Annotated in this window: 413 protein-coding genes, 7 tRNA genes, 2 pseudogenes and 1 riboswitch (2 of these 423 only partly in view); of the genes and pseudogenes, 177 read left to right on the plus strand and 245 right to left on the minus strand. The window is 67.2% G+C overall.

The window, feature by feature from the left end; all coding sequences use genetic code 11:
* The 8 genes from ASC92_RS18210 to ASC92_RS18245 form a co-directional block, all read right to left on the minus strand.
* Positions 1–145: the start of a transporter substrate-binding domain-containing protein gene (locus tag ASC92_RS18210; protein WP_056518428.1), read on the minus strand. It extends 707 nt beyond the left edge of the window; only the first 145 of its 852 coding nucleotides appear in the window; its start codon is at positions 143–145; the stop codon falls past the left edge of the window.
* A 34-nt stretch (positions 146–179) separates the two neighbouring features.
* Positions 180–1,025 (minus strand): substrate-binding periplasmic protein, encoded by an 846-nt coding sequence (locus ASC92_RS18215; RefSeq protein WP_056518429.1) that lies wholly within the window; start codon positions 1,023–1,025, stop codon positions 180–182.
* Between the two features lie 58 nt (positions 1,026–1,083).
* Positions 1,084–1,815: a FadR/GntR family transcriptional regulator gene (locus ASC92_RS18220; RefSeq protein WP_082519632.1), complete on the minus strand. Its 732-nt coding sequence runs from the start codon at positions 1,813–1,815 to the stop codon at positions 1,084–1,086.
* A gap of 87 nt (positions 1,816–1,902) precedes the next feature.
* Positions 1,903–2,259 (minus strand): response regulator, encoded by a 357-nt coding sequence (locus ASC92_RS18225; protein WP_056518430.1) that lies wholly within the window; start codon positions 2,257–2,259, stop codon positions 1,903–1,905.
* 16 nt (positions 2,260–2,275) lie between these two features.
* On the minus strand, positions 2,276–3,490 hold the full coding sequence (locus tag ASC92_RS18230) for a hybrid sensor histidine kinase/response regulator (RefSeq protein WP_056518431.1): 1,215 nt from the start codon (positions 3,488–3,490) through the stop codon (positions 2,276–2,278).
* Positions 3,480–4,085 carry a chemotaxis protein CheB gene (locus ASC92_RS18235; RefSeq protein ID WP_056518432.1) on the minus strand — a complete coding sequence of 202 codons (606 nt, stop codon included), beginning with the start codon at positions 4,083–4,085 and terminating at the stop codon, positions 3,480–3,482. The genes ASC92_RS18230 and ASC92_RS18235 overlap by 11 nt, the downstream gene beginning before the upstream one ends.
* Positions 4,082–4,951 carry a CheR family methyltransferase gene (locus ASC92_RS18240; protein WP_268810475.1) on the minus strand — a complete coding sequence of 290 codons (870 nt, stop codon included), beginning with the start codon at positions 4,949–4,951 and terminating at the stop codon, positions 4,082–4,084. The genes ASC92_RS18235 and ASC92_RS18240 overlap by 4 nt, the downstream gene beginning before the upstream one ends.
* Positions 4,948–8,427, minus strand: coding sequence for a response regulator (locus tag ASC92_RS18245; RefSeq protein WP_056518433.1), 3,480 nt, complete (start codon positions 8,425–8,427; stop codon positions 4,948–4,950). Before ASC92_RS18245 ends, ASC92_RS18240 begins: the two co-directional genes overlap by 4 nt.
* Before the next feature lie 157 nt (positions 8,428–8,584).
* On the opposite strand from ASC92_RS18245, the gene ASC92_RS18250 reads away from it, so the two are divergent.
* The 6 genes from ASC92_RS18250 to bioD all read left to right on the plus strand — a co-directional run bounded on the left by ASC92_RS18250 (position 8,585) and on the right by bioD (position 15,513).
* Positions 8,585–10,870 (plus strand): ATP-dependent DNA helicase, encoded by a 2,286-nt coding sequence (locus tag ASC92_RS18250; protein WP_157609078.1) that lies wholly within the window; start codon positions 8,585–8,587, stop codon positions 10,868–10,870.
* Positions 10,848–11,468 (plus strand): alpha-ketoglutarate-dependent dioxygenase AlkB, encoded by a 621-nt coding sequence (locus ASC92_RS18255; RefSeq protein ID WP_235505877.1) that lies wholly within the window; start codon positions 10,848–10,850, stop codon positions 11,466–11,468. Before ASC92_RS18250 ends, ASC92_RS18255 begins: the two co-directional genes overlap by 23 nt.
* Positions 11,469–11,570: 102 nt before the next feature.
* Positions 11,571–11,882, plus strand: a complete 312-nt coding sequence (locus ASC92_RS18260; RefSeq protein ID WP_056518436.1) for a hypothetical protein — start codon at positions 11,571–11,573, stop codon at positions 11,880–11,882.
* A 259-nt stretch (positions 11,883–12,141) separates the two neighbouring features.
* Positions 12,142–13,572, plus strand: coding sequence for an adenosylmethionine--8-amino-7-oxononanoate transaminase (gene bioA, locus ASC92_RS18265; RefSeq protein ID WP_235505879.1), 1,431 nt, complete (start codon positions 12,142–12,144; stop codon positions 13,570–13,572).
* A complete protein-coding gene (gene bioF / locus ASC92_RS18270) occupies positions 13,556–14,788 on the plus strand; it encodes an 8-amino-7-oxononanoate synthase (RefSeq protein ID WP_056518438.1) in 1,233 nt (410 codons plus the stop codon). The genes bioA and bioF overlap by 17 nt, the downstream gene beginning before the upstream one ends.
* On the plus strand, positions 14,785–15,513 hold the full coding sequence (gene bioD / locus ASC92_RS18275) for a dethiobiotin synthase (protein WP_056518439.1): 729 nt from the start codon (positions 14,785–14,787) through the stop codon (positions 15,511–15,513). The genes bioF and bioD overlap by 4 nt, the downstream gene beginning before the upstream one ends.
* Here the strand turns inward: bioD and ASC92_RS18280 are convergent.
* Positions 15,496–16,548: an aldo/keto reductase gene (locus ASC92_RS18280; protein WP_056518440.1), complete on the minus strand. Its 1,053-nt coding sequence runs from the start codon at positions 16,546–16,548 to the stop codon at positions 15,496–15,498. The two genes, bioD and ASC92_RS18280, sit on opposite strands and share 18 nt — an antisense overlap.
* A 240-nt stretch (positions 16,549–16,788) precedes the next feature.
* On the opposite strand from ASC92_RS18280, the gene ASC92_RS18285 reads away from it, so the two are divergent.
* From ASC92_RS18285 to ASC92_RS18300, 4 genes are all read left to right on the plus strand, one after another.
* Positions 16,789–17,781, plus strand: coding sequence for an AraC family transcriptional regulator (locus ASC92_RS18285; RefSeq protein ID WP_056519116.1), 993 nt, complete (start codon positions 16,789–16,791; stop codon positions 17,779–17,781).
* Positions 17,782–17,815: 34 nt separating this feature from the next.
* Positions 17,816–18,757: a cation diffusion facilitator family transporter gene (locus ASC92_RS18290; RefSeq protein WP_056518441.1), complete on the plus strand. Its 942-nt coding sequence runs from the start codon at positions 17,816–17,818 to the stop codon at positions 18,755–18,757.
* A 91-nt stretch (positions 18,758–18,848) separates the two neighbouring features.
* Complete coding sequence (locus tag ASC92_RS18295) at positions 18,849–20,066, plus strand: SAM-dependent methyltransferase (RefSeq protein WP_056518442.1); 1,218 nt, start codon at positions 18,849–18,851, stop codon at positions 20,064–20,066.
* Positions 20,067–20,129: 63 nt separating this feature from the next.
* A complete protein-coding gene (locus tag ASC92_RS18300; protein WP_056518443.1) occupies positions 20,130–21,617 on the plus strand; it encodes an MFS transporter in 1,488 nt (495 codons plus the stop codon).
* Positions 21,618–21,623: 6 nt separating this feature from the next.
* On the opposite strand, the gene ASC92_RS18305 is transcribed toward ASC92_RS18300, so the two are convergent.
* Entirely contained in the window at positions 21,624–22,052 is a 429-nt protein-coding gene (locus ASC92_RS18305) for a GNAT family N-acetyltransferase (protein WP_056518444.1), read from the minus strand.
* 150 nt (positions 22,053–22,202) lie between these two features.
* Between ASC92_RS18305 and ASC92_RS28665 the strand changes: the two genes are divergently transcribed.
* The 8 genes from ASC92_RS28665 (at position 22,203) to ASC92_RS18345 (ending at position 29,732) form a co-directional block, all read left to right on the plus strand.
* Complete coding sequence (locus ASC92_RS28665) at positions 22,203–22,400, plus strand: hypothetical protein (RefSeq protein ID WP_157609079.1); 198 nt, start codon at positions 22,203–22,205, stop codon at positions 22,398–22,400.
* Positions 22,401–22,438: 38 nt separating this feature from the next.
* Positions 22,439–22,939, plus strand: a complete 501-nt coding sequence (locus ASC92_RS18310; RefSeq protein ID WP_056519118.1) for an AAA family ATPase — start codon at positions 22,439–22,441, stop codon at positions 22,937–22,939.
* A 101-nt stretch (positions 22,940–23,040) separates the two neighbouring features.
* The gene (locus ASC92_RS18315; RefSeq protein WP_056518445.1) at positions 23,041–24,048 is read left to right on the plus strand and encodes an LLM class flavin-dependent oxidoreductase; all 1,008 of its coding nucleotides are present in this window, start codon (positions 23,041–23,043) and stop codon (positions 24,046–24,048) included.
* A gap of 34 nt (positions 24,049–24,082) precedes the next feature.
* The gene (locus tag ASC92_RS18320; protein ID WP_056518446.1) at positions 24,083–25,423 is read left to right on the plus strand and encodes an LLM class flavin-dependent oxidoreductase; all 1,341 of its coding nucleotides are present in this window, start codon (positions 24,083–24,085) and stop codon (positions 25,421–25,423) included.
* 35 nt (positions 25,424–25,458) lie between these two features.
* Positions 25,459–25,998 (plus strand): GNAT family N-acetyltransferase, encoded by a 540-nt coding sequence (locus tag ASC92_RS18325; protein WP_056519120.1) that lies wholly within the window; start codon positions 25,459–25,461, stop codon positions 25,996–25,998.
* Positions 25,995–27,827 (plus strand): amino acid ABC transporter permease/ATP-binding protein, encoded by a 1,833-nt coding sequence (locus tag ASC92_RS29610; protein WP_082519633.1) that lies wholly within the window; start codon positions 25,995–25,997, stop codon positions 27,825–27,827. Before ASC92_RS18325 ends, ASC92_RS29610 begins: the two co-directional genes overlap by 4 nt.
* Before the next feature lie 32 nt (positions 27,828–27,859).
* A complete protein-coding gene (locus tag ASC92_RS18340; RefSeq protein WP_056518447.1) occupies positions 27,860–28,777 on the plus strand; it encodes an ABC transporter substrate-binding protein in 918 nt (305 codons plus the stop codon).
* 10 nt (positions 28,778–28,787) lie between these two features.
* Positions 28,788–29,732 carry an ABC transporter substrate-binding protein gene (locus tag ASC92_RS18345; RefSeq protein ID WP_414820417.1) on the plus strand — a complete coding sequence of 315 codons (945 nt, stop codon included), beginning with the start codon at positions 28,788–28,790 and terminating at the stop codon, positions 29,730–29,732.
* A gap of 50 nt (positions 29,733–29,782) precedes the next feature.
* Here the strand turns inward: ASC92_RS18345 and ASC92_RS28140 are convergent, their stop codons facing one another.
* Complete coding sequence (locus ASC92_RS28140; RefSeq protein ID WP_162245730.1) at positions 29,783–30,778, minus strand: AraC family transcriptional regulator; 996 nt, start codon at positions 30,776–30,778, stop codon at positions 29,783–29,785.
* 69 nt (positions 30,779–30,847) lie between these two features.
* Between ASC92_RS28140 and ASC92_RS18355 the strand changes: the two genes are divergently transcribed.
* Positions 30,848–31,207 carry a DsrE family protein gene (locus ASC92_RS18355; RefSeq protein WP_056518450.1) on the plus strand — a complete coding sequence of 120 codons (360 nt, stop codon included), beginning with the start codon at positions 30,848–30,850 and terminating at the stop codon, positions 31,205–31,207.
* Positions 31,208–31,230: 23 nt separating this feature from the next.
* Here the strand turns inward: ASC92_RS18355 and ASC92_RS18360 are convergent, their stop codons facing one another.
* A complete protein-coding gene (locus tag ASC92_RS18360; RefSeq protein WP_056518451.1) occupies positions 31,231–33,930 on the minus strand; it encodes a bifunctional acetate--CoA ligase family protein/GNAT family N-acetyltransferase in 2,700 nt (899 codons plus the stop codon).
* Positions 33,931–34,015: 85 nt separating this feature from the next.
* Between ASC92_RS18360 and ASC92_RS18365 the strand changes: the two genes are divergently transcribed.
* Complete coding sequence (locus tag ASC92_RS18365; RefSeq protein WP_056518452.1) at positions 34,016–34,510, plus strand: low molecular weight phosphatase family protein; 495 nt, start codon at positions 34,016–34,018, stop codon at positions 34,508–34,510.
* Positions 34,511–34,549: 39 nt separating this feature from the next.
* Here the strand turns inward: ASC92_RS18365 and ASC92_RS18370 are convergent, their stop codons facing one another.
* Both ASC92_RS18370 and ASC92_RS18375 read right to left on the minus strand, forming a co-directional pair.
* Entirely contained in the window at positions 34,550–34,756 is a 207-nt protein-coding gene (locus ASC92_RS18370; protein WP_056518453.1) for a dodecin, read from the minus strand.
* A 120-nt stretch (positions 34,757–34,876) separates the two neighbouring features.
* Entirely contained in the window at positions 34,877–35,821 is a 945-nt protein-coding gene (locus tag ASC92_RS18375) for a LysR family transcriptional regulator (RefSeq protein WP_056518454.1), read from the minus strand.
* 72 nt (positions 35,822–35,893) lie between these two features.
* Between ASC92_RS18375 and ASC92_RS18380 the strand changes: the two genes are divergently transcribed.
* Positions 35,894–37,027, plus strand: a complete 1,134-nt coding sequence (locus ASC92_RS18380; protein WP_056518455.1) for a DSD1 family PLP-dependent enzyme — start codon at positions 35,894–35,896, stop codon at positions 37,025–37,027.
* Positions 37,028–37,111: 84 nt separating this feature from the next.
* Here the strand turns inward: ASC92_RS18380 and ASC92_RS18385 are convergent, their stop codons facing one another.
* On the minus strand, positions 37,112–37,486 hold the full coding sequence (locus ASC92_RS18385; RefSeq protein WP_056518456.1) for a winged helix-turn-helix transcriptional regulator: 375 nt from the start codon (positions 37,484–37,486) through the stop codon (positions 37,112–37,114).
* Positions 37,487–37,539: 53 nt separating this feature from the next.
* Between ASC92_RS18385 and ASC92_RS18390 the strand changes: the two genes are divergently transcribed.
* Genes ASC92_RS18390 through ASC92_RS18400 form a run of 3 tightly spaced genes read left to right on the plus strand, consistent with a single transcriptional unit; the run spans position 37,540 to position 39,069 of the window.
* Positions 37,540–37,986, plus strand: a complete 447-nt coding sequence (locus ASC92_RS18390) for a DoxX family protein (protein WP_235505881.1) — start codon at positions 37,540–37,542, stop codon at positions 37,984–37,986.
* Positions 37,987–38,002: 16 nt separating this feature from the next.
* Positions 38,003–38,746, plus strand: a complete 744-nt coding sequence (locus ASC92_RS18395; protein ID WP_056518458.1) for an SDR family NAD(P)-dependent oxidoreductase — start codon at positions 38,003–38,005, stop codon at positions 38,744–38,746.
* A 14-nt stretch (positions 38,747–38,760) separates the two neighbouring features.
* Entirely contained in the window at positions 38,761–39,069 is a 309-nt protein-coding gene (locus ASC92_RS18400; RefSeq protein ID WP_056518459.1) for an NAD(P)H-binding protein, read from the plus strand.
* Here the strand turns inward: ASC92_RS18400 and ASC92_RS28145 are convergent.
* Positions 39,031–39,297 carry a winged helix-turn-helix transcriptional regulator gene (locus ASC92_RS28145; RefSeq protein WP_235505914.1) on the minus strand — a complete coding sequence of 89 codons (267 nt, stop codon included), beginning with the start codon at positions 39,295–39,297 and terminating at the stop codon, positions 39,031–39,033. The genes ASC92_RS18400 and ASC92_RS28145 overlap by 39 nt on opposite strands.
* 115 nt (positions 39,298–39,412) lie before the next feature.
* Between ASC92_RS28145 and ASC92_RS18405 the strand changes: the two genes are divergently transcribed.
* Both ASC92_RS18405 and ASC92_RS18410 read left to right on the plus strand, forming a co-directional pair.
* Entirely contained in the window at positions 39,413–39,955 is a 543-nt protein-coding gene (locus ASC92_RS18405; protein ID WP_056518460.1) for a carboxymuconolactone decarboxylase family protein, read from the plus strand.
* Between the two features lie 60 nt (positions 39,956–40,015).
* On the plus strand, positions 40,016–40,342 hold the full coding sequence (locus ASC92_RS18410; RefSeq protein ID WP_056518461.1) for an EthD family reductase: 327 nt from the start codon (positions 40,016–40,018) through the stop codon (positions 40,340–40,342).
* Between the two features lie 212 nt (positions 40,343–40,554).
* Here ASC92_RS18410 and ASC92_RS18415 read toward each other — a convergent pair whose 3' ends face one another.
* The 6 genes from ASC92_RS18415 to ASC92_RS18435 all read right to left on the minus strand — a co-directional run bounded on the left by ASC92_RS18415 (position 40,555) and on the right by ASC92_RS18435 (position 43,795).
* On the minus strand, positions 40,555–40,911 hold the full coding sequence (locus ASC92_RS18415; RefSeq protein ID WP_056518462.1) for a hypothetical protein: 357 nt from the start codon (positions 40,909–40,911) through the stop codon (positions 40,555–40,557).
* Between the two features lie 205 nt (positions 40,912–41,116).
* Entirely contained in the window at positions 41,117–41,338 is a 222-nt protein-coding gene (locus ASC92_RS29655) for a GNAT family N-acetyltransferase (protein ID WP_082519635.1), read from the minus strand.
* Entirely contained in the window at positions 41,263–41,526 is a 264-nt protein-coding gene (locus ASC92_RS18420) for a hypothetical protein (RefSeq protein ID WP_056518463.1), read from the minus strand. The genes ASC92_RS29655 and ASC92_RS18420 overlap by 76 nt, the downstream gene beginning before the upstream one ends.
* Positions 41,527–41,630: 104 nt before the next feature.
* Positions 41,631–41,978, minus strand: a complete 348-nt coding sequence (locus ASC92_RS18425) for a GFA family protein (protein WP_056518464.1) — start codon at positions 41,976–41,978, stop codon at positions 41,631–41,633.
* A gap of 77 nt (positions 41,979–42,055) precedes the next feature.
* The gene (locus ASC92_RS18430) at positions 42,056–42,346 is read right to left on the minus strand and encodes a DUF1330 domain-containing protein (protein ID WP_056518465.1); all 291 of its coding nucleotides are present in this window, start codon (positions 42,344–42,346) and stop codon (positions 42,056–42,058) included.
* Between the two features lie 114 nt (positions 42,347–42,460).
* Entirely contained in the window at positions 42,461–43,795 is a 1,335-nt protein-coding gene (locus tag ASC92_RS18435; RefSeq protein WP_056518466.1) for a PLP-dependent aminotransferase family protein, read from the minus strand.
* 95 nt (positions 43,796–43,890) lie between these two features.
* Here ASC92_RS18435 and ASC92_RS18440 point away from each other — a divergent pair, with 95 nt between their 5' ends.
* Entirely contained in the window at positions 43,891–44,493 is a 603-nt protein-coding gene (locus tag ASC92_RS18440) for a DJ-1/PfpI family protein (RefSeq protein WP_056518467.1), read from the plus strand.
* Between the two features lie 26 nt (positions 44,494–44,519).
* Here ASC92_RS18440 and ASC92_RS18445 read toward each other — a convergent pair whose 3' ends face one another.
* The 18 genes from ASC92_RS18445 to ASC92_RS18530 all read right to left on the minus strand — a co-directional run bounded on the left by ASC92_RS18445 (position 44,520) and on the right by ASC92_RS18530 (position 75,043).
* Positions 44,520–46,001: a mannose-1-phosphate guanylyltransferase/mannose-6-phosphate isomerase gene (locus ASC92_RS18445; RefSeq protein ID WP_056518468.1), complete on the minus strand. Its 1,482-nt coding sequence runs from the start codon at positions 45,999–46,001 to the stop codon at positions 44,520–44,522.
* Between the two features lie 47 nt (positions 46,002–46,048).
* Positions 46,049–46,825: a LuxR C-terminal-related transcriptional regulator gene (locus tag ASC92_RS18450; protein ID WP_056518469.1), complete on the minus strand. Its 777-nt coding sequence runs from the start codon at positions 46,823–46,825 to the stop codon at positions 46,049–46,051.
* Entirely contained in the window at positions 46,818–47,927 is a 1,110-nt protein-coding gene (gene galE / locus ASC92_RS18455; RefSeq protein ID WP_056518470.1) for a UDP-glucose 4-epimerase GalE, read from the minus strand. The genes ASC92_RS18450 and galE overlap by 8 nt, the downstream gene beginning before the upstream one ends.
* A gap of 28 nt (positions 47,928–47,955) precedes the next feature.
* On the minus strand, positions 47,956–49,203 hold the full coding sequence (locus ASC92_RS18460) for a glycosyltransferase WbuB (protein WP_056518471.1): 1,248 nt from the start codon (positions 49,201–49,203) through the stop codon (positions 47,956–47,958).
* Positions 49,200–50,459, minus strand: coding sequence for a polysaccharide biosynthesis protein (locus ASC92_RS18465; protein ID WP_056518472.1), 1,260 nt, complete (start codon positions 50,457–50,459; stop codon positions 49,200–49,202). The genes ASC92_RS18460 and ASC92_RS18465 overlap by 4 nt, the downstream gene beginning before the upstream one ends.
* 13 nt (positions 50,460–50,472) lie before the next feature.
* Positions 50,473–51,411, minus strand: coding sequence for a hypothetical protein (locus ASC92_RS18470; RefSeq protein ID WP_056518473.1), 939 nt, complete (start codon positions 51,409–51,411; stop codon positions 50,473–50,475).
* A gap of 45 nt (positions 51,412–51,456) precedes the next feature.
* Positions 51,457–52,386 carry a hypothetical protein gene (locus ASC92_RS18475; protein WP_235505884.1) on the minus strand — a complete coding sequence of 310 codons (930 nt, stop codon included), beginning with the start codon at positions 52,384–52,386 and terminating at the stop codon, positions 51,457–51,459.
* Between the two features lie 20 nt (positions 52,387–52,406).
* Entirely contained in the window at positions 52,407–53,483 is a 1,077-nt protein-coding gene (locus ASC92_RS18480; protein WP_056518474.1) for a glycosyltransferase, read from the minus strand.
* Positions 53,484–53,496: 13 nt separating this feature from the next.
* Positions 53,497–54,822, minus strand: coding sequence for a hypothetical protein (locus ASC92_RS18485; protein WP_056518475.1), 1,326 nt, complete (start codon positions 54,820–54,822; stop codon positions 53,497–53,499).
* Between the two features lie 39 nt (positions 54,823–54,861).
* Positions 54,862–55,857: a GDP-L-fucose synthase family protein gene (locus ASC92_RS18490; RefSeq protein WP_056518476.1), complete on the minus strand. Its 996-nt coding sequence runs from the start codon at positions 55,855–55,857 to the stop codon at positions 54,862–54,864.
* Positions 55,858–55,919: 62 nt separating this feature from the next.
* Positions 55,920–56,624, minus strand: a complete 705-nt coding sequence (locus ASC92_RS18495; protein ID WP_056518477.1) for a sugar transferase — start codon at positions 56,622–56,624, stop codon at positions 55,920–55,922.
* Positions 56,621–58,945, minus strand: coding sequence for a polysaccharide biosynthesis tyrosine autokinase (locus ASC92_RS18500; protein WP_056518478.1), 2,325 nt, complete (start codon positions 58,943–58,945; stop codon positions 56,621–56,623). The genes ASC92_RS18495 and ASC92_RS18500 overlap by 4 nt, the downstream gene beginning before the upstream one ends.
* A gap of 35 nt (positions 58,946–58,980) precedes the next feature.
* Positions 58,981–60,204 (minus strand): polysaccharide biosynthesis/export family protein, encoded by a 1,224-nt coding sequence (locus ASC92_RS18505; protein ID WP_082519636.1) that lies wholly within the window; start codon positions 60,202–60,204, stop codon positions 58,981–58,983.
* A 72-nt stretch (positions 60,205–60,276) separates the two neighbouring features.
* Positions 60,277–61,206, minus strand: a complete 930-nt coding sequence (locus tag ASC92_RS18510; RefSeq protein ID WP_200936002.1) for an alpha/beta hydrolase — start codon at positions 61,204–61,206, stop codon at positions 60,277–60,279.
* On the minus strand, positions 61,199–62,020 hold the full coding sequence (locus ASC92_RS18515) for a serine aminopeptidase domain-containing protein (protein ID WP_056518479.1): 822 nt from the start codon (positions 62,018–62,020) through the stop codon (positions 61,199–61,201). Before ASC92_RS18515 ends, ASC92_RS18510 begins: the two co-directional genes overlap by 8 nt.
* Positions 62,017–62,730, minus strand: a complete 714-nt coding sequence (locus ASC92_RS18520) for a 4'-phosphopantetheinyl transferase family protein (protein WP_056518480.1) — start codon at positions 62,728–62,730, stop codon at positions 62,017–62,019. Before ASC92_RS18520 ends, ASC92_RS18515 begins: the two co-directional genes overlap by 4 nt.
* 2 nt (positions 62,731–62,732) lie before the next feature.
* Complete coding sequence (locus ASC92_RS18525; RefSeq protein ID WP_056518481.1) at positions 62,733–67,727, minus strand: non-ribosomal peptide synthetase; 4,995 nt, start codon at positions 67,725–67,727, stop codon at positions 62,733–62,735.
* Positions 67,724–75,043, minus strand: coding sequence for a type I polyketide synthase (locus ASC92_RS18530; RefSeq protein ID WP_056518482.1), 7,320 nt, complete (start codon positions 75,041–75,043; stop codon positions 67,724–67,726). The genes ASC92_RS18525 and ASC92_RS18530 overlap by 4 nt, the downstream gene beginning before the upstream one ends.
* 639 nt (positions 75,044–75,682) lie before the next feature.
* Here ASC92_RS18530 and ASC92_RS18535 point away from each other — a divergent pair.
* From ASC92_RS18535 to ASC92_RS18620, 19 genes are all read left to right on the plus strand, one after another.
* The gene (locus ASC92_RS18535; RefSeq protein ID WP_235505886.1) at positions 75,683–76,480 is read left to right on the plus strand and encodes a class I SAM-dependent methyltransferase; all 798 of its coding nucleotides are present in this window, start codon (positions 75,683–75,685) and stop codon (positions 76,478–76,480) included.
* Positions 76,481–76,585: 105 nt separating this feature from the next.
* Complete coding sequence (locus tag ASC92_RS18540) at positions 76,586–77,305, plus strand: peptidoglycan DD-metalloendopeptidase family protein (RefSeq protein WP_235505887.1); 720 nt, start codon at positions 76,586–76,588, stop codon at positions 77,303–77,305.
* Positions 77,306–77,409: 104 nt separating this feature from the next.
* A complete protein-coding gene (locus ASC92_RS18545; protein ID WP_056518485.1) occupies positions 77,410–77,592 on the plus strand; it encodes a hypothetical protein in 183 nt (60 codons plus the stop codon).
* 120 nt (positions 77,593–77,712) lie between these two features.
* Complete coding sequence (locus ASC92_RS18550; RefSeq protein WP_056518486.1) at positions 77,713–78,840, plus strand: metallophosphoesterase family protein; 1,128 nt, start codon at positions 77,713–77,715, stop codon at positions 78,838–78,840.
* Positions 78,837–81,473 (plus strand): AAA family ATPase, encoded by a 2,637-nt coding sequence (locus tag ASC92_RS18555; RefSeq protein WP_056518487.1) that lies wholly within the window; start codon positions 78,837–78,839, stop codon positions 81,471–81,473. The genes ASC92_RS18550 and ASC92_RS18555 overlap by 4 nt, the downstream gene beginning before the upstream one ends.
* 213 nt (positions 81,474–81,686) lie before the next feature.
* Positions 81,687–81,833, plus strand: a complete 147-nt coding sequence (locus ASC92_RS29105) for a hypothetical protein (protein WP_200936003.1) — start codon at positions 81,687–81,689, stop codon at positions 81,831–81,833.
* A gap of 16 nt (positions 81,834–81,849) precedes the next feature.
* Positions 81,850–82,434: a prepilin peptidase gene (locus ASC92_RS18560; RefSeq protein ID WP_056518488.1), complete on the plus strand. Its 585-nt coding sequence runs from the start codon at positions 81,850–81,852 to the stop codon at positions 82,432–82,434.
* A gap of 44 nt (positions 82,435–82,478) precedes the next feature.
* Complete coding sequence (gene cpaB / locus ASC92_RS18565) at positions 82,479–83,324, plus strand: Flp pilus assembly protein CpaB (RefSeq protein WP_056518489.1); 846 nt, start codon at positions 82,479–82,481, stop codon at positions 83,322–83,324.
* Between the two features lie 73 nt (positions 83,325–83,397).
* The gene (locus ASC92_RS18570) at positions 83,398–84,873 is read left to right on the plus strand and encodes a type II and III secretion system protein family protein (RefSeq protein WP_414820418.1); all 1,476 of its coding nucleotides are present in this window, start codon (positions 83,398–83,400) and stop codon (positions 84,871–84,873) included.
* Positions 84,874–84,884: 11 nt separating this feature from the next.
* Positions 84,885–85,166, plus strand: a complete 282-nt coding sequence (locus tag ASC92_RS18575) for a hypothetical protein (RefSeq protein WP_056518491.1) — start codon at positions 84,885–84,887, stop codon at positions 85,164–85,166.
* 139 nt (positions 85,167–85,305) lie between these two features.
* On the plus strand, positions 85,306–85,515 hold the full coding sequence (locus ASC92_RS18580; RefSeq protein ID WP_056518492.1) for a Flp family type IVb pilin: 210 nt from the start codon (positions 85,306–85,308) through the stop codon (positions 85,513–85,515).
* Positions 85,516–85,622: 107 nt separating this feature from the next.
* A complete protein-coding gene (locus ASC92_RS18585) occupies positions 85,623–85,802 on the plus strand; it encodes a Flp family type IVb pilin (protein WP_056518493.1) in 180 nt (59 codons plus the stop codon).
* A 122-nt stretch (positions 85,803–85,924) separates the two neighbouring features.
* The gene (locus ASC92_RS18590; RefSeq protein ID WP_056518494.1) at positions 85,925–87,148 is read left to right on the plus strand and encodes a pilus assembly protein TadG-related protein; all 1,224 of its coding nucleotides are present in this window, start codon (positions 85,925–85,927) and stop codon (positions 87,146–87,148) included.
* A gap of 10 nt (positions 87,149–87,158) precedes the next feature.
* On the plus strand, positions 87,159–87,617 hold the full coding sequence (locus tag ASC92_RS18595; RefSeq protein ID WP_056519129.1) for a TadE/TadG family type IV pilus assembly protein: 459 nt from the start codon (positions 87,159–87,161) through the stop codon (positions 87,615–87,617).
* Entirely contained in the window at positions 87,614–88,042 is a 429-nt protein-coding gene (locus tag ASC92_RS18600) for a TadE/TadG family type IV pilus assembly protein (RefSeq protein ID WP_056518495.1), read from the plus strand. The genes ASC92_RS18595 and ASC92_RS18600 overlap by 4 nt, the downstream gene beginning before the upstream one ends.
* Positions 88,043–88,061: 19 nt before the next feature.
* Complete coding sequence (locus tag ASC92_RS18605) at positions 88,062–89,213, plus strand: AAA family ATPase (RefSeq protein ID WP_056518496.1); 1,152 nt, start codon at positions 88,062–88,064, stop codon at positions 89,211–89,213.
* A 36-nt stretch (positions 89,214–89,249) separates the two neighbouring features.
* Positions 89,250–90,614 carry a CpaF family protein gene (locus ASC92_RS18610; RefSeq protein ID WP_056518497.1) on the plus strand — a complete coding sequence of 455 codons (1,365 nt, stop codon included), beginning with the start codon at positions 89,250–89,252 and terminating at the stop codon, positions 90,612–90,614.
* A 10-nt stretch (positions 90,615–90,624) separates the two neighbouring features.
* On the plus strand, positions 90,625–91,617 hold the full coding sequence (locus ASC92_RS18615) for a type II secretion system F family protein (protein ID WP_056518498.1): 993 nt from the start codon (positions 90,625–90,627) through the stop codon (positions 91,615–91,617).
* Positions 91,618–91,629: 12 nt separating this feature from the next.
* On the plus strand, positions 91,630–92,541 hold the full coding sequence (locus ASC92_RS18620) for a type II secretion system F family protein (protein ID WP_056518499.1): 912 nt from the start codon (positions 91,630–91,632) through the stop codon (positions 92,539–92,541).
* 31 nt (positions 92,542–92,572) lie between these two features.
* Here ASC92_RS18620 and ASC92_RS18625 read toward each other — a convergent pair whose 3' ends face one another.
* The 8 genes from ASC92_RS18625 to araD all read right to left on the minus strand — a co-directional run bounded on the left by ASC92_RS18625 (position 92,573) and on the right by araD (position 101,839).
* Positions 92,573–93,265: a response regulator gene (locus ASC92_RS18625; protein ID WP_056518500.1), complete on the minus strand. Its 693-nt coding sequence runs from the start codon at positions 93,263–93,265 to the stop codon at positions 92,573–92,575.
* Between the two features lie 25 nt (positions 93,266–93,290).
* Entirely contained in the window at positions 93,291–94,973 is a 1,683-nt protein-coding gene (locus ASC92_RS18630; RefSeq protein WP_056518501.1) for a sensor histidine kinase, read from the minus strand.
* Between the two features lie 237 nt (positions 94,974–95,210).
* Positions 95,211–95,687 carry a hypothetical protein gene (locus tag ASC92_RS18635; protein WP_056518502.1) on the minus strand — a complete coding sequence of 159 codons (477 nt, stop codon included), beginning with the start codon at positions 95,685–95,687 and terminating at the stop codon, positions 95,211–95,213.
* A 284-nt stretch (positions 95,688–95,971) separates the two neighbouring features.
* The gene (locus ASC92_RS18640) at positions 95,972–97,330 is read right to left on the minus strand and encodes a DUF5666 domain-containing protein (RefSeq protein ID WP_056518503.1); all 1,359 of its coding nucleotides are present in this window, start codon (positions 97,328–97,330) and stop codon (positions 95,972–95,974) included.
* Entirely contained in the window at positions 97,327–98,160 is an 834-nt protein-coding gene (locus tag ASC92_RS18645; protein WP_056518504.1) for a DUF6502 family protein, read from the minus strand. Before ASC92_RS18645 ends, ASC92_RS18640 begins: the two co-directional genes overlap by 4 nt.
* 173 nt (positions 98,161–98,333) lie before the next feature.
* The gene (locus ASC92_RS18650) at positions 98,334–99,314 is read right to left on the minus strand and encodes a Bug family tripartite tricarboxylate transporter substrate binding protein (RefSeq protein ID WP_056518505.1); all 981 of its coding nucleotides are present in this window, start codon (positions 99,312–99,314) and stop codon (positions 98,334–98,336) included.
* Between the two features lie 39 nt (positions 99,315–99,353).
* Complete coding sequence (locus ASC92_RS18655; RefSeq protein ID WP_056518506.1) at positions 99,354–100,064, minus strand: ribonuclease activity regulator RraA; 711 nt, start codon at positions 100,062–100,064, stop codon at positions 99,354–99,356.
* Positions 100,065–100,111: 47 nt separating this feature from the next.
* Positions 100,112–101,839 carry an L-arabinonate dehydratase gene (gene araD / locus ASC92_RS18660; RefSeq protein ID WP_056518507.1) on the minus strand — a complete coding sequence of 576 codons (1,728 nt, stop codon included), beginning with the start codon at positions 101,837–101,839 and terminating at the stop codon, positions 100,112–100,114.
* 93 nt (positions 101,840–101,932) lie between these two features.
* Here araD and ASC92_RS18665 point away from each other — a divergent pair, with 93 nt between their 5' ends.
* Genes ASC92_RS18665 through ASC92_RS18675 form a run of 3 tightly spaced genes read left to right on the plus strand, consistent with a single transcriptional unit; the run spans position 101,933 to position 104,417 of the window.
* Complete coding sequence (locus ASC92_RS18665; protein WP_056518508.1) at positions 101,933–102,625, plus strand: GntR family transcriptional regulator; 693 nt, start codon at positions 101,933–101,935, stop codon at positions 102,623–102,625.
* 28 nt (positions 102,626–102,653) lie between these two features.
* Positions 102,654–104,159 (plus strand): S8 family peptidase, encoded by a 1,506-nt coding sequence (locus ASC92_RS18670; protein WP_056518509.1) that lies wholly within the window; start codon positions 102,654–102,656, stop codon positions 104,157–104,159.
* 12 nt (positions 104,160–104,171) lie between these two features.
* Complete coding sequence (locus ASC92_RS18675) at positions 104,172–104,417, plus strand: hypothetical protein (RefSeq protein ID WP_056518510.1); 246 nt, start codon at positions 104,172–104,174, stop codon at positions 104,415–104,417.
* 168 nt (positions 104,418–104,585) lie between these two features.
* Here the strand turns inward: ASC92_RS18675 and ASC92_RS18680 are convergent, their stop codons facing one another.
* From ASC92_RS18680 to mltG, 7 genes are all read right to left on the minus strand, one after another.
* Positions 104,586–104,777 carry a DUF4124 domain-containing protein gene (locus ASC92_RS18680; RefSeq protein WP_235505888.1) on the minus strand — a complete coding sequence of 64 codons (192 nt, stop codon included), beginning with the start codon at positions 104,775–104,777 and terminating at the stop codon, positions 104,586–104,588.
* A gap of 14 nt (positions 104,778–104,791) precedes the next feature.
* Entirely contained in the window at positions 104,792–105,472 is a 681-nt protein-coding gene (locus tag ASC92_RS18685) for an ankyrin repeat domain-containing protein (RefSeq protein WP_056518512.1), read from the minus strand.
* On the minus strand, positions 105,469–106,275 hold the full coding sequence (locus tag ASC92_RS18690) for a TatD family hydrolase (protein ID WP_056518513.1): 807 nt from the start codon (positions 106,273–106,275) through the stop codon (positions 105,469–105,471). Before ASC92_RS18690 ends, ASC92_RS18685 begins: the two co-directional genes overlap by 4 nt.
* A gap of 84 nt (positions 106,276–106,359) precedes the next feature.
* Entirely contained in the window at positions 106,360–106,740 is a 381-nt protein-coding gene (locus ASC92_RS18695) for a PilZ domain-containing protein (protein ID WP_056518514.1), read from the minus strand.
* Positions 106,737–107,750 (minus strand): DNA polymerase, encoded by a 1,014-nt coding sequence (locus ASC92_RS18700; RefSeq protein WP_056518515.1) that lies wholly within the window; start codon positions 107,748–107,750, stop codon positions 106,737–106,739. The genes ASC92_RS18695 and ASC92_RS18700 overlap by 4 nt, the downstream gene beginning before the upstream one ends.
* Entirely contained in the window at positions 107,750–108,403 is a 654-nt protein-coding gene (tmk, locus tag ASC92_RS18705; RefSeq protein ID WP_056518516.1) for a dTMP kinase, read from the minus strand. The genes ASC92_RS18700 and tmk overlap by 1 nt, the downstream gene beginning before the upstream one ends.
* Positions 108,400–109,425, minus strand: coding sequence for an endolytic transglycosylase MltG (gene mltG, locus ASC92_RS18710; RefSeq protein ID WP_056518517.1), 1,026 nt, complete (start codon positions 109,423–109,425; stop codon positions 108,400–108,402). The genes tmk and mltG overlap by 4 nt, the downstream gene beginning before the upstream one ends.
* A gap of 114 nt (positions 109,426–109,539) precedes the next feature.
* Between mltG and ASC92_RS18715 the strand changes: the two genes are divergently transcribed.
* Both ASC92_RS18715 and ASC92_RS18720 read left to right on the plus strand, forming a co-directional pair.
* Positions 109,540–110,466, plus strand: a complete 927-nt coding sequence (locus tag ASC92_RS18715) for a YgfZ/GcvT domain-containing protein (protein ID WP_056518518.1) — start codon at positions 109,540–109,542, stop codon at positions 110,464–110,466.
* Between the two features lie 147 nt (positions 110,467–110,613).
* Entirely contained in the window at positions 110,614–111,522 is a 909-nt protein-coding gene (locus ASC92_RS18720; protein WP_056518519.1) for a hypothetical protein, read from the plus strand.
* Here the strand turns inward: ASC92_RS18720 and ASC92_RS18725 are convergent.
* Entirely contained in the window at positions 111,516–112,403 is an 888-nt protein-coding gene (locus tag ASC92_RS18725; protein ID WP_056518520.1) for a YbgC/FadM family acyl-CoA thioesterase, read from the minus strand. The two genes, ASC92_RS18720 and ASC92_RS18725, sit on opposite strands and share 7 nt — an antisense overlap.
* Positions 112,400–113,314, minus strand: coding sequence for an alpha/beta hydrolase (locus ASC92_RS18730; protein ID WP_235505915.1), 915 nt, complete (start codon positions 113,312–113,314; stop codon positions 112,400–112,402). The genes ASC92_RS18725 and ASC92_RS18730 overlap by 4 nt, the downstream gene beginning before the upstream one ends.
* A 134-nt stretch (positions 113,315–113,448) precedes the next feature.
* Here ASC92_RS18730 and ASC92_RS18735 point away from each other — a divergent pair, with 134 nt between their 5' ends.
* The 7 genes from ASC92_RS18735 to ASC92_RS18765 all read left to right on the plus strand — a co-directional run bounded on the left by ASC92_RS18735 (position 113,449) and on the right by ASC92_RS18765 (position 122,692).
* Positions 113,449–114,585, plus strand: coding sequence for an iron-containing alcohol dehydrogenase (locus ASC92_RS18735; RefSeq protein WP_056518522.1), 1,137 nt, complete (start codon positions 113,449–113,451; stop codon positions 114,583–114,585).
* 379 nt (positions 114,586–114,964) lie between these two features.
* Positions 114,965–117,307, plus strand: coding sequence for a type VI secretion system Vgr family protein (locus ASC92_RS18740; RefSeq protein WP_056518523.1), 2,343 nt, complete (start codon positions 114,965–114,967; stop codon positions 117,305–117,307).
* Between the two features lie 8 nt (positions 117,308–117,315).
* A complete protein-coding gene (locus ASC92_RS18745; RefSeq protein ID WP_056519131.1) occupies positions 117,316–117,753 on the plus strand; it encodes a hypothetical protein in 438 nt (145 codons plus the stop codon).
* 24 nt (positions 117,754–117,777) lie between these two features.
* The gene (locus ASC92_RS18750; RefSeq protein ID WP_056518524.1) at positions 117,778–120,423 is read left to right on the plus strand and encodes a DUF2169 domain-containing protein; all 2,646 of its coding nucleotides are present in this window, start codon (positions 117,778–117,780) and stop codon (positions 120,421–120,423) included.
* Complete coding sequence (locus ASC92_RS18755; RefSeq protein ID WP_056518525.1) at positions 120,420–121,538, plus strand: pentapeptide repeat-containing protein; 1,119 nt, start codon at positions 120,420–120,422, stop codon at positions 121,536–121,538. Before ASC92_RS18750 ends, ASC92_RS18755 begins: the two co-directional genes overlap by 4 nt.
* 2 nt (positions 121,539–121,540) lie before the next feature.
* Positions 121,541–122,281: a DUF3540 domain-containing protein gene (locus ASC92_RS18760; RefSeq protein WP_235505889.1), complete on the plus strand. Its 741-nt coding sequence runs from the start codon at positions 121,541–121,543 to the stop codon at positions 122,279–122,281.
* 24 nt (positions 122,282–122,305) lie between these two features.
* Positions 122,306–122,692: a DUF4150 domain-containing protein gene (locus tag ASC92_RS18765; RefSeq protein WP_056518527.1), complete on the plus strand. Its 387-nt coding sequence runs from the start codon at positions 122,306–122,308 to the stop codon at positions 122,690–122,692.
* A gap of 17 nt (positions 122,693–122,709) precedes the next feature.
* Here the strand turns inward: ASC92_RS18765 and ASC92_RS18770 are convergent, their stop codons facing one another.
* The 6 genes from ASC92_RS18770 to ASC92_RS18795 all read right to left on the minus strand — a co-directional run bounded on the left by ASC92_RS18770 (position 122,710) and on the right by ASC92_RS18795 (position 130,283).
* Positions 122,710–123,690: a tripartite tricarboxylate transporter substrate binding protein gene (locus ASC92_RS18770; RefSeq protein ID WP_056518528.1), complete on the minus strand. Its 981-nt coding sequence runs from the start codon at positions 123,688–123,690 to the stop codon at positions 122,710–122,712.
* A gap of 121 nt (positions 123,691–123,811) precedes the next feature.
* Complete coding sequence (locus ASC92_RS18775; RefSeq protein ID WP_056518529.1) at positions 123,812–124,894, minus strand: hypothetical protein; 1,083 nt, start codon at positions 124,892–124,894, stop codon at positions 123,812–123,814.
* 4 nt (positions 124,895–124,898) lie between these two features.
* Positions 124,899–126,032, minus strand: a complete 1,134-nt coding sequence (locus ASC92_RS18780; RefSeq protein ID WP_056518530.1) for a hypothetical protein — start codon at positions 126,030–126,032, stop codon at positions 124,899–124,901.
* Between the two features lie 17 nt (positions 126,033–126,049).
* Positions 126,050–128,425 carry a Tex family protein gene (locus ASC92_RS18785; RefSeq protein ID WP_056518531.1) on the minus strand — a complete coding sequence of 792 codons (2,376 nt, stop codon included), beginning with the start codon at positions 128,423–128,425 and terminating at the stop codon, positions 126,050–126,052.
* Between the two features lie 80 nt (positions 128,426–128,505).
* Complete coding sequence (locus ASC92_RS18790; protein ID WP_056518532.1) at positions 128,506–129,480, minus strand: sensor histidine kinase; 975 nt, start codon at positions 129,478–129,480, stop codon at positions 128,506–128,508.
* Between the two features lie 8 nt (positions 129,481–129,488).
* Positions 129,489–130,283: a LuxR C-terminal-related transcriptional regulator gene (locus ASC92_RS18795; protein WP_056518533.1), complete on the minus strand. Its 795-nt coding sequence runs from the start codon at positions 130,281–130,283 to the stop codon at positions 129,489–129,491.
* A 378-nt stretch (positions 130,284–130,661) separates the two neighbouring features.
* Between ASC92_RS18795 and ASC92_RS18800 the strand changes: the two genes are divergently transcribed.
* The 8 genes from ASC92_RS18800 to ASC92_RS18835 all read left to right on the plus strand — a co-directional run bounded on the left by ASC92_RS18800 (position 130,662) and on the right by ASC92_RS18835 (position 136,017).
* A complete protein-coding gene (locus tag ASC92_RS18800) occupies positions 130,662–131,351 on the plus strand; it encodes a hypothetical protein (protein WP_056518534.1) in 690 nt (229 codons plus the stop codon).
* A 76-nt stretch (positions 131,352–131,427) separates the two neighbouring features.
* A complete protein-coding gene (locus ASC92_RS18805) occupies positions 131,428–132,219 on the plus strand; it encodes a hypothetical protein (protein WP_056518535.1) in 792 nt (263 codons plus the stop codon).
* A gap of 16 nt (positions 132,220–132,235) precedes the next feature.
* Positions 132,236–132,553: a hypothetical protein gene (locus ASC92_RS18810; protein ID WP_056518536.1), complete on the plus strand. Its 318-nt coding sequence runs from the start codon at positions 132,236–132,238 to the stop codon at positions 132,551–132,553.
* A 58-nt stretch (positions 132,554–132,611) separates the two neighbouring features.
* Complete coding sequence (locus ASC92_RS18815) at positions 132,612–133,118, plus strand: hypothetical protein (RefSeq protein WP_056518537.1); 507 nt, start codon at positions 132,612–132,614, stop codon at positions 133,116–133,118.
* Between the two features lie 59 nt (positions 133,119–133,177).
* Positions 133,178–133,540, plus strand: coding sequence for a GIY-YIG nuclease family protein (locus ASC92_RS18820; protein WP_056518538.1), 363 nt, complete (start codon positions 133,178–133,180; stop codon positions 133,538–133,540).
* The gene (locus ASC92_RS18825) at positions 133,537–133,974 is read left to right on the plus strand and encodes a MarR family winged helix-turn-helix transcriptional regulator (RefSeq protein WP_056518539.1); all 438 of its coding nucleotides are present in this window, start codon (positions 133,537–133,539) and stop codon (positions 133,972–133,974) included. The genes ASC92_RS18820 and ASC92_RS18825 overlap by 4 nt, the downstream gene beginning before the upstream one ends.
* Positions 133,975–134,029: 55 nt before the next feature.
* Positions 134,030–134,605 (plus strand): DUF2239 family protein, encoded by a 576-nt coding sequence (locus ASC92_RS18830; protein ID WP_056518540.1) that lies wholly within the window; start codon positions 134,030–134,032, stop codon positions 134,603–134,605.
* Positions 134,602–136,017, plus strand: coding sequence for an MATE family efflux transporter (locus ASC92_RS18835; protein ID WP_056518541.1), 1,416 nt, complete (start codon positions 134,602–134,604; stop codon positions 136,015–136,017). Before ASC92_RS18830 ends, ASC92_RS18835 begins: the two co-directional genes overlap by 4 nt.
* Positions 136,018–136,039: 22 nt before the next feature.
* Here the strand turns inward: ASC92_RS18835 and ASC92_RS18840 are convergent, their stop codons facing one another.
* From ASC92_RS18840 to ASC92_RS18890, 11 genes are all read right to left on the minus strand, one after another.
* On the minus strand, positions 136,040–136,516 hold the full coding sequence (locus ASC92_RS18840; RefSeq protein ID WP_056518542.1) for a VOC family protein: 477 nt from the start codon (positions 136,514–136,516) through the stop codon (positions 136,040–136,042).
* Between the two features lie 105 nt (positions 136,517–136,621).
* The gene (locus ASC92_RS18845) at positions 136,622–137,623 is read right to left on the minus strand and encodes an NAD(P)-dependent oxidoreductase (protein WP_056518543.1); all 1,002 of its coding nucleotides are present in this window, start codon (positions 137,621–137,623) and stop codon (positions 136,622–136,624) included.
* 24 nt (positions 137,624–137,647) lie between these two features.
* Positions 137,648–138,691: a LacI family DNA-binding transcriptional regulator gene (locus ASC92_RS18850; RefSeq protein ID WP_056518544.1), complete on the minus strand. Its 1,044-nt coding sequence runs from the start codon at positions 138,689–138,691 to the stop codon at positions 137,648–137,650.
* Positions 138,692–138,835: 144 nt separating this feature from the next.
* Entirely contained in the window at positions 138,836–140,416 is a 1,581-nt protein-coding gene (locus ASC92_RS18855; RefSeq protein WP_056518545.1) for an MFS transporter, read from the minus strand.
* Between the two features lie 140 nt (positions 140,417–140,556).
* The gene (locus tag ASC92_RS18860; protein WP_056518546.1) at positions 140,557–141,177 is read right to left on the minus strand and encodes a membrane integrity-associated transporter subunit PqiC; all 621 of its coding nucleotides are present in this window, start codon (positions 141,175–141,177) and stop codon (positions 140,557–140,559) included.
* On the minus strand, positions 141,174–142,817 hold the full coding sequence (locus ASC92_RS18865; protein WP_056518547.1) for an intermembrane transport protein PqiB: 1,644 nt from the start codon (positions 142,815–142,817) through the stop codon (positions 141,174–141,176). Before ASC92_RS18865 ends, ASC92_RS18860 begins: the two co-directional genes overlap by 4 nt.
* Positions 142,814–143,533 carry a paraquat-inducible protein A gene (locus ASC92_RS18870; RefSeq protein WP_235505890.1) on the minus strand — a complete coding sequence of 240 codons (720 nt, stop codon included), beginning with the start codon at positions 143,531–143,533 and terminating at the stop codon, positions 142,814–142,816. The genes ASC92_RS18865 and ASC92_RS18870 overlap by 4 nt, the downstream gene beginning before the upstream one ends.
* Positions 143,530–144,171, minus strand: coding sequence for a paraquat-inducible protein A (locus ASC92_RS18875; RefSeq protein WP_056518548.1), 642 nt, complete (start codon positions 144,169–144,171; stop codon positions 143,530–143,532). The genes ASC92_RS18870 and ASC92_RS18875 overlap by 4 nt, the downstream gene beginning before the upstream one ends.
* A 69-nt stretch (positions 144,172–144,240) precedes the next feature.
* Positions 144,241–145,704 carry an MFS transporter gene (locus tag ASC92_RS18880; protein WP_082519638.1) on the minus strand — a complete coding sequence of 488 codons (1,464 nt, stop codon included), beginning with the start codon at positions 145,702–145,704 and terminating at the stop codon, positions 144,241–144,243.
* Positions 145,704–146,918, minus strand: a complete 1,215-nt coding sequence (locus ASC92_RS18885; protein WP_056518549.1) for a multidrug effflux MFS transporter — start codon at positions 146,916–146,918, stop codon at positions 145,704–145,706. The genes ASC92_RS18880 and ASC92_RS18885 overlap by 1 nt, the downstream gene beginning before the upstream one ends.
* A gap of 127 nt (positions 146,919–147,045) precedes the next feature.
* Positions 147,046–147,906, minus strand: coding sequence for a CmcJ/NvfI family oxidoreductase (locus ASC92_RS18890; RefSeq protein WP_056518551.1), 861 nt, complete (start codon positions 147,904–147,906; stop codon positions 147,046–147,048).
* Between the two features lie 295 nt (positions 147,907–148,201).
* Here ASC92_RS18890 and ASC92_RS18895 point away from each other — a divergent pair, with 295 nt between their 5' ends.
* Entirely contained in the window at positions 148,202–150,055 is a 1,854-nt protein-coding gene (locus tag ASC92_RS18895) for a M48 family metallopeptidase (RefSeq protein WP_056518552.1), read from the plus strand.
* 146 nt (positions 150,056–150,201) lie between these two features.
* Positions 150,202–150,363 (plus strand): HHHH-motif protein, encoded by a 162-nt coding sequence (locus tag ASC92_RS29110; RefSeq protein ID WP_165403270.1) that lies wholly within the window; start codon positions 150,202–150,204, stop codon positions 150,361–150,363.
* A gap of 165 nt (positions 150,364–150,528) precedes the next feature.
* Here the strand turns inward: ASC92_RS29110 and ASC92_RS18900 are convergent, their stop codons facing one another.
* Positions 150,529–151,695 (minus strand): MFS transporter, encoded by a 1,167-nt coding sequence (locus tag ASC92_RS18900; RefSeq protein ID WP_056518554.1) that lies wholly within the window; start codon positions 151,693–151,695, stop codon positions 150,529–150,531.
* A 78-nt stretch (positions 151,696–151,773) separates the two neighbouring features.
* Between ASC92_RS18900 and ASC92_RS18905 the strand changes: the two genes are divergently transcribed.
* Positions 151,774–152,661 (plus strand): LysR substrate-binding domain-containing protein, encoded by an 888-nt coding sequence (locus tag ASC92_RS18905; RefSeq protein ID WP_056518556.1) that lies wholly within the window; start codon positions 151,774–151,776, stop codon positions 152,659–152,661.
* Here the strand turns inward: ASC92_RS18905 and ASC92_RS18910 are convergent, their stop codons facing one another.
* The 4 genes from ASC92_RS18910 to ASC92_RS18925 all read right to left on the minus strand — a co-directional run bounded on the left by ASC92_RS18910 (position 152,662) and on the right by ASC92_RS18925 (position 158,266).
* Complete coding sequence (locus tag ASC92_RS18910) at positions 152,662–153,198, minus strand: methylated-DNA--[protein]-cysteine S-methyltransferase (protein ID WP_056518558.1); 537 nt, start codon at positions 153,196–153,198, stop codon at positions 152,662–152,664.
* A complete protein-coding gene (locus ASC92_RS18915; RefSeq protein ID WP_235505891.1) occupies positions 153,195–154,409 on the minus strand; it encodes a YbfB/YjiJ family MFS transporter in 1,215 nt (404 codons plus the stop codon). Before ASC92_RS18915 ends, ASC92_RS18910 begins: the two co-directional genes overlap by 4 nt.
* 67 nt (positions 154,410–154,476) lie before the next feature.
* A complete protein-coding gene (locus tag ASC92_RS18920) occupies positions 154,477–157,554 on the minus strand; it encodes an FAD-binding and (Fe-S)-binding domain-containing protein (RefSeq protein ID WP_056518561.1) in 3,078 nt (1,025 codons plus the stop codon).
* Positions 157,555–157,573: 19 nt separating this feature from the next.
* Complete coding sequence (locus ASC92_RS18925) at positions 157,574–158,266, minus strand: GntR family transcriptional regulator (protein WP_056518564.1); 693 nt, start codon at positions 158,264–158,266, stop codon at positions 157,574–157,576.
* Between the two features lie 120 nt (positions 158,267–158,386).
* On the opposite strand from ASC92_RS18925, the gene ASC92_RS18930 reads away from it, so the two are divergent.
* From ASC92_RS18930 to ASC92_RS18940, 3 genes are all read left to right on the plus strand, one after another.
* A complete protein-coding gene (locus ASC92_RS18930) occupies positions 158,387–159,628 on the plus strand; it encodes a pyridoxal-phosphate-dependent aminotransferase family protein (protein WP_056519134.1) in 1,242 nt (413 codons plus the stop codon).
* Between the two features lie 81 nt (positions 159,629–159,709).
* The gene (locus tag ASC92_RS18935) at positions 159,710–160,687 is read left to right on the plus strand and encodes a Bug family tripartite tricarboxylate transporter substrate binding protein (RefSeq protein ID WP_056518566.1); all 978 of its coding nucleotides are present in this window, start codon (positions 159,710–159,712) and stop codon (positions 160,685–160,687) included.
* A 295-nt stretch (positions 160,688–160,982) separates the two neighbouring features.
* Entirely contained in the window at positions 160,983–161,753 is a 771-nt protein-coding gene (locus tag ASC92_RS18940; protein ID WP_056518568.1) for a 2-keto-4-pentenoate hydratase, read from the plus strand.
* Between the two features lie 12 nt (positions 161,754–161,765).
* Here ASC92_RS18940 and ASC92_RS18945 read toward each other — a convergent pair whose 3' ends face one another.
* Positions 161,766–164,543 carry a diguanylate cyclase domain-containing protein gene (locus tag ASC92_RS18945; protein ID WP_056518570.1) on the minus strand — a complete coding sequence of 926 codons (2,778 nt, stop codon included), beginning with the start codon at positions 164,541–164,543 and terminating at the stop codon, positions 161,766–161,768.
* Between the two features lie 139 nt (positions 164,544–164,682).
* Positions 164,683–165,411, minus strand: coding sequence for an FMN-dependent NADH-azoreductase (locus tag ASC92_RS18950; protein WP_056518572.1), 729 nt, complete (start codon positions 165,409–165,411; stop codon positions 164,683–164,685).
* Positions 165,412–165,519: 108 nt separating this feature from the next.
* Between ASC92_RS18950 and ASC92_RS18955 the strand changes: the two genes are divergently transcribed.
* The 3 genes from ASC92_RS18955 to ASC92_RS18965 all read left to right on the plus strand — a co-directional run bounded on the left by ASC92_RS18955 (position 165,520) and on the right by ASC92_RS18965 (position 168,835).
* Positions 165,520–166,461, plus strand: a complete 942-nt coding sequence (locus ASC92_RS18955; RefSeq protein WP_056518574.1) for a LysR substrate-binding domain-containing protein — start codon at positions 165,520–165,522, stop codon at positions 166,459–166,461.
* A 134-nt stretch (positions 166,462–166,595) separates the two neighbouring features.
* Entirely contained in the window at positions 166,596–168,119 is a 1,524-nt protein-coding gene (locus tag ASC92_RS18960) for a serine hydrolase domain-containing protein (protein WP_235505893.1), read from the plus strand.
* Positions 168,116–168,835, plus strand: a complete 720-nt coding sequence (locus ASC92_RS18965) for a hypothetical protein (protein ID WP_056518578.1) — start codon at positions 168,116–168,118, stop codon at positions 168,833–168,835. The genes ASC92_RS18960 and ASC92_RS18965 overlap by 4 nt, the downstream gene beginning before the upstream one ends.
* 3 nt (positions 168,836–168,838) lie before the next feature.
* On the opposite strand, the gene ASC92_RS18970 is transcribed toward ASC92_RS18965, so the two are convergent.
* The 3 genes from ASC92_RS18970 to ASC92_RS18980 all read right to left on the minus strand — a co-directional run bounded on the left by ASC92_RS18970 (position 168,839) and on the right by ASC92_RS18980 (position 170,563).
* Positions 168,839–169,045, minus strand: coding sequence for a general secretion pathway protein GspL (locus ASC92_RS18970; protein ID WP_082519654.1), 207 nt, complete (start codon positions 169,043–169,045; stop codon positions 168,839–168,841).
* Positions 169,046–169,120: 75 nt separating this feature from the next.
* Entirely contained in the window at positions 169,121–169,366 is a 246-nt protein-coding gene (locus tag ASC92_RS18975) for a hypothetical protein (protein ID WP_056518583.1), read from the minus strand.
* A gap of 291 nt (positions 169,367–169,657) precedes the next feature.
* Complete coding sequence (locus tag ASC92_RS18980) at positions 169,658–170,563, minus strand: SDR family oxidoreductase (protein ID WP_056518585.1); 906 nt, start codon at positions 170,561–170,563, stop codon at positions 169,658–169,660.
* Positions 170,564–171,141: 578 nt separating this feature from the next.
* Between ASC92_RS18980 and ASC92_RS18985 the strand changes: the two genes are divergently transcribed.
* Positions 171,142–171,606 carry a hypothetical protein gene (locus tag ASC92_RS18985; protein ID WP_056518587.1) on the plus strand — a complete coding sequence of 155 codons (465 nt, stop codon included), beginning with the start codon at positions 171,142–171,144 and terminating at the stop codon, positions 171,604–171,606.
* 30 nt (positions 171,607–171,636) lie between these two features.
* On the opposite strand, the gene ASC92_RS18990 is transcribed toward ASC92_RS18985, so the two are convergent.
* From ASC92_RS18990 to ASC92_RS19075, 18 genes are all read right to left on the minus strand, one after another.
* Complete coding sequence (locus ASC92_RS18990; RefSeq protein ID WP_056518589.1) at positions 171,637–172,575, minus strand: glutathione S-transferase family protein; 939 nt, start codon at positions 172,573–172,575, stop codon at positions 171,637–171,639.
* A gap of 41 nt (positions 172,576–172,616) precedes the next feature.
* A complete protein-coding gene (locus ASC92_RS18995; RefSeq protein WP_056518591.1) occupies positions 172,617–174,257 on the minus strand; it encodes an isovaleryl-CoA dehydrogenase in 1,641 nt (546 codons plus the stop codon).
* A gap of 34 nt (positions 174,258–174,291) precedes the next feature.
* Positions 174,292–175,308 carry an NADP-dependent oxidoreductase gene (locus tag ASC92_RS19000; RefSeq protein ID WP_056518593.1) on the minus strand — a complete coding sequence of 339 codons (1,017 nt, stop codon included), beginning with the start codon at positions 175,306–175,308 and terminating at the stop codon, positions 174,292–174,294.
* Positions 175,309–175,336: 28 nt separating this feature from the next.
* Entirely contained in the window at positions 175,337–175,804 is a 468-nt protein-coding gene (locus tag ASC92_RS19005; RefSeq protein WP_007832732.1) for a PaaI family thioesterase, read from the minus strand.
* Between the two features lies 1 nt (position 175,805).
* Positions 175,806–176,603, minus strand: a complete 798-nt coding sequence (locus ASC92_RS19010; protein WP_056518596.1) for an SDR family oxidoreductase — start codon at positions 176,601–176,603, stop codon at positions 175,806–175,808.
* Positions 176,604–176,629: 26 nt separating this feature from the next.
* Complete coding sequence (locus tag ASC92_RS19015) at positions 176,630–176,932, minus strand: Dabb family protein (protein WP_056518598.1); 303 nt, start codon at positions 176,930–176,932, stop codon at positions 176,630–176,632.
* Between the two features lie 11 nt (positions 176,933–176,943).
* The gene (locus ASC92_RS19020; protein WP_056518599.1) at positions 176,944–177,210 is read right to left on the minus strand and encodes a hypothetical protein; all 267 of its coding nucleotides are present in this window, start codon (positions 177,208–177,210) and stop codon (positions 176,944–176,946) included.
* Positions 177,210–179,063, minus strand: coding sequence for an acyl-CoA dehydrogenase (locus ASC92_RS19025; RefSeq protein ID WP_056518601.1), 1,854 nt, complete (start codon positions 179,061–179,063; stop codon positions 177,210–177,212). Before ASC92_RS19025 ends, ASC92_RS19020 begins: the two co-directional genes overlap by 1 nt.
* 137 nt (positions 179,064–179,200) lie before the next feature.
* Positions 179,201–180,376 carry an acetyl-CoA C-acyltransferase gene (locus ASC92_RS19030; RefSeq protein ID WP_056518603.1) on the minus strand — a complete coding sequence of 392 codons (1,176 nt, stop codon included), beginning with the start codon at positions 180,374–180,376 and terminating at the stop codon, positions 179,201–179,203.
* Between the two features lie 46 nt (positions 180,377–180,422).
* The gene (locus ASC92_RS19035; RefSeq protein WP_056518605.1) at positions 180,423–181,898 is read right to left on the minus strand and encodes a M20 family peptidase; all 1,476 of its coding nucleotides are present in this window, start codon (positions 181,896–181,898) and stop codon (positions 180,423–180,425) included.
* 25 nt (positions 181,899–181,923) lie between these two features.
* Positions 181,924–184,029, minus strand: a complete 2,106-nt coding sequence (locus ASC92_RS19040) for a 3-hydroxyacyl-CoA dehydrogenase NAD-binding domain-containing protein (RefSeq protein WP_056518607.1) — start codon at positions 184,027–184,029, stop codon at positions 181,924–181,926.
* Between the two features lie 267 nt (positions 184,030–184,296).
* Complete coding sequence (locus ASC92_RS19045; protein ID WP_056518608.1) at positions 184,297–184,992, minus strand: ABC transporter ATP-binding protein; 696 nt, start codon at positions 184,990–184,992, stop codon at positions 184,297–184,299.
* 293 nt (positions 184,993–185,285) lie between these two features.
* The gene (locus ASC92_RS19050) at positions 185,286–186,056 is read right to left on the minus strand and encodes an ABC transporter ATP-binding protein (protein ID WP_056518610.1); all 771 of its coding nucleotides are present in this window, start codon (positions 186,054–186,056) and stop codon (positions 185,286–185,288) included.
* Positions 186,053–187,390, minus strand: coding sequence for a branched-chain amino acid ABC transporter permease (locus tag ASC92_RS19055; RefSeq protein ID WP_056518612.1), 1,338 nt, complete (start codon positions 187,388–187,390; stop codon positions 186,053–186,055). Before ASC92_RS19055 ends, ASC92_RS19050 begins: the two co-directional genes overlap by 4 nt.
* A gap of 4 nt (positions 187,391–187,394) precedes the next feature.
* Positions 187,395–188,348, minus strand: a complete 954-nt coding sequence (locus tag ASC92_RS19060; RefSeq protein ID WP_056518614.1) for a branched-chain amino acid ABC transporter permease — start codon at positions 188,346–188,348, stop codon at positions 187,395–187,397.
* A gap of 80 nt (positions 188,349–188,428) precedes the next feature.
* Positions 188,429–189,661, minus strand: coding sequence for a branched-chain amino acid ABC transporter substrate-binding protein (locus tag ASC92_RS19065; protein WP_056518615.1), 1,233 nt, complete (start codon positions 189,659–189,661; stop codon positions 188,429–188,431).
* 199 nt (positions 189,662–189,860) lie between these two features.
* Positions 189,861–191,090 carry a branched-chain amino acid ABC transporter substrate-binding protein gene (locus ASC92_RS19070; RefSeq protein WP_056518617.1) on the minus strand — a complete coding sequence of 410 codons (1,230 nt, stop codon included), beginning with the start codon at positions 191,088–191,090 and terminating at the stop codon, positions 189,861–189,863.
* A gap of 140 nt (positions 191,091–191,230) precedes the next feature.
* Positions 191,231–192,874, minus strand: coding sequence for a 3-(methylthio)propionyl-CoA ligase (locus tag ASC92_RS19075; protein WP_056518618.1), 1,644 nt, complete (start codon positions 192,872–192,874; stop codon positions 191,231–191,233).
* Positions 192,875–192,901: 27 nt separating this feature from the next.
* On the opposite strand from ASC92_RS19075, the gene ASC92_RS28670 reads away from it, so the two are divergent.
* The 7 genes from ASC92_RS28670 (at position 192,902) to ASC92_RS19105 (ending at position 197,807) form a co-directional block, all read left to right on the plus strand.
* Positions 192,902–193,093, plus strand: coding sequence for a hypothetical protein (locus tag ASC92_RS28670; protein ID WP_157609082.1), 192 nt, complete (start codon positions 192,902–192,904; stop codon positions 193,091–193,093).
* Between the two features lie 56 nt (positions 193,094–193,149).
* Positions 193,150–194,187: an AraC family transcriptional regulator gene (locus ASC92_RS19080; RefSeq protein ID WP_056519135.1), complete on the plus strand. Its 1,038-nt coding sequence runs from the start codon at positions 193,150–193,152 to the stop codon at positions 194,185–194,187.
* Positions 194,188–194,250: 63 nt separating this feature from the next.
* The gene (locus tag ASC92_RS19085) at positions 194,251–195,732 is read left to right on the plus strand and encodes a protein adenylyltransferase SelO (protein WP_056518620.1); all 1,482 of its coding nucleotides are present in this window, start codon (positions 194,251–194,253) and stop codon (positions 195,730–195,732) included.
* Positions 195,729–196,139, plus strand: a complete 411-nt coding sequence (msrB, locus tag ASC92_RS19090) for a peptide-methionine (R)-S-oxide reductase MsrB (protein WP_056518623.1) — start codon at positions 195,729–195,731, stop codon at positions 196,137–196,139. Before ASC92_RS19085 ends, msrB begins: the two co-directional genes overlap by 4 nt.
* Complete coding sequence (locus ASC92_RS19095; protein ID WP_007837800.1) at positions 196,136–196,678, plus strand: septation protein A; 543 nt, start codon at positions 196,136–196,138, stop codon at positions 196,676–196,678. The genes msrB and ASC92_RS19095 overlap by 4 nt, the downstream gene beginning before the upstream one ends.
* The gene (locus ASC92_RS19100; protein WP_056518625.1) at positions 196,678–196,950 is read left to right on the plus strand and encodes a BolA family protein; all 273 of its coding nucleotides are present in this window, start codon (positions 196,678–196,680) and stop codon (positions 196,948–196,950) included. The genes ASC92_RS19095 and ASC92_RS19100 overlap by 1 nt, the downstream gene beginning before the upstream one ends.
* 71 nt (positions 196,951–197,021) lie before the next feature.
* Positions 197,022–197,807: a peptidylprolyl isomerase gene (locus ASC92_RS19105; protein WP_056518627.1), complete on the plus strand. Its 786-nt coding sequence runs from the start codon at positions 197,022–197,024 to the stop codon at positions 197,805–197,807.
* Positions 197,808–197,885: 78 nt separating this feature from the next.
* On the opposite strand, the gene purL is transcribed toward ASC92_RS19105, so the two are convergent.
* The gene (gene purL, locus ASC92_RS19110; protein ID WP_056518629.1) at positions 197,886–201,857 is read right to left on the minus strand and encodes a phosphoribosylformylglycinamidine synthase; all 3,972 of its coding nucleotides are present in this window, start codon (positions 201,855–201,857) and stop codon (positions 197,886–197,888) included.
* Between the two features lie 156 nt (positions 201,858–202,013).
* On the opposite strand from purL, the gene map reads away from it, so the two are divergent.
* Genes map through ASC92_RS19125 form a run of 3 tightly spaced genes read left to right on the plus strand, consistent with a single transcriptional unit; the run spans position 202,014 to position 206,548 of the window.
* Entirely contained in the window at positions 202,014–202,838 is an 825-nt protein-coding gene (map, locus tag ASC92_RS19115; RefSeq protein ID WP_056518631.1) for a type I methionyl aminopeptidase, read from the plus strand.
* Between the two features lie 22 nt (positions 202,839–202,860).
* Entirely contained in the window at positions 202,861–205,467 is a 2,607-nt protein-coding gene (locus ASC92_RS19120; RefSeq protein ID WP_056518633.1) for a [protein-PII] uridylyltransferase, read from the plus strand.
* Between the two features lie 43 nt (positions 205,468–205,510).
* A complete protein-coding gene (locus ASC92_RS19125) occupies positions 205,511–206,548 on the plus strand; it encodes a sensor domain-containing diguanylate cyclase (RefSeq protein ID WP_056519137.1) in 1,038 nt (345 codons plus the stop codon).
* A gap of 19 nt (positions 206,549–206,567) precedes the next feature.
* On the opposite strand, the gene ASC92_RS19130 is transcribed toward ASC92_RS19125, so the two are convergent.
* On the minus strand, positions 206,568–207,917 hold the full coding sequence (locus ASC92_RS19130) for a putative bifunctional diguanylate cyclase/phosphodiesterase (protein ID WP_056518635.1): 1,350 nt from the start codon (positions 207,915–207,917) through the stop codon (positions 206,568–206,570).
* 124 nt (positions 207,918–208,041) lie between these two features.
* Positions 208,042–208,386, minus strand: coding sequence for a hypothetical protein (locus ASC92_RS19135; protein ID WP_056518637.1), 345 nt, complete (start codon positions 208,384–208,386; stop codon positions 208,042–208,044).
* Between the two features lie 184 nt (positions 208,387–208,570).
* On the opposite strand from ASC92_RS19135, the gene ASC92_RS19140 reads away from it, so the two are divergent.
* Both ASC92_RS19140 and pgm read left to right on the plus strand, forming a co-directional pair.
* Positions 208,571–209,248, plus strand: coding sequence for an HAD family hydrolase (locus ASC92_RS19140; protein WP_056519139.1), 678 nt, complete (start codon positions 208,571–208,573; stop codon positions 209,246–209,248).
* Complete coding sequence (gene pgm, locus ASC92_RS19145) at positions 209,245–210,909, plus strand: phosphoglucomutase (alpha-D-glucose-1,6-bisphosphate-dependent) (protein ID WP_056518639.1); 1,665 nt, start codon at positions 209,245–209,247, stop codon at positions 210,907–210,909. Before ASC92_RS19140 ends, pgm begins: the two co-directional genes overlap by 4 nt.
* A gap of 72 nt (positions 210,910–210,981) precedes the next feature.
* On the opposite strand, the gene ASC92_RS19150 is transcribed toward pgm, so the two are convergent.
* The 4 genes from ASC92_RS19150 to ASC92_RS19165 all read right to left on the minus strand — a co-directional run bounded on the left by ASC92_RS19150 (position 210,982) and on the right by ASC92_RS19165 (position 215,696).
* Complete coding sequence (locus ASC92_RS19150) at positions 210,982–212,343, minus strand: homoserine dehydrogenase (protein WP_056518641.1); 1,362 nt, start codon at positions 212,341–212,343, stop codon at positions 210,982–210,984.
* A gap of 271 nt (positions 212,344–212,614) precedes the next feature.
* Positions 212,615–213,670: an amino acid ABC transporter permease gene (locus ASC92_RS19155; protein ID WP_056518644.1), complete on the minus strand. Its 1,056-nt coding sequence runs from the start codon at positions 213,668–213,670 to the stop codon at positions 212,615–212,617.
* Positions 213,667–214,665 carry an amino acid ABC transporter permease gene (locus ASC92_RS19160; RefSeq protein WP_056518646.1) on the minus strand — a complete coding sequence of 333 codons (999 nt, stop codon included), beginning with the start codon at positions 214,663–214,665 and terminating at the stop codon, positions 213,667–213,669. The genes ASC92_RS19155 and ASC92_RS19160 overlap by 4 nt, the downstream gene beginning before the upstream one ends.
* Positions 214,662–215,696: an amino acid ABC transporter substrate-binding protein gene (locus tag ASC92_RS19165; protein WP_056518648.1), complete on the minus strand. Its 1,035-nt coding sequence runs from the start codon at positions 215,694–215,696 to the stop codon at positions 214,662–214,664. Before ASC92_RS19165 ends, ASC92_RS19160 begins: the two co-directional genes overlap by 4 nt.
* Before the next feature lie 173 nt (positions 215,697–215,869).
* Between ASC92_RS19165 and ASC92_RS19170 the strand changes: the two genes are divergently transcribed.
* The gene (locus ASC92_RS19170; RefSeq protein ID WP_056518649.1) at positions 215,870–216,265 is read left to right on the plus strand and encodes a DoxX family protein; all 396 of its coding nucleotides are present in this window, start codon (positions 215,870–215,872) and stop codon (positions 216,263–216,265) included.
* Between the two features lie 6 nt (positions 216,266–216,271).
* Here the strand turns inward: ASC92_RS19170 and def are convergent, their stop codons facing one another.
* The 5 genes from def to smc all read right to left on the minus strand — a co-directional run bounded on the left by def (position 216,272) and on the right by smc (position 224,146).
* Positions 216,272–216,811, minus strand: coding sequence for a peptide deformylase (gene def, locus ASC92_RS19175; protein ID WP_056518650.1), 540 nt, complete (start codon positions 216,809–216,811; stop codon positions 216,272–216,274).
* 36 nt (positions 216,812–216,847) lie between these two features.
* Positions 216,848–217,285 carry a hypothetical protein gene (locus ASC92_RS19180; protein ID WP_056518652.1) on the minus strand — a complete coding sequence of 146 codons (438 nt, stop codon included), beginning with the start codon at positions 217,283–217,285 and terminating at the stop codon, positions 216,848–216,850.
* Positions 217,286–217,400: 115 nt separating this feature from the next.
* Entirely contained in the window at positions 217,401–219,488 is a 2,088-nt protein-coding gene (gene ligA / locus ASC92_RS19185) for an NAD-dependent DNA ligase LigA (RefSeq protein ID WP_056518654.1), read from the minus strand.
* 24 nt (positions 219,489–219,512) lie between these two features.
* Positions 219,513–220,616 (minus strand): cell division protein ZipA C-terminal FtsZ-binding domain-containing protein, encoded by a 1,104-nt coding sequence (locus ASC92_RS19190; protein WP_056518656.1) that lies wholly within the window; start codon positions 220,614–220,616, stop codon positions 219,513–219,515.
* A gap of 14 nt (positions 220,617–220,630) precedes the next feature.
* A complete protein-coding gene (smc, locus tag ASC92_RS19195) occupies positions 220,631–224,146 on the minus strand; it encodes a chromosome segregation protein SMC (protein WP_056518658.1) in 3,516 nt (1,171 codons plus the stop codon).
* A gap of 173 nt (positions 224,147–224,319) precedes the next feature.
* Between smc and ASC92_RS19200 the strand changes: the two genes are divergently transcribed.
* From ASC92_RS19200 to ASC92_RS19215, 4 genes are all read left to right on the plus strand, one after another.
* Positions 224,320–225,030, plus strand: a complete 711-nt coding sequence (locus tag ASC92_RS19200) for a hypothetical protein (protein ID WP_235505895.1) — start codon at positions 224,320–224,322, stop codon at positions 225,028–225,030.
* Positions 225,031–225,100: 70 nt separating this feature from the next.
* Positions 225,101–225,415 (plus strand): helix-turn-helix domain-containing protein, encoded by a 315-nt coding sequence (locus ASC92_RS19205; protein WP_056518661.1) that lies wholly within the window; start codon positions 225,101–225,103, stop codon positions 225,413–225,415.
* Positions 225,412–226,704, plus strand: coding sequence for a type II toxin-antitoxin system HipA family toxin (locus ASC92_RS19210; RefSeq protein WP_056518664.1), 1,293 nt, complete (start codon positions 225,412–225,414; stop codon positions 226,702–226,704). Before ASC92_RS19205 ends, ASC92_RS19210 begins: the two co-directional genes overlap by 4 nt.
* A gap of 66 nt (positions 226,705–226,770) precedes the next feature.
* Complete coding sequence (locus ASC92_RS19215; protein WP_007837844.1) at positions 226,771–227,463, plus strand: hypothetical protein; 693 nt, start codon at positions 226,771–226,773, stop codon at positions 227,461–227,463.
* Between the two features lie 24 nt (positions 227,464–227,487).
* Here the strand turns inward: ASC92_RS19215 and fabG are convergent, their stop codons facing one another.
* Genes fabG through ASC92_RS19265 form a run of 10 tightly spaced genes read right to left on the minus strand, consistent with a single transcriptional unit; the run spans position 227,488 to position 237,000 of the window.
* A complete protein-coding gene (gene fabG / locus ASC92_RS19220) occupies positions 227,488–228,219 on the minus strand; it encodes a 3-oxoacyl-ACP reductase FabG (RefSeq protein WP_056518666.1) in 732 nt (243 codons plus the stop codon).
* Positions 228,216–228,689, minus strand: a complete 474-nt coding sequence (locus tag ASC92_RS19225; RefSeq protein WP_056518668.1) for a hypothetical protein — start codon at positions 228,687–228,689, stop codon at positions 228,216–228,218. Before ASC92_RS19225 ends, fabG begins: the two co-directional genes overlap by 4 nt.
* Positions 228,686–229,453 (minus strand): class I SAM-dependent methyltransferase, encoded by a 768-nt coding sequence (locus ASC92_RS19230; RefSeq protein ID WP_056518670.1) that lies wholly within the window; start codon positions 229,451–229,453, stop codon positions 228,686–228,688. Before ASC92_RS19230 ends, ASC92_RS19225 begins: the two co-directional genes overlap by 4 nt.
* Entirely contained in the window at positions 229,450–230,289 is an 840-nt protein-coding gene (locus ASC92_RS19235; protein WP_056518672.1) for a polysaccharide deacetylase family protein, read from the minus strand. Before ASC92_RS19235 ends, ASC92_RS19230 begins: the two co-directional genes overlap by 4 nt.
* On the minus strand, positions 230,289–232,682 hold the full coding sequence (locus ASC92_RS19240; RefSeq protein WP_056518674.1) for an MMPL family transporter: 2,394 nt from the start codon (positions 232,680–232,682) through the stop codon (positions 230,289–230,291). The genes ASC92_RS19235 and ASC92_RS19240 overlap by 1 nt, the downstream gene beginning before the upstream one ends.
* Positions 232,682–233,320, minus strand: a complete 639-nt coding sequence (locus ASC92_RS19245) for a LolA-related protein (RefSeq protein ID WP_056518676.1) — start codon at positions 233,318–233,320, stop codon at positions 232,682–232,684. The genes ASC92_RS19240 and ASC92_RS19245 overlap by 1 nt, the downstream gene beginning before the upstream one ends.
* The gene (locus ASC92_RS19250) at positions 233,292–234,314 is read right to left on the minus strand and encodes a hypothetical protein (RefSeq protein ID WP_056518678.1); all 1,023 of its coding nucleotides are present in this window, start codon (positions 234,312–234,314) and stop codon (positions 233,292–233,294) included. The genes ASC92_RS19245 and ASC92_RS19250 overlap by 29 nt, the downstream gene beginning before the upstream one ends.
* Positions 234,314–236,023 (minus strand): AMP-binding protein, encoded by a 1,710-nt coding sequence (locus ASC92_RS19255; protein ID WP_056518680.1) that lies wholly within the window; start codon positions 236,021–236,023, stop codon positions 234,314–234,316. The genes ASC92_RS19250 and ASC92_RS19255 overlap by 1 nt, the downstream gene beginning before the upstream one ends.
* Positions 236,024–236,039: 16 nt before the next feature.
* Entirely contained in the window at positions 236,040–236,684 is a 645-nt protein-coding gene (locus tag ASC92_RS19260; protein WP_056518682.1) for a hypothetical protein, read from the minus strand.
* A gap of 4 nt (positions 236,685–236,688) precedes the next feature.
* Entirely contained in the window at positions 236,689–237,000 is a 312-nt protein-coding gene (locus ASC92_RS19265; protein ID WP_056518683.1) for a phosphopantetheine-binding protein, read from the minus strand.
* Positions 237,001–237,100: 100 nt separating this feature from the next.
* Between ASC92_RS19265 and ASC92_RS19270 the strand changes: the two genes are divergently transcribed.
* Complete coding sequence (locus tag ASC92_RS19270; protein WP_056518685.1) at positions 237,101–238,615, plus strand: helicase HerA-like domain-containing protein; 1,515 nt, start codon at positions 237,101–237,103, stop codon at positions 238,613–238,615.
* 19 nt (positions 238,616–238,634) lie between these two features.
* Here ASC92_RS19270 and ASC92_RS19275 read toward each other — a convergent pair whose 3' ends face one another.
* The gene (locus tag ASC92_RS19275) at positions 238,635–239,276 is read right to left on the minus strand and encodes an NrsF family protein (protein ID WP_056518687.1); all 642 of its coding nucleotides are present in this window, start codon (positions 239,274–239,276) and stop codon (positions 238,635–238,637) included.
* Entirely contained in the window at positions 239,273–239,863 is a 591-nt protein-coding gene (locus ASC92_RS19280) for a sigma-70 family RNA polymerase sigma factor (protein WP_056518689.1), read from the minus strand. Before ASC92_RS19280 ends, ASC92_RS19275 begins: the two co-directional genes overlap by 4 nt.
* 112 nt (positions 239,864–239,975) lie before the next feature.
* Here ASC92_RS19280 and ASC92_RS19285 point away from each other — a divergent pair, with 112 nt between their 5' ends.
* From ASC92_RS19285 to ASC92_RS19330, 10 genes are all read left to right on the plus strand, one after another.
* Entirely contained in the window at positions 239,976–241,286 is a 1,311-nt protein-coding gene (locus ASC92_RS19285) for a GTP cyclohydrolase II (protein WP_056518690.1), read from the plus strand.
* Positions 241,283–242,692 carry a URC4/urg3 family protein gene (locus ASC92_RS19290; RefSeq protein ID WP_056518692.1) on the plus strand — a complete coding sequence of 470 codons (1,410 nt, stop codon included), beginning with the start codon at positions 241,283–241,285 and terminating at the stop codon, positions 242,690–242,692. The genes ASC92_RS19285 and ASC92_RS19290 overlap by 4 nt, the downstream gene beginning before the upstream one ends.
* A gap of 34 nt (positions 242,693–242,726) precedes the next feature.
* On the plus strand, positions 242,727–243,356 hold the full coding sequence (gene upp, locus ASC92_RS19295; RefSeq protein WP_007837874.1) for a uracil phosphoribosyltransferase: 630 nt from the start codon (positions 242,727–242,729) through the stop codon (positions 243,354–243,356).
* Between the two features lie 156 nt (positions 243,357–243,512).
* Entirely contained in the window at positions 243,513–244,517 is a 1,005-nt protein-coding gene (locus tag ASC92_RS19300) for a BMP family protein (protein WP_056518694.1), read from the plus strand.
* Positions 244,518–244,525: 8 nt separating this feature from the next.
* On the plus strand, positions 244,526–245,464 hold the full coding sequence (locus ASC92_RS19305) for a 5'-methylthioadenosine/S-adenosylhomocysteine nucleosidase (RefSeq protein ID WP_056519140.1): 939 nt from the start codon (positions 244,526–244,528) through the stop codon (positions 245,462–245,464).
* 136 nt (positions 245,465–245,600) lie between these two features.
* Complete coding sequence (locus ASC92_RS19310; RefSeq protein ID WP_056518695.1) at positions 245,601–247,208, plus strand: ABC transporter ATP-binding protein; 1,608 nt, start codon at positions 245,601–245,603, stop codon at positions 247,206–247,208.
* Entirely contained in the window at positions 247,208–248,269 is a 1,062-nt protein-coding gene (locus ASC92_RS19315; RefSeq protein WP_200936011.1) for an ABC transporter permease, read from the plus strand. Before ASC92_RS19310 ends, ASC92_RS19315 begins: the two co-directional genes overlap by 1 nt.
* 130 nt (positions 248,270–248,399) lie before the next feature.
* Complete coding sequence (locus ASC92_RS19320) at positions 248,400–249,323, plus strand: ABC transporter permease (RefSeq protein ID WP_056518698.1); 924 nt, start codon at positions 248,400–248,402, stop codon at positions 249,321–249,323.
* On the plus strand, positions 249,323–249,787 hold the full coding sequence (locus tag ASC92_RS19325; protein WP_056518699.1) for a hypothetical protein: 465 nt from the start codon (positions 249,323–249,325) through the stop codon (positions 249,785–249,787). The genes ASC92_RS19320 and ASC92_RS19325 overlap by 1 nt, the downstream gene beginning before the upstream one ends.
* Before the next feature lie 45 nt (positions 249,788–249,832).
* Entirely contained in the window at positions 249,833–251,104 is a 1,272-nt protein-coding gene (locus ASC92_RS19330) for an amidohydrolase family protein (protein WP_056518701.1), read from the plus strand.
* Here the strand turns inward: ASC92_RS19330 and ASC92_RS19335 are convergent.
* Positions 251,101–251,952: an NAD-dependent protein deacetylase gene (locus ASC92_RS19335; protein ID WP_056518703.1), complete on the minus strand. Its 852-nt coding sequence runs from the start codon at positions 251,950–251,952 to the stop codon at positions 251,101–251,103. The two genes, ASC92_RS19330 and ASC92_RS19335, sit on opposite strands and share 4 nt — an antisense overlap.
* Before the next feature lie 137 nt (positions 251,953–252,089).
* On the opposite strand from ASC92_RS19335, the gene ASC92_RS19340 reads away from it, so the two are divergent.
* The gene (locus tag ASC92_RS19340; protein WP_056518706.1) at positions 252,090–252,500 is read left to right on the plus strand and encodes a GFA family protein; all 411 of its coding nucleotides are present in this window, start codon (positions 252,090–252,092) and stop codon (positions 252,498–252,500) included.
* Between the two features lie 42 nt (positions 252,501–252,542).
* Here ASC92_RS19340 and sbcB read toward each other — a convergent pair whose 3' ends face one another.
* From sbcB to icd, 5 genes are all read right to left on the minus strand, one after another.
* Positions 252,543–253,982, minus strand: a complete 1,440-nt coding sequence (sbcB, locus tag ASC92_RS19345) for an exodeoxyribonuclease I (protein ID WP_056518708.1) — start codon at positions 253,980–253,982, stop codon at positions 252,543–252,545.
* Complete coding sequence (cls, locus tag ASC92_RS19350) at positions 253,983–255,428, minus strand: cardiolipin synthase (protein WP_056519142.1); 1,446 nt, start codon at positions 255,426–255,428, stop codon at positions 253,983–253,985. It lies immediately after the preceding gene.
* Between the two features lie 103 nt (positions 255,429–255,531).
* Positions 255,532–257,853 (minus strand): ATP-dependent Clp protease ATP-binding subunit ClpA, encoded by a 2,322-nt coding sequence (gene clpA / locus ASC92_RS19355; RefSeq protein WP_056518709.1) that lies wholly within the window; start codon positions 257,851–257,853, stop codon positions 255,532–255,534.
* Between the two features lie 67 nt (positions 257,854–257,920).
* A complete protein-coding gene (gene clpS / locus ASC92_RS19360; RefSeq protein WP_042674481.1) occupies positions 257,921–258,280 on the minus strand; it encodes an ATP-dependent Clp protease adapter ClpS in 360 nt (119 codons plus the stop codon).
* Between the two features lie 227 nt (positions 258,281–258,507).
* Positions 258,508–259,767 (minus strand): NADP-dependent isocitrate dehydrogenase, encoded by a 1,260-nt coding sequence (gene icd, locus ASC92_RS19365; RefSeq protein ID WP_056518711.1) that lies wholly within the window; start codon positions 259,765–259,767, stop codon positions 258,508–258,510.
* Positions 259,768–259,986: 219 nt separating this feature from the next.
* On the opposite strand from icd, the gene ASC92_RS19370 reads away from it, so the two are divergent.
* From ASC92_RS19370 to ASC92_RS19380, 3 genes are all read left to right on the plus strand, one after another.
* On the plus strand, positions 259,987–260,310 hold the full coding sequence (locus ASC92_RS19370; protein ID WP_056518714.1) for a hypothetical protein: 324 nt from the start codon (positions 259,987–259,989) through the stop codon (positions 260,308–260,310).
* Positions 260,311–260,464: 154 nt separating this feature from the next.
* Positions 260,465–260,668, plus strand: a complete 204-nt coding sequence (locus ASC92_RS19375; RefSeq protein ID WP_056519144.1) for a hypothetical protein — start codon at positions 260,465–260,467, stop codon at positions 260,666–260,668.
* A gap of 88 nt (positions 260,669–260,756) precedes the next feature.
* Complete coding sequence (locus ASC92_RS19380) at positions 260,757–261,215, plus strand: DUF192 domain-containing protein (protein WP_056518716.1); 459 nt, start codon at positions 260,757–260,759, stop codon at positions 261,213–261,215.
* Between the two features lie 69 nt (positions 261,216–261,284).
* On the opposite strand, the pseudogene ASC92_RS19385 reads toward ASC92_RS19380, so the two are convergent.
* A pseudogene (locus ASC92_RS19385) lies at positions 261,285–261,966 on the minus strand (superoxide dismutase).
* Between the two features lie 50 nt (positions 261,967–262,016).
* Positions 262,017–263,330: an exodeoxyribonuclease VII large subunit gene (gene xseA / locus ASC92_RS19390; protein WP_056519146.1), complete on the minus strand. Its 1,314-nt coding sequence runs from the start codon at positions 263,328–263,330 to the stop codon at positions 262,017–262,019.
* A 315-nt stretch (positions 263,331–263,645) separates the two neighbouring features.
* Here xseA and ASC92_RS19395 point away from each other — a divergent pair, with 315 nt between their 5' ends.
* From ASC92_RS19395 to adk, 6 genes are all read left to right on the plus strand, one after another.
* Positions 263,646–264,278 carry a MotA/TolQ/ExbB proton channel family protein gene (locus tag ASC92_RS19395; RefSeq protein WP_056518718.1) on the plus strand — a complete coding sequence of 211 codons (633 nt, stop codon included), beginning with the start codon at positions 263,646–263,648 and terminating at the stop codon, positions 264,276–264,278.
* A 100-nt stretch (positions 264,279–264,378) separates the two neighbouring features.
* Positions 264,379–264,804: an ExbD/TolR family protein gene (locus ASC92_RS19400; protein WP_056519147.1), complete on the plus strand. Its 426-nt coding sequence runs from the start codon at positions 264,379–264,381 to the stop codon at positions 264,802–264,804.
* Positions 264,805–265,833, plus strand: coding sequence for a tetraacyldisaccharide 4'-kinase (gene lpxK, locus ASC92_RS19405; RefSeq protein ID WP_056518721.1), 1,029 nt, complete (start codon positions 264,805–264,807; stop codon positions 265,831–265,833). It begins immediately after the preceding gene.
* Complete coding sequence (locus ASC92_RS19410; RefSeq protein WP_007836935.1) at positions 265,814–265,996, plus strand: Trm112 family protein; 183 nt, start codon at positions 265,814–265,816, stop codon at positions 265,994–265,996. Before lpxK ends, ASC92_RS19410 begins: the two co-directional genes overlap by 20 nt.
* The gene (gene kdsB / locus ASC92_RS19415; RefSeq protein ID WP_056518722.1) at positions 265,993–266,766 is read left to right on the plus strand and encodes a 3-deoxy-manno-octulosonate cytidylyltransferase; all 774 of its coding nucleotides are present in this window, start codon (positions 265,993–265,995) and stop codon (positions 266,764–266,766) included. Before ASC92_RS19410 ends, kdsB begins: the two co-directional genes overlap by 4 nt.
* A gap of 133 nt (positions 266,767–266,899) precedes the next feature.
* Positions 266,900–267,556 (plus strand): adenylate kinase, encoded by a 657-nt coding sequence (adk, locus tag ASC92_RS19420; RefSeq protein WP_056518728.1) that lies wholly within the window; start codon positions 266,900–266,902, stop codon positions 267,554–267,556.
* 38 nt (positions 267,557–267,594) lie between these two features.
* Here adk and ASC92_RS19425 read toward each other — a convergent pair whose 3' ends face one another.
* Positions 267,595–268,560 carry an asparaginase gene (locus tag ASC92_RS19425; protein WP_056518730.1) on the minus strand — a complete coding sequence of 322 codons (966 nt, stop codon included), beginning with the start codon at positions 268,558–268,560 and terminating at the stop codon, positions 267,595–267,597.
* A gap of 73 nt (positions 268,561–268,633) precedes the next feature.
* Here ASC92_RS19425 and lexA point away from each other — a divergent pair, with 73 nt between their 5' ends.
* The 9 genes from lexA to ASC92_RS19470 all read left to right on the plus strand — a co-directional run bounded on the left by lexA (position 268,634) and on the right by ASC92_RS19470 (position 277,682).
* Complete coding sequence (lexA, locus tag ASC92_RS19430) at positions 268,634–269,317, plus strand: transcriptional repressor LexA (RefSeq protein WP_007836939.1); 684 nt, start codon at positions 268,634–268,636, stop codon at positions 269,315–269,317.
* A gap of 138 nt (positions 269,318–269,455) precedes the next feature.
* Positions 269,456–269,833: a hypothetical protein gene (locus ASC92_RS19435; RefSeq protein ID WP_056518732.1), complete on the plus strand. Its 378-nt coding sequence runs from the start codon at positions 269,456–269,458 to the stop codon at positions 269,831–269,833.
* 89 nt (positions 269,834–269,922) lie between these two features.
* Complete coding sequence (locus ASC92_RS19440; protein WP_056518734.1) at positions 269,923–270,930, plus strand: D-2-hydroxyacid dehydrogenase family protein; 1,008 nt, start codon at positions 269,923–269,925, stop codon at positions 270,928–270,930.
* Positions 270,927–272,084 carry an MFS transporter gene (locus ASC92_RS19445; protein ID WP_056518736.1) on the plus strand — a complete coding sequence of 386 codons (1,158 nt, stop codon included), beginning with the start codon at positions 270,927–270,929 and terminating at the stop codon, positions 272,082–272,084. Before ASC92_RS19440 ends, ASC92_RS19445 begins: the two co-directional genes overlap by 4 nt.
* 85 nt (positions 272,085–272,169) lie before the next feature.
* Positions 272,170–273,690 (plus strand): 3-hydroxyacyl-CoA dehydrogenase, encoded by a 1,521-nt coding sequence (locus ASC92_RS19450; RefSeq protein ID WP_056518738.1) that lies wholly within the window; start codon positions 272,170–272,172, stop codon positions 273,688–273,690.
* A gap of 6 nt (positions 273,691–273,696) precedes the next feature.
* Positions 273,697–274,476: an oxepin-CoA hydrolase, alternative type gene (locus ASC92_RS19455; protein WP_056518739.1), complete on the plus strand. Its 780-nt coding sequence runs from the start codon at positions 273,697–273,699 to the stop codon at positions 274,474–274,476.
* A 61-nt stretch (positions 274,477–274,537) separates the two neighbouring features.
* Positions 274,538–275,257 (plus strand): Crp/Fnr family transcriptional regulator, encoded by a 720-nt coding sequence (locus tag ASC92_RS19460; RefSeq protein ID WP_056518741.1) that lies wholly within the window; start codon positions 274,538–274,540, stop codon positions 275,255–275,257.
* Between the two features lie 16 nt (positions 275,258–275,273).
* Positions 275,274–276,380 (plus strand): phosphotransferase, encoded by a 1,107-nt coding sequence (locus ASC92_RS19465; protein WP_056518743.1) that lies wholly within the window; start codon positions 275,274–275,276, stop codon positions 276,378–276,380.
* A gap of 27 nt (positions 276,381–276,407) precedes the next feature.
* Positions 276,408–277,682, plus strand: a complete 1,275-nt coding sequence (locus ASC92_RS19470; RefSeq protein WP_056518744.1) for an acyl-CoA dehydrogenase family protein — start codon at positions 276,408–276,410, stop codon at positions 277,680–277,682.
* Positions 277,683–277,763: 81 nt separating this feature from the next.
* Here ASC92_RS19470 and ASC92_RS19475 read toward each other — a convergent pair whose 3' ends face one another.
* The 5 genes from ASC92_RS19475 to ASC92_RS19495 all read right to left on the minus strand — a co-directional run bounded on the left by ASC92_RS19475 (position 277,764) and on the right by ASC92_RS19495 (position 283,273).
* Positions 277,764–278,264, minus strand: a complete 501-nt coding sequence (locus ASC92_RS19475) for a GNAT family N-acetyltransferase (RefSeq protein ID WP_056518747.1) — start codon at positions 278,262–278,264, stop codon at positions 277,764–277,766.
* A gap of 14 nt (positions 278,265–278,278) precedes the next feature.
* Positions 278,279–279,607 carry a phosphoglucosamine mutase gene (glmM, locus tag ASC92_RS19480; RefSeq protein WP_056518751.1) on the minus strand — a complete coding sequence of 443 codons (1,329 nt, stop codon included), beginning with the start codon at positions 279,605–279,607 and terminating at the stop codon, positions 278,279–278,281.
* Entirely contained in the window at positions 279,604–280,416 is an 813-nt protein-coding gene (gene folP, locus ASC92_RS19485; RefSeq protein WP_056519149.1) for a dihydropteroate synthase, read from the minus strand. The genes glmM and folP overlap by 4 nt, the downstream gene beginning before the upstream one ends.
* A gap of 103 nt (positions 280,417–280,519) precedes the next feature.
* Entirely contained in the window at positions 280,520–282,436 is a 1,917-nt protein-coding gene (gene ftsH / locus ASC92_RS19490) for an ATP-dependent zinc metalloprotease FtsH (RefSeq protein ID WP_056518753.1), read from the minus strand.
* A 168-nt stretch (positions 282,437–282,604) separates the two neighbouring features.
* On the minus strand, positions 282,605–283,273 hold the full coding sequence (locus ASC92_RS19495) for an RlmE family RNA methyltransferase (protein WP_056518755.1): 669 nt from the start codon (positions 283,271–283,273) through the stop codon (positions 282,605–282,607).
* Between the two features lie 33 nt (positions 283,274–283,306).
* Between ASC92_RS19495 and ASC92_RS19500 the strand changes: the two genes are divergently transcribed.
* A complete protein-coding gene (locus ASC92_RS19500; RefSeq protein ID WP_056518758.1) occupies positions 283,307–283,786 on the plus strand; it encodes a YhbY family RNA-binding protein in 480 nt (159 codons plus the stop codon).
* Between the two features lie 2 nt (positions 283,787–283,788).
* Entirely contained in the window at positions 283,789–284,547 is a 759-nt protein-coding gene (locus ASC92_RS19505; RefSeq protein ID WP_056518762.1) for a hypothetical protein, read from the plus strand.
* A gap of 34 nt (positions 284,548–284,581) precedes the next feature.
* On the opposite strand, the gene ASC92_RS19510 is transcribed toward ASC92_RS19505, so the two are convergent.
* From ASC92_RS19510 to rpsB, 21 genes are all read right to left on the minus strand, one after another.
* Positions 284,582–284,998: a DUF4149 domain-containing protein gene (locus ASC92_RS19510; protein ID WP_056518764.1), complete on the minus strand. Its 417-nt coding sequence runs from the start codon at positions 284,996–284,998 to the stop codon at positions 284,582–284,584.
* An 11-nt stretch (positions 284,999–285,009) separates the two neighbouring features.
* Complete coding sequence (greA, locus tag ASC92_RS19515; RefSeq protein WP_056518766.1) at positions 285,010–285,486, minus strand: transcription elongation factor GreA; 477 nt, start codon at positions 285,484–285,486, stop codon at positions 285,010–285,012.
* A 64-nt stretch (positions 285,487–285,550) separates the two neighbouring features.
* Positions 285,551–286,420: a Kdo hydroxylase family protein gene (locus tag ASC92_RS19520; RefSeq protein ID WP_056518768.1), complete on the minus strand. Its 870-nt coding sequence runs from the start codon at positions 286,418–286,420 to the stop codon at positions 285,551–285,553.
* A gap of 8 nt (positions 286,421–286,428) precedes the next feature.
* Positions 286,429–289,677, minus strand: coding sequence for a carbamoyl-phosphate synthase large subunit (gene carB, locus ASC92_RS19525; protein ID WP_056518770.1), 3,249 nt, complete (start codon positions 289,675–289,677; stop codon positions 286,429–286,431).
* Entirely contained in the window at positions 289,670–290,854 is a 1,185-nt protein-coding gene (carA, locus tag ASC92_RS19530) for a glutamine-hydrolyzing carbamoyl-phosphate synthase small subunit (RefSeq protein WP_056518772.1), read from the minus strand. The genes carB and carA overlap by 8 nt, the downstream gene beginning before the upstream one ends.
* A 142-nt stretch (positions 290,855–290,996) precedes the next feature.
* Positions 290,997–291,782 carry a TrmH family RNA methyltransferase gene (locus ASC92_RS19535; protein WP_056518775.1) on the minus strand — a complete coding sequence of 262 codons (786 nt, stop codon included), beginning with the start codon at positions 291,780–291,782 and terminating at the stop codon, positions 290,997–290,999.
* Between the two features lie 5 nt (positions 291,783–291,787).
* A complete protein-coding gene (gene rnhB, locus ASC92_RS19540; protein WP_056518777.1) occupies positions 291,788–292,510 on the minus strand; it encodes a ribonuclease HII in 723 nt (240 codons plus the stop codon).
* Positions 292,482–293,630, minus strand: coding sequence for a lipid-A-disaccharide synthase (lpxB, locus tag ASC92_RS19545; RefSeq protein ID WP_082519656.1), 1,149 nt, complete (start codon positions 293,628–293,630; stop codon positions 292,482–292,484). The genes rnhB and lpxB overlap by 29 nt, the downstream gene beginning before the upstream one ends.
* Before the next feature lie 10 nt (positions 293,631–293,640).
* On the minus strand, positions 293,641–294,429 hold the full coding sequence (gene lpxA / locus ASC92_RS19550) for an acyl-ACP--UDP-N-acetylglucosamine O-acyltransferase (RefSeq protein WP_056518778.1): 789 nt from the start codon (positions 294,427–294,429) through the stop codon (positions 293,641–293,643).
* A gap of 26 nt (positions 294,430–294,455) precedes the next feature.
* Positions 294,456–294,914: a 3-hydroxyacyl-ACP dehydratase FabZ gene (gene fabZ, locus ASC92_RS19555; RefSeq protein WP_007836981.1), complete on the minus strand. Its 459-nt coding sequence runs from the start codon at positions 294,912–294,914 to the stop codon at positions 294,456–294,458.
* Between the two features lie 23 nt (positions 294,915–294,937).
* Positions 294,938–295,915 carry a UDP-3-O-(3-hydroxymyristoyl)glucosamine N-acyltransferase gene (gene lpxD, locus ASC92_RS19560; RefSeq protein WP_056518780.1) on the minus strand — a complete coding sequence of 326 codons (978 nt, stop codon included), beginning with the start codon at positions 295,913–295,915 and terminating at the stop codon, positions 294,938–294,940.
* Positions 295,916–295,929: 14 nt separating this feature from the next.
* On the minus strand, positions 295,930–296,475 hold the full coding sequence (locus ASC92_RS19565) for an OmpH family outer membrane protein (RefSeq protein ID WP_056518781.1): 546 nt from the start codon (positions 296,473–296,475) through the stop codon (positions 295,930–295,932).
* Positions 296,476–298,947, minus strand: a complete 2,472-nt coding sequence (bamA, locus tag ASC92_RS19570) for an outer membrane protein assembly factor BamA (RefSeq protein ID WP_056518783.1) — start codon at positions 298,945–298,947, stop codon at positions 296,476–296,478.
* A gap of 38 nt (positions 298,948–298,985) precedes the next feature.
* Positions 298,986–300,359 (minus strand): RIP metalloprotease RseP, encoded by a 1,374-nt coding sequence (rseP, locus tag ASC92_RS19575; protein WP_056518785.1) that lies wholly within the window; start codon positions 300,357–300,359, stop codon positions 298,986–298,988.
* A 28-nt stretch (positions 300,360–300,387) separates the two neighbouring features.
* Positions 300,388–301,578, minus strand: a complete 1,191-nt coding sequence (gene ispC / locus ASC92_RS19580) for a 1-deoxy-D-xylulose-5-phosphate reductoisomerase (RefSeq protein ID WP_056518787.1) — start codon at positions 301,576–301,578, stop codon at positions 300,388–300,390.
* Positions 301,575–302,420, minus strand: a complete 846-nt coding sequence (locus ASC92_RS19585; protein WP_056518789.1) for a phosphatidate cytidylyltransferase — start codon at positions 302,418–302,420, stop codon at positions 301,575–301,577. The genes ispC and ASC92_RS19585 overlap by 4 nt, the downstream gene beginning before the upstream one ends.
* A gap of 19 nt (positions 302,421–302,439) precedes the next feature.
* Positions 302,440–303,159 (minus strand): polyprenyl diphosphate synthase, encoded by a 720-nt coding sequence (gene uppS, locus ASC92_RS19590; protein WP_056518791.1) that lies wholly within the window; start codon positions 303,157–303,159, stop codon positions 302,440–302,442.
* Between the two features lie 8 nt (positions 303,160–303,167).
* Positions 303,168–303,728, minus strand: a complete 561-nt coding sequence (frr, locus tag ASC92_RS19595) for a ribosome recycling factor (protein ID WP_056518792.1) — start codon at positions 303,726–303,728, stop codon at positions 303,168–303,170.
* Positions 303,729–303,739: 11 nt separating this feature from the next.
* On the minus strand, positions 303,740–304,462 hold the full coding sequence (gene pyrH / locus ASC92_RS19600) for a UMP kinase (protein ID WP_007836993.1): 723 nt from the start codon (positions 304,460–304,462) through the stop codon (positions 303,740–303,742).
* Between the two features lie 95 nt (positions 304,463–304,557).
* Positions 304,558–305,481, minus strand: coding sequence for a translation elongation factor Ts (gene tsf / locus ASC92_RS19605; RefSeq protein WP_056518794.1), 924 nt, complete (start codon positions 305,479–305,481; stop codon positions 304,558–304,560).
* Between the two features lie 81 nt (positions 305,482–305,562).
* Positions 305,563–306,315, minus strand: a complete 753-nt coding sequence (rpsB, locus tag ASC92_RS19610) for a 30S ribosomal protein S2 (protein WP_007836997.1) — start codon at positions 306,313–306,315, stop codon at positions 305,563–305,565.
* 208 nt (positions 306,316–306,523) lie between these two features.
* Between rpsB and ASC92_RS19615 the strand changes: the two genes are divergently transcribed.
* Together ASC92_RS19615 and ASC92_RS19620 are read left to right on the plus strand one after the other, a co-directional pair.
* Positions 306,524–307,846 carry an amidase gene (locus ASC92_RS19615; RefSeq protein ID WP_056518796.1) on the plus strand — a complete coding sequence of 441 codons (1,323 nt, stop codon included), beginning with the start codon at positions 306,524–306,526 and terminating at the stop codon, positions 307,844–307,846.
* A gap of 56 nt (positions 307,847–307,902) precedes the next feature.
* Positions 307,903–309,156, plus strand: coding sequence for a D-amino acid dehydrogenase (locus ASC92_RS19620; RefSeq protein ID WP_056518798.1), 1,254 nt, complete (start codon positions 307,903–307,905; stop codon positions 309,154–309,156).
* On the opposite strand, the gene ASC92_RS19625 is transcribed toward ASC92_RS19620, so the two are convergent.
* Positions 309,146–309,574: a hypothetical protein gene (locus ASC92_RS19625; protein WP_056518800.1), complete on the minus strand. Its 429-nt coding sequence runs from the start codon at positions 309,572–309,574 to the stop codon at positions 309,146–309,148. The two genes, ASC92_RS19620 and ASC92_RS19625, sit on opposite strands and share 11 nt — an antisense overlap.
* 41 nt (positions 309,575–309,615) lie before the next feature.
* Between ASC92_RS19625 and ASC92_RS19630 the strand changes: the two genes are divergently transcribed.
* Positions 309,616–311,076 (plus strand): bifunctional ADP-dependent NAD(P)H-hydrate dehydratase/NAD(P)H-hydrate epimerase, encoded by a 1,461-nt coding sequence (locus ASC92_RS19630; protein WP_056518802.1) that lies wholly within the window; start codon positions 309,616–309,618, stop codon positions 311,074–311,076.
* 6 nt (positions 311,077–311,082) lie between these two features.
* Here the strand turns inward: ASC92_RS19630 and ASC92_RS19635 are convergent, their stop codons facing one another.
* Positions 311,083–311,847 carry an SDR family oxidoreductase gene (locus ASC92_RS19635; RefSeq protein ID WP_056518803.1) on the minus strand — a complete coding sequence of 255 codons (765 nt, stop codon included), beginning with the start codon at positions 311,845–311,847 and terminating at the stop codon, positions 311,083–311,085.
* Between the two features lie 54 nt (positions 311,848–311,901).
* Positions 311,902–314,163 carry a ribonuclease R gene (gene rnr, locus ASC92_RS19640; protein ID WP_235505900.1) on the minus strand — a complete coding sequence of 754 codons (2,262 nt, stop codon included), beginning with the start codon at positions 314,161–314,163 and terminating at the stop codon, positions 311,902–311,904.
* Positions 314,164–314,244: 81 nt separating this feature from the next.
* Here rnr and ASC92_RS19645 point away from each other — a divergent pair.
* Both ASC92_RS19645 and ASC92_RS19650 read left to right on the plus strand, forming a co-directional pair.
* A tRNA-Leu gene (locus ASC92_RS19645) sits at positions 314,245–314,329 on the plus strand.
* Between the two features lie 164 nt (positions 314,330–314,493).
* Positions 314,494–314,578 (plus strand) — tRNA-Leu (locus ASC92_RS19650).
* 84 nt (positions 314,579–314,662) lie between these two features.
* Here the strand turns inward: ASC92_RS19650 and rimO are convergent.
* From rimO to ASC92_RS19680, 6 genes are all read right to left on the minus strand, one after another.
* Positions 314,663–316,069 carry a 30S ribosomal protein S12 methylthiotransferase RimO gene (gene rimO / locus ASC92_RS19655; protein WP_056518804.1) on the minus strand — a complete coding sequence of 469 codons (1,407 nt, stop codon included), beginning with the start codon at positions 316,067–316,069 and terminating at the stop codon, positions 314,663–314,665.
* A gap of 39 nt (positions 316,070–316,108) precedes the next feature.
* Positions 316,109–316,669, minus strand: a complete 561-nt coding sequence (gene phaR / locus ASC92_RS19660) for a polyhydroxyalkanoate synthesis repressor PhaR (protein ID WP_056518805.1) — start codon at positions 316,667–316,669, stop codon at positions 316,109–316,111.
* Between the two features lie 74 nt (positions 316,670–316,743).
* Positions 316,744–317,217, minus strand: a complete 474-nt coding sequence (locus ASC92_RS19665; RefSeq protein WP_235505901.1) for a hypothetical protein — start codon at positions 317,215–317,217, stop codon at positions 316,744–316,746.
* Between the two features lie 63 nt (positions 317,218–317,280).
* A tRNA-Val gene (locus ASC92_RS19670) sits at positions 317,281–317,357 on the minus strand.
* A 48-nt stretch (positions 317,358–317,405) separates the two neighbouring features.
* The gene (locus ASC92_RS19675) at positions 317,406–319,610 is read right to left on the minus strand and encodes a RelA/SpoT family protein (protein WP_414820414.1); all 2,205 of its coding nucleotides are present in this window, start codon (positions 319,608–319,610) and stop codon (positions 317,406–317,408) included.
* Between the two features lie 47 nt (positions 319,611–319,657).
* Entirely contained in the window at positions 319,658–320,647 is a 990-nt protein-coding gene (locus ASC92_RS19680) for an alpha/beta fold hydrolase (protein ID WP_056518813.1), read from the minus strand.
* 26 nt (positions 320,648–320,673) lie between these two features.
* Between ASC92_RS19680 and ASC92_RS19685 the strand changes: the two genes are divergently transcribed.
* Positions 320,674–321,444, plus strand: coding sequence for a 3-hydroxybutyrate dehydrogenase (locus ASC92_RS19685; protein ID WP_056519156.1), 771 nt, complete (start codon positions 320,674–320,676; stop codon positions 321,442–321,444).
* A 27-nt stretch (positions 321,445–321,471) separates the two neighbouring features.
* Here ASC92_RS19685 and ASC92_RS19690 read toward each other — a convergent pair whose 3' ends face one another.
* Both ASC92_RS19690 and ASC92_RS28165 read right to left on the minus strand, forming a co-directional pair.
* On the minus strand, positions 321,472–322,179 hold the full coding sequence (locus tag ASC92_RS19690) for an SIMPL domain-containing protein (RefSeq protein ID WP_056518815.1): 708 nt from the start codon (positions 322,177–322,179) through the stop codon (positions 321,472–321,474).
* A 58-nt stretch (positions 322,180–322,237) separates the two neighbouring features.
* Positions 322,238–322,597, minus strand: coding sequence for a hypothetical protein (locus ASC92_RS28165; RefSeq protein WP_082519641.1), 360 nt, complete (start codon positions 322,595–322,597; stop codon positions 322,238–322,240).
* Positions 322,598–322,769: 172 nt separating this feature from the next.
* Here ASC92_RS28165 and ompR point away from each other — a divergent pair, with 172 nt between their 5' ends.
* Positions 322,770–323,501 carry a two-component system response regulator OmpR gene (ompR, locus tag ASC92_RS19700; protein ID WP_007837017.1) on the plus strand — a complete coding sequence of 244 codons (732 nt, stop codon included), beginning with the start codon at positions 322,770–322,772 and terminating at the stop codon, positions 323,499–323,501.
* A 74-nt stretch (positions 323,502–323,575) separates the two neighbouring features.
* Positions 323,576–324,991 carry a sensor histidine kinase gene (locus ASC92_RS19705; RefSeq protein ID WP_056518819.1) on the plus strand — a complete coding sequence of 472 codons (1,416 nt, stop codon included), beginning with the start codon at positions 323,576–323,578 and terminating at the stop codon, positions 324,989–324,991.
* 13 nt (positions 324,992–325,004) lie between these two features.
* On the opposite strand, the gene ispF is transcribed toward ASC92_RS19705, so the two are convergent.
* Both ispF and ispD read right to left on the minus strand, forming a co-directional pair.
* Positions 325,005–325,493 carry a 2-C-methyl-D-erythritol 2,4-cyclodiphosphate synthase gene (gene ispF, locus ASC92_RS19710; RefSeq protein ID WP_007837020.1) on the minus strand — a complete coding sequence of 163 codons (489 nt, stop codon included), beginning with the start codon at positions 325,491–325,493 and terminating at the stop codon, positions 325,005–325,007.
* The gene (ispD, locus tag ASC92_RS19715) at positions 325,490–326,212 is read right to left on the minus strand and encodes a 2-C-methyl-D-erythritol 4-phosphate cytidylyltransferase (RefSeq protein ID WP_056518821.1); all 723 of its coding nucleotides are present in this window, start codon (positions 326,210–326,212) and stop codon (positions 325,490–325,492) included. The genes ispF and ispD overlap by 4 nt, the downstream gene beginning before the upstream one ends.
* A gap of 119 nt (positions 326,213–326,331) precedes the next feature.
* On the opposite strand from ispD, the gene mfd reads away from it, so the two are divergent.
* From mfd to ASC92_RS19730, 3 genes are all read left to right on the plus strand, one after another.
* Positions 326,332–329,814: a transcription-repair coupling factor gene (mfd, locus tag ASC92_RS19720; protein ID WP_056518822.1), complete on the plus strand. Its 3,483-nt coding sequence runs from the start codon at positions 326,332–326,334 to the stop codon at positions 329,812–329,814.
* Between the two features lie 5 nt (positions 329,815–329,819).
* Positions 329,820–330,533: a phosphoserine phosphatase SerB gene (serB, locus tag ASC92_RS19725; protein WP_056519157.1), complete on the plus strand. Its 714-nt coding sequence runs from the start codon at positions 329,820–329,822 to the stop codon at positions 330,531–330,533.
* A gap of 299 nt (positions 330,534–330,832) precedes the next feature.
* The gene (locus ASC92_RS19730) at positions 330,833–331,897 is read left to right on the plus strand and encodes an Ldh family oxidoreductase (protein ID WP_056518824.1); all 1,065 of its coding nucleotides are present in this window, start codon (positions 330,833–330,835) and stop codon (positions 331,895–331,897) included.
* 7 nt (positions 331,898–331,904) lie between these two features.
* Here ASC92_RS19730 and ASC92_RS19735 read toward each other — a convergent pair whose 3' ends face one another.
* A complete protein-coding gene (locus ASC92_RS19735) occupies positions 331,905–332,231 on the minus strand; it encodes a DUF6172 family protein (protein ID WP_056518826.1) in 327 nt (108 codons plus the stop codon).
* A gap of 123 nt (positions 332,232–332,354) precedes the next feature.
* Here ASC92_RS19735 and ASC92_RS19740 point away from each other — a divergent pair, with 123 nt between their 5' ends.
* Both ASC92_RS19740 and ASC92_RS19745 read left to right on the plus strand, forming a co-directional pair.
* Positions 332,355–333,377 carry a histone deacetylase family protein gene (locus ASC92_RS19740; RefSeq protein ID WP_056519159.1) on the plus strand — a complete coding sequence of 341 codons (1,023 nt, stop codon included), beginning with the start codon at positions 332,355–332,357 and terminating at the stop codon, positions 333,375–333,377.
* 38 nt (positions 333,378–333,415) lie between these two features.
* Positions 333,416–333,643 (plus strand): hypothetical protein, encoded by a 228-nt coding sequence (locus ASC92_RS19745; protein ID WP_007837035.1) that lies wholly within the window; start codon positions 333,416–333,418, stop codon positions 333,641–333,643.
* A 12-nt stretch (positions 333,644–333,655) separates the two neighbouring features.
* Here the strand turns inward: ASC92_RS19745 and ASC92_RS19750 are convergent, their stop codons facing one another.
* Positions 333,656–334,843 carry a PLP-dependent aminotransferase family protein gene (locus ASC92_RS19750; protein ID WP_056518828.1) on the minus strand — a complete coding sequence of 396 codons (1,188 nt, stop codon included), beginning with the start codon at positions 334,841–334,843 and terminating at the stop codon, positions 333,656–333,658.
* A 111-nt stretch (positions 334,844–334,954) separates the two neighbouring features.
* Here ASC92_RS19750 and nth point away from each other — a divergent pair, with 111 nt between their 5' ends.
* Together nth and ASC92_RS19760 are read left to right on the plus strand one after the other, a co-directional pair.
* Positions 334,955–335,602 carry an endonuclease III gene (nth, locus tag ASC92_RS19755; protein WP_056518831.1) on the plus strand — a complete coding sequence of 216 codons (648 nt, stop codon included), beginning with the start codon at positions 334,955–334,957 and terminating at the stop codon, positions 335,600–335,602.
* A gap of 12 nt (positions 335,603–335,614) precedes the next feature.
* Entirely contained in the window at positions 335,615–336,457 is an 843-nt protein-coding gene (locus tag ASC92_RS19760; protein ID WP_056518833.1) for an Ivy family c-type lysozyme inhibitor, read from the plus strand.
* Positions 336,458–336,483: 26 nt separating this feature from the next.
* Here ASC92_RS19760 and ASC92_RS19765 read toward each other — a convergent pair whose 3' ends face one another.
* From ASC92_RS19765 to ASC92_RS19780, 4 genes are read right to left on the minus strand one after another with little or no spacing between them, the layout of a single operon-like run.
* Positions 336,484–337,050 (minus strand): histidine phosphatase family protein, encoded by a 567-nt coding sequence (locus ASC92_RS19765; RefSeq protein WP_056518835.1) that lies wholly within the window; start codon positions 337,048–337,050, stop codon positions 336,484–336,486.
* A complete protein-coding gene (locus ASC92_RS19770; protein ID WP_056518838.1) occupies positions 337,047–337,841 on the minus strand; it encodes an adenosylcobinamide-GDP ribazoletransferase in 795 nt (264 codons plus the stop codon). Before ASC92_RS19770 ends, ASC92_RS19765 begins: the two co-directional genes overlap by 4 nt.
* Positions 337,842–337,846: 5 nt before the next feature.
* A complete protein-coding gene (cobT, locus tag ASC92_RS19775; protein WP_056518840.1) occupies positions 337,847–338,887 on the minus strand; it encodes a nicotinate-nucleotide--dimethylbenzimidazole phosphoribosyltransferase in 1,041 nt (346 codons plus the stop codon).
* Positions 338,884–340,344, minus strand: coding sequence for a cobyric acid synthase (locus tag ASC92_RS19780; protein WP_056518842.1), 1,461 nt, complete (start codon positions 340,342–340,344; stop codon positions 338,884–338,886). Before ASC92_RS19780 ends, cobT begins: the two co-directional genes overlap by 4 nt.
* A gap of 165 nt (positions 340,345–340,509) precedes the next feature.
* On the opposite strand from ASC92_RS19780, the gene ASC92_RS19785 reads away from it, so the two are divergent.
* Positions 340,510–340,743, plus strand: coding sequence for a hypothetical protein (locus ASC92_RS19785; RefSeq protein WP_056518844.1), 234 nt, complete (start codon positions 340,510–340,512; stop codon positions 340,741–340,743).
* Positions 340,744–340,807: 64 nt separating this feature from the next.
* Here ASC92_RS19785 and ASC92_RS19790 read toward each other — a convergent pair whose 3' ends face one another.
* From ASC92_RS19790 to ASC92_RS19805, 4 genes are all read right to left on the minus strand, one after another.
* Complete coding sequence (locus ASC92_RS19790) at positions 340,808–342,301, minus strand: efflux transporter outer membrane subunit (RefSeq protein ID WP_056518846.1); 1,494 nt, start codon at positions 342,299–342,301, stop codon at positions 340,808–340,810.
* Between the two features lie 15 nt (positions 342,302–342,316).
* Positions 342,317–345,580, minus strand: coding sequence for an efflux RND transporter permease subunit (locus ASC92_RS19795; RefSeq protein ID WP_056518849.1), 3,264 nt, complete (start codon positions 345,578–345,580; stop codon positions 342,317–342,319).
* Between the two features lie 40 nt (positions 345,581–345,620).
* Positions 345,621–346,871: an efflux RND transporter periplasmic adaptor subunit gene (locus ASC92_RS19800; protein ID WP_056518851.1), complete on the minus strand. Its 1,251-nt coding sequence runs from the start codon at positions 346,869–346,871 to the stop codon at positions 345,621–345,623.
* A 147-nt stretch (positions 346,872–347,018) separates the two neighbouring features.
* Entirely contained in the window at positions 347,019–347,903 is an 885-nt protein-coding gene (locus ASC92_RS19805; RefSeq protein WP_056518853.1) for an alpha/beta hydrolase, read from the minus strand.
* Between the two features lie 184 nt (positions 347,904–348,087).
* On the opposite strand from ASC92_RS19805, the gene ASC92_RS19810 reads away from it, so the two are divergent.
* Positions 348,088–349,002: a LysR family transcriptional regulator gene (locus ASC92_RS19810; RefSeq protein WP_056518855.1), complete on the plus strand. Its 915-nt coding sequence runs from the start codon at positions 348,088–348,090 to the stop codon at positions 349,000–349,002.
* A gap of 6 nt (positions 349,003–349,008) precedes the next feature.
* On the opposite strand, the gene ASC92_RS19815 is transcribed toward ASC92_RS19810, so the two are convergent.
* From ASC92_RS19815 to ASC92_RS19895, 18 genes and pseudogenes are all read right to left on the minus strand, one after another.
* Positions 349,009–349,470: an OsmC family protein gene (locus ASC92_RS19815; RefSeq protein WP_056518858.1), complete on the minus strand. Its 462-nt coding sequence runs from the start codon at positions 349,468–349,470 to the stop codon at positions 349,009–349,011.
* Positions 349,471–349,495: 25 nt separating this feature from the next.
* Positions 349,496–349,798: pseudogene (locus ASC92_RS29370) on the minus strand (GNAT family N-acetyltransferase); the annotation flags it as partial.
* 12 nt (positions 349,799–349,810) lie between these two features.
* Entirely contained in the window at positions 349,811–350,047 is a 237-nt protein-coding gene (locus ASC92_RS29375; protein WP_235505903.1) for a hypothetical protein, read from the minus strand.
* A gap of 45 nt (positions 350,048–350,092) precedes the next feature.
* Positions 350,093–350,821: an LrgB family protein gene (locus tag ASC92_RS19825; protein WP_056518860.1), complete on the minus strand. Its 729-nt coding sequence runs from the start codon at positions 350,819–350,821 to the stop codon at positions 350,093–350,095.
* On the minus strand, positions 350,818–351,171 hold the full coding sequence (locus ASC92_RS19830) for a CidA/LrgA family protein (RefSeq protein ID WP_056518862.1): 354 nt from the start codon (positions 351,169–351,171) through the stop codon (positions 350,818–350,820). Before ASC92_RS19830 ends, ASC92_RS19825 begins: the two co-directional genes overlap by 4 nt.
* A gap of 21 nt (positions 351,172–351,192) precedes the next feature.
* Entirely contained in the window at positions 351,193–352,182 is a 990-nt protein-coding gene (locus tag ASC92_RS19835) for an aminotransferase class I/II-fold pyridoxal phosphate-dependent enzyme (RefSeq protein ID WP_056518864.1), read from the minus strand.
* A complete protein-coding gene (cbiB, locus tag ASC92_RS19840) occupies positions 352,179–353,153 on the minus strand; it encodes an adenosylcobinamide-phosphate synthase CbiB (protein ID WP_056518866.1) in 975 nt (324 codons plus the stop codon). Before cbiB ends, ASC92_RS19835 begins: the two co-directional genes overlap by 4 nt.
* Positions 353,154–353,174: 21 nt before the next feature.
* Entirely contained in the window at positions 353,175–357,188 is a 4,014-nt protein-coding gene (gene cobN, locus ASC92_RS19845) for a cobaltochelatase subunit CobN (RefSeq protein WP_056518869.1), read from the minus strand.
* Positions 357,185–357,541, minus strand: a complete 357-nt coding sequence (locus ASC92_RS19850) for a DUF2149 domain-containing protein (protein ID WP_056518870.1) — start codon at positions 357,539–357,541, stop codon at positions 357,185–357,187. The genes cobN and ASC92_RS19850 overlap by 4 nt, the downstream gene beginning before the upstream one ends.
* Positions 357,538–358,011 (minus strand): MotA/TolQ/ExbB proton channel family protein, encoded by a 474-nt coding sequence (locus ASC92_RS19855; protein WP_056518872.1) that lies wholly within the window; start codon positions 358,009–358,011, stop codon positions 357,538–357,540. The genes ASC92_RS19850 and ASC92_RS19855 overlap by 4 nt, the downstream gene beginning before the upstream one ends.
* Positions 358,011–358,697, minus strand: a complete 687-nt coding sequence (gene bluB / locus ASC92_RS19860) for a 5,6-dimethylbenzimidazole synthase (RefSeq protein WP_056518874.1) — start codon at positions 358,695–358,697, stop codon at positions 358,011–358,013. Before bluB ends, ASC92_RS19855 begins: the two co-directional genes overlap by 1 nt.
* A 267-nt stretch (positions 358,698–358,964) precedes the next feature.
* A complete protein-coding gene (gene cobO, locus ASC92_RS19865) occupies positions 358,965–359,534 on the minus strand; it encodes a cob(I)yrinic acid a,c-diamide adenosyltransferase (protein ID WP_056518876.1) in 570 nt (189 codons plus the stop codon).
* Positions 359,535–359,836: 302 nt separating this feature from the next.
* Positions 359,837–360,619, minus strand: a complete 783-nt coding sequence (locus ASC92_RS19870) for an ABC transporter ATP-binding protein (protein WP_056518879.1) — start codon at positions 360,617–360,619, stop codon at positions 359,837–359,839.
* The gene (locus ASC92_RS19875; RefSeq protein WP_056518880.1) at positions 360,616–361,641 is read right to left on the minus strand and encodes a FecCD family ABC transporter permease; all 1,026 of its coding nucleotides are present in this window, start codon (positions 361,639–361,641) and stop codon (positions 360,616–360,618) included. Before ASC92_RS19875 ends, ASC92_RS19870 begins: the two co-directional genes overlap by 4 nt.
* Positions 361,638–362,510, minus strand: coding sequence for an ABC transporter substrate-binding protein (locus ASC92_RS19880; protein WP_056518882.1), 873 nt, complete (start codon positions 362,508–362,510; stop codon positions 361,638–361,640). Before ASC92_RS19880 ends, ASC92_RS19875 begins: the two co-directional genes overlap by 4 nt.
* Positions 362,507–363,106 carry a bifunctional adenosylcobinamide kinase/adenosylcobinamide-phosphate guanylyltransferase gene (locus tag ASC92_RS19885; RefSeq protein WP_056518884.1) on the minus strand — a complete coding sequence of 200 codons (600 nt, stop codon included), beginning with the start codon at positions 363,104–363,106 and terminating at the stop codon, positions 362,507–362,509. Before ASC92_RS19885 ends, ASC92_RS19880 begins: the two co-directional genes overlap by 4 nt.
* Entirely contained in the window at positions 363,090–364,499 is a 1,410-nt protein-coding gene (locus ASC92_RS19890) for a cobyrinate a,c-diamide synthase (RefSeq protein ID WP_056518885.1), read from the minus strand. Before ASC92_RS19890 ends, ASC92_RS19885 begins: the two co-directional genes overlap by 17 nt.
* A complete protein-coding gene (locus ASC92_RS19895) occupies positions 364,484–366,400 on the minus strand; it encodes a TonB-dependent receptor domain-containing protein (protein ID WP_056518887.1) in 1,917 nt (638 codons plus the stop codon). Before ASC92_RS19895 ends, ASC92_RS19890 begins: the two co-directional genes overlap by 16 nt.
* An 87-nt stretch (positions 366,401–366,487) precedes the next feature.
* Positions 366,488–366,746: riboswitch (cobalamin riboswitch) on the minus strand.
* A 55-nt stretch (positions 366,747–366,801) separates the two neighbouring features.
* On the opposite strand from ASC92_RS19895, the gene ASC92_RS19900 reads away from it, so the two are divergent.
* The 5 genes from ASC92_RS19900 (at position 366,802) to ASC92_RS19920 (ending at position 370,808) form a co-directional block, all read left to right on the plus strand.
* Positions 366,802–368,523 (plus strand): ClcB-like voltage-gated chloride channel protein, encoded by a 1,722-nt coding sequence (locus ASC92_RS19900; RefSeq protein ID WP_056518888.1) that lies wholly within the window; start codon positions 366,802–366,804, stop codon positions 368,521–368,523.
* A gap of 103 nt (positions 368,524–368,626) precedes the next feature.
* Positions 368,627–368,851: a hypothetical protein gene (locus ASC92_RS19905; RefSeq protein WP_056518890.1), complete on the plus strand. Its 225-nt coding sequence runs from the start codon at positions 368,627–368,629 to the stop codon at positions 368,849–368,851.
* On the plus strand, positions 368,848–369,183 hold the full coding sequence (locus tag ASC92_RS19910; protein WP_056518892.1) for a cell division protein ZapA: 336 nt from the start codon (positions 368,848–368,850) through the stop codon (positions 369,181–369,183). Before ASC92_RS19905 ends, ASC92_RS19910 begins: the two co-directional genes overlap by 4 nt.
* Positions 369,184–369,476: 293 nt before the next feature.
* Positions 369,477–370,304 carry a sulfite exporter TauE/SafE family protein gene (locus ASC92_RS19915; RefSeq protein WP_056518893.1) on the plus strand — a complete coding sequence of 276 codons (828 nt, stop codon included), beginning with the start codon at positions 369,477–369,479 and terminating at the stop codon, positions 370,302–370,304.
* Between the two features lie 78 nt (positions 370,305–370,382).
* The gene (locus tag ASC92_RS19920) at positions 370,383–370,808 is read left to right on the plus strand and encodes a universal stress protein (protein ID WP_056518895.1); all 426 of its coding nucleotides are present in this window, start codon (positions 370,383–370,385) and stop codon (positions 370,806–370,808) included.
* Positions 370,809–370,820: 12 nt separating this feature from the next.
* Here the strand turns inward: ASC92_RS19920 and ASC92_RS19925 are convergent, their stop codons facing one another.
* Positions 370,821–371,783, minus strand: coding sequence for a helix-turn-helix domain-containing protein (locus ASC92_RS19925; RefSeq protein ID WP_056518898.1), 963 nt, complete (start codon positions 371,781–371,783; stop codon positions 370,821–370,823).
* A gap of 179 nt (positions 371,784–371,962) precedes the next feature.
* Between ASC92_RS19925 and ASC92_RS19930 the strand changes: the two genes are divergently transcribed.
* Positions 371,963–372,967 carry a carbon-nitrogen hydrolase family protein gene (locus tag ASC92_RS19930; RefSeq protein ID WP_056518900.1) on the plus strand — a complete coding sequence of 335 codons (1,005 nt, stop codon included), beginning with the start codon at positions 371,963–371,965 and terminating at the stop codon, positions 372,965–372,967.
* Between the two features lie 17 nt (positions 372,968–372,984).
* Entirely contained in the window at positions 372,985–374,067 is a 1,083-nt protein-coding gene (locus ASC92_RS19935; RefSeq protein ID WP_056518902.1) for a phenylacetaldoxime dehydratase family protein, read from the plus strand.
* On the opposite strand, the gene ASC92_RS19940 is transcribed toward ASC92_RS19935, so the two are convergent.
* From ASC92_RS19940 to ASC92_RS19970, 7 genes are all read right to left on the minus strand, one after another.
* Positions 374,057–375,595 (minus strand): malonate--CoA ligase, encoded by a 1,539-nt coding sequence (locus ASC92_RS19940; RefSeq protein WP_056518904.1) that lies wholly within the window; start codon positions 375,593–375,595, stop codon positions 374,057–374,059. The two genes, ASC92_RS19935 and ASC92_RS19940, sit on opposite strands and share 11 nt — an antisense overlap.
* A 17-nt stretch (positions 375,596–375,612) precedes the next feature.
* Complete coding sequence (locus ASC92_RS19945) at positions 375,613–376,392, minus strand: enoyl-CoA hydratase/isomerase family protein (protein ID WP_056518905.1); 780 nt, start codon at positions 376,390–376,392, stop codon at positions 375,613–375,615.
* Positions 376,389–377,375, minus strand: coding sequence for a Bug family tripartite tricarboxylate transporter substrate binding protein (locus ASC92_RS19950; protein ID WP_056519161.1), 987 nt, complete (start codon positions 377,373–377,375; stop codon positions 376,389–376,391). Before ASC92_RS19950 ends, ASC92_RS19945 begins: the two co-directional genes overlap by 4 nt.
* Before the next feature lie 85 nt (positions 377,376–377,460).
* Positions 377,461–378,927 (minus strand): malonyl-CoA decarboxylase, encoded by a 1,467-nt coding sequence (locus ASC92_RS19955; protein WP_056518906.1) that lies wholly within the window; start codon positions 378,925–378,927, stop codon positions 377,461–377,463.
* Between the two features lie 46 nt (positions 378,928–378,973).
* Positions 378,974–379,642, minus strand: a complete 669-nt coding sequence (locus ASC92_RS19960; RefSeq protein ID WP_056519164.1) for a GntR family transcriptional regulator — start codon at positions 379,640–379,642, stop codon at positions 378,974–378,976.
* Positions 379,643–379,766: 124 nt separating this feature from the next.
* Positions 379,767–380,597, minus strand: coding sequence for a prolipoprotein diacylglyceryl transferase (lgt, locus tag ASC92_RS19965; protein ID WP_056518908.1), 831 nt, complete (start codon positions 380,595–380,597; stop codon positions 379,767–379,769).
* A gap of 133 nt (positions 380,598–380,730) precedes the next feature.
* Positions 380,731–381,690: a LysR family transcriptional regulator gene (locus ASC92_RS19970; protein WP_056518910.1), complete on the minus strand. Its 960-nt coding sequence runs from the start codon at positions 381,688–381,690 to the stop codon at positions 380,731–380,733.
* A gap of 100 nt (positions 381,691–381,790) precedes the next feature.
* Here ASC92_RS19970 and ilvD point away from each other — a divergent pair, with 100 nt between their 5' ends.
* Positions 381,791–383,485, plus strand: a complete 1,695-nt coding sequence (gene ilvD, locus ASC92_RS19975; protein ID WP_056518912.1) for a dihydroxy-acid dehydratase — start codon at positions 381,791–381,793, stop codon at positions 383,483–383,485.
* A gap of 113 nt (positions 383,486–383,598) precedes the next feature.
* Here ilvD and ASC92_RS19980 read toward each other — a convergent pair whose 3' ends face one another.
* Positions 383,599–383,850, minus strand: a complete 252-nt coding sequence (locus ASC92_RS19980) for a TIGR04438 family Trp-rich protein (protein WP_007829747.1) — start codon at positions 383,848–383,850, stop codon at positions 383,599–383,601.
* A 105-nt stretch (positions 383,851–383,955) separates the two neighbouring features.
* Between ASC92_RS19980 and ASC92_RS19985 the strand changes: the two genes are divergently transcribed.
* Positions 383,956–384,270: a c-type cytochrome gene (locus ASC92_RS19985; RefSeq protein WP_056518915.1), complete on the plus strand. Its 315-nt coding sequence runs from the start codon at positions 383,956–383,958 to the stop codon at positions 384,268–384,270.
* A 12-nt stretch (positions 384,271–384,282) separates the two neighbouring features.
* Here ASC92_RS19985 and ASC92_RS19990 read toward each other — a convergent pair whose 3' ends face one another.
* Together ASC92_RS19990 and acs are read right to left on the minus strand one after the other, a co-directional pair.
* Positions 384,283–384,783, minus strand: a complete 501-nt coding sequence (locus ASC92_RS19990; protein ID WP_056518917.1) for a hypothetical protein — start codon at positions 384,781–384,783, stop codon at positions 384,283–384,285.
* Positions 384,784–384,925: 142 nt separating this feature from the next.
* Positions 384,926–386,923 carry an acetate--CoA ligase gene (acs, locus tag ASC92_RS19995; protein ID WP_056518919.1) on the minus strand — a complete coding sequence of 666 codons (1,998 nt, stop codon included), beginning with the start codon at positions 386,921–386,923 and terminating at the stop codon, positions 384,926–384,928.
* 146 nt (positions 386,924–387,069) lie between these two features.
* On the opposite strand from acs, the gene ASC92_RS20000 reads away from it, so the two are divergent.
* Entirely contained in the window at positions 387,070–387,705 is a 636-nt protein-coding gene (locus ASC92_RS20000; RefSeq protein WP_056518920.1) for a YqhA family protein, read from the plus strand.
* Here ASC92_RS20000 and ASC92_RS20005 read toward each other — a convergent pair.
* Positions 387,702–388,610: a LysR family transcriptional regulator gene (locus ASC92_RS20005; protein WP_056518922.1), complete on the minus strand. Its 909-nt coding sequence runs from the start codon at positions 388,608–388,610 to the stop codon at positions 387,702–387,704. The genes ASC92_RS20000 and ASC92_RS20005 overlap by 4 nt on opposite strands.
* 114 nt (positions 388,611–388,724) lie before the next feature.
* On the opposite strand from ASC92_RS20005, the gene ASC92_RS20010 reads away from it, so the two are divergent.
* The gene (locus tag ASC92_RS20010) at positions 388,725–389,342 is read left to right on the plus strand and encodes an NAD(P)-dependent oxidoreductase (protein WP_056518925.1); all 618 of its coding nucleotides are present in this window, start codon (positions 388,725–388,727) and stop codon (positions 389,340–389,342) included.
* A gap of 113 nt (positions 389,343–389,455) precedes the next feature.
* On the opposite strand, the gene fumC is transcribed toward ASC92_RS20010, so the two are convergent.
* Positions 389,456–390,853, minus strand: a complete 1,398-nt coding sequence (fumC, locus tag ASC92_RS20015) for a class II fumarate hydratase (protein WP_056518927.1) — start codon at positions 390,851–390,853, stop codon at positions 389,456–389,458.
* Between the two features lie 498 nt (positions 390,854–391,351).
* Between fumC and proV the strand changes: the two genes are divergently transcribed.
* The 6 genes from proV to ASC92_RS20045 all read left to right on the plus strand — a co-directional run bounded on the left by proV (position 391,352) and on the right by ASC92_RS20045 (position 398,289).
* The gene (gene proV / locus ASC92_RS20020; protein ID WP_056518929.1) at positions 391,352–392,605 is read left to right on the plus strand and encodes a glycine betaine/L-proline ABC transporter ATP-binding protein ProV; all 1,254 of its coding nucleotides are present in this window, start codon (positions 391,352–391,354) and stop codon (positions 392,603–392,605) included.
* Positions 392,606–392,626: 21 nt separating this feature from the next.
* Positions 392,627–393,787 carry a glycine betaine/L-proline ABC transporter permease ProW gene (proW, locus tag ASC92_RS20025; protein ID WP_056518931.1) on the plus strand — a complete coding sequence of 387 codons (1,161 nt, stop codon included), beginning with the start codon at positions 392,627–392,629 and terminating at the stop codon, positions 393,785–393,787.
* 23 nt (positions 393,788–393,810) lie between these two features.
* Positions 393,811–394,815, plus strand: coding sequence for a glycine betaine/L-proline ABC transporter substrate-binding protein ProX (gene proX, locus ASC92_RS20030; protein ID WP_056518933.1), 1,005 nt, complete (start codon positions 393,811–393,813; stop codon positions 394,813–394,815).
* A 288-nt stretch (positions 394,816–395,103) separates the two neighbouring features.
* Positions 395,104–396,657, plus strand: a complete 1,554-nt coding sequence (locus ASC92_RS20035) for a fumarate hydratase (RefSeq protein WP_056518935.1) — start codon at positions 395,104–395,106, stop codon at positions 396,655–396,657.
* Positions 396,658–396,715: 58 nt separating this feature from the next.
* Positions 396,716–397,504, plus strand: a complete 789-nt coding sequence (gene murI / locus ASC92_RS20040) for a glutamate racemase (protein ID WP_056518937.1) — start codon at positions 396,716–396,718, stop codon at positions 397,502–397,504.
* 5 nt (positions 397,505–397,509) lie between these two features.
* Entirely contained in the window at positions 397,510–398,289 is a 780-nt protein-coding gene (locus ASC92_RS20045) for a hypothetical protein (protein WP_056518939.1), read from the plus strand.
* 6 nt (positions 398,290–398,295) lie between these two features.
* Here the strand turns inward: ASC92_RS20045 and ASC92_RS20050 are convergent, their stop codons facing one another.
* The 9 genes from ASC92_RS20050 to tig all read right to left on the minus strand — a co-directional run bounded on the left by ASC92_RS20050 (position 398,296) and on the right by tig (position 406,624).
* Positions 398,296–399,600 carry an MFS transporter gene (locus ASC92_RS20050; protein ID WP_056518941.1) on the minus strand — a complete coding sequence of 435 codons (1,305 nt, stop codon included), beginning with the start codon at positions 399,598–399,600 and terminating at the stop codon, positions 398,296–398,298.
* Positions 399,601–399,624: 24 nt separating this feature from the next.
* Positions 399,625–400,257, minus strand: a complete 633-nt coding sequence (locus ASC92_RS20055; protein ID WP_056518943.1) for a DUF6806 family protein — start codon at positions 400,255–400,257, stop codon at positions 399,625–399,627.
* 20 nt (positions 400,258–400,277) lie between these two features.
* Positions 400,278–400,369 (minus strand) — tRNA-Leu (locus tag ASC92_RS20060).
* A 99-nt stretch (positions 400,370–400,468) separates the two neighbouring features.
* Positions 400,469–400,542: transfer RNA gene (locus ASC92_RS20065), tRNA-Cys, on the minus strand.
* Positions 400,543–400,605: 63 nt separating this feature from the next.
* Positions 400,606–400,681 (minus strand) — tRNA-Gly (locus ASC92_RS20070).
* A gap of 61 nt (positions 400,682–400,742) precedes the next feature.
* Positions 400,743–403,184 (minus strand): endopeptidase La, encoded by a 2,442-nt coding sequence (gene lon / locus ASC92_RS20075; protein WP_056518945.1) that lies wholly within the window; start codon positions 403,182–403,184, stop codon positions 400,743–400,745.
* Between the two features lie 23 nt (positions 403,185–403,207).
* Entirely contained in the window at positions 403,208–404,473 is a 1,266-nt protein-coding gene (gene clpX / locus ASC92_RS20080) for an ATP-dependent Clp protease ATP-binding subunit ClpX (protein WP_007829783.1), read from the minus strand.
* Positions 404,474–404,583: 110 nt separating this feature from the next.
* Positions 404,584–405,192, minus strand: coding sequence for an ATP-dependent Clp endopeptidase proteolytic subunit ClpP (clpP, locus tag ASC92_RS20085; protein ID WP_007829785.1), 609 nt, complete (start codon positions 405,190–405,192; stop codon positions 404,584–404,586).
* Between the two features lie 115 nt (positions 405,193–405,307).
* Positions 405,308–406,624, minus strand: coding sequence for a trigger factor (gene tig / locus ASC92_RS20090; protein ID WP_056518947.1), 1,317 nt, complete (start codon positions 406,622–406,624; stop codon positions 405,308–405,310).
* 267 nt (positions 406,625–406,891) lie between these two features.
* Between tig and ASC92_RS20095 the strand changes: the two genes are divergently transcribed.
* Positions 406,892–407,812: a hypothetical protein gene (locus tag ASC92_RS20095; RefSeq protein ID WP_056518949.1), complete on the plus strand. Its 921-nt coding sequence runs from the start codon at positions 406,892–406,894 to the stop codon at positions 407,810–407,812.
* An 83-nt stretch (positions 407,813–407,895) separates the two neighbouring features.
* On the opposite strand, the gene ASC92_RS20100 is transcribed toward ASC92_RS20095, so the two are convergent.
* The 4 genes from ASC92_RS20100 to ASC92_RS20115 all read right to left on the minus strand — a co-directional run bounded on the left by ASC92_RS20100 (position 407,896) and on the right by ASC92_RS20115 (position 414,379).
* A tRNA-Leu gene (locus ASC92_RS20100) sits at positions 407,896–407,982 on the minus strand.
* A 101-nt stretch (positions 407,983–408,083) separates the two neighbouring features.
* Positions 408,084–411,245 carry an efflux RND transporter permease subunit gene (locus ASC92_RS20105; protein WP_056518952.1) on the minus strand — a complete coding sequence of 1,054 codons (3,162 nt, stop codon included), beginning with the start codon at positions 411,243–411,245 and terminating at the stop codon, positions 408,084–408,086.
* Positions 411,242–412,441: an efflux RND transporter periplasmic adaptor subunit gene (locus ASC92_RS20110; protein ID WP_056518953.1), complete on the minus strand. Its 1,200-nt coding sequence runs from the start codon at positions 412,439–412,441 to the stop codon at positions 411,242–411,244. The genes ASC92_RS20105 and ASC92_RS20110 overlap by 4 nt, the downstream gene beginning before the upstream one ends.
* A gap of 93 nt (positions 412,442–412,534) precedes the next feature.
* A complete protein-coding gene (locus ASC92_RS20115) occupies positions 412,535–414,379 on the minus strand; it encodes a potassium transporter Kup (RefSeq protein ID WP_056518955.1) in 1,845 nt (614 codons plus the stop codon).
* A gap of 151 nt (positions 414,380–414,530) precedes the next feature.
* Here ASC92_RS20115 and hpnC point away from each other — a divergent pair, with 151 nt between their 5' ends.
* The 4 genes from hpnC to ASC92_RS20135 are packed head-to-tail and all read left to right on the plus strand — an operon-like array spanning position 414,531 to position 417,848.
* On the plus strand, positions 414,531–415,445 hold the full coding sequence (hpnC, locus tag ASC92_RS20120; protein WP_056518957.1) for a squalene synthase HpnC: 915 nt from the start codon (positions 414,531–414,533) through the stop codon (positions 415,443–415,445).
* Positions 415,442–416,281 carry a presqualene diphosphate synthase HpnD gene (gene hpnD / locus ASC92_RS20125; protein ID WP_056518959.1) on the plus strand — a complete coding sequence of 280 codons (840 nt, stop codon included), beginning with the start codon at positions 415,442–415,444 and terminating at the stop codon, positions 416,279–416,281. The genes hpnC and hpnD overlap by 4 nt, the downstream gene beginning before the upstream one ends.
* Positions 416,278–417,543, plus strand: coding sequence for a hydroxysqualene dehydroxylase HpnE (hpnE, locus tag ASC92_RS20130; RefSeq protein ID WP_056518961.1), 1,266 nt, complete (start codon positions 416,278–416,280; stop codon positions 417,541–417,543). Before hpnD ends, hpnE begins: the two co-directional genes overlap by 4 nt.
* A complete protein-coding gene (locus ASC92_RS20135) occupies positions 417,540–417,848 on the plus strand; it encodes a hypothetical protein (RefSeq protein ID WP_056518962.1) in 309 nt (102 codons plus the stop codon). The genes hpnE and ASC92_RS20135 overlap by 4 nt, the downstream gene beginning before the upstream one ends.
* A gap of 6 nt (positions 417,849–417,854) precedes the next feature.
* Here ASC92_RS20135 and ASC92_RS20140 read toward each other — a convergent pair whose 3' ends face one another.
* Positions 417,855–418,496 (minus strand): LysE family translocator, encoded by a 642-nt coding sequence (locus ASC92_RS20140; RefSeq protein WP_056518964.1) that lies wholly within the window; start codon positions 418,494–418,496, stop codon positions 417,855–417,857.
* Between the two features lie 115 nt (positions 418,497–418,611).
* On the opposite strand from ASC92_RS20140, the gene ASC92_RS20145 reads away from it, so the two are divergent.
* Positions 418,612–418,917, plus strand: coding sequence for an NIPSNAP family protein (locus tag ASC92_RS20145; RefSeq protein WP_056518966.1), 306 nt, complete (start codon positions 418,612–418,614; stop codon positions 418,915–418,917).
* 3 nt (positions 418,918–418,920) lie between these two features.
* Here ASC92_RS20145 and ASC92_RS20150 read toward each other — a convergent pair whose 3' ends face one another.
* Complete coding sequence (locus tag ASC92_RS20150) at positions 418,921–419,652, minus strand: HAD family hydrolase (RefSeq protein WP_056518968.1); 732 nt, start codon at positions 419,650–419,652, stop codon at positions 418,921–418,923.
* Positions 419,653–419,667: 15 nt separating this feature from the next.
* On the opposite strand from ASC92_RS20150, the gene hemH reads away from it, so the two are divergent.
* Positions 419,668–420,687 carry a ferrochelatase gene (gene hemH / locus ASC92_RS20155; RefSeq protein WP_056518971.1) on the plus strand — a complete coding sequence of 340 codons (1,020 nt, stop codon included), beginning with the start codon at positions 419,668–419,670 and terminating at the stop codon, positions 420,685–420,687.
* Between the two features lie 15 nt (positions 420,688–420,702).
* Here hemH and ASC92_RS20160 read toward each other — a convergent pair whose 3' ends face one another.
* The 10 genes from ASC92_RS20160 to ASC92_RS20205 form a co-directional block, all read right to left on the minus strand.
* Positions 420,703–421,209 (minus strand): DUF1993 family protein, encoded by a 507-nt coding sequence (locus tag ASC92_RS20160; protein WP_056519166.1) that lies wholly within the window; start codon positions 421,207–421,209, stop codon positions 420,703–420,705.
* Between the two features lie 54 nt (positions 421,210–421,263).
* Positions 421,264–422,148, minus strand: coding sequence for an alpha/beta fold hydrolase (locus tag ASC92_RS20165; RefSeq protein ID WP_056518973.1), 885 nt, complete (start codon positions 422,146–422,148; stop codon positions 421,264–421,266).
* Positions 422,145–423,212, minus strand: coding sequence for a branched-chain amino acid ABC transporter permease (locus ASC92_RS20170; protein ID WP_056518974.1), 1,068 nt, complete (start codon positions 423,210–423,212; stop codon positions 422,145–422,147). Before ASC92_RS20170 ends, ASC92_RS20165 begins: the two co-directional genes overlap by 4 nt.
* 19 nt (positions 423,213–423,231) lie before the next feature.
* Complete coding sequence (locus ASC92_RS20175; protein WP_056518976.1) at positions 423,232–424,215, minus strand: branched-chain amino acid ABC transporter permease; 984 nt, start codon at positions 424,213–424,215, stop codon at positions 423,232–423,234.
* Between the two features lie 145 nt (positions 424,216–424,360).
* Entirely contained in the window at positions 424,361–425,089 is a 729-nt protein-coding gene (locus ASC92_RS20180) for an ABC transporter ATP-binding protein (RefSeq protein ID WP_056518979.1), read from the minus strand.
* Entirely contained in the window at positions 425,086–425,853 is a 768-nt protein-coding gene (locus ASC92_RS20185; protein ID WP_056518980.1) for an ABC transporter ATP-binding protein, read from the minus strand. The genes ASC92_RS20180 and ASC92_RS20185 overlap by 4 nt, the downstream gene beginning before the upstream one ends.
* A gap of 41 nt (positions 425,854–425,894) precedes the next feature.
* Positions 425,895–427,340 (minus strand): PHB depolymerase family esterase, encoded by a 1,446-nt coding sequence (locus ASC92_RS20190; RefSeq protein ID WP_056518983.1) that lies wholly within the window; start codon positions 427,338–427,340, stop codon positions 425,895–425,897.
* 227 nt (positions 427,341–427,567) lie between these two features.
* Positions 427,568–428,755: a substrate-binding domain-containing protein gene (locus ASC92_RS20195; RefSeq protein WP_056518985.1), complete on the minus strand. Its 1,188-nt coding sequence runs from the start codon at positions 428,753–428,755 to the stop codon at positions 427,568–427,570.
* A gap of 132 nt (positions 428,756–428,887) precedes the next feature.
* Positions 428,888–429,178, minus strand: a complete 291-nt coding sequence (locus tag ASC92_RS20200) for a hypothetical protein (RefSeq protein ID WP_056518987.1) — start codon at positions 429,176–429,178, stop codon at positions 428,888–428,890.
* Positions 429,175–430,713, minus strand: a complete 1,539-nt coding sequence (locus tag ASC92_RS20205) for a sigma-54 interaction domain-containing protein (RefSeq protein ID WP_056518989.1) — start codon at positions 430,711–430,713, stop codon at positions 429,175–429,177. Before ASC92_RS20205 ends, ASC92_RS20200 begins: the two co-directional genes overlap by 4 nt.
* Positions 430,714–430,858: 145 nt before the next feature.
* Here ASC92_RS20205 and ASC92_RS20210 point away from each other — a divergent pair, with 145 nt between their 5' ends.
* From ASC92_RS20210 to ASC92_RS20225, 4 genes are read left to right on the plus strand one after another with little or no spacing between them, the layout of a single operon-like run.
* A complete protein-coding gene (locus tag ASC92_RS20210; protein WP_056518991.1) occupies positions 430,859–431,554 on the plus strand; it encodes a TetR/AcrR family transcriptional regulator in 696 nt (231 codons plus the stop codon).
* Positions 431,551–433,044 (plus strand): efflux transporter outer membrane subunit, encoded by a 1,494-nt coding sequence (locus tag ASC92_RS20215; protein ID WP_056518993.1) that lies wholly within the window; start codon positions 431,551–431,553, stop codon positions 433,042–433,044. Before ASC92_RS20210 ends, ASC92_RS20215 begins: the two co-directional genes overlap by 4 nt.
* Positions 433,041–434,243, plus strand: coding sequence for an efflux RND transporter periplasmic adaptor subunit (locus ASC92_RS20220; RefSeq protein ID WP_056518995.1), 1,203 nt, complete (start codon positions 433,041–433,043; stop codon positions 434,241–434,243). The genes ASC92_RS20215 and ASC92_RS20220 overlap by 4 nt, the downstream gene beginning before the upstream one ends.
* 20 nt (positions 434,244–434,263) lie before the next feature.
* On the plus strand, positions 434,264–437,380 hold the full coding sequence (locus tag ASC92_RS20225; protein WP_056518998.1) for an efflux RND transporter permease subunit: 3,117 nt from the start codon (positions 434,264–434,266) through the stop codon (positions 437,378–437,380).
* 74 nt (positions 437,381–437,454) lie between these two features.
* Here the strand turns inward: ASC92_RS20225 and ASC92_RS20230 are convergent, their stop codons facing one another.
* The 3 genes from ASC92_RS20230 to ASC92_RS20240 all read right to left on the minus strand — a co-directional run bounded on the left by ASC92_RS20230 (position 437,455) and on the right by ASC92_RS20240 (position 440,615).
* A complete protein-coding gene (locus ASC92_RS20230; protein ID WP_056519000.1) occupies positions 437,455–438,978 on the minus strand; it encodes a tripartite tricarboxylate transporter permease in 1,524 nt (507 codons plus the stop codon).
* A gap of 1 nt (position 438,979) precedes the next feature.
* Entirely contained in the window at positions 438,980–439,516 is a 537-nt protein-coding gene (locus tag ASC92_RS20235) for a tripartite tricarboxylate transporter TctB family protein (RefSeq protein WP_056519002.1), read from the minus strand.
* A 139-nt stretch (positions 439,517–439,655) separates the two neighbouring features.
* A complete protein-coding gene (locus tag ASC92_RS20240) occupies positions 439,656–440,615 on the minus strand; it encodes a tripartite tricarboxylate transporter substrate binding protein (RefSeq protein ID WP_056519004.1) in 960 nt (319 codons plus the stop codon).
* A 137-nt stretch (positions 440,616–440,752) separates the two neighbouring features.
* Here ASC92_RS20240 and ASC92_RS20245 point away from each other — a divergent pair, with 137 nt between their 5' ends.
* Genes ASC92_RS20245 through ASC92_RS20260 form a run of 4 tightly spaced genes read left to right on the plus strand, consistent with a single transcriptional unit; the run spans position 440,753 to position 444,171 of the window.
* Positions 440,753–441,436: a response regulator transcription factor gene (locus ASC92_RS20245; RefSeq protein WP_007836848.1), complete on the plus strand. Its 684-nt coding sequence runs from the start codon at positions 440,753–440,755 to the stop codon at positions 441,434–441,436.
* The gene (locus tag ASC92_RS20250; RefSeq protein ID WP_056519006.1) at positions 441,433–442,863 is read left to right on the plus strand and encodes a sensor histidine kinase; all 1,431 of its coding nucleotides are present in this window, start codon (positions 441,433–441,435) and stop codon (positions 442,861–442,863) included. The genes ASC92_RS20245 and ASC92_RS20250 overlap by 4 nt, the downstream gene beginning before the upstream one ends.
* Positions 442,864–442,882: 19 nt before the next feature.
* The gene (locus tag ASC92_RS20255; RefSeq protein ID WP_056519007.1) at positions 442,883–443,317 is read left to right on the plus strand and encodes an RNA-binding S4 domain-containing protein; all 435 of its coding nucleotides are present in this window, start codon (positions 442,883–442,885) and stop codon (positions 443,315–443,317) included.
* Positions 443,318–443,364: 47 nt separating this feature from the next.
* Complete coding sequence (locus ASC92_RS20260) at positions 443,365–444,171, plus strand: PPK2 family polyphosphate kinase (RefSeq protein WP_056519009.1); 807 nt, start codon at positions 443,365–443,367, stop codon at positions 444,169–444,171.
* Positions 444,172–444,202: 31 nt separating this feature from the next.
* Here the strand turns inward: ASC92_RS20260 and ASC92_RS20265 are convergent, their stop codons facing one another.
* Positions 444,203–444,871: a hypothetical protein gene (locus ASC92_RS20265; protein WP_056519011.1), complete on the minus strand. Its 669-nt coding sequence runs from the start codon at positions 444,869–444,871 to the stop codon at positions 444,203–444,205.
* Positions 444,872–445,097: 226 nt separating this feature from the next.
* Here ASC92_RS20265 and ASC92_RS20270 point away from each other — a divergent pair, with 226 nt between their 5' ends.
* On the plus strand, positions 445,098–446,984 hold the full coding sequence (locus ASC92_RS20270; RefSeq protein ID WP_056519168.1) for a sensor histidine kinase: 1,887 nt from the start codon (positions 445,098–445,100) through the stop codon (positions 446,982–446,984).
* Between the two features lie 27 nt (positions 446,985–447,011).
* On the opposite strand, the gene ASC92_RS20275 is transcribed toward ASC92_RS20270, so the two are convergent.
* Positions 447,012–447,956: a LysR substrate-binding domain-containing protein gene (locus ASC92_RS20275; protein WP_056519014.1), complete on the minus strand. Its 945-nt coding sequence runs from the start codon at positions 447,954–447,956 to the stop codon at positions 447,012–447,014.
* A 133-nt stretch (positions 447,957–448,089) separates the two neighbouring features.
* Between ASC92_RS20275 and ASC92_RS20280 the strand changes: the two genes are divergently transcribed.
* On the plus strand, positions 448,090–449,085 hold the full coding sequence (locus tag ASC92_RS20280) for a tripartite tricarboxylate transporter substrate binding protein (protein WP_056519016.1): 996 nt from the start codon (positions 448,090–448,092) through the stop codon (positions 449,083–449,085).
* 55 nt (positions 449,086–449,140) lie between these two features.
* A protein-coding gene (locus tag ASC92_RS20285; RefSeq protein ID WP_056519018.1) for a UxaA family hydrolase crosses the window boundary here: on the plus strand, positions 449,141–449,604 show its beginning. 1,060 nt of this gene lie beyond the right edge of the window; the window shows 464 of its 1,524 coding nt (coding positions 1–464); the start codon lies at positions 449,141–449,143; its stop codon lies beyond the right edge, outside the window.

Raw genomic sequence — 449,604 nt, forward strand, 5'->3', positions numbered from 1 at the left:
CGGCCTTGCGGATGGCGTCGATGCGTGGGCTGGCGCCCGGTGCGGGCGGCGTCTGCGCCAGGGCCGTCGAGCCCATGGCCGCGAGGGCCGCCGCGAGCGTGGCACCGCGCGATGCGCGTGCCAGGAAGGTCTTGATCTTCGTCATGCTGTCTATCTCCTGATGCTGCTGGGATTCATGCTCACTTGAGCGTGCCGACGATGCGGGCCTCGTCGGCGTCGAGCCGCGCCTTCTGCGCCTTGGCGACCTCGCGCAACCAGTTCAGGTACGCGGGCTGGTTCTTGTCCACCGCGAGCCCGACGGGCGATGCCTTCTCGGTGCTCGACTGGCAGTTGTTGTCCTTCGGCAGCACGGCCAGGCCCTTGACCTTTTGCTGCAGGCCGACCCAGGGCACCCGGTTGATCGGCGCGGCGTCGGCGCGGCGCGCCATGATTTCCTCGATGGGCGCGGTGGCGCCCGAGCTTGCGACGGCGCGCAGCTTCGCCTTCGGAAAGCGCTCCTTGACCCAGCCTTCCTCGGCGCCGCCGGTGAAGTAGGCGATGGTCACGTCGGGCTGGTTGAGGTCGTCCACGGTGGCGGCCTTGCTCAGCTTCGCGTTGTCGGCGCGGCCGAACATGCATACGCTGGTGGCGGAGTAGATGACGAAGTCGACCACCTTGAGCCGCTCGGGCGTTTCGCCCAGCGGGCTGATGGTCATGTCGACCTGGTTGGCCGCGAGCACCGGCACCTTGGTCTCGTGCGAGACCGGCACGGTGCGCAGTTTCACGCCCAGCAGCCGTGCATATTCGTTGGCCAGCAGCCAGGCCGGGCCGCTCCACGGCTCGCCCTGGCCGGTGGTGTTTTCCATCAGCCAGGGGGCGTTCTGCAGCACGCCCACACGCAACTCGCCGGCCTTGCGGATGGCGTCGATGCGCGGGCTGGCGCTGGGTGCCGGCTGGGCGGACGCGCCGCCCGCGGTGGCGGCCAGCAATGTCAGGGCGAAGCAATGCGCGGCGATGCGGCATCGCCGAAGGACGGTGGATCTCATGGTCTTGTCTCCGTGGTTCGGGTGGCGCCGGCCGGGAGGCCGGACGCCGGGTGCCTGCTCAGCGCCAGGCTTGCGCGAATTCGCTGATCACGCGCTCGATGTGCGCGCGCATGGCCTTGCGAGCCGCGTCGGCGTCGCGCTCCAGCAGGGCGGTGAACACACGCTGGTGGTCGTCCTGCGAGGCGCGGCGCAGCGCCGGGGTGTGGAAGTGGGCTTCCAGCTGCGACCAGATCGGGGCCTTGGTGTGGTCCCACACCGCGGTCACCATCTGCAGCAGCACGCTGTTGCCGGTCGATTCGGCAATGCGCAGGTGGAACAGGCGGTCGGCCGCTTCGTTGGCCTCCTTGTCGTGCATGTTCTCGCGCATCTCGGCCAGCGCGCTGTAGATGCGGTCGAGGTCGCTGTCCTTGCGGCTCTCGGCGGCCACCGCCGCGATCTCGGCCTCGATCAGGCAGCGCGCGCGCAGCAGCTCGAAGGGGCCCGGGCCGGGTGACAGGGTGTAGGCCGAGGCGGGTGCCACCGCGCCGGGTGCTGGCGCGCAGACATAGATGCCCGAGCCGCCGCGCACTTCGACGTTGCCCTGGATCTCCAGCACGATGATGGCCTCGCGCACCAGCGTGCGACTCACGCTGAAGCGGTCGGCCAGTGCGCGTTCGGACGGCAGGCGGTCGCCCACCTTGAATTCGCCTTCGGTGATGAGGGCGGCAATGCTGGCGGCGAGCTTCTGGTAGGAGCGGTCGGAATCCAGCTCGGTCGCAGGCAGGCGGGGGAGTTCGTGGATGGTGGCCATGTGGTGAGCCAGTCTAAAAGTGGTTCACCAATTTACCGATAGTGGTTTACCACTAGCCGGCCCACCGGCGTGCGGGGGCTGCCGCGCTCAGCCCTGCGCCAGGAGGCCACCGAGCCTGTCGATGTCGATCGGCTTCTGCAGGTGGTGGTCGAACAGCCCTTCGGCCGTCTCGCCGCCCGTGTCCTCCGCCGAAAAACCCGAGATCGCGATGAGCAGCTTCGGCGTGCCCTGGGCGGTGCTGGCGCGCAGCCGCCGCGCTACCTCGGTGCCCGGGAAATCGGGCAGCGTGAGGTCGATGAGCGCGGCATCGAAGCTCTCGGCGGCGGCCGCGTCCAGCGCCTGCTGGGCCGTGTAGGTGCAGCGCGCGGTGTGGCCGAACAGGCCCAGCAATTCCTGCAGCAGGTCGGCCGCGGCCTTGTTGTCGTCGACGATCAGCACGTTCACGAGGGGGTTCTTTCCTTCAGGTTGAAGAGGGAAGTATGGCGGGCGGCTCGAGCGGCAGGTCGACCACGAAGCGCGAGCCTTCGCCCGGCGCGCTTTCCACGCCGATCTGTCCACCATGCAGGCTCACGATCTTGTGCGTGATGTACAGGCCGAGGCCCAGCCCGGCCGCGTGCTTGCGGCTGTCCTTGGTGCGCTCGAACTGCTTGAAGATGCGCTCCTGGTCTTCGGGCGCGATGCCGATGCCCTGGTCGCGCACGGCCACCTGGGCGGTGCCCCCCATCTGCTGCACCATCATCTCGACCGGCTTGCCGCCGCCATAGCGCAGCGCATTGGTCAGCAGGTTGGTCAGCACCTGTTCGATGCGGAACTCGTCCCACACGCCGCGCAGTTCGGTGGGTGCCATGAGCGTGATGGCCGAGCCCGCGGCCTCGGCTTGCTGGCGCAGGTTTTCCACTACTGCGCGTGCCAGCGCGGCGAGGTCGACCGGCTCGGTCTTGATCGACAGCGCATCGCGCCGCATGCGCGTGACGTCGAGCATGTCGTCGATCAGCCGCACCATGTTGCGAATCTGCCGCTGGTCGCGCTCGATCATCGCGGGCAGCCGCTCGGGCGCGAAGTTGGCGAAGTTGCCCTTGGACAGGTGCAGCTGCCGCAGCTGCGCCTCGAGGTACAGCGTGTTGAGCGGCGTGCGCAGCTCGTGCGACACCATCGACATGAAGTCGTCGCGCATGCGCACCGCGCGCTCCAGCTCGTGCTGCGTCTGCTGCAGCTGCTGCACCAGCTCTTCCTGCTTGCGGTGCGCGGCGGCGAGCGACTCCATCTCGTGCCGCAGCGCCTTGCGGTGCCGGTACAGGTCGACGAACACGTGCACCTTGCTGACCACCGCGTGCGGGTCCAGCGGCTTGTGCAGGAAGTCGACCGCGCCGCTCTCGTAGCCCTGGAAGGCGTAGTTCAGTTCGCGCCCGGCCGCGCTCACGAAGATGATGGGAATGTGCCGCGTACGCTCGGTGCCGCGCATCAGCTCGGCCAACTCGAAGCCGTTCATGCCGGGCATCTGCACGTCGACGATGGCGAGCGCGAATTCATGTTCCAGCAGCAGCGCGAGCGCGGCGTCGGCCGAAGCGGCGCGGTACACGATGCGCCCAGGCGCTCGGATCAGCGCCTCCAGCGCCAGCAGGTTTTCCGGCAGGTCATCGACGATCAGCAGCTTGCTTTGGACGTCAATGTTCATGGGCGGCCTCCAGTTGAAGCAGCAAGGTGCGCAGTTCGCGCAGGGGGAGCACGTAGTCGTGAACGTGGCGCGCGATGGCGGCTTGGGGCATGGTGGGAATCTGTGCTTCTTTCGGTTCCTGGACGGCGGTGAGCCCGCCGGCCAGATGGATGCGGCGCAGGCCTTCGGCGCCGTCGTCGTTCGCGCCGGTCAGCAGAAAGCCCGCGAGGGCGGGGCCGTAGGCGTCGGCGGCGGAGGCCATCAGCACGTCGATGGACGGCCGCGAGAACAGCACCGGCGGCTCGCAGCTCAGCGAGAAGCTGCGGTCGCGCTCGATCGACAGGTGATAGCCGGGCGGCGCGAAGTAAAGGCTGCCGGCCGCCAGCGGCATCTTGTCGGCGGCTTCGTGCACTGGAATCGGCAGGCGCTGCGCGAAGATCTCGGCGAGGTGGCTCTCGTGCCCCTCGGGCAGGTGTAGCACCACCGCCATCGGAATGCGCCAACTGGCGGGCAGCCCGTGCAGCAGCGCGGAGAGCGCATCGATGCCGCCGGCCGAGGCGCCGAGCACCACGGCGTCCACGCGCTTGCGAACGGGTGAGCGAAGGTGGCGGTTCATGTGGCCTTGCGGTAGATGCGCTCGGCACGCGCATGCGTGTCGAAACGGTTGGAGTAGCCCGAGAAGTCGATGCTTTCCTTCGAGCCCAGCCCGAGAAAGCCGCGATGCGACAGCGACTCGTGGAACAGGCCCAGCGCCCTGTCCTGCAGCTCCCGATTGAAGTAGATCAGCACGTTGCGGCACGACACCAGCTGGGTTTCCGCGAACACGCTGTCGGTGGCCAGGCTGTGGTCGGCAAAGATCACGTCGGCGCACAGCGAAGGGTCGAAGCGCGCGGCATCGTAGGCGGCGGTGTAGTAGTCGGAGAACGCGCTGCGTCCGCCCGCGTGCTGGTAGTTGGCGGTGTAGCCGCGGATCGCCTCCAGCGGAAAGATGCCCAGTCGTGCCTTCTCCAGCGAAGCGGGGTTGATGTCGGTGGCGTAGATCTGCGTGCGCGCGAGCAGGCCTTCCTCGCGCAGCAGGATGGCCAGCGAGAACACTTCCTCGCCGGTGCTGCAGCCCGCCACCCAGACCTTGACGGAAGGGTAGGTGTGCAGGATCGGCACCACGTGCTCGCGCAAGGCCAGGAAGTAGGCCGGATCGCGGAACATCTCGCTCACCGGGATCGTCAGGAACTGCAGCAGCCGGCCGAACAGCAAGGGCTCGCGCAGCACCCGCTCCTGCAGCGCCGAGATGCTCGGCAGCCCGAGTTGCTCGAGCGCATGCAGCACGCGGCGCTTCTGCGAAGCCACGGTGTAGTTGCGGAAGTCGTAGCTGTACTTCAGATAGATGGCCTCCATCAGCAGGCGCAGCTCGATCTCCGTGTCGCTCAGCGGATGCAGCGGCGGCGTCTGCGCGGCCTGCGATGTGCCTGGGCGTGTGGTCACAGGCGCTCCATCTTCGGCATCCACACGCGCAGCAGCGAGAACAGGCGTTCCAGGTCCACCGGCTTGGCGAGGTAGTCGTTGGCGCCGGCGGCAAGGCATTGCTCGCGGTCGTCCTTGGTGGCCTTGGCGGTGATGGCGATCACCGGCATCTTCTCGAAGCGCGGGTCGCCGCGCAGGCGGCGCGTGGCTTCGAGGCCGTCCATCTCCGGCATCATCACGTCCATCAGCACGAGGTCGATCTCGCTGACCTGGTCGAGCCGCTCCAGCGCCTCGCGCCCGTTGCGGCCGATCTCGACGATGGCGCCGCGCTGCTCCAGCGCGCTGGTCAGCGCGAAGATGTTGCGCACGTCGTCGTCCACCAGCAGGATGGTGCGGCCCTCGAAGATGCGGTCGCGCCCGCGCGCCGTCTTCAGCATGCCCCGGCGCTCGCTGGACAGCTCGGCCTCCACCTTGTGCAGGAACAGCGTCACTTCGTCGAGCAGGCGCTCCGGCGAGCGGGCGCCCTTGATGATGATCGAGCGCGAATAGCGCTGCAGCTCGGCTTCTTCGTCGCGCGTGAGGTTGCGCCCGGTGTAGACGATGACCGGCGGGAACGACACGATCTCCTCGGCCGCCATGGCCTTGAGCAGCTCGCTGCCCTGCATGTCGGGCAGCTTCAGGTCGGTGATCATGCAGTCGAACACGCGGGTGCGCAGCAGCTCCAGCGCTTCCTCGCCGGAGCCGACGGCAACGATCTCGATGTCCTCGTCGCCAATGAGCCGGATGACGCTCTCGCGCTGCAGCTCGTCGTCTTCCACCAGCAGCACGACCTTGACCTTCTGCGTGAGCTTCTCCTCGAGCCGGCCGAACACCTTCCTCAGTTCGTCGCGCGTGGCCGGCTTCAGCGCATAGCCGATGGCGCCCATCTGCAGCGCCGCGCTCTGCGCGTTGTCGGCGGCGGACACCACGTGGATCGGAATGTGGCGCGTGTGCGGCGAGTCTTTCAGCCGCTGCAGCAGGCCGAGCCCGGTGCTGTCGGGCAGGCGCATGTCGAGCAGGATCGCGTCGGGCAGGAACTGCGTGGCCAGCTCGAAGCCGTCGGCCGCGCCGTGCGCCACCAGGCAGCGGTAGCCCAGCTCGTGCGCCAGGTCGTAGAGGATGTGCGCGAACTGCGGCTCGTCCTCGATCACGAGCACGCGGCGCACCTGGTCGCGCGGAAGGCTGCGGTCGTCGGCGAACTGCGGTGCGGGCACCGGGGCAGGGGGCTTCGGCGCGTGCGGCGCAGCGGGCGGTGCGGGTGTGGGCCGGGGCGTGTAGACCGCCGACGATTGTTGCGGCACCCCCGGCGAAGCCTGCGGCGCCTTCGCCGGCAGTTGCAGCGTGAAGGTGCTGCCCCGGCCCGGCTCGCTCTGCACCGTGAGCGTGCCGCCCAGCAGCTGCGTGAGGTCGCGCGAGATCGACAGGCCCAGCCCGGTGCCGCCATAGCGCCGGCTGGTGGTGCCGTCGGCCTGGCGGAAGGCCTCGAAGATCAGCTCGTGCTGCTGCGCGTCGATGCCGATGCCCGAGTCGGAGACCGCGAAGGCGGCGCCGCCGTCCGGTGTCGGCGAGACCAGCAGCGCCACTTCGCCGCTGTCGGTGAACTTGAGCGCGTTCGACAGCAGGTTCTTGAGGATCTGCTCGACCCGGTGCCGGTCGGTGACCAGCGAGGCCGGTGCGTCGGGCCGCACTTCGAGCCGGAAGCCCAGGTTCTTCTGCATCGCCAGCGGGCCGAAGGTGCTCTCCAGGCTGCGGGCCAGCTTGGCGAGCGCGACGTCTTCGGGCACCACTTCGAGCTTGCCGGCCTCGACCTTCGCGATGTCGAGGATGTCGTTGATCAGCACCAGCAGGTCGTTGCCCGACGAGTAGATCGACTCCGCGAACTTCACCTGTTCCAGCGAGAGGTTGCCCTGCGGGTTGTCGCCCAGCAGCTTGGCGAGGATGAGCGCGCTGTTGAGCGGCGTGCGCAGCTCGTGCGACATGTTGGCGAGGAACTCCGACTTGTAGCGGCTCGCGCGCTGCAGCTCGTCGGCGCGGTCTTCCAGGTCGCGCTGCACGCGGCGCAGCGCATTGTTGCGCTGGTCCAGCGCCTCGGTGCGTTCGGAGAGCTGGCTGTTGGTCTGCTCCAGTTCGGCCTGCTGGTTCTCCAGCATGGCCTGCGAGGCGCGCAGGGCGCGCGACTGTTCTTCGAGCTCTTCGTTGGCGGTGCGCAGTTCTTCCTGCTGCACCTGCAATTCCTCGTTGAGCTGCTGGGTCTGGGCGAGAACGTCCTGCAACTGCTCGCGGTAGCGCGCCGCTGCCAGCGAGCTGCCGATGTCGTCGGCCACCGTGTCGATCAGCTGGCTGCCGCGCTCGTCCAGCGTGCCGGGCAGGCCGAGCTCGACCACGCCGTTGACCATGCCGCCGCTAGCAACGGGCACCAGCAGCACGGCCTTGGGCGACATCTCGCCGAGGCCCGAATTGACCTTCAGGTAGTCGGCATCGACCGGGTCGAGCAGCATGCGGCGCCGCTCGGCCGCGGCCTGGCCCACCAGGCTCTCGGTGGGGGAAAAGACCTGCGGCATCGCCTCGGCCGAACTCGAAAAGCCATAGCTCGCCGCCCGACGCAGCGGACCGTGGCGCTCGCGCACATACATCGCGCCGACCGACGTGCCCAGGTAGCGCGAGAAGAACGCGAGGATCTTGCGGCCCATGTCCGGCGCGCTGAGTTCGCCTACCAGTTCTCCCACCAGCTCGGTCTGCGCGCTGCGCAGCCAGGCCTCCTGGGCGAGCCTGTCCGCGTGCGCGGCCTGCTCCTTCAGCACCACGTCGTAGCTGTCGGACAGCAGCACCAGCTGGCGCCGGCCGAAGTAGGCCGCCAGCGCGGTGATGACCAGCGTGAACAAGAGGAACAGGCCGACCACCCACCATGCGGTGCGGTTGGCGTCGTTGTTGCGCTGGAAGCGCAGGGTCTGCTCGGTTTGCATGAACGCCGTGAACTCGGCGCGCATGGCGTCGGCCAGCCGCTTGCCTTGGCCCAGGCGCACTTCGAGCTGGGGGTCTGGCCCGGCACGGCGCGCGGCGATCAGCTGGGCGGCCAGCTCGTTCCAGTTGCTCTGGATGGCGGCGATGCGGTCGACGCGTTCCACCTGCTGGCGGTTGTCCGACACCAGCTTGCGCAGCGTGGCCGTGTCGCCCTTGATGCGGGGCAGGGCGCTCTGGTAGGGCTCCAGGAAGGTGTCGTCGCCGGTGAGAAGGAAGCCGCGCATGCCGGTCTCCATGTCGACGCTCTGGTGCTGCACCTCGCTGGCGACACGGGCGACGCGGTCGGTGTGCTCGACCCAGCCGATGGTCGACAGCAGGAAGAGGATCAGCCCGACGAACACCACCGCACCGAACACGCCGCCGATCAGCGGGAGCTTGAGGTTGCGGCTCAGCAGACGCTCGAAGTCGTCGGGGTCGATCGCGGTGGGAGTTTTCATCAGGCGCATTTGTAAGCAAAACCTATCGAGTCTTGCCGATAACTCGGAGTTGCCCTGTCGGAGAAGAGCCAGAAGAGCTCGTGGCTATACTGTGAATTCATCCAGTTGTTGACCGATGGACCCCGAACGCTCCAACCCGCAACATGACGCAGCCACCATGGTTGCACATGTCGTTTCCGTCAAGGCCCTGTGTGCCTTCGGTGCGAAGGCGGGCGACCTCGACCTGCGCTTCGTGCCCGCGCCCAGCGCGCTCGAAGGCATGGCAGGGCATGCGCTGGTGCAGCACCGGCGCGACCCCGAGCACTACGCCTGCGAAGTCGGGCTCGAAGCCACTTGCGGTGCAGTCCGCGTGCGCGGGCGGGCCGACGGCTACGAAGCGCGCAAGGCCCGCGTCGAAGAGATCAAGACCTTCCGCGGCGACTTCGATGCCATCCGCGGCAACCACCGCGCGCTGCACTGGGCGCAGGCCCGCACCTACGGCTGGATGTTGTGCGAGCTGAACGGCCACGACGAAATGACGGTGGCGCTGGTGTACCTCGACCTCGCCACCGGCGACGAAACCGTGCTCGAAGAGCATCACACCCGCGAAACGCTGCGGGAGCATTTCGAGCTGCTGTGCGGCCGCTACAGCGCATGGGCCGCGAGTGAAGCCGGCCACCGCGCCGCGCTCGACGAAACATTGGCTCGGCTCGAATTTCCGCATCGCAGCTTCCGCATCGGCCAGCGCGAACTGGCCGAGGCCGTCTACCGCGCGGCCATGGGCGGGCGCTGCCTCATGACGCAGGCGCCCACGGGCATCGGCAAGACGCTGGCCACCATCTTCCCGCTGCTCAAGGCCCGCGCCGCGCACAGGATCGACAAGGTCTTCTTCCTCACCGCCAAGACCTCCGGCCGCCCGGTGGCGCTCGACGCGCTGCGCGTGCTCGACAAGGGGCAGGGCCAGGGCCGGCTTCGCGTGCTCGAGCTCGCGGCCCGCGAGAAGGTCTGCGAATACCCCGACCGCGCCTGCCACGGCGATGCCTGCCCGCTCGCCAGGGGCTTCTACGACCGCCTGCCCGCCGCACGCGAGCAGGCCGCGCAGGTGGCGTGGCTCGACCGCGAAGCCTTGCGCCACATCGCGCTCGCGCACGAGGTGTGCCCCTATTTCCTCGCGCAGGAAATGGCGCACTGGGCCGACGCCATCGTCGGCGACTACAACTATTACTTCGACAGCAGCGCCTTTCTCTACGCCACCATGCGCGACGCCGACTGGCGCGTGGCCGTGCTGGTGGACGAGGCCCACAACCTGCTGGAGCGCTCGCGCGGCATGTACACCGCGCAGCTCGAAGGCGCCGCGCTCGAAGAGGCGCACCGAGTCGCGCCGGCCGCGCTGCGCGGTCCGCTGGCCCGGCTGTTCCGCGAATGGGACACGGTGCAGCAGGCCCAGGTGGCCGACTACGAGACCGGCGACGAGATTCCTGAGCGCTTCCTGCGCACCCTGCAGGCCGCCAACACCGCCATGGCCGAGTACTTCGCCGCCACGCCCGATGCCTCGCAGGGGCCGCTGCAGCGCTTCTTCTTCGACGCGCTGCACTTCGCCCGGCTGGCCGAGGCCTTCGGCGACCACTCGGTGTTCGAGCGCACGCTGGGCGCGACGCAGCAGGATCGCGGCCTCGCCATCCGCAACCTCGTGCCCGCGCCGTTCCTGGAGGCGCGCTTCGGCGATGCGGTGTCGGTCACCTGCTTCTCGGGCACGCTGTCGCCTTTCGAGTTCTACCGCGACGCGCTGGGACTGCCCGAGAGCACCGCGCTGCTCGACGTGGCCTCGCCCTTCAACAGCCAGCAACTGCGCGTCGAGGTGGCGATGCATGTGTCGACGCGCTTCCGCGACCGCGCGGGGTCGCTGCGCAACGTGGCGGACATCATCGGCGCGCAGTTCGAGCGCCTGCCCGGCAACTACCTGGCCTTCTTCAGCAGCTTCGACTACCTCGAGAAAGCCTGCGCCGCCTTCTCGCTGCGGCACCCCGGCGTGCCGGTATGGACGCAGACGCGCGGCATGCGCGAGGCCGACCGCCACGGCTTTATCGCCCGCTTCGAGGAGGGCGGGCAGGGCATCGGCTTCGCGGTGCTCGGCGGCGCGTTCGGCGAGGGCATCGACCTGCCGGGAAGCCGCCTGATCGGCGCCTTCGTGGCCAGCCTGGGCCTGCCGCAGTACAACGAACTCAACGAGATCACGCGCGAGCGCATGCAGATGCGCTTCGGCAAGGGCTACGAGTACACCTACCTCTACCCGGGCCTGCAGAAAGTGGTGCAGGCGGCCGGCCGAGTGATCCGCACCGAGGAAGATCGTGGCGTGCTGCACCTGCTCGACGACCGCTTCGCGCGTGCACAAATCCGGGAGCTGCTGCCGCGCTGGTGGCATGTGCAACTGGCGGGAGGCCATGAAGAAGATGCGCGCCGCTAGACGCCTCGAACACGCCGGCCAGCCCGACCTTTTCGGCGAGGCGCCCGCGGCCGCCATCGAGGGGCTGCGCTACGAAAGCGGGTTCCTGTCGCCCGAAGAAGAGGCCGCGTTGCTGCGCATCGTCCAGGGCCTGCCGCTCAGGGAGATGCGCTACAAGGAATACACGGCGCGGCGGCGCGGCACCAGCTTCGGCGGCAGCTACGACTTCGACACCAACCGCCTCAAGCCCGGCCCGCCGCTGCCCGAGGTGCTTCATCCGCTACGGGCGAAGGCTGCCGCATGGGCCGGCACGGCGCCTGAAGACCTCACCCACATGCTCATCGCCGAGTACCGGCCCGGCACGCCGCTGGGCTGGCACCGCGACGTGCCGGACTTCGAAGACGTCATCGGCGTCTCGCTGCTCGGCGATGCGGTAATGCAGTTCAGGCCCTATGTGCCCGGCGCGGCGGCTTCGCGGCCGAGCACGCTGGAGTTTCTTGTCGAGCCGCGCTCGATCTACATGCTGCACGGTCCGGCGCGCTGGGAGTGGCAGCACGCCATCGCGCCGACCGAGGCATTGCGCTACTCGATCACGCTGCGCACGCGCAGAACGTCATAGGCACAAGACAGACTGCGCTGACGCACAGCGCCCGCGTCTTCTTACCTGCGGCATGCGCCACGCGTCCAGCATGGTGGCTTTTCAACCAACAGGAGCGATGCCATGCCAAAAGGCGACAAGTCGTCCTACACGGACAAGCAGAAGCGAAAGGCCGAACACATCGAGGAGGGCTACGAGCACCGCGGTGTGGGCAAGGGCGAAGCCGAGCGCCGCGCCTGGGCCACGGTGAACGCGGAAACAGGCGGCGGCAAGAAGTCGGGCTCTGGCCGCGGCAAGACCGAGAGCCACGGCCCATCGCGCAAGGGCGGACGTCTGGGCGGTGCTGCCGCCGCGCACCGCACCGCGGCCGAACGCTCGGCTTCGGCCAAGAAGGGCGCCGCCACGCGCAAGCGCAACGCAGAGAAGCGCGGCTGACCATGGGCCGGGCGGGGCAGCTGAAATCCGCCAATACGATGGCCGAAAACCGGTCTGGAGATTGCCGGGCCACCAGAATCGGACATTCGTGCCCTGTTTCTGCCGTTAGCCTGACAACTTGCGTTTTCCTGCCACGCCATCGCAGGGCCGAGAAGCCGGCTTGTTCCGCGACGTTGATCCGAACGCCCTGCGTACGCGGCTGAACGTCGTGCAATCCACGTTCATTTCGCAGGTGATTCGCCCGTTTGCTGCGCCGTAAATGCGCCGATACGATCCCGCGCCTTGCCTCTCAAAAAAGGACGCGCGGGTGCCTTCAACGACTGCTTCTTCCCCTGAATCCAATGCCTGCTGGCAGCAACGCAGCCGGCGCAACGTGTGGCATCCGTGCACGCAGAGCATCCGCCTCGAAGCGGTGCCGCCATTGCCCATTGCAAGGGGAGAGGGCGTATGGCTCTTCGACCAGGAAGGCCGGCGCTACATGGACGCTACCAGTTCGTGGTGGGTCAACCTGTTTGGCCACGCGCATCCGGCGCTCAATGCCGCGCTCAAAAACCAACTCGACCGGTTCTCGCACGTCATGCTCGCGGGCTGCACCCACGCGCCGGCCGTGGAGCTGGCCGAGCGCCTGTCGTTGCTGACGGGCCATGCGCTGGGCCATTGCTTCTATGCCTCGGATGGCGCCTCGGCCGTGGAGATTGCGCTGAAGATGAGCTTTCACGCATGGCGCAACGCCGGGCGCGGCGGCAAACGGCGCTTCGTGGCGCTCAAGCAGGGCTACCACGGCGAGACGCTCGGCGCCTTGCATGTGACCGACGTGCCTGTGTTCCGTGACGCCTATGCGCCCTTGCTCGCGAACGCGCACCTCGTCGCTTCGCCGGACGCGCGCAACGCCCGGACGGGCGAGGACGCGGCCGCCGTCGCCCGCCGCGCCGCCGCCGAACTCGAAACGCTGCTGGCCGGACAGCACGACACCATCGCCGCAGTGATCGTCGAACCGCTGGTGCAATGCGCCACCGGCATGGCGATGCACGATCCCGAGTACCTGCGGCTGGTGCGTGCCCTGTGCGATCGCCACGCGGTACACCTCATCGCCGACGAGATCGCGGTGGGCTGCGGGCGCACCGGCAGCTTCTTCGCCTGCGAGCAGGCCGGCATCTGGCCCGACTTCCTGTGCCTTTCGAAAGGCATCAGCGGCGGCTACCTACCGCTGGCGCTGGTGATGACGCGCGACGCCATCTACGAGGGCTTTGTCGACGACGACGTGGCGCGCAGCTTTCTCCATTCGCATTCGTACACCGGCAACGCGCTGGCCTGCCGCGCCGCGGTGGCGACGCTGGACCTGTTCGACAGCGAAGACGCGCTGCAACGCAACCGTGGCCGTGCCGCGCGCCTGCTGCAGCGGCTGCGCGAAGGGCTCGAAGGCCAGCCTGTCGACCACCTGCGGCAGCAGGGAATGATCACGGCCTTCGACGTGCGCGAGCCGGGCACGCGTTTCGCCGAGCGCTTTCATCTGGCGGCACGCGCGCAGGGGCTGCTGATGCGGCCCATCGGCAACACCGTGTACCTCATGCCGCCGTACGCGATCGGCGACGGCGAGATCGATCAGCTGGTCGACGGCACGCTGGCCACGCTGAAAGCCGTCATGGCCACGAACCAGGAAGAAGGAGCCCGCGATGTCGCGCTTGCTTGACCGCCTGCAGGGCGAGATCCACGCGCTCGATGCCCAGTCGCTGCGCCGCCGCCGGCAGATCGCCGAAACCGCCTGCGCGCCCGAGCAGGTCCTCACGCTGGCCGGCGCCGCCGCGCCGCGCACCATGCTCGGCTTCAGCAGCAACGACTACCTCGGTCTTGCCGCGCACCCTGCATTGGCGCAAGCATGGGCCGAAGGCGCCGCGCTGTATGGCACGGGCAGCGGCGGTTCGCACCTGATCCTCGGTCACTCGCGCGCCCATGCGCAGCTCGAGGAGAGGCTCGCCGAGTGGATGGCGCCGTTCATTCCCGAGGCGCAGAGCCTGTTCTTCTGCACCGGCTACATGGCCAACCTCGCGGTGCTGTCGGCGCTCGGCGGTGCCGAGGCGGTCATCTTCTCGGAGTCGCTCAATCACGCTTCGCTTATCGATGGCGCCCGGCTGGCCAAGGCGCGCGTCGAGCGCTATCCGCACTGCGACGTGGCCGCGCTCGACGCACAGCTCGCCGCCTGCGACGCACCCGTGAAGCTCATCGTCAGCGATGCAGTGTTCAGCATGGACGGCCACATCGCCCCCGTGGCCGAACTGCTCGCGCTGGCCGAGCGGCACGATGCCTGGCTGGTGATCGACGACGCGCACGGTTTCGGCGTGCTCGGCGCCACGGGGCGCGGCGTGCTCGAAGCCTTGGGCCTGCGTTCCGAACGACTGGTGCTCGTGGGCACGCTGGGCAAGGCGGCGGGCGTGTCGGGCGCCTTCGTTGCGGCGCATCGCACCGTCGTCGACTACCTGGTGCAGCGCGCGCGGCCGTACATCTTCACCACGGCCGCACCGCCGGCCGTCGCGCATGCGCTGCTTGCGAGCCTGGCGCTGATCGAGGGCGAGGAGGGCGCGGAACGCCGTTCACGGCTTTCGGCCCGCATCGCGCAGCTGCGCCAAGGCCTGAAGGCGGTGCTGCCATCGGACGGCAGCGCGTGGCTGCCCGAATCGCCCACTGCGATCCAGCCGCTGATCCTGGGCGACAACGCGCGGGCGATGCGCACCATGGCGCAGCTCGATGCGCGTGGCCTGCGCGTCGGAGCGATCCGTCCGCCGACCGTGCCCGCCGGCACCGCGCGGCTGCGCATCGCGCTGTCGGCCAGCCACGGCGAGGCCGACGTCGTGCGGTTGGTCGATGCATTGGGCGATGCCCTGGCGCAACCCTGGAAGGAGGCCGCATGAACTGGTTCGTCACCGGCACCGACACGGGCATCGGCAAGACGCTGGTCAGCAGCGCCATGCTGAGCCTGCTCGCCGGCTCGGGCCTGCGCTCGGTCGGCATGAAGCCGGTGGCCGCAGGGCTCGAAGAGCGCTATGGCGCATGGCGCAACGAAGATGTGGAGCAACTGCACGCGGCCGGCAACATCGATGCGCCACTGGCGCTGCGCTGCCCCTACCTGCTGCGCGCGCCGATGTCGCCGCACCTGGCGGCCAGGGAAGAGGGCGTGCGCATCGCGCTGCAGCCGATGCTCTCGGCCTTCGCCGAACTCTCGGCGCGCGCCGACGCCGTGGTGGTCGAGGGCGTGGGCGGCTTCTGCGTGCCCTTCGGCGACGACCTCGACAGCGCCGACCTCGCCGTGGCGCTGGGCCTGCCCGTGATCCTCGTGGTCGGCCTGCGGCTGGGCTGCCTCAACCATGCGCTGCTGAGCGCCGAGGCGATCCGCGCGCGTGGCCTTGTGCTGGCGGGCTGGTTGGCGAGCGTTGTCGATCCCTCGATGCTGGCGCCGCAGGCCAACCTGCAGACGCTGCGTGGCCGTCTCGGCGCGCCGCTGCTCGGCGTGGTGCCGCATCTGCAACAACCCGGCGCCGCGCAGGCAGCTCGCCATATCGACTTGCGTGCACTGCGCGCGACGGCGGCCCACGCCGCGCGCCGTGCCGCGGCAGAAGAATCAGCCGCGCTGGCCTGATTCGACGAGCCGCCTGGCGCGCACGCCGCCCTGGCGCTCCAGCATCCAGCCGGGGTACTCGGCGGGCAGCGCGCTCACCTTGTCCAGCGCGGCCAGCTCGTCGCTCGTGAGCTTGATGGCCGTGGCGGCGATGTTGTCGTCCAGCTGCTCGACGCGCTTGGCACCGACGATCACGCTGGTCACCACCTGCTGGTGCAGCAGCCACGCCAGCGCGATCTGCGCAACCGACACCTTGCGCGCTTCGGCCATCTGGCGCATCACGTCGATGCAGTCGTAGGCGCGCTCGACGTTCACCGGCGGAAAGTCGAAGGTGGTGCGGCGGCTGCCTTTTTCCGCCTGCGTGTCGCGGCCGTACTTGCCGCTCAGCAGGCCGCCCGCGAGCGGGCTCCAGACCATCAGGCCGACGTTCTCGCTGCGCAGCATGGGCGCCAGCTCGCGTTCCAGGTCGCGCCCGGCGATGGTGTAGTAGGCCTGCAGCGACTCGAAGCGCGCGAGCCGGTCGCGCTCGGCGATGCCCAGCGCCTTCGCGATCTGCCAAGCCGCCCAGTTCGACACGCCCACGTAGCGCACGTGGCCCTGGCGCACGAGGTTGTCGAGCGCGTGCACGGTTTCCTCGATGCGCGTGAGGGGGTCGAAGCCGTGGATCTGGTACAGGTCGATGTGGTCGAGCTGCAGGCGCTGCAGGCTGGCCTTGACGCCATCCATGATGTGAAAACGCGAGGCGCCCGCCGAGTTGACGCCCTTGCTGCCGGTTTCGCCGAGCACCTTGGTGGCCAGCACGAAGCTGTCGCGCGGCACCTTGAGGTTCTTCAGCGCCTGGCCGGTGATGACTTCCGACTGCCCTTCGGAATACACGTCCGCGGTGTCGATGAAGTTGATGCCGGCGTCGAGCGCGCGGCCGACGAGCTCTTCGGCCTCCGACTGCTGCAGGTTGCCGATCTGGCCCCAGATGCCGGAGGAGCCGCCGAAGGTCATGGTGCCGAGGCACAGTTCGGAAACCAGGAGGCCGGTGCGGCCGAATTTGCGGTATTGCATGGGGAGGTTCCTTTGCGTTGGAAGCAGGCGCCGAAAAGGGCCGACAAGCCCGGGCGACTGCAGAAAAGTATCCCGCCGGCGCCCGCCCCGTGGCGAGCGCGTTCCTGCAAAGTATTTGCCTGATTCTCCAGACCTCCCGTGCGATGCGTGCGAATCCGGCGAAGGAGCGCTAAGCTGCAAAGCACTCATTCCTCCATGGTGGCCGCCCCTTTGGCCCCCAACCATGACAAGGCCTCGAACATGTCCGACGAAACTCCCGAAATCGCCGCCGTCATCGCCCAGCCGATGCCGCTGGACCCCGAACTCGACGAAGCCCGCAAGGAACTGGTGGCGCTGATCGAGCACATCACGCGCGGGCAGGACGGCACCGTCATCACCGCCGTGCCCGGCCTGCAGGTGTTCTGCATCAGCAAGCCAGAAGGTCCCAAGCACGCCTTCGCGTCTCCCGCGCTGGGCCTGATCGCGCAGGGCTCCAAACGAATCATCGTGGGCGACGACATCTACGTGTACGACCCGATGCACTACCTCGTCACCTCGGTCGACCTGCCGGTGTGCGGCCAGGTGTGCGTGACGAGCGAGAAGGAGCCTTACCTCGGCGTGCGGCTGGAACTGGCCCTCGACGAGATCGGCGAGCTCATCGGCGACGAGAAGCTGCCCGCCAAGGCCAATGCGCCAGCCTCGCGCGGCATGTACGTCAACCGCATCGCCATGCCGGTGCTCGAGCCCGTGCTGCGCCTGCTGCGGCTGCTCGATACGCCGGAAGACGTGCCGATCATGGCGCCGCTCATCAAGCGCGAGATCATGTACCGCCTGCTGGTCAACGGCGAGGGCGCGCGGCTGCGGCAGATCGCGCTGCAGGACAGCCACACCCAGCGCATCGCGAAAGCCATCAGCGCGCTGCGCGTCAACTACGCGCAGTCGCTGCGGGTGGAAGACATGGCGCGGGCGGTGCACATGAGCGTGTCGTCGTTCCACCACCACTTCAAGGCCGTCACCGCGATGAGCCCGCTGCAGTACCAGAAGCAGCTGCGCCTGCAGGAGGCGCGCCGGCAGATGCTGATTGCCGGCGCCGACGTGGCGAGCGCCGCGCACAGCGTGGGTTACGAAAGCCCGTCGCAGTTCGCGCGCGAGTACGGCCGCATGTTCGGCGCGCCGCCGCTGCGCGACAAGCGCCGCTGGCTCGGCGAGGCGGGCAACGACGCGATGGGTGCCGCGTCGATGGAAGCGGCCTGAGTCCGGCCACCGAAGCGCACGGCCGGCACGCTGGATGGCTGAATCGAAGATCCCCATCTACGGCGCCATCGGCGCCAACGTGGCGATCGCGGTCACCAAGTTCATCGTCGCGGGCATCACCGGCAGCTCGGCGATGCTGTCGGAGGGCATCCACTCGGCGGTCGACACCTTCAACGGCGTGCTGCTGCTGGTGGGCCTGCACCTGAGCAAGCGTCCGGCGACCGCCGAGCATCCGTTCGGGCATGGCAAGGAGCTGTATTTCTGGAGCCTCATCGTCGCGGTGTTGATCTTCGGGCTGGGCGGCGGCGTGTCGTTCTACGAAGGCATCCAGCACATCCGGCAGCCGGAGCCGATGCGCGACCCGACGTGGAACTACGTGGTGCTCGCGGCGGCGGCGCTGTTCGAGGGCACCAGCTTCCTCATCGCGCTGAGGCAGTTTCGCGGGCAGGCCCGCGGCGTGCCGTTCTGGGAGGCGCTCGACCGCAGCAAGGACCCGACGACCTACACCGTGCTGGCCGAAGATTCGGCCGCGCTGGCGGGGCTGGCGGTGGCCGCGCTGGGCATCTACTTCAGCCACGCCTTGAACATGCCGATGCTCGATGGCGTGGCCTCGGTGGTCATCGGCGTGCTGCTCGCGGGCGTGGCGGTGCTGCTCATCGCGCAGTCGCGCGGGCTGTTGATCGGGGAGGGCGTTCGCCCGGAAACCGCGAAGGCCATCCGTGCGGTGGTGATGGAGCAGCCCAGCGTCGAAGGCGTGGGCCGCGTGCTTTCGATGTACGTCGGCCCCGACGAGGTGCTCGTGGTCGTCGATGTCGACTTCAAGGACGACACCCCCACCGGCGACGCGGCCGATGCCATCGCGGCCATCGAGAAGCAGGTGCGGGCGCGGTTCCCGATGATCAGGCGCATCTTCGTCGAGGCGAGCGACGCACCCGGAGGCGACGCCAGCGCCGCAAGACCAGGCGCAGCCTCTTAGCACCTGCTGAAATTTCCCGCGCCGCCCCTGCCATGCAGGTTTCGCGGAATCTCGCTATTGTTTTGTTCGCTGCAGCAACACGGAGTAATGCATGCTTTGGCAAAAGAAGCTGGCACGATGGAGCGCCGTGGTCCGCGAGCGCGCCAACCTGCCCGTGCGGCTCACCCTGTGGGACGGCCAGTCCTACGACTTCGGCACCTTCAGCGGGCCTTCGGTCACGCTGCATGTGAAGTCGCTGGCCGCGCTTTCGCTGGTGCTGCATCCCACGCTCGACAACCTGGGCGAGGCCTACGTCAAGAGCAAGATCGACATCGAGGGCAAGCTCAGCGACGTCATCGACATCGCCTATGGCCTCGCCAGCACATCGATCGACAAGCCCGGCGGTGCGCTGCAGAACATGGCGCGCTACTTCTCGCACACCAAATCGTCGGACAGGAAAGCCGTCGAGTACCACTACGACGTGTCCAACGAGTTCTATCGGCTGTGGCTCGATCCGAACATGGTCTATTCGTGCGCCTACTTCGAGAACGGCGACGAAGACCTCGCCACCGCGCAACTGAAGAAGATGGACCACATCCTCACCAAGATCGAACTGAAGCCGGGCCAGACGCTGCTCGACATCGGCTGCGGCTGGGGTGCGCTGGCGATCCGCGCGGCGCAGAAGTTCGGCGCGCGCTGCGTGGGGGTGACGCTCTCGCAAAACCAGCTGGAGCTGGCGACCGAACGCGTGAAGGCCGCCGGCCTGCAGGACAACGTCGAGATCCGCCTGCAGGACTACCGCGACGTGACCGGCCGGTTCGACCGCATCACCAGCGTCGGCATGTTCGAGCACGTGGGCCGCAAGAACCTGCCCGCGTACTTCAGGCGCGTGCAGGAGCTGCTTGCAGACGACGGCGTGTTGATGAACCACGGCATCACCTCGTCCGACCCCGCGGGCGGCGGCGTGTCGTACGGCGGCGGCGACTTCATCGACCGCTACGTGTTCCCCAACGGCGAGCTGCCGCACATCGGCCTCGCGCTGCAAGCCATGCAGCAGGGCGGCCTCGAAGCCTTCGACGTGGAGAACCTGCGCCGCCACTATGTGCGCACGCTGCGCTGCTGGAGCGACGCCTATGAAGCCAACAGCGAGAAGGCGCACGCGTTCGTCGACGAAGAAAGATTCCGCATCTGGCGCATCTACCTCGCGGGCTGCGCCTATGCCTTCGAGAACGACGACGTGGCCATCTACCAGGTCGTGGGCCGCAAGGCAGGGCGGTCGGCGAACACGCTGCCGTGGTCGCGCCGCTATATCTACGACGGCACCTCCTGACTCTTCACACTGAGAGCTTGAGCGCCGGACAAGGGCTCAAGCCGTCTATAGCATGCACGGCTCATGACCTCCACCAACAGAACAACAAACCGCCCCCTCGTCATTGCCTCGATCATGGCCTCCATGGCGATGGTGGCCATCGAAGCCACCATCGTCTCCACCGTCATGCCGCAGATCGCCTCCGAACTGGGCGGACTGCATCTGTACAGCTGGGTGTTCGCCTCCTTCCTGCTGGCGCAGACCGCGATGACCGTGGTGTTCGGCAAGCTCTCGGACCTGTACGGGCGCAAGCCCATCATGTTCGTGGGCATCGCCGTCTTCGTCCTCGGCTCGGTGCTGGCGGGCTTCGCGTGGTCGATGCCGGCCATGATCTGCTTCCGGCTCATCCAGGGCATCGGCGCGGGAGCCATCCAGCCGGTGGCGCTCACCATCGTGGGCGATCTCTATCCGGTGCGCGAACGCGGCAAGGTGCAGGGCTGGCTTGCGAGCGTCTGGGCCGTGTCGGCTGTGGTGGGGCCGATGATCGGCGCACTGATCGTGCAGAAGCTGTCCTGGGCGTGGATCTTCTGGGTCAACGTGCCCATCGGCCTGGCGGCGGCGGCGGGCTTCTGGCTCTTCCTGCACGAAGCGCCCACGGTGCGCCGCTCGTCCATCGACATGGTGGGCGCGGTGCTGTTCACCATCGGCATCGCGGCGCTGATGATCGCGCTGACGGAATTCGGCGTCGGCAATGCGGGCGTGGCGCTCGCGTGGGCCGGCTTGTTCGTCGTCACGCTCGTGCTGTTCATCGCGCAGGAGCGCCGCGCGACCGACCCGATGGTGTCGCTGAAGCTCTGGGGCGCGCGGATGATCGCCGCCGTCAACGGCGCGGCAATGCTGGCCGGCATGGTGCTGATCGGCATCACGACCTTCCTGCCGATGTACGTGCAGGTGGTGCTCGAACGCTCGTCGGTCACGGCCGGCCTCACGCTCACGATGGTGATGCTCGGCTGGCCCATCGGCGCGACGCTGACCTCGCGCACCTTCCATCGCATCGGCCTGTGGCGCATGGTGGTGGTCGGTGCGGCGCTTATTCCGGTGGGCACCTCGGCCTTCGTCCTGCTCGCGCCGGGCAGCTCGCCGGTGCTGCCCGCCATCGGCTCCTTCGTCATCGGCCTGGGCATGGGCGTGATGAGCCTGAGCTCGCTGATCCTGATCCAGGAAGGCGTCGATCTTGCGCAGCGCGGCATCGCCACGGCGTCGAACGTGTTCTCGCGCAACCTCGGCAGTGCGCTGGGCGCGGCCTTCTTCGGCGCGGTCTTCAACTTCGGGCTGACGCGCGGGGATGGCAGCCCGATGTTCACCGACGACCAACTGCGCCTGCTGCTGCAGGGCGTGCAGGGTTCAGCGGCCAACGACGCGGGCATTCGCCTGGCGCTGGGCGGTTCGCTGCATCTCACCTTCGTGGCGATGCTGGCCGTGAGCCTGGGTGTGGTCGCGCTGGCGTTGCTGTTGCCGAAGGAAGGGCTGGAAAGCCATGCGGTCGGGGTTGGGAAGCCGGCGCCGAAGTAGCCTGCTTCAGCGCACCAGCGATTTCTTCATGTACGCCAGGTAGAAACCGGGCGCGTAATCGTCGATGCGGGCGTACTCCTCATAGCCGTGCTTCAGGTAGAACGGGCGCGCCTGCCACTCGAAGGTGTCGAGCTTCGCGTTCTTCGCGCCCAACGCGATGGCCTGCTGCTCCGCTTCGGCCAGCAGGCGGCTGCCAAGGCCCGAGCCTCGCGCGTCTTCTTCGACGAAGAGCACTTCGATGTTGAGCCAGTAGAGAAATACGAAACCGCGCAGACCTCCGAGGATGCGACCGTTCTCGTCCCTCGCGTTGAGGCGGATGTACTGCTGCTCGGGGTATTCACCGACGAAGCCATAGTTGTAGCGGCGCAGCTTGAGGCCGAGCTCGCCGGCGCGAACCTCTTCGAGGGTGGCGGGGGCAATGGTGATGTTTTTCATTCGGGAGAGGAGTTGTTGTGCGACAGACGACGCAACTCTACTGGCTCGCCCGAAACTCCATCGCGAACCTCATCAGGTAACTTGGAATCCGTCTTTGGAAAGGCAGTGGCTCTGCGCAGAATCGGCCGAAGCGTTCTTTCGACCATTGCCATGCCACTGCGTACCTTCCATCTTTCCCCGGCGGCCCAAGTCCGCCAGGTTCTTGCCCTGACATCCACTGCCTGGCGCATTCCGCCGCGCTCGGCGCGCGAAGTGGCGCGCCGGGCGCCGCATGGCTATATGCCGGTGCGGGCATTGCGGCGCTTGCATGCGGCCGCGGTGCTGGCCTTGCTGCCGCATTCGTGGTGAACTCGGCGCCAGGGCCATGAACCTGGAGGCAAGTGAAGATGCTGATCGTCCTGGGCGGTTTGCCGGGCACGGGCAAGACCACCATCGCGCGCGAAATCGCCGCGCTCGTGCCCGCGGTCTACTTGCGCATCGACACCATCGAGCAGGCGCTGAGGTCGGCCAGGGTGCTGGCCGGTGACGTGGGGCCGGCCGGCTACATCGTGGCCTATGACCTGGCCCGCGCCAATCTTTTGCTCGGGCAGGCGGTCGTGGCCGACTGCGTGAATCCCTTGCCAGCCACGCGCGAGGCTTGGCGCACGGTCGCGGCGGATACCGCATCGCGCATCGTCGAGGTCGAGATCATGTGCTCGGACGCCGCCGAACATCGGCGCCGCGTCGAGCAGCGAAGCGTCGACGTGCCGGGTCTCGTGCCACCGACATGGGCGGCCGTTCAGCACCAGGACTACGCGCCATGGAGCACGCAGCGCCTCGTCATCGACACCGCAACCCTCAGCGCGCGCGAGGCCGCGCAGTCGATCCTGTCCCAGGTGCGCGACTGAGCATCCAGCAGATATCGATATAGAAATTCAGCGCAAACGGTGCGCGCGATGCCTCGGAGAATTTGCAGCAATTCTTTTCGAGGCGTCTTTCGCCACACACCGTGCCCTACTCGCTGTCCCTGCTCGACAAGAGCCTGATTTCCGAAGGCGCCGACGCCGCTCAAGCGTTCCAGCACACCATTGCGCTCGCGCAAAGCGCGGAGCGGCTGGGTTACCGCCGCTACTGGCTCGCCGAGCATCACGGTAACAGGAACTACGCGGGCTCCGCCCCCGAGGTGCTGGCCGCGCACTTGCTCGCGAAGACGTCGCGCATCCGCGTGGGCACGGGCGGCGTCATGCTGCAGCACTACAGCCCGTTCAAGGTGGCCGAGACCTTCCGCGTGCTGGCTTCGCTGGCCCCGGGGCGCGTGGACCTGGGTATCGGCAAGGCGCCCGGCGGCCTGCCGCTGACGAGCAAGGCGCTTCAGTGGCTGCACGATCCGGTGAAGGCGAAGGGCGAGGACTTCGGGCTGCGCCTGGCCGAACTCGATGCCTTCCTGCACGATGGCGTTGCCTCGGGTCATGCGCTGGCCGGTGCGGTGGCCACACCCAACCCGCCGCAGCTGCCGCAGCGCGTGCTGCTCGGCGGCAGCCCTGAAAGCGCTGTGCTGGCGGCGCGCCTCGGCTGGGACTTTGTGTATGCGGGGCATTTCAACGGCGACCCGGTGAATCTTGCGCAATCGATCGAGGCCTACCGCGCCGAGACGGGCCGCGCGCCGCTGCTCGCGCTCTTCGCCTTCGCGGCCGGGACGCACGAGAAGGCCGCGGAGCTTGTCGGTGCGCTGCGCAGCTTTCGCGTGCACCTGCCCACGGGCCAGAGCGTCAACCTGCCGAGCCTCGAAGCGGCCGCCGAGTTTGCGCGGCAGGCCGGCGTGAGCGACTACCGCACCGAAGAACGCCGCCCGCATGTGATCGCAGGTTCCGGCGAAGAGGTGCGCGACGCGCTCGACGCATTGAGCGAGCGCTACGGCATCGAGGAGTTCGTCATCGACATCCCCGTGGCCGGTTTCGCCGAGCGCCACGCCTGCATCGAACTGCTCGCCAAGGCGCGCGAACCGGCGCTGGCCTGAGCCTTTCTTTTTCAACCTCACAAGAACGATCGTCATGAGCAACATCAAGTTCGGCGTCATGCTGCAGGGTGCCGGCAGCCACATGAATTCCTGGAAGCATCCGGGCGGGCCGGCCGACGCCAGCGTCAACCTCGACTTCTTCGTGCGCACCGCGCAGAAGGCCGAAGCGGCCGGCATCGCCTTCGCATTCGTGGCGGACGGGCTCTACATCAACGAGAAGTCGATCCCGCATTTCCTCAACCGCTTCGAGCCGATCTCGATTCTTTCGGCACTCACCACCGTGACCTCGAAGATCGGCCTCGCGGGCACCATCTCCAGTTCGTACAGCGACCCGTTCACCGTGGCGCGCCAATTCGCCTCGCTCGACCTGATCAGCGGCGGCCGCGCGGGCTGGAACGTGGTGACCACGCCGCTCGAAGGCAGCGCGAAGAACTACAGCCGCAGCCACCCCGAGCACGCGCTGCGCTATGAGATAGCCGACGAGTACCTTGCCGTCACGCAGGGCCTGTGGGACAGCTGGGACGACGATGCCTTCGCGCGCAACCGCGAGACCGGCCAGTTCTTCGAGCGCGAGAAGCTCCACACGCTGGACCACAAGGGGCGTTTTTTCCAGGTGTCGGGCCCGCTGAACATCCAGCGTTCGCCGCAGGGCCAGCCGGTGATTTTCCAGGCTGGATCGTCGGATGCGGGCGTCGGTCTCGCAGGCAAGTACGCGGATGCGGTGTTCACGCATTCACCGTCGCTCGAAGACACGCGCAGCTTCCTGCGGCAGGTGAAGGCCAGCGCGGTCGCGCAGGGCCGTCAGGCCGACGACGTGAAGATATTTCCCGGCATCGGCCCCGTGGTCGCTGCCACCGAGGAAGAGGCCGAGGCCAAGTACCGCGCCATCCGCGAGCTGCTGACCGTCGAGGAGGCGCTGGCCTACCTGGGCCGCTTCTTCGACCACCACGACTTCGGCCAGTACCCGCTGGACGAGCCGTTCCCCGAGCTGGGCGAAATCGGCCGCAACAGCTTCCGCTCGACCACCGATCGCATCAAGGCCAACGCGAAGGCCAAGGGGCAGACCTTGCGCGAAGTGGCACTCGAAGTGGCCACACCGCGCACGCAGTTTGTCGGCACCGGCGAGCGCATCGCCGACGAGATCATCCGCTGGGTGGACGAGGGCGCGGCCGATGGCTTCATCCTCGGTTTTCCGGTGCTGGGGCAGGGCCTGGACGACTTCATCGAGTTCGTGATTCCGGTGCTGGAGGCGCGCGGGCGCTATCAGCGCGAACTGCCTGGCGTCACCCTGCGCGACCACCTGGGACTGCCACGCAAGGCGAGCCGCTACACCGCGCAAGACGACGCACCCGCAGCGAAAAAGAAGGTCGCCTGATGGGAGTGAATCGCAAGGAGACGGAGACGAACCGCATGAACGAACACTTCCTCTACACCACGCCGCTCGATCCGCGCGCGAAGCCGTTGCTCGAAGGCCTTTCGTTCGAGTACGACAGCCGCTATGGCGACGTGCTGCGCGAGCCCGGCGCGCCGCGCGAGATTGACCGCTATCCGGCCGAGGTGTTTGCGCCGTCGCACGGCGGCAACTTCGTGCTGCTGCTGCGGGACGGCATCGCCATCGGCGGGGGCGCCTTCATGCGGCACGACGAGCGCACGGCGGAACTCAAGCGCGTGTGGACGCACGGCCAACTGCGGCGGCAGGGTCTGGCCAGCAAGGTGCTCGCCGAGCTGGAGGCGCAGGTGCTGCGGCAGGGCTACGAGCGCATCTACCTGACGACGGGCTTTCGCCAGCCCGAGGCCGTGGGCCTTTACCTCGGCCACGGCTACTCGGCACTGTTCGATCCGCCCATCGACCCGGAAACGCCGCGCAAGCTGCCTTTCGAGAAGCACCTGGACACGGGGCGCCATCACGGCCGTCCCGCCGCGCAACGAGTCGGGGCGGTACGGCGATGAACACGACCGTTCTCGACGCAGGCGCCGAGCCGCGCAGTCCCTCGCCAGTTCGCGCGCCGCAACCGCAACGCGCAGCGCCGCTGCCAGCTCCCGCGCCCGCCAAGGGCGACTACTCGCACTTCCGCGTCGTTCCGGCGAAGTACCCGGCACGCACGGCCGGCACCATCTTCGCCGTGGCGGTCATCGGCATCGTGCTGCACTCGACGCTCACCAACCCGCGCTGGGGCTGGAGCGTGTTCGCCGAATGGTTCTTTGCGGAGCCGGTGCTCGAAGGGCTGGGCCGCACGCTGCTGCTGACGGCGCTGGGCGCGCTGCTCGGCTTCTTTTTCGGCACCGGGCTGGCGCTGGCCCGCGTCTCGCGCTCGCCGCTGCTGGCGCGGCTGTCGTGGGTGTTCACGTGGATCTTCCGGTCGATTCCGGTGATCGTGCTGCTGTTGATCATCAACAACCTCGGCTATCTGTACGAGACCGTGACGCTGGGCATTCCGGGCACCGGCGTCACCTTCTTCTCGTATCCGACCACGCAGCTGATCGGCCCGATCGTGGCGGCGCTGCTGGGCCTCACGCTGAACCAGGCGGCCTTTGCCTCGGAGATCGTGCGCGGCGGCATCCTTTCTGTGGAGCAGGGGCAGCTCGAAGCGGCGGCAGCGCTGGGGCTGTCGCGCGGAAGGCAAACGTTGCGCATCGTGCTGCCGCAGGCGATGCGCACCATCTTGCCGACAGCCTTCAACGACATCATCGGGCTGGCCAAGGGAACGTCGAACCTCTACATACTGGCGCTGCCCGAGCTGTTCTACACGATCCAGATCATCTACCGGCGCAACCTTGAAGTGATTCCGCTGCTGATGGTGGCGACGGTGTGGTATCTCATCATCCTCACGGTGCTGTCGGTGGCGCAGCATTACATCGAGCGGCACTTTTCGCGCGGTGCATTGCGCCATCCGCCGCGTTCGTGGCTCGGCGGCGTGGTGCGCGGGCTGTGGCGCTCGAAGGCTGTGGCGCCCGTGGCTGAAGTGTCCGCGGTGGACGCCCCCGCACAGGTACCGCGCTGGACCGATCCGCTCACGCAGGGCGGCGAGGTCACGATCCATGGCGTGTCGAAGAGCTTCGGCGCGCTCAAGGTGCTCGACGACGTGACGCTGACCGTGGGGCAGGGCAGCGTGACGGTCATCCTCGGCCAGTCGGGCTCGGGCAAGTCGACGCTGCTGCGCGCCATCAACCACCTGGAGCGCGTGGACGACGGCTTCATCGCCATCGACGGCGAACTCATCGGCTACCGCCGCGATGCGGACACGCTCTACGAGCTGCACGAGAAGGAAATCCTCAAGCGGCGCGTCGACGTGGGCATGGTGTTCCAGAACTTCAACCTGTTCCCGCACCTCACGGTGCTGGAGAACATCGTCGAGGCGCCGGTGTCGGTGCGCGGCCTGTCGCGCGCCGAAGCCGAGGCGCTGGCCTCCGAGCTGCTCGTGCGCGTGGGCCTGGGCGACAAGACGCATGCCTATCCGCGCCAGCTTTCCGGCGGCCAGCAGCAGCGCGTGGCCATTGCCCGCGCGCTCGCGCTCAAGCCCAAGGTGCTGCTGTTCGACGAGCCCACCTCGGCGCTCGACCCCGAACTGGTGGGCGAAGTGCTGGCCGTCATCAAGGAGCTGGCGCGCTCGGGCACCACGCTGGTCATCGTGACGCACGAGATCGGTTTTGCGCGCGAGGTGGCAGACACCATCGTCTTCATGGAGCGCGGCCGCATTCTCGAAACCGGCACGCCCGACAAGGTGTTCAACGCGCCGGAGCATCCGCGCACGGCCGAGTTCCTGGCCAAGGTTCTTTGATTCTTCCCCTTTTCCTTATTGCATTGCTCTTCATGATCCATCGACGAAACATCCTGTCCGTTCTTCTGGCGACGTTGCTGCCACTGGCTGCGCTGGCGCAACCCGCCGCCGACCTGAGCCCGGAGCAAGCCGGGCGCCCGCGCGCGCAGAAGCTCGACGAGGCCATCAGGCTCGCGAAGGACTTCAAGTTCCAGAAGGAGGGCGTGCTCGTCGTCGGCACGACCACCGGCCGCCTGCCGTTCGCGGCCTATGCGACCGACACGAAGACGCCCGTGGGCAACGCCCCCGACATCGCCCAGCTGGTGGCCGACAGCCTCGGCCGCAAGCTGGAGCTGGTGTCCACCGCCTGGGCCGATTGGCCGCTGGGCCTGCAGTCGGGCAAGTTCGACGTGGTGGTGTCGAACGTGACGGTGACCGAGGAGCGCAAGGAGAAGTTCGACTTTTCCACCTACCGCAACGACCAGATCGGCATCTACGTGAAGTCGGACAGCAAGCTCGGCGCCGTCAAGGAGCCGAAGGACATCGCAGGGCTGAAGGTGATCGTGTCGGCCAGCACCAACCAGGAGCAGATCCTGCTGCGCTGGAACAAGCAGAACGTGGCGGCCGGGCTGAAGCCGGTCGAGATCCAGTACTACGACGACGATGTGGTGCAGCGGCTGGCGATCCAGTCGGGCCGCGCCGATGCGTACGTGGGCCCGAACGCCATCGCGGCCTATGAGGCACGCGACGGCAAGACCAGGCTCGCGGGCGTTTTCTCGGGCGGCTGGCCGCAGACCGCCGAGATCGCCGTCACCTCCCGCAAGGGCTCGGGCATTGCCGAAGCCGTCACGCTCGCGCTGAACACGCAGATCAGGAACGGCAACTACGCCAAGGCGCTTTCCCGCTGGAACCTGAACTCCGAAGCCATCGAGGCCTCGCGCACCAACCCGCCGGGCCTGCCGAAGAACTGATGCGATGGCCATGATTCTCCTCAAGCACACGCACATCGTCCGCGGCCTTGTCATCGCATTTGCTCTCATCGCCGGCACGGCCCATGCCGCCGCCGACAAGTTCGACTTCAGCCCCGAGCAGAAGGGTCGCCTGCGCGCCCAGAAGGACGCCGAGGCGGTCAATGCGATTCCGCCGAGCTTCAAGTTCGTGAAGGAGCGCGTGCTGACCATCGGCATCGCGCCGTTCGCGCCGCCGATCTCCACCTATGCCTCGGACGCGAAGACGGTCATCGGCTTCGACCCCGACTTCGCACTGCTCGTCGCCGACGCATTGGGTCTCAAGCTCGAGCTGCAGCCCATCGCCTGGGCCGACTGGCCGCTGGGCCTGAGTTCGGGCAAGTACGACGCGGTTATCTCCAACGTGGGCGTGACCGAGCAGCGCAAGGAGAAGTTCGACTTCTCGACCTACCGGCTCGGCCTGCATGGCTTCTACGTGAGGACGGACAGCGCCATCAAGTCGATCAGGGAGCCGAAGGACGTCGCGGGCCTCAAGCTGACGACCGGTGCCGGCACCAACCAGGAACGCATCCTGCTGGAGTGGAACCGGCAGAACGTTGCCGTCGGTCTGAAGCCGGTGGAGATCCAGTACTACGACGACGATGTGACGCGCACGCTGGCGGTCGTCACCAAGCGGGTCGATGCCAATTTCAATCCGAATGCACCACAGGCCTATGAGGCTGCGAAGAACGGGCAGATCCGGTTGGTCGGCACCGTCAACGCGGGCTGGCCGCTGAAGTCGGACGTGGCCATTGCCACGCGCAAGGGCAGCGGCCTCGCGGTGGCGCTGACCACGGCGGCCAACGGCCTGATTCGCAATGGCACCTACGCCAAGGCGCTCGCGCGCTGGAGCCTTGCGGAAGAAGCCTTGCCGAAGTCGGAGACCAACCCGCCCGGTTTGCCGAAGTTCGCGCCGTGAGCATTCGCCTTTTTGTTTTCTACGCAACCGGGCTTTGACCAGCCCTCGATTCACGCCCGATGCGCCCGCCGCCACTTTGCAGGTGGCATCCCGTGGAGCCGGGCAAAAGCGCGGCAGAACGCTGCATCGGAGGCGTAGCCTGCGCGCTCCGCGATTCTCGCGATGGGTTCTTCGGATTGCGCGAGGTCGGAAGACGCCAGATAGAGCTTCCAGTCACGCAGGTAGCGCATCGGCGACATGTTCAGTACATGCTGAAACCGCTGGCACAGCACGGTCTTCGAAACACCCGTGATCGCCGCGAGATTCTGTTGCGACCACGGCGAATATGGCTTGTCGTGCAGGACCTTCAACGCCTTGTAGAGAACAGGATCGCCAAGGGCTGCCAGCCAGCCTCCGGTGGCCCGGGCTGCAAGCAGTTGCCGGCGCAGCAGTTCGATGAAGACGATCTCGCTCAGGCGGGAAACGATCGTCATGCCGCCTGGGGAGGGCTCGTCGATTTCACGAATCAGCCTCCGCACCGCGGGCAGCAGCCAGTCGGCGCCATCTTCCGCGGTGCGTGCGACCATGACCTCCGGCAAGCCGAGCAGCAGCGGCTGGAAATCCAGCACCCGGGCCTCGATGAACCCGCACAGGATGCGCGCCCGCTGGCCCGGTGCCTCGTACCTCACGGTGGGGATGCGGTCCCACGGCGGGGGTGGCACGTCGTCGCCAGGGCTCAGCAAGCGTCCGGTTTGTCCGGAGCCGAAGAAATGGGCGGTACCGCGAGGGAATATGAGCACGTCGCCGCTCTGGATCTCTGCACGCTGTTCGCCCATGCCCAGCCACAGGCGCCCCTCCACGATGATGTGCATGCTGACCGATCCAGGCGGGCGGAACGGCGCCGGCGATGCATCGACAACCCAGTCGCCATAGGGCTCGAAGCAATATTGCAGGCACTTCGCCACCCGGATGTCTCGCAGCAAGTGCGACAGCGCATCCACGCCCTCTACATGCGACAGGACGGGCCCCGCCGTCGGATCGATCAAAACTTGCGGAAGTTCAGCCAATGACAGCTCCCTCTCTGATTCGGATACTCGGAGCTCCTCATACACCGCATTCGTGCAAGGAGTCAAATCATGACCGACAAGCTCGTCCTGCTTGTGTCGCGTGGCATCGATTCGGAAATGTCCTCCGTGGCGTTCACGCTCGCCAATGGCGCCCAGACTGCCGAGATGCAGGTCTTCATGTTCCTGACCAGCGCAGCGGTCGATCTCGTGCGCAAGCGAGGGCAACAGATGACCCATGTCCCGCCCCTCGACCCCTTGCGCACCTTGATCGACACGTTCATTGCTCGCGGCGGAAAGATCTGGGCCTGTCCGCCGTGCGTGACCTCGCGTGGCTATGAGCTCGGCGATTTCATCGAAGGCGTGGAGATCAAGGGTGCCAGCGCGGTGTTCGAGCAGGTCAAGGCCGGCGCCGCGACGCTCTCTTTCTAGGAGAAGGCGAGCGCTACAGAGCGCTACAGCATGTATGTCACGAGCTTGAAGTCCGGGTCCTCGGGGAAGGGCTTCACGGTGAAGCCCAGCCGCCGCACCAGCTTCAGCATGTCGGGGTTGTTGGCAAGCACCAGCCCGTCGATCTCCGCGAGGCCCTTGTCGCGCGCCACGTCAATGATGCTTTCCAGCAGCCGCGAGCCAATGCCCTTGCCGCTGAACTCGTCGGCCACGACCAGCGAGAACTCGCAGCTGGTCTGGTCGGGGTTGGTGACGTAGCGCGACACGCCCACGATGTGCTCGCTCTCGAGCACGGTGCCTTCGGGCGACAGGCTGCGCTCCAGCATCACCGCCACCAGCGCCATCTCGCGGTCGTAGTCGATCAGCGTGAAGCGCGACAGCATCGACGGCGGCAGCTCGCGGAAGCGCGAGACGAAGCGAAACCAGCGGCTCTCGGGCGACAGGCCCTGCACCAGCGCCTGCAGCATCTGCGCGTCGTTGGGGTGCACCGGCCGCACGATGTAGGTGCCGCCGCCGGTGCCCGGCAGGGGCCACTCGCGCCGGTAGCGCGCGGGGTACGGCATGATCGCCAGGTGCTGGTAGCCGTTGCCCAGGTGGCCCGCCGCCGCCTGCGCGCTGCTGCCGATCACGATGCGCGCATCGACAGACACCGCGCCCGACTCGTCCACGATGATCGGGTTGATGTCCATCTCGCGCAGCTCGGGCAGCTCGCACACCATTTCCGACACGCGCAGCAGCACGTCTTCGATCGCTTCCATGTTCACCGCGCTCGCGCCGCGCCATTCGCCCAGCGTCTCGGCCACGCGCGAGCGCTCGATGAGCCGGTGCGCGAGAAACTGGTTGAGCGGCGGCAGCTCCATCGCGCGGTCGTTCAGCAGCTCGATCATGGTGCCGCCTGCACCAAACACGATGACGGGCCCGAAGGGCTCGTCGGTCACCATGCCTACGTAGATCTCGCGGCCGCGCCGCGCCCGCACCATCTTCTGCACGGTCACGCCGTTGATGCGCGCCTCGGGCGCGAGGCGGGCCACGCGCTCCATCATCTCGATGTAGGTGTCGCGCGCGCCGGTGCCGTTCATCACGTTGAGCGCGACGCCCTCGACGTCCGACTTGTGCGCGATGTCGGGCGAATCGATCTTCAGCGCCACCGGAAAGCCGAGCTGCGTCGCGATCATCATCGCCTCGCTGGCGCTGCGCGCGAGCATCGTGCGCGTGATCGGAATGTGGAAGGACGACAGCAGCGACTTCGATTCCATCTCCGTCAGCACACGGCGCCGCTCGGCCAGCACGCTTTCGATGAGCAGGCGCGCACCCTCGATGTCGGGCTTGGCCAGCGCCGACAGCGGCGGCGGCGTCTGCTGCAGCAACTGCTGGTTCTGGTAGAAGGCCGCGATGTTGCCGAAGGCGCCCACCGCGGCCTCCGGCGTGCGAAAGCTCGGAATGGTTGCCTCGGCCAGCACCGAGCGCGCCTTGCCGACGGAAGAGTCGCCCATCCAGCAGGCCAGCAGCGGCTTGTTCATCGGCCGCGGAATGTCCGCCAGCGCTTTCGCGGTGGCGGCCGCATCGGCGCCGGCCTTGGGCGAGAAGATGGCGAGCACGCCGTCGACCTGGCTGTCGGCGGAGGCCGCGTCGATGGCGGCGCGGTAGTGTGCGGGCTGCGCGTCTTCCGACAGGTCGATCAGGTCGGCCAGCGAGGCGAGCGGGGGCAGGGCGGGCTGCAGCAGCTTCTGCGCGGGTGCGGAGAGCTTGCCCAGGTCGAGCCCGATCTCGTTGATCCAGTCGGCCGCCAGCACGCCCGGGCCGCCGCCGTTGGTGACCACCGCAAGCCGCTTGCCCACGGGACGGTAGCGCGAGGCCAGGCACTTGGCGGCCGAGAACAGTTCGACGAAGGAACGCACGCGCACGGCGCCCGCGCGGCGCAAGGCGGCATCGAACACATCGTCGCTGCCCACGATGGCCGCGCTGTGCGTCTGCGCGGCCTCGTTGCCCGCGGGCTTGCGGCCGGCCTTGAGCACCACCACCGGCTTGGCATGCGAGGCCGAGCGCAGCGCGCTCATGAAGCGACGCGCGTCGGCAATGCCTTCGAGGTACACGATGATGCTGTGCGTGGCCTGGTCGTTGGCGAGGAAGTCGAGCACCTGCGGAATGTCGACCGAGGTGTGCGGGCCCAGCGACACCACGCTGGAAAAACCGACGCCGTTCTGGCGTGCCCAGTCGAGCATCGAGGCCGTGAGCGCACCCGACTGCGACACCAGTGCGAGCGGCCCCGGTCTGGCCAGCGGACCGGCCGCGCTCGCATTCAAATGCAGCAGCGGCCGCTGGAAGCCCAGAGAGTTCGGCCCCAGCAGATGCACCCCTTCGCGCCGCGCGATCTTGCGCCACTGCGCCGCCTGTTCGGCGCCGATACCGCTTGAAAGAACCACTGCTGCCGTGCAGCCGATGCGCCCGGCAACTTCAAGCGCGGCCGCCACGTCGCGCGGTGCCAGCGCGATCAGTGCGAGATCGGCATGGGTCTGCGCCAGCTCTTCGAGCGTGCCCTTGGTGCGCACGTCCAGAAAGCGCAACGTGCCGTCGAAGCGGTCGGCGCGAAAGGCCTCGCGCAGCGTGTGGCCCGCCGGAGTCTGGCCACCCGGATCGTCGGCATGGCCGACGAAGGCCACGATGGAGGCGGGCGCGAAAAGCGGGTTCAGGAAATGCTTGTCCATGCCCCCAAGTCTGCACCGTTCGGTGGCCGCTGTGCGGTGTGATGGTCAGGACGGATTCAGCGCGCTTGGCTATAGTCAAGGTTCCATGCAAAAACGTATCGGCGTGATCTTCGTCTCGCGACGAAATTCATTACGCAGCATCCTGGCCGAAGCGTGCCTCGCGCACCTGGACCCGAAGCGGTTTTCGGCATCTTCCTGCGGTCAACCCGGGCACGTCGCCCGCGAGTTCCATCCCGCAGCCGTCGCCGCATTGAAGAGCGCGAGCATTCCTTTGCCGCTGCGGCCGCCGCGCAGCTGGGACGAACTGGTGCGCGCGAATGCAACGGCGGCAGACTTCGTCATCACGCTGGATGCAACCACCGAATCCCGCCAGCCGCCATGGCCCGGCCAGCCCGACGCGGCGTTGTGGGCCTATCCGGATGTGGCCGACGGCAGCGACCCGGACAAGATCGCGCACGACGCGATCCAGATGCTGTTCTCGCTGCGCCGCCGGCTGGAGCTGCTGGTGAGCCTGCCGATACAGGGGGTGGACCGCTCGGCCGTTCGCTCGGACGTGCGGGACCTGGGCTACTTGCGCTAGCGGGCCCGCGCAGCGTGGCGCCCTGCGCGCCCGTTCGCTTCACTCCAGCGTGAAGCCGATCTTCAGCGTTACCTGCCAGTGCGCCACCTTGCCGTCGACCACATGCCCGCGCGTTTCGGTCACGGTGAACCACTGGATGTTGCGCACCGTCTCGTGCGCCTTGGCGATGGCCGCCTGCACGGCATCTTCGATGCCCGTCGGCGAGGAGCCCGTCAGTTCGAGCGATTTGTAGACATGGTTGGACATGGGATCGGTCTCCTTCAGGTTGTTGGTTGGACAGCGGCTGCGAGGCGGCCGCAAAACATCGTAGTCCTGTTGCGGGCGGCAGTGGACGAATCCGGCCCACGAATGAATCCGGTTATCGGGCTATCGATATGCGCGCAGCTGCTTTCCAGCAGCACCGAAGCTCTCGACCAGGAACCCGACGACGGCCTGCACGCGCGCTGTGCGGCCCTTGCGGCTCGGCACCAGCAGCGTGACTGGCGCACTGTCGAACTGCCAGTCGGCCAGAACGCGCACCAGCGTGCCGCGCGCAACGGCGTCGGCCGCGTCCCATTCGGAACGCAGCACGAGGCCCATGCCTTGCTCTGCCCATTGCCGGGCCACGCCGCCATCGTTGGTGACGTAAGCGGGCGAGATGCGCAGCGTCTCCCGCGCGGCCAACCGCTTGCCCGATGACCCGGCTGCGCCTTTGGCCGGGCGCACATGCCACAGCGTCACGTCTTCGTCGTTCTCGCGGATGCAGATGCAGTCATGCGCCAGCACTTCGCGCGGCGCACGCGGCACGCCGTGCAGGCGCAGGTAGTCGGGGCTCGCGCACAGCCAGCGCTCGTTGGCGCTCAGCGTGCGTGCCACCCAGGAAGAATCGCGCACCGCGCCGATGTGGATCACCGCGTCGGCGTCGTGCCGGTCGGGCCATGGGGTTTCGCGCAGGTCGAGCTGCACGCGCAGCGCCGGATGCAGCCGGGCGAAGCGCGCCAGCATCGGCGCGATGTACTGCCGGCCGTAGCCGAAGGGCGCCGCGATGCGCAGTGTGCCGGTGAGCCGCCGGTCGTCGCGCTGCATGGATTCGCGCAGGCCCTCGATCTGCCCGAGCAGCGCGGCGGCCTCGCGCGCGAAGCGTTCGCCCTCGGGCGTGAGGCTCAGCCGCCGCGCGGTGCGGGTGGCGAGCGACAGGCCCAGCGCGGCTTCGAGCTTGCGCAGCCGCATCGACAGCGCGGGTGGCGTCACGTCGAGCGCGCGGGCCGCGGCGCTCAGCGAGGGTTCGCGCAAAAGGGCGGCGGCGAGCTGCATGTCCTCGATCTGGATCATTAACTTGTGCTTAACGATTGATGACCGTGCATTGAAGCACAGGCATGGCCTTGAAACGTACAGTCGAAAGCCATGAGTACCCTTGCCACCATCGACACACCCGCCGCCCTCATCGAACAGGCGCGCATGCAGCACAACATCGCGCGCATGCAACAGCGCATGAACGAACTCGGCGTGCGCTTTCGCCCGCACGTGAAGACCAGCAAATGCATCGACGTTGCCAAGGCGCAGCGCGACGCAGGTGCGCAGGGCATCACCGTTTCCACGCTGAAGGAGGCCGAGCAGTTCTTCGCCGGGGGCTTCACCGACATCCTCTATGCCGTCGGCATGGCGCCGCATCGGCTGCCGCATGCGCTGGACCTGCGCCGGCGAGGCTGTGCGCTCGGCATCATCACCGACGGCGTGGAATCGGTGCGGGCGATTGCAGCCTTCGGCCGCGCGAACGGCGAAGTGTTCGACGTGCTGATCGAAGTCGACACCGACGGCCACCGCTCCGGCATTCGCCCCGAGGAAGACGCGCTGCTCGACGTGGCACACGCGCTGCACGACGGCGGCATGCGCCTTGGCGGCGTGATGACCCATGCCGGCTCCAGCTACGAGCTGGACACGTCCGAGGCCCTGACGGCGATGGCCGAACAGGAGCGCTCGGGCTGCGTGCGCGCCGCACAGCGCCTGCGCGGCGCGGGCCTGCCGTGCTCCGGGGTCAGCGTCGGCTCCACGCCCACGGCGCTGATGGCCCAGGCGCTCGACGGCGTGACCGAGGTGCGGGCCGGCGTGTACGTGTTCTTCGACCTCGTCATGCGCAACATCGGCGTTTGCACCGAGGCCGACATCGCCTTGAGCGTGCTCACCACCGTGATCGGCCACCAAGCCGAAAAGGGCTGGGCCATCGTCGATGCGGGCTGGATGGCCATGAGCCGCGACCGCGGCACGCAGAAGCAGAAGCGCGACTTCGGCTACGGGCAGGTGTGCGATATCGACGGCAGGGTGCTGAATGGCTACGTGCTCAGCGGCGCCAACCAGGAGCACGGCATCCTCTCGCGTGAAGGCGCGCCGGACACGGACATCGCGGCGCGCTTTCCCATCGGTACGCGGTTGCGCATCCTGCCGAACCACGCCTGCGCGACCGGCGCGCAGTTTCCCGAATATCACGCGCTGTCGGAAGAGGGTGCGCTGAAGACCTGGGGACGGTTCCACGGCTGGTGACGCGGAGGGGCGTACGCGATCAGGAATGCATGTGCCAAACGCGGCACTTGTTCGCGCGTCGTGCGAATCGAGACTTCCTGGCGCCTAGACTTTCGCCTTGCGGCCTACCGCCGGCCGCTTTGGAACACTGCCTCCATGCAACTGCCACCACGCCGCTAGTGCTCGCATCGTCGGCCCAAGTCCACGGGCCTTCGGCGTAATTTCATATTCGACTCGCGGAGGCACCTCCGCGAAAACGGTGCGCAACACCAGGCCATCCGCTTCCAGCTCGCGCAGTTGCGCCGTCAGCATGTGCTGGGTGATACCGGGAATCGCCTTGCGCAGCTCCCCAAAGCGATAGACCCGCTGGTTGAGCAGCCACATGATTTCCAGCTTCCATTTGCCCGAGAGCAGCGCGAATGCGCGGCGCATTTCCTCGTGCATGTTGATCTCATTGCCGCCATTAGTCTGCTTTTTCATACTAGGTGCCATTTCTTCATCCTACTTGCGAATATTGATGTTAGGCGAGATCCTTGCTGCAAGCCGATGCAATCACGCTGGCTCAGGAAAAACTCATGAATGGAAACCTTCTTTATTGGATCAGCACGGCGCTGTTGTCAGCGCTCTATCTGGCGTCCGCCACGATGTACATCGCCAAGAGCGAATGGGTTCGTCAGGCTCTGGCCGACATGAACTATCCGCGCTATCTCGTACCGATCCTCGCCGCGGTGAAGCTGCTGGCAGTAGCCGCTGTGTTGTCGCGCCCGAGCGTGGCGCTCAGTGATCTCGCCTACGCCGGAATGTTCTATCACCTGCTGCTCGCGGGCGTTGCACACCTCGGGGTCCGCAAGCCGGGCGCTGCGGTGCCGGCAGCCGTGGGCCTTGTGCTGCTGGTCGCTTCGTTCATGACGCAGAACGGGGCGCGAGAGCTTCCATCGCCCTACGCGCCCATGGCGACACACCACACAAGCCTCAACTAACTAACGGAGATTCAACATGACTCGTCTCAATGGAAAAATTGCTCTTGTCACAGGTTCCGGCCGTGGCATTGGCCGTGCCACCGCGAAGCTGTTTGCAGCGGAAGGCGCGAAGGTGGCGGTGGTGTCACGCACGCCAGCCAACGTCGAAAGCGTTGTTGCCGACATTCGATCCGCGGGCGGCACCGCGCTCGGCGTCGTTTGCGACATCGGCAATGCCGACCAGATCAAGGCAGCGGTAGACAAGGTGGTTGCGGCTTACGGCGGCATCGACATCCTGGTGAACAACGCCTTCGATCCTTCAGCGCCGTTCTCGACCATCATCGATCTTTCGGTGGAGCAGCTTCAGCGCAATTTTGAAACGGGCCCGATTGCGTACCTCAGGACGATGCAGGCCTGCCATCCGTACCTCAAGGCGAGCGGGGAAGGCCGCGTGATCAATTTCGGCTCCATGGCCGGCGTCATGGGCTTGATGGGCTACGGCCCCTACAACATGGCGAAGGAGGCAGTACGCGCATTGACCCGAACCGCCGCGCGCGAGTGGGGGCCCGACAAGATCACCGTGAACAATGTCCTGCCTCTGGCAGAGACATGGGGCAAGGAGGCCAACGTGCCCGCCCCGACCAACGCCCTCGCGCGCTTTGGCTCGCCAGTGGAAGACATCGCACCCGTTGTCCTGTTCCTCGCAAGCAAGGATGGCCAGTTCCTGACAGGCTACAGCCTCACGCCGGACGGTGGCTCGATCATCGACAGCGCGCGCTGAGCGTCGTCTCGGCGATGAAGCAGGAAGAGGTGAAGCGCCTCGTTGCCTTGTCGACAGGAACGGCCGTCGATCCCGGCGACGGTTCGGATTGGAAGATCCGGGCTGCTGCACTGTTGATCAGGGTTGCAATGTCCAGTGCCTATCGCGACATCGTCGGACTCGCGAAGTTCATGCGAGCCTCGCAGCTGGAGTGGACCATGGTTCGGGTCGCATTCCTGAACGATCGCCCAGCCTCCCGGCGCCTGAACTCCCTGACGCCAACGCGTATGGTGCGAGTCGTTTTCTCATCGCTTTCCGTGCCCCCACTGATCCGCCCAGGCTGACAACGGCTTCAGCGCCTTCGTAAGCCGTCGCCCTTCGTCCGTTAGTCGATAGCCGCCCTCGGCATGTTCGACAAGGTCGGCTTCCCTCAGTTCAGTGAGCCGCGTGTTGAGCAATCTGGTGTTCGTCTCGCAAGCGTCTTGCAAGGCCCTGAAGGTCAGCGGGTCCCCCCGAAGTTCCCAGAGCACGCGCAGCGCCGTGCGCCGTCCCAATAGGTCCAGAGCCACCATGACGGGGCGTCCGGTGGTGGACCCGCGAACTGATTGGCCGATGCGAGGTGTCGTCATGCTTTACTTTATACAGCAGGAAGCCTACGATAGCGCGGCCGTTGAATCAGGAGTCCGTATGCCCGCACGCATTGAGCCAGCAACTCCACCATTTGGTGAAGACATTTCCAGGCCACTCGACAGGCTGATGAAGGGACAGCCCCCTCTTCGGCTGTTCACGACGTTGGCACGCGACCCTCGTCTATTTCAAAAGTTCTTTGCCGGCGGGTTGCTGGACAAAGGCAACTTGAACATCCGACAGCGCGAAGTCGTGATTCATCGCACAACGGCACTGAGCAAATCCGAATATGAATGGGGCATCCACGTCACGGCCTTTTCAAAGCTAGGCGGCCTGACACCAGAGCAGGTTCAGGCGACCGTCACGGGTTCGGCGAACGACGCCTGCTGGTCAGCCGAGGAACAAGTCCTTGTGCGCCTATGCGACTCTCTGCACGAGCACTCCGACATCGACGATGGACTGTGGAACGAGTTGCGAAAGTACTTTGCCGAAGAAGCCATCATCGAATTGCTGATGCTGGCTGGCTTCTATCGCACCGTCAGCTACCTGACGAACGGGCTGCGCATGCCCTTGGAAGAGGCGGGCGCACGATTCCCGGCTTGAGGCTGCTTCTGGGCGAGGCGTCGGCGTATTGACTACCGTGCAACAACAGGAGAACTCTCGATGATCAAAGTCAGTGTCATGTACCCGTATGCCGGAGGCGCCCGATTCGATCACGCTTACTACCGCGAGACGCATATGCCAATGATGAAACGGCTGCTCGGCGCTGCATGTCTGTACTACATGGTGGACAAGGGCATCTCAGGGCGCGCCCCGGGCACTGACCCTGTTTACGTAGCCAAATGCGAATTCGTCTGTACTTCTGTCGAAGCTTATCGGGCAGCTTCTGGCCAGCACCAGCAGGAGATCAGGGGCGACATCGCCAATTACACGGATATTCAACCCGTGGTGCAGATCAGCGAAGTGGTAGTAGAGCGTTCGGAAGTTTGACCAAGGTGCGAATTGGCCAAGCACCGCATCCGCGTATGGCAAATCCCTGGGATAGCGCGGTGCTTTCCAAGCGTTTCACCACGTCGACGTAGTCGCGAAGCCAGCCCAAGCGGCGCGGTGTCCGGTTGTGGCCGACTGGAGCCGAGCGCCCCATCGTCGCGAACGAACTGCTGCCCACCACGCGTCGCAGTTTCACCGCCCCTCCGGCAGCTCTACGCTCGGAACCAAATCTTGAGCGTCACATACACGGCATAGCTCAGGCCAAGCACCATCCAAGCCAGGAAAAACATGTTGGCCCAGTAATCGCCAACATTTGCCGCCAGGGTGTAGACCTGCAATCTGCAAGCCTTGCCGACGCATGGCACCTCACCCCGAACCAGCGCGCGCAAGAACTCAAACAAGAAGTAGCAGACCGCGACAGCAGTCACGAGCAATCCCACCGGCCCTACAAGTCCTTCGGTGCGTTCGCCGTTCTCATCCCAACGCCCCTTCCGAAGCAAGTTTTGCCCGAACTTGTACCAGGCAAATCCGAGCAGGAGCATCAGCGAGTAGAAAATGGCGGTACGCATGTCATCGAGTCGTTGTGCTGTGAGGGGGAAGTGCGTCGACAGGATGGTACCCGAGCAACGAGCGCGCATTGGCCGGCGGGAATCAGAGCTCACCGCATGTGCCTACCCGGCCGTCAGGAGACGGGGTCCGCCTCTTGGCACGACACGCGCAACCATCATCGAGCGCCGGCATCCGACGCTTCCGCTTAAAGCCGATAACTGGAGGTCAGCGGTGAGTTTGGCCGACTTGAATGAACCATTGTCTCTCGTAGTAACTGCAGAGACCGGCGTTCTTGGCGCCGCAGTCCAGCCGAAGGAACTGCCGCTCTCGCAGGAAGGCTTGGTGCAGCGCCCATTTGATAACCATCGCACCTATGCCTTTTCCGTGAATGCTGCTTTCGACGGCGAGGCCGTGGATGTAGCCGCGATCGGCTGCTGCTTGCCCCAGTAGTACTCATCGTCCCATTGAAGGCAAGTCGTACCGACCAACCTACCGTCCTGCCGGACGATGTACATCTGGCTCTCAGCCATGTCGCCGCGCTCGACTTTGTATTGGGTAGCGCCGTTGAGGATGGCGATGAGATCGGCAACGTCGCCCAGTTCCGCTCTGCTCACTGAGATTGCACCGTTTTCCATCCCTCGTTCCTGTTGTGTGTGAATGGCTTTGGCGGAGTTGGAGCAATGGGCCGAGTGGATACACCGACCTGTGTCACCGCGCGGCGGGCCGCAATGCGCCGGGCCTACTTCGAACGTCCGTCGAAATGCTGTACCGGCACCGCCTCAAGGTCAATGCCCTCGAGGCAGCGGACGTTGATGGCCGCTATCTTGTTGCCCTTGGGATCGGTGCCTTCGCCGAAGGGGTGAATGCCGCAGACCGGGCAGAAGCGATGCGAGATCACGTGCTTGTTGAACATGTAGTTGCTCATGTCCTCGGCTGGCGTCTTCAGCCTGAGCCGCTCGTGCGGCACGAACCACAACAACGATCCTTTGCGTTGGCACATCGAGCAATTGCATGCCATTGCCCCTAGGATGTCGCCCTCGACTTCGAAAGCGATCCGACCACAGTGACAGCTGCCTTGGTAGTTCATCGGTCCTCCAGAAGAAGAAAAGTTGCGCGTGGTCAATGATCGTGCGCGCATTCCGCGCCCGCCTCACCCGGGATTGCTCACACCCCTTCGACGATCCGCAGATCCCGTTCGGCACCGTCGCCCAGTGCCGCCAGCGCGGCTTGGTAGTCGGGGCTGTCATGAACGGATCTTGCCTGGTCGATGCTGTCGAATTCGATCAACACAGTGCGCTGGGCCAGTCCGAACTCGTAGACCTCGGCCGGCATCCCTCGCGCCAGAAAGCGTCCGCCGCCGGCGGTGATTGCCGGGCCGGCCAGCTTTGCGTAGGCCGCAAGTTTGTCGGCGTCCTTGACGGCACGGTATGCACTGACCCAGTAGGCTTTTGCCATGGTGATTTCTCTCAGGTTGGGGAGCAGGCAATATAGCTTGCGATGGCTCCTCGCCACCACTCGCCGGCATGGACACCCTCCGATGAAACGGCTGTGTCGCCTCTGCAGGCACTCTCAGAAGGACTGTTCCGCAACCACCCGGCGCACCGTCTGCAAGGCACTGCGCAGGCTGTCCAGCCCGACGGAGCCGAGCGCCAGCCGCAGCGCATGCGGCACGTGCTGCGAGGCGGCAAAGGGCTCGGCCGTCGACACCGACACGCCATCGCGCATCAGCGCCGCCGCGACGCGGTCGGCGCGCGTTTCTTCCGGCAAGGGCAGCCAGACGAAGTACGACGCCGGGTGGCGCACGCAGCGCAGCCCGGCGAGCGCGTCGCCGGCAATGGCCTGCCGCGTCGCGGCGTCGTGCCGTTTCTCGGATTCGAGCCGGCCGACGGTGCCGTCCTCCAGCCATGCGCAGGCGATTGCCGTGGTCACGCCGGGCGTGCACCAGGTGGTGGCCCGGATCGCCCGTTCGATCTTCGGCACCCAGGCCTCGGGGACCACGACGAAGCCCACGCGCAGTCCGGTCGCCACGCTCTTGGACAAGCCCGAGACGTACACGGTCGTCTCCGGTGCCAGAGTTGCCAGCGGGGGAGGCGGGTTGTCGGCCAGAAAGGCGTAGGCCGCGTCTTCGATGACGATCAGGCCGTGCCGCCGCGCGATGGCGGCCAGGCGGCGGCGCCGGCTCGCGCTCATCACCCAGCCGAGCGGGTTGTGCAAGGTCGGCATGGTGTAGACGGCGCGCACGCGGCGCTGCGTGCACAAGCGCTCCAGCGCGTCGAGGTCGGGACCCTGGCCTGATGCCGGAATGGGCGCCAGCTCCAGCCGCTGCGCCTCGGCGAGCACCTTGAAGCCCGGGTAGGTGAGGGCATCGACCGCGACCACGTCGCCCGGCTGCAGCAGCGCCATTACCGTTACCGCCAGTCCGTGCTGCGCGCCGTCGACGATCAGCACTCTCGACGGTTCGGCCGCCAGCCCGCGCGACGCGAGGTGCCGCGCAACGCAGGCGCGTTCGTGCATCCGGCCGCCGTGGGGCGCATAGCGCAGCATCGCTTCCAGTTCGCCGCCGGCGGCAAGCTGGCGCAATGCGCCGCGCAGCAGTTCGGCCTGTCCGGGCAGCGAGGGGTAGTTGAAGTTCAGGTCCACCAGGCCCGCGGCCACGGCCTGCTGGTCGATGCCCAGTCCGCGAGGCCGCACGGTCTCGCGCACGAAGGTGCCGCGGCCGACCTCGCCGCTGACCAGCCCCATGGCCTCGAGCTCCGCATAGACGCGCGATGCCGTGACCAGCGCCAGCCCGTGGCGTTCGGCCAGCCGCCGGTGCGTGGGCAGGCGGGTGCCGGGCTGCAGGCGCCCCGCGCGGATCTCGGCGGCGAGTTCATCGACCAGTTGCTTGTAGCGGGCTTCGGCCATCGCGGGATGTATCCATGACAATTCTTTGATTGTATTGATTGCCTCTCCTACGATGGGCGTGCACCTTCCCAAAACGCACGAACTCCACGAACACCATGCACATCGCGATCCTCACCTTCGACGGCTTCAATGAACTCGATTCGCTCATCGCGCTGGGCGTCCTCAACCGGATCAAGAAGCCGGACTGGCGCGTGAGCCTGTGCTGCCCGACGGCGGAAGTCACCTCGATGAACGGCGTGACTGTTCGCGCGCAATCGCTGCTCGAAGACGCGCGCCGTGCGGATGCCGTCGTCGTCGGCAGCGGCATCCGGACACGGGAGGTCGTCGCCAGTCCCGAGTTGATGGGGCGCCTCGCGCTCGATCCGGCTCGCCAGCTGATCGCGGCCCAGTGCTCGGGTACGTTGATTCTGGCGAAGCTCGGCCTCGTGGGCGGAGTGCCGGCCTGCACCGACCTGACCACCAAGCCCTGGGTGCAGGAGGCGGGCGTGGAAGTACTGAACCAGCCTTTCCATGCGCGCGGCAACGTCGCCACCGCGGGCGGTTGCTTTGCTTCTCCCTACCTGGCCGGCTGGATCATCGCCCGCACCGAAGGGCTCGAGGCTGCCGCCGCCGCGCTTCACTACGTCGCACCCGTGGGCGAGAAGGAAGCCTACGTTGCCAATGCGCTGAAGAACATCACGCCGTACCTGCCGCAGTGACACCCGGGTTCGGCTGAACGCGGAACTCAGTGGCCCACGGGCGCCTGCAGCACCGCGGTCGCGCCCGATCCGGCCGACGCGTCGGCCAGTGTCCTGGCCGGCCCGCAGCGGCCGTAGGTGTCGTCGAAGCGCACGATGTCGTCTTCGCCCAGGTAGCTTCCGGTCTGCACCTCGATCACCTCGAGCACCGTCTTGCCCGGGTTCTCCAGCCGGTGGATCGCGCCCGAGGGCAGGTAGATCGATTCGTTCTCGCGCACCAGCGTGACTTCGCCATTGCAGGTGGCCCGCGCCGTGCCCTGCACGACGACCCAGTGCTCGGCGCGGTGGTGGTGCATCTGCAGCGACAGCTTGCCGCCGGGCTTGACGGTCAGGCGCTTGACCTGGAAGCGCTCGCCCAGGTCGATGCTGTCGTATGCGCCCCAGGGCCGTACCACGCGGCGGTGCTGGGTGGCCTCGGCGCAGCCTTCCCGCGCGAGCTTGCGCACCACGTCCGCCACCTGCTCGGCGCAGCCCGCGCCGGCCACCAGTACGGCGTCGGGCGTGTCCACGATGATCAGGTCTTCAGTGCCCAGCGCCACCACCGGCCGGTGCGGCGCGTGAATGAAGGTGTTGCGCGAATTCAGCGCGCTGGCCTTGCCGCTCAGGCGGTTGCCCGCATCATCCGCCGGATGCAGGCTGGCGACCGCATTCCAGCTGCCGACGTCGCTCCAGGCGCCTTCGAACTTCACGACCGCGATGTCCTTGTGCTTTTCGAGCACGGCGTAGTCGATGCTGTCGGCGCGGCAGCCCTCGAAGGCGGTGGGCTCCAGCCGGAGGAAGCTGCCGTCGGCGGCCACTGCGGCGGTGGCGTGCTCGCAGGCCAGCAGGATGTCGGGTGCGTGCTCGCGCAGCGCCGCGATCAGCGTGCGCGCCTGCACGAGGAAGATGCCCGCGTTCCAGCTGTAGCCGCCGTGCAGGATCAGTGTTTCTGCCACAGCCGCCGTCGGCTTTTCCACAAAGCGCGCCACGGCCTGGCTGCGCCCGTCGGCCGAGGGCTCGCCGGCCTCGATGTAGCCGTAGGCGGTGCTCGGAAAACTCGGCACCACGCCAAAGGTGACGATCTTGCCGGCCAGCGCGGCTTCGACGCCGGTGCGCACGGTGCGGGCGAACAGGGCGGTGTCGGGAATGTGGTGGTCGGCCGGCGCGAACAGCAGCAGGTCGCCGGGGTCGGCCAGCAGCGCGGCCGAGGCCATGGCCGCGGCGGTGTTGCGCGCCACCGGCTCCAGGATCTGACGGCCCGTGGCATTGGCGTTCTCCAGCGTTTCCTTTACCAGGAAGCGATGGTCTTCCGACGTGATGCAGGTGATGTCGCCGTTCAGCACCGACAGCCGTTCGAGCGTGAGGTGCAGCAGGCTCTTGCCGCCGACCAGCGGCGCGAACTGCTTGGGCAGCGCCTTGCGCGACAGCGGCCAGAGCCGCGTGCCGCTGCCGCCGCACAGGACCACGGGATGGATGGGAGGGGTTTTCATGATGGCCTGCCTGCGTTTCTTTTTTGAGGGAATGGGAAGGGCGGGCTTCAGATCAGCCCGGAATACGCCGCGTAGCTCACGGCCTGCGCGCGCGAATGCACGTGCAGTTTCTTGTAGATGTTCTTGATGTGCGCGTTGACGGTCTGGCCCGAGATGCCGAGCTTGGTGCCGATCTCGTCGGTGACGTGGCCGCGCGCCACGCAGCGCAGGATCTCGCACTCGCGGGCCGTCAGCGTCGCCTCGCGCGCGGGCGGCTCCACCGACGGCGGCATGTTGCCGGGCCGGTGGGTCAGCCGCGAGAGCAGCCGCCGCGCCAGCCGCGGCGTGATGGCCGCGCCACCGTTGACCACCTGCAGCACGGCCTGGGAAAAGCTCTGCAGCCACGCGTCCTTCAGCAGGTAGCCGGTGGCGCCCAGTTCGAAGGCATGCAGCACGTGCGCCTCGTCCTCCAGCGCGGAGATCACGATGATCTCTCCCGCGCGGTGGAGCTCGCGGGCCTCCTGGATCAGTTCGAAGCCGCTGCCGTCGCCCAGCCGCAGGTCGACCATCAGCACGTCGAACTCGTGCGTGACCAGCAGCCGGCGGCCGTCGCGCAGGCTGCCGGCCTGGCCTTCGAGCTGGATGCGCAGGTCCGACAGCAGTTCCTGCGCGATCACGCGGCGCATGAACTCGTCGTCGTCGACGAGCAGCACGCGCACCGGCGCGTTTTCCTGCCCCCGCAGGAAGCCCGGCCACAGCGGCGCGGCGGGCGCGCAGATGCCCGGTGGATACCCCGAGTGGCCGGCGGCCTGCTCGCCAGGAGAGGATGATGCGTTTTCAGGCATGGCTGTGTCCCGGTTTGGAGTTGATGCTCGTGCTGGTGTTGTCCTGGAAGCGCGGCAGGCCCGAGGCATGGGCCGGTGCCGGGTCGTCGAAACCGTGCGGATTCGCGGCCTGCCAGCGCCAGCTGTCCGCGCACATCTGGTCGAGGTCGCGGCGCGCCCGCCAGCCGAAGGCCTGCCAGGCGCCGCGCGCATCGGCCCAGTAGGCGGGTGCGTCCCCCGGCCGGCGCGGCCCGATGCGCAGCGCGATGCGGCGGCCGCTCGCGCGCTCGAAGGCCGACACCACTTCCAGCACCGATGCGCCGCGGCCGGTGCCGAGGTTGGCCATGAGAATGCCGGGCCGGCGGGCCGCATGGCGCAGCGCCGACACGTGGCCCTCGGCCACGTCCATCACGTGCACGTAGTCGCGCACGCCGGTGCCGTCGACGGTGTCGTAGTCGGCGCCATGCACCACGAGGCATTCGCGCTGGCCGGCCGCGACCTGCGCGATGTAGGGCATCAGGTTGTTGGGTGGCCCGTGCGGCCGCTCGCCGAGCAGGCCGCTTTCGTGCGCGCCGATGGGGTTGAAGTAGCGCAGGCAGGCGATGCCCCAGCGCGCATCGGCCCGTGCGAGATCGGCCAGCACGCTTTCCACCATCGCCTTGGTGCGGCCGTAGGGGTTCACCGCAGCGTACGGCGCGCTCTCCGCGATCGGCGAGGGCTGCGAATCGCCGTACACCGTGGCCGACGAGGAAAACACCAGCCTGCGCACGCCGGCCCGGTCCATGGCCTGCACCAGCGCCAGCGTGCCGGCGAGGTTGACGTCGTAGTAGCTCACCGGGTCGGCCACCGATTCGCCGACCGCCTTCAGGCCAGCCAGATGCACGACCGCCGCGACGTTGTACGCCGCGAACACCCGGTCGAGCGCCACCGCGTCGCGCACGTCGCCGCACACGAGGACCGGCTCCACGCCCGTGATGCACGCCACCCGCTGCAGCGAACGCGCGTCGCTGTTGACGAGCGTGTCGAGCACCACCGGCAGGTAGCCCGCCGCGATCAGCGCCACGCAGGTGTGGCTGCCGATGAATCCAGCGCCGCCGGTCACGAGAATTCGGGGTGCGCGCATGGTCGTGGTCCTGGTGTGCGGCGCGTTGTCAGTGCGCGATGCAGCGCTGCAGTTCCTCTTCGAGGCGCTGCAGGATGGTGTTGCGGTCCAGCTCTTCCTCCGCGAAGCGGCGGCCGGCGGAGCCCAGCAGGTCGCGCGTCGCGGGCGACATGGAGAGCTGTTCGATGGCATCGGCCAGCGCGGCCGCGTCGCCCGGCTCGACCACCACGCCGCGGCCCCACACGGCCTCGCTGAGCGCAGTGCCGGCATGCGCGGTGACGATCACGGCGCGGCCGCTCGCGAACATGCCGCCCAGCTTCGACGGCATGACGAGGTCCGCGGCATCGGCGCGCTGGGGCAGCACGTGGATGTCGGCCATGCCCAGCAGTTCGTTGAATCGCTCGGCCGGCTGCAGGTCGAGAAAATGCGTGTTGGTCAGCCGGACGCAGGCGTCCATCAGCGAAGCGCGGCTCGGTCCGTTGCCGCAGAACACGAAGTGGATGCCGTGCGAGCAGACCAGCAGGTGCGCCGCCTCGGCCAGCAGCTCGATGCCCTGCTTGCTGCCGAGGCTGCCCGCATAGAGCACCACCACCGCGTTTGCCGGAATGTTCAGCTCGGCCCGATAGCCCTGCGGCGGCGCGCCTTCGGCCACCGCCGGCCGTGCGACGGGCTGGATGGCCTCCACGTCGACCCAGTTCGGAAACAGCACCAGCCGGGCCTCGTCCACGCCTTTTTCCAGGGCCTTGGCGCACATCGTGGAAGAGATGCTCGACACCCGGTCGAACCGCTGCATGAGCCAGCGCTCGGCCGCCAGCGCAAAGCGCCGCACCCGTTCGCCGCGCAACCAGCCGAGGCCGAATGCTGCGTCCACCTCGTAGTCCTGGATGTGCAGCCACGACCGGATGCCGAGCAGCTTTGCAAAGCACAGGGCGGCCGGCGTGCAGGAAATGGGCGGCTCCACGACGAACACCACGTCGGGCTTCCAGCGCAGCTGCGCCAGCAGCGACGGAATGCTCGACAGCGTGAAGGACAGCAGGTGGCCGATGCGCCCCAGTGCACGGGGCTTCGACGGCACCCAGGTGGGCGCGCGCCAGACCGTGACGCCGTTCCAGCCGGTCTTGCGCCAGGTCCACGCCGAGTAGCCCTCGAACACCGACCACTGCGGAAAGAAGGGCGGCGACGCGATCACCCGCACCTCGTGTCCGCGGGCGTGCAGCCACTCGGCCATCTCGCCCGAGTACTTGCCGATGCCGGCCAGCTCGGGCGCGAAATTCATCGAGTAGAGGAGGATCTTCACGATGCCTGCCTCCGCGCCAGCAGGCGCAGCAGGGGGAAGAAGCCGAAATGCAGGCGCATGCGCGTTTCGTACAGCACGAGGTCGGTCGCACAGGCAATGAAGAACACGTAGTGCGGCTTGCCCGGAAACATCGCCGCCACGGCGACGTAGGACGCCAGCCGCAGCGCAACCTCCAGCAGCGCCCACCGGCCGAGCGACCCCATCGAGGTCTTCAGCGAGAGCACCATTTCATGATGGATCGTGTAGGTGCGCAGCAGGAAGTACGGCGCAATGCACAGGAAGATGGAGCGCGCCTCGTAGCCCAGCTTCAGCAGCGGCGCGGCCACCGAGATGAGGGCGGCCAGCCCGACGAAGAGCCCGCAGCCCAGCAGGAAGGAATACTTGGCGAGGCGCAGCTTTTCCGCGGAGAAGTTGTGCGCATCCGTCTCCAGCATCGCGGGTGTCTTCGTGACGAGAAAAGCCTGCACGAACTGCGACGGTGCCTCAGCCAGCAGGAAGGCGATCTTGAAGGCCCCCACGTAGCCGAGCGGCATGAAGTACGCCACGATGAGCAAGTCCGACTTGCGCAGCAGGAACATCAGCAGCGAGTACACCGTTGCGCCGGCCTGCGACGCCAGCCCGAGCACAGCCCGCCCTGCCGGCGGCGCCGCGCCGTTGCCCGGCAGGCCGATGGCCACGCACACCACCACCACGGCGAACAGGTTGATGAGCAGCAGGTGCGCCACGCCCAGCTCGAAGCGCACCGCCACGCAGAGGCTCACGCCCGCGACCAGGATGGTCGAGCGGATGCCGGTCTCCAGGTTGAGCAGCCCCGCATGGCCGAGGCCGCGGCTGAACGAGAGGCGCAGGCTGTTGAACGCGAAGACAGCCAGCGTGGCCATCACGAGCAGGAAGGGCGCGTCGCCCACGGGCATGTGCTGCACCGTGAGGATCACGGTCGCCAGCACCGCGGCCAGCGGCAGCCCGATGGCCAGCGTGCGCACCACGTCGCCGCGCGTGACGCCCGGCGGCACGGCGGCCGCATTGCGCGAGAACAGCAGCGAGCTGCCCAGCGTGCCCACCACCAGCGCCACTTCCATGACCGACTGGTAGATGGAATACTCGCCGAAGCGCGCCGGGGAAATGCTCGCCGCCATCAGGAAGATGGCCAGGAATCCCGACAGATACACATACAGCCGCGAAGCCAGCGCGCCCACGCCCGAAAGCCAGGCCATGCGGGCGCCGGGCAGTGCGAGTTGCGGGCTGAAGTGCTTCATGGCGCAGGCCGGTTCACGGTTGCTTGCTGGCCGAGGCGCGGGGCGCGCGGCGCGTGTCGAACAGCCGGCGCGCGAACGCCGCGGCGCGGAATGCGTTGTTCCTGGCGCGGCGTGCCATCTGCAGCGCGAAGGTTACGCCCGCCACGGTGTACGTGTGGCCGCGCAGTGCGAAGGGCATGGCCATCTTGGCGCTGCCCTGGAAGTGCAGCGCCACCACGCGCGTCATGTCGCCGGCGGTGCTCGTCAGCCAGGCCTTGCCCTCGCGGTACGCGATGCGCTTGGCGCCGCCCAGGACCTTGAACTCCCGCTGCAGCTGGTTGTGCATGCCGTTGATGTTGTGGTCGATGACGGTGCCGTCGAGCACGCGGTTGATGGGCGCGTCGTTGCCCGTGGCGTGGGCCCAGAGGTAGAGCAGGGTCATGTCCGACACGCCGCCGCGCACGCCCCGCGCGGCAAAGCGCGCGGCGATCTCGCGCAGCTTCCTGCGCCCCGATGGGGCGGCGTAGCAGTCGAGCACGTAGGCCACGAAGCGGCGCAGGCCGTTCGCGGTCCAGTAGCTCACGTGCGGCGAGATCTGGCAGTGGTTCCAGCCGTCCGAGGTCTGCATGCACGAACCCGAGAAATCGGCCTTGCCCACGAGCCGGGCGACGTGCGGACCGGCCCCCTGGAAGAGCAGCACGTCGCTGTCGATCAGCGTGAACTCGCGCACGTCCGGGTTGGATTCCAGAAACTGCGCTAGAAGAAAGTAGCGCCGAAAGCAGATCTTCTCGAACTCGGGCGAGTTGCTCGACAGATGCACGTACGACCGGCAGAAGCGTTCGTAGGCCGGGCCGGCGTCGGTGCCCGAGAGCACGAAAAGCGGCTCGCCGGCCAGCGCGGCCGATTCGCGGCACAGCGCAAGGGTCTTGTTCTGGCGGTCTTCCACGACGATGAAGGGCAAGGATGGGTTCATGGTTCTTGGTTGAGGGTTGAAGAGATGTGACAGCAATCGTTGAATTCAGGGCCTGCGCGCCGTGACGCTCTTCATCAGCGCGACGTGCGCGGGAAGAAAACGGCCGGTGGCGTCGATGGGCATGTCCAGCGTGAAGAGGCCGCGCGCGGCGGCCGCTTCCGAGATCCAGTTGCGCAGCTGCATGGCCGAAAAGCGCGCCGGCGCCTCGCGGCCCCACGAGGCGCTCAGCGGCGTGAGCACGTGGAGCGCCAGCTCCGACGGCGGGGCCGAGAGATGCGCGGGCGGCTGCATGTACTCGCCGGCCATCAGGTTCTGGCAGGGCGCCGATTTCGCGCTGAAGCGCTCCGCGCCTTCGCCCGCGTTGAAGGCCAGCCAGCGGTTGCCCCCGCCCGCGCGGGCTGCGCCGCACAGCAGCTCCCAGCCCGCCGGCGTGATGCCCTTCGTGTTGTAGGTGCCGTCGAACCACCAGCCGCTCACGAGCGACCCGTAGCGTTCCGACCAGTCGCGGATCACGCTCGACCAGGCGGCGATGAAGCGCGCGGGCGGCGGCTCCTGCTCGGACACGTCGCCCAGGCATTCCATCAGCGCGCGGTCGCCCTGCGGCGCGCGGAACGGCAGGTAGAGGATCAGCGCAATGCCGCGGCTGCGAAGTGCCTGGCCGATCTCCAGCGGCAGGTCGCGCGGAGAACGGTTGCCGGCGCTGGGCGGGCAGAGCACTTCGAGCGCGGCGTTGGGCGCGATGTACTGGCCATTGTTCTGCCCGAGCGTCAGGATCAGGTGCGAGGCGCGCATGTCCGCCAGTGCCGACGCGAAGGCCTCGACGTCGAAGCGACCGATCTCGCCGATCGACTGCTTGTCGGGCAGGTAATGCACCATCACGCCGAAGCCCGGCACCGGGCCGCCTGCAGGCTGTGCATGGCCGGCCAGCGGCAGCGCCGCGAGCTGGAACAGCAGCAGCGCTGCGAAAAATCGCATGGCGGAGAGCGGCCGCTTCGTCATGGCATGGCCCTGGCGAGCGACAGCGTGCCGCGCTTGAGCATCAGGTAGCGCCCCGCGATGGTGGCGGGTGCGCAGGCGGCGGCATGCGCCCACACCGGATGCGCGCGTTCGTTGCGCGCGAGGTGTCTGGCGAGCTGGCAAGTGTCGCTGGAAGCGCTGCCTACGAAGAAGCCGTAGTCCTCGAACAGCTCGCGGTGCACCGGAATGTCCGACAGCAGCAGCGGCACGCCCAGCGTCGCCGCCTCGGCTGCCGAGAGGTTGAAGCCCTCGAAGGTGGACAGCGAGATGAAGGCGGTGGCGCCTTGGTAGAGCCGCAGCAGTTCCTCGCGCGACACCAGCCCCCGGTGCCGCACGAAGCCGCGCACCTCGGGCGCCAGCGCGGCCACCATGCGCTCGACCTCGGCCGCGCCGTTGCCGGTGATGTCGAGGTAGTCGACGAGGCCGGCGCGCCTCATGCGCTCGAACAGCGCGAGGATGCCGCCGAAGTTCTTGTGCGGGTAGTAGTGGTAGGCCGCGATGAGGTAGCGCTCGTTCGGCAGCGCGGCAGGCGCCGCCGCGACACGGGGCGCGTCCACCGGGTTGAAGATGACCGCCGAATGCTCGCAGCGGCCGAAGTGGCGCTCGAAGTCGCGCTGGCTGCTGCGGCTGATGAAGACCACGTCCGCCGCGCTGCGTGCCGCGCGCCACAGGCTCCAGTCCAGGAAGAGGCGCTTGCTGCGCTTGAAGTACTGCGGGTAGGCCTTGTACTGCAGGTCGTGCACGATGACGATCGAATCGCGGTGCCGCCCGAAGAGCGTGAGCGGCAGGAAGTAGTTGGGAAAGAACGAGTACAGCCGCTCGCCCGTCAACAGCGTGCGCAGGCAGTGGAAGTTGTAGAGCAGCGTGTCGACGATGAAGCGGTTGATCTTCAGGCGCTGTGCCAGGGCGAACAGGCGCGGATGCCGCTCGCTGACCGGCTCGACCCGGTCGTCATGCGACAGCCGCATGTGGCGCAGCAGTACCTCTGATACGTTGAGCACGCCGCCGGCCCCCTTGTTGAGGCGCACGGTGTCGTAGTAGAGGTAAGTGGCCACGGCGATGCCCCTCTCATGCGCTCGGAAGGCCGTGCCGCACGGTGCGCGGGAGCGGGCGGCGGGCACGCGAACTCAGGGCGCCGGCAACGAGGGCGGCAATCAGGCCCGAAGCCGCGAACGGACCCCAGCCCAGGATCGGGCCGCGCATGAACGGCACGTAGGCCGCCAGCAGCACCAGCGCTGACAGGTAGGCGCCCGACAGGGGCCGGTTCGGATCGATGGCGCGGTCGACCATGCGAAAGCCCGCCGAGATCGCGAAGCCGAACAGCGCCGGCCCCGCCAGGCCGAAGTCGAAATACGCCGTGGTGAAGGGCGGCAGCGACAGGTTGCTCTGCGAGAAGTTGCCGAGGATGGCCGACCAGCCGAGCGGGTCGAAGTCGGGAAACATCTTCAGGTCGCGCGGCAGGAAGAAGGAGAACGCCGAGAGCAGGTAGCGGCCCCAGCCGAGGTCCGGAATGGGCGCGCGCTCCAGGATGCCCGCGACGACGAACATGGCGTCGAAGTCCTGGCTGAACGGGAAGGTCGTGAGCTCCTCGCCCCACATGCTGCCGCGCGAGATCAGGTTCAGCACCGGGCCCAGGCCGGCGATGGAACCGAAGATCACCCCTGCGAGCAGCCAGCGCCGGCCGCGCCCCAGCCCATGGATGAGCAGCGGCAGCAGCCCGATCAGCAGGACCTGGCGCGCCGTGTTCACCGGGTTGGCCGCGGCCAGCGCCAGGCCGAACGCCAGGGCCGCCGCGCACCAGGACCACAGCGTGCGGCGGCGTACCGCGTGAATGGCCAGCGCCACGAAGCACAGCAGAACCACCAGCTTGGGCAGCGTGGAATAGAAGATGAAGTCGATCGGCACGTTGTCTTCGCCGCCGGCGCCACCCACGATGCCGCGCGCCACGAAGTTGAGCTCGGGCTTGATGAACAGCGATGCGAAGGCGGCCAGCGAGCAGCTCAGCAGCAGGAGAAGAGGGTGGGCCACGCCGACCAGCCGCCGGTCGTGGCGCCCCGGCAGGTGCTCGGGCGCGTCGGGCACGCCCAGCCGCGCGGCCTCCACGCCGGCCATGTACAGCAACAGGAGCATCAGCGCCTGGGTGTACGCGTCCGTGCGCATGACGCCGGCTTCCCAGAAATCGACGTCGTGCGAGATCTGCACCGCCGGCGCGATCGAGAAGTAGGTGAGGATCGTCGCGTAGTGGATCAGCAGGAACACGCTGCCGCCGGAGGAACCCAGCATCGAGAGCTGGATCAGCGACAGCGCGAACACCGCCGCATAGCCCCACACCGGATCGACCAGGCCGCACAGCATGGCGCAGACGATGCCGGACCAGAAGGAGAGGGTTCGCATGGCGGGCCTGCCGTGGGTGGATGGATGGGTTGGGACGGTTCAGGCGTGCACTTGCGCGTGGACCGGGTCGCTTTCCTCGAGCGGCCGGGTCGCCTTCTGGTAGTCGGCGTAGGTGCGGCGAAGCCCCTCTGCCAACGGCACGGTCGCGTGCCAGCCGAGGCTGGCGGCGCGCGACACGTCCAGCAGCTTTCTCGGCGCGCCGTCGGGCTGCGCGAGGTCGTAGCGGATGCTGCCGGTGTAGCCCACGACTTCGCTGATCAGCCCGGTGAGTTCGGCGATCGACACGTCTTCGCCGGTGCCGAGGTTGATGTGCCCGCGCATCGCGTCGGTCTGCCGGTCGTAGTCGGCGCGCGACAGGTTCATCACCTCGAGGCAGCCTTCGACCATGTCGTCGACGTACAGGAACTCGCGCCGCGCGCGCCCGCTGCCCCAGATCAGCACGCTGGGCGCATTGCTGATCTTGGCCAGGTGGAAGCGCTGGATCAGCGCCGGCACCACATGGCTGTTCTCCAGGTGGTAGTTGTCGCCGGGGCCGTACAGGTTGGTCGGCATCACGCTGCGGTAGTCGACGCCGTGGCTGGCCCCGTACTGGCGGTTGTAGCTCTCGCACAGCTTGAGGCCAGCGATCTTGGCGATCGCATAGGGCTCGTTGGTGGGTTCGAGCTTGCCGTTGAGCAGGTACTCCTCGCGGATCGGCTGCTCGGCCATGCGCGGGTAGATGCAGCTGGAGCCGAGGAACAGCAGGCGCTTCACGCCCGACACGAAGGCCTGGTGCGTGACGTTGGTGGCGATTGCCAGGTTCTCGTAGATGAACTGCGCGGGGTAGGTCATGTTGGCGTGGATGCCCCCGACCTTGGCCGCCGCCAGGTAGACCTGGTCGATCTGCTCCGTCGCGAAGAAACGGGCCACGGCCGCCTGGTCGAGGAGGTCGAGTTCGCTGTGGGTTCGCGTCACCACGTCGTGGCCCAGTTCGCGCAGCCGCCTTGCCGTCGCCTGACCCACCATGCCGCGATGACCTGCAACAAAGATTCGCATATGAGCTTTCGTGAAGGGGTTGATGAACTTCGAGGGCAGACGAAATCGAAGATGCGAGCCGGCTACCGGGACCCGCGCGCGCCGGTGACCACGCCGAAGGTCTTCAGCAGGATCACGAAGTCGCGCCACAGCGACAGGTGGGCGACGTACTCCGCGTCCATCGCCGCACGCCGGCGGTAGCTGATCTCGTTGCGCCCGCTGATCTGCCACAGGCCCGTGATGCCGGGACGCACGGCGCGGTAGTGCTCCCAGTACTCGCCGTACAGGTCCTTCTGCGCGAACATGCACGGGCGTGGGCCCACCATGCTCATGTCGCCCTTGAGCACGTTCCAGAACTGCGGAAACTCGTCGATGCTGTACTTGCGGAGGAAGGCGCCGAAGCGGGTGATGCGCGGGTCGTTCTGCAGCTTCTGGTACACGGCCCATTCGCGCTGCGCGGCTTCGTTGTCGCGCAGGTGGCGCGCCAGCACCGCGTCGGCGTTGGCCACCATCGAGCGGAACTTGTAGAACTTGAAGACGCGGCCATCCTTGCCGTAGCGCGGCTGCATGTAGATGGCCGGGCCGCCCGAGGTGTAGAGCACGCCCAGCCAGATGAGCGCGTAGGCCCAGCCGAAGAACAGGAAGAACGAGCCCGCCATCAGGATGTCGGCCGCGCGCTTGGCGCGGCGCAGCAAGGGCGTGCCGCCCAGCGGCCCGTACGCGGCCGTGTTGGCCGCCGTGCCACCGGCGCCTCGCCCGGTGGTGGATGTCGATCGCAGCGTGTTCATGATTCTGCGTGCTCCGGCTGGATGCGCTTGGGCATGACGGTGTCGGCCGTGTCCAGCGCGTAGGTGGGTTCGCGGCGGGTGGGGGCATAGGCGTAGTAGCCGTAGCTGTAGCTGCGGTAGTGGCGCTGCGAGGTGTCGACCGCGTTGAACACCGCGCCGTGGAAGGCCGCGCCCACGTGGGCCAGCCGCTTGGCGCTTTCCACCAGCTCGCCGAGCTCGCTGTTGCCGGCGCGGGCCACGAGCAGCACCGTGCCCATGCTCGGCGCCATCGCGGCGGTCTCGGACGCGAGCAGGGCGGGAGGACCATCGACGACCACGACGTCGTAGCGCGCGGACAGCGTCGACAGCGTGTGCGCGAAGGCGTCGCTGGTCATCATGCCGGCGGGGTCTGGATGCAGGGTGCCCGCGGCCATCACGTCCAGGTGCGGCAGCACGTGGTGGTGAATGGCGTCATCGAGCGGCACGCCACCGGCAAGGATGTCGGCCAAACCCTCCTTGCTCTGCAGGCCGAACTCCTGGCTCAGTTTGCCGCGGCGCAGGTCGGCGTCGATCAGCAGCACGCGCTGGCCCGATGCGGCCAGCAGCGTGGCGAAGTTCGACGACACGAAGGTCTTGCCCGCACCGGCCGTGGCGCTCGAGATCAGCACCCGGTTGTTGGGCGCGCCCATCATCACGAACTTCAGCGCGGTGCGCAGCCGGCGCAGGCCCTCGAGCGCGGGGTCTTCCACGTGCAGCGCCGCCAGCACCTTGATGCCGGGCTTGCCCTTGCGAACGGCGCGGTCGAGCACGCGCTGCTGGGGGCTCATCGGGATCGAGGTGTACACCTGCAGGCCGGTGACGGCCTCGATGTCGTCGGGGTTGCCGATGGAGCGCCTCAGGTTCTTGCGCGCCAGCGCCGCGGCGCCTCCGAGGAACAGGCCGCCCGCCAGCGCCAGCGCGACGACGATCAGCGGCTTCGGCCGCACCGGCTTCTCGGCCTGCAGCGCCAGGTCGAGCACGCGCACGTTGGCCACCTTGCCTTCCTTGGCCAGCCGCATCTGCAGCGAGCTGTTCAGCAGCGTGGCGTAGAGGTCGGTGTTGACCTTGATGTCGCGCTGCATGCGCAGCGAGTTCTGCTGCAGCATGGGCATGCGGCGGATGCGGCCGTCGACCGAGCCGAGCTCCTTCTTGAGCGAGGCGATCTGCGCGTCCAGCGTCTTCAGGTCGGGGTGGGCGGCGGTGAAGCGGCTCGCCAGGTCCAGCCGCTTCTGCTTCGCATCGAGCAGCTTGGCCTGCAGGTCCACGTTCTGCGACAGGGCATTGCGAGCCTCGTCGTCCAGGCTGATGGTGCCGTTCTGGTTGCGGTACTGGTTGTAGGCGTCTTCGGACTGCTCCAGCTGCTGCTTGAACTTGGGCAGCTCGGTGCCCAGGAAGGCCAGCGCGCGCTCGGCCTGCACCGTCTTCTGGTCGATGTTCTGGCGCACGTAGAGGCGCGAGATCTCGTTGAGCACGTCGGCCAGCTGGCCTCGGTTCGCGGCCTGCAGGCTGACGTCCATCACGCCGGACTGCTTGCCTTTCTCGACCACGCGCAGGTCTTTCTGCAGGCCGAGCAGGGTGAGCTGCTTCGAGTAGCGCACCAGCTCGAAAGCGCCGCCTGGCTGCGCCTCGAAGGAGCCCACCAGCAGGTGCAGGGTGCCGCCGGGCACGGCGGCCTCCAGCGGCACGCCGGCCGTGCCTTGCAACGGAGTTTCCAGGTCCGGGTTGGTCAGCGTGTAGTTGCCGTCGCTGCCCGCGATCAGCGTGAACTTCTTGCCCTCGAACGCGCTCGGCACGTCCATCTGCGCGACGGCGATCCGCTCGGTGCCCGAGACGAAATTGCCATGCCCGAACACGCCGGGAGTGGAGAGCTGGCTCGAATGCCGCGCCATGAACTCGCCCACCACCGGTATGTAGTGCGGCTTCGCGCTGATGAACAGCCGCGTGTTCTCCATTGCCTGGCCCAGCACCATGCGCGACCTCAGGATCTCGGTCTCGCCGGCAGTCGGCGTCTTCACGCTGATGCCTCCGCCGCCGTTGGCGTCACCGGGAAAGTTGCCGCCGGAGCGGTCGGGGTCTTCCACCTGGATCAGGATGTTGGCCTCGTACATGCGCGGGCCGAACAGCGCGTAGCCCACGCCCACCAACAGCGTCAGCGCCGCGATGGAGGCAATCAGCCAGCGGCTGTCGATCAGGATGTCGAGGTACTCGTGGAACCGGGACTCCCGGGGCCAGGCAGTGGTCTCGAGCACCGTCATGGGGGCGGCCGCAGGTGCGGGAAGCGAAGGTTGCCAACGCGCGTTCATGGGGTTCACCTTTTCGTGGTTGCGGGGGCGGGCGCTTACCGGCGCGCGGTGTCGCGGCCGAGGTTGACGACCTGGGCGGACGGCAGGATCAGGCTGATGACCCGGTTCCAGGTGACCAGCGGCACGTGATCGACGTACACCACGTCGCGCGGCAGCAGCTCGAAGCGGTCGGCCAGCGCCAGCGCTGCCGGGTTCCTCGCGTTGAGGTTGAAGATCTGCTGCGTGTCGAGGTTGTCGGGCGCGTTGCGCACCACGTAGATCTGCCCCGTGCTGGCCGACAGCAGGTCGGGGCCGCCGGCATCGCCCAGCGCCTCGTTGAGGCTCAGGCGGCCGTTGTTGCGCATCAGCAGCGAACCGGGGCCGCGCACCTCGCCTATCACGAAGACCCGGCTGTCGTCGCGGGAGCCGACATTCACCACGTCACCGTTGCGCAGCGCAATGCTGTTGCCATCCAGGCCCATGGACTGGAGCATCGGCAGGTCGACCACCGTCGAGACGCCGCCGCGCGTCAGCGTGACCCGCGAGCGGTCGCCGCTCTGCGTGAAGCTGCCGGCGCGGCCGATGGCTTCGGACAGCGTCATCGGCACGTCGGTGAAGATCTGCAGGCCCGGCGTGCGCACCTCGCCCTGCACGTAGGCGCGCTGGCTGCGGAACGACTGGATGCGCACCGAAACCTGCGGCTCCTTGATGAAGGCGCCGATGCGCCGCGCGACCAGCTCGGACGCGCCGCTTTCGGTCAGGCCCTGCAGCTTGACGCGCCCGATGAACGGAAAGCTGATCTCGCCGTTGGCACCGACGATGAAGCCGGGCGCGACGGTGACACCGGTCGGGTCGGACTGCTGCGCGATCACAGCGCCGGCGTTAGGAAGCAGTTCCGGGTGGTTGTAGACGATGATGCCGACCACGTCTCCGGGCCCGATGGTGTAGACCGGCGGCGCGGCCAGCAGGCGCTTCATGCCGTCGGGCGCGACCTTGGGCCTTTGCGCCATCTGCGAGCGGATCAGGTCGGGCGTGATCGGAATGACCTTGCCGCTGTCGGCCGAGGCGGTGCTGTCGCCCGTGGTGCTGGTGAAGCCGAGCGGCCCCACGCCGCCGAAGCCCGGCGCGCAGCCGGAGAGCAGGACCAGCCCCAGCGACAGCAGCAGGCACAGGCCCAGCCATCGCAGCCGTCCATCGACCTGTGCCGGTGCCAGGGCCTGGGCTCTGGCTGAAAGGGCGCGTTTGCCGCATGTCTGCGTCGATGGATCGGGGCGTTGCATGGTGATCTCCTTGACGGCCGGTTGACGGTGGATGGATGGGGAACGACTGGGTGAAAGGTGCTGGGCCGCGCGTCAGGGCGCGGCCCAGGTGGCGGGCATGGCCCGATCGGCGCCAGCAGCAGCCGGGCGGCTCTGGCTGCGGCGCTCGGTGCTTGCGCCGAAGCAGCGGTCGGCGACCCAGTCGCCGACGGACTGGAGGAACAGCCGCTGTCCCTGCTCCGTGCAGACGGTGTGGTCGACCTCGGCGATGAACTCGTACTGCAGCGCCTGCGTGAAGGGCTGGCGGGCGAAGGCGCCGAGCTGGTCGCGGCCGCGGTCGCAGACGTGCAGCGACCCCGAATACAGCAGCTGCACCGCCACCTTGCGTTCGACCAGGCGCCGCAGCGTGGCACCGAACCAGGCCGCGTTGACGTCGGGCGCGCGTTTCTCCGCGAAGAAGCCCGGCAGCGGCGTCGTCGAATGGCTGGGCATGAAGTGGCGCTGGAACCAGCGTTTGGCCTTGCCGGGGAAGGACGGATGCGCGGGCGCGGCCAGCGCGCGGCGCACGTTGCGCTCCCAGCGGGCACGCCGCTCCGGGAAGGCGAAGCCGTCGAACAGCGAAAGCGCCACCACGCGCGGGTCGGCCGCGGCTGCCAACATCGCATGCTCGACGCCCGAGCACATGCCGACGATCACGAACTGCCGCGCGCCCAGCATGCGTTCGCTGGCGTCCATGGCGGCCCGCAGGCTGTGCACGGCACGGGCCTGCAGGTCGGGCGAGGTGTCGAGCGCATCGCTGTCGCCGACGCCGCCCAGGTCGAAGCGCAGGCTGCCCACGCCGCGCGCTGCCAGCACGTGCGCCAGCTTCACGTTGATGCGGCGCGGCCCGACGCGGTGGTTGGCGCCCATGTTGAACATGAGGCAGACGACGTCGCCCGGCGCCTGCTGCGCGGGAGCGGTGAGCATGCCCACGAGCGCGTCGCCGGGGCCGAAGCAGACCGGTGTCTGTGTCGCGTCATTCATGGAGAGCCCCCTGGAGACGGTTGAGCGCATCGGCCGGAACCATTGCGCTGTTGGGGTAGGGGTCGGCCGTCCAGTCGAGCTGGTGCCGGAAGTACGCAAGGCGAACCGGCATGTGGCGCGACTGCTGGTCGGCGGCCCATTGCGCAGTGCGTTCGTCGTCCGGCTCGGCCAGCACCAGCGTGTCGTGCAGCGCCGTGAGCGGCAGCGATTCGGGAACCAGCGCCGCCAGCTGCGCGCGCAGCGCGGGCGAGAGCACCGTGCCGAGGGCTTCCTCGGGCACTGCATCGGGCTCCTGCGCCAGGCTGCGGTGCCAGGCCCTGTCGGGAATGCAGAAGGTGGTGTCGATGGCGGCCACGTGCTGTTCGCGCAGCAGCCGCGCATAGCGGCGCCCGTCGATCACCGGCTCCCACAGCACCAGCCGCACCGGGTCGCAGCGTCCGCCGCGCGCGGCCAGCACGGCCAGGGTGGCGCCGAGCCGCGCGCCGACCCACACGATGGCGGCGCCCGGCGCACGCCGCCGCAGCTCTTCGTGCGCCGAGCACAGGTCGCGGCGCCAGCCGTCGAATTCGCCCTCGTTCTCGTCGCCCGGCGAATCGCCCGAGCCGTAGAAGTCGAAGCGCAGCGTGGCGATGCCGGCCCGCGAGAGGCGCTCGGCCAGCACCTTGAAGAAGCGATGGGTGCGCAGGCCCTCCTGTCCGAAGGGCGGGCACAGGAGCACGGCGGTGTTGTCGGCCCGGTCTTCCTCGGCCGGATGGAACACGCCGAAGATCTGGCGCGAGGCAGGCCCGAACATGAGTGGCGAGAAACGAGTCATGCATGCGCCTCCAGCAACCGCCCCGAACGGCTGGCGCGGGCTTCGGTCTGGCGCCATTCGGCGAGCGAGCCCACGCAGTCGAGCCGCGCAGGCGCAGGCCCCAGCACCAGCCACAGGATGCGGCCGGCCACCAGCAGCTCGACGCTGCGGCAGTCCGGCTCGATGCCCACCTCGAAGCTCTGCGACGACACCAGCAGGCCGACGCCGATGGCCTTCAGGCAGGCTTCCTTGCGGGTCCAGCAGGTCAGGAAGGCCTTGTCGCGCTCGTGCCCGGGCAGGGCGGCCAGCGCTTCCTGTTCGCGCTGCGTGAAATATTCCGCCGCAAGCACCGCAGCGTCGGGCACCGCGCGCAGCAGTTCGACGTCGGCGCCCAGCGGGCCGCGCCCGCCGATGGCCACCAGCGCCAGCCCCTGGCTGTGGCTCAGCGAGAACTGGGTGCGCGTATGGCCCGACAGCGAGGGCTTGCCGAACGAGCCGGTGGACAGGTGCAGCGCCGCGTGGTGCAGGCCGGTGTACTCGCAGAGCGCCTGCCGCAGGGCGACGTGCGCGGCCACGAAACGCTGGCGGTCGATGGGAAACCGCAAGCCCGCGGCGCGCGCGCACTCTTCCTCCGACAGGATCTGCGCCGGAGGGAGGGCAGGGAAGCTGTCCAGGTCGACGTACCGGCAGATCGGCGCGTCGATGGAAAGTGCGTAGTCGGAGTTGTCCATGATCACCCCTTGCGCAGCCAGCTGCCGAGGGCGCCCAGCAGGCCGCCGCGCTGCGCGTGTGCGGCCGTGTCGGCGGCCAGTTCCGCGAGGTCGGACGGCACGCCCTGCGGCGCGGCCTGCGCCGACGAGGCGATCTGCCCGAGGTTCTCGAACAGGTAGCGCCGCGGCTCCACGCGGTGCCCCAGCGTCTGTGCCGCCTGCTGCACGGCGCGCAGCACCAGCAGCGAGTCGCCGCCGAGGTCGAAGAAGTTGTCGCTGGCGCGGATCTCGCTCACGTCGATGCCGATCACGCCGGCCCAGATCTGGGCGAGCTGCGCGTGCTCGGGGCTGAGCAGGCCCTGCCTGGCCTTGCGCTCGTCGCCGTTGGCGGCGCCGGCCGGCGTGCCCTTGTCCGTGTCGCCGGCCAGCTTGCGCAGGTAGAGCGCGCTGGCCGAGCCTTCCGTGCTGGCGATCTCCGCGAGCGTGGCGCCCGGGTGGTCCGCAACGCGGCGCAGCACCTCGAGGTAGCGCTCGCGCATCTGGGCGCCGGTCTCGCGCAGGTACACGTCGGCGTTGTAGATCAGCGCGCCTTCCAGGCCGTGCGGCTTGTCCATCAGCCACACGCCGATGTCGTCGGTGGCGCCATGCTGCATCACGTGCATCTGGCGGGTCTGCAGGCTGCCGATGGAGCGCGAGCGCTCGCGCGCGTCCTGGAACGAGAACATCGACTGGTAGGGGCCGGAGGTCTTGATCTGCCCCGCATAGCCCGGCTCGGCCATCAGGCGCTCGAACGGCACCTGCTGGTTGTTCATCATCGACAGCAGCTCCTGCTTCACGTAGCGCATGAAGCCTGGCAGCGGCAGCGCCATGTCCACCGCGAGCGAGACCGGCAGCACGTTGTTGAAGAAGCCCATGACGTCTTCCGTCTCGGCCTGCTGGCGACCGCGCACCGGGTTGGCGATGACGATGGTGCCGTTGCCGGTCACCTGGGCCATGGTCAGCGCGTAGACGCCGAAGGTCAGCATGCTGAGCGTCACGTCCATGTCGCGCGCGATCTCGCGCAGCTGCTGCGTGCTCTGCAGGTCGATGCTGATCCAGTGCGCGCCGCCCTGGCCGCTCTTGCCCGCGCGGCGCGGCATGTCGGTCACGGGCGGCCGCACGGCCTTCGCGCCTTCGAGGCGGCCGCGCCAGAACGCGAGCTGTTCCTCGCAGGCGGGCTCGGTCATCCACTTCTCCAGCCACTCGGCATAGTCGCCGTGGGTGGTGGCGAGAGCGGGCAGGTTGTGCGGACGGCCGCGTTCGGCGGCGTCGTAGAGCGCGGCCAGCTCGCGCTGCATCAGGTCGAAGGACCAGCCGTCCCAGATCAGGTGGTGCGGCACGAACATGAAGACGTGCTCGTTGTCGTCGATCTGGAACAGGGTCGTGTGCATCATCGGCGCGCTGTGGATGTCGATCGGCCGGTCCGCCAGCTCCTGCATGCGCTCGGCCAGCTCGGCCTCGCGCTGGTCGGCCGGCAGGCCGCGCAGGTCGACCTGCGGCATGGCGAATTCCACGGACTCCGCGATCAGCTGCACCGGCTTGCCGCTTTGCGAGTCGATGTCCATGCGGGTGCGCAGCGAGGGCTGGCGCTGGATCACCTCGCGCAGCGCGCCCTCGAAGCGCGTTGCATCGAGCTGCCCGATCAGCCGCTGCGCCGAGGGCGCGTTGTAGACCGAGCGGCCCGGGTGCAGCTGCTCCATGAAGCGGATGCGCTCCTGCGAAAGCGTCAGCGGCGCGCTGCGGCGCCCGGGGCGGCACGCGATCGGAGCCTGTAGCCCGACGCCCGCACCCTGCAGTCCCTGGATGGCCGCTGCCAACTTCTCGGCCGTGGGCGCCTCGAACAGCGAGCGCAGCGGCAGCGTGACCTGGAACTCGCGGCTCAGCAGCGTGGTGAGCCGCGCGGCCAGCAGCGAATGGCCGCCCACGGTGAAGAAGTTGTCGTGCATGTCAAGGCCCGGAAGGCTCAGCACCTTCTCCATGATCGCGAGCACCTTGCGCTCGTGGTCGTTGCGCGGGCCGGCGCCGCGCCGCACCTCGTCGCGCGCGGCCGCCTGCGGCGGCGGCAGCGAGACGCGGTCGACCTTGCCGTTCGGCAGCGTCGGCAAGGCATCGAGCGTCACCACGTGCTGCGGCAGCATGAAGGCCGGCAGGTGCTTGCGCAGGTGCACCATCAGCGCTTCGAGGTCGAAGCCCACGCCCGGCACCAGCGCGAGGTAGGCCACCAGGCGCACGTCGCCGGGGTTGTCCTCGCGCGCCACGACCACGCTGCGGGAGACGCCCGCAACCTCGCAGCAGCGCACCTCGATCTCGCCGGGCTCGATGCGGTAGCCGCGCACCTTGACCTGGAAGTCGAGCCGGCCGAGGTGGTCGAGCAGCCCGTCGTTGCGCCAGCGGCCGCGGTCGCCCGAGCGGTACACCCTCTTCGAGGTGCCGAAGATGCGCACCGTGACAAAGCGCTCGGCGGTCAGTTCCGGACGGTCGAGGTAGCCCAGCGAGACGCCTTCGCCGGCGATGCAGATCTCGCCCGGCACGCCGATGGGGCAGGGCTGCAGTTCGGCATCGAGGATCCAGATCTCGGTGTTGTCGACGGGCCGGCCGATCGACACGCCGCGCGATGCGATCTCTTCAGGACGAACGTGCCAGGCCGTGGAGTACACCGTGGTCTCGGTCGGCCCATAGCCGTTCCACAGGCCCTCCATGCGTTCGCACAGTGCCAGCGCCATGCTCGGGCGCAGCGCTTCGCCACCGGTCCAGCCGCGGAAGCCGGGGGCGCCGCCGGCCCACTGGGCATCGAGCAGGAGCTGCCACATGCCGGGTGTGGCCTGCAGCAGCGTGATCTGCTCCTGATCGAGCGCCTGGGACAGGCGGTTGCCGTCCATGGCGACCTCGCGCTTCACCATCACGAGTTCGGCGCCCGCCGCCAGCGGCAGCAGCAGGTCGGGTATGGCCATGTCGAACGACAGGGTGGTGACGGCGGCGATCCGGTCGGCCGGGCCGACGTCCGATTGGCGCTGCATCCACTGCAGCAGGTGTGCCACGCCCCGGTGATGAACGATGACGCCCTTGGGCGAGCCGGTCGAGCCGGAGGTGTAGATCACATAGCAGGCGTCTTCGGGCCCCGGGTCATCCGTGCTCGGCGGCAGGGTTTCGCCGGACAGCTGCCGCCAGGCAGCGTCGCGGTCGATCTCGAAGATCCGCTGGCCCGCGTCGGCGCACCAGTCGCGCGGCGCCACGGCGATGTCCGACGAGGTCAGCATCAGGCTGAGCCGGGCGTCGCTGGCGTAGTGGTCGAGCCGCGCCTGCGGGAAAGCCGGATCGAGCGGCACGTAGGACGCGCCCGCCTTCAGGATGCCCAGCATCGCGACGACCATTTCCAGGCTGCGCTCCAGGCACAGCCCCACGCGCTGGCCGCGGCCCACGCCGCGCGCGTGCAATGCACGCGCCATGCGGTTCGACAGCGCATCGAGTTCGCCGTAGCTGCAGCTTCGCGCGCCGTCGCGCACCGCCGGATGATCGGGCTGCCGAGGCACGCGCGCGACAAAGCCGGCATGCGCCAGCGGCAGGCCGACCAGCGGAACGCGCGCGGGCTGCAGCGCGATCAGCGAGCGCGCGGCACCGACCGACAGCACTTCGAGCCGACCGACCGTTTCGTCCGGCTTGTGCGAGCCCGACTGCAGCACGCACTCGAACATGTCCAGCCAGCGCTGTACGCTGACGTCGTCGAACAGGTCGGTGTTGTACTGCGCCTCCACCATCAGGCCGCCATCGAGCGGGCGCAGGTTCAGGAACAGTTCGAAGTTCTCGTAGCGGCGGGGAATGGTGTCCTGCACCACGTGGAGGTCCGTGAACGCCTCGGCGCTGCTCGCCACGTCGGGGTCGACGTTGAACGCCACGCTCACCAGCGGCAGCCGGCTCGGGTCGCGCTCCAGCGACAGCTGGCCCAGCAGCGCGCCATAGGTGAGCGCCTGGTGGTCGAAGGCGTCGAGCACGGCGGTGTTGCATTCGTCCATCAGCGCGTCGAAGCGCATGCCGGCATGTGTGGCGATGCGCAGCGGCAGCAGGTTCACGCAATGGCCGACCAGCCCGGGCACGTCGTGCGCGAGCTGGCCCGACGACGGAATGCCGACGACGATGTCTTCCTGCCCCGTGAGGCGGTGCAGCGTGGCGACGAAGCCGCTGAGCAGTCCGGTGAACAGGCTGGCGCCGGCCTTGGTGCTGGTCGCGCGCATGGCGCTGACGAGGCGCTTGTCGAGCAGGCGCTCGGTGCGGCGCGAATTGAAGGTGCGTGCGGCCGGACGCGGACGGTCCAGCGGCAGGTCGAGCACCGGCTGCGTGCTGCCGGGGAAGCGCCCGAGCCAATAGTCCACGTGCGCCTGCATGTCGGGATGCGCGGCCGCGGCGGCTTCTTCGGCGGCGAAGTCGGCGAAGCGCGGCGCGGCCCTGAGCTTCAGCCCGGCGCCGGTCTGCTCGGCATACAGGTGGCCCAGCTGCTCGGTGATGACTCCCCAGGACCAGCCGTCGCAGACCACGTGGTGCGCCGACATCACGAGTTCGTGCTCGGCATCGCCGAGGCGGTACAGCACGGCGCGGAACAGCGGGCCGTGTTCGAGCGAGAAGGGCGTGCACACCGCTTGGCCATGGGCGGAGCGCAGTGCCTGCGCACGGGCTTCAGGCTCGAGCCCGCTCAAGTCTTGCCGGGTCAGGACGTTCCCGCCCGGATGGCTGACCAGCATGCAAGTGCCGTCCGGCGAGATCGTGGCGCGCAGCGCCTGGTGGCGTTCGAGCAGCCGGTCCATGGCACGCGCCAGGGCCTCGCCGTCCAGCGCGCCGCGCAGGCGCAGCAGGACCGATTCGTTGTAGGCCATCGAGGCCTCGGTGCTCAGGGTTGCGCCGAGCCAGACTTCGCGTTGCGATTCCGTCGTCGCAATGATGCATTCGATGGCATCACCGCTGTCGGTGGGCTTGAAAACGGCGTTCATGCTGCGGCCTTTCCATTGAAGATGTGCTGGCTGGGGGTGGGAGCGCCGGGCACGTACCAGAAGGGCTGGCCGTCGATGTCGCGGGCCAGAACCGAGCCTTCTTCATCCGGCTTGTGCGCGTCGAAGCCGGCGACGGCCACGGCGCGGCGCGGCAGGAACCCGGATTCCTGCATCTCGGCGACGGACTCCTTGAATGCGCCCTGGATGAATGCGATGTCCTCGGCGCTGTGCGCGCTCGTGAGGAAGCAAGGGAAGTTGTCCAGGATGTGCACGCCGCGGCTGCGCATCATTGCGAACAGCAGGTCCTGCAGCGGGTGGTCTTCGAGCCAGCTCACGCGCCACAGCGACGCGAAGTGGCGGATCTCGATGGGCGCGCCGACTTCCCTGCACCAGCCCGAGAGCTCGGCGGCCATGGCGGCGGTGCTGCCGTTGAGCCCGGACTGCAACGCGGGCCCGGCTTCCTTCAGGTGGGTGAGCGAAGCCTTGGCCGCGGCGAGCGCGAGCGGATGGCGCACGAAGGTGCCGGCAAAGTAGGTCACGCCGACGCCCGGGATCGAGTCGTCGCCGTACTGCCAGGGGCCGCCGTCGAGCGCGTCCATGAACTCGCGCTTGCCGGCGATCACGCCGACCGGGAAGCCGCCGCCAATGACCTTGCCGTAGGTGGCGAGGTCGGCGCGCACCCCGAACAGCTCCTGGGCACCGCCCAGCGCGGTGCGAAAACCGGTGATGACCTCGTCGAAGATCAGGCAGCAGCCGCTCTTCGCGGTGATGTCGCGCACCTCGTGCAGGAACTCGCGCGGCTGGAAGTCGGGGCGGCGGCTCTGCACCGGCTCGGCCAGCACGGCGGCCAGGTCGTCGGCGTTCTCGCGGATGAACGCCAGCGCCTCGGGCGTGCCGTAGTCGAGCACGCGGATGTCGCCGAACATGCCGCTCATCACGCCCGGCGCTGCCGACAGGCCCTTGCCGCCCTTGCCGGCGCGCACCAGCACTTCGTCGAAGGTGCCGTGGTAGGAGCCGGTGAACACCACCACCGTGCTGCGCCCGGTGACGGTGCGCGCGATGCGCAGCGCGGCCATCACGGCTTCGGAGCCGGTGTTGCACAGGCCGGCGCGGTCGCTGCCGGTGAGCTCGCAGATGAGCGCAGTGACCTCGGCCGCCAGCGGGTGCTGCGGGCCGATCTCGTAGCCCTGGTCGAGCTGCCTGCGCACGGCCTCCTGCACGAAGTCGGGCTGCCAGCCGAACATGTTCATGCCGAAGCCGTTGAGCGCGTCGACGTATTCGTTGCCGTCGAGATCCCACATCTTCGAACCCTTTGAGCGCTCGATGACGATCTGGTAGGTGATCTCCTTCGTGATCGGCCGGAAGCCGTTGACCACGCGCGGGTCGGCCATGTGGGGGCGGTTGGCGTCGGTGAACTCCTTGCTCTTGCGCGTGCGCTCGACATAGCGCCGGACGAAGGCGGCGAGGCGTGCCTTCTGGCGGCCGCTGGGTTCGGCCATGCGCTGGGTGTGGATGCGGGCGATGGCGCCGAAGGCCTTGGACACGTCGTAGCGCACCGGCTCCTTCTGCGCGGGCTCCTCGGAAGGAACTGCAGCCACCGGCTGGACCGGCACCGCCTGCAGCGTCATCAGCGGCGCGGCCGGCGCCGCGCCCGACAGCAGTGCGAGCTGCTGGCGCATCAGTTCCATCTGCTGCGCAATCAGTTGGGACAGCTGCGCGTCGCCCGCGGCACCGCCTTGCATCGGCATGTACACGGGCATCGGCTGGCGCGGCGCGGCCTGCACGGCGACGGCACTTTCCACCGGCGCTGCCACGACGGCGGTTGCAACGGCCGGCGCGGGCGCTGCCTCAGGCGGCAGGCTCTCGCGCAGGAAGGCCGAGAGCGAGTCGAAGCAGCGGTATTTCTCCATCAGCTGGCGGAAGCTGAGGTTGACCTTGAAGTGCTTCTTGATCTGCGTGGCCGCCTGGGTCAGCGTGAGCGAATCCAGGCCCAGTTCGCCGAAGGGCGCGTGTCCCTCCGCCTGCGCCATGTCGAGGCCGGAGATGTCCTCGAACAGGGTGCGCAGGCGTGCGTCCATGGACGAGACGGGAGGGGGAAGAGGCGAGGGCGTTGCTGCTGCGGTCACGATCGGCTCCAGGGGAATGGATGGAATGAAAGAGGCAGGAGCCGCGACGGCAGCGCTGACGGATGCGGTCGCGGTGGAAAGGGGGAGAAGGGTGGGAGCGGCGATGTCGACCCAGAAGCGCTTGCGCTCGAACGGCGTGGTGGGCAGGCGCACGCGCTGTGCGCCGGCACGGGCGGCGAGGCGCGACAGCTCGACTTCGGCGCCGCAGGTCCAGAGGCGGCCGAGCGCCAGCCGCAGGGTGTGGGCCTCTTCGGCCGGCTCGCCATGCAGCAGCGGCACGGCGCTGCTCGCGCCGTGCTGGCGCACCAGCGTGGAGAGCATGTTGCGCGGACCGGCTTCCACGAACAGCGGGTTCGCCGTTTGCGCCATCGCGCAGCGCACGGCCGGCGAGAAGCGCACGGTTTCGCGCAGGTGCCGGGCCCAGTAGGCCGGGCTGGTGGCCTCGGCGTCTTCGAGCGGCTGGCCGGTCAGCGTCGAGTAGATCGGCATCTGCGGTGCGCGCAGCGCCACCTTGCCGACCAGCGCCTCGAAGGGCGCGACAGCCGCGTCCATCATGGCGGAGTGGAAGGCGTGCGAGGTCTGCAGCGGGCGGGCCGGAATGCCGTCTGCTTCCAGCGCGGCCTGCAGTGTTGCGATGGCGTCGAAGGGCCCGGCGGCGACGCAGGCCGTGGGGCCGTTCTCGGCGGCGAGCGACAGCTGCGGGCCGAGCCGGCCGGCCAGCTCGGCCGCGCCAAGGCGCACCGACAGCATCGCGCCGGCCGGCTGGGCCTGCATGAGCGCGCCGCGGCGGGCCACGAGGCGGGCGGCGTCTTCGAGCCGCATCACGCCCGCGAGCACGGCCGCGACGAATTCGCCGACGCTGTGGCCGATCAGCGCATGCGGCCGCGCGCCCAGCGCCAGCAGCCGCCGCGCCAGCGCGTATTCGAGCGTGAAGATCGCAGGCTGCGTGACGGCCGTGGGCACCAGCGATTGCGCGTCGCCGGAGAACATGCGCTCGCGCAGGTCGAAATCGGTCGCGCCGTCGAAAGCGGCCATGCAGTCGTCGAACGCGGCGGCGAACACCGGGTCGTTCGCGCGGAGGTTCTTGCCCATGCCTGCGTACTGCGCGCCCTGCCCGGGGAACATCAGCACGAGCTGCGGTGCACGCGAGGCGGTGCGGCCGCTGGCGCGGCTGGGCGAGTCGGCGCTGCGCAGGGCCGCGATGGCTTCGGCCGTTCCGCTGGCCACCACCGCGCGGCGGAAGGTGTGGGCCTTGCGGCCGACCGCGAGGGTATGGGCTACGTCGGCCAGCGGCAGTTCGGGGTGCGCCTCGAGGTGCGCCGCGAGCTGCTCGGTGGCCAAGGTGAGGGCGGCCTCTGAGCGCGCCGACAGCGGCAACACCTGGTCGCCCGCCGCCGGCGGCGAAGCCGGCCGCGGCGGCGCTTCTTCGACGATGACGTGCGCGTTGGTGCCGCCGACGCCGAATGAACTGACACCCGCGCGGCGCGGCTGGTCGGCGCGCGGCCACGGCTGCAGGCTCGCCGTGACGTGGAAGGGGGTGCGCGCGAAGTCGATCGCCGGGTTCGGCGCGCTGAAATGCACGGTCGGCGGAATCTGTTCGTGGTGCAGCGCCAGCGCCGTCTTGATGAGGCCGGCCGCGCCGGCCGCCGTGACCATGTGGCCGACGTTGCTCTTGAGCGAGCCGAGCGTGCAGTAGCCGAGCGCGTCGGTGTGCTCGGCATAGGCACAGGCCAGCGCCTCGACCTCGATCGGGTCGCCCATCGGCGTGGCGGTGCCGTGAGCCTCCACGTACGAGATGCTGCGCGCATCGACGTCGGCCGCCGCGAGCGCTGCGCGGATCACCGCCGCCTGCCCGTCGACGCTGGGCGCCGTGAAGCTGGCCTTGGAGCCGCCGTCGTTGTTCACGCAGGCGCTGCGCAACACGGCGTAGATGGTGTCTCCATCGGCCTGCGCGTCGGCCAGCCGCTTGAGCAGCACCACGGTTGCGCCGTCGCTGAAAACCGTGCCCCGGGCCTGCGCGTCGAAGCTGCGCGTGCGGCCGTCGGGCGAGAGCATCGAGCCCTCGTTGTAGAGATAGCCGCTGCGCGGCGGGCAGGTGACCGAGGCGCCGCCTGCGAGCGCCATGTAGCACTGGCCCGTGCGCAACGCATGGAAGGCGTGGGCCACGGCCACCAGCGAGGTCGAGCAGGCGGTATGCACGCTGACGGCCGGGCCTGTGAGGTTGAGCCGGTTCGCCACCCGCGTGGTGATGTAGTCCTTCTCGTTGGCCAGCATCACCTGGAACTCGCCGACCGGCTCCACCAGGTCGGGCCGCGTGCTCACGTGGCGCTGGAAATAGGTCGCGTTGTACATGCCGGCATACACGCCCACCGGTCCCGGCGCGGCATCGGGCACGTAGCCGGCGCGCTCCAGGCATTCCCAGCAGATCTCGAGGAACACGCGCTGCTGCGGGTCCATCAGCTGTGCTTCCTTCGGGCCGATGCCGAAGAAGGCGGCGTCGAAGTCCTCGATGCCGTCGATCACGCCGCGTGCGCGAACGTAGGACGGATCACTGCGCAGGGCCTCGCTCACGCCGGCGTCGAGCGTGGCGTCGTCGAAGAAGCTGATGGTGTCGCGCCCGGCAACGAGGTTGTCCCAGAACTGCTCGACGTCGGCCGCGCCGGGGAAGCGCCCGGCGGTGGCAACCAGGGCGATGGCGTCGTGAATGCCGGCGTCCGGCCGCGCTGCAAGGGTGGCCGCTGTGGTCGGTCGATCCCCCGAGACGACCGCAGCGGCCGAGGCGGGCAGATCACCCGCCTGCTGCATCCGCGCACCCATCGCTTTTGGCGTGGGATTGCGGAAGAAAAGGTTGGTCGACAACGGCAGGCCGGTGCTGCGCTGCAGGTCGGCGAGCACCTGCAGCACGAGCAGCGAATCGCCGCCGAGGTCGAAGAAGTTGTCGTTGCGCCCGACCTTCGAGATGCGCAGCGCGCCGGCGAAGGCATCGCACACCTGCTGTTCGACGGCGCCCTGTGCCTCCTCGAAAGGCTGGGCGAGCTCGGGGCGTTCGCCGGCCGGCTCGGGCAGCGCCCTGCGGTCGAGCTTGCCGTTGGGCGTGACTGGCAGCTGAGGGAGCCACACCTGGGCGGCGGGAATCAGCGCTGTTGGCAGGCGGGCCGCGAGGTACGTGCGCAGCGCGTCCCACGAAACCTTCTGCGAGCGCGCGACGAGATAGGCCACAAGGCGCAGCTGGCCGCTGCCGTCGGGCCGCGCGACCACGGCGCAGGACTGGATGTCCGGGTGGGCAAGGATCGCGGCCTCGACCTCGCCGGTCTCGATGCGGTGGCCGTGGATCTTCACCTGGCCGTCGCGCCGTCCGATGAATTCGACGGTGCCGTCGGGCAGCCAGCGCGCGAGGTCGCCGGTGCGGTAGAGCCGCTCATCAGGGCCGCCGAAGGGATCGGGCACGAAGCGTTCGGCATTGAGCGCGGGCTGCCGCAGATAGCCGCGGGCCAGGCCGTGGCCGCCGATGCAAAGCTCTCCCACGAAGCCTGTCGGCAGCAGCGCCATCGAGGGGCTCAGCACGCGCAGCACGGTGTCCTTGATGGGGCGGCCGAGCGGAATCGAACGCAGGTCTTCCGGCAGCGGCGATGCAATGCGGTGCGTGGCCGCGAATGTCGTGCACTCGGTCGGGCCGTAGCCGTTGCTCAGCGTGAGGCTGGGCAGGGCGGCCAGCGCGCGCCGCACGTGCGGCACCGACAGCGCTTCGCCGCCGGTGAACAGGTGCCGCAGGCCGGAAAGATGGGCCGGGTCGTCGTCGATCACGGCGTTGAACAGCGCGGCGGTGAGCCATGCCGTGTGCACGTCGTGGCGCGCGATGGTGCGCGCGAGGCCGGCACCGGTGGGCACGCGCTCTTCGTGGACCACGCAGCAGCCGCCGTTGAGCAGCGGGCACCATATTTCGAGCGTGGCCGCGTCGAAGCCCAGCGGCGCCGCGTGCAGCATCGCTCGGCCCGGAGCGAGCGCGACATAGTCCACGCCCACCACCAGCCGCAGGATCGACCGGTGGCAGATCTCGATGCCCTTGGGCGTGCCCGTCGAGCCCGAGGTGTACATGACGTAGGCCACCGATCCGGCGTCGATCGCCGGCGGGTTCCATGCACTTCGATTTGTCTTGTCTTCGTACTCGTCGAGCAGCAAAACACCGTGGTTTGGGGGGACCAGGTGGTGGTGCGCCTGCGTGGTGAGCACGTGGTGCGCACGCGCCTCGCCGAGCATGTAGGCAATCCGCTCGGGCGGGAAATCGGTGGGCACCGGCACGTAGGCACCGCCGGCCTTGAGGATGCCGAGCTGGGCCACGATGGCGGCCATCGAGCGGTCGAGCAGCAGGCCGACGCCGTCGCCGCTGCAAACGCCCAGGCACTGGAGGCGCCGCGCGAGTTCGTCGGAGCGCCGGTCGAGTTCGCCGTAGCTCATTTGGGCATCGCCTTGCGCGATGGCGATGGCATCGGGGGCGGCCGCGGCCTGGCGGCTGAACACGCCGGTTACCGTGGTTGCCGGGTCCGCCGGAGCGAGGGCGGCGTTCCAGGCTGCGAGCTGATCGGCGCGGTCGCTGTACGGCAGCGTGCGGATGTCGTCGAGTGCGGCATCGGGGCGCTCCAACAGGTCCTGGGCGGTGTCGGCAAGGGCGGCAAGCAGCTGTTCGATTGCGGCGGCGTCCATCAAGCCCGCGGCTGCATATATATGAAGCAATGCCGAAGCGGCGTCGAAGCGCAGCCGCACCGGGGCGTCGGCGTCCACCTCTTCGCGCAACCAGAGCGAGTCCGGCGGCGCGATGGCCTGCGGTGATTGCGACGCCCCGCGGCGGGCGAGGTCCAGTTCAGCCAGCCAGGCACCAGCGGCCTTGGTGGCGTCGAACGCGACGGTGGTCGAGCAACGCACCGGCGCAACGCCCGCCTCGTGCAGCACGGGGCAGAGGTTTCCGAGCCAGCGCGACTGCAGCAGCAGCCATGCGCCCGCGAAGAGGGTGTCGGGCAGCTGGCCGGTGGTAGCGAGCCACTGGCTCCAGCGCCGGGCGAAGCCGGGCTCGAGCGCCAGCGAACCGGTGCGGGCGGCGGCCGGTCCTTCCGGCTTGCATCGCGGCACGAACAGGTCTTCCAAGGCGAGTCCTGGAGAGCTTTCCTGCGGCTGCGAAACACTTTGAATTTCCATCTAAATATCCCTGAAGAAATACAATGGAAGCAATTGGGCAAATGGAAATTCCATTTGCCCAATCAATTGGGGAGCGCGTTTGTTATGTTCTTTTCGTGGCTTCATCCTAGGAGCTTTCCAGCGGCCGATGTGAGCACTTTCTGCCTAGGTTACAAACGGATAAGGTTATTTCTAAAACGTACTACCGGAATCATCCAGTACGAGGTAACTGATGCGCGATTTGGAGGAGGAAAGGCCGCCAGTAAGGCTTTCCAAAGGCTCCAACAATCCCGCTGAAGCGAGGTACTCCGGGGGAGGAATGGGAAAAATACGCAGGGAAGCGCCTTGCGTGCGTTCGCATGGGCGGCTGCGTCGATGCACGCCTTTTGCCTGTGGAACGATGCAAAAAATGCGGCGGTTTTGCTCGCGAAAATGAAACGTCCTCCCGGCCACGGCTGTTATCAGTTGGCCGAGTCTGTAACTGTATAAAAAATATCTGTACAAAACCTTGAATTTGAAAAGACTGAAAGAAGCGCGCACCGCGTGCGGAATCAATCTTTCCCAAGGTCCAAAATGCTTTACGAAATCCTATTGCCGGGTGTTGTCCTGACGCGTTGCGCTCACTATCTGAAATCAATTCTCCCGAACAATTCAGATGCATTGACCGCCAATGCCACGTATTTCGGCAATGCGGCCTGGGCCCAGGAATACCTGGATTTCTGCCACCGCGATGCGCACTTCCGCGGCCGCTGGCTCGCTGCGGGAGGAGACTGGACGGACAAGGTCGTCATCGACCTGGGTTGCGGGCCTGGCAACGTCTTTGCCACGCTGGGTGGAAAGCCCCGGCTGCTCATCGGCGTCGACGTGGCGCCGGGCTCGCTGGAGTTGGCCGCGGGCCTCGGCTACACGACGGTGCTGGCGGATGCGGCGCACACGCCGTTCCGCTCGCGCGTGGCCGACATCGTGGTGATCAATGCGGCGCTGCACCACTGCGACGACATGACGGCGGTGCTGAAGGAGGGCGCTCGCCTCGTGAAGCCCGATGGTCTCCTGATCACCGACCACGACCCGCAACTGACGGCATGGGATTACAAGGGTCTGGCCAGGCTGTTGTGGGACGCGCGGCTGTGGGTCTACCGCATGACAGGGCACGGTTTCCACAAGACCGGCAGCCAGCAGTCCTGGGGGCTGAAGACCGAGGTGCATCACCGGCCCGGCGACGGCGTGACGAAGGAGTTCTTCGAATCCACACTGCAGCCGCTGGGCTTCGACGTCCGCGTGCACCCGCACAACCACCAGATAGGCGCCGAGGCGCTCGCCGGCGAAGTGGGGCCGGCCCAATGGAAGTACCGGATGGGCAATGTGCTGTCCGGCCGTGATCCGGCTTCCCCGGCGAGCGCGCTGTCGCTGATGTGCATTGCAAGGCGCACGACGGGAGAGGAACCGGAGGCCGGTTGAACCTCCCGCGACTGCTGGTAGCCTTCCCGGATTCTTCGAGCGCGGTCCCCGGAGCACCGGGGCGCGCGAGATTCAGGTCATCAAGGAAGGAATCCGCTAGTGGTTGTGACAGGAAGGAACTGGCGCGCGGGCATTGCGCTGACCGCGGCATTGATGGTGGCAGCGTGCTCCACCTCTCCCAAGGCGCCGGTGGCGGGACCGGGCGAGTACGTCGTCCAGCCGGGCGACACGCTCTATCGCATCGCCTTGAAGGCGGGGCGTTCGCCGGGCGAGGTTGCCCGCTGGAACAACCTGCAGGATCCCGATCGGCTCGAGGCGGGGCAAGTGCTGCGCGTGGTCCCGCCGGGCGGAACTTCGTCCGAACCGTCCGCAAGGAGCGCAGGCGCCGAGCGCTCCGAGCGTTCGAGGCCGCCCCGGGCCGCAGTGCCGGAGCCGGAACCGGCCACACCCCCCGCATCGCGGCGCAGCGACTGGACCTGGCCCGCGCAAGGCCAGGTGATCGCGGGCTTCAACGGCAGCAGCAACAAGGGCATCGACATCGGCGGCAGCCTCGGCGAGCCGGTGCTGTCCATCGGCGCGGGCAAGGTGGCCGTAACTGAAACGCTGCGCGGCTACGGCAGCGTGCTCATGGTCGATCACGGCGGCTCCTACATGTCGGTCTATACCAATGTGCGATCGATGCTGGTGAAGCAGGGCCAGCAGGTGCAAAAGGGCCAGAAGATCGCCGAGATCGGCGGCGCCGACGGCGGGCGCGCCAAGCTCCACTTCGAGATCCGCCACCGCGGCAATGCGGTCGATCCGCGGCAGTACCTGCCTGCGAGGTGACCGCGGCGGCGCGGCCCTATGGCGAAAGGCATCCCCCGAATTGGTGATATCGCAGCGCCAGTGGAATGCGCAGACTCTCGCCCTCACTCTGTACTGGGGCGGCAATGGAACTCGTGCACTGGATGTTCGTCATTCTTGGCATCGCGCTGGCCCTGACCACGCAATGGTTCCTTCTTGCTCCATTCAGTCTCGACTGGCAGCCGCTGCGTGCCCAAATTTCCGAGCAGGTCACGCAATCGGCCGCGCTGCTTGAAGAGTGCGCGTCGGGGATCGACTCCAGGCTCTAGCCGCCCGCCTGCTCCCCAGGGCCTCGCGCAGCCGCGCGAAGCTCGTGCGTCCCCGGCCCTCTAAGATGCTCGCTGTTTTTTAGATGACCTGAAGACGCGAGAGGCAAGGGAGGGCCGCGCATGATTTCTTTGCTCCACACCGCGGACTGGCAGATCGGCCGCGTGTTCTCGCAGTTCGAACCCGACGACGCCGCGGCGCTGTTCGAGGCGCGCTTCAAGGCGGTCGAGCTGCTGGCCGGCATCGCCGCCGAACGCCAGGTCGACGCCGTACTGGTCGCAGGCGACGTGTTCGACCTGCAGACCGTGTCCGACAAGACCATCCGCCGCATGTTCAACGCCATGCAGGGCTTTGCCGGCCCCTGGCTGCTGATTCCGGGCAACCACGATTCCGCGCTGAGCGAATCGGTCTGGAGCCGCGCGCAGCGGCTGGGCGCCATCGCGCCGAACGTCGTCTGCTGCCTGGAGCCCAAGCCTCGCACCGTGGCCGGCAAGTTCACGCTGCTGCCGGCGCCGCTCACGCAGCGCCACACCTACGGCGACCTCACCGACTGGTTTGCCACCGCGCAGGGAGACGAAGGTCTGCCCCGCATCGGGCTGGCGCACGGCTGCGTGCAGGGCATCCTGTCGGAGGACATCGACTCGGCCAATCCCATCGCGGCAGGGCGCGCAGCGCAGGCCCGGCTCGACTACCTCGCGCTCGGCGACTGGCACGGCACCCGGCAGATCGACGAGCGCACCTGGTATGCGGGCACGCCCGAGACCGACCGCTTCAGGGCCAACAATTCGGGGCAGGCACTGCTCGTGAGCATCGCGGGCGCAGGTGCAGTGCCGCAGGTGGAACCCGTTCGCACCGGGCAGTTCGCCTGGCAGCAACTGGAACCACGGCTCGCGGTGCCTTCCGACATCGACGAACTGGTGGAGAAGCTGGACCAAGTCAGCGGCAGCGACGTGCTGCAGTTGCGCGCGCAAGGCGCCTGCGACCTCGGCGGCCACAACAGGCTGGGCACCGCGCTCGACGCCGCCCGCGCCCGCGCGCGTGCGCTGGTGTGGGACGGCGAAGCGCTGCGGCTGGAGCCGACGGAAGAAGACATCCAGTCCCTGCATGCCGACGGTTTCGTCGGCGAGGCCTTGCAGGCACTGCGCACGCAGCAGGGCGATGCCGATGCCGAACTGGCCCGCGATGCGCTGCTCACGCTGGCCCGCATCCTCGACGCGCAAGGTGCTGCGCGCCCGGGAGCCGGCGCATGAAGCTGCAGCGACTTCGCATCGAGAACTTCAAGCTGTTCCGCGCGCCGCTCGAAATCGACGGTTTCACGGACGGGCTGAATCTTTTCGCGGCGCCCAACGAGTCGGGCAAGTCCACCGTCGCCGAGGCCATACGCGCCGCCTTCTTCGAGCGGCATCGCTCGAGCGCGGTCGAGCACCTGCGGCCGTGGGGAGAAAGCTCGGCGACGCCCACGGTCGAGCTCGACTTCGAACTCGACGGCAAGCCGTGCCGGCTCACCAAGGCCTTCCTCGGAAAGAAGCGCTGCGAGCTGGTCATCGACGGCAAGGCCATGGACGGCGCGGTGGCGGAAGACCACCTGGCGGCGCTGCTCGGTTTTCGCTTTCCGGGCAAGGGCGCCAGCACGCCGGAGCACATGGGCATTCCGGGGCTGCTGTGGATCAAGCAGGGCACCTCGCACGACATTGCCGGCGCCGTGGGCTTCGCCAGCGACCACCTGCGCAACGCACTCGGCGAATCGCTTGGCGAACTCGCCTCCAGCAATGGCGATGCGGTGCTGAAGGCGGTGGAAAGCGAACGCAACGAACTGCTCACCCCCTCGGCCGGAACGCCGCGTGGCCCCTTCGCCGATGCCATCAGGCTGCGCACGGATCTCGAGGCCGAACTCGAACGGTTGCGTGCCGACATCGAGGCCTATCGATCCGGCGTGGACCGCCTGTCCGGCCTGCGCCGCGACCACCAGCGCGACGAAGCCGCGCGCCCTTGGGCGGCATTGCGCGAGCAGCTCGTCGTTGCACAGCAGCGGCTGGACGAAGCCAAGGGTTTGAGCGACCGCAAGAACGCGCAGGACGCCGTGCTCAAACAGGTCGCCGCACAGGTGAATTCCTGGCGCACCCAGTTGCAGGCGATGGAGCGCGAGGAAGCCACTGTCCTCCTGCGGCAGAAGAACCTGCAGGCGGTTCAGGAGGGTCTGGCCAAGGCGTTGGGCGAACTGCAGGCATGGGAACCCCGCCACGCGGCCGCGGCGCAGGCCGATGCCGCCGCGCGCGAAAACCTGCGCGCCGCGCGACAGGTGGCCTCCCGCATTGCGCAGGAGAGAGCCGTCGACAGCCTGGCCGAGCAGCTTGCGGCGCTCGTACAGAGCCACGAGAAAGCAAGGAGCGAGCAGGACAAGGTCTCGCGTCTGCAGGCCGAGGCCCAGGCGCTCGCGGTGCCCGAAGGCGAGCTCAAGCGGCTTCAGCGCTGCGCCGATGCGCTTCGCACGGCACAGGCCAGGCTCGATGCGGTTGCAACGGCCCTGGAGTTCGAACTGCAGCCCGCGGCGAGGGTGCGGGTCGCCGGCATCGAGCTTTCGGGCTCGAAGCGCCAGACCGTCATCGCGCGGACCGACATCGAGATCGAAGGCATCGGCCGCATCACGGTACTGCCGGGCGGGGCCGACCTGGAGAGCCTCGCCATCGAGCGCGATCGCGCGCGCGACGAACTTGCCGCGCTGCTCCAAAGCCTGCGCGCCGAGAGCGTGGCGGCCGTGGAGGAGCGCGCGCGGCTGCAGGCGCTGCGCAAGGGCGAAGCCAGTGCGGCGGAGGCCGTGCTGGCTGCGCTCGCGCCGAAGGGATTGAGCGCGCTCGCCGCCGACATCGCCATGCGCGAAGCCCGCCTCACGGAAGCGCGGCAGGTTCTGCAGAACATGCCGCCGGCGCTTGCGGCCGGCGCGGCAGTGCCGTCGAGCGCGCAGGCGGAGTCGGAGGAGGGCGCCGCGCGTACCGCGCTGGAGGCCGCATCCGCAGCGCTCAACGACGCCAAGGTTGCTGCCGGCAATGCGCGGGAACAGGTCAGGGCGGCCGGGGATGAACTCGCGGCGGTGAAGGCCACGCTGGACGACCCGATGCGCGCCACCCGCAAGGCGGAGGCCGGTGGAGCCCTGACGGACGCACTGGCACAGCAATCGGCCCTGCAGGACAAGGCCGCCGAACTCGCACAGCAGTTGCAGACCGTCAACCTGCCCGTGCTCGCGCAGGACGTGGAACGGCTGGAGCGCAGCGCAAGGCAAGCCGAAGCCACGCACAGCCAGCGGGCCAACGAGATCACCCGGCTGGAGGTAGAGCTGGAAACCAGGGGCGCGCTGGGCCAGGAAGAAGCAGCGTCGGAGAAACAGCGCGAACTCGAACATGCCGCGCGGCGCTGCACCGAACTCGAACGCCGCGCGAAGGCGCTGGACCACCTGCTGAAGCTGCTGCGCGAGAAGCGCTCGGCCCTGGCGCGGCGCCTGCGCGCGCCGCTGCAGAAGCACCTCGACCACTACCTGCAGATTCTGTTTCCCGGTGCGCAGGTCGAGGTCGGCGACGACCTTTCGCCGGGCCGCATCACGCGGCAAGGCCAGCGCGGCGCGCAGAGCGGGGATTTCGCCGAACTCAGCGTGGGCGCACGGGAACAGATGGGCGTCGTCGCCCGGCTGGCCTATGCGGACCTGCTGAAGGAGGCGAGCAAGCCGACCCTGCTCATCCTCGACGATGCCCTGGTCAACACCGACGAAGAGCGCCTGGGGCAGATGAAGCGGGTGCTGTACGACGCAGCGGCGCGGCACCAGATCCTGATCTTCAGCTGCCACCCCGAGGCCTGGCGGGATCTCGGCGTCGTGGCGCGAAACATCCCGTAGCCCTGAGCCCGCGGCGCAGTCCGATGCGCTGCGCGTAGGCGCTTTGTCATGGCCCCGCCCCGCACGGGCAGGGCGCTTTGCTCCCCCGCAAAAGGGGCGCTTCGCTCATGTGCGAAGGCGGCGTGATTCCTACAGTCATCCCCAGGCCGAACGCTTCTGCCCATACCGGGCAAGCAGGCAGTTCAGGCCGGTCACGACAACCGGGGAACACACATGCAACCGCTCGCACTGCCGCCGAGACTCTTCATGAACCTGCTGCGGGAAGACGCAGGCACGTCGTTCATGGAATTCGCACTGATCGGCGCGCTCGTGGTGGTCGTGTGCCTGCTCCTGTGGCTCGCCATCCGGCGCAGCGCCTGAACCCGCGGAGCCCACCATGCAGGAATTCAACGCCGTCCTCGAACTGCTGGCGATGCTGGTTACCGACGTTCGCATGCTCGTGCTCTTCGCGCTGCTCGGCGTGGCCGCCGTCAGCGACTGGCGCTTCTACCGCATCCCCAACTGGCTGACCTTCGGCGGCGCGCTCTTCGCGCTCATTGCCGGAACGCTTGCGGCCCGCACGCCCACCGTGGGCGCCCTGAGCGCATTCGGCGGACTGGCCGTCGGCTTCGGCGCGATGCTGACGTTCTACGTGATCGGGATCATGGGCGCCGGCGACGTCAAGCTGATGGCGATGGCAGGAGCCTTCCTCGGGCCCCAGCAGACGCTGATGGCCGTGCTCTGCACCTTCATCGTCGGTGGTGTGGTGGCCCTGGCCTTCGCGATCCATCGGCGCCGCCTCGGGCACATGCTGGCCAACGTCAAGGCCGCGGCACAGGGCATGGCGGTCTCCAGCATCGTGGGAATTCGTCCCACAGGGCACATTCCGGCGGCGCAGTCCGTCGGAAAACTGCCCTACGGAATCTGCATTGCGGCGGGCACGGTGATCAACGTGCTTGCGCACCAGTTGGGCTACGTCTAGCCCTTTCATTCATTCACTGATTTCTCATCCAACGCGAGGTTCACATGAAGAACATCAAGGCGCTCGGGCTGATCTTTCTGGCCTTGCTCACAGGGCTGGCCGCCGCGGTCTATGCGACCGGGTGGATATCGCGGCAAGGCGGGATCGCCTCCAACAAGGTGGTCGTGGCCGCCGTCGACATCGAACTGGGCAGCCGCGTCAACGCGCAGATGCTCTCCACGGTCGACTGGCCCAGCGGCTCTGTGCCGAGCGGCACGTTCAGCGACATCAAGGCGCTGAACGACCGCGTGGTGAAGGTCGGCGTGCTGCGCGGCGAGGCGATCATGGAAGGCAAGCTGGCGCCGGTGGGCACCCAGGGCGGGCTGTCGGCGGTGATCGCCAGCGGCAAGCGGGCCATGACGGTGCGCGTCAACGACGTGGTCGGCGTCGCCGGCTTCGCATTGCCGGGCAATTACGTCGACGTGATGGTCAACGCCCAGCAGGACAAGGGCAAGAGCGAGCAGACCAGCCAGATCAGCAAGACCGTGCTGGAGAAGGTGCTGGTGCTGGCGGTTGCACAGGAGGCCAATCGCGACGACACCAAGCCGAAGGTGGTGAGCGCCGTGACGCTGGAGCTCTCGCTCGAGGATTCCGAAAAGCTCGACCTGGCACGCAGCGTGGGAACCCTGTCGCTCGTGCTGCGCAACCAGATGGACAAGACCACCGTCGCAACGGGCGGCATCACCAAGGGCCAGTTGTTCGGCGAGAAGGAAATCCTGCCGATCGCCACCACGGTGGCAGCGACGCCGCCGGCCCGGCCGCATGTGGCGCGCACCGGCCCCGTCACGTTGCCGGCATCCCAGTGCGTGGAAGTGATCCAGAACGCCGTTCGCTCTCTCGCCTGCTTCTGATTCAAACCTTCAGGAGGAACACCAAGTGCAATATCTCTCTCCCACCCCCGCCTGGTTGCTGGCGGCACTCACGATGATGGCGGCCCCCGCCATCTCCGCCGAACTCGCGATGCCTGCGGCCGCCGCAGGCGCCACAGCCGCCGTCGCGGCACCGGCAGCAGCCTCGGCTGCGGCCGCGCCCACCACCCGGCGCTGTACCGCCATCATCCCGGACGACCAGCCTACCCAGGCGGTGCTCGGCAAGTCGGTGGTCATTCCGCTGAAGGCCCGCGTCGTTCGCATCGTGGTCAGCGGGCAGCCCCCGAGCCGGGCACCGGCCGCCGCCGCCGCGCCAACGGCCATGGCGCAGCCCGCGCCGGCCATGGCTGCGAATGCCGGCGACGGCGTTGCCGATGTCGACGTCACGCTGCTGAGCCCGACCGACCTGTTCTTCCGCGGCCGCCAGGCCGGCTCGATGAACGTCGTGCTGCAGAGCGCGGACGGCACCTGCTACATCAAGGACGTATTCGTCACCATCGATCCGGGAGCGCTGCAGTCCAAGCTGGCCGAGTTGATGCCGGAAGAAAGCCGCATCCGCGTGCGTAGCGCGGAGAGATCCATCGTGCTCACCGGCGAGATCAGCGATGCGCTCAAGCTCGACGACGTGATGAGCCTTGCGTCGGCCTATGGCGCCGACGGCAAGAAGGTTGTGAACCTGCTGCGCGTTACTGCGCCGCAGCAGGTCATGCTCGAAGTGAAGATCGCCGAGATCAGCAAGACCCTGCTGGACAGGCTGGGCGCGCGCGTCGGCTTGAACCGCTCCGGCAACGGTGGCCTCAACAGCTATTCGCTGATCTCCAATTTCCTGAGCGGCGGTGGCGGCCTGATCGAGGCGCTGAGAATCGGCCGCACGTCGATCGGCATCGACGGCCAGAAGGACGACGGCCTGGTGCGCATCCTGGCGGAGCCCAACATCATGGCCATCAGCGGCCAGCAGGCCAGCTTCCTGTCGGGCGGCAAGATCTTCATTCCGGTGGCGCAGAGTTCCGCTAGCGGCAGCGGCACCAACATCACGCTGGAAGAAAAGGAGTTCGGCATTGGGGTCAAGTTCACCCCGACCGTGCTCAACGGCGGCCGCGTCAACCTCAAGATGGTTTCCGAGGTGTCGGACCTGTCGCAGACCGGTTCGCCTTTCACCACCATCGGCGGCGTGACTGCCGTGCTGCCTTCGCTGACGGTGCGCCGTGCCGACACCACCGTGCAGCTCAACGACGGGCAGAGCTTCGTGATCGCAGGGCTCATCAAGAGCAACGTCACGGAGTCCATCAAGCGCTACCCCGGATTGGGCGAAGTGCCGGTAATGGGAGCGTTGTTCCGCAGCACCGAGTTCCAGAACGACCAGACCGAGTTGATGTTCGTGATCACGCCCCGCATGGTCCGGCCGCTGGTCGAGTCGCCCCGCCTGCCAACCGACAACCACGTCGTTCCCAGCCGTGCGGAGGTCTACCTGAACGGCAGCCTCGAAAGCGCCACCCCGGCACCGGACGCACCGGCCCCCAATATTCAGTGAGGAGCAACACCATGTTCATCAAGTCGACCACTCTCGCGCTGACGCTGCTCCTGGGCACCGGATGCTCCCACGTCACACCCAACTACGACGCGCGCTTTGGCGATGCGGTGCGCGACGCGAAAAGGAGGATGACGATCAATCCGGATGCAGGCAGGGACGGCAATCCGGTGGTGGGCATGGACGGCCGCTCGGCGAGGGAGTCGATGGTGCAGTACCACGAGTCGTACAAGGCGCCGCCGCCTGCGGTCAATGTCATCAACATCGGTGGCGGCATTGGTGGCTCGGGGAAGTGACAGGCTGCCTTTCGCGGATTTGTTCCACAGAGTCTTTACATGGAAAGGAGAGCACCACGAATCGCAATGAAATTTCTTCCCTACCACGTCATTTTTCAAACCTGATTTCCAACTGTTCAAACCTTGAAAGGAAAGAACCATGAAGAATTTTCTCAAGGCCATCGGCCAATCGACACGCGGTTTCATGCTCGAGGAAGAGGGCGCGCAGGTCGTCGAGTACGCGCTGATCATCGCGGTCGTCTCCATTGCGCTGGTCATTGCATTGAGGGCACTCACCACAGGGGCCACCTTCACGAACTTCATCTCTCGCGTCAACGTGTGCCTGAACGGGCCGGGGCCCTGCGTGTAAGTGGCGTTCGGGGAGGGGAGCGGGGTCCGGGCCTCCGGCCCGCTTCGTTCCCCTCGTTCATCCGCTTCCACCCGACTCTTTTTCCACAACGAATCGAGGTCATCACCATGTTCAAGAAATTCCTGAAAGACGAAAGCGGTGCTCAGGTCGTGGAGTACGCGCTGATCATCGCAGTCGTTTCCATCGCACTGGTTGTTGCGCTGCAGTTGCTCGCCAGCGGGGCGCCCTTTACGAACTTTATCAGTCGCCTGAACGTGTGCCTGAACGGGCCGGGCCCCTGCGTCTAAGTAGCGTTCGGGGAGGGGAGCGGGTGGGCCCTCCGGCCCGCTTCGCTCCACCCCTTCATCCGCTTTCTCGTAGCGTTTTCTCTACAACGAGCCGAGGTCATCACCCAGCAGGAAGACCGATCATGAAAACCATCCACACCCATCGCCGCCAGCGTGGCGCGATGATCGTCACTGCCGCGCTGCTCATGTTGTTCATGCTGGGCTTCATGGGCATTGCATTGGACTTCGGCCACCTGTTCGTCGTCAGGACCGAACTGCAGACCGCCGTGGACAGTTGCGCCCTGGGCGCAGCGCGCGAGCTCGACAAGCAGGGCACGGCAATTGCGCGCGCCCAGAGCGCCGGCCAGACGGCCGGCAACGCGAACCGGGTCAACATGCAGTCGGCCACCTGGAGCGGGCAGGGCCAGCTCGTCTTCGCCGATATCACCTTCCGCGATGCGGCCTTTGCCCCTACGACCAATCCCCTGGTCGCCACATACGCACAGTGCGTCCACACTCAGCCCAACATCGTCATCTGGCTCATGAAGGCCATGGGTGCCTTCTCCGGAAATGCCGCCGCCTATCCCGCGACGGGCAGTGTCGCGGCCAGCGCGGTCGCAACCCGTGCCAGTGCGCAGACCACCTGCCCGATTCCCGTCGCACTCAAACCGAAGGCCGGAGGCGTTGCACCGAACTACGGGCTCAACGTAGGCGACTGGGTGAAGTTGATCCAGGCACAGAACGCATCTGCCGGCGGCGAGATCGGCTGGGCCAACCTCGACGGTAGCAACAGCGCCTCGGAAACCGAATCCGAGCTCAGCAATCATTGCGGCACCAAGGTGGGCGACACGCTCGGCACCCCCGGCGTGCAGACCTCGGTGGCCGATGTCTGGAACCAGCGCTTTGGCATCTACAAGAACAGCGGCGATCCGAGTGTGGGGCGGCCCGACTACACCGGCTACGCCTACACCGCGCTCAATTGGCCCGCGCAGTCCAATGCCTATGGCGACTTCGTTGCCAAGCGCGCTGCCTTCGCATCCTGCGCCGCAACCGGCAAAGTCAAGGACTGCGAAACGATCACCGGGCTCTCGCTCAACAGCTTCCAGAAGCTGGCCGCAGCTGGCAACGTCGCCGGAGGCCACAAGCAATACGGTCTGGATCGGCGCATCGTCACGGTGCCGGTGATCGATGGCAGCAACCACGTGGTCGACTACGCCTGCATGCTGATGCTGCAGCCACTACAGATCCCGATGAGCGACACATGGCTGGAGTTCCGCGGAAACGCGGGTGCTGCCAGCAGCCCCTGCACCACCAGCGGGCTGGCCGGCGGAGCGGCAGGCCCGCTGGTTCCGGTCCTGGTGAGATGAGGTGAGCATCATGAAAAAGTCCCATCGCAACCAGCACGGCGCGGCGCTGATCGAGCTGGCGCTGATCATGCCGCTGCTGCTGCTGCTGACCTTCATCACCACCGAGTTCGGCCGCGCAATGTACGAATACAACGCGGTCGTCAAATCGACCCGCGACGCGGTGCGCTACCTGTCGGTACAGACGCAAGGCACGCACGTTACCGAGGCGCGCAACCTGATCGTGTACGGCAACACCGGCGGTACCGGTTCGCCGCTGGCGCGCGGGCTGAGCCTGTCGAACGTGCCGGCCAGCAGCTGCTGCACCTGGCAGTCGGCGGGGGCGAACCCAATCATCACCACGGTCACGGTGCGCGTCAGCAGCTACTCCTTCCGTTCGCTGTTTCCTTCGGTGATGGGCGTCGCCCTCGCCGATGCGAACGGCAACATCGTCTTCAGCGACATCACCGCCACCATGAGGGCTCCATCATGAGACGCCATGTCAACGGCGCGACCACCGTCGAATTCGCCCTGGGCCTGCTCATCTTCCTCATGCTCGTTCTGGGCATCGTGGATTTCTCTCGCATGTTGTTCACCTGGAACGCGGCCCAGGAGGCAACGCGCGCGGGCGCTCGGTATGCGGTGGTGTGCGACGACACGGGCCAGCAGGCACTCGTGCTCGCCCGCATGAAGGCGCTGCTGCCGCAGATCAACACCGTGTCGGTGGCATGGGCCCCGTCGGGTTGCACGGCATCGACCTGCGAGGGCGTCACCGTGAGCATCACCGGGCTGAACTATCAATGGATCTCTCCCATCGTGGGGGCCGCGGCGCCGCTGATCCCGATGCCGGCGTTCTCCACCTACCTGCCGCGCGAGGTCATGCGCAAGGACCCGAACAGCGTAGCCATCTGCTCCTAGCAACTTACTGGACACGAACATGAAGATCGCCATCATCTCCCCCAATCCGAACCATCTCCAGGACATGCGCAAGGTTCTCGAGGCGCGCTCCCATCAGGTGTCGCTGTTCGAAGGCGGCAAGAGCCGCATGCAGGGGGTCGTCGAAAAGGCGGCTCCGGACCTTCTGCTGGTCGACGGCATGTGCTGCGACCTTCAGGAGCTGGCGCTGGTGGAGAAGCTCACACTGCAGTACCCGGCGATCGCGGTGGTGCTGCTGTGCGCCATGCAGACCCCAGAGTTCCTGATCCATGCGATGCGCGCGGGGGTGCGCGAAGTGCTGCCGTCGCCCTCCGACACCGCCGCGCTCGAGGCCGCCGTCGAGCGCATCGCGCTCAAGATGGCCAGCACGCAGGCACGCAGCCCCGGCCAGGTGGTGGCATTCATGCCCTGCAAGGGCGGCAGCGGATCGACCTTTCTCGCGACCAACATCGCCTACCAACTCTCGCGGGAGCGCTCGGTACTGCTGATCGACCTGAACCTGCAGTTCGGCGACGCGCTGTCGTACGTGAGCGACATGCGCCCGAGTTCCACGATGGCGGACGTCGCGCGCGACATCGGCCGCCTCGACGCCTCTTTGCTCGCGGCCAGCGTGGTGCGCGTGGCGCCGGGCTTCAGCATCCTGCCGGCACCCGACGACCTCTCGCGAGCGATGGACGTCAAGGCCGAGCACGTCGATGCGATCCTGCAGGTCGCACTGACGATGTACGACTTCGTTCTGTTCGACCTCGGCCCGCGCATCGACACGCTCGCAATCCGCGTGCTGGACCGCGCGGACCGCATCTTTCCGGTGCTGCAGCCGAGCCTGCCGCACATCCGCAACGTGACGCGCCTGATGCAGGTGTTCAAGTCGCTCGGCTATGCGCCCGGCAAGGTCGAATTGCTCGTGAACCGCAGCGCCGGGGGCGGGGAGATCGGGCTGTCGGACATGCGCCGCTCGCTGGTCGGGGCAACGCTCACGATCGTTCCGGATGGCGGCAAGGAGGTGGATGCGTCCATCAACCAGGGCGTGCCGCTGGTGGAGATGTCGCGCGGCAGCGCGCTCGCCAAGCGGCTCGCTGAAATCGCTCACACGCTCAGCCCGCGGCAGGAGGCGGCGCCCGGCTTCATCGGGCGGCTCTTCCGCCGCGCCTGAGTTCCGATTCATTCTTCAACAGCAAGGCAGGTTCCCATGTCATTCAGAGAACAGCTCAATGCGGTCGAGACCGACCCCGGGCAGGCGGCGCATGCCGCCGACCTGACCGCCTCGCCCTTTGCATCGGACGCCTACAAGCTGCTGAAGGAGCGCATGCACCTGAAGCTGCTCGACCGCTTCGACCTCGCGGCGCTCGAAACCCTGAAGCCCGACGTGCTGCGCCAGGAAATCTCGACCATGGTCGCACGGCTGCTGCAGGAGGAGCCCGAGGCGCTCAACGACATCGAGCGCCGCACGCTGATCCGCGACATCCAGCACGAGATGCTCGGCTTCGGACCGATCGAACTGCTGATGGCCGACCCGTCGGTCTCGGACATCCTGGTCAATTCGCACGAGAAGGTTTATGTCGAACGGCGGGGCCGGCTGGAGCTGACCAACGTGAGCTTCACCGACGAGAAGCACCTGCTGCGCATCATCGACAAGATCGTCTCGCTGGTGGGGCGGCGCATCGACGAGTCGAGCCCCATGGTCGATGCGCGGCTGCCCGACGGTTCGCGCGTCAACGCGGTTATTGCGCCGGTGGCGCTCGACGGGCCGATGATGTCGATCCGGCGCTTCGCGAAGATTCCGCTGCGCATGGAGAACCTCGTGAACGAGCTCAAGACGCTGACGCCGCCGATGGCGCAGATGCTCGAGGGGCTGTCCCAGGCGAAGGTCAACATGCTCATCTCCGGCGGCACGGGCGCGGGCAAGACCACGCTGCTGAACATTCTCTCGGGGTTCATTCCGCCGACCGAACGCATCATCACCATCGAGGATGCCGCGGAGCTCCAGCTGCAGCAGCCGCACGTGGCGCGCATGGAGACGCGGCCGATGAACATCGAGGGCAAGGGCGAGATCACGCAGCGCGCGCTGGTGCGCAACGCGCTGCGCATGCGGCCCGACCGCATCGTGATCGGCGAGGTGCGCGGCGCAGAAGCAGTCGACATGCTGCAGGCGATGAACACCGGCCACGAAGGCTCGCTGACCACCATCCACGCCAACACGCCGCGCGACGCGCTGGCGCGGCTGGAGAACATGATCGGCATGGCGAACCTGAACCTGCCGCACCGCACCGTGCGCCAGCAGATCGCCTCGGCCATCACGGTGGTCGTTCAGGTTCTGCGGCTGGTCGACGGACGGCGCAAGGTCACCAGCATCCAGGAGATCACCGGCATGGAGGGCGAGGTGGTCACCATGCAGGAGATATTTACCTTCCAGCAGACCGGCATGGGCCCCGACGGCCACGTGCGCGGCCATTTCCAGGCTACGGGCGTCAGGCCGAAGTTCGCGGAGCGGCTGCATGCCTACGGCGTCGATCTGCCCGACACCATGTTCGAGCCGGGCAAGCACTACGAATAAGGAGACGGTCATGTTCAACAACCTGGGCGGCAATGCGCTCATCACCGTCACCGTGCTGGTCTTCGTGACCGTGCTGATGATGATCGAGGGCCTGTACCTGTTGTGGCGCGCCTACAAGGGGCCCGAGGCGCGCAAGATCGAGAAGCGGCTGCAGGCGTTTTCCGCGGCAATCGACCGCACGTCGCAGGCCCACCTGGCCAAGGAGCGCATGCTCAGCGAGGTGCCGTGGATGCAGCGCATGTTGCTGACGTTGCCGCGGGCGCACCGGCTGGACCGCTTCATCCTGCAGGCGGGGCTGGACTGGACGGTCTCCAGCTTCCTGCTGGCGTGCGGCGTGCTCGGCGTGCTCGTGTTCTTCGCGACGATGTGGATGGCTCGCCAGTCAGCGCTGCTGGCGCTCGTCGCCGGTATCGGCGCGGCGATGCTTCCGGCGATCTACCTGCAGCGCCAACGCAACCGCAGGCTGACCCGCATGGAGAAGCAGCTTCCTGAAGCGCTGGACCTGGTGACGCGCGCCTTGCGCGCCGGGCACTCGTTCGCGAGCGGCGTGCAGATGATCGGCGATGAAATGGCCGACCCGATCGCCAGCGAGTTCCGCATGGTTGCCGACGAGGTCAACTTCGGCGTCTCGCTGCAGCAGGCGCTGACCAATCTCAGCGAGCGAGTGCCGCTCACCGACCTGCGCTACTTCGTGGTGGCGGTTTTGATACAGCGCGACTCCGGCGGCAACCTGACGGAGGTGCTGAGCAACCTGAGCCGCCTCATCCGCGACCGGCTCAAGCTGCTCGCGCGGGTGCGGGTGCTGTCGTCCGAAGGGCGCCTGTCGGCCTGGATCCTGGGCCTCATGCCCTTCGCCCTGGGCGGGCTCATGAACATGTTCAACCCCGAATTCATGGCACCGCTGTGGACGGACCCGATCGGGCAGACGGTCGTCAAGTACATGCTGGCACTGATGCTCGTGGGCATCGTGATCCTGCGCAAGATCGTGAAGATTCGCGTCTGAAGGAGAAGAGCCATGACCATGCTGTTTCCCATCCTCGTCTTCCTCGCCGTGTCGCTGGCCATCGTCGGCCTGGCGGCCTGGTTGTCTCCAACGCGCACCGAGCAGCGCCTGCAGGCGATGGCGCCGTCGGCCGGCAAGTCGGCCTGGACCGAAACCGCCGTTCGGCTCGTCGGTCCCTTCGCACAGTTGTCATCGCCCACCGGCGATGCCGCCTTGTCACCGCTGCGCGTGCGATTCCTGAACGCCGGCATCCGCTACCCGGACGCCTATCTCGTCTACTTCGGCATGAAGACGCTGCTGCCGCTGGGCTTTGCCGCGCTCGCGTTCCTGGGAATGCGGACGGCGGGTGCGGCGGACGACACGGTGATGATGCTGTGGCTCGCGGTGGCGGCGCTGACCGGCTGCTACCTGCCCAACCTGGTGCTGCGCCTGCTCATCCGCGCGCGCCGCCGCGAGATATTCGAGAACTTTCCCGATGCCGCCGACCTGATGCTCGTGTGCGTCGAGGCCGGGCTAGGCCTGGACGCCGGCCTGACCAAGGTTACGGAGGAAATCCAGGTCAAGAGCGCGGCCCTTGCACAGGAACTGCACTGGACCAACCTCGAAATGCGCGCCGGCAGCACGCGCGAGAAGTCGCTGCGCAACCTGGCGCTGCGCACAGGCGTGGAGGAGATTGGCACCTTCGCGACCATGCTGGCCCAGTCGGACCGCTTCGGCACCAGCATCGGTGAGTCGCTGCGCGTGTTCTCCGAGGACCTGCGCCACAAGCGGCAGGTGCGCGCGGAAGAACTGGCGGCCAAGGTGCCGACCAAGATGCTGGTCCCGCTGGTGCTGTGCATTTTCCCCTGCATCTCGATGGTCATCCTCACGCCAGCGGTCATCCGCATCATCCGGATGATCGGGCCGATGTTGAGCGGGTCTTGAGTGCCGGGGGGCAACCCGGCGCGGCGGCGGCTCAGTGCGCGACAGCCGCCGCGTCGAGCTGATGCTTCACCGCGTGGATGTACAGCTCGAGGCGGTTCGTCACGCCGAGCTTCTGGTAGATCGAGGTGAGATGGTTGCGCAGCGTGTGCTCGGTGACGAAGAGCTTTGAGGCCAGCGCCTTGTTCGAGGCGCCGCTGCCCGCCACGACGATGCGGATGATCTCGCGCTCCTTCTGGGTCAGGCTGGCCAGCCTGGCGGCTTCGGGGTCGGCCTTCGGCGGCTTCTTCGCCGAGGTCAGCTCGGAGAAGACGCGGCCCATGGTCTGCGGATCGACGCAAAGCTCGCCGTTGTAGACGCGTTCGATGGTCTCGAGCACTTGCTGTGCCGAAGCGTCCTTGCGCATGACGCCGCGCGCGCCGTGCAGCACGGCAAGGTCGAGCGTGCGCTGTTCGCGCTCTGCGGTGAGCACGAAGACGCGCGACACCTCGTTCGACAGGAGTTTGGGCAGGATGTCGATGGCGCAATGGCCGTCGAGGTCCAGGTCGAGCACGACGACGTCGGGCGCGAGGCTTGCCGCCGTTGCCACGGCGTCTTCGCAGCTGCTGGCGGTGCCGACCACCTTCATGCGCGGTTGTTCCCCGTCGATCAGCCTTGACAGACCCCACAGCATCGTCTGGTGGTCGTCAACGAGCAGAACGCCGATGGAATGGGCAGCTGGTTGCATGACTTGCTCCTGGTCTTGTCTTTTTTCAGATGGGAATTTCCACCACCACCGCGGTGCCGCCGCTGATGCACTGGCGAACCTGCGCCCGCCCGCCGAGGGCGGTGGCGCGTTCGGTGATGGAACGGGGGCGGAATTTCGTGAAACCCTCTTCGCAGGCTTCGTTCTCGATGCGCAGGTGCAGCCGCCCGTTCTTGCAGCCGAGGCGGATGCTGCCGTGGTGCGCGTGGGTGTGCTTGCAGATGTTGTTCAGCCCTTCGCCGACCATTTGCAGGACTTCCGCGGTCATGCGGTCGTCCAGCAGGACCTGGCCGTCGACGGCGACGGCGATCTCTATGCCGTACAGCCCCTTGATGCGCGCGGCCTGGCGATGCAGGTGGGGCAGCACCAGCCCGCAGGGGCTGTTCGCGCCGTGCTTGACCGCGCCGGCATAGCGGCGCAGGTCGGCAATCACGCCGTCGGCCACGCTCGCGAGCTTGTCGAGATCCTCGCGCAGCGGGTTGTCGGCGGTGGCCTTCTTGAGCAGTGCGCACAGGCCCATCCGCAGGCCGATGTAGGGCTGCACGGCCGTGTCGTGCAGGTCCAGCGCGATCTTCAGGCGCTCCGCCGAGGCGGCTTCGGAGGCCATCCGGTCGAGCACCTCGATGGTCTCGATGACCGGGAAGATCTGCTCCATGAGGTGTGACAGGAACAGCGCGTCGGATTTGTTGAACAGCCCGTCGACGGACGACACGAAGACCCGGCCCTCGCCGAGCCGCATCGGCAACGGGGCGCTGATGAAGCCGCGGGCCTCCAGCATGGCGGCCACGGCGGCGCAGCGCTGCGTGCCTTCCTCGTCCTCGACGCGCCAGCCGTTCGCGCCGGCTTCGAAGGCATGGCTTTGTGGCCACAGGCGGCTCAGGGGCCAGGGCAGGCGGTTGCTGACCACGGTGAGGTCCGGCGCCAGCGCCATGAGCGGCGATTCGGCGATGCGGCCGATCGTCTCGACGCTGACGTGTTCGCAGGCGTCGTTCTTGCGCAGCGTGCGCAGGATCCAGTCGCCGGTGGAGGTGTCGCGCGTCAGGAGGATGCAGTGGCTCGCCCGGAAGAAGGCCAGCGTCTTTTCCATCGTGCGGGCGATGGTGCGGCCCGCGCCGAACCGCGGGTTGGACAGCTGGCTGACATCGCCCAGGAGCGCGAGGCGCCGCTGCAAGGCCAGCTTGGAGCCGCCCCAGTGCACGATCATGTGCCCCAGGGCCAGCAGGAACGTCGCGCGCATCAGCAACTGCGGCGTGTCGTCGCCCGTGCCGGTGGCGAGGCCGCAGGCGGCAAAAGAGGCGACCGATGCAATCGTTACGCGGGCGCCTTCCTCGAAGCCCCAGCGGAACGAAGACGTCAGGATCGCGAAGAAATAGAACAGGAAGAAAAGGCTCTGGACGCCATCGGTCACGGAGACGATCAGCGTAAACCACAGCACGTCGGACCAATGAATGGCCTTGCCCTGGAAATACGGGCGGCCCATGCGGGTGCACCCGTACACCAGCAGGCTGTGCAGGATGTAACCGGAAAAGGCCAGCCAGACGGCGCCGGAAACATGCTGCCGGTGGTCACCCGCGTCTACGGCGACAGCCAGCAGCGCCGCAAAAGACAGCACGAGGCGCATGCGGGCCACCATGAGCGCATCCGCGGCGACGCTCGCGTCGACCTCGGGGGCTGTGGGGCGGGTAGGCATGGGGAGAGGAAAGCGATGTGTGTGAAGGTTTCACATTACTACTTTCGTAGTCGAAGACAATATAAATTGATACCTTTAGCTACAACGTAACGTTTGTTACGTTGAGTTGCAATTTCGAATCTGGAAAGGTTTTCCGGCCACTGTCGAGGGAGCCCCTCCACCGATCGGCAAGAACACGCGCTGGTTGCAGGTACCCCTCCCATGCAAAACAGCCAAGCCATTGTCGAGCGCGCGGATTCAGGTCCGCCGCGCGACCAGCGCTGTCTGCCCCAAGGGAGTCACCCGCAGGATGACCGCCTGCCTGAACTTCTGCTGGGTCTGCCGGGCGCGGCAGGGCGGGGGTAGCGTGGCTTCCACCATGCCAGCTGCATTCAGCACGGCCACCGAGTTGATTTCGGCCGGATCGTCGGTGCGCAATGGGAAGTCCGAGTTTCCGATCTTGCGCAGGTAATCGAGCGGCATGAGAGGCCACTTCGGACTGTCGGCCGGTGCAGCGCGGCTGGAGCGAAGGCCGGCGATCTCCGCGTGCCCTTCGTCCGTGATGGTGAACACCACGGCACTCTCGTACTTCTGGTAGCCGAGGTCATCCAGATGGAATTCGGCTTCGACAAGTCCGGTCGCCAGCAGAACCGCGGCGTGCCTGATGTCCGGCTCGGCCGTGAGCGTCACCGGAAATCTCTCGTGAAGAAGCCGAAGGAGGAGGGTGAGCGGCATACATGCTCCTATCTGCACCTGGTGTGCATATCGAGACGTCGAAGCACCTCGGTTGCGCCGTCTCCCGGGAGGCCCGTCAGGGCGCGTGACGGTGCCGTCGGCTGAGAGCCGCGGAGGCATGGATGCCGGTCGTCACGACGTGGGAGGGCCATTGGCGCCTTAAATGTGATTTTTTCACTTTAATTATTTTGTTGTACTCCTTCCGCCCGGCCTTGTCGATAGCGGGCGAGCCCACGGCAGTTAATCGGGAAGAGTGCGCCCGGCTATTGCGGGCGTCCGGCGCCTCAGGGCGTGAACGTCACTCGCTGTGCGATCAGCACACCGTTGACCACGCGGTCTCCTACGACGGTCACGCGCTGGCCGTTGGCCAGGTTCGAGGCGGTGCCGTTCTCGAAGACGGTGCCGGATCCGCTGGCATCCACGGGCTGGCCTCGAACCCTGAAATCGGCGGGCGAGTTGTACGTGCCGATGGCGCCGATCAGCGTGAACGAGGCCGGACCACCGGTGCCCGGGATGTTGCGGATGCGCAGCTTCTTCACCACGAGCACGCCGACGGACATGAAGCCATCGACCTCGACCTTCACGCCATTGCCGAGCGAGCCCACGGGCCCACCCGTGATCAGCGCGTTGGTCGCATCGACCGGCGTGCCCAGAACCTTGAACGAGCCGCGCGATGCGAAGTTGGTGATGACGCCCGCCAGCTGGACAGCGATGCCATTGCTCACCGGGATGGCATACCAGCCCTCCACCTTCGTGGCCACGAGCAGGTTCGCGAACGGCGCGGTGGCGCCCCGGACGCGCACGATGGTCCCGTTGGCGAGCGACGATGCATCCAGGCCAGCAAAGGCAGCCGCGCTGAAGTCGACCGTCAGTTGGCCGAGCGTGAAGGTCTTGCGCGTGCTGTCGAGGTTCTCCACGGTGCCCGTGACCAGGGGGGCGGTCAGGGTTGGAGTGACCTGGATGCGCGTGGCGCGCAGGGTACCCGGCGCACTGGGCAGGCCCCACACCTGCACGATGCTGCCCGCGGTGACGTCGGACAGCCCGCTCGCGTCGGCCCAGACGGTGGCCGTGTCGATGCTCACGGTGGTGCCCATCACGACGAAGCTGCCGCCCAGGATGTCGATGCCCGAGGCCGCACCGCGCAGTTCCGCGGCCGACACGACCTGGGTGGCGACGCCGCTGGTGAAGTCCGCGTCGACCTTGCCGGCGACGCGCGCGCTGATGCCGATCTGCAGTTCGGTGGCGTCCTCGATGGTGATGGCGGCGCTGTCGGTGTCGTAGCGCAACCCGTTGAGGATGATGCTGCCCAGGCCGTCCGCCGCGCCGATGCCGGCGGCGTCGGCAGTCACGCCGGTGCCGCCCGACCCCACGCCGGAGCCGTCGGTGCTGCCGTTGCTGGCGGTGCTTGTGTCGCCTGTGCCGCCTGTGCCGCCTGCGTCGCCCGTGGAGCCTGTGCCGGTTCCAGCGGCCGCGTCTCCTGCACCGCCGGCCGGCACCGTGCCGGCCGCACCGCTGCCAACACCCGCCACGGAGCCGCCGCCGCTGCCGTCGCCTCCACCCCCGCCGCAGGACAGCAGCAGGGCCACAAGGCCGGTGAACAAAAGACCGAGCATGAGCCGGCGGGGTGTCTTGATGGTGCTCATGGCTTGGGCTCGCTTTCAGGGGGACGGGGCGGCACGGGCGCACTCTCGTCTTCGTAATAGGTGTAGATGCCGACGCGGATGCGCGCCTTGGCATCGGCGGGGGCGCTGTCGACCGCCCGCGTCATTTCCTGCGCCAGTTCGTGGTGCAGGGTCGCCCAGCGCTCCCGCGCGAGGCGCTGGATCTGCTCGCATTCCTGCAGCGTGAGCCCGCGCGCGTACACCGCGCGCTCGAGCATCCTGGGCTCCTCGCCCAGCGTGTTGGAAACGGCGGCCAGCAGATGGTCGCGGCCGTTGTCACCGAGGAAGGCGAGCATCGACTGGAGGTTTTGCACAGGCACGAAGCCGTCGGTCGTGAGTTCGACCACGCCTTCGTCCTCGGTCACCATGTTCAGGCGCACCAGTTCGTCGAGGATGGTGCGATGGTGCACGTTGCCGCGGCTGCTCATGCGCGCCACTGCCTCGAACGAGGGGACGGCATTGCCGGTGGTGATGGGCAGGCGCCGGAAGGAGTCGTCCTGGGTCAGCATCTGCAGCCACAACGTGAAAGTCTTGGCCGCGGCCGACAACTCGGTGTGGGGCAGGGGGTCGACCGTGGCGCGGACCTTGGCGGTCACCGCCTTGCGGTTCAGGCCGGTCGTGACGGACAACTGGCTCAGATTGGGCTTGGGCACCCCCTGGCTGCGCCAGGTTCGCTGCGCTTCCTCGATCAGCAGGTCGCGCAGCAGTTCCTCGAGGTGGGGGTGCTTGACCCCCATGGCGAGGGCCAGCCGGACCACCGGACGAAGAATGCGAGCGCAGGCTGCAAGGGCCCAGTCCAGCCGGTGTTCCATTGAGGGGAGCGTTTATTCCTGAGGGTGCGGTTCAAAAAGGTGCGGCGGCGCTGGCCGCCGACCACGGATATCACGCTATTGTCCTGCGCAACAGCACCGGTGTGAAAGCTTTGGACCACTTTTAGCCGATCTGGATTCGTTTTACTGAACGGCGGGCCGAAGGCAGAGGGCGGTCAGTCCGCCACAGCGCCCGACTTCTTCACCAGCGCGGCCCAGCGCGGAATTTCCCTGGCCATGTGATCGCGCAGTTCTTCCGGCGTGCTGCCCACGATCTCCATCGCCAACTGGTCCGAGAGCCGGGCCTGCACATCAGGCTGTTTGAGCGCCTTGACGATCTCGGCGTTCAGGCGCTGGACGATCGGCTTGGGCGTGCCCTTGGGCGCGTACACGGCCTGCCACGACGACATCTCGAAGCCGGGAATGCCCGACTCGATCATGGTTGGCAGCTCGGGCGCCAGGGCGATGCGCTTGCCCGTGGTCACGGCCAGCAGCTTGAGCTTGCCGCTCTTCACCAGCGGCAGTGCGGCTGTCACCTGGTCGAACATGAAGGGCACCAGCCCAGCGGCTACGTCGGTCATGGCCGGCGGCGTGCCCTTGTACGGCACGTGGGTGAGCTTCACGCCGATGAGGTCGCCGAACATCTCGCCGGCCAGGTGGGTGGAGGTGCCGGCGCCGGAGGAGGCAAAGGTGCGCTTGCTCTCGTCTTTCTTCAGCAGCGCCACCAGTTCGGCCACCGAGTTCACGCCGAGCTGGCTGTTGACGATCAGCACGTTGGGCAGGCGTGCGACCAGCGAGACGGGCTCGAAGTCCTTCATCGGGTCGTAGGGCAGATTCTTGTACAGGCTCGCGTTGATGGCGTGCGTGCTGATGGTGCCGCCCAGCAGCGTGTAGCCGTCGGGCTTCGCCTTCGCGACGTAGGCCGCGCCGATGCCGCCGGCCTGGCCGGGCTTGTTGTCGACCACCACCGACTGCTTGAGGCTGTCGCCCAGCTTCTGGGCCAGCGTGCGCGCCACGATGTCGGTGGAACCACCGGCGGTGAAGGGTACGACGTAGACGATCGGCTTGGCGGCCGGCCAATCGGAGGCCTGGGCCCAGGTGGCCACGGGGGCAAGCGCAGCCAGGAACAGCGCCGCGGCGCCATGGATGAATCGCATGGTTTTTGTCTCCTCGGGAATGGAAAAAAAGAATGGGCCTCAGCGGCCCCGGGCGCTGCGCCAGGCCGCGAAGTCGGCGCGGCTGCGCTCTTCGGTAGGCGGGTACAGGCCGAGGATGGAACGGCCTTCGAGCACTTGCTCCTGTACGAAGTCTTCGAAGGCGGTCATCTCGGTTGCTTCGGCGGCGATCTCGTCGGCCATGTGGGCGGGAATGACGATCACGCCTTCGGCATCGCCCACGATCACGTCGCCCGGGAACACCGGCGCATCGCCGCAGCCGATGGGCACGTTGATGTCGATGGCCTGGTGCAGCGTGAGATTGGTCGGCGCGCTGGGGCGATGGTGGTAGGCCGGAAAGCCCAGCTTGGCGATGTCGGGGCTGTCGCGGAAGCCCCCGTCGGTCACCACGCCGGCCACGCCGCGCTTCATCAGCCGCGTGACGAGGATGCCGCCGGCCGAGGCGGCGCGCGCGTCCTTTCGGCTGTCGATCACCAGCACGGCGCCCTCGGGGCATTGCTCCACCGCCTGGCGCTGCGGATGGTTGCGGTCGAGGAACACGCTGATCGGGTTCAGGTCTTCGCGTGCGGGCATGTAGCGCAGCGTGAAGGCCTCGCCCACCATGTTGGGCAGGCCGGGATCGAGCGGCCGCACATCCTGGATGAACTGGTTGCGCAGGCCGCGCTTGAACAGGGCGGTGCACAGGGTGGCGGTGCTCACCTTCATGAGCAGTTCGCGGGTGGCGGGATTCACGTGTTGTCTCCGTTCTCGAAAAGAAAAAAAGGGGGAGGGCGGGCGGATCAGAAGATGTCGGGCTCGGGCACGGGCTTGCCGAAGCTGGTTTCGAGGAAGTCGAAGTCGCAGCCCTCGTTGGCCTGCTTGATGTGGCGGCCGAACATCCAGCCGTAGCCACGCTCGTAGCGCGGCGGCGGCGGCGTCCACGCGGCCTTGCGGCGGGCCAGTTCCTCGTCGCCGACGTCGAGGTGGATGCGCCGCGCGGGCACGTCCACGGTGATGCGGTCGCCGGTCTTCACCAGCGCCAGCGGGCCGCCGATGGCCGCTTCGGGCGAGCAGTGCAGCAGGCAGCCGCCGTAGCTGGTGCCGCTCATGCGCGCGTCGGACAGGCGCAGCATGTCTGTCACGCCTTGCTTGAGCAGCTTGGTGGGGATGGGCAGCATGCCCCATTCGGGCATGCCGGCGCCGCGCGGGCCCGCGTTGCGCAGCACCAGGATGTCGTCGGCCGTCACGTCGAGCTCGGGGTCGTCGACCGCTTTCTTGAGCGACGGATAGTCGTCGAACACCAGTGCGCGGCCGGTGTGCTGCAGCAGGTGCGGTGCGCAGGCGCTGGGCTTGATCACCACACCGTCGGGCGCGAGGTTGCCGCGCAGCACGGCCAGCGCGCCTTCGGCATAGATGGGGTTGGCGAGCGGCCGGATGACATCGTCGTTGTAGACCTCGGCGCCTGCGATGTTCTCGCCGAGGGTGCGGCCGTTGACCGTCAGGGCTTCGGTCTTCAGGTGGCCGCGGATGCGTTCCAGCATCGCGGGCAGGCCGCCGGCGTAGAAGAAGTCTTCCATCAGGTAGGCGTCGCCGCTGGGGCGGATGTTGGCGATGACGGGCACGCGGCGGCTGAAGTCGTCGAAGGCGTCCAGGCTCACCGCATGGCCGGCGCGGCGCGACATCGCGATCAGGTGCACGATGGCGTTGGTGCTGCAGCCCATGGCCATCGCGCAGGCGATGCCGTTCTCGAAGCTGGCGCGACTGAGCAGCTTCGCGGGCGTCAGGTCTTCCCACACCATGTCGACGATGCGGCGGCCGCAGTCGGCGCTCATGCGGATGTGGTTGGCGTCGGCCGCTGGAATGCTGGAGGCGCCCGGCAAGGTCAGGCCCACCGCTTCGGCAATGCCCATCATGGTGGCCGCGGTGCCCATGGTCATGCAGGTGCCGTGGCTGCGGGCGATGCCGGCTTCCATCTCCGCCCAGGCCTGGTCGCTCAGCCGCCCGGCGCGGCGCTCGTCCCAGAACTTGAAGGCGTCGGAGCCAGAGCCCAGCACCTTGCCCTTCCAGTTGCCGCGCAGCATGGGGCCGGCCGGCAGGTAGATGAACGGGATGTCCATGCTGATCGCGCCCATCGTGAGGCCGGGCGTGGTCTTGTCGCAGCCGCCCATGAGCACCGCGCCATCCACCGGGTGGCTGCGCAGCAGCTCTTCCGTTTCCATCGCGAGGAAGTTGCGATAGAGCATGGTGGTGGGCTTGACCATGCTTTCCGAGAGCGAGATGGCCGGCAGTTCGAGCGGGAAGCCGCCTGCCTGGAAGATGCCGCGCTTGACATCATCGACGCGCTGCTTGAAGTGCGAGTGGCACTGGTTGGCGTCGCTCCAGGTGTTGACGATGGCGATGAGCGGCTTGCCCATCCAGTCGGCATGGCTGTAGCCCATCTGCAGCACGCGCGAGCGGTGGCCGAAGGAGCGAAAGTCGTCGGGTGCGAACCAGCGTGCGCTGCGCAGGGATTCGTAAGGGCGTTTCATTGGGTTGTCTCTGTGGGCGCGAGGCGCGGCGGGGCAATGTCGGCGGGATTAAAACACTAATATATTAGTACGTCAATGCCACAATCCGGCCCGATGAGTGCCCTCCCCAAATTTCGACTCGACCGCACCCGCCTCGCCGCGCCGCAGGTGACGGAGAAGCTGCGCGATGCCATCCTCTCGCTGGACTTGGTGCCGGGCACGGTGTTGGCGCGGCAGGAACTGGCCGACCGCTTCGGCGTGAGCCAGACGCCGGTGCGCGAGGCGCTGCTGCGGCTCAACGAAGAAGGGCTGGTGGACGTGTTCCCGCAACACGCCACGTTGGTCAGCCGCATCGACATTGCGGCGGCGCGAGAGGCGCACTTTCTGCGCCGCTCGATCGAGCTGGAGCTGGTGCACCAGCTCGCGATGGAGGCGCCAGCAGGGCTGGTCGAGCAGATGAAAGCCATCATCGCGCAGCAGGCGGCGTTGTCGACCGCGCAGCGCTATGGCGACTTTGTCGGCGCCGATCACGCGTTTCATCGTCTGATGTACGAAGCCGGTGGCGTCGCCAGCCTGTGGGAATTGGTGGGGCGCGTCTCGGGCCACGTTGACCGGCTGCGCCGCCTGCACCTGCCCACCGCCGGCAAGACCGAGGGGATCCTGCGCGATCACCGCGCCATCGTCCGCGGTATCGAGGCGAAGGACCCGGTGGCTGCGCAAACAGCGTTGCGCAAGCACCTGTCTGGCACGCTCAGCGCGGTGGACGAGATCTGCCGGCAATACCCGGACTACGTGGCCACGTCCTGATCAGAACCATTCGCAAGGAGATTGCCTCATGACGACCGACAGCAAGAATCCGGCGAAGTCGCTGTTCGTGATTCTTCCGAACGTCAACATTTTCAACGTGGAGAACCCTGGCGGCAGCCAGACCTTCCTGCGCTCGGCAAGCCGCCATCTGAACGCCAGTTCGCGCTCGCGCGTATCGCTGTCTTCGCTGCGCGCCGGTTTGCACGTGGACCTTGTGGACGAGGTGGCGCCCAGGGACACGGTGCTGGTGTCCATGGATGAGGCGCAGCGCATGGCCCTGCAGCAGGCCGAGCCCGGCTTGCGGATGGTGCCGGTCGAGGAACTGGAGCCCTTGTGGTTGCAGCGCTTCAGGCTCGTCACGACGCTGGGCATGACGGCGGGCCCCAGGCTGGCGCTCGAAGTCAAGGTGGTGGACACCGTATCGGGTGCTGCCCTGGAAAACGTGGACGTGGTCGGGCTCACGGATCGCGCCAACCGGGTCGGTGCCAGCAGCAAGACCAACGCCAAGGGCATTGCCAGGCTGATGTTTCCGTCTGGCACGGGAATGCTGGAGGTGCTGGAAGCCTTCGTTCCCTCGGGCTATTGGCCCGCCTATGCGCTGCAGATCGATCCATCGGCCGGATCGGTGACGCTCTCCTGCACGCCGATCGATCTGGCGACCCAGGACTGCCGCGGCCATCTGGGTTTCGAAGGAGGGGACACGGACGGGCAGGGCGTCAAGGTGGCCGTGGTGGACACCGGGGTGAGCAAGCACAGGGACCTGCGCATCGCCAAGGGCATGAACGTGGTCAAGGGCGAGCCGGCAACCTCCTACACGGATCTCATGGGCCATGGAACGCACGTGGCCGGAATCATTGCCGGGCGTGGACAACCCGGCAGCGGCGTGCGCGGCGTGGCGCCCGGTGCCGACCTTCATGCTTATCGCGTTTTCGGCAAGGGGAAGGAAACCGCGCTTTCGTTCAACATCGCCAAGGGCATCCGGCAGGCCGTCGACGATGGCTGCGACCTGATCAACCTGTCGCTCGGGGCTGCGGCCGATATCCCCGAGGTGCTGCGTGAAATCCAGCGCGCGCGGGCTTTGGGCGTTGTCTGCCTGGCAGCCACCGGCAACGATTACCGCGGGCCGGTCAACTATCCCGGGCGCTACAGCCAGGTGCTGGGCGTGAGCGCCTTCGGACAAAAAGGCACCTGGCCGGCGGCAGCGGCGCAGGACCTGGAGGTCGCCAGCCCCTTCGGGATCGATGCGAGGAACTTCGTCGCCGCGTTCAGCAACGTGGGCCACGAGGTCCAGCTGACCGGCCCTGGCGTGGGCATCGTTTCAACCTACCCAGGCGGCTACGCGGTCATGGATGGCACGTCCATGGCGTGTCCGGTGGCCACCGGAGCCTTGGCGCGGGTGCTGGCAAGAAATACCAGGATCCTGAACATGGACCGAGACCAGAAACGCTCGGACGCCATCATCAAGCTGGCCCTCAGGACCGCGAGGCTGCTGGGCTTCGGGGCGCGGTTTGAAGGGGCTGGTGTTTTGATGTAGCATGAATTTCACATGAGCCGCTTCGTTCTTCTCTACCAAGGTGCCAGCGATCCTTCGCAGCAGGAGGAGCGCACGCTCATGTCCGCGCTCAAGGTCAAGGCTGCAAAGGTGGTGGACCGGCTGCCGGGCACGATCCTCGTGGACGGTGACGAGGCCAAGGTCGCTTCCGTCGTCAGGCAGAACAAGAACTGGACCTTTTCACCGGAGCGCAGCGCAAGCGTCGCACCTCCGCATCGACGGATTCGACGAGCTGCATAGCGCTGAGGTGAGCAGAGAAGAGAGAGAGCCCGGGGTACCGGGCTTTTTTGTGCCTGTTCGTTTGATGTCTCAACGCAGTGGACGCGCATCCGGATCGTGCTCATGTCATTTAACATAATGCACATTGTGTTTGTTTCAGATGAACGCAACGAGGCCCCCCAGCCGGCATCAACGCTTCAGCGCGCTCCCCGAACCCCGGCCTTCGTAGTTCACGCCCTTCGTCTGCTTGACCTCGATCTTCTTCGCGTCGGTGCATGGCTCGTTCGAATAAGCAACCTTGTCGCCCTGGACGCACTTGTAGATCGAATGCTGTGCCATCGCGCCGGACACGAAACCCATCAGTCCAAACGCCAGCAACATGGCGCCCGCCGGCCTCACCATTTGCCGTCCTTCGGGATCGCCTTGGGCGCATTGGCTTTGGCTGCCGCCGCCGCAGTGATCAACGACGCCGCTTCCGGGCGGTTCGCCTTGTTCGCAAAGTCGACGGCCGTCATGCCCAGCTGGTTCTTCATCGTCGTATCCGCGCCCTCGGCCAGCAGCAGTTTCACCGCCTCGCTGGAGCCGTACATCGCAGCCATCATCAGCGGCGTGCTGCCATTGGGCGATTGCGCGTCGATGAATGCGTAGTTGTCGAGCAGCACCTTCATGATGGTCAACTGACCGCTGGTCGCGGCGTAGTGCAGCGGCGTCCAGCCCGTCTTGTTGACCGCGGCATCACGCTTCAGCAGTTGCGTGACCAGGTCCTGCTGGCCCTTGATCGCGGCCAGCATCAGCGGGGTCTCGTCCTTGGCGTTGGCCAGGTCCACATTGGTCTGAGGTGACTCGATCAGCACCTGGATGACTTTCGGCGACGGCTCGCGCAGCGCGATCAGCAAACCCGTCTGGCCGTGCTCGTCGCGCGTGTTCGGATCGAAACCGCGCTGCAGCAGAGTGCGCACGCTGCTGGCATTGTCGCCACGCACGGCCCGGAAGAAGTCTTCGAAGGAGCCGGCATGCACTGAAAAAGATGCAGCAATGACAATGAGGTACAGCGATTTCTTAATGTAGTTTTTCATGATTTGACGCCCCTGAACAGTGCTTCGAAGTTGTCGCTCGTGGCCTTGGCGATGGCCTCCACGGGCATCTTTCGCAGTTCGGCGATCTGCTGTGCCACGAACGGCACGTACGACGGATTGTTGGTCTTGCCGCGGTACGGCACGGGCGCCAGATAAGGGCTGTCGGTCTCGATCAGCATGCGGTCCAGCGGCACGAAAGCGGCTACGTCGCGCAGATCCTGGGCCTTCTTGAAGGTCAGGATGCCGGAGAACGAGATGTAGAAACCCAGGTCGAGCGCCGCGCGGGCCACCTCGGCGGTTTCGGTGAAGCAATGGAACACGCCGCCGGCCGCCTTGCCGGCGCCGTCCTCGCCCTCCTCCTTGAGGATCGCCAGCGTATCGGCCGAGGCCTCGCGGGTGTGGATGATCAGCGGCTTGCGGGTCTGTTGAGCAGCGCGGATGTGCACGCGAAAGCGGTCGCGCTGCCATTCCATGTCGGAGATGCTGCGTCCGCCCTTGCGTTCCTCCATCTGGTAGTAGTCGAGGCCGGTCTCGCCGATGGCGACCACGCGGGGCCGGGCCGACAGCCGCACCAGGTCTTCGACGCTGGGCTCGGCGATGTCCTCGTTGTCGGGATGCACGCCGACGCTGGCCCAAAAGTTGTCGTAGCTGGCGGCCAGCGCCTGCACGTCGTCGAACTCTTCAAGCTTGGTGCAGATGCAAAGCGCCCGGTCGACCTGCGCGGCGGCCATGGCGGCGCGGATCTGCGGCATCTGGTCCGCGAACTCGGTGAACGTGAGGTGGCAGTGGGAATCGGTGAACATCGGAAATGGTGAAGTTCGCGGCGCACTCCCTGGTGGGAGGTGGCGCCGTTGACGGAGTTCCGCGTCACGGGGACGGCGGAAAACTCAGATGGTTTGCGTGGGACGGTCCGACGCCATCGAACCGCCCAGAGCGGCCTCGATGCGTGCCTTGAGCTGGCGCGATTTTTCGTCGGACGGGAACCGGATGCCCACGCCGGGCGCCCGGTTGCCAGCCGCACGCGATGGCGTGATCCAGGCAACCTTGCCGGCCACCGGATAGCGCTGCGGGTCTTCGGGCAGCGTCAGCAGCACGTAGACGTCGTCGCCGAGCCGGTATTCGCGCGTGGTCGGAATGAAGATGCCGCCCTCCGCGAACAACGGGATGTAAGCCGCGTACAACGCGCCCTTCTCCTTGATGGCGAGTTGAATGACGCTCGGCCGGGCGGGCGTGGCGTTGGGAACGGCGGGGGCGACAGGTTGGTTCATGGGCGACGAGCGGCAGAGTTTAGGGTGGTTCGCGCTTCGCTCACAAGCGCTTCCAGCATGAGGCCCGCATTGAACGGGTGTTCCGCGGTTCTCGCGGCACTTGCCAGCGACTTCGACCAGCGCGCCAGCGCCAGCCGCGACGGCGCGGCGGGCAGGTCGGCGGCATCGAAGAACCTGGGCGCGGCACCATTGCCGACAGCCATCAGGTCGTGGCAAAGCTTCTGCAGCGCACCAACAGCCTGCGCCGGCGCGTGATCGGCCAGCGCACCTACGTCGCCACGCGTCATGGCCTTGGGAAGCAAGGACCAGGCCTTGGGCGACTGACCCGAGCGCGCAAGCCGCAAGGCGTCGCTCGGCCGGCCGCCGGCAGCGCGCAGCAACGCGGCCGCATCGGCGGCGGGCACGTCCTGCGCGGCCAGCCAGGCTTCGGCCTCGGCAGTTTCCGGCCACGGCAGCGTGAAGCCCAGGCAGCGGCTGCGGATGGTCGGCAGCAGCTGCCACGCAGCCTCGCTGGCGAGCACGAAGCGCACGTCGCCGACGGGCTCCTCGAGCGTCTTCAGCAGCGCATTCGCGGTGATGGTGTTCATGCGCTCGGCCGGATACACCAGCACCACCTTGCCACGGCCGCGCGCGCTGGTTCGCTGCGCGAAACCGACCGCATCGCGCATCGCCTCGACGCGAATCTCGCGGCTGGCCTTGCGTTTCTTGTCATCGATGTCCGCCTGCGCCTTCTCATCGAGCGGCCAGTTCAGTTCCTGCATGGCGACTTCGGGCATCAGCACGCACAGGTCGGCATGGGTGCGAACCTCGATGGCGTGGCAGCTTGCGCAGTGGCCGCAGGCTGTGCCCTCCTGCGTCGGCTGCTCACACAGCCATGCGGACGCGAGCGCCAGCGCCAGCTCGTACTGGCCGATGCCGGAGGGGCCTTGCAGCAGCCAGGCATGGCCGCGCTGGCGCAGCAACTCGGTGAGCGGCTGGCGCAGCCAGGGGGACAGGGCCGGCACGCTCATCAAGCAGTTCCGCCGTTCGGCACGCCACGCGCCACCAATGCCGTTTCGACCTGCTGCCAGACCTGGTCGCGGGACTGGCTGGCATCGATGCGCACGAAGCGCTTCGCATCAGCGGCCGCGCGGGCCGCATAGCCTTGGGCGACGCGGCTGAAGAAGTCGACGGGCTGGGCTTCGAACTTGTCGGGCACGCGGGCGCCGGCCAATCGCTGCGCCGCGATCCCGGGCGCCAAGTCGAACCACAGCGTGATGTGCGGCTGAAGCAGCGCCGCCCTGCCCGCCTCTGCCTGCACCCACCGTTCGAGCGTAGACAGCACGGCTTCATCGAAGCCCCGCCCCGCGCCCTGGTAGGCAAAGGTCGCGTCGGTGAACCGGTCGCACAGCACCACGTTGCCACGCGCCAGCGCCGGCTCGATGACCTGCACGATATGGTCGCGCCGTGCCGCGAACACCAGCAGCGATTCGGTGAGCGGGTCCATCGGCTGCTCGAGGATCAGCCCGCGCAGCGTCTCGGCCAGCGGCGTGCCGCCGGGCTCGCGCGTGCGCACGACCTCGCGGCCCCGCGCCCTGAACAGCGCCTCCAGCGCATCGAGGTGGCTCGACTTGCCCGCCCCGTCGATGCCTTCGAGCGTCAGAAACAGGCCGTTGTCACTCATTGGGTCGCCTTCGGTTTGGAATCGCTGCTGCCGCCGCGCTGATAGCGATTGACCGCGCGGTTGTGGTCGTCGAGCGAGCTGCTGAACTGGCTTGTGCCGTCGCCGCGCGAGACGAAGTACAGCGACTTGCTCTGCGCCGGCTGCACCGCCGCCAGCAGCGCTGCCTTGCCGGGCATGGAAATCGGCGTTGGCGGCAGCCCTCCGCGCGTGTACGTGTTCCAGGGCGTATCGGTCAGCAGGTCCTTCTTGCGCAGGTTGCCTTCGAAGGCGGTGCCCATGCCGTAGATCACCGTCGGGTCGGTCTGCAGCGGCATGCCGATGCGCAGGCGATTGGTGAAGACAGCCGCGATTTCCGAGCGGTCCTTGGCCTTGCCTGTCTCCTTTTCGACAATGCTGGCCAAAATAAGCGCCTCATCGGCCGATTTCAGCGGCAGATCGGAGGCGCGGGCTGCCCAGGCGGCTTCGAGCTTCTTGTCCATGGCCCGCATCGCGCGCTGCATCAGGGCGATGTCGGTCGAGCCTTTGGAGTAGGTGTATGTGTCCGGAAAGAAGCGCCCTTCCGGGTGCAGGCCCGGCTTGCCCAGCTTGGCCATCAGAGCCTCGTCGGTCAGGCCCACGCTGTCTGGCTTGAGCTGGTCGGCCTTGGCGAGCGCGGCGCGCACCTGGCGGATGTTCCAGCCCTCGACCAGCACCAGGCTGCGCGTGGCTTCCTCGCCGCGCACCAGGATGTTGAGCAGCAGCTTGGGCGAGACGCCGCGTTCCAGCTCATAGCTGCCGGCGCGCATCTGGCGGTCTTGTCCCGAGATGCGGAACCACAGGTAGAGCAGCTGCGGCTGCACGTCGACGCCCGTGTCGGCCACGGCTTGTGCGATGCCGCGCGGCGTGGTGCCGGGCTCGACTGACAGGTCGACGCTGGGGGCCGGCAGCTTGAGCGGCTGGTGCACCCACCAGAGACCGGCGCCGCCAAGCGCGAGCGCGATCAGGGCGGCAAGCAGGAAAAGCGTAAGGAAGAAGCTGCGCACGGATCCGATGTGGGGAAGACGGAAAAAAGCCGGAGAAAACCGGTGGATTCGCAGGCTGCAGGGAAGGAGCCCCCGCCGCCCCGAAGGAACAGGCCCGGCCATGATAATTCAGCGATGACCACAGTCGTTCTCAATGGCGTGACCGCCCTCTCCCACCTCGGTGTGATCCGTGCCGAGGGCCCCGACGCCGCCAGCTTCCTGCACGGCCAGCTCACCCAGGACTTTTCACTGCTCGGCGCCTCCGACGCCCGGCTGGCTGCGCTGTGCACCGCTAAGGGCCGTGTGATCGCGAGTTTCATCGGCATCAAGCCGCAACCCGAGCTGATCCTGCTGGTGTGCAGCCGCGACATCCTGGCCGCGACGCTCAAGCGCCTGTCGATGTTCGTGCTGCGCGCCAAGGCCAAGTTGACCGACGCCACCGAGCAGTTCGCGCTGTACGGCCTGGCTGGCACCGCCCTGACGGGCAACGGCCTCGACGCTACTGCCTCGCCCGGCAAGCGCACGGCCGTCGGCGACGACATCAGCGCCGTGTCGCTGTATCCCGCCGACGGCGTGCCGCGCGCGTTGTGGATCGCGCCGGCTGGTCACGCCGCACCCGCGGGCCCGACGATCGAAAACGACCTGTGGCAATGGAGCGAGGTGCGCAGCGGCATCGTGACGCTGACCACGCCGATCGTCGACGCCTTCGTACCGCAGATGATCAACTACGAATCGGTCGGCGGTGTGAACTTCAAGAAAGGCTGCTACCCCGGCCAGGAAGTGGTCGCGCGCAGCCAGTTCCGCGGCACGCTGAAGCGGCGCACCTACCTCGTGCAGGCCGATGCGCCCGTCTCCGCCGGACAGGAGGTGTTCGCGGCCGCCGATGCCGAGCAGCCCGTGGGCATCGTGGCGCAGGCCGCGCCGGCACCCGACGGCGGCTGGTCCGCGCTGGTCTCGATGCAGATCGCCGCGCTCGAGGCCGGTGGCCTGCGCGTGGGTGCAGCCGACGGCCCGGCGCTCACGGTCGATCCGCTGCCCTACCCCCTGCTCGAAGACATCTGAGCCTCCCATCCCCCAAACGCCCTTGAAAAAAAGGGGCGTTCGGCGCTATCGAACAGGTAGCGCCTTTTTTTTGCGTGTCGCTTAACCCTGCCACCAATGCAGCGCCGTAGAAGCCTGCACCGATCAACTCCTGGCAAGGAAGACACCATGAAGCGCAGACTTTTTTCCACCGCCCTGGCCCTGAGCGCCATGGCCTCGTTCTCGGCCTGTGCGCAGAGCCCGGAGCGGCCATACGCCCCGCCCACGCCGTCCAGCCGCATCGGCTCGCTGATGCAGATCAGCGTGGTCGATCGCGGCACTGGCGCCGAACTGCCGATCTACCGCCACCGCGGCGAATACTGGGTGGCCGGCCGCCCCGGTGCGCGCTATGCCATCCGGGCGCGCAATGCGATGGGCGAACGCATCATGGCCGTGATGTCGGTGGACGGCGTCAACGTCGTCACCGGCGAAACGGCCGACGTCGGGCAGAACGGCTATGTGTTCAGCGGCCGCGAGCGCAGCGACATCACCGGCTGGCGCAAGAGCGATTCGCAGATCGCGGCCTTCGAGTTCGCCGCCGCCGGCAACTCCTATGCGAGCCGCACGGGCCGACCGGACGACGTGGGCGTGATCGGCGTCGCGATGTTCCGCGAGCGCATGCCCGAGCCGCTCCCGCCGCCGGTCACGCCTTTTCCGTATCGCGACGAACACGGCGAGCGCGAGCGCCGAAGCGACTCGTCTTCCCTGGGCGATTCGCGTGCGAAGGCGCGTTCGGCCGACGGTGCCTCCGCGGCAGCGGAATCCCCTGCGGGCAGCCTGCGCCAGCCCGCGCCCAGCCCGAGCCTGGGCACCGCCCACGGCCGCCGCGAAACCTCGTACGTCGGCAAGACCACCTACGAGCGCGCGCAGTCGTCGCCCGACGAGGTGGTCCGCATCCGCTACGACAGCCGCGAGAACCTCGTCGCCGCAGGCGTGATCCCGCTGCCGCCCGCGCCGCGCTGGCCGCGTCCGGCCGGTCCGTCGCCGTTCCCGGGCTCGGACTCGGGCTACGTGCCGGACCCGCTCGCGCGCTATTGAGAAGAAGGAAGAAGAGACCGGCGCATCTCGATGTGCGGGATGCCGGCCTCCTCGAAGCCGTCGCCGTACGGCACATAGCCCAGGCGCGCATAGAAGCGCTCGGCGCTGCGCTGCGCATTCAGCGCCACCACGCGGTCGCCGCGCGCCCTGGCGGCTTGTTCGAGCACCTGCATCACCGCCGCGCCGTGCCCGCCGCTGCGCAGGTTGCGGTGCACCGCCATGCGGCCGATGTGCGAGATGCCGTTCTCCGCCGGCAGCAGCCGCCCCGTGGCGATGACCTGCCCGATGCGGTTGCGTGCCACTGCGTGCAGCACCACGGCGTCCTGCGCGTCCCATTCCATCGCTTCGGGAATGTTCTGCTCCTCGATGAACACCGCGCGCCGCAGGACGCTCGCGCCTTCGCCCAGCGTGGCCCAGTCGCCCGTCTCGACGGTACTCATCGTCTCGCCAGCCTCGTAGCCGGTCAGCACTTCGCGCAGAACCGCCGGCACCGGCTTCGAGGTCTGCGTCGCCGGGTCGGCGAACACGTAGACCAGCTCGCAGCCGACCAGGAACTGGTCCTGCCGGAACAGCCCGCCCTCGAACACCATCGACGAATTGCCGATGCGCGCGCAGCGCACGCCCATGTCCAGCATGTCGTCCATGCGCGCCGAGGCGCGAAAGTCGATGGTGGCCTTGCGCACGTAGAGGTCGCCGCCCAGCGCATGCATCGCCTCTTCGTACGGCAGCGCCAAGGCGCGCCAGTAGTCCGAGATGGCGGTGTCGAAGTACATCAGGTAGTGCGCGTTGAAGACGATCTTCTGCATGTCAACTTCGGCCCAGCGCACGCGCAGGCGGTGGAAGAAGCGGAAGTTTTTGCGTTGGGTGGCGGTTTCGCTCATGGTTCCAGTGCTTCCTTGAGTGCACGGGCGGCATCGTCCTGCGCCTGCAGCGCCTCGGGAATCGCTCGCCCCATCTTGATGAATTCGTGGATCACGCCGCGGTAGATCTCCAGGTCGACCGGCACGCCCGCGGCGCGCAGCTTGTCGGCATAGGCGATGCCTTCGTCGACCACCGGATCGCATTCGGCCAGGCCGATCCAGGCCGGCGCCACGCCGTCGACGTCGTCGGCCTGCAGCGGCGCAAAGCGCCAGTCGTCGCGGTCGGCCGGCGTGCGGACGTACTGCGCGAAGAAGAAATCGATCATCGCCTTGGTCAGCAGCGGACCGTTGACGTGGCGCAGGTGCGAGGCCGTGTCCTGGTGCGCGGTGGTGCCGGGATAGATCAGCATCTGCAGCGCGAGCGGCAGGCCTGCGTCGCGCGCCATGATCGCGCAGACCGCTGCGAGCGTGCCGCCGGCGCTGTCTCCGCCCACCGCAAGGCGGCGCGGGTCGAGGCCCAGGCTGGCGCCCTCTTTCGCGATGAACTGAAAGGCATCCCACGCATCGTTCGATGCCGTCGGAAACTTGTGCGCGGGCGCAAGCCGGTAGTCCACCGACACCACGGCGCAGCCGCTCTTGAGGCTCAGCACGCGGCATAGCGTGTCGTGCGTGCGGATGTTGCCGACCGTGAAGCCGCCGCCGTGAAAATAGATCAGCACAGGCAGTGCCGCCGCCGAAGGTGCATACAGCCGCGCCGCAATCGCATGCCCGTCGCGTGCCTCGATGCCGAAGTCTTCGACCCGCGCCAGTTCAGGCTTGGGCACTTCGAGCACGCCCGCGCCCTTCTCGTAGGAGGCCTTGGCCTCCTCGGGCGTGAGTCGGTCGAGTGGGGGGTGGCCAGCGCGGGCCATGCGCTCCACCACGCTGGCCATCTTCGGGGTGAGCCGCGTGGCCGGCGGTGTTCCGGGCGCGACAACGGCAAGGGTTTCTTTCGTGTGCAAGACTGATCGCTCTTGTTAGATTGGGCTGGTCGGCAATCGTACTGCCCCGAGGCATATCCACATTCATGGCACTCATCCAATACCTCACCCAGATCCAGTTCGAATTCGGCGCGATCAAGCTGTTGTCCAGCGAATGCGCGCGCATCGGCATCAACCGCCCGCTGATCGTGACCGACGCCGGCGTGCGCGCGGCCGGCGTGCTGCAGAAGGCGCTCGATGCCATTTCCGACCTCGAGGTCTCGGTGTTCGACCAGACGCCCTCCAACCCCACCGAAGCCGCCGTGCGCGCGGCCGTCGAGCTCTACCGCAGCGGCCGCTGCGACGGCCTGATCGCCGTGGGCGGTGGCTCCGCCATCGACTGCGCCAAGGGCGTCGCCATCGCGGCCACGCACGAAGGCCCGCTCAAGACCTACGCCACCATCGAAGGTGGCTCGCTCAAGATCACCGAGCGCGCGGTGCCGCTGATTGCGGTACCCACCACCAGCGGCACGGGCAGCGAAGTGGCGCGCGGCGCCATCGTCATCGTCGACGACCATCGCAAGCTCGGCTTCCACAGCTGGTTCCTGATGCCCAAGGCCGCCATCTGCGATCCCGAGCTCACGCTCGGCCTGCCGCCCAGGCTCACCGCGGCCACCGGCATGGACGCCATCGCGCATTGCATGGAGACCTTCATGTCGGCCGCCTTCAACCCGCCGGCCGATGGCATCGGCCTCGACGGGCTCGAACGTGCCTGGGGCCACATCGAACGCGCCACGAAAGACGGCAGTGACCGCGAGGCGCGCCTGAATCTCATGAGCGCATCGATGCAGGGCGCGATGGCTTTTCAGAAGGGCCTGGGCTGCGTGCATTCGCTGAGCCACAGCCTGGGCGGCGTCGATCCGCGCCTGCACCATGGCACGCTCAACGCCCTCTTCCTGCCCGCCGTGATCCACTTCAACTCGGGTGCCGAATCGGTGCAGAAGGAGCAGCGTCTTCAGCGCATGGCGCAGGCCATGCACCTCGATTCGGCCGGCGATCTCGGCGACGCCATCCGTGACATGAACGCGCGCCTCGGACTGCCAAAGGGCCTGGCCGAAGTCGGCGTGACGCCCGCGATGTTCGAGCAGATCATCGACGGCGCCATGGCCGACCACTGCCACAAGACCAATCCGCGGCTCGCTTCGCGGGACGACTACAGGGCCATGCTCGAAGCCTCGATGTAGGAGCACTGCCTGCGCTCTGTTCAGGGGCGATCACGCCGACGGGGTGCCTTGCTCCGCGAATGTCCCCCGCTTCGCTCCTCCTTTATTTCGCTGCGCAAGGCACCCCATCGACGTGATCGTTTTCAGAGCACTGGTTGATCGGCCGCACACCAGCAGCGTGCCCAAGTGCGCAGGGCATCGGGTGCTTCCCGCAGCGAAATAAAGGAGGAGCGAAGCGGGGGACATTCGCGGAGGGAAGTACCCGGTGGCCTGAGCACACGCCCCGAGCGCCTCCGAACCACCCCACCCCCTCGCGTCATGTATATGACATAAGGAATTTCTAGACTGGCATTCGAAGGCTTCGCAACCGCAGAAGCCCCAAGGGCCAGGGAAATTCCGAATGCCACGTACCGTCCAGGTTCACACCGTACTCAACGCCGAGCAGCTCAAGTTCCGCGCCATGCGGGGACGGGAGGGCCTCTCGCAACTCTTCGAGTTCGAGGTGGACATGGTCAGCACCAGCTTCAGCCTCGACCTGAAGCAGTTGCTCGGCACCTCGCTCACGCTGGAGCTGGCCGACGAAGGCGCGCCGCGCTTTCTCAATGGCACGGTGGTGCGCTTCGAGCTTGTAGGCCGCGCCAACGAAACCGGCCGCCACTACATCTACCGTGCGCTGGTGCAGCCGTGGCTGTGGTACCTCACTCGCACCACCGATTGCCGCATCTTCCAGAACAAGAGCGTGCCCGAGGTGCTCGACGAAGTGCTGGGCAAGTACGGCTTCCAGTTCAACAAGCGCCTCACGGGCAGCTACCCCGCCATGGAGTACTGCGTGCAGTACCAGGAAAGCGACTTCGCCTTCGTGAGCCGCCTCATGGAGCACGAGGGCATCGCCTATCACTTCGAGCACGGCAATGGCTCGCACCTGCTGGTGCTGGCCGACGACACCGGCAGCTACAAGCCGCTGCCCAGCCACGCCAGCATCGCCTACCGGCCGCGCGACCGCGTGCTCAATGCGATGGAACCCTGCATCGACCAGTGGCGCGTGGCCGAGCAGATCACCTCGGGCCGCGTGATGCTCGACGATTTCGACTTCAAGAAGTCGCGCGCCTCGCTGCAGAGCGTTCAGCAAGACCCGAAAGCCCATGAGCATTCGACCTACGAGGTCTACGAATGGCTGGGCGGCTACAGCGAGCACCAGCAGGGCGATGCCTACGCCAAGGTCCGCCTGCAGGAGCTGCAGTGCGCGCACGAGCTGGCTTCGGGCCACACCAACGTCGTCGGCATGGCGCCGGGCTACCTGTTCGAGATGACGCACTGCCCGCGCGAATCGGACAATCGCGAATACCTCGTCACCGAAACCCGCTACAACCTGCAGGAGCCCGAGTACTCCACGGGCGGCAGCAGCGAATCGGTGTGCGAGTTCGATTTCACCGTGCTGCCCTCCTCCGTGACCTACCGCCCTGCACGCACCACGCCGCGCCCGCGCACCAATGGCCCGCAGACTGCTACCGTGGTCGGTCCCGAGGAGATCTGGACCGACCGCTTCGGCCGCGTGAAGCTGCAGTTCCGCTGGGACCGCTACGGTCAGTCGGACGAGAACAGCTCGTGCTGGGTGCGGGTGTCGAGCAACTGGGCCGGCGCCAACTACGGCACCATGCACATGCCGCGCGTGGGCCAGGAAGTGATCGTCGATTTCATCGGTGGCGAGCCCGACCGCCCCATCATCACCGGCCGCGTCTACAACAGCGACCAGATGCCGCCATGGGAGCTGCCCGCCAACGCCACCGCCAGCGGCATCCTCACGCGCTCCAGCGCGGGCGGTGCGGCCAACCAGGCCAACATACTGCGCTTCGAGGACCGCTCGGGCGCCGAGCAGATCCTGCTGCACGCCGAGCGCAACCTCGACGTGGAGGTGGAAGCCGACGAGACACACACCACCGGCGGCACCCGCACCACCCTCGTCAAGGGCCACGAGTCGGCCACCTACCAGAGCGGCGAGACGCGTGACATCACCGCAGGCGCCAAGGAAACCATCAGCGGTGGCGACACCCGCAGCGTGACCGGGGGCGTCACCGAAACAGTGACCGGCGGCGTGACGCAGACCATCTCCGGCGGCAAGACGCGTTCGATCGGCGGCGGGCTGAACGACACCATCACGGGCGGTGTCAAGCTGGCGATCACCGGCGGCTTCAACGGCACCATCGACGGACAGGAGATCCGCTTCGTGAGCGCGGGCCGCCAGGACACCATCGACACCTCGAACACGGTGCAGGTCAACGGCCCCTCGACCACCACCGTCACCGGCCCCACGGTGCACACCTCGCCGGACGTGACTTTCAACACGACGAACCACATCCACAACACGACGCAGCACGTCATCAACACCAACGTCTACAAAACGACGTCGAACACCTACAACAACCTGACGAACAACTACACCAACAACTCCGTCAGCTATACCAACAACTACGCCAAGAGCAGCGACTGGCGGCTGGCGCGTTCGGGCGGCGTGGGCTTTCGCTTCGGTGCCGTGGGCGCCTCGCTGGACTTCTGGGGCGTGCGGCAACAGTTCTACGGCATCAATTCGCAGTACGCCGTGCTCAAGGTGGACTTCCTCACCTTCAAGATCGCGAACAAGGGCATCGACATCACCAAGGAAGCCATACAGGTCGGCAGCGCCGCGCTGCGCTTCCTGACAGACGGCCTCGCAACCTATGCGCAGGCCATGCACATCGTCATGTGAAGGACACGATGCCTGTCTGGGAAACGCTTCTCTGGGTTGTCTTCGCCGTCGTCATGACGGCCGTCGTCGTGTTCTCGATCGGCGCGGTGGGCTACATGCGCCGCGAGAGCCGGCTGTATTCCGCTGAACAGAAGCTGTGGTTGTCGCTCGCGCAAACGGGCCAGCCGGTCGACGGCGTGCTTCGCAGCCTGCGCATGCACCCGGGAAACATGACCCGCGGCGGCTCGCGCGGGCAGACCGTGTGCGCCGTGGTGCTCGAGGTGGACTACGCCGACACCGCCGGCACGCTGCACACGGCGTCGATCCGCACATTCGTCGAAGACGCGCTGGTGCCCCGGTTCCAGGAACCGCTGAAGATCGTTCATCTGCGCTACGACCCGCGAAACGCCGCCTCGGTCGCGATCGACCGCGAGCGCACGCCGCTGGAGATCCCGCGTGTGTCCTGAGCGGATGTCGCGGGTGCGCCGCCGATGAAGACCGTCAAGCCGTTGCGGCTGAGCGTCACCACGCGGCCGTTCCTGCGCGGCGGCGAGCAGCGCATGGCCGTGACAACGCTGTGCATGGCGTCGATGGGCGAGCAGCCCGTGCTGACGCCCGAACCCGAGTTCTGGAAAGCGCTGTCCGACGAACTCGGTCCGGCCACCGCCATCGACCTGGGCCTGCCGAAGATCCGCGCCGAGGTGCTTGCCACCGGTTTCGCCTACACCGCGCACCAGGCGGAAAAGACGATGTGCGCCGCGCGGCTGCAACTCGGCGGCCTCTCCAAGGACCTGGCCGTCTTTGGCGACCGCTTCTGGATCGGCGGCCGCGCCACGCAGCCGCAGCCCTTCGAGGCCATGCGCGTGGATTGGACGCGCGCCTATGGCGGCCCCGCCTTCGCGGACAACCCGCTGGGCCGCGGCCACGGCCACGGCCTCGAACAGATCGCCGGCCGCGAGGTGCAGCGCCTGCCCAACATCGAAGACCCCTCGCACCGCGTGCACCGGCCCGGCGACCAGCCCGAACCTGCCGGCTTTGGCCCGCTCGACATCGCCTGGCCCCGGCGCATGCGCCTGATCGGCAGGCAGTACGACGAGCACTGGCGCGCCCACCTGTTTCCGGGTTTTGCCGAGGACATGGACTGGCAGCTCTTCAATGCCGCGCCGCCCGACCAGCGCCTGGCCGGCGCCGTGGAGATCGCTCCGGGCACCCCCTATGCGGTGTGGAACATGCACCCCGGCGTGCCGATCCAGCGAGGCCGACTGCCCAGCTGGCGCGCCCTCGCCTTCATCGCGCGGCGCCGGTCGCCGGGGCAAATCGAGAACATCGCGCAGCGGCTGACCACCGCGTGGTTCTTCCCGCACCTGGAGCGCGTGGCGCTGGTCTTCCACGGCGAGACCCTCATCGAGGAGGACGATGCCAGCGACGTTACCCACGTGATGCCCGCGCTTGAAACGATCGACGCACCACGCGGCCTCGCGCACTACGAGACCGTGCTGCGCCAGCGCTGCGACCCGGGAAAGGGCGCGCTCTACATGTTCCGGGACGATGAACTGGTGCCGCCGGAGGCCATCGGTCCATGGCTCGAACAGCCCGAAACCACCGAATCCGCGCTGGTGCGCAACATGCGCGAACGCGGCCGGCAAGCCCGCGACGAACTCAAGCAGATGGCGCTCGACGCCGGGCACAAGGCGCGCCGTTTCAGGGAGCGCGCTCTTCCCGCGCCCTTCCAGCGCATGCCTACCTTGCACGAGCTGCCCGCGTTCGTCGAGCAGGCAGATGCCTACGCCCGCGCGCAGCGCGCACAAGGCGCCGTCGAGCGCGAACGCCTCCAGCGTGAAGCCGACGCCAACGCCAGCGAGTCGAGGAAGGTCGGCTTCGACACCGGCAAGCTGGTGCGCGAGCATGACCGTACCGAGATCAAGGGCCCGCCGCGCGTGGACGGCGCGTCGGTGCTGCGCGGCTTCTCGGACATCGCGGCGGCCACGGGCACCGAGCCCATGCCACCGGACCAGGTGGAATCGATGCGAAAAATGACAGAGGCGGGCGAGCGCGGCCTGCTCGCGCTGTACCGCGGCACCGCCCAGCACCAGGCCCCCGTCGATCCCCTGCCCGCCGAGCGTCTTGCGGCACTGCGTGCCCAGGTGGCGGCGGTGCTCGCAGGCAGTCGCGATTTCACCGACATGGACCTCACCGGGGCCGACCTCTCAGGCCTGGACCTGCGCGGCGCATGCTTTCGCCGCGCACTGCTGGAAAGCGCCGACCTGCGCGGCGTGCGATGCGACAGCGCCGATTTCAGCCAGGCCGTGCTGGTGCGCGCGCAACTCTCGGGCGCCCGGTTTCATGGCGCGGTGCTGCGCGACACGAACCTCGGAGGCATCGCCTGTGAACAGGCCGACTTCTCGCGCGCCGATCTCGAAGGCGCGAAGCTGGACAAGGTGACGCTTGCGGGCTGCAGCTTCGAGGGCGCGCGCCTGCACCATCTGCACCTGATCGATTCGCGGCTGCGCGGCTGCAATTTCGACAACGCGGACATTGCCTACGCCGGCTTCCTTTCCGACGTGACCGTCGAAGACTGCAGCTTTCGGCGCGCCCGCCTCTACAAGGCCGCCTTCCTGTCGTGCCGCGTGGCGCGGCTCGACTTCACCGGCGCCACGCTCGAAGCCTGCGCGTGGACCCACACGCCGTGCGACGAGGGCATGGTGTTCGCGGCGGCCCTGCTGCGCACCACCTGCTTTGCTGGCAGCACCAGCCTGCGGGGCGCCAGCTTCGAGGCGGCCACGCTGGTGCAGTGCAGCCTGCGCGCGATGGGCATGGAAGATGCGCGGCTGGCCCGCGCCACTCTCGACACCTGCGACTTTTCTTCCTGCAACCTGAGCGGCGCCGACCTCGCCGAAGTGCAGGCGCCCGACAGCCTCTTCATTCGCGCCAACCTGAGCCGGGCGTCGCTGCGGGGCGCCAACCTGATGACCGCCAACTTCAACAAGGCCCTGCTGCCTTCCGCGGACCTGTGCGTGGCCAACCTGTTTCGCGCCGACATGTCGCAGATCCGCATCGACGGCACCACCGCCACCCAGGGCGCCTACATCGAGCAGACCAAGACCGTGCCGGCCTTGCGCGCGACGCCGATCCGATGAGCCCGCAGGAGCTGGTGCTTCACATCCGCAACGGCAAGCGCATGGAAGGAGAGGATTTCACCGGCATGCCGCTCGATGGCCTCGATCTTTCGGGTGGCATGTTCAGCGAATGCCGCTTCACGCAGGCCTCGCTCGCCGGCAGCCGGCTGGACGACTCGGTGTTCGAGCGCTGCACCTTCGATGATGCGACGCTGGCGTCGGGGCGGCTGGATGGCGTGTCGCTCCTGCGCTGCAGCCTGCGCGGGGTGGATGCGACCGCCAGCCATTGGCCGCGCACCGTCGTGGCCGAGTCCGACCTGCGCGATGCGCGCTGCGCCGACGCACAGCTGGCCGAAACGGTCTTCTACGGCTGCGAGCTGCACGGCGCCAGCTTCGAGCGCGCCACACTCACCAAGGCGATCTTCAACGACAGCCGCATGGGCAACGCGGACCTGCGCGATGCCTCGCTCACGAGCGCAGTGTTCTTCCGCAGCGACCTGCGCGAGGTCGCGTTCCAGGCCGCACGCTTCCACAACGCCGTGTTTTCCGAGGCCGACCTGCGGGGCCAGTCGTTCGCGGGGCAGGCCTTCGCTATGTGCCAGTTCACGGACGCGCACATGTCCGGCTGCGTGTTCGAGGACGCTCAGCTCGCGCAATGCAACTTCAAGGGCGCCAGGCTCGACGGCGCGCGCATGGCCCGCGTGCAAGCGCCGCAAACTTTGTTCATCGAGGCAGACCTGCGCGGCGCCGATTTCCGTGGCGCGGCGCTCGACCAGTCGCTCTGGGTCGACGCCTGGCTCGCGGGAGCCGACTTCTCCGGCGCGAGCCTGGAACAAGGCGTCTTCCACCGCGCCCGCTGCGAGAACGCGAGCTTCGAGCGCAGCCGGCTCGTCTACGCCGATTTCTCCTGCGCGGACCTGCGCGGCGCGAACTTCGAGAAGGCCCGCTTCGAGCGCACCCAGCTGCACCGGGCCGAGCTGGCCGGTTCGCGCTGGAGCGACCGCATCGGTGTGCTCGACAACGACCCCCACCTGTACGAGGCCGAGCGCATCGCCCGCCAGCGCCCGGCCCGCGCCATCCGCCTCGACCGCGATGCCGAGGGCCGCCTCCCCATCGACGCAAAGGACATCGCATGACGATGAACGCACGAACCTCTTATTCCACCGCCCCCCCTGCAGACGTCCACGGCGAAAGCGAACTCGCCCCCCTGCTGCACAAGGCGCCGCCCGTCAGGCGGCAGGCCGCCGCGCCGCCCCCGGGCATTTGCATGGCGAAGGTGGTGGCCAGCCATTCGGACGACAACCACGACGTGGTTCCGGCCGGAGAGACCCGGTCGCGCCCCTGCCGCCGCGCCGCCAGCTGCCTGCTGGTGCCCGCGCCGGGCGACACCGTCATGGTCGCCGGCCCTGACGAAGACGAGCTCTACCTGATCGCCGTCGTCGCACAGGCCGACCAAGGCCACGCGGTGCTCGCGGTGAACGGTGACCTGACCCTGGCGTCGAAGCACGGCAGCATTGCGGTGCGCAGCGCCGGCGCACTCGACCTGCAGTCGGACACCGCTGTCGCCACCCGCGCACCCGAATGGAACCTCACGGCCGGGCGCGGCCTGTGCAAGGTCTCGGAGCTCGACTACCAGGGCGCCGAGGTGCGCTTCAGCGTGCTGGTCTCGCGCTTCGTGGGCCGCGCGTGCGAGGTGGTGCTCGACCGCCTTCACCTGCTCACCCGGTCGAGCTTCCGCCTGACCGAGGAAGTCGAACAGGTGCGCGCTGGCCAGATCGATATCCAGTCGTCGAGCACCCTGCGCCTGCATGCGAAGAACACGCTCGTCACCAGCAAGGAGCTGGTCAAGCTCGACGCCGAACAGATCCACATGGGCTGATGCCCGAAAAAGGAGCCTCCCGCCATGTTTGCCAACTCCCAGATGATGGGCATGGACCTCGCCTTTCCCGATGTCTGCAAGACACCGCCGGCCGTGCCCATTCCTTACCCCAACTTCGCGCTGGGACCGACTGCCATTCCCAATGCCTGGAACATCCTCTACGGCGGCACGCCGGCGCACAACCTTGCCACGACCACACCGATCACCAACGGCGACAACGCGGGCGTGATGATGGGCGTGGTGTCGCAGACCGTGATGGGTCCTTCACGGCACATCACGGGCGCGTTCACCGTGCTGCTGAAGGGCTCGCCCTGCACGCGCATGACGAGCCTGTCGGTACAGAACCGCAGCAACATCGTCGGGATGCGGATCGTGCCGAGCCAGTGCAAGGTGCTGGTGCTGGCGGCTTGAGGCCCGGGCCTCCGGGCCTACTCTGCCTTCACCCCCGCCGTACGGATCACCTTGCCCCACTTCGCCGTCTCGGCGGTGATGAAGGCGTCGAACTCCTCCGGCGTGCTGCCCGCCGGAATGGTGCCCATCGCATCCAGCTTGGCACGCGTCTCGTCGCTCCTGATGATGCGGGCCAGTTCCTCCGACATGCGCTTGACGATGTCGCGCGGCGTGGCCGCTGGCGCCACCATGCCGGCCCAGGTGCTGCCGGTGAAGCCCGCGAAGCCCTGCTCGATGAAGGTCGGCACCTCGGGAGCCGCCGCCAGGCGCTTGTCGCCCGCCACGCCGATCAGCCGCACCTTGCCTGCCTTGGCCTGGTTGATGAGGCCCGTGGGTGCATCGAAGAAAAGCTGGATCTGCCCGCCCATCAGGTCGGTCAGCGCCGGCACCGCGCCCCGGTACGGGATGTGGATCATGTAGGTCTGCGTGAGCGACTTCCACAGCTCGGTGGTGAGGTGCGCAGCCGAGCCGTTGCCCGAGGAGCCGAAGCTCACCTTGCCCGGGTTGGCGCGCGCATAGTCGATGAGCTGGCGCGCGGTCTTGAACGGCGCATCGATATTCACCGCGGCCAGCAGCGGCGACACGCCCATCAGCGACACGCCGGTGAGGTCCTTGCGCGGGTCGTACGGAAGCTTGGGGTACAGCGTGGTGTTGGCCGCATAAGCGGCGATGACGACGCCGAAGGTGCTGCCGTCGGGCGCGGCCTTGGCGATGGCGTCGACGCCGATCAGGCTGTTGGCGCCCGGCTTGTTGTCGACCAGCACCGGCTGGCCGAGCTTCGTCTGCAGGCCGATCTGCACCAGCCGCGCCATCTGGTCGGTGAATCCGCCGGGCGTATAGGGCACGATGATGCGAATCGGCTTGGTGGGCCATGTGCCCTGCGCGAACGACGGCAAGGCGAGGCTTGCGGCGGCAGTGGCGAGCGTGAACTTGCGGCGTGACAGCGTGGCGTGGGGCATGGTGGAGAGTCCCTTGGTTGCTTCTGGATGGATCGGACCATTCTCGAAGCGCCTCCCTGCCGCACCGGTCAGGGTTTGCCCGGCGGCAAACGCGCTGACCGCTCACGCGCTCATTCAAAGATCAAAGCGCAAGGATGTCGGGCGCGTGCCCCTTGGCAAGCCAACTTTCGAACTCGTCCGACAGCCGCTGGGCCTCGCGCGTGGCCCGTCCCCAAGCCGCGATGCGCGCCTGCGCGTCATTGGCGAAGTGGATGAAGTCCTTGCGGTCGGGCAGCTTGCCGTTGGGCAGCGACTTCACCCATTCGGGGTCGGGCGCGAGCAACACCATGCGGTCGAGGAAGCCGCTGGCTTTGTGGCGCCAGCGCAAGCCCTTGTCGAGCCACCCCGGCACCACCGCCTGCTGGAAGTGCGGGTACAGCACGATGCCATCGTCGGCCGGCTGGTAGTCGAGGTGCAGGTGGTAGTCGGTGATGCCGCCGTCCCAATAGGCGCCGCGCGGCGCACCCGGAATGTCGTGCACCGCCGCGAGCAGGAACGGAATGGAGCACGAGGCCTGCAGCACCATGTTGAAGTTGGCCTCGCTCAGCGCGTGCTGGCGCGTGCGGAAGTCACGCGTGCCGAAGGGCAAGGCCGCGCCGGGCGTAGAGAACACGCAGCGCTCCAGCCATGCACCCAGGCTCTTGCGGTGCAGGCTGTTGGTCGCGAAGGCGCCCAGATAGCCGACAGGGGTGCGCGCCCTGCCCTCGCGCCCGAGGATGTGGCGACCGCGCGAAGTCACCACGTGCAGGCGGTAGCGCGGGTGGTCCAGCACTTCGCCGATGCGCCCGCCGTAGAAATCGTCAAGGCTCTGCGCGAACTGCTCGCTGAGCTGGCGCGGGCTCAGCCGCTTCTGCCCGGGCGGCACCTCGAACTGCTGGTGCACGTAGTCGTGCTCGAAGCGTTCGAAAGCGGCGTCAGGGTCGGCCAGGCAGGCCGTCGAGAGTCGCCATGCGCCGATGGAGGCGCCCACCAGATGCACCTGCTGGCTCGACTGCGTGAGCCAGCGCCCGAAGATGAAGCGGTCGAGCGGCCCGAGGATCAGCCCCTTGGGACCGCCGGCCGCGCCGGGGATGGTGCGCACGTCCTGCGGGCGCAGGCCGTGCCGTTCGATGTGCTTGCGGGCCGCGGGGCCGGCGTAGATGCGCAGGGCTTTGTTGTTGCTCATGGATTCACCACGCGATCGACCATAACAAGACCGTGAGCACGAGCGCGACCCAGGGCCAGATGTAGTCGTCCATCAGGCTCCATTCGTGATGGCGAACGCCCTGTGGCGCGGCCGGCCACTGGAGCGTGCGGGCCAGCCACTCGGTCATGCAGCCCCGATCGTAGCTGCGCAGGCGGTTCATCGCGCCACGGCCGATGCGGCTGGTCCGCATCAGCACCGGCAGCGGCGGCAAAGGTCCGGGGCCCTTGTCGCCGCGCGTCAGGGTGCGCTTCAACAGCGTCAGCACGGGCCATGCCAGGCGCCCGACGACGGGCACGACGAACAGCAGCGGCAGCATCAGCGCGGTGACACGCAGCACGTCCCGGGTAATCTCGTCGCCGCGCCCCGCGATCAGGACGCCGAAAAAAAACATCATGGCGCTCACCGAATAGATCCACGTCAGCCCGCAGCACAGTTGCCCGAAGCCGATGGTTCTCTGCTCCATCGCTTCAGCCGCGGTGTGTGGCGCGATGGCGGGCGCCTTGGTGCCGAGCCAGAGGTACTTGGTGGTGTCCCTTGCAGGTTCGGACGCCGCGTTCGCGCGCAGCGCCATCGCGGTGAATACGCCTTCGGACATGTAGCCTGCGGCGCGTACCTTGCGCCCGACAAGCGCCTGGAAATACGCATCACGGCGCATTCCCGGCGTTGAGCCGACACCCTCTTCGATGTCGCAGAAATGAACGACCTGCCCGCCCGCCAGCGTCAAGGTCAACGGAACGGCGCGCGCATAGTTCCGAGACGCTGGTCGCACGTGGATGCGGCGGTACGAATCGCTGGAGACCTGGGTCTCCAGCGCACTCAGCACCTCGATCATGGCGACCTCCCCGTTCGTGTCGCTGCGCACCACATCCTCGTCGCCAAACGCAACGGCGGCAATCTCCCCCTCGACGGCGAAGAGCTCCAGAGCGCTCGGGCGCTGCAGATGCCGGTCGAGCCTGCCCGACAACGCCGTGAGGCGGCACCACAGCCACCACATCCATTCCACGTGCAGCGGATAGACGTCTACCCGGTCCGCAAAGACCTGCGACACATCGGCCCAACCGGGGGCGAACTGCGACTTGTTGCGGGTGGCCTTGTTGGAGCGGGTTTTCTTCGACATTGCCGCTGCGCCGGCGCCTACTTCCGCAACCCCTGCAGCTTGGCAAACGCGCTGGCCATCTGCCCCGCCGGCGGCGGCGAGTTGTCGCGCCGGCCTTGCTGTTGCTGGCCGCGCCCTGCCCCTTCGAAACGGTTGTCGCGCGGACCGTCGCGGCGCGCGGGCGCTGCATCGAGCTTCATCGACAGCCCGATGCGCTTGCGCGCCACGTCCACTTCCATCACCTTGACTTTGACGATGTCGCCGGTCTTGACGACTTCGCGCGCGTCGTTGACGAACTTGTGGCTCAGCTGGCTCACGTGGACCAGGCCGTCCTGGTGCACGCCGAGGTCGACGAAGGCGCCGAACTGGGCCACGTTGCTCACGGTGCCCTCGAGGATCATGCCCTCGGTAAGGTCGGAAATGTCGTCTACGCCGTCATTGAAACGCGCCACCTTGAAGTCGGGGCGCGGGTCGCGGCCCGGCTTCTCGAGTTCGCCCAGAATGTCCTTGACCGTGATGACGCCGAACTTCTCGTTGGCGAACAGCTCGGGCTTGAGCGTCTTGAGCATGTCGGCGCGGCCCATGAGCTCGGCAATCGGCTTGCCGGTTTTCACGATGATCTGCTCGACCAGCGGATAGGTTTCGGGGTGCACGCCGGTGATGTCCAGCGGGTCGGTACCGCCGCGGATGCGCAGGAAGCCCGCGCTCTGCTCGAAGGCCTTGGGGCCGAAGCCGGTCACGTCGAGCAACTGCTTGCGGGTGGCGAACGCGCCGTTGGCTTCGCGCCAGCGCACCACGGCCTTGGCCACGCTGGCCGATAGGCCCGACACGCGCGACAGCAGCGGCACGCTCGCGGTATTCAGGTCAACGCCCACCGAGTTCACGCAGTCTTCGACCACGGCCTGCAGCGTGCGTGCGAGTTCGCTCTGGTTCACGTCGTGCTGGTACTGGCCCACGCCGATGCTCTTGGGATCGATCTTCACGAGTTCGGCCAGCGGGTCTTGCAAACGTCGCGCGATGGAGGCCGCGCCGCGCAGGCTCACGTCGACATCGGGCATTTCCTGCGAGGCGAATTCACTGGCGGAGTACACCGAAGCGCCCGCCTCGCTCACCACGACCTTCTCGACCTTGATTTCCGGCGCGCCGGCCTGTTCGGCCATCTTGGCCAGCAGCTTGATGAGGTCGGCGGCCAGCTTGTCGGTCTCGCGGCTGGCGGTGCCATTGCCGATGGCGATCAGGTTCACGCCGTGCTTGGCGCACAGCTTGCCCAGCGTGTGCAGCGAGCCTTCCCAGTCCTTGCGCGGCTCGTGCGGGAACACGGTGGCGGTCTCGACCAGCTTGCCGGTGGAATCGACCACGGCCACCTTCACGCCGGTGCGGATGCCAGGGTCCAGGCCCATCACGACACGCGGTCCGGCCGGCGCAGCCAGCAGCAGGTCGCGCAGGTTGTCGGCAAACACCTTGATGGCCACCTTCTCCGCGTCTTCGCGCAGGCGGGTGAACAGGTCGCGCTCGGTCGACAGCGCCAGCTTCACGCGCCAGGTCCAGGCCACGCACTTGCGCAGCAGGTCGTCCGACGGGCGGCCCGCATGGCTCCAGCCCAGGTGCAGCGCGATGCGGCCTTCGGCGATGCTCGGCTTGCCCGGTTCGGGCTCGACCGGCAGCACCAGCTTTGCATCGAGGATGTCGAGCGCGCGGCCGCGGAACACGGCCAGCGCGCGGTGCGATGGCACGCGGCCGATGGGCTCGTCGTACTCGAAGTAGTCGCGGAACTTGGCGACGTCGGCGTTGTTCTCGTCCTTGCCGGCCATCAGGCTGGACTTGAGCAGGCCTTCGCTCCAGAGCCATTCGCGCAGGCCCTGGACCAGAGCAGCGTCTTCGGCCCAGCGCTCGGAAAGAATGTCGCGCACGCCGTCGAGCACGAGCGGCACGGTGGAGAAATCGGGGCCCGGCTTGCCGTCGTCGAGCGTGGTGGCGGGCTGCAGGAAGGCCTTGGCTTCGACGGCGGGGTCCAGCATGGGGTCGGCCAGCAGCTTGTCGGCCAGCGGCTCGATGCCGAATTCGCGGGCGATCTGGCCCTTGGTGCGGCGCTTCTGCTTGAACGGCAGATACAGGTCTTCGAGTTCCTGCTTGGTGGGCGCAAATTCGATCGCGGCGCGCAGTTCGGGGGTCAGCTTGCCCTGCTCGTCGATGGCCTTGAGCACGGCGCCGCGGCGGTCTTCGAGTTCGCGCAGGTAGGAAAGGCGAGCTTCCAGCTCTCGCAGCTGCACGTCGTCGAGGCCATCCGTGACCTCCTTGCGGTAGCGGGCGATGAATGGAACCGTGGCGCCCCCGTCGAGCAGTTCGACGGCGGCCTTCACCTGGTTCTCGCCAACCTTGATTTCGGCGGCGAGCTGGCGAATGATTTTCTGCATGCTTGAGCGCGTCCCTGGCAAAGCGCGGGAGTTTGCCATAGGCGCGCACGGTACCCGGCCGGGGCCGCCCGGCGGGCGTGTTACAGCATGCTTTCCGCTTCGGGTCGGGTGCCGGCCGGCGCCTGTGCCCGGCTCGGAACCACCAGTTGCACACACAGACCGCGGGGCACGATGTTCGCCAGCGTCAGTTCGCCGCCAATGGCGTCGGCCCGCGAGCGCATGCTGCGCAGGCCCTTGCCCATGGAGCCGGAAGAGGTGCTGCGAGAAGCTCCCAGGCCGCGGCCGTCGTCGTGCACCTCCAGCACCAGCCCCAGCGTGTGGGCCTGGACGCCCAAGCGCAGTTCGACGCGGCTCGCACGCGCGTGCCGCAGCGCATTGGACAGCGCTTCCTGCGCCACCCGGCAGATCTGCATCGCGGTCTCGGGCGGCACCGAGCGGGTTTGCGTCTCGGTGGCGATGTTCCATACCAGCGCGATGCCGAGACGGTCGAACGCAGGCTGCAGCCGGTAGCGCAGATGGGCCAGCCGCTCCACGACGGTGGCGGAGGTCTGGTCATCGAGGTCGTCCACCGTCATCTGGAGTTCGAGCAGGCAGGTCTGCAGGGCCATCGACAGGCTGCCGGGCCCGGTGGCCCGGGGGTCCTGGCTGGCGAGCAACGCCACCAGCCGCGAGCCGACCCCGTCGTGCAGGTCGTGGGCGATGCGCCGCCGCTCGGTCATCACCTCCTGCGAGGGCCCGTGGCTTTCCGCGTGGTGCCGGGAAACGAGCCAGATGCTCACGACCGTGGCAAGCACCCCCAGGTTCAGCGCCTGCATTGCCCAAAATGTGAATGGCATGTCGTTCCCCAGCAAGTTGGCGGCCGATGCGGCCCGGATCACCTGCGCGGTCACCGGTGTCAGGTGCAGCGCCCCCGCCATGCCAGCCCACATCAGCAACCGCCTGCGCGAAATGCGCAAGCGCAGCCACATCAACAGCACGCCCCACGAGCCGATCGACAGCCACACGAACTGGTCTTCCAGAAAGTGCGGGAGGTGAAGGACCTGCGGCGCGAGCATGGCATGGCCTACAGGAGCCCCCGGTGGGAGGCAAAGCTCACGGCCTGCGCGCGGGTATGAGCGTGCAGCTTGCGGTAGATGTTTTTCACATGCGCATTCACCGTCTGGGCGCTGATGGTGAGCTGCAGCGCGATCTCTTCGGTTACGTAGCCCGTCGCTACAAGTCGTAACACTTCGCGCTCGCGCGTGGATAACGTCGCCTTGCTTTCCGGTGGGCGCACGGGGTTCACGTTGGAACGCTTGTGATCGAGGTGCACGAGCAGCCGCCGCGCCAGCCGAGGGGTGATGGCGGCCCCGCCATTCACCACCTGCAGCACGGCCTGGGCATAGCTCTGGAACCACGCGTTCTTGACCAGGTAGCCGGAGGCGCCGAGCTCGAAGGCGTGCAGCACCTGGGGTTCATCCTCGAGTGCCGAGATGACGATGATCTCCGCCGCACTGCGATGCCGCTTGGCCTCTTCGATGAGTTCGAATCCACTCCCGTCGCCCAGGCGGATGTCGACCATCAGCACGTCGAATTCATGCTGCATCAGCAATCGTCGTCCTTCACGCAGTGTGCCGGCCTGCCCCTCGAGCTGGATGCGCAGGTCGCCCAGCAATTCCTGGGCGATGACGCGACGCACGAAGGGGTCGTCATCCACCAGCAGGACGCGCACCGGTTTGGTGTGCTGCCCTGTAAGGAAATCGGGCCATGGGAGCGTGTCGGCGGACGGCGCGAGCAGCCCGCCAAACTGACCGGAGTTGGCATATTGCCTAGCCCCGTTCCCTGTATCCGTCAATGAAATGTCGAGATCGCTTTCCATTCCAGCCCCTTTGTGACAATTAATGCACTTTGTTCGTGTCGAAAAGTTAATCCATTTCTACTCAGATTTCGGGTTTCGGTTTTTTTGATTACTTTGGTTGCATCTTGTTTCCATTGATTTTCAATGTCAACTGAAAGTTGTAATTTCCATGCTGACGTCGTGTGAACGGGCGCCTTCCGATGCCAGCCGAGAAGGAGCAAACCACTACTTTTGTCATAGCCTTCCTCTACCCAGCATCAGGCATTTTTCGCTGGCTTCCCGACCCAGAAACTGCACCCCGGTCATGGCGAAAGCACTTAAACCAAGCCGCTGACCGATAGCCAGCGACCGGATCGTCCGGTCATCAGGTCCGTTTCAACATTTTTTCGAGGAAGCATCATGAAGAAGACTCTCATCGCGATCGCAGTGGTCCTGGTTGGAAGCGTTGCCTCGGCAACCAGCACCACGGCGCTTGCGGCGACCAGCACGACGACTGGCTCTTCCAGTTCTGCAGGCTCGGTGGCGGCCAGTTCCGGCACCGGAAGCGCATTCAGCTACAACGCGGCCAATTCCAGCTCATCGGCCACTGCCAATGCGGCGGGCGGCGCGGTCAGCTTCCCGGGCCTGCGCATCGGTGGCGCGACGGCGAGCGGCTCGGCAACCACGCAGGGCCAGGTAACCAGCGTGGCAGCGACAACCGGCAACGGCCTCGCAGCAGGCGGCGCCAATGCGTCGGCCAATGCGGGCGCGGCCTCCAACGCCAACTACAGCGCGGGCGGCCCGAATCACGTCAGCGGCAGTGCAGGCGGGGCAGCCACCTCCTCCACCAACAACACGGCCGCGACGGCCGCAGGCCCTGGCGGCGGCCTTGCCATCGTGACGCGGACCTCCGGCACGACCTCGGGCTACAGCGCCTCCTCCGGCGCCATCAATGGCTTCGTCAACGGCACGACCACCTCGGCAACGGCGGGTTCGACCGGCGGCTCCTTCGGAGTGACCAACGTCAGCTTCGGCAATGCCGGCGGCTTCAGCAACGGTGGCGGCACCGGCGGCCTGGCTGGCTCCGGCGCAACGGCATCGGCTCCCTGAGCCCCGCACATCGGTTGCTGCACTCGGAAACGGGGAGAGGCACCCCCTCTCCCCGGTCCTCAAAAGGAGTTGAAAAATGAAGAGACTGCTTTTTCTGGCTTTGATGACGATGTCCGCGGCGGCCACCGCCCAACAGACCAACAGCAACAGCGGGGCATCCAGCACGGCCACGACATCGGCCCAGGGCAACAGCCAGTCGGTGACGTTCTCGAGTCCCGCAAGCGTGAACACCCAGTCGACGCTGACCAGCAACCAGAACGTCAACAACACTGGCGCGACGACGAACACCGTCGACTACCGCGGCAGCTACACGATCAAGAACGTACCGTCGGTCAATGGCCCGAACCTGACGACGAGCAACGACACCTGCATGGGCAGCTCGAGCGCCAGCGCGAACGGCCCCGGCGTCGGGCTCAGTTTCGGCACCACCTGGACGGACGAGCACTGCAAGCGCCTCAAGATGAGCCGCGAACTCTGGAACAAGGGCATGAAGGCCGCGTCGCTCGCCATGGACTGCATGGACCCGGCGGCCATGGCGGCGCTGGAAATGACCGGCACGAAGTGCCCGCAGTCGATGACCGCGGACGAGCGCGTGACCGCCTACGGTCCGCAGGCGTCCGCAAGCGGTGCAGCCCCGGCACCGCCGCGCCCAGTGGCTGCGGCTGCGCCCGTGGCACCCGCCGCGCAGCAGGCGGCCAAGGCCCAGGACGAGCCTCCGGCCGCCGTGGCGATGCCCGTCGCCAGCGGCAGCATCGCGGTGACGCCGATCGATCTGCCCGACGTGGCGGCCATTCGTAGTGCAGGCCTCGTGGGCGAACCGGTCGGCGACATCACGGCCGCTGCGCAGTCGGCGGTGGTCCCGCAATGACCGCGCGGAGCCTCAAATGACCAGAACCGTACTTCTCTGGCTGGCGGCTTGCTGCGCGGCGGCCGCCGCATCCGCTGCGCAGCCCGTGCTGCGCGTCGAGCGGGTGAACATGGGCAGCGGCTTGCAGAACGCACGGGGCACCGACACGGCGGAACCGGTCGGCTCCCTGGGCGTGTGGCATGTGCCGCAGTACCTGCCGGGCTACCCGACGGCGGCGACGATCTGGCCACGCGTGGTGGTCATCCAGTGCACCAACGACCTGTGCGCAGGCTACGAGGTCACACCCGAACTGGGCCGCGGCGAATACCTTTTCTTCGTGCCGGCGAACAAGTAGGCAGCGCAGGCCCGCACGTCCCCGGCGGTCAGGGCGCGCGCTGCCTTACCCTTCGCGGATGACCTCATTCGCCCGCGCCCTGCGCGCCTTGCTCCGCGCCATCGGCATCGTGCTCATCGTTCCCGTGCTGCTCTTCGAGGAGTGGGGCTGGGAGCCACTGGCTGCGCTCGCCGCGCGGCTGTCCCGCCTGCCCTTCTGGGCCGCGCTCGAAGAACGGCTGCGCCGGCTGCCGCCCTGGGGTGCGCTGCTGGCTTTTTTCGTGCCGGTTGTGCTGCTGCTGCCGGTAAAGGTGCTGGCGCTCTTTCTCTTCAGCCGCGGCCATGCGGCCAGCGCCCTCACCGTGCTCGTGCTGGCCAAGCTGGTGGGCACGGCCATCGTCGCGCGGATCTTCCAGCTGGTCGAAGGGCCGCTGATGCGCATTCCGTGGTTCGCCCGCTGGTATCCGCGATGGAAGGCATGGAAAGACCAGGTGCTCACCCTCGTTCGCCAGAGCCGGCCCTGGCGCGTGGTGCGGGCGCTGAACAGGCGCATCTCGCGCGGCTGGCGGCGATTGAGAGAAGGCTGAGTCGTTCATTTTACCCGGGTATATTGCGAATCTAATTTAACCCGGGTAATATATGGAGCATGAACCTTTCTCCAGAAAACCGGCGCGCGCTCTCCCGCCAATACAAGGAAACCGCGCGCCCAGCCGGCGTCTTCGTCATCCGCAACGGGTTGAACGGCCGGGTCTACATGGCCGGCAGCCTCGACGTCGAAGGCGCCATGAACCGTGCCCGCTTCGAGTTGAACATGCGCTCGCACCGCAACAAGGCGCTCGGGCAGGACTGGATCGCTCACGGCGCCGATCGGTTCACCTTCGAGGTGATCGACCGGGTCAAGGAAAGCGAAGACCCGGCCTTCGACCGCGCGGCGGAACTCGAGAAACTCCTCGCGCTCTGGCGCGAAGAGCTCCAGTGCGACGGCGACAAGGGCTACAACTCGCCATGACCGCCGATGCACTGGGCTTGTGCCTCGCCATCAGCCGGGCCCATGCCAGCCTGAACCTGAAGCTCCGGGAAGACCTGGGCGCCTTCCACGGGCTGGACTACGAAGACTTCACCCTGCTCCATCAATTGCTGCGCGCCGAAGGCGGCCGAATGCCGACGGCCGACCTTTCGCGCGCGCTGGGGTTGCCGATGTCGGCGCTGCTTCGCAAAATGGTCTCGCTTGAAAAAACGGGACTGGCCGAACGCACGGCCGGCGCCGAAGACAACCGCCGCCACGCAGCCATCCGCCCCGGCGGCCGAAAACTGATGCAAGCTGCGGTCACGACCGTCGAAGCGATCTGCGCCGATGCGGTGAAATCGCTGGCCCCTGAAAGCCTGCCGCAAGTCAACGCCGCGCTTCTTGCGCTTTGCCTCGACGACACATCAAACGCCTGAACCGTTCAACAGGTAGATTACGCACCTCGTTTCGAACGGACCGGAAGAAAGAACAATGCCCTCCGACACGCCACCCATCAACCTGATCGTTTTCGCCGGTTTCAAGCGCATTGCCCAGGGAAGCACCGCCGACGTGCTCGCGCAGTTGCGCGAGCGCAAGGACGACACGCCCTACCTCGTGTTCGACGAGCAGACCGGCGAGCCGCTCGACTTCGACGTGCACAACCGGGCCGGCCTCGTGCCGCACGCCGCCGGTGCAGAGGCCCATGAAGACGCGCCCCGCGGCGTGGGCCGCCCGAAGCTGGGCGTGGTCGCGCGCGAAGTCACCCTGCTTCCGCGCCACTGGGACTGGCTCAACCGCCAGCCCGGCGGCGCATCGGTCGCGCTGCGGCGCCTGGTGCAGGAGGCGAGCCGCGTCAGCGCCGACCGCGACGCCGTGCGCGCTTCGCGCGAGGCCACCTACCGCTTCATGACCGCGATTGCCGGCGCCCTGCCCGGCTTCGAGGAAGCCACGCGCGCGCTGTTCGCCGGCGAGCGCAATCGCTTCGAAGGACTCATCGACGCCTGGCCCGTGGACCTGCGCTCCCATCTTCAAAAATTATCAGCCGCCGGCTGGAGCACCCCCGCATGAGAGCAACCCCCGAGACTTCCGCGACCGGCCGCAGCGGCCTTCAGGGCGTGCCCGTGGCGCCAGTGGGCGCAACGCGTCCGCTGTGGAAGGTCTTTCTTTTCTTCCTCGCGCCGATGCTGCTTAGCAACATCCTGCAATCGCTCTCGGGCACGCTCAACAATGTCTACGTGGGGCAGATGCTCGGCGTGGGCGCGCTGGCGGCCGTGTCGAGCTTCTTCCCGGTGATGTTCTTCTTCATCGCCTTCATCATCGGCCTGGGCGCCGGCGCCTCGGTGCTCATCGGCCAGGCCTGGGGCGCGCGCGACGTGGACAAGGCCAAGGCCGTGGCCGGCACCACGCTCACGGTGGGCGTGCTGATGGGCCTGGTGATCGCGGTGTTTGGCGGCGCTTTCACCACGCCGATGCTGGCCGCGCTGGGCACGCCGCCCGACGTGCTGACCGACTCCACGCGCTATGCCCGCATCATGCTGATCGCGATGCCGGGCGTGTTCGTGTTCCTGCTCGCCACGGCCATGCTGCGCGGCGTGGGCGACACCGTCACCCCGCTGCTCACGCTGGTGATCTCGACGCTGATCGGGCTGGTGGTCACGCCCGCGCTCATCCGCGGCTGGGGCGGCCTGCCGCAGCTTGGCGTGGCGAGCGGTGCGTGGGCCTCGGTACTGTCTTTCGCGGTGGCGACCACTTGGCTCGGCTTCCGGCTGCACCGCCGCAAGAGCCCGCTCGCACCCGATGCGGCGTTCGTGCGCAACCTGCGCATCCAGCCGCACCTGCTGAAGGCTGTGCTGAAGATCGGCGTACCAACGGGCGTGCAGATGATCGTGGTCGCTTTGGCCGAGGTGGTGCTGCTGTCAATGGTCAACAGCTACGGCTCGAGCGCCACCGCGGCCTACGGCGCGGTGAACCAGGTGGTGGCGTACGTGCAGTTCCCGGCCATCTCGATCGCCATCGCGGCATCGATCCTCGGCGCGCAGGCCATCGGCGCGGGCCGTGCTGACCGGCTCGGCGCCATCGCCAAGACGGCGCTGCTGATGAACCTCGTGCTGACCGGTGGCCTTGTGCTGCTGGGCTACCTGTTCTCGCGCCACCTGATGGCTTTCTTCATCACCAGCGCGCCGGTGCTCGAGATCGCGCAGACGCTGCTGCACATCATGCTGTGGAGCCTGGTGATCTTCGGCATGGCCGCGGCGCTGTCGGGGATCATGCGCGCCAGCGGCTCGGTGCTGGTGCCCACGCTGATCTCGATCCTCTGCATCCTCGGCGTGGAAGTTCCGGTGGCCTGGCTCATGAGCCACCGCATCGGCCTGAACGGCATCTGGATCGCCTACCCGGTGACCTTCGGCGCGATGCTGCTGCTGCAGACCGCGTACTACCAGCTGGTGTGGAGCAAGAAGGGAATCCGTCGGCTGGTGTAGCCGCTGACGCGGCGGCAGCCGATCACTCCCCGTCGAAGGCCTTCTTCACGGTGGCGATGTCGAGCTTGACCATCTTCATCATCGCCTGCATTGCGCGGGCCGCCTTGGCCGGATCCTTGTCCTGGAACATGCGGATCATCGGCATGGGCGCCACCTGCCAGGACACGCCGTAGCGATCGGTGAGCCAGCCGCACTGCACCGGCTGGCCGCCGCCTTCGAGCAGCTTCTCCCAGTAGTTGTCGACCTCGGCCTGGGTCTCGCACTTCACGAGCATCGAGATGGCCGGGGTGAACTTGTACTCCGGCCCCCCGTTGAGCACCATGAACTCCTGCCCTTCTAGTTCGAAGGTTGCGGTGAGCACCGAGCCCTTCTTCGCGGGGTTGACGTCGCCCCAGAGCAGCTTGTCGGTCACGCGCGAGTTCGGAAAAATCGCAGTGTAGAAATTCAGCGCGTCTTCGCCGTTGCCGTCGAACCAGAGGCAGGGAACGATCTTTTGCATGAGGTTTCCTTCGCTTGAATGATGAACCGGAGGGTTCAGTATCAAATCGGCAGCAGGCCCTTGTCAACCCGTGCGTTCCTGTCAGCGGGAAGTTCCCATCGAAGCTCATGCACTCGCGCCGAACGCCTGCCGCCAGCGGTAGGCCTCGGCCGCGTTGACCGCGCCCCGCGGCGCCCTGCCCTGGAAAATCTCCGCCAGCTGCGACACGGTTTCCATCGCCTGGTGCTCCACGGCCGGTGGCGTGAGCCCGCCGATGTGCGGCGTGGCGATCACGCGCGGGTGCGCCGCCACGCGCAGCGACGGCATCTGGTCGGGCGCTCGGCCCACGTCCAGCGCGCAGCCCGCGATGACTCCTGCCTCGAGCGCGGCGAGCAGCGCGTCTTCATCCACGAGATCGCCACGCGAGGCATTGATGAAGAAGGCATGCGGCTGCATCGCCGCGAAGGCCGTGGCATTCATCATGTTCTCGGTCGCCACGGTGGCGGCCGCGAGGCAGGCCACGAAGTCGGCTTGCGCCAGCAGCGCTTCGAGCGTCATCTGTGCGAACTCGGCCCGACCGGTCGCGGTGTGCGGGTCGTGCACGACGATGCGCATGCCCAGTGCCAGCGCGATGTCGCACAGGTAGCGGCCGATCTGCCCGTAGCCGATCACCCCCAACGTGCTGCCGCGCAATTCGCGACCCATTGCCGATGCCATGGGCCGGCCTGCGTGGTAGCCCTCGGACGACACGCTGATGCACCGCGCCAGGTTGATCATCGCGCCCACGATCCACTCCGACACCGCGGGGACGAACCCCGCGCTCGCCTGCGTCACCAGCACGCCATGCCGGCTGGCCGACGCCACGTCGATGTTGCGGATGTCAATGGCGCAGCGCACGAATGCTTTCAACTGCGGCAGCGCGGCGAACAGCGCCTCGTCGCCCACCGTCTGGCGGTAGGAAACGATGGCGTCGCAGTCGTGCGCCAGTTCGGCCAGGTCGGCCGACGAAAGATCAGTGTCCGTGGGGTTGAAGCGCACCTGCGCGATGGTCTCCAAGGCGGCAGAGGCCCGGTCGCCGAAATAGTGCGCGAGCTTGCTGGGCGGATGGCTGACGAAAACCGTGGTCATGAGAAGCACCTGTCCGGCCGACGACTATCCGCGCAGCGGCGCCGCGACCGAATCGCGTGCCACCAGGGTGGGCGCAAAGACAAACTCCTGCGCCGGCATCGACGGGTCCGACAGCCGGTTCATCGCCCGCTCCACCATCACCTGCGCCATCTCGGGCACGGGCACGCGCACCGAAGTCATGGCTGGATACATCAGCGTCGACAAGAACACGTTGTCGATGCCGATGACCGACACGTCCTGCGGCACGGCAAGCCCGGCATCGCGAAAACCCGCCATCAGGCCGAAGGCGAGCAGGTCGTTCACGCCGATCACGCCGGTCGGGCACTGCTTCGACTTCGCCATCAGCACCGCCTGCGTGCGGCCCAGTTCGCTCATCATCGAATCGCCGTACTCGTCGACCGGCAGGCCTTCGATCACCTGGGCGCTGCCTTCGAGACCCGCACTGCGGACGGCAGCGAGAAAGCCGTCGACCTTTTCGCTGCGGCTCATGGTGCGCCCCGAGGGCGTGACGAACGCCAGCCGCACATGCCCCTGCTCGATCAGGTGCTGGGTGGCAAGGCGCGAAGTCTCGAAGTTGTCGACGGTCACGTGGTCGATCACCGAGGCCATGCCCGGCGTGGCGCGCCGGTCGTAGCTGACCACCACCAGCCCGCCCTCGGCGGCGGCCTCGACGTGCTGCTCGTCGAGCAGCGACGAGATGAGGATCACGCCGCGCACGCCATGCGCCATCAGGTCCTCGAAGAAATGCGCTTCCTTCGCGGCGTCGCGGTAGGTGTTGCCGATCATGATCCGGAAGCCGTAGCGCTCCTGCGCCAGCGTTTCGACTTCGCGCGCGATGAAGCCGTACATCGGGTTGGCCATCGATGGCACCAGCAGGCCGATGAGCGGCGTGTGCCCGGTCTTGAGCTGCCGCGCGGAGGTGTTGGGCCGGTACTTCAGATCGCGGATGGCGGCCTCGACGCGCGCCAGCGTTTCCTTGGCCATGCGATCGCTGCGTCCGTTGAGCACGTTCGATACGGTGCTGTTCGAAACGCTCGCCCGCCGGGCTACGTCGCTGATTCTGCTCATGGCATCTCTCCCCTTCTGTCTTATGTTTTTCGAGTCGCTCCCGCCCCGCGTGCATTGGCGGCCATGCGGAACACGCCGGCACTTTCGCCAACGCACAACGAAGGTAACGGACTTCGTCGAGTCCCGCCTCGGTACCCGCCCTAGCTATTTCTCCGTCACCGGCCCGACAGCAGGCGCCGCACCGATCATCAGCCAGGCACTCACCGCGCTCAGCAGCATCACCCAGCGAAAGCCCGCCACGAAGGATTCGGCCACGGCCTGTTTGAGAGCCGCCGCCGTGGCCGCATCCACGCCCGGCGGCAGCGCCGCGCCGGCCAGCTTGTCGCGCTCGCCTTCGAGAAAGGCCGACACCTGGGCCGACGCGCCCATGCCGCGCAGGTGTTCCGCCAGCGCCGCGTCGAAGGCCCAGGCCATGATTGCGCCGAACACCGCGATCGCCAGCACCGCCGCCGCGCGCGAGACAGCGTTGTTCACGCCCGAGGCCACGCCCGCAAGGTCCGGCCCGACCGCATTCATGACGGTGGTGGTCAACGGCGCCACCGTCACCGTCATGCCGAAGCCAAGCACCACCACGGCCGGCAGGAAGCCGCTCCAGTAGCTCGCACCGACGCCCGGCACGGCAAAGAGCGCAAAGCCGACCGCCGCAATCGAAGGCCCGATGACCAGCGGCAAGCGCGGCCCGAAGCGGTCGACCAGCTGCCCGGCCCAGCGCGAGAGTGCGAACATGGTGAAGATGAAAGGCAGCAGCGCCGCGCCCGCCACGGTCGCCGAATAGCCCTGCACCTGGATCAGGTTGAGCGGGAAGAAGTACAGCCCGCCGCCCAGCGCCGCATAGAGCAGCAAGGTCAGCAGGTTCGCGCCGCTGAAGTTGCCGATGCGCAGCAAGGCCAGCGGCAGCATCGGCGTGCGCACCTTGCGCTCGGCAGCGATGAAGCCCGCGCTGCCCAGCACGCCGAGCGCCAGCGCCCCGAGAACGAGCGGCGAACCCCAGCCTTGCGTGGGCGCCTCGATGAAGGCATAGACGACGCCGCCAAGCCCGGCCGTCGCCAGCAGCGCGCCCCAGAAGTCCAGCCTGCCGGTGGCCGATGCGCCGCGACTCTCGGGTACGTGGCGCCACACGATCCACAGCACCAGCAGCGCCATCGGTACGTTGATGAAAAAGGCCCAGGTCCACGAGAAGTGATCGACCAGGAAGCCGCCCAGCACCGGCCCCACCGCCGCCGTGATGCCGCTGAAGCCCGACCATGTGCCGATGGCCTTGCCGCGCTCCTTCTCGGGAAACGACGCGCTGATGAGCGCCAGGCTGCCCGGCACCAGCAGCGCGCCGCCGATACCCTGCACCGCGCGCGCGGCAATGAGCTGCTGCACGGTGGCCGCGAGCCCGCAGGCCACCGACGAGAGCGCGAAGATGCCGACGCCGATCGCGAAGATGCGCCGCCTGCCATAGCGATCGCCCAGCGCGCCGCCCACGAGCAGCAGCGCCGCCAGCAGCAAGGCATACGACTCGACCACCCATTGCGCCTGGAACGCCGTGGCATGCAGATCGGCCTGGATGGCCGGCAGCGCCACGTTGACCACCGTGCCGTCAATGAAGGCCATGCTCGACCCCACGACGGCCGCGGCCAATACCCAGGGCTTGGAAGCCTCGGGACAGGTCCCCTCTTCCGCCCGCGCGCCATGCAGGATCAACGTGTCGTCGCAGGGAGCCTTGCCGATCTGTGCCATGGGATCTCCGTTTTCTGGCTCCTTCCCCCTCTGGGGGAAGGTTGGGATGGGGGCTGCGGCTTCCAACGATACGCCATGCCTGGTTCAGCGCCGTCGTGCCCCCACCCCTGTCCTCCCCCAGCGGGGGGAGGGAGAAAGAATCAGGTCGCGCAGGCGGTTGCCGACGGATTCGCACGCGCCGCATTCACGCTGCGCGCCATCGCGACGGCCGCCGCCGACGCCACGCGCTGCGCCCCGTGCGCCACCGCGTCCATCCCGGTGCCCACGGCCTCGCCGAGGTCCAGCTGGCACACCACCGTGCGCGCCTCGTCCGAGCGCCGCAGCGTCCAGCCGAAGCTGGCATCGACACGCCCGCCGTCGACCGCGTCGAACTGCCGCAGCTGCACCGCGATGCGCCACACCGGCAGCGCGCCCTGCCGCCCGCCCTTGGTCACGTCGAGCGCGCCTAGCCGCGCGGCGACGCCGCTGGCCAGCGCATCGCGCAACTCGTTCTCGAACGACGAGGCCCAGCGGTGCTGCTCCAGCACCTCGACCTGCACGCTGCCGTTGGGCTTGCGCACCACCATCTGCGGCCGTGCGAAGCGCTCGGGCACGGCCACGGGCGCGAGCTCGATGTAGAGCGGCGCGGCGCTGCCGAGCGTCGAAGGCGCAGCCTCGGCGGCAGCCACCGGGCTGGCCAGCGTGTAGTAGTTGTCGGGTTTGCTGGCGCAGCCCGCGAGCAGGGCCGCCAGCGCGAGGAAGGCAAGGTTCTTCTTCTTCATTTCTTGTCGTCCGGTTTGCCGCGCAGCAGCGACTCGGGATGGCGTTCGAGGTAGTCGGTCAGCACGCGCACCGAGCCCGCGGCGCGCGTCAGCTCCTGCAGCGTCTGGCGCATGTCCTGCTGCAGCGGCGAGTCGTCGGCCAGCGTGCGTTCGGCCGAGTTCACGGTCTTGCGCACGTCCTTCATGGCCGCGGCCAGCTCGGGCGTGACGTCGTTGTTGATGCGGTTCACCGTCTGCTCGGTGGTTGTCAGCGTCTTGTTGAGCGCCGCGAGCGTGGTGCGCAGGTCGCCCGCGATCTGCTCGTACGGCACCTTGTTGAGCTTGGTCGCGATTTCCTGCACCTGCGACTGGATCTCGTCGAGGCTGTTGGCCACGGTGGGCAGCTCGACCGGGTTCTTCGTCAGGTCGATCTTGACCGGCGGCGCCTTCGGAAAGAAGTCGAGCGCCACGTAGACCTGCCCGGTCAGCAGGTTGCCGTTGCGCAACTGCGCGCGCAGGCCCTTCTCGGCCAGGAAGCGCAGCCGCTCCTGCTGGGTGGCGCGCGATTCGATGCCGCTTTCGCCGGCGCGGCGGCGCAGGCGGTCGGGGTAGACCTGCACCAGCACCGGCATGCGGAACTCACGCTCGGCGCGGTCGAACTCGACGCCGATCGACTTGACCTCACCGATCACCACGCCGCGGAAATCCACCGGCGCGCCCGGCGTCAGGCCGCGCAGCGACTGGTTGAAATACATCAGCAGCGGTTGCGAAGGCCCGTCGGGCTCCTTCATGGCGGCGGCTTCGTCCTGCGCCAGTGCGAAGGCGGCATTCTCCTTGGCGACCGGGCCCATCGCGTCGTCGGGCGCCTGGAAGGCGATGCCGCCGAGCAGGATGGTCGCCAGCGACTGCGTGCGCAGCGTGAAGCCGCTGGCGCTCAGTTGCGCATCGATGCCGCTGGCCTGCCAGAAGCGCGTGTTCATGCCCACGAACTTGTCGTAAGGCGAGTTGACGAAGACGCGCATGGTCACCCCGCGTCCGTCGCCATCGAGTTCGTAGGCGGCCACCTGCCCGACCTTGACGCGCCGGAAGTACACCGGCGAGCCCACGTCGAGCGAGCCCACGTCGTTGGCGCGCAGCAGGAATTGCTTGCCCGAGTCGTCGCGCGTGACGATGGGCGGGGTTTCGAGCCCGGTGAACTCGCCGGCGGTGTCTTCCGACACGCCCGCGTCGGCGCCGATGTAAGCGCCCGACAGCAAGGTGTTGAGCCCCGAGATGCCGGAGGTGTCGAGCCGGGGCCGCACCACCCAGAAGCGAGAGTCCGCGGCGGTGAAGCCCTTGGCATCCTTGTTGAACTGCACCAGGACGCGCACGTGCGAGCGGTCACGCGCCAGCCGCAGGTGGGTGACGAGGCCGATCTGCACGTCCTTGTACTTCACGGCGGTCTTGCCGGCCTCCAGGCCCTCTGCCGTCTTGAAGGTCAGCACCACCTCGGGCCCGCGCTCCAGCAGGATGCGGGCGACCAGCGTGATGCCGACCAGCGCAGCCACGATGGGAATCAGCCAGATCAGCGAGGGCAGCCATTCGCGCCGGCGCACCACGCGCGGCTTGGGCAATGCGGGCGGGGGTGCCGGTTTGTCCTGGGGTTGGTCTTCTTCACTCATGCTGGTTTCTCGTCTCTGATTTCATGTCCCTGTGCAGCCTCGCTGTCCCACGTGAGCTTCGGGTCGAAGCTCAGCGAGGCCAGCATGGTCAGCACCACCACCGACCCGAAGGCCGCGATGCCCACGCCCGCGGTGATGACCGCGAAACCCTGGATCTGCACCAGCCCGGTCAGCAGCGACACCACGAACACGTCGAGCATCGACCAGCGGCCGATGACCTCGATGATGTGATACAGCTTCGCCCGCTCGCGCCGGCGCCATGTGCTGCCGCGCTGCGCCAGCACCACGAGCAGGAAAAGCACCGCCAGCTTGAACAGCGGCACCAGGAAGCTCGCGATGAAAACGATGGCCGCGAGGCCGTAGGCGCCCGACACCCAGAAATAGATCACCCCGCTCAGGATGGTGTCGTTCTGCGTGCCGAACAGCGTGCGCGTGATCATCACCGGCAGCAGGTTGGCCGGGATGTACATCATGCACGCCGCGATCAGCAGGGCCCAGGTGCGGTTCAGGCTCTGCGGCTTGCGCGTGTGCAGGCGCGTGCCGCAGCGGCCGCAGGCCTCGCCCTCCTCGGCGTTCTTCCAGACGGCGGCGCAGTGCGGGCAGGCCAGGAGGCCGAGCGAGGCGGCGGTGGGGACGTGCGCGTCTTCGTCGTGGAGGTCGTGCGCATCGTCGGCCTCGTGGGGTTCGCGCGGCCACGGGAAGGCGAACAGCTTCATGATGCCGGCGCCCCTTCATCGTGCGCCTCGCCCTTCGGGCGGAACGTCATTTCCCAGAACGCGCCGGGGTTGAACGACAGCACCACCGTCAGCATGACCGTGAGCGCCATGAAGGCCCACAGCGCCGCGCCCGGCACGACTGACGCCATGCTGGAGAGCTTGACGATGGCCACCAGCACGCCGAGCAGGAACACTTCGATCATTCCCCAGGGCCGCAGCGACTGCATCAGCCGCACCAGCAGCGCGAAGCCCAGGGGCCGGCGCTCGCGGCTCAGCGGAACCAGCAGGTACGCGAGGATGCACAGCTGCAGGAAGGGAAAAAGAATGGTCGTGGCCAGTACCAGCAGCGCCACCACCGACATGCCCTCGGCGCCCAGCGCCACCACCGCGCCGGCCAGCGTGGTCTGGCTGCGCAGGCCCTGCAGCTCGATCTCGACGATGGGAAACAGGTTCGCGATGGCGAACATGATCAGACAGGCCACCGTCAGCGGAAGGATGCGGCGCTCCTGCCGGCCGGGGTGCCGGTCGAGCTCGGTGCCGCAGCGCGGACAGTGCGCCACGTCGCGCGGCTGCAACGGCGCGCGGCTGTAGACCGCATCGCAACCCGGGCAGACCACGGTGTCAGGTACTTCCGTCATAGGTGAGTACCCTAACTCATTCAGCCGCCGGGGCCCGGGATTGAAACCATTTAAAGCCCTCGCCGGGCCCTACGTCTTGAGGCGCAGGGTACTGAAAACCGCCGCCACCGCGGCACAGCTGGCCGCCAGCACCAGCGCCACCACCGGGCCATGCCCACCGTGCGGGCTCCAGACGCTGAAGACGCCAGCCAGCACCACCGCCCCCAACGTCTGCCCGGTCAGCCGGGCCGTGCCCAGCATGCCGCTGGCCGCGCCGCTGCGGTGCGCGGGCGGCGAGGTCACGATGGTGTGGTTGTTGGGCGACTGGAACAGTCCGAAGCCCAGCCCGCACAGCGCCATGCGCCAGGCGATGTCGGCATCGCCCGGGTGCGCAGGCAGCGCCGCCAGCAGCGCCAGGCCGCTGGCCAGGAGGCCCAGCCCGATGCCGCCCAGCAGCCCGTCGGGGTAGCGGCCGATCAGGCGCCCGGCGATGGGCGCCATCACCACGATGGCCAGCGGCCATGCGGTGATCAGCAGCCCCGCCTCGATGTGGCTGCGCCCGTACACGTCCAGCAGCAGGAATGGCAGCGCGATGTAGGCCAGCATCTGCGCGCAGAACGCGGCCACCGAAGTGCCCATCGACAGCGCGAACACCGGAATACGCAGCAGGTCGATGGGGAACAGCGGTACCGCCTGCCTGCGCTGGCGCTGCAGGTAGATGAAGCCGACCACCACCCCGGCCAGCAGGATGCCCCAGGCCGAGGCCTGCGAACCGCCAGCGCCCTGCACCGCCCCTTCGCGCACGCCGAGCCGGTCCACGCCGAGGAACACGAGCGAGAACATCAGCACGTTGAGCGCCACGTCGACTGGCGAAAACCGCAGCCCCGCTGCCGGCGCCACGCGATTGAACGGCAGTGCCCGCATGCCCAGCGCAAAAGTGACGATGCCCAGCGGCACGTTGATGGCGAAGAGCCAGGGCCACGAGGCCACCGACAAGATGGCCGCGGCCACCGAAGGCCCGGCCACGGAAGACGTCGCGACCACCAGCGAATTGATCGCCATGCCCTTGCCCAGCTGCGCCGACGGATACGTCAGCCTCACCAGCGCCGCGTTCACGCTCATGATGCCGGCGGCGCCGAGCCCCTGGAAGGCGCGCGCCGCGATCAGCGTCCCGAGCGAATCGGCAAACGTTGCGGCCAGCGACGACAGCGTGAACACCGCCATGCCCACCAGATACACGCGCCGGTAGCCGACGAGATCGCCCAGCGAGGCCAGCGGCAGCAGCATCACCAGCGTGGCGATCTGGTACGCGTTGACCACCCAGATCGCCTGCGACGGGCTGGCCTGCAATTCGCGCGCGATGCCCGGCAGAGCCAGGTTGACGATGGTGCCGTCGAGCACCGCCACGATCAGCCCGAGGATGATGACCAGCATCGCCCAGCCGCGTTCCGGCATGGCCAGCCCGTCGACGGGCTTGTGGGCTGCGTTGCTGTTGTCGTTGTTGGTGTCTTCTTCGGCAGCCGGGAGCCCGGCGCCTGCGCGTACCGTGTTCATCAGGCCTGCTGCGTCCTTCGCGCGTGTCCGGAGCCCACGCCGCCCAGCGTGAGCCAGGTCAGCACCAGCGCGATGAGCGCGCCGCCGGCCATGCCGGCCACCATCGGCAGCGGACGGCCGTCGGTGAACAAGCCCACCACCGCCATCGCCAGTGCGCCCGTCAGCATCTGCAGCGTACCGAGCAGCGCCGAGGCGGTGCCCGCGATGGCGCCGTGCATCTCGAGCGCCAGCACGCCGGTGGTCGGGATCACCAGCCCCATGAAGCCCGAGGCGATGAAGTACAGCACGATGAGCACCCAGAGGCTGTCGCCGCCCATCGCGAAGTAGGCGAACATCGCGAGCATTGCAACGCCGCAGCACACCACGCCGAACTTGACGAGGGTGACCAGCCCGTAGCGCTCGCCCAGCGAGCCGGTGAATTGCGAGGCCCCGATGAAGGCCGCCGCGTTCACCCCGAAGGCCACGCTGTAGAGCGCGGGCGACAGGCCGTAGTGGTCGATCATCACGAACGACGAGTTCGCGAGGTAGGTGAAGAAGCCCGCCATCGCGAAGCTGCCGATGAACACCAGCCCGAGGTAATGCGTGTCTCGCAGCAGCAACCAGTAGGCCGACAGCGCGCTGCCCAGGCTGCTTTCGACGCGTTCCGAGGCGGGGCGCGTTTCATCGAGCAGCTTGACCATCATCGCGAGGCCCGCCACGGCCGCGATGGTCACGGCCCAGAACACGCCGCGCCAGCCCGCAACCGCGATCACCGCGCTGCCCGCGAGCGGCGCGAGGATCGGCGACACGCTGAACACCAGCATCAACAGCGACATGAGCCGCGCGGCGTCGGTGCCCGTGTGCAGGTCGCGCACCACGGCGCGCGGGATCGCCATGCCGGCCGCGGCGCCCAGGCCTTGGACGAAGCGCAGCACGATCAGCGTCTGGATGTCGGTCGCCATCGCGCAGCCCACGCTGGCGAGCGCGAACAGCAGCAGCCCTGCATACAGCGGCGGCTTGCGGCCCATCATGTCGGAGATCGGTCCGTACAACAGTTGCCCTGCGCCGAGCGACAGGAAGAAGGCGGTGAGGCTCATCTGCACCGCGCCGATGTCGGCGTGCAGGCTCTGTCCGATGGCAGGCAGCGCCGGCAGGTACATGTCGATGGCGAATGGCCCGATGGCCGAGAGCAGGCCCAGCAACAGGGCCATCTTGAAGAAGGGAGAAGAACGCATTGAACCGATTGTCGTCAAGCACGGCAATCGCTGCAGGCGTGGGGTCTGCGCCTCGCCCGAGCTAATTCTGGCCAAAGAATCGCGCAGCCGCGAACCAGTAAAACTTCGCCGAATGAACGGTTTCGGCTTACTTCCCAGCGGGCCAGAACACCAGCGCGCGCAGTTCGATGCTGCGGCGAGGCGGCCCCTCGCGCGAACCGGTCGGGTCTTCGAACGCGGTGTGCGCGGTAAAGCGCGCCACGCCGTCTTCGCGCGAGTCGTAGATCTTCAGCAGCAGCGCCTCGTCGGGCCGCAGGCGCGGAAACCAGTACCAGCGGTGGTTCGGGTTCCAGGTGAAGGAATAGATCTCGCCGACCTTGTCCGGATAGACGAGGTCGCTCGGCACCATGTCTTCCGTTGAAATGGAGCGCGCGTCGCACAGCGCAAGCGGCAGGCGCTCGACCGTGGCCAGCGGACGCCACAGGTTGACGATCGCGAACCGCTGCTTCAGGCGCTCCTCGGCCTCTTCGGGCGGCAGGTGGTCGCGCACGCGGCGGGGCGCGGAAACGAAAGTCTGGTCGTTGTGCACGCGGCGCACCGGCTCGCGCAGTTCGACCGTGCGGCGCGAGCCTTGCGCGCTGTCGCGCAGCGTGTGGTCGAACACGACGATCTTCTCGGCACCAGTGAGGTCGCGCAGCAAGGCCTCGGACTCGCGGTAGTAGATGTCGCGGATCGTTGCGTCGTGCGAGAAATCGGCGAGCGCGCTGCGATGCGAAATCTGCGTGAAGCCGCTGCGGTCCAGCGTCAGTTCGTTCAGCGCCACCAGCGGGCGGCCGTCGCGGATCGTCACGCGGCGCGGCTCCAGTTCGCCAGTCACCCAGGGCGTGCCCTGCGGCGGCTCGAAGGTATAGCTCACAGGCCGGCCCTGGCCCGCCTTCAGGTAGTTGAGCTCCGCTTCCACCGAAGGCAGCGTGGCTGCCAGCATCTGTCCGTTCGACCCAGCACTCATGCGATGCGACTCCTCGAAACGATTACTCGAACGGCCGCGAGCCTGGAATGGGAAGAAAGCACAGAAGAAGTGATGATGAAGCTTGCGGCCACGGATGATCGCCAAGGCTATACCTGCACCCCGCGAAGCAGAAGAATGCAAAGGGCATAACCTTGCTCGCCGAAGGTCGGTACCCCGCGGCGCTTGACGTTGCAGCGGGCTTCACTCCTCGCGCCGCACCCGCTACCCTATCGCCTTCCCGGACCGCCCCACAACAACTCACAGCATCCGCTTTCCAGGAAGGAGCAGCACCCTTATGGCCCTCGCCCGCACGATCCACGCAGACCTCCTGCGCGTTTTCGTTCTCACGCTCGTGTCGCTGTTCGCCATTCCGGCGGCGACGCTGGCCTTCACCGAATACGCGCTGCGTTCGCAGGACGCGGCCTTCCTGCAATCGATAGAGAAGCGCATCGCCGGCGATGCGCAGCTCTCGTCCAAGGACAAGGCCGAAGCCACCGATTTCTATCGCAGCCATCCGCTCTCCAAGGCCTGCGACGCCACCGCGCCGGAAGACAGGAACTTCCACGACAAGGTGTGCAGCCCCTACTCGATGCAGTGGCAGTTCCACTGGGCCGATCGCGCCGCCATCTGGACCATCGTGCTCGGCGCCGCGCTGCTCGCGGCGGCGCTGGTGTTGGGCGCACTGGCCTTCGCCAACCGCGGGCTGCGCTACGCCAGCTTCGTCGCGGGCTGGCGGCTGATGACGGTGTCGAGCGCGGTCGAGGTCGTGCTGCAGAGCGCGATGCTGGTGTGGCTGTCGTTCTGGCTCACGGCCTATTTCTGGCAGAGCTACTACGTCAAGCTGATCGCGTTGGCGGGCATCATGGCCGGGGCCGCTGTGTTCTACGCGATCTACACGCTGTTCAAGAAGCTGCCCTGGGGCAACGAGATCGAGGGCGAACTGATCGCGCAAGCGGACGCACCGCGCCTGTGGGAACGCATCCGCCAGCTGGCAGGCCGCGTGAAGACCGCGCCGCCCGACCAGATCGTGGCCGGCATCGACACCAATTTCTTCGTGACCGAGGCGCCGTGCGAAGTCAGGGGCCGCACCCTGCAGGGCCGCACGCTGTTCGTCAGCCTTCCGCTGCTGCGCGTGCTCGACCAGGCCGAGGCCGATGCGGTGCTCGCGCATGAGCTGGCGCACCTGGGCGGCGGCGACACCCGCAGCAGCGCGGCGCTCGGCCCCAAGCTGCTGCAGTTCGACCAGTACACCTGGAAGATGCGCAGCGGCGGCCTCACCATCGTGGCGCACTACCTGCTCCGGCTGTACCGCATGATCTTCGCGTTCGCCCTGGCGCGCGACAGCCGCGAGCGCGAATACAAGGCCGACCGCGTGGCCGCCGGCCTCACGGCACCGCATGCCATCGTGCAGTCGCTCATCAAGATCTCGGCCTACGCGAGCTACCGCAACGACGTCGAGCGCAAGCTGTTCGCGCAGAACCGCGAGCATGACGGCGCGCTGGGCATCGCCCACTTCGTGGCGGACGGCCTGCCGCCCTACGCCAGCTCCGATGCATTCATCGAGGCGATGAAGACCGCCGACGTGCCACACCCCTACGACAGCCACCCTCCGCTGCTGGAGCGCATGCGCAACGTCGGCCACCACGTGCCCGAGAGCGCCTACGGTGCCATCGTCGCGACCGCACCGCAAGCCTCGTGGGCCGACGACATCGAGACCGCCCCCGCCATCGAGCAACGCCTGTGGAGCGACTACGAGCAGCGCTTCGTGCAGAACCACGAGCTGAGCCTGGCCTACCGCTACGAGCCGGCCACCGATGAAGAGCGTGCCATCGTGCTGCGGCACTTTCCGCCGGTCGGCTTCGCGCTGAAGAACGGCGACCGCATCGACATCACCTATGCCGGCATGCACCCCAGCGCCGACGGCGGCTCGACGATCGCGTGGGACGAGGTCAAGGGCCTGACCTACAAGGACGGCAGCTTCGGCGACACGCTCATCGTCACCCACCACGACAAGGGCATGCTGGGCGCGCGCACCACCAAGGTGAAGCTCGCGGGCCTGGGCAAGCAAAAGGAAAACTTCAAGGCCGCCACCGGACACTACTGGCAGCGGCACCAGATCATGAGGGCGCAGCAGCAACGGCAGCCATGAGGCCCGGTGCCGCCAAGGGCAGCCGGCCTGTGCAATATTTCATGCGCCAGGCGGTTCGGAATGTCATCTGGACGTGACCCGGGCGCGTTTTGCAAGAGCGCCTGGAACGACGCATTCCTTCGATGTCTTTGCTTAGAAAGAACCCCATGAAGACCAAGCAGCTCATCCTCTCCAGCATCCTTGCATTCGCCGGCCTCGCCATGCTGGCGCCGAGCATTGCCTCGGCCGCGCCGTACCACCCGAAAAAGCACAAGGTGTGCAAGTGGGACGCACGTCATCACCACCGCGTTTGCCACTGGGTGCGTTGATTCTGTCGGTGTAGACCGCTCCAGGAAGCCCGCTGTTGCGGGCTTCTTTCATGGGCGTCCGGAACGCCGGATGCAGGTAGGGCACCTCCTTCATCAGCGAAGCCTCGCCGGGTTGTCCGAACAGGGCTTCGAGCTGGGCGACGGTTTCGATGGCGTGAGAGGTTGTCATGTGCTTTCTTGCCGGATGTTGGCGGATTGTGGCGATGCGCTCCAGCCGCAGGCCAGCGCCATCAGCGCGAGCAGCAAGGCAGCCACGCCGTAGATCCATGCCGGCGACGCAACCGGCAGCAGCAGGCCCGCGATCAGCGGCCCGGCGCCGGCGCCGGTGTCGCGCCACACCGAGCGCGCAGCCAGCGCCTGCACGCGCTCCGGGCCGGGCGTGCGGCGGGCCACGATGGGCGGCAGCAACGGCAATTGCAAGGCGCGCAGCACCACGATCAGCGCCGCGCAGCTCCACAGCCAGCCAAGGCCGAAGCCCACGAGCGCGATGGAGGTGATGAGCGACAGGCCCACAAGCAGGCGCTCCGCGCCGAAGCGCTCCGCCATGTGTCCGCCGACCGGGCTCAGCAGGATCTCCGCCAGATAGCGCAGCGCCATCAGCACGCCGGCCACGATCACCGCGCCGCCCGGCAGCAGGTCCTTGCCGAGGTAGGACAGGCCGATGATGAAGAGCCCGTCGAGCGCCAGCCCTTCCATGAAAGACCAGCCATCGAGGCTGTTGGGCCACGTGAAGCGCCGCCTCGGCTTGCCGACAGGGTGCGGCGCCGCCGGCAGCCTTCGCGTGACGAACCACGCGAGCAGCGAAAACACCGCGAGGATGCCGAAGATCGCGCGCGGCCCGGCCCAGTGCGCCAGCAGCGCGCCCAGCGGCAGCGCCAGCACCGGCCCCATCGCGATGAAGGCGCGCGAACGTCCGTTGCGCCGCGCCGCACCCACCGGGTCGGCCGTGGCCAGCGCCTGGGTCGACAGGTTCAGCGCCGCGAAGCACAGGCCCCACGTGAGCCGCAGCGGCAGCAGCGCCCAGAAACCCGAGAGCGTGGCGTAGCCCAGCCCGCACACAGCCGCCGCCAGCACGGCGATGGTGCAGGTCAGCCGGTCGCCATTGCGGGCGTAGAAGCGCGCGACGAAACCGTAGCCCGTGATACGCACCAGCCGGTTGGCCGCGAGCAGCATGCCGGCCTCGGCGAGCGTCACGCCGAACTGGTTGGCGTACATCGGCAGCAACAGGTAGAGCACCACGTCGGCCGGCAGTGAAAGGCCGAGCGCCATCGCCGCGTGGCGGGAATTCAGGTCGGTGGACGTGGGGCTGGAAGCGGGTTGGGTGCGAGACATCGAGCCCTGATGGTGCGCCGCCGCCTGCCCCGCCGACAAACGACATTAACGCTTGTCATGCGTGAGAAAATTGCACGCATGCCGCTTCGAGAGCCTCCCCTCAACGCCGTGCGCGCCTTTATCGCCGCGGCACGCCACCTGAGTTTCACCCGTGCGGCGCTCGAGCTGCACGTCACGCACAGCGCGGTGAGCCGGCAGATCAAGAGCCTGGAAGAGTTCCTCGGCGTCGCGCTGTTCGAGCGGCGCATCCGGCAGGTGGCGTTGACTGCCGAGGGACAGCAGTTCTTCGCGGAGGTGGCGCCGGCGCTCGCGCAGATCGGCGCGGCGGCGCGGGCGCTGCAGTCCCAAGGCCCGGCACGCGCGGTGCGGATCAACGTGCGACCCTCTTTCGCGGTGCGCTGGCTCATTCCGCGCCTGCCCTCCTTCGTCGAGCACTTTCCAGAGATCGAGCCGCAGGTTGTCACCAGCACCGTCATGCCAGAAGAAGCCGTCGGCAGCTTCGACATCGCGGTGCGTCGCGGCCTCGAAGGCTGGCCCTCCTCGATGGAGGTGCAGCCCTTTCTCGAAGACGAGGTGCTGGTGGTTGGCGCGCCGGCGCTGTTCAAGGCACATCCGCTGCCCGACCTGCGCGCGCTCGCCTCGCATGTGCTGCTGTCGGCCCGCACGCGCAAGGACGACTGGGACGCCTGGAAGAAGCAGGTCGGCGCACCGCGCACCCGGCCGGCGGGCCGGCTGCAGTTCGACCACCTGCACTTCGTGCTGCAGGCCGCGGTCGACGGGCTTGGCATCGCACTGGCACCGACCTCGCTGGTGGCGCACGACCTGGCCTCGGGCCGCCTGCAGTCGCCGCTGCCCATGCTGCGCATGACGCTGGAGCGGTACTACTACGGCCTGGCGCCCGGTGCCGCGCCGGAAGCGGCGTACGTGGCTGAGTGGTTTGTGGAAATGCAGGCCCAGGGCGCCTAGCTAGAACAACGAAGCCATTCCGTTCGGCCGCGCATCCTCGATATCGAGCATGCGCAGCTTGGTCAGCGCGCCGCCGCCGGCCGAGAAGCCGCCCGGCTTGTTGCCTGCCGCCAGCACCCGGTGGCAAGGCACCACGGGCGCGAACGGGTTGTGGCCCATGGCTTGGCCGACTGCGCGCGACAGGCCCTTGTCGCCCAGCTCTTCGGCGATCTCGCCATAGGTGCGAGTCTGCCCGGGCGGAATGCGCCGCGCGATCGCGTAGATGCGCTGGTGAAACTCCGACACACCGCGCATGTCGAGCTCGATGTGGCCCAGGTCGTCGTGCACGCCCTGCAGCAGGCCCTGGATGGCGGCGATGGCGCGCTGCGCCGTCTCGCTCGGCGGGCTTTCGCTCAGTTCCGGGAAGCGTTGCTTCATCCGCGCCCGCGTGGCGGACTCGCCCTTGTCGGCAGGCAGTTGCACGCCGACCAATCCACGCGGCCCCCACGCCAAGGCGCACATGCCGATGGAAGTCTCGAACAAGGCAAAACCGGTCATGACTTTTCCTGCAGCGAATGCTGGCGTGACGCCAGCACCGCGCCGAACCACAGAGCCATCGCCGAGGCCACCAGCCCCCGCGCCAGTCCACCCGGGCCATCGGAAATCCAGCCCGTGACGGTCGGCCCGACGATCTGCCCCAGCGCAAAAACGATGGTGAACATGCTGATGCCCTGACCCCAACGCGCCGCCGGCAGGTTGTGGCGCACCAGAGCGGTGGTCGAGGCCACCACCGAGAGGAACACTGCGCCGAACAGCACGCCCGAGACCAGCGCCACCGGCGCCGACGCACTCAGAACTGGCAGTAGCGTCGCCAAGCCGAGCAGCCCGTTCAGCAGCGCCTGCGGCTGCCCGCCGCGATAGCGGTCGAGCAGCCCGGCCCACAACCGCGACGACGCTACGCAGGCGATGCCCAGCAAGGCATAGAACAAAGTGACGAACGAGGCGCTGGCGCCCTGCTCCCGCAGCAGCGCGATCACGAAGGTCATGTAGCCGATGTAGCCCATGCCGAACAAGGCATAGCCCGCCAGCGCCCAGCCGAAGCGATGCAGCGGGAACGGCGCCGCCGTGCCGGTCGAGCCAGCGGACGCCGCAGGCGCTGGCCGGTCGGGCATCGCGCGGCCGGCCCAGGCCAGCAGGCAGGTAGCGGCCGCACTTGCGAGCGCCAGCGCCCACCACGCCCAGGTCCAATTGTGTGGCACGCCCGAGGCCGCGCGCAGCACCTGCGGCACAAGCAGCGCCGACAACAGAATGCCGAAGCCGGTGCCGCCGTAGTAGATGCCCAGCAACAAACCACCGCGCGAAGATCCCGCCTCGCCAAGCCGCGCCGCCAGCAGCCCGCCCGCCACGAATACCCACGCGCTGGCCACTCCGGCCAGCAACCGCTGCAGCAGCAGGGCCGGCGCATCGGTCACGAAGCCGCTGCCTGCCATGAAGATGCTGGCCAGCACCGCACCGACCACCAGCAGCCGCGTAGTGCCGAAGCGCCGCATCAGTGCCGGCGTGATCAGCGCGCCGAGCAGGTAGCCGACCGCGTTTGCCGTGTTCATGCCGCCGGCCAGTGCATAGCTCCAGCCCAGGTCGGCGCGCATCGGCGGCAGCAGCAGCGCATACGCAAAGCGGGTGATGCCAAGTGACACCGCTGCGCCCATCGACAGCGCGAACGCGAGCCGCAGCGTGGGCTGCACGGGGGCGGAGGAAGTGAGCGTCATCGACATCGGAGCGGGCAAGCTTGCCATTCTGCGGCAGGCGCCGCCGCCTTGCCCGCACCCGCGCGGGTCAACCCGCGCCAGGCTCCGGGTCGGCATGCAGCAGATGCCGCTCCAGCAGCACAGCCACGTGCACCGCCTCACGCTGCGCGCCGTCGCCGATCTGGTGGCGGCAACTGGTGCCGTCGGCCACCACGATGGCACCGGGCTTCGCGCGGATGGCCGGCAGCAAGCTGGCCTCGGCCATCTGCATCGACACCTCGAAATGGCTGGCCTCGTAGCCGAAGCTGCCGGCCATGCCGCAGCACGAGCTTTCGATGAGTTCGGGCTGCGCGCCGGGAATGAGCTTCAACACGTCCATCACGGGGCTCACCGCGCCGCAGGCCTTCTGGTGGCAGTGGCCGTGCAGCAGGATCGGTGCTTCGGCGGGCTTCAGTGCGATCTCGAAACGGCCCAGCCTGATCTCGCGCGCGATGAACTCCTCGAACAGCAGCGCATGCTTCGCCACCATCTCCGCCTTTTCGCCGAAGCCCATCACCAGCGTTTCGTCGCGCAGCGTGAGCAGGCACGAGGGCTCGAGTCCGACGATGGGCACGCCTGCCCGCGCAAGCGGCAGCAACGCATCGATCAGCGCCTCGGCCTTCTTCTTCGCCTCTTCGACCATGCCGCTCGCCAGGAAGGTGCGGCCGCAGCAATGGTGCCCGCCGCGCTTCTCGACCGTGTGCAGCACATAGCCCGCCGCCTGCAGCACGCGCGCGGCTGCAAAGGCGTTCTCGCTTTCGAAGGTGCCGTTGAAGGTATCGACGAACAGCACCGCCGCCTTGCCGCCGCGCCGCGCAATGGCCAGCGCGACGTCGCGCTCGACGAACAGGCCGGGCTCGTTGGCCTTGCTGCGCCAGAAGGTGTCGCTGCGCCACGCGGGCAGCGAGCGCTTCGCCGAAAAGCCCAGCAGCTTCTCGCCGAGCCACGCCGCACCGGGCACGCTGTTGCGCAGGTTCAGCAGCCACGGCATGCGGCTGGCCTTGTGGGCGTAGTCGGGCAGCCTGGCCACCAGCTTGTCTTTCAGCGTGTGGCCGTGGCGCTTCTTGTAGTGGTCGAGAAACTCGACCTTCATCTTCGCCATGTCCACGCCCGTCGGGCAGTCGCGCTTGCAGCCCTTGCAGCCAACGCACAGGTCCATGGTGTCGTGCATGGCCTCGCTGGTGAAGGCGTCGGGGCCCAGCTGGCCCGACAGCGCCAGGCGCAGCGTGTTGGCACGGCCGCGCGTCAGGTGCTGTTCGTCGCGCGTCACGCGGTAGCTCGGGCACATGGTGCCGGCGTCGAACTTGCGGCAGTGGCCGTTGTTGTTGCACATCTCCACGGCCTTGGCGAGGCCACCGGTGCTGTCGCCGCCGGTGCCCGGTGCGGTGGTTGCCTCGGTCACGGGGTCGGCGTCGACGTTCCAGCCGGACCAGTCGAGCACGGGCTTGAGTTCGATGCGGCGATACGGTTTGGGTGCGGTGGGCGGGGCGAAGCGGAACAGCGCACCGTCGTCCATGCGCGGCGGGTCGACGATCTTGCCGGGGTTGAACAGCCCTATCGGGTCGAGCTGCTGCTTGATGGCGCGGAAGGCCTCGTTGATGGCCGGCCCGAACTGCCATTCGATCCACTCGCCGCGGCACAGTCCGTCGCCGTGCTCGCCGCTGAAGGCGCCCTTGTACTTGCGCACCAGAGCGCTCGCTTCTTCGGCAATGGCGCGCATCTTCATGGCGCCGTCCGTGCGCATGTCGAGAATCGGCCGCACATGCAGCGTGCCGACCGAGGCATGCGCGTACCAGGTGCCGCGGCTGCCGTACCTGGCGAACACCTCGGTCAGCGCGTCGGTGTATTCGGCCAGGTGCTCGAGAGGCACCGCGCAGTCCTCGATGAAGCTCACGGGTTTGCCGTCGCCCTTCAGGCTCATCATGATGTTGAGGCCGGCCTTGCGCACTTCCCACAGGTTCTTCTGGCGCGCGTCGTCGGGCATCTCGACCACGCTGCCGGGCAGGCCGAGGTCGCCCATCAGTTCGATGAGTTGCTTCAGCTGCGGCAGCAGCGCCGCCTTGTCCAAACCCGAGAACTCCACCAGCAGGATGGCGGCCGGCTTGCCGATCAGCGCGGTCTCCACCGTGGGCCTGAAGGCCGGGTTCGCGAGGCTCAGCTCGATCATCGTGCGGTCGACCAGTTCCACTGCGGTGGGCCCGAGCTTCACGATGTGCTGCGCCGCGTCCATCGCCGCATGGAAGGTCGGAAAGTTGACGATGCCCAGCACCTTGGCACGCGGCAGCGGCGCCAACTTGAGCTTGAGGTTCTTCGTGTAGGCCAGCGTGCCTTCGGAGCCGATCAGCAAGTGCGCGAGGTTCACGCTGCCATCGGCCGTGTAGGGCCGCTCGCTCTGGTTGTCGAAGATGTCGAGGTTGTAGCCCGCCACGCGGCGCGTGACCTTCGGCCAGTGCTCCGCGATCTGCTCGCGATGCTGGCGCGCCAGGCCGCGCACGAACTGCGCAATGCCCGCCGCGCGCACGCCCAGCGTGGCGACGGGGCCGAAATCGACCAGTTCGCCGCTCGACAGCCACGCGCTCGCGCCCAGCACGTTGTGCACCATGTTCCCGTAGGCAATGGAGCGCGAGCCGCAGGAGTTGTTGCCCGCCATGCCGCCCAGCGTGGCCTGCGCGCTGGTCGACACGTCCACCGGATACCAGAGCCCGCGCGGCTTGAGCTGTGCGTTGAGATGGTCGAGCACGAGGCCGGGCTCGACGGTGGCGGTGCCCTCCTCCACATTCAATTCGAGCACGCGCCGGAAGTGCTTGCTGTTGTCGATCACCAGCGCCGCGCCGGTGGTCTGCCCGCACTGGCTGGTGCCGCCGCCGCGCGCGAGCACCGGCACCTTCAGGTCGCGCGCGATGTCGATGGCAGCGGCGATGTCGCGCTCATTCGTCGGCACGAAGGCGCCAACCGGCGTGATCTGGTAGATCGACGCATCGGTGGCGTAGCGCCCGCGCGAACCGTCGTCGAACAGCACCTCTCCTTGCGTGTCGGCACGCAGCCTGCGCGCGAGCAACTCGCAGGTGTCGTTGGGCGGAAGAACGGTTCCGGCTGGCTGCATATGGCTGGCTGGGTCGATGCGCATGGTGGTTTTTATGGAAAGCTCAACTCGACTTGGCCGAGGGATAGATCTCGCCGGCGCGCAGCAGCTCCAGCACGGTGTCGCGCTTGCGCAGCACGTGGGCCGCGAGCACCTTGCGCATGGCGGCCGCGTCGCGCCTGGCCAGCGCATCGATCATCTGTTCGTGCTCTTCGACGGCGTGCTTCCACTTCGCCTCGTTCTGGTTGGTGCGAAAGCGCAGCGACTGCACGCGCGCGTTGATGGAGCGGTAGGTGTTCGACAGCACCGGGTTCGCCGCCGCCTCATTGATGGCGGTGTGGATGCGTGCGTTGAGGCGGTAGTAGCCCGAGAGATCGCGCCGCGCGAAGCAGGCCAGCATTTCGTAGTGCAGCGCACGCACCTCGGCCAGTTCCTCGTCGGTGATGCGCTTGGCCGCCAGTTCGCCCGACATGCCCTCGAGCATCGCCAGCACCTCGAAGGTGTCGAGCACGTCGGCCTCGGTGAGCTTCACCGCCACCGCGCCGCGGTTGGGCAGCAGGTCGACCAGCCCTTCGGCCGCGAGCAGCTTGATGGCCTCGCGCAGCGGCGTGCGCGACACGCGCAACTGCAGGCACAGCTCGCGCTCGTTGAGCTTGGCGCCAGGTGCGATGAGACCTTCGACCAGCATGGTGCGCAGGCGCGCGGCCACCTGGTCGTGCAAGGCGAGTCTGGAGATTTCGATGATGTCGGCTGTCATGGCTTCTTCCTTGATTGCATTTTGAATGCAAAAAGAAGTGCCAACAACCCAGATGACCAAGGGTAAACCATCAAAGGAAAATGATTTTTGAATGCAAAACTGAATGCGAAAGGACAGTCCATGCTGCAACTCGACATCCATCCCACCGGCCGCCACTTCCTCCAGATTCCCGGCCCCAGCCCGGTGCCCGACCGAATCCTGCGGGCCATGAGCCTGCCCACCATCGACCACCGTGGGCCCGAGTTCGGCGCGCTGGGTTTGAAGGTGCTCGGCGGCATCAAGCAGGTGTTCAAGACGAAGCACCCGGTTGCGATCTATCCCGCATCGGGCACTGGCGCCTGGGAGGCCGCACTCGCCAACACGCTGAGCCCCGGCGACCACGTGCTGATGTACGAGACCGGCCACTTCGCCTCGCTGTGGCAGAAGATGGCCACGCGCCTCGGCCTCTCGACCGAATTCCTCGCGCTCGCCGGCACCGATGCGCAACTGCCGAACGCGCCCAGCTGGCGCCGAGGCGTGCAGGCCGGACTCATCGAGGCCCGCCTGCGCAAGGACACCGAAAAGAAGATCAAGGCCGTGTGCGTGGTGCACAACGAAACCTCCACCGGCGTCACCTCCGACATAGCCTCCGTGCGCAAGGCCATCGATGCGGCCGGCCACCCTGCCCTGCTGATGGTCGACAGCATCTCCGGCCTGGCGAGTGCCGACTTCCGGCACGACGAATGGGGCGTGGACGTCACCGTCAGCGGATCGCAGAAGGGCCTGATGCTGCCGCCGGGCATCAGCTTCAACGCGCTCTCGCCGCGCGCGCTCGATGCGTCGAAGAGCGCCAGGCTGCCGCGCGCCTTCTGGGCCTGGGACGAGATCGTCGAGATGAACAAGGACGGCTACTGGCCCTACACGCCCAACACCAACCTGCTCTACGGCCTCTCCGAATCGCTCGACATGATCCTCGGCGAAGGGCTCGACAACGTCTTCGCGCGCCACCAGCGCTGGGCCGCGGGCGTGCGCGCGGCCGTCGATGCCTGGGGCCTGCCGATCCAGTGCGCGGACCCGGCCGTTTACTCGCCCGTGCTCACCGGTGTGATCACACCCGAAGGCGTCGATGCCGACGCGCTGCGCCGCCTGATCCACCAGCGCTTCGACCTCTCGCTCGGCACCGGCCTGGGCAAGCTCAAGGGCCGCATGTTCCGCATGGGCCATCTCGGCGACAGCAACGACCTGACGCTGGTGGCCATGGTCGCGGGCGTCGAGATGGGCATGAAGCTCGCGGGCATCAAGCTGGCCGGCAGCGGTGTGCAGGCGGCGATGGACCATTTCGCGAACCACACGGCGCCGGCCGCGCTGCAGAAGGCCGCATAGGCACGCAGCGCCACCGGCGCTGCATCGGCATACGGCGCCGACGGCGCGCATCGGATTCACACCCACGACGGAGACAAGAAGATGCAGAGACGTTCGTTGATCCAGGCCGCGGGCGCCGCGGCCGCCACGCTGGGCGTGCCCCGGCTCTTCGCGCAGGAGTGGCCTTCGGGGCCGGTGCGCATCGTGGTCGGTTTCCCGCCGGGCGGCGGCACCGATGCGCTGGCCCGCGTGGTCGCGCAGAAGCTCACCGTCATGTGGGGCCAGCAGGTCATCGTCGAGAACAAGGGCGGCGTGGCCGGCGTGCTCGCGGCCGACTACGTGGCGCAGCAGCCCAGCGACGGCAGCACGCTGCTGATGGCCCACATCAACAGCCACGCGCTCGCGCCCAGCCTGCAGCCCAAGCTGCGCTACAACGTGGAGCGCGACTTCGTGCCGATCGTGCTGGTGGGCGTCACCCCCAACCTGCTGATCGCCAACCCGGGGCAGAAGGCGCTCACGGTGAAGGACATCGTGGCCGCCTGCAAGGCCGCGCCGGGCACGCTGAGCTTCGGTTCGGCTGGCGCGGGCTCGGCGCAGCACCTGGCGCTGGAGATGTTCAAGCTGCAGGGCGGTGTCGACGCGCTGCACGTGCCCTACAAGGGCAGCGGCCCGCTGCTGGCGGACCTGATGGGCGGACAGATCCAGTACAGCTTCGAGACCATGACGGCCGCCACGCCGCACGTGAAGAACGGCCGCGTGATCGCGGTCGCGCAGACCCGCACCAAGCGCGCGAAAGGACATCCGAACGTGCCGACGATGCAGGAGCAAGGCTTCCAGGGCTTCGAGGCGACGACGTGGTATGGACTTGCCGGACCGGGCAAGCTGCCGGCGTCGATTGCGCAGAAGGTCAATCGCGACGTCAACACGGTGCTCGTGATGCCTGATGTGCAGGAGCGACTCGACACCTATGGCGCGGAAGACGGCGGCGGTTCGCAGGACAAGTTCAGGCAGTTCATCAGCACGGAAATCGCGAAGTGGGCGAAGGTTGTGAAGGACGGCAACGTTCACGTCGAAAGCTAGGGACTGATTGAAATGAAGTGCGTCGTTCGGGGTGCGCTCACGCCGACGGGGTGCCTTGCTCCGCGAATGTCCCCCGCTTCGCTCCTCCTTTATTTCGCTGGGCAAGGCACCCCATCGGCGTGATCGTGTTCAGAGCGGTCGTTGATCAGCGATATACCAGCAGCGTGCCCTCGTGCGCAGGGCGTCGGGTGACTCACGCAGCGAAATAAAGGAGGAGCGAAGCGGGGGACATTCGCGGAGGGAGTTACCCGATAACCCCCGAACGCGCCAAACAGAAACTGGGAAGATCCAGAACATGACCCCATCCCAGACCGCCCTCACCGACGCACTCGTGGCCGCGCGCCGCGGCAACCGCACCCTCGACGCCACGCCCTGGACCGACGCGCTCGAAACCGACGGCCAGGCCTACGAAGTGCAAGACGCCGTCGCGGCCGCGCTCGGTTGGTTCGACGGTCGGCCCGTGCCCGGCACATGGAAGTCGGGCGGCGGTTCGCGCAGCGCAACGCTCACACATGCGCCTCTGCCTCCTGCCGGCGTGCGCCAGAGCCCGGCGAACTTCAGCGACCTCGTGTTCCACGCGCCCGGCATCGAGGCCGAGATCGCCCTGCGGCTCGGGCAGGACGTTACGCCGGCACAAGCAACGCAGCTCGATCACGACAACACCTCATCGCTCATCGACGCCATGACCGTGTCGGTCGAAATCGTCGACTCCCGCTGGCAAGACCTCGCCGGCACGCCCGCCCTCCTTCGCCTCGCCGATTCGCAGGTGCACGGCGCACTCGTGCTCGGCGAATGGACGCCCTACGCCGCCGTCGACTGGGCCTCGCAGCGCTGCGAAACGAAGGTCGGCAACGCAGTGACCGTGGTGCGCGAAGGCACGCATCCGCTGGCCGACCCCGCGTGGCTGCTGCCGGTCTGGCTGCGCCACCTGGCCCGCCACGGCAAGACCGTTCCTGCGGGCACGGTGGTCACCACCGGCTCGTGGGTAGGCATCGTGCCCTGCCGGCGCGGCGATCAGGTGACGGCGGAGTTTCCGGGCATCGGTGCCGTCAGCCTGATCGTGTAGCGCCCGCCGAACTCAGTGCTGCCGCGTGATCAGATCGATCCGCGCCCCCTCCGCAGGCATGAAGAACTCGAACCGGTCGCGCCCCGCCGCCTTGGCGTTGTAGAGCGCCGTATCGGCCCGCGCCAGCAACTCCTCTGCGTTGACGGAGGAATCAGCCGCGCGGTGAAACGCGATGCCGACGCTGGTCGTCACCTTGACGCGCTGGCCGTCCACCGTGAAGGGCGGCGTGTGGATGCGCTCCACGATCTTTTCCGCAACGGCGGCCGCGGTGTCCGGTGCGGTCAGGCCTTCGAGCACGAGCACGAACTCGTCGCCCGCCAGCCGGGCCACCATGTCGGTGCCGCGCACGCAACCCAGCAGCCGCCGCGCATATTCGGTGAGCACCGCATCGCCCACCGCATGGCCCATCGTGTCGTTGATGGCCTTGAAGTGGTCGATGTCGAGGAACATCAGCGCCATGGCATTGCCCGCGAGCCGCCCGCGCAGCACCGCCCCGGGCAGGTACTCGTTGAACGCCAGCCGGTTGGGCAGGCCGGTGAGCGTGTCGAGCCGCGCCAGCTCGATGAGCTTGTGCTCCACCACCTTCAGCGCCGTGATGTCGTGCGCCAGCGAGAAAATGCCGTGCGTCATGCCGTCTTCGCGCACATCGGGCACGTAGGTGACTTGCGTGATGCGGTCGAAGCCCTGGCGCTGCATACGGGCCTCGAACTCTGCCCGCTCCCCGCCCAGCGCCCGCGCGAGCATCGGCTGGCGCGACTCGTACACCTCGCGGCCCAGCACATCCTGCACCTGGCGACCCAGCATCTGGGCCGGGTCGAGCCCGAGCCATTCGCGGCTGGTGGCATTGGCGAAGGTGATCTTCTCGTCGCGGTCGATATAGGTGATCAGCGCCGGCATGTTGTCGGTGATGGCCCGCAGCCGCAGTTCGCTCTCGGCCAGGCGCAGCTCCGCTTGCTTCAGCGCCGTGATGTTGAAGGACATGAGGTAGAAACCGACGACCTCGCCGCGCAGGTTCCTGTCCGGCATCAGGTTGGCCTGGAAGTACCCCTCTCCGCCATGCATGGGAGCGCGAACCGGAAAACGCACCTTCTTGCCCGAGAACACCACAGGCAGGTAGGGCTTGAGCTGCGCATGCACCGCCTTCCCGAGAGCCGAGCGCAGGGTCGTGCCCTTCAGCGAAGCGCTCTCGTCCAGCCCCGCCGTCTGCCGCGCCCTGACGTTGGCGAACAGGCAGTTCTGCTCACGGTCGAAATAGCCGACCAGCGCCGGAATGTTGTTGGTCACGTCGCGCAGCCGCTTTTCCTGCTCGGTCAGGGCCCTGCGGATGTTCACGTCCTCGGTGATGTCGAAGGTCATCGAGAACACGCCGCGCACCACGCCGTCGGTATCGATGTCGGGAATGTAGTGGGCCTTGAACGTGCGATCGCCAATGCCCAGCGCAGGGTCGCCGGACTTCTCGAGGATCACGGTCTCGCCGGCCAGCGCGCGCTGGAAGCTGGGCTCCACCATCGCGAAATCCGAGGGGCCGCGCACCTCGGGCATCAGGCGGCCCACCAGCGTCTTGTCCTTGTGCAGGGCCCGCACGTGCGCATTGACGAAGGTGTAGCGCATCGACGCATCGACGTGCGACACCATCGCCGGGATGTTGTCGGCAATGATGCGCACCTGAGCCTCGCTGTGTGCAAGGCTGAGCTCGATGGCGCGCCGCTGCACCATCAGTTCGTCGAAGGTGCGCGAGAGATCGCCGATCTCGTCGAAGGCATAGGTGCGCGCCGCCGCAGTCCCGGTAGGCGCGTCCTGGGTGGATTGCATGTGCCGGTGCAGATCGGACAGCGGCTTCAGCTGCCGGCGCACCACTGCCAGGGCCAGCGCGCCCGCGGTCAGCGCCAGCGCCAGCGCCCCGAGCCACGCACCGCGCTCGATGGCGTTGATGCCCGCGAAGGCCTCGCTGCGCGGGTACATGGCGCCGACGATCCAGTTCGCCTGCTCGGCGCGGTCGAAGGCATAGAGGCCGCGCACGCCGGCTTTGTTGACGCCCTCGCTCGAGCCCTGGAAGCCGGCCAGCGCACGAAGGACCTCGGGGTCGCCGCCGCCGTTCGCCTGAATGTGGTTCAGGATGCGCGAGGTGTCCGGATGGTCGACCACGATGCCATCAGCGGTCGTCACGAACAGATAGCCGGTCTTGCCGAACTTGATGTCGGCGAGCGCACCCAGGATGTTGCGGTCCTTCAGGTTGATGGCACCCGAGATCACGAACCTCACCTGCCCTGCTTTGTCGAGCACCGGCGCGGTGATGGCCACCTGTGCCAGCCCGTTGAGCCGATTGCGGTAAGGCTCGGACACGAGACCGGCCCGGGACGCAACCGTTCGCTGGAAATAGGGCCGGTCCTTCACGTTCACGGTACCGATGCGGTTCGCACCGTTGAGGTTGGCCACGAGGTTGCCGTCCATGTCGAGGAAGGCGACGTTGTCAAAGGCCTGGCGCAGCGAGGCGTGCCTTTCAAGGAAGGCCTGCAGCGGCGCGGTGTCCTGAAAGTCCTGCGCTTCCACGCTGTCGCCGAAGGTCTGCAGCAGGATCAGCCGGCTGCCGAATTTCTGGTCGATCGAGTCGGCGATGGCGCCCACACGGGAGAGCTGCTCGGCCGCGATCGAAGCTTGCATGCTGCTCTTGACGAAGTGCAGAGCGAAGGTGGCAATCGCGAAGGTTGCCGTCAGGACCACCGCCACCACACCGAGGCTCAGGCGTGTGTGCAAACCGAACCGGAATTTCGAGAAGCCTGTTTGAGTCATTGAACTGATCGGACCGGTACATTGCCGGAGGGAATTTCCGGACAGTATCGGTGCGAACTACGCACCGGCAAAGGGCTTGGATGCAGGGCGCGGCGAACCGCCCGATGACCCGGGAAAAATGATCACCTTCGCCTTACTTTCATGCAAGAAGGCCCTGGTCTACCTGGCGAACATCTGGAGCCCCCGACCGTGCACGCGGGGCGATCAGCGCATCGGCGAGGCTGTCCACGCGTTGCTCCGCGCGCCGCATCGACTGGGCAAGCTGCTCGCCGCCGAATTCGTCGGACTCCACCGCCGCCTCGAACACTTCGGTAATGCCGATGTAGCCGAGCGCCGAACGCACGCTGCTCTCCGCGTGGTTGAGGTGCGCGACGCGCCCGCCCGCGCCGTAGCCATGGTCACCGCGCGCGCCCAGCAGCACCACGCGCTTGCCCGCCTCCGCCAGCAGCGGCCAGTACGGCACCGCGCCGCGCGAACGATCGAAGCCGAAGGTGCGGCCCACGCGCACGATGTTGTCGATCCAGGCCTTGAACTGCGCGGGCACGCTGAAGTTGTACATGGGCAGGCCGATCACGACCACGTCGGCGGCAATGAGCTGGTCGACGAGCCGGTCGCTCTCGGCGAGCGCCTCGGCCATCCATGGCTCGCGCGCGGCCGGCGGCGTGAAGGCCGCGTGGATCCAGCGGCCGTCGACGTGTGCGGGTGGCTGCCGGCCCACGTCGAGGTAGTCGATGCGGTCGGCGGGCCGCGCTTGGTGCCAGCGCTCCACGAAGCGTGCAGAGAGGCGGCGCGTGTGCGAGCCGTGGAGATCGGTGTCGGAACGGCCCGGTCGGGCGCTGGCGTCGATGTGAAGGAGGTTCATGGTCATGGTCTTGATGGATGAATTGGTATCTTTCGTTCAGCGCGGCCAGAATGATGCGCAGGCCTTTAATCTAGGTTCACGATCCGCTCATCACAAACGACGATTTCTCCCCGCATGAACGAGATTGGCTCATCCATCCGCCCTCCGCGGCGACTGCCTCCCCTGCTCTCGCTGCGCGCCTTCGAAGCTGCGGCCGCGCACTTGAGCTTCCAGCGCGCGGCGCTCGAGCTGTCGGTCACGCCGTCGGCCATCAGCCACCAGGTGCGTGCGCTCGAAGACACGCTGGGCCAGCCGCTGTTCCGCCGGCTCACGCGGCAGCTCGCGCTGACGCCAGCGGGCCAGCGGCTGTTTGCCGACCTGCGCATGGGCTTCGACATGCTCGAAGCCGGCGTCGACAGGCTGCGCCGCCCCGCTGCGTCGCAGGCCGTCACCCTCACAACCAACACCGCATTCGCCGCGCGCTGGGTGCTGCCGCGCATGGAGGCGTTCCGCAAGGCCTGCCCGGGAGTCGAGCTGCGGCTGCATGCGAGCGATACCTTGGTCGACCTGGCGCGCGGTGACGCCGACATCGCGGTGCGCTCGGGCCACGGCAACTGGCCGGGCCTGGTGTCGCGCGAGCTGATGCCCGAGCGCTATGCGCCTTTGTGCAGCCCGATGCTGGGCCTGAAGCGCGCCTCGGACCTGCCGAAGCACCAGCTGATCCACTGCGACTGGCAGCCGCAGGCGCTTGCGCCTGCCGTGTGGACACGCTGGTTTCGCGAAGCCGGCATCGCGCCGCCGAGGGGGCGCGCGATGAAGGCTTCGGGCCTGTCGTTCTCCGACGAGACACACGCGACGCTGGCCGCGCTTGCAGGACATGGCGTTGCGCTGCTGAGCCTCACGCTGTCGGCCGAAGAGCTGCGCAGCGGCGCGCTGGTGCAGCCCTTCGGGCCTGCGCTCGACACCGGCAGCTACTTTCTGGCGGTCGCGCGCGGCAGCGAGAACGAGCCGGCCGTGCGGGCGGTGTGGGAATGGATTGCGTCGCAGGCCGCACCGGAGCTGCGTTCGCGAGGCTGAGGACAAGCTGGACGCAGAACTTGCAGGCTGTCGCAGTTCTCGTGGAGACTCGCGTTCCAACAACAAAGTGAGGAGAAGTCATGACGAGGTTTTCCCGCATCCCCCTTGCCATCGCAACAGGCGCGCTTCTTGTAATGGCTTTGGCTTCATGCGGAGGGGGCGGCGGGGGTGGCGGAGGCGCAGGCATCGGCATAGGCCTGGGTACGGGTTCTGGAGGAACAACACCAGTCACCGGCGTCGCCGAGCTGCCGGCACGCGAGGCCCTTATCGCCCGCGCGAGAACCTTCGAACTCGACACGCCCTACGTGCCGCCGCCCGGCGACCCCCTGGAGCACAACACCTCGGGCTACGCCAAGACGATGTGCTCCGCCGCATTCATCACCGGCCTCGATCCCGATTTCGCGGTCGAGAGCGTGGGCTACTTCACCGGCCCCTACGACCAGCGCAGGAAGGTCGGCACGCCGGTGGTCGACCGCGACAAGAAGGAAGTCCGCATCGCCATGCCCAATGGGCCGACGCTGGTGGCGCGCTACTACGGTTCGCAGGGCTGCATCACGCTGCCAGCCGGCAACGACGGCGTGTTCTTCACGCCGGTGGCCGTCAAGAGCGCCCTGCCCGATCCCTCGACCCAGCCGTGGCCCATGGGCGACGTGACGCCCGCCGGTCCCGCGCCCGGCATCGACACAGCAAAGGTGGGCCAGGCAGTCGACGCGGCCTTCGAGCTGCCGGAGGCCTACACCGCAGCCTTCGTCGTCACACACAAGGGACGCATCGTCGGCGAGCGCTACAGGAACGGCATCACGGCGACCACGCCGCTCGAATCGTGGTCGATGGGCAAGAGCGTGACGGCGACGATGCTGGGCGTGCTGATGAAGCAGGGCGAATACCGGCTCGACCAGCGCGCGCCGATTCCCGAGTGGCAGGCCGCCGGCGACAAGCGCCAGGAGATCCGGATCGCGGACATCCTGCACATGTCGAGCGGGCTGCGCATCAAGGCGCCGGACGACCCGGACTTCGACCCCAACGGCACCTACCCCGACCACACCTATCTCTACACCGGCCGCATCAACTCGTTCAACTACGCGGCCACCCGCCCGCAGCAGTGGCCGCCCAACACCGTCGGGCGCTATCGCAATACCGACCCGGTGCTGGCGAACTACCTGATCCGCCTTGCCGTCGAGAAGCGCGGCGAGGAGTACCTGTCGTTCCCGCAGAGAAACCTGTTCGACAAGATCGGCATCCGCACGATGACCCTGGAGACCGATCCGTATGGCAACTTCCTCGCGCAGGGCTATGACTTCATGTCGGCACGCGACTGGGCGCGCCTGGCCAACCTGTATCTGCAGGACGGCGTCTGGAATGGCGAGCGCATCCTGCCCGAGGGTTTCGTCAAGTTCGTGAGCACCCTTGCACCGGCCTGGGCGGCCGACAAGCGCCCGATCTACGGCGGGTTCTTCTGGTTAAACGGCACGAGCACGTGGCCGGTGCCGACCACGGCGTACTACATGCTGGGCGCGGGTGGGCAGACGGTGCTGATCGTTCCCTCGCACGACCTGGTGGTGGTGCGTCTGGGCCATGACAAGGGAGAGCGGGCATCGGCCACGAGCCTGCGAAAGGCGCTGTCGCTCTTGATGCAAGCGGTGCCCAGTTCGTCATGAGCGAGAGAGACCTCCTCGTTTCCCACTTCTGGAGCGGTGACGCCATCCGCAGCCGAAGCGTGAGCGAGGTCGTGCTGGCAAACACGCTCGACGTGCTCGCCCCCCCTGCGCGCCTGCTTGCGGATTGGGAGAGAGAAATTTCTTCGAACCTGGCGCTGGAACCCGGCGACGTAGAGGCGCTGCCCCTGGCCCGGGCGCGTGCACGCTGGCCGGACTACCGGCTCTGCGTGCAGGCCGTATCCGACTGGACGCGCACGCTCGGGCTGCCCGAGGTGCTTGCCTCCAGCGACGTCGCCCTCATGGCCTGCCGCGGCGCGAGGTACCACCATGACGGTGCGCAATACGGCGGCGCGGCTTTCTGCAACCTCTTCGTGAGCGAAGACATGGGGCTGGACTTGCACTTCCCCTCTGAAGGCCGTCGTATCCCCCTTGTCCGGGGTACGGCCGTGATATTCGATACCGGCCAGCCTCATGGCGTCATCCGGCGCGGTAGCGGTGGCTTCGATGCGGCCGATTTCGTATCCGGCCAGGATTGCACGCAACTGTTCCTGACCTGGGAGCTTCCGATCGAAGACGTCCATGTCGCACGCGCTCTTCAGATCACTTTCGACGTCGATCCGTCGACCTCGTCACAACTCGAGGAAGAGCAAGTCCGGTTGAATGGCGTGCCTGCTGCCGTGTGCCCGAGTACCGGTCGGTGGCGTAGCGGCAGCTGACCGTCAGCGATTGAATGGAACCGCCAGTTTCTTCAGGCACGCATTGACCGCCTCGAGCGGGGCATTTTCGTGACAGCGCGCTGCCGCCTCGCGGGCAACGGCTTCGCTCAAGCGCCGCTCCCGCGCGGCCTCGACCTGGAATTCGACGACCCACATCATGAGCATGGCCATCATGATCAGCAGGCCGATCAGGGCGGCCACCAGCGTCATGCGCCAGTCCTGAACGCGAAAGATCGACGCTGCGGACTTGCTCGCCACGGGTGCAGTAGGTTCTTGCAAAGCCATCTAGCGCGGAAGGTCCGGAAAGACCCACATGCTCAAACCAAGAATCAGGCCGGCGCCCAGCGACACGATGGCCGCGGTCATGAGCATCGATGCTGCAACGATGCTGGGAACCCGAATGGCCCCGACCACGAAGGCGACGGCCGCCAGGATGCACAGGAGCACCGACAACCAGGCCACGTATGCCGGCCCGAGCCGGGGCGCCAAAGGTTCGTCCGGGCTGATGTCAGGCAGGAACGGGGTGCGCATGAATTGCCTCCTCTTGCAAGATATCGCGGCGGATCGGCTCAGGTTGACCTTGGGTCAAGATCCTTCGGATCCGCTTGCAACTGCCCCCGAACTTCACCGAAAAAGTTATCCGGAGAGGTTATGAAAAATATGCGGCGGGGCTAAGGGAGTAGTTCGCAAACATGGCGCATGAAGAGCCGGTGCAGGCAGAAAGCTCCAGTGCCTGAGCAATATTTGACAAATGTCAAAGCCCGGCCCGACCGCGTCGAAGCACTGGTGGGAGAGTTGCGGTTTTCCTGAAGAAGCTTGAGGTCAGGCCGAGCGGAGCTGCTCGCGCAGCTTCTGCCCGATCTCCGGGCGTTCCAGGAACGGGTCGGCCGGATTCGTGATGGAGACGATGTTCTCCATGCGGCTCTTCACGTTGCCCAGCGCCTTCGGATGGCTGAACACGTAGAACTGGTTGGCGCTGATGGCGTCGAACACCTTGGCCGCGACTTCGGCCGCCGTGATCTTGCCGCTGCTCACCGCCTTGTTGCTCATGGCCTGGCCGATGAGCTGGCTCTTGGTGAGCTCACTGTCCTTCGGTGCATTGGGCCGGTTGCGCTCGCTGCTGGTGATGCCGGTGGGCACGAAATACGGGCACAGCAGGCTCGCGCCGATCTGGTCGGTGACGAGGTTCAGGTCCTGGTACATCGTCTCCGTGAGGCTCACGACCGCGGCCTTGGCCGCGTTGTAGATGCCCATGTTGGGCGGCGTGAGCAGGCCGGCCATGCTCGCGGTGTTGGTGATGTGGCCGCGATAGCTCGGGTCTTTGGCTGCCGCTTCGAGCATCATCGGCGTGAACAGGCGTACGCCGTGGATCACGCCCCACAGGTCCACGCCGAGCACCCATTCCCAGTCGGCCACGGTGTTCTCCCACACCAGGCCGCCGGCGCCCACGCCCGCGTTGTTGAACACGAAGTGCGGCGCGCCGAAGCGTTCCTTCACGGCCGCGGCCAGCGCTTCCATCTGTGCCGCGTTCGACACGTCGACCTTGCGCGCCAGCACCTGCGCGCCAGCGGCTTCCATTTCTGCCTGGGCCTTGTCGAGCGCATCCTGCTGCACGTCGACCAGCACGAGGTTCATGCCGCGGGCGGCGCCGATGCGCGCGCACTCCAGGCCGAAGCCCGAGCCCGCGCCGGTGAGAACGGCGGTCTTGCCCTTGAAGTCCTGAATCATTGGGTGCTTTCCTTTGGTTGACTCTGCTTCGGCTATTGGAACGCTTTGCACAGTGGTTGGCTGTCGTTCGTGTGACGCGCGCCGCGAGCGGTTTGTGGCGGGTCCAAGCCGAAAACTTGCTCCTGCGTGACATAGAACCAGCCAGTTGACGATAGACAACAGTGGCAACAGCCACGCCCGCGTACAACGCTGCGCCATCAACAAACAGGGAGCGTAGCGAATGGAACGAAAGATTCTGGTGGTCGGCGATCCGCCGGCACCCGGCGGCATGGTTCTGCCTTATGAAGGACCGATGCTCGATCTGCATGGACATCGGGTCGCCCTGATCGGCGGCAGGGCCTACTGCGAGGGCTGCAACAGCGTGGGCATCATCATGAAAGCCGGAGGGCCGCGACGCCCCGAATTCATGTCGGAGGCAGCGCTGGAAGGCGATGTGGTGGTCTGCCACTGCCCCGTGCCGCAGCCCATACTTTCCATGCTGCAACAAACGGCGACATATGACGACGGGGCATGGCATGCCGTTGGCTCCGACGCAGCATCGCCGGCTACATTCTTGGTGTTGTGGCGAAGGCATCCATATGAAATACATCTTCAGGCCTTTGCTCGTCGCCGCCGTGCTGACGAGCTCAAGCGCCATGGCCTGCAAGCCTGTCGTGGTGACAAGGCTTACTTTCGCCGAGGGTTCCGCCGACCTTGAGCCGGCTCAGATCGCGAAGCTGGCGAATTTCGTTGACCGAGCGAACTCGACCTTCACCAAATACCTCGAGGTTTCGATCGATGGAGGTGCCACCGTCAAGACTCCGGGCAGGACGCCCGGTGAAGCGGCCCGACTGGCAGAACAGCGAGCCCGAAAGGTGACCCAGGCATACAGGCAGTTCCAGCCGAACGAGATCAAGCTGGAAACCACTTCGAATATTTATGAAGACAACGGGATGTCGAGGGAAGCAGGCAACGACTTTGTCGTAGTCCAGTTTCACCCCGACTACGAGGCACTGAAGCTGCCCGACTGCTCTCCTGTCCCGATCCCGGGATTCAAGCGTTAGGCATGGCGTCGCCAGCCACGGCGAACGCCTCTAGGCATCAGCCTTCTTCAGCACATACCCGATACGCGGAAAGTGCACGTGCACCGTGCCCACCCGCTCGTTGCTGCGCTCCAGCGTGTAGTGCGTGCGCGTGGCCGCCACCAGCGTGCCCGGTGTTTCTTCCAACCCGAAGCTCTCGGCGCGGATGGTGACGGCGCTGCCGAGCGGAATGCCATGGTCGTCCTGGAAGGTACTGTCGGTCAGCAGCGTGTGCGGCACCGCGGCCTTGGCGACGGCAATGGCCTCGTCGCTCGTGAACTTCACGGGCACGCCATGGCCGATGGCGGCCATGCGGTCGAGCCAGTCGACCACCGCGGGCGTCAGGTCGAGGATGGTGCGAACCGACTCGATGCGGCGCGTGTACCAGAGCGGGTGATAGGCCGAGAAGTCGGCGATGGTGGGCACCTCGCCCAGCAGGTAGGGTTTCTCGTCGAGCATGTCCGACAGGCGGCGCAGGTACGACTTGTAGGCGCTGGCGGCATCGGCCGGGCGCAGGCGGGTCATGTTGCTTGCGCTCATCTTGCCGCGGTCTTCGCCGAAGGCCTTCGCGGCTTCGGGCGGGGCCTTGGCGAACACCTCGGCCGCGCCCTTGGGCTGCAGGCTCCAGGCCATGGCGGACCAGAACAGCGTGGTGTCGGCCCACTGCGCGAGGATGCGCGACATGCCTTTCTCGGGCTCCGGGTACAGCGTGGGTTCGGGTTGCAGATGCTCCAGCACGTCGGCGATGAGCGCGCTGTCGCAGTACATGTCGGCGCCGATCTGCAGGAACGGCGTCTTGCGATAGCCGCCGGTGAGCACCTCCACGTCGGGCTTGGGCATGATCGGCGGGATGAAGACCGATTTCCACGGCAGCTTCTTGGCGCCGAGGATCATGCGCACCTTCTCCGAGAACGGCGAGGTCAGGTAGTGGTGGAGGATCAGGTCGGCCATGGTGTTTCCTGTGGGGCTGTCGTTGTGTGTTCAGCGCGCGCTCAACGGGGTTGTGCGAGCTGGATGATCGAATCGAAATCGGTGCCCGCGGCCAGCGTGCCGAAGACGTTGCCCCAGTCTCCGTCAAGGCGCGAGGCACAGAAGGCGCCGACGACGGCGGGAGGCGCGGTCTGCGCGAGCAGCGCACCCTGCACGGCCAGCGCCACGTCCTGCGCGAGGCGACGGGCCTCGGCTTCGGAGGCCATGGCCTCGATGCGCGCCGGAAGCGCGTCGGCTAGCCTGTCGAGCGCGGCGTGCTGGCCGCGCGCGGGCGCCAGCTCCTTCGCCAGCGCGGCCACCGCATCGCCCTTGCGCAGGCCGCGCAGCAGGTCGAGCGCCATGATGTTGCCCGCGCCTTCCCAGATGGAGTTGAGCGGCATCTCGCGGTAGATGCGGGCCATGATGCCTTCGCCGCCCTCTTCCACATAGCCGTTGCCGCCGAGGCACTCCATGGCTTCCTGCGCGAAATGGCTGCCGCGCTTGCATATCCAGAACTTGGCGACCGGCGTGAGCAGGCGGGCCATCAGGCGCTCATGCTCGTCGGTCTGGTGGTCGAAGGCCCTGGCGAGGCGAATGGCGAGCGCGGTGGCGGCTTCGCTTTCGAGCGCGAGGTCGGCAAGCACGTTCTTCATCAGCGGCTGTTCGATCAGCGGCTTGCCGAAGGCGTTGCGCTGCGCCGCGTGGTTGAGCGCGATGCCCAGCGACTGGCGCATGAGGCCGCTGGTGCCCAGCGCACAGTCGAGCCGCGTCATGGTGCCCATCTCGAGGATCTGCGGAATGCCGCGGCCCTCCTCGCCCACGAGCCATGCGCTGGCGCCCTGGAACTCGACTTCGGAACTCGCATTGGCCTTGTTGCCGAGCTTGTCCTTCAGGCGCTGGATCTGGATGGCGTTGCGCGTGCCTTCGGGCAACACGCGCGGCAGGAAGAAGCAGCTGAGCCCGGCCGGCGCCTGCGCCAGTACCAGGAAGGCATCGCACATCGGCGCGGAGAAGAACCACTTGTGTCCGGTGATCGCATAGCGCTCGCCCCAGGCGTCGCTGCCGTCGCGCACGGCCCGGGTGGTGTTGGCCCGCACGTCGGAGCCGCCCTGCTTCTCGGTCATGCCCATGCCCATGGTCACGCCGGGCTTGTCCTTGAAAAGCTTCAGCGCCGGGTCGTACCAGAGGCTGCCGAGCTTCGGACCCCAGTCGGCGTACACGCCTGCATTGCTGCGCAGCGCGGGCGTGGCCGCATAGGTCATGGAGACGGGGCAAAGAATCGAAGGCTCCAGCTCGGTGAAGAGCATGAAGCCCGCGGCGCGCAGCACGTGCGAAGAAGCCGACGTGCCGGTCCACGGCGTGCCATGCAGGCCGGCACCCACCGCGGCGGTCATCAGCGCGTGGTAGCTCGGGTGGAACTCCACCTCGTCGATGCGCCGCCCGAAGCGGTCGTGCGTGTGCAGCTCGGGCGTGTGGATGTTGGCGAGCCGTGCATGCGCCTGCATGCCGGCTGCGCCGAGGGTGGCGCCCAGCTCGTGCAGCTGCGCGGTCTGCAGCGCGGGCGCGTTGAACTTCAGCGCATCGCGCAGGGGCCGGTTGGTGTCGAAGAGGTTGTAGTCCACCAGCGGCGTGGGCTGGTTGAAGACCTCGTGCGTCGTTTCCATAACCGGCCTCCTTGCCGTGCGTCGTTCAGTTCATTCAGATCAGCTTGACCAGTTGCTTGCCGAAGTTCCGACCCTTGAGCAGGCCCAGGAAGGCTTCAGGCGCAGCTTCGATGCCCTGCGCGACCGACTCGCGCGGCTTGAGCTTGCCGGTGCCCACCAGCGTGCCCAGTTCGGTCAGCGCCTCGGGCCACACTTCCATGTGCTCGCTGACGATGAAGCCTTCGATCTTCATGCGGTTGATGAGGATCAGCGCGGGGTTTGCCAGCGGCAGCGGCTGGCCGTCGTAGCCCGCGATCATTCCGCACAGTGCCACGCGGGCGAAGGCGTTGGCGCGCAGCAGCACGGCGTCGAAGATGTAGCCGCCGACGTTCTCGAAATAGCCGTCGATGCCCTTCGGGCAGGCTTCCTTGAGCGCCGCGCTCATCGACTTGACGTCGGGATGCTGTCGGTAGTCGATGCAGGCGTCGAAGCCGAGTTCGTCGGTCACGTACTTGCACTTGTCGGGGCCGCCGGCAATGCCGACCACGCGGCAGCCGCGCGCCTTGGCCAGTGCACCGAAGGCGCTGCCGACCGCGCCACTGGCGGCGGTGATAACCACGGTTTCACCGGCCTTGGGCGCAATGATCTTCACCAGGCCGTACCAGGCGGTAACACCGGGCATGCCGACCGCGCCGAGGTAGTGCGACAGCGGCACGTGCGTGGTGTCGACCTTCTTCAGCGCGCCGGGCTGCGAGGCATCGACCACGCTGTATTCCTGCCAGCCGCCAAAGCCGACCACCTTGTCGCCCACAGCGTACCTGGGGTGCTTGCTCTCGATCACTTCGCCCACGGTGCCGCCCTGCATGGTCTGGCCCAGTGGCTGCGGCTGCGCGTAGCTCTTCGAGTCGTTCATGCGGCCGCGCATATACGGGTCCAGGCTCATGTAGTGGTGGCGCACGAGCACCTGGTTGTCCTTGAGCGCGGGAGTCTCGGCGGACACGAGCTTGAAGTTGCCCGCCACCGCTTCGCCGTCAGGGCGGTTGTCGAGGTGGATCTGCTTGTTGGTAGGCATGAAAAAAATCTCCGGGAATGTGGTCGTGTCAGTCGGTCGATGGCGGTCGCATTTCGTTGACGCTCGAGGGGCCGGTCGGCAGCCGGCGCTTCACGTACTTGAAGGTTCCGGTGGCGTGGGCGCAAACGCGCTCCTGTTCGTCGTAGATTTTGGCCTCGGTGAAAGCCAGCGTCGCCGTCCGGTGAATGAGCGTGCCGCGTGCATGCAGCGGACCGACCGAGGGCTGCATGAAGCTGGTTTTCATCTCGATGGTGACCACGCCGGTCTCGGGCGCCACGCTGCGCGCTGCTGCCGCCATGGTGATGTCGAGCAGCGTCATGCAGGCGCCGCCGTGCGTCACGTCGAAGGTGTTCAGGTGCTCGGGCTTGGCGGTGTAGCAGATTTCGGATTCGCCGCCCTCGAACTTCGTCAGCGAAAAGCCCAGGTGGCGCGCGAAAGGAATCTGGCTCGTGTACGAGCGGATGTTGATGTCGCTGGAATCGGAAGAAGAAGACATGTCAAGCGGCACCCAGAACCACGCTCACGCCGCCGTCGACGGCCAGCCATTGGCCGGTGATGTGCTTGCCGGCATCGCTCGCGTAAAGCAGCGTCAGGCCCTTCAGGTCTTCGTCGTCGCCCAGGCGGCCGAGCGGCGCCTGGGCGGCCATCTTTTCCTCGCCGAGCGACTTGATGAGGCCGGCGGCCATCTTCGTCATGAAGAAGCCCGGGCAGATCGCGTTCACGGTGATGTTGTACCTGCCCCATTCGGCGGCCAGCGTGCGCGTGAAGCCGATCACCGCGGTCTTCGAGGTGTTGTAGGCCAGCGTCTGCATCTCGGGCGGGTTGCCGTTCAGGCCGGCGATCGAGGCGATGTTGATGATGCGGCCGGTCTTCTTCGGGATCATGTAGCCGTTGGCGATCTGCTGCGACAGGATGAAGTAGCCGCGCACGTTGAGGTTCATCACCTTGTCCCAGGCCTCGACCGGGTGGCTCTCGGCCGGCGAACCCCAGCTGGCGCCCGCGTTGTTGATCAGGATGTCGACCGCGCCCATGCGCTGCAGCGTCTCGTCTGCCAGTCGGCGGGTGTCTTCTTCCTTCGAGCAGTCGGCCGCGATCCAGCGCGCGTCGATGCCCGCGGCCTGCAGCTCGGCGGCGGCCTGCTCCAGGTCGTCGGCCTTGCGCGAGCTCAGCATGATCTTCGCGCCTGCCTCGCCCAGCGCATGGGCCATCTGCAGGCCCAGACCGCGCGAGCCGCCGGTGATGAGGGCGGTCTTGCCGGTGAGGTCAAAGAGTTTCTGGGTGGTGCGTGCGGTCATGGGGTGTCTCCGGGGTTCGGGTTGGGTCAGATCTCGTAGTCCATGCACTGGCGGGCTTCGCGGACCGCACCGATGAAGGGCTTCAACGCCACGTGCTGCGGGTGCTCCGCATAGGCCGCGAGCGCGGCAGCGTCGGTGAATTCCGAGTACAGGATCAGGTCGTAGGTAGCTTCCAGCCCGGGCTGGGCAATGGCCACCTCGAAGCGCAGCGTGCCGGGCGACAGCTTGGCGCAGGCGTCGAGCAAGGCCTTGGCTTTCAACAGGTTGGTGGCCTTGTCGGTGCCCTCGGCGTGTTCCTTGAACTTCCACATCACGATGTGCTTGAGCATGGCGGGCCTCGTTACTTGCTGGTGGGGTTGTCGTTGGGCAGGCGCGAGCGCACGTAGATCAGCGCGAAGCCGACCAGCGCCACAACGCCGCCAGGCACGGCGATGGACCAGCCCAGCGCGGCGTCGGTGCGGCCGGTGGCGATGCCCAGGATCACGACGAACAGGCCGCCGTAGATCAGAATCCAGATCCACTTCTCGAGCCGCGCGTGCGGCTTGGGAGGCTTGACGGCGGGGGTGTTGTTGTTGGGGTTGGCGTTCGGCGAATTGGTAGTGGCCATCAAAAGGCGTCCTCGGGCAAAGCGGTACAGGTCGGGTCGCGGGTTTCGACCACGTTGAGCCATGCGCCGATTTTCGGCAGCTCGTAGTGGAAGAAGAAGTCCGTGGCGCCGATCTTGCCAGCTGTTACCGCCCTCGCCTTTTCCGCGTCGATCTGCAGCGCCCTCAAGGCCACGTCGAGCCAGATCCAGGCCAGCACCGTGTGGCCGAAGGCCTGCATGTACGGCACCGCATTGACCAGCGCGTCTGCCGGGTCGCCGGTGGACCAGGCGGCCTCCGTCGCACTCCCGACGCGCTGCAGCGCGGCGCCCAGCGCCTTGGCATGGGCCGCCAGCGCCGGCACCTTGGCCGCGCGGACGATCGTATCGCTCACGCGGCCGGCCAGCAGTTGCAGCCCGCGGCCCTTCTCCATCAGCACCTTGCGGCCCAGCAGGTCGGCCGCCTGGATGCCGTGGGTGCCCTCGTGGATCATGTTCAGGCGGTTGTCGCGCCAGTACTGCTCCACCGGAAAGTCGCGCGTATAGCCGTAGCCGCCGTGCACCTGGATGGCCAGCGAATTGGCCTCCAGGCACCACTCGCTGGGCCAGCTCTTGGCGATCGGCGTGAGCACTTCGAGCAGCAGGCGCGCGTCGTCGGCCGCCTGCGCGTCACCGGTCTTCTGTTCGTCGACGAGGCGGGCGCAGTACAGCTCCAGCGCCAGCGCGCCTTCGCAGTACGCCTTCTGGGCGAGCAGCATGCGGCGCACGTCGGCGTGCTCGATGATGCGCACCTGCGGCGCGGCCGAGTCTTTCGCAACCGCGGCGCCGGCGGTTTCCGCCTTCTTCACCAGCCGGCCCTGCGGGCGGCTCCTGGCGTATTCGAGCGAGGCGTGGTAGCCCGCCATGCCGAGCATGGTGGCCGCCGTGCCGACGCCGATGCGCGCCTCGTTCATCATGTGGAACATGCAGTGCAGGCCCTTGCCGGGCTCGCCGACAAGGTAGCCCACCGCGCCGGCCTTGCCGCCGACCGGGTACTTGCCCTCGCCGAAGTTCAGCAGCGTGTTGGTGGTGCCGCGCCAGCCCAGCTTGTGGTTGAGGCCTGCGAGCGCCACGTCGTTGCGCTCGCCCGTGAGTTCGCCCTGCGTGTCCACCATGCGCTTGGGCACGATGAACAGCGAGATACCGCGCGTGCCGGGCACCAGCTTGCCGTTCTCGTCGGGGATCTTGGCCAGCACGATGTGCACGATGTTCTCGGTCAGCTCGTGGTCGCCCGCCGAGATCCACATCTTGTTGCCCGTGAGCCGGTAGCGCGGGCCCAGCGGGTCTTGCTGAAAGTCGTCGCCGTCGGGCACGGCGCGCGTGGCCACGTCGCTCAGCGACGAACCCGCCTGCGGTTCCGACAGGCACATGGTGCCGGCCCAGCGTCCGGAAAATTCATTCTTCGCGAACACCTCTTTCTGCATCTCGGTGCCGTGCACCATCAGCAGGTTGGCGTTGCCGCTCGTGAGCATGTTGGAGCCGATGCTCACCGAGGCCATCGCGAAGAAGCTGTTGGCAGCGGCCTGCATCGTGTAGGGCAGCTGCATGCCGCCGATGTCGTAGTCCTGCGCCGCGCTCATCATTCCCGATTCGACGAAGGCCTTGTGCGCGTCGTGCGTGGCCTGCGGCAGGATGACCTTCTCGCCGTCGAAATGCGGCTCCTGCGTGTCCACCGTGCGGTTGAACGGCGCGTACTTCTCGCGCGCGATGCGCTCGCAGGTGTCGAGCACCGCGTCGAAGGTCTCGCGCGAGTGGTCGGCAAAGCGCTCGCGCTGGTTGAGCGACTCGGCGTCGAGCCAGTCGTAGAGCAGGAAATCGAGGGTGGGACGCAGGCTCATGGCTGGATCTCGGTGTGAATGAACGCGCGGGTTCTGCGCCAGGAACACCGCGGAACCGGCTCAGCCGGGCCGCTGGTGTTGCCCCCGGAAGGGGGTGGGCGGAGGCGACACGCAGTGCGCCGCAGCCCGGGGGAGAGTCAAATGATTTCGAACACGCCCGCGGCACCCATGCCGCCGCCGATGCACATCGTGACCACGACTTTCTTCGCGCCACGGCGCTTGCCTTCGATGAGCGCGTGGCCCGTCAGGCGCTGGCCGCTCACGCCGTAGGGGTGGCCCACGGCGATGGCGCCGCCGTCCACGTTCAGGCGGTCGGCCGGAATGCCGAGCTTGTCGCGGCAGTAGATGACCTGCACGGCGAAGGCTTCGTTCAACTCCCACAGGTCGATGTCGTTGACCGTGAGGCCCAGGCGCTTGAGCACCTTCGGGATCGCGAAGACGGGGCCGATGCCCATTTCGTCGGGCTCACAGCCAGCCACGGCAAAGCCGAGGAAGCGGCCGAGCGGCTTCAGGCCCTTCTGCTGCGCGTACTTCTCGTCGACCACCACGCAGGCGCCGCCGCCGTCGGAGAACTGGCTGGCGTTGCCGGCCGAGATCAGGCCGCCGGGCATGGCCGAGCGGATGCCGCTGATGCCTTCCTTGGTGGTGCCGGCGCGGATGCCTTCGTCGTTCTCGACGGTGATTTCCTTGGTGCGCAGGCCCATCACGGGGTCGGCCACGCCGGCCAGCACAGTGATGGGGGCGATCTCGTCCTTGAAGCGGCCGGCTTCCAGCGCGGCGGTGGCCTTCTGCTGGCTGGCGGCGCCGTATTCGTCCATGGCGTCGCGGCCGATGTTGTAGCGCTTGGCGACCTGCTCGGCCGTCTGCAGCATGTTCCAGTAGATCTCGGGCTTGTGCTTCACGAGCCACGGGTCGGCCAGCATGTGCTTGTTGGCTTCGTTCTGCACGCACGAGATGCTCTCCACGCCGCCGGCCACGTACACGTCGCCCTCGCCCGCGATGATGCGCTGGGCGGCGGTGGCGATGGTCTGCAGGCCCGATGAGCAGAAGCGGTTGATGGTCATGCCCGAGGTGGTGATCGGCAGGCCGGCGCGCAGCGCGATCTGGCGCGCAATGTTGGAGCCGGTCGCGCCTTCGGGCGTGGCGCAGCCCATGATGACGTCGTCCACCGAGGCGGGGTCGATGCCGGCGCGCTGCACGGCGTGCTGCACCGCATGGCCGCCGAGCGTGGCGCCGTGCGTCATGTTGAAGGCACCCTTCCAGCTCTTCGCGAGCGGCGTGCGGGCGGTGGAAACGATGACGGCGCTGGTCATGGTGAGGTCCTTTGAAGCAGATGGAAGGAAAAAGAGAGAGCTGTCGTCATTGCGCCGGAGCAGCGTTGGTGTTGCTCAGGAGCTGGTGATAGAAGCCGATCATCTCGCCGTAGTTCGAGATGGCCAGGCGTTCGTTGTTGCCGTGGAAGCGGGCCAGGTCTTCGCTCTTCACGCGGAACGGCGAGAAGCGGAAGACGGCATCGCTCACGAGGCTGAAGTGGCGCGAGTCGGTGGCAGCGGTCATGAGGCCGGGGGCCACCACCGCATCGGGAAAGCTCTGGCGCACGGCCTGCTGGATCGCGCGGTAGCCGGTGCTGTCGGTCGGCGACACCGGCGACGGCTCGGAATTGCCCGGGTAGGCCTTGATCTTGATGTCGTCGTTGCCCAGCGCCTTGCGCAGGTGCGCCTCGGTGCTGGCCAAGGTGTCGCCCGGCAGCACGCGGAAGTTGACGGCGGCCTCGGCGCGGCCGGGCAGCACGTTGTCCTTGTTGCCGGCGCGCACGATGGTCAGCGCAGTGGTCGTGCGCAGCATGGCGTTGCTGCTCGGGCTCTTCTCAAGCTGGCCGCGCACCAGCGGTTCGGTGAGCCACAGGTTGGACAGCATCACGCGGTTGACGCCGCTCATTTCGGGCGCCAGCGCGCCGAACATCTGGCCGGCCACGCCGCGGATACCGCCGGGCATCGGGTTGGCTTCGAGCCGCGCGAGCGCCGCACTCATGCTGCCGATGGCGCTGTGCTGCGGCGGCATCGACGAGTGACCGGGGGCAGTGTCGAGCGAAAGGAAGAAGGTGCCGTAGCCCTTCTCCGCCAGGCCGATGAGCGCCGCGGGTTTGCTTAGGCCCGGTAACACGCCGTCGAGCACCAGCAGGCCTTCGTCGAGCACCCAGTCCAGGCGCACGTTGCGCGACTTGAGCAGTTCGGCAATGGGCAGCGCGCCGCGCAGGCCGCTCACCTCTTCGTCGTCGCCCATCACGAGGTAGACGGTCTGCCTGGGTTTGAAGCCCGCGCCGATGAGCAGCTCGACGGCTTCCATCTGCGCGAACAGGTTGCTCTTGTCGTCGAGCGTGCCGCGGCCCCAGACGAAGCCGTCCTTGATCTCGCCGGCGAAGGGGTCGACCGTCCAAGCCTTCTCGGTGCCCGGGGCGATGGGCACCATGTCCTGGTGCGCCATCAGCGCAATGGGCTTGGCGCTCGGGTCAGTGCCGGTCCAGGTGTAGAGCAGCGCCTTGTTGCCCACCACTTCCTTCTTGAGGGTGGCATGCACCTTGGGGAACTGCTGTTCGAGGAATGCGTGCAGCTTGTCGAACTCGGCCGCGTTGGCGGCCGGGTCGTCCAGGCTCGACACCGTGCGGAACGTGATCGCCGTGGACAGCCGCTTGGCGGCTGTCTGCAGGTCGATGTCCAGCTTAGGCGCGGGCGCCACCGCCAATTGCTGCGACGGTGTGGTCCAGGTCTTGACCGCCACGGCGGCCACCAGCAAGACGATTGCCAGCAGCAGCCCGAGGAAGATGCGTTTCAACATGAGCGGTCTTGATCGCTGTTCGGTCTCAGCTGAACTGCTTGCCTTCGGCCACCAGCTTCTGGATCAGCGGTGCGGGCTGCCAGAACTCGCCGTCGTCGCGCGGGTTCTTCGCAAAGCGCTTCATCGTCTCGGCCACGTTGTAGAGGCCGACTTGCGATGCGTAGTGCATCGGGCCGCCGCGCCAGATCGGGAAGCCATAGCCCGTGAGGTACACCATGTCGATGTCGCCCGACTTCGAGGCGATACCGTCTTCGAGGATGTGTGCGCCTTCGTTGACCAGGGCTAACACCAGGCGCTGCACGATTTCTTCATCGGAAATCTTGCGCGGCGTGATGCCCAGTTCCTTGCGGTGGTCCTCGATCATCTTGTTGACGAGTTCCGACGGAATCGCATCGCGTTTGCCGGCCTGGTAGTCGTACCACCCTGCCCCGGTCTTCTGGCCGAAGCGGCCCAGTTCGCAGAGCTTGTCGGCCGTGCGGCTGTACTTCATGTCGGCGCGCTCGGTGGCGCGGCGCTTGCGAATCGCCCAGCCGATGTCGTTGCCGGCCAGGTCGCCCATCCGGAACGGGCCCATGGCAAAACCGAACTTCTCGACGGCCTTGTCGACCTGCTGCGGCGTGGCGCCTTCGTCCAGCAGGAAGCCGGCCTGGCGGCTGTACTGCTCGATCATGCGGTTGCCGATGAAGCCGTCGCACACGCCCGAAACCACCGAGGTCTTCTTGATCTTCTTGCCGATGGCCATGACCGTGGCGAGCACGTCCTTGGCGGTGGCCTTGCCGCGCACCACTTCGAGCAGCTTCATCACGTTGGCCGGGCTGAAGAAGTGCATGCCGACCACGTCCTGCGGACGGTCGGTGAACGAGGCGATCTTGTCGACGTCGAGCGTGGAGGTGTTCGAGGCCAGGATCGCGCCCTTCTTGGCAACGCGGTCGAGTTCCTTGAAGACCTTTTCCTTCACGCCGATTTCCTCGAACACCGCTTCGATGATCAGGTCGGCGTCCTTCAGGTCGTCGTAGCTCAGCGTGGTGCTCAAGAGCGCCATGCGCTGCTCGTACTTGTCCTGCTTGAGCTTGCCCTTCTTGACCTGGGCTTCGTAGTTCTTCTTGATGGTGGCGACGCCGCGGTCGAGCGCCTCCTGCTTCATCTCGAGGATCTTGACGGGGATGCCCGCGTTCAGGAAGTTCATCGAGATGCCGCCGCCCATGGTGCCGGCGCCGATCACGCCCACGGCCTTGATCTCGCGCTTGGGCGTGTCTTCGGGCACGTCGGGAATCTTGCTCGCGGCGCGCTCGGCCATGAACAGGTGGCGCAGGGCCAGCGATTCGGGCGTGAACATCAGCGAGGTGAAGATGCGGCGTTCTTCGGCCATGCCGGCGTCGAACTTCATCTTGGTGGCGGCCTGCACGGCGTCCACGCACTGCAGCGGCGCCGGGTAGTTCTTCGACATGCCGCCGACCATGTTCTTGGCGAACTGGAAGTAGGCGTCGCCCTGCGGGTGCTTGCACGGCAGGTTGCGCACCAGCGGCAGTGCGTCGCCGGTCTTGCCGGCCACGCTCTTGGCGAAGGCCACGGCTTCGTCGAACACGGACTCGGGCGAGTCGGCCAGCTTGTCGAACAGCTTCTGGCCGGGCAGGCTTGCGAGCAGTTCGCTCTTCACGGGTTCGCCGCTGACGATCATGTTCAGTGCGGTTTCCACGCCGAGCACGCGCGGCAGGCGCTGCGTGCCGCCGGCGCCGGGAATCAGGCCGAGTTTGACTTCGGGCAGCGCGATGCTCGTGCCGGGGGCGGCCACACGGTAATGACAACCCAGGGCCAGTTCGAGGCCGCCGCCCATGCACACCGAGTGGATGGCCGCGACGATGGGCTTGGCCGAGGCCTCAAGCGCGAGGATCACGCTCAGCAGGTTGGGCTCCTGCAGTGCCTTGTGCGTGCCGAATTCCTTGATGTCAGCGCCGCCCGAGAACGCCTTGCCGGCGCCGGTGATGACGATGGCCTTGACGGCGTCGTCGGCGTTGGCCTTCGACAGGCCATCGGTGATGCCGATGCGCGTCGAGAAGCCGAGACCGTTGACCGGAGGGTTGGTCAGTGTGATCACGGCGATATCGCCGAGCACTTTGTATTCAGCCGTCATGCTGCGTTCCTTGGGGTATGAAGAAAAAGAAGAAAAAGCACGAGTGTTCTTTTTCGGGAGATTCTAGGCGTTTCGCGTGGCCTAACAATGGCACGCAGTCGCTGTTGGGACAAGGCTGCTGGAATGCGGGAGCGGGTACCGGACGCAGAGGACGCAAAGGTTTCGCAGAGGACGCAAAAAAGAAACCAAAAGATTGATTTGGCTGTTCTTTTGCGTCTTCTGCGCAGTCTTTGCGCCCTCTGCGTCCGGAAGTCCGCCTTCAGCAGCCTAGACCTCCAGCCACTCCTTGCGGGTGGTCGCATCGGCACGCAGGCTGTCGGGCGTGCCGTCGAACACGATGCTGCCGTGGCCCATGACGAGCGCGCGGTCGGAGATCTGCATCGCAATGGTGAGCTTCTGCTCGATCAGCAGCACCGAGATGCCCTTGTCCTTGAGCGTGCGCAGGTACTGCCCCACCAGCTCGACGATCTTGGGTGCGAGGCCTTCGGTGGGCTCGTCGATGATGATGAGGTCGGGGTCGCCCATGAGCGTGCGGCACAGCGTGAGCATCTGCTGCTCGCCGCCCGAGAGCACGCCGGCCTCGGTGTGCTGGCGTTCCTTCAGGCGCGGGAACATGCCGTACATGTCGTCGAACTGCCAGCGGCTGCCCTTGCCCGAGCCCTTCTGCCCCAGCAGCAGGTTCTGGTGCACCGTGAGCTTGGGGAAGATGTCGCGGTTCTCGGGCACGTAGCCGATGCCGAAGTGCGCGATCTCATAGGCCTTGCGGCGCAGGATGTCCTGGCCCTTCCAGTGCAGGCCGCCTTCGGCATGCACCAGGCCCATGATGGCCTTGGCGGTGGTCGAGCGGCCAGAGCCGTTGCGGCCCAGCAGCGCGACGATTTCTCCGGGGTTCACGTCAAAGGAAACGCCATGCAGCACATGGCTCTTGCCGTAGTAGGCGTGGATGTCGTGTAGCTTCAGCATGTCAGTGGTTCGCGGCGCGTTGTGTTTCGGAGGTGTTCTTGTTCGAGGCGCGTGCACAGGCCACCGGGTACTCCCCTCCGCGAATGTCCCCCGCTTCGCTCCTCCTTTATTTCGCTGCGGGGAGCACCCGGCGCCCTGTGCACGATGGCTCTGCTGAACGATCACGCCGATGGGGTGCCTTGCGCAGCGAAATAAAGGAGGAGCGAAGCGGGGGACATTCGCGGAGCAAGGTACCCCGTCGGCGTGATCGCGCCCCGAACACACACCGCGTCGAGTAGAAGAGCAAGAGTTCATCAGTGCCCCGCCCCCTGCGCATCTGCGACCGAAGACCCCAGATAGGCCTCCTGCACCCGCGCATTGGCGCGAACGGCAGCCGGCGTGTCGAAGGCAATGACTTCGCCATACACCACCACCGCGATCTTGTCGGCCAGCCCGAACACCACGCCCATGTCGTGCTCCACCGTCAGCAGCGTCTTGCCGACGGTCACGTGCTTGATGAGCGCAATGAAATGCGAAGTCTCGGTCTTGCTCATGCCGGCCGTGGGCTCGTCCAGCAGGATCACGCTGGCGCCGCCCGCGATGGTCACGCCGATCTCCAGTGCGCGCTGCTCGGCGTAGGTGAGGTTCACCGCGTGCACGTCGCGCTTCTTCTCCAGGCCGATCTGCTTGATGAGTTCCTCGGTGCGCTCGTTGGCGTCGTCCAGGTTCGAAAGAAAGCGCAGGAAGGTGTACTTGTAGCCCAGGCTCCACAGCACGCCGCAGCGCAGGTTCTCGAAGACCGTGAGCTTCGGGAAGATGTTGGTGATCTGGAAGCTGCGCGACAGCCCGAGCCGGTTGATCTCGTAGGGTTGCTTGCCGTCGATGCGCTGGCCGTTGAGCAGCACCTCGCCGCTGGTGGGCGCGAGCCGGCCGCTGATCAGGTTGAACAGCGTCGACTTGCCCGCGCCGTTCGGCCCGATGATGGCAATGCGCTCGCCCGCATTCACCGCCAGGTCGACGCCGCGGATGATGTCGGTCTTGCCGAAGCTCTTGCGCAGGTTCTTGAGTTCGAGTGAATAGGTCATGCCGTCTCCCGCCGCTTGATCTCGGCTTCGATTTCTTCCTGCGCCTGGCCCCAGACCTTCGCGAAGCGCCGGCGGAACACCTCGAACACACCCAGGCCCACCGCCAGCAGGGCCATCGCGACGATCCAGCTCGTGGCCGATGAGGTGTCGAGTTGCAGGCCCGCGAACGGCACCATGGGCCCGAGCGCCGCATTGAGCTGCATGTGATAGATCATCTCGACGATGGCCGCCGCGCCCGCGAGCATGATGGCCGAGCCGACGAACAGGCCCACGTACAGCAGGTAGAAGCGCTTGATCTTGCCGAACAGCGCCACGCGCACGTTCATCATGATCAGGCTGGCCACGCCGCCCGGCGCGAACATCACCATCAGCAGGAACACCAGGCCCACGTACAGCAACCAGGCCTTGCTGAGCTCGGACAGCAGCACCAGCGCGAACACCAGCAGCGCAGCGCCGATGATCGGCCCGAAGAAGAAGGTGGCGCCACCAAGGAAGGTGAACAGCAGGTAGCTGCCCGAACGCAGCCCGTTCAGGCTGTCGGCCGCGTTCACGATCTCGAAGTTGATGGCCGCCAGCCCGCCGCCGATGCCCGCGAAGAAGCCCGCGATGATGAAGGCGTAGTAGCGCACGCGCTGCGTGTTGTAGCCGATGAACTCCACGCGCTCGGGGTTGTCGCGCACCGCGTTCAGCATGCGCCCGAGCGGCGTGCCGGTGAAGGCGAACATCAGCCCGGTGCAGATGAAGCAATACACGGCGATCAGGTAGTACACCTGGTTCTGCGGCCCGAAGCTGATGCCGAAGAACGAGGCACCGTACACGCGGTTGGTGGTGATGCCGCCCTCGCCGCCGAAGAAACTCGGGAACATCAGCGCCATGGCCGCGACCAGTTCGCCGAGGCCGAGCGTGATCATCGCGAAGGTGGTGCCCGACTTCTTGGTCGACACGTAGCCGAACACCACGGCGAAGAACATGCCACCGAGGCCGCCCACGAGCGGAATGAGCACCAGCGGAATCGGCAGCTTGCCGGCGCCGGCCAGGTTCATCGCGTGGATGGCGATGAAGGAGCCCAGGCCGACGTACACCGCATGGCCGAAGCTGAGCATGCCGCCCTGCCCCAGCAGCATGTTGTAGCTCAGGCAGATGATGATGAGATAGCCGATCTGCGACAGCATGGTCAGCGCCAGGCTGCTGGTGAAGATCATCGGCGCCACGATCAGCAGCAGCGCGAAGAACGACCAGATCAGGATGCGGCCGATGTTCAGCGGCTTGAAGCGGTAGTACCGGGTCGGCCCCTTGGTCGAAGCGGTAGGCGTGGTTGTCGTTGCGGTGTTCATGGCGTCAGTCCTCCCGCGTTCCGAGAAGACCCTTGGGCCTGAAGATGAGGATCAGCACCAGGAACAGGTACGGAAGAATGGGTGCCACCTGCGAGATGGTGAGCTTCAGCAGCTCGTAGCCGAAAGTCTGGTCGCTCACCGCCACGCCAAAGGCCTGCAGTCCGGTCGCGAGCGACTGATCCATGGCCACGGCGAAGGTCTGCACCACGCCGATGATGAGCGAGGCCAGGAAGGCGCCCGCCAGCGAGCCCATGCCGCCGACCACCACCACCACGAAGATGATGGAGCCGACCGAACCCGCCATGGCCGGCTCGGTGACGTAGGTGTTGCCGCCGACCACGCCCGCGAGGCCCGCCAGCGCGGCGCCGCCGCCGAACACCAGCATGAACACGCGCGGCACGTTGTGGCCCAGAGCCTCGACCATGTCGGGATGCTTCAGCGCCGCCTGGATGACCAGGCCGATGCGCGTGCGCGTGAGCAGCAGCCACACCGACACCAGCATCAGCACCGCCACCAGCATGATGAACGAGCGCGACTTGGGAAACTGCGTGCCGTAGAGCGTGAACAGCGGCCCCTGCAGCGCCGACGGCAGGCCGTACGGCACCGTGGAGCGGCCCCACACCAGTTGCACCAGTTCGAGGATGAGGTACGAAAGGCCGAAGGTCACCAGCAGTTCGGGCACATGGCCGAACTTGTGGACCCGGCGCAGGCAGTAGCGCTCGAAGGCCGCGCCCAGCGCGAACACCAGCAGCGGCGCGATGAAAAGCGCCGGCCAGAAGCCGACGATATTCGACAGCGTGTAGGCGAAGTAGGCACCCAGCATGTAGAAGCTGGCGTGCGCGAAATTGAGCACACCCATCATGCTGAAGATCAGCGTGAGGCCGGAGCTCAGCATGAACAACAGCAAGCCGTAGCTCACGCCGTTGAGCAGCGAGATGACGAAGAATTCGACGTTCATCGGTCTTTCGTGTCAGGTAAGAAAAGAAAAAGGCCCGAGTGTTGAAGTCGGGCCTCGACCGCTTTGGCGCGTTCCCGTCCTCAGGAGGGGCGCTTCATCTGGCAGCTTGTGGGTGTGCTGGCCACGTAGGCGTCGTAGAACTTCACGGGTACCAGCGTGTAGCCGGTGTTCTCCGGGCTGTACGGGTACTTGGCACTGGCCTTCTCCCACTTGCTGATATACAGGCCCTGTTGCGCTTGGTGGTCGGTCTTGCGCAGTTCGATGTCGCCGTTGAAGCTCTTGAACTTCAGGCCTTCCATTGCGGCAGCCACCTTGACCGGGTCGGTCGACTTGGTCTTCACGAAGGCCTCGGTCAGCGCCTGGAACACGGTGTAGATGTCGGAGGTGTAGAGGTCGTCGTTGAACTTCTTCTTGAAGTCGTTCGCGTACTTCTGCATGTCGCCGCCCATGTTGTAGTGGGCATAGCTGACCTGGTACACCTTGCCGTCGGATGCTGCGCCCATGGCGGTCGGCGTGCCGGTGGTCACGGCGTAGTAGGTGTAGAACTTGACGTTCAGGCCCGAATCGTTGGCCGACTTGATCAGCAGCGCGAGGTCGGAGCCCCAGTTGCCGGTGATGACGGTGTCGGCGCCCGAGGCCTTGATCTTGGCGATGTACGGCGCGAAGTCGCGCACCTGGGCCAACGGGTGCAGGTCGTCGCCGACGATCTGGATGTCGGGGCGCTTGTGCTTCAGGTCTTCCTTGGCGAACTTGGAAACCTGCTGGCCATGCGCGTAGTTCTGGTTGAGCAGGTAGACCTTCTTGATCTCCGGCTGGTCTTTCATGTAGGTGGTCAGCGCCTCCATCTTCATCGACGTGTCGGCGTCGAAGCGGTACTGCCAGTAGCTGCACTTGCTGTTGGTCAGGTCGGGGTCGACGGCCGCGTAGTTGAGGTACAGCGCTTCCTTGCCGGGATTGCGCGCGTTGTTCTTCTCGAGCGCGTCGATGATGGCCAGCGCCGGGCCGGAGCCGTTGCCCTGCACGATGTAGCGCGCGCCCTGGTCGAGGGCCGAGCGCAGCGCGCTGGTCGTTTCCTGCGGGCTGAGCTTGTTGTCGATGCCGATGATCTCGAACTTCACGCCGGCCGCGTTCTTCTTGTTGAATTCCTCGGCAAAGAACTGGAAGGTCTTGAGCTGGTTCGTTCCGACCGCAGCCATGAGGCCCGACAGCGGGTCGAGCCATGCGATCTTGACGGTTTCACCCTTCTGGGCGAAGGCGCCGGTGGCGGTTGCCGCGATGACGGCTGCGGCGGCGATTTTCAGAGCGAAATTCAATCTATGTCTCCTGGTCAAACCGATTCAAAACGCCGCACGAGAGTACAAGCGTTTGCAGCCCCTCCCCTCAGGGAATGCCCGTAAGAGGGGGGCCGCAAAGGCCCGTTTCTATCGCGCATGCGACACCGCGTTTCTCCAGGCTGCTACCCATGGGTAGACAGCTGCTACCAGCGGGTAGGAAACGCGCTCGCAAAGACGCCTACGGGCGCTTCATCTGGCAAGTGGTGGGCGTGCTCGCCACGTACGGCTCGTAGTACTTCACGGGAACATTCGTGTAGCCGGTGTTCTCTGCGTCGTAGGGGTACTTGGCGCTGGCCTTTTCCCAGCGCGAGATGTACAGGCCCTGCTGCAGCTGGTGGTCGGCCTTGCGCACCTCGACCTCGCCGTTGAAGCTCTTGATCTTCATGCCCTCCAGCGCCGCGGCCACCTTGACCGGGTCGGTCGACTTGGTGGCGACGAAGGCGGCGTCGAGCAGCGCGAACACGTGGTAGATCGAGGGCTGCGTGAGGTCGTCGTTCATGCGCTTCTTGTAGCCGGCGAGCAGCTTCTGGATCTCGCCGCCCATGTTGTAGTGGGCGTAGGCGACGGTGTAGACCTTGCCGTCCGAGGTGGCGCCCATGGCCGTGGGCGTGCCGGCGCCCGGCGCGTAGTAGGTCAGGAACTTGACGTTCAGGCCCGAGTCGTTGGCGGCCTTGATGAGCAGCGACAGGTCGGAGCCCCAGTTGCCGGTGATGACGGTGTCGGCACCCGAGGCCTTGATCTTGGCGATGTACGGAGAAAAGTCGCGCACCTGCGCGAGCGGATGCAGGTCGTCACCCACGATCTGGATGTCGGGGCGCTTGACCTTCAGGTCTTCCTTGGCGAACTTGGACACCTGCACGCCGTGAGCATAGTTCTGGCCGAGGATGTAGACCTTCTTGATGTCGGGCTGGTCCTTCATCCAGGTGGTGAGCGCCTCCATCTTCATGGAGGTGTCGGCGTCGAGCCGGAAGTGCCAGTAGCTGCACTTGCTGTTGGTGAGGTCGGGGTCGACCGCCGCGTAGTTCATGTACAGCAACTCCTTGCCCGGATTGCGCGCGTTGTTCTTCTCGATGGCGTCGATGATCGCGAGCGCGGGGCCGGAGCCGTTGCCCTGCATGATGTAGCGCGCGCCCTGGTCTTGCGCGGAGCGCAGGGCGGCGGTGGTTTCCTGCGGGCTGAGCTTGTTGTCGAGCGCGATGATCTCGAACTTCACGCCCGACTGGTTCTTCTTGTTGAACTCTTCTGCAAGGAACTGCGTGGTCTTGAGCTGGTTGGTGCCGACCGCGGCCATGAGGCCGGAAAGCGGGTCGAGCCAGGCGATCTTGACGGTCTCGCCCTTTTGGGCGAACGCAGCGGTCAGGCTCACCAACATTGCGCAGGCAGCTACTGACTTGATAGCAAATTGCATGAAGAGTCTCCAGTGTGTAAGGCGGAGTGCCAGCGTACAAGCGCCCTTTTCTTCGCCGCACAGGGATTGCCCGCAAGGTCGGCCGCCGAAGTGGCTTTCCTATCGCCTGCGCGACAGTACGGCAGGCCTCGCGCGTGTCTTCAAAGGGCCGGCAGCTTGTAATCCTTGAGCAGTTCGCGCAGCTTGGTCTTCAAGATCTTGCCGGTGGCGCCGATGGGAATCGCTTCGACGAACACCACGTCGTCCGGGATCTGCCACTTGGCGGTCTTTCCCTCGTAGAACTTCAGCAGTTCTTCGCGCGTGACCTCGGCATTGGGCTTCTTGACGACCGCGATGATCGGCCGCTCGTCCCACTTGGGATGGAACACGCCGATGCACGCGGCCATGGCCACGGCCGGGTGCGCAACGGCGATGTTCTCGATCTCGATGGAGCTGATCCACTCGCCGCCGGACTTGATCACGTCCTTGCTGCGGTCGGTGATCTGCAGGTAGCCCTCGGCGTCGATGGTGGCGACGTCGCCGGTGGGGAACCAGCCGCGATTTTGCGCATCGGGGATGAGCGGATTGCCGCCCTCGCCCTTGAAGTATTCCTTGACGATCCATGGGCCCTTGACCAGCAGGTCGCCGTAGGCCTTGCCGTCCCACGGCAGCTCGTTGCCGTCGCCATCGACGATCTTCATGTCGACGCCGAAAATGGCACGGCCCTGCTTCATGCGGATCTGCAGCTGCGCGTCGGCCGGCAGCGACAGGTGCTTGTTCTTGAGGGTGCACAGCGTGCCCAGCGGGCTCATCTCGGTCATGCCCCAGGCGTGCAGCACTTCGACGCCGTAGATCTCCTGGAACGCCTTGATCATGGCCGGCGGACAGGCCGAGCCGCCGATGACAGTGCGGTTGAGCTTCGAGAACTTCAGCCCGCCCGCCTGCATGTGGCCCAGCATCATCTGCCACACGGTGGGCACGCCGGCCGCGAAGGTCACGCCTTCGGCTTCGATCAGTTCGTACACCGATTTCCCGTCCAGCGCCGGGCCGGGGAACACGATCTTGCAGCCCACCAGCGCGGCCGAATACGGAATGCCCCAGGCGTTGACGTGGAACATCGGCACCACCGGCAGCACCGAGTCGCGCGCCGACAGGCGCATCACGTCCGGCAGGGCCGCGGCATACGCATGCAGCATGGTCGAGCGGTGGCTGTAGAGCGCGGCCTTCGGGTTGCCCGTGGTGCCGCTCGTGTAGCACATGCTCGACGCGGAGTTCTCGTCGAAGGTCGGCCATTCGTAGTCGGTGGACTGCGCGCCCATCCAGCCCTCGTAGCTCACAAGATTGGGAATGCCGCTGTCCGCGGGCAGCTTGTCGGCATCACAGAGTGCAATCCATTTCCGGATCGTGGGGCACTTGGCGTGCACCGCCTGCACCAGCGGCAGGAAGCTCAGGTCGAAGCACAGGATCTGGTCTTCGGCATGGTTGGCGATCCAGGCGATCTGGTCGGGGTGCAGGCGCGGGTTGATGGTGTGCAGCACGCGGCCGCTGCCGCTCACGCCGTAGTACAGCTCCAGGTGGCGATAGCCGTTCCAGGCCAGCGTGGCGATGCGGTCGCTGAACAGCAGCTGCTCGCCGTCCAGCGCATTGGCCACCTGCCGGGCACGCGATGCGATACCGCCCCACGTCGTGCGGTGAATGTCGCCCTCGACCCGGCGCGAGACGATCTCGCCATCGCCGTTGTGGCGCTCGGCGAACTCGATCAGCGACGAGATCAAAAGCGGTTGGTCTTGCATCAAACCCAGCATCTACGGACTCCTGAAAGAAATGACTTCATGAAACTTGCGGACAACGGATTCACGCAAGCTTCGGCAGCTTTCACAATGACACAAACCCGCACTGCGGGATCCGGCCTCGAATTAACCGGCCTGGTGCGCGACCCCGCATACTCCGGGCCGCCGAGCACGCAGAAAATTCTAGGAACCGGCGCCGTTTTCACCGCTATCGCAAGGAAGCCAAAAGAATGACTTCAGGAGCATCCGTGGCGCACCGCCAGCGCGGGCCGCAACGCCGTCCGGCCGGCATGCCGCAGCCGGAGCTGCGTACCAGTTCGGCCGCGTGGCTCGAAGGCGTGCTCTCGATGTTCGAGGCCGAGGGGCTGGACGTGCCCTCGCTGCTGCGCGACGCCGGCTTCGACCCCGATTCGCTGCGCGGGCAGAACACGCGCATCCCGGTCGACGAGGTCACGGTGATGTGGCAGCTCGCGGTAGCCCGCGCCGGCAAGCCCACGCTGGGCCTGCAACGCGACCTGGCCGCCATGCACAGCAAGCTGGGAACGGTGGGCCATGCGATGTCGTGCAGCGCCACGCTCGGGGCGGCGCTCGCGCGGCTGGCGCGCTACATGGCCGTGATCTCGGATGCGACCGGCTTCTCGCTGCATCCCGAGCCGCGCGGCTGCTGGCTGTCGATGGAACACACCGGCGGCAGCCTGCCGATTCCGCGCCAGCGCGTCGAATACGCCCTGCTGACCACGCTGATGCAGTGCCGGTGGCTCACGCGGCGTGAGCTGCAGCCGCTGGCGATGGAGTTTGTCTACCCCGCGCCTGCCGACGACCGGCTGCACCGAGAGGCCTTCGGCTGCCAGGTGCGCTTCAATGCATCGGCCAACCGCCTGCTGCTGTCGAGCGCCGACATGGCAGTGCCGCTGCCAACCCACCACGAGACGCTCGGCGAGATGCAGGAGCATCTGCTGGACGAGCAACTCGACCTGCTGGGCCAGGCCACCACCAGCAGCCTGGTGTGCGCCGAGATCGCGCGTCGGCTCCAGCGCGGCGAGCCGCGCCGGCAGGACGTGGCTTCGGGTCTGGGTCTGGCCGAGCGCACGCTGCAGCGTCGGTTGCAGGAAGAGTCAGTGTCGTTCCAGTCGCTGCTCGACCGCACCCGTCGCGAGCTGGCGCAGCAGTACCTCGCTGACGACCGCCACACATTGACCGAGGTGGCAGACAGGCTGGGCTTCGTCGACAGCAGCAACTTTTTTCGCGCCTGCAAGCGCTGGTTCGGTGTGCCGCCGGCGCAATACCGGGCGCGCATCTGGGACGGGCCCGCCGCACTCGCGGCCTGAGGGCGCGCGGGCCGCGATGGCCCGTTCGGCAAGGGGTTACGCGCTGTGCCGGACAATCCGGGCATGAGCTTGCTTGCTGAAGACACCGAGGTCGCGGACCTGGGGTTGCGCTGGAAACCCGGTTTCGCCGCCTTGGGCCCGGCATTTTTCACTGAACTGAGGCCGACGCCCCTGCCCGATCCGTATTGGGTGGGCCGCAGCGAAGCCGTGGCACGCGAACTCGGGCTGCCGGCCGGCTGGCATTCGTCGGACGGCACGCTCGCTGCCCTGACCGGCAACCTGCCCGTCGCCGGCACCCGCCCCTTCGCGACGGTCTACAGCGGCCACCAGTTCGGCGTGTGGGCAGGACAGCTCGGCGACGGGCGCGCGATCACGATCGGCGAGACCGAAGGCGGGCTCGAAGTGCAGCTGAAGGGCGCGGGCCGCACGCCCTACTCGCGCGGCGGCGACGGCCGCGCGGTGCTGCGCTCCAGCATCCGCGAGTTTCTCTGCAGCGAGGCCATGCACGGCCTCGGCATTCCGACCACCCGCGCGCTGTGCGTGACGGGGTCCGACTCCCGCGTGTACCGCGAGGAGCCGGAAAGCGCGGCCGTCGTGACCCGCGTCGCACCGAGCTTCATCCGCTTCGGCCACTTCGAGCACTTCGCGGCCAACCAGCGCGAAGATGAGTTGCGCGCGCTGGCCGACTACGTCATCGACCGCTACTACCCGGCGTGTCGCACTACCGGGCGCTTCGGGGGCAATGCGTATGCCGCCTTCCTCGAAGCCGTGAGCGAGCGCACCGCCGCCCTGCTCGCCCGATGGCAGGCCGTGGGCTTCTGCCACGGGGTGATGAACACCGACAACATGAGCATCCTCGGGCTCACCATCGACTACGGCCCGTTCCAGTTCCTCGACGGCTTCGACCCGCGCCACATCTGCAACCACAGCGACACCAGCGGGCGCTACGCCTTCAACCAGCAGCCCAACGTGGCCTACTGGAACCTGTTCTGCCTCGCGCAGGCGCTGCTGCCGCTGATCGGCGACCAGGAAGTCGCGGTGGCCGCCCTGGAGTCGTACAAGACCGTGTTCCCGAACGAGTTCGAGGGCCGCATGCGCGCCAAGCTCGGGCTTGCGAGCCCGGCCGAAGGCGACCGCGCGCTGGTCGAAGGCGTGCTCAAGCTGATGGCCGCGGGCAAGGTCGACTACACGATCTTCTGGCGCCGGCTTTCGAACTACATGGCCGGTGGCAGCATCGAGCCAGTGCGCGACCTGTTCCTAGACCGCGAGGGCTTCGATGCGTGGCTGCTAGCGTTTTCAGAGCGCCATGCGACCACTGGACGTACGCAAGCCGCCGATCTGATGCTCAAATCCAACCCCAGGTTCGTGCTGCGCAACCACCTGGGGCAGCAAGCGATCGAAGCAAGTCAGCAAAAAGACCACTCGGCTGTGGCAACCTTGCTGGCTGTGCTCGAAACCCCATTTGAAGAACATCCCGACGCCGACGCACTGGCCGGCTTCCCGCCCGACTGGGCCTCCACGATCGAAATCAGCTGCTCATCATGACCACTCCCGCACAGAAAACCGACGCCGAATGGAAAGCCCTGCTCGCTGAAAAAGGCGCCGAGCCCGCGGCCTTTGAGGTGACGCGCCACGCGGCCACCGAACGCCCCTTCACCGGCAAGTACGAAGCGCACTGGGACGACGGCACCTACCACTGCGTGTGCTGCGGCGCCAAGCTGTTCGAGTCATCGACCAAGTTCGATGCCGGCTGCGGCTGGCCCAGCTTCTCCGAAGAAGCGGTGCCCGGCGCCATCCGCAACATCGTCGACCGTTCGCACGGCATGGTGCGCACCGAGAACGTGTGCGCCAATTGCGGCGCCCACCTGGGCCACGTGTTCCCCGACGGCCCGACCGAAACAGGCCTGCGCTACTGCATGAACTCGGCGTCGCTCGACTTCCAGAAAAAATGAAACTGCTCCTCGATTTCTTCCCCATCCTCCTGTTCTTCGGCGCCTACAAGCTCGCAGACATCTACACCGCCACCGGCGTGCTCATGGCCGCCACCGTGGTGCAGATGGCCATCATCTATGCCATGGAACGCAAGCTGCAGGCGATGCAGAAGGCCACGCTGGTGCTGATCCTGCTGTTCGGCACGCTCACGCTGGTGCTGCACGACGACCGCTTCATCAAGTGGAAGCCGACGGTGCTGTACGGCGCGATGGCCATCGCGTTGGCGGTGGCACTCTGGGCGCTGAAGAAGAACTTCCTGAAGATGCTGCTGGGCTCGCAGCTCGAGCTGCCCGACCGCATCTGGGGCCGGCTCAATGTGGCGTGGATCGGCTACTGCCTCTTCATGGCACTCATCAACGGCTACGTCGCGGCGTACTTCACGACCGAGGCCTGGGTCAACTTCAAGCTCTGGGGCTATGTGTTCCCGATCGTCTTCCTGGTGGCGCAGGGTCTCTACATCGCGCCGCACATCAAGGGCGACGACAAGCCGACCGCCTGATGCGCAACGCCTCCCTCCCCACCGCCGCCGACCTCGAAGCCGCACTGCGCGAGGCGCTGGCCCCGACGCAGCTCGAAGTGATCGACGAAAGCAGCGCCCATGCGGGCCACGCCGGTGCCAATGCGCAGGGCCGCGGCAGCCATTTCCGGGTGCGCATCGCCTCGCCGCTGTTCGACGGGAAGCCCCGTTTGGCGCGGCATCGGCTTGTGTATGATGCCCTCCAGGTTTTTATCGCGCAGGGCCTTCACGCCATCGCCATCGAGGTGCTTTGAGCCCTCTGTCCGCTTTCTTTCACGCGCTTATTCCTACACGCGCATTTCCTCTCCAGCCTGATATTCATTTCATGAAAAAACACATCTTGCAGGCCGTTGCGGCCGCAGCGTTGATCGGTGCCATTCCCGCGGCGGCTCTGGCGCAGAACGCAGCCATCGTGAACGGCAAGCCGGTGCCCAAGGCCCGCATGGACGTTCTGGCGCAGCAGCTGGCCGCCGCAGGCCGACCGGTGACGCCCGAGATGCAGAGCCAGCTGCGCGAGGAAATCGTGGCGCGCGAAGTGTTCATGCAGGAAGCCCAGAAGCAAGGCCTGGATGCCAGCGAGGACTACAAGAACCAGCTCGAACTCGCCCGCCAGGCCATCCTGATCCGAGCGCTCTTCGAGAACTACCGCAAGACCAGCCCCGTCTCGGACGCCGACGTGAAGGCCGAGTACGACAAGTTCGTTGCGGCCAACGGCGGCAAGGAATACAAGGCGCGCCACATCCTGGTCGAGACCGAAGACCAAGCCAAGAAGATCATGGCCGACCTGAAGAAGGGCGCCAAGTTCGAAGACATCGCCAAGAAGCAGAGCAAGGACCCGGGCTCGGGCGCCAACGGCGGCGACCTCGACTGGGCCAACCCCGCGGGCTTCGTTCCCGAGTTCTCGGAAGCGATGATCAAGCTCAAGAAGGGCGAGACCACCCCCGCGCCGATCAAGACCCAGTTCGGCTGGCACATCATCCGCGTCGACGACATCCGCCAGGCCCAGCTGCCGAAGCTGGAAGAGGTGAAGCCGCAGATCACGCAGCAGCTGCAGCAGCAGCGCCTGCAGAAGTACCAGGAAGAACTGCGCGCAAAAGCCAAGGTCGAGTAAGACCGGGCTTTTCAGCTCCAAACAAAAAAGCGGCCTGTTGGCCGCTTTTTTGTTGCCCGCTGCACGGGCCTGCGTCGATCAGCCGACCCACTTTCGGGCGTTGCGCCAGATCTGCATCCACGGGCTCAACTCGCTGCGGTCGCCCGGCGTCCAGCTCATCTGGATGTTGCGGAACACGCGCTCCGGGTGCGGCATCACGGCCGTGAAGCGGCCGTCCGGTGTCGTGACCGAGGTCAGTCCGCCCGCGCTGCCGTTCGGGTTGAACGGGTACTGCTCGGTAGCCTTGCCATGGTTGTCCACAAAGCGCATCGCGCCGATGGCCCTGGCCGCATCGCCGCGGTGCTTGAAGTTGGCATAGCCCTCGCCGTGCGCCACCGCGATCGGCAGGCGGCTGCCGGCCATGCCCGCGAAGAAGATGCTCGGCGATTCGAGCACTTCGACCATCGACAGGCGCGCCTCGAAGCGTTCGCTCTGGTTAGTGGTGAAACGTGGCCAGGCTTCGGCACCCGGAATGATGTCGGCCAGCTCGGCAAACATCTGGCAGCCGTTGCACACGCCGAGGCCGAAGGTGTCTTCGCGGCCGAAGAAGGTCTTGAACTGCTCGGCCAGCTTCGGGTTGAAGGTGATGCTGCGCGCCCAGCCGATGCCTGCGCCCAGCGTGTCGCCGTAGCTGAAGCCGCCGCAGGCGACCACACCCTTGAAGTCGGCGAGGTCCGCCTTGCCCGTTTGCAGGTCGGTCATGTGGACGTCGAAGGCTTCGAAGCTGGCTTCGGTGAAGGCGTAGGCCATCTCGACGTGCGAGTTGACGCCTTGTTCGCGGAGGATGGCGACCTTGGGGCGTGATTGGAGGATGGCGGGCGCGGCAGGCGCGGCACCATTGAGGAAGACGTGCATGCCCGGGTCCGAGGGAACGCCGGCGGCGGCGTGCTCGGCATCGGCGCAGGCGGGGTTGTCGCGCTCGCGGGCGATCTTCCAGCTGACCGAATCCCACACCTGGTGCAGGTCGTGCAGGCTGGCGCTGAACACCGACTTGGCATCGCGCCAGACTTCGAGCTTGCCCTTGCCGGCATCCATGGTCGAGCTGGCGGGCCGCGTCTTGCCGACGAAGTGGCTGTGCGCGCTCAGGCCGTGGGCTCGCAGCACTTGCATCACGTCGTTGCGCTCCGCCGTGCGCACCTGCAGCACCATGCCCAGCTCTTCGTTGAACAGCGCCTTGAGCGTGAGCTCTTCGCGCCGCGCGCTGACCTGCTGCGCCCAGTTCTTGGCGTCGCCGGTTTCCATGCGGCTGTCGGAGATGCCGTCGCCTTCGGTGACCAGCATGTCGACGTTCAACGCCACGCCGACGTGGCCGGCAAAGGCCATTTCGCAGGCGGTGGCGAACAGTCCGCCGTCGCTGCGGTCGTGCATCGCGAGGATCTTGCCGTCGGCGCGCAGCGCGTTCACGGCATCGACCAGCGCGACCAATTGCGCCGGGTCGTCGAGGTCGGGCACGGTGTCGCCGCTCTGGTTCAGCGTCTGCGACAGGATGCTGCCGGCCATGCGGTGCTTGCCATTGCCCAGGTCGATCAGCACCAGCGTGGTGTCGGCTTCTTCGGCGTCGAGCTGCGGCGTGAGCGTGCCGCGCACATCGGCCAGCGAGGCGAAGGCGGTGACGATCAGGCTCACGGGCGAGGTGACCTTCCTGGCTTCGCCGTTGTCCTTCCACTGCGTGCGCATCGACAGCGAATCCTTGCCGACCGGAATCGACACGCCCAGCGCCGGGCACAACTCCAGGCCCACGGCCTTCACGGTTTCGTACAGCGCGGCGTCTTCGCCGGGCTCGCCGCAGGCGGCCATCCAGTTGGCCGACAGCTTGACGCGCGAGAGTTCGATGGGCGCGGCCAGCAGGTTGGTGATGGCCTCGGCCACGGCCATGCGGCCCGAGGCCGGTGCGTCGAGCGCGGCCAGGGGCGTGCGCTCGCCCATGCTCATGGCTTCGCCGGCAAAGCCCTTGTAGTCGGCCAGCGTCACGGCGCAGTCGGCCACGGGCACCTGCCACGGGCCGACCATCTGGTCGCGGTGGCTCATGCCGCCGACGGTGCGGTCGCCGATGGTGATCAGGAAGCGCTTGGAGGCGACGGTCGGGTGCGAGAGCACGTCGATGGCGGCCTTCTGCAGGTCGACGCCCGTGAGATCGAGCGGCTTGAAGGTGCGCGCCACGCTCTTCACGTCGCGGTGCATCTTCGGCGGCTTGCCGAGCAGCACGTCCATCGGCATGTCGACGGGCTGCACGTCGGCGCCTTCGTCGGCCACCAGCAGCTGGCGTTCTTCGGTCGCCACGCCGACCACCGAGAACGGGCAGCGCTCGCGTTCGCAGAAGGCCTTGAACTGTTCGAGCGACTCCGGCGCAATGGCCAGCACGTAGCGCTCCTGGCTTTCGTTGCACCAGATTTCCTTGGGCGCCATGCCCGACTCTTCGAGCGGCACGGCGCGCAGGTCGAAGCGCGCGCCGCGACCGGCGTCGTTGGTCAGCTCGGGGAAGGCATTGCTCAGGCCGCCCGCGCCCACGTCGTGGATCGCCAGGATCGGGTTGGCCGCGCCCTGCTGCCAGCAGTGGTTGATGACCTCCTGCGCACGGCGTTCGATTTCGGGGTTGCCGCGCTGCACCGAGTCGAAGTCGAGCTCGGCCGCGTTGGCGCCGGTCGCCATCGAGCTGGCGGCGCTGCCGCCCATGCCGATGCGCATGCCGGGGCCGCCGAGCTGGATCAGCAGCGAGCCGGCCGGGAACAGGATCTTCTTGGTCTGCGTGGCGTCGATGCTGCCGAGGCCGCCCGCGATCATGATGGGCTTGTGGTAGCCGCGCTGCACGGTGTCGAGGTCGCTCGCCACCGCCTGCTCGTACTCGCGAAAGTAGCCCAGCAGGTTGGGACGGCCGAATTCGTTGTTGAACGCGGCGCCGCCCAACGGGCCCTCGGTCATGATCTGCAGCGGGCTGGCGATGTGCTCGGGCTTGCCGTAGTGGCCCTCTTCCGGCCAGAGCTTCGACACCGTGAAGCCGGTCAGGCCCGCCTTGGGCTTGGAGCCGCGGCCGGTCGCGCCTTCGTCGCGGATCTCGCCGCCCGCGCCGGTCGAGGCGCCGGGGAACGGCGAAATCGCGGTCGGATGGTTGTGCGTCTCGACCTTCATCAGCACATGGCTCAGGGCGCTATCTTTTTGATAGCTCTGCGAGCCGTTCGCCGGAATGAAGCGCTCGATGGTCGCGCCTTCCATCACTGAGGCGTTGTCCGCATAGGCGATCACCGTGTGCTGCGGGTTCTGCTTCTCGGTGTGGCGGATCATCGAGAACAGGCTCTGCGGCTGGGCCACGCCGTCGATGGTGAAGTTGGCGTTGAAGATCTTGTGGCGGCAGTGCTCGCTGTTGGCCTGCGCGAACATCATCAGTTCGACGTCGCTGGGATTGCGGCCCAGGCGGGTGAAGGCTTCGACGAGGTAGTCGATTTCGTCTTCCGCCAGCGCCAGGCCGAAGCCGGTGTTGGCCGCCACCAGGGCGTCGCGCCCGCCCGTTTGCACGTCGACCTGCGCCATCGGCTGGGCCGGCAGCTCGCTGAACAGGCTGGCCGCCTGCTCGACGGTGGCCAGCACCGATTCGGTCATGCGGTCGTGCAGCGGGCCGGCCACGGCGGCGAGCGCGTCGCCTTCGAGCACGGGGGCCTTGCCGATCAGCGGCGCCTTCAGCTTCAGGTGGTACTGGGTGACGCGCTCCACACGGCGCAGCGCCAGGCCGCAGTTGTGGGCGATGTCGGTGGCCTTGGAGGCCCAGGGCGACACGGTGCCCAGGCGGGGCGTGACGACCACCGAGGCGCTCGCCTTGGCCGCCGGGGCCTCGAAGGGCTCGCCGTAGGTCAGCAGCGCGGCAAAACGCTCGCGGTCGGCGTCGCCCAGCGACGCATCGGTAACCACCAGGTGGACGAAACGGGCCGAAATGCCCTCGATGCGCGGCTCGATGGCCTGCAGCTTCGGCAGCAATTGCCGTGCACGGAAGTCGCTGAGTGCGCTGCCGCCCTCGAACATGGTTACGACAGGAAGGGCTTGAGGTGCGGGCTGCGTCACGGTCGATGGGGGCCTCGGGGGCCGCGTTGGGAATCAAGGAATCTGGGCGGAGGCCGCTGACTGGGGTCATCCGCGTTAACCCGGAATTTTAGCTTGCCGAATGGGATAATTCGGGGCATGAGCATTACCTACAAAGACGCCGCAGGCATCGAAGCCATGCGGGTCGCCTGCCGCCTCGGGTCCGAGGTGCTGGACTACCTCACGCCCTTCATCAAGCCCGGCATCACGACCAACGACGTGGACCGGCTGGCCGCCGAGTACATGGTCAAGCAGGGCACCACCTCGGCCACGGTGGGCTACATGGGCGCGAGCAGCGTCCCGTTCCCGAAGTCGCTCTGCACCTCGGTGAACCACGTGGTGTGCCACGGCATTCCCAATGACAAGCCCCTGAAGAAGGGCGACATCATGAACGTCGACGTCACCGTCATCAAGGACGGCTGGTTCGGCGACAACAGCCGCATGTTCGTGATCGGCGATGCTTCCATCGCCGCCAAGCGCCTCTGCAGCATCACCTTCGAGGCCATGTGGCACGGCATCCTGCAGGTGCGCCCCGGCGCGCACCTGGGCGACGTGGGCCATGCGATCCAGAAGTTCGCCGAGGGCCAGGGCTTCTCGATCGTGCGCGAGTTCTGCGGCCACGGCGTGGGCCAGCGCTTCCACGAGGAACCCCAGGTGCTGCACTACGGCCGACCGGGCACGATGGAAGAGCTCAAGCCCGGCATGATCTTCACCATCGAGCCGATGATCAATGCCGGCAAGCGCGACGTGAAGGAAGACTTCAGGGGCGGCCAGTACGACGGCTGGACCATCGTCACGCGCGACCATTCGCTGTCGGCCCAGTGGGAGCACACGGTGCTCGTCACCGAGACCGGCTACGAAGTTCTGACCCTGTCGGAAGGCAGCCCGCCGCTGCCCTCCTTCGTCACCTCGACCAAAACCTGACGCGCGCACGCGCTCCCCGGCCGTGATCGAAGCAGCCAAGATCGACGTAGCGATGCTGCGCGAAGCCTATCGCGCGAAGAAGCTCGCCCTGTTCGACACCCTGCGCTTTGCGCGCGCGCCAACCCGCAGCGTGCACGCGGTGCTGCGCCAGCTCTCGGCGCTGGCGGACGAAACGCTCTGCACGCTGTGGCGCGAGGCCGGCTTCGGCGACTCGCTCACGCTGGCTGCCGTGGGCGGTTTCGGGCGCGGCGAGCTGTTTCCGTATTCCGACGTCGACGTGCTCCTGCTGCTGCCGCCCGAGGGCCACGAGAGCGACATCGATCCGGCCCGCATCGAGGCCTTCATCGGGCATTGCTGGGACGCGGGCCTCGAGATCGGCTCCAGCGTGCGCACGGTCGACGAATGCCTGGCCGAGGCCGAGAAAGACGTCACCGTCCAGACCTCGCTGCTCGAAGCACGCCTGGTCGTGGGCGACAAGAAGCTCTTCACCGCCTTCCGTCGCCGCTTCACCCGCGCCATCGACCCGCAGGCCTTCTTCGTGGCCAAGTCGCAGGAAATGCGGCACCGCCACCAGAAGTTCGACAACACGCCCTACGCGCTGGAGCCCAACTGCAAGGAATCGCCGGGCGGCCTGCGCGACCTGCAGACCATCCTCTGGATGACCAAGGCCGCCGGCTACGGCGGCCGCTGGGACGACCTCGCCAAGAACGGCCTGGCCACCCCCTTCGAGGCGCAGCAGATCAAGCGCAACGAGGCGCTGCTCTCGCTGATCCGCGCCCGTCTTCACGTGATTGCCAACCGGCGCGAAGACCGGCTGGTGTTCGACCTGCAGACGGCCGTGGCGGCGAGCTTCGGCTACGAAGGCGAGTCGCAGCGCAAGTCGAGCGAAGCGCTGATGCGTCGCTACTACTGGGCGGCCAAGGCGGTGTCGCAGCTCAACCAGATCCTGCTGCTCAACATTGCCGAGCGCCTGCAGCCCATCGACGAGCAGCCCACGCCGATCAACGAGCGCTTCTACGAGCGCGCCGGCCTGATCGAGATCGCCAGCGACGACCTCTACGAGCGCGAGCCGCACGCGGTGCTCGAGACCTTCCTGCTCTACCAGAAGACCATCGGCGTGCAGGGCCTGTCGGCGCGCACGCTGCGCGCGCTGTACAACGCGCGCCACGTGATGGACAGCAAGTTCCGCAACGACCCGGCCAACCACGACACGTTCATGCGGATCCTGCTGCAGCCCTACGGCATCACGCATGCGTTCCGGCTGATGAACCAGACCTCGGTGCTGGGCCGCTACCTGCGGGTGTTCCGCAGCATCGTGGGGCAGATGCAGCACGACCTGTTCCACGTCTACACGGTCGACCAGCACATCCTGATGGTGCTGCGCAACGTGCGGCGCTTCTTCATCGCCGAGCATGCGCACGAATATCCGTTCTGCTCGCAACTCGCGGCCGGCTGGGACAAGCCCTGGATCCTGTACGTGGCGGCCCTCTTCCACGACATCGCCAAGGGGCGCGGCGGCGACCATTCCACGCTGGGCGCGCGCGACGTTCAGCGCTTCTGCAAGCAGCACGGCATCGCGCGCGAAGACGCCAGGTTGATCGAGTTTCTCGTGGCCGAGCACCTGGTCATGAGCCAGGTCGCCCAGAAGCAGGACCTGAGCGACCCCGAGGTGATCGGCGCTTTCGCCAAGCGCGTGGGCAACGAGCGCTACCTGACGGCGCTCTACCTGCTGACCGTCGCCGACATCCGCGGCACCTCGCCGCGCGTGTGGAATGCCTGGAAAGGCAAGCTGCTCGAAGACCTGTACCGCTACACGCTGCGCGCGCTGGGCGGCCGCATGCCCGACCCGGACGCCGAGGTCGAGTCGCGCAAGCGCGAGGCCCTGGTGCAGCTGGCACTGCATGCGCAGCGCTTCGAGGCGCACAAGGCGCTGTGGGACACGCTCGACGTGGGTTATTTCATGCGCCACGACGCCACCGAGATCGCCTGGCACGCCAAGCAGCTCTCGCGCTTCGTGCCGCCCAGAAATGTGCCCGTCGACCCGAAAGCGCCCCCTGTGGTGCGCGCGCACCTGTCGCCGGTAGGCGAAGGCCTGCAGGTGGTGGTCTACACGCCCGACCAGCCCGACCTGTTCGCGCGCATCTGCGGCTATTTCGACCAGGCGTCCTTCAGCATCCTGGACGCCAAGGTGCACACCGCGAGCAATGGCTATGCGCTCGACACCTTCCAGGTGGTGACCACCTTCGTGCCGGACCACTACCGCGACCTGATCAGCATGGTCGAGTCGGGCCTGGCGCAGACGCTCACCGAGGCCGGCGCCCTGCCCCCGCCCAGTATGGGCCGGGTTTCGCGCCGGGTGCGCAGCTTTCCGATCAAGCCGCGCATCAGCCTGCTGCCGGACGACAAGGCGCAGCGCTGGCTGCTCAACATCTCGGCCAGCGACCGTGCCGGCCTGCTGTACTCGGTGGCCCGGGTGCTGGCGCGCCATCACCTGAACCTGCAGCTCGCCAAGGTCACGACGCTGGGCGAGCGGGTGGAAGACACCTTCCTGATCAGCGGCCCCGAGCTCCAGGGCCAAAAAACGCAACTGGCCATCGAAACCGAGCTGATGGAAGCCCTGGCCTCTTGAAATTGCCCTCCCGAACGCAACCGATGCCATCAGAATGTCGGCCATGGAATCCTTGATCGAACAGCTATCCGACTCCGTCTCCTCGGCCAAGACGCTGGAAGACCTCGCACGCCCGATGCTCGAAATGCTCGAGGCGGCGACGGGCCTGGAGTCGGCCTACTTCACGACCATCGACCTGGACAAGGGCCGACAGCACATCTTGTTCGCCCACAACGCCGGCGAATTGGCCCTGCCCGAAGGGGCACCGGTGCCTTGGGCCGACACGCTCTGCCGGCACGCCCTCGAGGAAGGCCGCACCTATATGGACGACGCCGGCGGCTGCTGGGGCGATGCCGACGCCGCCCGCCGGCTCGGCATCCAGACCTGCGTGAGCACGCCGGTGACGACCGACAGCGGCGGCCTCATCGGCGCCCTGTGCGGTGCCAGCACACGACAGGTGCCGCTGCCGCCCCAGGCCGAGCCGGTGCTGCGGCTTTTCGCGCGGCTGATCGGCCAGCAGGTGGAGCGCGAATTGCTCGCGGCAAAGCTCAAGAAAGCCAACGCCCTGCTCGCCACCCACGCCGCGACCGACGCCCTCACAGGCCTGCCCAACCGCCGCGCCCTCGTCGATGCACTGCAGCGCATGCTGGCGCAAGGCGCGCGCAGCGGCCAGAGCGTGCTGGTCGGCTTCGTCGACATGGACAACTTCAAGAAGATCAACGAAACGCACGGCCACGAAGTCGGCGACGAGTTCCTGTCGGCCATGGCGAAGCAGCTCTCGGCCTCGGTGCGCGCGAGCGACATGCTGGCGCGCTTCGGCTCCGACGAATTCGTGGTGATCGGCCTCGGCCCCGCGCTGGACGAATCGCCGCGCACCGGGGCGCGGGCCATGGCCGACCGGCTGGCGGAAAACACCATCTGCGAGTTGAAGCTGCGGCACCTGACGATCGACTACGGCGGCGCCAGCGTCGGCGTGGTGGCCGTCGACCCACGCACCGTCTCCGCCGAGGCCGCCTTGCGCCAGGCCGACACCGCGATGCACGCCGTCAAGCAAAGCCGCCGGACCATGGTCCGCGACGCAGGGGCAACCGCGTCCAGCTGAACGGACGCCGCCGCAGCGCTCAGGCGCCGGGCATTGCCGCCGCGCTGGCACCCCACAGGGGCGCCTGCTCGTACTGCGCCACCCATTGCGCGATGTCCTTGGCCGCCATCGGCATTGCAATGCCGTAGCCCTGGGCGAGGGTGCACCCCAGTGCGAGCAGTTCTTCGCCCTGCTTCACCGTTTCGACGCCTTCGGCCACCGCCGTGAGTCCGAGCGCGTGGAGCAGCGCGATGATGCCCTGCACGATGGCATGGTCCTGGCCGTTGTCGAGCATGCCGCGCACGAACGACTGGTCGATCTTCACGGTCGACACCGGCAGCTGGCGCAGATAGGTGAGCGAGGAGTAGCCGGTGCCGAAGTCGTCGATGGTCACGCCCACGCCCAGCGTCTTGCAGGCCTCGACGAACAGCGCGACATTCGCGAACTGGCTGATCGCCGTGGTTTCCAGGATCTCGAGCTCCAGCATGCCCGCACCCAGCTTCGGAAACTGCGACAGGTGCCGCGCGAGCCGTTCGACGAAATCCCAGCGCATCATGTGGCGCGGTGCCACGTTAACGCTCACCGAAATCTGCAGGCCCGCGAGGCGCCACTGGTGCGCTTGCCAAAGGGCCGTGGCAATGGCCCAGTCGCCGACCTGCTCGACCAGAACGTCGTCTTCGATCAGCGGTACGAACTGGGCCGGCGGCAACAGGCCCCGCTCGGGGTGCTGCCAGCGCAGCAGCGCCTCGACGCCGACCACCACGCCGCGATGCATATCGACCTTGGGCTGGTAGACCAGGAAGAACTCGCCTTGCAGCAGGCCCTCCTGGATCCGCTGGCGCTCGCGCACCACCTGCTCGTCGGCGCGTGCTTGGGGCGCGTCGAAGTAATGCACCTTGCCGTCGGCCGCGCGCTTGGCGAAGAAGGCTGCGTGCTGCGCCTGGCGCAGCGCGGTTTCGGGGGGCGGGCCATTGCTGTCGAGCAGCATGGCGCCGATGCTCGCGTCAATGCTGCCCGCCTGGTCATGCCAGCTCCAGGGCTCGGCGAGGGAGGCCTGGATGCGCTCCAGCACCTGGGTGCATTGCGAGGCTCCAAGGCCGGCAAACAGGGCCGCGAACTCGTCGCCGCCCACGCGGGCCATCACGCTCTCGCGCGGTAGCTGAGCCTTGATGCGGCGGGCCACCTCCTTCAGGGCGACATTGCCCGCCACCATGCCAAGGCGGTCGTTCAGCAACGCAAATCGGTCCACGTCGATGTAGCAGACGGCAGCCAGGCGCTTGCCTGCACGGGCCCAGTCGTCCATCAACGGGCGCAGCACCTCGTCCGGCGGGAGACGTGCCGACCCGTCGTAGTACGACGGCAAAGAGACTGTGGGTTGCTTGTTCGACAAAAGACTGGGGCTCCGAAGATCGCCGGCTATTGTTCCCCCAATTGGGGCGATTGCGTGCTTAGTAGCTAATATTAGTTACATGAGCGCTGCATCCACGCAACATTGAGCCTGCGCCATCGGCTCTTTAGCCGCAATAGGCACCCACCACGCGGCCCGTCGGATCGACCTGCACACTGAGCCTCGCCGTGTCCTGTGCTGGATCGGCCTTTTCCGCGGCAGGCACCGTACGTGCCAGGCGGGCGCCGGCGCGCTGGCGCATCTCTTCCAGCAGTTGCTGGCTGACGCGCAGGCCCAGGCCAAACCGGACGGCGGCAGCCTGGCAGGTTTCCGGCGGCGTAACGAAGCTCGGGGGTTCGGGGACTTCTGATGTCAGGGGCCGGTCGACCGGGGGCGTCTGGCAGCCAGCCAGCAAAAGGCCCATGGCCAGGGCCGGCAGGCCGATCCAGCAGCAGCCGTTGGTGATGCGCATCTGTCTTGCTCCTTCTTCGAACTGCAACCTCAGGAGCTTATTCAATTCCGAGGACGATCCCGCGGCACGGATTGAGCCATTGGATCTCAGAGCCTCAACAAAATCACGCAGGGGCCGTGCGGGGTCGCATTCGAAGCGTATGCTGGAAGCGACGCGCGCAGTTCAGGCCCACCCGCCACACACCATGACACCGCCCCCTGCCACCGTTTTCCTGATCGATGTCGACAACACCCTGCTCGACAACGACGGCATCATCGCCGACCTTCGCACCCATCTCGAACAGTCCTTCGGCGCCGAAAGCGCCGACCGCTACTGGACGGCCTTCGAGCAATTGCGCAGCGAACTCGGCTACGTCGACTACCTCGGCGCCCTGCAGCGCTACCGCGCCGAGGAAAGCAGCCGCGGCATGAGCGATTCGCGGCTGCTGCTGATGTCGGAATTTCTCATCGACTACCCCTTTGCCGACCGGCTCTACCCCGGCGCGCTGGAGACGCTGAAGCACCTGCGCCAGCGCGGGCCCACGGTGATCCTGTCCGATGGGGACGTCGTGTTCCAGCCGCGCAAGGTACAGCGCTCGGGCCTTTGGGGCGCCACCGAGGGCCGCGTGCTGATCTACGTGCACAAGGAACAGATGCTTGACGCCGTCGAGCAGCGCTACCCCGCGCGGCACTACGTGATGCTCGACGACAAACTGCGCATCCTCTCGGCCATGAAGGCCGTCTGGGGATCGCGCCTGACGACGGTCTTCGTGCGGCAGGGGCACTATGCGCTCGACACGCAGGCCAATGCCGCCTATGCGCCCGCCGACATCGCCATCGAGCGCATCGGCGACATCATCAACCTCGACTTTCCATCTGCATGAGCCAAGCAACCAACCCTCTCGCGGGAAAGCCCGCACCGATCGAACTGCTGGTTAACGTACCGCGCCTGATCTCCGCCTACTACACCGGACGGCCCGATCCGTCGGTGCCCAGCCAGCGCGTGGCCTTCGGCACTTCGGGGCACCGCGGCTCCTCGTTCGACGATGCGTTCAACGAATGGCACGTGCTGGCGATCAGCCAGGCGATCTGCGACTACCGCAAGCAGAACGGCATCGATGGGCCGCTGTTCCTGGGCATCGACACGCATGCGCTGTCGACGCCGGCCTTCAACAGCGCGGTCGAAGTGCTCGCGGCCAATGGCGTCGAGCTGATGATCTCGAAGGACGACGAATACACGCCGACGCCGGCCGTGTCGCACGCGATCCTCGTCTACAACCGGGGGCGCACCAGCAGCACCGGGGGGCTGGCCGACGGCATCGTCATCACGCCCTCGCACAATCCACCCGAGAGCGGCGGCTTCAAGTACAACCCGCCGAACGGTGGACCGGCGGGCACCGACATCACCTCGACCGTCGAGGCGGCGGCCAACAGGATGCTGGCCAACGGGCTCGAAGGCGTGAAGCGCATGCCGCTCGCGCAGGCGCTGCGCGCCTCGACCACGCACCGGCACGACTACCTGAACACCTATGTCGAAGACCTGGCGCAGGTGCTCGACATGGATGCCATTCGCGGCGTGAACATCGACCTGGGCGTCGACCCGCTGGGCGGCGCCGGCGTGCACTACTGGCCCGCGATTGCCGAGCGCTACAAGCTTTCGCGCCTGAAGGTGCTGAGCCAGGAGGTCGACCCGACCTTCCGCTTCATGTCGCTCGACTGGGACGGCCGCATCCGCATGGACCCCTCGTCGCCCGACGCGATGCACAAGCTGATCGAACTGCAGGGCCGCTTCGGCATCGCCTTCGCCTGCGACACCGACCACGACCGCCACGGCATCGTGGCGGGCAGCACGGGCCTGATGCAGCCGAACAGTTACCTCGCGGTGATGATCGACTACCTCTACACGCACCGCCCGCAATGGCCGGCGCAGGCGGCGGTCGGCAAGACGGTGGTCAGCAGCCAGATGATCGACCGCGTGACGGCGCGGCTCGGGCGCAGGCTGTACGAGGTCCCGGTGGGCTTCAAGTGGTTCGTCGACGGGCTGGTCGACGCGTCGCTGGCCTTTGGCGGCGAAGAAAGCGCGGGCGCGACCTTCCTGCGCAAGGACGGCTCGGTGTGGACCACCGACAAGGACGGCCTCGTGCCCGCCCTGCTCTCGGCCGAGATCGCCGCACGCACCGGGCGCGACCCCGGCGAGCGCTACGCCGCACTGACGCAGGCGCTGGGCCAGCCGGTGTCAGATCGCGTAGATGCGGCGGCCACTGTCGAGCAGAAGAAGCGGTTGTCGAGCCTGTCGCCCGAGCAGATCCGCTCGACCGAACTGGCGGGCAACCGGATCGTCAACGTGCTGAGTCATGCGCCGGGCAATGGCGCGGCCATCGGTGGCGTGAAGGTCGTGACAGAGAGCGGCTGGTTCGCGGCGCGGCCTTCCGGCACCGAGAACATCTACAAGATCTACGGCGAGAGCTTCAAGGGCAAGGACCACCTCGCGCGCATTCTCGAAGAAGCGCAGCAGGTGGTGGACGGGGCGCTGTCGGCGCCCTGAAGGAATGCAGGCGCCGGTGCTGCGGCTGAACCCGGGCGACGATCTGCGCGCTTCGCTCGCGGCGTTCGTGGCTCAGCCTTCCAGCAGTTCCACGCACAGCGTCGCCACCGCGCCTGCCACCTCGGAACGCGCCTGCAACGCATGCACGGCAAGGTCCAGCGTGCCCTGCTCCACGGGCGCGGTCAGCACCAGCACCTGCGGGCCGACGCCAGGGCGTTCAGCCGCCAGCGCGACCTGGCGCACCGGCACCTTCTGCTCAGCGAGGCAGGCCGTGACCGCCTGGATCTGGCTGACGGCGCGCACCGGCACCCGCAGGTAGTGCGAGGTGTGCACGGCGGCACGCGGCAACACCGCCAGGGCATTCGTCGCATGCTCATGCACACCGAGGTGCGGCACGTGCTGCGCGGCATTCACGCCGTCGAGCCGCGCCACATCCACGAGATCGGCAATCACCGCCGAGGCCGTCTGCTCCGAACCGGCGCCCGCACCGTAGTACATCGTCAGGCCCGCCGCATCGCTCTTGACCATGACGGCGTTCATCGAACCTTTCACATGGGCCATCAGGTGGTCGGCCGGCACCAGCGAGGGCTGCACGCGCAGTTCCACGCCGTCGGCCTGCCGGCGCGCCACGCCCAGCAGCTTGATGCGGTAGCCCAGTTGCTCCGCGCAGGCCACGTCCAGCCCTTGCAGGGCGGTGATGCCCTCCACTTGCACATCGGCGAAGCGCAGCGGCATGCCGAAGGCGTTGGCGGCCAGCAAAGACAGCTTGTGCGCAGCGTCGATGCCTTCGATGTCGAAGCTCGGGTCGGCCTCCGCATAGCCCAGCGCCTGGGCTTGCGCGAGCGCGGCGGCGAAGTCCAGGCCTTCATCGCGCATCTTGCTCAGGATGAAATTGGTGGTGCCGTTGATGATGCCGGCCACCCACTCGATGCGGTTGGCCGCAAGGCCTTCGCGCAGCGCCTTGACGATGGGAATGCTCACGGCCACCGCCCCCTCGTAGGCCACGGCCACGCCCTGTTTTCGCGCGGCGGCGAAGATCTCGGCGCCGTGCACCGCGAGCAATGCCTTGTTGGCCGTGACCACGTGCTTGCCATGCGCGATGGCGGCCAGCACCCAGTCGCGTGCGGGCCCGGTGCCACCGGCCACCTCCACGACCACATCGACGTCGGGGTGCGTGGCGACCTGCATCGGGTCGGCCGTGAGCGCAACGCGCTCTCCCACGATGCCGGCGGCGCGCCCCAGGTTGCGCGCGGCAACGACCACCAGTTCGATAGCCCGGCCGGCCCGCGCCGCGATGTCGGCCTGGTTGCGCACGAGCACGCGGAAGGTGCCCGAGCCCACGGTTCCGATACCGATCATCCCCACGCGCAGGGTACGGTTCAGCGCAGGGCGGCTGTGCAGGGGCTCGAGGGATTCAACGGGATCGCGGTACATGGACATCTCCAGACGAAAAAACAAAACCCAGCTGCCAGAGCTGGGTTCATTCGTTCGGGGAGAGAGCGATACACCAGGTGGCTGCCGGAACGGCCACCTGCGCGTGCTCAGGTGGCCGCGGTGGTAATGGTGGTAATCATTCGAGCAACGACCATCGCCTGCGCGGAGGCAGGCGGCATCATGCGAGCCATCAGGGCTGCGTTGGATGCGGGGTGGGAATTGTTGCTCGGCATGAAGGCCCGGAGTGTACAGGAGCCTGCCGCCGCCGGGCTCAAGGCGCGGCCGACAGGCGTTTTTCAAGCCACACGCTGTAGCGGGAGAGCCCGAAACACAGCACCCAGTACACGGCCGCGATGAAGAGATAGCCCTCGAGGTAGAACGGCCGCCACGTCGGATCGCCGCCCAGCGCCAGGCCCAGCGCACCGGTCAACTCGAACAGGCCGACCACGGTGACGAGCGAGGTGTCTTTCAGCGTACCGACCACGCTGTTGGTCAGTGCGGGCACCACGAGGCGCAGCGCCTGCGGCAGCACGATGTCGCGCTGCACCGGCCAGCGGCCAAAGCCCAGCGCCATCGCCACTTCGGTCTGCCCGCGGGGCACGGCCTGCAAGCCGCCGCGGATGATCTCGGCCAGATACGCCGCCACGAACAGCGTGAGCCCCGCGAGCACGCGCACCAGCACATCGGGCTGCCATCCGGCCGGCCACAGCAGCGGCAACAGGAACGAGGCCATGAACAGCACCGAGATCAGCGGTACGCCGCGCACCAGCTCGATGTAGCTCGCACTCAGCGTGCGCACCACAGGCCAGCCCGAGCGGCGACCGAGCGCCAGCAATAGTGCGAGCGGAAAGGCCAGCGCCAGCCCCACCACCGCGAGCCCGATGGTCAGCGGCAGGCCGCCCCAGCGGCTCGTCGGCACATGGCTCAGTCCCAGGACGCCGCCACGCATCAGCAGCACGAACAGCAGCAGCGCGCCGATCCACAGCGGCACGAGCCACCAGCGCCAGCTCCGCGGCCAGGCGCTGAGCAGCGTAACGGCGGACAGCACGACGACCGCGATCGCCGGGCGCCATTGCTCTTCATACGGAAAGCGCCCGAACAGCATCGGACGCCACTTCTCGGCCACCACGCCCCAGCAGGCGCCATGTTGCACGGCCCGGCAAGCCTCGGCATCGGGCCGGAACACCGCATGCACGATGCCCCACTCGACGGCGTGGAAGCCGCCCCACGCGAGCAGCGCCAGCAACAGCACCGTCGCCAGTGCCCGCAGCGGCGAACCCCAGAGTTCGCTGCGCCACACGATGGGCCCTTGCGCGACGTTCCTCATCGCCAGCCTCGCAATGCAACGCGTGCGTTGTAGCGGTTCATGCCGAAGGAGATCAGCAGCGACAACAGCAGGTAGACCGCCATGATGATCGCGATGCACTCGAAGGCCCGGCCATTCGAGCCGATGGTGGTATTGGCCACCGACACCAGTTCCGGATAGCCCACGGCCACAGCGAGCGACGAGTTCTTGGTGAGGCTCAGCAGCTGGTTGGTGAGCGAAGGCACGATCACCCGCAGCGCCTGCGGCAGGATCACGATGCGGAGCTGCTGCACCGGCGACAGGCCCAGCGCCTGCCCCGCGAGCACCTGGCCCTGCGAGACCGACAGGATGCCCGCGCGCACGATCTCCGCCACGAACGCGGCTGAATAAAAGGTCAGGCCCGCCACGATGGTCACGTACTCGGGGCTCAGCGCAGCGCCGCCGCTCACGCCGAAGGCGCCACGCTCGGGAAACTCGAAATGTGTGGGCCACCAGCCGCCCTCGCCCACCACGGGCCAAGGCACGCTGAGGCCACCCTTGCTGAGCCACACGCCGGGCAGCAACCGAACAGGCTCCGTCGGGTCGGGCAGCAGGTTGGCCATCGCAAAGGCCAGCATCAGCAACTGCACCAGCAGCGGCACGTTGCGCAGCAGCTCGACGTATGCGGTGCAGATGCCGCGCAGCAGCACGTGCGGCGCCAGCCGGCCGATGCCGACGAGCGTGCCGAGCACGACCGAGAAGATGGCCGCCGGCACCGCCGCGCGCACCGTGTTGATCAGGCCCGCAAGAAACGCACGCCAGAATGGCTGGCTCGCGTCGAAGTCCAGCCAGCCTTCGCTGATCGAGAAGCCCGCGGGCTCGGTGAGAAAGTCAAAGCCGGAGCGCACGCCGCGCGCACGCAGCACCTCGAGCGCATGGTGCACGACCCAGACCGCGCCGGCCACGACGGCCAGCACCAGCAGCGCCTGGACGAGCCAGGCCAGCCAAGCGCCGCGCCGCGAGGCCTCCCGGCTCATCGAACCGGAGGTGCGTAGATCAGGCCGCCCTTGTTCCAGAGGTTGTTGGAGCCGCGAGGCAGCTTGAGCACCGACTTCGGTCCGACGTTGCGCTCGAACATCTCGCCATAGTTGCCCACGGCCTTGATGGCGCGGAACGACCAGTCCTTGTCGAGGCCCAGCAGCTTGCCCAGGTCTTCACCGGTGCCGACCAGGCGCTGCTGCGCCGGGTCCTTGCTGTTGGCCTTGAGCTCGTCGGCATTGGCCTGCGTGACGCCGAATTCCTCGGCCTCGATGAGCGCGTTGGGCACCCACTTGGCAATGGCGAACCACTCGTCGTCGCCGCGGCGCACCAGCGGCGCGAGCGGCTCCTTGGAGATCAGCTCGGGCAGGATGACGTAGTCGTCGGGGTTCGGCGCTTCCTTGTTGCGCAGGCCGGCCAGCGCCGAGGCGTCGGTCGTGAAGGCCTGGCAGCGGCCCGAGAAGAAAGCCTTGAACGAAGCCTCGAAGCTTTCGAAGACGACAGTCTTCACCGGGATGTTCTGCGCGCGGAAATAGTCCGACACGTTCTTCTCGTTGGTGGTGCCCGACTGCGTGCAGATGGTCGCGTTCTTGAGCTGCTTGGCGCTCGTCACCTTGAGCTTCTTCGGCACCAGGAAGCCCTGGCCGTCGTAGTAGGTGATGGTCGTGAAGTTGAAGCCCAGCGAGGCGTCGCGCGTGAGTGTCCAGGTGGTGTTGCGCGCGAGGATATCGATTTCGCCAGCCTGCAGGGCCGAGAAGCGCTGCTGCGAATTGAGCGGCACGAAGTCGACCTTCTTGCCGTCGCCGAGCACGGCCGCAGCAATGGCGCGGCAGGTGTCGACGTCGAGGCCCGACCAGTTGCCCTGGGTGTCGGGTGCGGAGAAGCCCGCCACGCCGTTGGTCACGCCGCACTTGACGGTGCCACGCTGCTTGACCGCGTCGAGCGTCTTGCCGGCGAAGGCCGGCGCGGCAGCGGCGAGTGCGATGACGGAGGCGGCGGCAAGCAATGCCGGGCGGAAACGATTGTTCATTGGTGTTCTCCTCAACAGTAAGCAAAAGGCAGTGTACGGGCCGAACCGGACTCTGCCAAAGAACTCCGGGTTGGATGCATATGCGCGTCGGTCAACCAAAATCCGGTGCCCGAAGCAGCCACAGGGTCACTACCATACGACCCTCGAATCACTCTCAACTGGAATCCACACAAATGGTCAAATCAGACGACACCGGCAAGTTCATCCTGCGCGTCGCGCTTGGCGTCCTGATCCTGTTGCACGGCATCGCCAAGCTCAAGGGCGGCGTCGGCTTCATCTCCGGCATGCTGGCCCAGCATGGGCTGCCGGGCGCGCTGGCCTACCTGGTCTATATCGGTGAGGTGGTGGCGCCAGTGCTGCTGATCGTCGGCCTCTACACGCGGCCGGCGGCATGGATCGTCGCGATCAACATGCTCGTGGCTTTCGCGCTGGTCCACACGAAGGACTTCACCTCGCTCGGCAAGCAAGGCGGCTGGGCACTGGAAACGCAGGGCATGTTCCTGTTCGCGGCGCTCGCCCTGGCCTTCATGGGCGGAGGCCGCTTCGCACTGAGCAGCAAGTACAACTAGAGCAAATCAATCGTCGTCAGCCGCATCGAGGCCCGGAAACAGGACCTCGGTGTAGCCGAAGCGCGAGAAATCGCGCACCCGCATCGGGTACAGCTTGCCCAGCAGATGATCGACTTCATGCTGCACCACGCGCGCATGAAAGCCGGTGGCGACCCGGTTGATCGGGTCGCCGTAGGGATCGAACCCGGTATAGCGGATGTTGGCGAAGCGCGGCACCACGCCGCGCAGGCCCGGCACCGACAGGCATCCTTCCCAGCCCTCTTCCTCCTCGTCGTTCAGCGGCGTGATGACGGGATTGAGCAGCACGGTGCGCGGCACCGGTGGCGCATCGGGATAGCGTGGATTCACGACATCGGTGCCGAAGATCACGAGTTGCTGGTCCACGCCAATCTGTGGTGCGGCGAGGCCGGCACCGTTGACCGCATGCATGGTTTCGAACATGTCGCGCACCAGCAGGTGCAGTTCATCGGTGTCGAAGGCGGCCACGGGCTGCGCAATGCGCAGCAGCCGGGGGTCGCCCATTTTCAGAATTTCGCGGATGGCCATGGCGGGATTATCGCGACAGCCCCGGAGCCGCCGCGATCAGGGAGGCGTCTGGGTCTTGGAGTCCGGCGAAGTCCACAGGCGCGCATTGCCGCGCGGCGGCGTCGGGATGGAGCCCGGTCCTCCGCCAGTAACGGGCGGACGCGGTGCGACGCCCTGCCGGCCACCGCCCCAGTTGCCGGGCTGCCGCCCGACCACGCCGGGATTCGGATAGACAGGACGCGCGGCCGGATAGCCCGGCCGGCCGTAGTACGGACGGTCGCGGTCGTAGTAGTACGGACGCCGCTGCTCGTAGTAGCCGCCACCCTGGATGTAGACCGGCGCTGGCGAAACGACCACGGGCGACGGTTCGCTGTAGTAAGGCCCCGACGAGTAGCCGCCACCATAGTAGGGATCGGCGGGCACGCCCACGCAGCCGCTCAGCAGCACAACGCCGCCGAGCGCGACGCTGGCACCAAGAACACGAATTTTTTGCATGAGGGACTCCTTGTGGCCTTCGATTGGTTTTCAACGCCAGGTTGTAGACCCTGTTGACTGCGCTCCGATGAAGTCGCGTAACGGCCGGTAAAGGGCCTGTCGCCACCTCTGTGGCTCATTCCGCCGGAACACCGTTGGCGAGTATCTCCAGCATACGCGCCTCATCGATGATCTCGACGCCGTTCTCACGCGCCTTGTCGAGCTTGCTCCCGGCCTCTTCGCCGGCTACGAGGTAATGGGTCTTCTTGCTGACCGAGCCGGAGACCTTGGCACCGGCTGTCTCCAACTTATCCTTCGCTTCGTCGCGGCTCAGCGTAGGAAGCGTGCCGGTGATGACGAAGGTCAGACCCGCCAAAGGCTTCGGCGCCCTGGCGGCGGGCTCGCCCTCTTCCCAGCTCAGGCCGCAGGCGCGCAATTGCTCGACCACTTCGCGGTTGTGCGGCTGATCGAAGAAGGTGCGCAGGCTTTGCGCCACCACCGGGCCCACGTCGTTCACTTCGAGCAGTTGCTCCTCGCTCGCGTCCATGATCGCGTCGAGCTTGCCGAAGTGCTTGGCCAGGTCCTTCGCGGTGGTTTCGCCCACGTGGCGGATGCCAAGGCCGAACAGGAAGCGCGGCAGCGTGGTCTTCTTCGAGGCCTCGAGCGCGTCGACCAGGTTCTTCGCCGACTTTTCGGCCATGCGATCGAGGCCCGCCAGCGTGACGAACCCGAGCTTGTAGAGATCGGGCAAGGTGCGAATCAGGTTGGCATCGACCAGTTGCTCGACCAGCTTGTCGCCCAGTCCGTCGACATCCACCGCACGCCGCGCCGCGAAATGCAGGATGGCCTCCTTGCGCTGCGCCGCGCAGAACAAGCCGCCGCTGCAGCGGTAGTCGACCTCGCCCTCCTCGCGCACGGCTTCCGAATCGCACACGGGGCACTTGTGCGGCATGGTGAAGACTGCGCCGCGCTGGTCGTCGGGCTTGGCCAGGCTGTCCGGTGCCACGCCGACCACTTCCGGAATCACGTCGCCGGCACGGCGCACGATCACCGTGTCGCCTACGCGCACGTCCTTGCGGCGCGCCTCGTCCTCGTTGTGCAGCGTGGCATTGGTCACGGTCACGCCGCCGACGAACACCGGCGCGAGCTTGGCCACCGGCGTGAGCTTGCCGGTGCGCCCGACCTGGATCTCGATGCCGACCACCTCGGTCAGCTGCTCCTGCGCCGGGTACTTGTGCGCCACGGCCCAGCGCGGTTCGCGCGAGACAAAGCCCAGTTGCCGCTGCAGCTCGATGCTGTCGACCTTGTAGACCACGCCGTCGATGTCATAGGGCAACGCGTCGCGCTGGCGGCCGATGTTCTCGTGGAAGGCGATGAGCTCGATGGCACCCGTCGCGCGTGCCGTCTGTGTGGCCACGGGAAAACCCCATGCGTGGAACTGCTGCAGCCAGTCGAATTGCGTCGGGCAGTCGGGTCCACCCTCGGCCGCTGGCGTCACCTCGCCCAGCCCGTAGGCAAAGAAGCTCAGGGGCCGCGCCGCGGCAATCGCCGGGTCGAGTTGGCGCACCGCGCCGGCAGCGGCATTGCGCGGGTTGACAAACACCTTCTCGTTCTTCTGCCCATCCGCGATCTTCTGGCGCTGGCGCTCGTTGAGCGCGTCGAAATCGGCGCGCTTCATGTAGACCTCGCCGCGCACCTCGACCACGGGCGGCGCCGTACCGTTGAGGCGCAGCGGAATCTCGCGCACGGTGCGGATGTTCTGCGTAACGTCTTCGCCCACCTCGCCGTCACCGCGCGTGGCGGCCTGCACCAGCACGCCGTTCTCGTAGCGCAGGTTCATGGCAAGGCCATCGAATTTCAGCTCGCAGACGTATGCGACCTGCGGCCCGTCCTCGGGCAGGCCCAGCTCCTTGCGCACGCGCGCGTCGAAGGCGCTCGCGCCGCCGGGCGTGATGTCGGTCTCGGTTCGGATCGACAGCATCGGCACCTTGTGGCGCACCTTGAGGAAACCGTCGAGCACCTTGCCCCCCACCCGCTGCGTCGGTGAATCGGGCGTGCGCAGGTCGGGAAACTCGGTTTCGATCGCCTGCAGGCGCTGGAACAACTTGTCGTACGCCGCATCCGGCAGTTCGGGCGTGTCGAGCACGTAGTAGAGATGGGCGTGGCGGTGGAGCTGCTCGCTCAGTGCGGCGGCTTCGCGTGCCGCTTCGTCGCGCGTCGTCATGGTGTCTCCCGAAGGTCGGAGTTGTTAGCTGAAGAGGCGCCGCGCCAGCGGCGAGCCCGCCGCAAGGTCGCGCGCATCGAGCGTGTCGTAGAGCTGCTCGAGGTCGGCGCCGATCACGTCCATGGTTTCGTCGCGCAGCAGCTGGCCGTCGCTGTCGGTGACCACGCCGTCCATCTCGCGCGCCAGCGTGGCGGCGGCTTCGCGCATGCGGCGGAACGGCTCTTCGCCACGGTCGACCTGCGGCACATCGAGGCTCAGGCTGAGCTCGCGAATGGCCGACTGGGCCGGGTCGTCGGCCAGCGCCGCTTGCGTGTCGAAAGCCAGCCCGAGGATCGGCGGCAAGCCGGCTTCGCTGGTCGGCAGCACCATGCGCCCCGGGATGATGCCGGCCACGAAGCCGAGCCGCGCCGCGTTCTGCTGCACATAGCCCGGACTCCAGGCCGCATGCAATGCGCGCAGGACAAAACCGAGCTGCGCATCGTGCGCGCTCGCGAACTGGTCGAGCTCGCGGGCGCGCGCCACTTCGTCGAGCATCTCGGGGAATTCGGGCGCGCCGTTGACGGCATCGGCGAAGGCCTGCGCCTTGACCACGAATTCGGAGTATTCGATCTCGTTGAGCGCACCCGTGCGGTTGGCCAGCTGCACGCCGACCTGGAAAGCGCTGTAGCGCTGGCCGGCCACGGGCGGCTCCCACTGGCCGGTGTGTTCATTCAGGCCTTCGATGGCCACCGGCTTGCTGCCCGCGCGCCGTGTCGGCGGCATGGCGGCGATGGCGGCATCGCCCGAGGCGAGGCCATCGAGCGAGATCGGTGCGATCACGTCGATCAGCGGGTCGAGCCCGCCGCGGCGTTCGCCGGTCGCCACGGGCACGCCGCTGGGCGCCGGCAGGTCGGGGTCGAACAGCGGTTCGTGGCGGTCGGCACCCTGCATCTGGTGCGGATCGGCATGCAGCATCGGCTCCATGCCGCCGCCGCTCGCCGCCAAAGCGCGCTCGGCTTCATCGAGCGCGACGTCGATCGCGTCGGGCTGGCGCGGCGCATTGCGGCGTGACATCAGCGTGTTGTAGGCAACGACGGCCGCGAGAACGAGGCCGCCGAGGATGGTCAGGGCGAGAGTGAGGCTGCTCATGGGTGCCGCTCGGCTTACGCGGCTTCGACCATCGAGACCGCCGACTCCATGTCGACCGCAACGATGCGCGACACGCCCTGCTCCTGCATCGTCACGCCGATCAGCTGCTCGGCCATTTCCATGGCGATCTTGTTGTGGCTGATGAAGAGGAACTGGGTTTCGCGGCTCATGGCTGTCACGAGTTTGGCATAGCGCTCGGTGTTGGCGTCGTCCAGCGGCGCGTCCACTTCGTCAAGCAGGCAGAAAGGGGCCGGGTTGAGCTGGAAGATGGCGAACACGAGCGCAATGGCCGTGAGCGCCTTCTCGCCGCCCGAGAGCAGGTGGATGGTCTGGTTCTTCTTGCCCGGGGGCTGCGCCATCACCTGCACGCCGGAGTCGAGGATTTCGTCGCCCGTCATCATCAGCTTGGCGTTGCCGCCGCCGAACAGCTCGGGGAACATGCGGCTGAAGTGCTCGTTGACGACCTTGAAGGTACCGCCGAGCAGGTCGCGCGTTTCGGCGTCGATCTTGCGGATGGCGTCTTCGAGCGTGCCGATGGCCTCGTTCAGGTCGGCCGACTGTGCGTCGAGGAAGGTCTTGCGTTCGCTCGCGATGGCGAGTTCGTCGAGCGCCGCCAGGTTCACCGCGCCGAGCGCGACCACTTCGCGGTTGAGGCGGTCGATTTCGCCTTGCAGGCCCGTGAGCTTGACCTTGTCGGTTTCGATCGATTGCTCGATGGCTTCGAGGTCGGCGCCGGCATCGTCGAGCAGCTGCTGGTACTGCTCGACGCCCAGGCGCGCGGCCTGTTCCTTCAACTGGAACTCGGTGATGCGCTGGCGCAGCGGATCGAGTTCGCGTTCGAGCTGCAGGCGGCGCTCGTCACTGGCGCGCAGCTTGAGCGTGAGGTCGTCGTACTGGCTGCGCGCCGAGCCCAGCGCGGCTTCGCGTTCGAGCTTGAGCGACAGGGCATCCTGCAGGCCGGCCTGCGCAGCGGCATCGGACAGCCGGGCCAGTTCGGCTCGGGCGCGCTCGTCTTCGTCGGTCAGTGCCACGGTCTGCTGCGCCGCGGTTTCGATGGAGCGGTTGAGCTCCCCGCGGCGGGCTTCGAGCGTGCGCTGCGAGAAGGTCGCTTCCTGCGCCTGGCGCTCGAGGCTGCGGTGCTGCTCGCGGCTCGCGCTCAGCGCGCGGCCGGCTTCGATCACGCGCTCGTCGAGTTGCGCGTGGCGCTCCTGGCTGTCGGCCAGCTGCATGTCGAGCTCTTCGAATCGGCCTTCGGCGGCGATGCGCCTCTCCTGCAGTTCCTCGAGCTGCGCATCGACTTCGCCGAGGTCGGCGGCCAGCTGCTGGCTACGCGCGCGGGTCTGCTCGGCGAGCTGCGTCATGCGCAGGGTCTCGACCTGCAGTTCGTGCGCGCGCGACTGGGTCTCGGCGGCTTCGCGACGTGCGGTCACGAGGCGCTGTGCGGCATCGGCGTAGGCGGCTTCGGCGCGAACCAAGGCCGTACGCGCTTCTTCGTTGATGAGTGTCTGGGCGCGCAGCTGGCGCTCCAGGTTTTCCATTTCCTGCTGGCGGGCCAGCATGCCGGCCTGTTCGGAATCGGGTGCGTAGAAGTTGACGCTGTGCGAGGACACGGCGTGGCCGCTCTGCACGTAGATGACTTCACCGGGCTGCAGTGTGGCGCGCTGGGCCAGCGCCTCCTCGAAGCTCGCGGCGGTGTAGCAGCCATGCAGCCAGCCGTTCAGCAGGGCCTGCTGGCCGGCATCGTTCAGGCGAAGCAGGCTGGACAGGCGCGGCAGCGCGGCCGTGCCTTCGGGCGCTCCGGCGGCCGGCGGGCTGTAGAAGGCAAGCTTGGCGGGCGGCGCATCGTTGCCGAAGGCGCGCACCATCTCCAGGCGGCTGACTTCGAGCGCACCCAGGCGTTCGCGCAGCGCGGCTTCGAGCGCGTTTTCCCAGCCCTGCTCGACGTGGATGCGGCTCCACAGGCCCTGCAGGCCGTCGAGTCCGTGCTTGGCGAGCCAGGGCGCCAGCTTGCCGTCGGTCTTGACCTTTTCCTGCAGCGCGCGCAGCGCTTCGAGGCGGGCCGAGAACTCGGCATGACGGGCGCCCTCGGTGTTGACGGCCTGCTGCTTCGCGCGGCGGTCGTCGTCGAGCTGCGGCACGGCTTCCTGCAGTTCGTGCAGTCGGGCGTCGGCTTCGCTCGCGGCTTCCTGCGCCATGGCGTGCTGCTCCTGCATCTCGAGCAGGCGGGCTTCGTCGGGCGCGGCCAGCGCGTTCTGGTCGGCGCGCAGGCGCTCGCTGCGCTGCGTGAGCTGGCGGCTTTGCTCTTCGATGTTGCGCTGATCGGCGGCCAGCACCTGGATCTGCTGCTGTACCTGCGACACGGTCGTGCGCTGCGTGTTGGCCTCGTCCTGGGCGCGCTGCACGGCTTCCTCGAGTTCGGGCATGCGTGCGTCGTGCTCTTCGAGCTGGGCGGCCAGCAAAATGGCCTGCTCCTCGGCGTCCACCCCGGCACCGGCCAGCGTTTCGATCTCGGCCTCGGCCTCTTCGCGGCGGCGGCCCCACTGGCCCATCTGCTCGCGCAGTTGCACCAGGCGCTGCTCGACGCGCTGACGCCCTTCGACCACGAAGCGGATCTCGCCCTCGAGCCGGCCGACTTCGGCGCTGGCCTCGTAGAGCTTGCCCTGCGCCTGGTTGACCTGGTCGCCGGCGCCGTAGTGGGCCTGGCGCACGGTTTCGAGTTCGGCTTCGATGTGGCGCAGATCGGCCGTGCGCGATTCGAGGTCGTTGATCGCCTTTTCGGAATCGAACTTGATCTTGGCCTGGTCGGCGTTGCTTTCGCTGCGCTTCAAGAACCACAGCTGATGCTGCTTCTTCGTGGCGTCGCCCTGCAGCATGTTGTAGCGCGCAGCCACCTCGGCCTGCTTCTCGAGCTTTTCGAGATTGGCGTTGAGCTCGCGAAGAATGTCCTCGACCCGCGTGAGGTTCTCGCGCGTGTCGCCCAGGCGGTTTTCGGTTTCGCGGCGGCGTTCCTTGTACTTGGACACGCCCGCGGCCTCTTCAAGGAACAGGCGCAGTTCCTCGGGCTTCGATTCGATGATCCGGCTGATGGTGCCCTGGCCGATGATGGCGTAGGCACGGGGCCCGAGGCCGGTGCCCAGGAACACGTCCTGCACGTCGCGGCGGCGCACCGGCTGGTTGTTGATGTAGTAGCTGCTGGTGCCGTCGCGCGTGAGCACGCGGCGCACGGCGATTTCGCCGAACTGGTTCCATTGGCCGCCAGCGCGGTGGTCGGCGTTGTCGAACACCAGTTCCACGCTCGAACGGCTGGCCTGCTTGCGGGTGGTCGTGCCGTTGAAGATCACGTCCTGCATCGACTCGCCGCGCAACTCCGACGCACGCGACTCGCCGAGCACCCAGCGCACCGCGTCCATGATGTTCGACTTGCCACAGCCGTTCGGCCCGACGACGCCCACCAGTTGGCCCGGCAGCAGGAAGTTGGTGGGTTCGGCGAACGACTTGAAGCCCGAAAGCTTGATGGAATTAAGACGCACGACTTGTCGGCCTGCTTGGCTCTGGCGCCAAGGTATTGATTTGTAAGGAAAATTGCACGGGCCTGCAGCTTGCAGCAGGCCGCCGCCCCAGCCGTGGATGATAACGTCAGGGCATGAGCGATTCCCTGGTTTCTCCCCTCGCCATGCGACGTACCTGCCTCCTAGGAGGCATCTTGGCGGGCACGGCTGTTCTGCTTGGCCTTGCAGGCTGCTCGTCGACGCGCGACACCCAGCGCGCCGAGCCCTACAGCAGCCACGAATGGATGCAGTCTGGCGCCAACCGCATCGCCAACCTGTCGCTGCGCGACAACCTGCAGTCGGTGCGTCGCGTGCAAAGCACGCTGTACAAGCGCAACCCGCGCGAATGGCGCAAGTCAGCCGTCAGCATGGACGAAGCCGCCCAGCGCGCCTGGGATGCTGTGCTCAAGGGGCCGCCCCTGCCTGAATTGAAGGGCGCCACCGGCATCGACGCCATCCGCCTGGCTTTCGACACCGGGCCGCAGGGCTACCCGGGCGACCGCGTCGCGGCGCTGGTGTACGGCTGGGCCACCATGCTCAAGCAGGCCAACGGCGACACCTGGGACCAGACCATGATCGACGGCATCAACGCCGAGAACAGCTTCAGGGCCGCGCGCAACTTCGAGATCTCCCTCTGGCTCATTTCCTCCAAGGCCGGCCCCGATGGCCAGCCACTGCTGCTGGCCACCGAAATCAGCGACCGCGGCCGCAACCTCGTGGCGGACCGCGAACTGTCGAAGGTCGTGGCGCGGCTCGACCTGCTGGCTGCGCAGGCCGACGAGAAATACCGCCGGGCGGCACTCGACTTCGGCCAGAACTGGGTGATGGGCGTGGTGATGCCCTTCTTCACGCTGATACCCAAGTAAATCCATGGAAGAAGCAAGGAAGCCTACGGAAAGATATTTCCCGAAATTTAATTTGCGGTAATATATTTCCGTGAACAAGCAGGAACTCGTCACTGCCCTGGCCGCCCGCCGCGAGGCTGCCGGCATCTCGAATGCCGAGATCGCGCTGCGCTCGGGCCTCACCGAGCGCTCCGTGCGCAACGCCCTGAGCCTGCGAGGCAACCCGCAGCTGTCGTCCCTGCTGGCGCTGGTCGATGCACTGGGGCTCGAACTGCAGCTTGCGCCGAAGGGCTTCGGCGAAACCACGGCCACCGATCCCGGCTATCGCCCCGTGACCACGCGCGTGGGCCGTGCAGTGGCGCAGGCGCCCGCCCCGCCCTACATCAAGCGCCGTTCGCCACCATGAACGTCAAGATCCTCGAGATTTCGCTCGGCACACGCCGCTTCGGCAAGCTGTTCCAATACGCCGACCTGTGCCGCTTCGTCGCGGAGCCCGAGCTGGTCGCCAATCCGCCGCCCGAAGTGCTGTCGCTCTCGATGGTGGCGAGCGACCCGGCGGCCCAGTCGGCGCTGTGGAGCGACGTCAAGAACCCGCTGTTCAACGCCCAGGGTGGCCAGCTGCCGGGGTTTTTCCAGAACCTGCTGCCCGAAGGCGTGCTGCGCAGCCACATCGCACAGTTGCGCGGCTGCCGCGAGAACGATCATTTCGAACTGCTCGCTGCCTGCGGCGGCGACCTGCCCGGCGCAGTGAGTGCCCGGCCCGTGTCGGTGGACCGCGGCACATTGCAGCGCCTCATCACGCAGGACCAGGATGCACTGGAAATGTCCGTGGTCGAACTGCCGATGCCGCAAGGCATATCGGTTTCGGGCGTGCAGCCCAAGCTGGGCCTGCGCCGCCAAGGCGGGCGGTACGTGGCCCGCACGCGGGCCGGCGCAAGCACCCGGGTGATCGCCAAGCTGCCAGTTGCCGGCCGGCCGCACATGCCGCAGCTCGAAATGCTGTCGCTGCAGATGGCTGGCGCGGCAGGCGTCGAGGTTTGCCATGCGGAACTCGCCCCGCTCTCGGCCATTGCCGCGGAGCACAGCTATGCGCTGCCCGACGAGCCCGAATTCCTGGCGGTCACGCGATTCGACCGCGATGGCGCGCGCCGCATCCATTTCGAAGACTTCGCGCAGGTGCTGGCGATCGACCCGATGCGCAAGTACAGCGGCAGCTACCTCGACATGGCGCTCGCGATGCGCGCGTTTCCGTCGCTGGGCGAGGAAGCGGTGCTCGAACTCCTGCGGCGGCTCGTGGTGAACGACCTGCTCGGCAACCCCGATGCGCATCTCAAGAACTTCGGCGTGCTGTACCCCGACGGCGTTGCGCCGCGATTCGCGCCGGCCTACGACATCGTCGCGTACGCCGCGCTGCAGGGTGTGGACGGCCACGCGCTGCCGCTGTTGACGGAGCCGGCGGCCCCGGCCAGGCGCACCGCCCTGTTCACGCCCGCCAACGTGCGCGCCTTCTGCTTCTCGGCCGGGCTGCACGAGCCGCTCGTGCGCCGTGTCGTCGCCGACACCGCACGGCTGGCCCGCGACAGATGGCCTGCAATGATCGACGCCTCGGCGCTGCCGGCGCCGTGGAAGAAACGGCTGCAGCAGCGCTTGCAGGCACATCCCTTGCTGCAAGCCATGGCAAAGCGCGGCAAGTAGAAAAAAACTGGCCCCTAGAATGAATCCGCCCTCCACCCCTCAACCCATTCGAGGCAGCAGCAACTCATGAGCTCCATCAATTTCATCGGCGGCGAAAAAGGCGGTGTCGGCAAGTCGGTCACGGCGCGCGTGCTGGCGCAGTACTTCATCGACCACAGCCGCCCTTTCACGGGCTTCGACACCGACCGCTCGCACAGCTCGTTCACCCGCTTCTACGAAGGCTTCGCCTCGCAGGTGGTGGTCGACAGCTTCGAAGGGCTCGACACGGTCGTCAACGGCTTCGAGACCAACCCGCAGCAAAGCGTGATCGTCGACCTTGCCGCGCAAACGCTGGCACCACTGTCGCGCTGGATCAAGGAGTCGGACCTGTTCGACGTGTTCGCCGACATCGGCGTCACCGTCAACTTCTGGCACGTGCTGGATGACGGGAAGGACTCGACCGACCTGCTCGGCGCGCTGATCGACACCTTCGGCAACCGGCCCAACTACATCGTGGTGCAGAACTACGGCCGCGGCAGCGACTTCGGGATGCTGCTGGCCTCGCAATCGCTCTCGAAGGCGACGGCGAACGGCGCACGCGTGATCACCTTGCCCCGCCTGCACGACGCGAGCATGCGCAAGATCGATGCGCAGAACACGAGCTTCTGGAAGGCCGTGAACGACCGCGAAGGTCCGCATGCGCTGGGGTTGCTGGAGCGCCAGCGGGTGAAGTCCTGGTTGGCTACGGCTTATGCGGCGTTCGACACCTTGCCGCTGTAAAAGAAATCCCGGCGGCAGATCTCTTCAGATCATCCCGCCGTTGATCGAGATCACCTGGCCCGTGATGTAGGCCGCCTCGTCACTCGCCAGGAAGGCGGCCAGCGCGGCCACTTCCTGCGGAGTCCCCGCGCGTTTCACCGGCACCATCTGGTCGATGACCGCGGGATCGAACACCGCATCCGCCATCGGCGATGCAATGATTCCGGGCGCAATCGCATTCACCGTCACGCCGCGCGACGCCACTTCGAGCGACAGCGCCTTGGTCGCGCTGTTCAGCGCACCCTTGGCCGCGGCGTAGTTGACCTGGCCCCGGTTGCCCGCAATCGCGGCAACGGAAGAGATGTTCAGGATGCGCCCCCACCGCGTGCGCATCATCGGCAGCAGCAGCGGCTGCGTAACGCGAAAGAAGCCGTTGAGCGATACGTCGATCACCTTGTGCCACTGCTCGGCGCGCATGCCCGGCAGCACTGCGTCGTCGTGCACGCCTGCGTTGTTGACGAGGATCTGGACCGGCCCGCCTTCCAGGATGCGCGCGCACGCCGCCGCCGAGGCTTCGTCGCTGCACAGGTCGAACACGTAGCACTCCGCCTTGCCGCCCGCCGCGGTGATCGATGCGGCCAGTTGCTCGACCGCCTCGGGCCGTGAGTTGGCGTGCAGCAGGACCGTGGCGCCGTCCCGCGCGAGGCGTTCGGCCATGGCGGCGCCGAGTGCGCCGCTCGCGCCGGTGATCAGCGCGCGTTTTCCTTCGAGACTCATGGCGATGTCATGCTTTCTGCAGCAAGCGGTGTATTCAGAACCACGACGGCGCGGCCTTCGGCCAGCATGCGGCCGTCGTCCGCCTTCACCGTGAATTCATAGAGGATCTGGCGGTCGTCGCCCGACAGGCGCCGGGCTCCCACCTGCAACGCGCCGGGCACGTCGTCGAGACGCGCCACCGCCAGCTTCACGTTGCGTGCGCTCGCCAGGAAACCCGCCGACGGCGTGCTGCCCTCGGCGGCCAGCAGGCCGCCATGCAGCGCCATGGCCTGCGCCGCGTACTCGATGGCGTTGGGCGCGAGCAGCCCGCTCTCGGTGCGCAGCGGGTTGTCGGCCCGTGCGTGCGTGGTCGTGCTGCAGTGGATGGCCGCGGCGTCCCAGCTCTCGAGCCGCTCCAGCAGGCACATGCTGCCGCTGTGCGGAATGCGCTGCGCAATGCCCGCGCGGTCGAGTGTCTGCGGCGCAGTCAAGCGACAGACTCCAGGTCGGCCACCAGCAGTACGTTGGCGAACGGCGTGCCTTCGCTCATCGGGATGCTCTGCACGCGAAAGCCCAGGCGCCGCAGTAGCGCCGTCCAGTCGGACAGCGGCCGGCCCCAGGTCGGCGAGACCTTGTGGCCACGGATGCGCGTGACCGTGCGATCGACCCACTGGCTGATCGCAAAGCCGCGGCGGCTCGACGCGTCACCCACGCGCAGCAGCAGCCGCGCCTGCGGGTTGCCGCCACGGCGCAGCGCGTCGCGCACGCGCTGCAGCACGCCTTCCTGCGCTTCAAGGTTCACGTAGTGCAGCACGTCGAGGATCACGACGAGGTCGCAGTCCGGCAAGGCGGCCGAGCACATGTCGGCGCAAACCAGCTTCGGCGCGGGCTGCAGATGGCCGATGGAGGCCTCGGCGCGCGCCACGTCCTTCGGCATCAGCTCGATGCCGGTGTAGTCTGCGCCGTGCGTCGTGGCGTGCCATGACGACGGCCAGCGGCCTTGCTTCTGCATCGCGCTCATCGACGCCAGCAGGCTCGCGAACAAGCCCTGGCCGCAGCCGATGTCGACCACGCGGCTGTGCTGCGCGCCGACCAGCCGGCGTTCGAGCAAGCCGCGAAACACCGGATCGCGCCCCAGCTTGCCGCGCGCAAAGTGCCAGGCGAAGCTGCCGCCCTTCTTGTAAGGAACCGTCGCGGCCTCATGCAGCTCGCGCCAGGCGTTGTCGGTCGACGACGAGGGCATCACCGCGCTCATGCTTTCAGGCCCTCGGGCAAGGTAACAGCGCGCAATCCATCGGCGCGCAGGCGTTCGAGCAACAAGGGCAATACCTCCAGCAAAACGGGTTGTCCTTCGGCGGTGCGCGCGGCATTGCCGTCGTGCAGCAACAGAATGTCGCGCGCCTGCAGGTTGTGGCTCAGGCGCGCCATCACCTTGGCGGCGTCGCCTTCGCGCGTGTCGAAGCCGCGCCGCGTCCAGCTCACCAGCGAGAGGTCGAGGCGGTGCAGCACGGGTTCGAGGAACGGGTTGCGCAGGCCGGCCGGCGCGCGGAAACAGGTCGGGCGCTGGCCGACGGTGTCGGCGAGGATGTCCTGCGCCCGCGCAATTTCGGCGGCAAAGCCGCGTGGCCCGAGAAAAGAGAAGTTGTGCCGATGCTGCGCCGTGTGGTTCTGGATGCTGTGGCCGCGCGCGACGATCTCGCGCGCCAGTTCGGGATGCGCCAGCACCCGCTCGGCGATGCAGAAGAATGTGGCGCGCTGGCCGTGCGCGTCGAGCAGATCGAGCACTTGCGGCGTCACCTCGGGTTCCGGCCCGTCGTCGATGGTGATCGCCACTTCGCGGCGCGCGGCGGCCGCTTCGGGCAGCCGCGTGACGTTGGGGCCGAGCAGGCTGCTGCGCGGCGTCAGGCCGGCGCCGGTGATCAGCGCATGGTTCAGCACGATCGCGCCGATGGCCCACGGCAGCGCGCCCGGCACCAGCACGCCCGCGCCGATGGCCGCGACATGCCATGCCGCGCTGGCGCGGATGGCCGGCGGCCAGGGCCAGGATTCGGTGGACGCAGGAACGGAAGACATGGAGGCCGATTTTCCCATCAGCGGCGCGCCGCCTTCGACGGCGGCACGTTCCGCGCGAACGCCGCCGACAGCAGCAGCGCCAGCAGCGCGCCCGGCGCGACCACGCGACCAATGGACGACAACGCCGGAATGTCCGAAATCGCGATCAGCCCGAACGACACCACAGTCGTCAGGTTGGCCAGCATCAGCGAGGCCAGCGTGTCTTCGTCGGCCCGCCCGGTCGTGCGCAACTGGTCGAAGAACAGCGCGTAGTTCGACCCCACCGCCACGATCAGCAGCAGCCCCACCAGGTGCAGGATGCCGAGCGCCGCCTGCAGCACGGCCATGCCGCCGAGAGTGAGCACCACCGCGAACAGCAGCGGCTGGCACACGGCCAGCAGCCGGCGCCATGAACGCAGGTAGATGCCGAGCAGCAGCACCACCGCCAACGCGCCGAGCAGCACCTGCACGAAAGCCTCGTGCAGGTAGCGCTGGTACAGGCCCGCGAGTTCGCGGCCGACGTCGACCACCTGCACTTCGGGCAGGCCGGCCAAGGCTGTTTCGAGGCGGCCCTGGTCGAACTTGGCGCCGGGGTGCAGCACGACCAGCGTGCCCCAGCCGCCACCCGGGCGCTGGTACATGAGCGTGTTCAGGACCGAGCCGAGCGGTCCGTCGGCCAGTTCGGCACGCTGTACCGGCGGCAACTTGCGCGCCGCTTCGATGTCGGCCAGGAACGGCCCGAGCCGCGATGCCGGCAGCGGCATGCCCTTGGTCGCTTCGGCCAGATTGGCGCGCAGCGTTTCGGCATTCGGCAGGCTCGCGATGCGCGCCGTCTGCACCGCCACGCTCGGCAGCACGCGCGTCACGGTTTCGTAGCCGACGAGTTCGCCCTGCTCCACCAGCGCATCGAGCCGCGCCGCGGCCGCCTCGGTGTTGCGCAGCGCGGCCTGTTCATCGTCGCCGTAGGCAACCACCAGCACGCCGCCGTCGCTCGCGCCGATGTCGTTGCGCAGCATCTCGTCGAGCTGCTGGGCCGCCTTGGGCACCGGGCTCATCGCGCCCAGGTCGGCGCGCCACAGGTGGCCGCCCTGCCACAGCACCAGCGCCAGCGCGGCCACGCCCAGCGCCGCCAGCGGCCAGCGCAGGCGCGGCAGGCCACGCACCAGCGCGCCGGCCATTTGCGCCATGTACCTGCGCATGCCCATGCCGGTGGCGCCGTCGGGCGCCAGCACCGGCAGCACGTAGCGCGTGGCCAGCGCGGCCGCGACAAGGCCGGCGATGGAGAACACGCCCAGTTGCGCGAGCCCCGGAAAGCCCGAGAACACCAGCGCCGCAAAGCCGCACACCGAAGTCAGCAGGCCGAGCCGCACGGTCGGCCAGTTCAGGTCGCGCCAGCGCTGCCAGCCGGTGCCTGCCACGGCTGCGCCCCGCGCCTGAATGAGGTAGTAGATGGCGTAGTCGACCGTCTCGCCGATCAGCGTGCTGCCAAAGCCCAGAGTGAGGCCGTGCACCGAACCGAACACGAGGCTCACGCTCGCCGTGCCGATCACCACCCCCGTGGCCACGGGCAGGAAGGCGATGACCAACGCACGCGGCGACGCGAACGCCAGCAACAGCAACCCGCCCATGACGATGCCGCCGACTATCGCGAGATGGATCGCTTCGGTCTTGATCTTGTCGCGGCTCATCACCGAGAACACCGGCGGCCCACTGAGCAGCAGCTTCGGCGCCGCTGCGCCCATGTCGCGCGTGGCGGCCTCGTAGGCGGCGTGCACGCGTGCGATGGCCACGGCCTGCGCGTCGAGGTCGCTGCCGGCGGCGCGCGTGGTGGCGATCATCAGCGCGCGCGGCGCCGCGCGCGACATCCAAACGCCCTCTTCGCTGCGCGGCGCGCTGGCGGGCACCAGCTCCATCGCAATGCGCTGTGTCTCGCCGGTCGGGTCGCGGTCGAGAAACGGCTTGATCACGTTGCCGGCCGGCGTGCCGAGCATCGACAGGGTTTCGTTGATGGCGTCGCGCAGACCCTCGGCGGTGAACTGCCCGGGCACAACACCTGGCGACAGCTGGTAGCGGTGCTGCAGCACCCAGGCGCCCGCCTCGCTCCAGTCGCCGACGTCGCCGTTCTGAACCAGATCGAACAGCTTGCTCTCGCGCATGTCTTTGGCGACCGCACGCGACACGGCGGCACGCTGCTCGGTGCTGCCGCCCTCGATGCCCAGCATCAGCGTGCGCGAGGCGACGCCGCTTTGCAGCTGCTCGATCAGCACGCGCTGGCGCACGTCCGGGCTCTTGGGAAGGAAGGCCGAGAGATCCGCGCCGATCTGCGTGCGCGCAATGACGACGGCACCGCACAGCAGCACCAGCAGCCACGCCAGCAGCACGACCGCCCTGCGCCGCCAGCCCGGCGGACCGCCTGCCTGCTGTTGCGGCATCACGGCGTGGTGCGTCCGGGCGCGCTGGATGGAGCCGCGTTGGCTGGCACGGCGCCCGGTGTGATGTTCATGACTGAGCGGTCACCGCCGACGAACTCCATCTCGAGCCCCAGCACGTCGCTCGCGCGGCCGTTGATACGCATGCTGCGCACCTGCGCGGCCAATCGGCTGTCCATCGGCACGAGGTCGAGCGTCCACCTGGCAGCCGAGCCCGACACGGTGCTGCGGAAATAGCGCTGCAGCGTGGCGCCGTCACCGGTGAGCGTGCCGCGCATGGCTTCGACCAGGCCGAGCAGCTCGGGCATGCTGTCCAGCGCCAGCGTGCGGGTGCGGCCGCCGCGCGAAAGCGTCAGCGTGTTGCCCTCGACAGCCATGGTCTCGATGCGCGGAGACAGCGTGCGGCGCACCAGCTTGTCGGGTGCGTCGAAGCTCAGCGTGCCGCTGGCGTCGAGGGGACCTTCGAGGCCGCGCACGAAGCGTTGTTCGGTGAAGCGGGCCTCCCCGCTCTTCTGCTTGGCCAGCAGCGTCATCAGCTCGGGCAGGTCGAACGCCGCCCAGGCCGGCACGGCGCAGAAGGCCAGCGCGAGCACGCATGCCCTGCAAAGCCAGTCAAGCCGCATCTTCGAGCCAGAAATCATGAAAGTTGAACCAGTTGTAGGGATACGCGCGGCACAGCGCTTCCAGGCGTGCCACATAGGCTTCGACGGCCGCGCGGATGCGCATTTCGCGCTCCGCGGGGCTGGCGACCGGCTCGCCGAAGTCGGCCAGCGGGTCGAACCGGACATCGTAGCGGGCGCCGCCGCCGTAGAGCCCGGCCATGAAGAACACCTTGCGGCGCAGCAGGGCCGCCAGCCGGAAGGGACCGTCGTTGAAAACCGCCGGCTGCCCGAGGAACGGCAGCACGATGTTGTTGCCGCGATGGTGCGCGGGCTGGTCTTCGCTGCCCGGCAGCGTGCGGTCGGCCAGCATGCCGCCCAGGCCGCCGCCGTCGAGCCAGTCGCGCAGTTCGAGCATCGAATGCGGCCGGCCCAGCGCGATGACGTGCGGCCGCAGCTCAGGCACCGCGATGGCGTTGAGGATGGCCGTGATGCGCTGCGCGTTGTCCGGGTACATCAGCATCGCGAGGCGCAGGTTGCGCTGGTGCGTCTGCTGCTTGCAGGCCCCCAGTGCCTCGAAGCTGCCGACGTGGGCGCCGAGCAGGAAGGCGCCTCGCCCTTGTGCGATCTCGGATTCGATCGACACGTTGCCCTCGATGCTGACCTTGAACAGGTCCATGCGCCCGCGCAGGAAGTACACGCGGTCGAGCACCGTCGACGCGAAGGCGTGCAGCAGGTGGAAGCCGTCGATCCAGCCCGCCTGCGGGCCGATGGCCCTGAACAGATAGCGCTTGATGTGCCGCCGCTGTGCCGGTGCGAACAGCAGGAAGTACAGCGCGATCGGCGGCAGCAGGAGCCGCGTGAGGTGGCGTCCGCACACCAGAGCCATCACGACGATGAGCCGGAGCGCAAGCATGTTGCTGCGCTCGGGTGCGTGCGCCCAGTCGCCGCTTTCGCCGCGCTGGCCCTTCGGTGCCGCCTGCCCGGCCCGGTCCGCCTCTTTCAAGGCGCGCGCTTCGACGTCGGCGTGTTTCATCACGCGGACTCTTGCACGGCCGTCCAGCGGCCGGTGACGGCCACCACGCCGTCGCAGCGAACGTCGAAGCGTACGCCACGGCCGGGTCCGGCTTCCGGATGCAGTTCGATCGACAGCGCGGCGCCCGGGCGCACCGGTGACAGGAACTTTGCCGCGGCAAGCGTGGGATGTGCGCCCAGCCGCGACACCAGGGCCGGCACGCGCCGGATCGACTCCATGACCTCGGCCAGCACCAGTGCGCCAGGCAGCAGGGGCTGGCCGGGAAAATGGCCCGCGAATACGGGGTGATCCGCCGGCACCACGTGCGCCATCTGCACTGGTGTGTCGTCTTCGGCGAGCTGCGCCAGCGCGAATTCGCGCAGCGCACGCACCGTGAGCTTGCCCGTGCCTTCGCGTGGGAACGCCTTGACCTGCACCACCCTGCGAGGCACGAACACGGGTTCGAGCCGCTGCCGCAGGGCCGCGATGATGTCGCCCGCCGAGAGCTCGGGCGCGACCACGAAGGCCACCGGCCGCACGACCCCGTCGGCCACCTCGTCGGGCAGCCAGAAGGCACCGTCGTTCACGCCGGGAATGCTGTTGAGATGAAAATTCAGGTGCGCCAGCGAACTGCGCCGGCCTGCCACGTGGATCAGGTCGTTGGCGCGGCCGAACAGGCGGAAGCGGCGTTCGTCCAGCAGTTCGAGCACGTCAGCCATCGGCGTGGGCTCGGGCATGAAGTCGCCGCTGAAGATGAAGCGCTCGGGGCCGCCGTCGGCCGAGCGCTCGGCACGCACGCGGATCTCGCCGAAGGTCTCCCAGATCTCGCTGTCGACGGTGCGGCGCGTGGCGACCTGGCCCGACTCGGTGCTGCCATAAATTTCGAGCAGCACGCCGCCCATGGCCTGCTCGGCCTGCTGCGCGAGTTGCGGCGACAGCGGCGCGGTGGCCGACAGGATCAGGTCGACCGGCGGCAGCTCGATGCCCGAGAGCAGCAGCGTCTTGAGATGGAACGGCGTGGTCACCAGCGCGCGGGGCGCCGGCACCGAGGCGAGCGTCTTCGCCACGTCCGCCGGGAAGAACGGCCGGCCGCTTTCGAACGCGGCGCCACCCAGCATGGCAAGCAGCACCGACGATTCGAGCCCGTAGCTGTGCTGCACCGGCACGGTCGCGACCAGCGTGAGGCCTTCAAGCGAGGGACGCTCCAGCACCCGGCACAGCCGCTTCACGGCCACCGCCACGTCGCCCACCAGCGTGCGCCAGGTCTTGGCGTGCGGCTGGGGCACGCCGGTCGAGCCCGAGGTGAGCAGGCTGGCTGCGTGCATGGCCGCGTCGATCGCGGGCACCGCGCCATCGGCATCGCCGCCAGGACTCGCGCGATTTTCGATCAGCACGCGCTGCATGCCCGGGGCCTGCAGCTTCGGGTCATCGGTGAGCGCAAAAAGATGCGGGCCGCCGGATTCGAGCAGGCGCGCGAGCGTGTCGGGCCGCGCGTCGGGCGGCAGCAGGCTGGCATGGCCGCGCATCAGCGCCGCGCCCAGGCCCACGGCGAAGGCGTAACGGTCGACGCAGAGATTGACGGCCGGCCCCTCGCCCGGAAGTCCGGGTGCGAAGCGGGCCACGTCGGCCAGGAACTGCCGCGTGCTCACGGGCGCGCCGGCGCGCCAGGCCAGGGGGGCGTCGGGGTCTCGGTCCGCGAGCAGTGGCAGGAAGCGGAGGTCTGTCGTCACGCGGGCGGCGCCTGTGTCATTGGCCGCCGGGGCTGGTGTCCACCGACGACGTGCCATAAAACGCGCGCACCGCATCCACGAGGCGCGTGCGTTCGAATTCGGGATGCAGCCGGTAGCGTAGCAAGTGTTCGCCGACGAACAGCAGCGTCACCATCACCGGCGACAGCACATTGGCGAACAGCGACCACTCGGAAAACGGCCGCGTCAGGTAGATGAGGATCGACGCCAGCACGGTCAGCGCGAAATAGCCGGTCCAGATGCGCGTGAGCTGCGTGGTGTAGGCCAGCATGTGGCCCTTGAGCGGATGCACGCGCTGCGCGAACTGGGTGATCAGCGGCAGGCCGCGGCCGCGCAGCGTCGAGCCGAACCAGCCGCACAGCGCGGCGTTGATGGCCACGTGCTGCAGCACGTACAGCCGGTTGGGATCGCCCGCCTCACCGAGGAAGACGAGCGAGAAGCCGCCAACGCCCAGCACGGCCACGGCGGCAAGGCCCCAGCGGCCGAACCAACTGGCGGCCAGGCCCATGGCGGCGAGCCAGAGCGGGCCGAGCAGCACCACCACCGCCCACGGCTCCGTGGGGTGGAACAGCGTCATCCAGTGAGAGAGGCCGGCATATGCAACCCCCACCACCAGCAGGAGTGCTATTCGCCATCGCGACATGGGATCAGGAAGCCACGCGATGCTCGGCGACGTGGGTCGCGAGCGTGCGCAGCGACTGGAAAATCTGCTGGTTGCGTTCGTCGTCCGAACGCAGCTGGAACCCATAGCGGCGCGAGACTTCGAGCGCGACTTCGAGGATGTCGATGGAGTCGAGTCCCAGGCCTTCGCCATAGAGCGGTTCGGTGGGCACGATGTCCTCGGGGGCCACTTCGAGGTTCAGCGCGTTCACGAGCAGCACTGCCAGCTCTTTTTCGATCGGCGACTGTTCGGAGGCATCGCCAGTGGCGGGAATGGGGGGCTGAGCAGTCGATGACAAAAAAAACCTCCTGAAACTTTTTCCTGAACTACCGTGCGGGTCGTGGATTATAGGAGGGCCGCTTGATTAGACTGCCTCCTTCGATACGACGGAGCGCCCCATGGCCGACCCCCTTCTGATTGCACGGCATGACGCCATCGAGTGCCATCTTCTTCCCAGCCTGGCCAACCGCCACGGCCTGATCACCGGCGCCACCGGCACCGGCAAGACAGTCACCCTGCAGACCATCGCACAGCAGCTCTCCAGCATTGGCGTGCCGGTGTTCATGGCCGACGTCAAGGGCGACCTGACCGGCATCAGCCAGAAGGGTGCCATCGGCGGCAAGCTGGCGGCCACGCTGAAAGAACGCGGCATCGACCTGCCCGAGCCCTCCGCCTGCCCCGTCACGCTGTGGGACGTGTTCGGCGAACAGGGCCATCCGGTGCGCGCCACCGTCTCCGACATGGGCCCGCTGCTGCTGACCCGCATGCTCGACCTGAACGACACCCAGGCCGGCGTGCTGAACCTGGTGTTCAAGATCGCCGACGACAACGGCCTGCTGCTGCTCGACCTGAAAGACCTGCGCGCCATGCTGCAGTACGTGGGCGAGAACGCGAGCCAGTTCACCACCCAGTACGGCAACATCAGCGCCGCCAGCGTGGGCGCCATCCAGCGCGGCCTGCTGCAGATCGAGACCCAGGGCGGCGACCAGTTCTTCGGCGAGCCGATGCTCAACATCGCCGATTTCATGCAGACCGTGGGCGGCAAGGGGGTCGTCAACGTCCTCGCAGCCGACAAGCTCATGAACTCGCCGCGCCTGTACGCCACCTTCCTGCTGTGGATGCTCTCGGAGCTGTTCGAGCAGCTGCCCGAAATCGGCGATCCCGAGCAGCCCAAGCTGGCCTTCTTCTTCGACGAGGCCCACCTGCTGTTCAACGAGGCCCCCAAGGCGCTGGTGGAACGCATCGAGCTGGTGGTGCGCCTGGTGCGTTCCAAGGGCGTGGGCGTGTATTTCGTCACGCAGAACCCGCTGGACATTCCCGACACGGTGCTGGCCCAGCTGGGCAACCGCGTGCAGCACGCGCTGCGCGCATTCACCCCGCGCGACCAGAAGGCCGTGAAGGCGGCCGCCAGCACCATGCGGCAGAAGCCGGGCCTCGACATCGAGACCGCCATCACCGAACTCGCGGTCGGCGAGGCGCTCGTGAGCTTCCTCGACGAAAAGGGCCGCCCGAGCGTGACTGAACGCGTGTTCGTGCTTCCGCCGGGCAGCCAGCTCGGCCCGATTACGCCCGACCAGCGCAAGGCACTGGTCGCCGGCTCGCTGGTGGCCGGCGTCTACGAGAAGACGGTGGACCGCGAATCGGCCTACGAAAAGCTCAAGGGCCGCGCCGAGAGCGCACCCGACGCGCCCGCGGTTGGCGCGGGTGGCAAGTCCGCGGCCGAATCGTCCGGCTCCGGCATGGGCGGCATGCTCAACGACATGCTCTTCGGTACCACCTGCCCGCGCGGCGCGAAGCACGACGGGCTGGTGCAGACCATGGCCAAGTCGGCGGTGCGCACGATGGGCACCTCGGTGGGCAAGGAGATCCTGCGCGGGGTGCTGGGCGGGATCTTCGGCAGCAAGAAGCGCTGACGAGGAAAAACCGGGCCGCCTACCAGCGCAGCAGGCGCGGCCCCAGCGCGGCGCCGGCCAGCACCGGCACCGCGATCCCGCTCACGTACCAGACTGCGAGAAACGGCGCGGTGAGTTCCATGCAGTGCAGCGCATAGATCGCGGCACCAACGCCTCCGGCCAGCGCCCCGGCCGCGGCCCCCGCCAGCGCCGGCCGCGTGGGCGCCATTCCCTTGAGCGCCACCAGCGTGGCCGCGAACATCGGCAGCGCCATCAGCCCGATGCTCAGCGCGCAGATGCGCCATGACTGCCCCATCAGCGAGGGCATGCGCTCTTCCATCGGCACGGTGAACCAGGCGGCCACCGCCAGCGCCCACACCCCGAGCACCGGCAGCACCGCGCCGACCCAAGCGCGCCGCGGCGCCACACCCGGCCGTGCAAGCCGCTCCACGGCGACGAAGCCGGCCGCCGCGATGCACAGCGGGAACATCACCTTGACCCAGAACATCGGCCAGAACATGGCCTGCACGATGTCGTGCCGCATGCCGTAGCCAGCGAACAGGATCGCGAACGAGAGCGGCAGGCCCAGCAACACCGCCAGCCCGATGCGCCGGCTGGCGCGGCGGCGCGGCGCGGCCACCTCGCCATTCGCCAGCATCGCGACGAGATCGTCGGTCTTCATGCCGCACCTCCCCAGCTGCTGCCGCACCGGGCCGCCAACGCCTTGAGCCCGCGGTGGATGCCGACCTTCACGGCCGACTCCGACATGCCGATCAGGCTCGCGGTTTCCGCCACCGACAGGCCTTCGATCTTCACGTGCACGATCGGCAGGCGCTGGCGCTCGGGCAGGGTCTCGAGCAGGCCACCGAGGTCGCGCTTGGCATCGCTGGCCTCCTCGGCCGATTCGGTGAACACGGCCAGGTCGTCATCCAGCGGGTCATGCAGGTCTTCGCGGACCGACTTGGCGCGCAGCAGGTCGATCATCTTGTAGCGCGCAATCGCATGCACCCAGGCCGTCAGCGGCTGGTCGCTCTGGTAGGTGTGGCGCTGGTTGTGCATGGCGAGCAGGCATTCCTGGACGAGGTCTTCCACTTCATCGGGCCAGCCAAAGAGGCGCTTGCCCAGAAAGGCGCGCAGGTGCGCGCTGAGTCGCTGCAGGAAGTCGCGGTAGGCCTTCGCGTCGCCCTCGAGGCCGCGAAGGAACAGGCTGCGCAGCGCCGCTTCCGCGTCGCTCGGGTTCATCCTGCTGCCTATTGTGTTTCGTGCCATCGGGCCGGCCGGTTACAGCCGCGTCGAAAAAAGATTCCGGCTGATTGTGCCCAAGCCACCCGCTTGCAAGCGCCACACGCCATCGGTACATTGTGTTTTTTGAGGGCCTCCAATGTCTGCAGACAGTACAACGATCCCTGCCGTCCCCGGCGGCGTCACGCCCCTCCCCCCGCTCCATCCCTCGACGTCGACCGGCCATATCCGGCTCACCTCGCACGCCGGCGGCTTCGGTGCCCTGCCCATCCAGTGGGGCGCGGCCACCGCCACCGAACGAGGGCCGGTCGTCGGCACCACCACCAAGCGCGCGCACCGCAACGTCATCGGCACGCACAGCGGTTCCTACAGCGTGTACCGCGCGTTGGCGGTGGCGGCCGGGGCGCTCAAGCGCGAGCACAAGGCCGACCTGACCAACACCGCGCCGACCGACGTGATCGGCCCGTATCCGCAGTGGAGCGATCCGGGCCGCATCGTGTCGCTCGACCCGTGGGGTGCGCTGGTGGCCGATGTGTTTTCTACAGAACTCGCGGCGGGCTACGACATCCGCCCGACCATCGCGATCACGAAGGCCCATGTGATCCTGCCCGAGGTGATCGAGGCGCTGCAGAGCGGCCGCCTCAAGGCCGACGGCAAGTTCCTCACCGCCGGTGGCGCAGCGATGGTCACCAAGGCTGCGATCGAACCCGTGTGGTACCTGCCCGAGGTGGCGCGGCGCTTCGGCTGCTCCGAGACCGACCTGCGCCGCACGCTGTTCGAGGAAACCGGCGGCATGTACCCCGAGCTGGTCACGCGCTCCGACCTCGAAGTGTTCCTGCCGCCCATCGGCGGGCAGACGCTCTACATCTTCGGCAACCCGCGCGACCTGGCCAATCCCGACGTTGAGCTCACCGCGCGCATCCATGACGAGTGCAACGGCTCCGACGTGTTCGGCTCCGACATCTGCACCTGCCGGCCCTACCTCACGCACGCCATCGAGGAGTGCATCCAGGGTGCGCAGCGCGGCGGCGTCGGCCTCATCGCCTACTCGCGCAAGGAAGGCCGCGCGCTCGGCGAAGTGACCAAGTTCCTGGTCTACAACGCCCGCAAGCGCCAGGTCGGCGGCGATACGGCCGACCAGTATTTCGCGCGCACCGAGTGCGTGGCCGGCGTGCAGGACATGCGCTTCCAGGAGCTGATGCCCGACGTCTTCCACTGGCTCGGCATCAAGAAGATCCATCGGCTCGTGTCGATGAGCAACATGAAGTTCGACGCGATCACCGGCTCGGGCATCGAGATCGGCGAGCGGGTGAACATTCCCGACGAGCTGATTCCAGCGGACGCTCGCGTCGAGATGGACGCGAAGATGGCCGCCGGCTATTTCACGCCCGGCCCGGTGCCGGACGCCGACGAACTCAGGAAGGCCAAGGGCCGGGGACTCGCCGAATGAGCAACAGCCACGACAAATTCGACAACATGCCGGTCGACGGATCGGGCAGCTTGCCGCCGGGCGGCGCGGGCGAGATCGACCCGTCCATCGAATTCACCGCCGACACCGCGCACCCTGCCGGCGCGGCCAGCCTGCTGCGCACCACGGCCGCCATCCGGCAGCGCGCGGGCGCCCTGCTGGCGCGTGCGCGCCGGGGCGAATCGCAGTGGTTCCGCATCGGCGGCGACGACACGCTCGAAGACGCCGCGCGCACCGTCGCGGAGGTCACGCGCGAGCGCTATCCGTGGGACACCATCCCGTACCACAGCCGCTGGCGCCATTTCGAGGCGGGGGGCGTCGACCGGCTGAAGCAGTTGGACGAGTTGCTCGGTCCGCGCATCGATGCGCGGCAGCGCGCCCGCGCGCACATTGATCTCGTGCTGGTGAGCGTGCTGCTCGACGCCGGTGCAGGCCCGGACTGGGGCTACACCGAGCCGGCCACGGGCGCGCGCTTCACTCGTTCCGAAGGGCTGGGCGTGGCGAGCTTCCACGCATTCACCAGCGGGCTTTTCTCGTCCGACCCCGACCGGCCGCTGCAGGCCGATGCGGCCGGGCTGCGTGGTCTCGTGACCGACAGGCTCGGCGATGCCTTCCAGGTCAGCACGGTCAATCCGCTGGTCGGCCTGACCGGCCGCGCGGTGCTGCTGCGCCGGCTCGGCGAAGCAATGAGCGAACAACCCGAGACCTTCGGCGACGATGGCCGGCCCGCGGGCATGTTCGACGCACTGGTAGCGCCCTTCGGTGCCGCCGCGCCACCCACGGCCGAGATCACAGCGCACCAGATCCTGTCCCTGTTGCTCGAAACGCTTTCGGGCATCTGGCCTTCCGCCAATGCCGTCGACAGCATCGCCGCCGACGGCAGCGACAGCGCAGGCGGCATCGGCTCGGGCGACCCGGCGCTGGCGCTGGGCGACTGCTGGCGCCACAGCGCGGTGCGCGGCCCCGGCCTCACCAATGGCTGGATGCCCTTCCACAAGCTTTCGCAGTGGCTCACGTACTCGCTGCTCGAGCCCTTCGAGTGGGCCGGCGTGAAGGTGCGGCACCTCGACGCACTCACCGCCCTGCCCGAATACCGCAACGGCGGCCTGCTGATCGACAGCGGCGTGATCGTGCCCAAGGACCCGGCCTTTCTCGCCCGCCATTGGAAGGCTGGCGACGAGTTCATCGTCGAGTGGCGCGCGCTGACCGTGGCGCTGCTCGACGAGGTGGCGCCGCGTGTGCGCAAGGTGCTCGACCGCACCGAGGAAGAGCTGCCGCTGGCCTGCGTGCTCGAAGGCGGCACCTGGGCGGCGGGCCGGGCTCTGGCACAGCGCTTGCGTAACGGTGCTCCGCCTCTGCTGATCGAGAGCGACGGCACTGTCTTCTAGACTCCCGGTTTTCAGCAACGATAGAAAAAATCCAATGAGCAACGTCCACCTCGTCAACCACCCCCTTGTCCAGCACAAGCTCACGCTGATGCGCCGCAAGGATGCGTCCACCAACAGCTTCCGCCGACTCCTCAATGAAATCAGCATGCTGATGGCCTACGAGGTCACGCGCGACATGCCGATGCAGGACATCGAGGTCGAGACCCCGCTCGAGACCATGCAGGCCAAGGTCATCGACGGCAAGAAGCTCGTGCTGGTGTCGATCCTGCGTGCCGGCACCGGTATCCTGGACGGCATGCTAACGGTGGTGCCGGGTGCGCGCGTCGGCCACATCGGCCTGTACCGCGACCCCAAGACGCTGACGGCCGTCGAGTACTACTTCAAGATGCCGGGCGAGATGGAGAACCGCGACGTGATCGTGGTCGACCCGATGCTGGCAACCGGCAACTCGGCCGTGGCCGCGGTCGAGCGCCTGAAGGAGCTCAACCCCAAGTCGATCAAGTTCGTCTGCCTGCTGACCTGCCCCGAGGGCGTCGCGACGATGCAGAAGGCTCATCCCGACGTGCCGATCTACACCGCCGCGATCGACCGCGAGCTGAACAGCCACGGGTACATCCTGCCGGGCCTCGGCGACGCGGGCGACCGCATCTTCGGCACGAAATAAGGCTCGCCCCCAGGCTGCGCGCACTTCGTGTCGCTACGCCTTCCCCCTACCGGGGGCAACACCTGCGGCCCGGCAAAGCCGGTTCCGCGGTGTTTCTGGAACAGGCGCGAGTGATTTTCAACCGCATGTACTTTTCATAAACCGAGGAGAAGCACCGTGACAGCACGCCGCCAGTTGATCATCCGTTCCGTCGCCATTGCCGCATCGCTTGCGGCGGGCACACCCGGCCTTGCGCTCGCGCAGCAGGCCAAGCTGAAGGTGGCGGCGGTGTACACCGTGCCCTTCGAGCAGCAATGGGTGGGCCGCATCCACAAGGCGCTGAAGGCGGCCGAGGCGCGCGGCGAGATCGAATACAAGGCCACCGAGAACGTCAGCAACGCCGACTACGAACGCGTGATGCGCGAGTACGCCACCGGCGGCAACCAGCTGATCCTGGGCGAGGTGTTCGGCGTGGAAGCGGCTGCACGCAAGGTGGCCAGGGACTTTCCCAAGGTGGCCTTCCTGATGGGCTCGTCGCTCAAGCCGCAGGCGCCCAACTTCAGCGTGTTCGACAACTACATCCAGGAGCCGGCCTACCTGAGCGGCATGGTCGCGGGCGGCATGACGAAGAGCAACCGCATCGGCATGGTCGGCGGCTTCCCGATCCCCGAGGTCAACCGCCTGATGAACGCGTTCATGGCCGGCGCGAAGGAAACGAATCCGAAGGTGGAGTTCAGCGTGAGCTTCATCAACAGCTGGTTCGACCCGCCGAAAGCCAAGGAAGCAGCCTTCGCCATGATCGACAAGGGCGCCGACGTGATGTACGCCGAGCGCTTCGGCGTCTCTGACGCGGCCAAGGAAAAGGGCAAGCTCGCCATCGGCAACGTGATCGACACGCAGGGCCAGTACCCCGACACGGTGGTGGCCTCCGCCCTGTGGAACTTCGAGCCCGCTGCCGACCGCGCGATCAAGCTCGTGAAGGAAGGCAAGTTCACGGCCGAGGACTACGGCGTGTACGCACAGATGAAGCACAAGGGCTCCGAGCTCGCGCCGCTGGGCACCTTCGAGAAGAAGGTGCCGGCCGACATCGTCGCCAAGGTGAAGGCGAGGCAGGCCGACATCCTGTCGGGCAAGTTCACGGTGAAGGTGGACGACAGCCAGCCCAAGTCCACCGCAAAGTAATGACGCCGATGACGACGATCCGCTGGCGTTTTCTTATCGCGGCCGGTGCGCTGGCCCTCGGCCTGAGCGGCTGCGCCGGTGTTTCCAAAGGCATCGCCAGCACCACGCGGCTCGACGACGCGCCCCGCATCGCAGTGCTCTCGGCCTTCGAACCCGAGCTCAAGCTGCTGCTGACGCGCCTGCAAGGCCCGGTGAAATACAGCGTGAACGGCGTAGAGTTCACCACCGGCACGCTCGAAGGCAAGCCCGTGGTGCTGTTCCTCTCGGGCATCAGCATGACGAACGCGACGATGAACACGCAGCTCGTGCTCGACCGATTCCGCGTCACGAACATCGTGTTCAGCGGCATCGCAGGCGGCGTGAATCCGTCGTTGCACGTCGGCGACGTCACGGTGGCGGCCCAGTGGGGCCAGTACCTCGAAGTACTGATGGCGCGCGAAACCGCGCCCGGCAAGTACACGGCGCCCCCCTTCATCACCGACGCCACGCTGCCCAACTTCGGCATGATGCATCCGCGGCCCGTGGAGGTGCGCTCGGCGGCGCATCCGCAGATCGTGCGCAAGTTCTGGTTCGAGGCCGACCCGAAGATGCTGGAGGTGGCACGCGGCATCCGCAACGTCGACCTTGCCAACTGCAGCGCCGGCAAGTGCCTGCCGCGCAAGCCGCAGCTGGTGGTGGGCGGCAACGGCGTCTCGGGCCAGGCCTTCATGGACAACAAGGCCTACCGCGAATACACCTACAAGACCTTCCAGGCCAACGTGCTCGACATGGAAACCGCAGCCGTGGGCATGGTCGCCTACAGCAACGGCGTGCCATACATCGCCTTCCGATCGCTCAGCGACCTCGCGGGCGGCGGCGACGGCGAGAACGAGATGGGCACCTTCATGGGCATTGCGGCGGACAACTCGGCCAAGGTCATGCTGGCGTTCCTGGCTGCGTGGAAGTGATCCCGTCTTTGCTCCCTCCCCCGCTGGGGGAGGGCTGGGGCGGGGGCACGCGGCCTTCGATCGATCACGGTAGTGCGGCGAGCGCCGCTTGCCCCCATCCCAGCCTTCCCCCGGAAGGGGAAGGAGCAAGACCTTCATGAACACCACGACCGTTCTCCGCCTCCAAGGCATCACCAAGCGCTTCGGCTCCCTCGTCGCCAACGACGCCATTTCCCTCGACCTGCAGGCCGGCGAGGTGCTCGCGCTGCTCGGGGAGAACGGCGCCGGCAAGTCGACGCTGATGTCCATCCTGTTCGGCCACTACGTCGCCGACGAAGGCGGCATCGAAGTCTTCGGCGCACCGCTGCCACCGGGCAACCCGAAAGCCGCGCTCGCCGCCGGCGTGGGCATGGTGCACCAGCATTTCACGCTGGCCGACAACCTCAGCGTGCTCGACAACGTGATGATGGGCACCGAGCCGCTGTGGCACCCGGTGTCGCGCCGCGCCGCCGCACGCACCAGGCTGCTCGAGGTGGCCCGGCGCTTCGGCCTGCCGGTGCAGCCTGATGCGCAGATCGGCAGCCTCTCGGTTGGCGAGCGCCAGCGCGTGGAAATCCTCAAGGCGCTGTACCGCGGCGCGCGCATCCTGATCCTCGACGAGCCGACCGCCGTGCTCACGCCGCAGGAAAGCGAGGCGTTGCTCGCAACGCTCGCGCAGATGGTGGCGCAGGGCCTGTCGGTGATCTTCATCAGCCACAAGCTCGGCGAGGTGCTGCGCGTGTCGCACCGCATTGCCGTGCTGCGCGGCGGCAAGCTGGTGGCGCAGGCGCGCACCGCCGACACCACCCAGGCGCAGCTCGCGCTGTGGATGGTCGGGCATGCGGTCGATGCGCCGCAGCGGCGGCCGGCCGGGTCGGTGGGCGATGCGGTCTGTGTGCTCGATCACGTGAGCACCGCATCGGACAAGGACGGCGGGCGGGACCATTCAGCCGGCCTTCGCGAGGTATCGCTGACGCTGCGCGCTGGCGAGATCACCGCCATTGCGGGCGTCTCCGGCAACGGCCAGGTGGCGCTCGCCGAGCTGCTGAGCGGCACGCGCCGCGCAACGGCCGGCACGGCGCAGTTGATGGGACGCGCATTGCCGCCCTCGCCCGCCCGGCTGGTGCAGCGCGGCGTTGCGCGCATCCCGGAAGACCGGCATGCCGTCGGCGTGGTCGGTGATCTGCCGGTGTGGGAGAACGCGGTGTCGGAACGGCTGCGCAGCCCGGTGTTCTCGCGCTGGTCGTGGATCGTGAGGCGCGCCACCGCCCGGCTGCATGCGCGGCGCATCGAGAAGGCATTCGACGTGCGCGGCGCCGGTCTGATGGCGCCGGCCCGTTCGCTCTCCGGCGGGAACATGCAGAAACTGATCCTTGGGCGTGCACTGCTCGCGCCGGAGCAGCCCGAAGCTGCCAGGGGCGACGACAGCAGGAAGCACCCGCACCGCGCGCCGCGCCTGATCGTCGCGCACCAGCCGACCTGGGGCCTCGACATCGGCGCGGTGGCCTATGTGCAGCAGCAACTGATTGCCGCACGCGATGCTGGCGCGGCCGTGCTGCTGATCTCTGACGACCTCGACGAAGTGCTCGCGCTCGGCGATCGCGTGGCCGTGATGCATGACGGCCACCTGGGCGAAGCCCGTCCGGCCGCGGCTTGGACGCGCGAAGCCATCGGGCTTGCCATGGCCGGCGCGACGGCGCCTCAAGCCAAGGAGGTGGCACCATGATGCGGCTCGAACGACGCCACGAGACCTCGCGTGCCGCGCTGGTGCTTGCCCCCATCGGCGCGGTCGTCTTCACCATGGCGGTCAGCGCGCTGCTGGTGCTGTGGGCCGGCGCGCCGGTCGGCCGCACGTATGCGCTGCTGCTGCAGGGCGGCTTCGGCTCGGTGTTCGCGTGGAGCGAAACGCTGACGCGCGCGATTCCGCTGATCCTCACCGGACTGGCGGCCACCGTTGCCTTCAAGGCGCGGCTCTTCAACATCGGCGCCGAAGGCCAGCTCTACGCGGGTGCGCTGGCCGCCGTCGCCGTGGGCGGCATGCATGGCGGCACGGGCTTCGAGCTGTCGCCCTGGCTGCTGTTCCCGCTGATGATGCTGGCGGCAGCAGCAGCCGGCGCGCTGATGCTGCTGGGCCCGGCGCTGATGAAGAACAAGCTCGGCGTGGACGAGGTCGTCACCACGCTGCTGATCAACTTCATCGTGCTGCTCGGCGTCTCGGCGCTGCTCGACGGGCCGATGAAAGACCCGAGCGCCATGGGCTGGCCGCAGAGCGTGTCGCTGCAATCCGACCTGGAGCTGGGCAAGCTCATCGCACAGACGCGCGTGCACACCGGGCTGCTGTGGGCCGTGTCGCTCGCCGTGATGGTGTGGGCCGTCTTCAAGTACACGGTGCTGGGTTTCGACATTCGCGCCGTGGGTGCGAATGCGCGCGCCGCGGCCTTCGCGGGCGTGCCGGTGACGCGCACCGTGGTCATGGTGGCGCTGCTCTCGGGCGCGCTGGCCGGACTGGCCGGCGCGATCGAGGTGGCGGGCCGCACGAGCTACGTCACGCTCGACATGTCGCCGGGCTACGGCTACACGGGCATCGTGATCGCGATGCTGGCGGGGCTGCATCCGCTGGGCGTGATCGCGGCCGGCCTGTTCGTGGCGGGCGTGCTGGTCGGCGCCGACACCATGAGCCGCGCGATCGGCGTGCCGACCTACATTGCGGACGTGATCGTCGCGGCCTCGCTGATCGCGGTGCTGGTGGCAACGCTGCTGACGCAATACCGGGTGCGATTCAAATGACAGCCTGGCCCTCCCCGGTCTTGCCCCTTCCCCTCCCGGGGGAAGGATGGGATGGGGGCATCGGCCTCCATTTCGAGCGCCGCTTGCCCCCACCCCGCCCCTCCCCCAGCGGGGGAGGGAGAAACTCTCCATGACCGACCTGCTCGACATCCTCGCCAATCCGGCTTTCTGGGTCGCGGTGCTGCGCATCGCCACGCCGCTGATTCTCGGCACGCTCGGCGTGCTGCTGTGCGAGCGCGCGGGCGTGCTCAACCTCGGCATCGAAGGGATCATGATCGCGGGCGCCTTCACCGGCTGGCTCGCGGTGTATGCAGGCGCCCCGCTGTGGGTGGGCGTGGGCGTGGCCGCGCTGACGGGCCTGGTGTTCGGGCTGCTGCACGCCTTTCTCACCGTCGGCCTGGCGTTGTCGCAGCATGTCTCGGGGCTGGGCATCACGCTGCTGGCGACCGCGCTCAGCTACTTCGGCTACCGCGTGAGCTTTCCGAAGGTGAACACGCCGCCGACCATCACGCCCTTTGCGCCGATGGACTGGCTGCCCATCCCGATCCTCAATGCCCAGACCGCGCTCACGCTGTTCGCGCTGCTGCTGGTGCCCATCATCGGCTGGGTGCTGTACCGCACGCCGCTCGGGCTCGCGCTGCGCATGGTCGGCGAGAACCCGCAGGCGGCCGAGAGCCAGGGCGTGTCGGTTGCGGCCACGCGCACGGGCGCCATCGTCGCGGGCTCGGCGCTGATGGGCGTGGCGGGCTCGTTCCTCACGCTGTCTGCCTTCAACGCCTTCTTCTTCAACATGGTGAACGGCCGCGGCTGGATCTGCGTGGCGCTGGTGGTGTTCGCTTCGTGGCGTCCGGGCAAGGCGCTGGTCGGCGCGCTGCTGTTCGCGTTTTTCGACGCGCTGCAGCTGCGGCTGCAACAATCGGGCGATGCCGTGCTGCCTTACCAGCTGTACCTCATGCTGCCGTACCTGCTGTCGGTCTTGGCGCTGGTGCTGGTGGCGCGCAAGGCCAGCTATCCGCAGGCGCTGATGAAGCCGTATCGCAAAGGGGAACGCTGATGACCACCATGACCGCCACCGCCATGCGAGGCGCACTGCTAGCGGCATTGCTGACGCTGGGTGGCAAGGGGGCTCATGCGCTGGGCATGAACTACGGCTACGAGGCCTTCAGCACGGCCGACGCCGTAACCTGGGTGCAGATGTGCGGCACCTGGGGCAAGGACCACCACGGCACCTACCGCGTCGTGCACGCCGAGCAATACGCGCAGTCATTCCTCTACGTGCAGTGGATGGCGCGTGACGCCAACGGCAGCCTGCATGCAGAGCACACGGTGGCGATCGCCGAGCTCGACAACGACCACGCCGAAATCTCGCTGTCCGACCTCACCTGCCGCGCCACGCCGCGCGGCATCGTGGTGACGGCCAAGGCCGATTCGGGGCACGATGAGAAGCTGCGCCGAGTGACCATCGAGGTCGGGCCGGCGCCGGGGCAGTACCGGTATCGGGCGCAGAACACGCGCTGAAGTGCCGGCGCTCGATCGAAAACAGAACACGCAAAGGCCGCCACGATGCTCGACCTCCTCATCACCAACGCCACCCTCCCCGACGGCCGCACCGGCATGTCGATCGCCGTGCAGGGCGGCCGCATCGCCGAAGTCACCGCAGGCCTCGACGCACCGGCGCACGAGAAGCTCGATGCACAAGGCCTGTTGCTCGCGCCCCATTTCGTCGACCCGCACTTCCACATGGACGCCACGCTGAGCTACGGCCTGCCGCGCGTCAACGAGAGCGGCACGCTGCTCGAAGGCATCGCGCTGTGGGGCGAGCTGAAGCCGCTGCTCACGGCCGACGCGCTGATCGAGCGCGCCCTGGCTTACTGCGACTGGGCCGTGGCCAAGGGGCTGCTGGCCGTTCGCTCCCACGTGGACACCAGCGACCCGAGCCTGCTCGCGGTCGATGCGCTGCTCGAAGTCAAGCGCAAGGTGGCGCCCTATCTCGACCTGCAGCTGGTCGCCTTCCCGCAGGACGGGGTGCTGCGCTCGCACGGTGGTGTCGAGAACCTGGAACGCGCGCTCGACAAGGGCGTGGACGTGGTCGGCGGCATTCCGCATTTCGAGCGCACCATGGCCGATGGCGCGGCCAGCGTGAAGCTTCTGTGCGAAATCGCCGCCCAACGCGGCAAGCTGGTCGACATGCACTGCGACGAGTCGGACGACCCGCTCTCGCGCCACATCGAGACGCTGGCCTTCGAGGCGCAGCGCCTCGGCATGCAGGGCCGCGTGACGGGCTCGCACTGTACGTCGATGCACTCGATGGACAACTACTACGTGAGCAAGCTGCTGCCGCTGATCGCGCAGAGCGGCGTGGCCGTCGTCGCCAATCCGCTCATCAACATCACGCTGCAGGGCCGCCACGACACCTACCCCAAGCGCCGCGGCATGACGCGCGTGCCCGAACTGATGGCCGCCGGAGTGAACGTCGCCTTCGGCCACGACTGCGTGATGGACCCGTGGTACGGCATGGGCTCGGGCGACATGCTCGAAGTGGCGCACATGGGCCTGCACGTGGCGCAGATGACCAGCCAGGCCGGCATCCGCCAGTGCTTCGAGGCGGTGACGACCCATGCGGCGCGCGTGATGCACCTGCAGGGCTACGGGATAGAGGCGGGCTGCGAAGCGAGCTTCGTGCTGCTGCAGGCGCGTGACCCGGTCGAGGCGATCCGCCTGCGCGCGACGCGGCTCAAGGTCTTCCGCAAGGGGCAGCTGCTGGCGCAGACGCCGGCCGCGACGGCCGCGCTGCATCTGCCGGGGCGCGGCAGCGAGACTGCCTGGATGCGTTAGGCCACGCGATCCGGTTGCACGTCGGGCACGAGTTGCCGCGCGAGCGCTGCCAGCGCTTCGCCGACCGGGCGTTCGATCTTCAGCGTGAGCAACGCATCGGCCCGTGTGCGGCCCAGGTTCACCGCAGCCACGGGCTTGCCCGCCGCGGCGGCCGCCTGCACGAAGCGGAAGCCCGAATACACCATCAGCGACGAGCCTGCCACAAGCACCGCGTCGGCCTCCTCCAGCGCCGTGAAGGCGGCCGTGACGCGCTCCTTCGGCACGCTTTCGCCGAAGAACACCACGTCGGGCTTGAGCAGGCCGCCGCAGTGGGTGCAGGCAGGCACGTCAAAGGCGGAAAAGTCATGGCCTTCGAGATCGGCATCGCCGTCGGGCGCGGTGCGGGCTTCGAGCGCAGCCCAGTGCGGGTTGCGCCGCCGCAGTTCGAGCTGCAGCGCCGCGCGCGGGATGCGCCGCTCGCAGGCCATGCAACGCACGGTGTCGATGCGCCCGTGCAGGTCGATGGCGCCGCGACTGCCGGCCGCTTCGTGCAGCCCGTCGACGTTTTGCGTGAGCAGCAAGCCCACGCGGCCTGCCGCCTCCATCCGCGCCAGCGCCCGGTGCGCCGCACCCGGGCGGGCGCCGGCCATGGTCGGCCAGCCGATCAGGCTGCGCGCCCAGTAGCGGCGGCGCGTGGATTCCTCGCCCATGAAGGCCTGGTAGGTGACGGGCGACGGACGCTTCCATTCGCCCTCGGCGTCCCGGTAGTCGGGAATGCCCGATTCGGTGCTGCACCCCGCACCGGTGAGCACGAAGAGCTTGCGATGGCGCGTGGCGAAGTCGGCGAGCGCGGCGGAATTGGCATCCATCCGGGGAGCATACGTGGCCGAGACGCAGACTGCGTGCCGAGGGAAATGGCCGATGTCCGCGAACTGTGCCAGGCGACGACCGTTGCATCCGCGGGCCGCTCTTCTTACGATGCCTTCACCCCTCATCAGGAGTTTGCATGAAAGTCCAGGGCGCCTGCCATTGCGGCCAGATCACCTACGAAGCCGACGTCGATCCCGAGAAGGTCGGCCTGTGCAGCTGCAGCGACTGCCAGGTGCTGTCGGGCTCTGCTTACCGCGTATCGGCGACGGTGCCGGCCTCCAGCTTCCTCCTGCTGACCGGCACGCCGAAGGTCTACGTGAAGACGGCCGAGAGCGGCAAGCGGCGGCGGCAGAGTTTCTGCGGGCACTGCGGCACGTCGATCTCTTCGAGCGCGGACAGCGACGCGCCACCCAGCTATACGCTGCGCATCGGACCGATGGCACAACGCGCACTGCTGCCCCCGCGCCGCCGGGTCTGGTGCCGCTCGGCTCTGGCCTGGTCGGAAGACCTGCGCGGGCTGCCGGCCTTCGACAAGGGGGCACCCTAGCGCTGCTGCAGCCCCGCCTCCCGCGCGAAGCGGGGCGACGAATCAGGCTTCGGGCGCGATGGCCTCGGCGTATTCGTAGAGTGCGCCCAGGATCTCCTCTCCACGCTCGTCGGCGTTCTCGGAGAGCGCATCGACCTCGCTGAACAGCATCTCGATGGTGCGCGCCCCGCCCTCGCCCTTGAAGAGCCGGGCCACGCGCAGGGCCTCCCAGCGCTCGGCTTCTTCCTCGTTCAGCAGTTGCGGCCAGTTGCGTGCGCGATAGCGAAACAGGATCTCGTCGAGCCGGCCGTCGTCGAAGCCGGTGCGGTCCTTGGCCAGCTCCTCGGGCGACAGGTTGCGCAACTGGTTCAGGCGCCGGCGGTCGGCGTTGCCGACGAAGCCGCCGTAGAGGTCTTCGTCGACGTCGGGCGTGGCCTCCTTCGGCCGGGCGTACACCTGTGACCAGATCGCGCTCATGTCGGGCAGGTCACGCGCGATGGCGGCGTGGCGCATGGCGGTGTCGAGATCGACGCCCCAGCGCCCCGCCATGGCCGGCGCGAGCGTGCGCAGGTTGCCGACCACCATCGGCGACTTGTTGAGGTGGATGCCTTTCATGGGCAGACGCACGACGCCTTCGGGCAGGTCGGCCGTGCGGCAGAACAGGCGCAGCCGCAGCGTGTCGACATCGAGGTCGCGCAGTTCGCTCGGGTCGTATGCCAGATCCCAGGCAAGCAGCTCGTTCTTGTTGGTGGGGTGGCTGGCCAGCGGCCACATCACGGCCAGGCAGCCGCGCTCGACCGGGAACATGCCCGAGATGTGCAGGAAGGGCTTGGCGGTCTCGCGCATCGCGGGCAGGCCGAGTTCGCTGGCCACGCGGTCCTTCTTGTGCAGGCCGAAGGCGAAGTCGAACAGCTTGGGTTGCTTGTCGCGAATCAGCCGGGCCAGCGCGATGGTGGCGCGCACATCGGACAGCGCGTCGTGCGCCGATTCGTGCAGCAGGCCGTTGGCGCGCGCCAGGTCTTCGAGCTTGAAGCTGGGCTTGCCGTCTTCCTTCTTCGGCCACTCGATGCCGTCGGGGCGCAGCGCATACGTGAGGCGCACCACGTCGAGCAGGTCCCAGCGGCCGCAGTCGTTCTGCCATTCGCGCGCGTACGGGTCGATCAGGTTGCGCCAGAACAGGAAGCGCGTGACCTCGTCGTCGAAGCGGATGGTGTTGTAGCCCACGCCGATGGTGCCGGGCTGCGAGAAGGCCCGCTCGATGTGCGCCGCGAATTCATGCTCGGGAATGCCGCGCTCCAGGCACACCTGTGGCGTGATGCCGGTGATCAGGCAGGCCTCGGGGCTGGGCAGGTAGTCCGGCGCGGGCTTGCAGTAGATCATCAGCGGCTCGCCGATTTCGTTGAGCTCTGCATCAGTGCGGATGGCGGCGAACTGCGAGGGACGGTCGCGGCGCGGCACGGCGCCGAAGGTTTCGTAGTCGTGCCAGAGAAAGGTGTGATTCATTCAGAGCAAGGGTGAAAACAAGCGCGCAACGGAATCGCCGAGGCGAATCCAGAAATTCTGTGGCCGGTGGGCGCGCACCGCACCGGAGCTGTGCAGGTCGGTCTCGAACTGCGCCGCCAGCGGCCGGGCCAGTTCCGGACCATAGACCACCGCGCACACCTCGAAGTTGAGGCGGAAGCTGCGGTTGTCGAAATTCGCGGTGCCGATCATCGCGCAATGGTCGTCGACCACCAGGGTCTTGGAGTGCAGCATGCGCGCCTTGTACTCCCAGACCTTCACACCGGCGGCGATCAGTTCATCGAAATACGAGCGCGCGGCGGCGCTCACGATGGCCGAGTCGCTGCGCCGCGGCACCAGCAAGCGCACGTCGACGCCGCGCAGCGCGGCGCTGGTCAGCGCCATCAGCGCGGGCTCGCCCGGCACGAAGTAAGGCGTGGTGAGCCACGCGCGGTGCGTGGCCGAATGGATGGCCTCGACGTGCATGCGGTGGATGGCCTCCATCGTGTTGTCGGGGCCGCTGGTGACGATCTGCACCGGGATATCGCCGGCCTCGAGCTGCGGCAGCATCGCGCTCATGGCGTCGTCCATGTCGCGCGGGTCTTCGCCGGTAGCGTAGGTCCAGTCTTCGAGGAAGGTGGTCTGCAGCCAGCGCACGGCGCTGCCCTCGATGCGCAGGTGCACGTCGTGGTACGCATCGGGCCGGGTGCGCTTGTCTTCCTCATCGGTGATGTTCACGCCACCCGTGAAGCCCACGCGGCCGTCGCACACCACGATCTTGCGGTGGGTGCGGTAGTTGGTCACGGGGCGCAGGCGGCGGCCGATCTTGGTGTCGTGGAACAGCGCCACCTTGACGCCCGCCTCGTGCAGCGGCGCCATGAACTTGCGGCCGACGCGCTTGGAGCCCAGTGCATCGATCAGCAGGCGCACCGTCACGCCCTGCTTCGCGCGCTCGACCAGCAGGTCGCGCAGCGCGGTGCCGATCCTGTCGGGCTCGAAGATGTAGTACTCGAGGTGGACGTGGTTCCGTGCGGCGCGCACGGCCTCGAAGATCGCATCGAAGGTGCGCGCCCCGCCCGAGAGCAGTTCGACATCGACCGCGCTCGACACCGGCAGCCCGCAGGTCGCCGTGCCGAGCTTCGCCATCTGCTGCAGGGCCGGCGGTGCGTTCTGCGCCGCATCGCGCAGCCGCGCCACGTCGGCCTGGGCGAAGGCGCTGGCGCGGCTGCGCAGGCGCTTGAGCCGCTGCTTTCGCAGGCGCTGCGGCCCGAGGAAGTAGTAGATGACGAAGCCCGCGAACGGCAGCAGCGCCAGCGACAGGATCCAGCTCATCGTCGACACCGGCGCGCGCTTTTGCATCACGATCCAGATCGACAGCACCGCGATGTAGCCGCTCCACGCAAGGGAGAGGCCGGTTTTCCATTCGTGGCTGAGTTCGGGGAGGATCAAGGCGAAAAAGCGGTTGGAATGACTGTGATATGGCCAGCCCAAAGGAAAAAGGCCGGTAGCGATGCTACCGGCCTTTGACTTCATTCCTGGAACCGCGGTGGGTTCACCCTGCTGCTGCTTCTTCTGCTTCGGGCTTCTGCTTGCCTTCCTTCTTCGGAAGCGGCTGGATGTCGAGCAGCACTTCGTCCTTGTCGTCGAGGTCGACTTCGAGGCGGCCGCCGTCGGTCAGGCGACCGAACAGCAGTTCGTCGGCCAGTGCACGGCGGATCGTGTCCTGGATCAGGCGCTGCATCGGGCGTGCGCCCATCAGCGGATCGAAGCCCTTCTTCGCCAGGTGCTTGCGCAGCTTGTCGCTGAAGGTGACCTCCACCTTCTTCTCGCTGAGCTGCGTTTCCAGCTGAAGCAGGAACTTGTCGACCACCCGCAGGATGATGTTCTCGTCGAGCGCCTTGAAGTTGACGATGGCATCCAGCCGGTTGCGGAACTCGGGCGAGAACAGGCGCTTGATGTCGCCCATTTCGTCGCCCGCCTGGCGCGGGTTGGTGAAGCCGATGGTCGCCTTGTTCATGGTCTCGGCGCCCGCATTCGTCGTCATGATGATGATGACGTTGCGGAAGTCGGCCTTGCGCCCGTTGTTGTCGGTCAGCGTGCCATGGTCCATGACCTGCAGCAGCACGTTGAAGATGTCCGGGTGCGCCTTCTCGATTTCGTCGAGCAGCAGCACCGAGTGCGGCTTCTTCGTGACGGCCTCGGTCAGCAGGCCACCTTGGTCGAACCCGACGTAGCCCGGAGGCGCGCCGATCAGGCGGCTCACCGCATGGCGCTCCATGTACTCCGACATGTCGAAGCGGATCAGCTCGATGCCCATGATGTAGGCCAGCTGCTTCGCCGCTTCGGTCTTGCCGACGCCCGTGGGGCCGGAGAACAGGAACGAGCCGATCGGCTTGTCGCCCTTGCCCAGGCCCGAACGCGCCATCTTGACCGCGGAGGCCAGCACTTCGAGTGCCTTGTCCTGGCCGAACACCACGCTCTTGAGGTCGCGCTCGATGGTCTGCAGCTTGCCGCGGTCGTCGTTGCTGACGTTGGCCGGGGGAATGCGCGCGATCTTCGCCACGATTTCCTCAACTTCCGTCTTGCTGATGGTCTTCTTGCGCTTGCTCGGCGGCAGGATGCGCTGGGCAGCACCGGCTTCGTCGATGACGTCGATCGCCTTGTCGGGCAGATGGCGGTCATTGATGTACTTGGCGCTGAGCTCGGCCGCGGCCTGCAGGGCCGCCACGGCGTACTTCACGCCATGGTGTTCCTCGAAGCGCGACTTCAGGCCCTTGAGGATGTCGACGGTTTCCTGCACCGACGGCTCGACCACGTCGACCTTCTGGAAACGGCGCGACAGGGCCGCATCCTTCTCGAAGATGCCGCGGTATTCCGTGAAGGTGGTCGCGCCAATGCACTTCAGCTGGCCACTGGAGAGCGCCGGCTTCAGCAGGTTCGACGCGTCGAGCGTGCCGCCCGAAGCCGCGCCCGCACCGATCAGGGTGTGGATCTCGTCGATGAACAGGATGGCGTTCGGTTTGTCCTTGAGCGACTTGAGAACGCCTTTCAGGCGCTGCTCGAAATCGCCGCGGTACTTGGTGCCGGCCAGCAGCGCGCCCATGTCGAGCGAGAACACGTTCGACTCGGCCAGGATCTCCGGCACGTCGCCCTGCGTGATGCGCCATGCCAGGCCCTCGGCGATGGCCGTCTTGCCCACGCCGGCCTCGCCGACCAGCAGCGGATTGTTCTTGCGCCGGCGGCACAGGATCTGGATGACGCGCTCGACCTCGTACTCGCGGCCGATCAGCGGGTCGATCTTGCCCTCCTTGGCAAGCTGGTTGAGGTTCTGCGTGAACTGCTCGAGCGGCGACGCCTTCTCGTTGCGTTCGCCGCCGCTCTCCTCGCCCTCGCCCGAAGGCGCTTCACCGCTGCCCTTGACGGCTTCCGGCGGATCGCTCTTCTTGATGCCGTGGGCGATGAAATTGACCACGTCGAGGCGGGTGACGCCCTGCTGGTGCAGGTAGTACACGGCGTGCGAGTCCTTCTCGCCGAAGATCGCGACCAGCACGTTGGCGCCGGTGACTTCCTTCTTGCCGTTGCCGGTGGACTGCACATGCATGATGGCGCGCTGGATCACGCGCTGGAAACCCAGCGTCGGCTGGGTGTCTACATCGTCGGTACCCGCCACCTGGGGCGTGTTGTCCTTGATGAAGTTGGTGAGCGACGCCCGCAGGTCGTCGACGTTGGCCGAGCAGGCGCGCAGAACTTCCGCGGCGCTCGGGTTGTCCAGCAAAGCGAGCAGTAGATGCTCCACGGTGATGAACTCGTGGCGCTGCTGCCGGGCCTCGACGAAGGCCATGTGCAAGCTGACTTCCAGTTCTTGGGCAATCATGTGATTTCCTTTTGCCTTGCTGTAAATAAGTTCTCAGATGGGTTGGAGCTTGCGCAATTCAACTGGTTCATGCAACAGGTTCACTGACGCATTGGAGTGGATGCCCCGCCTGCTGTGCGGCTTCCATCACCTGGTTGACCTTGGTGGCCGCCATGTCGCGGGAATAGACCCCACAGACGCCTCGGCCATCGAGGTGGATCTTGAGCATGATCTGGGTCGCGGTTTCGCGATCCTTGCTGAAATATTCCTGCAGCACGACGATCACGAACTCCATGGGCGTGTAGTCGTCGTTCAGCATCACCACCTGGTACATCTGGGGCGGCGCGGTTTTTTGCGGCCGGCGCTCCAGGACGACCGAATCTCCGTCGTCCCCGGCCGGTTTTTGCGCCGGGGGGGTGCTGGGAGTTTTTGGAATTCTCGTTGCCATGAAAATGATTCTATAGAGCGTGCAAGCGCCGTGCCGACGCAGGAAGACTTGGTGACGTGTATTCGACAAATCAAGGGTCTTGCGTCGTGAACGACGACGGAATTTCCGGAGGATTCGCAGAAAAAGCGCTCAAGCGAACGCATGAATGAAAAAAGCCCCTGACCGCCTTTCGGAAGTTCAGGGACTTGATGCTCGACGCCGGCAGGCATCGACGAGCAACATGGCAATTACATGTGGTCGATCATCACCTGTCCGAACCCCGAGCAGCTCACCTGCGTGGCGCCGTCCATCAGGCGCGCGAAGTCATAGGTGACCTTCTTGCTGGCAATCGATTTTTCCATCGAGCTGATGATGAGGTCGGCAGCCTCCTTCCAGCCCATGTGCCGCAGCATCATTTCAGCCGAGAGGATTTCGGAACCGGGGTTCACGTAGTCCTTGCCGGCGTACTTGGGTGCCGTGCCGTGGGTGGCTTCGAACATGGCGACGGTGTCGCTCAGGTTCGCGCCCGGGGCGATGCCGATGCCGCCCACCTGCGCGGCCAGCGCGTCGGACACATAGTCGCCGTTCAGGTTGAGCGTGGCGATGACGCTGTACTCGGCGGGACGCAGCAGGATCTGCTGAAGGAAGGCGTCGGCAATGCTGTCCTTGACAGTGATTTCCTTGCCGGTCTTCGGACTTTTGAACTTCATCCACGGGCCGCCGTCGATCAGTTCGGCGCCGAACTCCTTGGCGGCGAGGCCGTAACCCCAGTCACGGAAGCCACCTTCGGTGAACTTCATGATGTTGCCCTTGTGCACCAGGGTGACGCTGGGCTTGTCGTTGTCGATGGCGTACTGGAACGCCTTGCGCACGAGGCGCTCGGTACCCTCCCTCGACACGGGTTTGACGCCGATGCCCGAGGTATTGGGGAAGCGGATCTTCTTGACGCCCATTTCTTCCTGCAGGAACTTGATGAGCTTCTTTGCCTTGTCGCTCTCGGCCTCGAACTCGATGCCGGCGTAGATGTCTTCCGAGTTCTCGCGGAAGATCACCATGTTGGTCTTGTGCGGCTCGCGCACCGGGCTGGGCACGCCCTCGAAGTACTGGATGGGGCGCAAGCAGACATACAGGTCGAGTTCCTGGCGCAGCGCGACGTTCAGCGAGCGGATGCCGCCGCCGACGGGCGTGGTCAGCGGGCCCTTGATGGAAACCACATAGTCACGCACGGCGTGCAGCGTTTCCTCGGGGAGCCAGACGTCGGGGCCATAGACCTTGGTTGACTTCTCGCCGGCATAGACCTCCATCCAGTGGATCTTTTTCTTGCCGCCGTAGGCCTTGGCCACCGCCGCATCCACCACTTTCAGCATCACCGGGGTGATGTCCAGGCCGGTGCCGTCGCCTTCGATGAAGGGAATGATCGGTTGGTCAGGCACATTGAGCGAGTTGTCGGCGTTGACCGTGATCTTCTGGCCTTCGGTCGGGACTTTAATGTGCTGATAACTGGTCATGAGAGGGGATGGCTCCGGAATTGACGTAATTTTTGACGACTGTCAGCGAATTCAGACAGGGCGTGGATTCGCTGTACAGCCCGTGAACAAATCGCTGTACATTTTAGACGCAACCCATCAGCAAGCGTTTGTCAACCGGCGAGCCAATGGGCTCGTTAGTGGCTGACCTTCTGCTCGCCGGGAGGCGTTTCCAACCAATTCTCGATAGAGGAATCATCAATGAGCAAAATTCTCGCAGTCATGATCGCTGGCCTGTTCGCCGCTGGCGCCTACGCCCAAAACCCGGCCGGTACGACGCCCGAACAAGGTAACGCCACCAACAGCAAGTCGCAGCAACGTGCTGAAACCAAGAAGGCTGCCAAGCCCGCTGGCCAGGTCAAGGCTGCTGGCGGCGACGAAGCCAAGACGCCCGAAGGCGGTGCCATCGGTGCCGACAAGGCTGCGGCCTCTGGCGAGAAGCGCGCTGAAACCCGCGACCAGCGTCGTCGCAACAAGGACGGCAGCATCAAGCGCAAGTCGACCCAAGGCGGCACCCCGCAGTAATTCGGTCTGCCTCCCAAAAAAGAGCGCTCTTCTGAGCGCTTTTTTTTTGCTCCCGGGAGTTGCGAGGCTGTCAACCGCGCGAAGCTGCTTTCGTTGAATGTCTACCTTCCGCAGGGAGGGCAATCCAGATCAACGAATTTCAAAGGATATGTTCATGAACAAGCTGCTCGCAGCCCTGGTCGCCGGTCTCTTCGCCGTCGGTGCTTTCGCTCAACAAGCCGAACCCACCACGGCCGCCCCCGCCGCAGCCGCTCCCAAAATGGCCAAGCACGCGCCCGCCAAGAAGCACGCTGCAGCCAAGAAGCACAAGGTTCGCCACGTGGCCAAGGCCCACACGGCCGCTGCCAAGAAGGTGTAAGCTTTCCAACTCACCGGCAATGCCCGCATCAGCGGGCATTTTTATTGGTTACGGGCCGGGTCCCTCCCCGCTCTGAAAGAGTTGTCCGATGTTCCAGCGTTTCGTCGCCCTGCTCCTCGTGTCTGCGTCCTTCATGATGCCAGCGCATGCCCAGCAGCAACCCCAGACCGACCTGCCGCGCACGCAGTTGTCGGTCGGCCTGTACAAGATCGACGCGCAGATCGCGCAAACATCCCTGCAGCGCGAAATCGGCTTGATGTTTCGCAAGGAAATGCCGCAGGCCGAAGGCATGATCTTCGTGTTCGAGCAGCCTGCAACGCAGTGCTTCTGGATGCGCAACACGATCCTGCCGCTGACCGCTGCCTTCGTAGCCGACGACGGCCGCATCGTCAACCTGGTCGACATGCAGCCCATGACCGAAAACTCGCACTGCTCGCTGGAGCCGGTGCGCTACGTGCTCGAAATGAACCAGGGCTGGTTCGCCAAGAAGAATATCAAGAAGGGTGCCAAGCTCGGCGGCGAGTTGTTCGCAGCCGGCAAGCGCTGAACATCTGCCGTCTCAAGCCCACAAGAAAGCCGACCCATGGGTCGGCTTTCTTGCTGGAGAAACCCGGGCTCAGCCGAAGTTCTTCGCCGCGAAGTCCCAGTTCGCCAGCTTGGCCAGGAAGGTCTCGACGAACTTCGGGCGCAGGTTGCGGTAGTCGATGTAGTAGGCGTGTTCCCAGACGTCCACGGTCAGCACCGGGGTGTCTGCGGTCGTCAGCGGCGTGCCGGCCGCGCCCATGTTCACGATGTCCACCGAACCATCGGCCTTCTTCACCAGCCATGTCCAGCCCGAACCGAAGTTGCCCACGGCCGACTTCACGAAGGCTTCCTTGAACGCGTCGTAGTTGCCCCACTTGGCGTCGATGGCCTTGGCCAGCGCGCCGGTCGGAGCGCCGCCGCCCCGGGGCTTCATGCAGTTCCAGAAGAAGGTGTGGTTCCAGATCTGGGCGGCGTTGTTGTAGATGCCGCCGCTGGATTTCTTGACGATCTCCTCGAGCGTCATCGATTCGAATGCAGTTCCAGAAGAAGGTGTGGTTCCAGATCTGGGCGGCGTTGTTGTAGATGCCGCCGCTGGATTTCTTGACGATCTCCTCGAGCGTCATCGATTCGAATTCGGTGCCCTTCTGCAGGTTGTTGAGGTTCACCACGTAGGCGTTGTGGTGCTTGCCGTAGTGGTACTCAAGGGTTTCCTTCGAGTACTCGGGCGCCAGTGCGTCGAGGGCGTAAGGCAGGGGTGGGAGCACATGTTCCATGGTTTTTTTCGCGTGGGTTGGTTGTAGGAATCAGCGATTCTAGGAAGTAATTACCGATGCAACGTCGGACGTGTGCCCGTTGCATCGCCCGGCGTGACGATCAGGTCGACTTCGCCATCGGCAAGCCGCGCCTTGACGGCGTCGCCCGCCGCCAGTTGCGTTGCGCTGACGATCGCATGACCGTCTGTATCGGTCAGCCAGGCATAGCCGCGTTGCAAGACCAGTGCCGGATCGAGCAGCCGCAAACGCAAGGCCATGCGCTCCAGGCGCTCGCGACGCTGAACCAGTGCACGCCCCAGCCGCAAGGGAAAGTCGGCCGCGATCGACCGAGGCGTCTGCGACAGGCGCTCCCGTCTCGACAGCACCGCATACCGCAGGCGCTGCGCATGATGCGCCAGGCGGAGCTGCTGCCGCGCTACGAGGTTCGAGGGGCGGCCCAGGCGCCCCGCGGCTTGGTCGATGCGCTGCCCGAGCGCGTCGAGGCGCCCATCCAGCGCATCGCCGAGCCGCTCGTCGAGCAGATCGAGTGCACCGAGCCACAGGTCGCGCGGCGCGCTCACCAGTTCTGCAGCGGCCGTGGGCGTGGGCGCGCGCAGGTCGGCACAGAAATCGGCGATGGTGAAGTCGGTTTCGTGCCCTACGCCGCTGATCAGCGGCACCGGGCTCTGCACGATGGTGCGCGCCAGCGTTTCGTCGTTGAAAGCCCAGAGGTCTTCGATGGAGCCACCGCCACGCACCAGCAGGATCACGTCCACGGCAGGTTCGAGGCCGTAGAGCGATTGCAGCGCCCGCACCAGTTCGGCTGGTGCGCCGGCTCCCTGCACTGCCGCCGGTGCAAGCACGACCGGAATGTGCGGAACACGTCTTCGCAGCGCCGTCACCACGTCGTGCAAGGCGGCCGCGCCCAACGACGTGACGATGCCGACCGCCCGTGGCATGGCCGGCAATGCCCGCTTGCGCGCCGGATCGAACAGGCCTTCGGCTTCCAGGCGTGCCTTGCGCTGCATGAACTGCTCGAACAGGGCGCCCTGCCCGGCCCGCCGCAAGCTCTCGACCACCAGTTGCAGATCGCCGCGAGGCTCATACACCGCAAGGCGCCCACGCACCTCGACCTGATCGCCATCGCGCGGCGAAAAGTCGAGCAAACCGGCAGCCCGACGGAACATCGCGCAACGCAGTTGGCCGGACTCGTCCTTGAGTGAGAAGTAACAATGTCCACTTGACGCCCGCGAGAAGCCGGAAATTTCGCCCCGCACCGCGACTGGATTGAAACGCGCGTCGAGTGCGTCGGCCACCGCCCGGCACAACGCGCCGACGGCCCAGATGCGCGGCCCGGGCGCGGAATTCGATTCACGCAAGTTCACAGGATGCACGCTCGGCCAGATGCCACTCTTCCACAACGGGCCGCACGCGCCCCCGCTTCATTCCCCGGAGCGAGGCAAACGCACGGTTTCTCGTGCAAGCCGTTGATTTCATTGAAAAAAGTGCTGCTCAAAATTCAGTCGATCTAGCAGAAAGGCCGCCCCACGCGGGCTCGGACGAGTTGCGTAGCAGGTTAATCACAAAGTTATCCACAGAATCTGTGCGTCCTTGCCGACACAAAAACAAGGTGCGTGCCGATGGTGGGCTCAGTGGATAATCGCCGCGCATTTGCAGTCTACGGGCCGGAGGATTTTTTCTTGTTTTCCATCATAGTTGCCGCGGGTTGGCCAATCTGGCCCTTGCTCGCTTGTTCGGTCATTGCGCTCGCGCTGGTTATAGAACGTTTCACGAGTCTGAAGACCGTGAGGGTACTTCCGCCGAAGCTGCTCGACGAAACCATCACCGTGTCGCACGGGGCCATTCCCGGCCCGGACGTCGTGACCAAACTTGAACGCAACTCGATGCTCGGCCAGGTGCTGGCCGCCGGCCTGCGTGCGCTGAACGCCAACCCGCGCTGCACCGAAGACGATCTGCGCGCCGCCATGGAGGCCTCGGGCCGCACCGTGGCGCACAAGCTGGAGCGCTACCTGCCGGCGCTGGCCACCATCGCCTCCGCAGCCCCGTTGCTGGGCCTGCTGGGCACGGTGATCGGCATGATCGAGATCTTCGGCTCGCAGTCGCCGGGCAGCGGCGCCGTCGGCTCGGGCAACCCGGCGCAACTGGCGCACGGCATCTCGATCGCGCTCTACAACACGGCCTTCGGCTTGATCGTGGCGATTCCGACGCTGATCTTCTGGCGCTACTTCCGCAGCCGCGTCGACGAATACCTGCTGAACCTCGAACTGTCGGGTGAGCGCTTCGCCCGCCACCTGAACGCACTGCGCAAATGATGACCCCCACGCTTGCCACTGCGTGTGCTGCGCTGCCCCCCCAGGGGGCCGCCGCCTCCTTGGGGCGGCCCGGCGGAGGCTTGTCATGACCCGCGCCCGCATGCAGTTCCGGCATGGTGCGCGCGACGAGCCGGAGATCAACCTGATCCCGTTCATCGACGTGCTGCTGGTGATCCTGATCTTCCTGATGCTGTCGACCACCTACAGCAAGTTCACCGAAATGCAGCTGAGGCTGCCGACGGCGGACGTCGACGCGCAGCGCGACTATCCGAAGGAAGTGATCGTGGCGGTGTCGGCCGACGGCCGCTACTCGATCAACAAGACCCCGGTGGCCGATCGCAGCGTGGAAACCGTGACGGCAGCCCTCGCCGCCGCGGCCACCGGCGGCAAGGACAGCGTGGTGATCATCAGCGCCGACGCGACCAGCCCCCACCAGGCCGTGGTGACGGTGATGGAGGCCGCGCGCCGCGCCGGCCTCATGCAGATCACCTTCGCAGCCCAGTCGACGGCACAAGCCGGGCACTGAGTGCCTTCCGACGGCCGCAGCAGCAACACGGGTTCGCCGTCCGCCTCGCGGCTGCAGGACGCCTGGCTGCGCCGAGGCCCGTTGGCTTGCCTGCTGTGGCCGCTGTCGCTGCTTTATGCCGCGCTCTTCGCGGTGCGGGGCTGGCTCTATCGGTCGGGATGGCTTCGGACCGGGCGAGTGCCCGTGCCGGTGATCGTGGTCGGCAACGTGATCGCGGGCGGAGCGGGGAAAACACCGGTCGTGATGGCCGTCGTCCAGCATCTGCAGGGGCGAGGACTGACGGTCGGCGTTGTGTCGCGCGGCTATGGCCGGCACACCGACGATTGCCGCGAGGTGCTCGGCGACAGCGATCCGCGGGATGTCGGCGACGAACCTGCGCTGATCCACCATGCCACGAAGGCGCCGGTGTTCGTGGCGCGCAAGCGCATCGATGCGGCGCGCGCCCTGCTCGCCAGCCACCCGGCCACGCAGGTCGTCGTGAGCGACGATGGCCTGCAGCATCTGGCGCTGGGTCGCGATATCGAGATCTGCGTGTTCGATGACCGCGGCATCGGCAACGGTTGGCGGCTGCCTGCAGGCCCTTTGCGCGAAGCTTGGCCGCGGCCATGCGATCTGGTGCTGCACAGCGGGGCGCGGCCCGCGTTCGCCGGGGGCTACACCGCCAGCCGCGCCCTCGCACGCGATGCCTTGACCAGCGGCGGACAACGCGTACCCCTGGCAAGCCTTGCAGGCCGGCCCCTGGTGGCACTGGCAGCCATTGCACGGCCGGGGGCCTTCTTCGACATGCTGCGCGCACGCGGCCTGACGCTCGCCGAAACCATCGCACTGCCCGACCACTTCGATTTCGAGGCCTGGCAACGCCCTGCCAACGCCGAACAGACCCTCGTCTGCACTGAAAAGGACGCCGTCAAGCTATGGCGCAAGGTGCCCGATGCGCTGGCCGTGCCACTGGAGTTCGCTCCCTCCGCGGAATTCTTCACCGCACTCGACGCAAAGCTATCATCGCTCGATGGATACCAAGCTGCTTGAACTGCTCGTCTGCCCCGTCACCAAGGGTCCGCTGACCTGGAACCCCGAGAAGCAGGAGCTCTGCTCGCGCAGCGCGCGCCTCGCCTACCCGGTGCGCGACGGCATTCCGGTGCTGCTCGAGAACGAAGCACGCACGCTCTCCGACGAAGAGCTCGGGCTGTGAGCTTCACCGTTCTGGTGCCGGCGCGCCTGGCGTCGACACGGCTTCCCAACAAACCGCTGGCCGACATCGCTGGCTTGCCCATGGTGGTGCGCGTGGCGCAGCGCGCTGGCGAATCCAGCGCGGCGCGCGTGGTGGTCGCCGGCGACGATCCTTCGATCGTTGCGGCGTGTAGGGCGCACGGCGTCGAAGCCATCCTCACGCGCCAGGACCACCCCAGCGGCACCGACCGGCTGGCCGAAGCCTGTGAGCAGCTCGGCCTGGATGGCGACGACATCGTTGTCAACGTACAGGGCGACGAACCACTGATCGATCCTGCGCTGATCGACGCAGTTGCGTCAACGTTGGCCACCCATGCGGAAGCAGCGATGAGCACCGCGGCCCACGAGATCGACACGATCGGCGATTTCATGAACCCCAACGTGGTGAAGGCCGTGCTCGACGCGCAAGGCAACGCCATGTACTTCAGCCGCGCACCGATCCCGTGGTGGCGCGACGGCTCCGCCAACGGCGCGGCACCCGCGGGGCTGCCCACCCCCGCCCCGCTGCGCCACATCGGCATCTACGGCTATCGCGCGGGTTTCGTGCGGAAGTTTCCGTCGCTGCCGCCGGCGCCTGTCGAGGCCACCGAAGCACTCGAACAGCTGCGCGCGCTGTGGCACGGCCATCGCATCGCGGTGCATGTGAGCCATGTCGCCCCCGGACCGGGCATCGACACGCCCGAAGACCTGGCGCGCGTGCGTGCCGTCTTCGACGCCGCGCGCCCCGCCTGAGACGCTCTGCGGCCCGGCCGGCAGCGGAAATTCTTCGCGGGCACGCGTGCTATCCTCGAAGCAACTCCGCCTAGCCCAGCCCTGGGGCCGACGCTTGGTGCGACACAAAATCCAAGAACCGTCCGAGGAAACCATGAGACTAATTTTGCTGGGCGCGCCCGGGGCGGGCAAAGGCACGCAAGCGGCTTTCATCTGCCAGAAATACAGCATTCCCCAAATCTCGACCGGCGACATGCTCCGCGCTGCCGTCAAGGCCGGCACGCCGCTCGGCCTGCAGGCCAAGGCCGTCATGGACGCCGGGGCACTGGTCAGCGATGACCTGATCATCAATCTCGTGAAGGAACGCATTGCGCAACCCGATTGCGCCGGCGGCTTCCTGTTCGACGGTTTCCCCCGCACCATCCCCCAGGCCGATGCCATGAAGGCAGCGGGCGTCAAGCTCGACTACGTGCTCGAGATCGACGTGCCTTTCGGCGACATCATCGAACGCATGAGTGGTCGCCGCTCGCACCCGGCCTCGGGCCGCACCTACCACGTCAAGTTCAATCCGCCAAAGGTTGAAGGCAAGGACGACGTGACCGGCGAGGCACTGATCCAGCGCGAGGACGATAAGGAAGAAACCGTGCGCAAGCGGCTCGACGTGTACAGCCAGCAGACGCGTCCGCTGGTCGACTACTACTCGGCCTGGGCCGAAGCCGACCCGGCCGCCGCCCCGAAATACCGCGCCATCAAGGGCGTGGGCACGGTCGACGAGATCACGCAACGTGCGCTGGCTGCCCTGAACAGCTGATCCTTCCAACCGGCCCCTGTTACGGGGCGGTTTTGCTTTCACCCCAGCAGTTCCAGCATCAGCGCGATGCGCGCCTTCACGGGCGTCAGCGCGCCGGCTTCGCGCAGCGCGTCCCCCGTCTTCGGCAGGATGCGCCCGTTGGCGCAACGCGTGGCGCGAACCACGGCAACGCCTGCATCCTGCGCCTTGAGCGCAGCCGCTTCCAGGGCGTGGTGCAGGGTGCCGTTGCCGGTGGCAGCAAGCACCAGTCCACGCAGGGGATCGGCACCGCCGGACTGCAGCAGCGCATCGATTACCGCGCCGCTGGCGCCGGCATGGCTCATGACAATCTCGACGCGGGGCCACTGAACCGCAGCCTCCAGGAAGATCTCCGCCGCGCGTGACGCAGTGCCTTCCGGCCACGCCCGGACAAGGCGAACCTCCCCTTCCTCGACATAACCGACAGGCCCCGCGTCGCCTGAAGCAAAGGCATCAGGCCGATAGGTGTGCACCTTCTGGATGTCGATGCCGCTGTGGATCGTGCCGGCGCACACCACCGTTACGCCTCGCGCGCCCTGCGTCGCAGCAACACTGATGGCGTCACGCACGTTCTGCGGTCCGTCGGGCGCCAGCGCAGTCGCCGGGCGCATCGCACAGGTCAACACAACGGGCTTGGAAGGCGCCAGCACCGAGTGCAGGAAGAACGTGGTCTCTTCGAGCGTGTCGGTGCCGTGCGTGATCACCACGCCTGCCACGTCGGGCTGCGCCAGCCAGTGCGCACAGCGCCGGGCCAGTTGCTGCCAGATGGCGAACGACATGTCCTTGCTGTCGACCTGCGCGACCTGCTCCGCTTCCAGCAACACGCCGTCGGGCGCCTCGATGCCGCCCAGCAGGTCGGCCACGCCGACCTGTCCCGCGGTGTAGCCGATGTTGTCGCCGCTACTGGCGGCCCGGCCGGCAATGGTGCCGCCCGTGCCCAAAACCACGACACGGCGGCGCGATTCAGGCGAAGAGGAATTGCCCATGGCTTGTCAACTTTTAAAAACTGGTTAAAAATACAGCTACTGGATATCTAGCCAGTGCCGCAAGGAACCACATATGCAGTTCGCCGTGAAGCTTACAGCCCGCCAGCAGCAGATCCTGGACCTGATCCAGAGCGCCATCGCACGCACGGGTGCACCGCCCACGCGCGCCGAAATCGCCACCGAGCTCGGCTTCAAGTCAGCCAACGCCGCCGAAGAGCATTTGCAGGCGCTGGCCCGCAAGGGCGTCATCGAGCTCGTGAGCGGCACCTCGCGCGGCATCCGCCTCAAGGGCGACGCGCTGCGTTCGCTCAATGAAACACGCCACCGCGAAGGCGGCCAGTTCTCGCTCTCGCTGCCCGGCATGGCCCAGCTGGCATTGCCGCTCATCGGCCGCGTCGCAGCCGGCTCGCCCATCCTCGCGCAGGAGCACGTCGACCAGACCTACTACGTCGAGAACACGCTGTTCCAGCGCCAGCCCGACTACCTGCTCAAGGTGCGCGGCATGTCGATGCGCGACGCCGGCATCATGGACGGCGACCTGCTCGCGGTGCAGGCCACCAAGGAAGCGCGCAACGGCCAGATCGTGGTTGCGCGCCTGGGCGACGAAGTGACCGTCAAGCGCCTGAAGCGCAACAAGCAGGTCATCGAACTGCACGCCGAGAACCCCGACTACCCGACCATCATCGTCCAGCCCGGCGAGCCCTTCGAAATCGAAGGCCTCGCGGTCGGGCTCATCCGCAACACCATGCTGATGTAGGCCCCGCGACCTGCTTTCCGCAGCACCCCATCCGGCAGCGACAGGTGGCGGGCGTATGGCGAAGAGTCGCCATCACCCTGTCGCAGCCGATTCAAGAAATCCTGCCTGTGTTCAACCTCATACTTTTTTGGAGTTCACATGGGAATCGCCCTCCTCGCCATCGCTGATTTCTGGATGCCGCTGCAATCGCTGGCCAGCCGCCTTATGCCGGCACACCGTCCTCGCCGCATGGAGCGCCTCGACGCTGCCGAATCCTCGACCGGGCTTCGCTACGTGGCGGTCCGCCCTGCCTGCACCGCCCGCGCCGGCGGCGGCGCAACACCCGCAGCAGCCAGCGCCACGCCGGCGCGTCCGTTGCGCGTGGTTCGCGTGGTCGACGGCATGGGCCAGCAGCGCAGCAACCGCGTCGTGATCTCGGGCCGCATGGCCGATGTCTGCGCCGAACTCGACCGGCTGGCCGCACTCGAAACCGCCGAAACCGCGGCCGCGGCCCCTCGTTCGACCCGTCTGCACTGAGCCCGAACCCCCTGCGAGTGGCTGTGGGGGTGGGTATCCAAACGTTCGCTGGCACGACATTCCAATGCTGCGAGGCACAATGGCACGCCATGAACATTGTGATCCTCGACGATTACCAGGACGCCGTGCGCAAACTGCGCTGTGCTGCCAAGCTGGACGCGTACGCGGCCAAGGTCTATACCAATACGGTGAAGGGCATCGGGCAGCTTTCGGTTCGCCTCAAGGATGCCGACGTGATCGTTCTGATCCGCGAGCGCACCCAGATTTCGCGCCAGTTGATCGAAAAACTGCCGAAGCTCAAGCTCATCTCGCAGACGGGACGTGTCGCCGGGCACATCGACGTTGCTGCCTGCACGGAACGTGGCGTAGCGGTCGCGGAGGGCTCGGGCTCGCCGCAGGCGCCTGCCGAGCTCACATGGGCGCTCATCATGGCCGCCATGCGCCGGCTGCCGCAGTACATCAGCAACCTCAAGCACGGCGCGTGGCAGCAGTCGGGGCTCAAGTCGGCATCGATGCCGCCCAACTTCGGGATCGGCTCGGTGCTCAAGGGCAAGACGCTGTGCATCTGGGGTTATGGCCGCATCGGCCAGCTGGTCGCACGCTATGGGCAGGCTTTCGGGATGCAGGTCGTGATCTGGGGCCGTGAAGCCAGTTGCGCCAAGGCCCGTTCCGACGGCTTCCAGGTCGCACAGAATCGCCACGAGTTCTTTGCCGCGGCCGACGTGCTGTCGGTGCATCTGCGGCTCAACGAAGAGACCAACGGCCTCATCACGCTGGAAGACCTCTCGCGCATGAAGCCGACGGCGCTGTTCGTCAACACCTCGCGCGCCGAACTGCTCGAAGCCGACGCCCTGCTCGCTGCGCTCAACCGCGGCCGCCCCGGGCTGGCCGCCGTCGACGTGTTCGAGAGCGAGCCGCCGCTGCAGGGCCACGCACTGCTGCGCCTCGAGAACTGCATCTGTACGCCACACATCGGCTATGTCGAGCAGGAGAGTTACGAGAGCTACTTCGGCCAGGCGTTCGACAACGTCGTGAGCTACATCAACGGCAATCCGACGAACATCGTGAATCCCGGCGCGCTGCAGGTTCGCCGGTGAGCCGGCCGGCGCCCCAGGGTGCGCTCTGGGCGCTGCTCGCCGGCAATTTCGTGATCGGCACGGGCGTGATGGTGGTGCCCGGCACGCTCAACGAAATCAGCACATCGCTCTCGGTCACGGCCGCCAGCGCCGGGCAACTGATCACGGCAGCCGCGGCGGTGATGTGCATCGGCGCACCGCTGCTGGCCGCGGCGGTCGCGGGCTGGGACCGCCGCCAGTTGCTGGCGCTCAGCCTGCTATGGTACGCCGCGGGCCACATCCTCTGCGCGCTGATGCCGAGCTTCGGCGCCCTGCTGCCGGTGCGCATGCTCACGGTGGTCGCTCCAGCCATCTTCACGCCCCAGGCCGCGGCCTGCGCCGGCATGCTGGTGCCGCCGGAGCAGCGCGGACGCGCCGTCACCTTCGTCTTCCTGGGCTGGTCGATGGCCTCGGTGCTGGGGCTGCCCATCGGCGCGCTGATCGGCGGCCACCTGGGCTGGCGCATGGCCTTCCTGGCCATTGCGGCGCTCAGTGTCGCGAGCGCGACAGCGGTCTGGCTCACTTTGCCGAACGGCATCCGCCCCGCCGCGCTGACCGCCGAAGCATGGTCGCGCGTGCTACGCAGCCCCGTGCTGATGGGCATCGTTTCGGTCACGGCGCTGCAGGGGGCCGGCCAGTTCGTGCTGTTCAGTTATTTCGGCCCGGTCCTCAAGCAGGGCTTCGGCGCGGACGCCACCACGCTGAGCGTGATGTGGGCGCTGTTCGGCGCCTGCGGACTGGTCGGCAACATGGTGGTCAGCCGCTTCATCGACCGCGTGGGCGCCGGCCGCATGGTGCTGATCACGACCGTGCTGATCGCGTCGAGCCTGCTGTTGTGGCCGCTGGCCTCCACGCTCGCCTGGTTGGCTGTCGTGCTCGTTCCGTGGGGGTTGGGCTGCTTCTCCGCCAACTCGGCCCAGCAGGCCCGCCTGGTGGGCCTTGCGCCGACCCTCGCGCCGGGCTCCGTGGCGCTCAACAGCTCCGGCATCTATACCGGGCAGGCCGTGGGCGCCGCGCTCGGCGGCTGGCTGCTTGCCAATGACGCCGGGGCATGGATGAGCTGGGTCGGTTTCGGCCTGCTGCTGGTCGCGATCTCGCTCAGCGTGGCCATCGACCGCCGTCGCCGCGCGGCCTGAAAACGCGCCCTCGCGTTAAACCCGTCACGCCCTGCCTGCGCGGGGCTGCAAAATCAGAGTCTTCGACAGCATCAACCTCCAGCAAATGACAGTGAACTACACCCGAATCGGCGTCATCGGCGCAGGCGCCATGGGTCGCGGCATCGCACAGATCGCCGCCCAGGCAGGCAGCGAAGTGCTGCTGCTCGACAGTTTCTCGGGCGCCGCCGAGCGCGGCCGCGAAGCGCTCGTTGCGCAATGGAACAAGCTGCACGAGAAGAACAAGATCGACGCCGCCACGCGCGATGCCCAGATCGCCCGCGTCAAGGCGGTCGACAGCATCCAGGCCCTGGCCGGCTGCGACCTGGTGATCGAAGCGGTCATCGAAGACCTCGAAGTCAAGCGCAAGCTGTTCCGCGAGCTCGAAGGCGCGGTGAGCGAGACCGCCACGCTGGTTACCAACACCTCGTCGCTCTCGGTAACGGCCATCGCCGCCGGCCTCAAGCACCCGGAGCGCTTCGCGGGGTTCCACTTCTTCAACCCCGTGCCGTTGATGAAGGTGGTCGAGGTTGTCGCGGGCTTCAAGACCGCAACTGAGGTCTGCAAGCAACTGGCCGGCTACGCGGTGCAGATGGGCCACAGCGCCGTGCAGGCGCAGGACACGCCAGGCTTCATCGTCAATCACGCGGGCCGCGGCTATGGCACCGAGGCGCTGCGCATCGTCGGCGAAGGCGTGACCGACTTCGCGACCATCGACCGCATCCTCAAGGACCAGGCGGGTTTTCGCCTGGGCCCGTTCGAGCTGCTGGACCTGACGGCGCTCGACGTGTCGCATCCGGTGATGGAGTCGATCTACCGCCAGTATTTCGAGGAGCCGCGCTTCCGCCCCAGCGTGATCACCGCGCAGCGACTGGCTGCGGGCGCGCTGGGCCGCAAGACCAACGAAGGCTTCTACCGCTACAACGCCGGTGTGATGCAGCAGACACCCGAGGCCGCTGCGCCGGTGGTCGAGGGCACGCCTTCGGTCTGGGTGTCGCCGCGCGCAGCACGCCGCGCCGAGTTGCTGCGCCTGGTGAACACGCTGGGCGCACAGATCGACAGCGGCGCCGCGGCCGCGCCGCATTCACTGATCCTGGTGGCACCGCTGGGCTTTGACGTGACCACGGTCGCCGCGGTCGAACGCCTGGACGCCACGCGCACCGTCGGCATCGACATGCTCATCGACGACGACGCCACCAAGCGCCGCGTGCTCGCCACCAACCCGGCGACGCGCCGCGACGTCCGCGATGCCGCACACGCCCTCTTCGCGCGCGACGGCAAGGCCGTGAGCGTGATTCGCGACAGCGGCGGCTTCGTCACGCAACGCGTGATCGGCACCATCGTCAACATCGCCACCGACATGTGCCAGCAGCGCGTGTGCACGCCGGCCGACCTCGAGACCGCGGTGCAGCTGGGACTCGGCTATCCGCGCGGCCCACTCGCCATGGGCAATCTCTACGGTCCGACCAACATGCTCGAAGTGCTGTTCAACCTGCAGACGGTGTACGGCGATCCGCGCTATCGCCCGAGCCCGTGGCTGCGCCGCCGCGGCGCGTTGGGCCTGAGCCTGCTGCATGAAGAAGAATAGACAGACATGACCGCCGAACTCAAGAGCACGAGCGAAGGCAGCACCATGGTGCTGACGATCGCCAACCCCACCCAGCGCAACGCACTGGGCCCGGAAATCTATGCGGCGGGCATCGAGGCGCTCAACGGTGCCGAGAACAGCGCCGAGATCCGCAGTGTCGTCATCGTCGGCGAAGGTGCATGGTTCTGCGCCGGCGGCTCGCTGCAGCGGCTGCTGGCCAACCGGCAGCTCGACCGCTCGGTGCAGGCCGAGAGCATCGAGGGCCTGCACAACTGGATCGATTCGATCCGCACCTTTCCCAAGCCGGTCATCGCGGCGGTCGAAGGCGCGGCTGCCGGCGCCGGCTTCTCGCTCGCGCTGGCCTGCGACTTCGTCGTGTCGGCCCGAGACGCGGTGTTCGCGGCCTCGTACAGCAACGTGGCGCTGTCGCCCGACGGCGGGCTGAGCTGGCACCTGGGGCAGCAACTGCCGCGCCAGCTGGCGAGCGAATGGCTCATGAACGGCGAGCGCATCGGCGCACCGCGCCTGCATGCGCTCGGCCTCGTCAACGAACTCACGGAAAACGGCCAGGCACTCGCAGGTGCGCTGGCGCTGGCCGCGAAGCTCAATGCACGCGCGCCGAACTCGCTGGGCAGCATCAAGGAACTGCTCAGCGAGGCGCGAGGCGCCACGCTTGCCTCGCAGCTCTCGCAGGAGCGCGACCACTTCGTGCGCAACCTGCACCATGCGAACGCGGGCGTCGGCATCGCCGCGTTCCTCGAGAAGAAGCCGCCGCAGTACGAGTAACGCCAAACGGCGTCGCTCCCGTGACACCCACCAGCATTCCAGTCGCCGAGAGGACAGACCAATGGACGACCCCATTCTTACCATCGAAGAACGTGAAGCGATCAACAGTGGTCGCTGGTTTTCTTCCCTATCTCCATCGCTACGGCACGACATCCTCCGATGCGCCTTCGTCAAACGCTACAAGGACGGCGACCTGATCGCTGCCCGCGGCGACCCTCCCGAACACTGGATCGCCTGTGCCAAGGGCGCGGTGCGCGTGAGTTCGACGGCCGTCTCTGGCAAGCAGGTGACGCTGACCTACGTGGAGCCGGGCATCTGGTTCGGCGACGTGGCGATGTTCGACGGGGACCGGCGCACGCACGATGCCTATGCACACGGGGATACCACGATCCTCTGCGTGGCGCGGGCCGACTTCCAGAAGATCCTGGCTGCGCACGTGGAGCTGTACGAGGCGCTGATGCGGCTGCAGGCGCGCCGCATCCGCACGCTGTTCGGTCTGGTGGAAGACCTCAACACCCTGCCCCTGCGGGCACGGCTGGCCAAGCAGCTCATTCACCTCGTGCGCAGCTACGGCGTGCCGAACCTGGAAGACGGCAACCAGATGCGCATCGGCCTGCAGCTGGCGCAAGAAGAGCTGGCGCAGCTGCTGGGCGCATCGCGCCAGCGGGTCAACCAGGAACTCAAGACCATGGAGCGCGAGGGCAGCATCCGCATCGAACAGGGCGGCCTGGTCGTGCTGGACCGCGCAGCCTTGAGGCGCATTTCCGAAGCCGAGAACTGATAAGCCAGACGCAGACATGAGCCAGGACTTCTCCAACTTCATCGGCACCCGTGCCGTCTCGCAACAGCACGCTTTCGACGTCGACGCGCTCGCGGCCTGGCTCGAGAAGAACCTCGAGGGGTTCAAGGGTCCGCTCGCGGTCGAGATGTTCAAGGGCGGGCAGTCGAACCCGACCTACAAGCTCGTCACGCCGTCGCAAAGCTATGTGATGCGCGCCAAGCCGGGCCCGGTCGCCAAGCTGCTGCCCTCGGCTCACGCGGTGGAGCGCGAGTTCAAGATGATGAGCGGCCTGGCCGGCACCGATGTGCCCGTGCCGCGCATGTACTGCCTGTGCGAAGACGAAGCCATCATCGGCCGCGCCTTCTACGTCATGGAGTTCATGCAGGGCCGCGTGCTGTGGGACCAGTCTCTGCCCGGCTTCAGCAATGCCGAACGCGCGGCCCACTACGACGAGATGAACCGCGTCATCGCGGCGCTGCACACGGTCGACTTCGCCGCCCGCGGCCTGGCCGACTACGGCAAGCCCGGCAACTACTTCGACCGCCAGATCGGCCGCTGGAGCAAGCAGTACAAGGCCTCGGCCGACGGCGCCGGCGAACTCTCGCAGCCCATCGAGGCCATGGAGCGCCTGATCGACTGGCTGCCTGCCCACATGCCGGCGAGCGCACGCGACGAAAGCAAGGTCTCGGTCGTGCATGGCGACTACCGCCTCGACAACGTGATGTTCCACGCCACCGAGCCGCGGATCATCGCGGTGCTCGACTGGGAACTCTCCACGTTGGGCCACCCGCTGGCGGACTTCAGCTACCACTGCATGTCGTGGCACATGCCGCCCACCACGGGCCGCGGCATCGGCGGTGTTGACGTCGCGGCGCTGGGCATCCCCACCGAGAGCGAATACATCCGCCGTTATTGCGAGCGCACGCGCATCAGTACGCCCGAAGCGCTGGCGCCCGACTGGAATTTCTACCAGGCCTACAACCTGTTCCGCATGGCCGCGATCCTGCAAGGCATTGCCAAGCGGGTCGAGGCCGGCACCGCGTCGAGCGAGCAAGCCGTGGCCTCGGCCCGCGGCGCCCGCCCCATGGCCGAAATGGCCTGGCAGTTTGCCCAAAAGGCATAAGCCGCCCCACCCCACCAGGAGACGAAGATGGATTTCGAATACTCGGCCAAGACCAAAGACCTGCAGAAACGCGTCCAGGCGTTCATGGACGACCACATCTATCCGGCCGAAGCCGAGTACCACGCCGAACTGGCCGCCAACACGGTCGCCGGCAAGCGCTGGTCGGCCCTCAAGACCGTCGAGAAGCTCAAGGAAAAAGCCAAGGCCCAGGGCCTGTGGAACCTGTTCCTGCCGGTCGACAGCGCCGCCGCCTCGGGCTACGAGGGCGCGGGCCTGACCAACCAGGAATACGCCCCGCTGGCCGAGATCATGGGTGCGGTGCCATGGGCGAGCGAAGCCTTCAACTGCTCGGCGCCCGACACCGGCAACATGGAGACCATCGCGCGCTACGGCTCGGAAGAAATCAAGTCGCGCTGGCTCAAGCCGCTGCTCGAAGGCCAGATCCGCTCGGCCTTCGCGATGACCGAACCCGAAGTGGCCTCTAGCGATGCCACCAACATCGCCACGCGCATCGAACGCCAGGGCGACGAATACGTGATCAACGGCCACAAATGGTGGATTTCGGGTGCGGCCGACCCACGCTGCGCGGTCTTCATCACCATGGGCAAGAGCGACCCCGATGCGCCGCGCCACTCGCAGCAGAGCATGGTCATCGTGCCGGCCGACGCCAAGGGCATCCGCATCGTGCGCCCGCTGAACGTGATGGGCTACGACGATGCGCCGCACGGCCACGTCGAGATGTACTTCGAGAACGTGCGCGTGCCTGTCAACAACATCCTGCTGGGCGAAGGCCGCGGCTTCGAAATCGCCCAGGGCCGCCTCGGCCCGGGACGCATCCACCACTGCATGCGCCTGATCGGCCTGGCCGAGCGCGCGCTCGAGCTGATGTGCAAGCGCGCCTCGTCGCGCGTGGCCTTCGGCAAGACCGTGGCCTCGCAGACCGTGACGCAGGAACGCATCGCCGAAGCCCGCTGCAAGATCGACATGGCTCGCCTGCTCACGCTGAAGGCCGCCTGGCTGATGGACGTGGCCGGCAACAAGGTCGCCAAGAACGAGATCGCCATGATCAAGGTGGTGGCACCGTCGATGGCCTGCCAGGTGATCGACTGGGCCATGCAGGTCCACGGCGGCGGCGGCATGTGCGACGACTTCCCGTTGGCAGCAGCCTATGCCGGCGCGCGCACGCTGCGCTTTGCGGACGGTCCGGACGAAGTGCACCGCAACGCGATCGCCAAGTGGGAGCTGGGCAAGTACGCCCCGAACAAGGCCGGCGATGCCGAAATGCCGGTAACGCGCTTCTGATCTGACTTGCCTCCTCTCCCCGCGGGGAAAGGGTTGGGATGAGGGCCGACGGCGATCAACACGCCTCGGCCCTCTTTCCTTTCAGAGCTTCTTCTGCAGGAAGACGGCGCTGCCGAACGCCGGATCGAGCTGATAGCTCACGAACCCGTCGCGCTCATAGGCGCGCAGCGCAGGCGCGTTGCCCGATAGCACTTCGAGCGTGAGCTTGCAGGCGCCGCGCCTGCGCGCCTCCTGCTCCACCTGAGCGAACATCTTCTGTGCCACGCGCTGCCCTCGATGGCTGGGCAGCACGACCACATCGTGCACGTTCACCAGCGGCTTGCAGGCAAAGGTCGAGAAGCCTTCGATGCAGTTGATGAGGCCCACAGGCTGTTCACCGTCGTAGGCAAGCACACTGAAGGCCTGCGGCCGCGCTGCCAGCGCCGCCGGCAAGGCTTCGCGTACGGCCGCGTCGAGCGGCGTGCCGCCGCCGGCCGGGTCGCGGGCATAGCTGTCGAGCAGGGACACGACAGCCCCGGCGTGCGCGGGATTGCGGTAGTCGGCGATCAGCGTACCGATCGCGGATTCATCGGGCGTCGGCATGCGATGCGCGCCGATCAGCCCAGCGTGGCCGCCAGGCGCTGGGCGTACGAGTCGGCTTGTGCCGCATCGCGCGCCTCGACCATCACCCGCACCAGCGGCTCGGTGCCGCTCGCGCGGATCAGCACGCGTCCGCTGTCACCGAGTTCGGCCTCGATGCGTTGCGTTTCGTTCGCGAGCGCCTTGTTGGCCTTCCAGTCCTGGTCCGGAGACAGGCGCACGTTGATCAGCGTCTGCGGAAACAGCGTGACGCCTTCGAGCAGTTGCGCCACCGTCTTGCCGCTGCGCACGCAAGCCTGCAGCACCTGCAGTGCACTCACGATGCCGTCGCCCGTGGTGTGGCGATCAAGCGCCAGCAAGTGGCCTGAACCCTCGCCGCCCAGCAGCCAGCCGCGCTTGTCCAGCTCTTCGAGCACGTAGCGGTCGCCGACCTTGGCACGCACGAACTCGATGCCCTGCCCGCGCAGCGCCACTTCGACGGCCTTGTTGGTCATGAGCGTGCCGACCACGCCCGCCGGCTTCTCGCCGCGCGCGATGCGCTCGGCCACCATGAGGTAGAGCAGCTCGTCGCCGTTGAACAGGCGCCCGCTGGCATCCACCAGCTGCAGGCGGTCGGCGTCGCCGTCGAGGGCGATGCCGTAGTCGGCCTGCTGCGTCGTCACTGCTGCGACCAGCGCTTCAGGATGCGTGGCTCCGAAGCCCTTGTTGATGTTGAGCCCGTCGGGCGAAACGCCGATGCTGCTGACTTCCGCACCCAGTTCGTGGAACACGTTGGGCGCGACCTGATACGCCGCGCCGTGCGCCGCGTCGACGACCAGCTTCATGTCGCGCAGGGTCAGGTCGTTGGCGAAGGTGCTCTTGCAGAACTCGATGTAGCGGCCGGGCGCGTCGTTGAGGCGGCGCGACTTGCCGAGGTTGGCGGAGTCCACCCACACCGGCGCTTCTTCCAGCGCGGCTTCGACGGCCAGTTCCCACGCATCGTCGAGCTTGGTGCCCTGCGCGCTGAAGAACTTGATGCCGTTGTCGGGAAAAGCGTTGTGGCTCGCGCTGATCACCACGCCCAGGCTCGCGCGTTGGGCGCGCGTGAGGTACGCCACGCCGGGCGTCGGCAACGGGCCGAGCAGCACTACATCAACGCCCGCCGAATTGAAGCCCGACTCGAGCGCCGACTCAAGCATGTAGCCCGAGATGCGCGTGTCCTTGCCGATCAGCACCGTGGGACGCGCCTGGGTTCTCTTGAGCACGCGGCCTACGGCGTGGGCGAGGCGCAGCACGAAATCGGGCGTGATGGGCGCCTGGCCGACAGTGCCGCGGATGCCGTCGGTGCCGAAATATTTGCGGGTCATATGGTTTCCTCTTTTCTTTGTTGTGGTTCTTCTGTCGCCTTCATTGCTCGCCATACGGCGAGGGCGGCCACTGTGTCACGCACGTCATGCACGCGCACCACGGCCGCGCCGCGGTCCACGGCCAGAACTGCGGCCGCGACGCTGGGCACCATACGCTCGCCCGCCGCCTCGATGCCCGTGACGGCGCCGATCGACGACTTGCGCGACCAGCCCACCAGCAGCGGATAACCGCAGGCGAGCAACTCACGCTGGCGCGCCAGCAAGGCGAAATTCTGCGCCACGGTCTTGCCGAACCCAACGCCGGGATCGAGCGTGATGCGCGAAGAATCGACTCCCAGCGCACGCAGAAGTTGCACCTGCTCCCCGAGGAAAGACAGCACCGCAGGGATCACGTCGCCCGCCATGGGCGCGGCCTGCATGGTCTGCGGGTCGCGGTGCATGTGCATCAGGCAGATGCCGCACGAAGGGTGCGCCGAGACGGCTTCGCGCGCGCCCGGCTGGCGCAGCGCCCAGATGTCGTTGACGATGTCCGCCCCCAGGTCGAGCACGGCGCGCATGACCTCGGGCTTGTAGGTGTCGATGGAAATCGGCACGTTCAGCTTCACCGCCTCGCGCACCACGGGGAGTATGCGTGCCAGCTCGGCATCGAGCGGCACCGCGGGGCTCCCGGGGCGGGTCGATTCGCCGCCGATGTCGAGGATGTCGGCGCCCTCCTTCAGCAGCTGCTCGCAGTGCTTCAGCGCGCTGCCGGCGGAGGCGTGGGCACCGCCATCGGAAAAGGAGTCGGGCGTGACGTTGACGATGCCCATCACGCGCGGCTGCGCGAGGTCGATGCGAAAGCGCGACGTCTGCCAGACCTCTCCATGGAAAACGGGGCCAGAGGCCCCGTTGTTGCTTGCTGCCAAGTCCACTTCAAGCCGCAGTGGGCGCCGGGTCGGGATTGACCGCCGGCGTGCCGCCGCTGCCGCCGCTGCCCGAAGGCGGGATGCGCGGCGTCCAGTCCTTGGGCGGGCGCGGTGCGCGGCCGGCCATGATGTCATCGAGTTGCTCGGAGTCGATGGTTTCCCATTCGAGCAGTGCCTTCGCCATGGCGTGCATCTTGTCGCTGTTCGCCTCGATGAGATTGCGTGCCAGGGCGTATTGCTCGTCGATGATGCGGCGCACTTCGCCGTCGACTTTTTCCATGGTCTGCTCGCTCATGTTGGTCGTCTTGGTGACCGAGCGGCCCAGGAACACTTCGCCTTCGTTCTCGGCATAGACCATCGGTCCCAGCGCGTCGGTCATGCCGTAGCGCGTGACCATGTCGCGGGCGATGGAGGTCGCGCGCTCGAAGTCGTTGCTCGCGCCGGTGGTCATCTGGTGCATGAACACTTCCTCGGCGATGCGGCCGCCGAACAGCATGCTGATCTGGTTGAGCATGTATTCGCGGTCGTAGCTGTAGCGGTCCTGCGATGGCAGGCTCATGGTCACGCCGAGGGCACGGCCGCGCGGAATGATCGTGACCTTGTGGACCGGGTCGCACTTGGGCAGCAGCTTGCCGATGAGGGCGTGGCCGGACTCGTGGTAGGCCGTGTTGCGGCGCTCTTCCTCGGGCATGACCATGCTCTTGCGCTCGGGGCCCATGAAGATCTTGTCCTTGGCCTTCTCGAAGTCCTGCATCTCGACCACGCGCGCATTGCGGCGTGCAGCCATCAGGGCAGCTTCGTTGCAGAGGTTGGCCAGGTCGGCGCCCGACATGCCGGGCGTGCCGCGGGCGATCACGCTCGGGTTCACGTCCTGGCCCAGCGGGACCTTGCGCATGTGCACGCCGAGGATCTGTTCGCGGCCGCGGATGTCGGGCAGCGTGACGTAGACCTGGCGGTCGAAGCGGCCGGGGCGCAGCAGTGCGGCGTCCAGGATGTCGGGGCGGTTGGTGGCAGCCACCACGATCACGCCGAGGTTGGTTTCGAAGCCGTCCATCTCGACCAGCATCTGGTTGAGCGTCTGTTCGCGCTCGTCGTTGCCGCCGCCGAGGCCGGCGCCGCGCTGACGGCCCACTGCATCGATTTCGTCGATGAAGATGATGCAGGGCGCGTTCTTCTTGGCGTTCTCGAACATGTCGCGCACGCGGGCAGCGCCCACGCCGACGAACATTTCAACGAAGTCGGAACCCGAGATCGAGAAGAAAGGCACCTTGGCTTCGCCGGCGATCGACTTGGCCAGCAGCGTCTTGCCGGTGCCGGGAGGGCCGACCAGCAATAGGCCGCGGGGAATACGGCCGCCGAGCTTCTGGAAGCGTTGCGGGTCTTTCAGGAAGTCGACCACTTCACGGACCTCTTCCTTGGCCTCGTCACAGCCCGCGACGTCGGCGAAGGTGACCGTGTTGTTGTTCTCGTCCATCATGCGGGCCTTGCTCTTGCCGAAGCTGAATGCCCCGCCCTTGCCGCCGCCCTGCATCTGTCGCATGAAGTAGATCCACACGCCGATCAGCAGCAGCATCGGGCCCCAGCTCACCAGCAGCGTCATGAGCAGCGAGCCCTCTTCGCGCGGCTTGACGTCGAACTTGACGTTGTGGTCGATCAGGTCGCCCACGAGTCCGCGGTCGAGCACCGTGGCGGTCGTGCGGATCTTGCGATCGTCGTTGGTGACGGCGACGATCTCGCCGCCGGCAGCGCCTTCAGGAATGACGGCGCTCTTGACCTGGTTGTTCCGGACCTGGTCCAGGAACTCGGAATAGCTGACTGTCCCCGAACCGACGCCGCCGCGGGTGTCGAACTGCTTGAACACAGTGAACAACACCATGGCAATGACGAGCCATACGGCAACTTTGGAAAACCACTGATTGTTCAAACGAAGCTCCAGGCTAAAGCGCGTGACAGACAAATGAAAAAACGCGCTGTGGATACGCAATTGCGCCCCATTTTAGGCTTTTCAAGCTGCGAAAAGCGGGCATTTCCCTAATGCGGCGATAGGCTGGCATGGGTTTGCGCCCCGCACGCGGCCCTGCGCAGCAAGGTATCAATGCGTATCGGAGGCCTTGAGGCCCACGCCGACCAGGAAGGTTTCAGCCGATTTGTCACGCGACGACTTGGGCTTGAAAGGCTTCACGAGTCGGAAATTCGCCTTGAAAAGCTTCACCAGATCGTCGTAGCCGCTGCCGTGGAAAAGCTTGGCCACCAGCGCTCCTTCCGGCTTCAGATGGTGCCGGGCGAAGTCGATCGCAAGCTCGATCAGGTGCGCCACGCGGGCGGCATCGGCCGAATGGATGCCCGACAGGTTCGGCGCCATGTCCGACACCACCAGGTCGGCCTTGCGGCCCGCCAGCACGCCCAGCAACTGCTGCAACAGCGCGTCTTCGCGGAAATCCCCCTGCAGGAAGGTCACGCCCTCGATGGGTTCCATCGGCAGGATGTCGAGCGAAATGATGGTGCCGTTCAACTCGCCCGCCGCCGCCCCGCCCGGCGACATGCGCCGGCGCAGGTACTGGCTCCAGGCACCCGGGGTAGAACCTAGGTCCACCACCAGCTGCCCCGGCTTGACGAGCCCGAGCGACTCGTCGATTTCCTTGAGCTTGTAGGCGGCGCGCGCGCGATAACCCTCCTTGGCGGCGAGCTTCACGTAGGGGTCGTTGATATGGTCGTGCAGCCACGCCTTGTTGACTTTTTTGCTTTTGGCTTTGGTGCTCATGAAGGTCTTCGTGTACGCGTCGATAATACGGGGATGCCCGCCATTCAACTTACCCCTGCCGAGCGCAAGGTGCACCGCGCCGAAGCTCACCACCTGGATCCGATCGTCATGGTCGGTGGAGACGGGCTCACCCCTGCCGTGAAAAAAGAGGCCGATGCGGCGCTCAAGGCCCATGGCCTGATCAAGGTCCGGGTCTTCTCCGACGACCGCCTCGCCCGCGACGCCATGCTGCGCGAGTTGTCCGACGAACTCGGCGCCGCCCCGGTCCAGCACATCGGCAAGCTGCTGGTGCTGTGGCGCCCGATCCCCGAAAAAGAACGTGTGGTCGATGAAGACCGCATGCCCGGACCGCGCGACGTCAAGATCGTCAAGTACAGCAAGCGCGGCGGCCAGCGCCCCGAGATCAAGACCCTGCGCGTGCTCGGCAATCAGCGCCTCACCCCTGGCGGCACCATCAAGCGCGCCAAGGCGAAGCGGCCGCTGTCGGCCAAGAAGCGCAACCAGGCGGACTGAGCTTGGTGGCAGCGCAAGGCGTCCAGCGCCACATCCTCTGCATGAAATGGGGCACGAAGTACGGCCCCGAATACGTCAACCGGCTCTACGCGATGGTGCGCCGCAACCTCCGCGGCGATTTCAAGTTCGTGTGCCTGACCGACGACGGCAACGGCATCCACCCCGAGGTGACGTGCCTGCCGATCCCGCCGCTCAACCTGCACCTGGCCCCGGGCCAGCGCGATGGCGCCTGGAAGAAGCTCACGACCTTCGAGCAGGACCTGCACGGCCTGCGCGGCCCCGCCCTCTTCCTCGACCTCGACGTGGTGGTTGTCGGCAGCCTTGACGCCTTCTTCGAGCAGCCGGGCGAATTCCTGATCATTCACGACTACGCCCGCCCCTGGCGGCGCGAGCGGGTCACGGGCAATTCGTCGGTCTACCGTTTCGAGCTGGGCGCCCATGCCGACGTGCTGGCGTATTTCCGCGCCAACATGGACAAGGTCCAGGCCGAGTACCGCAACGAGCAGGCCTACCTTTCGGACGTGCTCCACAAGCAGGGCAAGCTGGCCTACTGGCCCGACGCCTGGTGCCCGAGCTTCAAGTACCACGGCATCCCGACCTGGCCGACCAACTACTGGGAAGAGCCCTTCGTGCCCGAGGGCGCACGCATCATGGTGTTCCATGGCGAGTGCAACCCGCCGGACGCGCTGGCGGGCCGCCGCAACCGGGCCTTCCGGTACATCCGGCCTGCGGGCTGGGTCGCCAAGTATTGGAAAGAGTGAGAGGCAAGAGGCGGCAAACTGCCGCCTCCGCACTTCAGCCCGGCTTGCGGGCGCCCATGCGCCAGAGCAGCACGCCGGCACACAGCCACTGCACGAAGTACATGCCGCTGCCCACGGCGTGCCACAGCTTGAGGTTCTCGCGCGCCATGATGCGCGGCGCCACGGCGTACTGCTGAAGCAGCGCCAGCAACAGTGCACCCAGGACGAAGAAGATGGCCGTCATCGCCGCCCCGTCCATGCGCTCGTCGGCCTTGGACCTGAAATGGATCAGCAGGATCAGTCCGCAAGCAATTGCGATCCAGCTCTGCGCCTCGAACAATTGGCCGGCGAAGTTGCCCGCCACCGATGGATTGCCCAGCTTCGCGAACAGCATCGGCACCACCAGGAAGCCGATCGTGGTGAGGCTGCCCCACCAGAAGGCGGCCAGCATCAGCGCAATGCGGTCTTTCATGGATCGAAAAATCAGAGGTAGCGCACGGCCACGATCTCGTAGCGCTTGAGTCCGCCGGGCGCCTGCACTTCGGCCGTGTCGCCCTCTTCCTTGCCGATCAGCGCGCGCGCGATCGGGCTGGAAATGTTGATCAGGCCGAGCTTCAGATCGGCTTCGTCTTCACCGACGATCTGGTACTTCACCGCGTCGCCGCTCTCCTCCTCTTCGAGCTCCACGGTAGAGCCGAACACCACCTTGCCGCCTGCATCGAGCTCGGACGGATCGATGATCTGCGCGGCCGACAGCTTGCCTTCGACCTCCTGGATGCGGCCTTCGATGAAGCCCTGGCGGTCCTTGGCGACTTCGTATTCGGCGTTCTCGCTCAGGTCGCCCTGGGCGCGCGCTTCGGAGATGGCGTTGATGACCCAGGGACGGTCCACCGTCTTGAGCTGGTGCAGTTCGGCGCGCAGCTTTTCGGCACCGCGCTTGGTAATTGGAATGGTGGCCATGTTTGGTTCTCCATAAAGCGAAACCGCCGAACGATGCCGTTCGGCGGTCGATTGGGGGGACAGGTCAGACGAGATTGCGTCCGGTCAGCCGGCTCAAGATGGCGAGCGGGCTCGAGTCGGGATTGTATTGCTTCGAAGCGGCCAGATGAAGGGTCTGCTCGAGCATGTACTGGCCCGCCATCACGGCGTGCGAGGTCTGGTCGGAGAAGCACACCCACACCGAGCCCGGCGGAAACTCGGCCTTTTCCTGCGGCGAGTTTTCCTGGTACGCCATGTCCGACTTCATGCCATCGTGCAGCTGCAGCATCAGGTGGTCGTACTCGCTGCGGAAAGACTTGGTCACGTGCAGCGCCTGCAGCAGCCTGGCTTGCCAGCGCACATATGGCTTGGCGCGCGGCAGGAAGCGCTTGGCGATGTCCTCGAAAGGCTCGCCCACGCGCCACACGCGCGGCGCGCCTTCGGGATTGACGTTGGTGAACACACGCAGGATGCGTTCGCCATAGTTGGGGCGCGACGGGAACGCATCGACGTGCAAACGCCGATCGTCCGCGCGCCACGACTGCACGCGCGTCTCGACCTGCGCCGGCCGGTAGCTCGTGGGCGCCAGCCGCAAGGCCGGCGTGTAGTGCGGCAGCAGCCCATGAATGAGCTGCGTGGCCTGTGCACGGAAGCGCCCCACCATCGCCGCGGCCTTGCGCTGCACCGCCTCGTCGCCGACAGCGCCCTTGAGCTTGCCATTGGCATCGAGGCTGATGTTGCGCACATCGGGCGACAGCAGGCTCGGCGTGAGCAGGCCACGCTCTTCGGTCAGCAGCTCGAAGCCCAGGCGCGGGAAATACAGCACCTTGCCCGCTTCCAGCTCCGCGATCCACGCCTCGTTCGGCGTGGCCGCGCTCCAGTCGCTCAAGTCCAGTTCGACGAGCTGCGTTTCCATGAAGGCACTCAGGCTGCGGCGAGCTGCGCGTGCATCTCCTGCACCGAGATCACGCCGAGCTCGTCCATGAAGCCCATGCCTTCGACCGCGGCTTCGGCGCCGAAGATCGTGGTGAAGGTGGTCACGCGGGCGAGCAGCGCCGAGGTACGGATCTGGCGCGAATCGGTGATCGCATTGCGGCGCTCTTCCACCGTGTTGATGACCAGCGCAATCTCGTTGTTCTTGATCATGTCCACGATGTGCGGGCGGCCTTCGGTCACCTTGTTCACCGTCGCGCAGTCGATGCCGGCGGCGCTGATGGCGGCAGCCGTGCCCTTGGTGGCGGTGATCTCGAAGCCCAGCTTGACCAGTCCGCGCGCCACTTCCACGGCACGCGCCTTGTCGTTGTTCTTCACCGAGATGAAGACCTTGCCCGACTTCGGCAGGTGCGTGCCCGCGCCGAGCTGCGACTTCACGAAGGCTTCGCCGAAGGTCTTGCCCACGCCCATCACTTCGCCGGTCGACTTCATCTCGGGGCCGAGGATGGTGTCCACGCCCGGGAACTTGACGAAGGGGAACACGGCTTCCTTCACGCTGAAGTACGGCGGAGTGACTTCCTTCGTCACGCCCTGCGACGCCAGCGACTGGCCGGCCATGCAGCGTGCCGCCACCTTGGCGAGCTGGATGCCGGTGGCCTTGCTCACGTAGGGCACGGTGCGGGAAGCGCGCGGGTTCACTTCGAGCACGTAGATGACGTCCTTGCCATTTTTTTGCTGGATCGCGAACTGCACGTTCATCAGGCCGACCACGTTCAGAGCCTTGGCCATGGCGGCACTCTGGCGTTTCAGTTCAGCGATGGTTTCTGCGCTCAGGCTGTAGGGCGGCAGCGAACAGGCGGAGTCGCCCGAATGCACACCGGCTTGTTCGATGTGCTCCATCACGCCGCCGATCAGCGTGGCGCCTTCGGCGTCGCGGATGCAGTCGACATCGCACTCGACAGCGTCGTTCAGGAAGCGGTCGAGCAGCACCGGCGAGTCATTGCTGACCTTGACGGCTTCGCGCATGTAGCGCTCGAGGTCACGCTGCTCGTGCACGATTTCCATCGCGCGGCCGCCGAGCACATAGCTCGGGCGCACCACCAGCGGATAGCCGAGGGCAGCAGCCTTCTCGAGCGCCTCGGGTTCGGTGCGCGCGGTGGCGTTCGGCGGCTGGCGCAGGCCCAGTTCGTGCAGCAGCTTCTGGAAACGCTCGCGGTCTTCGGCCGCGTCGATCATGTCGGGCGAGGTGCCGATGATCGGCACGCCGTTCGCTTCGAGGTCGAGTGCGAGCTTCAGCGGCGTCTGGCCGCCGTACTGCACGATCACGCCGAGCGGCTTTTCCCTGTCGACGATCTCGAGCACGTCTTCGAGCGTCAGCGGCTCGAAGTACAGGCGGTCGGAGGTGTCGTAGTCGGTCGACACGGTCTCGGGGTTGCAGTTGACCATGATGGTCTCGTAGCCGTCCTCGCGCATGGCGAGCGCGGCGTGCACGCAGCAGTAGTCGAACTCGATGCCCTGGCCGATGCGGTTGGGACCGCCGCCGAGCACCATGATCTTTTTCTTGTCCGTCGGGTCAGCTTCGCACTCGTCCTCGTAGGTCGAGTACATATAGGCCGTGTTGGTCGCGAACTCGGCCGCGCAGGTGTCCACGCGCTTGTAGACCGGACGCACGCCCAGGGCACGGCGCTTCTCGCGGATCGCGGTGTCGGTGGTCTTCAGCTGCTTGGCGAGGCGGCGGTCGGAGAACCCCTTCTTCTTCAGCGCGAGCAGCGTGTCCTTGTCGATGTCGGCCAGCGACTTGGTTTCCAGTTCGAGTTCGATCTTCACGATCTCTTCGATCTGCACCAGGAACCACGGGTCGATCTTGGTCAGCGCGAACACTTCATCGACGCTCAGGCCCATGGCGAAGGCATCGCCCACGTACCAGATGCGCTCGGGACCGGGCTCGCCCAGTTCCTTTTCGAGCACTTCGCGGTCCTGCGTTTTTTCGTTGAGGCCATCCACGCCCACTTCGAGGCCGCGCAGGGCCTTCTGGAACGATTCCTGGAAGGTGCGGCCCATGGCCATCACCTCGCCCACCGACTTCATCTGCGTCGTGAGACGCGAGTCGGCCTGCGGGAATTTCTCGAACGCGAAACGCGGGATCTTGGTCACCACGTAGTCGATCGAGGGCTCGAACGATGCGGGCGTGGCGCCGCCCGTGATTTCATTGCGCAGCTCATCGAGCGTGTAGCCCACGGCCAGCTTGGCCGCGACCTTGGCGATCGGGAAACCGGTGGCCTTGGAGGCCAGCGCCGACGAACGCGAGACGCGCGGGTTCATCTCGATGACGACCATGCGGCCGTCCTTCGGATTGATGGAGAACTGCACGTTCGAGCCGCCGGTGTCCACGCCGATCTCGCGCAGCACGGCCAGCGAGGCGTTGCGCAGGATCTGGTATTCCTTGTCGCTCAGCGTCTGCGCGGGGGCCACGGTGATCGAGTCGCCGGTGTGCACGCCCATCGGGTCGAGGTTTTCGATCGAGCAGACGATGATGCAGTTGTCGGCCTTGTCGCGCACGACTTCCATCTCGTACTCTTTCCAGCCGAGCAGAGACTCTTCGATCAACAGCTCGTTGGTCGGCGAGGCTTCGATGCCGCGCTTGCAGATGGTCTCGAATTCGTCGGGGTTGTAGGCGATGCCACCGCCGGTGCCGCCGAGCGTGAAGCTGGGGCGGATCACGGTCGGGAAGCCGAGCGTCTTCTGCACGGCCCAGGCTTCGTCCATCGTGTGCGCAATGCCCGAACGCGCCGAACCGAGACCGATCTTGGTCATCGCGTCCTTGAACTTCAGGCGGTCTTCGGCCTTGTCGATGGCTTCGGGCGTGGCGCCGATCAGCTCGACGGGCTTGCCGGTGGCCGCGCCCGTGTACTTGTCGAGCACGCCGTTGCGCCAGAGGTCGAGCGCACAGTTCAGCGCGGTCTGGCCGCCCATGGTCGGCAAGATCGCGTCGGGGCGTTCCTTGGCGATGATCTTCTCTACCGTCTGCCAGGTGATCGGCTCGATGTAGGTGACGTCGGCCGTGGCCGGGTCGGTCATGATCGTCGCGGGATTGCTGTTGATCAGGATGACCTTGTAGCCCTCTTCGCGCAGCGCCTTGCAGGCCTGCACGCCGGAGTAGTCGAACTCGCAGGCCTGGCCGATGATGATCGGGCCGGCGCCGATGATGAGGATCGATTTCAGATCTGTGCGCTTAGGCATTCTTGCTCTCCGTCTTGTGCTTTTCCATGAGTGCCGTGAAGCGATCGAACAGGTAACCGATGTCGTGCGGGCCGGGCGAGGCTTCAGGGTGGCCCTGGAAGCAGAACGCGGGCTTGTCGGTGCGCGCCAGGCCCTGCAGCGTGTTGTCGAACAAGCTGATGTGGGTGGGACGCAGGGTGGCTGGCAGCGACTTCTCGTCGACCGCGAAGCCGTGGTTCTGGCTGGTGATGCTCACGCGGCCGTTGTCGAGGTCCTTCACCGGATGGTTCGCACCGTGGTGGCCGAACTTCATCTTGAAGGTCTTGGCGCCCGAGGCGAGCGCCATGATCTGGTGACCCAGGCAGATGCCGAACGTGGGAATGCCGGTCTCGATCAGTTCCCTGACGGCACTGATGGCGTAGTCGCAAGGCTCCGGGTCGCCGGGGCCGTTCGCCAGGAAGATGCCATCGGGCTTGAGCTTGAGAACGTCGGCCGCGGGCGTTTGTGCCGGCACCACGGTGATGCGCGCGCCACGCTGCGCGATCATGCGCAGGATGTTCTTCTTGACGCCGTAGTCGAATGCGACGACGTGGAACTGCGGCGTGATCTGCACGCCGTAGCCCGCGCCGAGCTTCCACTCGGTTTCGGTCCATTCGTAGGTCTGCTTGACCGAGACCACCTTGGCGAGGTCGAGGCCCGACATGCTCGGCGCGGCCTTGGCTGCGGCGATGGCCTTGTCGATCAGAGCCTGCGTGACAGCTTCGCCCGCGGCCAAGCCCAGGATGCAGCCGTTCTGCGCACCGCGGGTGCGCAGGTGTCGCGTGAGCTTGCGGGTGTCGATGTTCGCAATGGCCACCGTGTTGCCCGACACGAGATACTCGGTCAGCGTGGCGGTCTTGCGGAAGTTGGAGGCGACGAGGGGCAGGTCCTTGATGATCAGGCCCGCGGCATGGATCTTGTCGGCTTCGATGTCCTCACCATTGACGCCGTAGTTGCCGACGTGCGGATACGTGAGGGTCACGATCTGCTGGCAGTAGCTCGGGTCGGTGAGGATTTCCTGGTAACCGGTCATGGCGGTGTTGAACACCACTTCACCGGTCGTGGAGCCGGCGGCTCCGATCGAATTGCCTTGAAAGACCGTGCCGTCTGCGAGCGCCAGGATGGCGGGCGGGAAACTTCCCTTGAGAGACAAAAGCACTGGGTTCTCCGGATGGTTACGGTCGCCCGGAGCCCCAGGCGCGTTGCCTGCGGACTGCTGCTTCAGGGGATTTTGGCGTTAAAGGCGGCCGGGCGACGCTGATTTGCGAGTAAGCCCCCGATTGTAGCCCGGACTGGGTGTGTTATTTGGCCTGCAGGGCTGCTCCGCTCGCATGCAGGCAGATCGCGGCGGCCGCGGCCACATTGAGCGACTCCTCGCCGCCCGGCTGGGCGATGCGGATATGGTGCGTGGCGCGCGCCTCCAGGGCGGGCGACACGCCCTGCCCCTCGTGGCCCATCAGCCAGGCGCAGGGATGCGGCAGGTCGGCCTTGTGAAGCCACTCGCCGTGGTGCGAGCTGGTCGCCACCAACGGTACTTTCAGGCCGTCGAGCACGTCGGCGTCCACGCCCTCGATCAGCCGCAGGCCGAAATGGGCACCCATGCCTGCACGCAGCACCTTCGGCGCCCACAGCGCCGCCGTGCCCTTGAGCGCGATCACCTGGGTGAAGCCGAAAGCGGCTGCGCTGCGAAGGATGGAGCCGGCGTTGCCGGCGTCCTGCAGACGGTCGAGCACCACGCTGGGCGCGTCGGGGATCAGCTCCGGTCGCGCTGGCAGGTCGAGTACGAAGCCCATCGGCGCAGGCGATTCCAGGCCGCTGGCACCGCGCAGCAGATCGTCGCTGACAACTACGGTTTTAATAGCACTACTCGCCCATTCGGCAGGGGCTGTAGGCCAGAAAGACTCCGAAAACACCGCTATCGCCGGCTTCACGCCGCGCGCAAGCGCCGCTCGGCAAAGATGATCGCCTTCGAGCCAGATGCGGCGCAGCTTGCGATAGGCGCCCGGATCCTGGGCCAGTTTGCGCAGGTCCTTGAGCAGCGGGTTGTCGCGCGAACTGATGAGGCTCGCGCCGGGATCGGTGGTCATGAGGGTCAGGGCGCGGCGCGCAGGTCGAGGTGCACGGCCTCGACCGTTGCCGCGAACACCGTGGGCGCGGCCGACAAGGTCTCGACGACCTGCGCGGTACCCGCTGCCGTCCGAGCCAGCGCGGCGGCAACCGGGCTGAACGACCTGCGGTGATGCACACAGGCGCCGTGGCGCTGCAGCGCTTCCAGGTGCTCCGGCGTGCCATAGCCCTTGTGGCCGGCAAAGCCGTAGTTCGGAAATTCGACGTGCAATTGCTCGCAGAGACGGTCGCGATGGACCTTGGCCAGGATGGACGCAGCCGAAATCGCCTTGACCAGTGCATCGCCCTTGACGATGGCCTCGGCCAGCACGTCGAGCGTCGGCAGGCGGTTGCCGTCGACCAGCACCTTGGCCGGTTTCAGGCGCAAGCCTTCGACCGCGCGCCGCATCGCAAGCATCGTGGCCTGCAGGATGTTGTGCGTATCGATTTCCTCGACGCTCGCCTGGGCGATGGAGCAGCAAAGGGCCTTGGCCAGGATCTGATCGTGCAGGCGCTCGCGCTGCAAAGGTGTGAGGGCCTTGGAATCGGCCAGTCCGCGGATCGGCCGGGTGTCGTCGAGGATCACCGCCGCGGCCACCACAGGGCCCGCCAGCGGGCCGCGACCGGCCTCGTCCACGCCTGCGAGCAGGCCCGGCGCGTCCCACACCAAACGGGCTTGCTCAGCTTTCAAGAACTTTCTGGATCGCATCGGCGCAAAGTGTCGGCGTATCGCGCTGCAATTGCACGTGCAGCTCGGAAAATCTTTGTTGCAGGGCCCGCGTCTTTTCGGGCTCGTCGAGCCAGGCCAGCGTGGCCTGAGCCAGCGCCTCGGGCGTGGCGGCTTCCTGCAGCAGTTCGGGCACCACGAACTCGCGGCACAGGATGTTGGGCAAGCCGACCCACGGCTGCAACTGCTTGCGCTGCATCACGCGCCACGAGAGCGCGTTCATGTTGTAGGCGATGACCATCGGCCGCTTGAACAGCGCCGCCTCGAGCGTGGCGGTGCCGCTGGCGATCAGCGTGGCGTCGCAGGCGGCCAGTGCGGTGTGCGACTGGCCATCGAGCAGCTTCACCCGGCCCCTCATGCCGCTGGCCTGGAGCAAGGCCTCGACCTCGAAGCGCAGCCCCGGAAGGATGGGCGCCACGAACTGGAGCGCCGGCCGGGCCTTCTGCATCAGCGCGGCGGCGGCGAAGAATCGGTCCGCCAGGTAGCGTATCTCGGAGCGGCGGCTGCCCGGCAACAAGGCGACGACCTGTGCGTCGGACGCCAACCCGATCGCGGTGCGGGCCGCGGCGCGGTCGGGCGTCATCGGGATCACGTTGGCAATCGGATGCCCCACGTAGCTCGCGGCAACACCCTGCTTTTCGAGCAGTTCCGGCTCGAACGGGAAGATGCACAGCACATGGTCGGCCGCAGCCCGGACTTTCTCGATGCGCTTCGGCCGCCAGGCCCAGATCGAAGGGCAGATGAAATGCACGGTCTTGATGCCCTGGCTGCGCAGGCCGGCTTCGAGATCGAGATTGAAATCGGGTGCATCGACGCCGATGAACAGTTCGGGCCGTTCACTCAGCAACCGGGTCTTCAGCTGGCGGCGGATGCCTGCGATCTCGGCGTAGTGCCGCAGCACCTCGACGTAGCCGCGCACCGCGAGCTTTTCCTGCGGCCACCAGCTCTGGAAGCCATGGGCCAGCATGCGGGGGCCGCCAATGCCGACGGTCTGGAGTTCGGGCCAACGGGCCAGGAGGCCATCGAGCAGCAAACCCGCGAGCAGGTCGCCGGAGGCTTCGCCCGCGACCAGCGCGAAGCGTCGCTGTCCGTCCTTCTGCATCGCGGACACCTCAGCGCGCGATGCCACGCGTCGAGTTGGCGAGGAAGGACTCCATCAGCGCGACGTCACCTGCAGCTTCCGGCATTTCCGTCGCGAGCGCGGCAATGGCCGTGCGCGCTTCTTCGAGCGTCTTGCCCTGACGGTACAGCAGGCGATGCATCTGCTTCACCGCCGCAAGCCGCTGGGCGGAGAAGTCGCGCCGCCGCAGGCCGACGATGTTGAAGCCGCGCACTGCCAGCGGATTGCCATCGACCAGCATGAAAGGCGGCACATCCTGCGACACCGCGCTCGCGAAGCCGAGCATGGCATGCGCCCCCACCGAGACGAACTGGTGAATGCCGGTGAGCCCGCCGACCGTGACCCAGTCGGCCAGGTGCACATGCCCCGCCAGCGTGGTGTTGTTGGCCAGCGTGGTGTGGTTGTCGATATGGCAGTCGTGCGCGATGTGCGTGTACGCCATGATCCAGTTGTCGTCGCCCACGCGCGTCACGCCGCCCGCCCCCGGCACGCCGAGATTGAACGTGCAGAACTCGCGAATGACGTTGCGGTCGCCGATGACGAGCTCGGTCGGCTCCCCGGCGTACTTCTTGTCCTGCGGCACTGCCCCGAGCGACGAAAACTGAAAGATCCGGTTGTCGCGCCCGATGGTCGTGCGCCCCTCGATCACGCAATGCGCGCCGATGGTGGTGCCCGCGCCCACACGCACGTGCGGACCGATCACGGTATAGGGACCGACCGACACCGAGGCGTCGAGTTCGGCCTGGGGGTCGACGAGTGCTGTCGAATGAACCTGGGTCATGCCTTGTGGAAACAACTGCGGCCGGATCAGTTGATCTGGCGCATGGCGCACATCAGCGTCGCCTCGCAGGCGAGTTCGCTGCCCACCAGGGCCCGGCCCTTGAACTTGGAAATGCCGGCCTTCATGCGCTCGATCTCGACTTCGAGCGTCAGCTGGTCGCCGGGTTCCACGGGCCGCTTGAAGCGTGCGCCGTCGATGGCTGCAAAGTAATAGACGGTGTTGTCGTCCGGCACGATGTCGAGCGAGTGGAACGACAGCAGGGCCGCGGCCTGGGCCATGGCTTCGAGCATCAGCACGCCCGGCATCACCGGACGGTGCGGGAAGTGGCCGTTGAAAAACGGCTCGTTCATCGTCACGTTCTTCAGCGCCGTGATGCGCTTGCCCTTTTCCATGTCCAGCACGCGGTCCACCAGCAGGAACGGGTAGCGGTGGGGCAGCAGCTTGAGGATTTGATGGATATCGAGCGCTATCGCTGGCTTTGTCATGATTTTCTGTTCCTGCATCGTCGTCATTTTTTCGAGGGAGCCTTCTCCAGCGCCTTCAGTCGTTCGCGCAGGCTGTGCAACTGCTTGAGCGTTGCCGCATTTTTTTCCCAGCTCGCATTGTCATCGATGGGAAACATGCCGGTGTATTGGCCGGCCTTGTGGATCGAACGGGTAACCACGGTTGCGGCGGACACATGGACGCCGTCGGCCACCGTCAGATGGCCCAGCACGATGGCACCGCCGCCGAAGGTGCAGTTGGCGCCGATGGTGGCGCTGCCAGCCACGCCGACGCAGCCCGCCATGGCGGTGTTCTTGCCGACGCGCACGTTGTGGCCGATCTGGATCAGGTTGTCGAGCTTCACGCCGTCGTCGATCACTGTGTCGTCGAGCGCACCGCGGTCGATGCAAGTGTTGGCGCCGATCTCGACGTCGTTGCCGATGCGCACCGCGCCCAACTGCTCGATCTTGATCCAGCGCCCCTCGTGCGGCGCCAGGCCGAAGCCGTCGGCACCGATGACCACACCGGGGTGCAGCAGGCAGCGCTCGCCGATGGCGCAGTCTTCGCTGACCGTCACCCGGGACTTCAGCACAGTGCCCGCACCGATGCGCGCGCCCCGCTCCACCACGCACAGCGCGCCGATTCGCGCAGTGGCATCGACTTGCGCCTCTGCGTGGATCACCGCGCTGGGATGGATGCGATCGACTTCCGGACGCGCGTGGTGCGCCTTCCAGAGCTGTGTCAGGCGGGCAAAGTAGAAGTATGGATCTGGCGTGAGGATGAAAGCGCCGCGCGCCGCGGCCGCCTCGCGCATGGCCGGCGACACAATCACGCAAGCGGCCTTCGAAGCCGCCAATTCCTGCTGGTATTTGGGATGGCTCAGGAAACTGAGCGCATCGGGCTGCGCATTCTGCAGCGGCGCCAACCGCTCGATGGACAGCGCCGCATCGCCATGAAGTTCGCCCCCGAGGGCGTCAACGATGGCTCCGAGCTGCAGTGACACGCCGACTCCCGGCGTTACTTGCCGGCCGCAGGCGCAGGAGAGCTGACCGACGCGTTCAGCGCCTTGATCACCTTGTCGGTGATGTCGTGCTTGGGATTGATGTAGATCGCCTCCTGCAGGATGGCATCGTACTTCTCGGCCTCGGCCACCTGCTTCACCACGCGGTTGGCGCGCTCGTAGACCTGCTGGAGCTCTTCATTCTTGCGCGAGTTCAGGTCTTCCTGGAACTCGCGCCGCTTGCGCTGAAAGTCGCGGTCCTGGTCGACCAGCGCGCGCTGACGCGTGGCCCGCTGGTTTTCCGACAGGGTGGGCGCCTCGCGCTCGAACTTCTCCGAAGCCGCCTTCAGGGCATCGCCCTGCGAGGTCAGATCCTTCTCGCGCTTCAGGAACTCGGCTTCGAGTTTTGCCTGGGCAGTCTTGGCCGGCTGCGCCTCGCGCAGCACGCGGTCCGGGTTCACGAAACCGATGCGAAAGGTTTCCTGCGCCTGGGCGGGCACCGCAGCGAACGCGAGAGCGGGGATCAACAACACGCCTGCCGCGGCGCGAATCAAATGCTTCATTTAGAAAGACGTTCCGATCTGGAATTGGAGGCGCTGAATTCTATCCTTCGGGATGTAGCCGGGCGTCAGCGGGACCCCTACTTCCTTCTGGGACTTGATGGGGAAGGCGTAGGCGAGGCGCAGCGGGCCCAGCGGCGAGATCCAACTGATGCCCAGGCCGACGGAAGCGCGCAGCTTCTTCTCGGCCTTCCATTGCTCGTCGGTCAGGCCGGCGGCACGCGAACCGAACACATTGCCGACGTCGAAGAAGCCGTACAGGCGCAGCGTGCGGTCGTTGCCGGCGCCCGGGAACGGGGTGCTCAGTTCCGCGTTGAAGATGGCCTTCTTGGTGCCGCCCAAAGCAGCACCTTCGCTCTGGCCCGACAGCGGCACGTCGCGTGGACCCAGCGAGTTTTGCTCGAAGCCGCGAATGGAGCCGAGACCACCCGCATAGAAGTTCTTGAAGATCGGATAGACCTTGCCGCCCAGCGCCTTGGCATAGCCGACTTCGCCGTTGATCGAGAAGGTGTACTGCTTGTTGATCGCGAAGAACTGCTGGTACTGGTAGTTCGTCTTGACGTACTTCATGTCGCCCGCCACCCCCAGTTCGAGGTTGGCACGCTGAAGCCGCCCGGTGGTCGGAATCAGCGCGCTGTCGCGGCTGTCCCGGCCCCAGCCTACGCTCAGCGGCACGCCCCAGACGCTGTCCTGCGAGCAGCCCGTGACGAGCCAGCCGGCCGGTGTCGGCGGCAGCAGCGGACCGTTGCTCACAGGGCTCGTGTTGAGATGGCACTGGAAGTAGTCGAGGTAGGAGCGCGGCGTGGTCAAGCCCGCGAGTGCCGTCGTCTTGTTCGGATCGAACGCATACCGCTCCAGGCCGATGCCGAAGAAGACCGTATCGACCTCGCTGAACGGAACGCCAAAGCGGATCGAAGCGCCCTGGTTGACCAGCTTGTAGTCGCCATCGATGGTCGTCGAATACGGCCGTGTCGTCGTGTGATACACGCTGATCGTGCGCGAGATGCCATCCGGCGTGAAGTACGGGTCGGTGGTCGTCAGCGACAACGTGCGGTTGTACTTGCTGGTGTTGACCTGCACGCCCAGGAAGTTGCCCGAGCCGAACACGTTTTCCTGCGAAATGCCGAAGGTCAGTGCAACCTTCTCGGCGCTCGAGTAGCCGGCGCCGAGCTGCAGGCTGCCAGTAGGCTTTTCGGCCACGTTGACGGTCAGGTCCACCTGGTCGGGCGAGCCGGGCACTTCCTGCGTATCGACGTTCACCTCGGTGAAGAAACCCAGGCGGTCCACGCGGTCGCGCGAGAGCTTGATCTTGTCGCCGTCGTACCAGGAGGCCTCGTATTGGCGGAACTCGCGGCGAATGACTTCGTCGCGGGTCTTGTTGTTGCCGCCCACCGACACGCGCCGCACGTACACGCGGCGCGAAGGTTCGGCCTGCAGCGTGAGCGCCACCCGGTTGTTGACACGGTCGATTTCGGGGCGCGCCTGCACGCGTGCGAACGCGTAGCCGAAGGTGCCGAAATAGTCGTTGAAGGCCTTGGTGGTTTCAGTGACCTGCTCGCCGTTGTAGGGCTCGCCCGGCTTGATGGTGATGAGCGACTTGAACTCCTCGTCGCGGCCGAGGTAGTTGCCGTCGAGCTTGACGCTCGACACAACGAACTTCTCGCCTTCGGTGATGTTCACGGTCACCGTCAGGTCCTTGCGGTCCGGCGAAATGGCAACCTGGGTCGAGTCGATGCGGAACTCGAGGTAGCCGCGCGTGATGTAGTACGAGCGCAGGGTTTCCAGGTCGGCGTTGAGCTTGGCGCGCGAGTACTGGTTCGACTTGGTGTACCAGCTCATGAAGCCGCCGCTGTCCTGGTCGAACAGGCTCAGCAGCGTCGACTCGCTGAAGGCCTTGTTGCCCACCACGTGCACTTCGCGGATGCGGGCCGAATCGCCTTCGGTCACGGTGAAGGTCAGGTTGACGCGGTTGCGCTCGATGGGCGTGACGGTGGTCACGACCTGCGCGTTGTAGAGGCTCTTGCTCACGTACTGGCGCTTGAGCTCCTGCTCGGCACGGTCGGCCAGCGCCTTGTCGTAGGGGCGGCCATCGGCCAGCCCGACTTCGCGCAGCGCCTTCTGCAGAGCCGCCTTGTCGAACTCCTTGGAACCGACGAAATCGACGTCTGCAATGGTCGGCCGCTCTTCGACGATCACCACCAGCACGTTGCCGTTCACGTCGATGCGCACATCCTTGAACAACCCCAGGTCGAACAGCGCACGAATGGCGGCTGAACCGCGCTCGTCGCTGTAGGTATCGCCCACGCGCAGCGGCAGCGATGCGAAGATCGTGCCGGCTTCGACGCGTTGCAGGCCTTCGACGCGAATGTCGCGCACCGTGAAAGGCTCGACGGCCCAAGCTGCCGTGGCGGCGAGCGCACTGGCGACCACCGCGGCAACGCTACGCAGGCGAAAGCGACTGAAGTTTTTGTTCATCTGTGAATTGAACCGGCACGGAAAGGGCCGGCTGAAAGTTAACCAAAGAGCCGCGTGACGTCGTTGAAGAGTGCGACCGACATCATGACCAGCAGCAGGGCCACACCCCCGCGCTGAAGCCGTTCCATCCAAGCGTCGGAGACGCTCTTGCCGGTCAGGCCCTCCCAAAGATAATACATCAGGTGTCCGCCATCGAGGACCGGCAGCGGCATGAGATTGAGGACCCCGAGGCTCACGCTGATGAGCGCCAGGAAGATCAGATACTGAGTGAAGCCGAGGCTTGCGGACTTGCCCGCGTAGTCGGCGATCGTGAGCGGACCGCTCAGGTTCTTGAGCGAAACCTCGCCGATGACCATCTTGCCCATCATGCGCACGGTCAGCGCGGATACCTCCCAGGTGCGCACCACGCCGCGCCAGACACCGTCGACCGGCCCCTGGCGCACCGTCACCATTTCGGGCGGCGCACCAACGTACGCGCCAATGCGACCGACCTTGTTGCCGCCCTCTTCCCGCACCTCGGGCTTCACGTCGATCGTGAGCGACCGGCCACCGCGCTCGACCTGCCAGGCCTGCGTGCGCGGCTGGCCGCCGTCGACCGACGCCCGGATCGCTTCACGCAGCTGCTGCCCGTCGACGATGGCCGTGCCTCCGATGGCACGCACCAGGTCGCCGTTGCGAAGACCGGCACTCTCGGCGGCGCTACCCGCCATGACTTCACCGATCTCAGGCCTGGTCAGGGGTGCCAGCACGCCGATCTTGCGGAACATCTGAGGATCGGCATCCTTGGCCTCCATGCGGCTCAGCGGCAGCACCAGTTGCCGCGCCGGCCGGCCGCCCTCGCCTGCCACTTCGAGTGTCAGGTCATGGCCGTCCAGTGCGCCGCGCGTCATGCGCCAGCGCAGGTCCTCGAAGGACTGCACCGGCGAAAGGTCTTCATCGAAGCCCGCTCGGGTGATCTGTTCGCCACCGCGCAGGCCCGCGGCCTCGGCCAACGAAGCCGCCACCGGCCGCGCCAGCCTGGCGACCGGCTCCTGCACGCCGATCCAGTTGACCGCGGTGTAAAGCACGACGGCCAACAGCAGATTGGCAATAGGCCCCGCCGCGACGATGGCCGCGCGCGAACGCAGGGGCTGGGTGTTGAAGGCACGATGGCGCTCTTCGGGCGCAACCGGCCCTTCGCGCTCGTCGAGCATCTTGACGTAGCCGCCCAACGGAAACGCGCCGATGACGAATTCGGTCTGCTGCCCCGGATGCTGGCGCTTCGGCTGCCAGCGGAACAGCGCCTTGCCGAATCCGACGGAGAAGCGCTCGACCTTGACGCCGCATGCCACGGCCACGCGGTAATGCCCGTATTCGTGTACCGCGATCAGCACACCGAGCGCGACCACAAAGGCTATGACAGTGAGCAGCATCGGGATCCTTGGGCTCTAAAGGGAGTCGTCAGGCTGCGAAGCGCAGCGCTGCGGCATTGGCCGCCGCACGGGCGCTGGCATCGATCGCCAGCAGGTCGGCCAGCGATGCCGGTTTGGAGGGAGAGATCGCTTCCAAAGTTTCCATGTTGACCGCGTGTATGCAATCGAACCGAAGGCGGCGGCTCAGGAAAGCTTCCACCGCAACCTCGTTGGCGGCGTTGAGCACCGCCGTCGTGCCTGGTGCGGCGCGCAATGCGTGCCATGCCAGGCCCAGCCCTGGAAAGAGCGCCGCATCGGGCGCATCGAAGGTCAGCGAGGCCATCTGGCGGAAGTCGAGCCGCGCGGCTCCGCTCTCGATGCGTTCGGGCCAGGCCAGGCCCACCGCGATCGGCACCCGCATATCGGGCGTACCGAGCTGTGCGATGACCGAGGCGTCGGTGAACTGCACCATCGAGTGCACCACGCTCTGCGGATGGATGACGACCTCGATCTGCTCGGGCGAGACGCCGAACAGGTGACGCGCCTCGATCACCTCGAGCGCCTTGTTCATCATGGTGGCCGAGTCGACCGAAATCTTGCGGCCCATGACCCAGTTCGGATGGGCACAGGCCTGCTCGGGGGTTACCGTACCCAGGGTTTCCGGAGCACGGGTGCGGAACGGGCCGCCCGAGGCGGTCAGGATGATCTTGTCGATGCGCCGAGCCCAGGTGGACGGGTCTTCGGGCAGCGACTGGAAGATGGCGGAATGCTCGCTGTCGATGGGCAGCAGCGTGGCGCCGCCCTCGCGCACGGTACGCATGAAGAGCTCGCCACCGACGACCAGCGCCTCCTTGTTGGCCAGCAGCAGGCGCTTGCCGGCGCGCGCGGCGGCCAGGCACGGCCCCAGGCCCGCGGCACCGACGATGGCGGCCATGACGGCATCCGTTTCGTCGTGGGATGCTATCATTTCGAGAGCACCGTCACCCATCAGGACAACCGTCTTCAGGCTGTTCTGCTTCAGCTTTTCAGCCAGCATCGCGGCATGCGGCGCGCTGGCCATCACGGCGAACCGCGGCGAGAACTGGGCGCACTGCGCCAGCAACTCGTCGACCTTGGTGGCAGCCGAAAGCGCGAACACCTCAAAGCGCTCGGGGTGGCGCGAAATAACGTCGAGCGTGCTCACGCCGACCGAGCCGGTCGAGCCGAGCACCGTGACGCGTTGTCTTCTGAGTGAGTTCACAGGAAAGCCAGCATCATGGCAATGGGAAGCGCCGGCAAGAGGGCATCCACGCGGTCGAGAACACCACCGTGGCCGGGCAACAGCCGGCTGCTGTCCTTGGCGCCGGCACTGCGCTTGATGAGAGATTCGACGAGGTCGCCCACGACGCTCATGGCCGAGAGAAACAACGCGGCGAGCAGCAAAAGCCACCAGCCACGCTCGTTGAGACGGGTGTAGAGGCTGGCCACGGCGGCGCCGGTGGCCCTGTCGGCCCAGACCCAGGCAAAGGCCAGCACCACCACGCCGATCATGCCGCCCCAGACACCTTCCCAGCTCTTGCCGGGACTGATCGCGGGCGCGAGCTTGTTGCGCGTGAACCTGAGGCCGAAGGCACGGCCGGCGAAATAGGCGAACACGTCGGCCACCCACACCAGCACCAGGATCGACAGCAGGAAGTTGATGCCGATCATGCGCGCCTGCACCGCGGCAAGCCACGCCACCCAGAGCGCAAGCAAGCCGCCGACCAGCCGCAGCCCACGCGGAATGCGGGGCCAGCCCGGCACCGCCACGCGCAGCAGCGCCGCGCCGCCCAGCACCCAGGCTGCGCTGGCCAGGGTCCACATCAGCACCAGCGGCCGCTCCAACAACCCCAGCCACCAGGACAGCGCACACAGCACCACCAGTTCGAAGCCGAGGAACACCGACAGCCGCTGGCCATATCCGTTCAGGCGCCCCCACTCCCAGGCAGCCGCGCCGATCAACACCAGCATGACGCAGGCAAAGGGGATGTAGTTTCGGTAGAACAGCGCCGGCAGCAGGATCGCGAGCAGCACGATCGCCGTGAGGATGCGTTGTTTGAGCATGCGTGAGGTTGGGAGTTCTTCAGGCCGCAGCCGTCGAAACCTGTGCCGAGGTCTGGCCGAAGCGGCGCTCGCGGCCCTGGAACGCGGCAATCGCCTCGTCCAACGCGGCCTCGTCGAATTCGGGCCAAAGCTTGTCGCTGAAGAAGAGCTCGGCGTAGGCACTCTGCCAGAGCAGGAAATTGGACAACCGCTGCTCGCCACCCGTCCGGATGAACAGGTCGGGGTCGGGCACGTGGGCCAGGGCCATGGCGCGGTCGAGGCTGACCTCGGTGATCGCTTCGCCCTGCGCCACCAGCCTGGCGGCGGCCTGCGCGATGTCCCAGCGGCCGCCGTAGTTGAAGCAGACGTTGAGCACCATGCGCGTGTTGTGCGCCGTGGCAACCTCGGCGTCGACCAGGCCCTTCACCATCTTCGGCGACAGGCCGCCCCGCTCGCCGACGAAATGCAGCCGCACCCCGTCGCTGCTGAGCTTGGGCACCTCGCGGGCGAGCGCCCCGACCATCAGCTCCATGAGCCCGGAGACTTCCTCGACGGGCCGGTTCCAGTTCTCGGAAGAGAACGCAAACACCGTGAGCACGCCCACGCCGCGATCGGCGCAGGCCTTGACACAGCGCCGCAGCGCCTCGACGCCCTGCTTGTGCCCCGCAACGCGAGGCAGGAAACGCCGCGTCGCCCAACGGCCGTTGCCGTCCATGACGATGGCAACGTGGTGGGGAATGCGCGGCGCTGACGAGGCCATGGCAGGCCTCAAACGGCCATGATCTCCGCTTCCTTGGCCGCGATCAGTCGGTCGATTTCCGCGATGTGGCGGTCGGTGACCTTCTGGATTTCGGCTTCGGCACGCTTCTGGTCGTCTTCGGAGGCCAGCTTGTCCTTGACCAGCTTCTTGACCGACTCGTTCGCGTCACGGCGCAGGTTGCGCGTGGCGATCTTGGCGGTTTCGCCTTCGTTGCGAACCAGCTTGGTCATTTCCTTGCGGCGCTCTTCGCTCATGGCGGGCAGCGGCACGCGGATCAGGTCGCCCATCGAGGCGGGGTTCAGGCCCAGGTCGCTTTCGCGAATGGCCTTTTCGATCTTGGCGCCCATGCCCTTTTCCCAAGGCTGGACGCTGATGGTGCGCGAATCGAGCACCGACACGTTGGCCACCTGGCTCAGCGGCACCTGCGAGCCGTAATACTCGACGTGGATCGAGTCGAGCAGCGCCGAATTGGCACGGCCGGTACGGATCTTGGTGAGGTTGTTCTGGAATGCGGCGAGCGACTGATTCATCTTCGCGTCGGTCGCACTGCGGATATCTGCAATGGTCATCTCAAATACTCCTAGGCATGCACCAGCGTGCCCTCGTCCTCGCCCATCACGACGCGCTTGAGCGCACCGTTCTTGAGGATCGAGAACACCTTGATCGGCAGCTTCTGGTCACGGCACAGCGCGAAGGCCGTGGCGTCCATGATGCCGAGATTTTTTGCGATCGCCTCGTCGAAAGTCAGCGTGGCGTAGCGCGTTGCATCGGGGTTGGTCTTGGGGTCGGCGGTGTAGACGCCGTCGACCTTGGTCGCCTTGAGCACGAGCTCGGCGCCGATCTCGGCGCCGCGCAGCGCGGCGGCCGTATCGGTGGTGAAGAACGGATTGCCCGTGCCGGCCGCAAACACCACGACCTTGCCCTCTTCGAGGTACTGCAGGGCCTTGGGGCGCACATAGGGCTCGACCACCTGCTCGATGGCAATGGCGGACATCACGCGGGCCACGAGACCCTGCTTGTCCATTGCGTCGGCCAGCGCCAGCGAGTTCATCACGGTGGCCAGCATGCCCATGTAGTCGGCCGTAGCGCGATCCATGCCGACCGATCCGCCCGCGACGCCGCGGAAGATGTTGCCGCCGCCGATCACGACCGCCACCTGGACGCCCATGTTCACGACCTCGGCCACTTCCTGCACCATACGCACGATGGTGGCACGGTTGATGCCGAAGGCGTCATCGCCCATCAATGCCTCTCCCGACAGCTTCAACAAGATTCGCTTGTGGGCTGGGCGGGCATCAGACATGGGCAATTTCCTTTGATTTGGCGGGGACGAGTGTAAAACGTAGCGATGAAAAAGCGACGGCACGCGTGGCGCGCCGTCGCTGGAGCCCGAAAGGCTTAGGCAGCGGCCTTGGCTGCTGCGACCTGCGCGGCGACTTCCGCAGCGAAGTCGTCAACCTTCTTCTCAATGCCTTCGCCGACCACGTACAGGGTGAAGCCCTTGATCGAGGTGTCGGCAGCCTTGAGCATCTGCTCGACGGTCTGCTTGTCGTTCTTCACGAACGGCTGGTTGTGCAGCGAGACTTCCTTCAGGTACTTCTGCACGCCGCCTTCGATGCGCTTGGCAACGATGTCGTCGGGCTGCGGCTTCTTGCCTTCGGCCTCGGCCACCTTGCGGTCTTCGGCAGCCTTGCCGGCAGCCACGGCGCGCTCTTTTTCGATCAGCTCGACAGGCACGTCCGACGCCTGGATGGCGACCGGCTTCATGGCGGCAATGTGCATCGCCACGTCCTTGGCCGACGTATCGTCGCCCTCGAACTCGACCATCACGCCGATGCGCGTGCCGTGCAGGTACGAAGCCAGCTTGCCGTTGCCGTTGAAGTGCTTGAAGCGGCGGAAGCTCATGTTCTCGCCGATCTTGCCGATCAGGCCCTTGCGCACGTCTTCCAGCGTGGGACCGAAACCGTCCTGCTCATAGGCCAGCGCGCCCAGCGCGGCGATGTCGGCCGGGTTGTGCTTGGCGACCAGCATTGCAGCAGCATTGGCCAGGGCCAGGAAGCTGTCGTTCTTGGTGACGAAGTCGGTTTCGCAGTTGATTTCGATCATGCCGCCGGCAGCGCCGTCGACGAAAGCCGTGACCACGCCTTCGGCAGTGATGCGGCCCGATGCCTTGCCAGCCTTGTTGCCGAGCTTGATGCGCAGCAGCTCTTCGGCCTTTTCCATGTTGCCGTCGGCCTCGGTCAGGGCCTTCTTGCATTCCATCATCGGCGCGTCGGTCTTTGCGCGCAGTTCGCCGACCATGCTTGCGGTGATTGCAGCCATTGTTGTATCTCCGTAAATCCAAAAATCAGGTTAAAAAAAAGGGGCCCCAAAGCCCCTTCTTCAGGCTCGCGAGCGCGCCAATCAGGCCGAAGCGCCCTCTTCGACTTCGACGAATTCGTCGCTGCCTTCGGCAATGGCCTTGACCACGTCACCGGTGGCGCTGTTGCGGCCTTCGATGATCGCGTCGGCGATGCCGCGGGCGTACAGCGTGACAGCCTTCGACGAGTCGTCGTTGCCGGGGATCACGTAGTCGATGCCTTCGGGCGAGTGGTTGGAGTCCACCACGCCGATCAGCGGAATGCCGAGCTTCTTGGCTTCGGCCACGGCGATCTTGTGGAAGCCCACGTCGATCACGAAGATGGCGTCGGGCAGCGCGGTCATGTCCTGGATGCCGCCGATGTCCTTTTCGAGCTTCTCGATTTCGCGCGAGAAGGTCAGTTGCTCCTTCTTGCTCAGCGAGTCGAGGCCGGCTTCCTGCTGGGCCTTCATGTCCTTCAGGCGCTTGATCGAGGTCTTGACGGTCTTGAAGTTGGTCAGCATGCCGCCGAGCCAGCGGGTGTCGACGAAAGGCACACCGGCGCGGCGGGCTTCTGCCGCCACGATTTCACGGGCCTGGCGCTTCGTGCCGACCATCAGGATCGTGCCGCGGTTGGCGGTGAGCTGCTTGGCGTACTTCATCGCGTCCTGGAACATCGGGAGCGACTTTTCCAGGTTGATGATGTGGATCTTGTTGCGATGGCCGAAGATGAACGGGGCCATCTTGGGGTTCCAGAAGCGGGTTTGGTGACCGAAATGGACACCTGCTTCCAGCATTTCGCGCATGGTGGTAGACATTGAAATTACTCCAAAGGTTGGGTCTAAAATCCAGCCCGTTTTGTGCTCTTTTGAACGGAGTCACAACACCTTGATTGGGCCGGTTTGCGGATGTGTCTGGCTGGATGCAACGAAAGCCGTCGCTTTGCCAGCGAAACCCAAAGAGTATAGCACGGCCGCCGCCCCTTCTCCCTCGAAACCGAGCCGCCTCACGGCATCCGCAGCCCCCATGAACGACCTTCACGCCACTCGCTTCACCCTTCTGGCAGGTGGCTCCGATGCCCGCACCGAAATGGAGCGCGCCATCGGCATCGCCCAATCCCCGGCCTGCGCGCACGTCTTCACCCGCACCATGTTCGACGAGGCCCGCCAGACCGCCGCCGCGTCGGCCCCCGACAGCCGTCTTTCCGGACTGGCCTTCACCGCGAAGGACCTGTTCGATGTCGAAGGCCAGCCAACGCCCGCCGGATCCGCAGTGCTGGCCCATGCGCCCGCTGCCGAGGCCGACGCCCTCGCCGTGGCACGCCTGCGCGCCGCGGGCGGCGTGCTGACCGGCCGTACCAACATGACGGAGTTCGCCTTCTCGGGCGTCGGCGTCAATCCGCACCACGGCACGCCGGCCAACGCATGCGACACCGCCACGCCCCGCATCCCGGGCGGCTCGTCGTCCGGCGCAGCGGTGTCGGTGGCCAGCGGCGCTGCGTTCATCGGGCTGGGCTCCGACACCGGCGGCTCGATCCGCATCCCGGCGGCGCTGAACGGCATCGTCGGCTTCAAGAACACGGCCCGGCTGACGCCCGCGGAAGGCGCACTGCCGCTCTCGACCACGCTGGACACGGTCTGCGCCATGACGCGGTCGGTGCGCGACGCCATCACGGCGCACGAAATCCTCGCCGCGCGGCGCGTGACCGCCGGCAACGCCTCGCCGGCCGCCTACAGGCTGGCGGTAGTGAAGAACGTGTTCTTCGACAGTATCGACCCCCCCGTGGCCGCCGCTTTCGAGCGCTCGCTGAAGGCATTGCGGGCCGCCGGCGCCCGCATCGTCGAGATCGAACTGCCCGAACTGGCCGAATTGACGACCATCAACGCCACCGGCGGTTTCTCGGCAGCCGAGTCGTACGCCTGGCATCGCTTGCTGCTGGAGCGCAGCGGCGCAGGCTACGATCCGCGCGTGGTCCAGCGCATCCTGCGCGGTGCCACGATGAAGGCGCACGAATACATCGACCTGATCCACGCCCGCCGCGACTGGATCGCGCGTGTCGAAACCGCGCTCGCCCCATTCGACGCCGTCCTGTCGCCGACCGTGCCGATCACCGCGCCGTCCATCGCCAGCGTGGCGCCGGGCACCGAGCGCGATGACGAATTCTTCCGCGTCAATGCACTGCTGCTGCGAAACCCGTCGATCGTCAACATGCTCGACGGCTGCGCCATCTCGCTGCCCTGCCACGCCGACGGCGAACTGCCGGTCGGCCTGATGCTGTGGCACGCCGCGCTGCACGACGACGCCGTGCTCGCAGTTGCGCTCCAGGCCGAGCGCACGCTGCAAAAATAGCAGCCGACGCGGCCCAACTCACGGGCGCCAACCATCTCTTCTATCCAGAAAATTCAATGAAAATCGCGATCGTGGGCGCCGGCATCGTCGGCGTCACCACCGCCTGGGAACTGGTTTCCGACGGCCATGAAGTGACCGTGTTCGAGCGCAGGGGCGCCGCCGCAGAAGAAGCCAGCTTCGCCAACGCAGGCGTGGTCGCTCCCGGGTACGTCACGCCGTGGGCCGCCCCCGGCATGCGCGGCAGGGTGCTGCGCTCGCTGCTGTCCTCGCACGGCGCCGTCAAGCTGCGCTGGCCGCTGGCTTCGCGCGACCTCGGCTGGCTGTCGCGCTGGCAAAAGGCGTGCAAGCTCGAAACCTACCTCGCCAACCGCGCACGCATGCAGCGCCTGGCCTTCTACAGCCGCAACCGCCTGCACGAGGTGACCGAGGCGCGCGAGCTCAGCTACGAACGCAGCGACGGCTACCTGGTGCTGCTGCGTTCCAAGCGCGAAAAGAAGCTGGTGCAGCCCGGGCTCGACGTACTGCGCGCGGCCGGCAGCGTCTTCAAGGAAATCGATGCAGACGAGGCCCGGCTGATCGAGCCGGCCCTCAACCCCGACGCCCCGCTGGCGGGCGCCATCCACCTGCCCGACGATGAAGTGGCCAACTGCCGGCAGTTCGCGCTGCTTCTCAAGTGGGAGGCCGAGTCGCTAGGTGCTCAGTTTCACTTCAACTGCGACATCGCCCCGCTGAGCCGCGCGGCGCCCACTTCGCTGTCTTTGGCGAGCGGCTCGGACCCGGTGCGCTACGACGCGATCGTGATGTGCGCCGGCCTGGCATCGGCGTCGCTGCTGCGGCCGCTGGGGCTGCGCATCCCGATGGCGCCGGTCTACGGCCATTCGATCAGCGCGCCGATCCGCGAACCGCTCAATGCACCGCGCAGCGCGGTGATGGACGAGCGCTACAAGGTTGCCATCTCCCGTCTGGGCCAGCGCGTGCGCGTGGCTGGCGGCGCCGAGATCGGCGGCTCGCTCGACACGATGAATCCGGCTGCCGTGCAGACGCTCTACAAGGTGCTGCACGACTGGTTCCCGGGCGCGGCCACGCTGCAGTCCGGCGTGCAGCAGTGGAAAGGCGCGCGGCCGATGCTGCCCGACGGCCCGCCCGTGCTGGGCGCAAGCGGCATCCCCGGCGTGTGGCTCAATCTCGGCCACGGCTCGAGCGGCTGGGCGCTGTCGTGCGGCAGCGCGCGCGTGTTGGGCGACCTGATCGCCGGACAGGACCCGGGCATCGACCTCGAAGGCCTGGGCGTCGAACGGCTCAGTCTTTAGGGCCCCACCGGCGCAGGCGTTCGGGGCTGGCCGGCTGCTCGACGGGCAACGCGGGCTCCGGCGGCAGCCGGAGTTTCTGCGCGATCCATCCCAGCAAACCGGGGCCGACCAGCACAAAGAAGACCAGGCACAGTGCACCGGCGCCCAGCAGCGCCAGGCGCATCAGGCCGGAAACGGTTTCGGTCGGCATATCGAACCAGCGGACCACGCTGATGCCGAAGCCGACATTGGCGGCCCATGCCAGGTCCCGCAAAGCCACCCATCGCTTCAAATCGGCCAGCAGAAAAACGCCCCACACGCCGCACAGGAGGCCCAGGCCCCATCCCAGCCCGGCAATCCACGACATCGTCGCAGCCACGAAGAAGACGAGCGCCGCGCAAAGCAGGACGAGCACCCAGCCGACGCTCTTGAGATTCATCCCCGGATGATAAGGAGGCGACGCGACGGCACAATGCGCCGATGCAGCGCATCACGTCCGCCACCATTGCCGAGCTGTTCGACATCGCCGCCACGCGCCGCATCGAACAAGCTGCGGCGGCCGCCCTGCCCGCGCACGCGCTGATGCAGCGTGCCGGCCTCGCAGTCGCGCGGCTGGCCATGGCGATCGCGCCGCATGCACGAACGATCTGGGTGGCCTGCGGGCCAGGCAACAACGGCGGCGATGGCTTCGAGGCCGCCGCGCAGTTGCGGCACAGGGGCTTCTTTCCGGTCGTCACCTTCATGGGGGATGAAGGCCGCTTGCCGCCGGATGCCAAGGCATCGCTGCAGCGCGCCCGCGACGCAGGCGTCGCATTCGCATCGACACCGCCTTCGGCCTATGAGCTGGCCATCGACGCACTGCTCGGCATTGGATCGACGCGACCGCCCGAGGGCACGATGGCCGAATGGCTGGCGAAGATGCATGCAAGTGGCCGGCCGGTACTCTGCGTCGACGTGCCATCGGGCCTGAACGCCGACACAGGCACGCTGACCTACGGCATCGAACCAGCCCAATCATCAGCGCGCAGCTGCATCACCTTCCTCACGCTGAAGCCCGGCCTGTTCACCGCCCAGGGCCGCGATGCGGCGGGCGCCGTGTGGTTCGACGATCTGGGTTGCGGCGCATTCAAGGATCAACCCGTGGCCCGGATCGCCGGAGCCCCCGAAGCTCGGCGGCGCGCACATGCCTCGCACAAGGGCAGCTATGGCGATGTTGCCGTGATCGGCGGCGCGCCCGGCATGGCAGGAGCCGCGCTGCTGGCCGGGTCGGCGGCTTTGCACAGCGGTGCGGGGCGCGTGTTCGTCGGGCTGCTCGATCCAAGCGCAGCATCCGTCGATACCGCACAACCCGAACTGATGCTGCGCGACGCCCGAACGCTCGACCTCTCGGGCATGACGGCAGTGTGCGGATGCGGCGGCGCAGAGGCCGTGGCCGAACTGCTGCCGCGCGTGCTCTCGACGGCGGCCGCACTGGTGCTCGATGCCGACGCACTCAATGCCATCGCAGCCGATGGCGCGCTGCAAGCCCAATTGGTATTGCGAGGAAAAGGCGGAGCACCCACCGTGATCACGCCGCATCCGCTGGAAGCGGCGCGCCTGCTGGGCTGTACAGTCGGCGAGGTCCAGGCCGACAGGCTGGCCGCGGCCCGCCAACTCGCCGTGCACTTCGGTGTCGTGACAGTGCTCAAGGGTTCAGGCACTGCGGTTGCCGACGCCCGCGGCGCACCACCCATCATCAACCTGACCGGCAACGCGCGCCTCGCGACGGCCGGCACCGGCGACGTGCTGGCCGGCATGATCGGCGCAGCACTGGCCATGCGCCAGCCAGCCTTCGAAGCGGCGCACGAAGCCGTCTGGCAGCACGGCCACATCGCCGACACCTGGCCGGCCGATGCCGCCCCGCTCACGGCCGGCGCGCTGGCCCGCCGTGCGCCCGCCTGACTGCCCTTAGCCGCGCCCGACGAAGGGCATCTTCGTGGCCATGATGGTGTGGAACAGCACGTTGGCTTCCAGCGGCAGGTTTGCCATGTAGAGCACCGACTGGCCCACGATCTTGACGTCGATCAGCGGCTCGATCGCGAGTTCGCCGTTGGCTTGCGGCACGCCCTTGGCCATGCGCGCGGCCAGTTCGGTCATCGCATTGCCGACGTCGACCTGCCCCACGGCGATGTCGTACTTGCGGCCGTCCAGCGAAGCGGTCTTCGTCAGCCCTTCGACAGCATGCTTGGTCGCCGTATAGGCAGCCGAGTTCGGCCGCGGCGCGGTGGCCGAGATGGAACCGTTGTTGATGATGCGGCCGCCCCGCGGCGTTTGCGCCTTCATCGTGCGAAACGCCTGCTGGATGCAGAAGAACATGCCCGTGAGATTGATGTCGACAACGCCCTGCCACTGCGCGGGCGTCCAGTCCTCGAACGGGCCCGGCGGGTTGCCCACGCCGGCGTTGTTGAACAGCAGGTCGACACGGCCGAAGCGCTCGACCGTGGCCGCGAACAGGGCCTGCACCGAGTCCGCATTGGCCACGTCGGTCGGCACCGCGAAGGCGCGTGCGCCGGCACCCGATTCTTGCGCCACCTGTTCCAGCGGCTCCAGGCGGCGCCCCGCCAGAGCCACGCTCCAGCCGTCGCCCAGCAGCGCCAGTGCGGCAGCGCGGCCGATGCCGGAGCCCGCACCCGTGACGATGGCGATGCGGCCTTTGTTGTCTTCAGCGCTCATGCTGTGTGTCTCTTTCTCTTCTTGGGTTGGTCGATGGTTCGTGTTGCCTGGGCTTCAACGGCGCGGCTTGCGCCCCTTCATCTTGTTGGCGGCCTTCTTGACCGCCGACTTGAACGCCTGCATTGCCGACTGCGGTCCGGCGGCGGGCGAGGAACCGCGCTCCGCGCGCGGCTCGGCGTTGCCGGCTTCAGCCTTGTGGCGCGTGCTGCGCTTGGCCGAGGCCTTGACCGGCACGCCCGATGCCACGCCCTTGTCCTTCATGGCACGGGTCGCCAGTTCTTCGCCTTCGCGCACGAGGCGGAAGTCGATCTTGCGGCCGTCCAAGTCGACGCGGCTCACCTGTACCCGCACCCGCGTGCCGATGGCGTAGCGGATGCCGGTGCGCTCGCCGCGCAATTCCTGGCGCATCTCGTCGAACTTGAAGTACTCGCCGCCAAGCTCGGTGATGTGCACCAGGCCCTCGACGTACATCGCATCGAGCGTGACGAAGATGCCGAAGGTCGTGGCAGCCGTGACCACGCCGCCGTACTCCTCGCCGAGGTGCTCGCGCATGTACTTGCACTTGAGCCACGCCTCGACGTCGCGGCTGGCCTCGTCGGCGCGGCGCTCGTTGGCGCTGCAATGCAGGCCCGCGGCCTCCCATGCCAGCACTTCCTTGCTCGGCGCGACGGTGGCTTTCTGCGGCTTGTTGGTCGGCGCCTTCACGCGCGACGCAAGCCGCTTGGCCAGCTTGGCATGCGCTTCGCCGGGCGTGGGCAGCATCGGCAACTGGTAACGCGTCTTGCCGAGGATCGCCTTGATCACGCGGTGCACCAGCAAGTCCGGATAGCGCCGGATCGGGCTCGTGAAATGGGTGTAAGCCTCGTACGCCAGGCCGAAGTGGCCGCTGTTGATCGGCGTATAGATCGCCTGCTGCATCGAGCGCAGCAGCATGGTGTGGATCTGCTGCGCGTCGGGACGCTCTTTCGTGGCCTCGGCAATCGCCTGGAACTCGCCCGGCCGGGGGTCGTCGGTGATGCTCAGGCCCACGCCCATCGCCTTCAGGTAGCCGCGCAGGATTTCCTTCTTCTCGGGCGTCGGGCCTTCGTGCACGCGGAACAGGCCCGGATGCTTGCCTTCGGCGATGAAGTCGGCGCTGCAGACGTTGGCCGCGAGCATCGCTTCCTCGATCAGGCGGTGCGCTTCGTTGCGCGTGCGCGGCACGATCTTCTCGATGCGGCCTGCGTCGTCGCAGATGATCTGCGTCTCGGTGGTTTCGAAGTCGACTGCGCCGCGCTTGCCGCGCTGCTTGAGCAGCGCCTTGTAGACGTCGGCAAGGTTCAGCAGATCCTTGACGCGGTCCTTGCGCTTGGCGGCTTCGGGGCCGCGCGTGTTGCCGAGGATGGCCGCCACTTCGGTGTACGTGAAGCGCGCGTGGCTGAACATCACGGCCGGATAGAACTGATAGGCGTAGATCTCGCCGTCTGCGGCCACGAGCATGTCGCACACCATGCACAGGCGCTCGACTTCGGGATTCAGCGAGCAAAGGCCGTTCGACAGCTTCTCGGGCAGCATCGGAATGACGCGGCGCGGGAAATAGACGCTGGTGGCGCGGTCGTAGGCGTCGATGTCGATAGGCGAGCCGGTTTGCACATAAGCACTGACGTCGGCGATCGCAACCAGCAGGCGCCAGCCCTTGCCGCGGCCCACCTTTGCGGGCTCGCAGTACACGGCGTCGTCGAAGTCGCGCGCGTCTTCACCATCGATGGTGACGAGCGGAATGTCGGTGAGGTCGACCCGCCCCTTCTTGTCGGCGGGACGGACCTTCTCGGGCAGCGCCTTGGCCTCGGCCAGGCACTCCGCGGAAAACTCGTGCGGTACGCCGTATTTGCGCACGGCAATCTCGATCTCCATGCCGGGGTCGTCAATCTCGCCCAGCACCTCCTTCACGCGGCCCACCGGCTGGCCGAACAGCGCCGGCGGTTCGGTGAGTTGCACGACCACCACCTGCCCCACCTTTGCAGGACCGGTTGCGCCCTTGGGAATCAGGACGTCCTGGCCGTAGCGCTTGTCTTCCGGTGCAACGAGCCAGATGCCGCCTTCGTGCAAGAGGCGGCCGATGATCGGCTGCTCGGGGCGCTCGACGATCTCCACCACGCGCCCTTCGGGGCGGCCGCGGCGATCCTGGCGCACAACGCGCGCCTTGACGCGGTCCTTGTGCAGCACCGCGCGCATCTCGTTCGGCGGCAGGTAGATATCTGCTTCGCCGTCATCGCGCTGCACGAAGCCGTGCCCATCGCGATGCCCTTGAACGGTTCCTTCGAATTCATCCAGCAAGCCGCTGGAAGTGACATTATTTTTGATATGATCTCCTTCTTTCCTGAAATTCAAAACAGAACTGCTTCGGCAGTTCTGTGGGCCCAGATGGCGGAATTGGTAGACGCACTAGTTTCAGGTACTAGCGAGTAACATCGTGGAGGTTCGAGTCCTCTTCTGGGCACCAAGTTTAAACAGACCCTTAGCAAGTTCTTCGGGTCATTCGATTCAAGCCACCGGCCTCCGGTGGCTTTTTTCATGGCTGCTTGAATTTGCATCGAGCAGCCGACGCAGCAAAGTTGCTTCGCAAAAATATGTATAATCGCAGTCTTTGCTGAAAAGCAAAAACAAGCCCAGATGGCGGAATTGGTAGACGCACTAGTTTCAGGTACTAGCGAGTAACATCGTGGAGGTTCGAGTCCTCTTCTGGGCACCAGATTCAACAAGACCCTTACCAGGTCATTCGATTCAAGCCACCGGCCTCCGGTGGCTTTTTTCTTGTCCGCTTGAATCTGGAGCATCAAACGGGCAGCGCGATCAAGTCATGGCCCTCGGCGCCCACGATGCGGGCGCGAGTGAACTCACCCACCTTCAGCGTCTTGCTGATCTTCTCGGGCGGCAGCAGGCGAACCGTGCCGTCGATCTCCGGCGCATCGGCGTACGTGCGCCCCACCCCGCCCTTGCGGCCCATGCCCGGTGCCGAATCGACCAGCACCTGCATCGTCGAGCCAACACGCTTCTGCAGCTTGGCGATCGATACGGCCTCCGCCACCTCCATGAAGCGGGCGCGACGCGCTTCACGCTCCGGCTCGGGCAGCATGCCTGGAATGTCGTTGGCGGTCGCACCCTCGACCGGGCTGTAGGCAAAGCAACCGGCACGGTCGATCTCGGCTTCCCGGATGAAGTCGAGCAGATGCTCGAATTCCTGCTCCGTCTCGCCAGGAAAGCCGGCGATGAAGGTGCTGCGGATCACAAGCTCCGGGCACACCTCGCGCCAGCGCGCCAGCCGCTCAAGATTCTTCTCGCCACTGGCCGGGCGCTTCATGCGCTTCAGCACATCGGGATGGCTGTGCTGCAGCGGCACATCGAGGTACGGCAGCACCTGGCCGCTGGCCATGAGCGGAATGACCTCGTCGACGCTCGGGTACGGATACACGTAGTGCAAACGGACCCATGCGCCATAAGGCTCGGCGATTTCACCCAGCGTGCGCACAAGCTCGAGCATGCGGGTCTTGACCGGCTTGCCATCCCAGAAACCGGTGCGGTACTTCACGTCGACGCCATAGGCCGAAGTGTCCTGGCTGATCACCAGCAGTTCTTTCACGCCGCCTTCGAACAGGGCCTTCGCCTCGCTCAGAACATCTCCGACCGGCCGCGACACGAGGTCGCCGCGCATCGAGGGAATGATGCAGAAGGTGCAGCGATGGTTGCAGCCTTCGCTAATCTTCAGGTAGGCGTAGTGGCGCGGCGTCAGCTTGAGGCCGGCAACGCCGAAGGTGTTCGGCACCAGGTCTATGAACGGGTCGTGCGGCTTCGGCAGGTTCGCATGCACCGCATCCATCACCTCCTGCGTGGCATGCGGACCGGTCACGGCCAGCACGCTCGGGTGCATCTGGCGCACCAGGTTGCCCCCCTGGTCGCCGGTCTTGGCGCCCAGGCAGCCAGTGACGATCACGCGGCCGTTCTCGGCCAAAGCCTCACCGATGGTGTCCAGGCTCTCCTTCACGGCATCGTCGATGAAGCCGCAAGTGTTGACGATCACCAGATCGGCGCCTTCGAAAGTCTTGGCGGTTTGATAACCCTCCGCACTCAGCTGGGTCAGGATCAGTTCGGAATCGGTAAGGGCCTTGGGGCAGCCCAGGCTCACGAATCCGACCTTGGGGGCGGCCGGCGTGGCCGTACGTTCGGGGGAGGCAACTTCGCTCATATGCCTCTATTGTCCCAGCTATCGGTGACGGCTGGGCATTCAAGGGCGCTTGATGCCAAAGGCCCCCAGTACCTGTTCGGTGTTTTTCTGCATCTGCTCCTGCATCTGCAGGAAAACGTTCTTCGATTGCTCGACGTAGTTGCCCATCAGCCCCTGCAGCATGGGCGACTGCATGCTCATGAAGCGCGACCACATTTCGGGCGTCAGCCCCTCTGCCTTTTCTGACAACTGCGCCTGCACCTCGGTCATGGCCTGGATGTTCTTCTCGAGATACGGCCCCATGTAGCCCTGCATCGCCTGCCCATAGAACCGGATGATGTTGGCCAGCACCTGCTCGGTGAACATGGGCGCGCCGCCCGCTTCTTCTTCGAGAATGATCTGCAGCAGGATGCTGCGCGTGAGGTCGTCGCCTGTCTTGGCGTCGCGCACCACGAACTGGGTGTTCTGGATAACCAGCTGCTTCACCTCGGTCAGCGTGATGTACGTGGATGTCTCGGTGTCGTAGAGCCTTCGGTTGGGGTACTTCTTGATCACACGCTGTACCGGCTTGACCCCGGACTTCTTGCTCTGCACTGCGGACTCCTTCACATGGACGCCCATGTCATCGGATGATTCTAGGGAGCGGTTTTGCTGCGCCGCGACAAGGTTTACCCTGACCGGGCTCGCCGCTCTCTTCAATCCGACGATGTCGCGTACTCCGCGCCGCACGCATGGCAGGCGGCCGTCTCGGGCCGCTCTTCCTCCGCCTCTCGAAATCGAAGCGGCGTTTTTTGCCCGTAGACCACCCAGCAGCGCGGACAGTGCTCCTGCCCCACGGTCGGCAGGTAGGCACGAGCGCGCTGTTCGGCGCGCTCTTCGGTCAAGGGCACGCCCTGGCGTTGGGCACGGGCCACTTCGCGCGCCGCCATCGTGTCGGTGCGTCCGCCCGCGTGGTCGTTGATGCCGTAGACAGCACGCGCAAACTCGATGGGAGCCTGCTTCAGCAGCGCCGCAAGGCGCTTGTCGGCATGAGCCCGATCAACCAGCGTTGACCGCGTATTCATCGGATCGCTTATCAAGAAATATGGAAAGAGGATGCAGAGAAGCCAAGGTAGCACAACAACATGGCCGAGGACTTTTTCCGCATCAACAGAAGGGACGATGTGCACCGGGGAACCCGGTGCATGCTCTGCTCAACGGATCCGGTGGTTGGCCGGGGTTGAAACAGAAATTGGTAGGCGCGATTGGACTCGAACCAACGACCCCCACCATGTCAAGGTGGTGCTCTAACCAGCTGAGCTACGCGCCTAAGGATGTGTCCGAGAAGCAGCTATTGTAGCAGGAGAAAACACGCTTTTCAGCGACGACGCGCAGATCGCACACCAATCACTGCCGTGACGAGGCCAAGAACCTGCGTGAGCCGCGCGGCATCGGCGATTTCAACGGTGAACGTCATCCACGCAGTGCCCTTGACCGATTGCGTCTGCACGCCGATCACGTTCATCTTCTCGCGCGCGAACACGTCGGAGATATCGCGCAGAAGACCCTGGCGGTCCGCCGCCTCGACGGCCACGTCCACCGCATACACAGGCGCATCGGCACCCTTCTTCGCAACGCCCCATTCCACATCGATGACGCGCTCGCCGTCCTTCGCCGCCATCATGCGGAAGTTGCTGCAATCGCCGCGGTGCACGCTGACACCATGGCCCCGCGTCACGAAGCCGCGAATGGCATCGGGCGGCGCGGGCTTGCAGCACTTGGCGAGCTGCGTCATCAACGAAGACACGCCCACCACCAGCACGCCGCCCTTGCCCGACTTCTCACTGCCGCGCGCCTTCTTGATGAGCACACCGTCATCCGGCCCCGGTGCGGGCTCGGGCGGACGCAGCAGCGTCTCGATGTTGCGCAGCGAGAACTCGTCCTTGCCCACCACTTCGAACAAATGGTCCGCCGACTTGAAGCCGAGCTGCGACGCCAGGTCCTCGAGCCGCACTGCCGTCTTGCCTTCGCGCTGCAGCAGCTTCTCGACCGCTTCGCGTCCACGCGCCACGGTCTCGTGCGTGATCTGCGCGTTGAACCATGCGCGGACCTTCGCGCGCGCACGGTGGCTGGCCAGATAGCCAAGTTCCGCATTGAGCCAGTCGCGCGACGGCCCGCCCTCCTTGGCCGCAATGATCTCGACCGTCTGCCCGTTCGACAGCGGCGTGTTCAACGGCACCATCGCACCATCGACGCGCGCTCCGCGGCAGCGATGGCCCAGCGTGGTGTGCACGGTGTAGGCAAAGTCGACGGGCGTCGCACCCTGCGGCAACTCGACGATGGCGGCATCGGGCGTCAGCACGTAGATGCGGTCGTCGAACAGGCCCTGCCCCTGCAGGCCGCCCGACAGATCGCGCTCCCACGCCAGCAGTTGCCGCAGCACCGCGATCTTCGCGTCGTACTCGCCACTCGCCCACACGCCCGCGTAGCCCTTGTGGCCCGCTTCCTTGTAGGCCCAGTGCGCCGCCACGCCATGCTCGGCGTGGTCATGCATTTCTTCGGTGCGGATCTGGATCTCGATCGGCTTTCCCGCCTTGCCATCCACCAGCTCGCGCACCACCGTGTGCAGCGACTGATACCCGTTGGGCTTGGGCCGCGCGATGTAGTCGTCGAACTCTTCGTCGATCGGCTGGAAATGCGAGTGCACCCACGCCAAGGCCGCATAGCAATCCTTGACGTCGGGCACCACCACGCGCAGTGCGAGGATGTCGAACACCTGTTCGAAGTCGAGCGACTTGCCGCGCATCTTCTTGACGATGCTGTAGATGTTCTTGGGGCGCCCCTGCACGGTGGCCTTGACGCCTTCGGCCTGCAGTTCGTGCTCGAGCTGCGAGCGCAGTTGCTCGATGTGCCCTTCGCGCTCGATGCGCTTTTCGTCGAGCAGGCGCGCGATCAGCTTGTAGGTTTCAGGCTCGAGGAAGCGGAACGAAAGGTCTTCGATTTCCCACTTCACCTGCCAGATGCCCAGCCGGTTGGCCAGCGGCGCGAACACCTGCAGCGACTCGCGCGCCACGCTCTCGGGCGCAGGCTGCTTGCTTGCAGCCGCATGCCGCAGCGTCTGCAGGCGCGAAGCCAGCCGCAGCATCACCACGCGAAGGTCGCGCGAGAACGCAAGCAGCATCTTGCGCACGTTCTCGGTCTGCGCGCCCGCGCCTTCGACGTGATGCCCCTGCGAAGCAGAGCGGGCCTGCTCCTGCACGCGCACCAGCTTGGTCGTCTCGACGGCGAGCGCTGCGAAGTTGTCGCCGAACACCTTGGCGATCACCTCCTGCGGGCGATTCAGGTGCTGGCACGAATAAACCAGGTAGCTCGCCGCCTGCATGGCCTCGGAGCCGCCCATCTTCGCGACGATGGCGGCCACCGCGTCGGCGTGCGCGAGCGAGTTCTCGCCCGTGTCGAGCTTCTCGTCGGCGATCAGCGGTTCGGCGAACGCACGCGCGCGCGCCAGCATGTTTTCCATCACCGGCGTACGGTCGGCCGTTGCCGCGGACAACGGGTAGTCGACCATGGCCGCGTCGGACATGGATGCCGTCTGGAGACTCGAAGAATCGCGCTTCACGCTTCAATCAATCAATCGAACAGGAAGTTGGTGACTGCGGCGATCTGCAGGGGATCGACAAAGGTCGGCGCGTGGCCCACGCCTTCGAACTCGACCAGCGCGGCGTGCGGGCCGCGCTGCGTCATGGCCAGCGCGGTTTCGCGCGACAACAGATCCGACTCGGCGCCGCGCGTGACGAGCGTGCGCGCTTCGATGGCGTCGTACAGGCTCCACATGATCGCGCCGCCCTGCGCCGCGGCCTCGGGCGTGATGGCGCGCAGCGCCACCCCGATGGCGGGGTCGTAGTGAAGCAGCCAGGCCCCTTCGTCGCCGCCAGCTTCGGCCTTGGCCGAACCATCGGCCGTGCGCTGCGACGCGGGCACCACCATGTGCTGCGACAGCGCCAGCCACTGCGCGGGCGTGTGCGGGCCGAAGCTGGTCGACAGCGTCCACATGGCATCAGCCGCCGCCTGCACGCTCGCGTAGGAACCGTTCTTCCCTACGTAGGCGCCAATGCGCTGCACTGCGGCCGGCTCGATCGTCGGACCGACGTCGTTCACGATGAAGCGGCGGATGGGCCGCGCCAGCGGGAGTTCCTTGTGGCCCGCGAGCACGAAGCCGATCAGCCCGCCCATGCTGGTGCCGAGGTAATCGAGCGCGCCGATGGCCCGCTCCCGATGGAGCTGGGCGATCAACGCGACCATGTCGGCCGCATACACCGGCACCTGATAGAAAGCGGGGTCGCGCAACCAGTCGCTGCGCCCGCGGCCCGCCACGTCGGGGCAGACCACGCGCACATCGCCGCCAGCGCGCGCCACGATGGCCTGGGCCAACAGGTCGAAATCGCGGCCCTGCCGGGTCAGCCCGTGCACGCAGATCACGACATGCGCACTGCGCGCGTCGCCCCATTGCCAATAGGCCATGCGATGGCCGCCTTGGGCGTCATCGCACGCCACGTAATGAAGCGTCGGTTCTGTCATGAAAACGAAGTCGTCCTGGTGCGGATAATTGTCTCGTCGCATCCTAATTCATCCGGAGATTGATCTTCATGCTCAAAGGCAAAACCGCGCTTGTCACGGGGTCCACCAGTGGCATTGGCCTCGCCATCGCCAAGGCTCTCGCTCAACAGGGCGCACACATCGTGCTCAACGGTTTCGGCGATGCCGAAGCCCCCAAGGCCCAGATCGAGGCGCTCGGCGTGCGCGCCGAGTACCACGGCGCCGACATGAGCAAACCCGACCAGATCGAAGACATGATGAAGTTCGCCGCGTCGAAGTTCGGCCGCGTCGACATCCTCGTGAACAACGCCGGCATCCAGCACGTGGCCAAGGTCGAAGACTTCCCCACCGAACGCTGGGACGCGATCATCGCGATCAATCTCACCAGCGCATTCCATACGACGCGGCTGGCGATTCCCGCGATGCGCGAAGCCAACTGGGGCCGCGTCATCAATATCGCCTCTGCTCATGGCCTCGTGGCATCCGCGCAGAAATCGGCCTATGTGGCCGCCAAGCACGGCATCGTCGGCCTGACCAAGTCGGTCGCGCTCGAAACCGCGACCACCGGCGTCACTGCCAATGCGATCTGCCCCGGCTGGGTGCTGACCCAGCTGGTGCAAAAGCAGATCGACGACCGCGCAGCACGCGAAGGCATCACGGCGGCGCAGGCGCAGAACGAGCTGCTGGGCGAAAAGCAGCCATCGCTGCAGTTCACCACCGTCGAGCAGTTGGGCGGCCTGGCCGTCTTCCTGTGCTCGCCGGCGGCCGATCAGGTGCGAGGCGTCGCCTGGGCCATGGACGGCGGCTGGACTGCCCAATAAAGGGTAGCCTGCCGGTACGCGCGCCCCTTACTTGAGCTGCACCGAGCCCGACACGCTCACCACCACGCTGGTCTTGCCGGCTTCGACCGGCACCGTCGAGTCGGACGAGAACGACTTGGCCTGCACCGCCATCATGCGCGGGCGGATCGGGCCGCCGTCGTTCGCGTTCACCGATACCTCGCGCAGCGTGTAGCCGCTGAAGCCGAAGCCCTTGGCCAGTTCGCCGGCCTTCTGCTTGAAGTTCTCGATGGCAATGTTCTGCGCCTCAGTCTCGGTCTTGGCGCGCTGCTCGCGGCTCAAGCCGAAGCCTACGTTGCCCACGCTGAGCGTCGTGATGCGGCCGGCCGCCTGGGTGATGCGCGGGAAGTCGCGGCCCTCGAGCACCAGCTCGGTCGAGCCCTGCCAGCCGTTGATCTTGCCGTCCTTGGAATAGCGCGGCGACAGGCTGAAGTTGCCTGTGCGCACGTCGAGCTGGCCCGCCTGAGCGTTCTTCTTCGCTTCGGCCAGGGCCGCGTCGAGCGCGGCCTTCAGCTGCGTCTGCACGGCGGCCGCGTCAGAGGCGTCGCGGGTGGTCACGAGCGTCATGCTCAGCATGTCCTGCTGCACTTCGACCGTGCCGGAAGCCGTCAGCTGCAGCACGTTCTGCGGTACCGGCGCAGCGGCGTTCTGGGCCAATGCGGTGCCCGCGGCGGCCAGGGCGGCGCACGCCGCGAGCAATTTGATTTTTTTCTTCAAGACGAAGTACTCCCTGAGTTGGTATGAAAAGACAAGACTGCGCCCGCAGGCCCGCGTATCAGCGGCGCTGGCTGCGCGGTGCGGTCAAGGACGGGCGGGCTGCGGGCAGTGGTACCGGCACGATCCGCTCGGCCGGCTGCGATTCTGCCGAATTGAGCAAAGCACCCGCCGCGGGCGGGGTCCATTGGCCGCGAACCTGCTGCCGCAGTTCGAACAGCTCGGCGGCAGTCAGGCGTCTGCCGGCAGCCGCCTGTTCGCGACGGGCCTCCTCGCGCTGCGCGGCGCGGTGGGCCGCCACCGCGTCGCGGACTTCGCTGCGGCGCACCTCGCCGACCCTGAAGAAATCGCCGGACATCGCCAGCGACGGACCACAGGCGAAAACGAGAATGAACGGCAGGGCGAAAAATGGATGTCTCATTGAGCGCAAGTCATCTGGAAATGTGACTTTGCCATCTCCGCGCGAACGTCGGATGACCAGACCGCGAGCGTCCGCAAGTTTTGTAACTTAGTGTCAAACCATAAGTAAATCCGACTCAACGAAGCATTAACGCCTTCAGAATCGGCCCTGTTACAAATTCATCGTTGTAGAAATGACTCAAGTTCCCGCTCGCACTGACAAGATCGTGATCGTCGACGACGACGCCCGCATCCGCGACCTCCTGCGCCGCTACCTGACGCAAGAAGGTTTCGAAGTGATCGTGGCCGAGGACGGCAAGGCGCTCAACCGCATCCTGTTGCGCGACACGGTCGACCTGATCGTGCTCGACCTGATGATGCCCGGCGAAGACGGCCTATCGGTCTGCCGCCGCCTGCGTGCCGCCAACGACCGCACGCCGATCATCATGCTCACCGCCAAGGGCGAGGACGTGGACCGCATCGTCGGCCTCGAAGTCGGCGCCGACGACTACCTGGGCAAGCCTTTCAACCCGCGCGAACTGCTGGCCCGTGTGCATGCCGTGTTGCGCCGCCGGCCGCCGCTGGAAGCGCCGGGCGCCCCCTCTACCGAGAACGAGACCGTCACTTTCGGCCCGTTCGCCTTTGATCTCGGCTCGCGCACCCTGAAGAAGGATGGCGAAGAGCTCTCGCTGACCACCGGCGAGTTCGCGATGCTGAAGGCGCTCGTGCGCCATCCGCGTCAACCGCTGTCGCGCGAAAAGCTGGCCCAGCTGGCGCGCGGGCGCGAGTTCGAGCCCTTCGACCGCAGCCTGGACGTGCAGATCTCGCGCCTGCGCAAGCTGGTCGAGTCCGACGCCGCGGCGCCGCGCTACATCCAGACCGTCTGGGGCGTCGGCTACGTGTTCGTGCCGGACGGCACGGCCTGACGCGCCGTTGACAGGTGGCCGTCGGCCAACCCACCAGACCCGGCGCGGCCCAGGAGGACGGCGCGCAGGTCACGATGCCGAGCCCGCTCGAAGCGGGCGCGCAACGTGACCGCCGCCCCGGCCTCAAGCTGGGCTTCAGCCTTTTCTGGCGCACTTTCTTTCTGCTCGCACTGCTGCTGATCGGCTGCACGGTCGCCTGGCTGCAGACCTTCCGCTCGCTCGAATACGAACCGCGTGCCATTCAAACCGCGCACCAGATCGCCTCGCTCGTGAACCTCACGCGCGCGGCGCTGGTGTATTCGGACGCGATCACCCGGGTGTCGCTGATCAAGACGCTGGCCGACCAGGAGGGCGTGCGCATCCTGCCGCGCGAACCCAACGACCGGTTCCAGCCCTACACCAGCGGCGCGCTCGACCTGCGCGTGACCGAGGAGCTGATCGAACAGTTGGGCGAAGGCACCACGGTGGCCAGCCGCGTGAACGACGAGGCCGGCCTCTGGATCGGCTTCACCATCGAGAGCGACACCTACTGGCTGCTGCTCGACCCGACACGCTTCAGCCGCGTGGGCGGGCGCACCTGGCTCGTCTGGCTCAGCACGGCGATGGCGCTCTCGCTGGCCGGCGCGGCGCTGATCACGCGGCTCATCAACCTGCCGCTCAAGCAGCTGTCGCGCGCGACCATGCAGGTGCGCGAAGGCGAGTACGAGGCGCACCGGCTCGACGAGCGCGCCCGCACCAACGAGATTCGCGCGGTCAACATCGGCTTCAACCGCATGGCGGACCAGCTCGCCAAGATCGAGCAGGACCGCGCCATCATGCTGGCCGGCATCTCGCACGACCTGCGCACGCCGCTCGCCCGGCTGCGGCTGGAAACCGAGATGAGCGTGGCCGACGAGGACGCGCGCGACCACATGGCGGCCGATATCGCCCAGCTCGACGCGATCATCGACAAGTTCCTTGATTACGCGCGGCCCGACCACGTCGATCCGCGCCCGGTGCTGCTGCGCGACGTGGTCGACGCCTGCACCTATGCGGTGCAGGACTACGAAGAGATGAACATCAAGGTCGAGGTCCCGTCCGACCTGCGGGTGATGGGCGACGAGGTCGAGCTCACGCGCGTGATCTCCAACCTGGTCGAGAACGCGCGGCGCTACGGCAAGTCGCCCTCCACGGGCGTGGCCGACGTGACGATCCAGGCGCAGGCCAACAACGACGCGGTGCTGATCAAGGTGCGCGATCACGGCGCGGGCGTCGAGCCCGCCCTGCTCTCGCAGCTGACCAAGCCCTTCTTCCGCGGCGACGCGGCGCGCACTTCGGCGGCCGGCGCGGGCCTGGGCCTGTCGATCGTGGCGAAGAACATCGAGCGCATGGGCGGCACCTTCGCGCTGACCAGTACGCCGGGCCGCGGCCTGGCGGCGCACATCCGGATGCCGCGCGCGATGCCGGCACCGAAGCCGGGCGAACTGCCGGGAGGCAGGAAGCCGGCCTGAGCCTCCGGATCCCTCAGCGGTGCAGAAGTACGGCCGCGCGGGCTTCCATCGCGCGGCCCTCGCCCACCGGGCCGAGCTTCTCGGCCGTCTTCGCTTTCACGTTCACCTGATCGACCGCAATGCCCAGCGTGCCGGCGATTCGCTGGCACATGAGCGGAATGTGCGGCGCGAGTTTGGGCGCCTGCGCGATCACGGTGCTGTCGACGTTGCCGATCTCCCAGCCCGCCGCGCGCACCCGGCGCGCCGCCTCGGCCAGCAGCACTGACGAATCGGCACCGCGGAACTGCTCGTCGGTATCCGGAAAATGCCGGCCGATGTCGCCGAGCCCCGCGCCACCCAGCAGGGCGTCGGTGATGGCGTGCAGCAGCACGTCGGCATCGGAATGTCCCAGCAGGCCGGTGGTGTGCGGCACCTCGACACCGCCCAGGATCAGCTTGCGCCCCGCCACCAGTTGGTGAATGTCCCAGCCCTCGCCGACACGGATGTTGAAGGCGCTCGTCATGCGATGCCCTTCTTGCGGCCCTGCAGGACCGCCTCGGCCAATGCGAAGTCTTCAGGGAACGTCACCTTGAAGTTCTGCGCGCTGCCCTGCACCAGCAACGGCGACAGGCCGATGGCCTCGATGGCGCCGGCCTCGTCGGTCACGGTGTCGCCCGTGCGCTCCAGCGCGTCGAGCAGCATGCCGATACGGAACATCTGTGGCGTCTGCGCCAGCCACTTGTCGGCGCGCGACAGCGTCTGGGCCACGCGGCTCTCGGCCGTCGACGCCTTCAGCGTGTCCGCCAGCCGGTGCGCCAGCAGGCCGCCGACGGCGTCGTGCTCGCAGGCCGCGATCAGCGCCTCGATCTGGCTCGACGTGACGAGGCAGCGCGCCGCGTCGTGCACCAGCACCCAGTCGTGCGCGCCGGCGCCCTTCTGCCGCAGTGCCACCAGGCCGTTGCGCACTGTGGCCGCGCGGGTCACGCCGCCCACGCGCAGCAGGTATTCGTTCTCGGCAGGAAAGCGCGGCAGCACCGCGTCCACATCGCGGTCGTCCGGCGACACCACCAGCGCCAGCCCGGCGAAGCGCCCCGCCAGCGCGCGGAAGGCCTCCAGCGTGTGGGCCACCATCGGCAGGCCGGCCAGCCGCCGGTACTGCTTGGGCTGCGTGGACTGCGCATGCCCCGCGCGATGGCCGGAGCCGGCACTCGGGATCAGCACGAAAAGTCGGGAAGAGGACATGAGGGCCCGGCGCCGGCGCTGGCCGGCAAGCGAATAAGGGGCCGCCATTCTAGAATCGACCGCTAAGCACACCCCTCGCCAGCCGGCGCGGGGTGTTGTGCATTTCCAGTAAGCGTTCCATGGACCTCCCCCACCTCACGGCGGGCAAGCGTTTCACGCTGCCGCGTCCCCCGTTATCGGCCGATGCACTGCTGCTGGCGCAGCTGGCCATGCGCGAAAAAGCCGCCGGGCGCGCTACGGCGATGTTCACGGCCGACGCCAACGACGCGCAGCGCCTGATCGACGAGATCGCCTTCTTCGCGCCCGAGCTGCGCTGCGCCTTGTTCCCCGACTGGGAGACGCTGCCCTACGACAGCTTCTCGCCCCACCAGGACCTGATCAGCGAGCGGCTGGCCACCCTCTGGCGCATCAGCCAGAAGGAGGCCGACGTGGTGCTGGTGCCCGCCACCACCGCCCTCTACCGCCTCGCACCTCCGGCCTTCCTGGCCGGCTACACCTTCCACTTCAAGGCCAAGCAGAAGCTCGAGGAATCGAAGCTCAAGGCCCAGCTCACGCTGGCCGGCTACACCCACGTGACGCAGGTGGTGAGCCCTGGCGAATACGCGGTGCGCGGCGGCCTGATCGACCTGTTTCCCATGGGCTCGCCGGTGCCGTTTCGCGTCGACCTGTTCGACGACGAGATCGACACGATCCGCACCTTCGACCCGGACACCCAGCGCAGCCTCTACCCCGTGCCCGAGGTGCGGCTGCTGCCCGGGCGCGAGTTCCCGATGGACGACGACGCGCGGGCGCGCTTTCGCAGCCGCTGGCGCGAACTGCTCGAAGGCGACCCGACCAAGAGCCGCATCTACAAGGACATGGGCAACGGCGTGGCCACCGCCGGCATCGAGTACTACCTGCCGCTGTTCTTCGACGAGACGGCCACGGTGTTCGACTACCTCGGCCCCGACGCCACCGTCGTGCTGCACGGTGACCTCGAACCCGCGTTCCAGCATTTCTGGCAGGACACGAACGAGCGCTACCGGCTGGTGCGCGGCGACCCCGAGCGCCCCGCCCTGCCGCCCGAGGCGCTGTTCCTGAGCGCCGAGCAGTTCTACCAGCGCGCCAAGCCGCATGCGCAACTCGCTATCCGCGGCGACGTTGCCACCGACGCGCCTTACGCCGAGTTCGACAAGCTGCCGCCCTTCGCCGTGGTGCGCGGCGCTGAGGATCCGCTGGTCGGCCTCAAGGCCCACATCAAGGCCACGCCCCACCGCGTGCTGCTGATCGCCGAGAGCGACGGCCGCCGCGAGAGCCTGCTCGACTTCCTGCGTGCCAGCGGCGTGAGCCCGCCGGCCTTCGATTCGCTGGCCGAGTTCGAAGCCTCCGCCGACGAAAAGATCGGCATCGCCACTGCCGCGCTGGCCTCGGGCTTCGCCTGGCGCGAACAGAGCATCGACCTCGTCACCGAGACCGAGCTGTTCGCCACTGCGCCCACCACGCGCCGGCGCAATAAGAAGCAGGAGCAGGTCAGCGACGTCGAGGCGCTGATCAAGGACCTGTCGGAACTCAACGTGGGCGACCCGGTGGTCCACACCGCGCACGGCATCGGCCGCTATCGCGGCCTGATCCACATGGACCTGGGCCAGGGCACTGACGCCGAAGGCAAGCCGCTGCTGCAGGAAATGCTGCACCTGGAGTACGCCGACAAGGCCACGCTCTACGTGCCCGTTTCGCAGCTGCACCAGATCAGCCGCTACACCGGCGTGAGCGCCGACGAGGCCCCGCTGCACAAGCTGGGCTCCGGCCAGTGGGAAAAGGCCAAGCGCAAGGCCGCCGAGCAGGTGCGCGACTCCGCTGCAGAGCTGCTCAACATCTACGCCCGCCGCGCCGCGCGCGAAGGCCATGCATTCCGCTACTCGCCGGCCGACTACGAGGTGTTCGCCAACGACTTCGGCTTCCAGGAAACCGCCGACCAGAAGGCGGCCATCCACGCCGTGGTGCAGGACATGATCTCGCCCCAGCCGATGGACCGCCTCGTGTGCGGCGACGTGGGCTTCGGCAAGACCGAGGTCGCGCTGCGCGCCGCCTTCATCGCCGTCACCGGCGGCAAGCAGGTGGCGTTCCTCGCGCCCACCACACTGCTGGCCGAGCAGCACTACCAGACGCTGGTCGACCGCTTCGCCAAGTGGCCCGTGAAGGTGGCCGAGATGAGCCGCTTCCGCTCCGCCAAGGAAATCAACGCCGCCGCCAAGGGCCTGGCCGAGGGCCAGGTCGACATCGTGGTCGGCACGCACAAGCTGCTGTCGCAGTCGGTCAAGTTCAAGAACCTGGGCCTGCTCATCATCGACGAGGAGCACCGCTTCGGCGTGCGCCACAAGGAGGCGATGAAGGCCATGCGCGCCGAGGTCGACGTGCTCACGCTCACGGCCACGCCGATTCCGCGCACGCTGGGCATGGCGCTCGAGGGCCTGCGCGACCTGAGCGTGATCGCCACCGCGCCGCAGCGGCGCCTTGCCATCAAGACCTTCGTGCGCAACGAAGGCACCGGCGTGATCCGCGAAGCCGTGCTGCGCGAGCTGAAGCGCGGCGGGCAGGTCTACTTCCTGCACAACGAGGTCGAGACCATCGAGAACCGGCGCCAGAAGCTGGAAGAAATATTGCCCGAGGCCCGCATCGCCGTGGCCCACGGCCAGATGCCCGAGCGCGAGCTGGAGCGCGTGATGCGCGACTTCGTGGCGCAGCGCTACAACCTGCTGCTGTGCTCGACCATCATCGAGACCGGCATCGACGTGCCGACCGCCAACACCATCGTGATGAGCCGCGCCGACAAGTTCGGCCTGGCGCAGCTGCACCAGTTGCGCGGCCGCGTCGGCCGCTCGCACCACCAAGCCTATGCCTACCTCATGGTGCCCGACACCGAGGGCCTGACCAAGCAGGCGGCGCAGCGGCTCGACGCCATCCAGCAGATGGAAGAGCTGGGCTCCGGCTTCTACCTTGCGATGCACGACCTCGAGATTCGCGGCACCGGCGAGGTGCTCGGCGAGAACCAGAGCGGCAACATGATGGAGATCGGCTTCCAGCTCTACAACGAGATGCTCAGCGAGGCCGTGCGCTCGCTCAAGGCCGGCCAGGAGCCCGACCTGCTGGCGCCGCTGTCGGTCACCACCGAAATCAACCTGCACGCGCCCGCCCTGCTGCCTGACGACTACTGCGGCGACGTGCACCTGCGCCTGTCGTTCTACAAGAAGCTGGCCACCGCGAAGACGCCCGACCAGATCGATACGCTGCTCGAAGAAATCGTCGACCGCTTCGGCAAGCTGCCGCCGCAGGCGCAGACGCTGATCGACACGCACCGCCTGCGGGTGCTGGCGCGGCCCTACGGCGTGGTCAAGGTCGATGCGGCGCCGGGCATCATCAACATCACGTTCAAGAAGGATGCGCCGGTCGATGGCATGGCCATCATCCAGCTGATTCAGAAGAACAAGCACATCAAGCTCGCCGGCAACGAGAAGCTGCGCATCGAGCGTGAGCTGAAGGAACCGAAAGAGCGAGCCCAGATGGTGCGCGACGTGCTGCGCAACCTGGGCCAACCCCTCGTCAAGGAAACCGTCACCGCATGAGCCCCATGAGCGCCATTCAAGAAATCTCCCCCGGCCTCGTCATCCAGCGCGTGAGGCCGCCGCTGAAGCTCGCCGACTTCAAGCTGATCGCGTTCGACATGGACTCGACGCTGATCAACATCGAATGCATCGACGAGATTGCGGATGCCGTCGGCAAGAAGGCCGAGGTCGCCGCGATCACCGAGGCCACGATGCGCGGCGAAATCAAGGACTTCAAGGAAAGCCTGCGCCGCCGCGTGGCGCTGCTGCAGGGTGTGCCGGTCGAGGCGCTGCAGCAGGTGTACGACGAGCGGCTGAAGCTCAACCCGGGCGCGAGCGAACTGGTGGCGGCCTGCAAGAAAGCCGGCCTCAAGGTGCTGCTGGTGTCGGGTGGCTTCACCTTCTTCGCGAACCGCGTGAAAGACCGGCTGGGCATCGACTTTGCGCGCTCCAACCTGCTCGATGAAGCCGATGGCAAGCTCACCGGCCAGGTGGTCACACAGAGCTGGGGCGACATCTGCGACGGCGCCGAGAAGCGCCGCACGCTGCTCGAAGTGGCATCGCTCATGGGCATTTCGCCGCAGGAAACCATCGCCGTGGGCGACGGCGCCAACGACTTGCCGATGATGGGCGAAGCCGGCCTCTCGGTGGCCTACCACGCGAAGCCGAAGGTTCGCGAGCAGGCCATGGTGGCTATCAACGAAGGCGGGCTGGACCGCGTTCTCGAAATACTGCGATGAGATTCTGGGGCGCGATTCGGGGTGTGATCACGCCGACGCGGTGACCTTTTTCGCGAATGTCCCCCGCTTCGCTCCTCCTTATTTCGCGAAAAAGGCCCCGCATCGACGTGATCGTTCAGAGCACTTGTTGATCAAGCGGAACAACGGCGGCGCTCGTTGTGCACAGGCCACCGGGTACTCCCCGCAGCGAAATAAAGGAGGAGCGAAGCGGGGGACATTCGCGGAGGGGAGTACCCGGTGGCCTGTGCACGCGCCCCGAACGACAGCGCCCAAAACAACAGACACAACGGACCACTGACATGACCGACACCACCCCGCTTTACCGCGCCGAAGCCCTCAAGGACTACGCGAACGCCCTGCTGCAAAAAGCCGGGCTCGCCGCGTCGATGGCCGACAGCGTCGCGCGCACGCTCGTCGAAGGCGACCTGCTGGGCCACGACACGCACGGCCTCGCGCTGCTGGCGGGCTACGTGAAGGAGCTGGAGTCGGGCGGCATGACGCGCGACGGCGAGCCCGAGGTGCTGTCCGACCGCCCCGCCGCCGTGCTCTGGGACGGCAAGCGCCTGCCCGGTCCCTGGCTCATGGACCAGGGCATGGACCTGCTGATTCCGCGTGCCCGCGAACTCGGCACCGCCTCGCTCGTCATCCGCCGCAGCCACCACATCGCCTGCCTCGCCGTCTACATGCTGCGCGCGCTGCAGGAAGACATGCTGATGCTGCTGGCCTGCTCCGACCCCAATGCCGCCAGCGTCGCGCCCTTCGGCGGCACGCAGGCCGTGTTCACGCCGAATCCGCTGGCCATGGGCTTTCCGCTCTCGCAAGGCGGCGTGATGGTCGACATCTCGGCCTCCATCACCACCAACGGCATGAGCAACCGCAAGCGCGCGGCGGGCGAGACCTTCGCCGAGGAATGGCTGATCGACGCTGCCGGCAAGCCGTCGAACGACCCGCAGGTGCTGTTCGACCAGCCGCCCGGCACGCTGCTGCCGGTCGGCGGGCTGAGCCACGGCCACAAGGGCTACGGCATGGCACTGCTGGTCGAGACGCTCACGGCCGGCCTCGCGGGCCACGGCCGGGCCGATCCGCCCGAAGGCTGGGGCGCGACGGTGCACATCACGCTGCACGATCTGAATGCCTTCGGCGGCAAGGAGGACTTCCTGCGCCAGATGGACCATGTGGCGGCGAAGTGCCGCGGCAACATGCCCATCGACCCGGCCAAGCCTGTGCGGCTGCCGGGCGAAGGCGGTTTGAAGCGTCGGGAAGTGCAGGCCAGGAACGGGGTGCGGCTGCACCCGTCGATTGCGCGCTCGCTGCAGGATGCGGAGCAGCGGTACGGCCTGCGGCTGGCGCAGGCGCAGGTCTGACGAAGGGTTATTCCTCTTCGGAATCGGCGGCAGCGCCCTGTTCGCCTTCAGGCCGCGGCTTGCGCTTGCCGGGCTTGGCCAGGATCTCGATGTAGAACTGCTTGCCGCCTTCCTTCACCACGCCGTCGATGAGGCCCGTGATGGCGGAAAGGTGGATGACTTCGGCGGATTCCTGGGCCGCGCCGAACTTGCAATCGAAGTCCCAGAAATCGCTGCCTTCGGGCAATTCGCGCCGCCGCTCGCGCTTGATGTACTTGCGGATCTCGTGCTTGATGGCTTCGAGGAGACGGTCGGGGTGCTTGCCCTCGACCTGAAGCTGAAAGGTTTTTCTCATGGGTGATCGTAACCAATGTGGATGCCGCCGATTCGCGCGCCATCCGATGCCCTCGATGGGCACCGATCTTGCTCGCTACCATGGCTGCCGAGCAATTTCCACAGCGGCCATGCCGAATCGCCCATGCTGACCTACTTCCATCCAGAGCAGCTGCTGCACCATCCGCGCAGCTACCTGTCGCGCGGACAGATGCGCACACCGCAGGAGATTCCCGAGCGCGCGCTTCGACTCGTCGCCGCCGTGCAATCGCTCGGCTTCGATCTCCGGGCACCGGCCGATGCCGGCATGGCGCCATTGGCCGCCGTGCACAGCGCCGACTACCTGCGCTTTCTCGAGGACGCGCACGGCGAATGGAAGCAGATGCCGCCCGACTGGGGCGACGAGGTGATGTCGAACGTCTACGTGCGCGAGCCCAACCGCCTGCGCGGCGTGCTGGCCAAGGCGGCACGCTACCTTGCCGACGGCAGCTGCCCGGTCGGGGCCGAGACCTGGCGCTCCGCGTACTGGTCGGCCCAGAGCGCGGTGGCCGGCGCGGCGGCCATCGTCGACGGCGCCCCTGCAGCCTATGCACTGTGCCGCCCGCCCGGCCACCATGCGCGCGTCGATGCCGCTGGCGGCTTCTGCTACCTCAACAACGCAGCCATCGCCGCCCAGGCGTTGCGCGGGCGCTTCGCTCGCGTGGCGGTCCTCGATACTGACATGCACCACGGCCAGGGGGTGCAGGAAATCTTCTACGACCGCAGCGACGTGCTGTATGTCTCGATCCACGGCGACCCGACCAACTTCTACCCTGCCGTCGCCGGCTACGACGACGAGCGCGGGGCCGGCGACGGCGATGGCTTCAACGTCAATTTCCCGATGCCGCACGGGGCACCGGAAGCGACCTTCTTCGAGCGCGTCGACGATGCGGCGGGTGTGCTGCAACGCTTCGCGCCGGACGCGCTGGTCCTGGCCCTCGGGTTCGACATCTACAAGGACGATCCCCAGTCGCAGGTCGCGGTGACGACCGAGGGTTTCGGCCGTCTGGGCAAGGCCATAGGCGCGCTGGGCCTGCCTACGTTGATCGTCCAGGAAGGCGGCTATCACCTCGACAGCCTGGAGGCCAACGCACGCGCTTTCTTCGGGGGATTTGCAGGTATTGCGTGAGGGTACAGTCGGCGCTTCGAACGAAAGCAGGTGGAGACATGGCGCGCGCAAACGACTGGGCAAGCAAGGTGATGGCATTGATCAACGGTGGCAACCCCGCCGCAGCCATCGCACAGATCAAGGTCGCGCCCTCGGTCAAGGACCTGAAGGCGCTGCAGACCATCATGACGTTGTCGAAAATGAAAGGCCGCTATCCGAATGTGGATGCGGCCATTTCGGACAACCTGGACCTGCTTGCAGCGCCCCGGCTGCACCGGTCCCCCTGATCGGATTGACGACTACAGCGCCTGACCCAGGCGCTTCACGCCCTCTTCGATCTTCGCCACGTCGGCCGTCGCAAAGCTCAGCCGCAGCGTGGCCACATCGGGCTTCTCCGCGAAGAACGGCGCGCCGGGCACGAAGGCCACGAGCTTCTCGATCGCTCGCTTCGCCAGTTCGTTCGCATCGGCCAGCTTGCCATTGGCGCCCGTGAGGCGAGCCCAGAAGAACAAGCCGCCATTGGGCTGGGTGAAGCTCACTGCATCGCCCAGCTCGCGCTTGAGCGCCGCGCCCATGGCCTGGGCCCGCTGGCCGTACACCTCGCGCACGTGCGCGAGCGTGGCCGGCATGCGGCCGCTCTTCAGGTACTGCGCGGCGGTGGCTTGCGAGAACGTGCTCGTGTGCGCGTCGCTGAACTGCTTGCACATCGTCGCCTTGGCCAGCAGCTCGGGCGGCGCGATCATCCAGCCGATGCGCAGGCCCGGGCTCAGCACCTTGCTCAGGCTGCCGCAGTGCGCCAGCAGCTCGCGGCTGCCCGGCACGTCCTTGCTCAGGGCCAGGATGGAGGGCGGGGGCGCTTCGCCGAAATAGAGGTCGCCATAGGGGTCGTCCTCGACGATCAGCGTCTGGTACTTCACGGCCAGTTCGAGCACCTTCTTGCGGCGCTCCAGCGTCAGCATCGCGCCGCTGGGGTTGCCGAAGGTCGGGATCAGGTAGACGAACTTGGGCTTGTGCTCGGCGATGAGCTTCTCGAGCTCGTCGGTCTTCACGCCGTTGGCGTCGATGGGCGCGCTGATGAGCTGCGCGCCGTACAGGCGAAAGCACTGGATGGTTGCCAGGAAGGTCGGGCCCTCGACGATCACCTTGTCGCCGGGCGAGATCATGGTCTTGCCCAGCAGGTCGAGTGCCTGCTGGCTGCCGGTGGTGACGATCAGGCCGCTGGGGTCGACCTCGACGCCCTTGGTCTTCATGAAGGCGCTGAGCTGCGTGCGCAGCGGCTCATAGCCTTCGGTGGCGCCGTACTGCAGCGCGCCGCCGGGTTCTTCGGTGAGCGCCTTCTGGCTCGCCTCTTTGAGGCCCTCGACGTCGAACATGGCGCTGTCGGGGAAGCCGCCTGCGAAGCTGATGATGCCGGGCTTGCCCAGCAGCTTGAAGAGTTCGCGGATGGCGGAGGTCTCGACGTTGTCGAGGCGGGAGGCGAATTGCATGGTCGGTCTCACTTTCTGGGGTGCCATTGTCGCGAAAGCGGCGGGCAATAAAGCTGCGTAAGGCTATCGCCTTTCAACGATATATTGCGCGTGCCGCCCCCACGAAGCCCCATGAAAAAAAACGACATCCCCCTCTTCTTCGCCACCCTGCAGGCGGCCAACCCCGAACCCGAGACCGAACTCGAATACACCACGCCCTTCGAGTTGCTGGCCGCCGTGCTGCTGTCGGCGCAGGCCACCGACGTGGGCGTGAACAAGGCCACGCGCAAGCTGTATCCGGTGGCGAATACGCCGCAGGCCATCCTCGAGCTGGGTGTCGAGGGGCTGGAGGCGTACATCAAGACCATCGGCCTGTACCGCAGCAAGGCGAAGCACCTGATCGAGGCCTGCCGCATGCTGGTGGAACTGCACGCCGGCGAGGTACCACGCACCCGCGCCGAGCTCGAGGCGCTGCCGGGCGTCGGTCGCAAGACCGCGAACGTGGTGCTCAACGTGGCCTTCGGCGAGCCGACCATGGCGGTCGACACGCACATCTTCCGTGTCGGCAACCGCACCGGTCTCGCGCCCGGCAAGACTCCGCTGGAGGTGGAACTCAAGCTCGAGAAGCGCGTCCCACAGGAGTACAGGCTGCATGCGCACCATTGGCTCATCCTGCATGGCCGCTACATCTGCGTGGCACGCAAGCCGCGCTGCTGGGAGTGCGCGGTGGCCGCTTTCTGCGCCTACAAGCCAAAGACACCGATGCCGAAGACGGCCTGAGACCGACGACGAATGACGACGACACGAAAGAACGACTCCCGGGCACTGCTGGCCGCCACGCTGCTCGCTGCCCTCCTTCCGGCCGCGGCATGGTCGCAGCAGGGCGGCGGCCTGCCGCCCGAGGCCATGGCACTCTACGGCGGCCGCTGGTCGACGAACTGCGCCAACGCGGCCGCACCGACGCTGCAGGTGCGCCAGGACATGCTGATCGCCGAAAGCGGCAAGCGCCGCGTGACCGGCAACGAACCGCAGGCCGCCCACAGCTTCTTCGGCAACCGCCCACCGCCGGCGGGCTTCGACGTGGCGCTGATGAGCAGCGCGGGCAAGTCCGGCTCCATGACCTTCCTCGTCTACCGCGAAGCGCGCGGCCAGTACATCGCACTGGACGCCGACAAGCCGGTCGCCGGACAACTCGGCCCCGACATGATGAAGCTGCGCTACTGGCGCTGCAACGGCGCCGTGCGGGCCATGCCCCCTCCGGTCGAGCCCGCCGTCAAGGCGCCTCCCCCGCCCACGGGCAGCCCCGCGGCGCTGGCGCGGGGCCCGGCCATGGAGAAGGCGTGGCGCGCCGCCCTGGGCACGCGCGAGAACGACCGCTGGCTGGTGCGCCGCGAAGGCCCGGCGCCCGAACCGCAATGGGTCACGGTCGAGGGCACGCGCTACCTCCTGCACGCCTTCTGCAAGCCGCACGACTGCTACGACAACAACGCGATCGCGCTCTACGACCAGGGCTCCGGCCGCCTCTACGGCCTGGTGCAGCGCCACGGCAGCAACCGCTTCCTGGGCACGCCGTCAGCGGCACTGGCGCCGCAGCTGGAGCGGCTCTGGCGCGAACAGTGGCGGCAGAAGAACTGAGCCGCATCGACGCTGTCTGACGACAGCTAATTGTCGAAAGTCAGCCAACCGCCGAACGCCAGCTCCCCGGCAGGCCAGTCGGTGGCGGCTCCAGGGCAGCGGGTGCCGCGCTGCAGCAACGTTACCGCCCGCAGCACGCCGGCGTGCGTGATCCACAGCGCATCGCCCTCGCCCACAAGCCATTCGTCATGCGCGGCGGCCACGCGCTGCATGAATGCGCGCACGCTTTCGCCATGGCCTCCGGCAGGCGCATCGGCGAAATTGCCGGTCCAGGCGTCGAATTCCTCGCGTGCGATGGCGGACCACGGCCGCCCTTCCCAGGCGCCGAAGTTCATCTCGGCCAGCCGTGCGTCGTGCCGTACCCGAAGATCGGGGCGCAACGCGGCGATGGCATCGGCCAGCCCGGCACACCGCCGCAGCGGCGAACTGCGCACGGTGATGCCCGCAGGGAGCAAAGGCGCGATGCGCTGCGCAGCGGCGAGCGTGGCGTCCGCATGGGCTTCGAGGTCCGTGGCGCCGTAGCACAGGCCGGGCTCGGCCATCACGGGCGCATGGCGCTGGAGCCAGAGCGTCCTTCGGGCGGCGTCGCTCATGCGCGCCACGCCAGCGCGAGGTAGATCGCCAGCTCGCAGACCTGCTGGGTGGCGCCAAGGCCGTCGCCGGTGAAGCCCTGCAGCCGGCGCATGAAAAGACGCGCCATCCAGCCCGCGGCAACAACGGCCGCAAGCACGGCCGCCACGCTGTGCGCCACATCATGTGCATACAGCAGCAGTGCCACCGCCGGCAGCGCCCACACCACCGCGATCAGCAAAGCGCCACCGCTGATCGCATCCGCCAGCGGCTTCGCCTTGCTCGCCCCGCTGTCGCCCACATAAGGCAACCACCGGATCAGGAACAGCGGCATCAGCCGCGACAGCACATGCGCGCCGACGATGGCGACAACAACCGCCTGCAGGCCGTGCCCGGCCAGCACTGCGAGCAGCGCGCATTTCAGGCCCAGCGCCAGCACCAGCGCCAGCGCACCGAAGGCGCCGATGCGCGAGTCCTTCATGATCTCCAGCGCCCGGTCGCGGTTGGCCGAACCGCCCAGGCCATCGGCCACGTCGGCCAAGCCGTCTTCATGGAAGGCGCCGGTCAGCATCACGGTGGCCGTGGTGCTCAGCACGGCGGCTGCCAGCGCACCAGCGACACCCGGCAGCCCCATGCCCACACCCACGAACACCAGCGCCGCCACGCCGCCTGCCAGCCATCCGATGCCGGGCAGATGCGCCGCGCTCGAACGCAGCATCTGCGGACTGAAGCCGACCCACGCAGCCAGCGGCCCCGTCACCGGCACGCGCGTGAAGAACTGCAGCGCGAGCAGGAAATGGCGAACGCCGTTCATCCGCTTCAGCTGTCCTTGCGCGACACGCCGGCCGACTCGAAGCTCGCCATCTCGCGCAGGATGCGGCAGGCCGATTCGAGCAGCGGCCAGGCCAGCGCCCCGCCCGAGCCTTCGCCCAGGCGCAGTTCGAGCTTGAGCAGCGGTTCCAGCCCCAGCCGCTCCAGCAGCAGCACGTGGCCGGGCTCGGCCGAGCAATGCGCCGCCACGCAGCGCTGCACCACGTGCGGCTGCAGCGCCTGCGCCACCAGCACCGCCGCGCTGGCGATGAAGCCGTCGACCACGATCACGCGCCGCTCCTCGGCCGCCTGCAGCACCGCACCGACCAGCGTAGCCACCTCGAAGCCACCGAAGGCGGCCAGCGCGTCCAGAGGCGCGGTCGCGCCCGCGTGCAGCGCCAGCACCTGCCGCAGCACCTCGCGCTTGCGCGCCATCCCGGCCGCATCGAGGCCGGTGCCGGCGCCGGTGCAGGCGTCGATGTCCAACCCGCCCAGCCGCGAGAGCAGCAGCGCGGCGGACGAACTGTTGCCGATGCCCATCTCGCCGAGCAGCAACGCATTGCCCGGCAGCGCGCGCACCACCTCGCGCCCGTTGGCGATGGCCTGGGCGCACTGCGCGGCCGTCATGGCCGGGCCTTGCGAAGCGTCTGCGGTGCCTTCGGCGATCCGGCGAGACACCAGCCCCGGGCGCGCCTGGAAATCGCGCCGCACGCCGCAGTCGACCACCGTCAGCGCCAGCCCGTGCTGGCGCGCCAGCACGCTCACGGCCGCGCCGCCGGCGAGGAAGTTCTCGACCATCTGCCAGGTCACGTCGCTCGGGTACGCCGAGACGCCGCGCGCCGCCAATCCGTGGTCGCCCGCGCAGACCAGCATCTGCGGGGCTTCGAGCACCGGGCTTTCGGTGCCGAGGATGGTGCCGATGCGCAGCGCCAACGCCTCGAGCCGGCCGAGTGCACCGAGCGGCTTGGTCTTGTTGTCGAGCGCGCTCTGCAGGCGGGCGGCGAGCGCGGTGTCGGTGATGTCGGAGATAGTGGGGATGGTTTCGGTCATGCAATCAGTCCGGCGAGCACGCCGGTGTCGAAGTGGGTGTCGATGAAGTCGGCCAGGCCGTCGAAGGTGGCGTCGAGCGTGGGCACGGAGGCACCGAAGAGCGCGTGCAGCGCGCGCGGGTCCTCGAACAGGCCGTGAAGATAAATGCCGAGCACGTTGCCGCGCGCGTTCTGCCAGGCCAGTCCGTCGGGCATCACCGCCTGGCCGTGCTGCGCCATCTGCGGGTGTGCGGCGGTCTGGCCGTGATGGATCTCGTAGCCGGCGACGGGCACGTCCGACAGCGCGGCCCAGGCGCCGCTCAGCTCGCCGAAGGCCGCGGTGCGGTGCCGCACTGTCTTCTCGCGCGCAAACACCGTCACCAGCGGCAGCAGGCCAAGCCCCGGCGCGTTGCCGTCGATGCCGTGCGGATCGACCAGCGCCTCGCCCAGCATCTGCAGCCCGCCGCAGATGCCCAGTACCGCGCCGCCGCGTTCGGCATGCGCGGCCACGGCGCTGTCCAGCCCCTGGGCGCGCAGCCAGGCCAGATCACCGCTGGTGTGCTTGGAGCCGGGCAGCACGATCCAGTCGGCGCCGGCCACGTCGGCCGGCGTACGGGCCCAGACCAGCCGCACGCCGGGCACGTTCTTCAGCGCCTGGAATTCGTCGAGGTTGCTGATGCGCGGGTATGCCACGACCGCGACCGTGCGCGTCACGGTGCCGCTCGCACGGCTGCGGTCGTCGAATACGCCGTCCTCCTCGGGCAAGCCGTGCTGCCACCACATCGGCAGCGTGGCCACGGTGGGCACGCCGGTCAGCTCCTGCAGCTGCTGCGGCGCGGGCGCGAGCAGCGAGGTATCGCCGCGAAACTTGTTGAGCACGAAGCCGCGCAGCAGCGCGCGGTCGGTCTCGGGCAGCAGCGCCCAGGTGCCGTACAGATGGGCAAAGGCGCCTCCGCGGTCGATGTCGGTCGTGAGCAGGCAGCGCGCCTGCGCATGCCGGGCGATGCGCATGTTGACGATGTCGCTGGCCATCAGGTTGATCTCGGCCGGCGAGCCTGCGCCTTCGATCACCACCACGTCGTTTTCGGCACGCAGTTCATCTAGCGCCTGCGCGATCTGCGGCCAGACGCGCTCGCTGCGGCCGCGCCAGGGCAAGGCCGAGAGTCCTTCATTCACCTGCCCCATCAGCACCACCTGGCTGTGGGTGTCGCGCTCGGGCTTGAGCAGCAGCGGGTTCATGCGCACTTCCGGCACGGCGTTGGCGGCCAGGGCCTGGAAGTACTGGGCGCTGCCGATCTCGCCGCCATCGACCACGCGGGCGTTGTTGCTCATGTTCTGCGCCTTGAAGGGCGCCACCTTCAGGCCCTGCCGCGCGTACCAGCGGCACATCGCCGTGGCCAGCCAGCTCTTGCCGGCACCGCTGGTGGTACCCAGGACCATGACGCAACGCGCCGGCCCGCTTTTCGCCTTTGAACTCATCGGCGAATTGTCGTTGAGCGCCGCGCCGGTCCGGGGAAGGCCGAATGGGATCGACGAAATGCGACATCTGTCACACCGCAGGGCATTGCAAATACATCCGGCGCGTCAAACAGTAGCTTTTTTGCGTACACCAGACGCCACACACCGCATTGCACCCGGGAACCCATGCCAGCCTTGAACGATTTGGCGTTAGCCGTCGAGGAACGCGAACCGGGCCAGTTCTTCTGGATCCTGCTCGAAGCCCACCACGGCGACACCGCCTCCGAAACCCTCGACTACCGGGTCTACCGGACCGCGTCGAGGCCGCAGGCCAGCTATTCAAACGCCTTGGCCGTGGACGCAGTGGAGCTGCAAAAAATAAGCGCCGCCGCGAATCCAGCCGGCAGGAAAACCGACTGAACCCACGGCGGCGCAAGACCGCCTTGCGGCGCTCAGGCTTTCAATTTCAATCCTTGATCGCGATTCAGCGCACGGCCACGGCCGTCCGCGCCGGGGCAGCCGCGACCGGCGCCGGCGCTTCCCAGCCGCCGCCGATGGCGCGAATCAGCCCCACCGCCGCCTGGTACTGGGCCGACTTCACCTGCAGCGCCTGACGACGGTTGCGCAGCTCGCTGCGGCGCGCGTCCAGCAGGTCGAGCTGGCTGATGTAGCCGTTGCGATAGCGCGTGTCCGACAGGCTGGTGGCGCGCTGGGCCGAGGTTACGGCCTGGGCCTGCACGACCGATTGCTCCTGCAGGATGCGGATGGCGGCCAGTTGGTCTTCGACTTCCTGGAACGCCACCAGTACCTGCGTGCGGTAGCTTGCGAGCGCGCCGTCGAGCTGGGCATTGGCGCCCTGCACGCCGGCCTCGCGGCGGCCGCCGTCGAAGATCGGCAACGACAGCAGCGCGCCCACGCCCCACGAGCGCGCCGACCACTTGAAGAGGTCGCCGATCTCGGGCGAGGCATAGCCGGCAGCGCCCGTCAGCGAAATATCGGGAAACCACGCGGTCTGCGCCACGCCCACGCGGGCCTGCGCGGCCAGCACGGCGCTCTGCGCCGCCGACACGTCGGGCCGGCGCGTGAGCACCGTGGCCGGCACGCCCGGCGGAATGGACGGCAGCGCGGTCGCCCACTCGTCGGTGCGCAGGCCGAAGCTCGACGCCGAATCGCCCACCAGCACCGCGAGCGCATGCTCCACCTGGGCGCGCTGGCGGTCGAGCGCGAGCGCGTCCGACTCGGTGGACGACACCTCGGTCTGCACGCGCGCCACGTCGAGCTCGGCGATGTCGCCGGCCTGCTCGCGGCGCTGCGACAGGCGCAGCGTGTCGCGATACGCCTCGACCTGCTCACGCACCAGGGCGCGCTCGGCATCGAGCGCGCGCAACTGCAGGTAGGTCTGCGCCACCTCGGCCTGCACTGCGAGGCGCGTGCTTTGCAGCAGCGCCTCGCGGCCGGCCGCATCGAGCTTGGCCGCGTTGCTCGCGCCCGAGAGGCGGCCGAACAGGTCGACTTCGTACGAGAAAGTGGCGCCCACGTTCGTCATCGTGGCCGGCCGGGTGCTGGCCGTGGCCTTGTCCAGGCCCGCGCCGCGGTTGGCGCCGGCGCCCAGGCCGATCTGCGGCAGGCGGTCGGCGTTGGCGCTGCGCGCCAGGGCGCGGGCCTCGGCCAGCCGCGCGGCCGCGGCCTGGATGTTGGTGTTGTTGACGTCGGCCTTCTCGACCAGCGCATTCAGCGCCGGATCGTTGAACGCCAGCCACCAGGCGCCGCGCGGCTGTGCCTCGGAAGGCGCGGCCCGCGTGAAGCCGGCGGGCGGCGTCACAGCCTGGTCCTTGCCCTGCTCCTTGAACTGGGCGGTGGTTGTGATCTCGGGCAGGCCCGAGGGCACGGTGGCACAGCCGGCGAGCACCAGGGCTGCCATCAGCGGCAGCAACGCAGTGCGAAGCGGTTTCACCAGAGGTTGTACTGAAAATTTCATGATGCGCTTTCTCGATCAGTCGTCATGCGAAGAACGCGGCGATGCAGGCACCGGATGCAGGCCGCCACCACCGGCGCCGCCATGCGAAGCCGGATGCCCGGCCGACACGAAGTCTTCGCCATGCGGCACTTCGCCATGCAGCTTGAGCGGCCGGTTGCCCGCGAGGCGGCGCAGCAGCACGTAGAACACCGGCGTCAGGAACAGGCCGAAGGCCGTCACGCCAATCATCCCGGCGAACACCGCCACGCCCATGGCCTTGCGCATCTCGGAGCCCGCGCCGGTGGACAGCACGAGGGGCAGCACGCCCATCACGAAGGCCAGCGAGGTCATGAGAATCGGGCGCAGGCGCAGGCGGCTGGCTTCGATGGCGGCCTGTATGGGGGTGCGGCCGGCAAACTCGAGCTCCCGGGCGAACTCCACGATCAGAATCGCGTTCTTCGCACTCAACCCCACCAGCACGATCAACCCGATCTGCGTGAAGACGTTGTTGTCACCCCCCGATATCCATACACCCGCCATCGCAGCCATGATGCCCATGGGCACGATCAGGATGATCGCGATCGGCAGCGTCAGGCTTTCGTACTGCGCAGCCAGCACCAAGAACACCAGCAGGATGGCCAGCGGGAACACCAGGAAAGCGGAGTTGCCGGCCAGGATTTCCTGGTACGTCAGCTCGGTCCACTCGAAGCTCACGCCCTTGGGCAGCGTCTCGGCCGCGATCTTGGTGATCGCGTCCTGCGCCTGGCCCGACGAGTAGCCCGGTGCCGGGCCGCCGTTGATGTCGGCGGCGAGGTAGCCGTTGTAGCGCATGGCGCGTTCCGGACCGAAGGTCGAATTCACCTTCATCAGCGCGGCCAGCGGCACCATCTCGCCCGAGGTCGAGCGCACCTTCAGCAGGCCCACGTCTTCGGCACGGGCGCGGTAAGGCGCATCGGCCTGGACGCGCACGGAGTACGTGCGGCCGAACTTGTTGAAGTCGTTCGCATACAGGCTGCCGAGGTAGATCTGCATGGTGTCGAAGATGTCCGTCACGGGCACGCCGAGCTGGCGGGCCTTGGTGCGGTCGATGTCTGCATAGAGCTGCGGCACGTTGACCTGCCAGCTCGTGAACATGCCGGCCAGCTCGGGCGTCTGGTAGGCCTTGGCCATGAAGGCCTTCACTGCCGCGTCCATCTGGTCGTAGCCGACCGAGCCACGGTCTTCCAGCTGCAGCTTGAAGCCGCCCGTGGTGCCCAGGCCCGCCACCGGCGGCGGCGGGAACATCACGATGAAGGCGTCCTGGATGCTCGAGAAGGCGCCGTTCAGCTGGCCCGCCACCGCACCGCCGCTCTGGTCGGCGCGCTTGCGCTGGTCGAAGGGCTTGAGCGTGGCGAACACGATGCCCGAGTTGGAGCTGTTGGTGAAGCCGTTGATCGACAGGCCCGGGAAGGCGATGGCGTCTTCCACGTTCGGGTTCTTCTTCATGATCTCGCCCATGCGCTGGATCACTTCGTCGGTGCGGTCCAGCGTGGCGCCGTCGGGCAGTTGCGCAAAACCGATCAGGTATTGCTTGTCCTGCGCCGGCACGAAGCCGCCGGGCACCGCCTTGAAGAGGCCGAAGGTCACGGCGATGAGCGCGACATAAATCGCGAGCATCAGCGCCTTGCGCGAGATCACGTTCTTCACGCCGCCGCTGTAGGCCTCGGAGCCGCGATGGAACAGCTTGTTGAAGCCGCGGAACAGCCAACCGAAAGCCTTGTCCATGCCGCGCGTCAGCGCGTCCTTGGGAGCGTCATGGCCGCGCAGCAGAAGTGCAGCGAGCGCAGGCGACAGCGTCAGCGAGTTGATCGCCGAGATCACCGTCGAGATCGCAATCGTCACCGCGAACTGGCGATAGAACTGGCCCGTGAGGCCGCTGATGAAAGCCAGCGGAACGAACACGGCCACCAGCACCAGCGCGATCGCGATGATGGGCCCGGACACTTCGCGCATGGCACGGTACGTGGCTTCACGCGGCGTGAGCCCGGCCTCGATGTTCCGCTCGACGTTTTCCACCACCACGATGGCGTCGTCCACCACGATGCCGATGGCCAGCACCAGCCCGAACAGGCTCAGCGCGTTGATCGAGAAACCGAGGACGTGCAGCACCGCGAAGGTGCCAATCACCGACACCGGCACGGCCAGCAGCGGAATGATCGACGCGCGCCACGTCTGCAGGAACAGGATCACGACCAGCACCACCAGCATGATGGCTTCGAGCAGCGTGTGGATCACCGATTCGATCGACGCGCGCACGAACTGCGTCGGGTCGTAGGCGATGCGGTATTCCAGGCCCTCGGGCATGTTCTTGTTGAGCTCGGCCATCGTCTTGCGCACGTTGGACGAGATGTCCAGCGCGTTGGAGCCCGGCGCCTGGAACACGCCCATACCGACGGCCGGGTCGTTGTTCAGCAGCGAGCGCAGCGAGTAGTCGGCGGCGCCCATCTCCAGGCGGCCGATGTCGCGCAGCCGGGTCACGGCGCCGTCGGTGCCGCTCTTGACGATGATGTCGCCGAACTCTTCCTCGCTCTGCAGGCGCCCTTGCGCATTGATGGACAGCTGCATGTCCACGCCCGACAGGCCCGGCGATGCGCCGACCACACCGGCCGCAGCCTGCACGTTCTGGCCACGGATGGCAGCCACCACGTCGCTCGCCGAGAGGCCGCGCTGCGCGACCTTCTGCGGGTCGAGCCAGACGCGCATGGAGTAGTCGCCGCCGCCGAAGATCTGCACCTGGCCCACGCCTTCGATGCGCGCGAGCGGGTCCTTCACGTTCAGCACCGCGTAGTTGCGCAGGTAGTTGATGTCGTAGCGGTTGTTCGGCGAGACGAGGTGGACCACCATCGTCAGGTCAGGCGCGCTCTTGACGGTCGTGATGCCGAGCCGGCGCACTTCCTCGGGCAGTCGCGGCTCGGCTTGCGAGACGCGGTTCTGCACGAGCTGCTGTGCCTTGTCGGGATCGGTGCCGAGGCGGAACGTGACGGTGAGCGTGAGCACGCCGTCGGTCGTTGCCTGGCTGCCCATGTAGAGCATGCCTTCGACGCCGTTGATCTGCTCTTCGAGCGGCGTGGCCACCGTTTCAGCGATCACCTTCGGGTTGGCACCGGGGTACTGGGCGCGCACCACCACCGAGGGCGGCGCGACTTCCGGGTACTCCGAGATCGGCAGCCCGCGCAGCGCGATCAGGCCGGCTATCAGCATCAATAGCGACAGCACGCCGGCAAAGATCGGCCGGTCGATGAAGAATTTTGAGAGATTCATGATGGTTCTCCGGTGGGCGCGGATGCGCCCTCCTCCGAAATCAGGACTTCGCGGCCTCGGCCACGCGTTCCGGTTGTTGTTGCTTGGGATCTGCCTTGGCGTCCATGGTCACTTGCTGCGGCGCCACCAGCGCACCCGGGCGGATGTGCTGCAGGCCGTTGACCACGACCTTCTCGCCAGCCTTCAGACCCTTGCTCACGACACGCAGCCCATTGATCGATGCACCGAGCGTGACTTCGCGGTAGACCGCCTTGTTGTCTTCGCCCACGACCATCACGAACTTCTTGTTCTGGTCGGTGCCGATGGCGCGTTCGCTCACGAGCAGCGCGGTGTCGTTGCGGGCCTGGCCCATGCGGATGCGGGCGAACTGGCCGGGGATGAGTGCGCCGTCCTTGTTGTCGAACGAGGCACGCACGCGCACCGTGCCGCTCTTGGCGTCGACCTGGTTGTCGATCAGCTGCAGCTTGCCGGTGAAGGGCGTGCCGTCGAGGCCGGCAGTGCCCATCTGCACGGGAATGCTCTCGATCTGGCCTCGGGCGCTGGAGCCGCTTGGCAGGTCTTTAAGGGCCCGTGTGATGACCTGCTCATCGGCATCGAAGCTCGCGTAGATCGGGCTCACCGACACCAGCGTCGTCAGCACCGGCGCGCCGGGGCCCGCGGCGACGAGGTTGCCCACCGTCACTTCGAGCTTGCCGATGCGGCCCGACACCGGCGCCCGCACCTGGGTGTAGCCCAGGCTCAAGCGCGCGGTCTGCAGTTGGGCCTGGGCGGCGCGCAGGTTGGCGTTGGCTTCGCTGCCCGCATTCACACGCTCGTCGTACTCGCGCTGGGCAATGGCCTTGTCGTCCCACAGGCGCTTGGCGCGCTCCTGCTCGCTGCGGCTGAACGACTGGCGGGCCTGCGCGGAGGCCACCTGCGCTTCGGCGCGCTCGACCTCGGCCGCGTAGGGCGCGGGGTCGATGGTGATCAGCAGGTCGCCCTGCTTCACCAGCGCGCCTTCGCGGAAGTGCACCGACTGCACGGCGCCCGCGACGCGGGAGCGCACATCGACGCGCTGGACGGCTTCGAGCCGGCCCGAGAACTCGTCCCAGGCGTTGATCTCGCTCGATGCGACGGTGGCAACCGACACCGGCGTGGCCTGCGGCGCGGCCGGGGCGTTGTTGGCCTCGGCCTTGAAACTGTGCATGCCCAGCACGGCGGCCGCCACGGCCAGCAGTGCGGTGAGGCCGGTCACGGCGGGCCACAGGCCCTTGCGGGCGACGGAAGACAGCTTTTTCTCGTTGTTCGACATGATGGTTCGTCCTTCTCGATGACTTCAGGGATGCAACAGGCCACCCCGGCGCTTTTGGCACCAGGCGGCGGAATTCAGAAAAAACAGGGGCCTCGCACGCTGCCGCGCTGGCGGCGTGTCGATCAGGCAGCCGGGATCGGCCGGGAACTAGCTGGGGTGGTTGGGTGCCGCCGGCGGCGGCGTGGTCGCGCTGAAAAACTCGCGGAAGTGCTGCTGCACCGTGGCCTCACAGGCCACGCAACCCGTGTTCTCGGTGTCGTAGAGCGCCTTGGGCCAGTCGGTCGCGCTGGGCAGCACGCTGCTCGTGACCTCGATGCCGGCGGCGCGCAAGCGGCCGGCAAAGGTCAGCGCCTCGTCGCGCATGGCGTCGTCCTGCCCCACCAGCACCAGCGCAGGCGCCAGGGCCGACAGCCGCAGCGAACCGCTCGGCACCGCATAGGGGTGCGTAGCGTTCGAGGGGCAGCTCAGGTACTTCTCCCAGCCGCTGGCCCAGCGGCATTCGGCCGCATCGCTGGTGGCCTTGCGCAGCGATGCGGTGCCGGCGCAAGGGTCGAGCATGGGCGACAGCAGAATCTGGCCGGCCACCGGCGGATGCGCCCGGTCGCGGGCGATCAGCGCCACCGCGGCCGCCAGGTTGCCACCGGCTTCCTCGCCGGCCAAGTACACCTGCGCGCCCTTGCCGCCGAGCTTGGTGCGCTGCTTGTAGAGCCATTCGAGGGCGGCATAGCCCACTTCGATCGGCTCCGGGAACGGCGACTGGGGCGCCAGCGGGTAAGCCAGCGACACCACCACCGCACCCGCGCCGGCCAGCAGCCGGGCCACGTTGCGGCCGTTGTCGAGGCCGCCGCAGACGAAGGTGCCGCCATGGAAATGCAGCACCAGCGGTGCGACTTCACCCTTGGCACGCTGGCCATACACACGGGCACCGACCGGTTCGCGGCCGGGCAGCTCGATCGACAGATCGGCTTCCACGCCCTGCACCGCCGCACGGGCGGCGGCTTCGGCAGAACGGGACGATGGAACGGGTGACATGGGCGACCTCAGGGAATTGGGCGATGGTTGAAATATAAGTCGCCCGGTGCAGCGTTGAAACAGGCAAGCCGGCCCTACTCTGTTTCCAAACCGACAACAATCGGGGCCACCCGCAAAGGGTTTGGCAGCTTGTGTGAGAATCCGCCTCCCCCGGTGTGGGCCGGGTACCCAGAACAGGCATTCAATGGATCAAATCCAGGCCATGCGGATCTTTGTCCGCGTCGTGGAAGCCGGCACATTCACCCGTGCGGCGGACTCTCTCGCCCTGCCCAAAGGCACGGTCACCAAACAGATCCAGGCGCTCGAATCGCGCCTGCGCGTGAAGCTTCTCAACCGCACCACGCGGCGCGTCACGGTCACGCCCGACGGCGCGGCCTACTTCGAGCGGGCGGCGCGCCTGCTCAACGACTTCGACGACATGGAAGCCAGCATGACGAATGCGCAGGCCAACCCCACGGGGCGACTGCGCATCGACGTCGGCACCTCGGTGGCAAGGCAGATCATCCTGCCTGCGCTGGCGAGCTTCTGCGACCGCTACCCGGACATCCAGGTCGACCTGGGGGTGAGCGACCGTACCGTCGACCTGATCAGCGACAACGTCGACTGCGTGATTCGCGCCGGCGAGCTCAACGACCAGTCGCTGGTGGCGCGGCGCATCGGCACGCTGCACTTCGTCACCGTGGCATCGCCGGCGTACGTGAAGCGCTATGGCGTGCCGCAGCATCCGAGCGACATCGAGAAGCGCCACCATGTGGTGAGCTACTTCTCGGGCACCACGCGGCGCGTCTACCCGCACGAGTTCAAGAAGGGCGACGAGCAGATCGAGCTGAACGGGCCGTACCGCGTGTCGGTGAACGAGAGCAACGCGCACATCACCGCGGTGCTGGGCGGCTTCGGCATCTCGCAGTGCATCACCTTCATGGCCGAGCCGCTGCTGGAAAGCGGCGAGCTGATCGAGCTGCTGCCCGATTGGCATCGCGACCCGTTGCCGATCCACGTCGTGTACCCGCCCAACCGCCACCTGAGCGCGAAGGTGCGCGCGTTCGTGGACTGGGCGGCGGAGCTGTTCGCCAAGAATCCGCGGCTGCAGCGCCGCTGAATCGAACTACGCCGGCTCGCAGCGCACCTCGGTCTTCACCGAATTGGCGATGAAGCATTCTTCATGCGCCCGGTGGTGCATCTGCTCGATCTGCTCGCGCGTAGGAATGTTCTCGCCCGAGAACGCCACCTCCGGCCGCAGCGTGACCAGCGTCATGGCCATCTTGCCGTCGGCGTTCTTCTCCATCACGCCGGTGGCCGCGTCGAAGTAGCGGTCGACGACGAACTTGCGCTTCACGGCCATCGTGAGAAACCACAGCATGTGGCAGTTCGAAAGCGAGGCGACGAACATCTCCTCCGGATCGACCGCCGACGCATCCGACATCGGCAGCGGCACCACGTGCGGCGACGACGAGGCCGCCACCTCCGCACCGCCGTCGAAGCGCAGCACATGCCTGCGGCTGTAGGTGTTGCCGAGAAAGTCCTGATCGCCCCGCTCCCAAAGGATTTCCGCGGTGTACTGGGCCATGGTCGTGCTCCTTGCTCGAGAGATTTCAGAGATGGATGAAGTAGCGGTACTTGGTGAGGCTGCCCTGGCTGGGCAACGTGACGAAGGTCTCGGCCAGCATGCCGCCATGGGCCGCGATCACCTTCTGCGAGGCGAAGTTGTCAGGGCTGGTGGTGATCTCGATGCGGCTCAGCCCCTCGCGCGCGGCCAGCGTCAGCATGGCGCCGAGTGCGCGCGTGGCGTAGCCCCTGCGCTGCTTCCACGGCACCACGTTGTAGCCGATGTGGCCCAGGCAGTAGATCGGCAAGGCGTCGGTGCCGGGCTGCCAGCGCAGATCGATGCTGCCGCAGAACTCGCCGTCTCACATCCAGCATTTGTAGCCCGGCAGGCGCGGCACCTGCGTGCCGTCCGGCATGGTGATGGGCGCTCCCCTGGCCTCGCGGTCGACCAGGCTCGCGAGGAACAGTGCGGCATCGGCCTCGATCGCGGCGCGTTCTTCAGGGCCCGATTCGGGGCGTGACTCGTCGCGCGACCAGCCCCGGTTCAGCGCCGACACGTAGCCGGCCAGGTACCGCTTTGCGGGCCAGACGAGCTCCATCGGCCGGGGTTCGGAGACGGGACGGGATCGGTACAGCGGCACCGTTCATGCTCCCATCAGCTTGACGACGAGCGGCACCAGCAGTGCGGTCGCGATGCCGTTCAGCCCCATGGCCAACGCGGAAAATGCGCCCGCCGTCTCGTTCACCTGGATCGCCCGCGCCGTGCCGATGCCATGCGCGGCAAGGCCGACGGCGAAGCCGCGCACCGCGGGCTCCCTGATGCGCAGCAGGTTCAGCATTCCCGTCGCCATGATCGCGCCCGAGATGCCGGCAATGGCCGCGGCCACCGCCGCCAGCGAGGGCAGCCCGCCGATCTTCTCGGCCACGCCCATCGCGATGGGCATGGTGGCCGACTTGGGCGCGAGCGACATCATCAGCTCGTGCGATCCACCCAGCACCCACGCGATGCCGATGGCCGACACGATGGCCGCGACCGAGCCCACGAGCAACGCCACGCCGATGGGCAGCCACAGCCGCCGCAGCCGCTCGACCTGGCCGTAGAGCGGCACGGCCAGTGCCACGGTAGCGGGGCCGATCAGGAAGTGCACGAACTTCGCGCCTTCGAAATACGTGTCGTAGGGCGTGCGCGTGAGCAGCAGCACGCCGACGATGACGATCACCGAGACCAGCACGGGGTTGACCACCGGATTGCGGCCGCTGCGTGTGTGCAGCCACAGCGCGCCAAGATAGGCCAGCAGCGTGAGCGCCAGCCACAGCAGCGGCGACTGCGCGAGGAAGACCCAGATCTCGGAGAGCTTCGCGGGCGCGGTCATTCGGCGCTCTTCCCGGTGAGGCGGATCATCCAGCGGAAGGTGAGCGCGGTCACGGTCATGGTGAAAGCCGCACCGACGATGCCCGCCGCAAGGAACGGCAGCCACTCGCGTCCCACGCGCTCGAAATGCAGCATGACGCCGGCCACCGCCGGGATGAACAGCAGCATCAGGTTGCGCAGCAGATGGTCCGATGTGTCGGCCAGCGCCTGCGGCACGCCACGGCGCACCAGCAGGCCGACGAACAGCAGCACCATGCCGATCAGCGGGCCGGGAATAGGCAGGACTAGCCACTGCACGAACAGTTCGCCCGCCAGTTGGCAAAGAAAAAGCGTGGTGATGGCGTAGAGCATTTTTCTCGCGGGTGTATGTGGTCAGGACGCGCTTGTCCAGGCCTGCTTCAGCGCCTGCTGGCTGGCCGGAGGCAGTACGCCGAGGCGCACGTGGCCGGGCAGGTCGAAGGAGGTGCAGTCGCGCAGCTTGATGCCTTCGGTGCGCAGCGCCGCGGCCACGTCTGGGTACGGACGGTCGGAGCGTGCGCAAAAGAAATTGGCGTCGCTCGGAAGACATTGCCAGCCGAGCGATTCGCAGACCGCGCGTTGCCGGGTTTTCCAGTCCTTCAATGTCTGCCGGCTTTGTGCGAGCCAGCGTTGTGCCTCCTCGCCGGTCCAGGCCTCGAGCATCGCCACGCCGTGCGTGCCCAGCGGCCATGAAGGGGCCAGCCGTTCGATGCGTTGCACGAGGCTCGCATCGGCGTCTTCAGGGGCAATCGCGTAGGCGGCGCGGATGCCCGTCAGGCCCATGGCCTTGTTCGGCGTCCACAGCTGCCAGACGCGGTCGCGCTGAGTGGCGTCGAGCGAAGCCTGGCCTTCAAGGCGCAACGGTTCATAGGCGAGGTCGAGTACGCATGCACCATTGGTGCTTGCAGCCTGCTGCCGCAGATTGGCTTGCGGCTGTCCCATCGGGCTCGACGGCTCACAGCACCAGCGCAGCGCAGCGTCGGTGTACGCCTGCGGTGAACGAATCGTTTGCAAAGCCCAGGCCTGCGCCGCTCGCTCATAGTCGCCATAGCTGTGCGCAGGCAGCCAGACTTGCCGGCCGCCGCCCTGCGCGACAGCGGCGCTGATGCGGTGAATGAACTCGCTCGCGCTCGCCGCGATCACGATGCGTTCGGCCGTTACGCCGTGGAAGGCCGCAAGCCTGCTTCGAAGCGCCGTGTAGTGCGGGTCCGGATAGTGCGCGGCATCGGCAGCGCGCAGCGCGGACAGCACGGCCGGGCACGAGCCCACCGCGTTGCCATTGGTCGAGAAGTCGTGCGAAGCGACGCCGGATGCATCGGGACCACCGTGCAGGACCGTGCTCATATCCAACTCCAGCCCGTCGTCACCACGATGCCCAGCGACGCGGACACGCCCAGCGCCAGGGCGGCCCGTCCGCCCAGTTGCGCGGTGCGTTGCATGTCGGCCGCGGAAGGCGCGCGCCCCTCTGCATTCAGCGCATACACCCCCGGCTTGGCCAGCCGCACACCCAGCAGCAGCGCCATCGTCGCCATCGGCCAGCCACTGTTGGGCGACGGCGTGCGGCGCGCCTCGCCGGACAACCCCGTGGGCCAGCGCCACGCCGCCAGCGCCAGCAGCAGCACGGTGATGCGCGCCGGAATCCACGAGAGCAGATCGTCCGCACGTGCGGCCCACTTGCCGAGCCAGGTCCAGTCGCGGCCATTGCGTTCGCCGCGGTAGCCCCACATCGCGTCGGCCGTATTTGCGAAGCGGTAGAGCGCCGCACCCGGCAGGCCGCACAGCACGAACCAGAACACCGGGGCCACGAGCGAGTCGTTGAGATTTTCGGCGAGCGATTCGATGGCGCTTTCGCGCACTTCGCGCTCGCTGAGTCGGGAGACATCGCGGCTCACCAGCCGCGCCAGTTGCTTGCGTCCGGCATCGAGCGATACGCCCAATGCGGCTTCGACCGCGAGCACTTCGTCGCGCAGCATGCGCCAGGCGAAAAGCGGCTTGAGCAGCAGGCCCAGCAGCAACGCGCCGGCCCATGCAGGTAGCGACAGCGCCATGAATGTCTGCATGGCCATGGCAACGCCCCAGGCACCCGCCGCGCCCACGCACCACGTCAGCGCGCCGATGAAGAACATCGGCAGATCCAGCGGTTTCGCCTGGTACGCACGCGGTGCAACGCTCGAACCGATCCAGCCGAGGTAGCGCCCCATCCACACGACGGGATGCAGGCGCGCAGGCGGCTCGCCCAGCCAATGGTCGATGGCCAGTGCGAGCCACAGCGCGGCGGCGACAGCGATGCCGTGTTCAGGATTCAGATAGGGCATGAGAGCTGCCATTCTCGCGAATCAGGCAGGCGCCCTGCCCCTGCGCCACTGCATCAGCGCACCGAGTGCGGCAAGCAGTGCGGCGCCCAACGCGACCCAGAGCCGAAGGACGACTGTCCCGGTCTTGGGTGATGGCGCGTCGGCGGGCGTGAGTTCTAGCTTGAGGCCGCTGACGGGCTGAGGACCATCGGACGCAGGCTCAGTCGCCGGTGTTTGCACCGGTGCCGCCGCCGGTGCAACCGCGACCACCGGTTCGACCGACGCGCTCGGCTTGCGCGAAGCCGCAGGCGGCGACAGCTCCGCCTGCGCGAACCGCTGCACGCCCGCATTGCGCTCGCGCAGCCCGGTCGCGCGAACCGCCTCCTCATAGGCCCGCGCCAGCTCGCGCCGCGTGGCCGCATCCGGCTTCCAGTAATTCAGCCGCACCGCATCGAGCATGCGCTCCAGCGTCTGCGCGAAGGCCGCGCGGTTGTTGCCCTCCAGCCATTCGCGCGCGCCCAGCTTGTATCTGTCGCGCACGTACACATCGTGCAGCGACTGCCACTGGTCCTGCCGCACGGCCTGCGGCGCCGTGACCTGCCAGCCCCAGAGGAACTGCGCGGTCTTCAGCACCTGCAGCGTGCCGCTGTAGCCCTCGGCCTTCTGCGCCTCGATCCACTGCGGGTGCAGGTAGCGGGTCTGCATTTCGCGCGCGATGGCGCCTGCGGCCGTGTCGGTACGCACAGCGCCGCCGTCGCGCAGGTTCTGCACGTACAGCGCCGGGTCCTTGCCAGTGAGCTGGCGCACGGCCTGCGCGATGCCGCCGAGGTACTGGAACGGATCGTCGTTGGTCAGCACGCCGTAGAGGTTGGAACTGCGCGCCATCAACGCCGCGTCGACCTGCATGAGATTGCCCGCGTAGGCCCCGGGCCGCGCGGCGCCGTCGAGGCCCTTGCCGTAGGCGTGGCCCATGCGGTCCATGTAGAGCTGCGCCATCTGCGCGTCGCCGCCGCCGCGTTGCTGGCTCGCCCATACGTCGCTCGCAAGCGCGGCTTCCTCCAGCCCGGCGCCATAGCTGCCCTGCTCGTTCGAGAACACGCGCGCGGTCGACCAGCGCTGCGCCTCCTGCGCCGATGCGCCTTCCGCGCGGAGCTTGCGTGCCAGTGCCTCGCTGTGCCGCGCCACGGCGTTGCCCGATTCGTGCAGGGCCGCCACCTGCTGCACGGCCTCGTCGAGCCAGCGCATCGCGTTGGAAAACTGGTCGCGGTAGGAGCCGGTGACACTGATCAGCACATCGATGCGCGGCCGCTTCAGCACCGACGCGGGAATGAGCTCGATGCCGGCGATGCGCCCGCCCTCGTCCCAGCGCGGCTTCACGCCCATGGCGTAGAAGGCCTGGCTCTCCAGCACGCCCTGGTGGCGCGAAGCCTCGCCGGCCCAGAGCGTGAAGGCGATCTTTTCCGGCGGCTTGCCGGCATGGGACTTCGCGTGTTCGGCGATCCAGGCGTCCATCGCGGCCACGCCCGTGTCCCACGCCGCGCGCGTCGGCATGCGGCTCGGGTCGAAGCCGTAGAGGTTGCGGCCGGTCGGCAGGCTGTCGGGGTTGCGTACCGGGTCGCCGCCGTAGCTCGACTTCAGGTAGCGGCCATCGAGCGCGGTCAGCAGGCCTTCGATTTCCTCGTTGTGCGCGAGCACGGCGTCGAGCTTCTGCGCGCGTTCGGCCAGCAACAGAAGATTTTGCTTCTCCGCGGCGGTCTTGCCCATGGCGCTCGCCGCCTGCGCGTCGGCGAGCGCAAGCTCGACCCAGCGCGCGGGCCTCGAACTGGCAATGCGCTTCGCATCGATCAGAAAGGCCTCGTCGATGTCTTCGCCGAGCGCCTCGACCAGCGGCTTGCCGAGGATCTGCAGGATGGTCATGCGGCGGCGCAGCGCATCGGGTGCCTGACCGAAGGTCGCGAGGCCCAGCGGCTGCGCGGTCTGCGCGAGTTCGTCGAGGTACGGATGCAGCACGGCGACGAAGCCCGCGAAATCCGCGCGAATGCGCGCGGGTGCCCAGCTCAGGTCGCGGTCGTAGTGCTGTTCGATGAACTCGGCCGTCAGCTGCTTTTCCATCGCGCTCTTCACGGGGCCGGGCGAGAGCGTTTCCCAGTCGTGCATGCGCTCGTGCATTTCCTGCACGCCGGGCCGGAAGCCGGCGGGCGCGAACATCGGCGTCGAATGGCTCACCATCGTCGCGCGGCCGCGGCGCTTGGCGGTGGTGGCTTCGCCGAGGTTGTCCATGATGAACGGATAGACGTTCGGCAGATCGCCGAGCGCAAGCAGCGGATCGTCCTGCACCGACAGCCCGCGTTCCTTGCCCGCCGACCATTCGAGCGTGCCATGCGTGCCCACGTGCACCACCGCGCTGGCACCGAACTGCGTGCGCAGCCAGAGGTAGGTGGCGAGGTAGCCATGGCTCAGCGGCACGGCCGAGCGGTGGTAGACCTGCTCGACCTTGCCCGCCACCTGCGTGCCGGGCTCGAAGCGCGGCGGCTGGCGCAGCACGACGACGTTGCCGAACTGCACGCGCGGAATCACGAACGCCGGCTCGCCCGCAACGGGGCGCAGCATGGTCGATTTTTCAGGCGGTCCCCAGTATGTTTCGATGCGGCGCTGCGTCTCGGCAGGCAGCGCGCGAAACCATGCGAGGTAGCGCGACAGCGGCATCGCATCGGCAAGCTTCCTGTCGAGCAGCGGCTGCAGTTCGTCGCCCTGCCCCGTCGGGTAGTAGGCCTTCATCGTGGCCTGCACCTGCGCGATCAACGCGTCGGTGCCCGGCAGCTCGGTGCGGTAGCCGGCCGACTTCATCGCCGCGAGCATGTTGCTCACGCTGCGCGGCACGTTGAGGAAGGACGCGCCGAAGTTCGCCTCGCCCGGCGGATAGTTGTAGACCAGCATCGCCACGCGGCGGTCCGCAGCCGGCGTGCGCTGCAGGCGCAGCAGCGCGGCAGCCTTGTCGGCCACGGCGTCGATCTGAGCGGGCAGCGGCTGCAGCGTGCCGGTAGCCGCGTCGCGGGCGGTGACGAGCATCGGGTCTGTCATGCCGGCCAGCTCACTCGGGCTGTAGTACGCGGCGATGTCGGTTTGCGAGAGGCCGTCCTTGCTCTGTGCCCATTGCGTGGCGTCCATCGCCAGCGAAGGCAGCGTCTGCAAGACCGGCACGCCGATGCGCTCGAGCTCGGCCTTGCGCTCGTTGGGACTGAACACCAGCGAGGCATTGACGATCGCATCGGCAACGCGCCGTTCGCCTGCATGCGTCATGCGGAAGAACAGGTCTTTCTGCTGGCGCGGGCCGTAGAAGGCATAGGCGCGCAGGCCACGCCGTTCGAGAGAGGCGATCAGCGCGTCGAGCCAGCCGGTGTCGTCGCCCGTCACGGTGGCGCTGTTGATGGCAATGGCGACCGTGCCGCTGCCGGGCAGCCGTTCGACGGCGGCGATGTCGGCTTCGATACGGGGCCAGGCCGGGTGATAGAGGCCGGCCAGCGGCAGCGGCACGGCATCGGGCAGTCCAGCGAGATTGCCGGGCTGCGCCAGCGCCTTCATTGCCGCGCCGAGGTTGGCGGTGCCGGCAAAGCGCCAGTACTCGCGCAGCCGCTGCGCCCACGCCGCATCGACGTCTCGTTCAGCCGCCAGCGGCGCGGCGGCGGAGGTCTGCCCCTTGGCCACCAGCGCGAACTCGCCGATCAGCACATACGGCGCGGCGCTCTGCGCAATCGTTTCGCCGAAGCGTGCCGCCGCCGCCTGCGCGACGCTGATGTGCGGCGCATCGATGACGAGCAAACGTGCGCCTTCGAGCGCGGCGGCCAGCATCCCGGGCGAGTCCTGCGACGCCGACACCACCTGCAGCGGCAGCCCCGCTTCGCGCGCCGCGGCCTGCAACCGCACCACCCGCGCCGGAGACACCAGCGATGTGCTCAGCACCACGACACGGGAAGGCGCCTGCTGCGCCTGCTGCGCCTGGGCCGGCGCGAAGACGCCCAGGCCCAGCATCAACAACCAGAAGAAGAACCGCGTCACTTCCCGCCCTGCGCCGGCACCGCATCGGCCGGCACATAGATCATCGTGCCGTCCTTCAGTCGCCAGGCGGTGCCGGCCTTCTCGCCGTCGCCCTGCCCCGTCGCGCCGCTGGCCTTGAAGCGCGTGATCTTGCGGCCTTCGCGCGTGACGATCTCCATGTTCGGCTGGCCTTCGTTGCGGATGATCGTCACCTTGTCCTGCGCGAAAGGGTTCATCGGGTTGTTGATGACTGCGATCATCAGCATGCCGATCACCACCATGAACACGTCGATCAGGTTGATGGTCGAGAGCACCGGGTCGTCGTCGTCGCTGTCCAGGCTGCTCAGTATGGAGAACTGCCGACGACTGCTCATGACAGCCGGTCCCGCGCGTCGAGCACCGCCACCAGCTCGCGCATGAGCCAGCGGCGGCGCACGGTGTAGACCACGAAGGCGATCGAGGCCGAGGCCAGCGCCACGATCACGCTCGCGAACGCGGGCGCCAGGCTCTGCGCCACGCCCTGCGACTCGCCCGAGGCCACGGCCACGAGCGCGGGGCCCATCGGGATCATGGTGGCGATCAGCCCCAGCATCGGCGCCACGCGGCTGCACAGGCGCACGCCTTCGAGCTGCTTGAGCACGACCAGCTCCATCTGCTCCTGGCTGGCCTGCGCGTGGCGCTGCAGCACCAGCGCGCGCAAAGGATCGCGGCGCCGCTGCAGATACTCGATGCCGAACGCGCCGAGGCAGTACACGGCATAGACGAAAGACAGCAGCACGCCCAGCGTCACCGGCCAGAGGAACAGGCGCGCAAGCTCGAAGAGAACGGTATCGAAGGCCAGCATCAGGTGGGCTCCACGGCAGGCGGTTGATCGAAAAGGTCAGAAGGCCGGCCCCAGCCTTCGTCGAACACCAGCGACGCGAGCGGCTCGCGCTTCGCCCAGCGTTCGCGCTGCAGCATCGGCTCTTCGTAGAAGCCATGCACGGGGCCAAGGCACAGCAGCGCGATGGGCTCGGCGCCTTCGGGCAGGCCGAGCAGCACCGACACCTCGACCGGATCGAACAACGACACCCAGCCCATGCCCAGCCCCTCGGCGCGCGCCGCGAGCCAAAGGTTCTGGATGGCGCAGGAGGCCGAAGCCAGGTCCATCTGCGGCAGCGTGCGGCGGCCGAACACATGCTTCTCGCGGCCGTCGGCCAGCGTCACCGCCAGCAATTCGGCGGCGTCGAGCAGGCCCTGCACCTTGAGGCGCATGAATTCGTCTTCACGCTCGCCCAGAACACGGGCCGTGAGCACGCGTTCCTGTTCGACGACGCGGTGCAATTTCTGCCGCAGCGCCTCGCCGCGAATGCGGATGAACCGCCAGGGCTGCATGAAGCCGACGCTGGGCGCGTGGTGAGCTGCGTCGAGCAGCCGGCGCAGCACCTCGGGCTCGACCTGCCCGCCTGCGAAGTGGCGCATGTCGCGGCGTTCGTGGATGGCGCGGTAGACGGCCTGCGCCTCGTCTTTTGGGAAAGCGTGATGCTTCATTCGGGGCGCGTGCACAGGGCACCGGGTACTCCCCTCCGCGAATGTCCCCCGCTTCGCTCCTCCTTTATTTCGCTGCGGGGAGCACCCGGTGCCCTGTGCACGAAGGCACGCTGCCGGTTCGCGGCCGATCGACAAGTGCTCTGAACGATCACGCTGGCGGGGTGCCTTGCGCAGCGAAATAAAGGAGGAGCGAAGCGAGGGACATTCGCGGAGCAAGGTACCCCGTCGGCGTGATCACGCCCTGAACAACGACGACAGCTATTCACGTCAGTCCTCGATGCCGCGCTGCGCCGGGATGCCTGCCTTGAAGGCGTGCTTGACGAGCGTCATCTCGGTCACGGTATCGGCCAGCTCGATGATCTCCGGCGGGCAGCGCCGTCCCGTAAGCACCACATGCACATGCCTGGGTCGGGCGCGCAGCGTTTCGAGAACGTCTTCGAGCGGCAGCCAACCGTAGATCAGCGGGTAGGTGATCTCGTCGAGCACCACCAGGAAGTGTTCGCCCGACAGGATCGCCGCCTTGGCCTTCTCCCAGCCGTCGCGCGCGAGCTGGCCCGAGCGTTCGAGATCCTGGCTCTTCCAGCTGAAGCCGTCGCCGAGGCCTTCGATCGGAATGCCGATCTGTTCGAACATGCGGTGCTCGCCGAAGCGCGCCGATGGCACCTTCATGAACTGGTAGATCTTCACGGCCTTGCCGCGGCCGTGGGCGCGCAGCGCGAGGCCGAAGGCCGCGGTGCTCTTGCCCTTGCCGTCGCCGGTGTTGACGATGACGAGTCCGCGGCGTTCGCCTTCGGGCTTTTCGTAGGGCTTTTCGCTGGGAGGGGTTTCTATTTGCATGGGTTCTCTCATCAGTTTCGGGGCTGCTGGTTCTAGGGGCGTGCGAATGGCACCGGGTACTCCCCTCCGCGAATGTCCCCCGCTTCGCTCCTCCTTTATTTCGCTGCGGGGAGCACCCGGTGCCATTCGCACAAGGGCGCAGCCGTAGTGCCGGCCGCACAAGCGCTGCGCCCATCGCTCACGCCGATGGGGTGCCTTGCGCAGCGAAATAAAGGAGGAGCGAAGCGGGGGACATTCGCGGAGCAAGGTACCCCATCGGCGTGAGCGCGCCCCCGAACAACGCGCCGCAAGCACCGCACATTTCATATCGGCAACGCAATCCACTGGTCCGCCACCCGATGCACGCGGATGCGGTAGTCGAACACCTGTTCCAGCGCGGTGTGAGTGGCGGGCTCGCTGCAGCCGCCGTGGTGCACCACGCGGCCGCGGTCCATCACGACGAGTTCGTCGGCCGCCAGCGCCATCGGCAGTTCGTGCAGCACGCTGACCACGGTCTTGCCATCGGCCACGAGCGCGCGAGCAGTCTGCATCCAGTCCGCCTGGTGCGGTGGGTCGAGGTTGGCGAGCGGCTCGTCCATCAGCAGCAGTTCGGCCTCGACCGCGAGCGCGCGCGCCAGCAGCACGCGCTGGCGCTCGCCGCCCGAGAGCTGGCCCAGCGGGCGGTCGCGCCAGTCCCAGGCCTGGGTGCTGCGCAGGGCACACTCCACGGCCTCGCGGTCGGCCGTGCTGGGGGCGGCCAGCCAGCGCTGGTGCGGCAGTCGGCCGAGCATGGCGACGTCGTAGACCATCAGGTCGTCGGCGCTGCCCTCGCCCGTGCCGCTCTGGCCCAGCCATGAGAGGCGCTGGGCGCGGATGCGCGCCGGCACCTTGCCCTGTGCCTCGCCGAAGAGCCGCACTTCGCCACGATGCGCGAGCAGGCCCGCGAGCGCCTTGAGCAGCGTCGACTTGCCTGCGCCGTTCGGGCCGACGATGCTGGTCCAGCGAGCGGCGGACAGCGCCAGGTCGATGTCGTGCAGCACCTCGGCGCCGCCGAGCGTGGCGCTCACGCGGCGTGCTTCGAGGGCTGGTGTGTGTTGCTTGTTCATGCCACGCCACTCCGCGCGCCGCGCCGGTGCATCAGCCACAGCAGGTAGCTGCCGCCCAACACGGCCGTGAGCACGCCCACCGGCAGTTCCTGCGGCGCGATCAGCCAGCGCGCCAGCAGGTCGGCCGCCATCAGCAGCAACCCACCCATCAGCGCCGACAGCACGATCAGCCGCGCATGCGTGGTCTTGACGACCGAGCGCACGAGGTGCGGCGCGGCCAGGCCGACGAAGGCAATCAACCCGGTCTGCGCCACGGCCGCACCAGTAGCCAGTGCCAGCACCACCACCAGCGCCGCGCGCATCGCGCCCAGCGGCAGACCCAGGCTGCGCGCCGTGGCCTCGCCGAGCGCGAGCCCGTCGAGCACCGGCGCCAGCGCCCAGGCCAGCAGCAGGCACGCTGCGCCGACCATCGCCATCACCGCGCAGGCGCTCCAACCGACGAGGCCGGTGCTGCCGAGAATGAAGCCCTGGATGGCCTGCAGGATGTCGGCCGAGGCGATGGTGATGAGGTCTTTCGCGGCGCCGAGCACGACGCCGACGATCACGCCGGCCAGCAGCAGCCGCAGCGTCTGCTGCACGCCCCGCGCCAGCATCAGCGTGAGCATCACCGCCAGCACCGCACCGAGGAAGGCCGCGCCTGTGAGCCCGAGCCGCATCACCCACTGCGTGCTGGCGACCGAGCCGCCGAACATCAGCAGCGCCAGCGCCACGCCGAGCGAAGCACCCGAGGCGCTGCCCAGCAGGTACGGATCGGCCAGCGGGTTGCGGAACAGCCCCTGCGCGACCGCGCCTGCCAGCCCGAGCAATGCGCCGGCCAGCCATGCGCCGAGCGTGCGCGGCAGGCGGATGTCCCACACGATCTGCAGCGCCACCGGGTCGTGCCGCGCCGCGAGCAAGCTTTCGAAGCCGGTGCTGCCGATGCCCAGCCCCAGCACGATCAGCGCAACGCCGAGCACCAGCAGGCCGGCGCCGAGCAGCAAGACGCGCCGCAGGTGGGCCGTGTGCCTGAGCGCCGCGTTCATTGCTTGCCGCCCTTGTCGCTCAGGCACTGCGCCATCAGGCGCGCGGCCTCGTCCATGCGCGGGCCGGGGCGCACGAGCACGTCGGACTGTTCGGCAGTGAAGCGGCAGATGCGGCCTTCGCGCACCGCGCGGATGCCGGCCCAGCCGGGGCGCTGCTCCAGGCCCTGCGCACTGCGCACGCTGACCATGATGAGGTCGGGATTCGCGCGCACCACGTACTCGGGGTTGAGCTTGGGAAACGGCCCCAGCGATGCCGGCACGATGTTCTTCTCCCCGAGCCGCGTGAGCGTCTCGCCGATGAACGACGTCTCGCCCGCAGCATACGGTGCGCTGTTCACTTCGAAATACACGCGCAGCCCCTTCGCACTCGCAGGCACCGACTGCGCGGCGGCCGACACGCCGGCATCGATCACGCGCCAAACGTTGGGCGCCTCGTGCGTGCCGAGCACCTGATCGAGCTTGTCGAGCACGCGCTGCACGTCGGCATGGCTCTTGGGTTCGAGCACCAGCACCTTCATGCCCAGCGCTTCGAGCCGCTGCGTGACGCGCGACGACTTGGCGAGCAGCACCGCATCGGGCTTGAGCGCGACGATGGCTTCCACGTTCGGGTCGATGCCGCCGCCGAGCTGCGGCAGCGCCTTCACCTGTTCGGGCGAATTGGAGTAGCGGTCGACGCCTACCAGCCTGTCGCAGGCGCCAAGCGCGCAGACCGATTCGGTCAGCGCCGGCAGCAGCGAGACGATGCGCTGCGGTGGTTGCGGCAGGCTCACGGTTGCGCCGCGTTCGTCGACCACGTCGAGGGCGTGCGCGCCAAGTGCGAACAGGGCCAGGCCCAGCGCAGCCAGTGGAATGCGGATCGTCTTCTTCATGCGGCAGGCGCTTTCAGGCTCAACGGCAGGCCGGCCGCCATCAGGGTGACGCGGTCGCAGGCGGCGGCCACGTCCTGGTTCAGTCGGCCGAGCGCGTCGACGAAGGCGCGCGTCTCGCGGCCCAGCGGAATCACGCCCAGGCCGATCTCGTTGCCGACCAGCACCACCGGCCCGCGCGCCTCGCGCAGCGCGGCCAGCAGCAATGCCACGTGCGTGGCTGGTGTGCGCGTCACGGGCCTGGCGTCTTCGGAGTGCATCGGCATCAGCAGGTTGGTGAGCCACAGTGTGAGGCAGTCGACGACAACCAGCGTCTCGGGCGAGCTCTGCGTGACGACGGCGCGCGCGAGTTCGATCGGCTCCTCGATGGTGTGCATGCCGGGCACGCGCTCGGCACGGTCGGCCTGGTGGCGCACGATGCGCTCCAGCATCTCGTCGTCGTAGGCCTGCGCGGTGGCGATCAGCACGGCGCGGTGCGTGCGAGGCTCGGCGGCGAGCCAGTCGATGGCGCGCTGCTCGGCGCGGCGCGACTTGCCGCTCTTCTGGCCGCCCAGGATGAATTCGTGCTCGGCGGTCTTCGGCTTACTCGGTTGCGGCATGGCTCTCCAACTCGATGGGCATGGCGCCGAAAAGGCGGGCCGTGGCTTGCGGACTGGAGGCAAACCACGCGTGAAAATAGCTCGCGCGCACCGAGCCGAGCACGTACAGCGCTTCACCGCCGCGCTCGCCCACGGCCTGCGTCGCGCCGGGCCGGGCGGTATGGGCGGCAGGCGCGAGCGAGGTTTCGCAGCGCGAATAGTGGAAGGTGTGGCCACGCAAGGTGTCGCTGCCGAGCGTGAGCTGCTGGGGGCCAAGGCCGGCGAGCCGCTTCTGCATGGTCACGCGGCCCGGCAGCAGCCCCCAGAGGCGGTGGACCTGTGCATCGTCTTGCATTGCCAGTTCGTCGAACAGCGCCATCATGCCGCCGCACTCGGCCCAGACCGGCTTGCCCGATGCAGCATGCGCGGCGAGCGATTCGCGCATCGGCACGCAGGCGGCCAGCGCTGCGGCGTGCAGCTCAGGGTAGCCGCCGGGCAGCCAGACGGCGTCGCAGGCCGGCAGGGCATCACCGGCGAGTGGCGAGAAAAAGGACAGCCGTGCGCCCAGCGCAGCGAGCACGTCGAGGTTCGCGGGATAGATGAACGAGAAGGCCGCATCGCGCGCGATGGCGATGGTGCGCCCCGCCAGCAACGCCGGGATGGCTTCTTCAGATTCAGTCGCTTCGAAGCGCACCTGCGGCAGCTGACTGGCCTGCATCCGGCCGAGCGGCGTGGCGGCCAGCACATCGGCCACCGCATCGAGCCGCGCCATCGGATCGCCGAGTTCGGCGGCGGCCACGAGGCCCAGGTGCCGCTCGGGCAGCGTGAAGCCCGCGTCGCGCGGCAGGGCGCCCAGCCATTGCGAAGGCTCGCGCAATGCGTCCTTCAGCATGCCCGCATGCCTTTCGCTGGCCACGCGGTTCGCAAGCACGCCCGCCCATGGCAATCCGGACCGGAAATTCTGCAGCCCGTAGGCCAGCGCGCCGAAGGTGCCCGCCATGGCGTGCGCATCGATCACCGCGAGCACCGGCAGGCCGAAACGCTCGGCCAGGTCGGCCGCGCTGGGCGTGCCGTCGAACAGACCCATCACGCCTTCGACGATCAGCAGGTCGCATTCGGCCGCTGCGGCGCGCAGGCGCGCCCGGCAATCGGCCTCGCCGGTCATCCACAGGTCGAGCGAATGCACCGGCGCACCGGTGGCCAGCGCCAGCCAATGCGGATCGAGGAAATCGGGCCCGCACTTGAAGGCGCGCACCCGGCGGCCCTGGCGCGCATGCAGCCGCGCGAGCGCCGCCGCGACGGTGGTCTTGCCCTGCCCCGAGGCCGGGGCGGCCACCAGCACGGCGGCGCACGAGGCCGCCGCGGCATCGGCGGCGGCGCTTCGTGGCGAGGGTTGGCTTAGTGAGGCGTCCACTTGAGACCGACGTACGCGGTGCGGCCTGCATTGGCGTAAAGCCGCGCGTACTGGTAGTCCTTGTTGCCCACATTGTCGACGCGCGCAACAAGGTTGAGGTCGCGCGTGATCTGCGTGGAGGCCGACAGGTTCAGCACGGTGTATCCGCCCAGCTTCACGCTGTTGGCTGCATCGTCGTAGCGGCGGCTCGATGTCTGCACCTCGGCGCCCAGCGTCCAGCCGGCAATGCGCCAGTCGGCGCCCAGGGTGGCGTGGCGTTGCGCGCGGCGGGCCAGCAGGTTATGGGTGGCGAGGTCGCGCGGGTCCTGGAAGTCGAACGAACTGCGCAGCGTGACATCGCCGAAGCGCTGGCTGCCCGACAGCGTGACGCCCTGGTAGCGGGCGCGCGCGGTGCTCGAGTAGCAGCCGAACGAGGAGGCACAGCCCTTGGCCGTTCCATCGAACCCGATCAGGTTCCGCACGCGGCTGCTGTAGACGACGATGCCCGCCTGCGTGGCGCCTTCGGTGTACTGCAGGCCCAGCTCGACGTTGCGGCTCGATTCCGGCTTGAGCGTGGCCAGGCCGTATTCGCTGAAGCGCTGGTACAGCGTGGGCACGCGGAAGGCCGTGCCCGCAGAAGCCGTGAAGCGCAGCGATGGCGTGATGGCATAGCCGTAGGCCGCGCTGCCGGTGGTCTTGCCGCCAAACTCGCTGTCCTTGTCGTGGCGCACGTGCAGCTGCAGCGAATGCGGGCCCTGCACGAAGCCGTAGCCGAGCGAGATCGCATCCTGCGAACGGTCGCGCGACAGCAGTTTGGATGTGGTGGTGGGTGCGTTTTCGAGTGCATCCTCACGGCGTTCGAGCGTGGCCGTCACCAAGTGCGGGCCGAAGCGGAATTCGTTCTGGAACAGGTAGCCGCGCAGGTTGGTTTCGGTGCGGTAGAACGAAGGCTGCGTCTTGTAGACCGATTGCGAATCGGTCACCTGCACGCGGGTGCTGTAGACGTCGTTCCACTTGGCCGACCAGGTCAGGCCCGCGGTGCGCAGCGTGTTGGTCGACTCGTCGTCGCGGAACAGGATCGGCGGCCTTGTCCTGTAGGACACGGCGGCGTCGTAGCCGGCCTTGATCTCGCTGGTGAGCAGCGTGGCATCGATACGCTGGTCGGGCGAGATCTGGAAGCCCAGCTTCACGTTGCCCGAGGTGCTGGTGTAGCCGTCGCGGTCGGGGCTGGTGTAGCCGTCCTTGACCACGTTGCGCTTGTCGGCGGGCTGCACGTTGTAGCCCTTGCTTTCTTCATGCGCCACGCCGAACGAATAGTCGAACAGACCCGACTTGCCGCTCACGCCGCCTTCGATCTTGCGCAGGCCGTTGCTGCCGAAGCCGATGCCCGCGTAAGGCGCCACGCCCTCTTCGCCGCGCCTGGTGAAGAGCTGGATCACGCCGCCGATGGCATCCGAGCCGTAGACCGCGGCGGCCGGGCCGCGCAGCACTTCGATGCGGTCGATCTGCGAGAGCGGAATGCCTTCCCAGCCGGCGCCGCCGGTCGATTGCGAGTCGATGCGCACGCCGTCGAGGTAGACCGCCGTGAAGCGCGTTTCCGCACCGCGAATAAACAGGCTGGTGGCGTTGCCCAGGCCGCCCGAGCGCGAGATCTCGATGCCGGGCAGGCGCGAGAGAACGTCGGCCACGCCGGTCGCGCCGCTGCGCTCGATGGTCTGCCGGTCGACGATGGACACGTCGCCCACCAGATCCGACAGCGCCTGCGGCGTGCGGTTGGCCGTGACCACCGTTTCGCCGAGCGTGGGGGCCTCCTGTGCATGGGCCAGGCCGCCGAAGGCGGTAGCCAGCGCCAGCGGCAGGCAGGCGTGGCGGAAACGGCGCGCAGGAGCGCGGCCGCGAGAAAAACAAACGTGGGAAATCATGGAATGAGCCGAACGAACGTCAATACCCCTCGCCGGCCTCCCCGCCGGCGCCTGGGCGCCATGGCCGCCCCATGCATCTATCACGCATGCGGCAGCCGCCTTGTTGGCCGGTATCCGGGCTGGCAGAACGACCCCTGCCGCCTTCCCAGGCACCTGTTTCAGGGCACCCAGTGGCTTCGATGGAAAGGGGTTGGCGCCTTGCGGCGCCGTCTGCTTGACCGTTGCGGGGGCAGCGCAGGCGGCTTCTGCCTTGTTCCGACCTGATGGGTCGGGGCTTCCACTCCTGCTTCCCGTTGAACCGCGGCGCGTGAACCACGCCGCAGGCACCAACGGGCGGGATTTTAGAGCCTGCCGGCCGCTCGTTAATTCGAAAGTTGCGGTCGCCGCTAACATCGGCGGCCATGATGCGGCCCGCCTCGGTTTTCCTGAATCTTCGTTCGGCGCTGCAGCGTCTCTTCGGCGTCTCGGGCTGGCAGTCGATGCTGCTGTGGTCCATCGGGGCCGGCCTGCTGGGCACGCTGGCGACCGAAGTCTTCCGCACGGCGCTCCTTGCCTTCGAGCATCTGGTGCTCGGGCCGGGCGAAGGGCTGGTGGCGACGGCCAGGCACCTGCCGTGGTGGGCGCGCATTGCCTGCCCCACGCTAGGCGGGCTCGTGGCCGGGCTGCTGCTCGTGCTGGCGAAACGCATCGCGGTGCGAAGCGCCACTTCCGACTACATGGAAGCTATCGTGCTCGGCGACGGACGCATCCCGGTGGCACAGACACTGGTGCGCAGCGCCTCGTCGCTGGTGAGCATCGGCAGCGGCGGCTCCATCGGGCGCGAGGGCTCGATGGTACAGCTGGCGGCGCTGGCGGCTTCGCTGCTGGGGCGGGTGTTCCGCTTTCCGGTCGAGCGGCTGCGGCTGCTGGTGGCCTGCGGCGCGGCGGCGGGCCTGACCGCGGCCTACAACGCGCCCATCGCCGGCGCCTTCTTCGTCGCCGAGATCGTGCTGGGCTCCATCGCGATGGAGAGCGTGGGGCCGATCATCATCGCTTCCGTGGTTGCCAACGTGGCGATGCGGGCACTGTCCGGCTACCAGCCGCCTTACAGGATGCCGGCGTTCCCGGAGATCCATGGCGCCGAGGTCGTGCTGTTCTGCGTGCTCGGCGTGCTGCTGGGCTTTGCGGCGATCGGCTTCCTGCGTGCGCTGCAGGGCAGCCGCGCGCTGTTCTCGCGATTGCCGCTGGCGCTGCCATGGCGGCTGGCCCTGGGCGGGCTGGTGATGGGCGCGGTGTCTGTGCCCGTGCCCGAGGTCTGGGGCAACGGCTACAGCGTGGTCAATGCGGTGCTGCACACGCCCTGGCCATGGACGCTGATCGCGATGGTGCTGGCCGCCAAGGCGGTCGCCACGCTGGCCACGGCCGGTTCGGGCGCGGTGGGCGGCGTGTTCACGCCGGCGCTGTTCTTCGGCTGCATGGTGGGCGCGCTGTTCGGCCAGGGGGTGCAGGCGGTGTGGCCGGCTGCGAGCTCGGCGCCGTTCGCCTATGCCATCGTCGGCATGGGGGCGTTCCTGGCGGGCGCGACGCAGGCGCCGCTGATGGCGATCCTGATGATCTTCGAGATGACGCTGAGCTACCAGGTCATGCTGCCGCTGATGGCTGCGAGCGTCATCGCGTACTTCGTCGCGCGCTCGGCCAATGCCGGCTCGATGTACGAGATCACCCTGCGCCGCAACGAACAGCGCGACACGCAGATGCGCCTGCGCGGGCTGCACATGCGCGACCTGGTGCAGCCAGCCGAAACGGTGGTCGGCCCGGAAGCGGACCGCGAGGCGATGAGCAAGCTCTTCCTGCAGCACCCGGTGAAGTACCTGTACGTGGTCGATGCGGACAACCGCTATCTCGGCGTGGTGCCGCTGTCGGCTCTTGGCACGGCACCCACCGAGACGACCGCCGGCGCCCTGCTCTCGCAGGCCATCCTGCCGCTGACCGCCGACACCGGCCTGGGCGAAGCACTGCAGCGCTTCCTGGATCACCTGGGCGAGCGGCTGCCGGTGATCGAGAGCGCGGCCAACCCGGTGCTGCTGGGCGTGGCCGCGAAGAGTGCGCTGCTCGCCACCTACGTGCGCCTGAGCGAGCCATGAAAGGTTTGATCGGCGGACTGCGAAGCCGCAGAATCCTGACCACGCCACGGGCCGCGCCCGGCCTCGGCGGGACCGCCTCCCCGGGAAACTACAATCGCCAACCATGCCCGCCTCCAGCCCCATCGACCAGATCGCCGAGCGTGTTGAACGACTGCTCGTGCGTCACGAAGAGGTGCAACGCACCAATGCGTTGCTGCAGGAGCAGGTCGATGCGCTCACGCGCGAACGCGACGCCCTGAAGTCGCGACTCGCCGCGGCTCGCACGCGCCTCGACGCCCTGCTCGAACGGTTGCCGGCTGAACCACCCCCCGAAGATTCCACCGCATGAAGCAGATTGAAGTACAGATCATGGGCCAGAGCTACCTGCTCGGCTGTCCCGATGGCGGCGAGGCGCAGCTGCGCGAAGCCGTCGAACGCGTGGACGCGGCCATGTGCAAGATCCGCGATGCAGGAAAAGTCAAGGCCCGCGATCGCATCGCGGTGCTGGCCTCGCTGAACCTGGCGTTCGACCTGGCGGCGCAGCAGGCTGCAGCCGCGGCCGCACCCGTTGCGGCACCCGCTACCGCGGCCGCCACGGACAGCAGCGACGCCGATCCAAAGGCCGCGCAACTCATTCAAAGACTCGATCAAGCCCTGGCCGGCGATGGACATTTACTCTGAATGAATCCCGCAGGGAGACAGACGAAGCGTAAAATCCACTCCGTCTGCAGACTGTGTCGGGCTTAATATTTCCTTGTTCCAATGCTCTCCGGAGCCGGGCTTGGTACATCGCTCGACGGGCGTGATCATCTCGCGTCAGATGAACCCGAAGTCCTGCTGCCCTCGCCCACCTGAACCCTGGTTCAGGATGCGGGTCCGGCACATCACCTGCAGACACCTATTCCTGCCACGGCCCCCTGCATCCACTGCACGGGGCCGTTGCTTTTTCCAAACTCCCCTCGCGTGACCTTCCCGTGAACCTCGCTGCCCTGCTCGACCCCATCCTGATCGCCGAACTCGCCGCCCTGGGCCTCGGCACCGGTTTTCTCGCGGGCCTGCTGGGCATCGGCGGCGGCATGCTGATGGTGCCGTTCATCACGATCATCATGGGCCATCGCGGCGTGCCGGCCGACCTCGCGGTGAAGATGGCCATCGCGACCTCGATGGCGACGATCATCTTCACATCGGTGTCGAGCGTGCGCGCGCACCACAGGCGCGGCGCGGTGCGCTGGGACATCGTGCGGCGGCTCGCGCCCGGCATCGTCATCGGCAGCCTCGCGGGCAGCCTCGGCGTGTTCTCGCTGCTCAAGGGCACGGCACTGGCCATCTTCTTCGCGCTGTTCGTGGGCTTCTCGGCCACGCAGATGTTCCTCGACAAGAAACCGGCGGCCACGCGCCAGATGCCCGGCACGGGAGGCCAGTTCGCGGCGGGCGGTGCCATCGGCTTCATCTCGGGCCTCGTGGGTGCGGGCGGCGGCTTCATCAGCGTGCCGTTCATGACGTGGTGCAACGTGTCGATCCACAACGCGGTGGCGACCAGCGCGGCGCTGGGCTTTCCGATCGCGGTGGCGAACGTGCTGGGCTATGCGGTCAGCGGCCAGTCGGTGCAGGGCCTGCCGTCGGGCTCCTTCGGCTACATCTGGGTGCCCGCGCTGGCGGTGATCGCCATTTGCAGCGTGTTCACCGCGCCGCTGGGCGCGAAGGCCGCGCACAGCCTGCCGGTGAAGAAGCTCAAGCGCGTGTTCGCGAGCATCTTGTACCTGCTGGCGGCCTACATGCTCTGGAAGGGGCTGCACGGCTGATCCGGCGGGCGAAAAAATCCCTTCGCGCCCGAGGTACGTCCCATTGCGGCGCGCAGGGCCGCGCCGTATAACGGCCTCATGAAAATCCTCATCGCCGTCGATGGCAGCGCCTACACCCGCAAGGCGCTCGACTACCTGTTGTCCAACCGGGGCATGTTCGTGGACGGGCATCAGCTGGTGGTGGTGCACGTGTGCACCGGCATCTCGGGCCATGTCTCGCGTCACCTGAGCAAGGAGATCGTCGCGGACTACTACGCCGAGGAAAGCGCCAAGGTGCTCGATCCCGTGAAGGCGCTGTTCGCCGAGAGCGGCGTGAGCAACTACACGATCGACTCGCGTCACGGCCACGTGGCCGAGGAAATCCTCAAGTCGGCCGCTGCGGCGCAAGCGGGGCTGATCGTGCTCGGCACCCATGGCCACGGCATCTTCGGCCGCGCGCTGATGGGCTCGGTCGCCACCAAGGTGATCGCCGAGACGAACACCACGGTGCTGCTGGTCCAATAGGCCGGCCTCTCGCTACTGCGCGCGCTGCTGCCGCCACTCGCGCGGCGAGCAGGCGAAACGCTCGCGGAACGCGCGGCTGAAATGAGCCGCATCGTTGAAGCCGCGGCCGTATGCAATTTCCGCCACCGGCCGACCCGCGAGGCGCGGCTCCAGCAGGTCGCGGCTGCACGCCTCCAGCCTGCGTTCCCAGATGTACTGCGCGGGCGTCAGCGGCTCGCTCTTGAACACGCGGTGGATGTGGCTCACCGACACGCCCAGCGCGGTCGCCAGCGTGCCCACCGACAACGAAGGATCGGCCAGTTGCTCGTCGATGCGACGCTTCACGCGCGCGAGGTGGTACGCCGCTAGGTTGCTGAGCGAAGGTGCACGCGCCGCAGGCAGCGTCTGCAGCCCCGCCACGAGGATGTTCTGCACGCCATTGGCAACCGCCAGCGCCGAGGCGGGCTGCAGCTTGTCGATGTCTTCGCGCAGCGTGTGGATCATGCCCAGCAGCAGGTGCCCCGCCCCTTCGCGCCCCGACACGGTGGTGGCCGTCAGCGCCTCGGTGTCGCGCAACTCGCTGCGCAGGCGTTCGCCGGGCAGCTTGAGCACGATCTGCTCGAAGGACTCGTCGAACAGCAGCTGGTAGGGCCGCGTGCTGTCGTACAGCGCGAAGTCGCCGGCCGACAGCACGGCGTCGCGGCCGTCCTGCCGCACCACGCCCTGGCCGCGCGCCTGGATGCTCACGAGAAAGCAGTCGTCGCTGGAGTGCGAGATGTGCCCCGGCGTGCGCATCACCTTCTGCGGGCCCGAAGTGACGACCGACACGTCGAGGCCGGGCAGCGCGTGCTGGCGGATGCTGCCTTCGAAATCGCCGGTATCGCCTTCGCGCACCGGATCGCAGCCGAGCTGCACGTAGACGTTGCAGATCATGTCGGTCCAGTAGGCAAGCCGCTGGTCGCGCGAGACGGCATCGGTGCTGAGCAACTGGGTCATCGGGAGTCCTCGGAAAGCCTGAACAACAGGGACATGCAACGCTGGAACAAGAACACCGCCAATCCGGGTCAAGGCATTCCGGCGGCGCGAATTTACGCTTCAAGCAACCCGCATGCCACAGCGCAAACCCGTGCGAAAGGGGTGCGGTTCGTTACTTTCATTGCATCTGGAGACCCACCATGCCGACCACCGTTCACCCTAAGCTGCGCGTCGCCGCCGTGCAGGCCGCGCCCGTGTTCCTCGACCTCGACGGCACCATCGACAAGACGATCGACCTGATGGCGCAGGCCGCGAAACAGGGCGTGCAGCTCATCGCCTTTCCCGAGACCTGGGTGCCCGGCTATCCGTGGTGGATCTGGCTCGACTCGCCGGCCTGGGGCATGCAGTTTGTGCAGCGCTATCACGACAACTCGCTGGTCGTCGGCTCCGCCGAGTTCGACCGCATCAGGGAGGCGGCGCGCAAGCACAGGATCTGGGTCTCGCTCGGCTACAGCGAGAAGGCCGCGGGCAGCCTCTACATTGCGCAGGCGCTGATCGACGACCAGGGCAACACCGCGCAGACGCGGCGCAAGCTCAAGCCCACGCACGTCGAACGCACCGTGTTCGGCGAAGGCGACGGCTCGGACCTCGCCGTGGTCGACACCCCGCTCGGCAACATCGGATCGCTCTCGTGCTGGGAGCATTTGCAGCCGCTGAGCAAGTACGCGATGTACTCGCAGAACGAGCAGATCCACTGTGGCGCATGGCCCAGCTTCTCGCTGTACCGCGGCGCGGCCTATGCACTGGGCCCCGAGGTCAACAATGCCGCGAGCCAGGTGTATGCGGCCGAGGGCCAGTGCTTCGTGGTCGCGCCCTGCGCCACGGTGTCGAAGGCCATGAGCGAGCTGATGTGCACCGACGCGGGCAAGCAGCAGATGCTGCGCACCGGCGGCGGCTTTGCACGCATCTACGCACCCGACGGTTCGCCGCTGGGCACGCCGCTGGCTGAGGACGAGGAAGGCCTGGTGATAGCCGACATCGACCTCGGCATGATCTCGCTCGCCAAAGCGGCCGCCGACCCGAGTGGCCACTACTCGCGGCCCGACGTCACACAGCTGCTGCTCAACAAGACGCGCCGCGAACCCGTGGTGGTGCAGCACACGCCGGAGCCTGAAAGCAGCGTGACCGAGCCGGTCGCGGCCTGAACACACGGAGCCGCGCCATGGAATCAGCCATTGCCGAGCACTTGAAGTGCCCCCGCACGCGGCACCGCCGCGTGGATGACGACTACACGCCGCCCTACCCCGTGTGGTCGGCCCGCGCGCCGACTGCGGTCAAGCAGGTCGTGATGGGCTATTTCGGCGTGCAGTCGCGCGGCGCCGAGATGCAGGGCCGCGCCTGCGCCGCGCTGATGAAGATCGCCCGCGGCTTCGCGCTGCCCGACGGCCCGGGCCACCACGACCTGGCGCACTACGTCGATGCCGACGACTTCGACAACATGATCGCCATCGCCTACTGGAGCGATGCCGCGGCGTTCGCCCGCTGGTGCGCCACGCCCGAGATCGATGCATGGTGGCGCTCCGAAGAGCGGCTCGCGGAAGGCCTCGGCTACTTTCGCGAGATCGCCTCCCCGCACGTCGAGCACTTCGAGACCATGTTCAACACGCCCGACCGCTTCGAGGGCGTCGGCGTGGTCATGGGCGAAGCCAGCGGCGAGCTGCAGGAACACGGCTACTGGGGCTCCATGCGCGACCGCATTCCGCTCTCGCAGACCGACGCGATGGCGCCTTCCGGCGCGCGCGCCATCGTCGCGGGCACGCCGGCCCCAGGGCAGCGCGTGCGCATCGCGAGCCACGAGAACATCGCGATGATCCGCTCGGGCCAGGAATGGACCGACACCACCGGGCAGGAGCGCACGCTCTACCTGCAGGACATGGAGCCGGTGCTGCGCGAAGGCATGGACTTCCTGCGCGACCAGGGCCTGCCCATCGGCTGCTACAGCAACCGCTACATGCACCATCTCGACGCGCACGGCGCGCCGCTGCAGAAATCCTTCGGCCTGAGCTACTGGCGCTCGCTGGCCGACATGGAGCGCTGGGCCGAGTCGCACCCCACGCACGTCGCGATCTTCGGCAGCTTCATGCGCTATGTGCAGGCGCTGAACTTCCAGCTGCAGCTGCGCGTGTACCACGAGGTGTCGGTGCTGAAGGCCGACGAGCAAAGCTACGAGTACATCAACTGCCACGCGCGCAGCGGGCTGATGAACGGTCTCGCGCCCGCTTCGCAGGACAGTCTCAGGCGGTGAAAAGCCCCTTGTGCTCGGCGCGCAGCAGCGCCTTCTGCACCTTGCCCATCGTGTTGCGCGGCAGCTCCGGCACCACGAAGCAGCGCTTCGGGATCTTGAAGTTCGCGAGCTTCGACTTGAGCTCGGCCACGATGGCATCGGCATCGACCAAGGAACCGACCTTGGGAATGACGATGGCCACGCCCACCTCGCCGAAGTCGGGGTGCGGCACGCCGACCACGGCGCTCTCGGCAACACCGGCCATCTCGTTGATGTAGCCCTCGATCTCCGCCGGGTACACGTTGTAGCCGCCGCTGATGATCAGGTCCTTGCTGCGCCCGACGATGGTGATGTAGCCGCGCCCATCGATCTTGCCAACGTCGCCGGTCTTGAAGAAGCCGTCGGCAGTGAACTCTTCCTTCGTCTTCTCGGGCATGCGCCAGTAGCCCGCGAACACGTTGGGGCCGCTGACCTCGATGTTGCCGATCTCGTCGGTGGTGCAGCTGCGGCCGCCGTCGTCGCGCACGCGCAGCTGCACGCCCGGCAGCGCAAAGCCGACAGTGCCGCCGCGGCGTTCGCCCTGCTCGGCCCGGTAGGGGTTGGACGTGAGCATGGCCGTCTCGCTCATGCCATAGCGTTCGAGGATGGTGTGGCCGGTGCGCTCGCGCCATTCGTCGAAGGTCTCGATCAAGAGCGGCGCCGAGCCCGCGACGAACAGCCGCATGTTGCGCACCGCCTCGCGCGTGAGGCCCGGCTCGGCCAGCAGCCGCACGTACAGCGTGGGCACGCCCATGAACACCGTCGCCTCGGGCAGTTTCGCGACGACGCGCTTCGGCTCGAATTTCGAGAACCACAGCATCTTGCTGCCGTTGAGCAGCGCGCCATGCAGCGCCACGAACAGGCCGTGCACGTGGAAGATGGGCAGCGCATGGATCAGCACGTCGCCTTCGGTCCAGCCCCAGTAGTCCTTCAGCACCCGGGCGTTCGACAGCAGGTTACCGTGCGTGAGCATCGCGCCCTTGCTGCGGCCCGTGGTGCCGCTGGTGTAGAGGATGGCGGCCATGTCGTCGGCCTTGCGCTGCGCCACCGTGTGTTGGTCGCTGCACTGCGCGGCTACTTCGAGCAGCGTGCCGGTGCGGTCGTCGTCCAGCGTGAAGACGTGCTTCGTACCCGCTGCCGTGGCAATCGGCGCCACCCACGAGGCATTGCGGCCGGTGCACACCACCACGGCCGGCTCGGCGTTGCCGATGAAGTATTCGATCTCGGCGCTCTGGTAGGCGGTGTTGAGCGGCAGGAACACATAGCCCGCGCGCAGCGTGGCTAGGTACAGCAGCATCGCCTCGACCGATTTCTCGACCTGCACCGCGATGCGTGCGCCCTTCTCCAGCCGGAGCGCGTCGAGCAGGTTCGCGATCATGGCGCTGGCGCGCTCGATGTCGCGCCACGAGTAGAACAAGCCGTTGTCGGTCTCGACGGCGATGCGGTCGAGGTCGGCGGGGAATGCCGCGCGCAGGGCGGCGAACAGGTTGGCGTTGGCGGTCTTCTTCATCGGACGGTTTCTTCTCTTCAGAAATTCGGGGGGCGCTTGGCGAGAAAGGCGGCGATGCCTTCGCGGTGCTCCGCGGAGTCGGCGTAGTCGTAGGCGGTGGCCAGCAAGCCGTGGGCCGAGGGGGCGCCGGCGCGCAGCGCGGCAAAGGTCTTCTTGTGCAGGCGCGCGGCCTGGGGCGCGAGCGCGGCGATGCGCGCGGCATGAGACTGCACTGCAAGCGCCACTTCGTTGTCGGGCAGCACCTGCAGCAAAAAGCCCGCGTCGTACAGGCGCTGCGCACCGTGCACGCCGGCGGCCAGCAGCATGTCGCGCGCGAGCACGTCGCCGATGGCGCCATGCACCAGCGCGGCTTCGCGCGGCGCCATCGGGAAACCGAGCCTGGCAATGGGTGCGCCGAACTTCGCCGACGCGCCGGCCAGGCGGATGTCGCAGCAGCTCGCGATTTCGATGCCGGCGCCCATGCAGGCACCCTCGATCTGCGCGACCAGCGGCAGCGGGCAATCGAGCATGGCCTGCAGCGCGGCCCACACCTCGTTTTCGTGGAATTCGCGCAGGCTGGGCTCTTCGAAGCGGAACGACGGGTATTCGGAAATGTCGCCACCCGCGCAGAAGGCCGCGCCCTCGCCGCGCACGATGACGCAGCGCAGGCCGCCATCGTCGTCGCTGCCGAGGCCGTCGAACACGGCGCGCAGCTCACGCCACATGGCACGCGTCATGGCATTGAGGCGCCCCGGGTTCGACAAAGTGACGACCGCGATGGCGCCTTCCCGGCGCAGCGAAATGCAGCTGTCGGTCATTCGAGCTTGGCGCCCGATGCCTTCACCACCGCGGCCCAGCGCTTGATCTCGGCATTGACGAAGCTGCCGTAGGCCGTGGTGGTGAGGTTCGGGATCTCGGAGCCGTTCTGGGCCCAGATGGTTTTCAGGTCATCGGTGGCGAGCGCCTTCTTCATGTCGTCGATCGCGCGCGTCTGTGCTTCGACCGGCGTGCCCTTGGGCGCCCACAGCCCGTACCACGTGGTGACGGTGTAGTCGGGCAGGCCCACTTCGGCCGCGCAGGGCACGTCGGGGAAGGCGGGGTTGCGCTTGCTGCCGGCCACCATCAGCGCCTTGATGCGGCCGCTCTTGATGTGCTGGGCCGAGGAGCCCAGGCCGTCGAACATCAGGTCGACGTTGCCCGAGATCAGGTCGGACAGCGCCGGGCCCGCGCCGCGGTATGGAATATGGGTGATGAAGGTGCCCGTCTGGAGCTTGAACAGCTCGCCCGCCAGATGGTGCGAGGTGCCCGAGCCCGCCGAGCCGTAGTTGAACTTGCCGGGGTTGCGCTTCACCAGCGCGATGAACTCCTGGATCGTGTTGGCCTGCACGCGCTTCGGGTTGATCACCACCACCTGCGGCACGTTGGCCAGCAGCATCAGCGGCACGAAGTCTTTCTCGATGTCGTAATCGAGCTTCGGGTAGATCGACGGCGCGATCGCGTGGTGCACCGCGCCCATGAACAGCGTGTAGCCGTCGGCCGGCGCCTTGGCGGCGATGCTCGCGCCCAGCGTGCCCCCTGCCCCGCCGCGGTTGTCGATGACCAGCGTCTGCCCCGCGATGCGCGAGAACTGGCCCGAGAGCGGCCGTGCGAACGCATCGGTCCCGCCGCCGGCCGGGAACGGCACGATCATCGTCACCGGCTTCGTCGGCCAGCCCTGCTGGGCTCGCGCAGCGCCGCAGAGAACCGCCGCACCGGCGGCAGCCGCGCGCAAGACGTCGCGGCGTTGAAAGCTTGGGTTCATTTGTCTCATCTCCAGTTTGTCGTTGTGGATCTTGCCGCCCGATGCGGTGTCCGGCGTATTGTTTGCCACCGGCCTGCGAACGCCATCAGCCTTTTTTGAAGTACAGGCTTTCGATGTCTCCCGATACAGCCACCTTGCCGTCCGCCAGCCAGGTGCGATGTTTGTCCAGGCGCTTGAGGTCGTAGAGATAGTTGACCATGAGCCCGTAAGACTGCTTGTGCCCCTTGGGCGACGGGTCGCCGGCCCAGTTCAGCCGCTCCACGCGGGCGCCGTTGCCCAGGTGGAAGCGCGCGACCGGGTCGGCCGGCGTGCCGTCGACCAGCGCGCGGCCGAGGTATTCGGCGGCGGCCTGCCTCAGCCATTGGCGCAGCGGGGACTTCGCGTCGAAGGTGGCGGCCGAGTCCGCCGCGGCGAGCAGGCGATCGGCGGTCGGCGGCAGCGAGCCGACGAGGCGGCCGAGCTCGGCTTCGCGCTTCTCGTCGAGGCGCGGCAGCAGGTCGGCGGCGTTCTTCGCGAGCCAGGTGCGAAAGCCCGGGATCGGCGACAACGTGGCGAAGGTCTTCAGGCGCGGCAGTTCGTCCTGCAGCGTCTCGACCACGCGCTTGATGAGCGAGTCGCCGAAGCTCACGCCGCGCAGGCCGTTCTGTGTGTTGCTGATCGAATAGAAGATGGCGGTGGTGGCCCTGGCCGGCAGCACGGGCACGGCAGCCTCATCGAGCAGCGGCGTGATGCCGTCGCTGATGCGGTCGACCAGCGCCACCTCGACGAAGATCAGCGGCTCGTTGGGCAGGCGCGGATGGAAGAAGCCGTAGCAGCGGCGGTCGCTGTCGTCGAGCCGGTTCTTCACGTCGGACCAGCTCTTGATGTCGTGCACCGCCTCGTAGCGGATGAGCTTCTCGATCAGCGAGGCCGGCGAGTCCCAGTCGATGCGGCGCAGTTCGAGGAAGGCCACGTCGAACCAGGTGGAGAACAGGTGCTCCAGCTCGGCGTCCAGCGCGAGCAGGCGCTTGTCGGCCTTCAGGCACGGCAGCAGGTCGGCGCGCAGGTCGACCAGGAAGCGCATGCCTTCGGGCTCGACCGCGAAGCGCTGCAGCAGGCGCATGCGCGGCGACACCAGCGCGCGGCGCAGGCGCAGCTCGGCCTGGCCTTCGTCGGGCGTGCCGACGGAGGCCTGGTGCTGGTTGCGGGCGATCTCGAGCTTTTGCGCGTCAGCGGCGAAATGCTCGCTCATCAGGGCCCAGTAGTCGCGGCGCTCCTCGGGTGTGGCGGCGCGGTAGCCGTCCGCGATGGCATGGGCCCGGCGCCCGCCCTCGACCTCGCTCACGCGCGGATCGATCACGGCCTGCAGGTCGGCCAGCACGCGGCGCAGCGCGCGCGGCGACAAGGCTTCGTCGGCCTTGCGCAGCGTGGCCTGCAGGCGCTCGGCGGTGGAACGTGCGCTGGGCTTGGGCGCGCTCTTCGACGCGCCCTTGGCGGCGCCTTCGGACGCCACCGGCACCTTGGATTTTTCGCCAGAACGCAGCCGCGCCTGGAACCATTCGGTCGCACTCATCGGGGCACTCCAATGCTTGAGGGGGCGGGCATGGCGCGTTCGGCGGTCACGGCATCACCCTGGATTTTTGCTGGCGCGCGACTTCGCGCAGCGCCTCGCGCTGGCGCGTCATGTGCGTGCGCATGGCGGCGTCGGCGCCCTCGCTGTCGCGCGCCTTGAGCGCCGCGAACACGGCCAGGTGCTCGGACAGGCTCTGGTCGAGCCGCCCCGGCGCATGCAGCTGCTGCAGCCGCGCGAGCTTGAGGATCTTGCGCAGGTCGCCGATCACCTGCGCGAGCCACTTGTTGTCGGCGAGCTTGATGATCGCCTCATGAATGATGTGGTTGGTGGCGTAGTAGTCGTTGATGCGGCGCGCCCTGGCGTGGCGCACCAGCCGCTCGTGCAGCGCATCGAGTTCGTTCAGCTCGGCGTCGCTGGCATTGCGCGCGGCCTCGTAGGCGCAGCGGCCCTCGAGCAGCGCGATGACAGGAAAGATTTCGTCGAGATCGCGTTCGGTCACTTCGTTGACGAAGCAGCCGCGCCGCGGCTCATGCCGCAGCAGGCCCTCGGCGGTGAGCACCTTGAGCGCCTCGCGCAACGGGGTGCGCGAGATGGAGAGCCGCTCGCACAGCGCCACCTCGTCCACGAAGCTGCCGGGCGCCAGCGTGCCGTCGAAGATCTGCTCGCGCAGCGTGGCGGCAACTTCGTCGTGCAGGGAGTTGGGGACCAGGCGCATGGGAATCAAATCGCGTAATTTCCTGTAATTACGCGTAATTCTGAGCCTGCCGAGCATTTGGCGCAAGAGCCGCGCACGCCCTGCGCGGCTGGGACTTACCCTGCAAGCTTCCCGCTGAACGACCTCAGGCCTGCGCGGTGGCGGTCTTGTTGTTGGCGCGGCCGAACCAGAACCACAGCGCGATGCCGGCGATCACCATCGGCACGCTGAGCCATTGCCCCTGGCTCAGGCTCAGGGCCCGCAGGCCGAGAAAGTCGTCGGGCTCGCGGAAGTACTCGGCCACGAAGCGCAGCACGCCATAGCCGATCAGGAACACCGCGGCCACCTGCCCCTGCTTGCGCTCCTTGCGCGCATAGAGCCACATCACCGCGAAGAGCAACAGCCCTTCCAGCAGGAACTGGTAGACCTGCGAGGGATGGCGCGGCAGCATCGATCCGCTTTGCGGGAACACCATGCCCCAGGGCAGATCGGGGCTGCTGAAGCGGCCCCACAGCTCGCCGTTGATGAAGTTGCCCACGCGGCCGGCTGCAAGACCGGTTGGCACGCAGGGCGAGACGAAGTCCATCACCTGCCAGAACGGCCGCGCACGCGAACGCGAGAACCAGATCATTGCGCCGATCACGCCGAGCAGCCCGCCATGGAAGCTCATGCCGCCCTGCCACACGTAAAGGATTTCGAGCGGATGCGTGAGGTAGAACTCGGGCTTGTAGAACAGGCAGTAGCCCAGCCGCCCACCGACGATGACGCCCATCACGCCGAGAAAAAGAATGTCCTCGATGTCCTTGCGCTGCCACGCCCCCGCGCCCACCAGCGAGCGGTACGGCTCGTGATGCAGCCGCCGCGTGCCGAGAAAATAGAACAGCGCGAAGGCCGCCAGGTAGGTCAGGCCGTACCAGTGAATGGCCACCGGGCCGAGTTGCAAGGCGATGGGATTGATCTGCGGATACATGAGCATCCGCGGATTGTGCCCGCTGCAAATGACTCGCCCCCAGGCTTCGCGCACCTCGTGTTGCTTCGCCCTCCCCCTGCCGGGGGCAACAGCTGCGGCCCGGCAAAGCCGGTTCCGCGGTGTTCTGCGAATTTGCTGGTCAGCGAGCGGACCCTGCGCCCTGCTTGGCCTCCGCCGTGCGCTCGCGCACGAACGCCACGAACCGCGCCAGCGCCGGGTGCGCAGCCTGCGCCGGCCACACGAGGCTTGTCTCGCAAGCCGGCAGCGCCACGCGGCGTCGGCCCACGCCCTTGAACTCGCCGGCCTGCCGGTAGACCACGCCAGCGCGCCGGAACTGCATCACGCTGTGCGGCACCCAGGCCACGCCGATGCCGCCCGAGACGAGGTTGACGATGGTCTGCATCTGGATCGCCTCCTGTGCCACCTGGGGCACTCGGCCAGCTGCGTGATAGAGGTCGAACACCGCGTCGTGCAGCGACGGCACGATGCGGCGCGGAAAGATCACCAGCGGCTCGGCCAGCACCTCCGCCAGCGGCACGGGCCGTGCGCGGGCGAGCCGGTGCTGCGCCGGCAGGGCCAGCACCAGCGCCTCTTCCTCCACCGGCAGGCGGGACAGGCCGGGCGGCGCCGCGCCGGGCGAATGCAGCATCAGCCCGGCATCGATCTCGCCGCGCGCAAAGGCTTCGAGCTGCACGTCGCCGGTGGCTTCGACCAGTTCGAGGGCCACCTCCGGGCACAGCACGCGGAACTCGCGCACCCAGGCCGGCAGCTGCTCGAAGCCAACCGTCGAGACGAAGGCGATGCGCACCCGGCCCACCTGCCCCGCCGCTGCCGCCCGTGCCCGCGCCGGAAGCGCCTGCGCGCGCGCCAGCAGCTCGCGCACATCGGGTAGCAGGGCCTCGCCGGCGGGCGTGAGCGCCACGCGCCGCCGCGTGCGGTCGAACAGCACCACGCCCAGCGTCTTTTCGAGCTGGGCAATGGCCTGCGTCACCGGAGGCTGCGTCATGTGCAGCCGCAGCGCGGCGCGGCCGAAATGCAGTTCCTCGGCCACGGCAACGAACTGGCGCCAGGCCCGCAGGTCGATCGGGGCTTCATTCATATGCCGAGCATATCAATCCGTGCTCGAAAATGGATTGGAACCAATCAATCAGAAGTCCGATACTTGGGTTCCCCCGATCCCCCACGACAGAAGAGACACCATGGACACCAAGCCGATCCAGATCAACCGCCGCAGCGCCAACATCGTCGAAGGCAAGAGCCGTGCGCCCAACCGCTCCATGTTCTACGCGATGGGCTACGAGGAAAGCGACTTCAAGAAGCCGATGGTCGGCGTCGCCAACGGCCACAGCACCATCACCCCCTGCAACTCGGGCCTGCAGAAGCTGGCCGACGCTGCCATCGCGGGCATCGAGGAAGCCGGCGGCAACGCGCAGGTGTTCGGCACGCCCACCATTTCCGACGGCATGGCCATGGGCACCGAAGGCATGAAGTACTCGCTGGTGAGCCGCGAGGTCATCTCGGACTGCATCGAGACCTGCGTCGGCGGCCAGTGGATGGACGGTGTGCTGGTGGTCGGCGGTTGCGACAAGAACATGCCCGGCGGCCTGATGGGCATGCTGCGCGCCAACGTGCCGGCCATCTACGTCTATGGCGGCACCATCCTGCCGGGCCGCTACAAGGGGCAAGACCTGAACATCGTGAGCGTGTTCGAGGCCGTGGGCCAGAACGCCGCGGGCAACATGAGCGACGAAGACCTGCACGAGATCGAGAAGCGCGCCATTCCCGGCACCGGCTCCTGCGGCGGCATGTACACGGCCAACACCATGTCCAGCGCCTTCGAGGCGCTGGGCATCTCGCTGCCCTACTCGTCCACCATGGCGAACCCGCACGACGAGAAGGCCAACTCGGCCAAGGAATCGGCCAAGGTGCTGATCGAAGCCATCAAGAAAGACCTGAAGCCGCGCGACATCGTGACCAAGAAGGCCATCGAAAATGCAGTGGCCGTGATCATGGCCACCGGCGGCTCGACCAATGCGGTGCTGCACTTCCTGGCGATCGCGCACGCGGCCGAGGTCGAATGGACCATCGACGACTTCGAGCGCATGCGCAAGAAGGTGCCGGTGCTGTGCGACCTGAAGCCCTCGGGCAAGTACCTCGCGGTCGACCTGCACCAGGCGGGCGGCATTCCGCAAGTGATGAAGGTGCTGCTGAACGCAGGCCTGCTGCACGGCGATTGCATCACCATCAGCGGCCAGACCATCGCCGAAGTGCTGAAGGACGTGCCCGATGTACCGCGCGCCGACCAGGACGTGATCCGCCCGATCGACAAGCCGATGTACAACGAAGGCCACCTCGCGATCCTTAAGGGCAACCTGTCGCCCGAAGGCGCGGTCGCCAAGATCACCGGCCTGAAGAATCCCGTCATCACCGGCCCGGCGCGCGTGTTCGACGACGAGCAATCGGCGCTGCAGGCCATCCTGGCCGGCAAGATCGTGGCAGGCGACGTGATGGTGCTGCGTTACCTGGGCCCCAAGGGCGGCCCGGGCATGCCGGAAATGCTGGCACCCACGGGTGCGCTGATCGGCGCGGGCCTCGGCGAAAGCGTCGGCCTGATCACCGACGGCCGCTTCTCGGGCGGCACCTGGGGCATGGTGGTCGGCCACGTGGCGCCCGAAGCGGCCGCCGGCGGCACCATCGCCTTCGTGAACGAAGGCGACTCGATCACCATCGATGCGCACAAGCTGGTGCTCGAACTGAACGTGCCCGAAGCCGAGATCGCGAAGCGCCGCGAAGGCTGGAAGGCACCAGCACCGCGCTACACGCGCGGCGTGCAGGCGAAGTTCGCGTTCAATGCGTCCAGCGCCAGTTCGGGCGCAGTGCTCGACAAGTTCTGATCGGGGCTATTGCATGAAACACCGAGGAACCGGCTTCGCCGGGCCTCGGGTGTTGCCCCCGCCAGGGGGAAGGCGAAGCGGACACGAAGTGCCGCGCAGCTTGGGGGCGAGCCCTACTTCCGGCGCTGCCCGTTGCCGGTCTTCATGCCCATGTTGGTCTTCTGGCGATCGATGCGATCCTGCTTGCGCCGGTCTTCCCGCTCGATGACCCTGCGTTTGGTATAGCCCGACGAATCGGCCCAGGCCCACCATGCGACGGCCATTGCAAACGGGGACAGCACGATCCACCAGCTCCAGCCGGCGACCATGCCCACTTCCAAATACTTGAGGGCCAATCCAAGCAGGCCCAGCGCCAGAAACCACATCGCGAATCCCTCCGGGTTGTATTGGCACGCACCCGTACGACGTGCACGGCGCTACCTACAATCGCGTTGAGTCGAATGTAACTCAGCCCTTACGAAATACGCCCCATGAAAAGAGTCTTGTTGTCGGCAGCCCTCGGCCTCGGCCTTGTCGGACTCGCCGCGCCCGCCTTCGCCGACCTCGCCCTCGCAACCTCGAAGAACTGCATGAGCTGCCACGCGGTCGAGCGCAAGGTGCTCGGCCCGGCATTCAAGGACGTGGCCGCCAAGTACAAAGACGACAAGGGTGCCGTCGACACTCTTGCCAGCAAGATCGTCAAGGGCGGCTCCGGCGTATGGGGGCCGGTGCCGATGCCGGCGAACAACCAGGTCAGCGAAGCTGACGCGAAGAAGCTCGCAGCCTGGGTGCTGTCGACGAAGTAGGCTCCGGGGGCATCACGCCTGCGGGTTGATGTCCACCGGCAGCGGCCGGCGCTCGATGCGGTCTTCGAGTTGGCCGATGTGCGCGGCCACGGTGTTGTCGGTCTGATCCGAGCGCAGGCGGATTGCGGTCTCGAGCTGCTCCAGGCGCGCCAGCATCGCCGCCTGCCGGTCGGCGTTCTGCGCCATGTGCTTGTTCTCCTGCGTCTCCAGGAAGTTGCGCAGTTCGGTGAAGCGCGAGGCCTCGGCCTTGTCCGCAAGGTCGCGCTGGACCTGCATTTCCTTGGTGTGGCGCTTGGTTTCGATCAGCACCGAGCTGTGCAAGTACAACACGTAGACGAGGAAGAAGGCAGCCAGCACCACCGTCAGGCCCAGCATGATCAGGCCCAGCGGCGCCGAGACGGTCATGAAACCCAGCCAGACGTTGGTGGGTGCGGACAGCGTGCCCCAGTTCAGCGCGGCGAGCGCCGCGATGAACAGCACGATGACAAGAAGAAAAGCGGATCTCACGCCCATGGGGGGCCTCCTTCGGAAAGATCGGACACATCGGAAACGCCCATGCGCGTCGAGGCGCACGGTGCTCCGGATGGTTTTACCTCAGCGAAGAGCCCGGTTCAGCGCAGATGGCCGCATAAACGGCCGTGTCCTACAGCGCGAATCAGTTCGTCTGTGACAACTGTTCCAGGATCGCCGGATTTTCCAGCGTCGACGTGTCCTGCGTGATCTCTTCGCCCTTGGCGATGCTGCGCAGCAGGCGCCGCATGATCTTGCCGCTGCGCGTCTTGGGCAGGTTGTCGCCGAAGCGGATGTCCTTGGGCTTGGCGATGGGGCCGATCTCCTTGGCCACCCAGTTGCGCAGTTCGTTGGCGATCTGCTTGGCTTCCTCACCGGTCGGGCGGGCGCGCTTCAGCACGACGAACGCGCACACGGCCTCGCCCGTCACGTCGTCGGGACGACCGACCACCGCGGCTTCGGCCACGAGGTCGGTCTTGGACACGAGGGCCGACTCGATCTCCATCGTGCCCAGGCGGTGGCCCGACACGTTCAGCACGTCGTCGATGCGGCCCGTGATGCGGAAGTAGCCGCGGTCGGCGCTGCGCACCGCACCGTCGCCGGCCAGGTAGATGGTGCCGCCCATTTCCTCGGGGAAATAGCTCTTCTTGAAGCGCTCGGGATCGTTCCAGATGGTGCGAATCATCGAGGGCCAGGGCCGCTTGATGACCAGCATGCCACCGGCACCGTTGGGCAGGTCCTTGCCGGTCTCGTCGACGATGGCGGCCATGATGCCCGGCAGCGGCAGCGTGCACGAGCCCGGCACCAGCGGCGTGGCGCCCGGCAGCGGCGTGATCACGTGGCCGCCGGTCTCGGTCTGCCAGAAGGTGTCGACGATGGGGCAGCGCTCGCCTCCGATATTGCGGTGGTACCACATCCAGGCTTCGGGATTGATGGGCTCGCCGACCGAGCCGAGGATGCGCAGGCTCGTCAGGTCCCAGTTCTTCGGGTGCACCTTCTCGTCGCCCTCGGCCGCCTTGATGAGCGAGCGGATCGCGGTGGGCGCCGTGTAGAACACCGACACCTTGTGCTTCTCGATCATCTGCCAGAAGCGTCCCGCGTGCGGGAAGGTCGGGATGCCCTCGAACACCACCTGCGTGGCGCCGGCCGCGAGCGGGCCGTAGGCGACGTAGGTGTGGCCGGTGATCCAGCCGATGTCGGCGGTGCACCAGAACACGTCCTCGGGCTTGATGTCGAAGGTCCAGTCCATCGTGAGCCTGGCCCACAGCAGATAGCCGCCGGTGGCGTGCTGCACGCCCTTGGGCTTGCCGGTGGAGCCCGAGGTGTAGAGGATGAAGAGCGGGTGCTCGGCATTCACCGGCACCGGGGTGCATTCGGTGCCCTGCCCTTTCAGCGCCTCGGCAAAGGTCTTGTCGCGGCCCTCGACGCGCGTCCATGCGGTGGGCGTGCGCTCGTAGACGAACACGGTCTTGATCGATTCGCAGCCACCCAGCGCGATGCCGTCGTCCACAATGGCCTTGAGCGGCAGTTCCTTGCCGCCGCGCATCTGGTAGTTGGCCGTGATGACCGCCACCGCGCCCGCATCGATGATGCGCTCCTGCAGCGCCTTGGCCGAGAAGCCGCCGAACACCACGCTGTGGGTGGCACCGATGCGCGCGCAGGCCTGCATGGCGATCACGCCCTCGACCGTCATCGGCATGTAGATGATGACGCGGTCGCCCTTCTGGATGCCCTCGGCCTTGAGCGCGTTGGCGAACTGGCTCACGCGAGCCAGCAGCTCCTTGTAGGTGATGTTGGTGACGGTGCCGTCGTCGGCTTCGAAGATGATGGCAGTCTTGTTCTCGACCGGGGTGCCGACGTGCCTGTCGAGGCAGTTGGCGCTGGCGTTGAGCTCGCCGTCGCCGAACCATTCGTAGAACGGGGCCTTCGACTCGTCGAGCGTTTTCGTGAAGGGCTTGGTCCACTGCAGGTTGCCCTTGGCCAGGCGGGTCCAGAACCCTTCGAAGTCCTCTTCGGCCTCCTTGCACAGGGCCTCGTAGGCGGCCATGCCGGAGATGCGGGCGCCTTCGGTGGCGCGGGCGTCAGGGGGAAACACACGGTTCTCGACGAGGACGGATTCAATGTTCTTCGATGCGCTGCTCATGCTTTTTGTCTCCTGGAGGGTGCGGCCGTAATGTCGGTGGCCGCACTTACGGGTCACTGACGGGTTCGATGTTAGTTCGCAGGGTTATCACGAGTACGACACAGGGGCACACCTAGAATCCGCGGTCTTTCATCTCTCGCCTGCCAATGTCCGCTACCGATCCTTTCGACACCCGGAACCCGCCCGTACCAGCCCGTGGTTCGCCGCTTCGCCCTCTGCCCAAGCTGATTTTCGCGAGCCGTTGGCTGCAGCTGCCGCTCTACCTGGGGCTGATCGTGGCGCAGGCGGTGTACGTGGTGCACTTCCTGGTCGAGCTGCTGCACCTGGTCGAAGCCGCCTTCGGCAGCCAGGATGCGCTGCAGGCGCTGATCACCAGCATCGGCTACAAGACCACGGCGCCGGTGGGCACGCTCAACGAGACGGTGATCATGCTGGTGGTACTCGCGCTGATCGACGTGGTGATGATCTCGAACCTGCTGATCATGGTGATCGTGGGCGGCTACGAGACCTTCGTGAGCCGCATGGACCTCGAAGGCCACCGCGACCAGCCCGAATGGCTGAGCCACGTGAACGCCTCGGTGCTCAAGGTGAAGCTGGCCACCGCCATCATCGGCATCAGCTCGATCCACCTGCTGAAGACCTTCATCAACGCAGACAACTACACCGACAAGGTGCTGATCGCGCAAACCGTGATCCACATCGCGTTCCTGTTCTCGGCCATGGCCATCGCCTACACCGACAAGCTGATGAACGAAGCCGCAGCCGCCAACCCGCGCCACTAAGGCGTGTCCCAGGCCGGCGTTTCAGTGAAGCGCGCGGCCAGGAAATCGAGCATCGTGCGCAGCGTGGCCGGCATGTGCTTGCGCGAGGCGTACACCGCATACATGCCCACCACCTGCGGCTCGAAATCGCCGAAGAGCCGCACCAGTTCCCCTTCCTGCAGCAGCGGCGCCGCCAGATAGGTCGGCAGCATCGCGATGCCGGCCCCGGCCCGGGCCAGGCACATCAGGCTGGCTGCATCGTTGGCCGAGACATTGCCGCCCACGGCCACCGAGGCCGGCTCCCCCGTGTCCTTGCGCGTGAAATTCCAGAGGCTGCGCCCGAAGTACGAATGCGTGAGGCAATTGCGCTGCGCCAGCTCTTCCACGCGCAGCGGCTGGCCGTGCTCCTTCAGGTACGCCGGTGACGCGCACACGACCGAGCGGCAGTCGGTGAGCCGGCGCGCGATCAGGTTGGGGTCGATCTCCGCGGCCACGCGAATGGCCAGGTCGATGCGCTCGTCGACCAGGTTCACGGCCCTGTCGAGCAGCACCAGGTCGACAGCCACACCCGGGTAGAGCCGCACGTAGTCGGCCACCGCATCGGCCAGTTGCGCCTGCGCGAACGAGGTGCTGGCCGTGATGCGCAACTGCCCACGCGGCGCCTCGGCCGGATGCCGCACCGCGGCCTGCATGTCGCCGGTGAGTTCGAGCACCTGGCGGCAGCGCGGCAGCAGTTCTTCGCCAGCGGCGGTGAGGCTCAGCCGGCGCGTCGTGCGGTGCAGCAGGCGCGCGCCGGTCCACTGCTCCAGCTCGGCCACGTAGCGCGTGACGACCGGCCGGGACAGGTCGAGCTTGTCGGCCGCGGCCGAAAGGCTGCCCGAATCGACCACATTCACGAACACGCGCATTGCATTCAATCGATCCATTCGAACGATTCTAGGAATAAACAAGCGCGCAAATCGAGATATTTCTTTCGAAAACAGAAACCTAAGATGCGGCTCATCCCATCCGATCCCTTCGATCTTTCACAGGAGTCCCTCATGAGCCACATTGCCATCATTGGTGCCACCGGACGCGCCGGCGGCCGCCTTCTCGAAGAAGCCCTGCGCCGCGGCCACACGGTCACGGCCATCGCGCGCAAGGCCAGCGCCAAGCTGGCGGGCCGCGCCAACGTGAAGGCCGTCGACCTCGACGTGCTCGACGGCGCCGCGCTCGAGAAAGCCCTGGCCGGCCATGACGCTGTGTTCAGCGCCGCGCACTTCTCCACCGTGCCGCCCGAGGCCATCATCGAACCCGTCAAGCGCACGGGCGTGAAGCGCCTGCTGGTGGTCGGCGGCGCCGGCAGCCTGTTCGCGGCGCCCGGCCTGAAGGTGATCGATACGCCGAACTTCCCCGACGCCTATCGCGCCGAAGCCTCGGCCGGCGGCGTGTTCCTCGATGCGCTGCGCATCGAGAAGGAACTCGACTGGACCTTCCTGTCGCCCTCGGCCGAGTTCGTCGAAGGCGAGCGCACGGGCAAGTTCCGCCTCGGCAAGGACGACCTGCTGGTGAGCGCCGAAGGCCGCAGCTGGATCACGTTCGAGGACTACGCGATCGCGTTCATCGACGAGCTCGAAAAGCCGGCGCACTCACGTCAGCGCTACACGATCGGATATTGAGGCTCGCCCCCAGGCTGCGCGCACTTCGTGTCGCTTCGCCACCCCCCTACCGGGGGCGGGCCGGCCGCTTCGGGCGGCCGTGCGCGGCGGCCCCACGAAAAGACCGGTGAGGCTCAGCGACCGGTCATGTTCTCCGGCACCACCCATTGGTCGAACTGCTCGGCCGTGAGGTGCCCGGAGGCGATCGCGGCTTCCCGCAGGCTCGTGCCTTCCTTGTGCGCCTTCTTCGCGATGTAGGCCGACTTGTCGTAGCCGATGTGCGTGTTCAGCGCCGTCACCAGCATCAGCGAGCGCTGCACAAGTTCCGTGATGCGTTCGCGATTCGGCTCGATGCCCACGGCGCAATGGTCGTTGAAGCTCACCATGCCGTCGGCCAGCAGACGCACGCTCTGCAGGAAGTTGTGCGCCACCATCGGGCGGAACACATTCAGCTCGAAGTTGCCCGAGGCGCCGCCGATGTTGATGGCCACGTCGTTGCCGAACACCTGCGCGGCGAGCATCGTGACGGCTTCGCTCTGGGTCGGGTTGACCTTGCCCGGCATGATCGACGAGCCGGGTTCGTTCTCTGGAATACTCAGTTCGCCGATGCCGCTGCGCGGGCCGCTGGCCAGCCAGCGCACGTCGTTGGCGATCTTGTTCATGCTGGCGGCGAGCGTCTTGAGCGCGCCGTGGGCGTGCACCAGCGCATCGACGCTGGCCATGGCTTCGAACTTGTTCGGCGCGGTCACGAAAGGCAGGCCCGTGAGCTTCGCCAGTTCCGCCGCCACCTGCTCCGCATAGCCCTTGGGCGCGTTCAGGCCGGTGCCGACGGCCGTGCCGCCCAGCGCCAGTTCGCACAGGTGCGGCAACGCGGCGCGCACATGCGCCTCGCCGTGCGCCAGTTGCGCCACGTAGCCCGAGAACTCCTGGCCCAGCGTGAGGGGCGTGGCGTCCTGCAGGTGGGTGCGGCCGATCTTCACGATGTCGGCGAAATCCTTGGCCTTCTGGTCGAGCGTGCCGCGCAGCTTGGCGATGGCGGGCAGCAGCTTGTGTGTGATGGCCTCGACGGCCGCCACGTGCATGGCGGTCGGGAACACGTCGTTGCTCGACTGGCTGCGGTTGACGTCGTCGTTCGGATGCACGAGGCGCCCTTCCCCGCGCTCGCCGCCGAGGATTTCGCTTGCCCGGTTGGCCAGCACCTCGTTGACGTTCATGTTGGTCTGCGTGCCCGAGCCGGTCTGCCACACCACCAGCGGGAACTCGCCGGGGTGCTTGCCGGCGATGACTTCATCGGCCGCTGCCACGATGGCGTTCGTCTTCTTCTGGTCCTGCAGGCCCAGCGCGTGGTTGACCACGGCCGACGCGCGCTTCACCTGGGCCAGCGCCTTGATGATCTCGCGCGGCTGCTGCTCCCCGGAGATGTCGAAGTTCTGCAGCGAGCGCTGCGTCTGCGCACCCCACAGCTTGTCGGCCGGCACGTCGATCGGGCCGAAGGTATCGCGCTCGGCACGGGTCTTGGGGGAAGTCGTCATGGTGAAAAAGCTCCGCAGTCTTGGATGGTCGCGCCGCCTGATCGGGCGCGGGCCCGAGTATCGGCCAATAAGAATAGCTCGCATCTGACGGGGCCATTGGGCCGCCGCCGACATTACGTTACGCCCGTTGGGTTGACTCGCGTCATGTCAAAAAGTTATAATCATGGGCTTCAGACGACCAACAAGTCATGTTGATCGGCCCTGCACTACTCGCGGATCTCCGAATCCCGTCGCGGTGCAAGGTTCTCCCCGCCGGGCCCTGCCCGGCAAACCGGCCGGATCGTTTCCGGCCCCACTGCCACGCCACCTTTCGGCGGGCACTGGTTTCGTCGCCACGTCGTCTTCAGTGCCTGTCGGCAGCCCCAGAGGCTCGCCGGGCCATTGCACGCGTTTTCCTCACGCGCTCTCTGTTCGGACAGTCCCATCGGCTGATGGCGTGACCGTTGCCGTCCTCCGGGGCGGTGCTGTGTCCAACCTTCACACAAGGAGCCCCGGCATATGGCCAAAGGAATTCTCATCGACCATGTTTTCAAGGTGTTCGGCGACGCGCCCGAGCAGGCTTTGGAACTCGTGCGGCAAGGTTTTTCGAAGAAGGAAATCCTCGCCGAGACGGGCCAGTCGATCGGCGTGTTCGATGCCACCTTCGAGATCCAGGCCGGCGAGATCTTCGTGATCATGGGCCTCTCGGGATCGGGCAAGTCGACGCTGGTGCGCCTGTTGAACCGGCTGATCGAGCCGACCGCCGGCCGCATCGTGATCGATGGCGCCGACATCAACGAGCACTCCGACGCCAAGCTGCGCGCGCTGCGCCGCAAGGACATCAGCATGGTGTTCCAGTCGTTCGCGCTGATGCCGCACATGACGGTGCGCGAGAACACCGCCTTCGGCCTCGAACTGTCGGGCACGAGCAAGAAAGAGCGGCTCGCGCAGGCCGACCTGGCGCTCGCGCAAGTAGGCCTTGCAGGCTGGGGCGACAGCTATCCAGACGAACTCTCCGGCGGCATGCAGCAGCGCGTGGGCCTGGCGCGTGCGCTGGCCTCCGACCCGTCGATCCTCCTGATGGACGAGGCCTTCTCGGCGCTCGACCCGATCATCCGCACCGAGATGCAATCGGAGCTGCTGCGGCTGCAGCAGGCGCAGCGCCGCACCATCGTCTTCATCTCGCACGACCTCGATGAAGCGATGCGCATCGGCGACCGCATCGCGATCATGAAGGACGGCCAGGTGATCCAGGTCGGCACGCCCGACGAGATCCTGCGCAGCCCCGCCGACGACTACGTGCGCAGCTTCGTGCGCGGCGTGGATGCGGCGGCCGTCTTCAAGGCCGCGGACATCGCGCGCAAGTCGCTCACGGTCGTGTGCGAGCACCCGGAGCGCGGTGCGCGCGCGGCGCTCAAGGTGCTGGAAGACCAGGACCGCGACTTCGCCTACGTGACCAGCCCGAACAGGCGCTACCTGGGCGTGGTGTCGGCGGACACGCTGCGCAGCGCGCTCGACGGGCATTCGGGTCCGCTGGGGCTGCAGCACGCGTTCCTCGACGACCTGCCGCGCATCGACGCCGAAGCCCCCGTGGCGGGCCTGATCGGCCAGCTCGCGCAGGCACCTTGCGCGCTGCCGGTGGTGGCGAGCGACGGCCGCTTCTGCGGTGCGATCAGCAAGACGACGCTGCTCAAGTTCCTCGACCGCGACACGCCGCCGATCGAGCCCGCCTTGCCCAACGCCGCCCCCGCGCTTGCCGCCGAGCCGCACTGAATTCACGAAGGACCTTGAACGATGAACGACAACACACTTCCTTCCGACCTGGGCACGCCGGTGCTGGACACGCCCGCAGCCCCCACCTTCGTCGATCCGTGGGAAGCACTCTCGGCCGCGCCCGACACCTCCGCCACCAGCGCATGGCTCGATGCCCCCATCGACACGGCCCACCAGCTGGCCGGATCGGCCAATGCCGCGACCGACGGCTTCCAGCTGCACCGCCTCTGGGACGGTTCCCTGCCCGTCGAATCCTGGATCAACCAGGGCCTCGGCTGGGTGGTGGAACATTTCCGTCCCTTCTTCCAGACCGTGCGCCTGCCCATCGACAGCACGCTGAACTGGGTCCAGAGCCTGCTCACCGGCTTGCCCACGCTGGCGATGATCGCGTTGATCGGCCTCTTCGCCTGGCAGTTCGCCGGCCGCGCGCTGGCCATCGGCACCACGGTCGCGCTGCTGCTCGTGGCAATGCTGGGCATCTGGCCCGAAGCCATGGTGACGCTGTCGCTGGTGCTGACCTCGCTCGTGTTCTGCATGATCATCGGCCTGCCGCTCGGGGTGCTGCTGGCCAGCAGCGACCGCGCCCAGCGCCTCATGCGCCCGCTGCTCGACGCGATGCAGACCACGCCCGCATTCGTGTACCTCGTGCCGGTGGTGATGCTGTTCGGCATCGGCAACGTGCCGGGCGTGATCGTGACGATCATCTTCGCGCTGGCCCCGCTGGTGCGCCTGACCAACCTGGGCCTGCGCCAGGTGCGGCCCGACCTCATCGAGGCCGCGCGTGCCTACGGCGCTTCGCCCTGGCAGATGCTGGTCAAGGTGCAGCTGCCGCTGGCCATGCCGTCGATCATGGCGGGCATCAATCAGGCGCTGATGCTGTCGCTGTCGATGGTGGTGATCGCCTCGATGATCGCCGTGGGCGGCCTCGGCCAGATGGTGCTGCGCGGCATCGGCCGGCTCGACATGGGCTTGGCGACGGTCGGCGGCCTGGGCATCGTGCTGCTGGCGATTTCGCTCGACCGGCTGACGCAGGCGATGGGCAAGTCGCGCCGCAGTGCGGGTCGCCGCTGGTGGCACACCGGGCCGGCCGGCTTCTCGCTGCGCGTGCTGCAGCGCTTGCTGGGCACGCCGTCGCGCGGTGCGAGCGCGCCTGTTCCCGCCTTGTCCGCGCAAGCGCAATGACCCACCACGGAGGAATTCAACGCATGAAGAAAACCACTCTCGTCGCACGCAGCCTTCTGGCCTTGGGCTTCGTCGCCTTCGGCATGGCCGCGCAAGCCGCCAACGACCTCCCCGGCAAGGGCGTCACCGTGCAGCCGCTCAAGAGCTCGCTCGCCGAAGAAGCGTTCCAGACGCTGCTGGTGATGCGCGCGCTCGAAAAGCTCGGCTACACGGTCGAGCCGATGAAAGACCTCGAGCCCGCCACCGAGCACCTGGCCATCGCCAACGGCGACGCGACCTTCATGGCCAACCACTGGAGCCTGCTACACGCCGACTTCTACAAGAACAGCGGCGGCGACGCCAAGCTGTGGCGCAAGGGCGTGTACTCCGACGGCGCGGTGCAGGGCTACCTGATCGACCGCAAGACGGCCGAGCAATACAACATCACCAACATCGCGCAGCTGAAGGACCCGGCCATTGCGAAGCTGTTCGACACCGACGGCGACGGCAAGGCCGACCTCACGGGCTGCAATCCTGGCTGGGGCTGCGAACTGGCGATCGAAAAACACCTGACGGCCTACCAGCTGCGCGACACCGTCACGCACAAGCAGGGCAGCTATGCCGCGCTAATGGCCGACACCATCGCCCGCTTCAGACAGGGCAAGCCGGTGCTGTATTACACGTGGACGCCGTACTGGGTGAGCGCCGTGCTGCGCCCGGGTGCGGACGTGGTGTGGCTGCAGGTGCCGTCCTCTTCGTCGCAGGGCGGCGGCGCCGACACGCAGTTGCCCAATGGCAAGAACTACGGCTTCCAGGCCAACCAGGAGCAGATCGTCGCCAACCGGGCCTTCGTCGAAAAGAATCCCGCGGCCGGCAGGCTGTTCGAGGTGATGAAGCTGCCGATCGGCGACATCAATGCCCAGAACCTGCGCATGAGCCAGGGCGCCAACACCCAGCAAGACCTGGAGCGGCACACCGACGGTTGGATCAAGGCGCATCGGCCGCTGTTCGACGGGTGGATCGAGGAAGCCCGGGCGGCTGCGAAATAGGGGCTTGTGGGCATCTGATGCATTGTTCGGGGCGCGATCACGCCGACGGGGTACCTTGCTCCGCGAATGTCCCCCGCTTCGCTCGGCCGCGAACCAGCAGCGTGCCCTCGTGCACAGGGCACCGGGTGCTCCCCGCAGCGAAATAAAGGAGGAGCGAAGCGGGGGACATTCGCGGAGGGGAGCACCCGGTGGCCTGTGCACGCGCCCCGAATTGGCCGCACGCAAATCCCAACGCAGCGGCGGCTGAGATAATCGGGGGGCGTTTCCCACTACAAAACTCCCCCCACCATGACGACCACGATCCAGCAGGCCGACCTGATCGAATCGATCAGCGCCGCGCTGCAGTACATCAGCTACTACCACCCCGCCGACTACATCGCCCATTTGGCCAAGGCCTACGAGCGCGAACAGAGCCCCGCCGCCAAGGACGCCATCGCGCAGATCCTGACCAACAGCAAGATGAGCGCCACGGGCCACCGCCCGATCTGCCAGGACACCGGCATCGTCAACGTGTTCCTCAAGGTGGGCATGGACGTGCGCTGGGGCGGCTTCACCGGCAGCCTGGACGACGCCATCAACGAAGGCGTGCGCCGCGGCTACAACCACCCCGACAACACGCTGCGCGCATCGGTCGTGGCCGATCCGCAGTTCGACCGCAAGAACACCAAGGACAACACGCCTGCGGTGATCTTCACGGAGATCGTGCCGGGCAACACCGTCGAGGTGACCGTCGCGGCCAAGGGCGGCGGCAGCGAGAACAAGAGCAAGCTGGCCATGCTGAACCCCGGTGACAGCGTGGTCGACTGGGTGCTCAAGACCGTGCCGACCATGGGCGCCGGCTGGTGCCCGCCCGGTATGCTGGGCATCGGCATCGGCGGCACCGCCGAGAAGGCCGCGCTGATGGCCAAGGAAAGCCTGATGGACGACCTGGACATGCACGAGCTGCAGGCCAAGAAGAAGTCGGGCGCAGAGCTGAGCAAGGTCGAGGCGCTGCGCATCGAGCTGTACGAGAAGGTCAACGCGCTGGGCATCGGCGCGCAGGGCCTGGGCGGCCTGGCCACCGTGCTCGACGTCAAGATCCAGATGTACCCGACGCACGCTGCGAGCAAGCCCGTGGCGATGATCCCCAACTGCGCAGCCACCCGCCATGCACACTTCGTGATGGACGGCAGCGGCCCGGTGTACCTCGACCCGCCGTCGCTCGACCTGTGGCCCAACGTCAACTGGGCGCCCGACGAAAAGAAGAGCAAGCGCGTCGACCTCGACAAGCTCACGCCCGCCGAGGTGGCGAGCTGGAAGCCAGGCGACACGATCCTGCTGAACGGCAAGATGCTCACCGGCCGCGATGCCGCACACAAGCGCATCCAGGACATGCTGGCCAAGGGCGAGAAGCTGCCGGTGGACTTCACCAACCGCGTCATCTACTACGTCGGCCCGGTCGATCCGGTCGGCGACGAGGCCGTGGGCCCCGCCGGCCCGACCACCGCCACGCGCATGGACGGCTTCACCGAAATGATGCTGGCCCAGACTGGGCTGATCGCCATGATCGGCAAGGCCGAGCGCGGCCCGGTCGCCATCGAGGCCATCAAGAAGCACAAGAGCGCCTACCTCATGGCCGTGGGCGGCGCCGCCTACCTCGTGAGCAAGGCCATCAAGACCGCCAAGGTGGTGGGCTTCGAGGACCTGGGCATGGAAGCGATCTATGAATTCGACGTGGTCGACATGCCCGTGACGGTGGCGGTCGATGCGGGCGGCACCAGCGCGCACATCACCGGCCCGGCCGAGTGGCAGAAGCGCATTGCCAGCGGCGAGTTCAAGACGATCATGATGGAAGAAGCTTGAGCGCCGCCCGGCCGCCCGAAGGCGCTCGCACCGCAGTGCGCAGCACGGAGGTTTTCGAGTGACCGCGGTAGGCGTCTTCGACAGCGGGGTCGGTGGCCTCAGCGTGCTGGCCGCGCTGAGAGCCGAACTGCCTTACGAAAACTTCGTGTACTTCGCCGATACGGCCTTTGCGCCGTACGGCGAGCGCGGAGACGCCTATGTGATCGAGCGCTCGCGCGCGGTGGTCGAGCATCTGCTGCGCGAGCATGGCATCAAGGCGCTGGTGGTCGCCTGCAACACGGCCACGACCGCCGCCATTCACCTGCTGCGTGCCGAGCACCCTGATCTTCCGATCGTGGGGCTGGAACCGGGCCTCAAGCCCGCCGTGGCGGCGAGCCGCACGGGGCGCGTCTCGGTGATGGCCACGCGCGGTACCCTGGCCAGCGCCAAGTACGCGGCCTTGCGCGCATCTTTCGCCGGGTCGGCCGACGTGCGCCCCGTGCCATGCGACGGGCTCGTGAAGGCCATCGAAGGCTTCGACGCCGCAGGCATCGCGGCCTTGTGCGAGCGCTACATGAACGAGGCCGGGCCTTTCGGCGACAGCGCCGATGCCGTCGACACCGTGGTGCTGGGCTGCACCCACTACCCGCTCGTGAAAGACGAATTGAGACGGCACGCACCAGCGACGCTGCGCTTCATCGACACCGGCGTGCCGGTCGCGCAGCAAACGCGGCGCCTGCTCGCTTCGGCCGGCCAACTCGCAGATGGCGGCATCGGCGGCCTGCGGCTGCAAAGCAGCGGCAACGTCGCAGTGCTCGAAGCGGCGGCCGCCCGTTGGCTCGGGCTTTCCACGGCCACCGAAGCCTGACCTCGATGCGCCTGCTGCGCCACGCCGCCCTTCTCTTCTGCCTCTCGGCCGCCGGGCTGAGCCACGCGGCCTGCGAAAGCGGACTGGCCGAGCGCATGCATGCCAAGCTGCATCCCAACCGGCCGCTCGATGAACGGCTCGCGGCCTGCAAGGTCTGGCCTGCCTTTCCGGGGCGCAGCATCGTCGTGCTGCCGATGCCGCGCGAAACCAGCGACAGGGGTGCCAAGGTCTTCGACCTGGAAGTGCTATTGATCCAGCGCCCCGACAACGGCAACACCGAGCGCGACACCATCATCGCCCGGCTCGTCCAGCCCGAAGCGCTCGACGAGGACGCCACCACCTCGATCCAGGACATCCGCATCGACACCTCGCGCTACGTGCTGTCGCCCGAGGCCCGCGCCTTCGGCCTGCGCGTGCGCTACCGCGGCAGCAACGCGCCCGGCAGCCCGCTGGCCAGCGAGACTGTGCGGCTCTACGTACACCACGGCAAGCAGTTGCGTCAGGTATTGCAGGAGATCGAGCTGGACCACGACCACGGCGGATGGGACTCCACCTGCACCGGTCACTTCGAGAAGCTGCGCACCATGCTTTCTGTCGGCAAGGGCAGCAGCAACGGCTTTGCCGACCTGCAGCTGTCCCGCACGCTGCTGCAGAGCCGCGCGCAGGAGCAGGAAGACCAGGGCTGCGTCGAAAAGGCGCTGCCCGCGAAGTTCGACACCGTCACGCTGCGCTACGACGGCGAACGCTTCAAGGTGCCGAAGTCGCTGCGCCAGCAGGTGCCCTGAAGACTTTCAGGCCGGACCGCGGAGCGCGGCGGCGCGGCCCCGCTCCATATGGATCGGCAGCAACAACAGCAGCCCCGCCACGAACAGCACCGCCGTCGAGAGAATCGCGATGCGCTGGTTGCCGCCCGTCATCCAGGTGATGGCGCCGAAGCTCAGCGGACCGATGATGCTGGCAAGCCGGGTCGCGAAGGTCCAGAGCCCGAAGAACTCCGCGAGCTGCTGCGGCGGCGCCAGATAGCCGGTCATGGCGCGACCGGCCGACTGGCTCGATCCCATGGCCAGCCCCGCAATGGCAGCCGCCCACCAGAAGCCGCCCTTGGTCGTCACCAGCGCGGCGATCACGCAGACCGCGATCCACGCGGCCAGCGTGGCGGCCAGTGAAATCTTGTGGCCGATGCGGTCCTGGATGTAGCCGAAGCCGAAGGCGCCCAGCGCCGCCGCGATGTTGAGCACGAAGATCAGCACCATGGTCTCGCTCGCGACGAAGCCGATCACCTGCTCCGCATAGATCGCAGCAAGCGTGATGGCGACCGCCACGCCGCCCTGGTAGCAGACCGTGCAGGCCAGCAGCCACATGAAGTCGCGGTAGGCCCGCGCCTGCCGGAACGTGGCACGCAATTGCCGCCAGGCACCGAGTTCGACATCCACCGTTCGGGGCTGCGCGCGCTCGGGCAGCAGCACGAAGGTGGCGCAGGCGGCCGCGCCGTAGATGGCCGCCGTGATCAGCATCGTGACCGGCACGAAGTGCGCCGCCGGCAAGCCCTTCGATTGCGACCACAGCACATAGGCCAGGCAGATGCCCAGGGCCAGCATGCCGCCGACATAGCCGAAGGCCCAGCCCCACCCGCTCACCTTGCCCATGCCCTCGGCAGTGGCGAGTTCAGGCAGGAAGGCGCCCGTGAGGGACTCGCCATAGGAATAGAAGGCGTTGGAGACGATGACCAGCGCCATCGCCAGTGCGACGCCGGAAGTGCCCGAAAAGCCGGGCGTGATTGCGAGCGCCGCCGTTGCAAGGACGCAGCCGACGGTCGCGAAGACGAGTACCCGCTTCTTGGCCGCACGGAGGTCGGCCCAGGCGCCGATGGCGGGCATCGTGAGCATCACGATCGCGTAGGAAGTGCTGAGTGCGGCTGTCCAGGCGAAGGCGGCCCACGGCGCGCCCTTGGCGACACCGCCCACGAAGTAGGCGGCGAACACTGCCGTGATGACGACCGTGGTGTAGCCCGAATTGGCGAAGTCGTACATCGCCCAGCCGAACACCTCGCGCTTGCGCACGCCTGGGCGCAGCGCGGAGGCGGGAAACAGGGCCATGAGGCCTTGTCTATGAAGTGCGGATCAATGCAGGTGGCGCGGACGGCGGCCGCCGCCGTGGCCACCGCCGCTGCCGGGACCGCCCGTGCCGCGCGGACGCTTGCCGATTTCGAGCGAGTTCACGAGCGCGTCGAAACGGTCGCTGAAGAGGCGGTCGATCTCGGAGACCACGCCACCCAGTTCGGCACCATCGAAATGGCGCTCCATGAGGTTCACGACGTCTTCCACCAGCAGATCGCGCTGCACCTGCATGATCGCGGCTGGGTTCGGGCCGACGAACAGCATCAGGAAGTCGTCGCGCGACTCTTCCTCGGGATCGCCTTCTTCCTCGTCGAAGTCGGTGTCGTAGAAGGTGACCTCGATGGCCGCACCGCGCTCGGAGAGCTCGTTCAGGCCCATGCACATCTCGTCGAGGGCCTGGCGGAAGTCCTCATCGCCGGGCACGGTCCAGCACATCTGCAGCGTGTGGTCCTTCTGCTCGAAGCGGATGCCGGGTTCTTCTTCGTAGGTGCTGGTGGCACCGTCGGCCAGCGATTTGGCGCCAGCGTACTTCCAGAGCGGCTTGAGCGCCTCCTGGATCTGGTCGAAGGTCACGTCCGAACGCAGCGGCACATCGCCGTGCACATGGATCTCAAATGGAGCGTTGTAGCGAGGCATCGAATGCTCCCTTGTAAGTGTGGTACCCGGAACGGGGGTCGAACCCGTATGCCCCGATTAAGGAAGCGGCGGATTTTAAGTCCGATGTGTCTACCAATTTCACCATCCGGGCGTCAGGTTGAACATCGACGATAACCCAAACAAAACAAGCCCCGGCAACGTGGGTTGGCGGAGCTTGGTCGTCGGGGTCGATTCGAGTTGAACGAGAAGGTGGAGGCGCGACCCGGAGTCGAACCGGGCTAGACGGATTTGCAATCCGTTGCATAACCGCTTTGCTATCGCGCCACGCAGAAATACGAAATCGAACTAGCGAAAAAAAGGGAAGCTGCTGCTTCCCTTTTTCAAAACTGGAGCGGGAAAAGAGTCTCGAACTCTCGACCTCAACCTTGGCAAGGTTGCGCTCTACCAACTGAGCTATTCCCGCGTTTCGAGCCTCGAATTATATATCAGTTTTTCGAGGCTTCACAAGTTTTGCGATCAACCGGTCAGTGCTTGACCGAACCTTCCGCGGCCGGTGCTGCCGCGCGCTGCTTGGCCAGTTCGGCCACGGCAGCAGCAGATGCAGCCACCTCTTCGTCGGACAGCGGCTCGGGCATCTTCTCGAGCGCGATCTCCAGGACCTTGTCGATCCACTTCACGGGCACGATCTCGAGGCCGTTCTTCACGTTCTCGGGGATGTCCTGCAGGTCCTTGGCGTTCTCCTCGGGGATCAGCACGGTCTTGATGCCACCGCGCAGTGCCGCCAGCAGCTTTTCCTTCAGGCCGCCGATGGCGGTGACCTCGCCGCGCAGCGTGATCTCGCCGGTCATCGCGACGTCGCCGCGCACGGGGATGCCCGTGAGCGCCGACACGAAGGCCGTCGTCATCGCCGCGCCCGCGCTCGGGCCGTCCTTCGGCGTCGCGCCATCGGGCACGTGGATGTGGATGTCGCGCTTCTCGAACACCTCGTCCTTGATGCCCAGGCGGCGCGATCGGCTGCGCACCACGGTGCGTGCAGCCTCGACCGATTCCTTCATCACGTCGCCCAGCGAACCGGTACGGCTGATCACGCCCTTGCCGGGCATGGTCACGGCTTCGATCGTCAGCAGGTCGCCGCCGACTTCGGTCCACGCAAGGCCGACCACCTGGCCGACCTGGTTCTGCTTCTCCGCGAGGCCGAAGCTGTACTTGCGCACGCCGAGAAACTCGTTGAGGTTCTTGCCGTCGACCGTGACCTTCGGCGTGAGTTGCTTCAGCAGCAGGCCCTTCACCACCTTGCGGCAGATCTTGGACAGTTCGCGCTCGAGCGAACGCACACCCGCTTCACGCGTGTAGTAGCGCACGATGTCGCGCACGGCCTCTTCGGTGACGAGGAGCTCGTCGTCCTTCACGCCGTTGTTCTTCATCTGCTTGGGCAGCAGGTACTTGATCGCGATGTTGGTCTTCTCGTCCTCGGTGTAGCCCGAGAGGCGAATGACTTCCATGCGGTCCAGCAACGCCGGCGGAATGTTCATCGAGTTCGAGGTGGCGACGAACATCACGTCGCTCAGGTCGAAGTCGACTTCCACATAGTGGTCGCCGAAGGTGTGGTTCTGCTCGGGGTCGAGCACTTCGAGCAACGCGCTCGACGGGTCACCGCGGAAGTCGGTGCCCAGCTTGTCGATTTCATCGAGCAGGAACAGCGGATTGCGGGTGCCGATCTTGCTCAGGCCCTGCAGCACCTTGCCCGGCAGCGCGCCGATGTAGGTGCGGCGGTGGCCGCGGATCTCGGCTTCGTCGCGCATGCCGCCCAGCGCCATGCGGGTGTACTTGCGGCCGGTCGCCTTGGCGATCGACTGCCCGAGCGAGGTCTTGCCGACACCCGGTGGGCCCACGAGGCACAGGATGGGCGCCTTCACCTTGTCGACGCGTTGCTGCACCGCGAGATATTCCAGGATGCGGTCCTTGACCTTCTCGAGCCCGTAGTGGTCGGCATTGAGCACCGCCTCGGCATTGGCGAGGTCATGCTTGATCTTGGTCTTCTTGCTCCACGGCAGGCCGATGAGCACGTCGATGTAGTTGCGCACCACGGTGGCCTCGGCCGACATGGGCGACATGAGCTTGAGTTTCTTGAGCTCGCCCTCGGCCTTCTTCAGGCCTTCCTTGGACATCTTGGCGAGCTTGATCTTCTTCTCGATCTCCTCGATGTCCGCGCCCTCTTCGCCTTCGCCGAGCTCCTTCTGGATGGCCTTGACCTGCTCATTGAGGTAGAAGTCGCGCTGGTTCTTCTCCATCTGGCGCTTGACGCGGCCGCGGATCTTCTTGTCGACGTTGAGAATGTCGACCTCGCGCTCGAGCTGGCCGAACAGGTTTTCCAGGCGCGCCTTGACGTCGTCCAGGTCGAGCACGGCCTGCTTGTTGTCCAGCTTGAGCGGCAGGTGGGCGGCGATGGTGTCGGCCAGGCGGCCGGCGTCGTCGATGCTCGAGATCGAGGTCAAGATCTCGGGCGGGATCTTCTTGTTCAGCTTGACGTACTGGTCGAACTGCTGCATCACCGCGCGGCGCAGCGCCTCGACCTCGGTGCCCTTCTCGCCGCCTTCGAGCGCCTCGACAGGCGTCACGTTGGCAGAGAAGTGCGTCTCGCCGTCATCGATGCGGTTCACGCGTGCGCGCTGCTGGCCTTCGACCAGAACCTTTACCGTGCCGTCGGGTAGCTTGAGCATCTGCAGGATGGTCGAGACGCAACCGACTTCGAACATGTCCTCGACCGAGGGCTCGTCCTTGGCGGCGGCCTTCTGGGCCACCAGCATGATGCGACGCTCGGCCTCCATGGCCAGTTCGAGCGCCTTGATGCTCTTGGGGCGACCCACGAAGAGCGGAATCACCATGTGGGGGAACACAACGACGTCGCGCAGCGGCAGCAGCGGCAGGTCGAGGGCTTCGGGAGGCAAGGGAGTGTGGCCAGACATGCAGTTCCTTCGCGTCTTTGGCTTTAGGCCTTTTTCGCCGCTTCGCGGTACACGAGCAGCGGGGGCTTGTTTTCGTCGATGGTCGATTCCTCGACCACCACCTTGTCGACATTGGTCGCGTTCGGCAATTCGAACATGGTGTCGATCAGCGACTGTTCAAGGATCGAGCGCAGGCCGCGTGCGCCGGTCTTGCGGGCCAGCGCCTTGCGTGCGATCGCCTTGAGCGCCGCCGGACGGATCTCCAGGTCCACGCCTTCCATCTGCAGCAGCTTGGTGAACTGCTTCACCACGGCATTCTTGGGCTCGGTCAGGATCTGGACCAGCGCATCCTCGCTGAGTTCCGCGAGCGAGGCGACCACGGGCATCCGACCCACGAGTTCGGGAATCAGGCCGAACTTGATCAGGTCTTCAGGCTCGACTTCGCGGAACACCTCGGTGATGCTGCGCTGCGCCTTGCTCTTGACTGCGGCGCCGAAGCCGATACCCGAGGCCTCGGTGCGGTTTTCGATGACCTTCTCCAGGCCCGCGAACGCACCGCCGCAGATGAACAGGATGTTGGTCGTGTCGATCTGCAAAAAGTCTTGGTTGGGGTGCTTGCGCCCGCCCTGCGGCGGCACGCTGGCCATGGTGCCTTCGATGAGCTTCAGCAGCGCCTGCTGCACACCCTCGCCCGACACGTCGCGCGTGATCGAGGGGTTGTCGGACTTGCGCGAGATCTTGTCGATTTCGTCGATGTAGACGATGCCGCGCTGGGCGCGCTCGACCTCGTAGTTGCAGCTCTGCAGCAGCTTCTGGATGATGTTCTCGACGTCCTCGCCCACGTAGCCGGCTTCGGTCAGCGTGGTGGCGTCGGCCATCACGAACGGCACGTCGAGCATGCGCGCGAGCGTCTGCGCCAGCAGCGTCTTGCCCGAGCCCGTGGGGCCGATCAGCAGGATGTTGCTCTTGCTGAGTTCGACGTCGTCGCCCTTGGCCTTTTCCTTGTGGCGCAGGCGCTTGTAGTGGTTGTAGACGGCCACCGACAGCATGCGCTTGGCCGGCTCCTGGCCGATCACGTAGTTGTCGAGGTTGGTCTTGATCTCGAGCGGTGTCGGCAGGTCGCTGCGTGCTTCACGCGCCTCCTCGCCTGCGGGGAGCTCGTCGCGGATGATCTCGTTGCAAAGGTCGATGCACTCGTCGCAGATGAAGACCGAAGGGCCCGCGATCAGCTTCTTGACCTCGTGCTGGCTCTTGCCGCAGAACGAGCAATAAAGCGTTTTTTCGCTGGAGGAGCCTTTTTTATCGGCCATGGACTTTTGCCTCGTTACAGGGTAGGGACAATGATAACTAAACAAAAACGGCGTTTCCCGTGTGGAAAACGCCGTTTTTTGCCTTTTGCGCCACAGGGCGCCGGGCAGTTTCAACCGCGCTTGGCAACGACCTGGTCGACCAGACCGTATTCCTTGGCCTCGTCGGCCGTCAGGAAATAGTCGCGTTCGGTGTCGGTCTTGACTTTTTCCAGCGGCTGGCCGGTGCGTTCGGCCAGGATGCGGTTCATCTGGTCCTTGGTGCGCAGGATGTCGCGCGCATGGATCTCGATGTCGGTCGCCTGGCCGCGTGCGCCGCCAAGCACCTGGTGGATCATGATCTTCGAGTTGGGCAGCGAGAAGCGCTTGCCCTTTTCGCCAGCCGCCAGCAGGAAGGCGCCCATGCTGGCCGCGAAGCCGAGGCACATGGTCGACACGTCGGGCTTGATGAACTGCATGGTGTCGTAGATCGCCATGCCGGCGCTCACGCTGCCGCCCGGGGAGTTGATGTAGAACGAGATGTCCTTGTCCGGGTTCTCGCTTTCGAGGAACAGCAGCTGCGCCACGACGAGGTTGGCCGTCTGGTCGTTGACCTCGCCCACCAGGAAAATGATGCGCTCCTTGAGGAGGCGCGAATAGATGTCGTAGGACCGCTCGCCGCGGCCCGATTGCTCGATGACCATCGGGACCATGCCGAGGCCTTGGATTTCCTGTGCGCTCATGAATTTGCTCTCCGAGAAATGGAATCGTTCGCTGTTTCTGAACTGTACGCCTGAGTGAAATGGGGCTCGTGCCGCAAAGCACAAGCCCCATTGGCATAGCGGGCGGCGACGGAAATCAGCCCTGCTGCTGCGCCATCAGTTCGTCGAACGACACCGACTTTTCGTTGACCTTGGCCTTGCCCAGGACGAAATCGGTCACGTTGTTCTCGATAACCACGGCTTCGACTTCGGCCAGGCGGTTGTTGTCGCTGAAGTACCAGCGCACCACGTCGGCCGGCTTTTCGTAGCTGGCGGCCAGCTCGTCGATGTGGGCCTTGATCTGCTCGGGCTTGGCCTGCAGGTTGTTGGCACGCACCAGTTCGGCCACCACCAGGCCCAGGCGCACGCGGCGCTCGGCTTGCGGTCGGAACACTTCGTCGGGGATCGGGGCCTTGTCGGCGTCCTTGATGCCGCGCTGCTTCAGTTCGGCGCGGGCGCCTTCGACCATGCGGCTGACTTCCGACTGCACGCTGGCGTTCGGCAGGTCGAGTTCGGCGTTGGCCACCAAGGCGTCCATCACGGCGTTCTTGTTGCGTGCCAGCAGACGGAACTTCACTTCGCGCTCGAGGTTGCGCTTGATGTCGGCGCGCAGGCCTTCGACGGTGGCTTCAGCGATGCCGAGCGACTTGGCGAGCTGTTCGTTGACTTCGGGCAGGTGCGAGGCTTCGATCTTCTTCAGCGTGACCATGAAGTCGGCCTGCTTGCCGGCCACGTCCTTGCCGTGGTAATCGGCTGGGAACGACAGCGGGAAGGTGCGGCTGTCGCCGGACTTCATGCCGCGCACGGCGTCTTCGAATTCCTTGAGCATCTGGCCTTCGCCGACCACGAACTGGAAGTCTTCGGCCTTGCCGCCCTGGAAGGGCTCGCCGTCGATCTTGCCTTCGAAGTCGACGGTCACGCGGTCGTCGTCCTGTGCGACGGCGTCTTGCGCGCGCTGGGCGAAGGTGCGGCGCTGCTTGCGCAGGATGTCGAGCGTCTTGTCGATGGCTTCGTCGCCCACTTCGGCCGAGAGCTTCTCGACTTCGGCGCCGGTCAGGTCGTTGATCTTGACTTCAGGGAACACTTCGAACACCGCGTCGAAGGCCAGCTCGCCTTCGGGCGACTCTTCCTTCTCGGTGATGCGGGGCTGGCCGGCCACGCGCAGCTTGGCTTCGTTGGCGGCTTGCGAGAAGGCCTCGCCGACCTTGTCGTTCATGACTTCGTAGTGCACCGAGTAGCCATAGCGCTGGGCCACGACGTTCATCGGCACCTTGCCGGGACGGAAGCCGTCCATCTTGACGGTGCGCGCGAGCTTCTTGAGGCGCGAATCGACTTCGTTCTGGATGGTGCCGACCGGCAGGGTCAGCGTGATCTTGCGTTCGAGCTTCTCGAGAGTTTCAACGGTCACGGTCATGATGTCTTCCTGGTAAGGGGGCCGGTGCGCGGGGCCTGCATCTTTTTTATCAATACAGATCAAGGACTTACACGCGCTGGCGGGATTTATGCGGAGGCACGCGGGTGCCGCCTGCAAAACTGGGCAACCCGAGATTCTAATCCGCCGGGAAAGCGGGTTTTCACGAGGTCCTGGCGCGGCGCGAGCGATGGTCAGGCTTGACCAATATTCCAGTCGTAGAGTCGGTTCCGATTCGTCCCCTCTCCACAGGAACGCACAGGAAAAACCATGCTTCAGCGACTGTTCACCGCCCTCGCCTTCACCCTTGTGGTGGCATTCGGCATGCCCTCGTTGGCACAGGCCAAGTCCGATTCGCCCGCCCCGGCCGAGCCCACCATCCAGCAGATCTACGAGGCCGCGAACGGCGGCAGGATGGCCGAGGCCGACACCATGATCGCAAAGGTGCTGAAGGACCACCCCAAAAGCGCCAAGGCCCATTTCGTCCAGGCCGAACTGCTCGCGGCGCAAGGCAAGCTCGACGGCGCGCGAAGCGCGCTGGCCCAGGCGAAGGCGCTCGCGCCCGACCTGTCTTTCGCCAAGCCCGAGGCCGTCGAGCGGCTGACGAACAAGCTCGACAAGCCCGCCGCCGCACCGACCCGGACCGAACCCGCGCGCATGAGCACACCAGCCCCGGCCGCGCCGCAGACCGAAGCCAGGAGCGGCTCGACGCCATGGCTGCCGATCGCGCTCGTGGGCTTGCTGGTCGTGGGTTACCTCGCCTTCCGTCGCCGGGTGGCGCCGCCCGTGGCCCAAGCCCCGTCGTACGGCCCTGCGGCGGGCGCACCAGGCGCTGGATACGGAAGCTACGCGCCGGGCGGCAACTGGACGCCCGCGGCCCCTCCCGCAGCGGCTCCCGGCATGGGCCTGGGCTCGGCGCTGGCCACCGGTGCGGCGGTGGGCGTGGGCGCGGTGGTGGCCCAGGAGGCCGTGCGCCACTGGATGAACAACCGATCGGACAACGCCGACCGGAACGACACATCTCACGTCGTCGACAGCGGCAACGCCGAGATGGGCCGCAGCCTCTGGCCTTCATCCTCGCCCTCCTCCGACCAGGCGCCCGAACGCATCGTCGACAACGACTTCGGCATCACCGATACCGGTTCGTGGGACGACGGGGGCAGCAGCGGCGACGACAACAGCGACTGGTGAAGGCACGCAAAAAAGAAAAAGCCCCGGTCTCTTTCGAAACCGGGGCTTCGTCAATGCCCGATGGAACGGGCGACTCGGCAGGCTGGTGCGCGGGGCCGGACTCGAACCGGCACGTTCTTGCGAACGTCAGGACCTAAACCTGGTGCGTCTACCAATTTCGCCACCCGCGCAATGCCAATCTTTCAGGTGAATGCAAAAGCGGACGGCCCCTTTGCGCCGTGGAACCCCACGGGCCAAAGACCATCCGCTTGAAATCGGTCAGCTTTCGATTTTAAACGCTAATCGGCGCCTCTTTCGGCTCGCGCTTCACACGAAATGCCGCGGCATACATCGCGGGCAAGGCCAGCAGCGTCAGCACCGTCGCGACGATCAGGCCGCCCATGATGGCCACGGCCATCGGGCCCCAGAACACGCTGCGCGACAGCGGGATCATGGCCAGCACCGCCGCCGCGGCCGTCAGCACGATCGGCCGCAGCCGCCGCACCGCCGACTCCACGATCGCGTCCCAAGCCGGCACGCCCGCCGCGCGGTCAAGCTCGATCTGGTCGATCAGGATCACCGCGTTGCGCTGGATCATGCCCATCAGCGCGATCACGCCCAGCAGCGCCACGAAGCCGAAGGGCCGGTTCAGCACCAGCAGCGCACCGGCTACGCCGGCGATGCCCATGGGGCCGGTGACGAACACCAGCAGCGAGCGGCTGAAGCTGTGCAGCTGCAGCATCAGCAGGGTGAACACCAGGAACAGCATGATCGGCACGCCCGCCACGATCGAGGCCGAGCCCTTGCTGCTCTCCTCCACGGCGCCCGCCACCTCGATGCGGTAGCCGCCCTGCCCGGCCTCGACCCAGCCGGCCTCGAGCTGGCGCAGTTTCGGCAGCAGTTGCGCCGTCACGGTCGCGCCCTGCAGCCCCTCGATCACGTCGCCCTGCACGGTGATGGCGTAGTCGCGGTTCTCGCGCCACATCACGCCCGGCTCCCAGGTGAATACCGGCTTGGCGATCTGCGTGAGCGGAATCGAGCGGCCCGAGGTGGTCGGGATGTAGGCGTTGCCAATGTCCGAGATGGCCTCGCGTTCGTCAGGCGACTGGCGCAGCACGATGTCGATCAGTTGGTCGTTCTCGCGGTACTGGCCCACGGTCGTGCCGCTGAACATGGTCTTCGAGGCCTGCGCAATGGCCTGGCTCGTCACGCCGAGCGCGCGCGCCTTGGCCTGGTCGACCTCGAGGCGGATCACCTTGACCGATTCGTTCCAGTTGTCGTTCACGCCGCGCATGTTGGCGTTCTCGCGCAGCACGGCCTTCACCTCGTCGGCATGGCCGCGCAGCTGCGCCGGGTCGGTGCCGATCACGCGAAACTGCACCGGGTACGGCACCGGCGGCCCGTTGGGCAGCAGCTTGACGCGCCCGCGCACCTCCGGAAATTCCTGCGCCAGCACCTGCGGCAGCTTCAGGCGCAGCGTCTCTCGCACCTTCAGGTCCTTGGCCAGCACGATCAACTGTGACACGTTGGTCTGCGGAAACACCTGGTCCAACGGCAGATAGAAACGCGGCACGCCCGAGCCGATCCAGGTGCTGACCGTCTTCACGCCAGCTTCCTGCATGAAACGCTTCTCGACGCGCTTGGCCACCTCTTCGTTGGCCGCGAACGAGGTGCCCTCGGGGAACCAGATATCGACCAGGATCTCGGGCCGGCTCGAATCCGGAAAGAACTGCTGCTGCACCTTGCCCATGCCGAAGATGCCGAGCGCGAAGATCAGCACCGTGGCACCGATGGTCATCCAGCGGTGTTGCACGCACCAGTTCACCGCGCGGCGAAAGGCGTTGTAGAAGGCCGTGTCGAACAGCTCGTGCGGCGGCGCCTCGGGGTCGTGCGGCTTCACCTTCAGCAAAAGCGTGCCGAGGTAGGGCACGAAGTACACCGAGACGATCCACGACAGCACCAGCGCGATCACCGTTACCGCGAAGATCGCGAAGGTGTACTCGCCCGTCACCGACTTGGCGATGCCGATCGGCAGGAAGCCCGCGGCGGTGATGAGCGTGCCCGTGAGCATCGGCTTGGCTGTCACGTCGTAGGCGAAGGTGGCGGCCCGGACCTTGTCGTAGCCCTCTTCCATCTTGCGCACCATCATCTCGACCGCAATGATCGCGTCGTCCACCAGCAGGCCCAGCGCGATGATCAGCGAGCCCAGCGATATCTTGTGCAGCCCGATGCCGAAGTAGTTCATGGCCAGGAAGGTCACGGCCAGCACCAGCGGAATGGTGATCGCCACCACCAGCCCCGGTCGCATGTCGATGTACCAGCCGAAGCGCCCGCCCTTGTGCAGGCCCAGCGAGATGATGCTCACGGCCAGCACGATGGCCACGGCCTCGATCAGCACGCCGACGAACTCGTTGACCGAGCTGGCCACCGACACCGGCTGGTCCTGCACCTGCGCCAGCTTCACGCCGGCCGGCAGGCGCTGGCCGATGGTGGCGGTGGTGGCCTTCAGCGCCTTGCCCAGCGCGATGATGTCGCCGCCCTTGGCCATCGACACGCCGAGCGCGATCACTTCCTTGCCTTGGTGGTGCACCTTGACCGCCGGCGGATCGATGTAGCCGCGATGGATGTCGGCGATGTCGCCGAGCTTGATCTGGCTGCCCGAGCTGCCGCGGATGGGCATCTCGCGCAGCTGGTCGACGCTGGTGAACTGGCCGGCCACGCGCACCTGCACCACGTCGAGCGGCGATTGGATCGAGCCCGCGCTCTCGATCGCGTTCTGCGAGCCGAGCTGCGCCAGCACCGCGTTGAAATCGAGCCCCAGCTGCGCCAGGCGCTTCTGCGAGATCTCGATGTAGACCTTCTCGTCCTGCACGCCGAACTGGTCGACCTTGGCCACGTCCTTCACGCGCAGCAGCTGCTGGCGCGTGTCGTCGGCCAGCGTCTTGAGCTCGGCGTAGCTGAAGCCTTCGCTCTCCAGCGCGTAGATCACGCCGTAGACATCGCCGAAGTCGTCATTGAAGAACGGGCCCTGCACGCCGGCTGGCAAGGTGGAGCGCATGTCGCCGATCTTCTTGCGCACCGTGTACCAGACGTTGGCCACCTCGGTGGACTTCGACGAGTCCTTGATGTTGAAGATGATCTGCGACTCGCCGGGCTTCGAGTAGCTGCGGATCTTGTCGGCGTACGGCGCTTCCTGCAGCGTGCGCTCGAGCTTGTCGGTGACCTGCTCGGCCACCTGCTGCGCCGTCGCGCCGGGCCAGTAGGTGCGCACCACCATCGCACGGAAGGTGAACGGCGGGTCTTCGTCCTGACCGAGCTGGAAGTACGCGAACGCACCCAGCACCATCAGCACCACCATCAGGTAGCGCGTGAGGGGCGCGTGGTCCAGCGCCCATTTGGAGAGATTGAAGCCGGCGGGCTTTTCAGCGGGGGGAGTTGCTGCGCCGCCGCTCATTTGGCGGCACCCGCTGCGATCTCCTTGTTCGTCGCAGCGACAGCCGCCACGGGCTGCGCCGAGTCCTTCGCATCGGCATTGGCTGCGGCGGCCGCCGCCTCCTTGGACTGGTAGATGGTGACCTTCTGCCCCGGCGACAGCACGTGCACGCCCGCGGCCACGACCATCATGCCCGGGGCGATGCCACCCGCAATCACCGCCTCGTTGCCGTCGGCCGTGGCGACCTGCACGGGCTGCGAACGCACCGTCATGGTCGGCTTGTCGAGCACCCACACTGCCGAGCCCTTACCCTCCTGGCGCAGCGCGCTGGTCGGCAGCTTCATCACCGTGGCGGCGCCGTGCGCGAGCGCCTGCGGACGCGCATAGACCGTAGCGCCGAGCGGCGGCGAGGCGGCCGCATCGATGGCGACCTTGACCGAGTAGGTGCGCGTGACCGCGTCGGCACTGGCCGCCACTTCGCGCACCTGGCCTTGAAGTTCGTTGCCGCCGGACCAGCCGCGCACCGTGACGGGCGAACCGGCCTTGATCAGCGTCGCGCGGTCTTCGGGCACCGCGAACACTACGTCGCGCGCGCCGTCCTGCGCAATGCGCACGACCGGCGTGCCGGCCTGCACCACCTGGCCCGGCTCGGCCTCAATGGCGGTGATGATGCCGGCCACGTCGGCCACCAGCGTCGTGTAGTTGGCCTGGTTGCCTTGCGAGGCGAGCTGCGCCTGCGCCTGTTCGAGCTGGGCCTGCGCGGCCTTCCAGGTGGTTTCGCGGCGCTCGAGCTCGGCGCCGCTGATGAAGTTCTGCTGGCGCAGTTCGGTGTAGCGCTTCAGGTCGGCGGCAGCCAGATCGCGATTGGTCAGCGCGGCGGCCTGCTGGGCGCGCGCGGCCTCAGCGGCGAGCTTGTAGTCCTGCGGGTCGAGCTGGGCCAGCACCTGGCCGGCCTGCACGTGCTGGCCGAGTTCGGCCTGGCGCCTGGTGATCTTGCCCGCCACCCGGAAACCCAGGCGCGATTCGACACGCGCCCGCACCTCGGCCGAGAACTCGGGCTGGGCATCGAATTCGCTCGTGCCCACTGTCACGAACTTGACCGCGCGCACGGGGTCTTCCGCTGCGGGTTTCGGCGAGCAGCCGGCCAGAAAAATGGCGGGAAGCAGCAGCCAGGCGGCACTGCGGACATGGGACGAGAGGACGGCGGAGGCGGTCATGAGACACCCTGAAAAGGACGAACCGGATCATTAATGACCCACTGGTTAGTAATTTAGGGTAAACGTGCATCAGTGTCAATGACCCGCCGGTCACTAGGTTCGTTGGCCCATCTCCACAAGGCGGTTGTCGGGCAGTTCGAAATAGTCCGAAGCGCGCCCCGCGTTGCGCTGCAGCCAGCCGAACAGCGCACGCCGGATCGGGTTCAGGCCCGGCAGGTTCTCCTCGCCGACCGAGGCGCGCGAGACGAAGTAGGAGGTCTTCATCGAATCGATCGCCAGCGTCTTCTGGTAGGCCAGGATGCGGATGAACTCGGGCACGTCGGGCTGCTCCATGAAACCGTGGCGCGCCGTGACCATCCAGATGCCTTCCATCAGTTGCTCGGCCTCGATGCGGATGCGCGCGTCGACGCGCGGCGTGTCGCAGGGCAGCACGCGCAGCACGATCACCTGCTCGTGCAGCACCTGGTTGTGCTTGAGGTTGTGCAGCAGGGCATGCGGCACCGCCGTGGCGTCGGGGTTCAGGAACACCGCCGTTCCGCTCACCCGGTGCGGCATGTGCAGCGCCAGCGACTCGACGAAAGGCCGCAGCGGCAGGCTCTCGACCGCGGCCGCCTCCAGCCCCAGGCGCCGACCCTTGGCCCAGGTAGTGAACAGCACCATCACCACCGCCGCCACCGCCAGCGTGAGCCACCCACCCTCGGCGACCTTCAGGCTGTTGGCGACCACGAAGGTCAGGTCGACCACCGCGAAGGCCGCCACGCCGACCACCACCGCCACCTTGTTCCAGCGCCACAGGCCCCAGGCCACGATGCCGGCCAGCAGCGTCGTCGTCACCATCGTGATCGACACCGCGATGCCGTAGGCCGCCGACAGCGCACCCGAACTGCGGAAGCCCAGCACCAGCAGCAGCACGCCCACCATCAGCAGCCAGTTCACGGCTGGCACGTAGATCTGCCCGATGGCCGCGCCCGAGGTCTGGATCACCCGCATGCGCGGCAGGTAGCCCATGCGCATTGCGTGCGCCGTGAGCGAGAAGGCGCCAGAAATCACCGCCTGCGAGGCAATCACCGTGGCCATCGCGGCCAGCACCACCATCGGCAGCACGCCCCACGAAGGAAAGAGCCGGAAGAACGGGTTGTCGATGGCGGCCGGGTTGGCCAGCACCAGCGCGCCCTGCCCGAAGTAGTTCAGCACCAGCCCCGGCAGCGCGATGAAGAGCCATGCCAGTCGTATCGGCTGTGCACCGAAGTGCCCCATGTCCGCATACAGCGCCTCGCCGCCCGTGAACGCCAGGAACACCGCGCCCAGCACCGCCAGCGACTGCGCCCGGTGCTCGACGAGAAAGCCCACGGCCCGCCGCGGATCGAGCGCCGCGAGTACCTGCGGCTGCTGCACCACTTGCCAGATGCCGGCGGCCGCCAGCACCAGGAACCACAGCAGCATGATTGGCCCGAACACCTTGCCGACCACGCCCGTGCCTTTCTTCTGCACCGCGAACAGCGCGATCAGGATCACCATCGTGATCGGAATCACCGCGCGCTGCAGCACCGGCGCCTGCACTTCCAGCCCTTCTACCGCCGAGAGCACCGAGATGGCCGGCGTGATCAGGCTGTCGCCGTAGAACATGGCCGCGCCCACCAGGCCCAGCATGCCGATCACGTTCCACACCCAGGGCTTGGTCTTCGGTCCGGCCACCGCGCTGCGTGCCAGCGCCTGCAGCGCCAGGATGCCGCCCTCGCCGTCGTGGTCGGCACGCAGCACGAACACCACGTACTTCAGCGTCACCACGAACATCAGCCCCCAGAAGATCAGCGAGAGCAGCCCCAGCACCGAATCGGGCGAGAACGGGATGCCGTGCTCGGGGTTCATCGTTTCCTTGAACGCATACAGCGGCGAGGTGCCGATGTCGCCGAACACGACGCCCAGGGCCGCGACCATGAGCACCGGGCCTTTCGGGTGCGCCGCCTCGCCGTACGCTGAAACCTGGGGCCCGGAAGCCGGAGCGGATGCTTTCATGAAGCGGGGAATTCAAAGTGGCGACGCTGCGAGCATAGTGCCGGGGCATGGCGTCGTCGCTGACAATCGTGGCGTGTCCGCCACTCCCCACCTTGCCGCGCCGCCCGCGCACTACGAGAACTTTCCGGTCGCCTCGTGGCTGTGTCCGCCGCACCTGCGCCCACCGATCGCCGCCATCTACCACTTCGCGCGCACCGCCGACGACATCGCCGACGAAGGCAATGCCTCGCCCGGCGAACGCCTGGCCGATCTGAATGCCTACCGCGAGGAACTCGCCGCCGCCGCCCGGGGCGAGGTGCTGCCCGCATCGCGCTGGCCGCAGGTGTTCGGGCCGCTGGCCCACAGCATCGCCCGATACGGCCTGCCCGAAGACCTGCTCGCCGACCTGCTCAGCGCCTTCATGCAGGACATCGAAAAGACACGCGACCGTGGCACGTATGCCGACCGCGCCGAACTGCTCGACTACTGCCGCCGCTCCGCCAACCCGATCGGCCGCCTGCTGCTGCATCTCTACGGCGTGCACGACGCACAGGCCCTCGCGCAGAGCGACGCCATCTGCAGCGCGCTGCAGCTCATCAACTTCTGGCAGGACCCGAGCGTCGACCTGCCGCGCGAGCGCTTCTACTTTCCGCTGGCCGATTGCGCCCGGCGCAGCCTGACACGCGAGAACTTCAAGGTTTTTGCACCGCTCGCGAGTGGCCCGCCTCCGCAGGAGGCCATCAACCTGATAGCGGTCGTGTCGCACTGGGCGCGCGAACTCATGCACCAGGGCGCCCCCCTCGTGCACCGCCTGCCGGGCCGCGCCGGCTGGGAGCTGCGCCTCGTGGTGCAGGGCGGCCTGCGCATCCTCGACAAGATCGAGGACCTGGGCTTCGACACGCTCTCGCAGCGCCCCGCCATCGGCAAATTCGACGCGCCCGTGCTGCTCTGGAAAGCCATGCGGATGCGGAGACAATTGCGGCCCATGAAAGCAGCGCCTCCCCGATGAATCCCGAGCAATACGTGCAAGACAAGGCCGCCGCCTCGGGCAGCAGTTTCTATTACGCCTTCCTGTTCCTTCCCAAGCCGCGCCGCGCCGCGATCACGGCTTTCTATGCGTTCTGCCGCGAAGTCGACGACGTGGTCGACGAGGTCTCCGACCCCGGCGTGGCCGCCACCAAGCTCGCCTGGTGGCGCACCGAGGTCGCCCAGGCCTTCGCGGGCACGCCGCGCCATCCGGTGATGCAGGCGCTGATGCCGCACGCCGCGGCCTACGGCATCGAAGCACGCCAGCTCAACGAAGTGATCGACGGCTGCCAGATGGACCTGGAGCAGACCCGGTATCTCGACTTTCCCGGCCTTGCGCGCTACTGCCACCTGGTGGCCGGCGTGGTCGGCGAAGTCGCGGCGCGCATCTTCGGCCAGACCGATCCGCAGACCACCGCCTACGCCCACAAGCTCGGCCTGGCGCTGCAGCTCACCAACATCCTGCGCGACGTGGGCGAAGACGCGTTGCGCGGTCGCATCTACCTGCCGGTGAACGAGCTGCAGAAGTTCGACGTGAAGGCGCACGAGATCCTCAACCGCGTGCACTCCGATCGCTTCGTCGCGCTGATGAAGTTCCAGTCCGAGCGCGCCCACGCGGCGTACGACGAGGCGCTCGCCCTGCTCCCGCTGGCCGACCGTCGCGCGCAGAAACCCGGCCTGATGATGGCCAGCATCTACCGCACCTTGCTGCGCGAGATCGAACGCGACAACTTCCAGGTGCTGAACCAGCGCGTGAGCCTGACGCCGGTGCGCAAGTTCTGGCTGGCCTGGAAAGTCCAGGCGCTGGGGCGCATTTGAGCTTGAAGAAGACCGCCGTCATCGGCGCGGGATGGGCTGGCCTCGCCTGCGCAGTGGAAGCCACGCGCCTCGGGCACGCCGTCACGCTGTTCGAGGCCGCGCACATGCCGGGCGGCCGCGCGCGGCGCGTCGACAACATGCACGGGCTGGCGCTCGACAACGGCCAGCACATCCTGATCGGCGCGTACACCGCCACGCTGAAGCTCATGCGGGACGTCGGCGTGGACGTCGACAGCGCGCTGCTGCGCATGCCTCTCTCGCTGCGCTTCGCCGACGGTGGCGGGTTGAAGCTGCCGCGGCTGCCCGCGCCGCTCGACCTGCTGGCTGGCATCTTCACGGCGCGCGGCTGGACATGGCGCGACAAGTCTTCGCTGCTGCGCACCGCGATCCGGTGGCGGCTGGCAGGTTTTCGTTGCGCCAGCAGCACCACGGTCGCCGACCTGTGCGCCGGGCTCACGCCGCGCGTGATGCAGGAGCTGATCGAGCCGCTGTGCGTTTCCGCGTTGAACACGCCCGTCGCTCAGTCGAGTGGGGAAGTGTTCCTGCGCGTGCTGAACGACGCCTTGTTCAGCGGCAGCGGCGGCGCCGACCTGCTGCTGCCATGCGCCGACCTGGGCGCCCTGCTGCCCGATGTCGCCATCCAATGGCTCATGAAGCACGGCGCGGCGGTGCGCATCGGCGCCCGTGTGCGTGCCATCGCGCCTGAAGCCGGACAGTGGCGCGTCGACGACGAGATCTTCGACAAGGTCGTGCTGGCTTGCGCACCATGGGATGCTGCTCGGCTGGTCCGCGCATCCGGACTGCCGGCCGACCGCTGGTGCGAAACCACCGAAGCGCTGCGCTTCGAGGCCATCGCCACGGTCTACGTGCGCGGCGCGACGCCGCTCGCCGAACCGATGCTCGCGCTGCGCAGCAACCCGGCCAGCGCACCCGCCCAGTTCGCATTCGACAGGAGCCAGCTCGGGGGACCGCAGGGCGTGCTTGCGATGGTCGTGAGCGCCAACGAAACGCCGCGCGAGGCGCTGGAACTACAGGTGATCGCGCAAGCGCTCGCGCAACTGGGCCAGGCGAACCTCCAGCCCGTGCAGACCGTCGTCGAGAAGCGCGCAACCTTTGCTTGCACCCCGGGGCTGTCGCGGCCGACCATGGACATCGGCCCCGGCCTGCGAGCCTGCGGCGACTACACCGAAGGCCCCTACCCCGCCACGCTGGAGGGCGCGGTGCTCAGCGGGCTGGCTGCGGCGAAGGCATTGAACGCATGACGACCGAACTGCGCTATCTCGATTTCGACTACAGCGAAGACACCGAAGGCCACGGCACCTTCGACGCGATGGCATCGACCACGCCGGACAAAACACCCGAGGTGCAAGCCGAAATCGCGCAGGTGCTCGATTGGGCCGAAGCCACGTTCCCCCATGCGCGCGGCGCCCTCGACGAAGGCGCGACCTGGGACTACGACCTGCAGCAGACGCACGATGAGAACCCGCGCTTCGACACCCTCACCCTCTCGCTGGGCGGCACCGCCGATTTCTGCGCCGCGCTGCGCGCGCAGTTCGCGCTGGGCTGAAAAAGATCAGGCGGCCTTGTTGCGCAGGCGCAGCAGGCTCAGCCCCAGCAGCACGAACGCCCCGCCCGACAACTTGTTGAAAACCCGCGTGCGGCGCGGGTCCGACAGCTGCTTGCGCAGCAGGCGCGCCAGCAGCACATAGAACGCATGCGACAGCACCGCGGCCGTCGCGAAGGTGGTCGTCAACACTGCGAACTGCATGGCGAGCGGTGCATCCTGCGTCAGGAACTGCGGAAACAGCGCCGAGAAGAAAAGAATGCCCTTCGGGTTTGTGAGCGCCACCGTCAGGCCGTGCCCGAACAGCCGCCAACTGGAGCGCGGCGAACCCTCGGCCGACGTGCCCTGCAGGTCGGCGAAGACGCTGCCCTGGCTGCGCCACTGCTTGATGCCCAGATAGATCAGGTAAGCCGCGCCGGCCATCTTCAGCACCATGAACGCATTGGCCGAGGTGGAGAGCACCACGCCCAGCCCGGCCATTGCCGCGGCGGAGACCATGAACAGCCCCATCGCGTTGCCGAGCGAACTGATCATCGCGCGGCGCGGACCCACGCTCATCGAATTCGAGACGGCGAGCAGCACGGCCGGACCCGGCGTGAACGCCACGAGCAGCGTCACGCCGCAGAAGAGAAGCCAGTTGGAGAAATGCATGTGGGGTTTTCCTGGCCGGAGCGCAGCCGCAAGACGTCGAGGCGCAAACTATAGTCAGGCCCATGAATCGCCGCAGACGCGGCGGCAATACCCCCTCACAGCCGGAACAACATCCATGGTCACCTGCTACTTGCGCTACATCGTCGACCCCTACAAGCTCGAGGAGTTCGAGCACTACGGCAGGCTGTGGCTTCCGCTGGTCGAGAAGTTCGGCGGCCAGCATCACGGCTATTTCCTGCCGTCCGAGGGCGTCAGCAACGTCGCCCTGGCGATGTTCAGCTTTCCGAGCCTGGCCGCGTACGAGAAATACCGCGCCGACTCGATGCAGGACCCCGAATGCCAGGCCGCGTTCAAGTACGCGCAGGACACGCGCTGCTTCCTCAGCTACGAACGCAGCTTCTTCCGACCAGTCTTCAAGTAGCGCTCAGCCGCCCAGCGCCATGCACAGCGCGTGCAGGTTCGGCACGATCAGCTGCGGCCGCGCGCCATGCACCCAGGGCCGCTCGTCGCGCACCAGCCAGGCCGCCTGCATGCCGGCATTGAGCGCGCCCACCACGTCGAGCTCGGCGTCGTCGCCGACGTGCAGCACGTCTTTCGGCAACAGGCCGACCGAAGCCGCGGCGGCGCGGAAGATCGGCGCGTGCGGCTTGCCGCTGCCGAAGGCGCGTGCATTGAAGGCGGTGCGAAACCAGCGGCCGACGCCGGTCTTGTGGATGTCTGCATTGCCGTTCGAGACCGCGACCAGCGGATAGCGCTCGCTGAGCCACTTCAGCGCGGGCAGCGCGTCGTCGTACAGCGTCACGCGCTGGCGCTCCGCGAAGAAGGCGTCGAAGGCCGGATCGGCCAGCGCCGGGTCTTCGCCAGCCCGCGTGAGCGCGGTGCGGATCGACTCGCGGCGCAGTGCGCTCAGGTCATGCGCAAGGTCGGAGCGCTCCTTGGCCGTAGCTTCGCGCAGCTCGCGCAGGATGCCTGGCGTCATCAGCAGCGAAGCCGTCTTCGGCGCTTCGCGCAGCAGCCATGCATGCAGCACGGCCTCGGCGCGTTCGATGGTTGGCCAGATCGGCCACAGGGTGTCGTCGAGGTCGAGAGAGATCGCCGAGATGCGCTTGAGATCGAGGGGCGCGGCGCCCGCAGGCACCGGAGAAACGGAAGTCATGCCCGAGAATATCGCATGCCTTCGACCCACGAGAACGACTCTTCGAGTACCCCGCGCACCGCCGTGCTCTGGTGCAACCTGGGTTCGCCCGACGCCCCCACCGCAGCCGCCGTTCGACCCTATCTCGCCGACTTCCTGGGCGACCCGCGCGTGGTCGAAATCCCGAGGGCAATCTGGGCACTGATCCTGCACGGCATCATCCTGCGCACGCGCCCGGCGAAGTCTGCCGCCAAGTACGCGAGCATCTGGACGCCCGAGGGCTCTCCCCTGAAAGTGTTCACACAGAAGCAGTCCACGCTGCTGGCCGGCTGGCTCGGCGAGCGCGGCCACCGCGTGACGGTGCGCGACGCGATGCGCTATGCCAGCCCGTCCATCGCTTCCCGGCTCGACGCGCTGCAAGCCGAAGGCGCCACGCGCGTGCTGGTGCTGCAGGCCTACCCGCAATACTCGGCCACCACCACGGCCAGCGTGATCGACGCGGTGAACGACTGGAGCCGCAGGCAGCGCCACCTGCCGGAGTTCCGCTTCGTCAACGACTACCACGACGACCCGGCCTACATCGAGGCACTGGCGCAAGGCATCGAGAAACACTGGAAGGCCGAAGGCCGCGGCGAAGTGCTGCTGATGAGCTTCCACGGCATTCCCGCGCGCAACATCGCGCTGGGCGATCCGTACCAGTCGCAGTGCCTGGAAACCGCCCGCCTGCTTGCCGCACGGCTTGGTCTTTCGAACGGCCAGTACCGCGTGACCTTCCAGTCGCGCTTCGGCCGCGCCAAGTGGCTCGAGCCCTACACAGAGCCCACGCTGCGCGAACTCGGTGCCTCCGGCATCAAGCGGATCGACGTGGTGTGCCCGGGCTTCCCAGCCGACTGCCTGGAGACGCTCGAAGAAATCGCCATGGAAGGCCGCGAGGCCTTCATGCATGCGGGCGGCAAGGCCTTCAGCTACATCCCCTGCCTCAACGACAGCCCGGCATGGATCACCGCGCTGGCGAACATTGCCGAACGCAACCTGGCGGGCTGGCCCACGCGATAGCGGAAAGACCGGTGCTCAGAACCTGCCGAGGTAGTCCATCTTGCCGATCGGCATGCCCTTGTGGCGCAGCACGCCGTAGGCCGTGGTCACGTGGAAGAAGAAGTTGGGCAGCGCGAACTGCAGCAGGTAGCGCTGCGCGGTGAAGTGCGCTTCACCACCGCCGGCCTTGATGACCACTTCGCGCTCTTCCTGGCCGTCGACCTGCGCGCGCTCCACGCTCGCCAGGAAGTCCTGCGTCTTCGCGATGCGCGCTAGCAGGTCGTCCCAGGTCTTTTCCTCATCGGGAAAGCTCGGCGCCGTGATGCCGGCGATGCGCGCCACCCCCAGCTTCGAAGCATCGCTGGCGCGCTGGATCTGGCCGGCCAGCGTGAGCATGTCGGGCGCGAGGCGCGCCTCGACCAAAGTGGCCGGGTCGACGCCGTTGGCCTTGGCATGCGCCAGGCTCTTGTCGAGAAAATGGGTGAGCTGCGCGAGTCCGCGGGTGAAGACGGGCACGGAAATGTCGTACATCGAGAGCGCCATGGTGTTCGGGGCCTTGTGGTTGAAATCGGCGGCGATTGTCACGCCGCCTGAGCCTCAGGATCCGGCAGCGCGAATAAACCCTTCGATCAGCCCCAGTTGTTCAGGCACGTTGAGCGCGGGCGCGTGACCGCACCCCTGGATTTCGACGAGCTTCAGCAACCCGGCGGCGCCCGGTCCTCGCTGCTGCATCTGCTGCGTCACCTCGGGCAGCACGAGGTCTGACTCCGCGCCGCGCAGGCACAGCACCGGCACCTCGATGGTGTCGTAGTGCGGCCAGATCAGGTAGTCGTTGTCGTGCGCGCTGAACTGGCGGACCATGGCCGGGTCGTAGTGCGGCGTGACGCGGCCGTCGGCCAGCCGGCGCGTGGAGCTCTCGGTCAGGCGCCTCCATTGCGCATCGCTGAGCCAGCCGTAGGGCTTGTAGACCGTGCGGAAGAAGGCCTCCAGCTCTGCCACCGTATCGAACGACGGCGGCTCGCCCGCATAGGCGCGGATGCGCTCGATGGCGGGCCGGGCCAGTTCGGGCGCGTTGTCGTTGAGCACCAGGCTCGCGATGCGCGCCTTCATGCGCGGCTCGAACAGGCCCGACGCGCAGACCGTGCCTATGGCGCCACCCATCGAGGTGCCGACCCAATGCACCCGCCCGAGCCGCAGTTCGTCGCACAGCGCATTGGCGATGCGCGCGTAGAACGACAGCTTGTATTCCTCGTCGGGCAGCGGACTCCACTGGCTCAGGCCGCGGCCGATGGTGTCGGGGCAGATCACGCGGAAGCCGCGCGAGGCGAAGTGCTGCGCCAGTTCGTCCATGTCGCGGCAGGTGCGCGCCAGGCCGTGCCAGGCGATGACCACCGGCGCCTCCGGTGCGCCCCAGTCGAGCCAGTGAATTTCGCGGCCCGCGAGCTGGGCGTAATGCGAGAGTGGAATGTGGTTGTCGCTCATCGCGCGGCCCTTGCTCGCAGTTTTCCGACGATGCCGGTGGGAAAGTAATAGACAGACAGCACGAACAGCACGCCCAGCCACAGAAGCCAACGATCAGGCGACAGCAATGCGGCCAGCCAAGGCAGCCCACTCGCCGCCTCGCTGCCCATGCGCAGCAGGTCCTGCAGGTAGCTCTGTGCCACCACGAACAACACCGCACCAATGGCCGCGCCGTAGATCGTGCCCATGCCGCCGATCACCACGATCAGCAGCACGTCGATCATGATTTCGAAACTCAGCGAGGTGTCGGGCCCGTTGTAGCGCAGCCAGACCGCGAGCATCGCGCCGGCCAGCGTGGCGAACAGCGCCGACAGCACGGCTGCCGTGGTGCGGTACACCACCACGCGGTAGCCGATGGCCTCGGCGCGGAACTCGTTCTCGCGAATGGCCTGCAGCACGCGGCCGAAAGGCGAGTTGACGATCCGCAGCAGCGCCAGCACCAGCACCACCGCGGCCACGAACAGCAGGTAGTAGCACAGCAGCCGGCCGTCGAGCGAGACACCGAGGAAGGGTTCTTCCGAGAACTCGAAGCTCGGCGAGATCAGTTCGGGCAGCTTGAAGGTCAGGCCGTCTTCGCCGCCGGTGAAATCCGACAGCTGCGAAGCCAGCGTCTGGAAGGCCGAGGCCACGGCCAGCGTGATCATGGCGAAGAAGATCGCGCGCACCCGCAGCGAGAACAGGCCGATGGCGAACGAGAGCACCAGCGAGATCGCGAGCGACGCGCCCAGCCCCACCAGCACCGAGCCCCAGTTGGGCCCGAGCCGCGTCGCCGAGATCGCGATGCCGTACGCCCCGATGCCGAAGAACATCGTGTGCGCGAAGCTCACGATGCCGGTGTAGCCCAGCAGCAGGTCGAAGCTCGCGACCAGCACCACGAACACCAGGATCTTGGCCGCGACACTGAGCGCCTTCACGCCCGGGAAGATGAACGGCGCGAACGCCAGCGCGATGAACAGCGCCACCAGCAGCAGCGCGAGCAACCGGCTGCGCGGCATGTCGTTGGAGAGGAGTCGTTTCAGGAACATGTTTTCTTCCTCCTCTTCTTCAGCGGTTCGCCACCGGGTACACGCCCTGCGGGCGCCACAGCAGCACGGCCACCATCAGGAAGATGCTCGCGAACTGCGTGAGCGTGGGCAGCAGGAAGCCGATGTAGTTGGTCATCAGCCCCACCAGCAGCGCGCCGATCAGCGCCCCGCCGGTCGAACCCAGCCCGCCGATGATGATCACGATGAAGATCAGCACGTTGACCTGCGCGCCCATCTGCGGCACCAGGTTCTGCTGGAACAGGCCCCACATCACACCGCCCAGCCCGGCCAGCGCACTGCCCACCACGAACACGCCGACGAAGAGGCGCCCGATGCGATAGCCGAGCGACTCGACCATCTCGCGGTCCTGCACGCCGGCGCGGATCAGCAGGCCGATCTTGGTGCGGCCCAGCGTCCATGCGAGCAGGCCGAATACGACCACGCCCACGGCCACCGCAAGCAGCCGGTATTTGCTGATGGCCGCGTCGCCGACCAGCAGCGAGCCGCGCAAGGCTTCGGGCAAGGGCAGCGGAATCTGCGCCGGCCCCCAGATCACCTTGATGAGCTCTTCGCCGATGATCATGCCGCCCATGGTGATGAGGATCTGCTTCAGGTGCTGGCCGTACACGGGCCGCACGATGAAGCGCTCGAACGCGAGGCCGATGGCGCCGGCCACGGCCATCGCGACCAGCATCGCGGGGAATACGGCCACGAGGTTGCGCCACAGTTCGCCCGAGCCGGTCCAGTCGCCCATCAGGCCGAGCACGCTGCTGGCCACGAAGGCGCCGAGCGCGATGAACACGCCGTGACCGAAGTTCAACACGTCCATCAGGCCGAATACGAGCGTGAGGCCCGAGGCGATGATGAAGACGATCATGCCCATCGCCAGACCCGCGACGGTGAGCGTGAGCCAGGTGGAGAAGGAGCCGGTGAGCGGCAGCGCGGCCAGCGCGAGCACCGGCGCGAGTAGCAGCGGTTTCCAGTCGAAGTCGATCTTCGTCATGCGCACGCTCCCTCTTGCTCCTTCCCCCTCTGGGGGAAGGCTGGGATGGGGGCTGGCGGCGCTTGCAAGGCCGCGCTGTATCGAAGGCCGCGAGCCCCCACCCCAACCCTCCCCCAGAGGGGGAGGGAGAAATCCATCGAATACTTCATAGAGCCAGTCCAAGCAGCGATTGCTGCAGTTGCGCGTCCTCGGAGAACGCCGCCATCGAGCCGCTGTGCACCACGCGGCCGTTGTCCATCACCGCAACGTTGTCGCCCAGTCGCTGGGCGAAGTTGATGTTCTGCTCCACCAGCAGGATGGTCACGCCGCTGCGCTTCAGCTCGTCGAAGGCATCGATCATGTTGTTGATCATCACGGGCGCAAGGCCCTTGCTGGGCTCGTCGATGATGAGCAGCTCGCGCGGCTCCACGATGGCGCGCGACACGGCCAGCATCTGCTTCTGCCCGCCCGAGAGCTTGCCGGCCGGGTGGTTCCAGAACTTCTCGACCGCGGGAAAGAGCTTGAAGATCCACTTCAGCCGCGTGTCGTCGATCTGCGCGGCATTCTTGGCGCCGCGCGCGGCCAGCAGCATGTTTTCCTTCACCGTGAGGTCGGAAAAAATGCCCATGTTCTCGGGCACGTAGGCGATGCCCAGGCCGGCGATCTGCGGCGTGTGCTGCGCGGTGATCTCCTTGTCCCCGAAGCGCACCCTGCCCTGCGACGCATGCCACAGGCCCATGATGGTCCGCAGCGTGGTCGTCTTGCCCGCGCCGTTGCGGCCCAGCAGCATCGTGAGCCGGCCCTTGGGAACGGCGAGGTCGACGCCGTGCAGGATGTGGTACGCCCCGATGTGCGTGTGCACGCCCTCGAGGGTCAACAGGTTCCGGATGGTCATCGGTCTTGCTCCTTCGCAATGCCCAGATAGGCCTCCTGCACCACCGGCGAGGCGATCACCTCGGCCGGTTCGCCGTCGGCCACCAGCGTGCCGTTGTGCAGCACGATGATGCGGTCCGCGAGTTCGCGCACCACATCCATCTTGTGTTCGACCAGCAGGATGGTCTTGCTCTTGTCCTGCTTGAGCTTGCGGATCAGGTCGAGGATGACCGGCGCCTCGGCCGCGTTCATGCCGGCCGTGGGCTCGTCGAACATGAAGACCTTCGGCTCCAGCGCCATCAGCAATGCCACTTCGAGCTTGCGCTGGTCGCCGTGCGGCAGGCTCGCCACGGTGGCGTGCTCGCGCGACTTCAGCGCCACGTCGGCCAGGATCTGGTCCGCACGCTCGGTCAGCGCCCTGTGGTCGCTCCAGATGCTCCACAGGTTGAGCCCGCGCCGGTGCGCGCCCTCGCGCGTGGCCTGCACCGCGAGCCGCACGTTCTCCAGCACCGTGAGGTTCGGGAACAGGTTGGTGAGCTGGAAGGCCCGCCCCAGCCCCGCGTGCGTGCGTGCGGACGGCGACAGGCCCGACAGCGAGTGCCCGTCGAGCGACACCGTGCCGGCGCTCGCCTTGAGCTGGCCCGAGATCAGGTTGAAGTAAGTGGTCTTGCCCGCCCCGTTGGGGCCGACGATGGCCGTCAGCGTACCCGGCGCGAAGGCGCAGCTCACGCTGTTGACGGCCACGTGCCCGCCGAAGCGGATGGTCAGATCTCGAGTCTCAAGCATCGTTGGTCATTGCGAATTGAAAAGAGAAATGGAGACGGACCTCAACAGGTTCCGATCACGTAGTAGTTGGGGCCGGTCTGCTTCAGCGTGGTGGTGACGTAGATGTTCCACAGGCCCATCGACTGCCCCGAGCCGTAGGCATAGGTGAAGCCCCACAGTGCATACGCTCGCCCGGCCACGGTGTGCGTGTAGTTGCTCGCGGTGTAGCACGTTCCGCCGCCGCCGGAGCCTGCGGTGGTGGCGCCCGTGGCCGCGGCCGACATGGCGCCTTCCACGTTGCCCGCGTCCAGCGCGGCCACGGTCCAGCTGTAGCTGGTGGACGCGGCAAGGCCGGTGTCGGTGTAGCTGGTAGCGGCGACAGGCGCGGCGTTGACCTTGCTGCCGCCGCGGTACACGTTGTAGCCGCTGGCGCCCGCGACGCCGGTCCAGCCGATCACCATGCTGCTGCTGGTCGCACCCGAGGTGCCCACGCCAGCGGGCGCCGGCAGGCCGCTGCCGCCCGACGAGCCGGTGACGCGGTCGATCATGGCCTTCATCGCCGCCATCTGCGGTCCGGACTTTTTGGAATAGTTGGCGCTGTCGTAGCCCCACCAATCCCAGCAGCTGTTGGTGGCGGCCGTGCTGGTCTGCGGGTAGATCAGCACGATGTTGTTGGTGTCGGCCCAGCGGTTGTAGCCGGTCTTGCGCACGTACTGGTCGCTCACGTCGGTGTAGTTCTGCTTGCAGCCGTGCAGCACGAGGTGAACCCGGCACGACGCAGTGGTGCAGGCCTGCGGCACGTAGATCCAGCCGGTGGCGGCCATGCCGTGGCCGGTGATGAACTCCGACTGGTTGAACTCGGTGAAGGTGCCGCCCAGCGTACCGTTGTTGCGCGGGTTCAATGGCCCGTAGAGCTGCGTGAGGATCTCGCCCGCGAGGTCGAAGCCGCAGTTGTTGATGTAGGGTGCGGCGGTGGTGCTGCAGGCGCTGCCGTAGTCGTCGGTGACCATCGCGTGGCCCGCGCCGATGTTGTTTTTGTAGACCGTGTTGGCGGTGGGCACGAAGCTCTGGTAGTAGGTCTTCAGGTCGTCCATCACCGCCTGCTTGACGGTGTTGTCCGAGGTGCCCGAGAACAGGTACACCTTGGAGCCGCTGAGGTTCGACACCGGGTCGATCGCGCCGCTGGCGGCCCAGCTGTTGGTGGTGCTCACGAGCGACGATACCGGAATGCTGGTGCTGTGCGTCATGCAGCGCCCGGTAGCGTTGACCACCGAACCTTCGGCGCAGTAGAACGGCCCGCCCGCCACCACGCCGGCGCCGCGCTTGAAGGTGGCCGAGTAAGCCACGTGCAGCTGCACCGACATGAAGCCGCCCGCCGACAGGCCGGACACGCTCACCTCCGCCGGGTTGGCGCCAAGCGCCGGCAGCGGCACGGCAGCCGTGGCGGCATGCGCCGCCGCCGCCATTGTCGCGGCCGCGGCGAGTCCCTTCCAGTTCATCGATCGCATCGCTGTCTCCTTGTGTTGTGGATATCGAACGCTTGCTTGCTGACGAATCGGCCGTGGATCACGCTGGCTGCGCAGACGCAGGCTGGCGCTCGCCCGGCGGCCATCCGGGGCGAAATAGAGAACAGTCAAGGAACACCGCGGAACCGGCTTTGCCGGACCGCTGGTGTTGCCCCCCAACAGGGGGTAGGCGCAGCGACACGAAGTGCGCGCAGCCTGGGGGCGAGCCTCTACCTTTTGTTCTTGATCGGGATGTCCATCTCTTCGGGCTTGATCTCGTGCACCAGCTCAGGCACGCCCCAGGCGAATGCCGGGTCAACCTTGATCTTGAAGTGGTACATCGACTGCATCGCCTGATGGTCTTCCTTGCGGAAGGTCATCTTGCCCTTGGGCGTATCGAAGCTCATGCCTTCCATCGTGCTGATGAGCTTGTTGGTGTTGGTGTCGCCGTTGGTCTTCTTCAGCGCCGTCACCACCGCCATCGCGGCCGAGAAGCCGCCGGCCGTGAAGAAGTCCGGCGGCGTCTTGAACTGCTTGTAGTGCGCCGACACCATCGCCTCGTTCACCGGGTTCTTCGGGATGCCGAAGTAGTAGTACGCCGCGCCTTCCATGCCCGGCAGCGCCTTGTAGGCCGACATGGCCGGCAGGATGTTGCCGCCCGTGGAAATCTCGATGCCGTAGCGCTTCAGGTCGAGGTCGACGATCTTGAACGGGTTGCCCGCACCGGCCCAGACGATCCAGATGACCTTGCGGCCCGGCTGGTCCTTGAGCTTGTCGATCAGGCGCTGCGCACCGGCGGTGAAGTCGGTGGTCGCGGGCGGCAGGTATTCCTCGTGCACCAGCTTCGCCTTCTTGAGCGCGGCGCCGAAGGCCTTCACGCCGTCGCGGCCGAAGGCGTTGTCCTGCGCCAGCGTGGCGACGGTCACGCCGGCCTTGTCGACGGCCACCGCGTTCGAGATCGCGTCCTGGCTCGAATTGCGGCCGGTGCGGAAGATGTACTTGTTCCACTTGTCGCCGGTGATCGAGTCGGCCACCGCAGGCTCGACCAGCAGGATCTTCTTGTATTCCTCGGCCACGGGCAGCATCGCGAGCGCCACGCCCGACGAGGTCGGGCCGACGGCCAGCGCGGCCTTGTCGTCGGAATAGGCAGCCGCCAACAGCGACTTGCCGAGATCGGGCTTGCCCTGGTCGTCCTTCTCGATGACCACGAGCTTCTTGCCGTTGACCATCATCGTGCCGCCGGTGGCGTAGTCCAGCCCCATCATGAAGCCGGTCTGGGTCTGCTTGCCGTAGGCCTCCAGCGCGCCCGTCTTGCTGTAGATGTGGGCAATGCGGATTTCGTTGGACTGGGCCCAGGCGGGTGCGGCGGCAGCGCAAGTGGCGAGCGCGGCCAGGGCAACGAGGTGGCGACGGTTCATTCTTTGTCTCCTGATAATGGTGACTGAATATTGCACAGTTCGTGCCATTCTCTAAGCCGTTGATAACAAACGCTTCTCCACTTGGAAGAAACGTCTTTCGGCTGAATTCAGAACACTTGCAATGCCTGAGTTTCAGTCGATTGCCTGATTTTCAGTCAGGGTTTTCGCGGAGACCTGACGCTGAGAAATCCAATGCGCGAACTGCCGCTCGGCCTGCATGCGGAATTCGTTGCGCGCTTGGTTGCAGGCTGCGTGCGCGAGGCGCCGGTGCTTCTTCTGCGAACGCACGCCACCGAGCGTGGAGTCGAACAGATGCTCGATGGTTGCGGACTCAGGACGGCCGTACGGCTCGTCGAAGTCCATGACAAGGCCGCACCAATGGCAATTGGGGCCGAAGGTGGAGCGCAGGGCCTTGACGCTCAAGGCCTGGCCTCCTGAGCCGTCATGCGCTCGTACAAGGTCGCCCGCGAGATCCCGAGCAGCCGCGAGGTCGCCAGCTTGTTCCCGCCCGTCGACGCCAGCGCCGCCGCGATCGCCTTGCGCTCCAGCTCGGCCACCTGCTGCGCCAGCGGCCGCAGCAACGCCGCTTCTTCATCCGCATCGTGCACATTCTGCAAGGTGGCCGGCAACTCGATCTGCTCCAGCCCCGCCTCGCGCAGGATGCGTTCGAGCTGCGCGGAATCGATGCGCTGCGAATCGCTGCGCATGGTCACCTGCTCCAGCACGTTGCGCAGCTCGCGGATGTTGCCGCGCCAGTGCTGGCCCGCGAGCAGCGCGAGCGCTTCGGGCGTGAGCTCGGGCGGCGCTTCGCCGCTGCGCAGCGCCATGTCTTCGCCCAGCGCCTCGACCAGCGCGGGAATGTCCGAGCGCCGCTCGCGCAGCGGCGGCACGCGCAGCGGCAGCACGTTGAGGCGGTAGTAAAGGTCTTCGCGGAACAGCCCGCGCCGCACCAGCTCCGGCAGGTCGCGCGAGGTGGCCGCGATCACGCGGGCGTCGAAGGGCACGAGCTTGTTGGAGCCCAGCGGCTCGATCTCGCCTTCCTGCAACGCACGCAGCAGCTTGGCCTGCAGGCCGAGCGGCATGTCGCCGATCTCGTCGAGGAACAGGCTGCCGCCGTCGGCCAGCTTGAACTTGCCTTCGCGGCCCTTGCGGTCGGCACCGGTGAAGGCGCCGGGCGCGAAACCGAAGAACTCGGCTTCGAGCAGCGTGTCGGGCACGGCCGCGATGTTGACGCTGACGAACTGGCCCTTCGCCCGCGCGGATGACGCATGGATCGCGTGCGCCAGCAGTTCCTTGCCGGTACCCGTCTCGCCCAGCAGCAGCACCGGGCTGGCCGACTGGGCCGCGCGGCGCGCATGCCGCTTCACCTCCACTGCCGCCGGGCTGCTGCCGATGAAGCTCGCGAAGGTGTACTTGGAGCGGCGCTGGCCGTCGGGCGCATGCTGGTAGAGCGGGTTGTTGCGCTGGCTCGCGAGTTCGCGCCGCGCGTCGTCGAGGTCGCGTTGCAACAGCGCGAACTTGCTGATGAGCGGCTGCAGCGTGGTCTCGGGCTGGTCGAACAGCACGATGCCGATGGCGCCGATCACCTCCCCCGCCCCGCCCTCGCGCCCATCGCGCTCGGCGCGCAGCGGGATGCGGCTGACCACGAAGGTGCCGGCCTTGTTGGTCAGCAGGTCCACGAGGATCGGCTCGCCGGTTTCGAGCACGCGTTGCATCTGCGTGTTGGGAATCACGTCTTCCACCATGTGCCCCATGAACTGATCGATGGACGAAAAGCCCAGCGCCGGCAGGAAGCGCCGGTAGCCCTCGTTCACCCACACGATGCGCCCGCTGCTGTCCACCAGGAACATGCCCTGGCTGATGCTTGAAAACAAATGGAACATCGAGCGCGCGGCCAGCGCGAGGATGCCCTCGGCATCGAGGGGCAATGTGGGCGGTGCGGTGGGGGCGGCGGACATGGAGGGATCGTAGCGCGCATCAATCGGCAATCAATCCGGCATCAAAGGGCTCTGGGAACTGCCCAGAATCGGGCTTGCAGACAAAAGCCTTCAGCAATCCCTAAGTAAATCAATCGTTTGATTTCATGCGTGGTTTAATGCCGGCATGAACGCGAGAGACCCGATCACCCAGGCCGCGCGCCGCGCACCGCGCAGCGACGGCGCCGAGGCACGCCACCGGCTGCTCCACACCGCGCTGCGGCTGTTCGCGCAGAAGGGGTTCTCCAAGACCTCCACGCGCGAGATCGCCCGCGAGGCCGAGGTCAACATTTCGGCCATCAGCTACTACTTCGGCGACAAGGAAGGGCTGTACGCGGCCACCTTCAGCGAACCGATGGGCGCGGACTCCAGCGACCTGGTCGCCGCCTGCAACGTGCCCGGCCAGTCGCTCGAAGACACGCTGCGCATCTGCATGGTGACGATGATCGACCCGCTCAAGCAGGGCGAGATCGTGCGGCAATGCATCCAGCTGCACATGCGCGAGATGCTGGAGCCGACCAGCCGCTGGGCCGAGGAGCTGGAGCGCGACATCAAGGGCCCGCACCGCGCCATCGCCGACCTGCTGTGCCGCCACCTGGAGGTGGAGCGGGCCGACGACGACATCCATCGCCTGACCTTCGCGATCACCGGGCTGTCGATGCAGCTCTACGTGAGCCAGGATTTCATCGAGGCCATCCGCCCTTCGCTGCTGCGCACGCCGCGCGCCATCGACACCTGGGCCGATCGCCTCACGGGCTATGCGCTGGCGCTGGTCGAGGCCGAAGCGGCCCGCCGGCATGCCGAGAGAAAGCTGAAGAAATGAGAAGACTCCGACTGAAACTGATGACCGCCCTCTGCCTGGGCATCGGCTTGGCGGGCTGTTCGCTGACGCGCCCGCCCGCGCAGGTCGAGGCGCCGTTCCCTGCGCAATGGCACGCCCCCCTGCCCCACGGTGGCTCGCTCGCCTCGCTGGCCGACTGGTGGCGCCAGTTGGACGATCCGCTGCTGGTCGAGCTGATCGCCGCGGCCGAAGCGGCGAGCCCGAACGTCGCCAGCGCGGCGGCGCGCGTGGCCGAGGCGCGCTCCACGCGCGTGCAGGCCGGTGCCGCGCTGCTGCCGAGCCTGGACGGCACGGCCTCGGCCAGCCGCGGCACCTCGGGCTTTGCTTCCAGCGGCGGCAGCGGCAACAGCAGCAGCCTCTCGGCCAGCACGCCGATCACCACGCTGCAGGCCGGCCTGCAGTCGAAATGGGAGATCGACCTGTTCGGCCGCCTGCGCGCCGACCGCGACGCCGCCGAGGCCAAGCAGAACAGCGCCAATGCCAAGTGGCACGACGCGCGCGTGGCGGTGGCGGCCGAGACGGCCAACGCCTATTTCGCCGAGCGCGCCTGCCAGCAGCAGCTGCGGGTGTCCGAATCGGATGCGCGTTCGCGCTCGGAGACGGCGCGGCTCAACGACCTCTCCGCACGGGCCGGCTTCACTGCGCCAGCCGATGCCGCACTCGCCCGCGCCAGCGCCTCCGACGCCTCGGGCCGTCTCACCCAGCAGCGTGCCCAGTGCGCGGTGCAGCGCAAGGCGCTCGTGGCGCTCAGCGGCATCGACGAAACCACGCTTGAACAGAAACTCGCCGCCGCGCCAGCACAGCGTGCACTGCCAGCTATAGGCAGCATCGCCAGCGTGCCGGCCGAGGCGATCTCGCAGCGGCCCGACGTGTACGCGGCCGAGCTCGGCGTGGCCTCGGCCAGCGCCGACGTGGGCTCGGCCGAAGCCGAGCGCTACCCCAAGCTCACGCTGTCGGGCTCCATCGGGCGCACGCAATACCGCGTCAGCGGCGTGCACCAGTCGCTCGAGACCTGGACAGTGGGCCCGCTGTCGCTGACCGTGCCGCTGCTCGACGGCGGCGCGCGCAAGGCGAACACAGATGCCGCCAAGGCGCGTTACGCCGAAGCCGTGTCGCTCTACCGCGCCAACGTGCGGCAAGCCGTGCGCGAGGTCGAGGAAGCGCTGGTCAACCTCGACGCCACCGACGCCCGCACCACCGACGCCGACACCGCGGTGAAGAACTACCAGGCCTCCTTCGACGCCACGCAGGCCCGCTACAGCAGCGGCCTCGCGAGCCTGTTCGAACTGGAGGATTCGCGCCGCACGCTGTTCTCCGCGCAGACAGCGCGCGTCTCGCTGCAGCGCGAGCGCACCGAGGCATGGGTTGCGCTGTACCGCTCGATGGGCGGCGGCTGGGGCCGCTCCGCCTCGACTTCCGAATCGTCCTCGATGACCTCCAACCCGGCCGCCAAGGTCGCGACGTCACCATGAAAACAATGAAGCGTTCCACTCTCGTCATCGCGCTGCTCGCGCTGGTCGTCGTCATCGCGGCGATCTTCTTCGTGACGCGCGGCAAGCCCTCGGACAAGGCGGCCGAGTCCGCCGCCGCCAAGGCGAAGGACGGCGCCTCCGCGCCCAGGCCCGCGCTGACCGTCACGGTTGCCAGGCCGGAAGCCACCGAGCTGATGCTCACGCTCGCGGCCAACGGCAACGTGGCCGCCTGGCAGGAGGCCGTGGTCGGCTCCGAGTCCAACGGCCTGAAGCTGGCCGAGGTGCGCGTGAACGTGGGCGACGTCGTCAAGAAGGGCCAGGTGCTGGCCGTGTTCTCGCCCGAGACGGTGCAGGCCGACATCGCGCAGTCGCGCGCCTCGCTGGCCGAAGCCCGCGCCACCGCGGCCGACGCCGCCGGCAATGCCGCGCGCGCCCGCACGCTGCAGGCCACCGGCGCGCTGAGCCAGCAGCAGATCAACCAATACCAGACGACCGAACAGACCGCCAAGGCGCGCGTGGAGGCGGCCGAGGCGGTGCTGGCCGCGCAGCAGGTGCGCGGGCGCAACACGCAGGTGCTGGCGCCCGACGACGGCGTGATCTCGGCGCGCACCGCCACGGTCGGCAGCGTGGTCTCGGCCGGCACGGAGTTGTTCCGCCTGATCCGCCAGGGCCGGCTCGAATGGCGCGCCGAGGTCACCTCGGCGGAGCTGAGCCGCATCGCGGTCGGCACGCCCGTCTTCGTGGTCGGCGCCAGCGGCGCGCAGGTGCGCGGCAAGGTGCGCAGCATCGCGCCCACGGTCGATCCGCAGACGCGCGCGGCGCTGGTGTACGTCGACCTGCCCAACGTGCAGCAGAACACCGGCATCAAGGCCGGCATGTTCGCGCGCGGCGACTTCGAACTGGGCCGCAGCTCGGCGCCGACGGTGCCGCAAAGCGCCATCGTGCCGCGCGACGGTTTCAACAACGTCTTCCTGCTGAAGCCCGACAACAAGGTGGCGCAGCTGAAGGTGCAGGTCGGCCGGCGCCTGAACGACCGCATCGAGATCACCAGCGCGCTGCCCGACGGCGCCCGGGTGGTTGTGCAAGGCGCGGGCTTCCTCAACGACGGCGACCTCGTGCGCGTGGTGGACACGCCGCCCGCGCCAGTCTCCGCGGCGCAGCCGGCGAGGACGGCAGCCTCCGCCGCCGCGGCCAAGTAAGCAATTCAAGGAACACGCCCATGAACGTTTCCGCCTGGTCCATACGCAACCCGATTCCGGCGGTGATGCTGTTCGTGCTGCTCACCTTCGGTGGGCTGCTGTCGTTCAACGCAATGAAGGTGCAGAACTTTCCGGACATCGACCTGCCGACCGTCACGGTCTCGGCCGCGCTGCCCGGAGCCGCGCCTTCTCAGCTGGAGACCGACGTCGCGCGCAAGCTCGAGAACTCCATCGCCACGGTGCAGGGCCTCAAGCACATCACCACCAAGGTGCAGGACGGCGCCGCCACGCTGATCGTCGAGTTCCGCCTCGAAAAGCCGGTGCAGGAGGCCGTGGACGACGTGCGCTCCGCGGTGCAGCGCGTGCGCGCCGACCTGCCGGCCGACGTGCGCGACCCGGTGGTCACCAAGCTCGACTTCGCAGCCCAGCCGGTGCTGGCTTTCACCATCGCCTCGTCGGCCATGGACGGCGAAGCGCTGAGCTGGTTCGTGGACAACGACATCACCAAGAAGCTGCTCGCGCTGCCCGGCGTGGGCGCGGTGAACCGCGTGGGCGGCGTCACGCGCCAGGTGCACGTCGACCTCGATCCAGCCAAGCTGCAGGCGCTGGGCGCCTCGGCGGCCGACATCTCGCGCCAGTTGCGCCAGGTGCAAACCGAGAGCGCGGGCGGTCGCTTCGACCTGGGCGGCAGCGAGCAGCCCGTACGCACCCTGGCCACGGTGCAGTCGGCCGACCAGTTGGCCGACATGCAGATCGTGCTGACCGACGGACGGCGCATCCGCCTCGACCAGGTGGCGCGCATCAGCGACACCATCGCCGAGCCGCGCGCGGCCGCGTTGCTCAACGGCAAGCCGGTGGTGGGCTTCGAAGTGGCCCGCAGCCGCGGCGCCAGCGAAGTGGAAGTGGGCCATGCCGTGCAGAAGGCGCTGGCCGACATGCGCGCGCAGCGGCCCGACATCGAGCTGACCGAGGCCTTCAACTTCGTCGACCCGGTGGAAGAGGAATACAACGGCTCGCTGCACCTGCTGTACGAGGGCGCCATCCTCGCGGTGATCGTGGTGTGGCTGTTCCTGCGCGACTGGCGCGCCACCTTCGTGTCGGCCATCGCGCTGCCCATGTCGGTGATCCCGGCGTTCATCGGCATGTACCTGCTGGGCTTCTCGGTCAACGTGATCTCGCTGCTGGCGCTGTCGCTGGTGGTCGGCATATTGGTGGACGACGCCATTGTGGAGGTCGAGAACATCGTGCGGCACCTGCGCATGGGCAAGACGCCGTTCCAGGCGGCGATGGAGGCGGCCGACGAGATCGGCCTGGCCGTGATCGCCACCACCTTCACGCTGATCGCGGTGTTCCTGCCCACGGCCTTCATGAGCGGCGTGGCCGGCAAGTTCTTCAAGCAGTTCGGCTGGACCGCCTCGCTCGCTGTGTTCGCCTCGCTGGTGGTCGCGCGCGTGCTCACACCGATGATGGCGGCCTACATCCTGAAGCCGATCGTCGGCGCCGAGAAGGAGCCGGGCTGGCTGCGCTGGTACATGCGCGCGGTGGAGTGGAGCACGCACAACCGCTTCAAGACGATGGTGCTGGCCACCCTCTTCTTCTTCGGCTCGCTGGCGATGATCCCGCTGCTCAAGACCGGCTTCATTCCGGCGGACGACAACTCGCAGACGCAGATCTATCTCTCGCTCGCACCCGGCTCCACGCTGGCGCAGACCACGGCCGCCGCCGAGGAAACCCGCAACCGCGTGATGAAGATCGACCACGTGCGCAGCGTCTACACCACGGTGGCGGGCGGCAGCGCGGGCGGCGACCCGTTCGCGAACTTCGGCACGCCCGAGACGCGCAAGGCCACGCTCACCATCAAGCTCGATGCGCGCGGCGATCGGCCGCGCAAGCAGGTGATCGAGAACCAGATCCGCGCCGCGCTCGAAACGCTGCCGGGCGTGCGCAGCACGGTGGGCCTTGGCGGCTCGGGCGAGAAGTACATCCTGGCGCTGACCGGCGAAGACCCGATGGCGCTGTCCGAAGCGGCCAGCGCGGTCGAGAAAGACCTGCGTACCATTCCCGGCCTGGGCAACATCACCTCCACCGCCAGCCTGATCCGCCCCGAGATCGCCGTGCGCCCCGACTTCGCGCGCGCCGCCGACCTGGGCGTGACCAGCTTCGCCATCGCCGAGACCCTGCGCGTGGCCACGCTGGGCGACTACGACCAGTCGCTCGCCAAGCTCAACCTCGCGCAGCGGCAGGTGCCCATCGTGGTGAAGCTGGAAGACTCGGCGCGCAAGGACATCGACCTGCTCGGACGCCTCTCGGTGCCCGGCGCGCGCGGGCCGGTCATGCTGAACCAGGTGGCCTCGCTCACCATGGAAGGCGGCCCGGCCGTGATCGACCGCTACGACCGCTCGCGCAACGTGAACTTCGAGATCGAGCTTTCGGGCGTGGGCCTGGGCGACGCCAAGGCCGCGGTGGAAAAGCTGCCCTCGATCCAGAAGCTGCCGGCCGGCGTGCGCGTGACCGAAGTGGGCGACGCGGAAGTGATGACCGAGCTGTTCGCCAGCTTCGGCCTCGCGATGCTCACGGGCGTGCTGTGCATCTACATCGTGCTGGTGCTGCTGTTCAAGGACTTCCTGCACCCGGTGACGATCCTGTGCGCGCTGCCGCTCGCCTTGGGCGGCGCGTTCGTGGGACTGCTGATCGGGCAGAAGGCGCTGTCGATGCCCTCGCTGATCGGTCTCATCATGCTGATGGGCATTGCCACCAAGAACTCCATCCTGCTGGTGGAGTACGCCATCGTGGCGCGCCGCGAGCACGGCATGAGCCGCTGGGATGCGCTGCGCGACGCCTGCCACAAGCGCGCGCGGCCCATCATCATGACCACGCTCGCGATGGGCGCCGGCATGCTGCCGATCGCCGTTGGCTTCGGCGCGGCCGATTCGAGCTTCCGCTCACCGATGGCGATGGCGGTGATCGGCGGGCTGATCACCTCGACGGTGTTGAGCCTGCTGGTGGTGCCGGCCGTGTTCACCTACGTGGACGACATCGAGCACTGGATCCGGCGCACGGTGCGCAAGCTGCGTGGGCAGCCAGTGGATCCGCACATCGACGACGACCTGGTCGAGACACCTCCAGCGAGGCGGTAAGCCTCCTGCCAGAAGCAAAAAAAGCTGCGGCAATGCCGCAGCTTTTTTTTGGCCTCGGGCGAGCCCCGAAGAGGTCAGGCGTCCAGCTGCGCCAGCCGCTTCAGCTTGCGTTCGCTCATCCGCTTGGCAAGGCGTGGCAGCACCAGCACGGCCACCACCACGACAACCAGCGCGATCGACATCGGACGCTGGAAGAACACCACCGCGCTGCCCTCGCCGATCGACATCGCGTTGCGCAGCTGCGCTTCGGCCAGCGGGCCGAGGATCATCCCGACCACCACGGGGGCGGTCGGGAAGTCGAAGCGCCGCATCGCCACGCCCAGCAGGCCGATGCCGTACAGCAGGAACAGGTCGAACGCGCTCTGGCGCATGCCGTAGGCACCCACCGTCGCGAAGATCAGGATGCCGGCGTAGAGCTGGGGCTTCGGAATCTTCAGCAGCTTGACCCACAGGCCGACCATCGGCAGGTTCAGCACCAGCAGCATCACGTTGCCGATGTAGAGCGACGCGATCAGCGCCCACACCAGCGCCGCCGAGGTGGTGAACAGCTGCGGACCCGGCTGGATGCCGTAGTTCTGGAACGCGCCCAGCAGGATGGCAGTGGTGTTCGAGGTCGGAATGCCCAGCGTGAGCAGCGGGATCAGCGCGGCCGTCACCGTGGCGTTGTTGGCGGCCTCGGGGCCGGCCACGCCTTCGATGGCGCCGGTGGTGCCGAACTCGGCCTTCGCGTCCTTGTCCTTGGCGAGCTTCTTCTCGGTCGCGTAGCTCAGGAAGGTCGGAATCTCCGTGCCGCCGGCCGGGATGCAGCCGAACGGCGTGCCGATGGCGGTGCCGCGCAGCCAGGCGGGAATGGAGCGCTTCCAGTCGCGCTTGCTCATGTGCACGCGGCTCAGCTTGTTCTGCGCCTCGACCACCTTGCCCTCGTAGAGCACGGCATAGAGCACCTCGGCCACCGCGAACAGGCCGACCGCGACCAGCACGATCTCGATGCCGTCGAGCAGCTCGGGCACGCCGCCGGTGTAGCGGCCCTGGCCCGAGATCTGATCAAGGCCGACGCAGCCCGCGGCGAGGCCGACGAACAGCGCCGTCATGCCGCGCAGCGTGCTCTTGCCGAGCACAGCGCTCACCGTGGTGAAGGCCAGCAGCATCAGCAAGAAGTACTCGGGCGGGCCGAGCTTGACCGCGAAGTCGGCCACGAAGGGCGCGAACAGCGTGACGATGACGGTGGCGATAGTGCCGGCCACGAAGGAGCCGATGGCGGCCGTGGCGAGCGCGGCGCCCGCCCGGCCGCTCTTGGCCATCTTGTTGCCCTCCATCGCCGTCACCATGCTGGCGGTTTCGCCGGGCGTGTTCAGCAGGATGGAGGTGGTCGAGCCACCGTACATGGCACCGTAGTAGATGCCCGAGAAGAAGATCATCGAGGCCGTGATGTCGACCTTGCCGGTGATGGGCAGCAGCATGGCCACCGCCACGGCCGGGCCGATACCGGGCAGCACGCCCACGGCCGTGCCCAGGGCGCAGCCGACCAGGCACCAGAGCAGGTTGACGGGGGTGATCGCGGCGGCAAAGCCCGCCATGAGTGCGTTGAAGATATCCATGTCAGAGCCACCCGGTCGAAGTGAGGCCAGGCAGGTTGATGGCCAGGAATTGCGTGAACATCCAGAACACCGGGGCGGAGATCAGCGCGCCGGTGACGAAATCGATGAGCCAGGTGCGCGGCGAGTTGACGCCGCCCTGCCCGCTCGCGCGGCGCAGGCCCTGCACCGCGAGCAGGTAGCACAGCGTGCAGCTCAGGATGAAGCCAAGCGTGGTGATGAGCGCTGCGTTGAGCAGCAGCCCCGCCGACACCCAGATGAAGCCGGGCCAGTAGGCATGCTCGGCGCCCGTTGGCGCATCGAGCTCGCGGAAGCCGCCGGTGCGCGCCTCCCACAGGATCCAGGCGCCGCACAGCACCAGCACCACGGACACCAGCCAGGGCAGGAAGTTGGGGCCGACGCCGCCGTAGCCGGCTTCGGAAGAAATGCCGATGGCGCCGAAGGCCAGCGCGAGGCCGGTCAGCAGCACGCCGGCGCCGACCAGGGTTTGCGGCCATGTGGCCGTGGGTTGCGGCGGGGCCGAGGAGTCTGGAGTTGTCATTTTTTGCTCCCGCAGTCGGGGGAAAGAGAGCCCCTTCGGGGAACACCGAGGAACCGGCTTTGCCGGGCCTCAGGTGTTGCCCCCGGCAGGGGGTTGGCGAAGCGACACGAAGTGCGCGCAGCCTGGGGGCGAGCCCGATTCAGACCATGCCGGACTTGGTCATGATGGCGCGCAGGCTCGCAAAATCGTCATCGACGAACTTGGCGAAGGCTTCGCCCGACAGCACGGCGGACGTCCAGTCGTTCTTCTTGAGCGACTCGGCCCACGACGGGCTCTTCATCGCGGCCAGCACCATGTCGGTCAGCGCCTTGCGCTGCTCGGCCGAGATGCCGGGTGCGCCGTACACGCCGCGCCAGTTGCCGATCTCCACGTCGATGCCCTGTTCCTTGAGCGTGGGCACGTTGATGCCCGGCAGGCGCTGCGCGGAGGTGACGGCAATGGCCTTCATCTTGCCGGCGGCGATGTACTCGGCGAACTCGCTGTAGCCGCTGCCGCCGACGGTGACGTTGCCGCCCAGGATGGCGGCGGTGGCTTCACCGCCTCCACGGAAGGCGACGTAGTTGATCTTGGACGGATCGGCGCCCACCTTCTGCGCGATCATGGCCGCGGCGATGTGCTCGGTGGAGCCACGCGAGCCGCCGCCCCACTTGACGCTGCCCGGGTCCTTCTTGAGCTGGTCGACCACGTCCTTCATGCTCTTGAGCGGCGAGTTGGCCGGCAGCACGAACACGTTGTATTCGGTGGTCAGGCGGGCGATGGGCGTGGCCTGCGACAGATTGACCGGCGGCTTGCCGGTGATGATGCCGCCCAGCATGACCGAGCCCATGACCATCAGCGCGTTGGCATCGCCCTTGGAGCCGTTCACGAACTGGGCCAGGCCGAGCGCGCCGGCGGCGCCGCCCTTGTTGTCGTAGGTGACGGTGTCGGCCACCTTGGCATCGCTCAGCGCCTTGCCAAGTGCGCGACCGGTGGTGTCCCATCCTCCGCCCGGGTTGGCGGGGATCATCATCTTGACGTTGGCGGCCGCCAGGGCCGACAGTGGCAGGGCCCCGGTGGCGGCCAGTGCGGCCAATGACTTCAGAAAGGTGTCGCGACGCATTGCGTGTCTCCTGGAAATGGAAGGAACTTGAAAGGTAACTGACTTGGAGCTGAGCGCTATCATGCGCCGCCCCGCTGTCAGTTGGCTGTCCGCCAGACTGGGGAAAACACCAAAGTGCCCACCCCTGCCGCCACCGTATGAAGCTGCTGCTGGTCGAAGACGATCCCTCGATGCAAATCACCCTGCAGCGCACCCTCGGGCGCCGCCGGATCGACGTGCGCGTCTGCGGCGACGGCGCCGAAGCCGTTGCCCAGTGGCGCGCCATCGAGCCCGACGTGGTCGCCCTCGACCTGAGCCTGCCCAACCTCGACGGCCTGCAGGTGCTGGCGCAGGCCCGCGCCGAAGGCTTGCGCACGCCGGTGCTGCTGCTGACCGCGCGCGGCACGGTCGGCGACCGCATCGTCGGCCTCAACGCCGGCGCCGACGACTACCTGCCCAAGCCCTTCGACCTCGACGAGCTGGAAGCCCGCATCCGCGCGCTGCGCCGGCGCAGCCACGGCGTCGCGGGGCAGGACGCCGGGCTCAACCCGCAGGAGATCGGCGGGCTGCGCTTCGAGCCCGACAACGGCGCCATCTACAACCGAGCCGAACTGCTCGAACTCACGCCGCGCGAGCTGGCGCTGCTGAAGGCGCTGATGATGAAGCCCGGCCACGCCGTCACCAAGGAGCGCCTGTTCGAGCTGGTGTTTCCGGGTGAGGCCGACGTGCAGTACGAAGCCATCGAGGTGGTTGTTTACCGCCTGCGCAAGAAGCTCGTGGGCACCGGCGCCGTGCTGATGACCATGCGCGGCCTGGGCTACCTGCTGCGCCCGGAAACATGATCCGCGTTTCCTCGCTTCGCGCGCGGCTGCTGCTCGGCATCCTCGCGCCGATTGCCGTGTTCATCGTGATCAACAGCGTGAGCCTGTACCGCCAGAGCCTCGCGGCCGCCACCACCGCCTACGACCGCACATTGCTCGCGTCGGCCAAGACCATCGGCGAACAGCTCGACGTGGAGGGCTACGACGACATGGCGCGGCTGCGGGCCATCGTGCCCTACTCCGCACTGGAGGCCTTCGAGGCCGACAACCGCAGCCGGCTGTTCTACCGGGTCTCGGCACTCGACGGCGAGATGATCTCGGGCTTTGCCGAGCTGCCCTTCTGGCGCGGCCGCATTCCGGACCGCGGCGCGTATGCGGCGCTGGTCGACTTCTACGACGACCGGTTCCGCAACCAGCCGGTGCGCGTCGCGGTGCTGCTGCAGCCGGTGGCGAGCGCGAACGGCCGCGGCATGGCCGTGGTGCAGGTGGCCGAGACGCTGGAGCTGCGCGAAACGCTGGTGCGCAAGCTGCTGCTCGACATGCTGTGGCGCCAGCTGCTGTTGATGGGCGTGATCGCGCTGGTCACCGTGTTCGTGGTGCAGCGCGCCACGCGGCCGGTGCGCGAACTGGGAGAGGCCCTCGAGAAGCGGCCGGCCGACGACCTCTCGCCCATCGACGCACCCGATGCGCCGCGCGAACTGCGCCCGCTGATCGACGCCACCACGCAGGTGATGGGCCGGCTGCAGCGGCTGCTCGACCACCAGAAGCGCTTTGTGCGCGACAGCGCCCACCAGCTGCGCACACCGCTGGCCGTGCTGAAGGCCCAGGTGCAGTCGGCGCGGCGCGGCGACGTCGCTCCCGAGCAGGCGTTCGGCGAGATCAGCCACACGGTGGAGCGCGCGACCACGCTGGCCAACCAGATGCTGTCGCTCGCCAAGGTGGAGCAGTTGCGCCAGCAGCCGGAGTCGGTGACGCTCGACCTCGCCGAGGTGGCGCGGCAGATCGCGCTCGACCTGTCGCCGCTGGTGGCCGACAAGGCGCTCGATTTCGAACTCGCCACCGGCGAGCCGGTGCCGGTGCGCGCCCATCACTGGATGCTGCAGGAGCTCACGCGCAACCTGCTGCACAACGCGATCAAGCAGAGCCCCACGGGGGCTACGCTTTCGGTCGCGGTGCGCGCCGAGGGCGAGGACGCGGTGCTCACCGTGCGCGACTGCGGCCCCGGCATCTCGCCCGAGCTGCGGCAGCGCCTGTTCGCGCCCTTCTCCGCCGGCAGCGCGTCGAGCGGCTCGGGGCTGGGGCTGGCGATCTGCCGCGAGATCGTGCTGGCGCTCGGCGGGCGCATCAGCCTCGACAACCGCAGCGCGCCGGATGCGCAGGGCGGGGCCGAACAGGTGATCGGGCTGGACGCGGTCGTGCATCTGCCGCTGTCGGGGCACAATTCCTGATACCCACTCATCGACATCCATGGACCGTCTGCGCATCGACAAATGGCTCTGGGCCGCTCGCTTCTTCAAGACGCGCTCGCTGGCCGCGGAGGAAATCGGAAAGAACCGCGTGCAGGTGAACGGCGACGTCGCCAAGGCCTCGCGCGAGGTCAAGCCCGGCGACACCGTGGCCATGCGCATGGGCCCGCTGACGCGGACCGTGACGGTGCGCGGCCTCAGCGGCCAGCGCGGGCCGGCGCCGGTGGCACAGCAGCTCTACGAGGAGACAGCCGAAAGCCTCGCGGCGCAGGCCGCCTTCCGGGAGCAGCGCCGCGCGGGCACCGAGCCGGCCCTGGCCATCGAACAGGGCCGCCCCACCAAGCGCGACCGGCGCGAGCTCGACGGCGCGCGCCAGCATGCCGACTGGGACAACCGCTGGAGCGCCTCCCTGCCCCCCGAAGACGACGAGCGCTGATCGATCGGGTACGCTGTCGGCTCTCTTTCTTCACGGAGTCCCGCTTCATGGCCAGCTTCAAGAAATACCGCGTCGGCGGCAAGTTCAGGCTCTCGCACGTCGACCCCGACGACACGCCGTTCTGCCACGGCGACGAGGCCTTGCAGCGCGCCGAAGTCGATGCGCTGGCCGTCGAGCTCGACGAGTTGCAGGACGTGCTGCACGCCGAGGGGCGGCGCAAGCTGCTGCTGGTGCTGCAGGGCATGGACACCAGCGGCAAGGACGGCACCGTGCGCTGGGTGTTCTCGCGCACCTCGCCGCTGGGTGTGCGCGTGACGGCGTTCAAGGCGCCGAACGACGAAGAACGCGCACACGACTACCTCTGGCGCTGCCATGCCGCCGTGCCGCGCACCGGCGAGATCATGGTGTGGAACCGCAGCCACTACGAAGACGTGCTGGTGCCCGTGGTCGAGGGCTGGATCGAAAAGGCCGAGGCGAAGCGCCGCTACGCGCAAATCAACGACTTCGAGCGGCTGCTCACCGAAACCGGCACGGTGGTCGTCAAGTGCATGCTGCACATCGACAAGGACGAGCAGCGGGAGCGCCTGCAGGCCCGCATCGATACGCCCGGCAAGCAATGGAAGTTCAGCATGGACGACCTCGGGGTGCGCACCAAGTGGAGCGCCTACCAGCAGGCCTACGAGACCGCGTTGGGCGCCACATCGACCGATCACGCGCCTTGGTACGTGGTGCCGGCCAACAGCAAGCGGCATCGCAACGTGATGATCGCGCAGCTGCTGGTGAAGACGATGCGGCAGATGAAGCTCAAGCCGCCGCCGCCCGACCCGGCGCTCAAGGGAATGATCGTCAAGTGAGCTTGCCGGGCCCGCGCGGGGCCGCCGAAGCTCAGGAGCGGCGGGTTGGCGCCTGCGCCAGCACGCGGCACTGGCCGAACTCGCAGCGCACGGCCCAGGTTCCGCCGTTGTCGCAGGGCACGTTGTAGGCCTCGTAGCCGGGGCCCTTGGCCGTGAGTTCGGCGCGCGGCTGCAGGTTGCAGCGGCCAGCCTTGGCGAGCGTCTCGACGTTGTAGGTGTCGATCCCGGTGCGGCGGGGCTTCGCAATAACGCCCGGGGTGAAGGTGTTGCCGTAGAACGATTCGCGCACGTTGGGGTCGAGGTTGCGATAGCCGCGCTTGGCCATGCAATGCACGATGGCGATCTGCTGGTGCTCGGCGATCAGTTCCGCGTCGGGGCGGCCGTTCCAGTCGATGACGGCGGCGGTGATGCCGGTGTAGGAGGCGGCGGCGACGATGCCCTGTCCGTACACCGTGATCAGCCCGACGCCCAGCGCACCCCACATGGCGTCGCCGGTTTCGCTGCGGGCCGTGATGCGGTTCGATGCCGCGCGGCATGCCGCCACGTCGTTGTCGTAGCGCGCCTTGTCCACGCCCTCCATGGCGACCATGGGCACATAGGAAGTGCCTGTGCCCGTTCCGGGTTCGGTGGGTGTCGGCGGTGCGCTGGCGCACCCGGCCAGGCCCACGGCGGCGAACACAATGCTCAGCAGCAGCTTCATGCAATCCCTCGTCTTCTTCGCGATAGTTGCGGGGATTTAACCATACATATAGTTACTCCTGAATCACCTTGTCGTGAATGCACGACGGCGCACGTCTAGAAGTTGGATTACAAAATGAGAAAATAGGTTACATCTCGTTCGCGTCGGTTCTGAACGCTGCCCATCCGAACTTCCCTTGACCTACCGTACCGCGCCCTTCTTCGCCAACGTGGTGCTCGTCGTTTCGATGGCATTGCTGGGCGTCATCGGTGCCTTGCTGGTCGGAACGGTCGGCTCGCAGCAGTCCGATGCGCTGTTGCACCTCACGCGGGCCGACTGGCAGGTCGACGATGCGCCTGGCTTCAGCAATCCAGCGCCTATACAGAGCAGCAGCGCCCTTCCGAACACCTGGAAGCAGGTCGAACTGCCCCTCGCCCTTCCCATCGCGCTGCTGCGACAGGCAGAGGCCACTTCCACAAGGACGACGCGCACGACCTGGATCAGGCTGTCCGTGCGCGGCCTGCCGCCCAACCCCGGGCCGCTTGCGCTGTATGGCATCCGGATCAAGACCGACGGCACCATCGCGGTCTACGCCGATGGCCATCTGGTCCACCGTGCGCAGGAGTCGGGTCCGCTATGGAACAGCACCCGCACTCCGCTGTGGGTCCAGCTGGACGACGGCGCCGGCAGCAAGCCGCCCAGCGAGATCCTCCTGCGCCTGGAGCACACCCGGGGCGCGCAGGTGGCGCTGTCCTCGCTGTGGATCGGCCCCATCAACGCGCTGAGAGGCCGCTACGGCATGCGCCAGTGGCTGCAGCAGGAACTGCCGGCGCTGCTCAGTGCGGCCTTCATGGCCGTGGGTGTGTTCGCCCTGTTCGTGTGGTTCAGGCGTCGCGACGAAACGGGCTACCTGCTGTTCTTCAATCTCGCGGCCACCTCCTTCATGCGAGGGCTGCATTTCTACGTGAGCCTGCCGATCGCGAACGACTGGTTCGCATGGCTGACCGTCAACTCGCTTTTCTGGCTGGTGATGGTGGTGCACTTCTTCCTGCGCCAACTGCACGGTCGGCAGCTCGAAGGGTTGACCTATGGCGTGGTCGTGGCAACCACCGCCATCGGCATCGTCACGATGCCCGGCCTGTCCATCGTGCAGAACACTCCCCGGGTGACGCCGCTGATCTACGCGGCCGCGGCACTGCTGGGCGCGGTGGTCTGCCTGGTGGGCGGCATCAGTGCATGGCGCCGCTCCAACGAAGGTCGGCTGGTGGCGGTCGGGATCGGCATCTGCGTGCTGCTGGGCCTTATCGACTGGCTGCTGCAGAACAACTTCATCAGCCCAGAAGGCTGGTACATGGGGGCGTACACCAACGCCGTCACCTTCAGCGTCTTCGGCGTGCTGATGTACCGCCGCTACATGCATGCCATCGGTGAGGTCGAGCAGCTCAACGCGAGCCTTGCGCAGCGCCTGCAGAAGCGCGAGACCGAACTCGAGCTGAGCCACCAGCGGCTGCGCGAGGTCGAGCGCCTGCAGACCATCAGCGACGAGCGCCAACGCCTGATGCAGGACATGCACGACGGGCTCGGTTCTTCGCTGATCAGCGCCATCCGCTCGGTCGAGAGCGGCGGCATGAGCGATGACAAGGTCTCGCAGATCCTCAAGAGCTGCCTGGACGACCTGAGGCTCGCGCTCGACTCCCTGGAGCCGGTCGAAGCCGACCTGCTGCTGCTGCTGGCCACGCTGCGCTACCGGCTGGAGCCGCGGCTCGAAGGCACCGGTGTTTCGCTGCGATGGGAAGTGCAGGAGTTGCCGGCCCTGGGCTGGCTCGATCCCTCGAGCGCGCTGCACATCCTGCGCATCGTGCAGGAGAGCATCGCGAACATCCTGCGGCACACGCGCGCCACGGAGATACGCGTTGGCACCTCGCTGGAAGGCGCGGGTGTGCAGGTGACGATCGAGGACAACGGCCAGGGCTTCGACGTCCAGAAGGTGATGGGCAATCCGTCTGGACGGGGCCTGCAGAACCAGCGGCGGCGGGCGCAGGCGATCAAGGCTGTGGTCCGTTGGGAATCGAAGCCGACGGGAACGCGGTTCGTGCTGTGGCTGCCGCTGCAGCGGGAGACCCGGGCGGCATGAGATCGCCCGGCCGTCCGCGCATCACGGTTACCTTCGCTTCGGCTTCGACGGAACCGCGCGCCGCAGGCACTCGATCAGCTGCTCGGTGCTGGGCGTGCGCCGCTTGCCCCGCATGGTGATCAGCCCGACCGGCGGCAGATCGATCGGCACCTTCAATGGCAGCACCTTCAGCGCGCCCTGCTGCTCGAAATACCAGGCCACCGAGTGGGCCATGAAGGCCGCCGCGTCGCGCTGCTGCAGGAAGCACATCTGCGCGAGGAACGAGGCCGACTCGACGATGTCCACCGGCGGCTGCACGCCGTCGCGAAAGAACATCTGGTCGAGCTTGACGCGCAGCGATGCCCAGGGCGGCGGCATCACGCAAGGCACCCTGGCGAGATCGGTCCAGGCCGGGCGGCGCTTCTCGAGCAGCGGGTGGCCAGGGCGCACCACGACCGTCATGGGCTCTTCGTAGAGTGCCTCGGTCTCGAGGTCCGGCGCGGCATAGCCCGGTTCGAGACGGCCGACGAAAAGATCGAGCTCGCCGAGGCGCAGCTTGGGCAGCAGGCGCGTGAGGTCGCCCTCTTCCACCAGCACCGTGGTGTGCGGCGAGCGCGCCTTCAGCATCTCGACCGCGCGCGCCACCAGGACCGGCATGGCCACCACCATCGCGCCGACGCTGGTGCGCCCGGCGGCGCCGCTCGCGACGGCCGCGATCTCGTCGCGTGTGCGGTCGTAGTCGGCCAGCACCGAGCGCGCAAAGCGGACCACGCTGTCGCCATAAGGAGTGGGCTCGGTGCCACGCGTGGAACGCTCGAACAGCGCGAGCCCGAACATGCGTTCGATTTCCACCAGCGACTTGGACACCGCCGGCTGCGTCACCGACAGGAATTCAGCGGCGCGGCCCAGGTGCCTGAACTGATCGAGGGCCACCAGCATCTGCAGGTGCCGCAGCTTGAGGTTGGAACGCAGGACGCGGTCGATCTGGCTCATGGGGCTTGGAGGGACGCTTTTTTCTTCATAACCTCTGGGCCATGAAGCGAGTCCGCTATTTCATTGGATTGCAATGATTGTCTCCGGAACAATCCAACTCGCTGACCGAACAACTATTCTTCCGGAGACAACGATGAAGATCCCCCACAGCGTGGCACGGCGCCAGTTCGTGTTGGGCGGCCTCGGCGCCGCAGCCCTTGGCACCGCACCGGCGCGCGTGCTGGCCGCCGAATATCCCGAACGCCCCATCACCTTCATCTGCCCGTGGCCGGCCGGCGGCACGGCGGACCGCTCGATGCGCATCATCTGCCAGGTTGCCGCGCGCGAGCTCGGCCAGCCGATCGCGCTGGAGAACCGCGCGGGCGCCTCGGGAATGATCGGCACCAAGGCGCTGGCATCGGCGCGGCCCGACGGCTACACCATCGGGCAGATTCCGATCTCGGTGACGCGCTTCTCGCAGATCGGGACCGTGCAGCTGGATCCGCTCACCGACCTGACCTATCTCGCGCGCACCTCGGGACAGACCTTCGGCATCGCCGTGCCGGCACGCTCGCCGTTCAAGTCGCTGCGCGACGTGGTGGCGCAGGCCAAGGCGCGCCCCGGCGCCATCAGCTATGCGCACGCCGGCATCGGCGGCGCGACGCACGTGGGCATGGAGCAGTTCGCGCAAGCGGCCGGCGTGAAGTTCAACGCCATCGCCTACAAGGGCGGCTCGGCCGCGCTGCAGGACGTTCTGGGCGAACAGGTCGACATGCTGGCCGACAGCAGCTCGTGGGCACCGCACGTGGAAAGCGGCAAGCTGCGCCTGCTCGCCACCTGGGGCGAGGCGCGCACGCCGCGCTTCAAGGACACGCCGACGCTCAAGGAACTCGGCTATGACGTGGTGGTCGAGGCCCCCAACGGCATCGGCGCACCCAAGGGCCTGCCGTCCGCGGTCGAGAAGCGGCTGCGCGACGCCTTCCGCGTCGCCGTGCAGAGCGAAGAATTCCGCAAAGTGGCCGAGAGCATCGATGCGCCGGTCATGTACCAGGACGGCCCCGACTACCGCAACTACGTACAGTCGGTGTACCGACAGGAGACCGACCTGATCCGCAAACTCAACCTCAAGGAACTGATGGAAAAGGGCTGACGCCCCCTCGTCCGCCGGCATCCGAATCCAGCCTGAATCCTCCCCACGCCATCCCATGAACGACAGCCCCCTGCTTCGCCTGCATCCGAACGACAACGTGCTGGTCGCCAAGACCGCCATTGCCCTGGGCGAGGCGATTGCCGAGTTCGGCGTGCGCGCACGGGCGCAGATCCCGGCGGGCCACAAGATCGCCGCGCGCGCCATCCCGGCCGGCGAGCAAGTGAAGAAGTACGACACGGTAATCGGCGTGGCCTCGCGCGACCTGCAGGCGGGCGACTACGTGCACAGCCACAACCTCACGCTGGTCGACAGCTACCGCGACCCGGCCTTCTGCCAAGACGTGCGCCCGGTGGATTTCGTGCCCGAGGCCGAGCGCGCCACCTTCATGGGCTTCGTGCGGCCCGACGGTCAGGTGGGCACGCGCAATTTCATCGGCATCCTGTCGTCGGTCAATTGCTCCGCCACGGTGATCAAGCGGATCGCCGCGCATTTCACGCCCGAGCGCATGGCGGCATTTCC

The sequence above is a fragment of the Variovorax sp. Root411 genome (genome assembly GCF_001425205.1).
Taxonomy (GTDB): Bacteria; Pseudomonadota; Gammaproteobacteria; order Burkholderiales; family Burkholderiaceae_C; genus Variovorax.

Bases quoted from the DNA above. Each gene is read 5' to 3' on its own strand.
- ASC92_RS18215 (WP_056518429.1), bottom strand. From the start codon at position 1,025: ATGAGATCCACCGTCCTTCGGCGATGCCGCATCGCCGCGCATTGCTTC.
- ASC92_RS18220 (WP_082519632.1), bottom strand. From the start codon at position 1,815: ATGGCCACCATCCACGAACTCCCCCGCCTGCCTGCGACCGAGCTGGAT.
- ASC92_RS18230 (WP_056518431.1), bottom strand. From the start codon at position 3,490: ATGAACATTGACGTCCAAAGCAAGCTGCTGATCGTCGATGACCTGCCG.
- ASC92_RS18235 (WP_056518432.1), bottom strand. From the start codon at position 4,085: ATGAACCGCCACCTTCGCTCACCCGTTCGCAAGCGCGTGGACGCCGTG.
- ASC92_RS18245 (WP_056518433.1), bottom strand. From the start codon at position 8,427: ATGAAAACTCCCACCGCGATCGACCCCGACGACTTCGAGCGTCTGCTG.
- ASC92_RS18250 (WP_157609078.1), top strand. From the start codon at position 8,585: ATGGTTGCACATGTCGTTTCCGTCAAGGCCCTGTGTGCCTTCGGTGCG.
- ASC92_RS18255 (WP_235505877.1), top strand. From the start codon at position 10,848: ATGAAGAAGATGCGCGCCGCTAGACGCCTCGAACACGCCGGCCAGCCC.
- ASC92_RS18260 (WP_056518436.1), top strand. From the start codon at position 11,571: ATGCCAAAAGGCGACAAGTCGTCCTACACGGACAAGCAGAAGCGAAAG.
- bioA (WP_235505879.1), top strand. From the start codon at position 12,142: ATGCGCCGATACGATCCCGCGCCTTGCCTCTCAAAAAAGGACGCGCGG.
- bioF (WP_056518438.1), top strand. From the start codon at position 13,556: ATGTCGCGCTTGCTTGACCGCCTGCAGGGCGAGATCCACGCGCTCGAT.
- bioD (WP_056518439.1), top strand. From the start codon at position 14,785: ATGAACTGGTTCGTCACCGGCACCGACACGGGCATCGGCAAGACGCTG.
- ASC92_RS18280 (WP_056518440.1), bottom strand. From the start codon at position 16,548: ATGCAATACCGCAAATTCGGCCGCACCGGCCTCCTGGTTTCCGAACTG.
- ASC92_RS18285 (WP_056519116.1), top strand. From the start codon at position 16,789: ATGTCCGACGAAACTCCCGAAATCGCCGCCGTCATCGCCCAGCCGATG.
- ASC92_RS18290 (WP_056518441.1), top strand. From the start codon at position 17,816: ATGGCTGAATCGAAGATCCCCATCTACGGCGCCATCGGCGCCAACGTG.
- ASC92_RS18295 (WP_056518442.1), top strand. From the start codon at position 18,849: ATGCTTTGGCAAAAGAAGCTGGCACGATGGAGCGCCGTGGTCCGCGAG.
- ASC92_RS18300 (WP_056518443.1), top strand. From the start codon at position 20,130: ATGACCTCCACCAACAGAACAACAAACCGCCCCCTCGTCATTGCCTCG.
- ASC92_RS18305 (WP_056518444.1), bottom strand. From the start codon at position 22,052: ATGAAAAACATCACCATTGCCCCCGCCACCCTCGAAGAGGTTCGCGCC.
- ASC92_RS28665 (WP_157609079.1), top strand. From the start codon at position 22,203: ATGCCACTGCGTACCTTCCATCTTTCCCCGGCGGCCCAAGTCCGCCAG.
- ASC92_RS18310 (WP_056519118.1), top strand. From the start codon at position 22,439: ATGCTGATCGTCCTGGGCGGTTTGCCGGGCACGGGCAAGACCACCATC.
- ASC92_RS18320 (WP_056518446.1), top strand. From the start codon at position 24,083: ATGAGCAACATCAAGTTCGGCGTCATGCTGCAGGGTGCCGGCAGCCAC.
- ASC92_RS18325 (WP_056519120.1), top strand. From the start codon at position 25,459: ATGAACGAACACTTCCTCTACACCACGCCGCTCGATCCGCGCGCGAAG.
- ASC92_RS29610 (WP_082519633.1), top strand. From the start codon at position 25,995: ATGAACACGACCGTTCTCGACGCAGGCGCCGAGCCGCGCAGTCCCTCG.
- ASC92_RS18340 (WP_056518447.1), top strand. From the start codon at position 27,860: ATGATCCATCGACGAAACATCCTGTCCGTTCTTCTGGCGACGTTGCTG.
- ASC92_RS18345 (WP_414820417.1), top strand. From the start codon at position 28,788: ATGATTCTCCTCAAGCACACGCACATCGTCCGCGGCCTTGTCATCGCA.
- ASC92_RS18355 (WP_056518450.1), top strand. From the start codon at position 30,848: ATGACCGACAAGCTCGTCCTGCTTGTGTCGCGTGGCATCGATTCGGAA.
- ASC92_RS18360 (WP_056518451.1), bottom strand. From the start codon at position 33,930: ATGGACAAGCATTTCCTGAACCCGCTTTTCGCGCCCGCCTCCATCGTG.
- ASC92_RS18365 (WP_056518452.1), top strand. From the start codon at position 34,016: ATGCAAAAACGTATCGGCGTGATCTTCGTCTCGCGACGAAATTCATTA.
- ASC92_RS18370 (WP_056518453.1), bottom strand. From the start codon at position 34,756: ATGTCCAACCATGTCTACAAATCGCTCGAACTGACGGGCTCCTCGCCG.
- ASC92_RS18375 (WP_056518454.1), bottom strand. From the start codon at position 35,821: ATGATCCAGATCGAGGACATGCAGCTCGCCGCCGCCCTTTTGCGCGAA.
- ASC92_RS18380 (WP_056518455.1), top strand. From the start codon at position 35,894: ATGAGTACCCTTGCCACCATCGACACACCCGCCGCCCTCATCGAACAG.
- ASC92_RS18385 (WP_056518456.1), bottom strand. From the start codon at position 37,486: ATGAAAAAGCAGACTAATGGCGGCAATGAGATCAACATGCACGAGGAA.
- ASC92_RS18395 (WP_056518458.1), top strand. From the start codon at position 38,003: ATGACTCGTCTCAATGGAAAAATTGCTCTTGTCACAGGTTCCGGCCGT.
- ASC92_RS18400 (WP_056518459.1), top strand. From the start codon at position 38,761: ATGAAGCAGGAAGAGGTGAAGCGCCTCGTTGCCTTGTCGACAGGAACG.
- ASC92_RS28145 (WP_235505914.1), bottom strand. From the start codon at position 39,297: ATGGTGGCTCTGGACCTATTGGGACGGCGCACGGCGCTGCGCGTGCTC.
- ASC92_RS18405 (WP_056518460.1), top strand. From the start codon at position 39,413: ATGCCCGCACGCATTGAGCCAGCAACTCCACCATTTGGTGAAGACATT.
- ASC92_RS18410 (WP_056518461.1), top strand. From the start codon at position 40,016: ATGATCAAAGTCAGTGTCATGTACCCGTATGCCGGAGGCGCCCGATTC.
- ASC92_RS18415 (WP_056518462.1), bottom strand. From the start codon at position 40,911: ATGCGTACCGCCATTTTCTACTCGCTGATGCTCCTGCTCGGATTTGCC.
- ASC92_RS18420 (WP_056518463.1), bottom strand. From the start codon at position 41,526: ATGGAAAACGGTGCAATCTCAGTGAGCAGAGCGGAACTGGGCGACGTT.
- ASC92_RS18425 (WP_056518464.1), bottom strand. From the start codon at position 41,978: ATGAACTACCAAGGCAGCTGTCACTGTGGTCGGATCGCTTTCGAAGTC.
- ASC92_RS18430 (WP_056518465.1), bottom strand. From the start codon at position 42,346: ATGGCAAAAGCCTACTGGGTCAGTGCATACCGTGCCGTCAAGGACGCC.
- ASC92_RS18435 (WP_056518466.1), bottom strand. From the start codon at position 43,795: ATGGCCGAAGCCCGCTACAAGCAACTGGTCGATGAACTCGCCGCCGAG.
- ASC92_RS18440 (WP_056518467.1), top strand. From the start codon at position 43,891: ATGCACATCGCGATCCTCACCTTCGACGGCTTCAATGAACTCGATTCG.
- ASC92_RS18445 (WP_056518468.1), bottom strand. From the start codon at position 46,001: ATGAAAACCCCTCCCATCCATCCCGTGGTCCTGTGCGGCGGCAGCGGC.
- ASC92_RS18450 (WP_056518469.1), bottom strand. From the start codon at position 46,825: ATGCCTGAAAACGCATCATCCTCTCCTGGCGAGCAGGCCGCCGGCCAC.
- galE (WP_056518470.1), bottom strand. From the start codon at position 47,927: ATGCGCGCACCCCGAATTCTCGTGACCGGCGGCGCTGGATTCATCGGC.
- ASC92_RS18465 (WP_056518472.1), bottom strand. From the start codon at position 50,459: ATGAAGCACTTCAGCCCGCAACTCGCACTGCCCGGCGCCCGCATGGCC.
- ASC92_RS18470 (WP_056518473.1), bottom strand. From the start codon at position 51,411: ATGAACCCATCCTTGCCCTTCATCGTCGTGGAAGACCGCCAGAACAAG.
- ASC92_RS18475 (WP_235505884.1), bottom strand. From the start codon at position 52,386: ATGCGATTTTTCGCAGCGCTGCTGCTGTTCCAGCTCGCGGCGCTGCCG.
- ASC92_RS18485 (WP_056518475.1), bottom strand. From the start codon at position 54,822: ATGCGAACCCTCTCCTTCTGGTCCGGCATCGTCTGCGCCATGCTGTGC.
- ASC92_RS18490 (WP_056518476.1), bottom strand. From the start codon at position 55,857: ATGCGAATCTTTGTTGCAGGTCATCGCGGCATGGTGGGTCAGGCGACG.
- ASC92_RS18495 (WP_056518477.1), bottom strand. From the start codon at position 56,624: ATGAACACGCTGCGATCGACATCCACCACCGGGCGAGGCGCCGGTGGC.
- ASC92_RS18500 (WP_056518478.1), bottom strand. From the start codon at position 58,945: ATGAACGCGCGTTGGCAACCTTCGCTTCCCGCACCTGCGGCCGCCCCC.
- ASC92_RS18505 (WP_082519636.1), bottom strand. From the start codon at position 60,204: ATGCAACGCCCCGATCCATCGACGCAGACATGCGGCAAACGCGCCCTT.
- ASC92_RS18510 (WP_200936002.1), bottom strand. From the start codon at position 61,206: ATGAATGACGCGACACAGACACCGGTCTGCTTCGGCCCCGGCGACGCG.
- ASC92_RS18515 (WP_056518479.1), bottom strand. From the start codon at position 62,020: ATGACTCGTTTCTCGCCACTCATGTTCGGGCCTGCCTCGCGCCAGATC.
- ASC92_RS18520 (WP_056518480.1), bottom strand. From the start codon at position 62,730: ATGGACAACTCCGACTACGCACTTTCCATCGACGCGCCGATCTGCCGG.
- ASC92_RS18525 (WP_056518481.1), bottom strand. From the start codon at position 67,727: ATGAACGCCGTTTTCAAGCCCACCGACAGCGGTGATGCCATCGAATGC.
- ASC92_RS18530 (WP_056518482.1), bottom strand. From the start codon at position 75,043: ATGGAAATTCAAAGTGTTTCGCAGCCGCAGGAAAGCTCTCCAGGACTC.
- ASC92_RS18545 (WP_056518485.1), top strand. From the start codon at position 77,410: ATGGAACTCGTGCACTGGATGTTCGTCATTCTTGGCATCGCGCTGGCC.
- ASC92_RS18550 (WP_056518486.1), top strand. From the start codon at position 77,713: ATGATTTCTTTGCTCCACACCGCGGACTGGCAGATCGGCCGCGTGTTC.
- ASC92_RS18555 (WP_056518487.1), top strand. From the start codon at position 78,837: ATGAAGCTGCAGCGACTTCGCATCGAGAACTTCAAGCTGTTCCGCGCG.
- ASC92_RS29105 (WP_200936003.1), top strand. From the start codon at position 81,687: ATGCAACCGCTCGCACTGCCGCCGAGACTCTTCATGAACCTGCTGCGG.
- ASC92_RS18560 (WP_056518488.1), top strand. From the start codon at position 81,850: ATGCAGGAATTCAACGCCGTCCTCGAACTGCTGGCGATGCTGGTTACC.
- cpaB (WP_056518489.1), top strand. From the start codon at position 82,479: ATGAAGAACATCAAGGCGCTCGGGCTGATCTTTCTGGCCTTGCTCACA.
- ASC92_RS18570 (WP_414820418.1), top strand. From the start codon at position 83,398: ATGATGGCGGCCCCCGCCATCTCCGCCGAACTCGCGATGCCTGCGGCC.
- ASC92_RS18575 (WP_056518491.1), top strand. From the start codon at position 84,885: ATGTTCATCAAGTCGACCACTCTCGCGCTGACGCTGCTCCTGGGCACC.
- ASC92_RS18580 (WP_056518492.1), top strand. From the start codon at position 85,306: ATGAAGAATTTTCTCAAGGCCATCGGCCAATCGACACGCGGTTTCATG.
- ASC92_RS18585 (WP_056518493.1), top strand. From the start codon at position 85,623: ATGTTCAAGAAATTCCTGAAAGACGAAAGCGGTGCTCAGGTCGTGGAG.
- ASC92_RS18590 (WP_056518494.1), top strand. From the start codon at position 85,925: ATGAAAACCATCCACACCCATCGCCGCCAGCGTGGCGCGATGATCGTC.
- ASC92_RS18595 (WP_056519129.1), top strand. From the start codon at position 87,159: ATGAAAAAGTCCCATCGCAACCAGCACGGCGCGGCGCTGATCGAGCTG.
- ASC92_RS18600 (WP_056518495.1), top strand. From the start codon at position 87,614: ATGAGACGCCATGTCAACGGCGCGACCACCGTCGAATTCGCCCTGGGC.
- ASC92_RS18605 (WP_056518496.1), top strand. From the start codon at position 88,062: ATGAAGATCGCCATCATCTCCCCCAATCCGAACCATCTCCAGGACATG.
- ASC92_RS18610 (WP_056518497.1), top strand. From the start codon at position 89,250: ATGTCATTCAGAGAACAGCTCAATGCGGTCGAGACCGACCCCGGGCAG.
- ASC92_RS18615 (WP_056518498.1), top strand. From the start codon at position 90,625: ATGTTCAACAACCTGGGCGGCAATGCGCTCATCACCGTCACCGTGCTG.
- ASC92_RS18620 (WP_056518499.1), top strand. From the start codon at position 91,630: ATGACCATGCTGTTTCCCATCCTCGTCTTCCTCGCCGTGTCGCTGGCC.
- ASC92_RS18625 (WP_056518500.1), bottom strand. From the start codon at position 93,265: ATGCAACCAGCTGCCCATTCCATCGGCGTTCTGCTCGTTGACGACCAC.
- ASC92_RS18630 (WP_056518501.1), bottom strand. From the start codon at position 94,973: ATGCCTACCCGCCCCACAGCCCCCGAGGTCGACGCGAGCGTCGCCGCG.
- ASC92_RS18635 (WP_056518502.1), bottom strand. From the start codon at position 95,687: ATGCCGCTCACCCTCCTCCTTCGGCTTCTTCACGAGAGATTTCCGGTG.
- ASC92_RS18640 (WP_056518503.1), bottom strand. From the start codon at position 97,330: ATGAGCACCATCAAGACACCCCGCCGGCTCATGCTCGGTCTTTTGTTC.
- ASC92_RS18645 (WP_056518504.1), bottom strand. From the start codon at position 98,160: ATGGAACACCGGCTGGACTGGGCCCTTGCAGCCTGCGCTCGCATTCTT.
- ASC92_RS18650 (WP_056518505.1), bottom strand. From the start codon at position 99,314: ATGCGATTCATCCATGGCGCCGCGGCGCTGTTCCTGGCTGCGCTTGCC.
- araD (WP_056518507.1), bottom strand. From the start codon at position 101,839: ATGAAACGCCCTTACGAATCCCTGCGCAGCGCACGCTGGTTCGCACCC.
- ASC92_RS18665 (WP_056518508.1), top strand. From the start codon at position 101,933: ATGAGTGCCCTCCCCAAATTTCGACTCGACCGCACCCGCCTCGCCGCG.
- ASC92_RS18670 (WP_056518509.1), top strand. From the start codon at position 102,654: ATGACGACCGACAGCAAGAATCCGGCGAAGTCGCTGTTCGTGATTCTT.
- ASC92_RS18675 (WP_056518510.1), top strand. From the start codon at position 104,172: ATGAGCCGCTTCGTTCTTCTCTACCAAGGTGCCAGCGATCCTTCGCAG.
- ASC92_RS18680 (WP_235505888.1), bottom strand. From the start codon at position 104,777: ATGTTGCTGGCGTTTGGACTGATGGGTTTCGTGTCCGGCGCGATGGCA.
- ASC92_RS18685 (WP_056518512.1), bottom strand. From the start codon at position 105,472: ATGAAAAACTACATTAAGAAATCGCTGTACCTCATTGTCATTGCTGCA.
- ASC92_RS18690 (WP_056518513.1), bottom strand. From the start codon at position 106,275: ATGTTCACCGATTCCCACTGCCACCTCACGTTCACCGAGTTCGCGGAC.
- ASC92_RS18695 (WP_056518514.1), bottom strand. From the start codon at position 106,740: ATGAACCAACCTGTCGCCCCCGCCGTTCCCAACGCCACGCCCGCCCGG.
- ASC92_RS18700 (WP_056518515.1), bottom strand. From the start codon at position 107,750: ATGAGCGTGCCGGCCCTGTCCCCCTGGCTGCGCCAGCCGCTCACCGAG.
- tmk (WP_056518516.1), bottom strand. From the start codon at position 108,403: ATGAGTGACAACGGCCTGTTTCTGACGCTCGAAGGCATCGACGGGGCG.
- ASC92_RS18715 (WP_056518518.1), top strand. From the start codon at position 109,540: ATGACCACAGTCGTTCTCAATGGCGTGACCGCCCTCTCCCACCTCGGT.
- ASC92_RS18720 (WP_056518519.1), top strand. From the start codon at position 110,614: ATGAAGCGCAGACTTTTTTCCACCGCCCTGGCCCTGAGCGCCATGGCC.
- ASC92_RS18725 (WP_056518520.1), bottom strand. From the start codon at position 112,403: ATGAGCGAAACCGCCACCCAACGCAAAAACTTCCGCTTCTTCCACCGC.
- ASC92_RS18730 (WP_235505915.1), bottom strand. From the start codon at position 113,314: ATGGCCAGCGTGGTGGAGCGCATGGCCCGCGCTGGCCACCCCCCACTC.
- ASC92_RS18735 (WP_056518522.1), top strand. From the start codon at position 113,449: ATGGCACTCATCCAATACCTCACCCAGATCCAGTTCGAATTCGGCGCG.
- ASC92_RS18740 (WP_056518523.1), top strand. From the start codon at position 114,965: ATGCCACGTACCGTCCAGGTTCACACCGTACTCAACGCCGAGCAGCTC.
- ASC92_RS18745 (WP_056519131.1), top strand. From the start codon at position 117,316: ATGCCTGTCTGGGAAACGCTTCTCTGGGTTGTCTTCGCCGTCGTCATG.
- ASC92_RS18750 (WP_056518524.1), top strand. From the start codon at position 117,778: ATGAAGACCGTCAAGCCGTTGCGGCTGAGCGTCACCACGCGGCCGTTC.
- ASC92_RS18755 (WP_056518525.1), top strand. From the start codon at position 120,420: ATGAGCCCGCAGGAGCTGGTGCTTCACATCCGCAACGGCAAGCGCATG.
- ASC92_RS18760 (WP_235505889.1), top strand. From the start codon at position 121,541: ATGAACGCACGAACCTCTTATTCCACCGCCCCCCCTGCAGACGTCCAC.
- ASC92_RS18765 (WP_056518527.1), top strand. From the start codon at position 122,306: ATGTTTGCCAACTCCCAGATGATGGGCATGGACCTCGCCTTTCCCGAT.
- ASC92_RS18770 (WP_056518528.1), bottom strand. From the start codon at position 123,690: ATGCCCCACGCCACGCTGTCACGCCGCAAGTTCACGCTCGCCACTGCC.
- ASC92_RS18775 (WP_056518529.1), bottom strand. From the start codon at position 124,894: ATGAGCAACAACAAAGCCCTGCGCATCTACGCCGGCCCCGCGGCCCGC.
- ASC92_RS18780 (WP_056518530.1), bottom strand. From the start codon at position 126,032: ATGTCGAAGAAAACCCGCTCCAACAAGGCCACCCGCAACAAGTCGCAG.
- ASC92_RS18785 (WP_056518531.1), bottom strand. From the start codon at position 128,425: ATGCAGAAAATCATTCGCCAGCTCGCCGCCGAAATCAAGGTTGGCGAG.
- ASC92_RS18790 (WP_056518532.1), bottom strand. From the start codon at position 129,480: ATGCTCGCGCCGCAGGTCCTTCACCTCCCGCACTTTCTGGAAGACCAG.
- ASC92_RS18795 (WP_056518533.1), bottom strand. From the start codon at position 130,283: ATGGAAAGCGATCTCGACATTTCATTGACGGATACAGGGAACGGGGCT.
- ASC92_RS18800 (WP_056518534.1), top strand. From the start codon at position 130,662: ATGAAGAAGACTCTCATCGCGATCGCAGTGGTCCTGGTTGGAAGCGTT.
- ASC92_RS18805 (WP_056518535.1), top strand. From the start codon at position 131,428: ATGAAGAGACTGCTTTTTCTGGCTTTGATGACGATGTCCGCGGCGGCC.
- ASC92_RS18810 (WP_056518536.1), top strand. From the start codon at position 132,236: ATGACCAGAACCGTACTTCTCTGGCTGGCGGCTTGCTGCGCGGCGGCC.
- ASC92_RS18815 (WP_056518537.1), top strand. From the start codon at position 132,612: ATGACCTCATTCGCCCGCGCCCTGCGCGCCTTGCTCCGCGCCATCGGC.
- ASC92_RS18820 (WP_056518538.1), top strand. From the start codon at position 133,178: ATGAACCTTTCTCCAGAAAACCGGCGCGCGCTCTCCCGCCAATACAAG.
- ASC92_RS18825 (WP_056518539.1), top strand. From the start codon at position 133,537: ATGACCGCCGATGCACTGGGCTTGTGCCTCGCCATCAGCCGGGCCCAT.
- ASC92_RS18830 (WP_056518540.1), top strand. From the start codon at position 134,030: ATGCCCTCCGACACGCCACCCATCAACCTGATCGTTTTCGCCGGTTTC.
- ASC92_RS18835 (WP_056518541.1), top strand. From the start codon at position 134,602: ATGAGAGCAACCCCCGAGACTTCCGCGACCGGCCGCAGCGGCCTTCAG.
- ASC92_RS18840 (WP_056518542.1), bottom strand. From the start codon at position 136,516: ATGCAAAAGATCGTTCCCTGCCTCTGGTTCGACGGCAACGGCGAAGAC.
- ASC92_RS18845 (WP_056518543.1), bottom strand. From the start codon at position 137,623: ATGACCACGGTTTTCGTCAGCCATCCGCCCAGCAAGCTCGCGCACTAT.
- ASC92_RS18850 (WP_056518544.1), bottom strand. From the start codon at position 138,691: ATGAGCAGAATCAGCGACGTAGCCCGGCGGGCGAGCGTTTCGAACAGC.
- ASC92_RS18855 (WP_056518545.1), bottom strand. From the start codon at position 140,416: ATGGCACAGATCGGCAAGGCTCCCTGCGACGACACGTTGATCCTGCAT.
- ASC92_RS18860 (WP_056518546.1), bottom strand. From the start codon at position 141,177: ATGAAGAAGAAGAACCTTGCCTTCCTCGCGCTGGCGGCCCTGCTCGCG.
- ASC92_RS18865 (WP_056518547.1), bottom strand. From the start codon at position 142,817: ATGAGTGAAGAAGACCAACCCCAGGACAAACCGGCACCCCCGCCCGCA.
- ASC92_RS18870 (WP_235505890.1), bottom strand. From the start codon at position 143,533: ATGAAGCTGTTCGCCTTCCCGTGGCCGCGCGAACCCCACGAGGCCGAC.
- ASC92_RS18875 (WP_056518548.1), bottom strand. From the start codon at position 144,171: ATGACGGAAGTACCTGACACCGTGGTCTGCCCGGGTTGCGATGCGGTC.
- ASC92_RS18880 (WP_082519638.1), bottom strand. From the start codon at position 145,704: ATGAACACGGTACGCGCAGGCGCCGGGCTCCCGGCTGCCGAAGAAGAC.
- ASC92_RS18885 (WP_056518549.1), bottom strand. From the start codon at position 146,918: ATGCGTTCTTCTCCCTTCTTCAAGATGGCCCTGTTGCTGGGCCTGCTC.
- ASC92_RS18890 (WP_056518551.1), bottom strand. From the start codon at position 147,906: ATGAGTGCTGGGTCGAACGGACAGATGCTGGCAGCCACGCTGCCTTCG.
- ASC92_RS18895 (WP_056518552.1), top strand. From the start codon at position 148,202: ATGGCCCTCGCCCGCACGATCCACGCAGACCTCCTGCGCGTTTTCGTT.
- ASC92_RS29110 (WP_165403270.1), top strand. From the start codon at position 150,202: ATGAAGACCAAGCAGCTCATCCTCTCCAGCATCCTTGCATTCGCCGGC.
- ASC92_RS18900 (WP_056518554.1), bottom strand. From the start codon at position 151,695: ATGTCTCGCACCCAACCCGCTTCCAGCCCCACGTCCACCGACCTGAAT.
- ASC92_RS18905 (WP_056518556.1), top strand. From the start codon at position 151,774: ATGCCGCTTCGAGAGCCTCCCCTCAACGCCGTGCGCGCCTTTATCGCC.
- ASC92_RS18910 (WP_056518558.1), bottom strand. From the start codon at position 153,198: ATGACCGGTTTTGCCTTGTTCGAGACTTCCATCGGCATGTGCGCCTTG.
- ASC92_RS18915 (WP_235505891.1), bottom strand. From the start codon at position 154,409: ATGACGCTCACTTCCTCCGCCCCCGTGCAGCCCACGCTGCGGCTCGCG.
- ASC92_RS18920 (WP_056518561.1), bottom strand. From the start codon at position 157,554: ATGCGCATCGACCCAGCCAGCCATATGCAGCCAGCCGGAACCGTTCTT.
- ASC92_RS18925 (WP_056518564.1), bottom strand. From the start codon at position 158,266: ATGACAGCCGACATCATCGAAATCTCCAGACTCGCCTTGCACGACCAG.
- ASC92_RS18930 (WP_056519134.1), top strand. From the start codon at position 158,387: ATGCTGCAACTCGACATCCATCCCACCGGCCGCCACTTCCTCCAGATT.
- ASC92_RS18935 (WP_056518566.1), top strand. From the start codon at position 159,710: ATGCAGAGACGTTCGTTGATCCAGGCCGCGGGCGCCGCGGCCGCCACG.
- ASC92_RS18940 (WP_056518568.1), top strand. From the start codon at position 160,983: ATGACCCCATCCCAGACCGCCCTCACCGACGCACTCGTGGCCGCGCGC.
- ASC92_RS18945 (WP_056518570.1), bottom strand. From the start codon at position 164,543: ATGACTCAAACAGGCTTCTCGAAATTCCGGTTCGGTTTGCACACACGC.
- ASC92_RS18950 (WP_056518572.1), bottom strand. From the start codon at position 165,411: ATGACCATGAACCTCCTTCACATCGACGCCAGCGCCCGACCGGGCCGT.
- ASC92_RS18955 (WP_056518574.1), top strand. From the start codon at position 165,520: ATGAACGAGATTGGCTCATCCATCCGCCCTCCGCGGCGACTGCCTCCC.
- ASC92_RS18960 (WP_235505893.1), top strand. From the start codon at position 166,596: ATGGCTTTGGCTTCATGCGGAGGGGGCGGCGGGGGTGGCGGAGGCGCA.
- ASC92_RS18965 (WP_056518578.1), top strand. From the start codon at position 168,116: ATGAGCGAGAGAGACCTCCTCGTTTCCCACTTCTGGAGCGGTGACGCC.
- ASC92_RS18970 (WP_082519654.1), bottom strand. From the start codon at position 169,045: ATGACGCTGGTGGCCGCCCTGATCGGCCTGCTGATCATGATGGCCATG.
- ASC92_RS18975 (WP_056518583.1), bottom strand. From the start codon at position 169,366: ATGCGCACCCCGTTCCTGCCTGACATCAGCCCGGACGAACCTTTGGCG.
- ASC92_RS18980 (WP_056518585.1), bottom strand. From the start codon at position 170,563: ATGATTCAGGACTTCAAGGGCAAGACCGCCGTTCTCACCGGCGCGGGC.
- ASC92_RS18985 (WP_056518587.1), top strand. From the start codon at position 171,142: ATGAAATACATCTTCAGGCCTTTGCTCGTCGCCGCCGTGCTGACGAGC.
- ASC92_RS18990 (WP_056518589.1), bottom strand. From the start codon at position 172,575: ATGGCCGACCTGATCCTCCACCACTACCTGACCTCGCCGTTCTCGGAG.
- ASC92_RS18995 (WP_056518591.1), bottom strand. From the start codon at position 174,257: ATGGAAACGACGCACGAGGTCTTCAACCAGCCCACGCCGCTGGTGGAC.
- ASC92_RS19000 (WP_056518593.1), bottom strand. From the start codon at position 175,308: ATGCCTACCAACAAGCAGATCCACCTCGACAACCGCCCTGACGGCGAA.
- ASC92_RS19005 (WP_007832732.1), bottom strand. From the start codon at position 175,804: ATGTCTTCTTCTTCCGATTCCAGCGACATCAACATCCGCTCGTACACG.
- ASC92_RS19010 (WP_056518596.1), bottom strand. From the start codon at position 176,603: ATGACCGCACGCACCACCCAGAAACTCTTTGACCTCACCGGCAAGACC.
- ASC92_RS19015 (WP_056518598.1), bottom strand. From the start codon at position 176,932: ATGCTCAAGCACATCGTGATGTGGAAGTTCAAGGAACACGCCGAGGGC.
- ASC92_RS19020 (WP_056518599.1), bottom strand. From the start codon at position 177,210: ATGGCCACTACCAATTCGCCGAACGCCAACCCCAACAACAACACCCCC.
- ASC92_RS19025 (WP_056518601.1), bottom strand. From the start codon at position 179,063: ATGAGCCTGCGTCCCACCCTCGATTTCCTGCTCTACGACTGGCTCGAC.
- ASC92_RS19030 (WP_056518603.1), bottom strand. From the start codon at position 180,376: ATGACCAGCGCCGTCATCGTTTCCACCGCCCGCACGCCGCTCGCGAAG.
- ASC92_RS19035 (WP_056518605.1), bottom strand. From the start codon at position 181,898: ATGTTGAAACGCATCTTCCTCGGGCTGCTGCTGGCAATCGTCTTGCTG.
- ASC92_RS19040 (WP_056518607.1), bottom strand. From the start codon at position 184,029: ATGACGGCTGAATACAAAGTGCTCGGCGATATCGCCGTGATCACACTG.
- ASC92_RS19045 (WP_056518608.1), bottom strand. From the start codon at position 184,992: ATGCTGAAGCTACACGACATCCACGCCTACTACGGCAAGAGCCATGTG.
- ASC92_RS19050 (WP_056518610.1), bottom strand. From the start codon at position 186,056: ATGACCTATTCACTCGAACTCAAGAACCTGCGCAAGAGCTTCGGCAAG.
- ASC92_RS19055 (WP_056518612.1), bottom strand. From the start codon at position 187,390: ATGAACACCGCAACGACAACCACGCCTACCGCTTCGACCAAGGGGCCG.
- ASC92_RS19060 (WP_056518614.1), bottom strand. From the start codon at position 188,348: ATGAACGTCGAATTCTTCGTCATCTCGCTGCTCAACGGCGTGAGCTAC.
- ASC92_RS19070 (WP_056518617.1), bottom strand. From the start codon at position 191,090: ATGCAATTTGCTATCAAGTCAGTAGCTGCCTGCGCAATGTTGGTGAGC.
- ASC92_RS19075 (WP_056518618.1), bottom strand. From the start codon at position 192,874: ATGCTGGGTTTGATGCAAGACCAACCGCTTTTGATCTCGTCGCTGATC.
- ASC92_RS28670 (WP_157609082.1), top strand. From the start codon at position 192,902: ATGAAACTTGCGGACAACGGATTCACGCAAGCTTCGGCAGCTTTCACA.
- ASC92_RS19080 (WP_056519135.1), top strand. From the start codon at position 193,150: ATGCCGCAGCCGGAGCTGCGTACCAGTTCGGCCGCGTGGCTCGAAGGC.
- ASC92_RS19085 (WP_056518620.1), top strand. From the start codon at position 194,251: ATGAGCTTGCTTGCTGAAGACACCGAGGTCGCGGACCTGGGGTTGCGC.
- msrB (WP_056518623.1), top strand. From the start codon at position 195,729: ATGACCACTCCCGCACAGAAAACCGACGCCGAATGGAAAGCCCTGCTC.
- ASC92_RS19095 (WP_007837800.1), top strand. From the start codon at position 196,136: ATGAAACTGCTCCTCGATTTCTTCCCCATCCTCCTGTTCTTCGGCGCC.
- ASC92_RS19100 (WP_056518625.1), top strand. From the start codon at position 196,678: ATGCGCAACGCCTCCCTCCCCACCGCCGCCGACCTCGAAGCCGCACTG.
- ASC92_RS19105 (WP_056518627.1), top strand. From the start codon at position 197,022: ATGAAAAAACACATCTTGCAGGCCGTTGCGGCCGCAGCGTTGATCGGT.
- purL (WP_056518629.1), bottom strand. From the start codon at position 201,857: ATGTTCGAGGGCGGCAGCGCACTCAGCGACTTCCGTGCACGGCAATTG.
- map (WP_056518631.1), top strand. From the start codon at position 202,014: ATGAGCATTACCTACAAAGACGCCGCAGGCATCGAAGCCATGCGGGTC.
- ASC92_RS19125 (WP_056519137.1), top strand. From the start codon at position 205,511: ATGGAATCCTTGATCGAACAGCTATCCGACTCCGTCTCCTCGGCCAAG.
- ASC92_RS19135 (WP_056518637.1), bottom strand. From the start codon at position 208,386: ATGCGCATCACCAACGGCTGCTGCTGGATCGGCCTGCCGGCCCTGGCC.
- ASC92_RS19140 (WP_056519139.1), top strand. From the start codon at position 208,571: ATGACACCGCCCCCTGCCACCGTTTTCCTGATCGATGTCGACAACACC.
- pgm (WP_056518639.1), top strand. From the start codon at position 209,245: ATGAGCCAAGCAACCAACCCTCTCGCGGGAAAGCCCGCACCGATCGAA.
- ASC92_RS19150 (WP_056518641.1), bottom strand. From the start codon at position 212,343: ATGTACCGCGATCCCGTTGAATCCCTCGAGCCCCTGCACAGCCGCCCT.
- ASC92_RS19155 (WP_056518644.1), bottom strand. From the start codon at position 213,670: ATGAGGAACGTCGCGCAAGGGCCCATCGTGTGGCGCAGCGAACTCTGG.
- ASC92_RS19160 (WP_056518646.1), bottom strand. From the start codon at position 214,665: ATGAGCCGGGAGGCCTCGCGGCGCGGCGCTTGGCTGGCCTGGCTCGTC.
- ASC92_RS19165 (WP_056518648.1), bottom strand. From the start codon at position 215,696: ATGAACAATCGTTTCCGCCCGGCATTGCTTGCCGCCGCCTCCGTCATC.
- ASC92_RS19170 (WP_056518649.1), top strand. From the start codon at position 215,870: ATGGTCAAATCAGACGACACCGGCAAGTTCATCCTGCGCGTCGCGCTT.
- def (WP_056518650.1), bottom strand. From the start codon at position 216,811: ATGGCCATCCGCGAAATTCTGAAAATGGGCGACCCCCGGCTGCTGCGC.
- ASC92_RS19180 (WP_056518652.1), bottom strand. From the start codon at position 217,285: ATGCAAAAAATTCGTGTTCTTGGTGCCAGCGTCGCGCTCGGCGGCGTT.
- ligA (WP_056518654.1), bottom strand. From the start codon at position 219,488: ATGACGACGCGCGACGAAGCGGCACGCGAAGCCGCCGCACTGAGCGAG.
- ASC92_RS19190 (WP_056518656.1), bottom strand. From the start codon at position 220,616: ATGAGCAGCCTCACTCTCGCCCTGACCATCCTCGGCGGCCTCGTTCTC.
- ASC92_RS19210 (WP_056518664.1), top strand. From the start codon at position 225,412: ATGAACGTCAAGATCCTCGAGATTTCGCTCGGCACACGCCGCTTCGGC.
- ASC92_RS19215 (WP_007837844.1), top strand. From the start codon at position 226,771: ATGAGCTCCATCAATTTCATCGGCGGCGAAAAAGGCGGTGTCGGCAAG.
- fabG (WP_056518666.1), bottom strand. From the start codon at position 228,219: ATGAGTCTCGAAGGAAAACGCGCGCTGATCACCGGCGCGAGCGGCGCA.
- ASC92_RS19230 (WP_056518670.1), bottom strand. From the start codon at position 229,453: ATGAGCGCGGTGATGCCCTCGTCGTCGACCGACAACGCCTGGCGCGAG.
- ASC92_RS19235 (WP_056518672.1), bottom strand. From the start codon at position 230,289: ATGGGAAAATCGGCCTCCATGTCTTCCGTTCCTGCGTCCACCGAATCC.
- ASC92_RS19240 (WP_056518674.1), bottom strand. From the start codon at position 232,682: ATGCCGCAACAGCAGGCAGGCGGTCCGCCGGGCTGGCGGCGCAGGGCG.
- ASC92_RS19245 (WP_056518676.1), bottom strand. From the start codon at position 233,320: ATGATTTCTGGCTCGAAGATGCGGCTTGACTGGCTTTGCAGGGCATGC.
- ASC92_RS19250 (WP_056518678.1), bottom strand. From the start codon at position 234,314: ATGAAACACGCCGACGTCGAAGCGCGCGCCTTGAAAGAGGCGGACCGG.
- ASC92_RS19260 (WP_056518682.1), bottom strand. From the start codon at position 236,684: ATGTCGCGATGGCGAATAGCACTCCTGCTGGTGGTGGGGGTTGCATAT.
- ASC92_RS19270 (WP_056518685.1), top strand. From the start codon at position 237,101: ATGGCCGACCCCCTTCTGATTGCACGGCATGACGCCATCGAGTGCCAT.
- ASC92_RS19275 (WP_056518687.1), bottom strand. From the start codon at position 239,276: ATGAAGACCGACGATCTCGTCGCGATGCTGGCGAATGGCGAGGTGGCC.
- ASC92_RS19280 (WP_056518689.1), bottom strand. From the start codon at position 239,863: ATGGCACGAAACACAATAGGCAGCAGGATGAACCCGAGCGACGCGGAA.
- ASC92_RS19285 (WP_056518690.1), top strand. From the start codon at position 239,976: ATGTCTGCAGACAGTACAACGATCCCTGCCGTCCCCGGCGGCGTCACG.
- ASC92_RS19290 (WP_056518692.1), top strand. From the start codon at position 241,283: ATGAGCAACAGCCACGACAAATTCGACAACATGCCGGTCGACGGATCG.
- upp (WP_007837874.1), top strand. From the start codon at position 242,727: ATGAGCAACGTCCACCTCGTCAACCACCCCCTTGTCCAGCACAAGCTC.
- ASC92_RS19305 (WP_056519140.1), top strand. From the start codon at position 244,526: ATGACGACGATCCGCTGGCGTTTTCTTATCGCGGCCGGTGCGCTGGCC.
- ASC92_RS19310 (WP_056518695.1), top strand. From the start codon at position 245,601: ATGAACACCACGACCGTTCTCCGCCTCCAAGGCATCACCAAGCGCTTC.
- ASC92_RS19315 (WP_200936011.1), top strand. From the start codon at position 247,208: ATGCGGCTCGAACGACGCCACGAGACCTCGCGTGCCGCGCTGGTGCTT.
- ASC92_RS19320 (WP_056518698.1), top strand. From the start codon at position 248,400: ATGACCGACCTGCTCGACATCCTCGCCAATCCGGCTTTCTGGGTCGCG.
- ASC92_RS19325 (WP_056518699.1), top strand. From the start codon at position 249,323: ATGACCACCATGACCGCCACCGCCATGCGAGGCGCACTGCTAGCGGCA.
- ASC92_RS19330 (WP_056518701.1), top strand. From the start codon at position 249,833: ATGCTCGACCTCCTCATCACCAACGCCACCCTCCCCGACGGCCGCACC.
- ASC92_RS19335 (WP_056518703.1), bottom strand. From the start codon at position 251,952: ATGGATGCCAATTCCGCCGCGCTCGCCGACTTCGCCACGCGCCATCGC.
- ASC92_RS19340 (WP_056518706.1), top strand. From the start codon at position 252,090: ATGAAAGTCCAGGGCGCCTGCCATTGCGGCCAGATCACCTACGAAGCC.
- sbcB (WP_056518708.1), bottom strand. From the start codon at position 253,982: ATGAATCACACCTTTCTCTGGCACGACTACGAAACCTTCGGCGCCGTG.
- clpA (WP_056518709.1), bottom strand. From the start codon at position 257,853: ATGATTGCCCAAGAACTGGAAGTCAGCTTGCACATGGCCTTCGTCGAG.
- clpS (WP_042674481.1), bottom strand. From the start codon at position 258,280: ATGGCAACGAGAATTCCAAAAACTCCCAGCACCCCCCCGGCGCAAAAA.
- icd (WP_056518711.1), bottom strand. From the start codon at position 259,767: ATGACCAGTTATCAGCACATTAAAGTCCCGACCGAAGGCCAGAAGATC.
- ASC92_RS19370 (WP_056518714.1), top strand. From the start codon at position 259,987: ATGAGCAAAATTCTCGCAGTCATGATCGCTGGCCTGTTCGCCGCTGGC.
- ASC92_RS19375 (WP_056519144.1), top strand. From the start codon at position 260,465: ATGAACAAGCTGCTCGCAGCCCTGGTCGCCGGTCTCTTCGCCGTCGGT.
- ASC92_RS19380 (WP_056518716.1), top strand. From the start codon at position 260,757: ATGTTCCAGCGTTTCGTCGCCCTGCTCCTCGTGTCTGCGTCCTTCATG.
- ASC92_RS19400 (WP_056519147.1), top strand. From the start codon at position 264,379: ATGCAGTTCCGGCATGGTGCGCGCGACGAGCCGGAGATCAACCTGATC.
- ASC92_RS19410 (WP_007836935.1), top strand. From the start codon at position 265,814: ATGGATACCAAGCTGCTTGAACTGCTCGTCTGCCCCGTCACCAAGGGT.
- adk (WP_056518728.1), top strand. From the start codon at position 266,900: ATGAGACTAATTTTGCTGGGCGCGCCCGGGGCGGGCAAAGGCACGCAA.
- ASC92_RS19425 (WP_056518730.1), bottom strand. From the start codon at position 268,560: ATGGGCAATTCCTCTTCGCCTGAATCGCGCCGCCGTGTCGTGGTTTTG.
- lexA (WP_007836939.1), top strand. From the start codon at position 268,634: ATGCAGTTCGCCGTGAAGCTTACAGCCCGCCAGCAGCAGATCCTGGAC.
- ASC92_RS19435 (WP_056518732.1), top strand. From the start codon at position 269,456: ATGGGAATCGCCCTCCTCGCCATCGCTGATTTCTGGATGCCGCTGCAA.
- ASC92_RS19440 (WP_056518734.1), top strand. From the start codon at position 269,923: ATGAACATTGTGATCCTCGACGATTACCAGGACGCCGTGCGCAAACTG.
- ASC92_RS19450 (WP_056518738.1), top strand. From the start codon at position 272,170: ATGACAGTGAACTACACCCGAATCGGCGTCATCGGCGCAGGCGCCATG.
- ASC92_RS19455 (WP_056518739.1), top strand. From the start codon at position 273,697: ATGACCGCCGAACTCAAGAGCACGAGCGAAGGCAGCACCATGGTGCTG.
- ASC92_RS19460 (WP_056518741.1), top strand. From the start codon at position 274,538: ATGGACGACCCCATTCTTACCATCGAAGAACGTGAAGCGATCAACAGT.
- ASC92_RS19465 (WP_056518743.1), top strand. From the start codon at position 275,274: ATGAGCCAGGACTTCTCCAACTTCATCGGCACCCGTGCCGTCTCGCAA.
- ASC92_RS19470 (WP_056518744.1), top strand. From the start codon at position 276,408: ATGGATTTCGAATACTCGGCCAAGACCAAAGACCTGCAGAAACGCGTC.
- ASC92_RS19475 (WP_056518747.1), bottom strand. From the start codon at position 278,264: ATGCCGACGCCCGATGAATCCGCGATCGGTACGCTGATCGCCGACTAC.
- glmM (WP_056518751.1), bottom strand. From the start codon at position 279,607: ATGACCCGCAAATATTTCGGCACCGACGGCATCCGCGGCACTGTCGGC.
- folP (WP_056519149.1), bottom strand. From the start codon at position 280,416: ATGGGCATCGTCAACGTCACGCCCGACTCCTTTTCCGATGGCGGTGCC.
- ASC92_RS19495 (WP_056518755.1), bottom strand. From the start codon at position 283,273: ATGAGCACCAAAGCCAAAAGCAAAAAAGTCAACAAGGCGTGGCTGCAC.
- ASC92_RS19500 (WP_056518758.1), top strand. From the start codon at position 283,307: ATGCCCGCCATTCAACTTACCCCTGCCGAGCGCAAGGTGCACCGCGCC.
- ASC92_RS19510 (WP_056518764.1), bottom strand. From the start codon at position 284,998: ATGAAAGACCGCATTGCGCTGATGCTGGCCGCCTTCTGGTGGGGCAGC.
- greA (WP_056518766.1), bottom strand. From the start codon at position 285,486: ATGGCCACCATTCCAATTACCAAGCGCGGTGCCGAAAAGCTGCGCGCC.
- ASC92_RS19520 (WP_056518768.1), bottom strand. From the start codon at position 286,420: ATGGAAACGCAGCTCGTCGAACTGGACTTGAGCGACTGGAGCGCGGCC.
- carB (WP_056518770.1), bottom strand. From the start codon at position 289,677: ATGCCTAAGCGCACAGATCTGAAATCGATCCTCATCATCGGCGCCGGC.
- ASC92_RS19535 (WP_056518775.1), bottom strand. From the start codon at position 291,782: ATGACCACCGATCCCGGCGCGAGCCTCATCAGTTCGCGCGACAACCCG.
- rnhB (WP_056518777.1), bottom strand. From the start codon at position 292,510: ATGCGATCCAGAAAGTTCTTGAAAGCTGAGCAAGCCCGTTTGGTGTGG.
- lpxB (WP_082519656.1), bottom strand. From the start codon at position 293,630: ATGCAGAAGGACGGACAGCGACGCTTCGCGCTGGTCGCGGGCGAAGCC.
- lpxA (WP_056518778.1), bottom strand. From the start codon at position 294,429: ATGACCCAGGTTCATTCGACAGCACTCGTCGACCCCCAGGCCGAACTC.
- fabZ (WP_007836981.1), bottom strand. From the start codon at position 294,914: ATGACAAAGCCAGCGATAGCGCTCGATATCCATCAAATCCTCAAGCTG.
- ASC92_RS19565 (WP_056518781.1), bottom strand. From the start codon at position 296,475: ATGAAGCATTTGATTCGCGCCGCGGCAGGCGTGTTGTTGATCCCCGCT.
- bamA (WP_056518783.1), bottom strand. From the start codon at position 298,947: ATGAACAAAAACTTCAGTCGCTTTCGCCTGCGTAGCGTTGCCGCGGTG.
- rseP (WP_056518785.1), bottom strand. From the start codon at position 300,359: ATGCTGCTCACTGTCATAGCCTTTGTGGTCGCGCTCGGTGTGCTGATC.
- ASC92_RS19585 (WP_056518789.1), bottom strand. From the start codon at position 302,420: ATGCTCAAACAACGCATCCTCACGGCGATCGTGCTGCTCGCGATCCTG.
- uppS (WP_056518791.1), bottom strand. From the start codon at position 303,159: ATGGCCTCGTCAGCGCCGCGCATTCCCCACCACGTTGCCATCGTCATG.
- frr (WP_056518792.1), bottom strand. From the start codon at position 303,728: ATGACCATTGCAGATATCCGCAGTGCGACCGACGCGAAGATGAATCAG.
- pyrH (WP_007836993.1), bottom strand. From the start codon at position 304,462: ATGTCTGATGCCCGCCCAGCCCACAAGCGAATCTTGTTGAAGCTGTCG.
- tsf (WP_056518794.1), bottom strand. From the start codon at position 305,481: ATGGCTGCAATCACCGCAAGCATGGTCGGCGAACTGCGCGCAAAGACC.
- rpsB (WP_007836997.1), bottom strand. From the start codon at position 306,315: ATGTCTACCACCATGCGCGAAATGCTGGAAGCAGGTGTCCATTTCGGT.
- ASC92_RS19615 (WP_056518796.1), top strand. From the start codon at position 306,524: ATGAACGACCTTCACGCCACTCGCTTCACCCTTCTGGCAGGTGGCTCC.
- ASC92_RS19620 (WP_056518798.1), top strand. From the start codon at position 307,903: ATGAAAATCGCGATCGTGGGCGCCGGCATCGTCGGCGTCACCACCGCC.
- ASC92_RS19625 (WP_056518800.1), bottom strand. From the start codon at position 309,574: ATGAATCTCAAGAGCGTCGGCTGGGTGCTCGTCCTGCTTTGCGCGGCG.
- ASC92_RS19630 (WP_056518802.1), top strand. From the start codon at position 309,616: ATGCAGCGCATCACGTCCGCCACCATTGCCGAGCTGTTCGACATCGCC.
- ASC92_RS19635 (WP_056518803.1), bottom strand. From the start codon at position 311,847: ATGAGCGCTGAAGACAACAAAGGCCGCATCGCCATCGTCACGGGTGCG.
- rimO (WP_056518804.1), bottom strand. From the start codon at position 316,069: ATGAGCGAAGTTGCCTCCCCCGAACGTACGGCCACGCCGGCCGCCCCC.
- phaR (WP_056518805.1), bottom strand. From the start codon at position 316,669: ATGGGCGTCCATGTGAAGGAGTCCGCAGTGCAGAGCAAGAAGTCCGGG.
- ASC92_RS19675 (WP_414820414.1), bottom strand. From the start codon at position 319,610: ATGTCCGACGCGGCCATGGTCGACTACCCGTTGTCCGCGGCAACGGCC.
- ASC92_RS19680 (WP_056518813.1), bottom strand. From the start codon at position 320,647: ATGCGACGAGACAATTATCCGCACCAGGACGACTTCGTTTTCATGACA.
- ASC92_RS19685 (WP_056519156.1), top strand. From the start codon at position 320,674: ATGCTCAAAGGCAAAACCGCGCTTGTCACGGGGTCCACCAGTGGCATT.
- ASC92_RS28165 (WP_082519641.1), bottom strand. From the start codon at position 322,597: ATGAGACATCCATTTTTCGCCCTGCCGTTCATTCTCGTTTTCGCCTGT.
- ompR (WP_007837017.1), top strand. From the start codon at position 322,770: ATGACTCAAGTTCCCGCTCGCACTGACAAGATCGTGATCGTCGACGAC.
- ASC92_RS19705 (WP_056518819.1), top strand. From the start codon at position 323,576: ATGCCGAGCCCGCTCGAAGCGGGCGCGCAACGTGACCGCCGCCCCGGC.
- ispF (WP_007837020.1), bottom strand. From the start codon at position 325,493: ATGACGAGCGCCTTCAACATCCGTGTCGGCGAGGGCTGGGACATTCAC.
- ispD (WP_056518821.1), bottom strand. From the start codon at position 326,212: ATGTCCTCTTCCCGACTTTTCGTGCTGATCCCGAGTGCCGGCTCCGGC.
- mfd (WP_056518822.1), top strand. From the start codon at position 326,332: ATGGACCTCCCCCACCTCACGGCGGGCAAGCGTTTCACGCTGCCGCGT.
- serB (WP_056519157.1), top strand. From the start codon at position 329,820: ATGAGCGCCATTCAAGAAATCTCCCCCGGCCTCGTCATCCAGCGCGTG.
- ASC92_RS19730 (WP_056518824.1), top strand. From the start codon at position 330,833: ATGACCGACACCACCCCGCTTTACCGCGCCGAAGCCCTCAAGGACTAC.
- ASC92_RS19735 (WP_056518826.1), bottom strand. From the start codon at position 332,231: ATGAGAAAAACCTTTCAGCTTCAGGTCGAGGGCAAGCACCCCGACCGT.
- ASC92_RS19740 (WP_056519159.1), top strand. From the start codon at position 332,355: ATGCTGACCTACTTCCATCCAGAGCAGCTGCTGCACCATCCGCGCAGC.
- ASC92_RS19745 (WP_007837035.1), top strand. From the start codon at position 333,416: ATGGCGCGCGCAAACGACTGGGCAAGCAAGGTGATGGCATTGATCAAC.
- ASC92_RS19750 (WP_056518828.1), bottom strand. From the start codon at position 334,843: ATGCAATTCGCCTCCCGCCTCGACAACGTCGAGACCTCCGCCATCCGC.
- nth (WP_056518831.1), top strand. From the start codon at position 334,955: ATGAAAAAAAACGACATCCCCCTCTTCTTCGCCACCCTGCAGGCGGCC.
- ASC92_RS19760 (WP_056518833.1), top strand. From the start codon at position 335,615: ATGACGACGACACGAAAGAACGACTCCCGGGCACTGCTGGCCGCCACG.
- ASC92_RS19765 (WP_056518835.1), bottom strand. From the start codon at position 337,050: ATGAGCGACGCCGCCCGAAGGACGCTCTGGCTCCAGCGCCATGCGCCC.
- ASC92_RS19770 (WP_056518838.1), bottom strand. From the start codon at position 337,841: ATGAACGGCGTTCGCCATTTCCTGCTCGCGCTGCAGTTCTTCACGCGC.
- cobT (WP_056518840.1), bottom strand. From the start codon at position 338,887: ATGACCGAAACCATCCCCACTATCTCCGACATCACCGACACCGCGCTC.
- ASC92_RS19780 (WP_056518842.1), bottom strand. From the start codon at position 340,344: ATGAGTTCAAAGGCGAAAAGCGGGCCGGCGCGTTGCGTCATGGTCCTG.
- ASC92_RS19785 (WP_056518844.1), top strand. From the start codon at position 340,510: ATGCCAGCCTTGAACGATTTGGCGTTAGCCGTCGAGGAACGCGAACCG.
- ASC92_RS19790 (WP_056518846.1), bottom strand. From the start codon at position 342,301: ATGAAATTTTCAGTACAACCTCTGGTGAAACCGCTTCGCACTGCGTTG.
- ASC92_RS19795 (WP_056518849.1), bottom strand. From the start codon at position 345,580: ATGAATCTCTCAAAATTCTTCATCGACCGGCCGATCTTTGCCGGCGTG.
- ASC92_RS19800 (WP_056518851.1), bottom strand. From the start codon at position 346,871: ATGTCGAACAACGAGAAAAAGCTGTCTTCCGTCGCCCGCAAGGGCCTG.
- ASC92_RS19805 (WP_056518853.1), bottom strand. From the start codon at position 347,903: ATGTCACCCGTTCCATCGTCCCGTTCTGCCGAAGCCGCCGCCCGTGCG.
- ASC92_RS19810 (WP_056518855.1), top strand. From the start codon at position 348,088: ATGGATCAAATCCAGGCCATGCGGATCTTTGTCCGCGTCGTGGAAGCC.
- ASC92_RS19815 (WP_056518858.1), bottom strand. From the start codon at position 349,470: ATGGCCCAGTACACCGCGGAAATCCTTTGGGAGCGGGGCGATCAGGAC.
- ASC92_RS29375 (WP_235505903.1), bottom strand. From the start codon at position 350,047: ATGGAGCTCGTCTGGCCCGCAAAGCGGTACCTGGCCGGCTACGTGTCG.
- ASC92_RS19825 (WP_056518860.1), bottom strand. From the start codon at position 350,821: ATGACCGCGCCCGCGAAGCTCTCCGAGATCTGGGTCTTCCTCGCGCAG.
- ASC92_RS19830 (WP_056518862.1), bottom strand. From the start codon at position 351,171: ATGCTCTACGCCATCACCACGCTTTTTCTTTGCCAACTGGCGGGCGAA.
- ASC92_RS19835 (WP_056518864.1), bottom strand. From the start codon at position 352,182: ATGAGCACGGTCCTGCACGGTGGTCCCGATGCATCCGGCGTCGCTTCG.
- cbiB (WP_056518866.1), bottom strand. From the start codon at position 353,153: ATGCCCTATCTGAATCCTGAACACGGCATCGCTGTCGCCGCCGCGCTG.
- ASC92_RS19850 (WP_056518870.1), bottom strand. From the start codon at position 357,541: ATGAGCAGTCGTCGGCAGTTCTCCATACTGAGCAGCCTGGACAGCGAC.
- ASC92_RS19855 (WP_056518872.1), bottom strand. From the start codon at position 358,011: ATGCTGGCCTTCGATACCGTTCTCTTCGAGCTTGCGCGCCTGTTCCTC.
- bluB (WP_056518874.1), bottom strand. From the start codon at position 358,697: ATGAAGCATCACGCTTTCCCAAAAGACGAGGCGCAGGCCGTCTACCGC.
- cobO (WP_056518876.1), bottom strand. From the start codon at position 359,534: ATGCAAATAGAAACCCCTCCCAGCGAAAAGCCCTACGAAAAGCCCGAA.
- ASC92_RS19870 (WP_056518879.1), bottom strand. From the start codon at position 360,619: ATGAACAAGCAACACACACCAGCCCTCGAAGCACGCCGCGTGAGCGCC.
- ASC92_RS19875 (WP_056518880.1), bottom strand. From the start codon at position 361,641: ATGAACGCGGCGCTCAGGCACACGGCCCACCTGCGGCGCGTCTTGCTG.
- ASC92_RS19880 (WP_056518882.1), bottom strand. From the start codon at position 362,510: ATGAAGAAGACGATCCGCATTCCACTGGCTGCGCTGGGCCTGGCCCTG.
- ASC92_RS19885 (WP_056518884.1), bottom strand. From the start codon at position 363,106: ATGCCGCAACCGAGTAAGCCGAAGACCGCCGAGCACGAATTCATCCTG.
- ASC92_RS19895 (WP_056518887.1), bottom strand. From the start codon at position 366,400: ATGATTTCCCACGTTTGTTTTTCTCGCGGCCGCGCTCCTGCGCGCCGT.
- ASC92_RS19900 (WP_056518888.1), top strand. From the start codon at position 366,802: ATGATGCGGCCCGCCTCGGTTTTCCTGAATCTTCGTTCGGCGCTGCAG.
- ASC92_RS19905 (WP_056518890.1), top strand. From the start codon at position 368,627: ATGCCCGCCTCCAGCCCCATCGACCAGATCGCCGAGCGTGTTGAACGA.
- ASC92_RS19910 (WP_056518892.1), top strand. From the start codon at position 368,848: ATGAAGCAGATTGAAGTACAGATCATGGGCCAGAGCTACCTGCTCGGC.
- ASC92_RS19920 (WP_056518895.1), top strand. From the start codon at position 370,383: ATGAAAATCCTCATCGCCGTCGATGGCAGCGCCTACACCCGCAAGGCG.
- ASC92_RS19925 (WP_056518898.1), bottom strand. From the start codon at position 371,783: ATGACCCAGTTGCTCAGCACCGATGCCGTCTCGCGCGACCAGCGGCTT.
- ASC92_RS19930 (WP_056518900.1), top strand. From the start codon at position 371,963: ATGCCGACCACCGTTCACCCTAAGCTGCGCGTCGCCGCCGTGCAGGCC.
- ASC92_RS19935 (WP_056518902.1), top strand. From the start codon at position 372,985: ATGGAATCAGCCATTGCCGAGCACTTGAAGTGCCCCCGCACGCGGCAC.
- ASC92_RS19940 (WP_056518904.1), bottom strand. From the start codon at position 375,595: ATGAAGAAGACCGCCAACGCCAACCTGTTCGCCGCCCTGCGCGCGGCA.
- ASC92_RS19945 (WP_056518905.1), bottom strand. From the start codon at position 376,392: ATGACCGACAGCTGCATTTCGCTGCGCCGGGAAGGCGCCATCGCGGTC.
- ASC92_RS19950 (WP_056519161.1), bottom strand. From the start codon at position 377,375: ATGAACCCAAGCTTTCAACGCCGCGACGTCTTGCGCGCGGCTGCCGCC.
- ASC92_RS19955 (WP_056518906.1), bottom strand. From the start codon at position 378,927: ATGAGTGCGACCGAATGGTTCCAGGCGCGGCTGCGTTCTGGCGAAAAA.
- ASC92_RS19960 (WP_056519164.1), bottom strand. From the start codon at position 379,642: ATGCGCCTGGTCCCCAACTCCCTGCACGACGAAGTTGCCGCCACGCTG.
- lgt (WP_056518908.1), bottom strand. From the start codon at position 380,597: ATGCTCATGTATCCGCAGATCAATCCCATCGCCTTGCAACTCGGCCCG.
- ASC92_RS19970 (WP_056518910.1), bottom strand. From the start codon at position 381,690: ATGAATGAAGCCCCGATCGACCTGCGGGCCTGGCGCCAGTTCGTTGCC.
- ilvD (WP_056518912.1), top strand. From the start codon at position 381,791: ATGGACACCAAGCCGATCCAGATCAACCGCCGCAGCGCCAACATCGTC.
- ASC92_RS19980 (WP_007829747.1), bottom strand. From the start codon at position 383,850: ATGTGGTTTCTGGCGCTGGGCCTGCTTGGATTGGCCCTCAAGTATTTG.
- ASC92_RS19985 (WP_056518915.1), top strand. From the start codon at position 383,956: ATGAAAAGAGTCTTGTTGTCGGCAGCCCTCGGCCTCGGCCTTGTCGGA.
- ASC92_RS19990 (WP_056518917.1), bottom strand. From the start codon at position 384,783: ATGGGCGTGAGATCCGCTTTTCTTCTTGTCATCGTGCTGTTCATCGCG.
- acs (WP_056518919.1), bottom strand. From the start codon at position 386,923: ATGAGCAGCGCATCGAAGAACATTGAATCCGTCCTCGTCGAGAACCGT.
- ASC92_RS20000 (WP_056518920.1), top strand. From the start codon at position 387,070: ATGTCCGCTACCGATCCTTTCGACACCCGGAACCCGCCCGTACCAGCC.
- ASC92_RS20005 (WP_056518922.1), bottom strand. From the start codon at position 388,610: ATGGATCGATTGAATGCAATGCGCGTGTTCGTGAATGTGGTCGATTCG.
- ASC92_RS20010 (WP_056518925.1), top strand. From the start codon at position 388,725: ATGAGCCACATTGCCATCATTGGTGCCACCGGACGCGCCGGCGGCCGC.
- fumC (WP_056518927.1), bottom strand. From the start codon at position 390,853: ATGACGACTTCCCCCAAGACCCGTGCCGAGCGCGATACCTTCGGCCCG.
- proV (WP_056518929.1), top strand. From the start codon at position 391,352: ATGGCCAAAGGAATTCTCATCGACCATGTTTTCAAGGTGTTCGGCGAC.
- proW (WP_056518931.1), top strand. From the start codon at position 392,627: ATGAACGACAACACACTTCCTTCCGACCTGGGCACGCCGGTGCTGGAC.
- proX (WP_056518933.1), top strand. From the start codon at position 393,811: ATGAAGAAAACCACTCTCGTCGCACGCAGCCTTCTGGCCTTGGGCTTC.
- ASC92_RS20035 (WP_056518935.1), top strand. From the start codon at position 395,104: ATGACGACCACGATCCAGCAGGCCGACCTGATCGAATCGATCAGCGCC.
- ASC92_RS20045 (WP_056518939.1), top strand. From the start codon at position 397,510: ATGCGCCTGCTGCGCCACGCCGCCCTTCTCTTCTGCCTCTCGGCCGCC.
- ASC92_RS20050 (WP_056518941.1), bottom strand. From the start codon at position 399,600: ATGGCCCTGTTTCCCGCCTCCGCGCTGCGCCCAGGCGTGCGCAAGCGC.
- ASC92_RS20055 (WP_056518943.1), bottom strand. From the start codon at position 400,257: ATGCCTCGCTACAACGCTCCATTTGAGATCCATGTGCACGGCGATGTG.
- lon (WP_056518945.1), bottom strand. From the start codon at position 403,184: ATGTCTGGCCACACTCCCTTGCCTCCCGAAGCCCTCGACCTGCCGCTG.
- clpX (WP_007829783.1), bottom strand. From the start codon at position 404,473: ATGGCCGATAAAAAAGGCTCCTCCAGCGAAAAAACGCTTTATTGCTCG.
- clpP (WP_007829785.1), bottom strand. From the start codon at position 405,192: ATGAGCGCACAGGAAATCCAAGGCCTCGGCATGGTCCCGATGGTCATC.
- tig (WP_056518947.1), bottom strand. From the start codon at position 406,624: ATGACCGTGACCGTTGAAACTCTCGAGAAGCTCGAACGCAAGATCACG.
- ASC92_RS20095 (WP_056518949.1), top strand. From the start codon at position 406,892: ATGCTTCAGCGACTGTTCACCGCCCTCGCCTTCACCCTTGTGGTGGCA.
- ASC92_RS20105 (WP_056518952.1), bottom strand. From the start codon at position 411,245: ATGAGCGGCGGCGCAGCAACTCCCCCCGCTGAAAAGCCCGCCGGCTTC.
- ASC92_RS20110 (WP_056518953.1), bottom strand. From the start codon at position 412,441: ATGACCGCCTCCGCCGTCCTCTCGTCCCATGTCCGCAGTGCCGCCTGG.
- ASC92_RS20115 (WP_056518955.1), bottom strand. From the start codon at position 414,379: ATGGTCGCGGCCCTGGGCGTCGTGTTCGGCGACATCGGCACCTCGCCG.
- hpnD (WP_056518959.1), top strand. From the start codon at position 415,442: ATGAATCCCGAGCAATACGTGCAAGACAAGGCCGCCGCCTCGGGCAGC.
- ASC92_RS20135 (WP_056518962.1), top strand. From the start codon at position 417,540: ATGACGACCGAACTGCGCTATCTCGATTTCGACTACAGCGAAGACACC.
- ASC92_RS20140 (WP_056518964.1), bottom strand. From the start codon at position 418,496: ATGCATTTCTCCAACTGGCTTCTCTTCTGCGGCGTGACGCTGCTCGTG.
- ASC92_RS20145 (WP_056518966.1), top strand. From the start codon at position 418,612: ATGGTCACCTGCTACTTGCGCTACATCGTCGACCCCTACAAGCTCGAG.
- ASC92_RS20150 (WP_056518968.1), bottom strand. From the start codon at position 419,652: ATGACTTCCGTTTCTCCGGTGCCTGCGGGCGCCGCGCCCCTCGATCTC.
- hemH (WP_056518971.1), top strand. From the start codon at position 419,668: ATGCCTTCGACCCACGAGAACGACTCTTCGAGTACCCCGCGCACCGCC.
- ASC92_RS20160 (WP_056519166.1), bottom strand. From the start codon at position 421,209: ATGGCGCTCTCGATGTACGACATTTCCGTGCCCGTCTTCACCCGCGGA.
- ASC92_RS20165 (WP_056518973.1), bottom strand. From the start codon at position 422,148: ATGAGCGACAACCACATTCCACTCTCGCATTACGCCCAGCTCGCGGGC.
- ASC92_RS20170 (WP_056518974.1), bottom strand. From the start codon at position 423,212: ATGTTCCTGAAACGACTCCTCTCCAACGACATGCCGCGCAGCCGGTTG.
- ASC92_RS20175 (WP_056518976.1), bottom strand. From the start codon at position 424,215: ATGACGAAGATCGACTTCGACTGGAAACCGCTGCTACTCGCGCCGGTG.
- ASC92_RS20180 (WP_056518979.1), bottom strand. From the start codon at position 425,089: ATGACCATCCGGAACCTGTTGACCCTCGAGGGCGTGCACACGCACATC.
- ASC92_RS20185 (WP_056518980.1), bottom strand. From the start codon at position 425,853: ATGCTTGAGACTCGAGATCTGACCATCCGCTTCGGCGGGCACGTGGCC.
- ASC92_RS20190 (WP_056518983.1), bottom strand. From the start codon at position 427,340: ATGCGATCGATGAACTGGAAGGGACTCGCCGCGGCCGCGACAATGGCG.
- ASC92_RS20195 (WP_056518985.1), bottom strand. From the start codon at position 428,755: ATGAACCGTCGCCACCTCGTTGCCCTGGCCGCGCTCGCCACTTGCGCT.
- ASC92_RS20205 (WP_056518989.1), bottom strand. From the start codon at position 430,713: ATGTCCGCCGCCCCCACCGCACCGCCCACATTGCCCCTCGATGCCGAG.
- ASC92_RS20210 (WP_056518991.1), top strand. From the start codon at position 430,859: ATGAACGCGAGAGACCCGATCACCCAGGCCGCGCGCCGCGCACCGCGC.
- ASC92_RS20215 (WP_056518993.1), top strand. From the start codon at position 431,551: ATGAGAAGACTCCGACTGAAACTGATGACCGCCCTCTGCCTGGGCATC.
- ASC92_RS20220 (WP_056518995.1), top strand. From the start codon at position 433,041: ATGAAAACAATGAAGCGTTCCACTCTCGTCATCGCGCTGCTCGCGCTG.
- ASC92_RS20225 (WP_056518998.1), top strand. From the start codon at position 434,264: ATGAACGTTTCCGCCTGGTCCATACGCAACCCGATTCCGGCGGTGATG.
- ASC92_RS20230 (WP_056519000.1), bottom strand. From the start codon at position 438,978: ATGGATATCTTCAACGCACTCATGGCGGGCTTTGCCGCCGCGATCACC.
- ASC92_RS20235 (WP_056519002.1), bottom strand. From the start codon at position 439,516: ATGACAACTCCAGACTCCTCGGCCCCGCCGCAACCCACGGCCACATGG.
- ASC92_RS20240 (WP_056519004.1), bottom strand. From the start codon at position 440,615: ATGCGTCGCGACACCTTTCTGAAGTCATTGGCCGCACTGGCCGCCACC.
- ASC92_RS20245 (WP_007836848.1), top strand. From the start codon at position 440,753: ATGAAGCTGCTGCTGGTCGAAGACGATCCCTCGATGCAAATCACCCTG.
- ASC92_RS20250 (WP_056519006.1), top strand. From the start codon at position 441,433: ATGATCCGCGTTTCCTCGCTTCGCGCGCGGCTGCTGCTCGGCATCCTC.
- ASC92_RS20255 (WP_056519007.1), top strand. From the start codon at position 442,883: ATGGACCGTCTGCGCATCGACAAATGGCTCTGGGCCGCTCGCTTCTTC.
- ASC92_RS20260 (WP_056519009.1), top strand. From the start codon at position 443,365: ATGGCCAGCTTCAAGAAATACCGCGTCGGCGGCAAGTTCAGGCTCTCG.
- ASC92_RS20265 (WP_056519011.1), bottom strand. From the start codon at position 444,871: ATGAAGCTGCTGCTGAGCATTGTGTTCGCCGCCGTGGGCCTGGCCGGG.
- ASC92_RS20270 (WP_056519168.1), top strand. From the start codon at position 445,098: ATGGCATTGCTGGGCGTCATCGGTGCCTTGCTGGTCGGAACGGTCGGC.
- ASC92_RS20275 (WP_056519014.1), bottom strand. From the start codon at position 447,956: ATGAGCCAGATCGACCGCGTCCTGCGTTCCAACCTCAAGCTGCGGCAC.
- ASC92_RS20280 (WP_056519016.1), top strand. From the start codon at position 448,090: ATGAAGATCCCCCACAGCGTGGCACGGCGCCAGTTCGTGTTGGGCGGC.